The organism is Arthrobacter sp. D1-29, assembly GCF_054130585.1.
Genome location: NZ_CP096383.1, coordinates 2,171,209 through 2,632,581 on the forward strand (window position 1 = coordinate 2,171,209; position 461,373 = coordinate 2,632,581).

General features: G+C 61.7%; 363 protein-coding genes, 9 pseudogenes and 1 riboswitch (2 of these 373 cut by a window edge). Of the genes and pseudogenes, 177 read left to right on the plus strand and 195 right to left on the minus strand.

Translation table 11 applies throughout. The annotated features are described in order from the left end of the window. Window positions 1–95, plus strand: the final stretch of a protein-coding gene (locus tag M1E17_RS09960) for an FAD-dependent oxidoreductase (protein ID WP_457967028.1). 1,543 nt of this gene lie to the left of the window's left edge; only the last 95 of its 1,638 coding nucleotides appear in the window; its start codon lies beyond the left edge, outside the window; the stop codon is at window positions 93–95. A 934-nt stretch (window positions 96–1,029) separates the two neighbouring features. On the opposite strand, the gene M1E17_RS09965 is transcribed toward M1E17_RS09960, so the two are convergent. Beyond that, window positions 1,030–2,865, minus strand: a complete 1,836-nt coding sequence (locus tag M1E17_RS09965; protein ID WP_457967030.1) for a flavin-containing monooxygenase — start codon at window positions 2,863–2,865, stop codon at window positions 1,030–1,032. Window positions 2,866–3,309: 444 nt separating this feature from the next. Between M1E17_RS09965 and M1E17_RS09970 the strand changes: the two genes are divergently transcribed. Next, on the plus strand, window positions 3,310–4,302 hold the full coding sequence (locus M1E17_RS09970) for a cyclase family protein (protein WP_457967032.1): 993 nt from the start codon (window positions 3,310–3,312) through the stop codon (window positions 4,300–4,302). A 179-nt stretch (window positions 4,303–4,481) separates the two neighbouring features. On the opposite strand, the gene M1E17_RS09975 is transcribed toward M1E17_RS09970, so the two are convergent. The 5 genes from M1E17_RS09975 to M1E17_RS09995 form a co-directional block, all read right to left on the minus strand. Next, a complete protein-coding gene (locus M1E17_RS09975) occupies window positions 4,482–4,679 on the minus strand; it encodes a hypothetical protein (RefSeq protein WP_457967034.1) in 198 nt (65 codons plus the stop codon). A gap of 224 nt (window positions 4,680–4,903) precedes the next feature. Beyond that, window positions 4,904–5,638 carry an IclR family transcriptional regulator gene (locus tag M1E17_RS09980; protein WP_457967036.1) on the minus strand — a complete coding sequence of 245 codons (735 nt, stop codon included), beginning with the start codon at window positions 5,636–5,638 and terminating at the stop codon, window positions 4,904–4,906. Between the two features lie 214 nt (window positions 5,639–5,852). Next, window positions 5,853–7,508, minus strand: coding sequence for an FAD-dependent oxidoreductase (locus M1E17_RS09985; protein WP_457967038.1), 1,656 nt, complete (start codon window positions 7,506–7,508; stop codon window positions 5,853–5,855). A 9-nt stretch (window positions 7,509–7,517) separates the two neighbouring features. Next, window positions 7,518–8,369, minus strand: coding sequence for an alpha/beta fold hydrolase (locus tag M1E17_RS09990; RefSeq protein WP_457967040.1), 852 nt, complete (start codon window positions 8,367–8,369; stop codon window positions 7,518–7,520). 78 nt (window positions 8,370–8,447) lie between these two features. Beyond that, window positions 8,448–8,819 carry a hypothetical protein gene (locus M1E17_RS09995; protein WP_457967042.1) on the minus strand — a complete coding sequence of 124 codons (372 nt, stop codon included), beginning with the start codon at window positions 8,817–8,819 and terminating at the stop codon, window positions 8,448–8,450. Between the two features lie 42 nt (window positions 8,820–8,861). Here M1E17_RS09995 and M1E17_RS10000 point away from each other — a divergent pair, with 42 nt between their 5' ends. Then, window positions 8,862–9,041: a hypothetical protein gene (locus tag M1E17_RS10000; protein ID WP_457967044.1), complete on the plus strand. Its 180-nt coding sequence runs from the start codon at window positions 8,862–8,864 to the stop codon at window positions 9,039–9,041. A 114-nt stretch (window positions 9,042–9,155) separates the two neighbouring features. Here the strand turns inward: M1E17_RS10000 and M1E17_RS10005 are convergent, their stop codons facing one another. From M1E17_RS10005 to M1E17_RS10030, 6 genes are all read right to left on the minus strand, one after another. Then, on the minus strand, window positions 9,156–9,974 hold the full coding sequence (locus M1E17_RS10005; RefSeq protein ID WP_457967045.1) for a coniferyl-alcohol dehydrogenase: 819 nt from the start codon (window positions 9,972–9,974) through the stop codon (window positions 9,156–9,158). Window positions 9,975–9,976: 2 nt separating this feature from the next. Then, entirely contained in the window at window positions 9,977–11,743 is a 1,767-nt protein-coding gene (locus tag M1E17_RS10010; RefSeq protein ID WP_457967047.1) for an FAD-binding protein, read from the minus strand. A 1,179-nt stretch (window positions 11,744–12,922) separates the two neighbouring features. Further along, entirely contained in the window at window positions 12,923–14,125 is a 1,203-nt protein-coding gene (locus M1E17_RS10015; protein WP_457967048.1) for an IS110 family RNA-guided transposase, read from the minus strand. 1,076 nt (window positions 14,126–15,201) lie between these two features. Beyond that, window positions 15,202–16,107 carry a formylglycine-generating enzyme family protein gene (locus M1E17_RS10020; RefSeq protein WP_457967688.1) on the minus strand — a complete coding sequence of 302 codons (906 nt, stop codon included), beginning with the start codon at window positions 16,105–16,107 and terminating at the stop codon, window positions 15,202–15,204. A gap of 242 nt (window positions 16,108–16,349) precedes the next feature. Beyond that, the gene (locus tag M1E17_RS10025; RefSeq protein WP_457967049.1) at window positions 16,350–18,149 is read right to left on the minus strand and encodes a sulfatase-like hydrolase/transferase; all 1,800 of its coding nucleotides are present in this window, start codon (window positions 18,147–18,149) and stop codon (window positions 16,350–16,352) included. Window positions 18,150–18,232: 83 nt separating this feature from the next. After that, window positions 18,233–19,144: a LysR family transcriptional regulator gene (locus M1E17_RS10030; protein ID WP_457967051.1), complete on the minus strand. Its 912-nt coding sequence runs from the start codon at window positions 19,142–19,144 to the stop codon at window positions 18,233–18,235. Between the two features lie 53 nt (window positions 19,145–19,197). On the opposite strand from M1E17_RS10030, the gene M1E17_RS10035 reads away from it, so the two are divergent. The 6 genes from M1E17_RS10035 (at window position 19,198) to M1E17_RS10060 (ending at window position 26,699) form a co-directional block, all read left to right on the plus strand. Beyond that, window positions 19,198–20,634, plus strand: coding sequence for a sulfatase-like hydrolase/transferase (locus tag M1E17_RS10035; protein ID WP_457967053.1), 1,437 nt, complete (start codon window positions 19,198–19,200; stop codon window positions 20,632–20,634). Beyond that, window positions 20,631–22,142: a sulfatase family protein gene (locus M1E17_RS10040; RefSeq protein ID WP_457967055.1), complete on the plus strand. Its 1,512-nt coding sequence runs from the start codon at window positions 20,631–20,633 to the stop codon at window positions 22,140–22,142. The genes M1E17_RS10035 and M1E17_RS10040 overlap by 4 nt, the downstream gene beginning before the upstream one ends. Before the next feature lie 131 nt (window positions 22,143–22,273). Continuing rightward, window positions 22,274–23,554 (plus strand): extracellular solute-binding protein, encoded by a 1,281-nt coding sequence (locus tag M1E17_RS10045; RefSeq protein ID WP_457967056.1) that lies wholly within the window; start codon window positions 22,274–22,276, stop codon window positions 23,552–23,554. Further along, window positions 23,551–24,510 carry a carbohydrate ABC transporter permease gene (locus M1E17_RS10050; protein WP_457967058.1) on the plus strand — a complete coding sequence of 320 codons (960 nt, stop codon included), beginning with the start codon at window positions 23,551–23,553 and terminating at the stop codon, window positions 24,508–24,510. Before M1E17_RS10045 ends, M1E17_RS10050 begins: the two co-directional genes overlap by 4 nt. Then, the gene (locus M1E17_RS10055) at window positions 24,503–25,387 is read left to right on the plus strand and encodes a carbohydrate ABC transporter permease (protein WP_457967060.1); all 885 of its coding nucleotides are present in this window, start codon (window positions 24,503–24,505) and stop codon (window positions 25,385–25,387) included. Before M1E17_RS10050 ends, M1E17_RS10055 begins: the two co-directional genes overlap by 8 nt. A gap of 7 nt (window positions 25,388–25,394) precedes the next feature. Next, the gene (locus tag M1E17_RS10060; protein ID WP_457967061.1) at window positions 25,395–26,699 is read left to right on the plus strand and encodes a sulfatase family protein; all 1,305 of its coding nucleotides are present in this window, start codon (window positions 25,395–25,397) and stop codon (window positions 26,697–26,699) included. A gap of 31 nt (window positions 26,700–26,730) precedes the next feature. On the opposite strand, the gene M1E17_RS10065 is transcribed toward M1E17_RS10060, so the two are convergent. Continuing rightward, the gene (locus M1E17_RS10065; protein WP_457967063.1) at window positions 26,731–28,137 is read right to left on the minus strand and encodes a sulfatase-like hydrolase/transferase; all 1,407 of its coding nucleotides are present in this window, start codon (window positions 28,135–28,137) and stop codon (window positions 26,731–26,733) included. A gap of 194 nt (window positions 28,138–28,331) precedes the next feature. Between M1E17_RS10065 and M1E17_RS10070 the strand changes: the two genes are divergently transcribed. Further along, a complete protein-coding gene (locus M1E17_RS10070; RefSeq protein ID WP_457967065.1) occupies window positions 28,332–29,858 on the plus strand; it encodes a DUF3604 domain-containing protein in 1,527 nt (508 codons plus the stop codon). Window positions 29,859–30,075: 217 nt separating this feature from the next. Here the strand turns inward: M1E17_RS10070 and M1E17_RS10075 are convergent, their stop codons facing one another. The 11 genes from M1E17_RS10075 to M1E17_RS10125 all read right to left on the minus strand — a co-directional run bounded on the left by M1E17_RS10075 (window position 30,076) and on the right by M1E17_RS10125 (window position 42,837). Further along, window positions 30,076–30,639, minus strand: coding sequence for a DUF6036 family nucleotidyltransferase (locus M1E17_RS10075; RefSeq protein WP_457967066.1), 564 nt, complete (start codon window positions 30,637–30,639; stop codon window positions 30,076–30,078). After that, entirely contained in the window at window positions 30,636–31,256 is a 621-nt protein-coding gene (locus M1E17_RS10080) for a helix-turn-helix domain-containing protein (RefSeq protein WP_457967068.1), read from the minus strand. Before M1E17_RS10080 ends, M1E17_RS10075 begins: the two co-directional genes overlap by 4 nt. A gap of 861 nt (window positions 31,257–32,117) precedes the next feature. Further along, entirely contained in the window at window positions 32,118–32,876 is a 759-nt protein-coding gene (locus M1E17_RS10085; protein ID WP_457967070.1) for an IclR family transcriptional regulator, read from the minus strand. A gap of 766 nt (window positions 32,877–33,642) precedes the next feature. Then, window positions 33,643–34,992: an MFS transporter gene (locus M1E17_RS10090; protein WP_457967071.1), complete on the minus strand. Its 1,350-nt coding sequence runs from the start codon at window positions 34,990–34,992 to the stop codon at window positions 33,643–33,645. 1,551 nt (window positions 34,993–36,543) lie between these two features. Continuing rightward, complete coding sequence (panB, locus tag M1E17_RS10095; protein WP_457967073.1) at window positions 36,544–37,449, minus strand: 3-methyl-2-oxobutanoate hydroxymethyltransferase; 906 nt, start codon at window positions 37,447–37,449, stop codon at window positions 36,544–36,546. 3 nt (window positions 37,450–37,452) lie between these two features. Beyond that, complete coding sequence (panD, locus tag M1E17_RS10100; protein WP_457967689.1) at window positions 37,453–37,881, minus strand: aspartate 1-decarboxylase; 429 nt, start codon at window positions 37,879–37,881, stop codon at window positions 37,453–37,455. A 97-nt stretch (window positions 37,882–37,978) separates the two neighbouring features. Then, window positions 37,979–38,953 carry an aldo/keto reductase gene (locus M1E17_RS10105; RefSeq protein WP_457967075.1) on the minus strand — a complete coding sequence of 325 codons (975 nt, stop codon included), beginning with the start codon at window positions 38,951–38,953 and terminating at the stop codon, window positions 37,979–37,981. A gap of 95 nt (window positions 38,954–39,048) precedes the next feature. Next, the gene (locus M1E17_RS10110) at window positions 39,049–40,002 is read right to left on the minus strand and encodes an alpha/beta hydrolase (RefSeq protein ID WP_457967077.1); all 954 of its coding nucleotides are present in this window, start codon (window positions 40,000–40,002) and stop codon (window positions 39,049–39,051) included. 317 nt (window positions 40,003–40,319) lie between these two features. Further along, the gene (locus M1E17_RS10115) at window positions 40,320–41,834 is read right to left on the minus strand and encodes an MFS transporter (protein WP_457967079.1); all 1,515 of its coding nucleotides are present in this window, start codon (window positions 41,832–41,834) and stop codon (window positions 40,320–40,322) included. Between the two features lie 255 nt (window positions 41,835–42,089). Continuing rightward, window positions 42,090–42,221, minus strand: a complete 132-nt coding sequence (locus tag M1E17_RS10120) for a hypothetical protein (RefSeq protein ID WP_457967081.1) — start codon at window positions 42,219–42,221, stop codon at window positions 42,090–42,092. Next, complete coding sequence (locus M1E17_RS10125) at window positions 42,214–42,837, minus strand: TetR/AcrR family transcriptional regulator (RefSeq protein ID WP_457967083.1); 624 nt, start codon at window positions 42,835–42,837, stop codon at window positions 42,214–42,216. Before M1E17_RS10125 ends, M1E17_RS10120 begins: the two co-directional genes overlap by 8 nt. Before the next feature lie 44 nt (window positions 42,838–42,881). Between M1E17_RS10125 and M1E17_RS10130 the strand changes: the two genes are divergently transcribed. Genes M1E17_RS10130 through M1E17_RS10145 form a run of 4 tightly spaced genes read left to right on the plus strand, consistent with a single transcriptional unit; the run spans window position 42,882 to window position 46,419 of the window. Further along, a complete protein-coding gene (locus tag M1E17_RS10130; protein ID WP_457967690.1) occupies window positions 42,882–43,265 on the plus strand; it encodes an MmcQ/YjbR family DNA-binding protein in 384 nt (127 codons plus the stop codon). Continuing rightward, on the plus strand, window positions 43,265–43,624 hold the full coding sequence (locus M1E17_RS10135) for an MmcQ/YjbR family DNA-binding protein (RefSeq protein WP_457967084.1): 360 nt from the start codon (window positions 43,265–43,267) through the stop codon (window positions 43,622–43,624). Before M1E17_RS10130 ends, M1E17_RS10135 begins: the two co-directional genes overlap by 1 nt. After that, window positions 43,621–44,958, plus strand: coding sequence for a replication-associated recombination protein A (locus M1E17_RS10140; protein ID WP_457967086.1), 1,338 nt, complete (start codon window positions 43,621–43,623; stop codon window positions 44,956–44,958). The genes M1E17_RS10135 and M1E17_RS10140 overlap by 4 nt, the downstream gene beginning before the upstream one ends. Before the next feature lie 21 nt (window positions 44,959–44,979). Next, window positions 44,980–46,419, plus strand: a complete 1,440-nt coding sequence (locus M1E17_RS10145) for a carboxylesterase family protein (protein ID WP_457967088.1) — start codon at window positions 44,980–44,982, stop codon at window positions 46,417–46,419. A 373-nt stretch (window positions 46,420–46,792) separates the two neighbouring features. On the opposite strand, the gene M1E17_RS10150 is transcribed toward M1E17_RS10145, so the two are convergent. The 7 genes from M1E17_RS10150 to M1E17_RS10180 form a co-directional block, all read right to left on the minus strand. Further along, complete coding sequence (locus M1E17_RS10150) at window positions 46,793–47,578, minus strand: enoyl-CoA hydratase/isomerase family protein (protein WP_457967090.1); 786 nt, start codon at window positions 47,576–47,578, stop codon at window positions 46,793–46,795. A 96-nt stretch (window positions 47,579–47,674) separates the two neighbouring features. Continuing rightward, on the minus strand, window positions 47,675–48,676 hold the full coding sequence (locus tag M1E17_RS10155) for an NAD(P)H-dependent flavin oxidoreductase (RefSeq protein ID WP_457967091.1): 1,002 nt from the start codon (window positions 48,674–48,676) through the stop codon (window positions 47,675–47,677). 238 nt (window positions 48,677–48,914) lie between these two features. Further along, window positions 48,915–51,068 carry an amylo-alpha-1,6-glucosidase gene (locus tag M1E17_RS10160; protein ID WP_457967093.1) on the minus strand — a complete coding sequence of 718 codons (2,154 nt, stop codon included), beginning with the start codon at window positions 51,066–51,068 and terminating at the stop codon, window positions 48,915–48,917. Window positions 51,069–51,353: 285 nt separating this feature from the next. Further along, complete coding sequence (locus M1E17_RS10165; protein ID WP_457967094.1) at window positions 51,354–52,379, minus strand: alpha/beta hydrolase; 1,026 nt, start codon at window positions 52,377–52,379, stop codon at window positions 51,354–51,356. A 91-nt stretch (window positions 52,380–52,470) separates the two neighbouring features. Next, complete coding sequence (locus M1E17_RS10170) at window positions 52,471–54,759, minus strand: molybdopterin-dependent oxidoreductase (protein WP_457967096.1); 2,289 nt, start codon at window positions 54,757–54,759, stop codon at window positions 52,471–52,473. A gap of 539 nt (window positions 54,760–55,298) precedes the next feature. Further along, the gene (locus M1E17_RS10175; RefSeq protein WP_457967098.1) at window positions 55,299–56,462 is read right to left on the minus strand and encodes an alcohol dehydrogenase family protein; all 1,164 of its coding nucleotides are present in this window, start codon (window positions 56,460–56,462) and stop codon (window positions 55,299–55,301) included. 18 nt (window positions 56,463–56,480) lie between these two features. Next, the gene (locus M1E17_RS10180; RefSeq protein ID WP_457967100.1) at window positions 56,481–57,929 is read right to left on the minus strand and encodes an aldehyde dehydrogenase family protein; all 1,449 of its coding nucleotides are present in this window, start codon (window positions 57,927–57,929) and stop codon (window positions 56,481–56,483) included. Window positions 57,930–58,277: 348 nt separating this feature from the next. On the opposite strand from M1E17_RS10180, the gene M1E17_RS10185 reads away from it, so the two are divergent. Together M1E17_RS10185 and M1E17_RS10190 are read left to right on the plus strand one after the other, a co-directional pair. Next, window positions 58,278–59,960, plus strand: a complete 1,683-nt coding sequence (locus tag M1E17_RS10185; RefSeq protein ID WP_457967102.1) for a choline dehydrogenase — start codon at window positions 58,278–58,280, stop codon at window positions 59,958–59,960. Between the two features lie 402 nt (window positions 59,961–60,362). After that, entirely contained in the window at window positions 60,363–61,757 is a 1,395-nt protein-coding gene (locus M1E17_RS10190) for an MFS transporter (RefSeq protein ID WP_457967103.1), read from the plus strand. Between the two features lie 145 nt (window positions 61,758–61,902). Here M1E17_RS10190 and M1E17_RS10195 read toward each other — a convergent pair. Next, a pseudogene (locus M1E17_RS10195) lies at window positions 61,903–62,318 on the minus strand (IS110 family transposase); the annotation flags it as partial. A gap of 121 nt (window positions 62,319–62,439) precedes the next feature. Here M1E17_RS10195 and M1E17_RS10200 point away from each other — a divergent pair. From M1E17_RS10200 to M1E17_RS10225, 6 genes and pseudogenes are all read left to right on the plus strand, one after another. Then, a complete protein-coding gene (locus tag M1E17_RS10200) occupies window positions 62,440–64,119 on the plus strand; it encodes an ABC transporter substrate-binding protein (RefSeq protein WP_457967105.1) in 1,680 nt (559 codons plus the stop codon). A 54-nt stretch (window positions 64,120–64,173) separates the two neighbouring features. Then, window positions 64,174–65,181, plus strand: coding sequence for an ABC transporter permease (locus M1E17_RS10205; RefSeq protein WP_457967107.1), 1,008 nt, complete (start codon window positions 64,174–64,176; stop codon window positions 65,179–65,181). A gap of 275 nt (window positions 65,182–65,456) precedes the next feature. Continuing rightward, window positions 65,457–66,074 carry an ABC transporter permease gene (locus tag M1E17_RS10210; protein WP_457967109.1) on the plus strand — a complete coding sequence of 206 codons (618 nt, stop codon included), beginning with the start codon at window positions 65,457–65,459 and terminating at the stop codon, window positions 66,072–66,074. Beyond that, the gene (locus tag M1E17_RS10215; RefSeq protein WP_457967111.1) at window positions 66,071–67,900 is read left to right on the plus strand and encodes a dipeptide ABC transporter ATP-binding protein; all 1,830 of its coding nucleotides are present in this window, start codon (window positions 66,071–66,073) and stop codon (window positions 67,898–67,900) included. The genes M1E17_RS10210 and M1E17_RS10215 overlap by 4 nt, the downstream gene beginning before the upstream one ends. A 67-nt stretch (window positions 67,901–67,967) precedes the next feature. Continuing rightward, window positions 67,968–68,852: pseudogene (locus M1E17_RS10220) on the plus strand (IS3 family transposase); the annotation flags it as partial. A 169-nt stretch (window positions 68,853–69,021) separates the two neighbouring features. Then, window positions 69,022–70,167 (plus strand): annotated as a pseudogene (locus M1E17_RS10225) (IS30 family transposase). Window positions 70,168–70,489: 322 nt separating this feature from the next. Here the strand turns inward: M1E17_RS10225 and M1E17_RS10230 are convergent. From M1E17_RS10230 to M1E17_RS10245, 4 genes are all read right to left on the minus strand, one after another. Continuing rightward, on the minus strand, window positions 70,490–70,852 hold the full coding sequence (locus M1E17_RS10230) for a hypothetical protein (protein WP_457967112.1): 363 nt from the start codon (window positions 70,850–70,852) through the stop codon (window positions 70,490–70,492). Window positions 70,853–70,966: 114 nt separating this feature from the next. Further along, window positions 70,967–71,368 carry an acyl-CoA thioesterase gene (locus M1E17_RS10235; protein ID WP_457967114.1) on the minus strand — a complete coding sequence of 134 codons (402 nt, stop codon included), beginning with the start codon at window positions 71,366–71,368 and terminating at the stop codon, window positions 70,967–70,969. Continuing rightward, the gene (locus M1E17_RS10240; protein ID WP_457967116.1) at window positions 71,368–72,273 is read right to left on the minus strand and encodes a nitrilase-related carbon-nitrogen hydrolase; all 906 of its coding nucleotides are present in this window, start codon (window positions 72,271–72,273) and stop codon (window positions 71,368–71,370) included. The genes M1E17_RS10235 and M1E17_RS10240 overlap by 1 nt, the downstream gene beginning before the upstream one ends. A gap of 306 nt (window positions 72,274–72,579) precedes the next feature. Further along, complete coding sequence (locus M1E17_RS10245) at window positions 72,580–73,818, minus strand: NAD(P)/FAD-dependent oxidoreductase (RefSeq protein WP_457967118.1); 1,239 nt, start codon at window positions 73,816–73,818, stop codon at window positions 72,580–72,582. A gap of 350 nt (window positions 73,819–74,168) precedes the next feature. Here M1E17_RS10245 and M1E17_RS10250 point away from each other — a divergent pair, with 350 nt between their 5' ends. The 3 genes from M1E17_RS10250 to M1E17_RS10260 all read left to right on the plus strand — a co-directional run bounded on the left by M1E17_RS10250 (window position 74,169) and on the right by M1E17_RS10260 (window position 78,043). Beyond that, window positions 74,169–75,836, plus strand: a complete 1,668-nt coding sequence (locus tag M1E17_RS10250) for a PucR family transcriptional regulator (RefSeq protein WP_457967120.1) — start codon at window positions 74,169–74,171, stop codon at window positions 75,834–75,836. A gap of 718 nt (window positions 75,837–76,554) precedes the next feature. Beyond that, window positions 76,555–77,310, plus strand: coding sequence for an SDR family oxidoreductase (locus tag M1E17_RS10255; RefSeq protein WP_457967121.1), 756 nt, complete (start codon window positions 76,555–76,557; stop codon window positions 77,308–77,310). A gap of 40 nt (window positions 77,311–77,350) precedes the next feature. Further along, entirely contained in the window at window positions 77,351–78,043 is a 693-nt protein-coding gene (locus tag M1E17_RS10260) for a TetR/AcrR family transcriptional regulator (RefSeq protein WP_457967123.1), read from the plus strand. Between the two features lie 286 nt (window positions 78,044–78,329). Here M1E17_RS10260 and M1E17_RS10265 read toward each other — a convergent pair. From M1E17_RS10265 to M1E17_RS10295, 7 genes and pseudogenes are all read right to left on the minus strand, one after another. After that, window positions 78,330–78,967, minus strand: a pseudogene (locus M1E17_RS10265) (adenylate kinase). Further along, a complete protein-coding gene (locus M1E17_RS10270; RefSeq protein ID WP_457967691.1) occupies window positions 78,964–79,779 on the minus strand; it encodes a polysaccharide deacetylase family protein in 816 nt (271 codons plus the stop codon). Before M1E17_RS10270 ends, M1E17_RS10265 begins: the two are co-directional and overlap by 4 nt. Window positions 79,780–79,956: 177 nt before the next feature. Further along, window positions 79,957–80,442, minus strand: a complete 486-nt coding sequence (locus M1E17_RS10275) for a MaoC/PaaZ C-terminal domain-containing protein (RefSeq protein ID WP_457967125.1) — start codon at window positions 80,440–80,442, stop codon at window positions 79,957–79,959. Between the two features lie 58 nt (window positions 80,443–80,500). Next, complete coding sequence (locus tag M1E17_RS10280) at window positions 80,501–81,727, minus strand: NAD(P)/FAD-dependent oxidoreductase (protein ID WP_457967126.1); 1,227 nt, start codon at window positions 81,725–81,727, stop codon at window positions 80,501–80,503. 81 nt (window positions 81,728–81,808) lie between these two features. Next, window positions 81,809–83,350, minus strand: coding sequence for a class I adenylate-forming enzyme family protein (locus M1E17_RS10285; RefSeq protein WP_457967128.1), 1,542 nt, complete (start codon window positions 83,348–83,350; stop codon window positions 81,809–81,811). A gap of 103 nt (window positions 83,351–83,453) precedes the next feature. Beyond that, window positions 83,454–84,506: an NAD(P)H-dependent flavin oxidoreductase gene (locus M1E17_RS10290; RefSeq protein ID WP_457967130.1), complete on the minus strand. Its 1,053-nt coding sequence runs from the start codon at window positions 84,504–84,506 to the stop codon at window positions 83,454–83,456. A 116-nt stretch (window positions 84,507–84,622) separates the two neighbouring features. Then, a complete protein-coding gene (locus tag M1E17_RS10295; RefSeq protein ID WP_457967132.1) occupies window positions 84,623–85,402 on the minus strand; it encodes an SDR family NAD(P)-dependent oxidoreductase in 780 nt (259 codons plus the stop codon). A gap of 718 nt (window positions 85,403–86,120) precedes the next feature. On the opposite strand from M1E17_RS10295, the gene M1E17_RS10300 reads away from it, so the two are divergent. From M1E17_RS10300 to M1E17_RS10385, 18 genes are all read left to right on the plus strand, one after another. Beyond that, the gene (locus tag M1E17_RS10300) at window positions 86,121–86,963 is read left to right on the plus strand and encodes a citryl-CoA lyase (RefSeq protein WP_457967134.1); all 843 of its coding nucleotides are present in this window, start codon (window positions 86,121–86,123) and stop codon (window positions 86,961–86,963) included. 23 nt (window positions 86,964–86,986) lie between these two features. Beyond that, on the plus strand, window positions 86,987–87,481 hold the full coding sequence (locus tag M1E17_RS10305; protein ID WP_457967136.1) for a MaoC/PaaZ C-terminal domain-containing protein: 495 nt from the start codon (window positions 86,987–86,989) through the stop codon (window positions 87,479–87,481). Between the two features lie 344 nt (window positions 87,482–87,825). Continuing rightward, a complete protein-coding gene (locus M1E17_RS10310; RefSeq protein WP_457967138.1) occupies window positions 87,826–88,257 on the plus strand; it encodes a hypothetical protein in 432 nt (143 codons plus the stop codon). Window positions 88,258–88,488: 231 nt separating this feature from the next. Further along, window positions 88,489–90,210, plus strand: a complete 1,722-nt coding sequence (locus M1E17_RS10315; RefSeq protein WP_457967140.1) for a CocE/NonD family hydrolase — start codon at window positions 88,489–88,491, stop codon at window positions 90,208–90,210. 180 nt (window positions 90,211–90,390) lie between these two features. Further along, window positions 90,391–90,891, plus strand: a complete 501-nt coding sequence (locus M1E17_RS10320) for an FAD-binding oxidoreductase (protein WP_457967141.1) — start codon at window positions 90,391–90,393, stop codon at window positions 90,889–90,891. Between the two features lie 436 nt (window positions 90,892–91,327). After that, window positions 91,328–93,067, plus strand: a complete 1,740-nt coding sequence (leuA, locus tag M1E17_RS10325; RefSeq protein ID WP_457967142.1) for a 2-isopropylmalate synthase — start codon at window positions 91,328–91,330, stop codon at window positions 93,065–93,067. Between the two features lie 537 nt (window positions 93,068–93,604). Continuing rightward, the gene (locus M1E17_RS10330) at window positions 93,605–95,749 is read left to right on the plus strand and encodes a 3-hydroxyacyl-CoA dehydrogenase NAD-binding domain-containing protein (RefSeq protein WP_457967144.1); all 2,145 of its coding nucleotides are present in this window, start codon (window positions 93,605–93,607) and stop codon (window positions 95,747–95,749) included. A gap of 313 nt (window positions 95,750–96,062) precedes the next feature. After that, window positions 96,063–96,848 carry a TetR/AcrR family transcriptional regulator gene (locus M1E17_RS10335; RefSeq protein WP_457967146.1) on the plus strand — a complete coding sequence of 262 codons (786 nt, stop codon included), beginning with the start codon at window positions 96,063–96,065 and terminating at the stop codon, window positions 96,846–96,848. After that, a complete protein-coding gene (locus M1E17_RS10340) occupies window positions 96,841–97,911 on the plus strand; it encodes an acyl-CoA dehydrogenase family protein (RefSeq protein WP_457967148.1) in 1,071 nt (356 codons plus the stop codon). Before M1E17_RS10335 ends, M1E17_RS10340 begins: the two co-directional genes overlap by 8 nt. Further along, on the plus strand, window positions 97,908–99,053 hold the full coding sequence (locus M1E17_RS10345) for an acyl-CoA dehydrogenase family protein (protein WP_457967150.1): 1,146 nt from the start codon (window positions 97,908–97,910) through the stop codon (window positions 99,051–99,053). Before M1E17_RS10340 ends, M1E17_RS10345 begins: the two co-directional genes overlap by 4 nt. 136 nt (window positions 99,054–99,189) lie before the next feature. Next, on the plus strand, window positions 99,190–99,987 hold the full coding sequence (locus M1E17_RS10350) for an enoyl-CoA hydratase/isomerase family protein (protein WP_457967152.1): 798 nt from the start codon (window positions 99,190–99,192) through the stop codon (window positions 99,985–99,987). Window positions 99,988–100,050: 63 nt separating this feature from the next. After that, window positions 100,051–101,253, plus strand: a complete 1,203-nt coding sequence (locus M1E17_RS10355) for a CaiB/BaiF CoA transferase family protein (protein ID WP_457967153.1) — start codon at window positions 100,051–100,053, stop codon at window positions 101,251–101,253. A gap of 225 nt (window positions 101,254–101,478) precedes the next feature. After that, window positions 101,479–102,159: a nitroreductase gene (locus M1E17_RS10360; RefSeq protein WP_457967155.1), complete on the plus strand. Its 681-nt coding sequence runs from the start codon at window positions 101,479–101,481 to the stop codon at window positions 102,157–102,159. A 120-nt stretch (window positions 102,160–102,279) separates the two neighbouring features. Beyond that, window positions 102,280–103,455, plus strand: coding sequence for a thiolase family protein (locus tag M1E17_RS10365; protein WP_457967692.1), 1,176 nt, complete (start codon window positions 102,280–102,282; stop codon window positions 103,453–103,455). Then, window positions 103,455–104,207, plus strand: a complete 753-nt coding sequence (locus M1E17_RS10370) for an enoyl-CoA hydratase/isomerase family protein (RefSeq protein WP_457967157.1) — start codon at window positions 103,455–103,457, stop codon at window positions 104,205–104,207. The genes M1E17_RS10365 and M1E17_RS10370 overlap by 1 nt, the downstream gene beginning before the upstream one ends. 165 nt (window positions 104,208–104,372) lie before the next feature. After that, window positions 104,373–105,146, plus strand: a complete 774-nt coding sequence (locus M1E17_RS10375) for an electron transfer flavoprotein subunit beta/FixA family protein (protein WP_457967159.1) — start codon at window positions 104,373–104,375, stop codon at window positions 105,144–105,146. Window positions 105,147–105,199: 53 nt separating this feature from the next. Beyond that, window positions 105,200–106,189 carry an electron transfer flavoprotein subunit alpha/FixB family protein gene (locus M1E17_RS10380; protein ID WP_457967161.1) on the plus strand — a complete coding sequence of 330 codons (990 nt, stop codon included), beginning with the start codon at window positions 105,200–105,202 and terminating at the stop codon, window positions 106,187–106,189. 151 nt (window positions 106,190–106,340) lie between these two features. After that, a complete protein-coding gene (locus tag M1E17_RS10385) occupies window positions 106,341–107,693 on the plus strand; it encodes a cytochrome b/b6 domain-containing protein (RefSeq protein WP_457967163.1) in 1,353 nt (450 codons plus the stop codon). 125 nt (window positions 107,694–107,818) lie between these two features. Here the strand turns inward: M1E17_RS10385 and M1E17_RS10390 are convergent, their stop codons facing one another. Next, window positions 107,819–108,265, minus strand: coding sequence for a PaaI family thioesterase (locus M1E17_RS10390; protein ID WP_457967165.1), 447 nt, complete (start codon window positions 108,263–108,265; stop codon window positions 107,819–107,821). A gap of 1,515 nt (window positions 108,266–109,780) precedes the next feature. On the opposite strand from M1E17_RS10390, the gene M1E17_RS10395 reads away from it, so the two are divergent. From M1E17_RS10395 to M1E17_RS10405, 3 genes are all read left to right on the plus strand, one after another. Further along, entirely contained in the window at window positions 109,781–110,749 is a 969-nt protein-coding gene (locus M1E17_RS10395) for a citrate/2-methylcitrate synthase (protein WP_457967167.1), read from the plus strand. A gap of 271 nt (window positions 110,750–111,020) precedes the next feature. Beyond that, window positions 111,021–111,908, plus strand: a complete 888-nt coding sequence (locus M1E17_RS10400) for an SDR family oxidoreductase (RefSeq protein ID WP_457967169.1) — start codon at window positions 111,021–111,023, stop codon at window positions 111,906–111,908. A 255-nt stretch (window positions 111,909–112,163) separates the two neighbouring features. Next, a complete protein-coding gene (locus M1E17_RS10405; protein WP_457967170.1) occupies window positions 112,164–113,342 on the plus strand; it encodes a thiolase family protein in 1,179 nt (392 codons plus the stop codon). Between the two features lie 433 nt (window positions 113,343–113,775). Here the strand turns inward: M1E17_RS10405 and M1E17_RS10410 are convergent. The 8 genes from M1E17_RS10410 to M1E17_RS10445 all read right to left on the minus strand — a co-directional run bounded on the left by M1E17_RS10410 (window position 113,776) and on the right by M1E17_RS10445 (window position 124,277). Continuing rightward, a protein-coding gene (locus tag M1E17_RS10410; protein ID WP_457967172.1) for an IS3 family transposase occupies window positions 113,776–114,971 on the minus strand; the annotation gives its coding sequence in 2 pieces (ribosomal slippage) (window positions 113,776–114,704 and window positions 114,704–114,971; 1,197 coding nt in all). 720 nt (window positions 114,972–115,691) lie between these two features. Next, the gene (locus M1E17_RS10415; protein WP_457967173.1) at window positions 115,692–117,410 is read right to left on the minus strand and encodes a CocE/NonD family hydrolase; all 1,719 of its coding nucleotides are present in this window, start codon (window positions 117,408–117,410) and stop codon (window positions 115,692–115,694) included. A 23-nt stretch (window positions 117,411–117,433) separates the two neighbouring features. Next, the gene (locus tag M1E17_RS10420; protein ID WP_457967175.1) at window positions 117,434–118,387 is read right to left on the minus strand and encodes an alpha/beta hydrolase; all 954 of its coding nucleotides are present in this window, start codon (window positions 118,385–118,387) and stop codon (window positions 117,434–117,436) included. Between the two features lie 926 nt (window positions 118,388–119,313). Continuing rightward, window positions 119,314–120,105 (minus strand): SDR family NAD(P)-dependent oxidoreductase, encoded by a 792-nt coding sequence (locus tag M1E17_RS10425; protein WP_457967177.1) that lies wholly within the window; start codon window positions 120,103–120,105, stop codon window positions 119,314–119,316. Between the two features lie 170 nt (window positions 120,106–120,275). After that, window positions 120,276–121,088 (minus strand): sugar phosphate isomerase/epimerase family protein, encoded by an 813-nt coding sequence (locus M1E17_RS10430; protein WP_457967693.1) that lies wholly within the window; start codon window positions 121,086–121,088, stop codon window positions 120,276–120,278. Window positions 121,089–121,277: 189 nt separating this feature from the next. Continuing rightward, complete coding sequence (locus tag M1E17_RS10435) at window positions 121,278–122,690, minus strand: MFS transporter (protein WP_457967179.1); 1,413 nt, start codon at window positions 122,688–122,690, stop codon at window positions 121,278–121,280. A 397-nt stretch (window positions 122,691–123,087) separates the two neighbouring features. Then, window positions 123,088–123,630 (minus strand): AAA family ATPase, encoded by a 543-nt coding sequence (locus M1E17_RS10440; RefSeq protein ID WP_457967181.1) that lies wholly within the window; start codon window positions 123,628–123,630, stop codon window positions 123,088–123,090. Beyond that, window positions 123,630–124,277, minus strand: a complete 648-nt coding sequence (locus M1E17_RS10445) for a bifunctional 4-hydroxy-2-oxoglutarate aldolase/2-dehydro-3-deoxy-phosphogluconate aldolase (RefSeq protein ID WP_457967183.1) — start codon at window positions 124,275–124,277, stop codon at window positions 123,630–123,632. Before M1E17_RS10445 ends, M1E17_RS10440 begins: the two co-directional genes overlap by 1 nt. Before the next feature lie 147 nt (window positions 124,278–124,424). On the opposite strand from M1E17_RS10445, the gene M1E17_RS10450 reads away from it, so the two are divergent. From M1E17_RS10450 to M1E17_RS10490, 9 genes are all read left to right on the plus strand, one after another. Next, window positions 124,425–125,411, plus strand: a complete 987-nt coding sequence (locus M1E17_RS10450) for a Gfo/Idh/MocA family protein (protein WP_457967185.1) — start codon at window positions 124,425–124,427, stop codon at window positions 125,409–125,411. Continuing rightward, window positions 125,404–126,399: a LacI family DNA-binding transcriptional regulator gene (locus M1E17_RS10455; protein ID WP_457967187.1), complete on the plus strand. Its 996-nt coding sequence runs from the start codon at window positions 125,404–125,406 to the stop codon at window positions 126,397–126,399. The genes M1E17_RS10450 and M1E17_RS10455 overlap by 8 nt, the downstream gene beginning before the upstream one ends. Window positions 126,400–126,407: 8 nt before the next feature. Continuing rightward, window positions 126,408–126,974, plus strand: a complete 567-nt coding sequence (locus M1E17_RS10460) for a VOC family protein (protein WP_457967188.1) — start codon at window positions 126,408–126,410, stop codon at window positions 126,972–126,974. A 3-nt stretch (window positions 126,975–126,977) separates the two neighbouring features. After that, entirely contained in the window at window positions 126,978–127,868 is an 891-nt protein-coding gene (locus M1E17_RS10465) for a sugar phosphate isomerase/epimerase family protein (RefSeq protein WP_457967190.1), read from the plus strand. Then, entirely contained in the window at window positions 127,868–128,860 is a 993-nt protein-coding gene (locus M1E17_RS10470; protein ID WP_457967192.1) for a Gfo/Idh/MocA family protein, read from the plus strand. The genes M1E17_RS10465 and M1E17_RS10470 overlap by 1 nt, the downstream gene beginning before the upstream one ends. Window positions 128,861–129,056: 196 nt before the next feature. Continuing rightward, window positions 129,057–130,247 carry an MFS transporter gene (locus M1E17_RS10475; protein ID WP_457967694.1) on the plus strand — a complete coding sequence of 397 codons (1,191 nt, stop codon included), beginning with the start codon at window positions 129,057–129,059 and terminating at the stop codon, window positions 130,245–130,247. Window positions 130,248–130,470: 223 nt separating this feature from the next. Continuing rightward, entirely contained in the window at window positions 130,471–131,457 is a 987-nt protein-coding gene (locus M1E17_RS10480; protein WP_457967194.1) for a Gfo/Idh/MocA family protein, read from the plus strand. A 122-nt stretch (window positions 131,458–131,579) separates the two neighbouring features. Then, the gene (locus M1E17_RS10485) at window positions 131,580–132,329 is read left to right on the plus strand and encodes an SDR family NAD(P)-dependent oxidoreductase (protein ID WP_457967196.1); all 750 of its coding nucleotides are present in this window, start codon (window positions 131,580–131,582) and stop codon (window positions 132,327–132,329) included. Window positions 132,330–132,547: 218 nt separating this feature from the next. After that, window positions 132,548–133,012: a VOC family protein gene (locus tag M1E17_RS10490; RefSeq protein WP_457967198.1), complete on the plus strand. Its 465-nt coding sequence runs from the start codon at window positions 132,548–132,550 to the stop codon at window positions 133,010–133,012. A 943-nt stretch (window positions 133,013–133,955) separates the two neighbouring features. Here M1E17_RS10490 and M1E17_RS10495 read toward each other — a convergent pair. From M1E17_RS10495 to M1E17_RS10515, 5 genes are all read right to left on the minus strand, one after another. Further along, window positions 133,956–134,114, minus strand: coding sequence for an ROK family protein (locus tag M1E17_RS10495; RefSeq protein ID WP_457967695.1), 159 nt, complete (start codon window positions 134,112–134,114; stop codon window positions 133,956–133,958). A gap of 583 nt (window positions 134,115–134,697) precedes the next feature. Continuing rightward, window positions 134,698–135,558 (minus strand): carbohydrate ABC transporter permease, encoded by an 861-nt coding sequence (locus tag M1E17_RS10500; protein ID WP_307075855.1) that lies wholly within the window; start codon window positions 135,556–135,558, stop codon window positions 134,698–134,700. Then, window positions 135,555–136,487: a carbohydrate ABC transporter permease gene (locus M1E17_RS10505; RefSeq protein ID WP_457967200.1), complete on the minus strand. Its 933-nt coding sequence runs from the start codon at window positions 136,485–136,487 to the stop codon at window positions 135,555–135,557. The genes M1E17_RS10500 and M1E17_RS10505 overlap by 4 nt, the downstream gene beginning before the upstream one ends. A 59-nt stretch (window positions 136,488–136,546) precedes the next feature. Beyond that, window positions 136,547–137,800 carry an ABC transporter substrate-binding protein gene (locus M1E17_RS10510; protein ID WP_457967201.1) on the minus strand — a complete coding sequence of 418 codons (1,254 nt, stop codon included), beginning with the start codon at window positions 137,798–137,800 and terminating at the stop codon, window positions 136,547–136,549. 1,224 nt (window positions 137,801–139,024) lie between these two features. Beyond that, window positions 139,025–139,693, minus strand: coding sequence for a GntR family transcriptional regulator (locus M1E17_RS10515; RefSeq protein ID WP_457967203.1), 669 nt, complete (start codon window positions 139,691–139,693; stop codon window positions 139,025–139,027). Window positions 139,694–140,173: 480 nt separating this feature from the next. Here M1E17_RS10515 and M1E17_RS10520 point away from each other — a divergent pair, with 480 nt between their 5' ends. From M1E17_RS10520 to M1E17_RS10550, 7 genes and pseudogenes are all read left to right on the plus strand, one after another. Further along, window positions 140,174–141,349 carry an ABC transporter substrate-binding protein gene (locus M1E17_RS10520; protein ID WP_457967204.1) on the plus strand — a complete coding sequence of 392 codons (1,176 nt, stop codon included), beginning with the start codon at window positions 140,174–140,176 and terminating at the stop codon, window positions 141,347–141,349. Window positions 141,350–141,388: 39 nt separating this feature from the next. After that, entirely contained in the window at window positions 141,389–143,161 is a 1,773-nt protein-coding gene (locus M1E17_RS10525; RefSeq protein ID WP_457967206.1) for an ABC transporter permease, read from the plus strand. Then, the gene (locus tag M1E17_RS10530; protein WP_457967208.1) at window positions 143,154–144,284 is read left to right on the plus strand and encodes an ABC transporter ATP-binding protein; all 1,131 of its coding nucleotides are present in this window, start codon (window positions 143,154–143,156) and stop codon (window positions 144,282–144,284) included. The genes M1E17_RS10525 and M1E17_RS10530 overlap by 8 nt, the downstream gene beginning before the upstream one ends. Before the next feature lie 138 nt (window positions 144,285–144,422). Then, a complete protein-coding gene (gene acnA, locus M1E17_RS10535; protein WP_457967210.1) occupies window positions 144,423–147,059 on the plus strand; it encodes an aconitate hydratase AcnA in 2,637 nt (878 codons plus the stop codon). Window positions 147,060–147,088: 29 nt separating this feature from the next. Further along, window positions 147,089–147,361 carry a hypothetical protein gene (locus M1E17_RS10540; protein WP_457967212.1) on the plus strand — a complete coding sequence of 91 codons (273 nt, stop codon included), beginning with the start codon at window positions 147,089–147,091 and terminating at the stop codon, window positions 147,359–147,361. A 46-nt stretch (window positions 147,362–147,407) separates the two neighbouring features. Then, window positions 147,408–148,646, plus strand: coding sequence for an NADP-dependent isocitrate dehydrogenase (locus M1E17_RS10545; protein ID WP_457967696.1), 1,239 nt, complete (start codon window positions 147,408–147,410; stop codon window positions 148,644–148,646). 222 nt (window positions 148,647–148,868) lie between these two features. Next, window positions 148,869–149,333, plus strand: a pseudogene (locus M1E17_RS10550) (thiolase family protein); the annotation flags it as partial. A 1,434-nt stretch (window positions 149,334–150,767) separates the two neighbouring features. Here the strand turns inward: M1E17_RS10550 and M1E17_RS10555 are convergent. After that, window positions 150,768–151,007: pseudogene (locus M1E17_RS10555) on the minus strand (formylglycine-generating enzyme family protein); the annotation flags it as partial. Between the two features lie 1,234 nt (window positions 151,008–152,241). Between M1E17_RS10555 and M1E17_RS10560 the strand changes: the two are divergent. Beyond that, window positions 152,242–152,625 (plus strand): hypothetical protein, encoded by a 384-nt coding sequence (locus M1E17_RS10560; RefSeq protein WP_457967214.1) that lies wholly within the window; start codon window positions 152,242–152,244, stop codon window positions 152,623–152,625. Between the two features lie 473 nt (window positions 152,626–153,098). On the opposite strand, the gene M1E17_RS10565 is transcribed toward M1E17_RS10560, so the two are convergent. The 8 genes from M1E17_RS10565 to solA all read right to left on the minus strand — a co-directional run bounded on the left by M1E17_RS10565 (window position 153,099) and on the right by solA (window position 162,912). Beyond that, a complete protein-coding gene (locus M1E17_RS10565) occupies window positions 153,099–153,971 on the minus strand; it encodes a transporter substrate-binding domain-containing protein (protein ID WP_457967216.1) in 873 nt (290 codons plus the stop codon). A 233-nt stretch (window positions 153,972–154,204) separates the two neighbouring features. Further along, complete coding sequence (locus M1E17_RS10570) at window positions 154,205–154,972, minus strand: amino acid ABC transporter ATP-binding protein (protein WP_457967218.1); 768 nt, start codon at window positions 154,970–154,972, stop codon at window positions 154,205–154,207. Continuing rightward, complete coding sequence (locus tag M1E17_RS10575) at window positions 154,972–155,937, minus strand: amino acid ABC transporter permease (protein ID WP_457967220.1); 966 nt, start codon at window positions 155,935–155,937, stop codon at window positions 154,972–154,974. The genes M1E17_RS10570 and M1E17_RS10575 overlap by 1 nt, the downstream gene beginning before the upstream one ends. Beyond that, window positions 155,934–157,088: an FAD-dependent oxidoreductase gene (locus M1E17_RS10580; protein WP_457967222.1), complete on the minus strand. Its 1,155-nt coding sequence runs from the start codon at window positions 157,086–157,088 to the stop codon at window positions 155,934–155,936. The genes M1E17_RS10575 and M1E17_RS10580 overlap by 4 nt, the downstream gene beginning before the upstream one ends. 267 nt (window positions 157,089–157,355) lie before the next feature. Further along, window positions 157,356–159,512, minus strand: coding sequence for an amylo-alpha-1,6-glucosidase (locus M1E17_RS10585; protein ID WP_457967224.1), 2,157 nt, complete (start codon window positions 159,510–159,512; stop codon window positions 157,356–157,358). Between the two features lie 345 nt (window positions 159,513–159,857). Further along, window positions 159,858–160,562 (minus strand): GntR family transcriptional regulator, encoded by a 705-nt coding sequence (locus tag M1E17_RS10590; protein ID WP_457967226.1) that lies wholly within the window; start codon window positions 160,560–160,562, stop codon window positions 159,858–159,860. 66 nt (window positions 160,563–160,628) lie between these two features. After that, window positions 160,629–161,531 (minus strand): hypothetical protein, encoded by a 903-nt coding sequence (locus M1E17_RS10595; protein ID WP_457967697.1) that lies wholly within the window; start codon window positions 161,529–161,531, stop codon window positions 160,629–160,631. Between the two features lie 214 nt (window positions 161,532–161,745). Next, window positions 161,746–162,912 (minus strand): N-methyl-L-tryptophan oxidase, encoded by a 1,167-nt coding sequence (solA, locus tag M1E17_RS10600; protein ID WP_457967228.1) that lies wholly within the window; start codon window positions 162,910–162,912, stop codon window positions 161,746–161,748. A gap of 375 nt (window positions 162,913–163,287) precedes the next feature. Here solA and M1E17_RS10605 point away from each other — a divergent pair, with 375 nt between their 5' ends. From M1E17_RS10605 to M1E17_RS10615, 3 genes are all read left to right on the plus strand, one after another. Beyond that, window positions 163,288–163,650 (plus strand): cupin domain-containing protein, encoded by a 363-nt coding sequence (locus tag M1E17_RS10605; protein WP_457967230.1) that lies wholly within the window; start codon window positions 163,288–163,290, stop codon window positions 163,648–163,650. A gap of 87 nt (window positions 163,651–163,737) precedes the next feature. Continuing rightward, entirely contained in the window at window positions 163,738–165,318 is a 1,581-nt protein-coding gene (locus M1E17_RS10610; protein WP_457967232.1) for an aldehyde dehydrogenase family protein, read from the plus strand. After that, window positions 165,315–166,298 carry a D-2-hydroxyacid dehydrogenase gene (locus tag M1E17_RS10615; RefSeq protein ID WP_457967233.1) on the plus strand — a complete coding sequence of 328 codons (984 nt, stop codon included), beginning with the start codon at window positions 165,315–165,317 and terminating at the stop codon, window positions 166,296–166,298. Before M1E17_RS10610 ends, M1E17_RS10615 begins: the two co-directional genes overlap by 4 nt. A gap of 1,547 nt (window positions 166,299–167,845) precedes the next feature. On the opposite strand, the gene M1E17_RS10620 is transcribed toward M1E17_RS10615, so the two are convergent. The 4 genes from M1E17_RS10620 to M1E17_RS10635 all read right to left on the minus strand — a co-directional run bounded on the left by M1E17_RS10620 (window position 167,846) and on the right by M1E17_RS10635 (window position 174,981). Continuing rightward, the gene (locus M1E17_RS10620; protein WP_457967235.1) at window positions 167,846–168,646 is read right to left on the minus strand and encodes an aldo/keto reductase; all 801 of its coding nucleotides are present in this window, start codon (window positions 168,644–168,646) and stop codon (window positions 167,846–167,848) included. Window positions 168,647–169,541: 895 nt separating this feature from the next. Then, entirely contained in the window at window positions 169,542–171,080 is a 1,539-nt protein-coding gene (locus tag M1E17_RS10625; RefSeq protein WP_457967237.1) for a DUF5597 domain-containing protein, read from the minus strand. 343 nt (window positions 171,081–171,423) lie between these two features. Then, complete coding sequence (locus M1E17_RS10630; RefSeq protein WP_457967239.1) at window positions 171,424–172,452, minus strand: family 43 glycosylhydrolase; 1,029 nt, start codon at window positions 172,450–172,452, stop codon at window positions 171,424–171,426. Between the two features lie 117 nt (window positions 172,453–172,569). Further along, the gene (locus tag M1E17_RS10635) at window positions 172,570–174,981 is read right to left on the minus strand and encodes a glycoside hydrolase family 3 N-terminal domain-containing protein (RefSeq protein ID WP_457967241.1); all 2,412 of its coding nucleotides are present in this window, start codon (window positions 174,979–174,981) and stop codon (window positions 172,570–172,572) included. A gap of 436 nt (window positions 174,982–175,417) precedes the next feature. Here M1E17_RS10635 and M1E17_RS10640 point away from each other — a divergent pair, with 436 nt between their 5' ends. Then, window positions 175,418–177,271, plus strand: a complete 1,854-nt coding sequence (locus M1E17_RS10640; protein WP_457967242.1) for a hypothetical protein — start codon at window positions 175,418–175,420, stop codon at window positions 177,269–177,271. 125 nt (window positions 177,272–177,396) lie between these two features. After that, window positions 177,397–178,428 (plus strand): LacI family DNA-binding transcriptional regulator, encoded by a 1,032-nt coding sequence (locus M1E17_RS10645; RefSeq protein ID WP_457967244.1) that lies wholly within the window; start codon window positions 177,397–177,399, stop codon window positions 178,426–178,428. 91 nt (window positions 178,429–178,519) lie between these two features. On the opposite strand, the gene M1E17_RS10650 is transcribed toward M1E17_RS10645, so the two are convergent. After that, window positions 178,520–179,626 (minus strand): LacI family DNA-binding transcriptional regulator, encoded by a 1,107-nt coding sequence (locus M1E17_RS10650; protein ID WP_457967246.1) that lies wholly within the window; start codon window positions 179,624–179,626, stop codon window positions 178,520–178,522. A gap of 294 nt (window positions 179,627–179,920) precedes the next feature. On the opposite strand from M1E17_RS10650, the gene M1E17_RS10655 reads away from it, so the two are divergent. From M1E17_RS10655 to M1E17_RS10705, 11 genes are all read left to right on the plus strand, one after another. Further along, the gene (locus M1E17_RS10655) at window positions 179,921–181,453 is read left to right on the plus strand and encodes an ABC transporter substrate-binding protein (RefSeq protein ID WP_457967248.1); all 1,533 of its coding nucleotides are present in this window, start codon (window positions 179,921–179,923) and stop codon (window positions 181,451–181,453) included. A gap of 30 nt (window positions 181,454–181,483) precedes the next feature. Continuing rightward, window positions 181,484–182,422: an ABC transporter permease gene (locus M1E17_RS10660; RefSeq protein WP_457967698.1), complete on the plus strand. Its 939-nt coding sequence runs from the start codon at window positions 181,484–181,486 to the stop codon at window positions 182,420–182,422. Continuing rightward, complete coding sequence (locus M1E17_RS10665; protein ID WP_457967250.1) at window positions 182,419–184,203, plus strand: dipeptide/oligopeptide/nickel ABC transporter permease/ATP-binding protein; 1,785 nt, start codon at window positions 182,419–182,421, stop codon at window positions 184,201–184,203. Before M1E17_RS10660 ends, M1E17_RS10665 begins: the two co-directional genes overlap by 4 nt. A gap of 3 nt (window positions 184,204–184,206) precedes the next feature. Continuing rightward, window positions 184,207–185,064: an ATP-binding cassette domain-containing protein gene (locus M1E17_RS10670; RefSeq protein WP_457967252.1), complete on the plus strand. Its 858-nt coding sequence runs from the start codon at window positions 184,207–184,209 to the stop codon at window positions 185,062–185,064. Window positions 185,065–185,132: 68 nt separating this feature from the next. Next, entirely contained in the window at window positions 185,133–187,943 is a 2,811-nt protein-coding gene (locus M1E17_RS10675; RefSeq protein WP_457967254.1) for a family 78 glycoside hydrolase catalytic domain, read from the plus strand. After that, window positions 187,940–189,439 (plus strand): family 43 glycosylhydrolase, encoded by a 1,500-nt coding sequence (locus M1E17_RS10680; RefSeq protein ID WP_457967255.1) that lies wholly within the window; start codon window positions 187,940–187,942, stop codon window positions 189,437–189,439. Before M1E17_RS10675 ends, M1E17_RS10680 begins: the two co-directional genes overlap by 4 nt. A 12-nt stretch (window positions 189,440–189,451) precedes the next feature. Next, entirely contained in the window at window positions 189,452–191,200 is a 1,749-nt protein-coding gene (locus M1E17_RS10685) for a DUF5060 domain-containing protein (RefSeq protein WP_457967257.1), read from the plus strand. Between the two features lie 100 nt (window positions 191,201–191,300). Then, on the plus strand, window positions 191,301–192,602 hold the full coding sequence (locus tag M1E17_RS10690; protein WP_457967258.1) for an MFS transporter: 1,302 nt from the start codon (window positions 191,301–191,303) through the stop codon (window positions 192,600–192,602). Window positions 192,603–192,670: 68 nt separating this feature from the next. Beyond that, window positions 192,671–194,431: a DUF5605 domain-containing protein gene (locus M1E17_RS10695; RefSeq protein ID WP_457967260.1), complete on the plus strand. Its 1,761-nt coding sequence runs from the start codon at window positions 192,671–192,673 to the stop codon at window positions 194,429–194,431. Further along, complete coding sequence (locus tag M1E17_RS10700; protein ID WP_457967262.1) at window positions 194,428–196,176, plus strand: hypothetical protein; 1,749 nt, start codon at window positions 194,428–194,430, stop codon at window positions 196,174–196,176. The genes M1E17_RS10695 and M1E17_RS10700 overlap by 4 nt, the downstream gene beginning before the upstream one ends. 24 nt (window positions 196,177–196,200) lie before the next feature. Further along, the gene (locus M1E17_RS10705; RefSeq protein WP_457967264.1) at window positions 196,201–196,959 is read left to right on the plus strand and encodes an SDR family NAD(P)-dependent oxidoreductase; all 759 of its coding nucleotides are present in this window, start codon (window positions 196,201–196,203) and stop codon (window positions 196,957–196,959) included. Between the two features lie 835 nt (window positions 196,960–197,794). Here M1E17_RS10705 and M1E17_RS10710 read toward each other — a convergent pair. The 6 genes from M1E17_RS10710 to M1E17_RS10735 are packed head-to-tail and all read right to left on the minus strand — an operon-like array spanning window position 197,795 to window position 205,860. Continuing rightward, entirely contained in the window at window positions 197,795–198,469 is a 675-nt protein-coding gene (locus M1E17_RS10710) for an SDR family NAD(P)-dependent oxidoreductase (protein ID WP_457967266.1), read from the minus strand. Continuing rightward, the gene (locus tag M1E17_RS10715) at window positions 198,466–199,503 is read right to left on the minus strand and encodes a zinc-dependent alcohol dehydrogenase (protein ID WP_457967268.1); all 1,038 of its coding nucleotides are present in this window, start codon (window positions 199,501–199,503) and stop codon (window positions 198,466–198,468) included. The genes M1E17_RS10710 and M1E17_RS10715 overlap by 4 nt, the downstream gene beginning before the upstream one ends. After that, on the minus strand, window positions 199,503–200,360 hold the full coding sequence (locus M1E17_RS10720) for a fumarylacetoacetate hydrolase family protein (RefSeq protein WP_457967270.1): 858 nt from the start codon (window positions 200,358–200,360) through the stop codon (window positions 199,503–199,505). The genes M1E17_RS10715 and M1E17_RS10720 overlap by 1 nt, the downstream gene beginning before the upstream one ends. Then, on the minus strand, window positions 200,357–201,271 hold the full coding sequence (locus tag M1E17_RS10725) for an SMP-30/gluconolactonase/LRE family protein (RefSeq protein WP_457967271.1): 915 nt from the start codon (window positions 201,269–201,271) through the stop codon (window positions 200,357–200,359). The genes M1E17_RS10720 and M1E17_RS10725 overlap by 4 nt, the downstream gene beginning before the upstream one ends. Next, window positions 201,264–204,140 carry an FAD-binding and (Fe-S)-binding domain-containing protein gene (locus tag M1E17_RS10730; protein ID WP_457967273.1) on the minus strand — a complete coding sequence of 959 codons (2,877 nt, stop codon included), beginning with the start codon at window positions 204,138–204,140 and terminating at the stop codon, window positions 201,264–201,266. Before M1E17_RS10730 ends, M1E17_RS10725 begins: the two co-directional genes overlap by 8 nt. Beyond that, entirely contained in the window at window positions 204,127–205,860 is a 1,734-nt protein-coding gene (locus tag M1E17_RS10735) for an IlvD/Edd family dehydratase (protein ID WP_457967275.1), read from the minus strand. Before M1E17_RS10735 ends, M1E17_RS10730 begins: the two co-directional genes overlap by 14 nt. Before the next feature lie 31 nt (window positions 205,861–205,891). Between M1E17_RS10735 and M1E17_RS10740 the strand changes: the two genes are divergently transcribed. Both M1E17_RS10740 and M1E17_RS10745 read left to right on the plus strand, forming a co-directional pair. After that, complete coding sequence (locus M1E17_RS10740; protein WP_457967277.1) at window positions 205,892–206,671, plus strand: IclR family transcriptional regulator; 780 nt, start codon at window positions 205,892–205,894, stop codon at window positions 206,669–206,671. A gap of 93 nt (window positions 206,672–206,764) precedes the next feature. Continuing rightward, entirely contained in the window at window positions 206,765–207,085 is a 321-nt protein-coding gene (locus M1E17_RS10745; RefSeq protein ID WP_457967278.1) for a plasmid pRiA4b ORF-3 family protein, read from the plus strand. A 650-nt stretch (window positions 207,086–207,735) separates the two neighbouring features. Here M1E17_RS10745 and M1E17_RS10750 read toward each other — a convergent pair. Together M1E17_RS10750 and M1E17_RS10755 are read right to left on the minus strand one after the other, a co-directional pair. Beyond that, window positions 207,736–208,110: a hypothetical protein gene (locus tag M1E17_RS10750; protein ID WP_457967280.1), complete on the minus strand. Its 375-nt coding sequence runs from the start codon at window positions 208,108–208,110 to the stop codon at window positions 207,736–207,738. 22 nt (window positions 208,111–208,132) lie between these two features. Beyond that, window positions 208,133–209,215: a Fis family transcriptional regulator gene (locus M1E17_RS10755; RefSeq protein ID WP_457967282.1), complete on the minus strand. Its 1,083-nt coding sequence runs from the start codon at window positions 209,213–209,215 to the stop codon at window positions 208,133–208,135. A gap of 114 nt (window positions 209,216–209,329) precedes the next feature. Here M1E17_RS10755 and M1E17_RS10760 point away from each other — a divergent pair, with 114 nt between their 5' ends. Continuing rightward, the gene (locus M1E17_RS10760) at window positions 209,330–209,590 is read left to right on the plus strand and encodes a hypothetical protein (RefSeq protein WP_457967283.1); all 261 of its coding nucleotides are present in this window, start codon (window positions 209,330–209,332) and stop codon (window positions 209,588–209,590) included. A 1-nt stretch (window position 209,591) separates the two neighbouring features. On the opposite strand, the gene M1E17_RS10765 is transcribed toward M1E17_RS10760, so the two are convergent. The 3 genes from M1E17_RS10765 to M1E17_RS10775 form a co-directional block, all read right to left on the minus strand. Next, a complete protein-coding gene (locus tag M1E17_RS10765) occupies window positions 209,592–209,942 on the minus strand; it encodes a helix-turn-helix domain-containing protein (RefSeq protein WP_457967285.1) in 351 nt (116 codons plus the stop codon). Further along, window positions 209,935–211,068, minus strand: a complete 1,134-nt coding sequence (locus tag M1E17_RS10770; RefSeq protein ID WP_457967287.1) for a tyrosine-type recombinase/integrase — start codon at window positions 211,066–211,068, stop codon at window positions 209,935–209,937. The genes M1E17_RS10765 and M1E17_RS10770 overlap by 8 nt, the downstream gene beginning before the upstream one ends. A 1,298-nt stretch (window positions 211,069–212,366) precedes the next feature. Further along, window positions 212,367–213,395: a DUF4192 domain-containing protein gene (locus M1E17_RS10775; RefSeq protein WP_457967289.1), complete on the minus strand. Its 1,029-nt coding sequence runs from the start codon at window positions 213,393–213,395 to the stop codon at window positions 212,367–212,369. Between the two features lie 1,600 nt (window positions 213,396–214,995). On the opposite strand from M1E17_RS10775, the gene M1E17_RS10780 reads away from it, so the two are divergent. The 4 genes and pseudogenes from M1E17_RS10780 to M1E17_RS10795 all read left to right on the plus strand — a co-directional run bounded on the left by M1E17_RS10780 (window position 214,996) and on the right by M1E17_RS10795 (window position 216,469). Continuing rightward, a complete protein-coding gene (locus tag M1E17_RS10780) occupies window positions 214,996–215,526 on the plus strand; it encodes a YbhB/YbcL family Raf kinase inhibitor-like protein (protein WP_457967291.1) in 531 nt (176 codons plus the stop codon). Window positions 215,527–215,568: 42 nt separating this feature from the next. Beyond that, window positions 215,569–215,836: pseudogene (locus tag M1E17_RS10785) on the plus strand (transposase); the annotation flags it as partial. Window positions 215,837–215,897: 61 nt separating this feature from the next. Next, complete coding sequence (locus M1E17_RS10790; RefSeq protein WP_457967293.1) at window positions 215,898–216,104, plus strand: ribbon-helix-helix protein, CopG family; 207 nt, start codon at window positions 215,898–215,900, stop codon at window positions 216,102–216,104. Then, window positions 216,101–216,469, plus strand: a complete 369-nt coding sequence (locus tag M1E17_RS10795) for a type II toxin-antitoxin system death-on-curing family toxin (protein WP_457967295.1) — start codon at window positions 216,101–216,103, stop codon at window positions 216,467–216,469. The genes M1E17_RS10790 and M1E17_RS10795 overlap by 4 nt, the downstream gene beginning before the upstream one ends. Window positions 216,470–217,358: 889 nt before the next feature. Here M1E17_RS10795 and M1E17_RS10800 read toward each other — a convergent pair. The 6 genes from M1E17_RS10800 to M1E17_RS10825 form a co-directional block, all read right to left on the minus strand. Continuing rightward, the gene (locus M1E17_RS10800) at window positions 217,359–218,117 is read right to left on the minus strand and encodes a sulfatase-like hydrolase/transferase (RefSeq protein WP_457967700.1); all 759 of its coding nucleotides are present in this window, start codon (window positions 218,115–218,117) and stop codon (window positions 217,359–217,361) included. Window positions 218,118–218,253: 136 nt separating this feature from the next. After that, window positions 218,254–218,634, minus strand: coding sequence for a sulfatase-like hydrolase/transferase (locus M1E17_RS10805; RefSeq protein ID WP_457967297.1), 381 nt, complete (start codon window positions 218,632–218,634; stop codon window positions 218,254–218,256). A 48-nt stretch (window positions 218,635–218,682) separates the two neighbouring features. Continuing rightward, the gene (locus M1E17_RS10810; protein ID WP_457967299.1) at window positions 218,683–221,118 is read right to left on the minus strand and encodes a glycoside hydrolase family 2 TIM barrel-domain containing protein; all 2,436 of its coding nucleotides are present in this window, start codon (window positions 221,116–221,118) and stop codon (window positions 218,683–218,685) included. Window positions 221,119–221,167: 49 nt separating this feature from the next. After that, window positions 221,168–222,088 (minus strand): carbohydrate ABC transporter permease, encoded by a 921-nt coding sequence (locus M1E17_RS10815; RefSeq protein WP_457967301.1) that lies wholly within the window; start codon window positions 222,086–222,088, stop codon window positions 221,168–221,170. Next, entirely contained in the window at window positions 222,085–223,044 is a 960-nt protein-coding gene (locus M1E17_RS10820) for a carbohydrate ABC transporter permease (protein ID WP_457967303.1), read from the minus strand. The genes M1E17_RS10815 and M1E17_RS10820 overlap by 4 nt, the downstream gene beginning before the upstream one ends. A 72-nt stretch (window positions 223,045–223,116) precedes the next feature. Continuing rightward, window positions 223,117–224,271 carry an extracellular solute-binding protein gene (locus M1E17_RS10825; RefSeq protein ID WP_457967305.1) on the minus strand — a complete coding sequence of 385 codons (1,155 nt, stop codon included), beginning with the start codon at window positions 224,269–224,271 and terminating at the stop codon, window positions 223,117–223,119. A gap of 1,100 nt (window positions 224,272–225,371) precedes the next feature. Between M1E17_RS10825 and M1E17_RS10830 the strand changes: the two genes are divergently transcribed. Beyond that, the gene (locus M1E17_RS10830) at window positions 225,372–226,547 is read left to right on the plus strand and encodes a pyridoxal phosphate-dependent aminotransferase (protein ID WP_457967307.1); all 1,176 of its coding nucleotides are present in this window, start codon (window positions 225,372–225,374) and stop codon (window positions 226,545–226,547) included. Between the two features lie 161 nt (window positions 226,548–226,708). Then, a complete protein-coding gene (locus M1E17_RS10835; RefSeq protein ID WP_457967309.1) occupies window positions 226,709–227,224 on the plus strand; it encodes a TetR/AcrR family transcriptional regulator in 516 nt (171 codons plus the stop codon). Window positions 227,225–227,576: 352 nt separating this feature from the next. Here M1E17_RS10835 and M1E17_RS10840 read toward each other — a convergent pair whose 3' ends face one another. The 3 genes from M1E17_RS10840 to M1E17_RS10850 form a co-directional block, all read right to left on the minus strand. Further along, window positions 227,577–228,149, minus strand: coding sequence for a TetR/AcrR family transcriptional regulator (locus M1E17_RS10840; RefSeq protein ID WP_457967311.1), 573 nt, complete (start codon window positions 228,147–228,149; stop codon window positions 227,577–227,579). Between the two features lie 103 nt (window positions 228,150–228,252). Next, window positions 228,253–228,855 carry an antibiotic biosynthesis monooxygenase gene (locus tag M1E17_RS10845; protein WP_457967312.1) on the minus strand — a complete coding sequence of 201 codons (603 nt, stop codon included), beginning with the start codon at window positions 228,853–228,855 and terminating at the stop codon, window positions 228,253–228,255. Between the two features lie 749 nt (window positions 228,856–229,604). Beyond that, complete coding sequence (locus M1E17_RS10850) at window positions 229,605–230,150, minus strand: RraA family protein (protein ID WP_457967314.1); 546 nt, start codon at window positions 230,148–230,150, stop codon at window positions 229,605–229,607. A gap of 467 nt (window positions 230,151–230,617) precedes the next feature. Between M1E17_RS10850 and M1E17_RS10855 the strand changes: the two genes are divergently transcribed. Beyond that, entirely contained in the window at window positions 230,618–231,652 is a 1,035-nt protein-coding gene (locus M1E17_RS10855; protein WP_457967316.1) for an AAA family ATPase, read from the plus strand. Between the two features lie 123 nt (window positions 231,653–231,775). On the opposite strand, the gene M1E17_RS10860 is transcribed toward M1E17_RS10855, so the two are convergent. Beyond that, window positions 231,776–232,696, minus strand: coding sequence for an AraC family transcriptional regulator (locus tag M1E17_RS10860; protein WP_457967317.1), 921 nt, complete (start codon window positions 232,694–232,696; stop codon window positions 231,776–231,778). A gap of 268 nt (window positions 232,697–232,964) precedes the next feature. Between M1E17_RS10860 and M1E17_RS10865 the strand changes: the two genes are divergently transcribed. From M1E17_RS10865 to M1E17_RS10890, 6 genes are all read left to right on the plus strand, one after another. Beyond that, on the plus strand, window positions 232,965–234,314 hold the full coding sequence (locus M1E17_RS10865; protein WP_457967319.1) for an ABC transporter substrate-binding protein: 1,350 nt from the start codon (window positions 232,965–232,967) through the stop codon (window positions 234,312–234,314). A 62-nt stretch (window positions 234,315–234,376) separates the two neighbouring features. Then, window positions 234,377–235,345, plus strand: a complete 969-nt coding sequence (locus tag M1E17_RS10870; RefSeq protein ID WP_457967321.1) for a carbohydrate ABC transporter permease — start codon at window positions 234,377–234,379, stop codon at window positions 235,343–235,345. After that, complete coding sequence (locus M1E17_RS10875) at window positions 235,342–236,292, plus strand: carbohydrate ABC transporter permease (protein ID WP_457967323.1); 951 nt, start codon at window positions 235,342–235,344, stop codon at window positions 236,290–236,292. The genes M1E17_RS10870 and M1E17_RS10875 overlap by 4 nt, the downstream gene beginning before the upstream one ends. A 39-nt stretch (window positions 236,293–236,331) precedes the next feature. Then, complete coding sequence (locus tag M1E17_RS10880) at window positions 236,332–237,393, plus strand: NAD(P)-dependent alcohol dehydrogenase (protein WP_457967325.1); 1,062 nt, start codon at window positions 236,332–236,334, stop codon at window positions 237,391–237,393. A gap of 49 nt (window positions 237,394–237,442) precedes the next feature. Beyond that, the gene (locus M1E17_RS10885) at window positions 237,443–238,447 is read left to right on the plus strand and encodes a carbohydrate kinase family protein (protein WP_457967327.1); all 1,005 of its coding nucleotides are present in this window, start codon (window positions 237,443–237,445) and stop codon (window positions 238,445–238,447) included. Window positions 238,448–238,454: 7 nt separating this feature from the next. Beyond that, a complete protein-coding gene (locus M1E17_RS10890) occupies window positions 238,455–239,933 on the plus strand; it encodes a mannitol dehydrogenase family protein (RefSeq protein ID WP_457967329.1) in 1,479 nt (492 codons plus the stop codon). Window positions 239,934–240,049: 116 nt separating this feature from the next. Here the strand turns inward: M1E17_RS10890 and M1E17_RS10895 are convergent, their stop codons facing one another. From M1E17_RS10895 to M1E17_RS10965, 15 genes are all read right to left on the minus strand, one after another. Further along, window positions 240,050–241,870, minus strand: coding sequence for a BCCT family transporter (locus tag M1E17_RS10895; RefSeq protein ID WP_457967331.1), 1,821 nt, complete (start codon window positions 241,868–241,870; stop codon window positions 240,050–240,052). A 140-nt stretch (window positions 241,871–242,010) separates the two neighbouring features. Continuing rightward, a complete protein-coding gene (locus M1E17_RS10900) occupies window positions 242,011–243,519 on the minus strand; it encodes a sulfatase family protein (RefSeq protein ID WP_457967333.1) in 1,509 nt (502 codons plus the stop codon). A 120-nt stretch (window positions 243,520–243,639) separates the two neighbouring features. Beyond that, window positions 243,640–244,404, minus strand: a complete 765-nt coding sequence (locus tag M1E17_RS10905; protein WP_457967335.1) for a maleylpyruvate isomerase family mycothiol-dependent enzyme — start codon at window positions 244,402–244,404, stop codon at window positions 243,640–243,642. Continuing rightward, complete coding sequence (locus tag M1E17_RS10910) at window positions 244,404–245,258, minus strand: fumarylacetoacetate hydrolase family protein (RefSeq protein ID WP_457967337.1); 855 nt, start codon at window positions 245,256–245,258, stop codon at window positions 244,404–244,406. Before M1E17_RS10910 ends, M1E17_RS10905 begins: the two co-directional genes overlap by 1 nt. Beyond that, on the minus strand, window positions 245,258–246,403 hold the full coding sequence (locus tag M1E17_RS10915) for a cupin domain-containing protein (protein ID WP_457967338.1): 1,146 nt from the start codon (window positions 246,401–246,403) through the stop codon (window positions 245,258–245,260). The genes M1E17_RS10910 and M1E17_RS10915 overlap by 1 nt, the downstream gene beginning before the upstream one ends. Window positions 246,404–246,463: 60 nt before the next feature. Next, window positions 246,464–248,101 (minus strand): sulfatase family protein, encoded by a 1,638-nt coding sequence (locus M1E17_RS10920; RefSeq protein WP_457967340.1) that lies wholly within the window; start codon window positions 248,099–248,101, stop codon window positions 246,464–246,466. 36 nt (window positions 248,102–248,137) lie between these two features. Next, entirely contained in the window at window positions 248,138–248,767 is a 630-nt protein-coding gene (locus M1E17_RS10925) for a TetR/AcrR family transcriptional regulator (protein ID WP_457967342.1), read from the minus strand. 1 nt (window position 248,768) lies between these two features. Next, window positions 248,769–250,628, minus strand: a complete 1,860-nt coding sequence (locus tag M1E17_RS10930) for a glycoside hydrolase family 3 N-terminal domain-containing protein (protein ID WP_457967344.1) — start codon at window positions 250,626–250,628, stop codon at window positions 248,769–248,771. Next, window positions 250,625–251,473 carry an ATP-binding cassette domain-containing protein gene (locus M1E17_RS10935; RefSeq protein WP_457967346.1) on the minus strand — a complete coding sequence of 283 codons (849 nt, stop codon included), beginning with the start codon at window positions 251,471–251,473 and terminating at the stop codon, window positions 250,625–250,627. The genes M1E17_RS10930 and M1E17_RS10935 overlap by 4 nt, the downstream gene beginning before the upstream one ends. Before the next feature lie 2 nt (window positions 251,474–251,475). Further along, window positions 251,476–253,272: a dipeptide/oligopeptide/nickel ABC transporter permease/ATP-binding protein gene (locus M1E17_RS10940; protein ID WP_457967348.1), complete on the minus strand. Its 1,797-nt coding sequence runs from the start codon at window positions 253,270–253,272 to the stop codon at window positions 251,476–251,478. After that, window positions 253,269–254,210, minus strand: coding sequence for an ABC transporter permease (locus M1E17_RS10945; protein WP_457967350.1), 942 nt, complete (start codon window positions 254,208–254,210; stop codon window positions 253,269–253,271). The genes M1E17_RS10940 and M1E17_RS10945 overlap by 4 nt, the downstream gene beginning before the upstream one ends. A gap of 63 nt (window positions 254,211–254,273) precedes the next feature. Then, the gene (locus M1E17_RS10950) at window positions 254,274–255,821 is read right to left on the minus strand and encodes an ABC transporter substrate-binding protein (protein ID WP_457967352.1); all 1,548 of its coding nucleotides are present in this window, start codon (window positions 255,819–255,821) and stop codon (window positions 254,274–254,276) included. Between the two features lie 321 nt (window positions 255,822–256,142). Beyond that, window positions 256,143–257,807, minus strand: coding sequence for a sulfatase family protein (locus M1E17_RS10955; RefSeq protein ID WP_457967354.1), 1,665 nt, complete (start codon window positions 257,805–257,807; stop codon window positions 256,143–256,145). Then, complete coding sequence (locus M1E17_RS10960; RefSeq protein ID WP_457967356.1) at window positions 257,804–259,621, minus strand: sulfatase; 1,818 nt, start codon at window positions 259,619–259,621, stop codon at window positions 257,804–257,806. Before M1E17_RS10960 ends, M1E17_RS10955 begins: the two co-directional genes overlap by 4 nt. Further along, a complete protein-coding gene (locus M1E17_RS10965) occupies window positions 259,618–260,196 on the minus strand; it encodes a PadR family transcriptional regulator (RefSeq protein WP_457967358.1) in 579 nt (192 codons plus the stop codon). The genes M1E17_RS10960 and M1E17_RS10965 overlap by 4 nt, the downstream gene beginning before the upstream one ends. A 147-nt stretch (window positions 260,197–260,343) precedes the next feature. Between M1E17_RS10965 and M1E17_RS10970 the strand changes: the two genes are divergently transcribed. Continuing rightward, the gene (locus tag M1E17_RS10970; RefSeq protein WP_457967360.1) at window positions 260,344–261,309 is read left to right on the plus strand and encodes a formylglycine-generating enzyme family protein; all 966 of its coding nucleotides are present in this window, start codon (window positions 260,344–260,346) and stop codon (window positions 261,307–261,309) included. Here the strand turns inward: M1E17_RS10970 and M1E17_RS10975 are convergent. The 7 genes from M1E17_RS10975 to M1E17_RS11005 form a co-directional block, all read right to left on the minus strand. Beyond that, complete coding sequence (locus tag M1E17_RS10975; protein WP_457967362.1) at window positions 261,306–263,084, minus strand: DUF5605 domain-containing protein; 1,779 nt, start codon at window positions 263,082–263,084, stop codon at window positions 261,306–261,308. The two genes, M1E17_RS10970 and M1E17_RS10975, sit on opposite strands and share 4 nt — an antisense overlap. 100 nt (window positions 263,085–263,184) lie before the next feature. Further along, window positions 263,185–264,045, minus strand: a complete 861-nt coding sequence (locus M1E17_RS10980) for a phosphogluconate dehydrogenase C-terminal domain-containing protein (RefSeq protein WP_457967364.1) — start codon at window positions 264,043–264,045, stop codon at window positions 263,185–263,187. 1 nt (window position 264,046) lies between these two features. Next, on the minus strand, window positions 264,047–264,871 hold the full coding sequence (locus tag M1E17_RS10985; RefSeq protein WP_457967365.1) for a sugar phosphate isomerase/epimerase family protein: 825 nt from the start codon (window positions 264,869–264,871) through the stop codon (window positions 264,047–264,049). Continuing rightward, on the minus strand, window positions 264,868–265,680 hold the full coding sequence (locus tag M1E17_RS10990) for a triose-phosphate isomerase family protein (protein WP_457967366.1): 813 nt from the start codon (window positions 265,678–265,680) through the stop codon (window positions 264,868–264,870). Before M1E17_RS10990 ends, M1E17_RS10985 begins: the two co-directional genes overlap by 4 nt. Further along, entirely contained in the window at window positions 265,664–266,134 is a 471-nt protein-coding gene (locus M1E17_RS10995; protein WP_457967368.1) for a ribose-5-phosphate isomerase, read from the minus strand. The genes M1E17_RS10990 and M1E17_RS10995 overlap by 17 nt, the downstream gene beginning before the upstream one ends. Then, entirely contained in the window at window positions 266,131–267,903 is a 1,773-nt protein-coding gene (locus M1E17_RS11000) for a dihydroxyacetone kinase family protein (RefSeq protein ID WP_457967369.1), read from the minus strand. Before M1E17_RS11000 ends, M1E17_RS10995 begins: the two co-directional genes overlap by 4 nt. 85 nt (window positions 267,904–267,988) lie before the next feature. Continuing rightward, a complete protein-coding gene (locus M1E17_RS11005; protein WP_457967371.1) occupies window positions 267,989–269,353 on the minus strand; it encodes an MFS transporter in 1,365 nt (454 codons plus the stop codon). A gap of 216 nt (window positions 269,354–269,569) precedes the next feature. Between M1E17_RS11005 and M1E17_RS11010 the strand changes: the two genes are divergently transcribed. The 5 genes from M1E17_RS11010 to M1E17_RS11030 all read left to right on the plus strand — a co-directional run bounded on the left by M1E17_RS11010 (window position 269,570) and on the right by M1E17_RS11030 (window position 276,159). After that, entirely contained in the window at window positions 269,570–270,313 is a 744-nt protein-coding gene (locus M1E17_RS11010) for a FadR/GntR family transcriptional regulator (protein WP_457967373.1), read from the plus strand. A 173-nt stretch (window positions 270,314–270,486) separates the two neighbouring features. Continuing rightward, entirely contained in the window at window positions 270,487–272,394 is a 1,908-nt protein-coding gene (locus M1E17_RS11015; protein ID WP_457967375.1) for a hypothetical protein, read from the plus strand. 58 nt (window positions 272,395–272,452) lie between these two features. After that, a complete protein-coding gene (locus M1E17_RS11020) occupies window positions 272,453–273,208 on the plus strand; it encodes an SDR family NAD(P)-dependent oxidoreductase (protein ID WP_457967377.1) in 756 nt (251 codons plus the stop codon). Between the two features lie 452 nt (window positions 273,209–273,660). After that, window positions 273,661–274,515: an alpha/beta hydrolase gene (locus M1E17_RS11025; RefSeq protein WP_457967379.1), complete on the plus strand. Its 855-nt coding sequence runs from the start codon at window positions 273,661–273,663 to the stop codon at window positions 274,513–274,515. A gap of 258 nt (window positions 274,516–274,773) precedes the next feature. Next, window positions 274,774–276,159, plus strand: coding sequence for an MFS transporter (locus tag M1E17_RS11030; RefSeq protein WP_457967381.1), 1,386 nt, complete (start codon window positions 274,774–274,776; stop codon window positions 276,157–276,159). A 213-nt stretch (window positions 276,160–276,372) separates the two neighbouring features. On the opposite strand, the gene M1E17_RS11035 is transcribed toward M1E17_RS11030, so the two are convergent. From M1E17_RS11035 to M1E17_RS11070, 8 genes are all read right to left on the minus strand, one after another. Next, entirely contained in the window at window positions 276,373–277,044 is a 672-nt protein-coding gene (locus M1E17_RS11035) for a hypothetical protein (RefSeq protein ID WP_457967383.1), read from the minus strand. Window positions 277,045–277,672: 628 nt separating this feature from the next. Then, window positions 277,673–278,647 carry a prolyl aminopeptidase gene (gene pip, locus M1E17_RS11040; protein ID WP_457967385.1) on the minus strand — a complete coding sequence of 325 codons (975 nt, stop codon included), beginning with the start codon at window positions 278,645–278,647 and terminating at the stop codon, window positions 277,673–277,675. Between the two features lie 99 nt (window positions 278,648–278,746). Beyond that, on the minus strand, window positions 278,747–279,799 hold the full coding sequence (locus M1E17_RS11045; RefSeq protein WP_457967387.1) for an SLAC1 family transporter: 1,053 nt from the start codon (window positions 279,797–279,799) through the stop codon (window positions 278,747–278,749). Next, entirely contained in the window at window positions 279,796–280,647 is an 852-nt protein-coding gene (locus M1E17_RS11050) for an MBL fold metallo-hydrolase (protein ID WP_457967389.1), read from the minus strand. The genes M1E17_RS11045 and M1E17_RS11050 overlap by 4 nt, the downstream gene beginning before the upstream one ends. 34 nt (window positions 280,648–280,681) lie before the next feature. Next, window positions 280,682–281,182, minus strand: a complete 501-nt coding sequence (locus tag M1E17_RS11055) for an alpha/beta hydrolase (RefSeq protein WP_457967391.1) — start codon at window positions 281,180–281,182, stop codon at window positions 280,682–280,684. Window positions 281,183–281,296: 114 nt separating this feature from the next. Beyond that, a complete protein-coding gene (locus M1E17_RS11060) occupies window positions 281,297–282,151 on the minus strand; it encodes an IS3 family transposase (RefSeq protein WP_457963640.1) in 855 nt (284 codons plus the stop codon). Beyond that, window positions 282,148–282,474, minus strand: a complete 327-nt coding sequence (locus M1E17_RS11065; RefSeq protein ID WP_457963641.1) for a helix-turn-helix domain-containing protein — start codon at window positions 282,472–282,474, stop codon at window positions 282,148–282,150. The genes M1E17_RS11060 and M1E17_RS11065 overlap by 4 nt, the downstream gene beginning before the upstream one ends. A gap of 219 nt (window positions 282,475–282,693) precedes the next feature. After that, window positions 282,694–283,017, minus strand: a complete 324-nt coding sequence (locus M1E17_RS11070) for an alpha/beta hydrolase (protein WP_457967393.1) — start codon at window positions 283,015–283,017, stop codon at window positions 282,694–282,696. 285 nt (window positions 283,018–283,302) lie between these two features. Between M1E17_RS11070 and M1E17_RS11075 the strand changes: the two genes are divergently transcribed. From M1E17_RS11075 to M1E17_RS11100, 6 genes are all read left to right on the plus strand, one after another. After that, window positions 283,303–284,472, plus strand: a complete 1,170-nt coding sequence (locus M1E17_RS11075; RefSeq protein WP_457967395.1) for a thiolase family protein — start codon at window positions 283,303–283,305, stop codon at window positions 284,470–284,472. 173 nt (window positions 284,473–284,645) lie between these two features. Continuing rightward, window positions 284,646–285,368, plus strand: coding sequence for a flavin reductase family protein (locus M1E17_RS11080; protein WP_457967397.1), 723 nt, complete (start codon window positions 284,646–284,648; stop codon window positions 285,366–285,368). Next, the gene (locus M1E17_RS11085) at window positions 285,369–286,583 is read left to right on the plus strand and encodes an alpha/beta fold hydrolase (protein WP_457967399.1); all 1,215 of its coding nucleotides are present in this window, start codon (window positions 285,369–285,371) and stop codon (window positions 286,581–286,583) included. It begins immediately after the preceding gene. Window positions 286,584–286,636: 53 nt separating this feature from the next. Further along, window positions 286,637–287,425, plus strand: a complete 789-nt coding sequence (locus M1E17_RS11090) for an enoyl-CoA hydratase/isomerase family protein (RefSeq protein WP_457967401.1) — start codon at window positions 286,637–286,639, stop codon at window positions 287,423–287,425. 56 nt (window positions 287,426–287,481) lie between these two features. Then, window positions 287,482–288,099, plus strand: a complete 618-nt coding sequence (locus M1E17_RS11095; protein WP_457967403.1) for a CGNR zinc finger domain-containing protein — start codon at window positions 287,482–287,484, stop codon at window positions 288,097–288,099. Between the two features lie 82 nt (window positions 288,100–288,181). Beyond that, window positions 288,182–289,084, plus strand: coding sequence for a sulfurtransferase (locus tag M1E17_RS11100; RefSeq protein WP_457967405.1), 903 nt, complete (start codon window positions 288,182–288,184; stop codon window positions 289,082–289,084). Window positions 289,085–289,307: 223 nt separating this feature from the next. On the opposite strand, the gene M1E17_RS11105 is transcribed toward M1E17_RS11100, so the two are convergent. Then, window positions 289,308–290,492: an integrase catalytic domain-containing protein gene (locus tag M1E17_RS11105; protein ID WP_457967407.1), complete on the minus strand. Its 1,185-nt coding sequence runs from the start codon at window positions 290,490–290,492 to the stop codon at window positions 289,308–289,310. Window positions 290,493–290,712: 220 nt separating this feature from the next. On the opposite strand from M1E17_RS11105, the gene M1E17_RS11110 reads away from it, so the two are divergent. After that, window positions 290,713–292,155, plus strand: coding sequence for an aldehyde dehydrogenase family protein (locus tag M1E17_RS11110; RefSeq protein WP_457967409.1), 1,443 nt, complete (start codon window positions 290,713–290,715; stop codon window positions 292,153–292,155). A gap of 19 nt (window positions 292,156–292,174) precedes the next feature. Here the strand turns inward: M1E17_RS11110 and M1E17_RS11115 are convergent, their stop codons facing one another. The 5 genes from M1E17_RS11115 to M1E17_RS11135 all read right to left on the minus strand — a co-directional run bounded on the left by M1E17_RS11115 (window position 292,175) and on the right by M1E17_RS11135 (window position 299,106). Then, complete coding sequence (locus M1E17_RS11115; RefSeq protein WP_457967411.1) at window positions 292,175–293,344, minus strand: FAD-dependent monooxygenase; 1,170 nt, start codon at window positions 293,342–293,344, stop codon at window positions 292,175–292,177. Window positions 293,345–293,472: 128 nt separating this feature from the next. Then, window positions 293,473–294,654 (minus strand): FAD-dependent monooxygenase, encoded by a 1,182-nt coding sequence (locus M1E17_RS11120; protein ID WP_457967413.1) that lies wholly within the window; start codon window positions 294,652–294,654, stop codon window positions 293,473–293,475. 53 nt (window positions 294,655–294,707) lie between these two features. Then, window positions 294,708–296,156 (minus strand): FAD-dependent oxidoreductase, encoded by a 1,449-nt coding sequence (locus tag M1E17_RS11125; protein WP_457967415.1) that lies wholly within the window; start codon window positions 296,154–296,156, stop codon window positions 294,708–294,710. A gap of 49 nt (window positions 296,157–296,205) precedes the next feature. Continuing rightward, window positions 296,206–297,390: an alpha-hydroxy acid oxidase gene (locus M1E17_RS11130; RefSeq protein ID WP_457967417.1), complete on the minus strand. Its 1,185-nt coding sequence runs from the start codon at window positions 297,388–297,390 to the stop codon at window positions 296,206–296,208. A gap of 27 nt (window positions 297,391–297,417) precedes the next feature. Further along, window positions 297,418–299,106 (minus strand): thiamine pyrophosphate-binding protein, encoded by a 1,689-nt coding sequence (locus tag M1E17_RS11135; protein WP_457967419.1) that lies wholly within the window; start codon window positions 299,104–299,106, stop codon window positions 297,418–297,420. A gap of 293 nt (window positions 299,107–299,399) precedes the next feature. Here M1E17_RS11135 and M1E17_RS11140 point away from each other — a divergent pair, with 293 nt between their 5' ends. The 10 genes from M1E17_RS11140 (at window position 299,400) to M1E17_RS11185 (ending at window position 310,903) form a co-directional block, all read left to right on the plus strand. After that, complete coding sequence (locus tag M1E17_RS11140; RefSeq protein ID WP_457967421.1) at window positions 299,400–300,818, plus strand: aminomethyl transferase family protein; 1,419 nt, start codon at window positions 299,400–299,402, stop codon at window positions 300,816–300,818. Between the two features lie 51 nt (window positions 300,819–300,869). Further along, entirely contained in the window at window positions 300,870–302,411 is a 1,542-nt protein-coding gene (locus tag M1E17_RS11145; protein ID WP_457967423.1) for an aldehyde dehydrogenase family protein, read from the plus strand. Between the two features lie 297 nt (window positions 302,412–302,708). After that, window positions 302,709–303,575 carry an ABC transporter substrate-binding protein gene (locus M1E17_RS11150; RefSeq protein WP_457967425.1) on the plus strand — a complete coding sequence of 289 codons (867 nt, stop codon included), beginning with the start codon at window positions 302,709–302,711 and terminating at the stop codon, window positions 303,573–303,575. A gap of 90 nt (window positions 303,576–303,665) precedes the next feature. Further along, window positions 303,666–304,439 carry an ABC transporter permease gene (locus M1E17_RS11155; protein ID WP_457967702.1) on the plus strand — a complete coding sequence of 258 codons (774 nt, stop codon included), beginning with the start codon at window positions 303,666–303,668 and terminating at the stop codon, window positions 304,437–304,439. Then, window positions 304,436–305,257: an ABC transporter permease gene (locus M1E17_RS11160; protein ID WP_457967427.1), complete on the plus strand. Its 822-nt coding sequence runs from the start codon at window positions 304,436–304,438 to the stop codon at window positions 305,255–305,257. Before M1E17_RS11155 ends, M1E17_RS11160 begins: the two co-directional genes overlap by 4 nt. A gap of 1 nt (window position 305,258) precedes the next feature. Further along, the gene (locus M1E17_RS11165; protein ID WP_457967429.1) at window positions 305,259–306,083 is read left to right on the plus strand and encodes an ABC transporter ATP-binding protein; all 825 of its coding nucleotides are present in this window, start codon (window positions 305,259–305,261) and stop codon (window positions 306,081–306,083) included. Between the two features lie 49 nt (window positions 306,084–306,132). Next, window positions 306,133–307,833, plus strand: a complete 1,701-nt coding sequence (locus M1E17_RS11170; RefSeq protein WP_457967430.1) for a thiamine pyrophosphate-requiring protein — start codon at window positions 306,133–306,135, stop codon at window positions 307,831–307,833. Window positions 307,834–308,006: 173 nt separating this feature from the next. Further along, window positions 308,007–308,732 carry an IclR family transcriptional regulator domain-containing protein gene (locus M1E17_RS11175; RefSeq protein WP_457967431.1) on the plus strand — a complete coding sequence of 242 codons (726 nt, stop codon included), beginning with the start codon at window positions 308,007–308,009 and terminating at the stop codon, window positions 308,730–308,732. A gap of 219 nt (window positions 308,733–308,951) precedes the next feature. After that, window positions 308,952–309,067, plus strand: a riboswitch (SAM riboswitch). Window positions 309,068–309,112: 45 nt separating this feature from the next. After that, window positions 309,113–310,438 (plus strand): bifunctional o-acetylhomoserine/o-acetylserine sulfhydrylase, encoded by a 1,326-nt coding sequence (locus tag M1E17_RS11180; RefSeq protein WP_457967433.1) that lies wholly within the window; start codon window positions 309,113–309,115, stop codon window positions 310,436–310,438. A 120-nt stretch (window positions 310,439–310,558) separates the two neighbouring features. Then, window positions 310,559–310,903: a hypothetical protein gene (locus M1E17_RS11185; RefSeq protein WP_457967435.1), complete on the plus strand. Its 345-nt coding sequence runs from the start codon at window positions 310,559–310,561 to the stop codon at window positions 310,901–310,903. A 5-nt stretch (window positions 310,904–310,908) separates the two neighbouring features. Here the strand turns inward: M1E17_RS11185 and M1E17_RS11190 are convergent, their stop codons facing one another. The 4 genes from M1E17_RS11190 to M1E17_RS11205 are packed head-to-tail and all read right to left on the minus strand — an operon-like array spanning window position 310,909 to window position 315,005. After that, entirely contained in the window at window positions 310,909–311,712 is an 804-nt protein-coding gene (locus tag M1E17_RS11190) for a sugar phosphate isomerase/epimerase family protein (protein WP_457967437.1), read from the minus strand. A gap of 37 nt (window positions 311,713–311,749) precedes the next feature. Then, window positions 311,750–312,676 (minus strand): carbohydrate ABC transporter permease, encoded by a 927-nt coding sequence (locus M1E17_RS11195; RefSeq protein WP_457967438.1) that lies wholly within the window; start codon window positions 312,674–312,676, stop codon window positions 311,750–311,752. Between the two features lie 2 nt (window positions 312,677–312,678). Then, complete coding sequence (locus tag M1E17_RS11200; RefSeq protein WP_457967439.1) at window positions 312,679–313,695, minus strand: carbohydrate ABC transporter permease; 1,017 nt, start codon at window positions 313,693–313,695, stop codon at window positions 312,679–312,681. Further along, complete coding sequence (locus tag M1E17_RS11205; RefSeq protein ID WP_457967441.1) at window positions 313,692–315,005, minus strand: ABC transporter substrate-binding protein; 1,314 nt, start codon at window positions 315,003–315,005, stop codon at window positions 313,692–313,694. The genes M1E17_RS11200 and M1E17_RS11205 overlap by 4 nt, the downstream gene beginning before the upstream one ends. Before the next feature lie 182 nt (window positions 315,006–315,187). Between M1E17_RS11205 and M1E17_RS11210 the strand changes: the two genes are divergently transcribed. From M1E17_RS11210 to M1E17_RS11220, 3 genes are all read left to right on the plus strand, one after another. After that, the gene (locus tag M1E17_RS11210; protein ID WP_457967442.1) at window positions 315,188–316,117 is read left to right on the plus strand and encodes a LysR substrate-binding domain-containing protein; all 930 of its coding nucleotides are present in this window, start codon (window positions 315,188–315,190) and stop codon (window positions 316,115–316,117) included. 190 nt (window positions 316,118–316,307) lie between these two features. Further along, window positions 316,308–317,519 (plus strand): aspartate transaminase, encoded by a 1,212-nt coding sequence (locus M1E17_RS11215; protein ID WP_457967444.1) that lies wholly within the window; start codon window positions 316,308–316,310, stop codon window positions 317,517–317,519. Window positions 317,520–317,542: 23 nt separating this feature from the next. Continuing rightward, window positions 317,543–318,223, plus strand: coding sequence for a 4-carboxy-4-hydroxy-2-oxoadipate aldolase/oxaloacetate decarboxylase (locus M1E17_RS11220; RefSeq protein ID WP_457967445.1), 681 nt, complete (start codon window positions 317,543–317,545; stop codon window positions 318,221–318,223). Between the two features lie 634 nt (window positions 318,224–318,857). Here M1E17_RS11220 and nac read toward each other — a convergent pair. Beyond that, on the minus strand, window positions 318,858–319,775 hold the full coding sequence (gene nac / locus M1E17_RS11225; RefSeq protein ID WP_457967704.1) for a nitrogen assimilation transcriptional regulator NAC: 918 nt from the start codon (window positions 319,773–319,775) through the stop codon (window positions 318,858–318,860). A gap of 305 nt (window positions 319,776–320,080) precedes the next feature. On the opposite strand from nac, the gene M1E17_RS11230 reads away from it, so the two are divergent. From M1E17_RS11230 to M1E17_RS11290, 13 genes and pseudogenes are all read left to right on the plus strand, one after another. Next, window positions 320,081–321,169 carry an ABC transporter substrate-binding protein gene (locus M1E17_RS11230; RefSeq protein WP_457967447.1) on the plus strand — a complete coding sequence of 363 codons (1,089 nt, stop codon included), beginning with the start codon at window positions 320,081–320,083 and terminating at the stop codon, window positions 321,167–321,169. Window positions 321,170–321,219: 50 nt separating this feature from the next. Continuing rightward, entirely contained in the window at window positions 321,220–322,350 is a 1,131-nt protein-coding gene (locus M1E17_RS11235; protein WP_457967449.1) for an ABC transporter ATP-binding protein, read from the plus strand. After that, window positions 322,347–323,267, plus strand: a complete 921-nt coding sequence (locus tag M1E17_RS11240; RefSeq protein ID WP_457967450.1) for an ABC transporter permease — start codon at window positions 322,347–322,349, stop codon at window positions 323,265–323,267. Before M1E17_RS11235 ends, M1E17_RS11240 begins: the two co-directional genes overlap by 4 nt. Window positions 323,268–323,269: 2 nt before the next feature. After that, a complete protein-coding gene (locus tag M1E17_RS11245; RefSeq protein ID WP_457967452.1) occupies window positions 323,270–324,085 on the plus strand; it encodes an ABC transporter permease in 816 nt (271 codons plus the stop codon). Window positions 324,086–324,268: 183 nt separating this feature from the next. Further along, window positions 324,269–325,057, plus strand: a complete 789-nt coding sequence (locus M1E17_RS11250; protein ID WP_457967454.1) for a LamB/YcsF family protein — start codon at window positions 324,269–324,271, stop codon at window positions 325,055–325,057. Window position 325,058: 1 nt separating this feature from the next. Next, window positions 325,059–325,778 (plus strand): 5-oxoprolinase subunit B family protein, encoded by a 720-nt coding sequence (locus M1E17_RS11255; protein WP_457967455.1) that lies wholly within the window; start codon window positions 325,059–325,061, stop codon window positions 325,776–325,778. Further along, on the plus strand, window positions 325,775–326,788 hold the full coding sequence (locus M1E17_RS11260) for a 5-oxoprolinase subunit C family protein (protein WP_457967456.1): 1,014 nt from the start codon (window positions 325,775–325,777) through the stop codon (window positions 326,786–326,788). The genes M1E17_RS11255 and M1E17_RS11260 overlap by 4 nt, the downstream gene beginning before the upstream one ends. Before the next feature lie 49 nt (window positions 326,789–326,837). After that, on the plus strand, window positions 326,838–328,178 hold the full coding sequence (locus tag M1E17_RS11265; protein WP_457967458.1) for an MFS transporter: 1,341 nt from the start codon (window positions 326,838–326,840) through the stop codon (window positions 328,176–328,178). 81 nt (window positions 328,179–328,259) lie between these two features. After that, window positions 328,260–329,009 (plus strand): SDR family oxidoreductase, encoded by a 750-nt coding sequence (locus tag M1E17_RS11270; protein WP_457967460.1) that lies wholly within the window; start codon window positions 328,260–328,262, stop codon window positions 329,007–329,009. 50 nt (window positions 329,010–329,059) lie between these two features. Next, entirely contained in the window at window positions 329,060–330,004 is a 945-nt protein-coding gene (locus tag M1E17_RS11275) for a 2-hydroxyacid dehydrogenase (RefSeq protein WP_457967461.1), read from the plus strand. After that, window positions 330,001–330,771, plus strand: a complete 771-nt coding sequence (locus M1E17_RS11280) for an SDR family oxidoreductase (protein ID WP_457967462.1) — start codon at window positions 330,001–330,003, stop codon at window positions 330,769–330,771. The genes M1E17_RS11275 and M1E17_RS11280 overlap by 4 nt, the downstream gene beginning before the upstream one ends. Further along, entirely contained in the window at window positions 330,771–331,850 is a 1,080-nt protein-coding gene (locus M1E17_RS11285; RefSeq protein WP_457967463.1) for an L-idonate 5-dehydrogenase, read from the plus strand. The genes M1E17_RS11280 and M1E17_RS11285 overlap by 1 nt, the downstream gene beginning before the upstream one ends. Before the next feature lie 692 nt (window positions 331,851–332,542). Further along, window positions 332,543–332,689: pseudogene (locus M1E17_RS11290) on the plus strand (PLP-dependent transferase); the annotation flags it as partial. 44 nt (window positions 332,690–332,733) lie between these two features. Here the strand turns inward: M1E17_RS11290 and M1E17_RS11295 are convergent. Next, the gene (locus M1E17_RS11295) at window positions 332,734–333,753 is read right to left on the minus strand and encodes a LacI family DNA-binding transcriptional regulator (protein WP_457967464.1); all 1,020 of its coding nucleotides are present in this window, start codon (window positions 333,751–333,753) and stop codon (window positions 332,734–332,736) included. Between the two features lie 128 nt (window positions 333,754–333,881). Between M1E17_RS11295 and M1E17_RS11300 the strand changes: the two genes are divergently transcribed. Continuing rightward, window positions 333,882–335,801 (plus strand): glycoside hydrolase family 127 protein, encoded by a 1,920-nt coding sequence (locus M1E17_RS11300; RefSeq protein ID WP_457967466.1) that lies wholly within the window; start codon window positions 333,882–333,884, stop codon window positions 335,799–335,801. A gap of 25 nt (window positions 335,802–335,826) precedes the next feature. On the opposite strand, the gene M1E17_RS11305 is transcribed toward M1E17_RS11300, so the two are convergent. From M1E17_RS11305 to aztA, 3 genes are all read right to left on the minus strand, one after another. Further along, complete coding sequence (locus M1E17_RS11305) at window positions 335,827–336,753, minus strand: ABC transporter substrate-binding protein (RefSeq protein WP_457967468.1); 927 nt, start codon at window positions 336,751–336,753, stop codon at window positions 335,827–335,829. Between the two features lie 171 nt (window positions 336,754–336,924). After that, window positions 336,925–338,298 (minus strand): aldehyde dehydrogenase family protein, encoded by a 1,374-nt coding sequence (locus tag M1E17_RS11310; RefSeq protein WP_457967469.1) that lies wholly within the window; start codon window positions 338,296–338,298, stop codon window positions 336,925–336,927. 172 nt (window positions 338,299–338,470) lie between these two features. Continuing rightward, entirely contained in the window at window positions 338,471–339,178 is a 708-nt protein-coding gene (aztA, locus tag M1E17_RS11315) for a zinc ABC transporter ATP-binding protein AztA (protein WP_457967471.1), read from the minus strand. Between the two features lie 52 nt (window positions 339,179–339,230). On the opposite strand from aztA, the gene aztB reads away from it, so the two are divergent. Genes aztB through aztD form a run of 4 tightly spaced genes read left to right on the plus strand, consistent with a single transcriptional unit; the run spans window position 339,231 to window position 343,665 of the window. After that, the gene (aztB, locus tag M1E17_RS11320) at window positions 339,231–340,172 is read left to right on the plus strand and encodes a zinc ABC transporter permease AztB (protein ID WP_457967473.1); all 942 of its coding nucleotides are present in this window, start codon (window positions 339,231–339,233) and stop codon (window positions 340,170–340,172) included. Then, window positions 340,159–341,433, plus strand: coding sequence for an ABC transporter (locus tag M1E17_RS11325; protein ID WP_457967474.1), 1,275 nt, complete (start codon window positions 340,159–340,161; stop codon window positions 341,431–341,433). The genes aztB and M1E17_RS11325 overlap by 14 nt, the downstream gene beginning before the upstream one ends. 5 nt (window positions 341,434–341,438) lie before the next feature. Beyond that, window positions 341,439–342,395, plus strand: a complete 957-nt coding sequence (gene aztC / locus M1E17_RS11330; RefSeq protein WP_457967707.1) for a zinc ABC transporter substrate-binding protein AztC — start codon at window positions 341,439–341,441, stop codon at window positions 342,393–342,395. 22 nt (window positions 342,396–342,417) lie between these two features. Beyond that, the gene (gene aztD, locus M1E17_RS11335; RefSeq protein ID WP_457967476.1) at window positions 342,418–343,665 is read left to right on the plus strand and encodes a zinc metallochaperone AztD; all 1,248 of its coding nucleotides are present in this window, start codon (window positions 342,418–342,420) and stop codon (window positions 343,663–343,665) included. Window positions 343,666–343,723: 58 nt separating this feature from the next. Here the strand turns inward: aztD and M1E17_RS11340 are convergent, their stop codons facing one another. Genes M1E17_RS11340 through kduI (M1E17_RS11350) form a run of 3 tightly spaced genes read right to left on the minus strand, consistent with a single transcriptional unit; the run spans window position 343,724 to window position 346,091 of the window. Then, on the minus strand, window positions 343,724–344,503 hold the full coding sequence (locus tag M1E17_RS11340; protein ID WP_457967477.1) for an IclR family transcriptional regulator: 780 nt from the start codon (window positions 344,501–344,503) through the stop codon (window positions 343,724–343,726). Beyond that, window positions 344,500–345,264 carry an SDR family oxidoreductase gene (locus M1E17_RS11345; protein WP_457967478.1) on the minus strand — a complete coding sequence of 255 codons (765 nt, stop codon included), beginning with the start codon at window positions 345,262–345,264 and terminating at the stop codon, window positions 344,500–344,502. Before M1E17_RS11345 ends, M1E17_RS11340 begins: the two co-directional genes overlap by 4 nt. 14 nt (window positions 345,265–345,278) lie before the next feature. Continuing rightward, a complete protein-coding gene (gene kduI / locus M1E17_RS11350; RefSeq protein WP_457967479.1) occupies window positions 345,279–346,091 on the minus strand; it encodes a 5-dehydro-4-deoxy-D-glucuronate isomerase in 813 nt (270 codons plus the stop codon). Between the two features lie 229 nt (window positions 346,092–346,320). On the opposite strand from kduI (M1E17_RS11350), the gene M1E17_RS11355 reads away from it, so the two are divergent. The 8 genes from M1E17_RS11355 to M1E17_RS11390 are packed head-to-tail and all read left to right on the plus strand — an operon-like array spanning window position 346,321 to window position 355,929. Continuing rightward, window positions 346,321–347,646 (plus strand): ABC transporter substrate-binding protein, encoded by a 1,326-nt coding sequence (locus M1E17_RS11355; protein ID WP_457967480.1) that lies wholly within the window; start codon window positions 346,321–346,323, stop codon window positions 347,644–347,646. After that, entirely contained in the window at window positions 347,643–348,551 is a 909-nt protein-coding gene (locus M1E17_RS11360; protein WP_457967482.1) for a carbohydrate ABC transporter permease, read from the plus strand. Before M1E17_RS11355 ends, M1E17_RS11360 begins: the two co-directional genes overlap by 4 nt. Beyond that, the gene (locus M1E17_RS11365; protein ID WP_457967483.1) at window positions 348,548–349,435 is read left to right on the plus strand and encodes a carbohydrate ABC transporter permease; all 888 of its coding nucleotides are present in this window, start codon (window positions 348,548–348,550) and stop codon (window positions 349,433–349,435) included. Before M1E17_RS11360 ends, M1E17_RS11365 begins: the two co-directional genes overlap by 4 nt. Before the next feature lie 45 nt (window positions 349,436–349,480). Beyond that, entirely contained in the window at window positions 349,481–352,264 is a 2,784-nt protein-coding gene (locus tag M1E17_RS11370; RefSeq protein ID WP_457967485.1) for a hypothetical protein, read from the plus strand. After that, the gene (locus M1E17_RS11375) at window positions 352,254–353,402 is read left to right on the plus strand and encodes a glycoside hydrolase family 88 protein (protein ID WP_457967486.1); all 1,149 of its coding nucleotides are present in this window, start codon (window positions 352,254–352,256) and stop codon (window positions 353,400–353,402) included. Before M1E17_RS11370 ends, M1E17_RS11375 begins: the two co-directional genes overlap by 11 nt. Continuing rightward, complete coding sequence (kduI, locus tag M1E17_RS11380; protein WP_457967488.1) at window positions 353,399–354,232, plus strand: 5-dehydro-4-deoxy-D-glucuronate isomerase; 834 nt, start codon at window positions 353,399–353,401, stop codon at window positions 354,230–354,232. Before M1E17_RS11375 ends, kduI (M1E17_RS11380) begins: the two co-directional genes overlap by 4 nt. Then, window positions 354,229–354,894 carry a bifunctional 4-hydroxy-2-oxoglutarate aldolase/2-dehydro-3-deoxy-phosphogluconate aldolase gene (eda, locus tag M1E17_RS11385; protein ID WP_457967490.1) on the plus strand — a complete coding sequence of 222 codons (666 nt, stop codon included), beginning with the start codon at window positions 354,229–354,231 and terminating at the stop codon, window positions 354,892–354,894. Before kduI (M1E17_RS11380) ends, eda begins: the two co-directional genes overlap by 4 nt. Window positions 354,895–354,897: 3 nt before the next feature. Next, window positions 354,898–355,929: a sugar kinase gene (locus M1E17_RS11390; protein ID WP_457967492.1), complete on the plus strand. Its 1,032-nt coding sequence runs from the start codon at window positions 354,898–354,900 to the stop codon at window positions 355,927–355,929. Between the two features lie 22 nt (window positions 355,930–355,951). Here M1E17_RS11390 and M1E17_RS11395 read toward each other — a convergent pair whose 3' ends face one another. The 4 genes from M1E17_RS11395 to M1E17_RS11410 form a co-directional block, all read right to left on the minus strand. Then, complete coding sequence (locus M1E17_RS11395; RefSeq protein WP_457967494.1) at window positions 355,952–356,338, minus strand: VOC family protein; 387 nt, start codon at window positions 356,336–356,338, stop codon at window positions 355,952–355,954. A gap of 46 nt (window positions 356,339–356,384) precedes the next feature. Beyond that, the gene (locus tag M1E17_RS11400) at window positions 356,385–357,176 is read right to left on the minus strand and encodes a PIG-L deacetylase family protein (protein ID WP_457967495.1); all 792 of its coding nucleotides are present in this window, start codon (window positions 357,174–357,176) and stop codon (window positions 356,385–356,387) included. A gap of 37 nt (window positions 357,177–357,213) precedes the next feature. Further along, a complete protein-coding gene (locus M1E17_RS11405; RefSeq protein ID WP_457967497.1) occupies window positions 357,214–358,044 on the minus strand; it encodes an endonuclease/exonuclease/phosphatase family protein in 831 nt (276 codons plus the stop codon). 64 nt (window positions 358,045–358,108) lie between these two features. Next, window positions 358,109–359,977 (minus strand): substrate-binding domain-containing protein, encoded by a 1,869-nt coding sequence (locus M1E17_RS11410; RefSeq protein WP_457967499.1) that lies wholly within the window; start codon window positions 359,975–359,977, stop codon window positions 358,109–358,111. 429 nt (window positions 359,978–360,406) lie between these two features. Between M1E17_RS11410 and M1E17_RS11415 the strand changes: the two genes are divergently transcribed. Further along, a complete protein-coding gene (locus tag M1E17_RS11415) occupies window positions 360,407–361,615 on the plus strand; it encodes an acyl-CoA dehydrogenase family protein (protein ID WP_457967709.1) in 1,209 nt (402 codons plus the stop codon). Between the two features lie 398 nt (window positions 361,616–362,013). On the opposite strand, the gene M1E17_RS11420 is transcribed toward M1E17_RS11415, so the two are convergent. Then, window positions 362,014–362,238 carry a hypothetical protein gene (locus M1E17_RS11420; protein WP_457967501.1) on the minus strand — a complete coding sequence of 75 codons (225 nt, stop codon included), beginning with the start codon at window positions 362,236–362,238 and terminating at the stop codon, window positions 362,014–362,016. Between the two features lie 227 nt (window positions 362,239–362,465). Here M1E17_RS11420 and M1E17_RS11425 point away from each other — a divergent pair, with 227 nt between their 5' ends. Beyond that, complete coding sequence (locus M1E17_RS11425; RefSeq protein ID WP_457967503.1) at window positions 362,466–363,302, plus strand: alpha/beta fold hydrolase; 837 nt, start codon at window positions 362,466–362,468, stop codon at window positions 363,300–363,302. Between the two features lie 25 nt (window positions 363,303–363,327). On the opposite strand, the gene M1E17_RS11430 is transcribed toward M1E17_RS11425, so the two are convergent. The 13 genes from M1E17_RS11430 to fdhA all read right to left on the minus strand — a co-directional run bounded on the left by M1E17_RS11430 (window position 363,328) and on the right by fdhA (window position 379,430). Next, a complete protein-coding gene (locus tag M1E17_RS11430; RefSeq protein ID WP_457967504.1) occupies window positions 363,328–364,356 on the minus strand; it encodes a LacI family DNA-binding transcriptional regulator in 1,029 nt (342 codons plus the stop codon). Between the two features lie 94 nt (window positions 364,357–364,450). Continuing rightward, entirely contained in the window at window positions 364,451–365,080 is a 630-nt protein-coding gene (locus M1E17_RS11435) for a cupin domain-containing protein (protein WP_457967505.1), read from the minus strand. Window positions 365,081–365,184: 104 nt separating this feature from the next. Next, window positions 365,185–366,126 (minus strand): DUF6807 domain-containing protein, encoded by a 942-nt coding sequence (locus M1E17_RS11440; protein WP_457967507.1) that lies wholly within the window; start codon window positions 366,124–366,126, stop codon window positions 365,185–365,187. Next, window positions 366,123–367,235, minus strand: a complete 1,113-nt coding sequence (locus M1E17_RS11445) for a Gfo/Idh/MocA family protein (protein WP_457967508.1) — start codon at window positions 367,233–367,235, stop codon at window positions 366,123–366,125. Before M1E17_RS11445 ends, M1E17_RS11440 begins: the two co-directional genes overlap by 4 nt. 3 nt (window positions 367,236–367,238) lie before the next feature. Beyond that, window positions 367,239–368,540 (minus strand): ABC transporter substrate-binding protein, encoded by a 1,302-nt coding sequence (locus M1E17_RS11450; RefSeq protein WP_457967509.1) that lies wholly within the window; start codon window positions 368,538–368,540, stop codon window positions 367,239–367,241. 39 nt (window positions 368,541–368,579) lie between these two features. Further along, on the minus strand, window positions 368,580–369,434 hold the full coding sequence (locus M1E17_RS11455; RefSeq protein ID WP_457967711.1) for a carbohydrate ABC transporter permease: 855 nt from the start codon (window positions 369,432–369,434) through the stop codon (window positions 368,580–368,582). A gap of 61 nt (window positions 369,435–369,495) precedes the next feature. Then, complete coding sequence (locus tag M1E17_RS11460) at window positions 369,496–370,419, minus strand: carbohydrate ABC transporter permease (RefSeq protein WP_457967511.1); 924 nt, start codon at window positions 370,417–370,419, stop codon at window positions 369,496–369,498. A 627-nt stretch (window positions 370,420–371,046) separates the two neighbouring features. Then, complete coding sequence (gene moaA / locus M1E17_RS11465) at window positions 371,047–372,174, minus strand: GTP 3',8-cyclase MoaA (RefSeq protein WP_457967512.1); 1,128 nt, start codon at window positions 372,172–372,174, stop codon at window positions 371,047–371,049. A 109-nt stretch (window positions 372,175–372,283) separates the two neighbouring features. Further along, on the minus strand, window positions 372,284–374,266 hold the full coding sequence (locus M1E17_RS11470; RefSeq protein ID WP_457967713.1) for a BCCT family transporter: 1,983 nt from the start codon (window positions 374,264–374,266) through the stop codon (window positions 372,284–372,286). A 647-nt stretch (window positions 374,267–374,913) separates the two neighbouring features. Next, complete coding sequence (locus M1E17_RS11475) at window positions 374,914–375,717, minus strand: IclR family transcriptional regulator (protein ID WP_457967513.1); 804 nt, start codon at window positions 375,715–375,717, stop codon at window positions 374,914–374,916. Between the two features lie 197 nt (window positions 375,718–375,914). Further along, window positions 375,915–376,796, minus strand: coding sequence for a formate dehydrogenase accessory sulfurtransferase FdhD (gene fdhD / locus M1E17_RS11480; RefSeq protein ID WP_457967515.1), 882 nt, complete (start codon window positions 376,794–376,796; stop codon window positions 375,915–375,917). Continuing rightward, window positions 376,784–378,079: a molybdopterin molybdotransferase MoeA gene (locus M1E17_RS11485; RefSeq protein ID WP_457967715.1), complete on the minus strand. Its 1,296-nt coding sequence runs from the start codon at window positions 378,077–378,079 to the stop codon at window positions 376,784–376,786. The genes fdhD and M1E17_RS11485 overlap by 13 nt, the downstream gene beginning before the upstream one ends. A 133-nt stretch (window positions 378,080–378,212) precedes the next feature. Next, complete coding sequence (gene fdhA, locus M1E17_RS11490; protein WP_457967516.1) at window positions 378,213–379,430, minus strand: formaldehyde dehydrogenase, glutathione-independent; 1,218 nt, start codon at window positions 379,428–379,430, stop codon at window positions 378,213–378,215. A 455-nt stretch (window positions 379,431–379,885) separates the two neighbouring features. Here fdhA and M1E17_RS11495 point away from each other — a divergent pair, with 455 nt between their 5' ends. Continuing rightward, window positions 379,886–380,581, plus strand: coding sequence for a GntR family transcriptional regulator (locus tag M1E17_RS11495; protein WP_457967517.1), 696 nt, complete (start codon window positions 379,886–379,888; stop codon window positions 380,579–380,581). An 18-nt stretch (window positions 380,582–380,599) separates the two neighbouring features. Here M1E17_RS11495 and M1E17_RS11500 read toward each other — a convergent pair whose 3' ends face one another. The 4 genes from M1E17_RS11500 to purU form a co-directional block, all read right to left on the minus strand. Further along, the gene (locus tag M1E17_RS11500) at window positions 380,600–381,475 is read right to left on the minus strand and encodes a bifunctional 5,10-methylenetetrahydrofolate dehydrogenase/5,10-methenyltetrahydrofolate cyclohydrolase (protein WP_457967519.1); all 876 of its coding nucleotides are present in this window, start codon (window positions 381,473–381,475) and stop codon (window positions 380,600–380,602) included. Continuing rightward, window positions 381,472–382,098 (minus strand): cyclodeaminase/cyclohydrolase family protein, encoded by a 627-nt coding sequence (locus tag M1E17_RS11505; RefSeq protein ID WP_457967521.1) that lies wholly within the window; start codon window positions 382,096–382,098, stop codon window positions 381,472–381,474. The genes M1E17_RS11500 and M1E17_RS11505 overlap by 4 nt, the downstream gene beginning before the upstream one ends. Window positions 382,099–382,234: 136 nt before the next feature. After that, window positions 382,235–384,727 carry a GcvT family protein gene (locus tag M1E17_RS11510; protein ID WP_457967522.1) on the minus strand — a complete coding sequence of 831 codons (2,493 nt, stop codon included), beginning with the start codon at window positions 384,725–384,727 and terminating at the stop codon, window positions 382,235–382,237. Between the two features lie 52 nt (window positions 384,728–384,779). Continuing rightward, on the minus strand, window positions 384,780–385,697 hold the full coding sequence (gene purU, locus M1E17_RS11515) for a formyltetrahydrofolate deformylase (protein ID WP_457967523.1): 918 nt from the start codon (window positions 385,695–385,697) through the stop codon (window positions 384,780–384,782). A 136-nt stretch (window positions 385,698–385,833) separates the two neighbouring features. Here purU and M1E17_RS11520 point away from each other — a divergent pair, with 136 nt between their 5' ends. From M1E17_RS11520 to M1E17_RS11555, 8 genes are all read left to right on the plus strand, one after another. Next, window positions 385,834–386,511, plus strand: coding sequence for a GntR family transcriptional regulator (locus M1E17_RS11520; protein WP_457967524.1), 678 nt, complete (start codon window positions 385,834–385,836; stop codon window positions 386,509–386,511). A 170-nt stretch (window positions 386,512–386,681) separates the two neighbouring features. Then, on the plus strand, window positions 386,682–387,980 hold the full coding sequence (gene glyA, locus M1E17_RS11525) for a serine hydroxymethyltransferase (protein ID WP_457967717.1): 1,299 nt from the start codon (window positions 386,682–386,684) through the stop codon (window positions 387,978–387,980). Continuing rightward, on the plus strand, window positions 387,977–389,197 hold the full coding sequence (locus M1E17_RS11530; RefSeq protein WP_457967525.1) for a sarcosine oxidase subunit beta family protein: 1,221 nt from the start codon (window positions 387,977–387,979) through the stop codon (window positions 389,195–389,197). Before glyA ends, M1E17_RS11530 begins: the two co-directional genes overlap by 4 nt. Before the next feature lie 14 nt (window positions 389,198–389,211). After that, entirely contained in the window at window positions 389,212–389,637 is a 426-nt protein-coding gene (locus M1E17_RS11535; protein WP_457967527.1) for a sarcosine oxidase subunit delta, read from the plus strand. Then, on the plus strand, window positions 389,634–392,591 hold the full coding sequence (locus M1E17_RS11540; RefSeq protein ID WP_457967529.1) for a sarcosine oxidase subunit alpha family protein: 2,958 nt from the start codon (window positions 389,634–389,636) through the stop codon (window positions 392,589–392,591). The genes M1E17_RS11535 and M1E17_RS11540 overlap by 4 nt, the downstream gene beginning before the upstream one ends. After that, on the plus strand, window positions 392,584–393,222 hold the full coding sequence (locus M1E17_RS11545) for a sarcosine oxidase subunit gamma (protein WP_457967530.1): 639 nt from the start codon (window positions 392,584–392,586) through the stop codon (window positions 393,220–393,222). The genes M1E17_RS11540 and M1E17_RS11545 overlap by 8 nt, the downstream gene beginning before the upstream one ends. Beyond that, window positions 393,223–394,596: an L-serine ammonia-lyase gene (locus M1E17_RS11550; RefSeq protein WP_457967532.1), complete on the plus strand. Its 1,374-nt coding sequence runs from the start codon at window positions 393,223–393,225 to the stop codon at window positions 394,594–394,596. It abuts the gene before it with no gap. A gap of 51 nt (window positions 394,597–394,647) precedes the next feature. Further along, complete coding sequence (locus tag M1E17_RS11555; protein ID WP_457967533.1) at window positions 394,648–394,869, plus strand: hypothetical protein; 222 nt, start codon at window positions 394,648–394,650, stop codon at window positions 394,867–394,869. Here the strand turns inward: M1E17_RS11555 and M1E17_RS11560 are convergent. Next, window positions 394,866–397,025 (minus strand): amylo-alpha-1,6-glucosidase, encoded by a 2,160-nt coding sequence (locus M1E17_RS11560; RefSeq protein WP_457967535.1) that lies wholly within the window; start codon window positions 397,023–397,025, stop codon window positions 394,866–394,868. The two genes, M1E17_RS11555 and M1E17_RS11560, sit on opposite strands and share 4 nt — an antisense overlap. Before the next feature lie 228 nt (window positions 397,026–397,253). Between M1E17_RS11560 and katG the strand changes: the two genes are divergently transcribed. Next, window positions 397,254–399,548, plus strand: a complete 2,295-nt coding sequence (gene katG, locus M1E17_RS11565) for a catalase/peroxidase HPI (RefSeq protein WP_457967537.1) — start codon at window positions 397,254–397,256, stop codon at window positions 399,546–399,548. A 94-nt stretch (window positions 399,549–399,642) separates the two neighbouring features. On the opposite strand, the gene M1E17_RS11570 is transcribed toward katG, so the two are convergent. The 7 genes from M1E17_RS11570 to M1E17_RS11600 form a co-directional block, all read right to left on the minus strand. Continuing rightward, window positions 399,643–400,959 (minus strand): family 1 glycosylhydrolase, encoded by a 1,317-nt coding sequence (locus M1E17_RS11570; protein WP_457967539.1) that lies wholly within the window; start codon window positions 400,957–400,959, stop codon window positions 399,643–399,645. Window positions 400,960–400,967: 8 nt separating this feature from the next. After that, window positions 400,968–401,852: a carbohydrate ABC transporter permease gene (locus M1E17_RS11575; RefSeq protein WP_457967541.1), complete on the minus strand. Its 885-nt coding sequence runs from the start codon at window positions 401,850–401,852 to the stop codon at window positions 400,968–400,970. Then, window positions 401,852–402,814: a carbohydrate ABC transporter permease gene (locus tag M1E17_RS11580; protein WP_457967543.1), complete on the minus strand. Its 963-nt coding sequence runs from the start codon at window positions 402,812–402,814 to the stop codon at window positions 401,852–401,854. The genes M1E17_RS11575 and M1E17_RS11580 overlap by 1 nt, the downstream gene beginning before the upstream one ends. A gap of 58 nt (window positions 402,815–402,872) precedes the next feature. Further along, complete coding sequence (locus M1E17_RS11585) at window positions 402,873–404,144, minus strand: ABC transporter substrate-binding protein (protein ID WP_457962200.1); 1,272 nt, start codon at window positions 404,142–404,144, stop codon at window positions 402,873–402,875. A gap of 133 nt (window positions 404,145–404,277) precedes the next feature. Beyond that, on the minus strand, window positions 404,278–405,324 hold the full coding sequence (locus M1E17_RS11590; RefSeq protein WP_457962201.1) for a LacI family DNA-binding transcriptional regulator: 1,047 nt from the start codon (window positions 405,322–405,324) through the stop codon (window positions 404,278–404,280). 142 nt (window positions 405,325–405,466) lie between these two features. Continuing rightward, complete coding sequence (locus tag M1E17_RS11595) at window positions 405,467–406,837, minus strand: MFS transporter (RefSeq protein ID WP_457962202.1); 1,371 nt, start codon at window positions 406,835–406,837, stop codon at window positions 405,467–405,469. A gap of 182 nt (window positions 406,838–407,019) precedes the next feature. Continuing rightward, window positions 407,020–407,883: an AEC family transporter gene (locus tag M1E17_RS11600; protein WP_457962203.1), complete on the minus strand. Its 864-nt coding sequence runs from the start codon at window positions 407,881–407,883 to the stop codon at window positions 407,020–407,022. Window positions 407,884–408,203: 320 nt separating this feature from the next. On the opposite strand from M1E17_RS11600, the gene M1E17_RS11605 reads away from it, so the two are divergent. After that, on the plus strand, window positions 408,204–408,743 hold the full coding sequence (locus tag M1E17_RS11605; RefSeq protein WP_457962204.1) for a CGNR zinc finger domain-containing protein: 540 nt from the start codon (window positions 408,204–408,206) through the stop codon (window positions 408,741–408,743). Between the two features lie 3 nt (window positions 408,744–408,746). Here M1E17_RS11605 and M1E17_RS11610 read toward each other — a convergent pair whose 3' ends face one another. Further along, window positions 408,747–409,247, minus strand: coding sequence for a helix-turn-helix domain-containing protein (locus M1E17_RS11610; RefSeq protein WP_457962205.1), 501 nt, complete (start codon window positions 409,245–409,247; stop codon window positions 408,747–408,749). Between the two features lie 398 nt (window positions 409,248–409,645). On the opposite strand from M1E17_RS11610, the gene M1E17_RS11615 reads away from it, so the two are divergent. Continuing rightward, window positions 409,646–411,151: a CoA-acylating methylmalonate-semialdehyde dehydrogenase gene (locus M1E17_RS11615; protein ID WP_457967719.1), complete on the plus strand. Its 1,506-nt coding sequence runs from the start codon at window positions 409,646–409,648 to the stop codon at window positions 411,149–411,151. Window positions 411,152–411,491: 340 nt separating this feature from the next. Here the strand turns inward: M1E17_RS11615 and M1E17_RS11620 are convergent, their stop codons facing one another. Then, window positions 411,492–411,668, minus strand: coding sequence for a TetR family transcriptional regulator (locus M1E17_RS11620; RefSeq protein WP_457962206.1), 177 nt, complete (start codon window positions 411,666–411,668; stop codon window positions 411,492–411,494). Window positions 411,669–411,854: 186 nt separating this feature from the next. On the opposite strand from M1E17_RS11620, the gene M1E17_RS11625 reads away from it, so the two are divergent. The 3 genes from M1E17_RS11625 (at window position 411,855) to M1E17_RS11635 (ending at window position 414,764) form a co-directional block, all read left to right on the plus strand. Further along, on the plus strand, window positions 411,855–412,850 hold the full coding sequence (locus M1E17_RS11625) for an NADP-dependent oxidoreductase (protein WP_457962207.1): 996 nt from the start codon (window positions 411,855–411,857) through the stop codon (window positions 412,848–412,850). Between the two features lie 69 nt (window positions 412,851–412,919). Beyond that, window positions 412,920–413,786 (plus strand): alpha/beta fold hydrolase, encoded by an 867-nt coding sequence (locus M1E17_RS11630; RefSeq protein WP_457962208.1) that lies wholly within the window; start codon window positions 412,920–412,922, stop codon window positions 413,784–413,786. A gap of 168 nt (window positions 413,787–413,954) precedes the next feature. Further along, window positions 413,955–414,764 carry a hypothetical protein gene (locus tag M1E17_RS11635; RefSeq protein ID WP_457962209.1) on the plus strand — a complete coding sequence of 270 codons (810 nt, stop codon included), beginning with the start codon at window positions 413,955–413,957 and terminating at the stop codon, window positions 414,762–414,764. 28 nt (window positions 414,765–414,792) lie between these two features. On the opposite strand, the gene M1E17_RS11640 is transcribed toward M1E17_RS11635, so the two are convergent. Continuing rightward, entirely contained in the window at window positions 414,793–415,515 is a 723-nt protein-coding gene (locus tag M1E17_RS11640) for an SDR family oxidoreductase (RefSeq protein ID WP_457962210.1), read from the minus strand. 171 nt (window positions 415,516–415,686) lie between these two features. Between M1E17_RS11640 and M1E17_RS11645 the strand changes: the two genes are divergently transcribed. Further along, complete coding sequence (locus M1E17_RS11645; RefSeq protein WP_457962211.1) at window positions 415,687–416,292, plus strand: TetR/AcrR family transcriptional regulator; 606 nt, start codon at window positions 415,687–415,689, stop codon at window positions 416,290–416,292. An 89-nt stretch (window positions 416,293–416,381) separates the two neighbouring features. On the opposite strand, the gene M1E17_RS11650 is transcribed toward M1E17_RS11645, so the two are convergent. After that, window positions 416,382–417,791: an aldehyde dehydrogenase family protein gene (locus M1E17_RS11650; RefSeq protein WP_457962212.1), complete on the minus strand. Its 1,410-nt coding sequence runs from the start codon at window positions 417,789–417,791 to the stop codon at window positions 416,382–416,384. A 145-nt stretch (window positions 417,792–417,936) separates the two neighbouring features. Continuing rightward, window positions 417,937–418,524 carry a TetR/AcrR family transcriptional regulator gene (locus M1E17_RS11655; protein ID WP_457962213.1) on the minus strand — a complete coding sequence of 196 codons (588 nt, stop codon included), beginning with the start codon at window positions 418,522–418,524 and terminating at the stop codon, window positions 417,937–417,939. A 183-nt stretch (window positions 418,525–418,707) separates the two neighbouring features. Here M1E17_RS11655 and M1E17_RS11660 point away from each other — a divergent pair, with 183 nt between their 5' ends. The 3 genes from M1E17_RS11660 to M1E17_RS11670 all read left to right on the plus strand — a co-directional run bounded on the left by M1E17_RS11660 (window position 418,708) and on the right by M1E17_RS11670 (window position 421,974). Further along, complete coding sequence (locus M1E17_RS11660; RefSeq protein ID WP_457962214.1) at window positions 418,708–419,052, plus strand: cupin domain-containing protein; 345 nt, start codon at window positions 418,708–418,710, stop codon at window positions 419,050–419,052. Window positions 419,053–419,061: 9 nt separating this feature from the next. Beyond that, the gene (locus M1E17_RS11665) at window positions 419,062–420,384 is read left to right on the plus strand and encodes a flavin monoamine oxidase family protein (RefSeq protein ID WP_457962215.1); all 1,323 of its coding nucleotides are present in this window, start codon (window positions 419,062–419,064) and stop codon (window positions 420,382–420,384) included. A 111-nt stretch (window positions 420,385–420,495) separates the two neighbouring features. Then, on the plus strand, window positions 420,496–421,974 hold the full coding sequence (locus M1E17_RS11670) for an APC family permease (RefSeq protein ID WP_457962216.1): 1,479 nt from the start codon (window positions 420,496–420,498) through the stop codon (window positions 421,972–421,974). 311 nt (window positions 421,975–422,285) lie between these two features. On the opposite strand, the gene M1E17_RS11675 is transcribed toward M1E17_RS11670, so the two are convergent. Next, window positions 422,286–423,551 carry an IS110 family RNA-guided transposase gene (locus M1E17_RS11675; protein WP_457962217.1) on the minus strand — a complete coding sequence of 422 codons (1,266 nt, stop codon included), beginning with the start codon at window positions 423,549–423,551 and terminating at the stop codon, window positions 422,286–422,288. 267 nt (window positions 423,552–423,818) lie between these two features. On the opposite strand from M1E17_RS11675, the gene M1E17_RS11680 reads away from it, so the two are divergent. Together M1E17_RS11680 and M1E17_RS11685 are read left to right on the plus strand one after the other, a co-directional pair. Beyond that, the gene (locus M1E17_RS11680; RefSeq protein ID WP_457962218.1) at window positions 423,819–425,456 is read left to right on the plus strand and encodes a DUF222 domain-containing protein; all 1,638 of its coding nucleotides are present in this window, start codon (window positions 423,819–423,821) and stop codon (window positions 425,454–425,456) included. Between the two features lie 171 nt (window positions 425,457–425,627). Then, window positions 425,628–426,065, plus strand: a pseudogene (locus tag M1E17_RS11685) (integrase core domain-containing protein); the annotation flags it as partial. Window positions 426,066–426,233: 168 nt separating this feature from the next. Here the strand turns inward: M1E17_RS11685 and M1E17_RS11690 are convergent. From M1E17_RS11690 to M1E17_RS11700, 3 genes are all read right to left on the minus strand, one after another. Further along, on the minus strand, window positions 426,234–427,190 hold the full coding sequence (locus M1E17_RS11690; protein ID WP_457962219.1) for an AraC-like ligand-binding domain-containing protein: 957 nt from the start codon (window positions 427,188–427,190) through the stop codon (window positions 426,234–426,236). A gap of 181 nt (window positions 427,191–427,371) precedes the next feature. Then, a complete protein-coding gene (locus M1E17_RS11695) occupies window positions 427,372–428,433 on the minus strand; it encodes an alanine racemase (protein ID WP_457967721.1) in 1,062 nt (353 codons plus the stop codon). Between the two features lie 62 nt (window positions 428,434–428,495). Further along, complete coding sequence (locus tag M1E17_RS11700; RefSeq protein ID WP_457967723.1) at window positions 428,496–429,092, minus strand: TetR/AcrR family transcriptional regulator; 597 nt, start codon at window positions 429,090–429,092, stop codon at window positions 428,496–428,498. A 120-nt stretch (window positions 429,093–429,212) separates the two neighbouring features. Between M1E17_RS11700 and M1E17_RS11705 the strand changes: the two genes are divergently transcribed. The 3 genes from M1E17_RS11705 (at window position 429,213) to M1E17_RS11715 (ending at window position 433,313) form a co-directional block, all read left to right on the plus strand. After that, complete coding sequence (locus tag M1E17_RS11705; protein ID WP_457962220.1) at window positions 429,213–431,261, plus strand: primary-amine oxidase; 2,049 nt, start codon at window positions 429,213–429,215, stop codon at window positions 431,259–431,261. A gap of 23 nt (window positions 431,262–431,284) precedes the next feature. Beyond that, window positions 431,285–431,713 carry a hypothetical protein gene (locus M1E17_RS11710; protein WP_457962221.1) on the plus strand — a complete coding sequence of 143 codons (429 nt, stop codon included), beginning with the start codon at window positions 431,285–431,287 and terminating at the stop codon, window positions 431,711–431,713. A gap of 106 nt (window positions 431,714–431,819) precedes the next feature. Continuing rightward, the gene (locus M1E17_RS11715; protein ID WP_457962222.1) at window positions 431,820–433,313 is read left to right on the plus strand and encodes an MFS transporter; all 1,494 of its coding nucleotides are present in this window, start codon (window positions 431,820–431,822) and stop codon (window positions 433,311–433,313) included. Between the two features lie 64 nt (window positions 433,314–433,377). Here M1E17_RS11715 and M1E17_RS11720 read toward each other — a convergent pair whose 3' ends face one another. From M1E17_RS11720 to M1E17_RS11740, 5 genes are all read right to left on the minus strand, one after another. Continuing rightward, window positions 433,378–435,159, minus strand: a complete 1,782-nt coding sequence (locus M1E17_RS11720) for an amylo-alpha-1,6-glucosidase (RefSeq protein WP_457962223.1) — start codon at window positions 435,157–435,159, stop codon at window positions 433,378–433,380. Window positions 435,160–435,221: 62 nt separating this feature from the next. Next, a complete protein-coding gene (locus tag M1E17_RS11725) occupies window positions 435,222–435,983 on the minus strand; it encodes a carbohydrate ABC transporter permease (protein WP_457967725.1) in 762 nt (253 codons plus the stop codon). A gap of 53 nt (window positions 435,984–436,036) precedes the next feature. Next, window positions 436,037–437,008 carry a carbohydrate ABC transporter permease gene (locus tag M1E17_RS11730; RefSeq protein WP_457962224.1) on the minus strand — a complete coding sequence of 324 codons (972 nt, stop codon included), beginning with the start codon at window positions 437,006–437,008 and terminating at the stop codon, window positions 436,037–436,039. Window positions 437,009–437,088: 80 nt separating this feature from the next. Continuing rightward, entirely contained in the window at window positions 437,089–438,291 is a 1,203-nt protein-coding gene (locus tag M1E17_RS11735; RefSeq protein WP_457962225.1) for a sugar ABC transporter substrate-binding protein, read from the minus strand. 184 nt (window positions 438,292–438,475) lie between these two features. Then, entirely contained in the window at window positions 438,476–439,480 is a 1,005-nt protein-coding gene (locus tag M1E17_RS11740; protein ID WP_457962226.1) for a LacI family DNA-binding transcriptional regulator, read from the minus strand. Between the two features lie 300 nt (window positions 439,481–439,780). Between M1E17_RS11740 and M1E17_RS11745 the strand changes: the two genes are divergently transcribed. Further along, on the plus strand, window positions 439,781–443,242 hold the full coding sequence (locus M1E17_RS11745) for a LamG-like jellyroll fold domain-containing protein (RefSeq protein WP_457962227.1): 3,462 nt from the start codon (window positions 439,781–439,783) through the stop codon (window positions 443,240–443,242). A 153-nt stretch (window positions 443,243–443,395) separates the two neighbouring features. On the opposite strand, the gene M1E17_RS11750 is transcribed toward M1E17_RS11745, so the two are convergent. The 10 genes from M1E17_RS11750 to M1E17_RS11795 all read right to left on the minus strand — a co-directional run bounded on the left by M1E17_RS11750 (window position 443,396) and on the right by M1E17_RS11795 (window position 456,765). After that, complete coding sequence (locus M1E17_RS11750) at window positions 443,396–444,949, minus strand: SLC13 family permease (RefSeq protein ID WP_457962228.1); 1,554 nt, start codon at window positions 444,947–444,949, stop codon at window positions 443,396–443,398. A gap of 69 nt (window positions 444,950–445,018) precedes the next feature. Continuing rightward, window positions 445,019–446,134 (minus strand): alcohol dehydrogenase catalytic domain-containing protein, encoded by a 1,116-nt coding sequence (locus M1E17_RS11755; protein WP_457962229.1) that lies wholly within the window; start codon window positions 446,132–446,134, stop codon window positions 445,019–445,021. Between the two features lie 281 nt (window positions 446,135–446,415). Beyond that, window positions 446,416–447,897 (minus strand): NAD-dependent succinate-semialdehyde dehydrogenase, encoded by a 1,482-nt coding sequence (locus tag M1E17_RS11760; protein WP_457962230.1) that lies wholly within the window; start codon window positions 447,895–447,897, stop codon window positions 446,416–446,418. Window positions 447,898–447,982: 85 nt separating this feature from the next. Continuing rightward, window positions 447,983–449,740, minus strand: coding sequence for a thiamine pyrophosphate-dependent enzyme (locus tag M1E17_RS11765; protein ID WP_457962231.1), 1,758 nt, complete (start codon window positions 449,738–449,740; stop codon window positions 447,983–447,985). A gap of 52 nt (window positions 449,741–449,792) precedes the next feature. After that, window positions 449,793–450,470, minus strand: coding sequence for a 4-carboxy-4-hydroxy-2-oxoadipate aldolase/oxaloacetate decarboxylase (locus M1E17_RS11770; RefSeq protein ID WP_457962232.1), 678 nt, complete (start codon window positions 450,468–450,470; stop codon window positions 449,793–449,795). 2 nt (window positions 450,471–450,472) lie between these two features. Then, window positions 450,473–451,384 (minus strand): ABC transporter substrate-binding protein, encoded by a 912-nt coding sequence (locus tag M1E17_RS11775; protein WP_457962233.1) that lies wholly within the window; start codon window positions 451,382–451,384, stop codon window positions 450,473–450,475. Window positions 451,385–451,407: 23 nt separating this feature from the next. Further along, on the minus strand, window positions 451,408–452,439 hold the full coding sequence (locus M1E17_RS11780; protein ID WP_457962234.1) for an amidohydrolase family protein: 1,032 nt from the start codon (window positions 452,437–452,439) through the stop codon (window positions 451,408–451,410). Further along, window positions 452,436–454,019, minus strand: coding sequence for an FAD-binding oxidoreductase (locus M1E17_RS11785; protein WP_457962235.1), 1,584 nt, complete (start codon window positions 454,017–454,019; stop codon window positions 452,436–452,438). Before M1E17_RS11785 ends, M1E17_RS11780 begins: the two co-directional genes overlap by 4 nt. Then, on the minus strand, window positions 454,016–455,800 hold the full coding sequence (locus tag M1E17_RS11790) for an FAD-dependent monooxygenase (RefSeq protein WP_457962236.1): 1,785 nt from the start codon (window positions 455,798–455,800) through the stop codon (window positions 454,016–454,018). Before M1E17_RS11790 ends, M1E17_RS11785 begins: the two co-directional genes overlap by 4 nt. A gap of 122 nt (window positions 455,801–455,922) precedes the next feature. After that, window positions 455,923–456,765, minus strand: coding sequence for an IclR family transcriptional regulator (locus M1E17_RS11795; RefSeq protein ID WP_457962237.1), 843 nt, complete (start codon window positions 456,763–456,765; stop codon window positions 455,923–455,925). A gap of 151 nt (window positions 456,766–456,916) precedes the next feature. On the opposite strand from M1E17_RS11795, the gene M1E17_RS11800 reads away from it, so the two are divergent. Together M1E17_RS11800 and M1E17_RS11805 are read left to right on the plus strand one after the other, a co-directional pair. Next, window positions 456,917–458,044 carry an alcohol dehydrogenase catalytic domain-containing protein gene (locus M1E17_RS11800; RefSeq protein ID WP_457962238.1) on the plus strand — a complete coding sequence of 376 codons (1,128 nt, stop codon included), beginning with the start codon at window positions 456,917–456,919 and terminating at the stop codon, window positions 458,042–458,044. Further along, window positions 458,037–458,642 carry a cupin domain-containing protein gene (locus tag M1E17_RS11805; protein ID WP_457962239.1) on the plus strand — a complete coding sequence of 202 codons (606 nt, stop codon included), beginning with the start codon at window positions 458,037–458,039 and terminating at the stop codon, window positions 458,640–458,642. The genes M1E17_RS11800 and M1E17_RS11805 overlap by 8 nt, the downstream gene beginning before the upstream one ends. A 46-nt stretch (window positions 458,643–458,688) precedes the next feature. Here M1E17_RS11805 and M1E17_RS11810 read toward each other — a convergent pair whose 3' ends face one another. Further along, window positions 458,689–460,860 carry an amylo-alpha-1,6-glucosidase gene (locus M1E17_RS11810; protein WP_457962240.1) on the minus strand — a complete coding sequence of 724 codons (2,172 nt, stop codon included), beginning with the start codon at window positions 460,858–460,860 and terminating at the stop codon, window positions 458,689–458,691. A gap of 210 nt (window positions 460,861–461,070) precedes the next feature. Here M1E17_RS11810 and M1E17_RS11815 point away from each other — a divergent pair, with 210 nt between their 5' ends. Next, a protein-coding gene (locus tag M1E17_RS11815; RefSeq protein ID WP_457962241.1) for an IclR family transcriptional regulator crosses the window boundary here: on the plus strand, window positions 461,071–461,373 show its 5' end (the start). The gene runs 519 nt beyond the window's last position; only the first 303 of its 822 coding nucleotides appear in the window; its start codon is at window positions 461,071–461,073; its stop codon lies beyond the right edge, outside the window.

The window sequence follows — 461,373 nt, forward strand, 5'->3', positions numbered from 1 at the left end:
GTTACGGCGGGCCGGGTGGAACGCTCGGACCGAACATGACGTTCGGATGGCTGGCAGCAATGCACGCGGTGGGCACTCCGGTCATCGCGGAGTAGATTCGGTGACCCCGTGTCCGAGCTCCGAGCGCTTGGCAAGGACTTCCGCAGACGTGTGCGCCGGTTTGATGAGCAGACCCTGGCCTGCACTGCCTTCGCTCGGGCGAGCCGCTGACCTTCGAGGCCCAGTACGACTGGAGGCTCTATGCCCGCGATCTTTCTACCCATTTGGCGACATCACGAACTGGAGCTATCTTCCCACGTCGCACTCCCGCTAAGTGCCAGGCTGGGCGATGGATGCAGGGCTACCCAGCGTTCAGTTGAATCGTAAGTAGCCTCTGCTTTTGCATCAGCTCTTCAGGTATAAGGGGGAGTCTTCAACGGTTTCGTGCCGCTGATCTCCAGGGGATAGTGCGTCCTGGTGAGGTTCAGCGACCGGATCCGCACGGCGTCGGCCGCCGTGGCCTCAGGTGGAATAGAGGGCGGGGGGCATCGGTAATGACCCCTCCGCCCGTGTCCTATTTCATGGCTCTGGTGGAGTCCACCTGCCAGTCAACGCCCGGGAACGGAACCGTCTTGCCCTCCTAGAGGAACGGCATCTCAGGCTTCGCCGGAACCTTGGGCAATCTCCACCAGAGTCGAATCGGCACCGTCCGACCCCGGCACAACCTGAAAGACCTCTGCCCTTCTCTGTCGTAATCCAGATCGACGTCCAGCCAGGCCTCACGCTGAGGAGGTCCAGCACGGAACCGTTCCCGCGCAGGTGTTGGTTACCGGGGAGTGGTCGAGGCTGCGATGATGGCATAACGATTCGAAACTTCTGCGGCACCTGTACACGCTCGTGGTGGAAGCGCCAGTGTCCAACTGGTTCCCCTCTCGACCGCTACGACCCTGCAGTCAAGCAGACACCTCCGGCGCCGCTTGAAGGACCAAGCGGCGCCGGAGGCCGTCATGCATGTCACGTCTTGATCGAACTGACGTGAACAAGGTGCTGCTAGATGTCCACGACCTGCTCGAGGGGGGTCCGGGACGGATGGCCCGGCTCGAGGAAGGAGGCCGGGACCAGGCCCTTGAGCTCACCTTGGATCAGTGTTGCGATCAGCGGTGCGTACCAGCGGGCCTGGGGGATTGCGCCGAGCCCGATCCAGAGTCCTTTTTGGGCGGTGGGCTTCCAAGTGTTGTTGATTTCACCGTCCGTGCCGAAGCCCCAGATGGGGCCGAGCTTGTCGACAACTTCCTGGCCGAAGTATTCGCCGATGGCGACGGAGATATTCTCGTATCCGGTCGCGAGCACCACTGTGTCGATGGGCCGTTCGCTGCCGTCATTGAGCTTTATTCCATCTGTGGTGAAGCTCTCGACGGTGTCCATCTGGATCACGCCGATGTTGCCTTTGATGATTTCGGCGGAGGCGCCGACGTCAAGGTAGTAGCCGCCGCCGGTCTTGAAGTACTCGTAGAAGAAGCCGCAGTCTTCTGCGCCGGACCACACTTTCATTCCGGCCTTGCGCAGGTTCGCCTGGAGCTCCGCGTCGAGGGTATTTCCGTACGCCGTTCCTGCAAGGAAGTTGCCTTTGAGCTGTGGGTAGACCAAGCCCGAGAGGAACCGGACGTCGACGAGTTCGGTGGGCACAATGCGGGGGTTGTAGTCCCCGTACATCATGTTTGCGGTCTCAATGTCGACGACGATAGCGTTACCGCGTTGCAGGATCGTGGAGTTGCCGCCGTGCTTGAACACGTCCAGGGAGATGTCGTGCGCGCTTGTTCCGACCCCGACGACCAGCACGTTCTTGTCCGTGTAGTTAGCGCCGTCGGAGAATCGGCTCGAGTGCACAATCTCACCCTGGAACTCCGAGAGCCCGGGAATGTTTGGAACCTTGGGCTTTTCGACGCCGCCGGTTGCGATGACGACGTGCTTGGGGTGCATCTCGCGGATGCTGCCGTCGGCGCGCCGGAGCTTCACCGTCCAGGTCTCGGATTCCTCGTCAAACGTACCGCCAAGGAATTCGGTGGAGGTCCAGAAGTTAATTTCCAGGGCATCGACGTAGGCCTGGAACCAGTCGGCGAGCTTGTCCTTCGGAATGTACTCCGGGTAGCTTTCGGGGAAGCTCATAAACGGGAAGTTCAGCATGCCGTGGGGCTGGTGCAGCAACAGGGAAGCGTACCGGTTGCGCCAGTTGCCTCCAACCGAGGAATTTTTGTCAACGACCAGATTATCAACGCCGAACCGGTTCAGCGAAGCCGACGTCATGACCCCCATCTGGCCGCCACCGACAATGAGCACCTCGGGATCGCGGTCTTCGAAAGCGGCCAGCCGGTCCCGGTACTCGCTCCAGCGCTCAGTGGGGTGTGTGTCATCGAAGCGATCGCGGCGGGGCCACTCGTTCTTGTGATCCCGGAAGTCGCGTAGGCGAGTGAGCAGGTTGCGGGCCTTCCAGCCCACCGGTGAGGTGTCGTCCTCGACGAGATAGGCGATGCCGTCACCGTTGCCGGCATCGACTTCGAAAGCGAGGAACGCTTCCACCACGCGCGGAGCCTCGGCAATAATCGCGGGGACCACGGGGCGGTTTGCGTCGACCTTGAAGGCTCGTGGGTGTGTTCCATCGATGCTGCCCGCAATCAGATCGATGGCGCGTTCCTTGACGGATTCCTGCCGAAGATTCCAGGTGAGCGCACCCATATCTCTGACGTATACATCGTCGAGGAAGAGTTCGTCGAGTGCTGCGCGGTCGGCGCTTGCTAGGGCCTCGTTGAAGGCGCTTAGCCATGCGTCCGCTGCTTGGCGGGCGATCGTGGTGGTGTCGACGATCATAGTGTCAATGCTGGACGTCACGTCAGCTCCTTTGCTGTGCGATAGTTACACGGTGCGGTGCACTAAACGAACGATATCATCGTTCGATCTGAGACGTCAATAACTGCGTAAGCGGCCGCTGGTGAACGTAGATCAGACGGTATAAGGACTCCTATGCCTTGGGGCTTCATTGGGATCGTAGAACCCAGCCGCTTGCACTGCTATGACTGGACTGCTATCGTCGCATTTAACGCTCACTATTGTGTAAATAACGCCCGATTTGAGTGATGAGGATGGGCAGCAGAATACCAACGGAGGTAGACCTGTGCGGGAGGCTCTTTGGCCTGAGGGCCCCTGATCTACCTTGATACCTGTGCGCCTCCCCGCAGTCCTTACTGTCGTGCCGGAGTTCGGCCATGGCGCCACACCGCGGGTGCAAAGAAGACACAACCACCGATCGTTCTTCGACCAGGAGAGGCATTAAACATGAACACTATTGAGGACTTTTACGATGCTGCGAAGCGCGTGAGCAACACGGGGCGCTGGGGGGCTGAGGACGAACTCGGTACGCTGAACTTCATCACCGAGGCGAAGATTGCAGGCTCGGCGCAGCTTGTGCGCAGCGGAAAGCTATTTTCACTGGGTATCGACTTCGGTTCGGGCGGTCCTCAAGGCGACTTCTATATGCGAGGCAACCCGATTCACCTCATGACCATGGACGGTGGCGACGCCGACAACTTTGTCGAGCACTCACAGCACTGGCACGCGAACCCCACCGCCACGCAAATCAGCGGATTCTTTGCCGACAACCCGTTCCGGTTCAATGAAGACGTCATTATCATGCCGTTGCAGGCGGCCACCCAGTGGGATGCCCTTTCTCACTGCTACTACGACGGAAAGCTCTACAACGACTTTCCTGCCGCGGGGGTGACCAGCCAGGGTGCCACTCGGTGCGGCATTGACAAAGTCGGAAGCAAAGGTATCGCCTCGCGGGGGGTACTGCTCGACGTCGTGCGGCACCGAGGCAACGAGCTATGTCTCGGCATTGACCAGCCGATCACTCCCGATGAGCTCGATGAGATCGCGGCGAAGCAGGGGGTCACCATCGAATCAGGCGACATCGTGGTCATCCACACGGGGTGGTGGGCTAACTTCGTCGCCACTGGTGACCGGTCCGCGCCGGTCTCCGGCCTGAGCTGGCGGTGCGCCGAGTGGCTGCACGAGCACGAGGTGGCCGCTGTGGCCGCAGACAACATCACCGTAGAACACGCTGCGGGCGGTGAGGTGACGGGCGTCTTCCTTCCGTTCCACCTGCTCTGCCTTCGCGACATGGGCCTGATGCTTGGCGAGTACTGGAACACGACGCAACTGGCTGCCGATTGCGCCGAGGATGGAGTCTACGAGTTCCAGCTCGTCGCCCCACCGCTCAGCGTGATCGGTGGGGTCGGGTCCCCGGTCAACCCGATCGCTTTCAAGTAAACGCGGTTGCAGGGCGACGGCGCCACGGATCTGGACGGATGAGGCACTACTCTCACTCACACTGAGTAGCCTGATTAAGCTCCGCCTACACCCTGAGTCTAAGCTCTGCCTACGCCCGGTTGCGCTCGGCTTTCCTTCGTGGTCACGACCACCAGCAACTTTACGAAGGGCTCGCTGATTCAGATCGGCTCGCTGCTTGCCTGCGCGACGATGGTGCTCTCGAGGCTTCCGCTCGCGGTCTCCGTCGTGATTTCGGGGCTCGTGGGCGCCGGAAAAAGCGCATCGCCGCGTAACCGGTTGTACGCTGGGGCGAGCCGCCGCTGCCCTGGCTGATATCGATCCTCGGCGTCTCTGTCATTCTCCGGGCTCGGGGTCATGACACGAGTGCTCCTCGCGTGGGCCCCCAAACGAGACCGGATCGGCAGATGCGAAGACCCTCTCGGATTCCTGATCGCCAACCCTGCCGCCGAGGTTCCGGGCCTTGCAGGGGCGATCAACACTGGTTATGACGAGGCGGCTACTCGAACCCGACGATTCGAGCCAAGCGCCGATTTATATGGGTGCAGTGCGTGGCTCGCGAAGTGCCTGCGTTCGGGCGAGCTCAGCTTCCGGAGGGTGTGCTGTGAGAGTGGTCTGAGAGCAGGGTGCCGATTGCGGCAGCCGCTCGTTTCATCACTGGGCCGGCCATCTCGGCGACATCGCCTCGATAAGTGATGAGGTGTACGCACGCCACCGGTCCAGGAGATTGCGTCGGAATGAAGGCACCGACGCCATATGCCCCCTCTTCGATCTCGCCAAAACTCCTTGCGAAGCCCACCTCGCGGGCCTTGGTGGCCTCGGGCGGCTCATTCTCCACCGGAGGCATGCCCGAAACGAGTGCGTACGCAGCACTGCCGCGATCCAATGGTGTCCGCATCCCCGCCTTGAATGAGATGTGGTGAAGGGTGGTGGTTGGCTCTACCATCGAGATGGCCGCGGCCTCCTTGCCCTCGGCGACGAACAAGGCGATAGTGGAGCCGAGCTCCTCAGCGAGCTGGCGCATAATTGGAAGCGCAAGTTCTCGCAGGCTCGGGTAATACGACGTGGCGAGGCTTGCGAGTCGGGCACCCGGTCGGTAGACGCTGTCGTCAGAGCGCGAAATGAAGCCAAAATCGACAAAAGTCTGGAGGAGCCGATAGGCAATTGACCGGTGGACCGAGAGTTGGTCAGCGACCTCCTGGATGGTCATGCCCGAGCGTGAGTCGGTGATCGCAATGAGCGCGGTGAGGCCGCGGGCTAGGGTCTGGCTTCCGGGCTGCACCCGTGGAGTTGTGTTGACTGGAGTCGAAATGCTCATGGTCCTAATCATATAGTGCACACTCGTGATCTGAGATCGAAGACTCTACGCAGAGGGCCGGTCTTGAGACCGCCGTCGAATCTAATGGGTAAATGTGCTCGACGACGCGTCGTAGCTATATGCATATCTCTCATGTGAACCAATAGTTTGCCTGGGTACATTGAATCTCGATCACGAAGGCTTCGTCGCACTCGAGCATGTCGCGGCCGCGCCGCTACATGTTCATGGTGGCGCCGGCGCCAGTCGCAGCGTGGTGCCCGGCCCGATAGCCGAAGACCATGGCGGTACCGATGGTGGCCCCGGCCCCGGGGTAGGCCATGCCGAGGGCGTTGGCCATTGCGTTGCCCGCAGCGTAGAGCCCTCCGATGAGTGCGCCATCGACATTGCGTACCTGCCCGTTTTCGTCGGTCGCCGGGCCGCCCTTGGTTCCGATGGTGCCGACATAGATTGGCACCGCGTAGTACGGGCCTGAGTCGATCGGTCCGAGTGTGCGTTCCGGCCCGACAGGCTTGCTCAGGTCGCCCCAGAAGCTGTCGTAGGCGCTGCTGCCGCGCCGAAAATCAGGGTCGCTTTGATGGGTGGTGACAGCGGTGTTCCAGCGGTCGATGGTCGAGGAGAGGCCTGCGGTGTCGATGCCGCATCGCTCGCCAAGCTCAGTGATGCTTGCCGACCGGGAGAACCACTCGGGCGGGATCTCTCCGGGCTTCACTCCAAGGAAACCATAGGTCTGCAGGTGCTGCTCGTCGAAGACCATCCACGCTCGCGTATTCGGAAAGCTGAAGTCGCTGGGATCGATTTGGTGGAAGGCTCCACCCATCGAGTTGTAGTCCTGCGCCTCGTTGGCGAAGCGCCGGCCCGAGGCGTTGACGATGATGCAGCGCGGATGTGTGCGCTCCGAGCGGATGGAGCGGCTCCGAGGATGGCCGTCGATCGTATCGCCGGGGATTCTGATTCCGGTCGCCCACCAAGCCTCTGACATGTTGCCGAGCGCGGCGCCTGCCTTCATCGCCATTCTCAATCCATCGCCGTTCTTTCCCGGGGGCGAGACCGGGGCGAGCATAGGTCCGCGCAAGAATGCGCCGACCAGTTCGGGGTTCCACTCGAAGCCACCAGTCGCGAGCACCACGCCATTTCTCGCGTGCACGGTTCGCGCGCCATCGGGGCCGTTCACGACGACGCCGGTAGCGTGACCATCCGTGACGATGAGTTCGGTGGCGGGGGAGTTAACTCGGGGCACCACCCCTGCGTCCAGCAGCCCCTTCAGAAGCCCGCCTATAAGGGCCTTGCCCATGAACTTCACGTTAGCGTTATCGTCGAAGCCGAACTCCGCCGCGGACTGGCCGACGCGAGCCATCGTCTCAGCATCGAAACCGACGTCGCTCCAGTCGGCAGGAAAGGCCGTGACTGCTGATGCCCAGTCGCCCAGCTCAGCAAAGTTGAATGGAGCAGGATTGAACGACCTGCCGCCGGCTGGGCGACCGCCGGGCTTTTCGGGCTTGTAATCGGGGAAGCCCTCGTACGGGTGGAACCTCAATTGGGTTGCCTGCTCGATGAAGTCGAGCATCCGGGGACCGGTGCGGACAAAAGCCTGGACGAGGTCGTCCCGCATTGTCCCGTTCGAGAGCGCGGCCAGGTAGGTGAGGGCATCGTCGATCGAGAAATCCTTGCCGGTCGAACTCCGGTCGTGCGCGGGCACCCAGACCACGCCGCCTGAGACTGCCGTGGTGCCACCCACCGTGGCTTCCTTCTCGAAAATGGCAACCGATCGTCCCAGCCGAGTTGCCGTGATGGCTGCGGTGAGACCGGCGGCCCCGGTGCCGAGCACGATGACGTCTACCGTCTCATCTCGTGCGCTGGTGTTGAATGGCATTGCTTCTCCTCAGTTCAGTAAAAAATCTCGGAGTGCTCCGAGGACGGCGTCCGGTTGTTCGATTTGGGGACAGTGGCCCGCTTGATCAATCACCAGCGAGCGGGCATCGTGTGTCTGCGCGGCGATGGCGGCAGCCCAGCCTCCGGGAAGTAGCTTGTCGTCTCGCCCCTCGATGAAGAGCGCCGGAACGGGCAGGTTGGCGAATACCGGCTTCGCAGGGGCAATCGTGGTGTCATCCTGGAGCGGGCGCCGAAAACGCGCGGACGCGACGGACTCCCATGCGCCAGGGAGAAGACTCATTCCGTGACGGCGGTATACGTAAGCGTCGTCGTCGCCGTAGGCGGTCGAGTGGAACAGCGCACGTACGAGGGCACGCATCGCCTCGAACGAGCCGTCGTATTCGATGAGGGCGCTCATGTGCTCGTTCTTCTGGATCTCGCCGCCCCCACAGATGGCGGTGATCGTTCGGGCGGGAAGCCGTGGGGCTTCGCCGATTCCGTCGGTGAGCAGCAGGATCGCACCCATCGAATTACCTACGAAGTGCGCCGATTCCACGCCGAGGTGCTCACAGAACCGGGCAAGGTGCCGGGTTCTGAAGCCGCGGCCGTCGACGAAACTGACCGCCTTCTCGGAGTGCCCGAAGCCAAGCATGTCGGGCGCCAGAACGCGGAAGTCCCGGGAGAGGGGAGCGATAAGGTCTTCCCATGCGAGCTCTGCGCTCCCCCCGAACTCGCCCCCGTGAAGCAGCACGACGGGCGTCCCGGATCCTGCCTCGAAGTAGTTCGTCCTCGCTCCGTCGATCGTCGTCTCGCGTTGATGCGCCCGCATGAACGCGGACATGGATGCTGCGCTGGATGCCACGCCTATCTCCTTTCCCTACTGTTTGGGCGAGCTCGTGCTCACCGCATGCACGGTGAGCACGAGCTGATGACCGATGCTCTAGTTCGCGAGAGCGTCGGTGCTTGCGCGTCCCGACATGCTCGGCGCGGCCACCCAATCGGTGAGCGGCTCGTAAAACGTGGAGTGCAGGGTCTCGGCCAAGGCCGGCGAGAGGTACATACCGTCCTTGATCGCGTTCGCCATCGCATCGACAGCGTCCTGCGTCTCGCCCTCGACCTCGTAGATCGCCAGGTACTTGAAGTCGGTCTGCGGCCCGAGGAACTGCGCGTCGGCGAGTTTATACCGCCTGGCCCGGACGTAGCCCGGCACGTTCGTCACATCCGCGAGGTGTTGCTTGGTGTACCAGTCGTTGAACTCTTGGTCGCTTCCCTCGACAGAATTAGTGAGGACGACGTAGACGGATGTTGGCATTGCTGCTCCTTTTGCTTAGCGTGGTGATTAATTGGGCCGAACGTGGGAATCTCCCACGCGGCGTCTGTGGAGCTGGTCCGCGGCTATGCGCGCAGCCCTGCCGAGGGGGTGGTGACGCGTCCTCGGCTTTCCGGTTTTGTCTCGATCGGATCGCCGGTCCAGAACATTCCCGGTGCCAGATCCTCGAAGCGCCAGGAGATGGGCTCCCGGCCGGCGTCGTAGACCGAGTATCCGCAGGAGTACAGTTCAATCTCGTTATGATTTCACTCCATTTCGGCCGGCAGCTTGTGCTGCAGCCGTTCTCGTGGGGCGGTGGGATTCTCGGACGAGCCGGTGTCAGCGTTGGGCGACGAATGCCTGCAGGGTTCCGGTTTCTTCTCCTGCTGTGTAGCCGCCGTCAGTCCAGATCGTCGACCCGGTGATGTAGCTGGCCGCGTCACTGGCGAGGAACAGCAGTACCGAGGCCTGCTCATCCGGGGTTGAGAGCCTGCCGAGTGGTTTCGGGATCGCGTTGAGGTAGTCCTCGCCAAGGCGGGAAATCGTGTCGTGAAGAATCGGCGTCTGCGTGACTCCAGGAGCGATGCAGTTGATTCGCACCCCACGTGCGGCGAGGCGCACGGCCTGCGCTGCGGTATACAGGATTATTGCCTCCTTGGAGAGGCTGTAGCCAAGCTCGACCTGCTCCGGGTGCGCCGCGCACCAGGCGAGCGCCTCGTCTCTGGTGGCGGTCGCAAGGAGTTCCGCGGTGACCGAGGTCCTCGAGCGGTATTCCTTCGCCGCCAGCGAGGAGGTGTTTACGATTGCTGACCCCGGCAGCAGCTGCGGCATGAGTGCCTCGGTGAGTTCCCGGGTACCAATGAAGTTTATTCCCACGACCGTGAGTGGGCCACCGAATCCGGACGAGACTCCGGCCACGTTGATGAGCGCGTCGATCGGAGCGTCGATGGCCTCGGCCACGTCGCGGATCGACTGCGAGTCGCCGAGGTCAATCCGGTGGAACTCGTCGAATTCGGTGCAGGGCTGGATGTCCATCCCGATCACGAAGGCACCACGTTCCTTCAATTGCACCGCAGTCGCATGGCCGATGCCGGAGGCGCATCCCGTGACGACGGCTCGGCGTCCTTCGAACCAATTGGCATCTCGAGTTGTGGTCATGCTCATTCCTCTCCGGCTACTGCAGTGGCGGGTTGGGGGGCGTGGGCACCACGCGCGCTGGTTCGTTTTGCAATGTCCTGTGCGGCGATGTATCCGAACGTCATAGCGGGACCTAGGGTTGCCCCCGCGCCGGCGTAGCTGCGGCCCATGACCGCGGCCGAGGTGTTCCCCGTCGCGTACAGTCCGGTGATCGGCGATCCGTCGGCCCGCAGCACGCGAGCGGCCTCGTCTGTGTTGACGCCGCCATTGGTGCCTAGGTCAGCGAGGATGAGCCGGAACGCGATGTAGGGGCCATTCCCCAGAGGAGCGAGGTTCGGGTTCGGGAGTGTGACATCGCCGTAGTAGTGGTCGTAAGCACTGGCACCGCGGTGAAAATCGGTGTCAGCGCCGGTACGCGCAATCTCATTGTAGCGGCGTGCCGTCTCGGCAAGGTTGGTGGCTGGAACGCCAATCTGGTTAGCAATGTCCTGCCAGGTGTCCCCCGTGAAGACCACGCCGGACTTCAGCCAGGCCTTCGGTATCTTCCACCCGGTGGGCACGGGCGCAAGGGGGATCTTGGGCACGGGGAGGTGGCCGAAGATGACGTACTTGTGCCAGGAGTCCATGTCAGTGATGAGCCATGACGGAATGTGGGGGGTGCTCCCGGCCTGGCCGCGTATCATCGCCTGCCCGAACTCGGAGTAAGGCGCGGCCTCGTTGATATAGCGCTCGCCGTCGCCGTTCACGATGAACTGGCTCGGCATCATTCGCTCATTGAGGCTGAATTGCACGCCGCCGGTTGGCCAGGCCACGGCAGGATACCACCACGCCTCTTCCATCAGGGTTGTCGCTGCACCAGCCTCGACGCCGGCGCGGATGCCGTCGCCGGTATTGGTGCGCGCACCTAGACTGTATTCCTTCTCCGCGAACGGTTGATGCAGGCGTCGCAGTTCGGCGTCGTGGTCGAATCCACCGGTGGCGAGAATGACGCCGCCCCGGGCGCCTACCCGGAGCTCCTCACCGTGCCGCACGACGCGTGCACCGATGACCCTTCCGTCCGTCTCGGTGATAAGCGAGATCATGGGGGATTCGAGCCAGATTTCAAGCTCGTGTTGCCTGGCCGTTAGCCAAAGCCGCGCCATCAGTGACTGGCCAACTGTCACGATCCGTTCGCCGGTGAGCCGGGCGCGCACCATCCGCCAGACGAGTTTGACGAAGAGTGCCTTCGCCTTCCACGACTGGCGCAGGCGGTAGAACTCGCGAAGCTCGCTGGGACCGATCCACATGCCACGGGGCGCGAGCGCGAGAGGGGGAAGAAGCGCGTCGATGTCGGCGCCCAACTCCCGAAGGTCAATCGCTGGCACGTTGATCACGCTGCCTGCCGTGGATCCGCCGCGGAGTTCGGGGTAGTAATCTGGGTATCCGGCCTTCCAGATGAATTGCATCTGAGGGCTGAGCTCCTCGAGAAACCGCATCATCTTGGGGCCCTCGTCGACGTAGGCGCGAAGCCGCTCGTCTGAGACCAAGCCCTCGGTGAGCAGCTTGAGATACTCAAATACCTCGTCGAGATCGATCTCGTGCCCCTCGCGCATCTGTGGGGGTGCACCTGGAATCCACAGTCCTCCGCCGGACAGTGCGCTCGAACCACCGAACCGCGACGCCTTTTCGATAAGAAGTGTTTCGAGTCCTCGGGACTTCGAGGCCAGCGCGGCAGTCATCCCGCCTGCCCCGCTCCCCACCACAAGGGTGTCCACGACTCGGTCGAACTCTTGCGCCTGGGCATCATTCATGCCTGCCCTCCTCGGGTCTCGTTATTCTCGTACTGGTGTGTGAGGCGCATCGGTGTGCGAGTTCCCTGCTTGTCCTTGAGGGGTGCTGCGCTGTGCAGGCTGCGGGCACATTACGGTCTGGCCGCAGAAAGTATCAATGTCGCAGTGCGCCGCTACATTGTCAGCAACTGGCATATGTACTCTCCACTCCATTGTCAGAAAAGACGGAGTTTCTGAGCGACTAGAGGAATCTGCTACGAGCTCGTGCAGATACCGCTCACTTGCGTCCTTTATGAACACACTAGGCGGAAATGGGAACACGGTCAAGCAGTCGAGGTTCGTCGCAAACCAATAACGGGTTGGGAACCCCTCAGTACCAAAAGCGGTGGGAAGTCCACTCCCGCGGGGGGGGGGTTGCTTGTCGTTGCAACCGCACGTGAGGAGCCCGTCAGCATGGGACATTGCAGAGATTCGCGCTGCCGGTCATGTTTCGCTGGTGGTGGCTATAACGAGCATTGGCCTCTTGAAATCCGAACCAAAGGTTCGTTGTAACATCCGAAATATCTACTGCTACTACTACCTTCGCTGTTCTCGGCGTTTGTCGGTCTGCCGGGCTATTCGTTCTAGGTGGCTTCCAGGTACAGCAATAGTTCCCATGTCGTTGATGCATTTGGACGTTGCAGCGACTTACTCAGCAGGGTTTTATTCGAAGAAGTCCTGGTCGATTTCGGCGACGGTGTAGGTCTTAGTGATCTTGACGCTTACTCCGTAACGGATCACCCCGGGGGTTGCCCCAGAGCCGGCAGCGCCCCGACGAAAGACTGGATCGCTTCGCGGCCGACGGCGACGTCCAGGGCCCAACGTGTCCTAGTCGATGACACCGTCCACACCGCCGTCGCTGGAGTCCGCCGATACGCCGCCCGCGGTTTCGGCTCCGCCGTAGCCCATCGCTTGCAGTAATTTTCACACCGCTCCTTAGAAAATCCGGGTGGCGCTCCTGCAACCGCTTGAGCAGATCCGTTGCCAGATCCGCCCGCAGCAGTTGGATGCCGCGTTCGATCTGTTCGGTCGGATCCAGGAACTTGGCAAAGAATGTGTGCACATTGTCCACACGTTGGGCTTCGTACTGGGCTTTACATCGGCCGGACTGGCTCGGATTCGGTATGTTTTCGGGAGTTCCCAGTGATGCTCCTAGGGTTGTCAATTCGTTTTTGGAGCCGCTTGCTCGGCGAGCCATTTCCGGTAGCTTGTTGCGAGGTCGTCGTTGCGGAGGATGCCGCGTTCGAGGCGGGAGATAATGGAGGGCCATTGGTTGAGTTCGCCGGCGACCGCGTTGACGGTTAGCCCAAGGCTTTTGCGTTTCTGTCGTAGGTCGGTGATGTCTGGTGCCGGTACAGGGTTGAGTATCTGTCGGTATATTTGACGGGATACGTAGCGTTTGAGGCAACGCATGATCTCTGGCTTGTTTTTTCCTTCGGTGGTGCGTTTACTGACATAGTTTTTTGTCCGTGGACATGAAGACATGCGGGTCAGCACTACTTGATGCAGGGCACGGTTTGCGTTGCGGTCACCGCCTCGGCTGAGCCGGTGGCGGGTCGTTTTTCCTGACGATGCCGGGATGGGTGCTACCCCTGCGAGTGCCGCGAACTGGGCTTCGTTTCCGATCCGTTCCCGGTTGTCTCCTACGGTGATGAGGAGCTGGCTGGCAACGTCTGGTCCTACGCCTGGGAGGTCGCAGAGGAAGGGCGCATAGGAATCGAGGATTTCTTGCAGGGCAGTATCGGCTGCGGTGATTTCTTCGGCCAAGGCCTGGTAGCGGGTGGCCAGGGTTTTCAAGGTCAGCAGCGTCATGTTTTCCGGGTCGGCCACATGGCCTGAGGGCCTGCTTCGCTGAAGGGCGCTGATTATGGCGGGAGTGGCCATGCCCCTGTATTTCGCCCGGAGAGCGTCCGGTGCCGACACGAGGAGAGCCTTGATCTGATTGATTGCTGCCGTGCGGGCTTTCATTGCCGAAGAACGAGCGTTACGTAGGATCCGCAGGCATTTGACGGGTCCGTCTTTGGCTTTCGGGGTCGAGAGGCCTCGTTGAGCCAGTACTGACTGGGCTGCCTGGTAGGCATCCAGGGGGTCGGATTTTCCTTTCAGGCGACGCTGAGCCCGGTTTGGGCGGTTGACCTCCAGGACAGTTAGCCCTTCGCTGCGGAGCACCTTGGACAGCCCGGCGCCGTATGAGCCGGTTCCTTCGACCCCTACCGCGGCAACTGTTCCATGCCTGGCGATGAAGTCCAGGATTTTGCGGTATCCGGAGCCCACAGCAAGGAACTCCTGATCGGCCAGAGGTTTGCCGTACTCGTTGATGATGGCGACGTGGTGAGTATCGGCATGGGTGTCGACGCCGACCAAGATGTTTAGTAGTTCTCTTGCCAAAATGGATGCTGCCCCTGAGGTATCAATGATTAGTTGACGGGCACGTGGGCCAGGTGGGCAGACAAAACGGTAATGGGACTGGTCGAATCAGGCTCCTATGAAGTCATGTCCGCCTGGCTCAACGCGCTTATAGCGGAACTTGAACCGATGGACAGATCACAGGGAAGACGGCACCCGCAGGCACGTCAGTTTGCAAGGGAGTCACACCGGTTCAAGACCAATTCCAGTATTACCGTTTGCAAGGGTTGGAATGCGGTTCGAGTCCCACCTCGGGCACGCATTACCCCTCGTCAGAGGGGTTTTTGCTTTTAACGTGTGTACAAAGCTTGTGGTGGCGTCCCTCTGACGCTGGTGCAGGAGTTGGCTGCGTCCTGGTGGCCTGTGCAGTTGTATGGGTGGCGGCTCAGGTATCCCGGGTGCGGGCCCTGCGCTTGCTGCGGTGTGGGGTTATCCGTCCTCCTTTCTGGCTTGTTCTGACGGCCCTTGTTGGCCATCACTCATTCATGGGTAAGGGCTGTATTGACGACATGACCGAGGCAGATTGTCTTTCAGCATCTTCCTTGGTTCGCTGCTTCCTGCGAGCCAAGCAGAGTAAGATCACGGCGCCTTTGTTCGGCCAAAGGGTTGGACAATGTCCACACCCTGTACACGCATGTCCGTGGACCGGCGCTTTGGTCCTTGCGGGTGATATCCAGTCCACGCGTCCAAACGTTCTGCATGACACGGCGAGGATCTATCGCCTTCGCCTCGTTAGGTTGGTCGGCTGCGTCAGTTGGCCCTATCGTGAGCCCCTTTTCCGCTCCTCATCCCTTTCTGATGTCCTCCGTTCATGCTCCGCGCCGACGCTTCAGACATGACCCGCAACTTTCAACCCCGGCAGCCCCGCGTGGATGCTCGCAGGACGACGTCGAGGGCAGTAGCACTTGAGTGACGACGTGCGAACGAGCGGCAGGGACTGGAGGTGTGTGGGACCGGAGACCACTAGCGACCCAGTGTTGTCGCAGATGAGAGGCGTTTCGGGAGGCCTCGTAGCAGTGAGTGTTGCTTGTGGTTCACACTGCGATCGCTGCAACAGTACGGAAGCCGCAGTTACCCGAGGAGGACTCCGGTGTGTTGGAGGTTCGGGCAGCGACGCGGTAGCGGTTGCAGTAGGTATCGTGGCACAGATAAGAGCCGCCTCGCATGACGCGTCCAGCCCCGATGCTTGGCCCGTGTGGGTTATCCGAGGGTGAGTTGCGGTAGTACTTTGGCAAGAACCAGTCGCCGCACCATTCCCAGACGTTACCGGCCATCTGGTACAGCCCGTACCCGTTTGGCCGGAAGGACTTTACCGGGGCGGTGCCCGAATGCCCGTCGTCGCGCGTGTTGATTTTCGGGAAGGTCCCTTGCCAGATATTGCAACGGTGCTCGCCGCCGGGCGTAAGGTCGTTCCCCCAGGGGTATCGCATTCCCTCTACCCCTCCTCTGGCTGCATACTCCCACTCGGCCTCGGTGGGCAGCCGGCGCCCGGCCCAGGTGCAGTAGGTAAGGGCATCATGATGGGATACGTGGACCACCGGGTGGTCGGCGATGTCTTCCCAGTTGGATGAAGGGCCTGCTGGATGGGCCCAGTCGGCACCCCGCACGTTCAGCCACCAGGGCGCGCCGGCAGCGGCACCGAGGATGTCGCGGGGATGGGCCCGGACGAGGCTGTGGAACACAGCGGAAGTTCCGTACTGTTCTGCATCGGTCCGGTAGCCGGTTTCCGCGATGAAAGCAGCGAAAATGCTGTTCGTTACAGTAGCTGCATCAATGCGGAAAGGGTCCAGCCGCACGTCATGCAGCGGAGTCTCCCCATCGGAAGAATAGCCCTCCCCAAAGGCATCACCCATGGTGAAGCGGCCACCTGGGAGGGCGACTTCCTGATGCTTTGAGCCCTCCAGAGGGTGTTTCTGGCCTACTGTGCTGGGCTGTCGCATCGCCATAACTGGTTCCCGGGATGGTAGGCAGCAGCTGTTGCTATGGCTCGATGGTGAATCACTTGAGGAATGGTGGTTTGGCGTTAGGTCCATCTCGCCTCCATCGCATTGGCGTGAATCTTGCCGAATACAAGTCGATCTGAGACCTCGGGAGAGATCGGCGTCGGTTCTTCTGCTTTTTTCAGTTTATGTCAGGCAAGGGACGGCAAGGGTGAAGTTGCTGGGTCGCGTTGTCTCTTGTGCTAGAGGCTGGATTGTTTCGGCTTGTCTCCTGGGGATGCAGACGATGTCAGGTCGTTGGCCACCTGTTCCAGGGCTGGCCAGCTGATCCTTCCCCGGAGCGCGAGGGTGGCACGGTAGAGGGACACTGGACCGGAGATCCGAGGAAAGAGCCCCGTGAGGAGTTTGTGGTCCAAGTGTCGTTCCAGAATGGAGTGGGCTCTCGGGTCGGCGAGCAGGTCTGCAAGGGGTGTGTGAACACTTGGCATTCCGGAGGGGAAGTGACCGGGCGGCAAAAAGGTCGATTCCGGTTTTTGCCTGGCGCAAGCTAAATGCTCTTTTCCCACTGATCCTTCTTCAGGAAGGTCCAGTCGCTCGAACTGGCTGCGGGGGGAATCGCTGCGTTTCAGAAGATCCACGAGGGCGTTACACATCCGCATCTCCAGGTCTTCGTCCAAGAGCGGATTCTCTTGCCCGGGGTCTGTCTGGAGGTCAAACAGGAGTGTGCCCAGTGATCGGGGGTTTCCCAGTGTTGCAGCGGCGGAGCGCAGCACGGGTACATCCTTGGTGAAGGTAAATGGTTCTACGAGTTCGGCCCCTGAGAGCTCCTCCAAGGTGAAGAAGCCACGCATGTGGGTGGGCATGAGGGTGTGTTCGAAAAGCGGCGAATTGTCCGGAGTGGTGCATGTACGCATGTAGACGTACCTTCCGTCCGTGATATTGACTTGTCCGCCGAAAGCACCGAACAGCACAAAATCGTGGGCTGGCCTTTCATTCCGTAAAACCGGAGGCAGCGAGATACCCTGCATGTCCGCCGTCGGCTGGAGGCCAAAATGTTCCAGGAGCGTGGGTGCTATGTCAATCGTCTGGACGAGGCCGTCGTGGCGGGAGCCTGCCATGCCGGATCGAGGATCCCAGATGAATAGTGGGGTATGGATGACTTCCTCGTACCATGGCTGCACGCTCTTGCCCCACCATCCATGTTCGCCCAGGAAAAACCCGTGGTCGGTGCAGACAATAAGCAGCGTGTCCTCCCACATCGAATACTCATCCATCAGGTCCAGGACCCGGCCCAACGACTGGTCGCATAGCCCAATCAGCGCCGAGTACCGGGCACGGACATGTGCACGCGTCGCATCGTCTTCGATGTCTTCCATGTATTCAGGCCATTCGTACTGGGGCCCGGCATAGGAGGGGTCATCGTACTTCCCGTTCAAGTCCGGCGTGCTGAAAAACGGCTCATGGGGGTCGAATGTTTCTACTTGGATCATCCATCGGTCCTGGAAATGGTTGGTACGAATGAACTCCTCTGCGGCGTCAAAGGTACGGACTTGGGGGTGGGCCCCGAGTTCGGCCATGTACTTGCGGTTGATCTGGTCCTGCCGCCACGTGCCCAGCCGGTTGACACGCAGATCGTTCGCCGGAGGCGGATCAGCGACCTCGCCTTTCCAGGGGTCTCCCTGCTGTCCGCGGATCAGGGAGTAGGTCGAGTAACGTGTGTGGTAAGTAGCACCGCCGTCCTCCCAGTAATGCATGTGGTCCGTTGCGAGGTGGGTGTGTACACCCGCAGTCCTTAGCATCTCGGGAACAGAGTCATCAAAAGGTTCCATTGGCCCCCACCCGCGATGCAGGAAGTTGTACCGGCCGGTATGGAGCTCCCTCCTTGCCGGCATACACGGCATGCTGCCCGCATAGGACGTTTCCATGGTGACAGTCCGGTCTGCCAGCCGTGCAAAATTAGGCGTGGTGACGGGAGTCTCAGCGTTGTAAGCGGGAAGATATTCCCGGTTCAAGCTGTCGAACATGACAACTATGGCGCGCATCCTCGTCCTCCGTGATTCGCCTGCCAAATGAGATTTCTGGTCTCAGCAATACCTCGAATCATCGCAGTGCTCAAGGGGCAGGCTCAAGGCGTTGGATGGGTGGAGTTCAGCCGGCTGCTGCACTCGTCGATGACTTCGATCAGTTTGGCGACGACGGGGGAGTCCTGCCAGCGACGGTAGCCGAACCAGAGGGCAGCGCCAAGATCACGAGGGTCCAGAGGGACCGAGGTTACCCCCAAACGGGTGATGGAGGCATGGGACTCGGACTGGATACATATCCCCACGCCTGCGGCAACGAGCGCCAACTGTGCTTCCAGGGTATCGCCCAAGCCCTCTATGTTCGGCTGAAAGCCGTGCTCATGGCAGGCACCTATGATCAGGTCGTAAAACGATGAACCAAAGTGCCGGTGCCAGATGACGTAGTTTTCTTCCGTCAACTCTGAGAGGGACACCATGCGGCGGTCCGCCAGCCGATGTTGGTTTGGGAAGAATACAACGAAGGATTCATCCAGGAGCTTCACCGCCCGGATTGACCGGTCGTTCACAACGCGCCTCAGAATCCCGGCATCGAGTGCACCTGTGAGGATGGCATGTTCCTGGGATGCACTATCGCGGAAATGCTTTAGCTCAATTATGCTCGCCGGTGACCTGCTGCGGAATTTCCGGATAATCTCAGGGAGCGGTCCGTTCAGACCTGCCCCCAGAGAACCGATGACAATTCGACCTGTACGTCCTGCCTTATGGTCCTGGAGGAGTAGCTGTGCCCTGTCCGCTGTTGCCAGGGTTTGTCTGGCTGGTTCCAGAAACAGGGTGCCGGCTTCCGTGAGGCTGATGTCCCGGCTACTGCGGAACACCAGCTGGGCACCAAGGGACGCCTCCAGTTTTTGCAGCTGCTGGCTCAGCGCTGACTGGGATATTCGCAAGCGGGCGGCAGCTCTTCCGAAGTGGAGCTCATCCGCCAAGACGCTAAAGATTTCCAGCTGCCGCAGCTGCATAAGTAAAGCTTATCGGAAGAGTAGATTGACCGTCTTGTTCTGCAAGATCGCCGGTGTTTGAATTAATCATGCGGGCCCGGGAGCAGCTTTCACTCCCCAACATCGTCCTCATCCTGGCCGATGACATGGGCTATGGCGACTTTGGGTTTTTGAATAGTCAACTGACCTCGACGCCGGCACTCGATGAGTTGGCTTCTGAATCGCTCGTCTTCACTCAGCATTACTCGGCTTCCCCTGTTTGTGCCCCTGCCCGTGCGGCGCTCCTTACTGGCCGATATCCGCAGCGGACAGGAGTCATTGACACACTCGAGGCGCGGGGGACGGACAGGCTTTCCCTAGCGGAAGTAACCCTCGCTGATGCGCTTCGTGCCGGCGGTTATCGAACGGGACTTGTGGGCAAGTGGCATACCGGGGCAATCGGTGACGATTATGCCCCCCGCCAGCGAGGTTTTGATGAATTCGTTGGTTTCCGTGGGGGATGGCAGGACTACTGGCAATGGACCCTCGAAGTGCAGGGAGGACGCGCACGTTCAGACGGCAGATACCTCACTGACGTCCTTGCCGACGAATCGGTGGAGTTCATCCGGCGCCATGCCGGAGAGCCGTTTTTCCTTCACGTTGCCTTTAACGCCCCCCACTTTCCGTTCCAAGCCCCAAAGGAACTCATCAGACGGCACCAGTCAGCTGACCGGACCGATGTGGTCGCCACCATTTACGCCATGATCGAGGTGATGGACAGGGGGGTCGGACGAATACGGCAGGCGTTGGTTGACGCCGGCATTTCCGAGAACACCTTACTGCTGTTCACCAGCGATAACGGACCGGATCATGGCGGTGAAGGCACCCTCTCGGCCGCACGATTCAATGCCAGCCTGGCAGGGTCAAAGCAATACGTGTACGACGGCGGAATCCGGCTTCCGCTTATTCTGCATTGGCCTTCCGGCGTCTCTGTGGGCAGCACAAGCCAATTCGCCCATTTCACTGACTGGTATCCAACCCTGCTGGGAGTAGCGGGAGCAAAAAATCCTGGCCACATGCCGATCGATGGTCAGGATCTACGCCCAGTGTTTGCCGGTTCAAACGTAGACTCGGGGCCCCGGTTCTGGCAGTGGACCCGCTACCTGCCGATGCTTGCCTCGAATGCGGCGATGCGGGATGGGCCCTGGAAACTGGTTCACCCAGCCCTCGCCGGAACACTGGATCTGGATCCAGAAGATGAGAGAACCGACGCTGACATCAAGGTCCACCCCGAGCGGTACCCGGAACCTGTCAAATGGACGCCACCTGTTCATGCGATGCCAGAGGCAGCCCCCATCGAACTATTCAACATCAGCGACGACCAGGAGGAACGGCAGGACGTCGCGGACCAGCATCCCTCCGTCGTGTCTCGAATGGAAGCAGACCTGAGCCGTTGGTTCGAGTCCGTGGAGGCGGAGCGGAACATGTCTCGGCCAGCCCTGCGCGAAGGGAGGGAGAGGAGATACCCATGAACCGTTCGACCAGACCCAACATCGTCCTCGTCCTGGCCGATGATCTTGGCTGGGGGGATGTCAGCTGCTATGGAGCAACCAGGATCACGACGCCGAACATAGATTCACTTGCGGCTGAGGGGATCAGGCTGACTGACGCCCATGCAGCATCGGCGGTTTGCACTCCTAGCCGGTATGCACTCCTGACAGGGCGGTACAGTTGGCGCAGCCCCCTTAAGCAAGGCGTGCTCATGGGTCATGGCCCTGCCCTGATTGAGCCCTTCAGGGCCACCTTCGCATCAGTCCTGAAAGCCGCAGGGTACGCTACTGCGGCGATCGGTAAATGGCACTTGGGACTGGGATGGAAGCACCTCGACGGCAGCACGTGGGACGCCTTCAATGGAAAGGATCCGCTCGAATATCAGCTGGGGGATCCGCTGGTAAAGCACCGGGACATGGATGTGGACTCCGGAGTCGATATTGATTACTCCAAGCCGTTCGTCGGCGGTCCACTTGATCTGGGTTTCGATCGGTTCTTCGGCATTGCCGGTTCCCTCAACATGCCGCCTTATGCCTTCTTGGAGCAGGACCGCACCGTCGGGGTTCCGAGGCGGAAGAAGCGGCGCTTCCTGCCCAGTCAGCGGCCTGGCTTTGAATCCGATGATTGGGACGAACGGGAAGTGGACCTCCGTTTCACGGCGGAAGCGGTCCGCTTCATCCACCGTCTGGACAAGAACAATCCCTTCTTCCTGTATTTCTCGCCTTCCGCCCCGCACCGGCCCCAGGTCCCTCCGGCATTCCTTAAAGGGTCCTCGCAGGCCGGGGCACGGGGAGATTCTGTGGTGTTCGTTGACTGGATGGTTGGAGAACTGGCGCACGCCCTCCGCGAGGACGGGCTTTTTGATAACACCCTCTTTATATTCACCAGTGACAATGGAGCCCCGACTATCTTCCCGGACGACGGGGATACCACGGAGCACCGGGCCAATGGTCCATGGCGGGGGCAAAAAGGCGACGTCTGGGACGGCGGTCACCGTGAGCCCTTCGTAGCCCGCTGGCCAGGAACCATCGTTCCTGGAACAGTCAGCCACTCGGCCATTGGGCTCATCGATCTCTTGCCCAGCATTGCTGCTCTCCTGGACCTGGAGTTGCCCGACGCCGCGGCGCCCGACGGCGCCGACCGCTCAGGTGCCCTGCTTGACGCCGCCGCTGGTGAGGAGCGGCCCCTCGTTCTGCACAGCATGGGTGGGGCGTTCTCAATCGTTCGCGGTCGGTGGAAAGCAATTTTCGCCACGGGGTCCGGGGGAGGACTGTCAGAGCCCAGGGGCGAGAATCTCAGCCGGGAGCATCCAGTCGGACAACTGTACGACATGGCACTGGACCCTTACGAAACGACGAATGTCTGGAACGAGCACTTAAACGTCGTAACTGATCTCTATTCAGCCCTCGCCGGCATCGTCGAAGCGGACAACGGGTTGCCGTTGGACGTTAAGTTGACCGAGTTTTTTCCTGCTCAGAAGCCAACCTGAGAAGGAGACAACAATCGACCCTCAACTGACACAGCAAGAGTCCAAGGTTTGAATTCAGATCAGATGCTCGCCCGGTGAGTTCCGGAACCTCCGGCTGAGCGAGAAGTATTGACGATCCAAAGGAGAATCCAATGAAAACGTCAACGGCCAACGCGAGAAGGCTCGTCGCGGCCACCGCTGCGCTGGCTCTCGTCACTGGATGCTCGCCCGGGGGCGGGACGACAGATGAAGAGGTGACAGAACTTAACTTGCCGGCCGTCGAAGCGCCATGGTTGGACGGTTACAAGAAGATCATCGCCGATTACGAGAATGAAAAAGGCATCAAAATAAACCTCACCTCATTTCCGTTCGACGGGCTGCTGACTCAAGAGGCGAACGCCGCCCAAAGCGGGTCGAACGCCTTCGATCTATTCCTGATCAACGAACAGTGGGTCGGGCAGTTCTACGACAACGAGTGGGTGCAGCCGCTCGAAGAGGTGAACTCAGACTTCGAATGGGACGAGAACCTTATCGAATTTGATGGAATAGGGCGGTGGAATACGGACGCCCGCACGACCACTTTGGACGGAGCCCCTTATTCCCTGCCTATCAACGGCAACATTCACGAATTCATGTATCGAACCGACCTTTACCAACAGCTCGGTCTCAAGGTCCCGACAACATGGGATGAAGTGGTTGCCAATGGTAACGCAGCTAAGGCTGCAGGTGCTGTGGGTAGCGGCTACGTTGTGCGAGGCAAGACGCCCTCATACGACTTCAGTGCATTGCTCTACTCCTATGGCGGTAAGTGGTTCGAAGATGAGGCCGGCGGCAACTGGAAGCCAGCCATTGACTCACGGGAATTCAGGCAAGCCTTGACGAAGTTCAAGGAGTTGGCCGACATCGGGCCGGCAGCCCCGCAAACCATTGCCCAGGCCGAAGCGATTTCCCTCATGCAAAGCGGCGATGTTCTGCAAACATCCCTCGTGACAGCGAATGCCGTTCCGATTGAGAACCCGGCTGCCTCCCGGGTTGCTGGCAAGATCAGTTACGCCAAGTTGCCGGGCGGCACACCAGTCAGCGGCACGTGGACCATGGGTGTCCCGACGGGACTACCGGAGAACCGTTCTGCTGCCGCCTATGAGTTCCTGACCTGGCTCACCAGCAAAGACACCATGCAGAAGTGGGAGGGGTACGGCGGCGTGACGACGCGTGCGGACGTCACCAGCCAACGGCCCGAACTAAAAGTCCTCATCGAATCGGAGGAAGACATCCGCGGCGGTCTGCGGTATCCGTTCACGCCGGCCCTGCTTGACGTTACTGATCCGGCCATTGGCGAGTACCTCGCAGGAACAAAGAATCTGGAAGATTCAATCTCTACCATGCAGGACCGTCTCACCGAGGTCGTCGAAAAGGCAGGCTTCCTGAAATGAGCACCACGATCAGGGCCGGTTCCACTTCCGGAGGACGGGATGTGGGCCGGCCCCCTGGACAACGTGAACATCGGCGGAAGCCGTTCCCCTGGTTTAAATACCTGGCTGTCCTTCCCCTCCTGCTCTTCTTCCTGGTACTGGTTGCATTTCCGGTCGGGCAGCTCGTCTGGATGGCCTTCGGAAGGGTCAGACTGGTTGCAGGTAACTTCCTGTGGAGGCCAGTTGGTTTCGACAACTTCACGGAGATGATGTCGGACAGAGTGTTCGGTATTTCACTATGGAATTCTGCTGTTTTCATCACCTCCACGGTTGTCCTCACGCTGGTGCTGGGCGTTCTACTGGCCTTGGCAACGGAGCGTCTCGTCCGAGGGCAACAGTTGGCCCAGAATGTCATAATCTGGCCTGCCATCATTGCCCCTGTTGTCATCAGTGTTATCTGGCTGCTCATCCTCAGTCCCCAGATCGGACTGCTGAACCGCATACTGATCAGCTTTGGAATAAGTCCCCAGGCCTGGTTGGGTGACAACTTTGGCGCGATGGCCAGCGTCATCGTGGTCGACGTGTGGCACTGGACGCCGATAGTTTTTCTGTTCGTCTATACGGCGCTGCGGGGTCTTGATACAGAGGTGCTTGAGGCAGCCAGCGTGGACGGCGCCAGCTATATGCAGCGGGTGCGGTTTGTCGTCCTGCCTCTCCTGGCACCGGCCATCCTTGGCGCTGCCGCAATCCGGATCATCATGGGTGTGAAGGTCTTCGATGAGATGTACCTCCTCACTTTTGGCGGGCCAGGTACAGCCACGACCGTCATCTCGATCTACCTGCGCTCCGTGTTCTTTGACGCCTTTGAATACGGCTACGGGGCTGCCCTGAGCGTCACGGTGGTGCTGCTGGTCCTGCTGGTACTCATCCTCGTGTTCGTTTCCCGGACACTTATCAGGAGGTTGTCCCGTGGCTGAAGTCCGCACTGTTTCCCCCGGAACCGAAGCTCGGCAGCGAACTGGAGCTTCAAAACAGGGCGGCGGCCACTGGATCGCCCGCCTGATCGTTATCGGAGCGGCCATTATCACCATCGTTCCACTGATCTGGATGATCTTTATTTCACTCCAGAAACCACGGGTTATCATCTCCATGGGCTGGGGCGCTGAATTCGCCATTGATAGCTTCGCGGAGATTTTTGATCCCCGCGCGGTTTTCGGTCAGCAGGTCATCAACAGTATTCTGCTCGTCGTTTCAGCGACCGCGATCACACTGGTCGTCAGCGCGCTTGCCGGCTACAGTCTGAGCCAGTTGAGATGGTCCAACCGGGTTGTTGTAACGGTGCTTTCGGTCTCCGCCCTGCTCCAGGTTATCCCTCCGATGACTCTGGTCCCGGGGCTTTATGCGACGCTGACCAACTACGGTCTCGTTAACAGCCTTGGTGGGCTTATCCTGCTCAATACCGTGTTCAATCTCCCGTTCGCCACGATCATGACGAAGTTCTACTTCGACACCATCCCTGGTGAACTTCGCGAATCGGCGGCTATCGATGGGGCAAGTGAATTCGGCGCCTTCCGGACGGTTATGTTGCCTCTCGCGGCACCTGGGATCGCCGCGGTGGCGATCTTCACGGCTATCCAGGTCTGGAACGAGTTCCTCTTCGGCCTGGTCTTCACCACCGGTGGTTCACAGGCTCCCATCACAGTAGGCATCGCGGCGCTGATCCAACCCCAGGAAATAAAGTTCGGCGCAATGGCCGCTGTGGGAGTTGTCACCGCCGTTCCCATTATTCTGCTCGCCATCGTGGCTAACCGGCAGATCGTGGCCGGTCTCACCGGCGGCGCCGTGAAGGGATAGGGGTTCCATGTCAGTACCTGGCGCACATGCGCAAGCTCAAGGGCAACCCAACATTGTGCTCATCCATTGCCACGACCTTGGGGATTGGCTAAGCACTTATGGGTACAGGGCAGTTCCAGACAGCCGCTTACGGGCCTTTGCGGAAGAGTCGCTGGTTTTCGATGCAGCATTTGCGACTGCTCCGTTGTGCACGCCTGCGCGTTCATCCCTCTTTACTGGTCAAATGCCGCACCAGAATGGCTTGATGGGGCTGACGCACCAGGGATGGCAATACGCGCCAGGGGTCAAGACACTGCCGGAGATGCTGTCACCGCTTGGCTACCATACGACGCTGATCGGCCTGCAACACGAAGATTTCGACGCGCGGGTGCTTGGCTTTGACGAGGTCCTGGGTCTTGGTTTCATTCCACGGGCTATGGAAATCGCCCGGCTGGTACAAAGGTGGCTCTCGCACAACCGGAACAGCAGCCCCTACTTCGCCACTATTGGGATGTGGGAAGTTCACCGGCCATGGCCTCTAGAGGACTACGTGCCTGCTGATCCCGATACTGTAGACGTGCCGCCGTACCTGCCTGATAACGGCTATACCCGTGCCGACATTGCAGGGTTCTATGGCGCGATCCGACAGATGGACGAAGCATTTGCTCTGATCCTGGCAGCCCTAGATGCCAGTCCGGATGCGGGCAACACCCTCGTCATCTTTACTACCGATCACGGTGCGGCATTTCCGAGGGCAAAGAGCACCCTCTACGATTCAGGCGTCAAAGTGACCCTGTTTGTTCGTCCGCCGCCTCAATGGAGTGTCCCTCCCACCCGGATCCAGGCTCTAGTGAGCCACTTGGATATCGCCCCAACACTTGTCGAGCTGGCTGGGGGACCAACAGAGCAGGAGGTCGCGGGCAGAAGCTTGGCCCCGTTGCTGCGGGGTATAGGACCTGAAGGCAACGAGAGGAGGGAGCTCTTTTTCGAGAAGACGTATCACGACAGGTACGACCCCATCCGGGCCATTCGCACACAGGACGCAAAGTACATCCGCAATTTCCTGGATGGACCGCTGCTTCCTCTTCCAGCCGACTTGGAGAACAGCGAAACGAGGGCCGGAATGGGAAACGCGCACCTTGGGCCCCGGCCAAAAGAGGAGCTTTATCTCTTGGGAAGCGACCCATGGGAGCTGACCAACGTCGCCCAATCGCCGGAGCACGCCGAGCTGAAGGATCGGCTCGCGGACCACTTGGCTCAATTCATGCAGGAAACATCCGATCCGCTGTTGGAGGCGGACGTGGATGAACCGCCGGCACCCCATAGGAGGTGATCTAAGGAGAAGGTGATCTCAGAGGCCAGGACTATGAGATTTGCCGGGGAATAAACGCATTCAAGGGATCCTCTGTGACCATCCCTGATTGCCCGCCGCCAGAGACTGGGAGGAAGCTGCCGTCGCGCTTTGCCGTTGCGTGAAGCGAAAACCATGAATGGAGCTGCCTGCTCAGATCAGCGACGAGGGCTGAGTTCATGGGATTGCTGAACTCGTTCCTCTTCTCACCGGGATCGGACTGAAGATTGTAGAGCTCGTGTGGACCGAGGGGATACCTGTGCACGTACTTCCATTCACGGGTTCGAATCATGCGCACCGGTCCATATTCGTCAAACACCACTACGGGCCGCTGCTCGGCATGGAGACCACGGCCTAGAAGCACGCTGGCGAAGCTCCTGCCTGGCCCTTGCTCGAACTCGTATGGCCCAATACCGGCCAGGTCCAATAGAGTCGCGGCCATGTCATAGCCTGAAAGCAGGTCATCCACGACCTGTCCTGCCGGGATCTTGCCCGGGAAGGAGAAGATCGCCGGGACCTTTACCGAGGAGTCGTACATGTTCAAGGGAAAGGTTCCGTTGCCCTTTCCCCAGACGCCATGGTGGCCACAATTGAACCCGTTATCGCTTGAGAACACCACGAGTGTGTTTTCAGTCAGGCCCAGTTCCTGCAGGCGGTTCAGGACCCGGCCAATCGCGTGATCCATGGCGCTGACTGCTGCAAAATATCCTATGAGGGCGGACCTGAGGTCGGCTTCACCAGCAATTGGCATGCCATTCTTAGTTGCAAGCCAGGGGTGTGGCTTTTCCTCGGGACAGGACTCGAAGGCACAATCCTCGTACATCCGCTCAAAGCGCTCCGGGTGCTGACCCGTCCACGGCTTGTGCGGGGCGGTGAAATTAAGGGACAAAAAGAAGGGGCGCGGGTTGCTGGCACCTTCCTCGAGAAACGCGATTGCCTCGTCAGCGAAGACGTCAGTGAGATAGGACGTGGGAGTTTCCTTGGCTGATCCTCTATACACGGTGGCGTTGTGATAATCGCTGCTGCCCCCTTCCAAGGCGAACCAGTGGCTAAACCCCTCCCGGGGCCGGTCACTGGCACCAAGATGCCATTTTCCGACCAGTCCAACGGTATATCCGTCATCCACGAGGGCGCCAGTGAAAAGGCGCTGTCCCTCAAGAAAATCGATTCCCTCTTCGCCTGCTTCGTGGCCCACCAAAAAATCGTGCACCCCGTGCCCCGATGGGACGCCGCCAGTGAGCAGGGTCGCCCGGGCCGGCGAGCAGACGGGCGAGGAACAGAAAAAATTCTCCAAACGGGCACCATGTTCGGCAAGTAAGTCCAGATGCGGAGTGAGTATCTCAGCATTGCCTGAGGAACCCATCGCCCACGGGCCCTGATCGTCACTCAGAATGAACAAGATATTGGGTCTTCCAGCCATTGGGCCCCTCCAAACAAGCGCTCAGCCCTGTTTGGGAGTGTAGCTCCGGCGTGAAGGGTCCGGGAAGAGGCCCGGGAGGGCTAAGCACACTGGCTTCTGGCCTTGTCATATATGGACGCGAGTATCGTTTTTGGAGTAACCCTTTTGGCCGCACTCCTGATCCAACCTAGGAGCAGACTATGGCGCTATTGCGATTGGGGTCTTCGCTGGAGGCCTATGCCGGAAAGTTGGCTTACGCGGGAGACATTCACAATCACTGTGACATCAGCTATGGCCACGGAACCATCGAAGATGCATACCGGAACGCGCGCCTGCAGCTTGACTTCGCAAGCGTCACCGGACACGCCAGCTGGCACGATATGCCTGACCATCCCTCCCATGTGCGCGACTACCACAGCAGGGGATTCGCACACCTCCGGGACGAATGGGATCACGTCCAGGACGTTACCGAGGACGTTCACGACGACGGCGAATTCGTCACACTGCTCTCCTTCGAGTGGCACAGCATGAAGTACGGCGACCACTGTATTTACTACAGAGCAGGGCGGGGTCCGCTGTCTCCCTCCGCCGCCGGCAGCTTGGAGCAGCTCCGCGATGAGCTGAGGAAAATAAAGAGGAACGGGCTGGACGCCTTGGCGATCCCTCACCACATCGGCTATCAGTCCGGCCGGCGCGGAATCAATTGGGAGACATACACCGAGGAGTTTTCCCCCGTGGTGGAGATTCTTTCCATGCACGGGTGCGGGGAATCCGACTTGGCGCCAAGGCCATATTTGCACACCATGGGCCCAAGGGATTCGCGCAGCACCGCGCACCATGGCCTTAAACTTGGGCACACTTTCGGCTTTCTTGGTTCGACCGACCATCATAGTGCCCACCCGGGAAGCCACGGTTATGGAAGGGCGATGGTCTGGGCAGACGAGCTCACACGAGATGGCATTTGGAATGCCATACGGGCCAGGCGGACGTACGCAATTACCGGAGACCGCATCATCCTGGCTACCAGTGTTAACGGTTCGCCCATGGGTGCGGAGATCCTGAGCAGCAGTCAAAGGGAAATCGCAATAGATGTGGTCGCCGGATACTCCATTGATTACGTGGAGCTGGTCCGCAACGGGGAAGTAATTGCGCGAACGTCGCCGCAGGAAGTGAAGGAGTCACATTTTGATGGAGTGCTCTCGGTGAGCGTCGGATGGGGAGAAGTCGGAGTCAGGGATGCATGGGATGTCGAACTCGAAGTCTTGGGCGGCCGCATCACGGCCGTGGAGCCACGTCTTCACGGCAATGACATCGTGGCACCGAGCGACTCAATTGAAGGCAGGTTCAGCTTTTCCGCATGGCGGCAAATAGACGAGCACCGAATAGTCTTCTCGACCGAAACGAGAGGCAATCCAACGGTCATGACCGACGCGACCCAGCAGCTTGCACTGCATGTGACGGGCGATGACGACACCGTACTGGTCGGGAGGTTCAACGGAGTCGAGATGAAGCACTCAGTCGCCGAGCTACTGCAGGGCTCCCGGGCCGCATATAAAGGAGGCTTTCTTTCCGGAGCCATGCTCATGCACCGCGCGTCGCCTCTGAGCAGTCGCCACGTGCCCCTCGAGCTCCTGGACTCCGGATCAGGAGGCCCTCATGACTGGTACTACGTAAGGGTCCGGCAACACAACGATCAGTACGCGTGGAGCTCCCCAACGTGGGTCAGTGCTACCGGGCAATGACATACACATGGAAAGATACTAATCCCCCGCTCAACCAGCGCGATCGCCACATGGTCCGGTATATCGGAAGAGGATGATGCAAAAGTATTCCGCAGCCTCCCCGCCTCATATGAATGCCGATCCGCTGCTTCGCGGCGGCTTGGTCGGTGAGCACTTTGTTTGCGGATCTCCCCGTCTTGTCCCACTTTCGTGGAACATCGCATGACTGGCTGATGTTTCACTCGTCTGTTTCAGACTCGTCGAGGGCGGTGGCTGCGTCGAGGGCGTCGCCGACGACAATGAGGTAGTTGTCGCGGCCTGCGGCCAGGGGGATGGAGTGGCTGCCGTATTTGTTGTAGGCGAGGTCGACGGCTTCGGCGGCGTTGGTGATGTTGAGCCGGTGTAGGAGACGGGCGATGTCGAGTGTGTCTTTGTCGCGTTCGGCGGCGATTTTCATGGCCAGGAGCGTTTCGGTGTCTGCGGCCTGGATGGTGAGTCCGTCGAGTTGTTCAAGGTTGACCCAGGTGGCGTTGTCGGGGACGAAAGCTGAGGCGTTGGTGTTGAGCCAGTCGGGGGCGAGGTCGTAGTCCGTGGCCATGTCGGCGACGACGGCGTGAATGGTGTGTGGGTCGGCGTAGCTGGCGTCGATGTCGGCGGTGGGGCGGTTGCCGATGCCCTGAAGGACGAGGGCAGCGCCGCCCACTAACTTGATGTCGCCGTGAGCGCCGGCGGCCTGTAGGCGCCTGCCGAGTTCATGGAGGAGGGCCCGGATTTGTGCGGCGGTGAGTTCTCCGCCGGTCATGCGGTGGCCAGGCTGCGTTCGCGGATGAAGACGTTCAGGGCGGCGAGTTCCGGCGGCGTTTGGGCGCGGGTGAGTTCTTTCATAGGTTCCCGGATGCTGCGGTAGGACTCTGCCGGCATCCACGCCGCGTCGAGGGGCTTGATCCGTCGCGTCCAGGATGGCGCTGGTTGGCCGAGGCGGTGTGCAGTGTAGTTGGTGATTCCAGCGAGGGCTGCTGACCAGCGCGGGTCTTTGAGGCGGGGGCTGCGCTGGAGGAGCGGTCTGCCGGCGATGAGGGATGCGTTGGCGTAATCCGCGAGCATTTTGATCGCGAACTCAAAGTCCCGTTCGGCGATGAGCCGCGTAAAGGTTGTCGCGTAGTCGCGCCGTGCCGGGTCGAAGTCGCTGCCGCGGGGGATGGGATCTGTGGCGGCCAAGGTCAGGCCGAGAGCGCTCATGACGGCTAGGGTTTTGCCGAGTTCGGCGCGGTCGTGGCCGGCTTCCAGATCGATGAGGAACTTCCGTGACACTCCGGCCATGTCGGCAAGGGTTTGCTGGGACAGTCCGCGGGCTGTGCGGCGGGCGCGGATGATGGCGCCGGCTGCTGCGGGCGTCTCGATGGTGCTTTCCAGTGTCATGGCATCCCTTCTACGGTCCATTGTGTCACCGAATGGTGACATGTGCATCTGATAGCGGTGTCCGCGGTCAGCTGGCTCGTATGGGGCATGCCAACTTCAGTGCATGCTATTGATCGGTCCAGCTGAGTCTTGGTCGCGCGGATCATGAGGTTGGCGAAGGGAGGTGCGGCCGCCGTGGAGAGATTGGATGCCGACCTGGTTGTGAACGCAGGAGCTACTGCCTCCAGGCGTGCCCTACGGCCGTGGGTTCAGGCCCGGGCGGAGCCTCGGATTGTTAGTCGGGACACAGAAGAACCGCATCCTTTCGTTACGGGGTGCGGTCGTTGGTCTGAAAGCTCTGAAGCGACGAAATTGGTGTGTGGACAATGTCCACAAATTTGGCTTCGGATCGGGTTGTACATCGGTCGGATTGGCTCGGATTGCGTATGTTTTCTGGACTTCCCAGTGTTTGCAGGGTTTGGAATGCGGTTCGAGTCCCACCTCGGGCACAGTGTTTACCCATGTCAGAGGCCCATTGGGCCTCTGACTGTGTACAAAACCCCAAAATGTGTGTACAGCGGCGTAGCCTTTTTACGTGGCCAGCATCAGTACGCGCATCAAAAAGGACGGTTCCAAGTCCTTCATGGTTCGCTGGCGCGACCCGAAAACGCGAACAGCTCAAGGCCTTACGATGGCGCGTTGGTGTTTTAAGTACCTTGACTTGGGCTGCGACCCTGGATGACCATTTCGACGGTTTCGCTGCCGATCACGGTCACCCCCGCGCCCAGCGCTGAAGGACCGCGTCAATTGTTTACTGGGTCTTTGGGGCTGTGGTTTCTCGACAATGTCAGTAAGGCGCAACGGACTCACGGAACCCCGGGCTCAGAGCGTTTCTCCCAGGCCATGGGCGATGGCCATGGCAGCCTTCACCAGTATTTCCCCGAACTTGTCTTGCAACTCAGCAGACATTCGATGAACCGGGGTTGAGATGCCTATCCCAGCGACCCCTACCCCCGCGACAACGATCGGCGCTGCAATACCGTGGACGCCTTCTTGCCACTGCTGGTCGTTCACTGCGTAGCCGCGCACCCGGGTTTGATGAATGGCAGAGGCAAGAGTATCAACATCCGTGATGGTAAATGGTGTGTAGGCGGTCAGTCCCCGGAGCAGGACTCCTTGGACCTCGTTGTCAGACCGTGTCGACAGAAGGGCGTGCCCGTGGGCGGAGGCCAACAGTGGTATCGACATACCTGGAGAGACGTGCGCGCGCACCGCTTGAGGGCTGTCGAGAGTCTCTAGGACAAAGACAGAGTCCCCCTTAACCGTCGCGAGATGTACGGTCTCTCGGGTCTCCTCCCGAAGCTGCTCCATCACCGGTAGCGCTATCGTGCGGAGATCATTGCCAGCTTGGTGTCGCTGCCCCAACTGGAACATTTTCGGCGTGAGCGTCCAGCGTGTCACTTGGCCATGGACCTCGGCGGCCCAACCTCCCTCCTGAAGCGTGCGGAGCATCCGCTGTACGGACGACTTCGGGAGTTCCAAGTCTCTGGCCAGCTGCGATACGCCAACCAGACCGGGCTCGGTAAGCCTCTCCAGCACGCGCATTGCCGTCAACACGCTTCTCACGCCGTCGCTGGCCACCCGGTTCCTCCCAATTAAGCCGACACTGCAGATTATCTCGCCAGCTTACTGCGTCCCGAAGTACCAGCCGAGACGCCGAACTCCATCTGCACGGACGCCGCTGAATCGAGCTGTGATTTCACTATGGGATTTATCGACCACTTCGAGGCTGTCGTCGAGTCGGGTTACCCGTATCCGACCTGGTCGTGGGGGAGTCAGCGGAATGTCTCTGGGAATACTTCCCCGCGGTGAACGAGGACCCAAGCCCGCGCTCAGCGGCTTTAGGAGCCCAGTTTCTCATTGAGTTTCGCGACAGCTGTGGGGGAAGCGGTCGGGCCGAGGATTGCCAGCCCGACGGCGCCCGGGTGAGCGAGCCCAGCATAAGACAACCGTCGGGGTGACCCCATCAGAGGAAATCCCCATTACGTACCGGCGAGTGACAACTGCCAGCATGATCTCTGTTCACGTTCAAAAGCTAGGAAGGCCACTCGCGCTGCCAGGCGATCGCTTGTGCCTATCTCTTGGTTGATGTGCCCCGGCCCTGGTGAGGGCCGGGGCAGTCAATCACCCCTTCGGCTTCCACGATGACACCGCAAGTCTAGGTTGCCTTGGATGCGGCCAGCGTGTGCGGATCAAATCGTCTAAGGCCGCCCAACTGAATATCACTTCGGGGCAGTTGACAAAAGGAAAGTGCGACCTGGCGGATAGCGCGGCCCTACAAGTGAACGCGGTTCTCGTATCACTTGCGTGCTGGTGTGGCGCAGCCTTCTGTAACAGGTTTATTGGATCAAACCTCAGTCAACAGCGATTGGTCCGCTTTAGCGATGGAGGGTGGTGTTGTACGGCCTCGCCAGGCAGCGAACACGAACAAGATGCCTCCGACGATGAACATGCCAGAAACGGCGGCCGTGCTACCGGTCCCGGAGGCTGTTATAAGTGCCAGGGCCAGCACCGGACCGAATCCGGCGGCAACTGCGCCGCTCGATTCCTTGCCCACGCCTATTCCAGTCACACGGGTTTTGGTCGCAAATTGGCGCGCCATAAAGGGGCTTGCGGCTACGGAGAGAAGTGGCGCAAGAAGGCCCGTGCCGAGAATCAAGGCGATCCAGATGTACAGCGGGACTCCTGTGTTGAGTAGCCAGAAGAAAGGGAACGCGTAGAGGATGACCAGCAGGCCGCCGAACGCCAGGACTCTCTGAACAGGGATCATGTCGCAAAGTCGGCCGCAAATGGGCGTCCAGAAAATTGCGACCGCGCTGGCCAAGGTTATGCCGAAGCTGCTGACAGCACCGCCTATGTCTTTGAATTCAGCAAGGTAAGAAATAGAGAATGTCTTCCACAGGGTCGCGATGAGTGCGTAGCCAGCGTAGGCAGCAAATACGATGACCAGGCCTCTCCAGTCCGACCTGAATAGGTCGGCCAGAACACGAAGCCAGCTTCTCCGGGTTTCTGCCACTGGCATTGCCTCGAAATCGGGACTTTCCGGTAGCTTCAGGCGAATAACATATCCCACGACGGCAACGAGAAAGCTTATTACAAAGGGGATTCGCCAACCCCAGGAGTAGAAAAAGTCGTCGCCGATCAGGGCCAACCCGGCCACCGCGAGTGAGGCGAAGAAGACACCCAAGTTGACTCCTAGTGTAGGGAGAGAGCCGAACCGCCCGTGCTTGCCGTCCCCGGCATGCTCGTAGGAGACCGTTATAGCAGCACTGAACTCTGCGCCTGCGCCCACACCTTGAAAGATGCGAAGCAGGACCAGCAGGATTGGCGCTGCCACGCCGATGGAGTCGTACGAAGGAATCAATCCCATCAGTCCCGTGGATCCGCCCATCAGGATGAGACTCCAGGACAACACCACTTTGCGTCCGAACTTATCTCCGATAATGCCGAACACCAGTCCCGCAAGTGGCCGGGCTAGGAACCCGACGCCGAACGTTGCGAGGGCCGCCATTGCGCTTGCAGTCGAGTCCGATGAGGGGAAGAACGTGGGGCCTATCACGAGTCCGGCCATCGCCGAGTACAAAAAGAAATCGAAATATTCGAGGGCGGTTCCCACGACAACTGCGGGTCCGACGCGACGATGAGCAGCCTTAGCTACTTCCGTATTAGCCGCACCAGGCGGCGTTGTATAAGTCACTGGATAACCTCCGAGTAGTCCAGGTGGTTGATAGTTTCCACCCGATTTTTTGCCGAATTTGGCACAACGTTCCATTAGGCGGCACAACGGCACACCTATGATGCACGTCACAAAGGTCCTGTGTCAACGATCCAGCACTCCTACGGGGGAAACCGCGACACTGTTGATGAGATTCTCGGGTTGTCTTGGAGCGCTCGGCTGGCGTGTCGAGGCGCAGGTCGGCGGCCAACGCTAACCGATTTGGCGCGGTGGACGTGGTGGGCCGTTAGTAGTCCGGCGTCTATGTAACCGCTGATTGGTGCCCTCGGGCCCAGCTTGTCACGCCTCCCAGAGATCTGCGGATGACTGTTTGAGAACTTTCCTTCCGTTGACAGATTCTGCGCTTCGGCCACCGTGTCTATGACTTTCTTTGAGAGTTTGTTTCCCAGATAAATTGGGTGTCGAAGGAGTCGATGAGCCGTTCCCTGAGGTGCTCTAGCACCACGACCATATGGGTGGCTTGGAAGACCAGGCGGTTCGGGTGAGCCTCGATATCGGTGTTCTTGGAACGCCCCGCCATAGTCGGCCCTCTCGTCGACCTCGGTACCACCGTCATCGGCAAGTTTGGACGAGCGATGATGTCGTGCTCGACGCATTCCTTGGACGCGTCCCAATGAGGGGACGCCTGCCGTTCGATATCCGTTCGTCCATGGAAACCGTCGAAAGCGTCAAGGGAGGACGTCCCACTCGACACCGCAACACCCCGCTTCCAAGCCGGATTTGGCCTCACACGCGGCAAGCGGCACCGCTGACTCGGCGGCACCCCGCTGGTTCTCCTGTACCACTTCTCGCTGACGACAGCGGAGACGCAAGGGTTAGTCCCCATCTTGAGAAGAAATCCTGCCCCGTCAGATACGAAAGGAGCGGAAAACTCAACACATGAATGTTTGCGCTGGCAGAAAGACCTATCAAGCGACCGTCACCGGGAATGATGGAGGTCACCATCGAAAGTCCCTCACTTGTGGACAGTGCTTTGGACGATGCGGTAGTTCAAACAGAGGACGCCGCAGTTCGTCATGCGACTGGGATCATGATTACTCAGACACGGCCCGGCCGATACATCGTTCGCCGCGCGTCCGGCCCTGCCGTGGGGGCTCATCCTACAAAGCCACGAATAGGCGCACCAGAGGCCCCCTCTGGAACTTCCGCCCAGGCACTGCCCTTCGTCGTCGCCGCATCGGACCTGCCGAAGCAGTGTTGTCCCACCTTGAGCGCGGATAGAGACTGGTCCAAACCTCCAACCCGAGAGCAGCATCTAAAAATTCCCGCTGGCATAAGGCCTCAGGAGCAATCCACAGGCCGCTACCGTCGAGCATGGCATCGTCAACTAATCCGCGGCGATACACCCCTCCATCCAGCCAGACCTCGACGATCAAGCCGTCGAAGGACCGCCATTTGTCCGTATGGTGCATGCCGCCCTGAGCTTCATACTTACGATGTCGCCCGTCTCTGACCTAGATCACTTGCATATGGATCACTTCTGTCCAATCTGGAGCAAGGATGCTAAACCGTTCAGAAGGTGTGTTCGGGGCCGGGGAATTGCCCGGAGCGGACCTCGTCGCCGTAGGCTTTGGCCGCGTCGCTGAGTGCAGTGCGGATGTCCGCGTACTGCTTGACGAATCTCGCCATCCTGCCGGCCCGCAGTCCGGCCATGTCAGGCCACACGAGGACCTGCCCGGTGGTCCCGTTTCCGGCACCGATACCGACTGTCGGAACGGAAACGGCGGCATCAACTGCCGCTGCCGTTTCGGCCGGCACCATTTCCATGAGCACGCAAAAGGCACCAGCCTCCGCCAGGGCAACCGCGTCCTGGATCAGCCGGTTGGCGTCATCCCCACGGCCCTGGACCCGGTAGCCGCCAAGGGCGTGTTCGCTTTGCGGGGTGAAGCCGATGTGTGCCATGACCGGGATACCGGCCTGGACCATTGCCCTCACTGTTTCCGTGAAAAAGCTGCCCCCTTCAATTTTCACCGCATGCGCGAGGCCTTCCTTAAGGAACCGCACACCAGTGGCCACGGCCTGACCCGCTGACACCTCATAACTCCCAAATGGCAAGTCGGCAACAACGAGGGCGCGCTTGGCAGCACGCGCCACTGCCCGGCATAACGGCAGCAGCTCATCCACGGTAACTGGCAGACTGTTTTCGTTGCCGAAAACATTGTTGGAAGCCGAGTCACCCACGAGGAGGACCTCGATGCCGGCCTGGTCGAAGACTTCCGCCGTGTACTGTTCGTAAGCGGTGAGCATGGCAAAGCGTTCACCGTTGTACTTCGCCAGCTGCAAATGATGGGTCCGGATCCTGCCATCTGGCCGCCTAGGCGTCCCAGGAGCCGGAACCCCGATCCTCGAGAGACCCGCCCCGTAGGGGGCCGGAACCTCAGCTGAGGTGTCTTCTTCAGGTCTGTTATTGGTGCCCATAGATCACCTCACCTCGCTGTTGTTCAATGCGAAGGGTGGGCGGGTCAGTCCCGGGGTGATGCCTTCAGCGGGATCGTTGCCGAGCCGGAGAATCCTATTGTGCTGGTCCACATGGACCACCTTGGGGTCGTAAACCTTGGCTTCTTCAGCGGTCATATTCGCGTAGGTAATGAGAATGACTATGTCATTTTCGTGGACCAGGTGTGCGGCCGGTCCGTTGATGCCGATCACGCCGGAGCCACGTTCGCCGGCGATGGTGTAAGTTTCCAGACGTGCGCCGTTAGTGACGTCGACAATCGCAACGACTTCGCCTGGGAGGATGTCGGCTGCCTCCAGCAGGTCCAGGTCTACGGTGACGGAGCCTACGTAGTGCAGGTCCGCGTGCGTGACCGTGGCGCGGTGGATTTTGGACTTGAACATCATACGAGTCATCATTTGCATTTGAAATTACCTCTAGAGGGTTCGTTCGACACGGGCGTGGTACCTGGGAAACGACGGTTTTCGTGTCAAGGATGGAAAGGCTTGGCGATTACCGACGCCCGAATCTTCGTGCGGCCGGTCTCTGACCGTTTGGAGCGGGGCAACGCTTTGAAGTGGGGAATCCAGCAGTATCCAATCGCCGTAGTGCTTCTGTGTATACGTCCTCCGCCAGAATTCCTCGAGCTGCAGCCTTGGCATTCTCCCGTACATGCTCAGGAGAGGCTGTTCCGACGATCACTGTGGACACTTCCGCCCGGGTCATCACGAAGCGAAGGAGGAATCCCTGCAAGTTGTCGCCATCCATCAGATCGTCCAAGGCAAGATCAGCCTGTGACACATGCCCGCTGTCCACTTTCCATTTGGCTCGCGCCGCGCGTGCCGTTCCTCCCCGCACTATGACGCCCGCGCCGGTGGCATTGATAAGCGGAAGAAAATTTTCGAGAGAACGGTCGAGTGCGGAATACGGGATTTGGAAAGTCTCGAATACGCCGAGGTCGATGTGGTCAGAGAGGTCCGGAAGAGTGGAAGATATGCCAATCGCTCGAACCTTGCCTTCCGCTCGGGCACGTTCCAGTGTCCCCAACACGTCATCACGTTGAAGAACCGCAACAGAGGGCCCAATGTGGACCTGTACCAGGTCCAAGTAATCAGTGCGTAGACGCGAGAGGCTTTGCTCGATTCCTGCGCGGATATTCGCAGGCGAATAGTCATGGATAAGAGGGCCGTTGGACGGGCCATCAGGCTGGTGGTCCAGCGGGCAGCCAACCTTGGACGCCAGCAGATACTCCGACCGACGATGACTTATGTAGCGCCCTATGAGCCCCTCACTCTCTCCATAGTCGATCGAAGTATCTATGAATCGGATGCCCTCGTCCAGCACCGTATTGAGGAGCAACTCTGCAACTCCCTCATCGAGTAATCGAGGCACACGGTGCGAGGCCCCCCGTAACTCCATGGCGCCAAAACCCAGCACTGTGCTGCGGAGCCCTGCGCTTGTAACGGGCCGTTCGTCGAAGCGAATCATGGACAAAGTGCCTTTCTCCGGGCTTCCTTGTTTGTAGGCTCTATTCCGTGCAGCATCGTTTCTTTGCTACGCATTCCCTGCGCTTTGGTATCCACTCATTTGTCTTCAATCTGGTCGCGGAAGATCCAGCGGAGTGTCTCGGGAAACACTGCTCCGCCATGGGCGAGGGTGTGTCCGCCGCTGCCGAACACGAACATCGAATTGTAGCGGCGATACTTCAGGGCTGCGTCGAGGTCGTGGTTGGCGATGGGGATGTTGCCGTAGATGATGTCGACGTCGCGCTTGCCTGACTGGTGCCAGACCCGGATCGGCTTTCGCGGCGCGCGCCGGACCATGCTGGGCAGATTGTGTGCACCGAGGATGTTGATGAAGCCGCCGCAGTGCGAGACGACGTTCCCGAACTCGTCCGGGCGATGAAAGGCAGCGGTGAAGGCACCTGCGCCGCCGGCGCTGAAGCCGCAGATGACGCGGCCCCGGGGGTCGTCGGTCAGCCTGACCTTGGTCCGGATGACAGGAAACAGCTCCTCCACCAGATAGCGGGCGAAGTCCTCATTGACCGTGTCGTACTCAACAGCACGGTTGGTGCTCCCGCCCATGAGCGGGTAGCCCGGTCCGGTCTCGCCCGGGTTGTGGAAGAGGCCCACGGTCATGGGGATCTCGCCCTTATGCACGAGGTTGTCCAGCACTGTGGTGGCACGACACTTCTCTCCGGAGTACTCCAGGCCGTCCAGGCAGATCATCAAGTTGACCGATTCAGCTTCCTCAGCGCCATGGGGCAGATACAGGTAGACACTGCTGGTGACGCCGGGGTAGACGGCATGACTGGTCCAGCGGAAATGGTAGTACTTCCCGGCGGGAACGCCGTCCTGCGGAAGGGACTCGGACGTCAGATGGTAGTCGGACGCCCTGTCGTTTTCTGATAACTCGAAAGTGGCAAGGTCCCTCCTCGAAGCTACGCTCTCATCCAGGAGGATTGCATCCGGTGACATCCCCCAATGGTCAAGCTCCACAAGTTCGAGGTCGATCGTGGCTGCCTGCGAATCGTTCATAGTGAAACACCCTTCTTCTTATCAAAGTGGTCAAGATCCGGATCGAGTGGGGGCGGCGAGGTCGAGAGCCAGACTGTTCTCTTCACGAGCTGGCGACCGCTGGCACTCCGCGCATGCAAAGAAAGCCAGAAGAACTTGGCCCCCACCCTCGTTCTCCAGGACGGTGGTATATGAAGCTTGGTTCCTTGGCGGCTTTGATGCTCCTGGAATGACGTCCCGGCGCCCCCGGCTTAGTTCATGTCGATATTGAAGTCATTACGGCTGCGGATACGTCCCTGTGGGGTCGGCCGGCCCAACCGCCAAGAAGCTCGAACGGCCTAAATACGACCTCCGCCCTCGGTCTCTGAATGAGCAACCAGGGCGAGAGGCAGTTCCGTTGAATCGAGGAGGTTGTTGGTGTCCTGGGTATCAATGAGGTATTGGGCTTCTTCGCTTGTTTCCACGTTGGGCATGGACCCATCTAGTGGTTTCCTGCTTGTTTCTTTGAGGAAAAAGACGGAAATTAGTCCCAGAAGGGCAGCGCCCATCAGGTAGTAGGCAGGCACCATCTTGTTCCCGGTAACTCCGATAAGCGCAGCAACAACCAGTGGAGCCGTACCGCCAAAGGCAGCATTTCCCACATTGTATGCAAGCCCAAGAGCGCTGGAACGCGACGGCGTAGGAAACTGTTCAGGCAGCGAAGAAGCGTAGCTCGACGAAAAGAGAGTGGCGCAGATCATGATGAAAAGTGTCCCGAGTTGTGCACCCCAAAGCTGGCCGGACCCCATCATCATAAACGCCGGAATAGGAAGCACGACGCCCAGGATTGCGCCGCTGAACAGGATTCGCTTCCTGCCTATCTTGTCCGAGAGCGAGGCAAAGAACTGGGTTGCGAAAGCCGCAAGGACGAACAAGGGAAAGATCACAAGAGTGCCGAGGGATCCTTGGAAGCCCAGCGTCTGATTCAGATATGTCGGAGTGAAGGACGTCATGGTGTAGGCAATGACATTGCCGGCGGCCGCGACGCCCATGACGGGCAGGATGAATCGTCCGTGGGCCCGAATGACCTGCACAATACCCGGGTTTTTGGCCAACTCGCCGGTTTTCCGGGATTCCTCAGCGCGCTCCTTCAAGACGGCACTGAAGGTAGGCGACTCTTCGATCCTATAGCGGAAGTACAGGGCTATGACGGCAAGCGGCCCTGCGATGAGAAACGGAATACGCCAGCCGAAGGACTGCATCGCATCCTGACCAAGCCCTAGCTGAAGAACAGCTACCAAACCGGCACCAAAGGCGAATCCGAGGTAGCTGGAGCCCATAAATCCAACATAGAAACCCCGTCGCTTATCCGGGGCGTATTCGCTCAAGAAAGTCGCACCACCGGTGTATTCGCCGCTGGCGGAGAACCCTTGCAGCAGTTTCAGGAACACGAGAAGTGCCGGAGCCCAGAGGCCGATGACGGCGTAGCCCGGGAGCAGACCGGTAGCAAACGTGGCGACAGACATCAGGAGCAGCGTGAAGGTCAGGACCTTACGTCGCCCGATCCTGTCTCCCAGCCATCCGAAGAATACGCCCCCCAGCGGTCGGGCAACGAAAGTTACTGCGAATGTGCCATATAGGTACAGAGCCTGAACTGTCGAGTCGGCCTGCGGCAGGAAGACCGGGCCCATTACCGTTATGAGGTAGGCAAATACACCGAACTCATACCATTCGATAATGTTTCCGACGACAGTTCCGGCAACAGCGCGCCTCAAGGCAGCCTTGTTGACTATGCGGATGTCGCTTAATTTCAAACGCCGCTTGCCATGATGGGCACCGGTGGCATTCCCAAATCTTTGGTCTCCAGTAGACATTGGCATCCTTCGTTGAATCACACATGCTAGATGAGGTCGCTGCGTGGATCGCAGGCCATATGGCCGCGGTCTTGCATCGGTAGGGACACCTAAGCAGCTATCTTCAGGGTGATCCATAAGACATTCGCCAATGCAACGCTTGCAAGCTTGTATCGTCCCCGAACCTGGCTGTGGTGCCGGGTGAGCCTCACCTCGTTTCGTGCCCCGACGATGGCTCCGGCTGTGGCACTAGCGGTTTAGCTTGCGCCAAAACGGTTAAACGCCGAGCGCCATCACGCGGATGCGCCCCTGTCCAGGCTCCACGTCGGGGATTGGCACCTGTGAAACGGTGAGTTCGCTGGGTGTGTCGGGTCCGGTCAGTCGGATAGCGCGCATGGTTTTAGTCACGGTGGGTCTCCTGTGCTGCTATGGATTCGGTAACGGGGAGGTTGACGAGGGCTTGGTATGCGCGGCGGACCATGTTCTGGTCGAGCGGCAGGTCTTCGTGGAAGAGGCGATAACTCCACCACCCCCACATGAGAGCGTCGACGGCTCGGGCGGAACCGTCGGGGAAGGAGCGACGGAGGATCACGAGGGATTCTTCCTGGAAGTCGCGGAGGAGGTCCGCCACCTGAAAGCTTCGTGCCCCGTAGTGGCGCATCTCCTCGTAGAGCCGGATGTCATCGAGGGTCGGGCTTGTCGTGCCGCACGTGGCGTCAACGAGCACATCAACTGCTTCGGCATTGTTCTGGGCGGCGCGCAGTGGGGCCGCGTATCGCGGCTCCAGGCCATCCCGGAGTGTCTCGAACGCACTGACGATCAGAGCCTCCAGATCGGAGAAGTAGTACGTTGTGGACCCCAGCGGCACACCAGCCTGCGCGGCGATACGCCGATACGAGGCGGCGTGAACCCCTTCCATGCCAATGATTTCGAGGGCTGCGCGCAGGATTCGCGCCCGGCGCTCCGGATCGTTCGGCTTGCCCTTCCGCACCGGTTCCTCCTCCGTCAGACCAAGTGCGTACAATGGTACACACTTCGACTTGGATGAAACGCGACGAAGGAGGATACGTGAACGGTGACATGCTTCAACAGCGCGCCAGGGACCGCGTCGAAGAGCTGCCGGGCGCCGGACTCGCGCACCCATTCGGGCCCGACTGGGACGTGTTCAAGGTGGGGGAGAAGGTCTTCATGTTGATGACCGAGGTCACGGGCCAACCCATCGTGATCGTCAAGGCCCACCCTGAAGATGGAAAATCACTTCGCGAGGAACACGGTGACATCACGCCCGGCTATCACATGAACAAGAAACACTGGATCACGCTGCACCCCGGCGGAACCCTGACGAAGACCCTCGTTGATGAGCTGGTTACCGAGTCTTACCTGCTCGTCGTCGAAAATCTGCCCAAGGCGAAGCGCCCCGTTGACCCCGTCCTGTTTGGCAGGACAGGCTGATGACCCTCTCCGGTGACCGGCTTCAACAGGCTGCCCGTAACACCGCAGCCGCACTGGGCGATGTCAGCAATGGGCGGCCGTTCACGCCCCACCTCGACGTGTGGAAGGTGCGTGGCAAAGTGTTCCTCATCATCACCGAAGACGACCCCGAACAGCAGATCATCACTGTCAAGGCCGACCCGCACCACAGCGACGCGCTCCGCCGCGACCACGACACGATCACCCCCGGTCAGTACCTCGACAAACGGCACTGGATCTCCGTCGGACCCGGCCCAGGTGTGACGAAGCGGCTTATCGAGAACCTGGTGGAGGACTCCTACGACCTCGCTTCCGGCCACCATCCGGAGCGGCGATCGTGAGCGAGCAACCCCTGTCGCTTTTCGACATGGATGACTCCTCCCGGCCCCTTGCCGACCGGCTGCGCCCGCGCATCCTGGCCGACGTCGTCGGCCAGGATCACCTCCTTGCCGCAGATGCCTCGATCGGGCGCATGGTCGGCGCGCAACGACTCGTATCGATGATCCTGTGGGGCCCACCCGGCTGCGGGAAGACCACCATCGCACGCCTCCTCGCAGAGCAAACCAACCTGGCGTTCGAACCGCTCTCCGCCACCTTCTCCGGTGTCGCGGACCTCCGGAAGGTGTTTCAGACGGCCCAGCGCCGGCGCGAGGTCGGGCAGGGCACGCTGCTCTTCGTCGACGAGATCCACCGCTTCAACCGCGCCCAACAGGACTCGTTCCTGCCCTACGTCGAAGACGGCACGATTGTCCTCGTCGGCGCAACCACCGAAAACCCCAGCTTCGAACTCAACGGTGCACTGCTGTCCCGCTGCCAGGTCTTCGTCCTGAAACGCCTCGACGACGTAGCGCTCAGCACCCTCATCAATCGCGCCCAACACATACTCGGTGCACCGCTGCCGTTGGATGAGGACGCCCGGCAGTCGCTCATCGCGATGGCAGACGGAGACGGCAGGTATCTGCTGAACATGATCGAACAGGTGCACGCCCTCCCCGCTCCCGTTGACTCGCCTGCCCTCGCTGCCGCGGTGCAAAAGCGTGCACCGTTATATGACAAGGCTCAAGAGGGCCACTACAACCTCATCTCGGCGCTCCACAAGTCGATGCGCGGCTCGGATCCGGATGCTGCCCTTTACTGGTTGGCTCGAATGCTCGACGGCGGCGAGGACCCGTTGTTCATCGCCCGCCGCATCACCCGGTTCGCCACCGAAGACATCGGCATGGCTGACCCCAACGCCGTACAGCAGGCCCTCGCCGCCTGGGACGTTTATGAACGTCTCGGTTCCCCGGAAGGCGAACTCGCGATCGCCCAAGCCGTGCTCTACCTCGCAACCGCGCCGAAGTCGATCGGCGTGTACCGCGGCTTCAACAGGGCCCGCGCCGCAGCACGAGGAACCGGGTCGCTGATGCCGCCTGCTCACATCCTCAATGCCCCCACCCGGCTGATGAAGGACCTCGGCTACGGCAAGGGCTACCAATACGACCCCGACACCGACACCGGGTTCTCCGGTGCCGACTACTTTCCCGACGGCATGCCTCGGCAGACCTTCTACGAACCCACCACCAATGGATACGAACGTGCCATCACCGAGCGGCTCCGCCACTGGGCACAACGGCGGACCGCCGGCCCAAGCGCTTCTACCCGCAACAACTCCACTACCTCCGAAACCGACTGAGCTCTTCGAAAGGACTCGCCCATGACCGACACCAGCAGCACCTCTACGAATGAAAACGCAGTTCGCTCTTGGCTGGGCATCCGGTACGCCAGCGCCGAACGGTTCCGCCGACCCACCCTGCTGCCCTTCAACCCCGATCTGCCCTACGACCAGAAAGGACCCGCACCGCTTCAAGCCGGCGACACCAGCTGGCTCGAAGCCAACAACGGGTTCAGTGAGGACTGCCTGAACCTCAACGTCTGGACACCCGAGGATGCTGGTGACGAGCCACTCCCCGTGGTCGTCTACATCTTCGGTGGCGGGTGGGAGCTTGGCGCGAACACCCAGACCACCTCGAACGCGTCAGGCCTCGCCGCCACCGGTCGAGCAATCGGCGTCTCGATCAACTACCGGCTCGGTCCGTTCGGCTGGCTCTCCCTCTCCCAATATGGCGGTGCACTCGAGGAGGCAACCAACCTTGGCCTGCAGGACATCATCACCGCGCTGCGATGGGTGCGGGAGAACATCGCCCGATTCGGCGGAAACCCGGAGAACGTCACCGTCACCGGCCACAGTGCCGGCGCCTTCTCCGCCCTTGGCCTTCTTGCCGCGCCATCAGCCGACGGCCTCTACCACCACATCGCCGCGTTCTCGGGCATGCCATCACGCCTGGTGCCGGCCTGGGGAGCGGAAGAGCGCGCGCTGAAAGTCCTCACCGAGCTGGGAATTCAGGACGATCCCGAACAGTTGCTGGACGTGGACGCGAAGCTGCTCGCCGAGACGATGAGCAAAACGCAACTGTCAGACCCTGGTGCAAGGCACGGCATCGACAACAACGTCATCGCAATCGTCGATGACCGCACTCAGCCCGGCGGCGTCATCGCCGATCATCCCCTGAGAGCCCTCGAGTCCGGACGCCACCGAGACGTCGACATATTGTTCAGCAGCACCACTCACGAGACCGATTGGTGGGTCCAGCACAAGACGCACGAGTTCGATCCCGGCAGCATCGGCGACCTCGTCGAGGAGTTCGCCACCCGGAACCGCATCCAACGCAGCCGCGCGCATAAAATCATAGCTGCGTACGACGTCGAAAGGCGCACCCCGGTCGAGGCCCGCGGCGCATTGCTCACAGACTTCTCCTTCACCCTGCCTCAGGTCCGTGGTGCGCTCGTGCACGCCGCGGCTGGAGGGAGCGCACATCTGCTCTCCGTCGGCCCTGTGGAAGGTGCGCATGCCGTTCACGGCACGGAGATGTACGGCATCGTTGGCCAAATGCGACCTGGCGCCAGCGACGAGCAGGTACTCCGCGACACCTTCGTTCGGGACGCTGTCCTCGCCCTTGCATCGGGCAAAACTGACCAAATGTGGGAACCCGTGACCGTCACACCCACCACGAAGGGCCTCGGCAACATGCCCTACGACGCCACCACCCACGCCAAGAACGTGCTCGAGATCTTCAGGGACATCGATCGCCCGTAGCCACGGCCAACGGTTTCGGATCTTTAGGATGAGTCCTGGATGTCACCGCGCGGCGCTTCACAGAAGTGCCCACGACAGCATGAATGAGACTGTTCCGCGAGGTGGGCAGTTCATGTTCAGCCTTCGGCACCCTTCAGTATTAGGGCGGCCCCCGCAGGGGATATGCATCGCTTGTATTACGGGAATCCAGCGGTTGCTTTACCGCCTCTGATCCAGAAGATGGAGGAGGGGTATCGGAAGGGCCTCTTTGCTGAAGCGTTCACGCCCTGAACCTGAACTGGACAGCTTCGGGCTGTTGAGTGGATCCGTTATTTCGGGACGGTCGAGGACAGCTCGTGCTATTTGTCGTAAAGACGGGGATCAGCGTGTTGATTCAATTACCGGTGAACTCGATGGCGTCAAGGTCTTCTTTGCTATGAAAAGCGGCAACGGCACGTTTGTGGTCCGCAGTTGCAGCCAGGACTCCCTGCGCAAGGCCCTCACGGTCCAGTGCATCTCGGAGGGTGCCGTCCACAGAGCGGTTGGTAAGGAACTTTGTCAGTCCGAGGGCCAGAGGGGCTCGTCGGGAAAGCGCAGCACAGTACGCCACGGCTTGGTCGTCAAAAGACTCGCCCTCCAGAACCTCGGCAACGAAACCCAGCTGTTTGCCTTCATGCGCCGAGAACCTGCGCATGTTTAGCACCGCCTCCTTGGCGCGGTGTAGGCCGATGGATTGGGCGAGAAAATATGTTCCCCCCATGTCCGGCATGAGACCCATTTTCACGAAAGACTGTTGGAACCAGGCCTGCGGAGTGGCCAAGATGAGGTCACAGGCAAGGGCAAGGTTGAAACCAGCCCCCGAAGCAATGCCGTTCACGGCGGCCACGACCGGCTTCTGGAGGTTGTACAGGCCTTCGGTAATCTGGCGGCCGTAGGTCAGCACTTGGTTCATCTCAGCCGGAGTGCGTTGCCCCATGCTTTGAATATCGCCACCGGAACAAAACGCGCGGCCAGCACCTGTCAACATCAGCACCCGCACCTCAGGTTCAGCTCCTGACCGGACAATCTGCTCCACCAAGGCACGCTTGACTGGATCATCAAGCGCGTTCAAAGTGTCCGGTCCGTCCAGCCGACAGCGGAGCACCCCCGGTGCTGGGCGATCAATCCTGAGCTCTGTCATGTAAGCACTCCCAGAAACGAGCGGCGCTCTACCACGAGGTTCGGGTGGTGGTGCAAGCCGGCGTGGGTTTGTCGCCCCGTCACAACTTCCAAATTGCTAGGCGTCAACAGCATCGCTGCAATCAGAGTTCTCGTGGAACGGGCTAAATTCGGGAATTTGGCAAGCAGCGCGGTACTCAATACGTAGGCGTTGAACCAAGTCCGATACTGAAGGAACATCGTCGATGAGGTCGATACCTTGGCCGGCACTCCAGATGTCACGCCATGGTCGAGTCTTGGGCGGCAGATGATCATAATTGCCGCGGCCGGATGAGACCGGAAGATCTTCAGGATCTAAGCCAATTGAGCTGAGCGAGGGCCTCAACCAATTGGCCGGAACGGCAGTTACGCTGCTCGTGTAGATCAGATCAGTCGATCTCGCCTCCACAAGCATCCGCCGATAGGCGGGGGCAACATTCGCCTCTTTCGTCGCAATGAACCGAGTTCCCAGATACGCAAGATCGGCCCCAAGTATCTCTGCTGACCTGATCGCGGCGCCGGTTGAAATGGTCCCGGCCAAGAGAACTGTGCCATCGAACATACTCCGCACCTGCGGAATAAAGACGAATGGGCTGAGTAGCCCCGAGTGGCCACCTCCTCCGCCGACGATGCAAGTCAGACCGTCGACGCCGGCGGAGATCGCCTTCTCAGCGAAACGCATACTCGTGACATCGTGAAAGACCTTGCCGCCCCATCCCTGGACAACTCGGGTGAGTTCGGTCGGATCGCCCATCGCACTCACGATAACGTCCACACCGTACCGGGCGCAGAGATCAAGGTCTTCTTTCATTTCATCAGCGGTCCTGCGACGAGAAAAATTTACTGCAAGGGGACCGATGATGGCGGACGGATACAACTCGTGATGCTCGTCAAGGTCGCGGCGGATCTGGCGGAGCCAGTCCCCGAATTGTGCAAGGTCTGCGGCGTTGTGTCGGGGCAAAACGCCCATGATTCCCGATTTGCACGCTTCGCGGACCAAGTCGGGCCCGGACACCCCTGCCATGGGTGCGCACACAACTGGCAGAACGAGCGAGTTACGTTGTGTTGGATCCAATGACATGTTGTGCCTCTGCTTCTTAGTCTTGGAGACTTGGTCGGCGGTTTCAGGTCCCACATACCGAAAAATAACTATGGCGCAACACTAACATAGTTGTGTATCACAAAGTAAGTTTCTGCAGATTCTTAATTGAAAAATGGCGTAGGCGGCCCCTAATTGGGCCAGGGCCCTGTGGAGTTTGCTCGTGTCACGCAACCTGCACCCAATGTCAGTGAAGATCTGGCTTGTTGCCGCGTCAGTGTTAGCCCTTTCGGCGTCGATCGGCTTGGTCTACCAGCTCCGTGATCCATGGCCTGTGCCCCCGATGGAAAGTCAAATGTTTGGGCAACCCATCGACGGATGGGACGGAGTTTGAGATGTCGATGGTGATCCGTCCGCCGGCCATGGGTGCGTTCGTGATGTGGACGTCGCCAAAAGACGCGGGAAGGACTGGGTCCATCCACACGCCGCCTTGGGAAACGTGTGCGTCGTATCGCATCAGGCCTGTCACCAGAAGTATGGGCGTTGTTGATGCCCAGGCCTGGGGTGAACATGCCGTCGGGTACGGAAGGGGCACGGCGAATTGATCCCGGCTGAAACCGCAAAACAACTCAGGGAGGCGGCCACCGGAAAACTCGGCGGCCTCCAGCAGGGCGGTCGAGATCCGTTGCGCCTCGTCCACAAACCCGTATCGCAGGAGTCCGGCTGCAATGATGGCGTTGTCGTGGGGCCATACGGAACCGTTGTGATAGCTGGCGGGGTTATAGGCGCCCATGTCCGTGGCCAAGGTTCGGACGCCCCATCCGCTGAACATTTCGGGGGACATGAGGTGCTTCACCACCGACGGCGCCTTGTCCTCATCCACAAGTCCGAGCCATAGGCAGTGACCCATGTTCGAAGCGCAAGCGTCGACCTGGCGCTTCTTGCCGTCCAAGGCCACGGCGTAATAGCCACGTTCCGGCATCCAGAATTCCTCGTTGAAGCGCTTCTTTAACTGCACCATAAGATCGGCATACTCGTTCCCCAGGGCATCGTCTCCGGCGTCATAAGCCATCCAGGCGCGGGCCGCGTAGGCTCCGTAGACATACGCCTGGACCTCACACAGGGCTATCGGTGGCTCGGGCATACTTCCATCTGCGAAATTAATACCGTCCCAGGAATCCTTCCAGCCTTGGTTGATCAACCCCCGATTGTTCAGTCGCTCATATTCGACGAAACCGTCGCCGTCTTTGTCCCCGTATTTCTGAACCCATTCCAGCGCGCGGTCTGCGTGAGGCAGCAGAGCAGCAATGGTGTCCGCGGCGAAGCCCCAACGGCTAACCGATCCGAGAACCATGACGAACAAAGGGGTCGCATCAACGCTGCCGTAGTAGGTGGCCTTTCCTCCCAGCGCCAGTGCGCTTGAGACATCCAACCTGACCTCGTGCAAAATCTTGCCGGGTTCTTCTTCACTAATTGGATCCACTGCGCGGCCCTGGCGGTCGGCGAGCGTTTGCAGCGTCCCCAGTGCTAGGGAGGGATCAATTGGAAGCGACATCTCCGAAGCCCATAATGAGTCCCGGCCAAAAAGGGTCATGAACCACGGCGCGCCGGCGGCCACGACAACCCGATCCGGGTGGTTAGGATCTTCGATCCTGAGTGCACCCAGGTCGTCATAACTACGCCGCATGGTCCGTTCAATTGACCGGTTCCCCATCTGCAGGATCGGAATCTTGGCCACCCACTGTTGTCGGCGAAGGTCGCTGGGCGAGAGTTCGCCGTCGGTGTGGACGAAAGACCGTGGACGACTGCCGCCCTGGGTTTCGGGCATCACCGTCAGGGTTGTGCTCCACCGGCCGTGCGGTGGGATGGTCACCCTATATGTCAGGGTTTCGGGCGAGACCTGTGCTCCGGGGGCACGAATAACAACGCCCTTACGGACATCTTGCCAGGTGGCTTGAATAACCAGCTCATCGCCCCGGTTCTGGCGGGTTTCGTCCCAACGCCTTTTGGGTCGCGCCTCCTTCACTTCGAAAAGATCAGCGAAATCAGCCGCAACCCTCAGCGAAACCAGGCACTCCGCACTCACCGGCGAGTAGTTCCGAACCGTTATCTGCTCGTGGATTCCGGACCCCACTTCACGCAGCCGCTCCACAATAAGGGGGCTATCGGCATGCCCATTAAGGCTGGGGACACGTCCCGCAAATAGCGCGCGGTACGGCTCCTTCGTTTCAGCCCCCAACTCTTCTACCACCTGGCCGTTAACGGATAAGCTCCAGTGCGACAGGATACGAGTGTCTTGGACAAAAAGACCATGCGGATGCTTAGGATGGATATCACCATTCGCCAAGGAGATACAGAAAGACGAACCCTCAACCAGGGTAACCGTGCCTGCCCCTAGAGGGCCCGCAGCGTTATCAACATTCCAACCGGACATTCCAGCCCTCCGAGTAGAGCTAGCGCTGTTTAGCCACCGATGCGCTACACGCTCACGTGAACATTTCCTCGAAATGGACGCTACTCTCGCCTGTGCATATAGGCCAGAGCATGGAGGCCGCATCAAAAAAAGAGCTTGTCCCAGAGTTCGCGTTCATCGGGCGAAGAACCAAGAACGACGCGGTCGGGACTTCTCTCTCCTGGTCAGCGATCCTCGGTTCAGTGCCCGCTACGTGTTCGAATAGGAAGCGAGTAAGTTGGGCGGATTAAGGAGGGCACGAGCCGCTCAGATGGCCTGAACTTTCTCGTCCTGCGACTGTTTCGCGTCTTGTTCGATTCTCGTCATTCTCCTGTCGTACCACCCTCTCCGGACGGCTGCTGATTCCTTGGAGACGTGGGCTTCGGGCACCATCAAGTCGGAACCATGTATCGTGCCCGCCCATTGGTGCAGGTCTGCTGTGCCACCGGAACGCCAGATTGCCTGGGCCAAAGCCGTTGTGTCGTCCCGGAAGGCATCACTGGCGCCGCACATGAGAAATACGGGTGGGAAGCCGGAGAAATCTTGGTCGACCAGTCGGCCAACAGCGAGGTGCGGATAATCCGCAAATATCGAGGGGGAGGCCTTTCCCAGGACGGCGTTCCACATCACGCGGTACATGCTGGCGAGGGCTTCAGAACTGCTGTCCAGTTGTTGATAGGAGAGCGAGCGCATCCGATCGTCAATCATGGCCCCGTCGATGACCAAGCCGGCATAGTCCAGGGCGGCCGCGCGCGCTTCAAACGCCACTGCAGCGGCCAGACCGGCACCACCGCTGAGTCCATGCAGGAACAGGGCGTTCCGTGGAAAGTTAAGCTCGTCTGCATGAGCTGCGACCCAATAAAAGGCATCAAGGGAATCCAGCATCCCGGCTGGGGCGGGATGCTCGGGTGCCCGGGCGTATTCCACTGCAACGACTAGCAAGGACTGGTCTTCAGCGATGTCCAAAACTTGGGGAAGATCCAGTGAGAGAGCCGCCCCGGAAACCATCCCGCCGCTATGCAACCAAACGATGGCACCACGTGCCGGTTGGTGTGCCGGACCTATGATATGCATGGTCACTGAGCGTCCCTGCTGGCCCTGTATGACCTTCGCGCGAACGGTGAACGTCCCATTACGAGTAATCTGATCCTCACCTAGAACGCATTCCCTCTGTTGAATCATCGCCTCGAGCGCAGCCTGTTGGTCTTCATAGGCTGGAAAGCTGGCCATGAACCGCGCAATTTCTGGATCATAGGGAGGGAGGGGGCCGACGGCAGAGTGCTGAACTGACATTGACTAATCCGTTTCTACGCGCCGAATGCGGTACGAGTAATCGAGTGCAGGAATGAACCGCGCGCATAGCCAAAAGCAATGGGCCAGCATCTTAGTGGTCCGGCACCAGAACGGGCGGTGTGAGCACATCCAGCTCAGGAATATCGCCTGACCATGCTTCGACCTCCACGAGCGCGTGCTGGGCAGTAGTGGCCTGGGAAAGACTTGAGGACGGCCTGTCGGATGTCAGCACATTCGGATTGCCGTGGCGGCAGAACGATGGATCATCGGGTGCGGGGTCGTACCAGGCCCCTGCTGAAAGCTGTACAACTCGCGGACGTATGGCAGCGGAAATGACCAGGCCGGCCAGGCACCTTCCACGGTTGTTTCGAACCAGGACAACCTGTCCGTCCGAAAGTCCCCGGGCAGCGGCATCTTCAGGATTCATTCGAAGGGGTTCGCGTCCCTCTATTTTGGATTTTTGACTGGTGGTCCCTATGTCCAGTTGGCTGTGTAGCTTGGTCTTAGGTTGATTCGCTATCAGGTGCAACGGGTAATCGCCAGCTGATCCAAGCCATTCGTCGGGCTCAATCCAAACGGGATGACCGGGGCAATCAGGGTAGCCGAAACTTTCGATCGTCGAGGAGAAAATCTCAATCTTGCCGCTAGGGGTGGCGAGGGGATTCCCGATTGGATCGCGCCGGAATTCGGAAAAAAGAACCTGATCCGGCTCTATCACCGGGATCTCGATTTTCTCGCTCGCCCAGAATGTGTCGAAATCCACGACGACAGTTCCCTTGTCAGCGAGCCTCTTTTGCCACCCGTCGTACAGATGGCGAAGCCAGCCCATAGTGTCCCGGTTTTCGGTGAAAACATCACCCCGTCCCATCTTTTCCGCCACAGCGGCGAAGATATCGAAATCGTCGCGTGCTTCTCCAGCGGGTGCCGTTAGAGCGTGCATGGGAAAGAACGTAGGGTCGTTACGGCCGGCCCCATAGTCGTTTCGCTCAAACGTCATGGTTGCAGGCAGAACTATATCGGCGTGCCGTGCGGTACTCGTCCAGAACTGCTCATTGACGATAACGGTTGCGGGTTTTGACCATGCTTTACGGAATTTGGCAAGGTCTTGGTGATGATGGAAGGGGTTGCCCCCGGCCCAATAGATCAGCTCGATTTTTGGCAGAGTCAAACGATTGCCATTGAAGTCGATCTGGCTACCCGGGTCGAGCAGCATGTCCGAGATCCGAGCTACCGGGATATAGGACGGTTCTTGGTTTCGACCTTGGGGAAAGGAGGGCGCGCTCGAGACTCGCAAGGGCAACCCGACGTCTGCTGAGGAGCCATATCCATGCTGGAAACCACCACCAGGCAGCCCGATCTGGCCGAGCATGGCTGCCAGCGTCACACCGAGCCAAACAGGTTGCTCGCCATGCTGCTGCCGCTGCATTGACCAACTGATGTTGATCATCGTCCGTGAGGCTGCCATCTCGCGTGCAAGCCGGACGATTCGTCCAGCAGGTATCGATGTCAGTTTTTCTGCCCATTGGGGGTTCTTGGGCGCTCCGTCAACTTCACCGCGCACGTAGGACAAGAATTTGTTCGCCCCAACGCAATAGCGGTCCAGGAATTGCGAGTCAGCGAGGTTTTCTGCATCCAGGACGAAGGCCAATGCCAGCATCAAAGCGGCATCACTGCCGGGAACGGGGGCGATCCACTCGGCCTGGGCCTCCCCATAAGTATCATCTGCGATTGGTGATACATCGATGAAGCGGCAGCCGCGCGCAACCGCGTCCTTGATTGCGTTGCGGGCGACGTGACGGCCAATTCCACCTGGGCCTATTCCACTGTTTTTTTCTGACAATCCACCAAATGCAACGAACAGCTGCGTGTTCTGGCTGACCACGTCCCAGGATGTTGCCCTCGCCATAATTTCAACCGGGGGAGCGATGACGTGCGGAAGCAGGACGCCGGAGGCCCCGTAACTGTAGTCCGTCACACCTGCAACATATCCGCCGAGGGAGTTCAGGAATCTGTGGATTTGGCTTTGAGTGTGATGGAAACGGCCGGCGCTGGCCCATCCATATGAGCAGCCGTATACAGCCATAGGGCCGTAGTCCGTGTAGACCCGACTGAGTTCCGCACTTACCAGCTCTATGGCCCGTTCCCAAGACACCTCCACGAAGGGCTCAGAACCACGGCCTGATCCACTCCCCGGTCCATGCTCCAGCCATCCTGAACGAACGGCCGGGCGCAATACGCGAGTTGGATGATGTTGCGCTGAGGCCACATTATCGAGAATGTCTCTGGGGTCCGGATCTCCAGACCATGGTTTGACGGACTGTAGAGACGTTCCGTCGCTCTCAGCTTCGAAGGCTCCCCAGTGTGTCAAATGCGTGCCCATGCTTGGTCCCCTTGCGTCGTGTCCGATACGAAGATCTGGATCCCGTTCACGTCGTCAGACGTACCAGGCCACTTTATAAACAGACTAGGTCCGGAAACCGAGTGGTGAACATTGGAGTAGAGCCGACAGCCCGCTCGTGTGCTCGGGGAAACTCCAAACCAGCTCTGGCGGGAACCTCCGATGCACTCGCTACCGGACTCATGGCCTTAATCGTGGGTATGTTCGTCTTGGGCGTTGTGACGGCGGGCGTCCATCGCCGTAGGAACGCTGGATATTTACAGCCGTATCGGCCGGCAGTCATCCTCATGTTCCCCAGGTTAATGACGACGGCGACGGGCACCTTGGCAGCTAGCGTCGCCGTCGTCATTACCCAACGCTGTTAGAGGCCACGATGGGGGCTTGAAGCCGTCCTGCTGGCGTGACTGGGTTTTGTGCGGATCACCATCATTGCATCGGGAAACGACCGTCCCCGATGCCGGCAAGAAAACGAAAACGCTGGCCGGGACCATCAACTCCCCGGCCAGCGCCTCCAAATGTTTTCAGTTCTGGGTACTTGACCCGAAATCCATAGAACCGTCAGGTACGACGACAATCTTGCCGATATGGGCTCTCTTCAGCATCGTCTCCTGAGCCTTGCCGAGCTCAGAGAGCGGAAAGACTTCCTCCACGAGAGGCTTGATCTTTCCCTCTTCTATGAGACCGACGAGACGCGCGAACGTCTCGGGCGTCGGGTTAGTGATCCCGTGCATTTCCAGATCCTTATAGATAAGCTCCCGAAGGTCGATACGGCTCACCGGTCCGCCGATGGCTCCTGCTGTCGCGTATCGACCTCCACGCCGAAGCATGAGGAGCAAACTCTCGAACATGCTGCCACCGACAACATCGATAACGACGTCGGCGCCACGTTCACCGATGACATTTGCAACAGCAGCCACCAGGTCCGGCTCGTCTCGAGGGACAAATCCGTCGACGCCGAGTTCCCGCAGCCGCGCCTCTTTCCCAGCACTCGCAATTGCGATAACGCGGGCGCCGCGAGCCTGTGCCAGCTGGATGGTCGCCGTGCCCACACCGCCGGCTGCGCCGGTGACAACGACTGTCTCGCCCTCGCACAGCTCCGTCCGGGCCAGCATCTCCTCCGCAGTGTCGTAAGAGCAGGGGAAAGTGGCGAGCTCAGCGTCACTGAGGTGGGTGCTCACCCGATGCGCGTTCACAGACGGCACATTCACATACTCCGCGAATCCTCCGTCTCGGTCACCACCCAAGTATTCGACAATCTGTGCACGGCGAGGGAGGTTCGGATCCCGAACAGACGGGTCGACGACGATTCGGGTACCTATCCGGCTCTCATCCACTCCTTCCCCAACTGCCACGATCGTTCCAGCTACCGAGGCCCCCTGAACCCGGGGAAACGACATTTTCGTGTTATTCCAAGTGGCACCGGCATCGTCGTCGCGCCCCGACCGACCAAGCTCCTCCGAGACAGATTCCTCTACCACCCGGTCGTACCATCCCGTGCGCGTGTTGATCTCGGTATTGTTGAGCGCGCACGCACCAACCCTGACCAGCACTCCTCCCGGCGCCGCAACAGGGGTCGGCACATCAGTCCGGTACACCAGCTGGTCGAGCCCGCCGTGGCCAACCAGCTGGACCGCAGCCATCATTGTGGGAATGTTCGTAATCGTGGCCACTGATCTCTCTGTCATCTCTTAGTCCTCCAGCTTCTAAAGATCGAGCCCAGGCTTGACCATGACGTGCTTCAGCTGGGAGTACTCGTCCAGACCGTGCAGCGATAGCTCCCGGCCGTAGCCCGACTCGCCGTATCCGCCGAATGGCATCTCCGACACATTGGGCGTGTGCTGGTTGACCCAGACCGTGCCGAAGCGCAGTTCTTTGGTGAAGCGCAGCGTGCGCGCCAGACTGGTCGTCCACACGCTGGCCGACAGGCCGTAATTGACGTCATTGGCAAGCTGCAGCATTTCATCGTCGCTTTGTGCCGACTGGATACTCACCACCGGGCCGAACACCTCGCTCTGAACTATCTCATCCGTCTGCTTGACGTCGGTGATCACAGTCGGTTCGATGAACCAGCCTGGACGATCAGCCTGTCGTCCGCCCACCTTGATCGTGTTGCCGGCTTCCCTCGCGCGTTCGATAAACCCGAGAACGGACCTCAGTTGCTTTTCTGATATCACCGGCCCCAACGTGGTGGCGGGATCGGATGGGTCGCCGAGGACAAGCTCGCTAACTTCCTTGCAGTACGCCTCGACGAATTCCTCGTAGACAGACTCTTCGACGATGATGCGGCAAGCAGCCGTGCAATCCTGGCCAGCGCCCGAATACCCGAAAGCCACGAGGTCTTTTGCCGTCTTGCGAATTGGACTGTCCGCGAACACCAGCACCGGTGCCTTGCCGCCCAGCTCGAGGCCCACCTTCTTGACGGTCTCTGCAGCTGTTGCTGCCACAAATTTGCCGGTCGAGGTTGCGCCGGTGAACGCGATCTTTCGAATTCCGGGGTGCTTGGCCATCGCGGTGCCCGCCGATCCGCTACCCAGGATGAGGTTGATCACGCCTTCAGGAAGGAAGCTGTTAGCGATCTCGACCAGCTTGAGGGTACTCAGCGGTGTCACAGTCGCCGGCTTGAGCAGCATAGTGTTGCCAGCTGCAAGTGCCGGCGCGATCTTCCAGGCCCCCATCAGTAGGGGGTAGTTCCAAGGCGTGATGAGTCCGACGACACCGAGCGGCTCCCGCCGAACCCATGAAGTGCTCTCGTTGTCGTACTCGTCGACGGCGGGCGCCGTCGAGATGCGAGCAGCACCAGCGAAGAATCGAAGAACATCCACGACCGTCGGCACCACGAAGTCGCGCACATCTCCGATCGGAAGCCCCACGTTCAGGCTCTCGATCCGTGCGAACTCGTCGATCTCCTGCTCGACCGCATCAGCGATTTTGAGCAGAACGGCCGCGCGCTCGGCTGGGGAAGTGCTTCCCCAAGTCTTGAACGCGTCCGAGGCTCGCTGCACGGCCGCATCGACGTCCGAATCAGAGGCTACCGGGAATCTGGCGATCACTTCTCCGGTCGCCGGGTTGAATACCTTCGAAGCGTCTTCACGGTTCTCGCTAGCGAGGTACGTTTCCGCAAAGGCCATAAAGTCCGTGCTTTCCAGAGTCATTGTCGAGTTGCTCCTCAGTGGTCGTCGTCCAAGGTTGGGTCACTGTCAAGCTCAATCATCGCTTGCCGCTATGGACGCCGCCTCGTAGATTTTCTGAAACGAACACATAAAAGTGAGCCCTGGCACAACTGAAGACGGGTGCCGGCATCTGGATCGGCATCCTGGGTCGCTCCGTCTGGGAACATGGCGATCGGATGATGATCTGTCATCGGTCACAAGATGCAGTCCGTTACTTCGTAATCTTCCCTAGCCCCTCGCTCTGCCACTTGGGGAAGGATATTGGCAAGGCATGGATTTCATTCGAGCGACGCTGTTCGAACAACGCCATCTACCAAGTGAGGACGAACAATGAAGCTTGACGCTTATGACTACATCATTGTTGGGGGAGGTTCCGCAGGTTGCGTCCTCGCGAACCGTTTGAGCGAAGATCCACAAAACCGGGTATTGGTCCTTGAAGCCGGTCACAGATACTCCTCACTTGATGTCCCCGTGCGAGTGCCCGCAGCATTCCTCTTCCTCATGGGCCACCCCTTCTATGACTGGCGCACGAAGTCGGAGCCGGAGACAGGGCTTAAGGGTCGTCGAATTGACCACTATCACGGTAGGGTCATGGGCGGAAGCAGCTCGATTAACGGGATGTTTTATCAGCGCGCCAATCCACTCGTCTACGAGCGTTGGGCGCAAGAGACTGGAACCAAAGAATGGGACTACGCTCACGTTCTTCCGTATTTTAAGCGGATCGAGACGTTCAAGGGCTCGGATCCAACCGGTGCGTACCGAGGTCGATCGGGACCTATTCCGGTTAGCCAGCATCATCACAACGGATCGCGAAACCCGTTGTTCGGTGCGCTCTTTGAAGCGGCCAAGCAGTCGGGCTACGAGCTCGTCAACAACGTGAATGGCTACCGCCAGGAGGGCTTCTCTTCATTCGATTCAAACATCGACAACGGTGAACGCTACAACGCTGCGCGCACCTACTTTGCCCCAGTGAAGAAGCGGAAGAACCTCGATGTCATCACGGGCGCTCGAGCAACGCGGGTGGTCTTCGAGGGAACTCGCGCAGTCGGCGTCGAGTTTGCGACCCGGCTTCGCCGTCTAACCATCGCGCGAGGCGCTGAAGTTATTCTGAGCGGCGGTGCGTACAACTCGCCACAACTGCTGCAGCTTTCGGGTGTCGGTAACGCCGCTGAGCTAAGGCAGCACGGCATCGACGTCGTCGCCGATCTGCCTGGCGTCGGCGAGAACCTGCAGGATCACCTTGAAGCGTTCATCATGTACGAGTGCAAGCAGCCAGTCTCGAACCAGAGCATCGTCAAAAAGTACACCTATCCGATGACAGGGCTGAAGTGGTTGTTCAATAGGACCGGGCCAGGCGCGTCGAATCACTTCGAGGGCGGCGGCTTCATCCGCTCGTTCGATGACGCCACCATGCCGAACCTGATGCTCACCATGCTCACGCTCGGGGTGCGAAACGACGGCACCCCTGCGCCGACGCCTCACGCATATCAGATCAATCTCGGTCCGCAGCAGCCACAGTCGAAGGGGCACATCAAGTTGCGGAACAGCGATCCGTTCGAACAACCCGTTGCGACGTTCAATTATCTGTCCACCGAACGTGATCGCCAAGAATGGATTGACGGTGTTCGCACTACACGAGCCCTCATGAATCAGCCCGCCTTCGCAGCATTCAACGGCGGCGAGCTCTCGCCCGGCCCCGAAGTCCAGACGGACAAGGAGATCCTCGATTGGGTCTCCCAGGATGCCGAGACGACCTACCATCCGTGCGGGACCTGCAAGATGGGGAACGATGACCAGTCCGTCGTTGATCCCCACAGCTTCCGGGTGCACGGAGTTGAGGGCCTTCGAGTTGTCGATGCTTCGGTGATGCCGTCTATTCCGAATGCCAACCTCTATGCGCCGGTCATGATGATCGCCGAGAAGGCTGCCGACGTCATCCTTGACAAGGACCCGCTCCCCGCTGAGCACGTCGACTTCTACCGGCATGCGGCGGCAGAGGGTCTCAGCCTCTAGCACGAGCAATCAACCGGCTCGCGGCCTAGGGATCGTCCGTAGCAGTCTGTCCCGCGTGCAACCTCGGCTTGGATCCGAGTCGCCGCTGTGCGGCTAATTTCTCTCCAAATAGGAGTCCTTCAGCCTTTGTTCACTAGGCCCTGATCGTCTAAACGTTCGTATTCGACGGATCCGTCTCCATACTTGTCCCCGTAGTTCCGGTTCGAATCCAGTGTTCTGTCCGCATGGGGGAGCAGGGTGAACAACAACTCTCAACTTGACAGGGACTTTTCATGAACAAGAAGTGGGCCAGAGGGCACGATAGGCTGGCTGGCGTCGGCATAGAGATACCGACGCTCCGAGAGTGGGCGAGTATTGAGGCAAGAGTACCTGCCCCGGGAAAACTGGCATCGGATTTGTTCGGTGACTGACTCGGCTGCGCCCTCCCGCCTGGTTCCGGCGCTGATTTATGCAGCGCTTTCGACGTCGATCGTGAGTTCGCTCGGCATGTTGCTAGTGCCTGCCATCTCCCGCGAGATGAATGTTTCAGTCAGCAACGCGCAGTGGATGCTCACCGTCAACCTTTTGTTTGGAGCGATTTCAACACCAATAATGGGGCGTCTAAGTGATGGCCCGCACAAGAAGCGGCTTCTTCTAGTCTCCTTGACCGTTATCCTTATTGGCTCCGTGGTGGCGGCCTTGGCACCGAACTTTACGGTATTCCTCATCGGTCGGGCCCTTCAAGGATTGACCTACGGGATTGTGCCGGTCACCATTTCCCTTGCCCGTCGCTACGTTCCTGTCGACAAAGTGCAAGTTTCTATCTCCAGCTTGTCCGTGACCGTGGCAACCGGGCTGGGGTTAGGATACCCCTTGACGGGGGTAATCGCAGGCCTGACAGATTTTCGTATCGCGTTCTGGTTTGCCGTGCTTTTTGTGGTTTCCGCAATCGTGGTGGTCTTCGTTGCGGTTCCGGCAGGACCTGACACGCAAGCCGCGCTGTTACCGTTCGATTACTGCGGAGCCGCGTTGCTCAGCCTAGGCCTGGGTGGACTCCTGATCAGTGTTAGTGAGGCACCAACGTGGGGGTGGACGTCTCCGTGGACTATGGGCAGCTTTGCTTTGGCTGCTTTCCTTCTGTTCTTTTGGGTCAGGACGGGGCTACGACTGCGGGACCCCCTGATCAACCTACGAGTCTTCCGACACGGTGAGGTCTTGCTCGCCAACGCCGCTGGAACCGGGTTAGGCGCCGCACTGTACATCGGCCTCTCAATTTCAAGTCTCGTTGCACAAGCTCCCCTATCCACAAGGTATGGCATGGCCCTCCCAGTATTCTGGGCTGGATTCGTCATGCTGCCGCTCTCCGTAGGAAGCTTCGCGGCTAACCGTCTGGTCCGCTGGCTCTCACGCCGAATAAAGCTAACAACGCTGCTGCCGATTGGTGCCGGCATTATGACCGGGGCTGGAATGTTGCTGTGGTTTGCACACGATGAACTCTGGGAGATTCTGGTGGGGATGCTCACTTTCGGAGTCGGCATGGGGGCCAGCTACGCTGCAATGCCTGCTCTCATTGCGCGAAGCGTGGCCAGGACGGAATTGGGAAGCTCCGTGAGCTTCAACCAGGTCCTACGATCTGTTGGCGCATCCTTCGGCACCGCCGTTTCTGGCGCGGTGCTCGCGGCGAACATGGCACCTGATTTCCACGCGACCGGGGACGGTATCCGAGCGACCTTCGCGATCGGAGCGCTCCTCTGTACGGCGGTATTCATATCGTTGCTCATCCACGCATTCGCCAGTCGTCGTCGCATTATAGGCTAGGGCAACCGGTCATTCCGTGGCTCACCGGCGTATTCTGGTCATGGCCGAAACGGGCGTTTGTAGGTCCTCAACCCAGTTGGACGGCCAGCCGTAGTTCCTGTCCGGTTGAGGATCGCTGACCGTCCAAGACAAACTTCTGCAGTAGCAAGTGGACTGCGAGTGCAGGGTGCAGGGCGCGGTTGGCTTGATGTTCGCCGCAGCGATTGAATGAGTGCCGCTGCCTCATTCTCGAGGACGGGGGCAGGTGTGAAGCGTCGCAGAGCAACGCGAACGCGGCTTCCAACTTCATCCAGACGGGGTTTGTCATTGGCAGACACGAGGAGCTGTCCGGTGACTTCGATGCCGATTCTGCCGTGTTCGAGGCATTGAGGTACAAGGGCTTCGATGCTGGGGTTGATGAGTTCGTCCAGATCCGCTATTTCGTCAGTAAGGTCCGGCGGGGCCAGCGACTTCGTCGCGACCCGATAGTCAATGACGGCATCGGTCGCTTAACACGTCCGGCCGCCAAGCAGCGAGGGTGCGGATCAGATGCATCCAGGCCAGGTGGCGGAGAGCTGGTCGTGAACTTCATAAGCAAACTGTCTAAACAGCTTGACCGGGGCAGGCTGCGGTCGCTTGGTGCAGCAGGCTTTGTGGGATACACCAACGGCGGTCTCCGTCTTATGAAAATCAACAATTAACAGTGAGCTCCTTCACAGATAAGTTCTTGTCAATCGTCGGCGGTCTGTCCGATGCATCGAATATGGAGGTGTACCACATGGATCACAACATTCATCAGTCCTCAGCGGCAAGGCCCATCAGTACGTTCAAGCTTGAGGCTTCCCGGCGGCAGGTGCTGGCGGTTGGTGGCATCAGCCTCGGCGCACTTTTGCTGTCCGCTTGCACCAGTTCGCCTGGCACCGGTTCCGAGCAGTCCGGCGGAGCGCCCCAGAAGGGCGGTACCCTGCGCATGTCAATCAGTGACGGTGGCAGCTCGGACACCCTGGACCCTGGTACCGCTCTCACGGGGAATGCATCCACAGTCCTAAAAGCGGTTTATGACCCGCTTGTGGTCAACGACGACAATTTCGTGGCCCAGCCGGCTCTCGCGACCTCGTGGGAAGTCAATTCGGGTGCCACACAGTGGACGATCTCTCTTCGAGAAGGGGTCAAGTGGCATGACGGTAGCGACTTCACGTCAAAGGACGTCGTCTACACCATCAGCCGTTGGCTCGATCCAAAGACCGGGAGTTCGCTCAACGGATACCTGTCGCCCTACCTCGACATCGGCGGGGTTTCGGCGCCGGATGCCTCGACTATTGTGCTCACCCTTAAGCAGCCCAACAGCGTCCTGATGCAGACGCTGGGCGCTAACCCCACTAGTCAAATAATCAAGGACGGAGCCACCGACTTCAGCGGTGCGAACGTGGTAGGCACGGGGCCGTTCAAGTTAACATCATGGAACCCGGGCACAAGCTGGAAGGCCGTCCGAAACGACGCATACTGGGGTGAGGCGGCGTACCTGGATGGGATCGAGGCAACGATTACGCCGGATCAGGGCGCCAAGCTGCAAGCCGCCCTGTCAGGAGCAACTGATCTCACCGATTTGATACCGGTCTCACTCTGGACGGGGATTCAAGGCCGAAGCGACCTGGTACTCGAGACCCTCAAGAACCAGCGAACCTGGGTCTTCGCGTTCGACCAGCGGGTGGCGCCCTTCAGCGACCCCCGCGTGCTCGATGCCATCAAGCTTGCAACCGACCGCGACAAGATGGTCGAGACCGCACTGCAAGGCCACGGGACAACCGCAGCCGATGTGCCCATCCCCCCTAATTCTTCCTGGTATCCGTCCGCCCTCAAACCCGAGTACGCCCCTGACAAGGCGAGGACGCTGCTGGCCGAGGCGGGTTTCCCGGACGGACTCGATATCAAGTTGAGTGTGACTGATTCAGTGCCTGGGATGTTGGATGCTGCTCAAGCCTGGCAGCAGGCCGTCAAGAGCGCCGGGATCAACGTGACACTGGACCAGTTCTCGCCGGACACGTACTGGTCAAAGGGGTATATGGTCACCCCTGCTTACATGAGTTATATTCCCCAGATATTCCCCCCGTCCGCTTTCGACGCCTTCTACCGCAAGAGCGCCCCTTATCCTTACAGCCACTTCTCAGATCCAGCGCTGGACAAGATCGTCGATGAGCTTCTCGTCACCACAGATCAGAGCCGGCAGATCGAGTTGACCCAGGAGGCCTTCCTTCTGGCCCGGAAGTCCTACGGCATTCTGCTACCTATTTACTCGGACGCTGCTTATGCCCGGTCTTCCAAAGTCAATGGTCTCTTCATCACTATTGACACAGTCGATTTCAGGAAGACGTGGTTGGCCTGAAAACCCGGGGAGGGGCACACATAATCGATGACTCGCAACTGAGAATGGAATGACATGACTATGGTGGCAGCGGAACCGGTAGCCGACCGGGTGGTAGATGGCGGTAAGAACAAGGCTCGCGTTTGGGCCTTGGTCCGTCAGCTTCTGATGTCGGTTCTGACGCTCTTGCTGATTTCGTTCATAGCGTTCATAGCAATGAATCGTTCAGGTGAGCAAATCGCGCGCAACGCCCTCGGAATCAACGTTACCGATGAGCAGTTGCAAGCGTTCATCACGACAAATGGACTTGACCGTCCTTTGCTCGTTCGATATTTCGACTGGCTAGGTCACTACATTCAGGGTGATTGGGGAACGACCCTGATCTCAAAGGTACCGATCCAACCTCTGGTACTTCCTGCTTTCGCCCACACGGCAGAGCTCGCCCTGGCATCTCTGGCGTGGTCCCTTCCCGTGGCCATCCTCCTCGGGGTGTTCATGGCTCGAAAAGGAGGGTTCTTTGATCGGGGTGCATTCGTGGTGATGACAGTGCTGGCCGCACTGCCGGAGTTCGTTATCGGATTGAGCCTAATGATCCTTCTTGCTGTTCAGGTTCGCTGGCTGCCTGTTGCCTCCTCGGCCGTCTCGGGGGAGCTTAGTATTGCCTGGCTTCAGGCCTTCGTCCTCCCTGCTTTGACTCTGGGACTGAGCGTCGTGCCTTACGTTTCACGAATAGCACGTGCGTCCGTCTCGGAAGCATTGAACGCACCCTTTACAAGGAACGCTGTTCTGCGGGGGTTGCCCAGGCGGCTAGTCGTCTGGCGACATGCGACCCGCTCCGCGGCCGTCCCGCTCGTTCATGCCGTAGCGCTCGTCATGACTTACCTGCTGGGAGGAGCCATCATCGTTGAGAACGTGTTCGGTTTCCCAGGGCTGGGACGCCTCTTGGTGCAAGCCATCAACCAGGGCGACACCAATTCCGCTCTCTCCATAACCGTGCTGCTGGGGGCGGTATTTATCGCACTTAGTTTTATCGCGGATATCTTCGTCACGTACCTCAACCCACGATTGAAGGCAGCCCGATGAGTGTTGATTCCATACCTCAAGCGACAGCTATTCATCTTCAACCAGCACGTAAGTTTCGTCCGCTGAGACCCATCACCCACACCTGGTCGGGTCGCTGCGGACTGGCTATTGTCAGCGCCGTGCTGCTTGTGCTCATTCTCGGTCCGGCATTGGCTCCACATGCGTACGATCAGCTTGCTGTAGGACGCCCGCTCTCGCCGCCCAGCAGTGGTCTCCCGTTCGGAACGGACCACCTGGGGCGGGACGTTTTCAGCCGATTCCTACTGGGCGGCCAGATGGTGTTGCTGATTCCCCTCGCGGCCGTTGCACTGGCGACGATCACCGGGGGCTTGTTGGGGATGGTTGCTGCATATGTTGGGGGAGTGCTCGATAAGGTGGTTGCCCGAGTCTTCGACGTGCTCCTGACTCTTCCGCCCCTGCTTATTGCTCTTTCCGTGATAGCTGGATTCGGCTCGTCGCCGACAGTCCTGTTGATTACAGTGGCTGTAGTCTTCGTACCGCCAATCGGAAGAGTTGCCCGGGGAGCAACACTCGGAGTTGTCACGGCCGATTATGTCCAGGCCGCGCGAGCACGCGGGGAGCGTGCTGTTTCCATTGTCGTGCGGGAGATCGCCCCGAATATCGTCGGACCGCTCGTCTCGGATCTTGCCCTCCGGATCACCTACGGAGTGCTCTTCGTCGCAGCCCTCAATTTCCTTGGTCTTGGAGCTACGCCACCCTCGCCTGACTGGGCCCTCTCTATCGCGACCAGCCTGGGGTACGTGCAGATTCAGCCCTGGGCGGCTCTCGCGCCGGTAGTCGGCATCGCCGCTCTGTCGGTTGGCCTCAACCTGATCGCAGATTCGATCATCTCCCACGTCAACAACGACACCACTAAGGACTTCATGCTATGAGTACCTCGGTCGCACTGGAAGTGCGGGGCCTCTCAGTAGGGTACGGCCTGCGGAAAGGCGTCATTAAAGAGGTCGTGAGCGACGTCGATTTCGTGCTGGAGCGAGGAAAGATCCTCGGAATGGCGGGCGAATCCGGCTGCGGTAAGAGCACGACGGCCTTGGCGGCGATCGGCTATCGGCCCGGTGCCATGCAAGTGCCCGCTGGCGAGTCAAAGCTCGGGGACATTGATCTGCTGAACATCCCCCTTGCACAACTTCGGCGCATATGGGGCAGCAAGGTAGTCTACATGCCCCAAGCATCGTCGAATGGATTGACTCCAGCGTTGACAATTGGGCATCAGATGGCCGAGCCCATGAAGATCCACCTCGGGCTAACCGGACAAGCCAACCATGACAGGCAAGTCGAACTTTTGAAGGAGGTCGGCGTTCCTAATCCGGAGGCCGCCCTTCGACGTTATCCGCATCAGTTCAGTGGTGGTCAGCAACAGCGCATCAACCTGGCGATTGCTATCTCATGCAATCCCGAGGTGTTGATCCTCGACGAGCCGACGACTGGGTTGGACGTGACCACGCAGGCAAGAATCGTCAAACTTCTCAAGCGCGTGGTAGAGGAACACCAGACTGCTGCCCTGTTCGTGAGCCATGACCTGCCTCTCCTCGCGGAGGTCGCCGACCGAATCGCAATTATGTACGCAGGCCAAGTCATAGAGTCCGGTCCGGCGGGAGAATTGATGTCACGCCCAGAGCACCCATACACCAGGGCGCTGCTGGCGGCCGTTCCGGACGCAACCGGTACTCGTGCACTATCAGGGATCCCCGGGGCGCCGCCGTCGGGAGTTGTAGCTGGAGCCTGTCCTTTCGCACCGCGCTGCCAGTTCAGTATTAAGAGCTGCTCAGAATCCAACCCGAACCTCTTGCCGGTGCGACCATCCCACAACGTCAGGTGCCTGCGAGCCGGCAATTTCGAAAGTCTTGCGATCAGTGACCGAGCTGGAGTTCTAGGAGCGATCGAGGATTCGGCCTCGTTGCTTTCTGTTGATGATGTGTGGTGCGAGTACGGCTCGCGTGGTGGCGCGACGCCTGTAGTCAAGGGGGTCACTTTTAGCGTCGCTCCGGGCGAGACGCTCGCCTTGGTCGGTGAATCGGGCAGCGGAAAATCAACTCTTCTGCGTGCCATTGCGGGACTGCACCCTCGCAGCAGCGGAGAAATTCAGTTTGACGGCGCCGCACTGGCCCCGGACGTGGGAAAGAGGTCACGCTCGGCGCGGCGTGATGTACAAATAGTCTTCCAAAACCCCGACATGTCTCTGAACCCGCGGCACGACGTATTGAGCCTCGTCACAAGGCCACTGCAACTCTTTGAGCCCGAGCTATCCAAAGCCGACCGTGAAGAACGAGTGCGTAAAATTCTGGCGGACGTAAATCTTCCGGAATCAATGGTTCATCGCCGCCCAAGTGAGCTGTCTGGCGGGCAGAAGCAACGCATAGCAATCGCGCGGGCTTTCGTGACGAATCCACGGCTGATTCTTGCCGACGAAATCACCTCAGCACTTGATGTGTCTGTGCAGGCTGCGATACTCGATCTCCTTTCCGGGCTGTCTGCTGAGCATGGCACTTCTGTTGTGTTCGTTACCCATGACCTTGCGGTAGTGCGCGCAATAGCCCATCGTGCGCTCGTTTTGCAGAAGGGCATAGTCAGAGAGATCGGTCGGGTCGCCCAACTATTCGAGTCGCCTGCGGACGACTACACGCGTGAACTGGTTGACGCCATCCCGATGTTTAGGCCCCAAAGCTATGGAGTTGACGCAAGGAGCCCACATACCTGAAAAGTCGCACGGGACTGCCCCCGGTTTTGTTGACTCCTTGACCTAACGAGCTGTTGCTCGTGGAAGGATGTTGACCACGCCCACGGCTTATGGGGCGGAGTTCCGCCAGGACGTTATTGATGTGACCCGCATGGGTGATGCGCCGCTGGCGGAGATTGCGAAGGATTTCGGGGCTGTCGGTCACGACGTTGAAGCGATGGATTGCCATGGCCGAACGGAAAGAATCCGGGACCGGTCCGGCAGCGGCTGAGTCGGCCGAGGTGCGGGAGCTGAAGAAGCGCAACCGCTTGCTGGAGCAGGAGAATGAGATCCTGCGCCGCGCTGCTGCCTAACTGGCACGGGACATCAACCCAAAATGACCTACCCGCTGGTCACGGATCTTGCCGCCGACGGTGTTCCTGTGGCGGTGACCTGCAGGTTGTTGGGATTCAGCAAGCAACCCTATTACCGGTGGAGAGCCAGCCCGGTCACGGAACGGGATTGGGTAGACGCGCACTTGGTTAACACCGCCCTGGACATCCATGCCGACGATCCTGCATTCGGGTATCGGTTCATCGCCGACGAACTCCCCGAGAAGGGCATCCTGGCAGGCGAGAACAAGGTCCAGCGCCTCTGCAGGGACCACGGCGTCTGGTCGGTCTTCTCCAAGAAGCGTGGACTGAACCGGCAACCCGGTCTACCGGTCCACAACGACCTGGTGGAGCGGGACTTCACCGCCGCTACGCCGAACGAGCTGTGGCTGACAGATATCACCGAACACCCCACGGCCGAGGGCAAGCTCTACCTCTGCGCGGTGAAGTACGTCTATTCCGCGAGGATCGTCGGGTATTCGATGGACTGGCGGATGAAGTCGTCCCTGGCGGTGTCCGCGCTGGAGAACGCGGTACGGGCACGCCGTCCGGCAGGGACCGTGGTGCATTCAGATCGTGGGTCCCTACTTCGACGGCAAAGAGGGCTGCTTGTCAGCGATGGTCGAAAAGTGAGCCATTTCGCGGGCTTGGCGTCTAGTTGTCGTTGCAACACCTGAGCTTTAGGAGTTGCAATTGGCAGACCTGAAAAGACCAAGAAGGTCCCGGGGCGCCCCTCCAAAGAACGCTGCCCGGGCTCACTATGATCAGCTGATGAAACAGGGAATGGGCAATTCTGAGGCCTGCCGGATCGTAGGAATCAGCCGTAGTTCGGGCACTCGATGGCGGCACGGCCACACGGTCGTTTGAAGTCCGGAGTCATCAAGAAGTACGCCCGCCATTTTCCCATCAGAGCCCAGCCGTGATCTCCGCCTGATTTCTCTCCGAGTCGGAACGGATTATGATCGTGGATCTCTTGCATGCCCGGCTCAGCGTCCGTGCCATTGCCCGGGAGCTCGGGCGGAGCCCGTCCACCGTGAGCAGGGAGATTCGCCGGAACATCGATGAACCCTCTGGCAACTACCGTCCGCGGACGGCGCAGCGCAGTGCCGAGCGCAGACGGAGCCGTCACCGAAGCGGGAAGATCGCGAGCAACCCAGGGCTGCGGAGTTCGTGCGCGAACACCTGAAATAACGCTGGAGCCCCCACCAGATCAGCAACCGCCTACGCACCGACTTCCCCGGACAACAAGAAATGCACATCGTGCCTGAGACGATTACCAGGCCCTGTACGGGCGCGGAAGCCTGGACCTAGCCGTGGACCCGGCCGTATCCCTGCGTAGCGGACGGACCGGACGCCGGCCACGCCGCCGGAAGGAGCACCCGACCAGGCGTTTCCTGGACATGTTCATGATCCGGGACAGGCCTGCCGAAGTGATCGGCAGATTGGTACCAGGGCATTGGGAGGCGGATTTAATCATTGGAAAGGGCAGCCGTTCGTCCATCGCCACACTGGTCGAACGGACCACGCGCTTCATCATCCTCGTACATCAGGCGGGAAACCGCGGTTGAGAATCTGCGCGACCGGCTGGCAGAAACGATGAGCCGGCTCCCGGCCCATCTGCGCCGTTCCCTTACTTGGGATCAGGGCACTGAAGTGGCCTGCCACCAGGATTTCACGCGGCAGACGCTGATCCCGGTGTACTTCTGTGACCCGGCCCGCCCCTGGCAGCGCGGATCAAACGAGAACGAACGGCCTGCTCCGCCAGTACTTCCCGAAAGGCACCGACCTGGGCGCCCACAGCCCAGAACACCTCGCCAGGGTCGCCGCTGAGCTCAACCGGCGACCACGCCAAACCTGGGTTGGCAGAGTCCCATGGAGCACCTGGCTAGACTGGCTTCACCCTCGACGGGACCATAAACAGTTGCAACGACCGTTGAATTCCGCCGGGCTCACTTTCAACCGTCACCGACACTGCTGAAGGAATACCTCGTAACCGTCAGCTGCGTGGAAGAGGCGACGTTCCCCAACCCATGAAGTAACCCAGATAATATTCCGGTCGAAACTCAAGGCGTCTAGGTTCCAGAGAAGCGATGATTCCCATTTTCGAGAACCACGTTGTGCCCTTCTTCTACCAGACCCCTAGGGTGTGCTTGACGATGGTGTCCCAGTCCTTGGCGAGGCTCCCACATTGATCGCGGCGAGACCTCCACTATATGGAGTTTCCATACTGGGATTCACCCTAAGCGACTTCGTGGCGCCAGTGGACTGGGCTGATGGAAAGCAAGAGCCGGGTCCCAGGGGTTGCGCTGTACTGGACAGTGGTTCCTTTTGGAAGAACAAGCAGTTCGTCCGCGTCACCAATTAGGTCTTCCTTGTGGTCGCCGTTGATTATGATCAGGCGAGCCTGACCTTCAATCACGTAGATTGTTTCTTCATACTGAACCGTCCACGGGTCACTGAAGCCCTTCTCCTGAAAGGTCATAATGTATGTTCCAAGCTGCCTGAGCTCGCTTCCGGCCGTTCGATGTTCGATTTTTGCCGGACCAAAGTCGTTAACGTTGCTTGGATCAAAAGTGGGTTTGTGGTTCAAAGCGGTTGTCATAGGGGCTCCATATGCTGTCGTTCGTGATTCGATAGCCAGCAAAGCGTATTCCGAGGGATTTGCTGGCCGAGCTAGATGGGATAGTAACCGAGACTTGGAGAGGGGGGTGTTGGATCAGCCCTGTATGGCGCCAAGAAGTGCTTGCGCTACGGCGTCCGGAAGTGGCCGAGAGCGGGCCTGAGCTGGGTCCACGTTTACGTAAACAAGTTCCACCTTCGCCACCTCCGTGCGATCGCGAGCAATCGAGACGTCAATCTTGAAGCTCGAGTTTCCAACGGTTCGGCACTCGACGTCAACGTCGAGACTGTCGTCGAAGTAAGCGGGGGATTTGAAAGAAAGAACTGCGCTGACAACAGACGGATCTGTCCCTTCAGCGACCAGTTTCGGGTAAGGCCAACCAATACTGCGGAAGAACTCTGTCATAGCTACGTCGGCGAGCTCAAGATAGCGGCTGTTGAAGAGAAACCCCTGCGAGTCCACCTCGTGGTTTCTGACGCGATGCTGGTAGAGCGGCATCAGGCCCCCATTTCTGCCTGCAGCTTGGCGTACAGATCCAGCCTCCGCAGTGCCAGGCCGGGTGCTTCGGGTTGCGCCCGTGAGGCAACCAACAGGTCATGGTCCAAGTCGGCCACCAGCACTTCCTCATCAGCTGATGCAGTGGTGGCTAGGATCCCGTCGTTGACTCCCACTGTCTTGTCCACGGGCCCGGCGATCAGGGCCTTTCCCACCGCGAACATCGGGGAATCGGTCGGAATGCCGCTTGTGCCGAACAACGGTGACATTACGACGTACAGTTGGTTTTCGATTGCACGCGCCTGGCAGCCGGTGCGTACCCGGTGGACGCCTCGCCGGTTCCAGGTGAGGGAAGGACAAAGGATTAGGTCGACGCCCTTATGGACCAGGTAGCGTGAGAGTTCAGGAAACTGGATGTCAGCGCAGATCAGGAGCCCTACTGTGAACGGCCCAATCTTTGTTACTAACAGTTCATCGCCTCCGCGGGCGCCAAGCGCGTGCTCCTGTGGTGTGAGGTGAATTTTGTCTTGGGACTCAATTCGACCGTCCGGGTGGGCGATGAACGCTGTATTACGCAACGATCCGTCCTCGGCGACCCGGTTGTGACTTCCACCAGCAACCACGATGTTATTCTCGCGAGCCATCCGGCGCATGCCTTGAACGAGGCCATCTGTAAACTCGGGCAGGAACTTCCAGTAATCCGATGTAATTGTGTTGGTTGTCACTTCGTGATCGGTGACTGCTCCGAGGAGCCCCGTGCTTGCGAGCTCGGGGAAAAGCACAAGTTCGGCTTGTTGCTGCGCCGCGCGCTTGACCAGCCCCTCCATATGTTCCAAATACTCTTCGAGGGTTCTCTCGGCCCGAAGCTCGAACTGAATGGTGGCTACCTTGAGTGACGCCTTGGTCATCGGAATCTCCTGTCTGCGAAGTCGGCCGTTTCTGCTCGGCGATTCTTCTACTTGAATTCGTCCCGCGTTCGCGGACAAGGTGGACGGCAGGGCGTAGAAAAAATATTCAAGTGGGGGGCATGGCTTGCTTGTGACAATCCATGTGCCGCGCCGACCCATGCCATAGACGTTAACGGAGCGTCGAAAGGCTGAACACTAGAAGGATTCTGAAAGGACGGCCAATCATTTGGTCCTTAGGCCAAGGGCAGGGCCGTTGTGCCTGCCGCTAAGGCTTCTGCCTGGAAAGGGGAAAGAGGGGACTTGACTCTAGTCTGCGGCGATTGTGAGTGAGGACCTGTCCATCTTCAAGGCACCAGCAAAGTTGCTGGATTCCCCAGCGATGATCTCCGCCATTACCTGGCCGCATATAGGCCCGCTCGTAATGCCCCAGGCATGACCGGTATTTATATAGGCACCGTCAGCTCGGTCGACGATTGGCATATGGTCACTTGTTTCGCTTCCGAGGCCTGCCCAAAGACCGGTAACGCCGAATTCAGCAAGGGTTCTGTATCTGTCCAAGGTTGTTGAAACCATCGCGTTTGTAGCGTTCATGCTGATGTGGGGATTGAGGGAACCCCTGCCGTCAAGACTGTTGCCGATGAATATCGACCCTCCGCTGTTTTGCGCGATCGAGTCGTCATATCCAACGAACGAGACACTGGACTTCGCAGTCGGGCTCGTTCCCGCGCCGGAACTGTTTGGTGCGGGAAAAACCTTGGCGTCATAAGTGGGGAGGTCAGTAAGCGCTCCGCATCCATAGACCCCCCTCGGTCCATGCATAATCGCGTTCAGCCGAGTATCAACGGGTTGAGTCAGCATCTGCCCCACTCTTGCAGTGGCGATGGGGACATCGATCCCCTCGGCGCGAAGGTTGGTTGACCATGCACCCGTTGCCCATACCACGCCTGATGCATGAATTTCGCCTCTGACCGTACGGACCCCTGTTACGGTTTCGCCAGTTCGCAGGGTGGAAAGGACGGACGTGTTTTCAAAAGTGCGGATACCTGCCCGCACACAAGCGCTAGCGAGTGCGTTGACAAACTGTACACCATCTACTTGGGCATCATCGGCGCAAAAAACGGCGCCGAGAGCACTTTCCGGAAGGATGGAGGAATGCTTCTGAGCCTCTTCACGACTAATCATCGTTGCGTCCAGGCCGGCGGCCCGCCGATCGGCAGCATAATCTTCAAGAACCCGAGCCTGTACGTCATTCTCGAAGAAAAAAAGCCCACCCTGATTGCGGTAGTCAAACACGTCGCCAAGTTCGCTTATATAGTCTTGGTACTTGTCCTTACCGGCCTGAGCGAGTGACAGTTCGTCCCCTGCGCGCCGTGTCTGCAACCATATTGAACCAGGGTTTCGTCCTGACGCACCGTAGGCAGGAAACCGCTGTTCAACGACGACGACGTCGAACCCCCGTTTGCGTAGCTCCCAAGCAGTACAAAGACCCACAATCCCTGCTCCTATGACGACAATGTCACCTGTCGCAAGTGTGTCCGCGCTCATGGCAAGATTCCTTCTTCCTAGGGACTGTCTGTGGTCCTCTCCGTTAGCCTCCCAGATCGTCGAATCAGAAGGCAGGATGAGAAGTCCTTGACCCTTATTGTCCAGCGTCCAACTGATACAAGACGACCTACACGCCAAACGACCCTGCTTTTGCCTGCTGTATGTAGTTCAGGTCTCTACCTGCGACGTTAGGACGCCCACGAGCACTGGTGTAATTGTTTCTTGTCCAACGTTCGTCGGACGGCGTTAGAATTCTTACAAGGGGATGGCTGAATTTCTAGTCTAGTCTGGGCGAAAGCGGCAGGCGAGGCCAGCCGTTCGTCCCGGTCTCTTTCCGAAAGAGTTCCTTTATGATTCATGATCCGACTTCTATACCACTGGGAGCCGTCCTGGCGGACTTGGGTCCTGCTGCGAAGCTTGTCGCGGGGACCGCTTCGCAGCAGTCCAGGCAAGTTCGCGGCGCTGTTGTTTTACTGAAGCCGGAAGACTTGCCCGCCGACATCGATGCGGTCGTCATATGTCCGGGTGCCGACAGTTTTATTGAACTGGTCAGGCACCGCCTCGACGGGCCCGGACGGGTATTCTTCGTCATGTCGTCTGAATTAGCACTATCGGATTGGATTGAAGCTGTCGGGGAGCAGCATGTCGTCATCGCTGTTGATCCAGCCCTGAACGTCGCTAACGTCGTGATGTCCTTTTCCCGATCGATGCAGGTTCCGGAGGAGTCCGTTTCACGCAGATTGGCCTCCTTGCAGAGGGCGCTCAGTCAATCGATGACGGAGGCTGAGCCGATACCGGCGCTCCTTAGCCGGTTGGCGCATGTGTGTAATGCTACCGCCGTCTTAATCGATAGATTTGGTAGTACTGTCCAGGCCACCGGGCCGATACCCATGTCACTTCTGTTCGAAGAGATTGCCCGCACCGAGGCCGATTCCCAAAACGTGGACGTGGACGGTTGGCGTGGCGTGGCAGCTCGAATTTCGGCTCCTGACGAGGCTGACTCACACTTCGGCTGGCTCGTCATCACGGCTCGGCGGAAGAATTTTCCGGATAGCCATTCAACCTCGGCGGCTCACGTGGCGGCAACCCTGGTGGAGGCCAGCCAGCGAATGGCAGTGGCAGCGCGACAGCAAGAACGGGCCATACGCACTGCCGTGCTTGAGGAGGCGCTGGCATTGCGCCGCGAGCCTCACAATCCCGAATTGGCTGCCCGAATCACGGCTTTCGGTCTGTCTTTTGACGACGAGTTGAGGACCATTGTTTTTCGGCCCATTCGTCCTGCAGTTGCTTCGCGGTCGTTGCCAGCGACTGAGGACCTGTCGGAAATGTTAGGCAAAGCGCTGGAGTCGCAGTCCATCGCGTACCTAATGACCGCCAAGGACAAGACAATAACGATAGCGGCGCAGTGCAGTGTTCAGGCCTTCCGGCGAGTGATCGTGGCGGAAGGCTCCAAACTCCCAGGCGCTCTCATTGGAATCGGCCGCTGTGTGCACGCTCTAGGAGACATTCTGGACTCCTTCCAGGATGCGCACCTGGCGGTTCGGACGCTTCGCCGAAATTCGCGGGGTCCAAAGGTCATGGCCTACGAAGACTTCAACTATGCAACGAGGCTTTTCGCTGACGTCGGATTCGACAAGATGATTAAGTGGGCCCAGGAGTTCCTGAAGCCCTTGGAGGGGCGGGAGTTGCTGGTTGAAGGTCTTCAGACGTACTTTGAGCATGCTCAGAACATCAATGCCGCGGCAGACAATCTGGAGATCCACCACAACTCACTGCGGTATCGGATAGCTAAGGCTGAGGAAATCCTGGGCATCAATTTGAGGGAACCGGGTGCCGTCTCTTCCGTCTTCTTAGCACTGACAGCCCTTGAGCTGGGACAGATTCAACAGCCGCGACCCAGGTCGTCGGGCGATACAGGGAGAAGTCGTAGACCATCTGACGTCGAGGCAAGTGACGTCCTGCCCTACTCGAGGCCATCCACCGAAAGAGCCGGTGTAGTTCGTGCACCTGGCAGATGAAACACGTCTGCGACCGGGTCAAACAGCTGAGTGGCCGGCATTGTAAAGGTATATGAATCCTCGCTGTGCCATGCAGTCCTCATCATTTCTCTGAACCCAAAGTCCGCTTTGTGGCGCTGTGTCCCGAGCCTCGCTGGTGCGCGTTCTCAATTGGAACCGGCAATGGGCCAGGAGATTCAGCCTGGTACGTCTACCAACGACTGGGCGCACCCGCGGGAGTACTCGGAACCGAACAAGCTGACATTTAGCTCGCGACCGCGCCGAAGGGTAGCAGTGGGTCCCCGACCCCGAGTGGGTAGGAGGGCCAGTTCGAAGATGACCCCGAGCAAGTCCTGGACCTCAACGGCATGAACCTCCTTGAGATGTTGATCATTCCCGCGACGTCGACGATCGCGCTCCGATCGGAGTGGCGCAGCCCTTCCGGCCGTCCGCGACGGCATCCTCACGCCCGCAACAGGTCATATCAATCGGTGAAACGCCATGAGGGCCAAACTACCGAGAAGGACCTCGGTGCTCTACGATCCCACCATCGATGCGGTCGAAGTCCTCAATGTCCGGGGCATCGAACGCACCGATGCACAACCTCGAAGCTGCGGGGGGGGTGACCAAACCGCTTCAAACCCGAATGGTAAGTGGACCAACTTGACGGAGGGATAGGTGGCGGGCTACGTTTGAGGTAAGTCAATCGACTTATCAAATTCGGCAGGGAGTAATCAACATGAATCGTCTTGCGGGCAAGCGCGCCCTCATCACCGGCGGCACGAGTGGGATCGGTCTGGAGACCGCGCAGCGTTTTGTTGCGGAGGGAGCTGAGGTGCTGGTCACAGGCATCACCCCAGCCAGCATCGACAGGGCGCGTCAGATCCTCGGGGACAACGTGCCGGTGGTGCAGGCCGATGCGCGCGATCTCGATGCGCAGCGTGGCCTGGCAGAGCGTGTTCGTGAGCACTTCGGGGAACTCGACATTGCCTTCCTGAACGCCGGCGTCTCGGACTGGCGGCCGTTCGAGGACCACACGGAGGATAGTTTCGGCCGGCTCTTCGACATCAACGTCAAGAGCGTCTTCTTTCTCACGCAGGCCCTGGTCCCCGTGCTGGCTAACCCTTCCTCAGTCATCCTCAACGCGTCCAACAGTGCTCACGGCGGCTATGGTCACTCGAACGCCTACGCCGCGACGAAGGCGGCAGTCAGCTCCCTGATGCGGTCCTGGAACGCGGATCTGCTCAGGTCGCACGGCATCCGGTTCAACGCGGTCAGTCCCGGCCCGGTGGACACCCCCCTGTACTCTAAACTTGGCATCGAGGACCCCGCGCAGCAGACTGCGGTTCTGGAGGCGATCAGCTCCGGCATCCCGCTGGGCCGCATGGGCAGGCCCGAGGAGGTCGCGGAAGCTGTCGTGTATCTGGCATCGGATGTCTCCGCCTTCGCTGTGGGGCAGGATCTTATCCTTGACGGTGGTCAGACCGTCCTCTGAAGGTGAGAATGCGGCTGGGAGACGGGTGAGGGGCGTGGATATGACGGTGGCGGACCATAACCGAGCGGAAACCGGCGGCGATTCGTGCCAGGCCGGGTATCACGCGCAGATCAAAGCGGAGAATCGCGCGCGCATTATTCGCGCCGCCCGCGACCTCTTTCTCGCGAAGGGTTACGACAAAACCTCCCTGGCCCAAATCGCCGCGGAGGCCCGCGTCTCGACCGGTACCCTCTTCAAACGGTACCCCTCCAAGGCTGAGCTGTTCGGGGCCGTCACCGCGGAGCAGTGGCAGCTGGATGTAGAGTACGCCGACCCGCCTCCTCCCGGTGATCCCCGGTACGGTCTGGACCACATCGGCCGCGATTACGCTTGCTTGATCTCGCGGACCGGCACTGCGGCGCTGTGCCGTCTCATCATCACCGAACTTCCCCAGATGCCGGAGCTTGCCGACATCGTCGGCAACGGCTTCGCTATCGACCGCGGTCCCTTCTTCGACCGGCTCCGTGTCTATCTGGAGGCCGAAGCACAGGCTGGCACACTCGATTTCCGTTCGGCCGACGGCGAACATCAGTCTGCATCCGCAGTCGCCGAACAGTTCCTCGGCATGATCTGCGGCCAGCTCCTGTGGCCTCAACTTGTAAGGACAGACTTCATTCCGCCTGACCCCGCCGACACCACGATCGTGGACGAAGCCGTAGCCCTCATGCTCACCCGCTATCGCGCTGGATCCTGAATGACGGAAGTCCGAGTCGCTGGTACCCGCAGGGGGGACCAGCGGTCAAGGGCTTTGGCACAGCCGCGTTTCGTGAACGTAATCGGAGATCGCGAGTGGCTCCGGAGCACATGCGGCATTCGCGCTTCCGGAGGGTCCAGTCCGGTCTCTGAGTGAACAGTGACGCACCTTGTTCTTCCGGCAGGCCGGCTGGGCCGGAAACGCCCTATCCTCCCGGTTTGTTCCGGGAGGGTGGACCCGTCTCGCGGAGAGTAGGACCCCAATTCTTTGAGAAGTGGCGTGGCAGCTAGACCAGCAGTGCCCGCTCGAGACTGCCATCGGCCGCAAATGTAGTGGTCTGCCTTAACGACGACCCGAGCGTCAGATCCAGGGCGGTCGAAACTCTGCTGAATACGTCCGAGATACTGCCGACCCCCTTCACTTCCGCTAAGATGCCGCGTTCGCGGTAGCGGGACGTAACGGCGGTTGTCTGATTGAAAAACAGTGCCATCCTGTTTCTGATGACTTCCGCTGTGTCGTCCGAGCGGTTTTCGCGTTCGGCCCTCAAGAGTAAGCGCTGGATCAGTTCGTCCGTATCAACAGAGAGCTGCAATACGAGGTCAAGTTCGTGGCCCTTATCTGCAAGGATCTCATCGAGATAGTCAACCTGACCTAGAGTGCGGGGATATCCATCCAATATAAATCCGTTGTCTGCGTCGTTCTGCCCCAGTCGCTCACGGATCATCCCGTTCGTGACCGAATCCGGTACAAATTGTCCAGCATCCAGATATGATTTTGCCATTTGGCCCAGTCGGGTTTGACTCTTGACATTTGCGCGGAAGATGTCGCCGGTTGAAATGCTGACGATCCCGAACCTCTTTACTACGTACGTTGCTTGGGTACCTTTGCCAGCTCCGGGGGGCCTATGAGAAGCATTCTGATCATGGAAGCATCCTGTCTAGCGGACCGAGGTCATTCAGCGCGGGCCTGGAAACTGCGGGGGAGGATGCCGTCGCTGGCGCAGTGTCGTCTTGCCAGCAAGTGAAGAGCTCGGAGAGCGTTGGAAACCATACATCTTCAAATGAAGTGACGTGATCGAGGAACTTTTCGAGCATTACGAGGTTGTGTGCCCGACCAATGGTCTGCGGGTGTAGTGTCCACGTCATCGCGCCCCCGGCACATCGCTCATATGCGAAATTGAAGCTGTCAATCCAGCGAGCCAGAACCGTCTCGTTGCTCTGCATGAGCGTGTTTCCCTTGAAAGACTCGAGTTCGGGGAAATCGTCGAGGAACCAGGACACCGGGAACTCGAGGACGCTGCTCTCTGGGCCGAAGGTGTTTCCCTCTTCCTCGCTAACGCCGACCACCATCCGGGGCCGGTATGGCTCGAAGTCCCTGCCCATCAAGGACGAGTCCCAGTCAAACTCGAATTTCGCAAGGAGATCGAGCGTGTTGTCGGTAACGTCCAGTGCAGGCGAGCGGTATCCGCGAGGACGCGTACCCAGGAGTCGTTCGTGCTGAGCTATTTGCAGTTCCAGCAGCCGTTCTTCCTCGGCTTTATCGAGTGCCGGCACGTATTCGTGGTAGACGCCGTGAGCGCCGATCTCATGCCCGGACTCGACAATTGCATCCACCGAGCTGCGGAATGTTTGCATGGTATGTGTGGGCACACACCATGTCGTGGTAATTCCGTAGCGCCGGAAGACGTCAAGGAGTCGTGGGGCGCCGACTAGGGCACCGAATTCACCTCGGGACATCAAAGACTGGGATGTTGAGCGAAAAGTGCCTAGCCATACGCTTTGGGCATCAAAATCGGGGCTTAGAGAAACGGCGAGTCGTTTGCCGTCAGGTAGATGAAGAGGCACTACAGGCAACTTTCTATTACGGGCGAGGAGAATTCAGCCTTGACGGATGTTGTCTCAGGTGACGTCAGCCTAGGCCGGGCGACGGGATAGGAGGACAATCCAGTCGCCTTCCTGGCAGACCACGCCGTTCTGATTCAGAATTTGAACGCGGGTAGTTACAACTCCACGGTCGGGCTTGCTGGCAGACGGCTTGATGCCGATCACTTCTTCACGAACACTGATGGTGTCGCCAATGCGGATCGGGGCCCGGAGGTTCCAGTTGTCGATTCCCAGAAAGGCGATCGCGGAGCCGTTTTTCCATCCCAATGCCATTTCCAGCCCAAAGGCAATCGAAAGTGCGCCGGGACCATGGAAGAGCCTGGTGCCGAATTCTGTTGTCTTGGCGTACTCCTCGTTGGTATGCAACGGGTGCATGTCTCCTGACCATGTAGCGAAGGTGACGACATCGAACTCCGTGACGGTTCTTCCTGCTGATGTCCATTGCTGGCCAAGTTCCAGCTCGTCCAGGTAGCGTACGGCTGACTCATTGGTCGTGCCGAGTGTGTGAGTAGTCAAAGTAGGTTCACTTCCTCTAGATTCTGGATGCTCTTGTGTGGGGGGGCGTGCGCGAGTGCTAATAGCGAATGACTCCGTCTACCGGGGTGGTCAGGGACGGCCGGTAGAGGGATAGTTCGTCCAGGGGGAGGCTGAGGCGCTCACCTGAGATGAGTTCGGCCACCAGCTTCCCTGTGATCGGGCCGGCCAAGTTGCCGTAGACGTGGCCGGTGGCCAGAATCAGCCCGGGAAGTTCCTCCACCTCGTCAACGATCGGGAGGGAGTCAGCTGTGGCGGGGACGAGGCCAGCCCAGGCACGTTCAATACCGAGAGACCTGTAGTTGGGGAAGGTTGTGAGCAATGAATCGATGGCCAACTTTAGAGCGGCGGCAGGCATCCTGTCGTCGAGTTGGTCAGGGTAGTCCATCGGGCAGCCTATGAATAGATTCCCGTCCTCGGTCTTGGCCACACATTCCATGTGTTCGAGGCCCTGTGATTGGTCCTCTGAAGGGGAGGTGAAGTACTCGTCCCGGTAACTGGGGAGGTTCCGGATGTGGGCGTATTGCTTCGCAGCAAGCGGTCCATTCAGGATTTTATCGAGCTTCTCCTCTACAGGAGCCATTAGGACAGCACCCAGCCTGTGTGGCTTGATGGGTACGGTTACACCCTCTGATTCGAGCATTGTAGACCAGACGCCAGTTGCCCAAACGACCTTGTCCGCTGAAACGCTGCCGCCGACTGTTTGTACTCCGACTACTTTTGAGCCATTCCGTAGGAGTCCGAGGACCGGCGTGTTTTCATGAATTCGAACACCGAGCCTGCGGCATTCCTGCGCCAAGGCACGGACGAACTTCGGCGTACGAATTTGGCCATCTTCCGGGCTGAACGTGGCTCCAATAACATCGGGCGGCAATATCGGGGCGGCTTCATGAGCGGCCTGGTCGTCAAGGAGTTCGGCTTTGAATCCGTCTGCGATCCTGGCTTCTACGAATTCCTTATAGACCCGCCGCTGATCGTCCGTATAGAAGAACGTCATGGCACCGTTGCTTCTGTATTCAAAAGATGGCCCGAGGATGTCTGCAAAGTCGTCGTACAGGGCCCTCCCCGCACGGGTCAGTTCGACGGCGTAGTCGCCATGACGATTCTGCATGTGGAGGAATCCGAGATTTCGCCCGGAAGCGCCGTGGCCAAGTTCCCGCTGTTCGAGCAGCACAACATCGTGCCCTTTTGAAGCAAGATAGTACGCGGTTGTTACACCTACTATCCCGCCGCCTACAACAACCACACCGGCCTTGTCGAGGTTCATTTCGTCATGTCCTAACTTCGTCTTCGAGCAACACTCATCCGGGGTGCCGTCTCGTGATTTGTCGGCTTCTGCAGCCGGCTGTTATGCCCTGCCCTGGCTCTTCTCCGCTGTCAGCAGCGTCGCCACGTCCCGCCTATTGACTTTGCCGGTTGTCGAATTCACTGGGAGGGAGTCGACTGCGACGAACTCACTGGGGACCTTATACGACGACAGGCGGGCCGCAGCGAATCCCTTCAGTTCGGCTTCGTCAAGAGGCGCTATGCCCCTGGGGACGACAGCGGCCACAACACGCTGGCCGTAGACGTCATCGGGAAGACCAACCACTGCCACTTCACCAACTGAGGCATGCTGCTGAAGTACACGCTCAACTTCTGCCGGCGAGATGTTTGTTCCGCCACGGATGATGACGTCGGAGAGCCGACCAACGACGTAGACGAAACCGTCCTCATCCACCCGAACAAGATCTTTTGTGCGATACCAGCCGTCATCAGTTATGACAGTCCTCGTTTGTTCTTCGTCACGCCAATACCCGAGCATCAACCCCGGTCCAGTCGAGTACGCTTCCCCAACCTCCCCGGCTGGTACTTCCGCTCCCTCGGCGTCGAGAACCTTTAGCTTCGACCGCGGCACAAGCTTGCCTGCCGACCCGGGTTTGGGCGTGGGGTTCGCGACGGGGTCGTAAGTCACCAGCGGTAGGCATTCGGACGCGCAGTACGCGTCCAGAACTGGCAGTCCAGTTTGGGCCTCCCAGCGGCTGAATGCTGCTTCGTTCCTGGGCTCTCCGCCTGAGATGCACAGTCGAAGTGATGGGAATGCCGGCTTATCCCCGGCTCGGAGTTCAGCGTACTGGGCCAGCTTTCCGAAAGTCGCCGTCACACCGGCGAGGAACGTGGCGGAATGCTCCTCAATGGCGGGAGCAATCATGTCTGGACGAGCCCTCCGGACTATCACCACTGTCCCGCCGCTTAGCAGGACGGCCAGAGATGTGCTTGCAAGCCCATAGAGCCATGCCATCGGCAGACAGATAATTGCCTTGTCTTCGGGTGAAAGGTGCCAGACTTCGCCGTAGGTGTTTGCGCAGTTATATACGGCTGTGGCAGAAAGCATGATCGCTTTCGGGCGGCTGGTGGTGCCGGACGAGAAGCAGATCATGGACAGGGGTTCTCGAAGACCCTCAGGGTTGGGTAGAGCGTCGTGCCGAACACTGGTTACGTGGAAGTCAACGATATCGACAATTGGGGCATTTCGCGCGGCAGGGGCGATATGCGCAGGATCAACGCTTTCGGAGGTGATTATCAGCGCAGGTTCACTTGTGGCAATGGCATATTCCAGGTCCTCTGGACCAGAAGAAGGATAGACAGTAACCAGGACACCGCCGCTGCGCCATACAGCGAGGGCTGTGGCGAGATAGTCCGCTGAGCTTTCCGCGACGAGGGCCACGCGATAACCCGACTTGAGGCCGGCCGCAAGCAGCACAGCTGAGCGATGCTCAATCGATCTCTGGAGATCTTTGTAGCTCATGAACGTGTCGCCGTCGACAATCGCTGTATTATTTGGGTATTGTTCGGCGATGCATTCCAGCGCGGAGACGCAATCCGTTAGCTCCGGCGACGTTTCATTCATATCCGCTTCACTTTCTTTTTTAAGTTGGAAGATTCCAACTGGCCCGTTGAGCCGGACTGGTCGAACTCAACGGGCCGCTTGCCCTTCTTATTGGCGATGCCTGCTATTTTCCGGCTGCAAGTCCACGCAGGATTTTTTCTGCATCTGATGCCATATTCTCGACGATCTCACCAGCAGGCAGAATTTCGTGAACAAGCTGCATGGTCTGGCCCACCGGCATCATTCCGAAGTCCATGTCTCCGTCCAGATATCCTGTTTCGACGCGCGTGCCGGCGACGGCGTATTGTCCGGGGAAGCCTGCGGGTTTTTTATCCGAAGACTCCCATTCCGAGGTCCATTTGTTCTCGAATGCACGCATACGCTTACCGCTGTATGAGTAGGTGATGGTGCTGTCCTTGAAGGATCCTCCCACCACTCGGTTCTTGAAATTGTCGTGCCCGTAAGCTTCGGGGCTGGCAATGAAGCGCGTTCCCACCCAGACTCCTGCTGCACCTAAAGCGAGTGAGGCGGCCAGCCCGCGGCCATCGGCGATGCCGCCAGCGGCCAGGACTGGCTGATCCACCACATCAATAACGGCAGGGACGAGGGTCATAGTAGATGCGTATCCTGTGTGCCCGCCGGCCTCACTGCCCTGAGCGACAATAAAGTCAACACCCGCTGCACTAGCTTCCTGTGCCTTGCCCACTGAGCCGACAAGCGAGAACACCGTGATTCCGCGATCCTTACACTCTTTGATGAACCAATCCGGTGTAGCGAACGTCAAAACAACCGCGGAAGGTGCCGCGTCCAGGACGATCTGCACCTGGTCTGCTACGGCCCCCGGCGTCAAAAGCGCTTCTACACCTGCCATCTTTTCTTGGTCGGCTCCGGAAAGTGATTTCCACAGTTCGCGCACTGGCGCCCATTGTGTTTCATCTTCGGTGGTGAGTGAGTCCGGCAGCAGGAGATTAATCGCGTAGGGCTTGTCGGTTCCAGCTTCGATCTTCTTGATTTCGGCCCGAAGGTCATCCGGCATGAAGCTGACGCCGCCCAGGCATCCCAAGCCGCCCGCGTTACTGACCGCGGTGACGAGTCCGGCCTGAGCGACACGCGCCATGCCGGCTGAGCAGACGGGGTATTTGAGGCTCAGGGCCTCCGTCAATGCTGTCTTGATCACTTATACACCTTTCACTGCGGGCCCAAGATCATCCTGGCGTCCGGTTGGTTCATGTTGGCCCCAAGTGGGGGAGTTGGTGGGGTATCTGTTGTTAGCAGGCCATATCTTGGACAGAACTACGTCGCGTTCCAGCCGCCATCGACCTGGATAGTTTGCCCGTTGACATAACCAGCAGCGTCGGACGCGAGGAACAGCACTACGCTCGCCACCTCGGAGGGTTCGCCGGATCGCTTTGCCGGAATGAGGAAGTCCATGATCTCGGGCGACACCCCGATGCCGCGCTGCTGCGTTGAAACGAGATCACCCAGGATCTCCTCGGAAGTGGCGCGAAGGTTTGTCTTGATGACTCCCGGGGCGACAACGTTGGCTGTTATCCCGTGCGGGGCAACATCGATGGCGAGACGACGATTCAGCCCCTCTATACCCGCCTTGGATGCGACGTATGAGATGCCGTCCGCTGCACCCCTTTGGCCGGCGACGGAGCCGATTGTAATGATGCGACCGCAGTTCTGCTTCGTCATCACCTGTGCTGCTGCACGGCAGCCATAGAACGTTCCTGTTAGGTTGACGCCAATAATCTTGGCCCACAACTCGGGCGTCGTTTCGAGCACGTCGGCATACCCGTCGAAGACTCCCGCGCTATTGACCATAACGTCCAGTTTGCCTGTCTTCTCCACAACCTCGTCCACCAAAGCAGACACAGACTGGTAGTCGCTAACGTCTACGACCCTGGTGTGGAGTGAGCCCGGAGAGCCGAGCTCTTGCCGAGTCTCCGCCAGACGTTCCTCTGAAACGTCACTCGCATAGACTTCGTAGTCTGCTTCGACGAATGCCTGGGCAATGGCCCGGCCGATGCCGGATCCGGATCCGGTGATAATTACGCTTTTGCTTCCCATGCCCTACAAACTACGGTGGGGAGCTTCCGAGTAGAACTGTCATCTTCACGGCTTTTTGCCGACGTTGTCGTGGAAGCTACAGGAGTCGAGCTACAGGCCCGGCAAGGTGTGCCGTCCCCTTTTGGACACTCAGGTGATGGACGAGGGCTGGCCCCGACGCCTCGCGGTTGTACTTTGATCAGGGTTGCGTACTTGCAGTTGGAATTATTCCGGGGCCGGCACTCGTCTGCTCGTTTTACGGTTGCAGGGAGGACGCTTCCCTTCCAGGAGGGCATCCAAAACGAGGAACTGTCCTGACTTCGGGGCAAGCCGTTATACAAGCTATGGCACGGCGCAACAGAGCGCGTTATGGACTGAGCTTTCGATCGCGAAGGCTAACAAACCGTCAACAGATTCCGGCAATCAAGGCGCCCAGACCACAGAACGGGAAGCGCATCAATTGTGCCGGTACCAGCCCCGGGTCCCCCAACTGACGTACGCTGGGGGACCCGGCTCCAAGCAGTGCGACGTTTGGTCGCTGGCTGATCCGTAGGGCATCTGCACAGATGCCTCAGTAATTTCTACGCGTGGACGTCAGGGCTTCAGAAAATCTCCAATGCCAGGATGATGCGGTTGATTCTAAAGTTCAAGGACATGGCCGACATACTTTGGAGCTTGGCTCGTCTAGTTGCCCAGCCCCGCAGGCCCTTTTGAGAAACTTTACGGTTCGGGAGAAACATTGCCAACGGATACTGCGGACCAGCCTGGAGCATATTGGTCGTCCTCTGTCAGTCAAGTCACTGATACCAATGTATATGTTCGCGGCTATGACCTGGAGGACCTCATCGGGCAAATTCCCTTCACGGCAGCCATCTTTCTCATGATTCGTGGTCGGGTTCCCACGCCACAGGAGATGCGGGTGCTGGACGCGGTCCTGAGCGGAGTCCTGGATTACGGTCTCGAAAAGCCGGGGACAGTAGCTGCGCGGTTTGCCGTATCCGCAAATCCAAGTATGGCTATCGGCATGTCAGCTGCCTGCCTATCAGTGGGAAAGCACACCCTGGCAACTGAGGACAGCGGACGTTTCATGCTGGCTACCCATGACGAGTTTCTGAGATCCGGCCTCACGCTCGAAGCTTTTGCCGAGGAAAAGGTGAACCGGATGCGTGCGGCAAAGGAGCGCATCCCCGGCTTGGGGCACCCTATTTTCAAGGTTGTCGATCCCCGCGCGGAACGGCTCCGGTCGATTGCCCGGCAAGAGGGTTTGTGGGGTCAGACGGCTGAGGTATACGAGGCAGTTCATAAGGCCTTCACAAAACTTCCAGGTAAGTCTGATGTTCCGATAAATGACGTTGGTGCTATGGCCGCCATTCTGCTGGGGCTTGGCTTCACACCCGAAGAAGGGACAGGGGTTGCCCTGCTCTCGACCCTGCCTGGGGTGATAGCACACGTGTCTGAGGAACTCTCCGCTGGCAAGCCAATCCGCATTGTCCCGAGAGGCTCCGCATCTTATGAGGGGACCACTGATCGGGACTTTGATGCCGACAGACTTCAGGCCGGCTGGAGCCCTTCCGGGTCCTAGGCAGTAACGCAAAAGGAGGAAAGATGAGTGCAAGATCAGAGAATCGTCCGATTCCTTCAGCAACTCGATTCCTTGAGGATCTCCGGATCGGAAATTCGTGGTCGTCTCAAGGACGAACAATCACAGAGACGGATCTGCTCACCTTCGCTACCTGGTCCGGGGATATGCATCCGCTCCACACCAACGAAGAGTTTGCCCGTGGTACTCAGTTTCGAGAACGGGTTTTCCACGGTCAGGGGACTCTCGCCATAGCTTTTGGACTGGAAATGGGACTGGGCTGGAAGGAACGTTCGGCCATAGCATTTCTAGGCATTTACGACTGGAAACTTATTGCTCCCGTACGCATCGGCGACACAATCGCAATACGGGAAGAAGTAGTGGAGCTGCGGCCTTCTGCGAGTAAACCAGACCGGGGCATCGTGAAGACCAAACTCCAGATACTCAATCAGCGAGGCGAAGTTTGCCAGGAGGGCTTCTGGGTCGTTCTCCTGTATCGGTCTGCTGCCTACACACCATGACAACGCGAGTTGGACAATTCGGCCGGAAGGACTGAATGAGCACTACGGCAGATGGGGAGACGTGCACAATGGAACCGCCGGTTCCACGGCTTGCGGTAAGCGTGGTTCTGATGCGGGATTCCCGGCACGGAGTAGAAGTATTTGTCCAATGCAGGGCACTTACTATGGATTTTGCTGCTGGTGTGGTTGCGTTCCCCGGGGGCCGAGTCGACGCCAGTGACTTCTCGTACGCGGCTGTCAGCGGAAGACTATTGGAGCACCACGCCAAGGCCTGGAGGCGGACCAGCGTTTGGGCCGATGTAACAAAGGCGCGGCACACGTCCGCTTGCCTCCTGTCTGCCGCCGTGCGTGAACTGGCAGAAGAATGCGATGTTGTCCTCCAACCGGAAGACTTGGTCCCGTGGGCAAACTGGATCACACCGGAGGGCTTTCCCAAACGTTTCGATACGTTCTTTTTTGTCACTGCTGTAGCGCCCGATCTGGAGCCCAAGCATGTCACGACGGAGGCAACATCGTCGCAATGGATGCCGGTGCGAAAGATCCTCCTGGACGAAGCTGCCGGAAGGCTTAGGCTCCTGCCCCCAACGGTGGCAATTCTAGATGAAATTGCGGAAGTGGATACCACCAACAAAGTGCTTTCGGGGAAACGGACAATCGAGTCGGTGTGCCTACGCCTTGATGAAATAGAGGAGTTCCATCGCCTGCGGCACCAGAGCACGGGGGACACCCGGAAGCAGCCTTGGTACAGGGCTGTCCGCGCTGGACATCAACGATGAATCAGTGTTTCCCCGCTTCAGTTCTGAGCCTACTGAGCTGAGGTTCAAGTTGCTGGACTGTATCACCCGGTCTTCGCGACAAGGGCGGAGGCCAAACCACCACCAATACTTTCACCAGAGTTTGTGTAAGGGGATTGGTGCAATTCCAATAGCATCGCTGGAGCAGTCGTCATAGCGTGGCGCATGGGCCGCAGAGCGGCGGAAACTGTCATATGTGCATAGGAGTAAGGCATGAGTGCAACTGAACTTGGATTGAGTAACGAGGCGGCAAAATCTGGTGAAGTCGTGGCCGCATCGGTGCTCACGGAGTTCGATGTGCCTGCGCGCATGCGCGACGGTGTTGTGTTGCGGGCCGACATTTACCGGCCTGTGGGTGAGGGACCATGGCCGACGTTGGTGATCCGCACGCCCTATGGAAAGGGCTCGATGTGGGAGAACGAGTGGAACGGCATATCGCCCACCGAGGCGGCCCGGCGTGGCTTCATTGTAGTCATCCAGGATGTCCGTGGCCGAAATGCGTCAGACGGAATGTGGGCGCCCGTCCTTAACGAGGGCCGCGACGGGGCCGACACTATCGCCTGGGCCGCCGATCTAGCGGGCTCAAGCGGTCGCGTGGGGTTGGTCGGCGGAAGCTACTGCGGCAACACGCAAATGATGGCGGCGCTTGAACAACCGCCCGCGCTCAAAGTAATTGCACCACTGATGACCTGGTCGGAGCCGCGTGATGGCCTGGTGGCCCGCGGAGGTGCAGTTGAGCTCGCCATTGGAATCGCCTGGCCCCTGGTTCAGGGCTTCGACTGGTTGACCCGCATTGGTCTGACGGGTGACGAGGCATCGGAGCGGGCCGGTGCACTCATCTCAGAGGTCGACAGGTTGCCCGAGGACGGGTACTGGGGCCTCCCGGTCACCGAGATGCCGGTGGTACGCCGGCACGAGATCCCAGGGTTCGTCGAACTGGGGGAGGCTAACGATGACGAAGCGACCCGACACATGCGCGTCGCAGGGCGGCACGAGCGGATTCAGGTTCCGGGCTTTTTTACCACCGGCTGGTTTGACACTCTCCAGCAGGGGACTCTTGACAACTACATGGCAATGCGGGCACTCGGACTCGAGACGCGCTTGATCGTCGGCCCATGGTCGCACAGCGACTTCATGAACGAAGTCGGCGAACAGGAGTTCGGCGTCATGTCGATGCGGGACGCGCACGCCTTTCCGAATGGTGCATGGAGCGACGAGGTACTGGCTTTCTTGCGGCATCATCTTGTCGATGACGCCCCCGCCGGGGATGCGTCGCCCGTGCAACTGTTTGTCATGGGCCGCAACGAGTGGCGCAACGAGGAATCCTGGCCTTTGGAGCGCGCCCGTATGGAGCAATGGAATCTGCACGCCGGGGGGAGCCTTAGCAAAGCGGCGCCGGCTGGCGACGCAGTGCCGACCGAGCTTGACTACGACCCTTCGGATCCGGTTCCCACGTACGGCGGGCCCCTCAACCTCCCCGCCATTGTGCGGGGTCCGGTTGACCAGGCGCGTATCGAAGCGCGGCCGGACGTCCTCGTCTTCACTTCGGACGTACTAAAGGAGGACCTTGAGGTAACGGGCCGCATCCGGGTTCGACTGCATGTCCAGAGCTCGGCGCCCTCGGCCGACTGGGTCGCGCGCCTGTGCGACGTCGACCCGGACGGCCGCTCGATGAACCTCACTGACGGAATCGTTCGCATCCATCAAGGCGCCGATGAAAGTCGCGAGATCGAGATTGATCTGTGGTCTACGAGCAACGTCTTCGTCGCTGGCCATCGCGTGCGGGTACAGATTACGAATAGCTGCTTCCCACGTTGGGATCGCAACCTAAGCACCGGGGACCAGAGCCAGCCTGGATTCACCACAGCGCGTCAGCGCCTTTACCACGACGGCGCCCGCCCGTCTTACATCGAGCTGCCTGTAATCCCTTCGTGAGCCCCATCGCCGGGAACGGAACGAGCTTCCAAGCATGGTGACGGAACACGCTCCAGGGGACTCGGCGGTGCGTGGTCTTCTCTGACTGGACAGGCTTGTCACTGGACGGTTTTTTCAATATTGCATATCCGACGTGCGTGCCTGGCTTCGCCGGGACCGAAACTGGAGCCTGATAACGCTATGACTCAAGATGTCCTCTCCACCCCGGGCCATGCAGCGGTGCTTGCCCGGCTGGAAGCGGCGGGCGTGCTTGCCGAAGTAACGGGCCACCGCATTGCCGCGTATTCCTATAATGCATCCAACTACAGGGTTCCGCCTGTTGCCGTGGTCTTCCCCCGAAGCGTCCAGGACGTCGTCGCTGCCGCAGCCGCATGTCGGGAAACCGGCACACCGCTGGTGAGCCGGGGTGGCGGGACATCCATTGCCGGCAACGCCATCGGCCCCGGCATTGTTCTGGACTTTTCCCGGTACATGAACCGGATCAATAGCGTCGATGAGGCAACCAAAACCGCCGACGTCGACCCCGGCGTGGTCCTCTCCCACCTCACCCTTGAGACCGAGAGGGTCAGGGGTGGGAGGCTCACGTTCGCGCCGGACCCTTCGTCAATGAACCGCGTCACCATCGGCGGCTCTCTCGGGAACGACGCGTGCGGGTGCACGCCAGGATGTGAAGTGCAGTGAAGAAGTTAGAGCTAGCAACAAGCTTTCCGGCCGCAGTCGAACCCCACACCCCATGCTTGCCCCTCTTTTTCGACCCGCTGGCAGAGCTGACAAAACACCGCCCGTGCTGGAGTCGGCAATCTGAACTCGCGGGCCCTAAGAAGTCAGCTCCCCGACGCGGACGACCGCGGAACCGATCCCGAGACAGGTCAACTGACAGAAGCGCCATGACCAGCTTGGTCGTCCATGACCTACACGCCCTTGGTGCCCGGCTCAACAGCAGCACTGCCTTTTCATCCGAGCACTCGTACCACCTTCAGATCGTGCGCGCGGAACTCCCTCACCTTAGCTGCCGCGGCGAGGCCTCGGGCGCAATCTAGCGCAAGGCCCACCCTCGTCGCGGAGCTCGTGTTACCCGGCCACCTTCAATGAAGATCTCAAGAAAAGGCCCCACGAAATGCAAAACGCACAAAAGCCCTCAGGAATGCCCGCCCACCGCTACACGCCGTTCCAGGACCAGATTAAGGTGGAACTGCCAGACCGCACCTGGCCGGACAAGATCATCGCCAAAGCGCCCCGCTGGTGCGCGGTGGACCTGCGCGACGGCAACCAGTCACTGATCGATCCCATGAGCCCGGCGCGCAAGATGAAGATGTTCGACCTGCTGGTCCGCATGGGCTACAAGGAGATCGAGCTCGGGTTCCCTTCCGCCTCTCAGACCGACTTCGATTTCGTCCGGCAGCTCATCGAGGGCAACCATATCCCGGACGATGTGACCATCCAGGTCCTGACCCAGGCCCGTGAACACCTGATTGAGCGGACCTACGAATCCCTGGTGGGCGCCAAGCAGGCCATCGTCCACCTCTACAACGCTACCTCGGTGTTGCAGCGCCGCGTGGTGTTCAACCAGGACGAGGATGGGATTCTGGATATCGCCCTCCAAGGCGCGCGACTCTGCAAAAAATACGAGGAAACGCTCGTTGACACGCATGTCATCTATGAGTACTCACCGGAATCCTTTACGGGTACGGAACTGGAGTACGCGGCGCGGGTGTGCAATGCCGTGGCCGATGTTTTTGAAGCCTCCGCTGACCGGCAGGTCATCATTAACCTGCCTGCCACGGTGGAAATGGCCACGCCCAACGTGTACGCGGATTCGATCGAGTGGATGAGCCGGCATCTGCACCCTCGGGAGGGCATCATCCTGTCCATGCACCCGCACAACGACCGCGGAACGGGAGTTGCCGCCGCGGAACTGGGATACATGGCCGGCGCTGAGCGGATTGAAGGCTGCCTGTTCGGCAACGGCGAGCGGACCGGCAACGTTGACCTGGTGACCCTGGGCCTGAACCTTTTCGTCCAGGGCATCGATCCCATGATTGACTTCTCCAATATTGACGAGGTCCGCCGTACGGTGGAGTACTGCAACCAGCTGCCCGTCCCGGAGCGTTCCCCCTACGGTGGCGACCTGGTATTCACGGCGTTCTCCGGCTCGCACCAGGACGCCATCAAGAAGGGCTTCGAGGCACTGGAGCGGGACGCGGCCGCTGCCGGCAAGGACGTAGCCGACTTCACCTGGCAGGTGCCTTACCTGCCCATCGACCCCAAGGACCTGGGCCGCAGCTACGAAGCCGTCATCCGGGTAAACTCCCAGTCCGGCAAGGGCGGCGTAGCGTACCTGCTCAAGAACGAGCACAGCGTAGACCTGCCCCGCCGGGCCCAGATCGAATTCTCCGCGGTTATCCAGCGCCGCACGGACACGGTTGGCGGGGAGATCAGCGGCGCGCAGCTCTGGCAGATCTTCCAGGACGAATACCTGCCCTCCGGCGAGGCTGACGGGCAGTGGGGCCGCTACTCGCTGGGCGCGGTCAAGACGGAAACAGATGACGACGGCGGCATGACGCTTCACGCCTCACTCACTGTGGACGGCGTGCAGGTTCAGCGCACCGGCACCGGCAACGGCCCTATCGCTGCCCTGCTGAGCATCCTTCGGGAGGATGGCGTGGACGTCCGCGTGTTGGACTACAGCGAGCACGCACTCTCCGAGGGCGGCAACGCGATGGCTGCAGCATACGTTGAATGTGCCGTGGGGGAGCGCTTGCTGTGGGGCGTCGGCATCGACGCCAACACGAGCACGGCCGCGCTCAAGGCTGTGATCTCCGCGGTGAACCGAGCCATTCGGGACGCCCAGGCATGATGCAGGCAGTCCGTTGACGGCCGCGCTGTTCCGGACACGGCTGGACGCCCCTCCAGCTGTGTCCGGAATCCTCAAGCTTCGCTGCGCCTGAGCTGGAACGCCTGCAGCTTGTGACTCGCGTGCCTGATGACGTGGATCGTCGCCGGGTCTGGATCGAACTCTGGGTGCGATTCTCGTCCAGGGCTCGGCGGCCGTGTGCCTACTTGCTCCATAGTCCGGATGTTCGGGATCCAGGGTGTCCCCGTCACGTTGCAGCATGACTGACTTCAGGGGCTTCATCGGTCTGGCCTCGATGTTTACTTGAGCGAGTTCCGCCGCCAGCCTCGGGACTTGGACTTGGGCCATAAGACCAAAGACTGCAGCGGAAAGTCATAGTTGTCAACCAAGTATTATATGACCCTGGGGCCAAGCCTTCAGCGTGGATGGCCCGGGTCATCCCACCAAGTTTTCTGATGGCCTCACAATGCCATTTTGTAGAGGGCCCGATCTGACAGTTTCGGACCGCCGCTACTGAATCCCTCGATTAAGGAATGACCTATGACAAACCCGACTCGCTCAGTAACTCAATCCGGTGATCCTGAGGCACACGCCGTTCGCGGCCTCTCTTCCTATGCACAACTGACAGAAGTCCAACTGCCTGGAGCAGGCACCTTCGCATTGATCACGCTTACGGGCGGTGAGGGCAAACCTGCCACCTTTAGCCCTGAGTCGCTGCTGGGACTCCAAGAGATGCTTGTGGAAGTCGCGAAGGGAGTCGAATCCGGACACGTGGCTGGGGTTGGCATCACCGGCCAGAACCGGTTTTTCGTGGCCGGCGCAGACCTAAAGGCTCTGAAAGGCCTGAAGGACCTGGAGTCGTCCCGAGCTGTTGCGCGCCTGGGTCACCAGGTGTTTGGCGCACTCGCAGCTATGGACGTTCCAACCTTCGCCTTCATCAATGGTGCGGCCATAGGCGGCGGGTTGGAAGTCGCGTTGGCAGCCCGCTACCGTACAATCTCAACGGACGCGACAGGGATCTCCCTGCCCGAGGCCTACCTCGGCCTGGTGCCCGGCTGGGGCGGAGTGTACCGACTTCCTCGGCTCATCGGGCCCGCTAATGCGGTGAAGGTGATGATCGAGAACCCGCTGGCCAACAACAAGGTTCTTGACGGCAGGTCAGCCAATGAGCTTGGTATTGCAGACACTATATTCGACAGTCCCGATTTCCTGAGTCAGTCCCTGGCCTGGGCGGACCGGATTATCACCGATACTGCACACCGGGAAGAACTTTATCAACGGCGGGCCTCGATTGCCGGCTCCTCTCAGGAAGAGTGGGACGCGGCCGTGGCTGCGGGTCGGGCCATCGTTAAGTCCAAGACGTCCAATGCTGCACCTGCCCCTGCTCGTCTGCTGGACCTGCTCGAACTGGGCAGGAGTCTAGACCAGGCACAATCCGCAGAGTTGGAAGTCGACGCACTCGGCGAACTGATCTTGACACCGCAGTTCAAGGATTCCGTGTACGCGTTTCTTGAACTTCTACAGCGTAGGGCCAAGAACCCGTCAGGCGCACCCGATCCCGCGCTGGCCCGCCCGATCAACAAGGTCGGAGTTGTCGGCGCGGGCCTGATGGCCGGCCAGCTAGCCCTGCTGTTTGCCCGACAACTGCAGGTGCCCGTTGTGATGACGGACATCGACCAAGGCCGCGTCGATAAAGGAGTAGGTCACGTCCACGCCCAGATCGACAAACTGTCTACCCGGAAACGCATCTCCCTGGACGACGCCGATCACCTTAAAACCCTTATTAGCGGCTCGGTGTCCACGACCGCCTTTGCCGACGCTGACTTCGTGATCGAGGCGGTCTTCGAAGAACTCTCCGTCAAGAAGCAGGTCCTCGCAGAAGTTGAGTCCGTCGTTTCGGAAAAGTGCATTATTGCCACCAACACGTCCTCGTTACTGGTGACGGAGATGGCCGCAGACCTACTGTACCCGGAACGCGTTATCGGATTTCACTTTTTTAATCCGGTGGCCGCTATGCCCTTGCTGGAGATCGTTTGGACCTCCAAGACCAGCGACGAAGTCCTGGCCGCAGCGTTTGTCCTCGGCAGGGCGCTGAAGAAGACTACGGTCCTCGTCCGTGATGCGCCGGCCTTCGTTGTCAACCGCGTGCTGCTGCGTTCGGTGGCGGAGGTTCTAAAGGCCTTTGACGAAGGGACTCCTCCTGAGATCGCGGACGGGGCACTCAAGCCCATGGGCCTGCCAATGACCCCATTCACGTTGTTGGCCATGATCGGGCTTCCAGTCGCGCAACACGTCATTGAATCTCTCCATCACGCCTTCGGCGATAGATTCCCCATCTCTACCAATCTACAAAAACTTATCGACCACGGCATAACGTCGCTCTGGGCTCCTGAACACGATGGCAGCCCGCGCATCCCACAGGCCACGATGGGCCTCCTGGAATTCGCTCACTGCCCGACCACCTCGGAGCAACTGCTCGAACGAATCCAGGACGCCTTGGCAGAAGAGATCGGGCTGCTGCTTGACGAGGGAGTGGTGGCTTCCGCGGAGGACGTGGACTTGTGCATGATGGCCGGCGCTGGCTGGCCGCTGCATCTGGGCGGCATCACCCCATACTTGGACCGAACGGGTGCCTCCGAGAGAGTCAACGGCAAGCCCTTTCACTTGGATAGCCGAAGGCCCTAACGCAGGGCGATTCTTGGCCTTGGGGTATGAGACGTCCTCGACTCACAAATGCCTCTATTTGGGGCGCGTTGCCAACAGCGAAATTTGAATTCGCTGCGGCCAGCACGTGTTGGATCGTCGGGATGGGGAAGCTGTACCCTTCTGGCCGGACGCTTCAGTTCCGCAATGTGTCGACCGGATCAGGTGCGGCCCTAACGTGCCCGCATACCGCCAGCGAGCTGCTAGATTCACCTTTGATTGATAACCGACAAACAAGTTCTTGATTGCTGACCAGTAAGTTGTTAGGCTACAAGAGCGTTCAAAGGAGTTAGACGTGGACAAAGGGCAAGCAGTCGACGAAGCGGCCGGATGGCTTTCACACAATGAGGCTGTTCCTAACAAGACCGAGCTGCAGCGACCAGCCGCCGCCCGGGGGAGTAACCGTCCAGCAGGCAGGGAAGAGCAGACGTCGGCGCCGAGGCGTCGCACGCAGCAGGAGCGGCGGGAGGAAGCCGAGACCCGGCTTCTTGCCGCCGCGCGGACCCTGCTTTCGCGCAAAGGTTGGGTGGGAATGACCCTGGCCGAAGTCGGCCAGACGGCAGGCTACAGCCGGGGACAGGCTGCTCATCACTTCGGCAGCAAGGGTGCGCTGTTGCGCGCCCTGACTCTGCACATCAATCGGTCGTTCGCCCAGGAGATGCAAGCTGCGCCAACGCCCCCCGCTGGCCTGCAGGCCGTACTCGGCTATGTCCGCGTCTACCTGGGCCGAAGCGACCCGAAGTGGACGAACACCCGCACGCTCCTACTACTGCTGGCGGAGTCCCTTCTCGAGAACTCGGAGACGGCCGAAGTTGTCGCTGTATATAACCGTGAGATGTTTGCGTGGCTGGAGGACAACCTGCGCATAGGAATTGCCCAGGGCGAGGTGCGTGGCGACATCGATCCAGCGATCGGGGCGGAGTTCGTCGTGGGCGCCCTTCGTGGCCTTGCATCCCAGCGTCTCATACAAGGATCGGCGGCAGACATACGTGGAATCAGGGATCAGGTCGTGCAATTAGTCGAACATACATTCGCGGCACCCACCGATCGCGAACGGAAGGAAGGAGCAAACGATGGATGATGACACTCGAGAGATGCTCCATCAAACGGCGGCGAGCATTTTCGCCGATGGACCCCCTGACTTATGGGAGGTTCTGCGAAGCGTCGGTTTTGACAAGGCTTTGGTGCCTGAGAGCAATGGCGGCGTCGGCGTGAGCTGGGCGATTGCCTGCGAGCTCTTGGGGATCGCTGGCAAGCACGCCGCTGCTGTGCCGATGGCCGAAGCCATGATTGGGCATTGGCTCCTAGACCTTGCGGGCATTGAAGACGCAGAGTTGCCGACAATCGCCTTTTCTCCGCCCTTGGAACCGGTTCGGCTCAGCCGATCTGGCGACGAGTGGCACGTCGACGGCCCTCTCGTTCGTGTGCCTTGGGGCAGCGCATGCACGCACGTCGCGTTCATGAGTGAGGGCCCAGCGGCCCAGCTGATCGTTGTTGCCCGCCATGCATCCGGCGTCTCGATTACGCCCGGTCAAAACCTCGCAGGGGAGCCGCGCGACGACATGACGCTCGAAGGCGTCGTCCCGCTTGCCGTGGCGCCTGTGCCGTTTGAGTCCAATTCGCTGCTGGCGATCGCTGCAGTCATGCGCAGTGCTCTGATGGCGGGTGCCATCGAACGTGCCTTGGCTTTAACCGTGGATTACGCAAATATGCGGGTCCAATTCGGCCGGCCGATTGGCAAGTTTCAGGCGGTCCAGCAGAACATTGCCGTACTTGCGACGCAGGCAGCAGCCGCGCGCGCAGCGACCGAAGCCGGCGGTGAGGCGATTGACGGCTGGCTCGCTGGTGAGAACGCGTCCCTCACGCACAACGTTGCCGCGGTAAGTGCGAAGATCCGCACCGGTGAAGCGGCCGGACAAGCCTCCGCGATCGCTCACCAGGTATTCGGCGCGATCGGCTTCACTGAGGAACACGAATTGCATCGCTTCACGAAGCGGCTCTGGTCCTGGCGCGACGAATACGGCAACGAAGCGTTTTGGGCCGACGTCCTTGGGGAACGCATCCTGGCCAACGAATCTGAGAAAACCCTCTGGCGCACGCTGGCGCCGACGGGCATTGGCCTCGAAATAGGAGCGACGCGATGAGCAACCTGTCCTTTCCGCGCCCTCGGCAGTCCGAGGTCGGCGAGCGGCTGCGGGCAGAGGTACGCGAGTTCCTCGACGATTTTGATTGGCGGGGCGACCCACATGCAGCCAGCGTTTTTGGTGGCTACGATCCTGAGTTTAGCGAAGCGCTGGGCGCGCGCGGATGGATCGGCATGGGCTTTCCCCAGCGCTATGGCGGTGGCGGCTACGGCCTCGTTGAACGCTATGTGGTTATGGAGGAACTGCTCGCCGCCCGGGCTCCCATCACTGCACACTCTGTAGCCGACCGGCAGAGCGGCCAACTGCTGCTCCGGTTCGGCAGTGAGAGCCAACGCGAAGAAATCCTGCCCCGCATCGCCGCTGGCAAGTCCTACTTCTGTATTGGAATGAGCGAGCCGGACTCCGGGTCGGACTTGGCATCGGTTCGTACCCGCGCCACGAAAGTGGACGGAGGCTGGCTTGTAAACGGCGCGAAAATCTGGACCACGAATGCGCACCGCAGCCACTACATGATCCTGCTCTGCCGCACCTCGCCGGCAGGCCAGGAGCGCCACGCGGGCCTTAGCCAGTTCCTGGTCGATATGAAGACGCCCGGAATCGTGTGTCAGCCGATCGTCAACATCGCCGGAGTGCACGACTTCAATGAAGTGCACCTGCAAGATGCTTTTCTCCCCGACGAGGCGCTCATCGGGGTCGAAGGTGAAGGATGGAAACAGGTTACGAGTGAGCTGGCGTTCGAACGTAGCGGGCCGGAGCGCTTTCTGTCTCATCTCGGTGTGTTGGAAGAATTCGTCCGCGTCTTGAAGAGTCAACCGTCTGCTGTGGGAGCCAGGGCCCTCGGGCGCCTGGTTGCCCACCTCACCACGCTGCGGCGGATGTCGCGCAGTGTGGCTACGATGATCGCTGATGGTCAGGATGCCGCACTGCACGCCGCGCTGGTAAAAGACCTGGGCACCTGCTTCGAACAGGAAATTCCCGAGATCTTGCGGCTCGCGCTGCAAGCTGAGCCCGATCCCAACGCCTCCGACGCGTATCGGGCTGCCCTGGCCCACGTGGTCTTGAACGCGCCTTCCTCCACGATCCGCGGCGGAACCAAAGAGGTGCTGCGTGGCATCGTCGCGAAGGGTTTGGGACTGCGATGAGAGGTGGCCTGCGAGGAAGAAAAGGGTTTCACCCTCACACGGACTTGATGTCGGTAGGCCAACAACTACCCAAGGCGGGCGTCAATGGAATGCCCGAGCATGACACAACGTAGCTAATTTGAGAAGGGCAAAACGAATGTCAATAGAGCTGTCAACGGAGACGGACGAACTTCAACTGCAGCAGAGCGGGCACGTCCTGTGGCTCAGGCTTAACCGGCCGCAGGCGTTGAATGCGCTTACCGCGTCGCTGGTGGATGATCTGACCAGGGTCATAGGGGACGCCGAGGAAGATCCGGAGGTGCGGGTCATTGTCCTCACTGGTACCGGTAGGGCTTTCTGCGCGGGCGCAGATTTGAAGGACAGTGCAAAGCGCAGTCCCGAAAGCGGTGCCCGATTTGTAAAAAAAATTGGTGAACTCACGAATTTGATCGAGGAGTGCACTAAACCTGTGATCGCGGCGATTAACGGTATTGCTATCGCTGGTGGTCTGGAATTGGTGTTGGCTTGCGATGTCGTTATCGCGGCGGAGTCGGCGGTCCTCGGGGACGCTCATTCGAATTACGCGATGTTCCCTGGGGCGGGCGCCACGGTGCGTTTGCCGCGGAAGATTGGCCTCAACAATGCTAAGTATTTGATGTTCACGGGCGATATGCCGGCGGCCCGCGACTGGCTGGCGATGGGGCTGGTGAGCCAAGTGATCCCAGACGAGGGCCTCAACGACGCGGTGTCGGCGCTGGCCAGCAAGCTTGCCGGTAAGAGCCCGTTGGGGTTGGCAAGAATGAAGCAGGCCCTGAATGACTCACTGGATCAGCCGGCAAACATCGGACTGCGTTACGAACGGGCGTTGGTTAACCTCTATAGCCACTCTGCCGACCGTGTCGAGGGCCTGGCGGCCTTCCGGGAAAAACGCACCCCACATTTCCAGGGTAAATAGCCGGTGGTACTTCCCAGACCGTGCCCCCTCACGTGCGTATTGATGATTTGAGGAATGAGATCTATGGAACTGAATGACAAAGGGCCGTTGTCAGGTATACGAGTGATCGATGTGGGCACCATGGTCGCCGGGCCTGTCGCTGCAACTCTGATGGCCGATTTCGGCGCTGAGGTGATCAAGGTCGAGCAACCCGGCAAAGGAGACACTTTGCGTCATATCGGCCCGAGCTTGGGTGATGGTGAGAGCTTGTGGTGGAACGTCGAGGGGCGCAACAAGAAATCTATCACGCTCGATTTACGTCAACCCGAGGGGCAACGGATCCTGAAGGAGTTAGTGAAGGGCGCCGATGTCCTGGTAGAGAATTTTCGACCCGGAACCTTGGAACGCTGGAACCTTGCCTGGAAAGATTTAGAGCAGGTGAACCCCGGGCTGGTGATGCTCAGCGTCTCCGGATATGGGCAAACCGGCCCCTACGCACCCCGAGCGGGCTATGACCGGATGGGCCTTGCCTTGGGTGGGGTGTTGAACGCGACGGGATACCCTGACCGGGCTCCGGTGAAGGTCGGTGTTGCCATTGCTGATTATCAGACAGCGGTGCTTGCAGCCTTCGGGACGATGGTTGCCCTCTACAACAGGGACGTCAGCGGCGGGAAGGGTCAGCAGATCGATCTTTCGCTGTTTGAAACGGTCTTCCGATTCACTGACGTAATGGTGACCGCGTACGACAAGTTTGGCCACACGCGGGAGCGCACGGGGAACCTCCATTTCGCGGCCGCGCCGGGGGACCACTTCGAAACGATCGATGGGCGCCATATCGTCCTGACGGTATCGTCGGACCGCATGTTCCGCCGCCTGTGCGAAGCAATACCGGAGTTGATCGGTGATAAGCGGTTCACCACGCACACGGATCGCATCGCCAACATCGAGGAGATAAATCGACTCGTTGGGGTGTGGATCAAGTCTCTGCCGGTTCCGGAACTGTGCCAAATCCTGGACGACAAGGGCCTGGCCTACTCCCTCATCTACTCTATCGAGGATATCGTTGCCGACCCGCAGTACCAGTCGCGGGGCACCATCGCCACCGTCGAGAATCCAAGGCTCGGTCCCCTGAAAATGCCGGCACCGCAGCCAAGGTTCAGTCGGACGCCAGCGCCTGTGATGCGCCCAGCACCCGAGTTGGGCTTTCACACGGACGAGGTCCTGGGCGAACTCATAGGTCTCTCGGCCGAGCAGATCGCAGGACTGCGTAAGGCGGGCACCATCTAAGCTCCGGAAACGGCGCTGATATGAAAAATGTTGGAAAAGCTACAAATGAAGTGGCAGCAGCGGGTCGGCTTCCGCAGATTATCGCAGAGGTACCGGCCCGTTTCGCCGCTTCCACCTGAACGCCAATAAAGGCCTTCAGGAAGAAATACCGAAAATCTAGACGGTGCTAGGAGAATTGCGTTGATAGCATCACGCGTCACGGCCGAAGTGCAGGACCCGACAAGTGTGGAAGTCGCCATCGAGAGCCGCTTCTCATGCCGGGCGTTCCTTCCGGACAAGGCAGTTGCCCGAAGCGACATCCAGGAAATACTTCGCGTCGCTAGTCAAGCCGCATCTGGCACGAATACCCAACCGTGGAAGGTGTACGTACTACAGGGCAATCAACGGGACAACCTCGTGGACCAGGTCTGTGCGGTGGACGACGCTGTCTACTCTGATCCCGGCCTGGCAGAAAAGCACCGCGAGAAGGTCGACTACTACCCGGCAGAATGGGTCTCACCGTATATCGACCGGCGCCGTCAGAATGGCTGGAGCTTGTATGACCTTCTCGGCATCGGCAGGGGAGAGAAGGACAAGATGCATGCACAGCTACAGCGTAATTACCGCTTCTTTGATGCCCCCGTGGGGCTGATCTTTACGGTCGATAGGGTCATGGGGCGAGGATCACTCATCGATTACGGAATGTTCCTGCAGAACATCATGCTTATGGCCCGGGCGCGGGGGCTGCACACCTGCCCTCAGGCGGCATGGAACTACTATGCGAAGACCATCATGCCGATCATAGGTGCTGGTGCGGACGAAATGCTGGTTTGCGGTATGTCCCTTGGCTACGCCGATGAGTCAGCGCCAGTGAACACACTCGTTACCCCGAGGGAAACAGTGGACAGTTTCACGCAGTGGGTTTGAACTCGAAAGCTTGGTCCCTGCTCCTTCTTGGGAGAGGAACTTTTCCATCCTGACAGGGTGACCCTTGTCTTCACCTTCTTAGTCACACTAGCAATTCACTTTAAGAGCAACGGAGAACGAATCGTGGAGAAAATCATCGTCCTGGACGGTGCGCGCACCCCCACCGGCAGCTTCGGCGGCATCTTCAAGGATGTGCCCGGCCACGTGCTGGGGGCGACGGCCAGCAAAGCAGCCTTGGAACGGGCCGATGTTACGGGCGACGACATCGACGAAGTCGTCATGGGTTGCATCGGCCAGGTGGGGGCCGACGCGTACAACGCGCGGCGGGTCGCGGTGACGGCAGGACTGCCTACAGGGGTTCCCGCCTACAACGTGAACCGGCTGTGCGGCTCGGGCTTGCAGGCCATCTGGTCGGCAGCCATGGAAATGCAATGGAACCAGCTTGACTTCGCTCTGGCTGGCGGCAACGAGTCCATGACGAGGATGCCGTTCTACGACTTCGGCGCGCGCCAGGGCTACCGTCTTGGCGACCGTTCCCTTAGCGACGGCACTCTCATGATGCTCACAGACCCCTTCCACGGCATCCACATGGGGGTTACCGCCGAGAATGTAGCCAGCAAATACAATGTTTCACGCTTGGAACAGGACGAGTTCGCTGTCGAATCTCAACGCCGCGCCGCTGCGCCCGAGGCTCAGGCAGCGTTCGCTGAGGAAATAACGCCAGTTAATGTCGCAGGTCGAAAGCCTTTCACAGCTGAGAAGGATGAGCACCCCAAGCCGGAGACAAGCCTGGAGACCTTGGCGGGATTGCGTCCGGCCTTTGCCACTGGTGGGACCGTTACGGCCGGCAATGCATCGGGCATCAACGACGGCGCCGCCGCCGTCGTTCTGGCTCGCGAGTCAGCGGCCGCCGAGCGTGGCTTGAAGGGCTTGGTTAGTCTTGAGGCCGTTGCCACGGCCGCCATGGAACCGGAACTCATGGGATACGCACCCACGCTGGCTCTGAGGTCCTTGTTCGAGAAGACCGGCACGACCCCAAAGGATATCGGTTCGATTGAACTGAACGAGGCCTTCGCCTCGCAGGCTGTCGCTGTCATTCGGGACGCCGACCTCGATCCGGCCCAGGTCAATCCCTACGGCGGAGCTATTGCCCTTGGCCATCCAGTCGGTGCTACCGGGGCGATCCTGACGCTACGTCTTGCCAAGGACATGGCGCGCCGGGATCTTGAACTCGGAATTGTCACCATGTGCATCGGCGGAGGACAAGCACTGGCAGCACTCTTCCGGAGGATCTGATGCCAAAGCCGGTAACTCTAACTACTGCGGGCGGCGTCGGACACCTGCAGCTCAACCGCCCGGAGGCAGCCAACACGATAAATATGCCCTTAGCCGTGGCGCTCGGAGAGGCGGTTAACCGCGTTGCGGAGGACGACGCGGTTAAGGCGGTCTTGCTGACCGGTAACGGCAGGCGGTTCTGTGCCGGTGGAGACATTTCTGCGTTCGCTGAGTCCTCAGACCAAGGTCAATTCCTGACTGAGCTGGCGGCCACCGTTGATGGGGCTGTGCAGGCCCTCGAATCTCTGCAGAAGCCCGTGGTGGCGGCCGTCCACGGAGCCGTTGCAGGTGGTGGGCTTGGCATCATGCTGGCCGCCGACGTCATCATCGCAGCGGAAGGTACAAGTTTTGTGTTTGCCTACCCCTCCATCGGCCTGACTCCCGACTGTGGCACCTCCGTCAGCTTGCCCCGGGCCATGGGGCTACACCGCGCACTGGCCTTTGCCCTATCCGGGCGGCCATTGAACACCAGTCAAGCGCTTAATCAGGGACTTGTTACAGAAGTCGTTGTCGACCCAATGGCCCGCGCTCAAGAGGTGGTCGCAGCTTGGGTGGCCGGTGCGCCCGGTGCGCTCGGCGATGTCCGAAGGCTGCTGCGCCAGGGCCTCGGCCTTTCGCGCGGGGAGGTAGGCGCACGCGAGGCTGTGACCATCGGTGAGCGCATGGCCACGGACGAGGCTCAATTCCTCATTCCTGCATTCCTTAGTCGCTGACTCGTGGCGGCTGCCGTTTACTCTTTCTGAACGCCAAGCCGCGCCCCCTCGGCAAATAGGGTCAGCGCAAAGAAAATACTTGTCGAGCAACTAGTATTTGTGGCTAATTCCCCGTAAATTGGAATAGGAAAAGCGAAAGCGTTAGCCCACCGAGGAAGGTTCTCCATGAAGATTGTTGTGTTGGCGAAGCAGGTTCCGGACACATGGTCTGATCGTAAGATCGACTTGGAATCCGGAATGCTGGACCGCGGTGCGTCCGAGCCCGTGCCGGACGAGATCAATGAACGGGCTCTGGAGAATGCCCTTCAGCTCAAGGATTCGCGCAAAGATACCGAAATTGTGGTGATCGCAATGGGGCCGGAGGACGCGGGTAAGACCCTCCGGAAGCTGTTGTCCATGGGCGCGGATTCCGCCGTTTTGGTCTCGGACGAGTCCCTGGCGGGTTCCGACATGGTGCAGACAGCGCGGGTGCTGGCTGCCGCCGTCGCAAAGCTAGGAGGGGTGGATCTGGTCGTCGCCGGCAACGCGGCCACGGACGGACGGGGCGGAATGGTCCCAGCGATGATAGCCGAGATTCTGGGGTGGCCGGTACTGCCAGGCTTGGATGAGGTAGTAATCGCCCCGGATGCCGTGTCAGGTTGGGCCCAGGTGGACGGCGGCGCTTTGCGCTTGTCATCGGCTTTGCCAGCAGTGGTATCGGTCACGGAGAAGTCCGCGGATGCCCGCTTTCCAAACTTCAAGGGGATTATGGCGGCGAAGAAGAAGCCCTTGGCGAGTTGGTCGCTCGTTGATCTGGGGATCGCTGCCACTCCGGAAGTCGCATCGGTGATGGTCTCGGCATCGGCCCGCCCTGCCAAGCAGGCCGGACCGAAGGTTGTCGACGACGGCGCCGCGGCAGCACAGCTGGCCGAGTTCCTGGCCGCGAACCGCCTCATCTGAACGCGGGCGACCCCCTTTTGACACAGAAGTTATAAAAGCTGAAGGAAAACACCATGGCAAACACCGGAAACGTTCTGGTCCTGATCGAGACGACCCGCGAGGGATCGCCGAAGTCCACTGCGGCTGGCCTGCTCAGGCTGGCTGCCGACCTCGGCACGCCCGTAGCAGTGGCAGTTACTGCCCCAGGGCGGTCCGGGGACTTGGCCATTGACTTGGGGACCTTGGGCGCGGCCCAGGTGTACCTGGCCGAATCTGAGAGCGCCGCCACCGAATTGGGGTCCGCGCAGGTCGGTGCCATGGCAGATGCGGTACATATGTACGGGGCCGGCCTGGTGTTGATACCGGCGACGAACGATTCCAACGCTGTGGCAGGCAGACTCGCAATCGTGACTGGCGGTTCCGTAGCCGCTGATGCGGTCGCGGTTCGCTTTGACGAGGAGAGCCAGGAGATCATTGCTTGCCATTCAGTGTTCGGTGGCGACTTCACAACTGAGTCGACTGTGGAAGGCGGCCTGATGGTGGTTACAGTGCGTCCGGGCTCCATTGAGGGCTGGGCCGAGGCCGTCGCATCCCCTGAGGTCACGACCGCGCACATAGCAACCACGACGGCGACCGGAGCCAGGATCGATGAGGCCACCCAGTCCGCGGCGAAAGCAGGCCGACCCGTGTTGAGAGGGGCGAAGACCGTTGTCGCTGGCGGACGCGGCGTTGGTTCGAAGGAGGCGTTTAGGGTGGTGGAGGACCTTGCCGACGTGTTGGGCGCCGCGGTGGGTGCCTCGCGTGCTGCCGTTGATGCCGGGTACGTGCCGCAGTCCTACCAGGTGGGTCAGACTGGCGTGACGGTGACCCCGCAACTCTATGTGGCGCTGGGAATCTCCGGGGCGATCCAGCACCGGGCAGGGATGCAAACTTCCAAAACGATCGTTGCTATCAATAAGGACGAGGATGCTCCGATCTTCGACGTCGCCGATTTCGGCATCGTCGGTGACGTGTTCACTGTGGTCCCACAGCTGATCGAAGAGATCAACAACCGACGCAGCTGACCCGTCCTGGCAGTCCGCTCCCCACCCAGGACCATGATCAGTGGTCCGACTGAGGCCTTCCACACATTTGAACCCGAAGTTGATACCAGGTAAAGGACCGAGATCTATGACTAGCGAGCGAAACCCCAGCCAGGCACCGAAACGGCGCCGCATGGCAGGATACACGCCGCTAGCCCCTGAGCGCACCGGCGCCGAGCCCGTGCCTGCGGAGCGAGTACAGACGCATTTGCAGCAACAGCAGCAGGGCGATCCGCCGGTTGCAAAGAAGGCCATAACGACGCCGGCGACCATCGATGACGTCACGGCGATGATCGACAAGACGCAGCTTCAGGGCATGGACTTACCAGCGGCGCGGGAACGCGAGCAACCGAAGTCAGCTGCTGAGCATGCTCCTGCACGCAAGCGCCGGATGGGCGCCGCCGCGCAGGCGGCCGAACAGCAGGAGGTCGAGCGGCCATCGACTAATTCTGCCGTAGAGGGTGGTTCTGGTGCCGCCCAGACAGGTTTGGTCACACCGACGGCCAAGGCGACCTCTTCGACTCGTCTCCTCGGCGCAAAGGGGGCGGCCGGGGGCGGCCCGGTAAGTAAGTCGCATACGGCCGGCCCGGCATGGCGGAAGCCCGCAGTGGTTATCGCCGTATTCTTGGTTCTGGGCCTACTGGTGGTGTTTGGCGCGCGCTGGCTACGCACCCTTGAGGGTGTGCAGCAGTTCGTTATGTCTTACAGCGGGCACGCGTGGCAGCCGGAAGGCGCTCCGGTCGGAATCCCGGCATGGCTGGGCTGGCAACACTTCTTCAACATGTTCTTCATCGTGCTGATCGTACGCACCGGTCTCCAGGTGCGTACGGAGCGTAAGCCTCCCGGCTACTGGACGGCGAAGAAGGACTCGTTCTTCTCCCCGAAGGGCAATAGCCCGAAAAAGGTATCACTGTCCCTATGGCTGCACCAGAGTCTGGACGTGCTCTGGGCGGCGAACGGGATGATCTTCGTCGCTCTACTACTTGTCAGCGGGCACTGGACGCGGATCGTACCGACGAGTTGGGACATCTTCCCAAACATGCTCTCAGCAGCAGTACAGTATGCGTCGCTGGACTGGCCTGCCGAAAACGGCTGGGTGCACTACAACGCACTGCAGGTGATGGCCTACTTCCTCACTGTGTTCATCGCCGCCCCCTTGGCGGTCCTGACCGGCGTCCGGATGTCGACTTGGTGGCCCGAACGCGCTAGGCGCCTCACAAAGATATACCCGGTCGAATGGGCGCGGGCATTGCACTTTCCGGTGATGCTCTACTTCGTTGCGTTTACGGTGGTGCATGTGTTCCTGGTCTTCTTCACCGGAGCTTTACAGAACCTAAACCACATGTACGGCTCCCGGAACGTGGTGGACTGGTGGGGCCTTGTCATCTTCCTGATCTCCCTGCTGGTCATCGCCGCGGCTTGGTTCCTGATCAAACCGCTGTTTACCACGCCCATAGCAAGCCGTATGGGCAAGGTCACCAAATAGAAGAGGCGCCCGGGGCATGAAACATACCCAATAAGGTGTCGCTCCAAGGCCATCTCCATTCGTGGCCCGTTAATCGCCGTGCCCTACTTGTAGAGCTCAACGAGATCCGGACGCTTAGTGGCCCGTCAGGCCGTGACCCCGGGCCGTTCAGCGGCCGGACGGAAGATTGCGTGGGCCTGCGCGATTGGCTTGCTTTCGAAGGCCTTGTCAAGGTCCTCCCGCATGTCAGTGTCTGATGCACGTGATGTCGTGCTTCCTGGAGTTGTACGGCTGCTGAACAGTTCCAAATCCACGATGTACAGGGAGCGGCCCGCATGTCGGATTCGTGCCCGCGTAGCAATTGGTCCTGTGGACGGACGAAGAAACACCATCCGCAAGGACTGGAGATCGAAATTCTCAGGCGTCGGAATGGCCGCCTTGGCAGCGAGTCCCGCCATCATGGTGATTGCCCCTCCGTGAACGGTCCCGTTGCGATTCATGAACTCATGGATCACCGGGAAATCAGGCCCCCTGAGGAAGCCCTCGTCATTCGCTGGCTTCTCGTCTGCAGCGCTCCACGCCTGACTGCGCATGCCTAGCAACCTGTCCAAAGAGACGTTGGACTCGGGCCCTAATGGTAACGCGCCCATACTGTGGAAGTGGTCGAGTGCCCCGGCTGGGGACGGCCCCACCGCTTGGAACCAGCCAACGGCGTGTACGTGTTCCGTTCCGTCCGGTCCACGTAGGGTGCCAAGAGACACGCCTCCCCTTTGATCAACGAAGCTGCTTCTGGTCCAGGCCTCCAGCACGTCGCCGTCAATAGGTGGGGGCACCAGGAAGTTCAGTTGCAGCTCCGTCGTGACCATCCAAGTAAGCTCCGGGGCAGCAGCGCGGAGAGACGTAGCGAGAGTTTGGTCCAACAAGGAAGCGGCTGTCAATGCTGTGGGTCGACCTTCGCGGTCCAGGCACCAGACTCCAGTGATCATCGTTCCGGTGCATTCCGGTACTGTGCCGTCTCCGGCGCCGCGCAGTCGGGTTCGCATAAGCCGCTCGACGCGTCCCGAGGTGGGCACTCCGGAACCGTGGGATGCTGCAGGGTTAGGGGCGGCCCCTGGCGAGGACTTGTCGATGCTCGGAGTTGAAGGAGCCATACGACGAAGATATCGCAGTATCCGCTAAGCAAGAGTCCATTTTTCCAGGTTAAGGTCGGACTTGGCGTTGAATGGCGGGCATCAAGAGCCTACAGGTGGAGAACAGTTGGCACCTGGGCGAGTAGGCCGGCCGCCTACGTCGTTAACGCCACCCGGCAACTGTCGGAATCCAGCCTAACCATGGTGAAGATACCCTCAAGAGGAGCTATGCCGGGACGTGGCTGACGGGGTCGCTTCATGGATGGTAGTAGTCATCGGACAGACAGCTTTCGAACGTGCCACCGACAATTCTCAACATGAGCTTCCCAATTTTGTGCGATTCTTGGAGTAGCCACGTTTCATGGGCTTCTCAGTCAGGCCCGCCGGATAGCCTGCAGCTTTCATTTCCTATGGTTCCGACATTCGTTACGGACGGGAGAAATATACCGATTGGACGCTGATCCAATTCCACGGCTCGAACTTTGAGTCCTGTGGGAAGGACAAGCTGGGTCGGGTAGGTGTTGACATTCGCCGACTCAATGCGTGGGTCGTGCAGTTCCCGCGATCAGTATGTCTTTATTGGCGACCAGGTTCTTGTTGGGCGGAATGGCCCGGCCGAGGGTCCCGGGTGCCGCAGGCGAGCACCTCCGGCATGGAACAGTGGTGTTGGCAGATGCCGCTGGCCTCATCCCGGTGCACGTACCGGATGTTCGGTGAATACCGCTCCTCCAGTGGTGGCCTCTATTGAGGCCCAATTTAGCTTGGCTGGTCTCGGCCTTGTAACTCCGTCCTGGGCCTGATGGCACGCTCGCTGAACCAACCGTCCCGGATAGTGAAGCCCTGCGCATCCCTCGAACACTTGATTGCTGATCAGTAAGTGATATTCTGCATTGCATAGCATCGTTCTCAACCCGGTCGGAACATGGTCGGAAGGGGCGGTAGGTCCACGAGGCGCCACTGGCTCTTTCTCGGAGCTTCATGAGTTCGCGTTTCAAGGACGGCGAAGGGGAATTGCAGCGCGGAACGGTGGCAGGTGGGCCGAGCAGGCGATATTCTTCCGCGTTGGCGACGGTGCACAATATCGAAAAAGCGGTCCCGTCCGAGCATTTGTTACTTCAAGCTATTGGACTGCAGGAAAACTACAACAGAGGAAATCGAATGACTACACGGGATACCAACGCTTGGGAAACTGCCATAGGGGAGGTCGAGAAGGATGATGTAATTATTCGGGGGCACCGGCTGAGCCAGCTGATCGGGAATACTTCATATTCAGAGATGATGTACCTGGTCCTTACCGGGAATCGTGCAACACCTGGTCAGGCTCGAGTTCTTGATGCCCTACTTGTCTCGGTGATGGAACACGGAATATCGCCGTCGAGTACGGTCACCAGAATGCTCGCCTCGTACGGGGTTCCCCTTCAAGTGGGGATTGCAGCGGGAGTGACGACCTTCGGGGACATCCAGGGTGGCGCCGGTCAACAACTGGCATTGAAGTTGCAATCGGTTGTACATCAGATAGCCGAAGACGGTGAGGTCACCGACGAATCGCTGCAGCGAGCCGCCAAGGAGATTGTGGCTGACAGCAGGGCGCGGCGAGCCCCCCTTGAGGGGTTTGGTCATCCGCAACACGGTGCGGATCCGCGCTTTCCTATTCTGATGGGTATCGCCAAGGAGGAAGGGGTCTTCTCCCATCACTCGTCATTGCTGGCTCACCTGGAATACGAGTTGAGCCAAGCGGTTGGGCGCAAGATTCCTGCGAACGTCGATGGCGCGATTGCAGCCCTCATTCTGGATCTCGGGTTCACCTGGGAGACGACGCGAATCTTCCTGGTGGCACCTCGGTCGGTCGGCCTTGCAGCCCACTACTTGGAGGAGGTGGCACAGGGAAACACGTGGCGCCACGTTCCTGCCGACCAGGTAAATTACACGGGCCAAAACCCATCGTAATGCGTAAATGATTCCGCAAAGATAATGTTTCGTTATCTGAATTGAAATTCCCCATGCGGGGTCATTGGGGCGTGATAAATAGTGAATTTTGGTTACAACTTTAGGATTACTTCGCAGCACCAACTTCCGACAAGTCAGCATTGATTTCCGTCGAGCTGGTTCAGCGATGACGCAATTGTGTTAACAGTTAGTATTTACGCAGGTTAGCTTAAAGACCATCTCGCTTCAGAGTTGAGTGGTCAAGAACAATCGAACGAATTGGAGTCGGTTTATGGGTGTTCTGGATGGACGAGTTGCGATCGTGACGGGCGCCGGGAGAGGTCTCGGCCGCGAGCACGCCCTGCTGTTTGCGGCCGAAGGTGCGCGGGTAGTTGTAAATGACGTTGGGGGAGCAGGCGCGGACAATGGTCCGGCGCATGATGTGGTTGCTGAAATCATCTCTGCGGGCGGGGAAGCCGTGGCTAACACTGACAGCGTCAGTGACTGGCTCGGTGCGCAGCGGCTGGTCGAAACCGCAATACGCGAATTCGGCGACCTCCACGTGGTGGTGAACAACGCGGGCATCATGAGGGATCGGACGTTGATCAACATGACCGAGGAGGAGTTTGACTCGGTGGTGGACGTCAATCTTAAGGGCACTTTCGCTGTCAGCCGGCACGCGGCTGCGTATTGGCGTAACCAATCAAAATTGGGGTTGGACGCAGACAGGGCGATTATCAATACTTCCTCGGCCGCGGGGCTTCAGCCGGGGGCAGGTCAGACGAACTACGCGGCAGCGAAAGCTGGGATCGCTGCCATGACGCAGGTCGCGTCGAAGGAGCTAAAGAGGTACGGCGTACGGGTTAACTGTATTGCGCCAGCGGCGCGGACCCACTTGACTCTGTCCACTCCGGGGCTCAGTGAACGGGTGGCCGAGCCGGACTCCGACACGGATTTTGATAGCTGGCACCCGGGAAATATCTCGCCGCTGGTAGCGTTCCTGGCGGCCGAGCGCTGCGCCTTCTCCGGCCACATGTTCCGCGTGGTGGGTGATCTGATTGGAGTCTATGAAGGATGGCGGGTCGTGGATACATTCGAGAACGGTAGCCGCTGGAGTGTGCCGCAGATCGAGCAGGCACTTGTCGGCGTCGCAGCCGAGCCTCTCGTCCAGGATGCCTAAGCGAAACGCTTTCCTTGATCGTCGCACGGGGAAGCATGATGATGCTGGCCACTGGCGAGGGTAAACACGCTTCATCGCCCGGCATCAGAACTGATGACTCGAGGGCGCCTTGGTGAAGCCCCTCGTATTGAGCAAACCTTAAAGACACTTGTTTGCTGACCAGTAAGTGCTAGAGTGGGTAAAGGCTAATTGAGCAAAGGACCCGCACCGTAGCGGAGCCTTTTCGTTTTGTCGAGAGTGTGAATGGGAGTAACTATGACCGACCGCGTAGCGATCGCTGGAATTGGAATGACTTCTTTTGGGAAGTTTCTTGATCGATCGGTGAAGAGTCTCTCCGAAGAAGCTGTGAAAATAGCGCTGGAGGATGCCGGAATTGATGCGGACAAGGTAGACCGTATCTACTTCGGCAATTCGGCGTCCGGAGTCATCACCGGGCAGGAGATGATTCGAGGCCAAGCCGCGCTCAGGAACACCGGCCTCATGGGTAAGCCCATAATCAACGTGGAAAACGCTTGCGCCACGGGCAGCACAGCGTTCCACCTGGCGTGGCAAACGGTGGCAAGTGGCCAGGCGGATGTTGTGCTGGCAGTCGGAGCGGAGAAGCTGAGCCATGCAGACAAGGCCGTATCCATCGCAGCGTTCGGAGGGGCTGTAGACAAGGAAGAAGAACTTCCGTCGCACGTCGGCTCTGGCAGCGGTTCCATTTTTATGGACATCTATGCAGAACGCACTCGCAGGTACATGGACGCCACGGGAACGACGCCAGCTGATTTTGCGCGGATAACCGTCAAGAGTCGCCACGCTGCGTCGCTCAACCCGTACGCGCAGTTTCGTAAAGAGACGACGGTCGAGGAAGTGCTGGCAAGCCGGATGATCAGCGAACCATTGACGCTTCCTATGTGCTCTGCAATCGGCGATGGGGCAGCGGCGATAGTCCTGTGTTCCCCGCGTGTCGCATCCAAGCTGTCAAGGTCCAGGCCTGTTTGGGTGGCAAGCTCAGCGCTTGTTTCGGGCTCAGCGGATCCGACGAAGCCAAACGCTTCGTCTCGGGCCGCGAAAGCGGCCTACAAGGCAGCCTCGATTGGGCCCGAAGACGTTCACGTAGCTGAGGTGCACGACGCATCCGCCCCTGGTGAACTCATCAATTACGAAGTCATGCAGTTCTGCGCGCCGGGGGCGGCAGCGGAACTGTTGCGTAGTGGTGCAACGGACCTTGGCGGCAGGATCTCTGTAAACCCGAGCGGCGGTTTGCTCAGCAGAGGGCATCCGATTGGAGCTACAGGAACCGCTCAAATATTTGAACTGGTTCAACAGCTGCGCGGAGAAGCGGGCGAACGGCAACGGGAGTCTGCAAAGGTCGCGTTAGCGCAGAATTCTGGCGGGCAGGTTGGTGGAGATTCTGCTGCAGCGGTCGTCTCAATCCTTGTTTCTTAGGTTTCTTTCGCTGACATCATGACTAATGATCGTGGCGGTTTTGGTCTAGGGTGGGGAGTAGGGCGTTTTGTCCTCATAAAAGGGATGCGGACCTTGTCCGCATCCCTTTTATGCTCTTCACTTGCCTAGCTAGCTTGATTGGTGCACTCGCTTCAGCAGTGAAGGGCCGCTGTCGGCTGAGCGGCCGGTACGGAGGGCCCATAAGCGTTGAAACGCTCGACCAATTTCAAGCTAAGGGCTAGAACATCGCTCGCTTCACCTGGTTTGGTGCACCTACAAAGCTGGCTGGAACTGCCCCTGGCCGCTTGGCGGTCAGGAGATAAGGGTTGCTGTGAGATAGCGGTCCCTGTCGCTTTCGAGTCTGCGGGAGAGTTTAACTCCCACCTGCTCATCCATCCCGCAGTGGGGTTGCCCGCAAATCGTGGACAGTTGGTCAGGCGGCTTGTGCCGGCTGAGTTTTATTGATGGTGAGGAATTGTTCGTGTTCCACGGGCGTGGTGTAGCCCAGGGCTGAGTGGAGCCGGGAGCGGTTGTAGAACTCCTCGATCCAGCGTCCTGTTGCCCGGATCGCTTCGTGCCTGGTTGCCCACCGGCGCCGGTCGTAGAACTCGGTCTTCAGGGTCGACCAGAAAGATTCCTGCATCGCGTTGTCCCAGCACACCCCTGTCCGCCCGACCGACTGCCTGATGCCCAGTCCGTTGCAGACATCGTTGAGCTGGGCAGAGGTGTATTGGGTGCCGCGGTCGGCGTGGAATACGACCCCGGCCGGGCCTCCGCCGCGCAGGATGTAAGCCATCCGTAACGCGCGCTCGACCAGAGCGCTGGTCTGGGAGGAGTCCATCGCCCACCCAATCACACGGCGGGAACACGCGTCCCTGACGGCACACAGATACACCCAGCCTTCACCGGTGCGCAGGTACGTGGTATCCGAGATCCAGACCGCGTCCAGAGCACCGGTGTCCCCCTTCCTTTCGACCAGATCAGGGATTGAATGGACCTGCGCTTCACCGATCGGCGCTATCGGCCGGAACCGCCGCGGCGAGATCCCTTCCAGGCCCTGCCGGCGCATCGAGGCGGCCACGGTCTTCCGGTCAACCCCTGTCCCGTTCCTGGCCAGCGCGGCCTGCACCCTGGGCGCCCCGTAGATCCCGGTCGAATCCGTGTGGGCCCGCCGGACCTTCGCATCCAGTTCCGCCCGGGCCGCTGCCCGTTCCGCCTGCTCAGAGCTTCGTCGGCGCCAGGCGTAGAACCCGGACCGGGACACCCGCAGGAGCCGGGCCATGCGCTGGACCGGGTAGTTAGCCTTCTCGGCCTCCATCAGCTCGAAGCATTCCGATTCTGCTGCTTGGAAGCGATGAAGGCTGCGGCTTTTCCCAGGAACTCGTTATCCATCCGCAACTGCGCGTTCTCCCGGCGTAAACGCTCCAGTTCAGACTTCTCCGTCTCAGCCGCCGCGAACTCCTCGGGAGCCTCCAGACGGGCCCGCTCCTGAGCCACCCACCGGCCCAGCAACTGCTCACCCAAACCCAACTCCCGGGCCACCGGCGCTACCGGCCTGCCCGTATCGATGACAAGGCGCGCCGCCTCGCGCCGATACTCCGGAGTGAATTTTCGTCGTGTCGTGCTCACAAGAACACCTTCCCGCAGAATCCCAGGATCCCGCTACTTCAGGTGTCCACCAACAGAGGTTAACCCCAGCAGGCCAACGCAGAGACGGGGCTTTGGCTTCCACAACGTGATGAAGTCGTCGAAGTCGGCGTTAGGTGTGAGTGTGTTTTCTGTGAACATGATCGGGTGGCCGGCTGCCGGTGGCCATCCCTTGAAGTTCTCGGCCCAACAACCCGTGTTTGTGCCCGCAGCGCGCTGTGGAGGGAGCAGCCCAGTGGTCCTGTCGGTCTTACATACCGATTTCCCTGGGTTTGACATATCCGATTTGGCCCATCGGGCCGCGGTCGGCACGGAGAGATTGAACTGATCAGCGACGCGCCTCATAGGTCAGTGGCCAAGCAAACAGGCACCGTGTTGGCTCGACGCGGGGATCGCGTTCGAGTGGAGCACGTGGACCTCCTGGGACTGGGGAACTGCTCTTGAGGCGCTCCCAGCAACGCCCGGAGGTCCTCTTATTGCGCAATTCCAGTCCCGTGTCATCAACCTGCCGGGAAATCCCGGCTTCGTCTCCAAGGCCCGGAGCGCCTTGGAAGGGAACTCCATGGCCCGTGCATTTAGCAACCATCCCATTCAGCTGCACCACAAAACCGTTCCCAACGTTTACGGCCGGGCGACGGGTGATTATTAAGCGGGTCAGGGGCACTGCGCCGCCTAGCCGACGCAGTGCCCGGCGACGTCCACCTACGTGCCGGAAACTCGATTCTCTTCCGCTGGGACGATGGGGAGTTGGATGTACGACTGACGGATAGCGTCGTGGTAAAGCCGCTGATGTGCCGTGACAAACTTCGTCCCGGCTTGGTCACCGGTGTTGAGGTTGCGGTCCCACCGGGGGAAGCAGCTATTGGTGATCTGCACTCTGATCCTGTGTCCGGCCAGGAACACGTTGCTTGTTGACCATAGATCGATCTCGATCTCCTGAGCCTCGTCTGCACCGCTGTCTATGCGGAGGATTCCATCGGTGAGGTTTAGAGACCGCCCGTCGGGGTCCACGTCGCACAGGCGGGCGACCCAGTCTGTCGAGGGCGCTGAGCTCTGGACGTGCAGCCGTACCCGGATCGGCCCTGTCACCTCGAGGTCTTCCTCAAGCACCTCGGAGGTGAAGACGAGCACGTCGGGTCGCGACTCGACCGGCGCCTGGTCATGAGGGCCCCGTCCTGGTGTGAGGGAAATTGGCCCACCATACGTGGGGACGGGGTCGGCGGGGTCATAGTCGATCTCACTCGGCCCTGCCTCGATGGGCAGAGCCGTCGTGCTCAGGCCACCATCGGAATGCAGGTGCCAGCGCTCGGTGCGGGAGCGTTGCAGAGGCCAGGCTTCCTCGTCCCGCCATTCATTGCGTCCCATCACGAATATCCGTACCGGAGCCGAGGCACTTACAGGTGCATCATCCGTGAGGTGACCGCGGAGAAACGCCAGCACCTCATCGCTCCAGCGCCCATTCGGATGGGCCCCCGCGTCCCGGCTGGACATGATTCCGAAGTCCTGAGCGCCGATCCGGTTGCCAAAGTCAACGTGGGTCCATGGGCCGATGATCAGCCGCGACTCCCGACCAAGGTCATGCATAGCTGTGAAGTTGTCGATGGTTCCCTGCAGGCAGCTGTCGTACCAGCCTCCCGTGTGCAGGGTGGGGATCTCGACACGCGAGTGCCCTCCGGTCACACGCATGTGCTGCGTGGCCTCCACATCAGTGGCTGCGCCCGGCTCTACAAAGACCGGAGTGCCGTGCCGACGTAGCACGGGCAGCTCGGCGGTGGGCAGTCCCCAGTAGCCGTCCGTCTCGAGACTGTCGAAGTCTTCAATAAGGGCCGCGAGACGGGCGGCCATCGCGTCGTCAGTCAGGCCCTGACGCGACAACCAGTCGAACCCGGCAGCCAAAGACCACGATGCGATGACCGATATCTGGGTGGCGCCACCGCGGGCCACCAGCGATTCACGCGGCTCCGTCCACGTCATCAGGGGCGTGATCGCCTTCAATGCGGGCGGCTGTTGAAGCGCGGCCTGCCATTGCGTGTTCCCGCAGTAACTGCCACCGAGCATGCCGACGCGTCCGTTGGAGCCGGCAAGCTGGGCGGCCCAAGCAATGGTGTCAGCGCCGTCAGCACCCTCGTGCTGCAGCGGCTCCCAGTCACCGTCGGACGCATAGCGGCCACGGACATCCTGGATGACCATGATGAACCCCCTCCGGGCCACTTCTTGTGGGGAGAAGCCATTCCAGACGTTGTCCGCAGCGCCGCCCTTGTTGTAGGGCGTGCGCACGGCCAGGATGGGCCAGGGACCTGCCCCCGCCGGCCGGTAGACGTCAGCCTTCAGCACGACGCCGTCCCGCATGCGGGCAGGGACATCGAACTCCACCGTCACAGACGCCGTCGCGTCAATCTCCGCCTTCATTACACTGCTCATTTCCTGTGCCTTCGTGTCCACGCTCATTTGTCTTCAATCTGGTCGCGGAACATCCACCGGAGTGTCTCGGGAAACACTGCTCCGCCGTGCGCGAGGGTGTGCCCGCCGCTGCCGTACACGAACATTGAATCGTAGCGCCGGTACTTCAGGGCCGCGTCGAGGTCGTGGTTAGCGATGGGGATGTTGCCGTAGATGATGTCGACGTCGCGCTTGCCTGACTGGTGCCAGACCCGGATCGGCTTTCGCGGCGCGCGCCGGACCATGCTGGGCAGGTTGTTCGCACCGAGGATGTTGATGAAGCTGCCGCAGTGCGAGATCACGTTCCCGAAGTGATCCGGTCGGTGGAATGCGGCGCTAAAGGCGCCGGCGCCGCCGGAGCTGATGCCGCAGATGACGCGGCCCCGGGGGTCGTCGGTCAGCCTGACCTTGGTCCGGACGACGGGAAACAGCTCCTCCACGAGGTAGCGGGCGAAGTCCTCATTGACCGTGTCGTACTCAACAGCACGGTTGGTGCTCCCGCCGAAGAGCGGGTAGCCCGGTCCGATCTCGCCGGGGTTGTGGAAGAGGCCCACGGTCATGGGGATCTCGCCCCTGTGCACGAGGTTGTCCAGGACGGTGGTGGCACGACACTTCTCTCCGGAGTACTCCAGGCCGTCCAGGCAGACCATCAGGTTGACCGATTCGGCCTCCTCAGCACCGTGGGGCAGGTACAGGTAGACGCTGCTGGTGACGCCGGGGTAGACGGTGTGACTGGTCCAGCGGAAATGGTAGTACTTTCCGGCTGGAACGCCGTCCTGAGGAAGCGAGTCGGACGTCAGGTGGTACTCGGACGCTGTGTCGTTTTCTGACAACTCGAAAGTAGCGAGATCCTTGCTCGGAGTCTGGTTATCCTCCGACAGGACAACATCAGGTGACATCCCCCAATGGTCAAGCTCTACAAGTTCGAGCTCAATCGTGGCTGTCTGCGAATGGGTCATGGCGCATCACCTTTCCTTTCATATGGTCGTGATCTCTCACCCTGCTCAATTGCACCGCATCAAACGTGGGGTGATCGCCTGGCCCCCACTGTCGTCATCCAAGTACTCGTATGGCCAGGGCACCAATCCCAAACCTTCATATAAGCCCTAGGAATGACTTTTCCCCAAGTGAAATGCTTCGGGTAGTGGTGGTTTAACCAATCGACGCAGAATGACTTGGGGCTATTCCAGTGCCCCAACCACCTCCGTGGCCCTAACCCGTAGCACCGACGGAAAGGGCCTCAAGAGCTACCTGGGATGGGATTCGCATTGAGCGCGACGAGCCCTACATGCTCGATCACGGCCAGCCTCGAAGGCCGTCAGTTCCCCGGCGCAAACGTCGACACCTCGGAGTGGTTCGACCCGCGGAACGGATCATGCCTCTACTCCTGGGGTCTATGGGCTGCTGCCGTGGCCGACCTAATGAGAGAAGTGGCGGCGATGCAGATTTCGACGGCGGTAGCATCGTCGAGATCCTTGTGGCCGATGCGCATGCCAAGTCGTGTAACTCCGCGCCTGCTCAGCCGGACTGACATCGGGCCGACGCGTGTGTGCGATTGGGAGGAAGCCAAAGTCCCGAAGGCTCGATGGTAAAACAACTAGTTACGAGCAGATGACGATCTGCACCGGCAGCACGCGTCGTTCTCTATTACCGTGCCGGCCAAGAGTCCTTGACGCCAAAGCGGCAGACAAACTCACCGTTCTCTGGCCAGGTGGCGGGACGGCCGAACGGGACTGCGCCCCCAGCGAAGATGCTCTACCCGGCGACGGCAAGCCAGACAAATGCGTGCGTCTGACGTCGCCAGGGGTGAGTGTTGCGGTCGCGGGGCGCCGTTGTTCCAAGGCGACCGTGAGATCACATCCCGGAGTACCTGTACAGATTGGGTTCAGGATTTGGAGCTGGGCCGTCCGGGAATATGGCTAAGAATAGACTTAGAGAAGCCGCCATCGACACAGATGTCCTGCCCGGTGACATAACCCGATAGGGGGCCTACGAGAAATTCGATCACGTTCGCAATGTCCATGGGATCTCCAATTCTTGCCAGCGGGATAATATCTTCCCTTGCTTTCTTGATTTGGGGATCGGCATACATTTTTTCGGTCATAGGTGTATGAGTCATGCCCGGGGATACCACGTTCACGCGGATGCCGTCGGGTGCCCATTCCAATGCGAGTGTTTGGGCGAGCATTGTCAATGCAGCTTTGCTGGGGCTGTAAGCACCTGATCCGGCATGTGGTTGCTGGCCAGACATTGAAGAGGTAAAACAGGCGGAACCGCGGCTCTGCTGCAAGTGCGCGTGGCTTGCTTTGGCAAGAAGCCACGCGCTGCGGAGGTTAATGGAGAACATGGCGTCCCAGTCCTCAATGGATACGTCACAGATTGCGCCAGGGTTGGCGGTTCCGGCGTTCGCTATCAACGCGTCCAGGCCACCAAATTCGGCTACCGCAGCTTCTACCAGTTGACTTGGCACGTCGGGATCACTGAGGTCGCCCGTTAACGCGATGGCGGTACCGCCCATTGACTGGATTGAACGAACAACTTGTTTTTGGCTACTGTTCGATTCGTGTCCACACACGGCAATCATCGGGTGCACGCCCCGGGCAAGAGCCGACTCTGCGAGTCGCAGGCAGGTAGACGCGCCTATGCCGCTGCTTCCGCCACTAACCAAAGCTCTCATTGCACACACTCCTTTTACAGTGATTCACATGGAATCTTTTTGATGACCAAAATATGGAAGTAAATCATGGACTGCAAAACTCGGGTCGGTTTGCAGTTCAATTCGCGAGTCAGCCGATTCCCTTGTTACGATTAACCATCGGCTGATGGAGCGTCATATCAAATCGGGAATTAATTGCCTAGTTCCCAACCGTGATTTTTGAGATCCTGCATCGCCTTCTTGAATTCCTGCACGGGGTTCTCTTCGCGAATGATCTCAAGAACTACATTATTGACTCCGCAGGTTTCTCTTACGGCATTGCCCAATGCACTCCAGTCGATCACTCCAGTGCCGATTGGATCATGGCCCCAGGTTTCAGTGCCTGTGTCAGAAATATGCACAAGTCCAATTGATTCGTGGTTGGCGAGCAAACCCGCTACGGGATCTTCTCCTATGTAGGCAGCGTTGGCGACGTCGTACACGATCTTGACTGCGTCGTCGTTGATAGTGCTTACGACGCCTGAGAGGTCCTCAATGGTGGGGGTGAAGCAGTAGGGAGTGTTTTCGAAAAGTAGTCGTGTGCCCGCCTGTTTGGCCTGCGGGATCAGACTCTCCAGGCTCTCGTACATCCACCCGGACGTCTTTTCGAGTGAGGGTGAAATCATTGGGCGTCTTGTGCCGGGGGATATCACGACTTCGGGAACATTCCACGCTGCGGCCAGGTCAATCACCGACTTAACGTGCTCAACACTTTTGCGACGCATGTTGGCGCCAGGGCTGGCCAAATTGATGTCGTATCCGCCGGCGTTCAGTGACCTGATTTTGGCGCTGTATTCATTGAGTTTTGCATGAATTGCCGCGCGCTCCGAGCCGGATATTTCATCCGGCCAGCAATGTGGCGAGCTGACCGGAACTTCAAAAGTGTTATACCCATTGTCGACCAATTCAGCTATCGCATCAATTGCCGTAGATGACCATAGATAGGAAAATGTGTTAATAATCATTTGATTCACTTGAAGGCAACCTCTCTGTTCTGCGCCTATGGAGAAAAAGTGTTTCATTCATAACGCTATGTGAAACGATCCTGCATGAGGATCGCACCCTTGGCGAGCCGGACGGCTCGACCGGACCCGGGACAGTCATGCCGCTTCTTGCCCAGTCGAGCCGCCACGGATTTCCAGGGTAAAGCGTGCCTACTTGGAACGCTTCGCACCGCCGGTGGCCGGCGAAGTGCTCATGAGCAGGTGTTCGCCTTCGAGTACCTCAGGGTCAGCCGGCGCCACGGTGGCACGGTTACCGCGGTCGCCGGTTTCCGGGAGTGTGAAGTAGACGGCGAGGCAGAGAGCGACAATGACTGTCATGTAGATCGCGACGTACATGGGCTGTCCGGCGCCGACGAACGCTGCGGCGATCAGCGGCGCGGTACCACCGAAAACGGCAATCACGATTTGGTGTGCGAAGCCGATGCCCGATACCCGTACCGCAGCTGGGAACAGTTCGGCCTGGATGGTCGGATACACCGATTGCCAGATACCGAGGACCACCCACCCGGACGCCGATACCAGAACGTATACCCAGAAGCCCGGCTGGTTGAGTAGCAGGAGCATGGGGTAGAAGAGAACGATCATGCCGATGGCACCGATGATCGGGAAGATTTTGCGTCGGCCGAGTCGATCCGAAAGCGCGCCGCAAGCAGGCACGATGATAACCAGCAAGGCCAGCCCGATAACGCTCCCGGCCAGGGTGGAGGAGAGATCCCGGCCGGTGGTCAGCTTGGCGTAGGTGGGAAGGAAGGTGGCCCAGGTGTAGTAGGCCACCGCCGGGGCGGAGAGGGCTGCTGCCTGCAGCAGCGCCTTCGGGTGTTCGCGAAGCAGGTCCATCAGGCGGGCAGGGGCGGACTTTTGATCGACGAGGGCACTCGCCTCAAACTCAGGTGTCTCTTCTGCGCGGGCCCTCAAGATAAGGCCGACGACGCCGAGGATACCCCCCACTACGAACGGGATCCGCCAACCCCAGGCGGCGAGGTCCACCGGAGCAAAGAATGATGTCACCATCGCAGCGGATCCGGTCGCTGCGAGCGTCGCCAGGCCGCTCGCCATGTTGGTGAACGAACCGAACAGGCCCCTCCGGTTCGCGGGAGCGTGTTCAACCATGAATGCGATGGCGCTCTGCCCCTCGCTACCGGCCGAGATGCCCTGGATGATCCGTGCGACCAGGAAGAGAACAGGCGCTGCATAGCCGATGGTCGCAAATGAAGGTGTGAGACCGATGATGAGTGAGCCGAGCGCCATCCCGGAAACGGACAGCGTCAGGATGAGCCTTCGGCCGAAACGGTCGGCTAGTGGAGAAATGATGATTCCGCTGAGCGGGCGCACAACAAACCCGACTGCGTAGGTGAGCAGTGCTGCGACAAGGGAGGCGAACGGGGAATCACTTGGAAATATCTGTGATGAGAACACCGCTGCCAGCAGCCCGTAGATGTACCAGTCGTACCACTCCACGAAGTGGCCGATCGTGCCTGCCACGATGTTGCGGATGCTACGATCGGGCGCCTTGAGACGATCGGAAAGGCCCGGGCTGTCGAGGACGTCTTCTGAGGTCTTCATTGAACTCTCCATATTTTCACGTGTACTGAGGAGGCGTATTGGAATATTCCCTGACCCCTGAAACGGTGTGCGGCTCCCGCCTGGCTGTAACGCGGCTCGACGGGACAGTCGACGGCCAAGGCCAAGAGCATGCGCAACGCATCAGCGCTGCCTGGCTTGCAGTGGGAAAGAAGCTGATCCAGCCTCTCCAGTATTTAATAAATGAGATCGATTGCTGAGATCGGTTGCAAACCACGATACGGATGAGAAGTAAGTCTTGTCAACGTTCTATGCGGTTGCGGCGCAGATTTCGGGGATGGGTCTTAGTTTCGAGGCGGAGACGCAAGGGCGAGCCTCCTGTGTGCCTCGTTGATCATCGTGCGCAAGCCGGTGCCACATTGCCCGTCGACGGTTCGCTTTAATCGACCGGAAGGGGCGCCTCATTGTTGAAGTCCTGGAATTCCACTCCGGACCAAGCGCACTCCAAGCTGCCGTATACGGACCAGTAGTCATCCCAGTGGGCAAGTTTCCACTGGTCTCGTTCCAGTCCGCGCCGGGTCAGCCGCGTCCGTAGAACGTCTTGAGGTACCCGGACCCGTATCACGGTGATCGCGGTCGGCGGCCATTGGAAGTCTTGTGCCACGCGAGTCAAATAGTCTGATTCTCCGAAATAGGCTCCGAAAGGAGCATCAAGGACCACTGAACGGCCGAGGCGCAGGTTTATCCCCGCCACATCCATAAGAGTCTCGTACTCCAGGGGCAGCAAGTTGTCGCGATAGTAGTCGTTGGACTCTCGGTCGGTGGGATCATGCCCCGTAGCGGTCAGCGCGAATTCGACGAAGCGTCCGCTGACCCGGTCCTTGTCCAGGTACGCAGCCCCATGCAGTTGTGCTTTTTGCTGGGCAATGGTCGTCTTTCCGGATCCGGCAGGGCCGATGACAATGAAGACGCGCGGGGACATTATTTGCGGGCCTCTGCTACTGCTGAGAGAAATTCCCTGGCGGCCTCGGTGACGCGGGAGAAGTCGCCGTCGGGTTGCCATGCTTTCGTCACGTAGCTGCCGACGCCGACGCCCGCCACACCCGCCGCGAACCATTCGCTCACGTTCTTTACGGTTACGCCCCCAGCTGGCATGATCGGCAGATGTGCGAGCGGGGCGAGGACTGATTTGGCGTAGGGGATGCCGCCGGCTTCGGTGGGGAAGAGCTTAAGGATGTCGGCGCCTGCCTCGGCGGAGTTAACCAGCTCAGTGGGTGTGTAGGCTCCGCTGATGGTTGGTATCTGGTACCGGTTCGCGGTCCGGATCATCGCGGGGTTCAGCTGGGGACTGACCAAGAACTGAGCGCCGGCCCGGATGCATTCGTACGCTGAGTGCTCATCCAGCACAGTTCCGGCGCCGATTGCTACGCCGGCGGAGCCGTGTTTGGTGGAGAGCCGACGGATCACGTCGACAGCGCCGGGAATTGAAAGCGTGATCTCGAGTGCACGGAAACCTCCTGCGATGGCAGCTTCCGCAACGCGCTCGGCAATCTCCGCGTTCTCCAGCCGCACTATGAGGATGGCCCCTGACTCGTCGATAGTTTGCAGGGTGCGAAGTTTCTTGTACATGTTGGCCTTTCTCTGGCCGGGTATCTCTAACTTCTTGAGCGGCCCGACCCTTGTTGGTGTTCAGTTGTCGTTGACAAACTCTCCCACCATCCATACTGTTATTGCAACCGATCTCAGCAACCGATCTCATGCAAGGGGGTATTGCGGTTGACTAATGTAGGCACAATCATTCTTGGCGCTTCCCATTGGCATGTTCCGCTCTGTGCGCCGGCCATTGCCGAAGAACACGCCGTGATCGGAGTCGGTGACGACGATGTATCCCGCGTGCAGGTGCAGTACCTGGCCGAAGGCTGGGGGGCACCGGTAGAAGCCGACTGGCACAAGCTGGTTGATCTCCCCGACGTCGGACTCGCATATGTCTTCGGTCCCCATGAGGGGATGGCCGAAAAGTGCCTTGCCCTGATCGAGCGCGGTATTCCGTTCGTCGTGGAAAAGCCGTTGGGCACTTCACTTGACGAGCTTTCCGCCGTGCGGCAAGCCGCCGAGGCAGCCGGCGTGCCTGCCACTGTCCCCCTGGTCCAGCGCGGCGGACCCACGGAGCAATGGCTGGCCAAGGCCGGCCGGCCCACTTACCAGCGAACCTCATTCATTGCTGGTCCACCATCCCGGTACCTCGACAATGCCAATCCCTGGATGCTCGATCCGATCAAGGCGGGCGGGGGTTGCCTAGCCAATCTGGGTCCACATTTTGTCGATCTGTTCCTCAGGGGCAGCGGTGAGACAGCAGCACATGTGGACTCCCGGCTCTCATCGGTTCTTCACAACCAGGCTGTTGAGGATCACGCCAGCCTCATCATCACGACACCGGAAGGACGCGAAGCCATTGTGGAAGTTGGCTACGCATTCCCTGGCTCGCCGCTCAAGCGCTACTGCAGCTTTACCTCGGTCGGTGAGGCAGGATTCGCCTCCGTTGATTCGGACGGCACAGCTACGTTCACGGCACTGGATGGCACCACGGAGGTCGACAAGATCAATGTGGATAGCGACCCTCTTTACGATCCGTTCGTACGACGAGTCGCCCAAACACTGGAAGATGGATTCCGGGGCCTGCCGACGCTGGCCCAGCTCGAAGACGTCATGCGCCCCATTTGGCAGGCCTATGACGACCAGCACGGAGGAAGAGAACATGCCTGATCTGAGTATCGACGTCGTCGCGAAGGCTGCCGGCGTCCACCGATCCACCGTTTCCCGGGCATTCTCCCGGCCGGAAGCCGTCAAAAGCGAAACACGCGAACACATCCTCAAGGTTGCCGAAGAACTCGGCTACACAATGAGTCCACTCGCCCAGGCTCTTCGGACCAAGACCAGCACGTTCATCCCGCTGATCGTGCCTGACATCACCAACCCGTTCTTTGCAGAACTTGCCAAGACGATGACGCAGGCGGCCGACGAGCGCGGCTATCAGCTGCTGCTCTGTGTCACCAATGGGGACCCTGCCAAAACTGAGGGTTACTTCACCGCCATGCAGGCCATGTATGCCCCCTTCGGGATTGTCGCGCCGTCCACAAAGGTCGATACCGAGGCCATGAAACGCTTTGATTTCGGCCACAAGGTCGTGGTGATTGACCGGGTTGAGGGGGACAATGCCGTCCCAACGGTCACCGTCGACAGCCGCCGCGGAATCATGCTGGCCCTGGATCACCTGCATTCTTTGGGGCACAACTCGATCGGCTACGTTTCCGGCATCGCCGGGACGCACACTGCCCAAGACCGGATGGACGCCTATCTGGAGCTGTCCGCCGAGAGCGGCAGCGCACCTGTCGTGCTGGACAGCGGGTCGGATCTTGATGCGGGCACGCGTGGGGCAGAACATTACCTCGAGATGGACAATCCTCCAACGGCCATCATCGCGGCCAATGACATGGTGGCCTTTGCGGTCATCTCGGCACTCGGCCAACGTGGCGTTCGGGTACCGGAGGACGTGTCGGTCATTGGTTTCGACGGTCTCGCTCTCGGCGCCCGGTTCAGCCCTCCTCTGACCACCGTTCGCCAGCCGATCGCCGACATGGGTCACATTGCCATCGAACTGGCCGAGAAGCAGAATGCAGACGGCTCCGTGGACCACATCGTCCTCGAACCTGAGCTTCTGGTCCGTGCCTCGACCTCTGGACCACGCAAGTGATCGCGCGAATGAGCAGGGGACAGGAGTCAACGCTCCGGCGTCTGACGGGGCTCCAGCACACAGACCACATCGGCCTGACGGTGCCAAACCTTGAGGACGGCATCCGGTTTTTCGTCGAAGTCCTCGGAGCTGAAGAGCTGTACCGCTCGGAACGCGGGCCCGACGCGGAATTCATGCCCACAAACTTCGACGTTCCGGCAGATGCCAAGCTCACGCTCGCCATGTTGCGCCTGCCACCGAACCTCAACATCGAGCTTTTCGAGTGGAGCAGCTCTGAACGGCGCGAGACGCCACCGCGGCACTGCGACGCCGGCGGGCATCACCTGTGCTTCGTCGTGGACGACGTGGATGAAGCGATCGCAGTGCTGCAGGAAATACCTGGGGTACGCGTGCTCGGTGAGCGCAAAGAAGTCGCGGGCGACAGCCCCCGAGTAGCCGGCAACCGCTGGACCTACTTCACAACCCCCTGGGGACTGCTGATGGAAATCGTGGATCGATCCCGCGTTCCAGCCCCGCCCCGGCTGGTCGGTCCCGCGGACTGGACAGCCCCTCCAAATACTTCAGAAAGGACTTGAACGATGCGGCTAGCGGGTCACACACTAGGCACCCCGGACCACACGGTTCCCCAAGCACTTGATCTATTCCGAGCCGCAGGGCTCGATGCCGCCGAAGTCATCTACCAGAATGACTACAAATCAGGATTGCCATTAGGTGACCGGCGTGCCGCGAAGGAGGCAATGAAAGCCGCCGAAACCGCAGGGATACCCATCGTAGGTCTGACGCCTTACACGACCGCCATCAACTCACTGGACGACGCGGAATGGCGCACAGCAGTCGATGAATTCCGCGGCGCCATAGAAACCGCACACCTGCTGGGCGCTGACCGGGTCCGCGTCTATGCTGGTTCGTGGCACCCTGGGGACAACGACCACGCGGCGCGTTGGGGCAAACTGCGTAAGGCGCTGGAGGCCCTCGCGCCCGAAGCCGGCCAGGCCGGCGTTCGCCTTTGCGTGGAAAACCACTTCGGCACCATGACCCAGACCGCGGCAGACACCGCTGCCCTTGTCCGGGAAATTGCCCATCCGGCCGTCCGCGTTCTCTATGACCAGGCGAACCTGACATTCACGCACGACGAAACGTACGAACAGGCCTTCGCAGTTCAAGGTGACCTGATCGGTCACGTTCACGTGAAGGACCTCGTCTTCACGGATCCCAACGCGGCCTTCCGCGCCACGGAAACAGCCCGAGTCAACGCTTCCGAGCGGGCGGTCCGGTCGCGGGTCGTCGGAGGCGGCGTCGTTCCATGGTCGGACATCCTCGCCGCGTTGCTGCAGCATGGCTACGACGACGTGCTGAGCATCGAACTCGAGTACCGTTGGCACCCGCAAGACCTCCCCGCGCCCGAGGACGGATTCCGCGAATCCGCCGCCGTCCTGCGCTCAATGCTCTCTGAAGTGAGGAACGCCTGATGACTACCAACCGTCTGCGCGTCGGAGTTGTCGGCGCGGGCAATATCGCCACCATTGCCCAATTGCCCACCCTCGTCCAACGCGATGATGTCGAGTTGGCCGCTCTGGTTTCCCGGCGTGAGAATCCAGGCAACCTGGTCCGGCGCTGGGGCTTCAACGCCGCCTACAAAACGGTGGAGGACATGTTGGATTCGCAGGAGCTGGATGCAGTATTCGTCCTTACGCCGCGGTCCGAGCACGCCCATGCCGTCCAGCTGTGCCTGAACCGTGAAGTCGACGTGTTCTGCGAAAAGCCGTTGGCTCCGGCAACCGATGAAGCAGAACGTCTTGCAGATCTCGCCGACGAGCGGGGCCGCATCCTGATGGTGGACTTCAACCGCCGCTATGCGCCGGTCTATACCGCCGGTCGGGAGGTCTTTGGTGCCAAAGGCGCCACCTTCTGCGTTGCCCAGAAAAATCGCCCTGGATCTGAATACCGTGCGACATTCGAGAACGCCATTCACATGGTCGATCTCCTCCGCTGGTACTGCGGCGGCGAACCGGAGGACGTCGCCGCCCACGCCGCCGGTGATGACCCGTGGGAAGAAGACGGCGTCGCAGCAACTATCCGCTTCAGTACCGGGAACACTGGCGTCCTGATGGCAGCCCGGACAGCGGGTGCATGGAATGAAAAGCTGGACGCCTACGGCGACGGAAAGACCGTCGAAGTCAGGGCACCGGAGACGGTTTCGACCACTATCAAGGGCGTCACCACCTCGCGGGAACTGAGCGCCGAGGCCTACGGCTGGGCTACAGCCACCGAAACCTTGGGGTTCTCGGCGGCCGTTCATCATTTTCTGGACCGGGTTGCTGACAGGGCGCAGCCACTTACTTCAGGCCGGGAAGCTGTCCATACCCAACGCCTGCTCGACCGGATTCTCGCTGCCGCCGGTTTGCCGACAGAAGAGCAAGCCGGCCGGGAATGGGCCAGCCACGCAGTAAACGGAAGCTAACAAGCAGCCGAGCTCGCCTTTCCTACTGCACTTCCAGTCCTTGATGCGGGCACTGTGGAACAGTGGCTGAACAAACCTGCGGAAAATAGGAGGTGCCAACATGGCTCGACTTCGCCTCCGTCAGGGCAGCCCACACATCGGGGGAGCGGGGAGACAACCGTTCCGCGGCCGGCTCACCGCGCTTGCCGGCATCCTGCTGGTCGCGTTCAGCGCCAGAGAAGCGGTTTCGGCGGTGTCCCCACTCCTTGGTCCAATCAGCGAGGACCTTCCCCTCGACGCGGTGACGACAGGGATCCTTGGGATGCTGCCGACCGCCGGCTTCGCAGTGATGGGCTTCCTGGCTCCGCCGCTCCTCCGGCGTATCCAGCTCGAACACCTGCTACTGGTTGCGATCCTGCTGACAACACTTGGTCAGGTCGGCCGTGCACTGGGATGGAACATCCCGGCATTTTTGGTGTTCACCTGGATCGCCATGCTCGGGATCGGGATGGTCAATGTCGTGATTCCGCCTCTGCTGATGAAGTACTTTCCCGACAAAACTGGGATCCTCGCAGCGCTCCACATAACCCTCCTGGGCGCCAGCACGGCCGTGGCCGCCCAATTCGCCATACCCTTGAGCAATCCTTATGGCTGGCGGTTCTCCATCGGCATTTGGGCGGCCCTCAGCGCGGTCGCTGCGATGCCTTGGCTGATTCTTCTTGCCAACAAGCGGACTGTTGCTCGCTCCAAGACATCACCAGCCAACGATAGGCCGCCTCCCCCTACGAACGCGATCAAACCCTGGAGATCATCAATTGGCTGGGGTGCAGCACTGATCTTCGCTGGTTTCTCGAGCAATACTTTTGCGGCGCTAACTTGGCTTCCGGCTGTTCTTATCGACAGAGGAATGAGTCAGGAAACCGCTGGATCCATGCTGGCGCTCTATTCAATCCTCACCGTGCCTGTCGCCCTGTTTGTGCCTCTGGTAGTGGTGAGAATGCCTCGCCCGCTACCCGTTGCAATCCTGTTTGTCCTCGCATTCGCCATCGGTTACGGAGGCATCCTCTTTGCTCCACCAGCCTCTGCAGTGGTCTGGGTCGTCATAGCCGGACTTGGCCAAGGCGCGTACTCCTTCGCGTTCACGATGATCAATAAGCGAACACGAACGCAATCCGGCTCAGGGATCCTGTCCGGGTTCGCCCACGGAGTCGGTTACGCCCTTGCAAGCGTTGGCCCGTTCTTTTTTGGTCTCCTGCATCATCCAGGGGACGGCTGGCTGCCCTCGTTCGGCATGCTCGGAGCGTGGCTCCTGGTGCTTTTGGCAGGAGCGATGATGGTCAACAAGCCGCGCTTGCTCGAAGACGCCTTCCTGGTGGTACAGCCAGGCACCAAAGAAGCAAGAAGCTGATGCAGAGCCTGACTGCAGCAGATACACAACAAACCGAGACCGCCGGGCCCGCGAAAATCTGCACCACGTTGATCCTTGACAGACCCTTTTTGCGACCTTATGTTTGTTGCAACCGATCTCAGCAACCGATCTCACTAACACTAAAAGAACGTCGCCGATCTCAAGGGAGAGACTCTATGGTCACCTGCTTCGTCCCTGGCAGCATCTTCGGCGGCCCGACATCATGACCGCGACGGCACATGCCCCGCGCGTCGCCGTCGTGGGAGCGGCCGGCTGGGCCGGATCACGGCACGCCCGGGCATTCGCCGCGGCAGGTGCCCAGGTCTCCATCCTTGTGGAGAAGGACGAGCGCGGCCTCGCCCTCGCTCAGGAGCTCGGCGCACAGTTGGTGCCGAGTACAGCGGATCTCCATCCCGAACACCTTGACTTGGTAGTCGTAGCACTGCCCACCACGATGCAACCGGTCATATGCGCAGATCTGCTGAACAGGGGATTTCGAGTGTTGACTGAAAAGCCGGTGGCCGCAGATGCCGAAGGTGCTGCCGTCCTGGCTGCCGCTTCCGGGGTACACGACAGACTCATGGTCGGGTATACGCTCCACCACCATCCCGCCGCCGCGCTGGTCTCTCAATGGATCAGGAACAAGAACGTGATCGCCGTGTCTGTCCGTTCCGTCGCCCACAAACAGAACGTCCACTCATGGCGCGCTGACCCGAAAGAGGGCGGCGTCGCTGTAGTGAATGGTATTCACGCCATCGAATTAGTCTCATCATGGTTCAACGGCGATCCGAAAGTACTGGCCACCAGCGCCAGCAGCAACCTCTATGGGTCGCCGGTGCCGGAGCACGTCGTCTCCACCCTCGAATTTCCTGAGGGCGTCATATTCACCATGCAGAGCTATTGGTCTCCCTGGCAGGAGCCTCAAGGACTCAATCAGGGCGACTGGAGTCTCACCATTGACGTCCTGGCCACTGAGGGCCGGATGTTATGGTCCAACGACTCCCTTCACGTGTGGGAGCGTGACGGCGGCCAGTACGTAAAGACCTTTGACCCCTCCGACCTCTTCCTGCGCCAAGCAGAGACAGCGTTGAAGTTCTGCACGGGTGAAACCCCTGCAGTCACATTCGCCCAGGCACTCCGCGCGACAGTAATCGCCGATGCAGTCCTGGCAGCGGCAACATCCAGCGCGGAGGATGTGGTCTCCCCGTAACATCTCAAAAACCTGACCGTCGACTGAACAACCATAACTAAGGAATTAGACATGAAGCGAGCAACCCACGGCCGGACCCCAGGAGAACCGCGGCGCAGCCGCATCCAGAGTGGGGAGAACCGATGAGCCTCAAAGACCAGGTGGTTCTGGTAACCGGATCGAGCGGGGGAATCGGCGATGCTGCTGTCAGCGCATTCGTAGCCGCAGGCGCCCTCGTCGTCGGCGCTGATCGTTCCCCCAAGGAGGACCAGGCGCTGGGGGCCTTCTATCCTCTCGACATCACGTCCGAGCAACAATGCGCAACGGTTATCCAGGACATCAAAGCCAGATTCGGCCGCACCGATGTCCTCGTCCATGCAGCAGGAGTGCTCGGCACCACGCCGGACATTATGGAGACAACCACAGAAGAGTTCGACTCCATTCTGAGGATCAATGCCTCTGCAACGTTCTCGATGGTACGAGAGACAGCAAAGTCAATGCTTGAGTCCGGCACGGCCGGCGCCATCGTGGTCTTATCCTCCGTCGCGGCCAAAGAAGCACGCCTGAACTACCTGCCTTATAACGCGAGCAAGCTTGCAGTCCTGCATATCATGTGGTCATTCGCAGAATTACTCGGGCCTCAGGGCATCTCCGTCAACGCCGTGGCACCAGGCCCGGTGAACACACCCATGTGGGCACAGTTTGCCAAAGATTCAGGCCCGGATGCGGCTGCCAACCGGGCGAAGAGGGCAGCGCAACTGCCGATGCGCCGGTTTGCCGAACCCGACGAAGTCGCCCGCGCCATCCTCTTTCTGACCGATCCCGACAACCGCTACATCACCGGAGTGTCTCTCGATGTGGCCGGCGGAGCACACCTGGGAATAGGAACCTGAACCCCCTGCACGGTGCCTTGCAATCAAAGGGGCCCCGTCACACACCTTTTGCAGGTGGCAACCCAGCGTACACATACGCCAGGCAAACCCAGCACCGACCCCTCAAGGCTGTGTCTGAGCAACCCCAGCGAAGTCTAAGTCTGAATCTACGAGGAGAAATCGATACGTCCGTTCTTTTGGTCCAGTTCAAGCCCCTCGGGAATGTTTAGGTGAGAGAAATGAAAACTGCGATTCGACATCATCACACTGCCCTGCACGTTACGGACATGGAGCGCAGCGCCCGGTTCTACGTGGAAGGGCTTGGCCTTGCCCGCTTGAAAGCGTGGACATCGGGCCCATACGTCGGCGAACTTTACGGCCGTCCGGACGTTAAGGTCAAAGCACTAATGCTCTCAACGGGTGACGGTACCTTCAACTTGGAGCTGGTCCAAGTTGAGGATCCGCCACCGGCCGTCAACCCATCAGAGGCGCAGCCGGGGACTGCACATCTTGCTTTTACCGATATTGACCTGCGCAAGGTTTACGCCAGAATGACAGCGCTCGGGTACAGCGCACTGTCCGAACCGGTCGCACCCACGTCGGGCCCGGTTGCAGGAGGCTTGCTGATCTACCTGCTCGATCCAGACGGAAATCGTGTGGAGCTAATTCAGCCGCCAGATTGGCCGCCAAGCGACAACTCTTGAGCTGTCCGCACCCGGGTAAAGATGCTCGGAGTGCCTAGCGCCGGGTGACCAGACTGGGAAAACCAGGGGAAACAGCGCATGGAACGAGGAGCGCGGCTTTAGGATTCCGGCTGAAACGGTCCGCCACTCATCAATCGAGCCTTGAGTCTTTTCGATAGCAATGACACCTTTGCCGAGAAGGCCGACGATTGGCAAGTCCGTGGCACGGACTTGCTGCGCAAAAACGGTACACGGACGCGGACTGCGGTCTGGTCCTCGCCCTATTAAACGGTGAGCACGGTTTAAGAGGGCAAGGTAGTGGTCCCTGTTCGGGAGCCGCTTGTGGTGGGCGAGCAGGCTGGGCCTGTGTTCCGCATATCGACTGTTTGGTTCATGATTCAGCGCTTCGTTGGGTGAGGGGATATCCCCGACGCCGCGTCGCGAGGTCGCTGCGACACATGCAGGAATGGTCTAGGGGGAGCGCTGCTAGGCTTCGCGCAAGGTGTGGCTACCCCTTGCATGCCTGGGGCTCCTGCTATTCGGCCTGCGCCACCGCCCGGATGGCAGTTGGATCCCATGGTGTGGGGGTGAGATCTGGTTGCTCGTGGGGCCGTAGGAGCAGCCTTGAGAAGCCATCCCCGTATGCTCGGGTCCCTAATGAACTCTGCCGCTTCGTAGCGGTTCATCGATTGAGTTACGGGCTGCAGATGATCCTAACCTCAGCAGTGCGGGTGAGGTTAAGGCCTGCCGAAACAGCCGAACAGGGTTCATAGCTGGAGTGGATGCCTGACTTAAGGTCCAGGACCTTTTTGAACTGCTTTTTTGTTTCGCTTGGCAGCAGCCCACCCAGATTCTCACGCTCGAGGGCGAATTCGGTGGCCACGAGCTGGGAGTCGGGGTTGAAAAGACTGATGCAGGTCGTAATAACTTCCCCCAATATCGTTGCCGGCCTGGCGGAGAGCGCCTACGGCCGCGAGATTGCCGTTACCAGGCAGTTCAACAACGTAAGGGACTTTGCTATTGCCGATCCGCCACTCAAGGCAACGAGACACCCCCTGTTTCCGCAAATACACGGAAAATCTACGCTGCGTTGAATGGGGATGTGTCCAATGGCGCCCAGCAGTGCCCTTCATTCCGCGAAGCAGAGTGCCACGGTCAATCAGCCCCGCGCCAATGCCGGTGGAAGATGCAACAGCGATCATTTTCGTCGCCGCAGGACTCAACAGTTGTTCGCCGTCCCCCAAGAGCGGAAGCCGACGCTGTCTTCGTGGCGGAATTCGAGCTCATATCAGCGCCAGGTCTCCAGACGGTCTCCGGACACGGCGATTTAAGGGTCGTCGTAGCCCCATCCCCAGGCGAGCTTGCCGTCTTCGTCGACGGGAAGATTGGCCCACTGGCCGGTGGGCAGGGCGTTCGGCCGTGCATTCGTCAGGCTCCTTCGTTGGCGTTGGTGTTGATGTTGGTGTTGAACGAGATTCCATGAAGGGACAGGCGGTGGGGCCTGGCTCGTCTACACGTTGAGCTCTTGCCCGTGAGTTCCAGCGCATTCGGCCCCCGCCGGTACTTATGACGCGGGCTGAGGGGCTTGTCAGAGTTTAGGAATTGCAGTTCCGGTGAGTCGCGAAGGGCACGCCACATGACCGCTTGGAAGCGGCCATGTGGCGTGCCTTTCTGGGTTGGGCCTGGGCGCAGAACTCTTGCTGTAGTTATCCCTTGACACCACCGGACGTCATGCCGGCAACAAACCAGCGCTGGAAGGCCAGGAAGATTGAGAGAACGGGGATGAAAGCAACGACGATGAATGCAGCGAAGAGTCCCCAGAAGCTACCGAAGCCAGTGGTTATATACCGCACGATGCCGTTCTGGACGGTCTTCATGTCTTCTGTGGTGGCGAGGACGGTGCCTACAAGGAAGTCGTTCCAGACGAATACGAAGATGAAGATGGCTACGGCTGCAATGCCGGGACGGATGAGCGGGAGGATGATGCGCCACAGGATCTGTGGCCGGGAGCAGCCATCGATCGCAGCCGCTTCCTCTATCTCAACGGGAATGTTCTCAATGAAGTTGCGCAGGAACAATATGGTCTGCCCACAGATGATGGCCGTGTAGACAAGAATCAGCATCGGATAGGTGTTAATCAAGGCTGTCCTCACGAACATGGAGTACAGGGCGATGAAGACCACGATCGCGGGAACCATCGACAGCACCAGGATCCCGGTCATCAGAGTTTCCATGCGGCGGCTTCGGTACCTGGTGGCGACATATGCTGCCGGGATGGAAATCGCCAACGCGAGGGCGATAGAACCGCCGGCGTAGATGAGGGAGTTAACAAAAAATCGAATGTTCGTCGAAGTCAGTATGCCTGCAAAGCCCTCGAATGAGATCGGGTCCGGAATCCATCGTGGCGGGAACTCAAGGGTGTCCGAGCCGGTTTTCAGCGAGGTGGATACGATCCACGCGACCGGCGGTAGAACGATCGCGGCTGAGAGGAAGACGTATGCCCAAGCCGGAACCGCCCGAAGGAGGGCGCCGACGCGGCCTTGGCGGCGCGAGGTTGTGGTGCTCACAGGCTTTCCTTCCGTCGGAAGCGAATGGCGACAAGAGTGAGGAGAATGTTTACGGCGAAAAGGAGGATAGCCGTTGCTGATGCCCCGGAGAGATCGAACTTGTCGAACATCTGGTTGTATACCCGCATTGACAGCGTCTCGGTCGATCCGATGGGGCCACCTCGTGTCGTTACCAGGATGATGGTGACCATCTGTACGTAGAGCATGAGCAGAACGATCACCACGGAGACGATGGTGTTGCGCAGGTAAGGCAACGTGACGTTGACAAATGCGTGCCGAATGCCCCCGCCGTCCACTTTGAGGCTTTCGTACAATTCCACTGGAATGGTTTGAAGGGCGCCGAGAAAGAGAAGCATGGCTTGCGGGTAGGACCACCACGCCGTCATCAGAGTCACGGCGACGAGCGCACTATTAGGGGACGAGAAGACATCAGTAGGACCGAACCCAAGGGCTTGGGTGATAGCTGAGGCTGGCCCGTAATTAGGGTTGAGGAACCAAAGCCAGATTGTTCCTGCCGTGGCCTGGGACATAAGCCACGGCAACAGGAAGAGGCTGCGGACGGAGCGCTTGAATCGATGCAGGTTGTTCAGCACAATCGCAGACAAGAGTCCCGCGGGCAATGCAATGACCAGCGCCCCGAGCGAAAATACAAGCGTTGTCCAGATGCGGGCGGGCAGGTCGGAATCTGAGAACAGCTTTGTAAAAGAGTTCAGACCAGAGAATTTGCCGATCTGGTAATACGAAGTCTCGTGGAGCGCTGTCCAGGCCGTGTAGATGAGCGGTCCAACGAAGACAAAAAGAAACACGGCAGTGACGGGGACGACGTACAACCAGACCATGCGGTCTTTACGAGCCCGGCGGAAAGCCTGGATGCCTGTGGGTGCAGTGGCCGTCTGAGATGAAGTGCGGGTCGGGCTGTTTGTTGACATTATCTCTCCCTTCCGAGGGGAGCCTGATTTTTCAGGCTCCCCTCGGACGTTGGGGGCTATTACTTGTTGGCCGCATCCTGGGCGGAACGGATAAACTCGCTGCCCGATAGATTGTTGAGGGTCAGTTTCTGTCCGGCCTGGGAGAGCCCGGTGGCCAGCGAGGTCCAGTTATCGGAATATGTGCGGGGTTCGCTGTTGCTCTTGACATAGGCGGCGATATCGTTCACAACCTTCGCTTCAGGCGTGGAGAAGAATGGCTGCTCATAAGTGGCAGCGCGTGTGGGAACCTCGCCGCCGGTGGCCATCTTTGCGCCGGCTTCGGGTCCGGTCATGTATTCGATGAACTTCCAGGCAGCCTCTGTATTTTTGCTCCCGTTGCCAATTCCGAGTGTCCATCCAATGGTGGTGCCCGTGGTGTCTCCAGTAGATGCCTTCGGCAAGTTGGTCCACTTGACGTCCGGGTTCTGGGATGCGAACGACACGATACGTTCGGTGCCCATGACTGACATTGCGACAGTGCCGCTGGCCATGCCGTCTGCTACGGTGCCATACGTGTCGGAAACGACGTTGCTACCCAGTGCCTTTGCGTCCCGGAGCTTGGCAAGGAAATTGCCAAACTCCTCGCTCTTCTTTGTGGCGAAATCTGCCTGTCCGTCCCCAGTCCATATTTCCTGGTCGACCTGCGTCATGAAGCAGTTGAAGAAAGTGCTGATGATGGCTGAATTGTCAGTGTCCGAGAACCCGGTTCCGAACCCGGTGAATCCAGCTGCGGCAGCTTTCTGTGCCACGTCCACGACTTCCTCGTAGGTGGTCGGAGTGGCCGCACCGATCTGAGAAAGAATTTTCTGGTTGTAGTACAGTGCGCAGGTCCGGTATTCATAGGGCACCGCGACCTGCTTGCCGTCAGGTCCCGCGAGAGTGTCCGTGGGACGGAGCCAGTCAGTGACCTCGGACGCAGCATCAGGCAGCGGCGAATAGACACCGGCCGCGGCCATCTGGGGCACGATCGGGGTGAACATCTTAAACACATCCGGCGCCTGACCGGCCGCTGCCGACTGCGGCAGCCTGTTCAGCATATCGCCCAGGGAAACCACCGAGAGATTGATCTTGATGTCAGGGTTTGCCGCCTCAAAGTTGGCGATGTTTTCCTTCAGTGCCTTCGATCGCGGATTGTCCTGACTGGGATCGAGGAAGTCCCAGTAATTGAGCGTCACCGGCCCCCCAGATTCCGGAGTTGAGGGGGAGCAGCCGCTGAGGGCAAGGCTAGCTACGACTGCTGTTACGAGTGCCAAGCCCCATCGCTTCTTGATCATGAATCTCTCCTGTGTGCTGGGTTGCTGATGCGGGAGCATGCCGTACTCAAAACGACGCCTGCTGAACGTGGGACTACCGAAGGTCCGGGGATGAGCCAGTTGATCATCGAGTCTCTCCTTTGAGATCGGTTGCATTGACGAGCAGTGAGATCGATTGCTGAGATCGGTTGCATCCAACATAGGGCTAGCTGAAGGTCCTGTCAAGCATTCCCTGGGTTCGAATCTTGGGGGTCCGTTTTCTCGATCGTCATCGAATGCTGCCATCGGGCTGTGCATCAGTTTCTTGCTTCCTTGGTGCATGGCTGTATCCCCTTGAGATGTCTTCAAGCCATGCATGGCTTGTTGAACATGATGGCTCCCACCGAATGCACCAGGAGCCAGGCTCCGAGCATGCCGAACGAGGGCAGCCAGCCGGCCCTGGATCATGCAGGAGACCTACAGGAACGGGCCGGCGCTGGCGAGGACGGCCTGACACGCGGAAATGCCGGGTTCGTTATGGAACGGACGCCCCCGCAGCTACTTCTACCCCTGTGCGGAAACGTGTTCGCGGTGGTGAGCTATTCTCCACTGAGATTCATGTCGCTCGGCCACTGCGCGCTTTATACCCTCTGGCACTACAGAGAATCCGTCCTACCTGCGCCTCGAGCCAATCGAGGGGCACTCGCTACCCGGGTCTAGTCCAGGAATGCTCCACGTTGCACAACGCAGGAAAAAGGAGCAAAACAGACCACCCCGCGGGCGGAACGTCTATGGATCCCCAGCCGTTAGCGCTGTGCCACATCCGAACTATACCGATGCTGGAGGGTTGATTCATGACACCGATAATGGGCACGGGCCATCGACAAGTGGCCCAAGCTACTCCACGGACCCGTCTTGTGGCTGCATTAGACCCAAGGTTCTCTCATCTATGGGAGATTGGCTTGGTAGCCGCCAAAATGCGTGAATCGCGCACCATGGCGGGCGCGGGCTCCGGACAAACTGCGATCTGCTTAGCACGGGAAGGCGCCAGGCGACGGACTGGGACGAGTCATTCCATTCACTTCTACTCGTCCCACTTGACCGCCGAAAACGGACCATACGTCGGCCTATCCCCCCGCCGGGGGAGTGGTGCCACACCCGCTCCCACTCGTCTTTCAACATGAGGGTTAGAACGCACGCTTGGCGAGACGCCGTCTCGCAAGTCGGCGGCGGGCGGTTGGCCTCAGCAGTTTTACGTTCCGCAGGCTAGCTCGGCGAGAGCACAGAGATGGCCCTTCGGCCGAGGCTGCCTACGACGTGACGGTGCATGATTTCCCGGGCACGGAGGGCGTCGCCGGCAACGACGGCGTCGGCGATTTTGATGTGTTCTTCCTGGACGCGGATCCGGTCTTTTTCGGAGTCTTCCTGGCTTTGCAGTCCGATTTGCCGGTAGCGGTCTGCCTTGTCCCACAGACCTTCCAGGATGCCGATCAGGAGGGGGTTGTGCGATGCGGTGTAGATGGCGCGGTGGAATTCGCGGTGAACGGTCATGGCTCCGAGATCGGCCGCGTCGTGCAGGGGTGTCAGCTGCGCCAAGGCGGTCCGGATCTGGGCGACATCTGCTGGTGTTCTACTTTCGGCCGCGAGGCCGGCTGCCAACGGATCCAGGTTTTCGCGGATGACGTAGAGGTCTCGTGCTTCATCTGCAGTGAGCGAGGCGACCCGGGCGTCGCGGTGTGATTCGAGTTGAACGAGTCCTTCCGCCGCGAGGCGTCGAAGGGCTTCCCGCAAGGGGGTGGTACTGACGCCGATTTCCTGAGCGAGCTGTGCTTGGTTAAGGACAGAGCCCTGAGGAATATCCCCGCTGAGGATCTGGCGGCGGAGCTCCTCGTAGGCGTAGGCGTTTTTGGACAGTGCTACGGCCGGGTTTGCCACCGTTTACTCCTTATGCGTGAGGGCTTCTTCGGGCCGGAGGGTCCAATAGGCTATGTCCTATACTACTTGCGGCCATAACCGATGTTTAAGTGGCAAGGCCAATACAAGGTGGGGAGCCAGGTGTCCCTGGCAGCCCTAGCCGGTGCAATCCTCTCCCGTCCCCTGAACGCGATGAAGTGCATCAAATTCGGCCTCTAGTGGTCGACAGTATGAAGAGGGCACCGCCCTCTTCACCGCGCAGTCGGGCCGTTACGAGGCCCTCCATTTGTCCTCCACATCGTCTTGTCGGCCAGAAGATGATCCGCGAGAGCGCATGCGTCCGATTGATTACGGCTATAACCACTCTGCCGCGGCCCAGGCTCGAATCAAAGGTGAAGGGGGTAGACAGCTACCTATAGGTTATAGGCTATAGTGAGTGATCGGATCACACCAATTGTTCCGCCACCACATCCCGTTGCTTTGCTCAAAGGAGAGACAGCCATGACGGCGTCCAAAACCCGCTGCACTTCCTCGTCCCGATCCAGAGTTTTCACCAGATATGCCGCAGCCTGCGTGGCCTCGGCCCTCGCCTTAACTTTGACTGCTTGCGGCGGAGCGGCCGTCCCCACACGGACTCCCGCTCCGGAGAACTCGATCACAACGGGCCAGTACCCCGACTATTACCCGGCCGAGTACAAGGACCTTGTCGCCGCGGCAGAGAAGGAGGGTGGCGAGCTCACCGTCTACTCGAACACGGACCAGGAAAACTGGGCGCCGGTGTTCCGTGATTTCAAGAAGAAGTACCCGTTCATCAAGGACATCTCCGCGAACAACCTCGGTTCCGACGAAGTTTTCCAGCGCGTTCTGAGCGAAAACGCCACCGGCGGCTCCCCGGCGGACATTCTGGTCACTAACGCTGCCGGCGCCTGGGCAGACTTCGCAGCCCGGGGAGATGTCCTGACCCAGTACACCTCCCCGGAATTGGTGAAGGTCCCTGAGTTCGCCAACCTGCTGCCCGGCGTGACCGCGATGTCGGCGGACGCGATGACGGTCACGTACAACACCGCCTTGATGACCGAAGCGCCGACCGGGCTCGCCTCACTCGCCGAGCAGGTCAAGGCCAACCCGTCCCAGTTCCAGGACAAGATCGGCATCCGCGACATCAAGAGCGCCTTTGGATTTACCGTCTTCCACGCCCTGACGAAGGACAAGCCCGAAGCCTGGGACGCCCTGGCAACCATCCTGCCGCTCTCCCGTCCGGAGAGTTCCTCTGCCACGGAGAAGGTCTTGGCCGGCGAGTACGTCGCCAGCGCACTGGTCAGCGCAGCTCCGGCATTCCCCGTGGTCAAGGACTCCGCCGGTCTGTTCAAGATCGCACTGCCCGACGACGGCACGGTCGTTCTGCCCCGCGGCGTCGGTATCGCAGCGAAGGCACCGCACGCTGCCACGGCAAAGCTCTTCATGGACTTCACCCTTTCGGCCGAAGGCCAGCAGGCTGTTCAGGAAGGCGGCCTGTCTTCCTTCCGCGAGGGCGTCAAGCCGGTCGAGTTCACCTACACGTACGCCGACATCGTCAAGGAAGTCGGGGAGGAGAACATCATCTCCGTTCCCTTCAAGAAGGTCTCCGAGGCAGAAACCGCTGCGTTCACCGAGCGCTGGAACAGCCTCAAAAAGTAAGTACCCGTGACTGACCAAGCAAGGACCGGAACACCACTCATGACAACAATCCCCGAAACCAAGCCGCCGGCCCAGGTGGCCCCGCCGCGGCCGGAATATCCGGCTCCGAAGTATCGCCGGATCCTCGGCGCGGACCGCAGTCAGCTGCTTTTCTGGGCAACCATCATTGTGCTGGCGCTCCTGGTTCTTGCACCTGTGGTCCCCACGCTTTACCAGTCGGTGATGGACCGTCCTCTGTACGAGGAGGGCGGTCTGTTCACCCCCGATAACTACATCCGGCTTTTCACCGAGGCCAACTTCGGCTCTGTGGCCCTGAACACCATTTTGTTCGCTGTGATGACAACGGTCATGACGCTCCTGATCGCCGTGCCTATGGCCATCGTCGTCATCCGCACCAACATCCCGGGCCGGAAGTTCTTTGGGGCGGCCATGCAGTGGCCGTTTTTCATCTCGTCGCTAATTTTGGGCTTCGGCTGGATAACCATGTATGGACCCGCAGGCTTCGCCAGCGTCGAGGTCCGCCGGGTCCTGGGCTTCCTGCCCTGGGACCTGTACACCCTCCCGGGCATGGCACTGACCGAAGCCGTGGCCCTCGCACCGATCGCCTACCTTTTCTGCGCCAACGCCCTTCGCAACTCCGACGCATCCCTCGAAGGCGCCGCCCAGACCGTGGGCGCCGGCCCGTTCCGGATCCTCTGGTCAGTCATTATGCCAATGCTGCGCCCGCCCATCGTTTACAGCTCGGTCCTGGTCTTCAGCATGTCCATCGAGACGCTCTCCATTCCGCTGCTCTACGGCCAGCCCGTGGACATCACCGTCTTTGCCACCTTCCTATACAAAAACGGACTGCAGTCCATCGACCCCGACTACGGGATCCTGGGTGCCGCATCCGTGATCATCCTGCTCGTGACGATCCTCCTCGTCGCCGTCCAGGCCAAACTCCTCAAGGACGCGAAGCGCTTCGTCTCGGTCCGCGGCAAGGCCACCAGGCCCCGTCTGCTGGATCTGGGCTGGATCAAATGGCTCGCGGTCGCCTTCATCACCAGCTACGTGGTCATCGGCGCGCTCGTTCCGATCCTCGGGTTGGTGATGCGGTCCTTCACCAAGATTTTCACCCCGCTGCAGAACCCGTTGCTGTCCCTGACGATGGGCAACTACCAGCGGATCTTCGAATTTCCCGCCTACGTCGGCTCGATCCGCAACAGCCTCATCGTGGCCGGCGTCGGTGCCGTCCTGGTCAGCGTCCTAGCCGTCGTCGCCGTCGTTGTCTCCAAACGCTCCAGCTTTCGCTACCGCAAGGTCATCGAGTACCTGGCTTTGGCCCCGCAGGCCATGCCCGGGTTGATCATCGGCATCGGTCTGTTCTGGGCCTTCGCTTTCATGCCGTTCAACATGGGCTCCCTGCTGCAGGGCACCATCTGGGCCATCATCATCGGTTTCGGCATCCGCGCCCTGCCCAGCGCGTTCGGCTCCATCTCCCCGGCGGTCATGCAGATCGGCGAGGAACTGGACAACGCGGCCCGCGTCAACGGTGCGGACTGGCTGCGGATGTTTCTCCGCATCCTGGTCAAGCTCCTCACCCCCGCTTTTGTCGCCGCGATGGTCCTGACTTTCGTGGTGATGATGAAGGAATACTCCCCGGCGATCTTCCTCGGCTCAGCCGATACCGCCGTCATCGGCACCACCATGCTCGAGCTCTGGGTCCAGGGCAACACCGGATCGGTCGCCGCCCTGGCCACCATTCAGATCGTTATCACCGCAGTCTTCGTCGGCGCCGCCGGCCTGCTTATGAAAGGTAAAAAAGATGCCTGACGTCGTCGTCAAGAACCTCCGCAAAGACTTCGGAGGCAACACCGTCCTCCACGAGGTCAGCTTCACCATCAAGGACGGGGAGTTCTTCACCCTCCTGGGCCCGTCCGGTTGCGGAAAGTCCACCACCCTGTCCTGCCTCGCCGGCCTGGAGCAGCCCACTTCGGGCTCCATCGCCGTCGGAGACACCGTCCTGGTCGATGACTCCTCGAACAAGTTCGTCCCGCCCGAGGAGCGCAACCTCGGCATGGTGTTCCAGTCCTACGCCCTCTGGCCGCACATGACACTGGCGGAGAACCTGGCGATGCCGCTGAACATCCGCAAGGTCTCCAAGGCTGAGCAGAAGACCCTTATCCACGACGCGCTGGAGAAGGTAGGCCTGGCCCACCTGTCCCACCGATACCCGCACCAGCTCTCCGGCGGCCAGCAGCAGCGCGTCGCCCTCGCCCGGGCCCTGGTCTACTCGCCCAAGGTCCTGCTCCTGGACGAACCGCTCTCCAACCTGGACGCCAAACTCCGCGAACAGGCCCGGGTCTGGCTCAAACGGCTCCAGTCCGAACTGGGCATCACCACCGTCTACGTCACCCATGACCAGGAAGAAGCCCTGGCCATGAGCGACCGGATCGCGGTCATGTCCAACGGGCACATGCTCCAGGTCGCACCGCCCCATGAAATCTACGAACGTCCCGCCACTGCAGAAGTTGCCGCCTTCATCGGACGCTCCAACTTCATCGACGGTACGGTCATCTCCGCCCGCGACGGCGCAGCCACCGTCCGCCTCGACGAGAGCGGCGAAACCATCAACGTCGCCGTCAGCGAACAGGCCGCCAGCGGGGACCTCGTCACCGTGGCCTTCCGACCGGAAAAGGTCTTCCTGACCAACAGAGGCGCCGAACTCCCGGCAGACGCCATCGCCCTCAACGCCGACATCATCACCACCTCCTACGTCGGGTCCCGGTACGAGTACGACCTCAAATACGGCAGCAAAACCCTCCTGGTCGACAGCACAACCGGCGGGCTGACCGGCGCGGTCCGCCTGGTGGTCCCGGCCGAAGCCGTGCGACTCTACCCCCGGGCAAACGTCGTCTCCAAGGACGTCGCCGAACTGATGGCTGTCACCCACTAGCCAGCCCCAAAAATCCGGCGGGGAAGCCAGCTCTGAGCAACTTCCCCGCCGGGCCCCAAAACTTCCACGGCATGACCCTCCAGCGGAGGTCATAGCTCTAATAGCGCAGGTCCGAATCTGTCCGAGAAAGTGTCCATCATGAGCATCGCCACCGCCGCCGGTTCCCACCCCTCCCTTACCCCCCTCGAAGTCAACGGCGACGTGCTCCAAGCCGTGGACATCGTAGGCGCGTTCGGGCCGGACTACCCCCGCCTGCCCATCGTTCTTCGGCTCCTGGCGGAGAACGTCCAGCGGAACATGACCGGCCACGAGCGCGACCAGGCCATGGACGCCCTGCGCCGCTGGCTTGACACCGGGACGAGCACCGCCGAAATCGAGTTCCTTCCGACCAGGGTGCTGATGCACGACACCACCAGCACACCCGCCCTGGTGGACATCGCCGCCATGCGCGACACCCTGGCCGAATGCGGTGAGGACCCTATGGCATTGAACCCGCTGCTGCGCGTGGACGTTTCCATTGATCATTCACTGGCGGTGGAGGAATACGGGCGGGCCGACGCAGCCGCCCGGAACATCAAGCACGAGATACGGAGGAACCGGGAACGCTACCAGTTCCTGAAATGGGCGTCGAAGGCGATGAACGGCGTTCACATCAACCCGCCCGGAACCGGCATCATGCACACCATCAACCTCGAACAGCTCGCCACCGTGGTCACCACCATCGAAAAGGACGGGGTCCGCTGGGCTGTCCCGGACATGATGGTGGGCACCGACAGCCACACGCCGATGATTAACGGCCTCGGTGTTCTCGGCTGGGGCGTCGGCGGACTGGAAGCCCAGACGGTCATGTTTGGCATGCCCGCCACCCTGCGGATCCCCGACGTCGTCGGGGTCCGGCTCACCGGCGAACTGGGAACCGGCACCCTCGCCACTGACCTGGCCCTGACCGTTACCCACCGCCTTCGCGAAGTCGGCGTCACAGGTGAGTTTGTTGAGTTCTTCGGCCCCGGCGTCTCCACGCTGACGGTGGGGGAGCGGGCCGTCGTGGCGAACATGGCACCCGAGTACGGCGCTACCACCGGGTACTTCCCGATCGACGCTATGGCCCTGGACTACCTTGCCGGCACCGGCCGCACAGCGGAACAGACACGCCTTGTGGAGGCTTACGCCAGGCAGGCAGGGATCTGGTTCGACCCGGAAGCAACCCCCGTCTACACGCGGGTGATCGACGTCAACCTGTCCACGATCGCCATGCACGCCGCCGGCCCCCGCCGCCCCCAGGACCTCCTGCCCTACGGCGGCATCCGCAACGCCCTGGAACAGGAGGCCGGACCGAAACTCCCCGGAACCGGGCCGCTGCCGGAGTTCCCCGTTGCCCTGGCCGCGATCACCAGCTGCACCAACACCTCTGACCCGCGCCTGCTGATCGCTGCCGGACTGGTGGCCCGGAACGCCAGAAAGCGGGGCATGAGAGTCCCCGAATGGGTCAAGACATCCCTCGCTCCCGGTTCACCCGCGGCGGCCAGCTACCTCAAGCGCGCCGACCTGACTGAGGACCTCGCCTCCGTGGGATTCGACATCGTCGGTTTCGGCTGCACCACCTGCATCGGCAACCCCGGGCCCCTGACGCCGGTGGTTGCCCAGGCCCAGAATGACGGCGGGAGCGAACCTGTGGCTATCCTCTCCGGGAACCGGAATTTCCCGGGACGGGTGCATCCCGACGTCGAACTCAGCTTCATCATGTCCCCGCCCCTTGTCGTGGCCTTCGCCCTGGCCGGCGACGCCAAACGCGACCTCAGCGCCGAACCTCTCCAGTACCTGGAGGACGGTACACCTGTCTACCTCACGGACCTGTGGCCGACGCGCGAAGAGATCGACGCGCTGGTATTGAAAGCCAACGACCCCGCGGATTTCCGCCGCGACTTCGTGATCGCCAGCCGGGATCCGCAGTGGCGCCGAGTGGAAGCCCCGTACGGCGCACAGTATCCCTGGGATCCGGCGTCGACCATCCTGCGGAGGCCGCCGTTCGCGGCGATGACTGAGGGGAGCCTCTTGGGCGGGTTTACAGCCCACCCGCTGCTAGTCCTCGGCGACGACATCACCACGGACCACATCTCCCCGGCCAGTGCCATCCCGCCACATAGCGACGTGGCGGACTTCTTGGTGGCCAGAGGAGAGGACAGAGGTGACCTGAACGTCTTTGCCTCGCGCCGCGGCAACTGGGAGGTTATGGTCCGCGGTGCCTTCCACGCCAAGTCAGTCAAAAACCTCCTCCACCCCGAAGCGCCTGTCGCGCAGACTGTCCACTCGCCGTCGGGCGTCACCATGCCAATCTGGGACGCCGCTCAGCGGTACCGCAAGGAAGGCGAATCCGTGGTGATGGTGGCGGGGGAGCGGTACGGCATGGGATCCTCCCGGGACTGGGCGGCCAAGGCCCAGCGGCTGCTCGGCGTCAGGGCCGTCATCGCGGTCAGCTTCGAGCGGATTCACCGTTCCAACCTCGTCGGGATGGGCATCCTCCCGCTCGTTATGCCCGCCGATATGAGGGACAAGCTCCTCAGTCTCAAGCCTGGCGACAGGATCAGGCTCGACGCCTTCGAAGACTGCATCCACCCCCGCGCCGCCATCACGGCGGCCATTGTCCGCAGCGACGGAACACAAGAGCCCTTCACCGCCACGGCTGCCGTGGAAACCGGATTGGAATGCGAACTCCTTGCCGTGGGCGGCGTTATCCCCATGATCCTCCGCCGGACCCTGAACCACACGGACAGCTGATGGGTCGCACTCCGCCCAAGGAGCAATCTATGCCAAGCACTGATCGTCAAACGGCCAGTTTTCAATCAGGGCTGCCCCGCCATGCCCAGCTGGAACCGGTACTGAACTGGACAAAGCTCTCGCGCAAGAACGATTTGGAGCTCGTGCATCGAAACGGCAAGACCCTGACCTCAGGCAGGGTGGACATGCTCGCCGTGGACTGCAGCGTTTTCTGGCTGATCCAGGACAACGGCAAAGGCCGGGCAATGTTCCTTCCGGCCGACGACGCCATGGTCTTTAGGCACAACCGCGGCGGGCAATAAGCCAAATCCTAAACTCCCCGAAGCCCCACTAACAGCGAGGAAAATGATGAGTGCGTTCGAGAAAATTGAGGTTGTGGGTTCAGTGGTGGAGCTCGACGGCGACGAAATGACACACATCCTCTGGCAGTTCATCAAGGACCGCCTGATCACCCCCTACTTGAACATCAAGCTCGAGAGTTTTGATCTGTCCCTGGAGAACCGGGACGCGACCGATGACCGGGTGACGTTGGATGCCGCCCATGCTATCCGTGAGCAAAAGGTGGGCGTCAAGTGCGCCACCATCACTCCCGATGAAGCACGGGTGCGGGAATTCGGCCTCAAGAAGATGTGGCCCTCGCCCAACGGAACAGTCCGAAACGTCCTGGGCGGCGTCCTGTTCCGCGAGCCGATCATCATCTCCAACATCCCCCGTCTGGTTCCCGGCTGGAACAAACCCATCATCATTGGCCGGCACGCCTTCGGTGACCAATATCGGGCCACCAACTTCAAGGTCCCGGGGCCGGGGACTCTCACATTGACGTTTACCCCTTCCGACGGCGGGGAGGAGATCCGGCAGGAGGTGGTCACGTATCCGGAGGGAGGCGGCGTGGCAATGGGCATGTACAACTTCAACGACTCCATCCGCGACTTTGCCAGAGCGTCCTTCTCCTACGGGCTGCAGCGGAACTACCCCGTCTACCTCTCCACGAAGAACACCATCCTCAAGGCATACGACGGGCAGTTCAAGGACCTGTTCCGGCAGGTGTTCGAAACCGAATTTAAGGAAGCGTTCGACGCCGTCGGGCTGGGGTATGAACACCGGCTGATCGATGACATGGTTGCCTCAGCCATGAAGTGGGAGGGCGGCTATGTTTGGGCCTGCAAGAACTACGACGGTGACGTCCAGTCAGACATCGTCGCGCAGGGATTCGGCTCCCTGGGTTTGATGACGTCCGTGCTCATGACGCCGGATGGCAGCACCGTGGTCGCCGAAGCCGCCCATGGCACTGTCACGCGGCACTACCGCCAACACCAACAGGGTAAGCCCACCTCCACGAACCCCATCGCCTGCATCTTCGCATGGAGCGGCGCCCTGCGGCACCGCGGCAAGCTGGACCAGACACCGGATGTGGTCCGGTTCGCCGAAACCTTGGAAGACGTGGTCATCAAAACGGTCGTATCCGGAAAGATGACCAAAGACCTCGCACTTCTCATCGGGCCGGAACAGCCTTGGCTCACAACCGAAGAGTTCCTTGCAGCCGTTGATGCCCGCCTTGCCGTCTCACACCTGCCGGTCATTGTCTGACTTCGGCACGCGACAGTAATACGAAGTTGAAGCCCAAGGAAATACTGTTGTCGGTCGGATCTTTCCCCCCCCGGGTCTTCGGCAGCGCGGGACATCATCTTGGTCGCGATGTCCGGCCGTCCGGGCTGGCTCTGGACCTACGGGCAACGAGCCAACTCGGTAATAGTCCCGTGTGGAACCTCGTCTGAAAGTTCAACAGTGAATGCGTTGTGATCCTGCAAGGTGCCGCGGCGCCGCGGGGAAGCCCAGCTGGCAGGCACAGACGAGGGGGTGCGGGCGGAGAGCAACGAGGAGACCCTTGCCAAACTCAGGCCTGCGTTCTCCCCGAGCGGCACTGTTACCGCAGGCAATGCGGCCGGCCCGGACACCACACTGCCCGATAAACCAGCCCATGCCATCGGCAAGGCACTGGAGACGGCCGGCTGGGGCGTTGACGATCTGGACTTCGTGGAGATCAATGAGGCGTTTGCCTCGGTCTCTGTCCACTCGGCCGCGCAGCTGGGGATCGGCATGGACCGTGTCAACGTCAACGGGGGAGCCATCGCGCTCGGCCATCCCATTGGCGCTTCCGGAGCACGTGTGGTGGTGGCTGCCGTCTATGAGCTCCAGAGGCGCGGTACCGGCAAGGCCGCTGTAGCGCTGTGCGGCGGCGGCGGCCAAGGCGAAGCATTGCTCCTGTCACGATGACGCCCGAAAGCCACGAAAGGACCAGGACCGGATGACACAGAATCCAACGGGATCACGCGGAACGACTCAAGTACTCCGCTTCATCCGGCAGAAGGAAGCGGCAAATCCGCAGGACCTACATCGGAGGATCCATTGTGGTCCAGGCAAATCACATCCTTAGCCTGGGAAGGGTGGTGGTGGGGGGATCCCGCAGCAGAGTCAGCAACCGATTCCGAACTCAGGACCACGGAGGATTCCTAGATTTTACGGATCCGGGACCTGGAAGGGGCGCCAACGAGGCCCACTCTCTTAACGCTCGCAGCCCCAGTTGCGCTTCCGGGACGATTGCATAGCCAGAGTAGCCGGATTTACTTGCCCTCAGAACGGGAGTTCTCGAAGGTACTTTCTCGTCCTACTAACTGCCGATAATGGACCTTTCATCACAACGGGGGAGTCCTCGTGGTGTCCGCATCGGAGCTGAAATGTGGCCAAAGGAAGGTGTGGACAATGTCCACACTCTTGGCTTCGGATCGGGTCGTACATCGGTCGGATTCGCTCGGATTTCCTATGTTTTTCGGGACTTCCCTGTATTTGCAAGGCCTGGAACGCAGTTCGAGTCCCACCTCGGGCACAAAAGATCCCCTCGTCAGAGGGGATTTTGCTTTAACGTGTGTACAAAGCTTGTGGTGGCGTCCCTCTGACGCTGGTGCGCGGGCTGAGGCCTGGCCGCCGCGGTGGCCTATTCAGGTGTGTGGGTGGCGGGTTCAGGACCCTGGCTGGTGGTTCCTCCGCCTGCTCTGTACTGGGACTATGTGCTTCCTCGTTCCCGTTCTGTCGGGTTTGTCGTGGGTGGCCAACACCTATTCATGGTTCGGGGTTGCGGGCACAACATGACGTCGGCGAAATTCTTCTTTAGCGGCCTCGGCTTAGTCATCACGGGAGCCGTGTTGGTTCGGTTTGTCGAGCCAAAGTGGTTGTGGACACTGTCCACACTGACGTCTGCTTTTTGACCCCCAGGCAGGCTTGGATTGCTGTTTCTCGTAGCTCTACAGGAATTCATTGGCGGCATATGGGCTGAACGACATCGCTATCACCGTCCATATGTGGGCGGTGCGCTCCAAGGGGAGAAGGGTGTCGGCCCCCACGTGTCAGGTTGAGTTTTAGGACACACCCGTGACGTTGTCCGGAAAGAAAAGAAATGGCTCTATTCTGGCAGCCGCTCCAAGAGTGTCCGATGTCAGGTTGGGGTGTGCCCAACTGGACGAACACTGGGGTCCTCAAAGCGGATCGTCGGCAGTCCTTGATGTTGCTCCACGCCGAGTGCACATCGGCACCTCGCGGCGCCTTTGCAACGGGATGAGTCATGTAGGTCCGGATGATGGTGGCTTCCCCTCAGTGCGGGAAGCCACCACTGCTCTATCGGTTTATAACTAGTTCCTCGGATTCTGGGGTGTGTTAGGTCGAGATGGCGGCGGCAGTGCGGAGGCCGGAGTTGCCGCTGGAGGATTCGGGCGTGTTGGATGTTCTGGCCGAGACACGGTAGCGGTTGCAGTACGAGTCATGGCATAGGTAGGAACCTCCGCGCATTACCCTGCCGGCGCCAATGGTGGGTCCAGGAGGATTTTTCGCAGGGGATTTGCGGTAGTACTTGGGCAGGAACCAGTCGGCGCACCATTCCCACACGTTGCCGGCGACGGGGGGTGTCGTAGAAGCACCGGTCCGTAGGATGAAGCTCCAAAAGGTACTGAGATGGTAGATGCACTTAGTGGACGGGTGTTTCGCCGTTGACTGCATCTCTGCGCTGCAGGATGATGTGCGTTGGCGGGTGTTCAGTTCCTTGCTGGGGAGGGCCTCTGGTCTTCACTTGGGGGAGGCCCGTCGGGGAGCTGACTTCCGGTCTCAGAACTGTTGGAGTCAGCTCCCGTCTTCTTCACCCGCACCCGCCGAGAATGCAAGACAGATCCCTGAGCAAGACTCATTGCCTTCCCGCAGATTTGGTCCGGGACCGCCGTTTACGTGTGGCCAGCCGGAGATGAGGTCATCCAGTCGGGGTGTCGGCTGTGGATACAGCTTGTCCTCTTTTGCGCGTACTTTGAAGAGATCCATTTACCCAGGGGCGTACTCTATGGGGAAGTGGAGGCCCCGATGATGGGAGGCCGTCCGCGGGTCCGCGCACTGCAGGGCAGTGCGGCAGCTACCGCTTCCTGTGTCTGGGTGATGCCGATAATACTGACCGATAACCTGGTCGCCGCCAGACTCTTGTCGGTGGGGTTGGAGAAGGAGACGTTCAGGGGAACAGTCGCGCCGGGGGGACAGCGGCGAACCTGGTTCCCCGGTAAGGTCGGGGGTGTTCATCGAGGACTGTTGAGACTGGACCAGGACACCGCTAGCTTGGATAGGGCCGGTGGCGACGATCATGAGGCCGGCCTCTTGGCTGGCGTCGAAGATGGTGCCTGCCGAAAGAACAAAGGCCAGGAGACCGGCAAGCAGCACTTTCACTGCCGTGCTGGCCTTGGCCACGGTCGGGTGCAAATATCCGGTTTTGTTCATGGGGAGCTGCTGGCGTCCGGCAGGACCGTATCGGGTGGCTGCGTATTCGAGGGCAGTAGATTCTCGCGAAGATAAGAAATCTTTTAGCGGATTCAAGCCCTCAGATAAGCTTGATCATGGACACCATCGCCGCGGTATTTCTTGTTTCTGGAGCGGCTGCGGTGTGGATTGGCGTGACGATCTTGGTCATTGTGTGCGGCCCCCGCCGGGCAACTCTCAGGCGCCGATCAATGGTCATACGTTACCGGTATGGTGCCCGTGGCCGAGCAGCCTGGCAGTTGGCGCAAATTGAAGAGACCACCGTAGCGGCCCCAGCCAGCCCACTCGCGGCAGCTCAGCGGGCACGATTGGGATAAGCACGTGAGAAAGGAGCCTTACGATGACCGTGTCGCATGAGACCGCATTGGCAGAGCTGGCAGGGCATTTGAAGCCGGTATTCGAGCAAAGCCCTGACGGCGTTTACCTCTGGCTCGACGAACAGCACAAGGTCTGCAACCAGCGGTTGGCCGGCATGTTTGGGTACGACGTCCGCGAGTGGCAGGAGGTCGACGACTTCGCCGACACGTTCATTGCGGACGAGAGTCGGTCACTGTATGTCTGGCACTACCAGCACCAAGTCGGCGGCCTGCAGTATCCGGTGTCCTTCCGCTTCCGTGGCAAGCGCAAGGACGGGTCAACTTTTGACGCGGAGACGGACATGATTCCGCTGACGTACGCCGGGTATGTCGTCGCCTACCACTTCGTCCGCCAAGTCGGCGCCTAGCTACAGGGGGGATTGGGACGATGAGTGCACCGTCCCCATCCCATTCGGTGAAAGAAGCTCGATCAGCACAACGCCGCTGTGAGCGGATACTCGCTGGAGTGCCGCCGCTACATGCGGCAGTTGGCCTCGTGGCCAGGGCCGGGGGCGCCCCACAGCGCTACTTCACGTGCAGGAACATGTTTCGCGGCCGCTGATCAGCCGTGTCGGAGGCGCTATCGGCATCTTCCTCCTTCGGATGTCGATGGAGACACTCGGCGCCGGTCCCACTAATGATGATCGCGGCCGGCGTCGCCCTTGCCGGTGGCGCACTATCCCAGTGGCTCGCTCCGGAGACAAAGGAAGGACTTGACCTAAGCGGCAGCGGGCTATTGCGACTGACGCTGATCGTTAAATGGGCATCCGGCATGTCAACTGACACACCGGATGTCCAGACTCATGAGGGCTGGAGAAAGTATTGCTCCTGTCCTATGGGATTACTTAGTGGGAACCGCTGCGGGGGGAGGTGTCGGGACGGCTTTGTAGGAGTCGAGGTACTGGGCGTCGAGGATGGCGTAGTCCATGCCCCATTTATTAAGGATCTCCTTGTACTCGGGCGAGCTGGCGAGGTGCTTTATGGCCTGTACCAGGGCCGGGGTCAGTTCAGAACCACCTGGCAGCGCCATGGAAAGAATGGTTCCGGGGATAGTGGCCCCCAGTTCCATCTCATTCGGATTCTGTTTGCTCGCCCAGGCCGCACCCGGTCCATCAGCGTAGGCGGCGTCTACCTGGCCGCTGCGCACCTGAAGAAACATCTCTTGCCCATTGGGGACGGAAATGAGGTTGATGGGGGCTTCCCCTCGTGCAACACAGTCGGCGCTGTAGGCCGGTCCCTTTGTTACTTGCTGGATGCTTCCCAAAGTCACCGCGATCTTGCGCCCACACATGGTCTTTTCACCAATGTTGAGTGGGTTTCCTGGCTTGGTGGCAATGCCGTACCCGCCGCGGGCGTAGCCGACCATGTCGATTACTTTCAAACGGTCCACGGTCACACCCATGTCGGCGATGACAGCATCAAAGCGTTTGGCCTGCAGTCCTGGGATGAGTGCATCGAAGGTCGAGCTCTTGTAGGCAATCTGGATGTCGAGGATCTTTCCCAGTGCGCGTGATATGTCCGCGTCCATTCCGACAAACGTCTTCCCGTCTGAGCCGGTAAACGAGGTGGGGGCATTCGTTGGGCTTACGCCGAAAACGATAACTCCTTTTTCGCGGAGGTCCTTGGGTACCAGCGAGGCAGCAGGCTCGTAGGCCTTGATTCCGTCAACGCTGGTGTACTCCTTCACGGACTTGGGATCGGCTGGTTCCGGCATCGCCCCTTGAACCTCAACTTGTTTCTTTGACGCGCCGGACTCGGTCGATGCCGCGGTGCCTCCGCATGCTGTCAGAGCCAGGACAACAGCGGCCAGCCCTGCACTCAACAGGAGCGGGCGATTCTTGGTCGTTTGAAGTTTCATAGTGATCTTGCACCTAACTAACGAAAATGGGGATTGGAATATTGCTAGAGCGCCGGCTGGGAGTCTTCGGTGACTTCCCAGCGAACGTTTTAGAGAACTTGACTGAGAAATTCTTTGGTCCGGCTATTTTTGGGATGTAGCAGCACTTCGGCCGGGTTACCGGTTTCGACGACGACTCCGCCGTCGAGGAATACGATTTCATCACCCACTTCCCGGGCGAAGCCGATTTCGTGAGTAACGACGACCATGCTGGTTCCTCCGGTGGCCAGTTCCTTCATGACCTCCAGAACCTCACCGACGAGTTCGGGGTCAAGTGCGGACGTTGGTTCGTCGAAAAGCATCATTTCGGGGTTCATGGCCAGGGCTCGGGCGATGGCGACCCTTTGCTGTTGCCCGCCGGAGAGCTGGCTTGGATAGTAGTCAGATTTGTTTTCGAGGCCCACCCGCTTCAGGAGAGCGTGGGCGCGTTTCACTATCTCGCTCTTGTTTTCCCTTTTAACCCAGCCAGGGGCAACGCACACATTTTCGAGAGCGGTCATGTGAGGGAAGAGGTTGAACTTTTGAAACACCATTCCGATTCGGGCCCGTTGACGGGCGATTCCGCTCTCATTCAGTTCGTAGTACTTGTTATTTTTGAGTTCGTAACCCATGCGTTCACCGTTGACGAAAATGCTTCCGCCGTCAGGTTTTTCCAAGAGATTCACGCAGCGCAAAAGAGTTGATTTGCCTGAGCCGCTGGGTCCCAAAAGGCAGACCACATCTCCGCGGTTCATTGAGAAGTCGATTCCTGACAATACCGGATTGTCACCGAAGTGTTTGCGCAGATTCTTGACTTCGAGAACTTTATCGTAAGTCATCAGTTGTTGTTGCTTTCTTGTAGGGCCACAATTGGCTGAGCTGTTTCCCGTTTCAACACAGCATTCCGGGGCGTGAATCCTCGTGCGAGACGCTGTTCGATTCGGCTCTGGAAATAGCTAAGGATCGAAGTGATGATCAGGTACCACAGTCCGGCGACGGTCAACAGCGGAATGGTTTGGTAGTTGGAGGCGTAGATCAGCTGCGCACTGTGCAGGAGATCAGCGATACCCACCACACTCACGAGGGAGGTGGCCTTGAGCAATGAAATGACCTGGTTACCGGTGGGGGGAATGATCATTCTCATGGCTTGAGGTATGAGAATCCTGAGGGTATTGAGCCTTCCCATGCCGAGGGCTTTCGCCGCTTCGGTTTGGCCGGAATCGACGCCCAGGAATCCGCCCCTGGTAATTTCAGCCATGTAGGCTGCCTCGTTGAGGGTCAGGCACAGGATGGCAGCAACAATGGGCGTCATGACCACATTCGTGTCCACCTGCAGGAAAGTCAGACCGAACGGAAGCTCGACGCCAAGTGTTGGGTAGAGTGCAGACAAATTGAACCAAAAAATCAGCTGAACGAGAACGGGCGTGGCGCGAAAGAACCACACGTAAAAGCCTGCTATTGAATTGAGCAGCTTGTTCTTTGACATTCGCATAACACCGATGACGCCACCGAGCACGGTCCCCAGCACCATGCAGACCGCTGTCAGCCAAAGAGTCAGCAATATGCCCTCAAGAATAGTCTGGGCGGTGAAATACTCAGCCACTACATCCCAGCGAAGATTCTCATTCAGCAGGACGGAAATAAGCATTGCGAGGGCCAACCCCGCCACAATGATCGAAGCCACAATTTTCCCGACATGGCGTTGACGGACAATGGGAAATGAGTCTTCGGGAACCTCGCTCCGATGCGCCGGTTCCTGGCTGCGATTATTTTCTTTGCTTTGAACACTATGCATAGTTGTCATGCCTTACCTGCGTGGGAGCCGATCGAGCGCGTGGGCTCCATGAATTGAAATTTTCTATCTTTTTTCCCCTGAACCATGTCCGCTGCGATTCGTCCGATTCCCGGGCACATCTTGAACCCGAATCCCGCAAAGCCGTTTGCCAGAAGAACACTTTCGCTGCGGGGCAGGAAGCCGAGGAAAGGAATCCAGTCATCCACATAGAAATCTGTCCAGGCACATGCCCTTATCGGACTCTTGCTGAGTCCCGGAAAATACCTTGCGACGTGTCTTTCCATGTCTTGGATCTCATCCACAGTCTGGCCGCGGAAGTAGTCATCGGGTCCGGCCATATCCGTGGGCGCGCCGCCGGGAGCGATCTTTACTGAACCACCACCATCAAGGCTCGGCGCTCCATAAAGGGTCCCGTCATCAACCAAACGCTGAAAGACAGGAAAGTTTTCTGCGGTGAAGTCATGCCCGGGCAGGGGGCTGAACCAAGTCAACTTGATACGGCCGGCACGGCTTTTGTCCCGAAGCTCAGAGGGGAGATTGTCCCCGGACCAAGAACCGGTGGTCACGATTGCCTTTTTGGCAGTCCACTCGTTTTGCCCATCCGTCATCACCACACCCTCCGCCGAAGCGTGCTTAATGGAGATCTTTGAATAGTCCCGGACCTGGGCTCCGAGATGTCTTGCGCGAGCGACTGCCGTCAGAACTGCTTGTTCGCAACGAATGTATCCCTGGGTGGAATCAAACATTCCAATCTCGCCCTGGTCAAGCAGGTGCTCGGGGAAGCGATTCTCCATGTCCAGCCCGCTGAGGTACTCCATCTCAAGACCGGCCTTTTCCGCTGCTACTTGAGCGGCAACCATCCGGGAATCACCCGGACGGCCAATCATGAGGCCTCCAGTTTCGGTCAGGATTTGGACGTCCGAGAACTCCTGAAGGTTCTCCCAGCGACTGCGAGCCATATCTATCACGGGGTTGTACTCCGGACCGCTGGTCTGCATCCGCCGGAACAATCGTGACTCGCCTCCAACGGCACCCCGATCATGGCCAATCCCGAACTGTTCAAACCCGACGACATTTAAGCCGTCCTCAGCGAGCTGCCAGAGCGCCATGCTCCCCATGGCCCCCAAGCCGATCACGGCAACGTCGAATTCCGTATGCATAACATTCCTTTTTGCTGTTCCAGCTCAAATGACCAAGGGGATGCAGCGTGGGTGTCGCTGTCACATCAGTGCGCCTATCTCCGATTGAAGCGCGCAAACCCGAGGCCCCATACCTTGCTTTGATCGCTTGCATTGCTCAGCGCCGAAGGTTCTGGGGCGGCGGAGCGTCGTTATGTAATGGTACTCACAGACTACTTGGTTCGACAAGATTGTCGGACATCTTTTTCTTTTGTTTGGATCCCAGCGCAAGCTGAGCGCATAGTCCTGCTAGCGCTTGGGGCTCCGGCCCGCCTGATCTACCAGTTCGGTCAGCCATGGGCGGTGCCCCTGATGGAACACCATCCCGTCAGGCAGCCCCTGTACTCCTGGCACGGAATTTGTGATGCCGATGGTGATGCGGCCGCCTGCCATGGGAGCGTTGCCGATGTGGAGGTCGCCATAGGACTCCGGGAGGACCGGGTCCATCCATAGGCCCCCTTTGGAGACATCTGCGTCATACCGCATGAGGCTGGTTACAAGCATGATCGGTGTTGTCGCTGCCCAAGCCTGCGGTGAGCACGCCGTTGGGTAAGGCACAGGCTCGGGAAACTGGTGCCGGCTGAATCCGCAGAACAGTTCGGGCAGCCGACCGTCGGAGAAATTGGCGGCCTCAAGCAAGGCGGTGGAGATCCGTTGTGCCTCCTTGACAAAGCCGCAGCGCAGCAGGCCGGCTGCGATGATTGCGTTGTCGTGTGGCCAGACCGAGCCGTTGTGGTAGCTGGCTGGGTTGTACGCGCCCATGTCGCTGGCCAACGTCCGGACGCCCCAGCCGCTGAACATTTCCTGAGACATAAGCCGTTCGGCGACGAGCGGTGCCTTGTCCTCATCCACGATGCCGTGCCACAGGCAATGGCCCATATTGGACGCACACGCGTCGACCTGCCGCTTCTTCCCGTCGAGGGCCACTGCATAGTATCCGCGGTCCGGCATCCAGAACTGTTCGTTGAACCGCTTTTTCAGCTCCGCCGCGCTGGCGGCGAGTTCATTGCCTCTAGCTGTGTCGCCGGCGTCGTACGCCATCCACGACCGCGCCATGTAGGCAGTGTAGACGTAGGCCTGCACCTCGCAGAGGGCGATCGGCGGCTCGGCCAAGGTGCCGTCGGCGAAGTTGATGCCGTCCCAGGAGTCCTTCCAACCTTGGTTGATCAGCCCCTGGGGGTTTAGGCGTTCGTACTCGACGAACCCGTCTCCGTCCTTGTCCCCGTAGTCCCGGATCCAGTCCATGGCCCTGTCCGCGTGGGGCAGGAGAGCGGCGATGGTGTCCGGGGCAAACCCCCAGCGGCTGACGTCCCCGAGCAAGCAGACGAACAGGGGAGTGGCGTCGACGCTTCCGTAGTAAACGGACTTCCCGCCCAGGGACAACCCGCTGGAAACATCGAGCCGTACCTCGTGCAGGATCTTGCCCGGTTCCTCCTCGCTCATCGGATCCACCAGGCTGCCCTGGCGGTCAGCGAGCGTCTGCAGTGTGCCCAGGGCCAGGGATGGATCGACAGGCATCGCCATCTCGGATGCCCACAGCGCGTCCCTGCCGAAGAGGGTCATGAACCAGGGCGCTCCGGCGGCCACCACTACGCGGTCCGGGTGGTCCGGGTCCTCTATTCGCAGGGAGCCCAGATCGTCGTAGCTGCGCCGCAGTGTCCGTTGGATGGACTGGTTTCCCATCTGCAGCACGGGAATCTTCGCCACCCATTCCTGTCGGCGTAGATCGCGGGGGGACAATCCGTCCCCGTCAGGGTGGACAAACGTCGCTGCGGAAAATGATCCCTCGTTGTTGGGCACCACGGTCAGGACCGTGCTCCAGTAACCGTGCGGCGGAATGGACAGCCGGTACGTGAGGGTGCTCGGTGCAAGGCTTGCTCCGGGTGCGTGGACGGTGATGCCCTTCCGGACGTCCTGCCAGGCGGCCCGGATGGTGAGATTGTCGGCGTCGACTTGGCTGGTTTTGTTCCAGCGCCGCTGGATCCGAGCCTCCTTTACCTCGAAGAGGTCCGCGAAGTCCGCTTCGATTCTCAGGGCGATCACGCATTCAGCCTCTTCGCGGGAGTGGTTGCGGAGGGTGATCTGCTCCTGGACGCCGGCCCCCACCTCACGCAGCCGCTCCACGATCAGCGGGCTGTCTGCATATCCGTCGGAACGGTGAACGCGCCCGGCAAACAGCGCGCGATAGGGCTCCAGGGTCAGGGCTGTCAGCGGCTCAAGCGGCAGGCCGTTGATGGTCAGGCTCCAACCGGACAGGATACGGGTGTCCTGGACGAAAAGACCGTGTGGTTGTTCGGAGTGCATGTCCCCGTTCTGCAAGGAGATGCAGAAGGACGAACCCTCGACCAAGGTGACAGTACCTACCCCGAGCGCACCGGCGGCAGTATCAGCATTCCATCCGGCCATTCCAGCGCCTCCCACACATCACATACAGCGTGCCTTGGCCCTGTGGTCAAGCCACTAGCATCCTTTGATAGACGCTACGCTTGCTTGCCATCGCTTGCCAGACCTCAAGTTGCAGGCCATCCCAGGGGCGGAAGGTCGGTCCGATGGCGGGAATTTCGCCCGTCAACCGGATGCGATAGGCCAGGGCAATACCCGGCAAGTGGACTGATGATCTGCAGGGCTTTGGGAGGGACCTGTTGGTGGTCTCCGGCAGGTGTGGAACTCTGGACGTGCTGTCGGTGGGTCACCATAGGATTGCAGGCGTTGTAGACTAAGCCCGCTGTGAAGCAGACTCTGAGCAGCCGTTCAGCCTCTCTTCGGGACTGTCACCGCCCGCTGTTCCGGGACCATCATGTGCTCGTCGTGTTGGTGGTAATGGTCCTCGATCGCTCGTCGTGCAACCGAAACATCACCGCCCGCTATGGCTTCCAGGAGCTCAAGATGGCGTGCGGTGGCTAATTGGCCGGGGTACGGCACGCCCGGACGCAAGAGCGGGACGGTAATCACACTAAGAAAGGGCTGCAGTCGTTGCCACGTATCCAGAAGCCAGGGATTTTTGCTTTCAGCCACGAGCGAGCCGTGGAACTTCCGATCGAGTTCCCAGAGGGCGTCCCAATCACGAGGAAGCTCGAGCTCTTCCATCGCTTCAGCGCTTTCGCGCATGATGTCCAGAGTCGCGGTGCTGACTGGGAATTCAATGCTCTTTGTGGCCTGGAGTTCAAGCATGGCGAACACCTCGCCCAGCCCTATGACATCGTCATAAGTGAATTCCCGCACGGAGAATCCTCTGTGAGGTTCTCCAACGACGAATCCCATCGCGGCAAGGCGCTGCAGGGCCTCTCGGATGGTCCCTCTGGAGACCTTGTGCTCTTCCGCCAGGGCGACTTCCGCGAGCCTTTCGCGGGGATACCTCAACCCCAGTAGGATCTCAGTCCGAAGGCTGATAGCCACCGCCTCAACCCGGGTGGGCTTAGCCGTGCGGTCTATTCCCGCACGCAGTAAGTCGGTCATTGTCGGCACTCCTAGTCTGTTTACGATACGGACACGACTCGGTACAACCGCGGCCTGCATCACCAATTACACCAGTTGTTTCGCTGTCCCTTCTCCATCCTGCTCCCAGTTGCTGAGGCAGTCGTGAGGATTTCCCGGCCAAGGGAGTTCCCGCCCCTGATCGGAACTTAACGGCGTCGCTGACGCGTCCAGATCCTTAGGCCGCGCAATACATGCGATCAGATCCCCTTCGTTCGCCGCGAGACTCGACAGCCCATACAGGAGGACGCCTGAAATGGGAGACCGCGCCTCTTGAAGTACGGTCCCGAACGGATCCTCAACGACCCCAAGTAACGCCCCGGCGTCGATGAATGAACCTGGCTCGACGTTTCTGTACCACAGGCCCGGGATCTCACACATCACGGCTTGATTCTCGAAAACAGGCAGAGGCTTCCTCTCTTCTCGGCCCAGGCCCAGCAACCCCGCGAAGCCCGCAATTCGACGCAGGCCCTCCTGCTGGATCGCCACTTCTGCCGCAGACCATCGGCCCTCTCCGCCCACTTCAATCAGTGTGGACGGGATCCCCGCTTTGGCAGCGGCCCAAATGCTCGAGCCCACGGCTTCGAACAGCACAATGCGCGGCACATCGAACTGATCAGCCAGTTCACGTGACAGATCGTCCACATCCGCAGTTCCCACCGGGCTCACGCCGGCAAAGCTTTCCAGAGTCTCGGGAATATCGCCGCTGTGGCAGTCGACGTAGTAGTCTGCGCGGGAAATGACGTTGGACCACAGCCAGTAGGCAAGACGGTCGGTGCTGCCGCCGTCCGGGTTGCCGGGGAAAGCACGGTTGAGGTTCTTGCCGTCCATAGGGTTGACGAATGCACTCCTGCCCTGAAAGGAGAGGGGACTGGACTGAAGCGAGGCGATTACCGTTCCTTGAATAGCGGAAGCATTTAAGCCAAAAACGAACTCCCGCACGGCCACCATGGACACGTACTCGCCCCCGTGGATGCCTGCGGTAACAGCAAGGACGGGGCCGGGCCGTTCCCCATGCACAATGACTACCGGAAGGCGAAGTGTCCTTCCGTGGATCTCGACTGAACAGTAGCCCGCCGCCGTGGTTCCTGGGTCAGCAACCACGGCCCCTACGCTGAAGGCCTCATGTGCATTATTCATGTCGGTTCCAGTAAATGTTGGGCCTTTAGCTCAGTGGCAAGGAGGTTAGTTGGGAATCTGGTCCAAGGAACCGGGCCGGATTCATGAAGCTGACGTCAGTGGCAGTCGTTCCGTCTATCACCAGGTCCGCGGCGATGGCACCCAGCGCGGAGGCCATCTTGAAGCCGTGGCCCGAGAAGCCTACCGCCGCTATGACACCTTCCATTCCCGGCACCTTCCCCAGCAGGCCTGTCCCATCGGGAGTATAGCCGTCAGCACACAGGGCAACCCGTACCGGTTCCGGAACGAGACTCGGAATGTACTCTGCTACCCATGCTCGTATGGTATCCAAATACTTCGGGTCCCAAGAGAGGGGTTTCTCCATGGACTCGACTTCGTCCATGTAGACGCTGCCGGCGACTTTAACCGTCCAACCGTCTGCACTTGGGAACCCATAGAAACCAACGTCGTGGATTCTGCGCATGAACACCGGCAAACCTTCCCGGCTGAATTTAGACGGATCCGAGATGGGGAACCATGTCAGGACCTGCGGCCGAACTGAGAGATGAACGCCAAGTTCCTTGCATACGGCTCCGGCTCCGGTGCCCTGGGAGATAATCACCCTGGAGGCAACGATCTCTTCCTGATCGGTCCGGACGATGTACCGGTCACCATACGGCTCAACTGACTGCGCCTTACGGTTTCCCAGGAACTGCGCGCCGAGCCTGGCCGATTCCACCAGCGCGGTGGCCACTGCTTTCTCGGAATACACGTAGCCGCCCTCAGGGTCAAAGAGTGCCACGTCTGTGTCCCTGATCACGTGTTCGGGATATTTTGCCCTCGCCTTATCGCCCCGGAGGGTTTCATAATCTAGGCCACTCGTTTTCCCTGCCTCGATGAGCGATTCGAGTAAAGGATGGTCTTCATCAAGCATTGTGACGAAGCCTGTGGTGTTGAGCAGGGGCATTCCGCCGATTTTTTCCAGGTCGCGCCACAAATCCTGCGACCTCTGCAGAATCGGTGTGTAATGCCCGCCTTCCGCGTACACCTTGCGGAAAAGGCGCGATTCCCCGGCGTAGGCAGAAAAGGGCCCGGGTATCGAAAACCGGTCCACGCCAATGACCTTCAGTCCGCGAGAGGCAAGCTGCCAGCTTGCCATGCTCCCCACAGAACCGACTCCAACAATGACAACGTCCGTTTCGAGGGTAGTCATGGCTTTACAGCCCCTTTCGTGAAGAGCTGTCGGACATCTCACACCAACCGGCGGTTGGCTTGCATCCTCGCTCCGCTGTCCGGGCATGGAACGTGACTAGGGGTGGGGTGATCATGCTTTGACTTCCTCCTGTGATCGCAGATCAGAACCTGGCATTCAAACATTGTCCTTCATTATTGTCGGACAACGTGTATGATCGTCACTGTAGCACCTTGCAGTTGGATTCGGAACGGGCGACTGGAAGAGGCGGGCACGCCCCCATTGAGGGCGTCAGCGGGCTCAGGACGGATTCCTGGTGCTACAAAACTTTTTCTCAGGCCAACAGAGGTTGGCGTACATCTGCGCGGGCAAAGCTGCCCGGAATATGGAGTGATCATGGTCAAGGCGACAGTATTGAACGACACGACATCGGTAAATCTCGGAGAGCATGTAGCAAAAGCGACCAGTTCAACACCGGGACAGACCGAGGTGTCCTTCAAGTTTTGGGAAGACAATGGTCTTCGCACCGGGGTGTGGGAGGCCACGCCGGGCACATTCACCAGTACGCGCGAGGGATACAACGAGATCTGCCAGATCCTCAGTGGAACGGCAACCATCACCGACGAGAATGGCAGCTTCGACATCGGACCGGGCTCGCTGTTCGTCACTCCAGCCGGCTGGCGGGGCAGCTGGACTGTTCATGAAACCCTGCGCAAGATGGCGGTTGTTCAGGACCTCCCAGCCCAGCCGGCTGACTAGCTCTTCGACCATCCGTGCTTGCCGCTGCCCATCAGCGGTGGCGGCCCATCCAAAGACCAAGTTCAGTTATGCAGGACAGAGGACCTCATGCTTTCATCAACCACCGTCTCCGGAGCGAACACTGAACCAGTGGCAGCACGCCCGGACAAACGCTCCAGATATGCCGACGTTCCCGGAGGAGCCTTCTTCGAAGGCAAGTGGCAGACCGCCGGCCTGACCCTTGAGGTCAGGGATCCGGAAGACGGCCGGTTGATCGGGCGGGTATGCGAATCGACGCCACAGGATGTGAGGCGTGCCATAGACCACATTCACCGCCACCTCCAGGCAGACGACTGGCCGTTGCGGTCCCGTCGACAGGCGCTTGAAAAGGCAACACAATTGCTGGCTGAACAGTCTGAGCGCTTCGCAAACATCATTGCGGCAGAGAGCAGCAAGACCATCACCGAAGCAGAGCATGAGGTCCGCCGCTGCACTGAAACCCTGCGGCTTTCCGCGGCGGCTTCGACCGAGCTGGCGGGCCGGACACTGGGCTTTGAGGACAGCGTGGCTGGGGGGAACAAGATCGGCTGGTACAGCCGGAAACCGGTAGGAATCATTGCGGCCATCACGCCGTTCAACGATCCCCTCAACCTGGTGGCGCACAAGCTGGGGCCTGCTCTCATCGGAGGCAACGGCGTCGTACTTAAACCCTCCGGCCGCACCCCCCTGACGGGGCTGGCCCTGGTCCAGTTGCTGCTCGAAGCTGGCGTGCCGTCAGGACGGATTGCCGCCATCGCCGGTGGTCCGGGCGTTGCCGAAGCACTCGTCACGGATAGCCAGGTGGACCTGATTTCCTTCACCGGTGGTCCCCAAACGGCGGAACGCATCGCCGCAGCCGCCGGCGCAAAAAAGATCCTCTCCGAGCTCGGCGGCAACAACGCCACCATCGTCTGCGCTGACGCGGACGTGATCCAGGCAGCGGACGCCATTGTTGCCGGAGCATTCGGGGTTGCAGGGCAGAACTGCCTTTCCGTGCAGCGTGTCTACGTGGACATCTCGCTGTTCGAGCAGGTCCTCAAGCACGTTGTCCGCCGGACCAAGTCCCTCAAAGCCGGACCGAAGCTGGACCGGAGCTCCGACCTGGGTCCGATGATTTGTGAGGAGGAGGCGGAACGGGTCGCGGAATGGGTGGAAGAGGCCAGGGCGGCGGGAGCGACTATCCACGCGGGAGGCCAGCGCAGGAATGCCTACTACGAGCCGACGATCCTGACCGATGTACCGGCAGAGTGCAGGGTGATCCGGGAAGAAGTATTCGGTCCCGTGGTCAGCATTATTCCGTTCATTGAGGTCTCAGATGCCATCTACGCGGCCAACCAATCTGACTATGGACTCCAAGCGGGCGTATTCACGCAATCCATGGACCTTGCGCTGGCGATCGCCGACAAGCTGCACGTGGGCGCAGTGGTCATCAACGAGACCAGCGACGTCCGAATCGACTCCATGCCCTTTGGCGGATTCAAGAAATCCGGTGTAGGGCGGGAAGGCGTACAGTACGCCGTCCACGAGATGACCGAACCCAAGAGCACAATCATCAATCTGCGCGAACCGCAGGCGCGCTGGCAAGAGCGGGTTGGGTTCCCCGATGCCTTGCACGCAGCCACTGCTACGACCGCAGGGCTTGCGTCATGACTGCCGCCCCGGAACGCACCAGGCCGGTAGTTGCGGTTCTCTACCGAGATGTCCTGCCGCCACGGCTGGCGGAAATCCAGGAGCTCGCCGACGTCCGCCTGACCAAGGCCGGCCCTCTGGCCCAAGCAATGGACGGCGCGGAGATCTTGTACCAATGGCACTCCTTCTCACCTGCCCTACAGGAGAACTGGAATGCCGCTGCGGGCCTGAAATGGGTCCACAACCGGGCAGCAGGAGTAAGCCAACTGCTTTTCGATGAACTGACCCGGAGCAACGTCGTGTACACGAACTCCCGCGGAGTGCTCAGCCGGGGGATCGCAGAGTTTGTGCTCGGTTTCGTCCTGGACATCGCCAAGGACATGCACGGGTCGTTCAGGCTGCAGCACCAACAGCGCTGGCAGCACAGGATCACGCGAAAGATCGAGGGCCAGACGGCGCTGGTAGTCGGCACAGGTTCTATCGGTCGTGAGATCGCGAGGGTTTTCCAGGCGGTTGGGATGAAGGTCAGTGGAGCAGGGCGGACAGCCCGGCCAGGCGACGCGGATTTCGAACAGATCTATTCCTCCAGGGATCTGGTGGACGCCGTTCACGACTACGACTACGTGGTGCTCGCCGCGCCGCTGACCCCGGAGACCAGCGGCTTGGTGAACGCCGAAGTGCTTGCTGCTATGAAATCTACCGCGCATCTGATCAACGTAGGGCGCGGGGAACTCGTTGATACCGAGGCTCTCACTGAGGCTCTGACGTCAGGATCCATTGCCGGAGCGGCGCTGGACGTTGTACATCCGGAGCCTCTGCCTGAAGGGCATGCTCTGTGGAGCATGAAGAATGTCATCATCACACCCCACATGAGCGGTGACACGGAAGACTACCACGACGATCTTGACCGACTTTTTATCGACAATCTTCAGCGGTTCTGCAAGGGCGAACCCTTACGGAATGTCGTAGACAAGGCCCTTGGATTCGTCCCCTCGGAGTAGGGATGACTCGGGCGTTGCTGCCGAACTTGCGTTGCCGGATGTGACCCTCCGCTACTCCCGCGGGAGACCTGGCAGAAGTCTTCACGAGAGGACAGCTTCCGCCGGCACGGCTTCACCGGGCTCTGCGCAGCCCGGGAAGTTGCCAAGCATGGCGCCAGCTTCGCCCGTCTCGAACGCATGGGTAGGGGCACATCCGGCACTCGCCCCTTATTTTCGAAACGCCGATAAGGAGCGTTTCGTCACAACGGGGAAGCGCCTCCTGACGCACGCTTTTTGAAGCTGGAATATGGCAAAAAGAAGGTGTGGACAATGTCCACACTTATGGCTTCGGATTGGGTCGTACATCGGCCGGATTGGCTCGGATTCGGTATGTTTTCTGGAGTTCCCAGTGTTTCCAGGGGCTGGAATGCGGTTCGAGTCCCACCTCGGGCACAAGAGATCCCCTCGTCAGAGGGGATTTTGCTTTATCGTGTGTACAAAGCTTGTGGTTGCGTCCCTCTGACGCTAGGTTCGCGGGCTGTGGCCTGGCTGCCGCGGTGGCCTATTAGGTGTGTGGGGTGGCGGGTTCAAGTCCCTGGCTGGTGAGCCTTCCGCCTGCTGTGGTGGGGTTATACGGTTCCTCGTTCCGGTTTTGTCGGGTTGGTCTTGGTTGGCCAACACCTATTCATGGCCCGCGGTGGCGGGTACAACATGACGTCGCCGACTTTGGTGTGCCCTTCTTCTTGAAGGGCTGCTCTTAACCAGCGCGGGAGCAGTCTGGGCTCCATTTGTCCTGCCAAAGGGGGTGCGGACAGTGTCCACACTTACGTCTGCTTTATGGGAGTTCCGTGGTGGCCAGAAGCAGGAAGAGAATTTGGGATCAGGAGTGGCATGGTTGCGTGCTGACTGCGCGGGAACGGCCCGGTGGCACGAAGACCGGAGTGACAACCAGCAAAGCAGGCCGGCTTTGGGTGCTTAAGGATTGTGGGGTAGAGCGGCACCATGACGTACAGCAGTGGGTCCGCCCCTGGCAGTCCTGAATGTTATGACAGACACTGTTACTGGCGGTGCTGCGGCCCCGTATCCTGACCCCCTGGGCCATGCACTTCCGCTGCCGTTTTGGCCCAATTAGAAGTGTTCGAAGTGGTCCACGGGCCTTTCACGACAATGTCAGCTTGGGGTGTGCCCCAGCTAGACGAACAGCTATGGGTTTCCTCGGGACCCAAGGCATCCGGTGAGGTAAGGGCCGCCGTTATCGACATCAACGTCAAACAGGCCCAGTTCTTCATCGAGACGCACATGCTTCTTTGCGACGAGCCGGCAATCGAGGTCGTGGACTGCTGGGATGGCCTATGCGGTCTTGGACGACCCTGCCGTGGGCGTCACGGGACATGTAGGAGGGTGTTATCGAGTCAAGGACCGGCACGTTTCAGATTTGATTCGAGCTAGTTAGCCTGCTGCGGAAACGGTCAGACGGGCTCGCCGCGCTCACCTCCGTCTTTCGTGACAGTTTGGCCCGGCTAGCCGCGCTGAGGTTCGGGTCGTGCCTAGGGTGTAGCCGGGGAGACTCAAAAGCCAAGTGCGTCCTCAACCGCTGACCAGATGTCGTTGGGAATCTCTGCGGCGTCATTCAATGTCAGTTCGGCGATGCGCTCAGGGCGCGAAACCCCGACGACAGTTGCACTTATGCGGGGGTCTTGAGTCGAGAACCTCAATGCCAGCGCAGGTAGCGAAACGCCGTACTCGGCGCACACGGCCCGAAGACGTTGGACTTCACGGACCACATCCTTGGAGGGTGCCCCATATTGGTAGGTTGCTCGGGATGTTTTGGCCAGAAAGCCACTAGCGTACGGGGCGGCATTAATGAAGGCAGCGCCAGCATCCAAAGTCTGGTTTATCAGCGGCTCGGCGGTGCGATCGAGCAGGGTGTAGCGGTTGTGGTTCAGGACGACATCGAATATGCCAAGGTCGACATAGCGACGCATGGCATCGAGGTCGCCTCCGGCAACTCCAATGCCGCGCACCAAACCGTCGCGTTTGAGTTCCACCATTGTGTTGACGGCACCGCCACTTGCTGTGAGGTCGTCAAACAAGAATAGCTCCGGGTCATGCAGGTAGAACAGGTCGAGCGTTTCCACTCCGAGTCGGGCGGTGCTTTCCGTGTGGGACGCTCGCACCCGGGCCCCGCTGAAGTCCTTACCCAAGGGGTCTGCTTTAGTAGACACGACGAAGTCCTCGGGCAAACCTCTAGATTTCAGCACTTCTCCAATGCGACGTTCGGCTTCCCCATACGCATTCGATGTGTCTAGAAATCGGATTTCGCTGTCGAGCACTGCATCAATGGTGGCCCGAGCACTGACGTCGGTCACCGTTCCCCCGTACACCAACGGCATCGCCGAGCCGAGTGGGCTCGTCCCCACACACAAGTGCGTGACCTCTCGACCGACGCCAGGCAATATCGTTCTTTTCATCCATAACCCCTATATATCGTTCTACAAATTGGAACGCAGTCACCTGGTCTAGGCTGAGCGCGGGTTGGGTCTCGACGCACAACACCCCCTCGGGAAGCGGTTCGGTGTAGTCGTTGGTCTTCTGAAATGTCAGTCGGTGCCAGTCCAGTTAGGGCCACGCGAGGAGCCGGGCACTGGTCGCGAAGCTCTGTCTCGCAAATTTTTCCGCTGGCTGCCAGATGCATCTCCCTGACGAGAACGACGCCGGGGCTGAACACCTTCCGCCATGCGGTTTCCGCACTGCCTCTCACGTGTGTGCTGGTCTATAAGCCCACAGGCCGTCGTGGAGCTATACATCACTCTGCAACGCTCGGAAAGAACTGCTATTCCACCTCACGCAGGACCGCCTAGGCCAGCGTCGAAAGACAAATTGGGCCACATGCTGTCGACCAAGGTGTCGGTCGAGATTCTCAGATGAGAGGTTTGATGGCGTAGATGAGGTCCCAAACACCCATTGCTTGGGAGTATGCGGGGTAGCTTTAAACGTGCGTGTCGTTATCGTTCCATCCACAGGGAGGGTTAAACGCAAAGGCGTTGTCCTCCCTAAGCCACGATTGGTAAGCAATTGAGCTTCCCAACTCCAGCCCGAAAGCTGTCAGTGTCGGATCGCGCTGTGCGCAACTGACACTGGAACATAACGGACCGACCATGAATGGTCCGATCGTCCACGTGGCCTCGGTCAGTATTCACCGCTGCCAGCGGCCATGCTGAGAGAGACTGCCTCCCTCGGCACCGCTCAATGTGGCTCGGCTGATCATTCGAAGTGATACAGCTCGATATCAATGATGCCTGTGAAGCGCGTGTTGAAGGGCACGACGCCCTGGCCGCGGCCGGAGTAGAGGCGATGAAAGCGCACCTCGTTACCACCGCCGGTCTCGTCGCCGTTCAGTACTCGGTGGACCTCGATCCCCCGCGTTCTCTCTATGACCGACGCGAGTCCCGTGCGACCGGTAACCGGCTCGGCTGGCTGGAGTAGAAAGCCCCTACCTGCCACCCGCAGCGCGCTTCCCATGTCGACGGCGATACCAAAGCCGATTTCACCCTCGTCGAGCATGCCGCGGGGATCATCGAGCGAAGCGACGAGATCGAATTCACCGATGGTGAGACGAGCGACGGGGTTCGCACGGTCGACGAAGAAGCCCCTCACCGAGTCGGAGGGTGCGCCGACGACGGTTTCCCGCATTGCCGCCAAGAGCCCGTACGCGTCCACTATCTCGTCGTGGTCGGGAGCGCCGGCGTGAAGGGAGTCCAGGCCGAACGGTGCCACCAACTCAGCGTTGTGCTCACCGATGGCGCGGAACATGTGGGCGATGCCGAGCTGGTCTCGTCTCATTTCGGGGATGACGAGTCGGTCGGATATCGCAGCGTACGCACCGCACGTGGCGTCGAAGTCGCCGAAATAAATGTCGGGAGAGTAGAAGTCGATGGACGGTGTCAACGCCCGCCACAGCGGGAGCAAGTGGGGAACTGGACCCCCACTTGGATAACTGCCTGGCTCGGCACCGCCCGCGACAAGCTCGTCTGCGGGCGTCATCGGGTTGACTGCGTCGAGCCAAGCGTTGACGTAAAGCGGGACGCCCAGTTCGGCTTTGCCGCGCGCCGCGACCTTCTCAATGTGGGTGGCATAGGCCCATGCCATGAAAGCCTCGTCCGCCTCGGGCCCGAAGACCTGGCTCCAAGAGCCTTCGGCCTGCCTGCCTTTTGACTCCCACGCCGAGCGAAGGCGTCCGCTGGTGTCTCGAACCGCGGCAATCACAGCATCCGGCACATCCTGATACCAGCATGCCGAAGCCACGTCGCTCTCATCCCGGCGAGCGCCCAGAAGCCCGGGTTCATTTTCCACCTGAACGAACGGCACTAAGTGGGCCGCGCCGGACTCTTTGATCCGCGCCAGGACCTGAGCGAAGGCGGTGGCATCGGCCGCGGCAATCTCATCACCGAACGGTGAAATATGGTGCATCGCCCCCGCTGTTGAGTGAGCGCGTGGGAAGCGCTCACTGTCTCGCTTGACCCATCCTGGAACGTATGTTGACGCGCCGTTCTTCCAGGCTCCAAACCACAGCGGAACCCAAGCCAACCCGTACGTCTCGGCTGTTTCCAGGGCGGTGTCTACCAGCGAGAGATCAAAGACTCCCTCGCGGAGTTCGATCGTCTCCCATGACACCGGCGCGAGTACCGTATCTGCGCCAAGTTCCCGGATACGCCGGAAAGCCTCTCGTAGCGACGCGGCAGTGCTCGCGCTCGAATTATGTAGTTCTCCACCTAGGAAGAGACGGCGGGGCGATGAAGTCATGGGAAGATCCTTCGGCAGGTAGGGGAGCGGAGAGTTTTAGCGCGATCCTGCACCCTCTCATCCGGAGCGTGGACTTGCGCACTATTACGCAAGTCCACGGTGCGCGCTCGTGGGAGATTGGCATTCGCGGAGAAAGTTAAAGGGGCAATAGGACGCACAGTGGGTCGGCGTGCTCGGCGAGCACATGCTGACGCAGTCGAGTCCATTTGAGTGGTGTATCTGGTTCGTTCGTGATCCCTCGGGGTGCTTATGCGGTGAGGGCGCGGTAGTCGGGTTCGGGGACTTCCTCGGGGTCGGGTTTCGGTTCGCCGACCCGGCAGGCTCGGGCGCGGCGATTCACACTCTACGGCCGCCACGCGTCCTGCCAGTCGATTACTGGAACACCGTTTTCGAAACGAATTTCCAGCCATACGTGGCGAGCGCGAGACGTGTCGGGAGCGCCGGCATGAACGAACGCGTCAATTTCGGGATCTCGTTCGCCCCCTGTGAACTGCGCTTCGGTTGCCCGCCAACCCCGACGGATCAGGTCGTCTGTCGCGTCGGGGAGCCATCGGTCTGCAAGCGCGATATGCCGGCCGTCCTCAAGGGTCAGCACGGAGGAAATTTGGGAGTGGAATGATGTGCCGCTCGGATCATTGCGGTGGGGGTCCCCGATCACTGTCCATGGGCCGTGGTAGTCGTCAGCGACGGCCACCTCTGAACGATTGGGAAAATACCAGCTCGTACCTGAAGTGATGAGGTAATGGCGGCCTTCATGCCGAAAATATGCTGGTGCTTCGCGAACGAGGGGTGGGTGAGGGTGGGGGAAGTGCGTGGAGTATGTGCCCGTGACATCCGTCAGGTCCTCTGTAAGGTCGGCGCAAATGAGCTCGGAGTGAACGCGTTCGAAGAAGTAGTAGCCACGGCCTGTTTCTGGGTCGACCACGAGGTCAAAGTCGCCGGCACTCATGCCAAGGGGTTCAAAACCGGTGCGGACCAGAAGGTAGGGTCCTTCGAATCGATCAGCCTGGTATACCCAGGAGCGCTGCTTGCCGTCCTCGTGCATCACCTTCATCCAACAAACGAATTTTCCAGTAGAGGGGTGACGCACAATGTGCGGCCTGTCCATCATCTTGGCAGGGTGCAGGGGTGAATCAGGGCCGTTGGGTTCGACTGGCAGGATCGGCCCGAGGTCAGTCCAGGACATGAGGTCGGGGGAGCGATAGGCGCGAACCCCACTATGCCATCTACCGCTGGCTGGTGTTGACTGGGACTTGTCTTCGCCATACCAGTAGTACTCGCCGTCCACGGCAAGTACGGAGCCGCCGTGAATGTGGATGCGCTTGCCTTCAGTGTCGGTCATGATCTCACCGGGGCGGATCAGCTTATTCATTGGAAACTCTCTCGTCTTCGCAGCATTGCCGCATTTTTAGTGCACTGGGGGAGTAGGGCGGCCAATAGACCGGCTGCCGCATGCCATCCTTTTGCGGGGTAAACCTTCGACGTTGTGCTAGCCGGCATAGAAGCTTCTGTTTTTGCCGTCAATCACGGCGCCTGAAACGATGGATACCGATTCCGTCAGCCGCAGGTCGTTCGAGGAGGCGCCAATCATGATGTCGACTTCCCCTGATTCGACCCGCCAGCGCATGTCGGCGTCGAGGAAGGCCAGTTGGCTGATATCGAGTTGGAAGCGGACCCGGGCTGCCTGCCCCGGCTCAAGGTCGAGCCGGCGGAAACCGGCGAGCTCCAGCACTGGCCTCGAGACCGATGCGAACTTGTCACTGACGTAGAGCTGGATAATCTCGGTTCCGGGCCGCGCTCCGCTATTGGTCACGGTGAGTGAGATGGTGATCGTGTCGTCAGCGGCTACTTCGTGCTGCGAGAGTTCAAGATCCGAATAGTCGAACGTTGTGTAGGAGAGCCCGTGGCCGAAGAAGTATCGCGGTGTGTGGGGCGCATCGACGTAATCGGGGAACCCGATGCTCTCGCCTTGGTTCCAAGCCGACCCATGCGGGTGGTTGTAGTAGACCGGAACCTGGCCGGCGTTGCCTGCGACGCTGACCGGTAACCGCCCGCTCGGGTTGTGGGCACCGGTGAGGATGTCGACGATAGCTTCGGCTCCGCCTTCGGCGGGGCTCCATGCTTCCAGGAGTGCCGCCAGGTGTGTGTCGGCGGCGTCGCTGGATACCGGGCGGCCGTCGAGGTGGATGCCGATTATTGGCTTGCCCAGTTTGGCGAGCTTGACGATCAGGTCGTCCTGGCAGCACGGCAGGTTGATGTTGGTTGCATCAATGCCCTCGCCCATTGACGCGATGGAGGCCGTGCCGTGTTTGCCTCCGAGCGTTAGGAGCACAACGTCGGCCCTATCGGCGAGAGCGATGGCTTCGTCGTGTCCGGAGTCGTCGCCGCCGGCAATTGGGTACCCGTACGCCCAGCTCACCTCCGTTTCGGGTAGCCGGATGCGAAGCTCGTCGAGGAGGCTGCGGATGCCTGGCTGTTGCTGCAGCAGCAGTTCCTCGAACGCCGGACCGTCGGACGCCTCGATGGTGGTGCCTGGAACGGTGTTGGTCACGCTCTGATGGTTTTCGCTGCTGGTGGTGAGGCCGGCCATCGAGGTGTTGACGGCGAGTTTTCCCTCTGCCATGGAGTAGTGGGTGTAGCCGCCAAAAAAGTACCGGGCAGTCGCCGCGTGGCAGCCGATAACTGCGAGTGTCCGGATGTCCGGCTGCAACGGCAGGGCACCGTCATTGTGCAGAAGGACCAGCGATTCCCGGGCAGACTGTACAGCCACGGCCCTGTCGGCAGGTGACTGAAATGAAGTGTCCCGGTCGGCGGAGTCCGGTGCAAAGGGGTGCTCAAAGAGTCCCATGCGAAACTTTGCGGTGAGAACCTGGTGAACCGCCCGGTCGAGGAGGGCAACGTCGGCGCGTCCGTCCGCGAACCACTCCCGCAGTTCGGGGCCGAATCCCTGCGGCACGTGGAGCTCGACATCCATCCCCGCACGCAGGGCCGCCAGGCCGGCCTGTGCGGGGGACTCTGCAACATGCTGGACGGTGTGAAGGTTTCCCACGGCGCCGTAGTCAGAGACGATCAAGCCGTCGAAGCCCATCTGTTCCCGCAGCAGTGTCTTGAGCAGCCGGACGGAGGCGGACATCGGCTCGCCGCCCACAGAGTTGTAGGAAGGCATCACACCCCGCAGCCCACCAAGGGTGATTGCGGCCTGGAAGGGCTTGGCGTACACCTCCAACAGCAGACGGTCGGGGATGTTGCAGTGGGCCCCGTGAATGCCGCCTTCGGTGTGGTGCGAACCGACAAAGTGCTTTGCTACCGCCTCTGTGCGCCGGCCGGCTGCATCCTCGCCTTGCAGCCCCTGGGTGTAAGCGACGCCGAGAGCGGACGCGAGGGTTGGGTCTTCTCCGTAGGTCTCACCCTGCCGTCCCAGGCGAGGGTCGCGGGAAACATCCAGAACAGGAGCCAACGTGTGCGTGATGCCAACTGCCCGTTCCTGCCGGCCCACGATGTTTCCGACTTCCCGCTCCAGGTCAACATTCCATGCAGCGGCCCGTCCGAGCCCGGAGGGGAAGCTCGTCGCTTCTGGAAGGTACGCGCCGCAGAGCCCCTCCATGTGAAATATTGCTGGAATCCCGTGCCCGGAACCCTCCATGGCCTGCGCCTGCACCCGATGCTGAAAGGCGGTGACCTCATCCAGCGTGAGCGCAGAACGCGCCTCGAGGCACGAAACCTCACCAATGCCGTACGGGAAACGCTCACCAAAATCGCCGGTCTGCGTGATGTCGGTGGGGAAGTAGCAGGAAACCTGGGCCATCTTCTCGTCAAGGCTCAGCTTTTCCAGCAGCAGGGCGGCGCGTTCGTTGGAAGCCAGCCCCTCGTCCATCCATGGGTCTATCACAAAGGCGCTCATGTTGATCCTCGATCTACCAGTGGTTGCACCGGTCGAGGCAGTCTTAGCTGGCCCTGGCCGGTCGGCAGGTATCCCTGCCGCGCCGGACGATAGGCGCCGGACTTCATGAGCGTCGCCTCTTAGCGTGCAACGTTCTACGCAAGACTAAGCGCTGGCACCTTGAAGTGGCAAGAGGGAAGGCATCTGGCCGCTTCCCGCACCCAATTTTTGACTCGCCACTGCGGCCCAACCCCTTCACGTCGCGACTTCTCAGGTGAGGGCCAAGAAGATTGGAACCCGGCGCTAAAGCGCCCAGGCGGCAGCGTCGCACTTGGTTGACCCCGCCCGTGACCACGTGTACTCTCCGTTGAAACGTTCCATAGAGAACGTTCTCCATTGCCGCGGTTTATCTCCCATCTTGCCGCGCGGCGGTGGAGACACCCAATAAGGAGGACCAATGAAGATCCACTCCACCCTTGCCCGCCGCGGAGGGATTGGCACCCTTGCTGCCACCTTGCTCGTCAGTGCTGGACTCGGCACGGCGAGCCCGGGGCTTGCCGCACCACCTGTATGCGCGACCGTCGGCGGCGCCCTGCAAGTGACTGAGGGCTGCATCGACCCGACATATGCCACGCCCGTCATCGACAGCGAGACCGATGAAACAGCGCCCATGCCGCACCACCGCATCAGGGGCCACTTCGAGGGCACGAACATCCAGTTCACCGTTTACCTCCACGCCGAGGAGAACAAAGCGCAGTGGGAGGGCCGGTTCTTCCAGTTCACCTACCCCGTTGTGTTTCCTGCGGCACCGGACACCTCACGGGCGGATGACCGCGCCATCGGGTTTGCGCTCTCCAGTGGCGGTTACGCGGTGCAGGCCGGGAACACGTCTGTGTCATTGGGATATCGGCATGCGGCCGCCGCCGCGAAGTTCGCCGAGACGGTGGCCGCGAAGTACTACGGCAGTAACCGCCAGATTTCCGGTTACCTCTACGGGCCCAGCGGAGGTTCGTTCCAGACGGTCGGCGCCGCTGAAAACACCACCGGAGTGTGGCAGGGGTTCGTCCCTCTGGTTCAGGCAGTGCCCGCACCCACGTCCTACAATTTCCTTGGCCGGTCCGCAGCGGAACTCATCCTCGGTGACAAGGCTGACCAGATCCGAACCGCGTTGCTGCCGGGAGGCAGCGGTGACCCGTTTGCCGGCCTCGATGAGGCCGAGCAGGCCATGCTGAAAGAAGTTCACGCTCTTGGCATTCCCTGGCAGGGGTGGGAGTACCCCGATTACCTGTTGGGCCGCTCGGAGCAGTACCCCAACGGTCTCGCCAACAGCACCCCGCTTTCCTATGATCCGAGCTACGTCAACGACTTCTGGAGCGCGGACGGTTACCTTGGCACGGAGAATTCTCCGCTGGGTGAGCGTGTGCGGGCAGAGCTGGCCAATGCGGGCGACAACCTTGCGAACCGCTGGAACATCGCCAACCGCTTCTACTACCGGTACCAAATCCCCGCCGCGAGCGAAGGCTGGATCGGGCTTGACCAGTTCCGCGGATCCGATGGCACACCGCTCTATCCGCAACGGCCGGTGAAAGCCCCGGGCTTCGGAGGTGCCGTATCCGGCAACGCCGCTTTCGACGGCTCCATCAATGGGAAGGTCATCGCGGTGTCCAACCTCTACGACACCGATGCCTTGCCGTGGCACACCGACTGGTATCGCCATCGCGTCGCGGCCAGCCTGGGCGCCGCCGCCGCCGACACCTACCGAGTCTACTTCAATGACCACGCGGACCACCAGGACGCGCCTGTCACAGGCGAGCGGGCCAAGCACCTGGTGAACTGGTACGGGATGGCCGAGCAGGCACTCCGGGACGTCAGCGCGTGGGCAGAAAAGGGCATTGAACCGCCAGCGTCCACCAACTATCAGGTCACCGATGCCCAGATCGTCGTGCCCGACAACGCCGCCGCTCGCCGGGGGATTCAACCTACAGTCGACCTCACCACGCAAGGCAAGGAGACCGCCGCGGCCGAGGCTGGCCAGGCAGTTCCCCTCAGTGCCAAGGCGCAGGTACCCCCGGGCGCCGGCAAAATCGTCAAGGCCGAATGGGACCTCGACGGTGACGGGGTCTACACGGACGCACCGCTCACCCGAACAGGAAGTGTCATCACGCTTCAGACAACCGCCACGTTCGACAAGCCGGGGACGTACTTCGTCGCGCTGCGGGTCTCTTCAGAGCGCGACGGCGACCCGACGGCCAGGTTCGCGCTGGCGCAAAACCTCGACCGGGTCAAGATTATCGTCACAGCCGCCGACTGAGGTCCAGGCATCTGGACCAGTGGACAAGGGGAGCCCCCGCATCATTGCGGGGGCTCCCGTCTGTCAGTCCTTGTCGGACACCGCTTCGTCACCAAGTAACCTTGGACTCGAAGTTAGGGGAGTCGATGAGCGAGGGCAATGACCAGCGTCGGCGCCGCGTCACGATTGTGGACGTGGCAAAGCACGCGGGAGTGTCTACGGCGGCCGCCTCCAGAGTCCTCCGCAACGCCTACGGCGCCAGCGAGTCGATGCGCGCCCGCGTTCAGGCCTCCATGGAGGAGCTCGATTACCGTCCCCACGGCCCCGCGCGCGGTATGCGGGGGCGCACGTTTACGATCGGCATAGTCGTGTCGGACGTTGAGAATCCGTTTTTCAGCCTCATTATCGACGGTATCTCCAGCGTGATCCGCCCCAAGTCGTATGAGCTGTTTGTCTCGCCTGGCGGTTTCGGAGTGCTCCCGCAAAAGTCAGTTGTCGAGGCGATGATCGACCATCACATGGACGGCCTCGTGCTGGTGGCCCCGCCGATGACCATCGCCGAACTCGAACAGATTGCCGTGAGGATCCCGCTCATGGTCGTCGGCCATCACAGCCACAGCCAGGCTTTCGACACGGTCGCGGCCGACGACGAGCAGGGCGCGCAGCTCGTCGTCGACCACCTCGTAGAGCTGGGTCACCGCCGCATCGCGTTCGTCATGCACGCGGATGGTCGAGGCGACGAAGCCAGGCCGGAGTCCCACCGCCTGCGCGGCTTCGAACGTGCCATGAACAAGCACGGCCTCGACAGTGACGCAATTGTCGTCGACTCGCGTTGGAGCCTCGACGGCGGACGAGACGCTGCCCGGCAGATCGATGCACTGGACTCGCCTCCGACGGCGGTGCATGCCGGCGCGGACATCGTCGCGTTGGGAATAATGAATGAGTTGTGGGCTGGCAACAGGTCAGTGCCCGAGGACTATTCCCTGGTGGGCTACGACAATTCGAGCACGTCGTCTCTCGGGCCGATCTGGCTCACGACAGTTGACCAGTCCGGTGTGGAGATGGGTAAGCGGGTCGGCCCCCTGCTGATCGAGCGCATCGAAGGCAGGTCCGAAGCACGCCATGAAGTGTTTGAACCGCGGCTGGTGGTACGCGGCACGACTGCTCGTCCGGCATGATTCGTGGTGTCAAGGGCCAGGTTAGTTTGGGTCCAGCTATGCAGCCCATTTCGCCCGAACTTGCGGACGGACCCGGCTGAACAAGTAGAACCTAGGTGGAGGAGAGCTCAGCCTGGGACTGCAGCGTTGCGGTAGCCGGTGGCCCGCTCGTGGCGCGGGGAATGAGCCGTGGCGCAACGACGTAGTTCTTGGGCTGCTCTCGGCCGTTAATGCGTTCGAGGAGCAGTTTGGCGCTGTTGGCTCCGGTGAGCTGTCCGGACTGGTCGACGGTGGTGAGTGAAATCCGTCCGATGGTGGATACGTAGATGTTGTCGTAGCCGGTCACGGTGAGGTCTTCCGGGACCATCAGTCCTTGTTCTTCGGCTGCCCGGAGGACGCCGAGGGCAGCAACGTCCGCTCCGGCGAAGATGGCCGTGGGGCGCGGAGTCTCTGCCAGTACCTGGACCGCAGCTTCGTAGCCGCCCTTTTCGGAGTAGGAGGTAACGATAATCTCAGGTTCAAGGCCGTGCCGCTTCATCGCCTGCTCGTACCCGTCAAGCCGGGCCGTGTGTGACAGAACGAAAGGCCGAGTGAGTCCGCCGGACGGCATGCTGGTATGCACGATGCGTCGGTGACCAAGCCCGACCAGGTGATCAACCATGAGGCGTGCGCCCTCATAGTCGTCGTCAACTACGGTGTCAAAGTTTCGGGCGCCGCCGTGCCGGGCGACGACGACCGTCGGGATCTTCGCCGCGATGTCTTCGAGCCATTCCGAGGTTGTCCACGGGGCGATGAGGATGAGGCCATCCACCTGTCGATCAATAAGGGCCTCGACGGCGCGTTGCTGGCGCTCAGGGGATACTCCTGCTGCCACGATGATTTCCTGGTAGGGGCTGGTTTCCAGTTCGTCGCTGACCCCCTGCACAACTTCGGGTTGGAAGGGGGAGGTCAACTCAATCAGGACCACGCCAATGGTGAAGGACTTGCCGCGCATTGCCCGCGCCCCTGCATGCGGCCGGTACCCGAGCTTCTGAATCGCCGCTGTTACTTTGCTGCGCATCTCCGGGCTGACGCCGCTGGCACCTCGGATGACTTTGGACACTGCGGAGAATGAGACCCCGGCCTCGCTCGCGACGTCCTGGAGCGTGGTTCGGCGTGACTTGCTACTGATTGCGCCGTCGTGGGACGACTCCTGCGACGCATGTTCTTTGTCCTTCATGGCATTCAAGTGTAACCCGGTGGACAACGTTTTACGACTCGCTTCAGATCAGGCGCAACTTCATATGCGTCTTCAAGGTGGAAGAGGGTTGAGAGCGCTGTAACGACGGGGAAGCGCGGCCGGAATGTGACCAGTTCGACAATTTGTCCTTGACGCCAACTTGATCGGTGTCCTACGCTTTTCACGGACAACGTTGCACGCCGATTCAGTCACCAGACTTCGCTAAGCCGCGAATGGGTGTGGCGGCAGCAGTCGGCAGGCGTTCCTGCGATTCAAACTAACGAAGGAGTTAACATGCGGCGCACACGACGACGTGCACTTGTCGCCTTGGCGGCCCCCCTGGCCCTTAGCCTCGCGGCGCTCACTGGTTGCACCAGTGGCGGCCAGGCTGGGGACACTGGCAGCTCAGACAACAAAGACGCTCTCACCCTGGCAATGACTGCAGACATCCAGGGGTGGGACCCAGGGGTCCAGCCTTCCTACCAGGGATGGTCGGCGGACGCGGTGTGGGATTCCCTGCTCCGCTGCGACAAGAACGGCAAGCCGGAGGCTTCCCTGGCAGACAAGTGGGAGTTCAGCCCTGACCAGAAGACGGCTACCCTCCACATTAGGGAGGGCGCGAAGTTCTCGGACGGTACCCCGGTGGATTCAGCGGCCGTGAAGGCCAACGCTGAGTACTACGCCACAGCCGGCGGTGCGTCGAGCCGCTGGGCGGGAATTACCGTCGAGACTCCTGACCCCCAAACCGTGGCAATCTCGTGGCCGACGGCCAACCCGTTGCTGGCCTTGCGGATGTGCGAATCCAAGATTGCAACCCCGGAATCCATTGCATCCAAGAAGTTTGACGTTCCAGTCGGTTCGGGCCCTTACACTCTCGATGAAGCAGCAACCACCCGGGGTTCGGTCTACACCTTTGTCAAGAACGACTCGTTCTGGGACAGCGCAAGATTCCCCTACAAGAAGCTCGTACTTAAGGTCCTCGAGGATGAGACCGCTGCAATTAACGCACTCAAGACCCAGCAAATCGATGGCACGATGGTTTCCTCGTCCACTCTCGAGGAGGCCAAGAGCGCTGGCCAGAACATCCAGACGTTGAAGGGCAGCAGCACCACCCGACTTCTTATCACCGACCACCTCGGCGAGAAGGTGCCCGCGCTGGGCAACCTCGATGTCCGTAAAGCGATGAACATGGTGTTCGATAGGGACGCGATCGCCAAGAATCTCTATCAGGGCCATGCAACCCCGGCCTACCAGATCTTCCGCGAGGGCAGTGACGCCTACATTGCCGACGCCAAGGACCCGTACCCGTTCAACGTCGACGAGGCCAAAGCCCTCATGGCCAAAGCTGGCTACGCGGACGGCTTTACGCTGCAGATTCCGACCATGACGGGGCAGAATCACGAAACGCTGATGCCTTACATCTCCCAGCAGTTGGCACTTCTCAACATCAAAGTTGAGCAGGTGGCACTTTCCGGGCCGAACGCGATCGCCGAACTTCTCAGCGGCAAGTTCCCCGTTCCGCTGTGGCAGCTTGGAAACTACGGCGAGTCGCTGCAGGACATCAGCGACTACGTCCTGAAGGACGGCATCTGGAATGTTTCCCACCAGCCGGATGCCAAGGTTGACGCTCTGTGGAACACCGTGTTGACCGGCTCCGAAGCGGAGCGTAAGCAGGCCCAGCAGGACATCAACCAGTACGTTACCGAGCAGGCATGGTTTGTCCCCATGGCCTACATGGACCGGTTCTACGCAACCAATCCCAACGTGGAGCTTCAGGAGTCCAGCGACTTCGCCGGCCTGCACCCGCTCCTGCGCGACTTCCAGTAACCCGATACCAGAAACCCGGCGACCACGATGATGTTAAATCTCCTCAAAAGGTTCCTCCGCACCGGAGGAATAGTGTTAACCGTCAGCTTTGCAACGTTCTGTCTCATGTTCGGCAACGGCCCCGGAATCGCCCGCGCGATCCTCGGCTACCAAGCCAGCGAGAGTGATGTCCAGCGCAAGGTGGTCAGTCTGGGACTGGATCGTCCACTGCTTGTTCAATTCTGGGACTGGATCACCAAGGCAGTCACCGGCAACCTCGGAGAGTCGTTCTTCACGGGTCAAACTGTGACGTCGGCCCTTGCAACGAGGGTGCCGGTGACGCTGACCCTGGTGATCCTGACACTGATCCTCACGGTTGTCCTGAGCGTCCTTTTGGGCGTCGCGGCCGCGGTCTACGGCGGGTGGCTTGACCGGCTGCTCCAGTTCGTCTCCGTTGCCGGTGCAGCTGCCCCCGCGTTCGTTATCGCCATCGCTTTGGTGTTCAGCCTCGCCATCGCCGTACCCATCTTCCCGGCTACCGGCTACGTTTCACCGGACCGCAGTCTGAGCGGATGGATTCTCTCGGTGACGCTGCCGGTGCTGGCCCTGTTGATCGGGTCAGTTGCCAACGCTGCCAGCCAGTTCCGGGGAGCTGTGCTGGACACATTGTCCCGCGATTTCGTTCGGACACTGCGGGCACGCGGTATCCGCGAATCCCACGTGATCTTCCGCCACGTCTTAAGAAACGCGGGAGGGCCTGGACTGACGGTTCTGAGTCTACAAACCCTTGCGCTGTTCGGTGGCGCAATCTTCGTCGAGAAAGTCATGGCACTACCCGGCATCGGGCAGTTGGCCAACATGTCGGCACAGCAAGGCGACGTGCCCATGGTCATGGGAGCGGTCGTAGTGGCCATCCTCTTTGTTCTCATCGTCAATTTCCTTAGCGACCTCGCCAATTCCATGTTGAACCCGAAAGCGAGGACCCGATGAGCGAACAAAGCTTTGAGCTGGATTCCGAGACCATCACAGGCGCCGTGAGCCAGGCGCCCGCCGGCAAGGGCCGCTCGGTCCCTAGGCGGCTGCTCACCCATCCCGTGGGCGCCATCTGCATCACGTTTCTGCTCTTTGTTCTGATCTTCGGCATCAGCAGCCCGCTATTGGCCCCTTACCAGCCGAACCAGGCAGACCTCAACGCTGTCAACGCCGCCCCATTCGGCGAGGGACATATTCTGGGCGCTGACCGGGCCGGACGGGACATCCTCTCGCAACTGATGTGGGGAACCAACGGCACACTCATGGGATCAGCACTTATTCTTGCGATCTCACTCCTCATCGGCGTCACCAGCGGCCTGCTCGCCGGTTTCTACCGTGGCAAATTCGAAGCTGCGGCCAGTTGGGTCAACGACGTGATCATGTCCTTGCCGAGCATTGTCCTGCTCATCGCACTCTTTGCACTTACGGGCCCGAACATCATGGTCGCCATGGCAGTCTTCGGTGTCCTCGTCGCGCCGTCGTACTACCGGCTGGTCCGCTCCGTGGTCCTTGGAGTCAGGACAGAACTGTACGTCGACGCGGCCAAGGTAGTGGGCCTTTCAGACCAGCGCATCATCGGAAGGCATGTGCTGTGGGCAGTCCGTGCACCTGTCGTCATCCAAAGCTCCTTCATTCTCGCAGCAGGCATTGCCATCCAGGCCGGCGTGGAATTCCTTGGCTTGGGCGATCCCGAACAGCCATCCTGGGGCGGCACACTCGAGAATGCCAACAGCAACATTTACAACAATCCGTTCGGAGTCCTCTGGCCCGCCCTGCTCATCAGCCTGACAATCCTCGCGCTCGTTTTGCTCGGAAACGTCCTGCGCGATGTCCTGCAGTCCTCGGCACACAACAAGACGCTCAAGAGCGGCCGCCGTCGTGACCTAGCGGCAAAAGCGCAGCAGGAGAGAGGAAACGGGAAGACAGCGGCGCCCGACAACGACATTGTCCTCTCCATCCGCGGGCTCCGGGTGGGTTACCCCGACGGTCCGGAGAGCGTCCGGGAGGTAGTCCACGGAGTCGACCTGGACGTCAGGCGAGGCGAAATCCACGGCCTGGTGGGTGAATCAGGTTCAGGTAAATCCCAGATGGCTTTCTCCACACTCGGAATCCTGCCAAAAGAAGCCGTCATATTGGGCGGCAGCATCTTCCTTGACGGCGAAGACCTCTTGGCGGACGGCAAGGCAATGAAGCGGAACCGCGGGCACAGAATCGGCTACATCCCGCAGGAGCCGATGTCCAACCTGGACCCGTCCTTCACCATCGGTGCACAGCTGACGTACGGGTTGCGTGCCGTCAAGAAAATCAGTGCCAAGGACGCAAAGAAACAGCTGATGGAACTGTTGTCCAAGGTCGGGATTCGCGATGCTGAAGGTGTCATGAGCCTCTACCCCCACGAAATCTCCGGCGGTATGGCCCAGCGCGTCCTGATCTGCGGCGCCATCGCCGCAGATCCGGACCTGATCGTCGCCGACGAACCGACCACCGCGTTGGACGTGACAGTCCAGGCAGAGGTCCTGGAACTTCTGCGGGAACTGAGCATGGAACGCGGCCTGGCGATGGTCCTGGTCACGCACAATCTCGGTGTGGTCGCTGACCTTTGCGACAACGTCAGTGTGATGAAGGATGGACGGATTGTGGAACGCAGCGATGTTGACACGCTGTTCACAGATCCGCAGCAGGAGTACACCAAGGAACTCCTGGAATCCTCACGCCGTGTAGAACTGATGGAGGTCTGAGCCATGAACGAACCACTGCTCCGGGTGGAAAACCTCGTCGTCACTTACAAGGGACGGCACGGTCTCTCCAAGCGCGTGATCGACGACGTGAGCCTGAATCTCAGCGCCGGGGAGACCCTCAGCCTCGTGGGCGAATCGGGCTCGGGCAAAACGACAATAGGGCGGGCCATCCTTGGTCTCGCTCCGGTGACCGGGGGTTCCATCACGTTCCGCGGCGACACCATCAGCAACATCAGCCGGGCGCAGCGCCGCAAGGTGGCCCGCGGCATCCAAGTGGTGTTCCAGGATCCCTACTCGTCGCTGAACCCGTCCATGACGGTCGAAGACATCCTCGTCGAACCCATGGCCGCGGCCGGCGCCACCGGTGGAAGGCAACGCGTTCGCGAACTGCTGGACGCCGTCGGGCTCCCCGGAGACTCCGGAAGCCGGTACCCCAAGGAATTCTCGGGGGGACAGAGGCAGCGTATCGCCATCGCCCGGGCACTCGCCCTGGACCCCGCCGTCATCATCTGCGATGAACCCACCAGCGCACTCGATGTCACCACGCAGGCACGCGTACTGACGCTCTTCAAAGAGTTGCAGGAGCAGACCGGCGTCGCCTATCTGTTCATCAGCCACGATCTCGGCGTCGTAAACTCCATCAGCGACAGGATCGCCGTGCTCTACCACGGCAGCGTCGTTGAAATTGGCGAGGCTGACCAGGTTTCCCGGGCACCCCGTCATGAGTACACGCGCCGGCTGCAAATGGCTGCACCCGTGGCAGACCCCAAAAAGCAGCGTTCACGGCGGGCAGCCCGCCTCAAGCTCCTGGCAGATGAAAGCAACCTCAAAGGCTCCCCGGGAGTTTTGAGCCAGAGCTGACAGCCTCACCTGGGCCCCGATGGGGGTCCGGACCGATACTCAACCTGCAACGGAGACTTCATATGGCAATGGCTGCCGCTCCCCACGCCCCACGCTTTGAACACCGCACAGAAACCGGTCCAATCCTCGGCATAGGTACCGGCACGCCCAGACTCTCATGGTCGGTTCCGACCGCTGACGAAGGCTACGCGCAGACCGCCTACGAACTGGAGGTCAGCCGGGGTGGGCTCATCCAGGTGTACAGGATCGAAAGCTCCGAGCAGGTATTGGTTCCGTGGCCTGCTCCCGCCCTGTCCTCCCGTGAGTCCGCCAGCGTGAGGGTTCGTGTCAGCCACAATTCGGACTGGAGCGAATGGAGTGAGCCGTCAGTCGTCGAAGCCGGCCTCCTCAACACCAGCGACTGGGTGGCCGACTTCATCAGCCCCGTCAACCTCGGAACGGAGGACATGCCCGCGCCGATCCTGATGGGGACCGTTGACGTGCCGGCTGCAGTGGCTAAAGCACGCCTCTATGCAACCGCCCACGGGATTTATGTCGCCACGCTGAACGGGCAGCGGGTCGATGACAGTGTCCTTGCCCCAGGCTGGACCTCGTACGAAAACCGGCTCCGCTACCATACCTACGACGTCACGGCACTGGTGCGCGAAGGTGCCAACACCCTGGACATGCTCTTGGGTAACGGCTGGTACCGCGGCCGTCTCGGTTTCGAAAACAAGCGTGCGCTCTACGGGGACAGGCTCGCCGTGCTCGCCCAGCTTGAGGTCACCACGGTCGACGGCGGCACGTACGTCCTGCTCTCCGACGGGTCCTGGACGGCCCGGGAGAGCAATATTCTGTCCGACGATCTGTACGACGGGCAACGGACCGACCTGCGGATCCTGAATGACGTCGCGGCGCCAGGGGCCGGTACGGTCGAAGTCATCAAGGCCGATATGTCCCGTCTTGTCGCCCCGGAAGGGCCCACTGTCCGGCCCACAGACGTAATACCTGCGCAGTCGGTCTTCACGTCGCCTTCCGGCAGGACGCTGGTGGACTTCGGCCAGAACCTGGTCGGCTGGGTCCGGTTGCGGGCGCGTAACCTGCCCGCCGGAAGTCAGGTTGTCATCAGGCATGCGGAAGTCCTCGAAAACGCCGAGCTTGGCACCGGGCCACTGCGTTCCGCCAAGGCAACGGATTCCTTCATCGTTGCCGGGTCCGCGGAGGAAACGTTGGAGCCCTGCTTCACCCTGCATGGCTTCCGCTATGCGGAGGTGGCCGGTGTGCACGGCCTCAAAGCAGAAGACATTGAGGCTGTTGTGATCGGATCGGACCTTCGACGCACCGGATGGTTTTCTTCGTCCAACCAACTGCTCAACCGGCTCCACGAGAACGTTGTCTGGAGCATCCGCGGCAACTTCGTGGATGTGCCCACTGACTGCCCGCAGCGGGACGAGCGCCTGGGCTGGACGGGGGACATCCAGGTCTTCGCGCCGACGGCGTCCTTCCTCTTCGATACCACAGGTTTCCTCAACTCCTGGCTGGCGGACCTTGCCGCCGAGCAGCTGCCGGACGGTTCAGTACCCCACGTCGTTCCCGACGTCATCCATTCGGAGTTCACTAATGCCCCCACGGCGGCCTGGGGTGACGCAGCAGTACTCGTTCCTTGGACGCTCTACCAGCGGACAGGCGACCAGCAGGTTCTTGAACGGCAGTTTCCCAGCATGTGCGCATGGCTGGACAAGGTTGCCACGCTGTCAGGCCCTGATCACCTGTGGACGGGCGGTTTCCAGTACGGCGACTGGCTGGACCCCAGCGCTCCACCCGAGGATGCCGCCCGCGCCCAAACGGATCCCGACGTCGTCGCAACGGCGCACTACGCCCGCTCGGCAGAAGTCCTCGGCAAGGCAGCGGCGGTTCTCGGACGGGACGAGGACGCCGCCCGGTATGCCAAGCTGGCCGCCGAGGTCCGTGCCGCCTTTGCCCGGGCGTTTGTGACCCCCTCAGGGAGGATTCTTTCTGACAGCCAGACTGCCTACGCGATGGCGCTGGAATGGGCCCTGTTGCCGACTGAAGAGCAGCGCGAGGAAGCAGGCAGGCGGCTTGCCGACCTTGTGCGTGTCAGCGGGTTCCGGATCAGCACCGGGTTCGTTGGCACGCCGCTGGTCTGTGATGCCCTCACCTCAGCGGGGCACGTGGATACTGCCTACCGGCTTCTCCTGCAAACAGGCTGCCCATCATGGCTCTACCCTGTCACCATGGGTGCCACGACCATCTGGGAACGCTGGGACAGCATGCGGCCGGACGGATCTGTCAACCCGGGCGGCATGACATCGTTCAACCACTATGCCTTGGGAGCAGTGGCCGACTGGATGCATCGCAGCCTGGCCGGACTCGCGCCGGCGGCTCCCGGCTACCGGGCACTTGAGGTGCGGCCGTATCCGACGGCGGCACTCACTTCAGCATCCGCACGGCACCTGACCCCGTACGGGGAGGCTGTCGTGGCGTGGGAGCGTTCCGACGGCCGACTCAAGCTGCACGTCAAAGTCCCGGTAGGCGCAACAGCCCAAGTACACGTCCCGGGCTTCCCGGCGGCGGAAACGGTGGCGCACGGCGAGCATTCATGGGACGTCGCAGACCCAACGGCAGCGGAAAATCACGCAGCTGACACGATCCGGGACGTGCTCGACTACATGCCGGCCGCCTGGTCGGCTGTCGTGGCTGCCGCCGTCGAAACAGGCATCACCCCCGAAGGCGAAGCCCAGGCAGCAGACAAAATCAGCAGGTATCTCAATGAGCCCGCCAGCAAACTGGCCACTGCGCTGGTTCCCGAACCGTGGGTCAGCGCGCATGTTCCCCTCCGCGAACGGGTGGCTGAGATCATCGCGGACTCCCGCTCATGACCGCCCCCACAAAAGCCGGCAACTCCTCATTGCGACCCATCCTGCCCGGCTTCTATCCGGACCCGACAATTTGCCGCGTAGGCGGAGACTACTACCTGTCAACGTCCAGCTTTGAATACTTCCCCGGCGCCCCCATTTTTCACAGCACCGACCTGTTGACCTGGTCGCAGATCGGCCATGTTCTCGACCGCAGGAGCCAATTCAGGCTGGGGGACCCCCGCCCCTCGACAGGCATTTACGGAGCCACCCTGCGCCACCATAACGGCATGTTCTGGTTCATCACCACCAACGTCAGCGACTACGAATCCGGCCAAGTCCTGGTCCACGCAGAGGATGCGACGGGACCATGGAGCGACCCCGTCTTCGTTGACGGCGCAATCGGCATCGACCCGGATCTGTGCTGGGACGATGACGATAACTGCTTCCTCAGCTGGAAGGCGATGAGTTTTGGTGTGGGCGAGTTCGGCATCCAGCAGGCACGCCTGGACACCGCCAGTGGAAAACTGCTGGATGAGCCCTACCTGATCTGGCAGGGGAGCGGTCTCGGAGCCGTGGAAGCACCCCACCTCTACCGCATTGGCGAATATTGGTACTTGCTCCTCGCTGAGGGCGGCACCGAGCGTGGGCATTGCGTCACCGCAGCCCGCAGTCCCCATCCTTCCGGGCCCTTCGAGCCATGCCCGGCAAATCCCGTCTTCACTCATCGGAGCCTGGTCCATCCCGTGCAAAATGTGGGCCACGCCGACCTGATGCAGACGACCGACGGCGGCTGGGCAGCCGTCTATCTGGCAGTCCGCCCTCAAGGATCGACGCCTGGTTTCCACGTGCTGGGCCGAGAGACTTTTATTGCCGGCGTTGACTGGGTGGAGGGATGGCCCGTCTTCGACGAGGAACGCTTCACCGTGCCGCAGACCGATACGGCGTATGCGGAGGACTTTTCGGCGCAGCAGCTCGACCCCCGGTGGGTCGTTCCCGGCGGCGAACCTGACAACGTGGCGATGATGGATGACGACGGCGGCATCCGACTCAAGCCGCTGGCTGACGGAACGCCTGGGCTGCTCTGCACGCGGGTCCGGGACCTTCATTGGACCGCAGACGCCTCGATAGAGGGAAGCGGCAGCTTCGTGCTCCGCATCGACGACCGCTACTGCTTTGGCCTGACCTGCGGCAACGGGAAGGCGCGTGCGTGGGCTCAGCTCGGAGAGATTAGGCACGAAACCGGGTCGGTCGACGTCGCTGCAAACCATCCCGTGACACTCCGCATCCAAAGTGTGCCTGCCTCCTCGCCCACCGTGCCCCTGGGCCACGGCGGGCCGGACGAGGTGGTGCTCTCCGTCGTCGAGCATTCCCAGGCACGCGAGCTGGGCAGGCTGGACGGCCGTCACCTTTCCACGGAAGTCGCCTCAGGCTTCACGGGCCGGATGTTGGCCCTTCAGTCGGCAGGCCCCGAGGGCAAATTCATGTCCGTTAGCTATAAACCCCAACCCCCGCAGTAGGAAATCACCCACATGCCATTTACACAGAACGCGACCCTGGCAGACATCATGGCCAGCCCTGAAGCCTCCGCCGTCCTTGACCGACACTTTCCCGGTTTCCTGACCTGGAACGATTGGTCCCTCTCGCCCCTTGCGAAGCTGGCGGAGGTTGCCCATTGGGCCAGGGGAGTGGGAGCGACAGATCCTGACCTGACAGCACTGTGGGAGGACCTGGCAACTCTGGAATCCTCGCCCGGAGTGAAGGAGATTCCCGCGGCACCGGCCGGGCCCCAAGACGATTATGAAGAATCCGGTCAAGCACGTGCCCGGGCCGTCATCGACTCCATCCACTCCGCTCAGCAGTGGGGTGCCGCAGAAGTGATCCTGAACGGTCCGTCCCATGGCAATCCTTTCACTGACGTGGAGATCCAGGCGACGTTCCGATGCGACGGCACCTCGATAGAGGTCGGCGGCTTCTATGACGGGGACGGCGTCTACCGCATCCGGTTCATGCCGCCAAGCCCTGGTCAGTGGGCGTTCGAGAGCAGTTCCAACGCTTCCTCACTCAATGGCATCACCGGAACAGTTGACGTAACCGGGCCGGAAGAAGGCAACCATGGTCCGGTGGTGGTACGGGACACGTTCCATTTCGCTTATAAGGACGGCACTCCCTACCTTCCCTTCGGGACCACCGCCTATGCCTGGACCAACCAAACGCAGGAACTGCAGGACCAGACGCTTCGAACATTGGCAGAGTCTCCGTTCACGAAGATCCGCATGTGCGTTTTCCCGAAATCCTATTCCTACAACGCCAACGAACCCGACAACTACGCCTACACCCGGAACGCCGACGGCAGCTGGGACTTCACCCGCTTTGACGTAGCCTTTTTCCGCAATCTGGAGCAGAGAATCCTAAGCTTGCAGCGCTTGGGCGTCGAAGCAGATCTGATCCTGTTCCATCCTTACGACCGGTGGGGCTTCTCGGACATGCCGGCGTGGGCCGATGACCTGTATCTCAGCTACATCGTGCGAAGGCTCGGCGCCTTCCGCAACATCTGGTGGTCGCTGGCCAACGAATACGACTTTATGCAAACCAAAAGGGAAGAGGACTGGGAACGGTTCGCTGCCGTGATAGGCCGGGAAGACCACGCAGGGCACCTGATCTCCATCCACAACGGGGCCACGTTCTATGACTACTCCCGGCCGTGGATCACGCATTGCAGCATCCAGCGGACGGACAATTACGTATCGGCGGAGAACACGGATTCGTGGCGGAAGCAGTGGGGTAAGCCTGCAGTCATCGACGAGGTCGGCTATGAGGGCGACGTGGCGGAGGGCTGGGGGAACCTCAGTCCACAGGAGCTGCTCCGCCGTTGCTGGGAGGGCGCAGTCCGCGGCGGCTACGTCAACCACGGCGAAACTTACCTCGATGAGGACGACGTGATCTGGTGGGCCAAGGGGGGCACCCTCAAGGGCCGGTCGCCAGCCCGCATCGGCTTTCTCAGTCGGCTCGTTGCCGAATCACCCGGCGGACGGTGGGACCCGCTTCCGGGGGACTGGGACTCCCGGACCGGAGGTGACGACGATCACCGGGTAATCTACCTCGGGCTGGGCCGCCCCCGGTTCCGCTCGGTTCTTGTACCGGCCGCATCCCCCTGGCATGTGGACGTCATTGACACCTGGAATATGACGATCGATACGTTGCCGGATCCCGTGCAGGGGCGGGTGGTGGTCGACCTGCCAGGCCGGGAATACATCGCAATCCGTATTCGTCGCGCATAAATCGTTTGCACAAGAATTTCGCAGTCCTAATAGCCCTCGTGGGGGCTTCTGATCCGCACCACTTCGCGGCAGAAACATCAATCTGTTGTGAGGAACCAGCATGGCGCCAAATGTGAGCCGCAGCCAGGACGAAGGACAACTTCAGTCTCACCAAACCAAGGAGAACTTCCCCTTCGTCGGGCTTGTGGTCCTGTCCGCTGCCATCTTCATTTCGATGGCCACGGAGTTCCTGCCCGCCGGACTCATCCCACAGCTATCGGGAGATTTTGACCGGTCGGTGTCCGAAGTCGGGAACCTCATCACGGTCTTCGCTTTGACGGTCATTGTGACGGCCGCACCTCTGGCCGTCCTCACCCGCCGGATTCCGCGCAAGGGAATGGTCCTGGGCTCGTTTGCCGTCGTAGGAGTGGCGAATCTGATGACAGTAGTTTCGCCGACGTTTGAGGTGCTGCTTGTCGCGCGGGTGCTGGGTGCTGTAGCGCACGGCGCATTCTGGTCCGTTGTGGCGGCCTATCCAGCGCACCTCGTTCGTCCCTCACAGTTGGGAAAGGCCACCGCGATCACAGCGGCCGGTGGCTCTGTCTCCGGGGTAGTCGGCATCCCTCTCGGAAATGCCCTGGGGCAGGCCTTCGGATGGCGCGTGTCCTTCGCCGTGCTCGCCGCACTCGCGCTGATCGTTTTTGTGTTGATGATCCGACTCCTGCCAGCCGTACCCAGGCAATTGCCCGCCCCGGCCAGGAAAGCAAAGGTCCGTGACGGGCAGGACAGCACATTGCCCGCCGTCCTGATGGTTTGCCTGCTCATCCTCCTTGTTGTTGCGGCACAAAACGGCTTCGGAACCTTTCAGGTGGTGTGGTTGCTGGACGTCGCCCATTTCGCCCCCGGCGCCATCCCGGTTGTTCTCCTGGCCGGAGGAATCGCAAGCGCTGTCGGAGTTGCCTTGGTGGGCGGCCTCTACGGCCGGTTCCCGCGGAGGTTGTTCCTCGGGTCGCTGACAGTCATGGTTGTCATACTTTGCACAATTCCCGTGGCTGCGGCCTCCGGATCAGAGGCCAGTGTGTGGATCCTAATCATCCTGATGGGGGCCGTATTCGGAGGCATACCGGTCATGCTCCAAACACGGATGATGTGGTCGGCTTCTCCGCACAGCCGTAACCTGGCCGCGGCCCTTCAAACCACTGCATTCAATGTCGGCATCGGGGGAGGGGCCTTCTTCGGTGGGCTCGTCTTGGAGGGAACATCCTTGGCTTCTTTGTCTTACTGGGCTGCTGGCGCCATGTTCCTTGCCCTGCTCACTGCCGGCATCTGGGAGATCAGCAGGGGGCCTGGTCGCAGGAAGGCTCGCCGGGAACCTTCAACGGAACACACAGCGAACCGGATGCACCAGCCGGCCGATGAATAGTCCGGGCCGCCCAAGTTATCACGGCTCAATGTAACGTCAACCCCGAACACCAGAAAGGACCACTCTCCATGCTTTTCATGGACGATCAAACCAAGACCCGCGAGATCCTCGAGGACGAAGCAGGCCGGAACGCGCTCCGGATTGCGCTTCCGGAAGTGGTCGACAAGCCCGGGAAGTTCGGCGGTGCACTGGAGCTTCCCATCGGCGCCCTGGCCACTGTCTTCCGCGTGAAGGAAAGCATCCAGGCAGAGCTCTGGGAGCGGCTGGCGTGTATTCCTGCGAAAGAGCGCACCGAGGCCCTTCCCGTCGAGCCCAATCCGGACTACGAGGGGGCGGAAGTACCCGCCGGTTCGGCCGCCATCTCCGCCCCGATGGCAGGGAAAGTCAATGCCATGCTGGAAATCGTCCTTACGGGGCCGACGCATGGAAACCCCTTCACCGACGTCGACTTGCAGGCGAAGTTCAGGCTCGGTGACATCGAACTACGTGTAGGTGGCTTCTACGACGGTAACGGCAGGTACCTGATCCGATTCCTTCCGCCGAAACCCGGAACTTGGGAGTTCCGCACTCTATCAACGGCCCGTTCGCTGGATGGACACGCCGGCACCACGACGGTGGAGCCTTCCTCGGCAACCGGACCGGTCCGGGTAGCTGACACCTTTCACTTCGCCTACGACAATGGCGATGTCTACCGCCCGGTTGGTACCACTCTTTACGCTTGGACGCATCAGAGCCAGGAACTTCAGGAGCAGACGTTGGCGACGCTGGCGAAAAGCGCCTTCACTAAGGTGCGCATGTGCGTCTTCCCCAAGGCATTCATCTTCAACGACAACGAGCCCGAGCTTTATCCGTTCACTCGTGACGGCGACAACTGGGACAGCACACGATTAAACCCGGCGTACTTCCAGCACCTTGAGAACCGGATCCGTGACCTGGATGACCTTGGAATCCAGGCCGACGTAATTCTCTTCCACCCTTACGATCGCTGGGGCTTTCAGGATCTAGGCAAGGCCGCTGACGACCGCTACCTCCGCTACGTCGTCCGGAGGCTGGCCGCCTTTCCGAACGTATGGTGGTCACTGGCGAACGAATACGACTTCATGACCACCAAACGGCGCGAAGACTGGGAACGATTCGCACACATCGTTACCGAGGAAGACCACGCGGACCACCTGCTTTCCATCCACAATGGCACACGCATGTACGACTATTCTGCGGAGTGGGCAACCCATTGCAGCATCCAAAAGGTCGACTACTACAAGACCGCCGAACAGGTCACCGACATGCGTGAACAATGGGGCAAACCCGTAGTCCTCGATGAAATTGGCTACGAAGGCGACCTCGAATATGAGTGGGGAAGCCTCTCAGCACGCGAGGTTGTACGCCGGGCGTGGGAGACAACCCTCCGAGGCGGCTACTACACCCACGGCGAAACGTACTACGACGACAACGACGTTCTCTGGTGGGCCAAGGGCGGACAACTGGTAGGACAAAGCGCCGAGAGAATCGCATTCCTCGACCGGCTGATTGGAGAATCCCCGACCGGGCGGCTGGAGCCGATCCTACGGATGTCCCCAACACCTATTGGCGGCGTTGAAGGCAAATACGAAATCCATTACCAGGGCTATAGCCAGCACCGATTCCAGACGATTGATATCGCAGAGGCCCATATGGCGAAGGTCGACCTAATCGACACCTGGGCCATGACCATCGAGCCCCTTCCCGGGACTTTCAGCGGGGGACAACGGATTGAACTGCCCGTCCGTCCTTACATGGCGTACCGGCTGCGGATTGAAGCGACCGCACCTATAGACAAGGACGTTCAGTGACAATGCTTGCCGAGAACAAGGCCCGGCTCCTTGGCCCTACTCAGTCACTCGCCCACGGACCTTGGCGAGTTCTGTTACGCGGGGACGAATTCGCCGACATTTCATACCGGGGCCGCCCAGTCCTCAGGGCCATCCGGGCAGTTGTCCGGGACCATGACTGGAGAACCCTGACCCCCCAAGTCGAATCTGTCACCGGCTCCCAAGACGGGGCAACCTTCACCAAAACCCTCGAAGTCCGGTTCACAGGTTTCGGCGGTGAGTACACGGCAGGAGTGACTCTCCAGGCATCCGACAACGATCTTTCTGTGTCCTTCGACGGCAGGGCGACCCAGGATTTCAGCAGCAACCGCATAGGCCTCGTAGTGCTTCACAGACCCGATGACGCCGGCCGTGACATCACCGTCACGTCACCGGACCACACCGAGACCAAAAGCGCCTTCCCTACGGACATCAGCCCGCACCAGCCCTTTACAAATATCGCCGCCATGAGCTGGGAACGGGAAGGCACCGCCTTCCGGCTGGACTTCGCCGGAGACGTCTTCGAAACCGAAGACCAGCGAAACTGGACCGACGCTTCCTTCAAGACCTACAGCACGCCGCTTTCCCGGCCCTTCCCCGTCAAAGTGCAGGCCGGCGACCGAACCCAGCAGAGCATCCGGCTCAGCGCCCAACCCTCGACGGCAAACACAACCACCTCACCACCGCCGTCCATACCCGAGATGCTGACCGTGCGGAAGCATTCCCGTGGATGCGTGCCCGCCCTGGGCACTTCCGCATCCACGTCAGCGATCAAACTTCCCTTCGTGCCCGGACTTGCGGCCCTGACCGTGGAAGTTTCGGGCAATAATCCCGCCACGGCTGCAGAACTGCTGGCCCAGGCGGGACGACAGGCCCAGGAGCTGGGCACTGCGCTTGATGTGCGGATCGTCGCGGAAGCAAGCGAAGAGATCCGCTCGATCGTGGACCTGCTGCCTCTGGACAGGGTGGTTCGGGTAGGAGCCTTCAGCTCCCAAGGGCACGTTACCGAGCCAGAGTTATGGCAGCAGTTGAAAGCTACGGCAAAAAGCCGAGGATTCACCGGCGCTCTACTCGCCGGCGCACGTTCCCACTTCACAGAACTCAACCGTCGACCGGACTCCATCAAGCTCGACGCCGACGAGATCACCTACAGCATCACGCCGCAAATGCACGCCACCGAAGTGCCGCATATCGTTGAAAGCCTGCCCATTCAACGGCTGACAGCGTTGAACGCCCTCCGGCTCGGATCCGGAAAACCACTGCTCGTAGGCCCCGTGACGCTCAAGGCACGCTTCAACGCCGTCTCAACCCGAGGCGCCTACGACCCCGCCACCTTAGAAGTCATGACGACTGACCCGCTGCAGGCAGATGAGTTCACCGCTGCTTGGCTGCTGGGCAGCATTAACGCCCTCACCGTGCCAGGCGTCGAATCCGTCACCTACTTCGAAGCCAGCGGCCCCCGAGGTCTCATCACCGCGGAAGGAACCACTACACTCGCGTTCGAGATCCTGGCCAAACTGGCGACCCTGCGGGGTGCAGATGTCCTGCACGTCGACAGTGACGTTCCCGGCCTCGTGCTCTACCCGGTGGCATCAGGAACCGGCGTTGTGCTGTTCGCCGCCAACCTCACTGCACAGCCGCTGACCACCGCGGTCAAACTTGAAAACGGCTACCCGCGGACTCTTGAAATTTCACCGTGGTCGGCGATCACCCGGCCCCTCAGCTGACCTAAACACAAGAAAGAGAGCAACATGATGTCCAATAGGCTCGCAGGCAAAACCGCTCTGGTCACCGGCGCAGGATCCGGCATCGGCCTGGCGATAGCGCAGCGCTTCACTGCAGAAAGTGCCCGCGTTTACTTCGCCGATATCAACCTGGAAGCCGCCGCGAAAGCAGCCCGAGCCACAGGCAGCGACCTGGCGACCCCACTGGCAATTGATATATCCGACGAGAAGAGTGTGGAAGCCGCCTATGCCGTAGTCGCAGCCGACGGCGCCCTGGACATAGTTGTGGCCAACGCCGGCGTCCAACTTTTCGGTCAGGACGCCAAAGTGGGAGACCTGCCCTTGGAAGTCTGGGAAAAAACGGTTGCGGTCAACCACCGCGGATCCTTCCTGACCCTGAAGCACGCAGTGCGGGCCCTGAAAGGCAGGGGAGGGTCCATCATCTGCACCGGCAGCCCGACCGCAGTCGTAGCCTGCGGTCAAACCTTCACCGCATATTCCAGTTCGAAAGCCGGTGTTCACGGGCTGGCCCGGGTTGTAGCCGCGGACTACGCCAAAGAAGGCATCCGGGTGAACACCGTAGTCCCCGGATACACCGAGACACCCCTCGTGCAAACTATCGCCGACGACCCTGCCAGCCGCGCTGGCCTGGTCAACTCGACCATGCTTGGACGGGCAGGCACCGCCGCCGATGTCGAAGGCATCATGGTCTACCTCGCCAGCGACGAATCAGCCTACGCCACAGGCGGTCTCTTCACCGTCGACGGTGGACTCACGGCGCTATGACAGCACCAGAGCGCCCGCTTAGCTCGTTACAGTAGCCAGTCGGAACAAGGAAAGCTCCCATCCCCGAGGGGTTGGGAGCTTTCCTTGCAGCTAACTAGGGTGAATCCCTCAGCGATGTTGCAGTGGCAAAGCCCTGCCTCCCGCAGATTGCAAAAAGCCTATAAACCAATACTCCACCGACCCCGTTCGCCTGAACTAGTAACGGCTCTGATTGTCCACGGCTGACGTCAATTCGGGTCTCCACGGCTCGAAATTGGCAGCCGTTGGGGCAGCCCCCTGGGGCAGCGTGGGTTCATTCGACTAACAGCCGCAGCCCGTAAAGGTCCCGCCTTCCAGCCCGGATCAAAAAATTCCGACAACAATACGGCAAGCGGTTGTACTTACACGCGTAAGTGTCTAGCCGGAAGTTAGGGAGCGGTGGTGGCCGGGGTCTTCTCATTTGGCGGACGGGGTCCGCGAGCCAGTCACGGCAGTCAAATCTGCCGAAAGGGAAGAGGAGTTTGACACTGTTTTTCCTGTTCTGTGTGTATCCCGGTGGAAGCACGGGTGGTTGGAGACCTGGCCCTCAGCCGCTTCCCCGTGTGGAAGTTTTGGGCGGAACGGCCTTATTGCTGGACTTAGACCAGCGGTTTGAGGGCTGTGGTCCAGGCTCGGTAGCCGGCGTCTGTGATGTGGACTCCGTCGAGGGTGAATTCGTCCACCATCGTTACGCAGGTCAACTGATATGGGTGAGACCGTGGTTACGGCGGCGAAGACGGCCCAGTTGGCTCGTGTCCCGCCCAGGCGTGCTGGGGATATACCGCGCGGCCAAGCGGGGCAGGCCAAGCTTCAAATGTCAGTATGTGGCGCGTCCGCCGCTGATGTCGTAGACAGCTCCCGTCGAGAAGCTGACCTTCTCCGAGGAAAGCCAGGCGACCAGTTCGGCGACTTCCTCCGCTTTGCCTACTCGTTTCATGGGGATGAGGCTGGTGATGTGGGCGAGCACTTCTGGTGATGTGTTGTCGTTCATTGGCGTGGCAATCACGGCGGGTGCGATGGCGTTGACCAGGACGCCGGTGGTCGCGAGTTCTTTGCCGGCCGATTTGGTGAGGGCGATGACGGCTGCTTTTGAGGCGGAGTAGATGGACAGGTTAGGGTTTCCGTCTTTGCCGGCCATGCTCGCGAAATTGATGACTCGGCCCCAGCCGCGTTCGACCATTCCGGGCACGAAGGCGCGCATGGTGGCGACGACGCCGAGGACGTTGACGTCGAAGACGGTGCGCCAGTCGGTGGATGTCGTTGTGACGAGGGGAATGCCGGGGCCGACAATGCCGGCAGAGTTGATGAGGATGTCTACGGGGCCGATTGCTGCTGCCGCCTCGGTGAGCCGGTCTTCGTCAGTGATGTCGACGACGACGTCTACGTCGCCAGCAATGTCGAGTGTGATCACGCGGATGCCGTCTGCTCGGAGCCGATCTGCAACTGCGGCGCCAAGGCCTCTGGCGCCACCGGTGACGAGTGCTGTTTTCATGGTTTCTCCTGGATAAGACGGGGGTCGACGTGGACTTTCGGGCCTGGACCGGCGTTGCTGCCTCGCCGGCCTTCAAGCCGGGCGGGAACTTCTTCAAGCGGTATAACTTCACTGACAATGGCCTCCGGGTTCACTGCTCCGCTGGCGAAGCCGGCAATCGCCCCGGATAGGCCAGGGGATGCCGAAAGGATTCCGACTGCTGTGATGTCCTTCAGTGCTATTTCCCGGGTATCGACGAAGCTCGGACCCGAGGACAAGCCGATGTACACCACACGTCCGGCTGGCTTAGTCAGGCGAACAGAGAGAGCCGGCATATCAGCGTTACTGGTTGCTTCGATGACGGCGTCGAATTCGTCGGCCCGGCCATCGGCGAGCTCACCGAGCTGCCAAGTGTGCTGTACGCCCAGTGAACGGGCGAGGGCCAGCGAACCTTCACGTACGCCGCCGACATGGACCTCAACGCCGTCCGCGAGTGCAAACTGTGCGGCCAGAAGCCCAATAGTGCCTGAGCCGAGGACGAGGAGTTTTTGCCCTGGAAGCAGAGCTGCGCCGCGCACGGCGCGGAGGGAATTACCGGCGGGCTCGACGAGGGCGGCGGAGGTGAGACTGACGCTTTCCGGGATCTCGTACGCAAATTTGCTTGGGACAAGCATACGTTCGGCAAGCGCCCCATCCCAACCGTCCCGAACCCCGACTTCAAAGCGGTTGGGGCAGACGTGATGGTGCCCTGACTGGCAGTACTGGCAGTGCCCGCAACCCAGCATGGTGTCGCCTGTCACCCGCTTGCCAATCCAGCCCTCATCTTCCGGTGAGCCTGCTGCCACAACCCGGCCGGTCCACTCGTGGCCCAGCCGCAAGGGAAAGCTGGTGAAGCACTGGTCGATGTAGGCCATCTCGCCCGTGTAGAGCTCCACATCGGTGCCGCAGATGCCGACGCGTTCGACGTCAACGAGTAACTGACCGGCTGCGGCGACGGGGTCGGGAACGTCCTGCACGTGGGCCTGGCGGGGCCCGGTGACGACAAGTGCACGCATTAGTTGGCGATCACTTGCTGCGTCTGGCTTCCCAGCCGGGTGATGCCGAGCGTCATGGTTTCGCCGCCTTTCAGGAAGACCTGGGGTGTCATTCCCATGCCGACGCCGGGGGGTGTTCCGGTGTTGATGAGGTCGCCGGGCTCGAGTGCCAGGAACTGGCTGAGGTAATGGACGATGAAGGTTGGGCTGAAGATCATCGTCGAAGTCGAGCCGGTCTGGCGGCGCACGCCGTCGATGTCGAGCCACATATCCAGGTTCAGTACGTCGTCGATCTCGTCCGGTGTCACCAGGTATGGCCCTGCGGGGTTGAAGGTGGGTGCGGACTTTCCTTTCGCCCATTGACCGTTTCGTTCGAGCTGCCAGGCCCGCTCGCTGACGTCGTTGACCAGGACGTAGCCGGCGATGGCAGCGGCTGCTTCTGTCTCGTCCACGAGATAGGAGGCGCGCTGTCCAATGACGATGCCGAGTTCGACCTCCCAGTCTGTTTTCTCCGAGTTACGTGGGATGAGCACGTCGTCATTGGGGCCGATGAGGGTGTTGGGCGATTTCGTGAAGAGGATGGGCTCGGTCGGTACGGCCTGGCCGGTTTCGGCGGCGTGGTCGCTGTAGTTCAGGCCGATGCAGAGAATCTGGTGGGGCCGGGCGATGGGTGCACCGAAGCGGCGTCCGTCGAGTGACTCACCCCGCCCGTCTGCGATCCGGTCAGCGATGATGGCGGGCAGGGTCGCGATTGTGCCCGATGCGAAGAACGCCTCGTTGAAGTCGCTGACGATATCTGAGAGGTCGATGAAGGTGTCGTCGTCAATCAGTGCGCCAGGGGCCTCGGAGCCGCCGGCTCCAACTCGTACGAGTCTCATAGTTTTTCTTTTCTCCAATAGGGGGTGGTTGTGCTGCCTGCCCACCGGTGTGGTGGCAGGCCTGAAACTCCGACGTCGGCGAGGAAGATGGCTCCCGCCTGGTCGGTGAGGGTGTCAAGCCCTTCCTGGGCAGTAGTGATGGCCAGGGTGTCGAGGTTCGGTCCGACGAAACCTGGGCATGAGGCCTGTGCGGCGTCTACTTCCACGACTGCAAGCAGTTCACCGGTCGGTGCGTGCCGCCGAACACTCGATCCGCCCCACTGCGCCACCCAGAGCGCGCCCTCGGCATCTACAGTGAGTCCGTCCGGGTAAGCGGGAAGGCCGTCAAGGACCGTGACCCAGGGTTCTTCCGGGTTGAAGGGGGCCGGGCCGTAGGAGTGCCGTGAAACCGTGCCCGCAAACGTGTCGACATGGTAGATCGTGGCGCCGTCGGGCGAAAACGCGACACCGTTGGAAAGGCCGATGCCTTCGCGCAACGTCTCCATCCGGCCATCGGGCCAGACGCGAAGCAGGACCTCTTCGTCGGTGCGCTCGGTGAGCGAGAGGGTGCCGACGACGAAGGCGCCGTGGGGATCGACTGTCCCATCGTTGAAACGGACGCCGGTCCGTCCGCCGAGCAGGTCGGGCCCGAGGGACACGTCGCCCAATGGTGAGATTGTTGCCAGGCCGCGGGCTGCGGCAACCAGCAGTCCGCCGTCTTCCGCTATTGCGACCGCTCCGGCGGTTTCACCAATGGTGACCTCGTGGATGTCGGAGATACGTCCGCTGTCGAGTGCGCCGGAGAGTACGCGGCCTTTCCAGATGTCCACCCACCTGACGAGACTGGCACGGTCGTCCCACAGCACGCCTTCGGCAAGGTTGTAGTCAGCAGGCGTCGCCGCCGCTGCTGCAAGGCTGGGAATCTCACTCATGGGCTTCCTTTAATTGTGGATCTGCAGCCCGGTCCAGTACCTCAAGAACATGGACGTACGGTTGGCCCGTGGCCCGTGTCATGCCGATTTCGCAGGTGCGGTTGCACGATACGTAGGCATCGAATTCGCCGGAGGCGATCTCGCCTGACTCGCGCTCGGTAGCGCTGGCTGTGAGCTCGGGATGCAACATGCCCCGGTCACCGGCGAAGGCGCAACATCCCCAGCTGTCCGGGACTGTTACTGCCGATGCCACGGCAGCGGCGAGCTTCACGAGGTTGGTGTTGGAACCGGCCCGGGTACTCGAGCAGGTCGGGTGCACGGCGACGCTGTTGACCCTAGTGCTGATATCGAGGCGGGGCAGGATGTGCTCGGCGGTGAAATCGACGGCGTCGATGATGCGCAGTCCCCGATAATTCGGATTGCTCTCGACCGCCTTTTCAAGCGCAAGCACCAAGCCCTCCGAGCATGAGGAGTTGTCGCAGACGACGGGCAGCCGGCCGTGATCAGATGCCTCCCATAAGGCGGCAGCGGTGCGGTCAACCATGCTGTGATATCCGCTGAGGATTCCCTTGGACTTCCACGGGGTGCCGCAGCACAAGCCGCCGATCCCATCCGGCCGTACGAGCCCGAGACCGGCCTTCGCGGCGAGGGATTCGAAAGCGGCAGCGACACCCTCGCCTCCCTCGGTCGGGCCGAACATGGTCCCCACACAGGCCTGGAAGTAGACGCCATCCACGTCGATGTCCGCCCCTGACCGGCGTCTGCGGCCGCCTTTTGGCAGGTCTTTGAACCACAGCGGAAGCGTGTCCGCGCCTAGCAGGGCCCTGGCGGCCGAGTTCGGGCCCGTGATCAGTGGAGCGGGCACAGCGGCAGCGACAGTGAGGGCGGCCGAGGCGGCCTGGATCACGGGTTTCCATGCCTTGCCCGCGGCCGTCCACACGGCAGCCTCAACCGCGCCGACCTTTTCGGACCGCAGACGCCGCACCAGGTCGCCCGTGTTGATGAGCACCGGACACGCCGTCTGGCACATTCCGTCGACGGCGCATGTGTCAACGACTTCGTATTCCTGCTCACGGCGCAGCTCCTTGGCGAGGGCTGTGTCGCCGCGCAGCTCTGCCTCGGCGATCGCTCGTTGAACAACGATGCGCTGGCGGGGTGTGGTCGTGAGGTCCTTGCTGGGGCAGACCGGCTCGCAGTAGCCGCACTCGACACACCGGTCGACTTCGGCTTCGACGGTGGGTGTGGACTTGAGGTCTTTGAGGTGCAGGTCGGGGTCCGTGGTGAGGACAGCGTCCGGATTCAGGATCCCTGCCGGGTCGAATGCCTTTTTGATCTCCAGCATGATCCCGTAGAGCACAGGGCCATACTGTCGTGCGACGAACGGTGCCATGATTCGCCCTGTCCCATGCTCGGCTTTAAGGGTGCCGCCGGCGCGAAGCACGAGCTCGACCATGTCTTCGGTGAACGCCGCATACCGGGCGAGATTGGACTCTTCATCAAAGTCTTCGTTGATGAGGAAATGCACGTTGCCGTCTTTGGCGTGCCCAAAAATGACGGCGTCGTCATAACCGTGGACCTTGAACAGGCGTGTGAGGCCCGCGCAGGTCTCCGAGAGCGCCTCAACCGGCACCGCGATGTCCTCCAGGAGAGCCGTCGTACCGGACGGGCGGGAGCCGGCAATTGTTGCGTAGAGCCCCTTGCGTATCCGCCAGAGGGATGCCCGGGCCGTCTCGTCCCGGGACAAGACCGGTGCAGCAGTCAGCGGCAGGCGCGCGAAGAGTGTCTCTGCATCGTGGCTCAGCTCGGCGAGTTCAGATGCGGTCGAGGCCTGGTACTCAACGAGCAGCGCGCAATGGTTGACGGGCTCGAACTGGGGGAGCGCGGCGCGGGACGCTGGATCAATGCGGGCCGCACGCAGCGATGTGGCGTCCATGAGCTCAACGGTTGCCGGTCCGGTGGCGACGATATCCACCAGTGCTTCAGTAGCGGAGCGCAGGGTGTCGAACACCAGCAGGGTGGTGGCCCCGAACTTGTGCAGCGGCACGGTGTTGAAGGAGGCTTCCGCGACAAAGCCAAGCGTTCCCTCGCTGCCGACCATGAGGTGCGCGAGGATCTGCACGGCCGTGTCGTGGTCGACGAGCGAGTTCAGCCCATAGCCCATGGTGTTTTTGATGCTGTATTGACGTGCAATTTCTGCGACGAGCTCCGGTGCGGCGAGGACTTGCTCCCGCAGTGCCATGAGCGAATGCCAGAGCTCAGGATCTGTGGCGCGAAGCCTGTCATCAGCGTCCCCGGTGCTGGTGTCGACGATGCTGCCGCTGGGCAGGACGATGATCGCTGAGCGCAGCGTCTGGTAGGTATTCTGGCGTGTTCCGCAGGCCATGCCGGAGGAGTTGTTGGCAACGACGCCGCCAATGGTGCAGGCGATTTCGCTGGCAGGGTCTGGCCCGAGTTTGCGGCCGTGGCGCAGGAGTCGGGCGTTGACCTGGCGGACGGTTGCGCCGGGGCCTACCCGGGCGATGCGCCCGTCATCTTCGATGGTGATGGAGCGGAAGAATTTGCGGGTATCGACGAGGATGTTCGACGTTGAGGCTTGCCCGGACAGGCTTGTGCCACCAGACCGGAACGTCAGAGCTTCACCGTTGGCTGTCGCATAGGCGAACAGCGCCCCGACTTCCCCCGCGTTCTGGGGGGTCACGACTGCACGCGGTGTCAGCAGGTAGTGCGATGCGTCGACGGCGGCGATCACCCTGTCGAAGGGGCTGGTGGAGACGGCTCCCTCGCGGGGGAGGGCGTCACCAAGCCGTGCACCCAGCCCGGTCTCCGGGCCAGTGAGAACGGAGCGGGAGGCTAAGTTAGTGGCTTTCACGGCCCACCGCTTCCCCGCTGGAGCCCACGAGGAAGTCCAGGTCGGCGCCCTGATCAGCCTGCATGACGTGGTCGACATAGAGTTTCGCCCAGCCACGGGCGGGTGCGGCGTAGCCGGCCTCACTGGCCGGGCTCTGAGTGCGCGCGTGCAGCTCCTCATCCGAGACGTCCATGGTGAGGGTGCGGTTTTCGACATCCAGGGAGATGATGTCCCCTGTGCGGACGAATGCGAGCGGCCCGCCGGCGGCGGCTTCGGGGGCGACGTGCAGGATGACGGTGCCGTAGGCGGTGCCACTCATCCTGGCATCGCTGATACGCACCATGTCCCGAACGCCCTGTTCCAGGAGTTTGCGGGGGAGGGGCATGTTGCCCACTTCCGGGAACCCCGGGTAGCCGCGGGGTCCGCAACCGCGCAGGACGAGAACTGAGTCGGCGGTGACGTCCAGGTCCGGGTCGTCGATGCGTGCGCGCATGTCCTCGATGCTGTCGAAGACAACGGCGGGGCCGGTGTGCTGCAGCAGTTCGGCTGTCGCGGCCGCAGGCTTGATGATGGCTCCGCGTGGGGCGAGGTTGCCGCGTAGTACCGCTATGCCCGCATCATCCAAGAACGGGGCCTCACGGGGGTAGATGACTGTTTCGTCGTGGACCGGCTGGTCAACGAGATACTCGACGAGTGGGGTACCGGTGACGGTGATGGGGGCGGGGTGCAAGAGGTCCTTTATCTGCGACAGGAGGGCAAGCACACCACCGGCACGGTACAGGTCATCCATAAGAAAAGTGCCGGAGGGCTGCAGGTTTGCCATGACGGGCACTCCAGCGCCGGCGGCATCGAAGTCTTCAAGGCTCAGGTCGACTCCGAGCCGGCCGGCGATAGCGAGCAGGTGCACCACAGAGTTGGTTGATCCGCCCACGGCGGCGACGGCGATGATTGCGTTGAGGAATGCTTCCCTGGTCATGACGTCGCTGGGCCGGCGGCCCTGTGCGACCATGTCCACGATGAGCCGGCCAGTGTCGTGCGACATGGAGAGCAGTCGGGCGTCCGGGGCTGGGATTCCGGCGAACCCGGGAATTGTCATCCCGAGTGCTTCTGCCACCACGGCCATCGTCGAGGCGGTTCCCATCGTGTTGCAGTGGCCCTTGCTGCGGATCATCGATTGCTCTGACTGGGTGAACTGGCTGTTGGTGATGGTGCCGGCCCTGGCTTCTTCGCTCAGGCGCCAGACGTCGGTGCCGCATCCCAGGGCCTTGCCGCGGAAGTGGCCGGTCAGCATCGGCCCGCCAGGCACGACGACTGCGGGAATGTTGACCGACGCCGCGGCCATCAGCAGTGCCGGGATTGTCTTGTCGCATCCGCCCAACAGCACAAGTCCGTCAATGGGGTTGGCACGGAACATTTCCTCCATCGCCATGGCGGCCATATTCCGCCAGAGCATGGCGGTGGGTTTGACTTGGGTCTCACCCAGGGAGACGACGGGCAGGTTGAGCGGGACTCCGCCTGCTGCCCAGACGCCCTGCTTGACCGAGTCAGCAACTTCATTGAGATGCATGTTGCAGGGAGTAAGGTCCGAGGCGGTGTTGGCGATCGCAATCTGAGGCTTCTTGGACTCGAGGGCGTCCTCGGGAAGGCCGCGACGCATCCAGGCACGATGGATGTAGGCATTCCGGTCCGAACCGGCGTACCAGTCCGCGCTCCTTAGATGATCCACAATTACCTTTTCCATTTATTAGAATTCAGTAGTAACATATGGAATTATGACACACGATGCAGATCCAAGCCAAGGGGAGCGCCTCGTCGGCTCCGACCGCGTGCTCGCCGTTCTTGTTGAACTTGCAAAGCGTCCGGAGGGTGCGACACTGGAGGAGCTTGCAGGCGCCCTCGACAGTCCCAAGTCCACCGTGCACCGCGCCCTCGCGTCCTTGCGGAAAGCCTCACTGGCCGAACTGACCGCCCGCGGCGTCTACTCCCTGGGGGATGAATTCTTCAGGCTTGCCTTCAGCAATCACGCGGCCCGCCCCGAGACGGAAAGGCTCCAGCCACTCCTGAATGCACTGGCGGACGAATACGGCGAGACAGTGCACTACGCCGTGCTCGACGGCAAGGATGTTGTATACCGTGCGAAGGTCGACCCGACCCAAGGGTCGGTGAAGCTGACCTCGTACGTGGGCGGCCGCAACCCGGCCTACCGGACCGGCGTCGGGAAACTGCTTCTGTCCTACATCGTGGACACCGAAGCGCAGCTGGCTGCATGGCTCGACGGCGACAAGCTTGAAGCGAAGACGGCATCGACAATCACAGACCCGGCTGCCCTCCTGGCCGAACTGCAGGCAACCCGCTCCCGCGGCTACGGCATCGATGACCAGGAAAACGAACTCGGCATCAACTGCATCGCGGTACCGGTATTCGGCACCTCCTCCACCACGCCAACAGGTGCCATCAGCGTCAGCGCGCTGCGATTCAGATACCCCTTGGAGCAACTTGTTCAGACGGCTCCAACGCTCGCCGCCGGCGTTCGCTCCGCCTTGGCGGGCTGAGCGCACAAGCCCGCCAGGCCTAACCTCACAACAGCCGGCACACTGAGACCCCGTTCCTGGCAGGCCGCCCGAACACCTCCTCGCGGTCTTTGCGTGCTGGGATCAGGGGGAGGATTCTATGAGTACGACTTTGGTGACAGCTGGCTCCATCGTCTCGAGCTGGCATCCCGCCGACCCAGGGACGAGAACAGTTCGCCGGCCCAGCTGATCGACGGCGCCCGGCGTGGTCCGCTGGAAGACTCCGGCGGACTGCCTGGATTCGAGGACATCATCGACGCGCTGGAGGATTCGTCGCATCCTGACCATGACGAACACGCCGCGTGGGTGGCTGGCCTGACCGACTCAATTGCGCCCTTCAACCCTGCCTTCCTTGACATTCCCGCCGTGAATCGAGCGCCGGCTGAACAGTTCTAACCCGGGGAATTGGGGGAAGAAAACGCCACGAACGACGGCAGCTACCAGCCCCTCTTACACGTACTCCCCCACCCATTTCCTACTGGCAGCGAGACGTGTTGATCTGGGACGAGTTAGAGATTCTTGGCTTTCAAATATGCATTGGTGCTGTGACCACTAAACTGCGGTTATGGAAGTCCTTCCCACGGTGGCGATAGGGATCAATCTGTGTGTCGTGCCGACGGCGGAAGGCGGACGGGACACACCTCTGCTAGGTGGCTCCGCCGTGAAAACTAGATTCAGCTACCGACCGAACTGGGGCTTGCCTGGCTGGGCCGACGGCGAACAAGCGGGTGCACCAGTATTGGGCTTCTCTCGGGAGGACATTCAGCCGGGTGAAACAGTTCGCGCTGTGATCGCTCCCTTGCTTCTTTGAAGGTGTGCCAGCTTGGCGGGGCATTTTGCCGGGCGATGAGCTGCGCATGTACGAAGGTCTACGCATCTGTGGGCGTGGAACCGTGATTTGGGTGACGCCCTCTACCTGGCCGATGCCCGACGAGGATCAAGTGCGGTTTATCCGCTGGCTCGAAACCGGATAACTGGCGTGTCAATGATCATCCCAGTCTGATGGCCGGTCGTCCCGTGCGCCGCCAACAATGGGGCACCAGCAATTAGGGTAGCCATTCGATTTGTGGTGGCGTCGAGATCAACGAGATCTGCCCGAAGTCTCCGTCCATCGACCAGACGTTGTCCTTGAACTCCAGCACATCGAGTGATCCGTAATCGATCTCACCACTGGCGTCAGTTACGGGCGTAATTCTGCTTTGCGCGGTCCAGTGCAGTTCGCTCACTGACGAGAACACGAGGCTGCCCCTCTTGTAGCAGTACTGTTCTCCGGGTTTGGGGTTGCTGTAGTCCGGGTGACTTTCTCGGAGAACGAAGTCCAAGAGCACTTCCAGGCGTCCTGGCGAAGCGTTCATCGACAGAATCCAGCTGTCTTCGAGGTAAACGTCCTGGAGATGGTCCAGCTTCCAGTAGGGATTCATTCTTGCTTTTGCCCCGTCTTTGTCATGGTTGGTTCCTCGCCAGCGCTGTCGAGGCGATGTATTGAGCGTAATTGGCTGATGAGTCGATGGCGTGGCGCTCGATGGTGGCGGGGCTGTAGCCGAGGGCCTCGGCGATGATGGCTACCGGGGCGAGTTTGGTGAGTTCGTGAAGGGTTCCGAGCCTGGCCGCCCGGCTGCTGAAAGCGGTGCTGAGTCTTTGAGCGAGGGTTGAGGCCTGGAGATGTCTGCCCGGGGAGCCGCCGCGGAATACCCAATTGCTATTGGGGTGAGCAGCTGTCTGGTCGTGGGTTGGGGAAGCTGCTAGTTCACGCCAAGGCTCATCGAGCGGTTCCCTGAGGGCTATCTCCACTGTTCCGAGGGTTATCGTGACGAGTTCCTCTGTCACCGTGACGTTGTCCCACGTCAGTTGGACGATGTCGGAGACCTGCTGGCCGAAGACCATGACCAGGATGGCTGCTGCGCGATCCCGGGGGTTCATGTCGGTAGTGTGGCTCAGGCTGTGCACGACTTCTGTTTGCCTGGCGGCGTCCAACCGGGGGCTAGTGCCGCGGCGGTGAGGCTGCAGCTTCAAAGACGGGTCGATGAGGCTGGTCCTGATTGCCCAGTCGAGGAAGCGTGAGGCGATGCCTCGCGTCGTTGGGCCTTCAGCCTGCCAACGGTCCAAGTGTGCTTGGTTCACTTCCGTAAGTTCAGTGTCGTGCTCGGTGAGCCAGTTCAGCAGGTCGATGGCGACGGTTACCGATTGCTTGGCCCGGAGGAACGTGCCTTGGGTGACTTCGTCCATCTGGTTCATGCGGCGTTGGTGGTGCCATCGAATGTAGCGCCGGATGATGTCGCGATGACTTTGGGTGGCGATCCGGTCGAGGGCTTGGTCTGCCCAGACTGTGAATCGGGCGTTGAGTTCGTCGCGGCGTGGCAGGGCGGCGTGTTCAACGAGAAGGCCGCGGACGTATTCGCGGGTTGGCGAAGGTGGGAGCTCGTCGAGGCCGGCGTGCCTGATGACTGGTGTGGCGGCCAGTTGTTTGAGGAAGGCTGTGACGTGTGGTTGTTGGATCCAAGTGAGTCCGCTGTTGGCGCGTTTCATGGATTTCAGGGCTGTGGCGATTGCCTGGAGCGCGGGTGAGGTTGGCTGGTTGTCTGCGCTGAGGAGCCGGTCGACAGTTGCTGACAGAATGCATGGCCAGCATCGGTTACCGGAGTGCAGTTCCTCTTCGTTGCCGCATCCGATGCAGTCGACGTTGAGTCGGACGCCGGAGCATTTCCGGCAGGCCGGAAGCGCGTCGACGCGGCCGGGCAGGACTCCCTCGTGGCCGCAGGCGCAGGTGCCTCGGGTTCTTTTGGCTTGTTGGTAGCAGTAGCCGCAGATGGCGGCGTCTGGCCAGCGGACCGCGATCTGGTGGTGTTCGGCGCATCGCCCGCATGGTTCGGGCCATGTTTCGGGGTTGCTGGCTTTTCGTGATCTAGGCATCTTCGTCCGGTGGCAGGACGCGGATGCGGCGTGCGATCGGCGTACCGGGCTGGATACCCAGGTCTTCTGGCATCTTCGGGGCATTGGCACTCTTGGCGCGCATTTGGACGTAGGGTTCGAACAGGTCGTTCGGGGTGCACTCAAGAATGTCGCAGAGAGCGGCGAAGGTCTGGGCGGGGATGCGTTCCGGTGTTCCGGTGACTAGGCGGTGGACCTGGGCGTTAGAGAGGCTGATGCCACGGGCTTTGAGCAGGGGGAGAAGCTCGGTGGTCTTCCAGAGGTTTCGTTGGGCCATCATCTGCCGAAGGTTCCAGCGGTATCCGATCCGTCGCTGTTCAGCCATGGCCGTTCCCTTCGTCAGTGCCGCTGCTGCGTAGGCGCTGCGCGATCATCGTCTGGATGGTCTTCTGTTTGAAGTCCGCCGACACGGAAGTATAGAGGGCGGTGGTCGAGGAGTAGCTGTGCCCGACCTGCTGCTGGATAAACAAGGGGTCGTAGCCGGCTTCGATCAGATGAGTGACGTAGGAATGCCTCAAGGTATGCAAGGACAATTCCTGGGGGAGCCCGGCGATCTCCCGGACGCGCTGAAAGGAACGGTCGAAGTTGCGGTGAACCGTGGAGCCTGAGCGTTCCGAGGGCCACAGGCTGGTCGAACGGTCCGCCGTCGGGAAACGTTTCCGACCGTCGGGGGAGAGCCAGTGCTCAAGCAGCCCTACGACCCAATCGAATTCCGGGACGGTCAGAACGGTCCGGCGTCTCGGTCCGGAGCCTTTGGTTCCTTTCGCCCAGCGCACCTGGAGCGCCCCGAATCGGCCGAACTGTTCAACGTGCGGGTTCGGTCCGAAATCGACGTACTCCAGCATCGTTAGCTCTCGCCGGCGGAGCCCGTAGGCATAGGCGACCTTGAACGCCGTCGAGTCCCTCAGTGCAGGAAGCCAGCGCTTCGAGCCCTTGGCGAACTCGGTGTCGACCAGGTCATCGGCGGCATCGAAGAACATCTGGAGTTCAGCCTTCGTGAACGCCCGGCGGCGTGCCGGCATGGCATCGTCTGTTGTGTGCCGGGGCGAGTTCCACTCGAACACGACCTGCACCGGAATGTCCGCAAAGACTCGTTCGCAGAAGTTTGCCCACCCGTAGCGCCCATCGGTCAGGTAGGAGCAGAACGCCCTGATGGCGCCGGAATTGGCCCTGAGGGTCGATAGCGCCAGGCCGTTCTCCGAGCTGCGTCGATCCGCCAGGAACTCATCTACATGATGCGCAGACCAGGTCCAAGGGTACTGATTGGAGTGTTCCTGGAACCGCTGAACCGTCCCACAAGAGCTCTTGATGTAAGACGTCGAGAGGCCGCGGGCCAGCATCTGGGCACGCCAGCCATCCAACATCGCCTCAAAGGCGCGATCCTCAGCCCGCAGCAACCCGACGTTCGCGGTGGTCAGAAACGCCGGAATCCGTCCGGCTTCAATATTCACGAAACCTAACTCTACGCAAGAAACTCTCATCTAATGAGAGATTTCGCCGCTAATCCGCATGACTACGGCGAGCCACGGCAATGCGCGTTTTGCACGTGCCGCCGCGTAGATAAGCCTGACCTGCGAAAACACAGGAAAACGCCTGTGGACGGGTTCTCTCATCTGTTTGAACTCGTCCTACTTAAGCGCCGATAATGGAGATTCTGTAAAGCCGACGTGAACGAGCCCGTCGCCCGCATTGTGCCTTGTAGACGGTGGACCCTCGTGCGCTCATGCGCCTCAAATCTAGTCTCGCAGCCACCGAATGTGGCCTGTCAGATCTCAGCGTTGTGGACCGTGAGTAAAGGCCTTTAGCCAGTGATCGACCTTGTGTTGGCTCGCCGGCAAGGGCGATCGAATCACTGATGGATGACCCTTGATGAAATCTTTGGGGTCAAAACTTAGGATCTGGAGCATGACGAACGCAAGGGACAAGAGCGCCCGACTCGAGCCCCACGAGGACCTATATGGACAAGTTAGGGGCGACGTCGAAAGACTTGAGCGCCAACTATTGTTCGTGATGAAGCTCTGGAGTGATCGGGACGAGAACTACGAACGAATCGCAGCCGCCGTCCGAGTCGGGGCGGGGAAACTACGGACTAAAGCTAAGGGCATCAACCGTGCGCGAGACCGGCAGGACATGATGGGGAAGATCGAACGCGTCATTTCGGACATCTCGCGCCTCAACCGATACCCGCCCTATGTCCCAGGTTCCGGAGGGCAGCGCCCAGCCCCTCCCAGAGGCCGCATTAGCTCGATAAAACCCGGTGGGCTGCCAGGATTTGGGAAGCGGCGGTAGTACTGGCCCATAGACCCGGGCCCCATCACGGGGACGACATCGCACGTCTGCAACATGAGGTACGGCAGCTTTGTGCGGCTTTGGCGTCACTTGCGGCAGGACCATACCCCGCCTCCCGGGTGGATGCCCATATTTGTTCTACATGCAAACCGAGGAGGTGCGGCGGAGTGCGGATGCCGGGAGTGGCCAGCCACATCTATCGGTTGCCAGCAAATTCTGGGCCGAACCCTAGTGGCGCTCCGGCGTCGGGAAATAATGGCGGATCGGCCGGACAACTGCTAGCCGTTGCGGCACCGCATAATCTAAGCGAGAAGTCGATGCTTCATTACTGAAATTGTCCAACAGCACGTTGGACAACCGGGTGGCCCTGTCACGTTGACGTCGCGGTAAGCCTCTCGCGCCCCGCCTAGTCCAGAGCACGTTGGCCGGGGGCTATTGAACCTCTAACGTCCCGAGAGGGCTAATCGAAGGGCAGTGCCTTGTACGCGGTTTCTTTGTTCATGTTCCAGCCGGCGACAAGGCCGGAGCCGATCATTTGGTCGCTGAGGCGGGCGAGGCGGTAGGCGGGGTCGTTGTCGAGGGCGAGTTGGAGAAATTGGTGGGCTTTGCTGCCTTTGCCTTCCCACCAGTTGATGTAGCCGATTGCAGTGAGGACCGGTGCTGCATGTTCTGCACTGGTACGGGTGTAGGCATGAAGGAGCAGCTGCTGGGCCCATTCGATGCGTGACCACTTCGGGGCCTGGTCGGTTTGGGCAAACAAGATGTGCTGCATGGGCTCGTCCACTCCCGGGATGTCCGCGATGAGCCGGTCCCGGATCGCCGGGAACTGAAGATTCGCGACCAGGGCGTGGCAATCATCGTCGCTGGGAAAAGCCGTGGACCCGAGCATGTCACCCCAAAGTTTCCTGCCTTGCTGGAGCGCGGTGCCGGCTGGTTGGGCGGCGATGGCTTCCATATGGTGTTCGACGGCGGCCGCTTTCGCTTCTTCATGACCGGTGGTGGGGAGGGTGACGCTGTCGGTGGATTCTATATAGCTGCCGCGGTAGATGAATTCGGCGTTGATCGCGCTGGTCTGGGTGGAGCTGACGGGCAGGGCGAGACTGGTGCCGGGTTCGCCGTCGTAGGGGGAGAAAGTTTGTTCGCCGACGAAGAGTCCGTCCCGGATGGTGATGCCCTGTTCAGCCAGGACCCCGGTGAGAGCGGCGATGGTGCCAGCGTGGGGTCTGGCTTGTCCCTGCGGGGCTGTTTCGCTGGTGTAGACGGCGAAGAGGATTGATGTGGCGGTGGTGTCGCTGGTGAGGTAGTGGGCGACGGTGCGCGCGTAGGGGAGTTCCTGGCCTGGTTGGCGGGGGAGATCGATGCGCAGGGTCGCGCCGATGCTGTTGTTGTTCAGGGTGATGCAGACCAGGCTTTCCTGGGGCCAGAAGCCTAGGGTGTGGCCGATGAAGCTGAGGACATCTGATGGTGTTGTGATCGTGAGCTTTTCCATGATCCCTTGTTTCCCTTCACCCTTTTGTGTTGCTGTGTTTTCTGCGGTTGTTGGTTGTGGGTGTCGTTCTGGTAGGGGACCACCCGCTGGGTTGGGGGGCCGGGTGCAACTTGGGGGACCGGCGCGGGGGCGAAAACTTCATCCGCAGGCAATGCTTCACGGTTCTTATCATGAAGTTTTCGGTTCCGGGTCGGCGCGGTAGCGCCCTGGTTGCGCGGAGGGCCCGCCCAGCGATCATGGGCCATATCAGAATGACAAGCAGCGTTGGAACTTCTGCCCGTCCATTGACGCCAAAGAAGTGAGCGGCATGACCGAGCAAGATAAGGCCGGTTCGAAACACTCGGAGCGATAAGTGGCTCGGCGCGCAAATCCTCCCAAGAAGGTGGGTCGTTGTCGGATTCTTGTACCGCAAAGGTCTGTTGAGGTGCGAGCCAAATCTGTCAGGACAAAGAAGAACCGCATTCCGTCGTTGCGGGGTGCAGTCGTAGGTCGAACGCTTCGGCGGGGGCGAAATCGGGGTGTGGACATTGTCCACAGTCTTGGCCTCGGACCGGGTAATACCGCCCTCGGAGTGCTTCCAATTCCGCATGTTTTCGGAAGTTCCCAGCGTTGGCAAGGCCGGGAATGCAGTTCGAGTCCCACCTCGGGCACAGGGTTTCCGCAGGTCAGTGGCTTTTGGCCTCTGACCCTGTTGACAGTGTCCACACACTGTCCGGGGGTCATTAATGACGGGTGGCAGTCACGCCGTTTTTGTCGGTGGGCCGTGCTTGTGGCCGGATCCTTCCTTTCGTTCTGTCGGCGAATTTTCGGCTTGCTACTCCTTCATTGCTGGGCCGGGTCTTGGCAACACGACTTGTTTCGACCCGGGGGAGTGACGCTGCGCCGGCTTGTGGTCTGTTTCTCGTCTCACGCATGTTCATGGTGATGGCATGGGGCTACTGCATGACCAACGGGTTGCTTTCGTTTTCTTGTCCAGGCTCGATCGGCAAGCTAGTTGACCCCAAGCATCGGGATTCCCGCTGGCAGGGCGGCCTGGTACTCGGGCTCTGCCTCTGGGCCTTCCAGTTCGCGGGCATTGGATCGGGGCGTCGTTCTTGTAGCGGAGCTACCGCTTGGAGCCCTGGTTGCGCGCAGGTCCCAAGGACGATGAAGCATCAGAATGACGGGCAACGATGATTCGTCTGATCACTCGGGACAGTTGGAACAAGGCAGTGTGTCGCGGTGTAGATTTTTGCAGTGAGAAAGCCATGTGTTAAACGGGAGCCAGCCCAGAATGAACCCCTGATGCTCGCGGAGTTCTTGAGTCCAGTTGTGGGTTATCGTCGACTTTCTTGATGCGAAATGGGCTCGATCGCCCGAATTCCGTGCCAGCAAGCCAAAATTCCACCCCTTAGATAGGCTGTCCCGGTGACAGACGAGATAGAGCGGCCCGCCTTGCCAGCTCCTCACGCACGCGGCCAAGGCTGTGGCCGTGACCGTCTCACGCGCTGGCGCTAAACCGCCCACGAGTGCCGAACTCAACTGCATTGAAACCGCCGCAGAGGACGCTCCTGCCGTCGAACTGACGGGTGCGGAGCTTGACAGCAACTGAAAGGCAGCCATGAAAACGCATGATCCATTTGCACCAACATCCGGGATCGAATCCTTCGAAGTCATCAGCGAATCCTTCGAGGATGGCCAGGTTCTTCCGAAATCCCAACGCAGCGCCGTCCTGGGAGCCGGCGGGCGGGACGAATCGCCCCAGCTCACCTGGTCGGGCGCGCCCGAGGGAACCAGGAGCTACGCAGTCACCGTCTTCGACCCCGATGCCCCAGGCTCGGGCTACTGGCATTGGGCTGTGGTGAACATCCCGGCAGACGTCACCTCCCTCCCGGCCGGTGCAGGTTCCCGGGACAACTCCCGGTTACCGTCTGGTGCAGTGCAATTGAAGAACGATGCCGGATTTGTCGGTTTCGTGGGAGCTGCCCCGCCTCCCGGGCACGGTCAGCACCGGTATTTGCTGGTGGTCCATGCCATGGATGTTGAGCGGCTGGACCTGCGCACTGATGACACCCCCGCCGCCCTGCAATCCGCGCTCTCCACCCACACCTTGGGCCGGGCGAGGCTGACGGGAACCTTCGAACGCCGCTAGGGCGTGTCTCCCAAGCCCTGAGGGGGGTGTCCGGAATGCGTGATGGGTGTCTCGTATTTCTATGTTTTGACTGATGGGCAATGGGTCCTTATTTAGCCGTTGCTGCCGTCTTCTATTGGTCGCCGGGGTCGCCCCTTCCGGGACGACCGGCGGTGGTCGAGGGCATTGTTTGCCGATACCGCTGCGGGATCGCTTGGCGGGATGTGCCAGCCGAATTGGTCCGTGGCAGACGCTTTGGAAGCGGCACCGCCGCTACAGCGGTGATGGAACTTGGGACAGTATCCTGGCCGCGCTGGTGACGGTCGCGGATCGGCCTTGCCAACTTAACTGAGACAGGACCCTTGCTGGTACTGTTTTGGTACCATTGGTGGATGGCTATGAATCTGCGTGTTCCCGAAGATCTTGATCGGCGTTTGGACCAGCTGGCCGCCGAGGAACATACGTCGAAGTCTGCGTTGTTGCTCCAGGGTGCAGAGCTGGTCCTGCAGCGTCACCATCGGACCCGTGATATCGGCGAGGGTCTGGATTTCGTGTTGAGCCATGATGCCGAGCTTTTGACACGCCTTGAGGATGCGTGACCGAGTACCTCGAGATTGAGGACGCTTTGCAGGTCGTTGACCGGTTTGGATTCCATGTCCGTGATATCGGGCTTCTGGGCTCGGCACTGGCGAGGCCGGCAACCACTGTGATGGGGGTGGAAGCCTATCCGCAGTTAGCGACGAAGGCAGCGGCGCTCATGGAGTCGGTGGCGCGGTTTCACCCCCTGATCGACGGAAATAAACGCACGGCCTGGACGCTGATGGTTCTGATGCTCTGGATCAACGGCTACCGGCATGACTTCAGCACTGACGAGGCCTTCAATCTCGTCGTGGGTGTGGCAGCCGGCGACATCACACTGCAGGACAGCGCGGGGACGATTGCGACCCACCTCGTCAGGCGGTAGCCGTGCGTTCACCTGCAGTTCGGAGATGAAGAGAGTTTTGACACTGTCCACACATTCGGCGTCGACTGGTCCATATATCGGCCGGACCGGCTCGGATTGCGCATGTTTTCTGGAGTTCCCAGTGTTTGCACGGGCGGGAATGCAGTTCGAGTCCCACCTCGGGCACAAGGGAGCCCCTCTTCAGAGGGGATTTTAGTTTAACGTGTGTACAAAGTTCGTGATGGCGTCCCTCTGGAGCTGGTGCGCGGGCTCTGGCCTGGCCACTGCGGTGGACTATCCAGGTGTGTGGGTCGCTGGTTCAGGGTCCCGGCTAGTGGGCCCTCCGCGTGCTGTGGTGCTGTTGAATGGTTCCTCGTTCCGGTTCTGTCGGGTGGGCCGGAGGTGGCCAACACCTATTCATGCTCCGGGGTTGCGGGCATAACATGACGTTGCCGACTTTGGTGCGAAATCTTCTTGAAGGGCTCGTCCTAGAGGTCAAGGAGGCCGCGTGCGCTCGGTTTGTCCTCCCAAGTACGTAGGGATTACATACTGCGGCGAGTGAGCTTTCAGCCGGTCATAACGGAGCCCGGAAGTGAGGGCGGCTATGCCGACGACGATGCTGGGGCTGCATTGGTTGTCAGGAAGTCCGAAACCAGTCGGAGGTTATCGCGGGCGGCGCCACGGCTAGGAACGTCCTCCACTAACACCCACCCTTGTCTACGATCCTTTTGGAAGCAGCGTAACGACGGCCTGTCCAGGTACTAGCTGGCCCGACTGCACGAACTCCTCCGGGCGACCGGAGAGTTCGGCGATGAGGTTAGCTCCAAGTTTAAGGAGCTGAGTCCGGCAACCGGGATCTTTACTGAGATTCCGGGTCTCCTCGGGGTCATTGTGGAGGTCGAAAAGTTGCTCATTTCCATTCTTCGAGAACCAGATGTATTTCCAACTGCCTGCTCGCACCCACCTGGATGGACTGGCCAAGGAGTACGTGCTCACCATGTAGGTAAGGCCGCAATTCAACATTGCTGCCCTGCTCGTCACCTTGTGTGAGGCCGAAGAGGCTAATGCCTTCGATGCTTCCCGGCACCGGAAGATGTGCCGCGTCGAGCAGAGTAGGCATCAAGTCACGAAGTTCGACGACGGCATCGACCCGCTGGCCCCCGGGTATGCCCGGGCCGGATATCAACAACGGCACGCGAGATGACCCCTCGTACGGATATCCCTTACGCCAGAGGCCGTGATCACCCAGCATCTCACCGTGATCGGACGTGAAAACGATGTACGTGTCTTCCTTCAACCCGAACTCGCGTAGTACCTCCATTAAGCGGGCAATCTGATGATCGATATGCGTGACGTTGCCGTAATATCCGGCACGGGCTCGGTTCAAAGTCTGCTGATCGTATGTAGCAACGTGGGCGTCTGGCCGATGATCCGTTCCATAGCCCTCAAGGTCGGCAACCCAGTCGCCCACGGGTGGTTCATGGTCAGGAAGGTTCAAATACTGTTCGAAGGCCCATACTGGCGGATTGTATGGCGGGTGCGGGCGGTGGAAGGAGAGGTACAGGAAGAATGGAACGGTAGGGTCTCGGCGGTATAACCACGAGATTGCTTCTGTCACGACCCAGTTGGTTGGGTGAAGGGATTCCGAGCGGGACCAGGGACGTGCCACAACCGAGTTGCAATTGATGCCGTCGTCAAAATAGTCCGAAACTGCGCTTTCTCCCGCTTGACCACGCAGCCAAACCAAATAGTCGTCGTACCAATCGACTTCTCGACCGCGTTTCCTGGCAAAATTTAGGTATCCGTCATGAAGAATTAACGTCGTTAAACCCAATGCGTCCGCGTTCAGGATAGTAATGCATTTTCCCGATCGCCTGTGTTTGATAGCCCGCCTTCGTGAACTCTCCCGGGAGTGTAACGGATACGTCGAAATCAACGCCGTCGGTATAGCCAACCCTTCTGTGGGAACGGGCGGTAAGGCCGGTCATCAGGGCCATGCGGGCAGGAACACAGGTCGGCGTGGATGAATAAGCATTCGAGAAATTTGCACCCTCTGCGGCAATTGCGTCGAGATAAGGCGTCCTAACAATTGGATGGCCGTTGATGGAGAGACAGTCTCCTCTCCATTGATCGGTACAGATGAGAACAACATTAGGAGTGCCCGCCGTCGAACTAGCTTGAGTCATCTAAATTCACCTATGCATTCCGCTTCGGGTCATCAAAACTCGTACCATCTATGTCTCCTGTGCGGTTACTAACGTCGCGTCCGGATACCCGTCGGCTCTGACAGTGATGGTAACGGGACCTGGCTGGGCTCCGGCGCGAAGGACCGCGAGGGCTTGGCCGTGGTAGGTGGATGTGACAGTTCCAAGGTAGCCGCAGGGGGCTGCAGGGTTGGCTGATCCTAATCCTTGCAGTGTCGCGGGCCCGTGGACGGTCACGGCTACTTCGACGTCTGTGTTCGGATTGGGGCGGTTTTCCTCGTCCACGAGCGTGATTTCCAGATGCAGGAGGTCGACCGTGTTGGCGGTGATAGAGGTCCGGTCGGCCGAAAGCCTTAGTTTGGCCGGCTTGCTGGCAGTTTGTAGCTCCCGGCGACCCAATTCGTTGCCATTGCGGTATGAAACGACTTCGAGGACCCCGGGTTCGAATGGGAGCGTCGCCTGTACGAGGTAATCGCGGTTCACTCCGACCTTTTCGCTGGCTACGACTGCTCCGTTGAGGAGGAACTGCACTTCATCACCGGAGGCATAGGCTTCGATGTGCATGGGAGTTCCTGGATCGACGTCCCAGGTCCAGGACGGTGCAACGTCTGACCAGGTCCAGGCTTTGGGTTCGATCACGTATCCGTCATCGCGGGGTTTTCGTACGGCGACGTAGGGGACGTCGGTCAGTCCAAAGACGATTTGCCGATAGTAGGAGATGGGCTTGCGTTGACCGATGAGGTCGATGTCTCCGCATACGGCGGCGATCCACGGGTAGGGGGCTCGGTGTTCCTGGGAGTCTTCGGGGTAAACGTGCCGGCCCGTACCGACCTCACCCAGAAAGTCCCAACCGGTCCAGGTGAAATCACCGAGCACGTTGTTTTTCTCAAGAATCAACTTCCACAGGCGGTCAATGTGTGTTGGAAATGATTCCGAGTTGAAGTAGATGCGGTTGGGGAATTCGTCCGCGTCGACTTCATAGCGTGCGTCTCCGTAATTTAGACCAACGATGTCGAGCATGGATGCCGGCTCCAGCAGCCGCTCTCCGAGAAGCTCCGAGGCCATGACCCGGTTCATGAGGTGGGTTACCTGGCCCAGGTAGTCGTTGAGCCCGCGGATGGTGGAGCTGTCCTGGTTTACCTCGGCGCGGAGTTCCGGGACCTTGTCCCGGGCCATGTACATACCCTGGAGAGCGTGCGTCACGATCCGGGTTGGGTCCTGCTCACGGATGCGCTCTGCAAGCAACCGACCCCACCGGGCGCCGTGCCGGGTTCCTGCTTCGATGATTTCGTTTCCGATGGAATACATGATGACGCTCGGATGATTGAAGTCCTTCGCTACCAGCGAATCGATATCGCGCTCCCACCACTGCGGGAACGAGCGGGAATAGTCGTCTGTGGATTTGGACACCGACCACATGTCGAACGCCTCGTCGAATACCAGCATGCCCAGCCGGTCACATGCGTCGAGCATCGCCACACTGATGGGGTTGTGTGCTGAGCGTATTGCATTGAAGCCCGCGTCCTTCATCCGCCTAACCCGCCGCCTTGCGGCGTCGGGGAATTCCGTTGCGCCGAGCACGCCGTGATCGTGGTGGACCGCAGCGCCTCGAAGCTTGATGCTTTCTCCGTTCAGGCGGAGCCCGCGGATGGGGTCGACTGCGAGGCTCCGGATGCCGAACGTCGTTGATTCACGGTCGATGGGTCCGTTCTCGTCCTGGAGGGTAACAGTTGCGTGGTACAGAGCGGGGTTATCCGGGCTCCACAGGGACGGGTGCGGCACGTATGTCCGCTGATGTGCAGTCAGTGTTTCGTTGGGCAGGAGTGTGACACGGGATCTTTCTGAGACCACTTCCGCGCCTGCGTCGTCACGGATTTCGAGCAGGACATCCACGGTTCGGGTGGTTGCCCCTTTATTTGCGATTGTTGATCTGACCACGACGGTGGCGAGTTCTTCATCGACGTCCGGGGTGGATACCCGCAGTCCAGTGGGCGTTATGTGGACGAGTTCACCGATAAGGAGGTGTACCGGGCGGTAGAGCCCCCCGCCTGGGTACCAGCGTGAGTCTTGGTGGGAACGTGCGTCAACGCGGATGGTGTTGGTTTCACCGTAGTTCAGGAAGGGATCAGCTTCGATGTGGAACGAGGAGTAGCCGTTGCTCCATTGGCCAGCGAAGGCTCCGTTGAGGAAGACCATGGGGTCCCGGTAGACGCCTTCGAATTCGAAAGTGATGCGTTTGGTCGCCCAGTCAGCAGGGGCATCAAACTGCTTTTCGTATGTCCAGGATCCTCCGTCAAAGTAACCGTTAGGTGCCCCGCCTGTCCCGTCCGGTGTGCGTCCGCTGGCAAGCATTGCATCGTGGGGGAGGTTGACGAGGTTGTCGCTGGGCGGTGCTACTCGGATTGCTTCGTGAACCGAGACGAGTGGGCCGAACTGCCAGTCACGGTTGAACGAAATGCGTTTCATCTACAGTTCCTTGAATATTTGTGTTAACTGCTAACGACGCCGACGGCGGTTACTTTACGCCGCCGGCGGTCAGGTCGGAGCGCCAGTAGCGCTGAAGAATGGAGAACGCGATCAGCAATGGAATAACGGCCAGGAGGGATCCTGTGATTGTCACGTGGTATGGAATGCCTTCATTCAGACGCTCGCGCCAGTTGACCAGGCCAACTGACAGTGGCTGAAGAGTATCGTTGTTGAGCATGAGCACGGGCAGAAGGTAGTTGCTCCAGATCGCGACAAACTGGTACAGGAACACCGTGACCAGGGCCGGCGTCATGATGGGGAACCCGATCCGCCAGAAGATCCGCGCTTCGCTGGCACCATCGATGCGGGCTGCTTCGAGGAGCTCGGTGGGAACGGATTGTGCTGCGTACGTGGATGCCAGGAACACTCCGAAGGGGCTTACGAGGCTGGGCAGGAGAACTGACCAGTAGGTGTTGACCAGCTCTATCTCGCTGAACATCAGGTACAGGGGGAGTGCGAAGAGGATCGCGGGTACGAGCACGGCGGCCAGGATGACGTTGGAAACGATTTTTCGGCCCGGGAACTCGTATTTGCCCAGGGCGTAGCCTGCCATTGCGGCGAGGAGGGTGCTGATGGCGGCGCCGCCAACACAGTAAATGATGGTGTTTCCGGTCCATACGGCGAAGATACCGTCCTGCTGTCCGAAGACATCTCCGATGTTGGCCAACAGGCTGAAATCGGCGAACCACATGGGGTTGGTGGTGAACAGGTCCTGGCTGTTCTTTGTTGCTGTGACGACGAGCCACCAGAGGGGCACCAGGCTATAGAACGCGAACGCGCCCATCACAATGAAGGAGAACGCGCGGGCCGAGAAAGGGACGCGCTGTTGCCGCCACGGCATACGGCTGGGCCGCTTGGGTCGCACCGGGGGCCGCGCTGCAGCGTGAGTGCGCGGGGGAGCGGTAGTCATGAGTTGGCACCCTTTCGCTGAGTGAACTTGAGGAACCCGAACGACAGGACCAGGGCAACGAGGGCCAGGATGACCGATTGCGCGGCGGCCAGGTTGTAGTTGTTCGCTGCGGCTTGTTGCTGGGCGGCCATGATTGGGGTGAACGTGGAGGAAATGCCCGGCGCCACCTTGGCCAGAATTGCAGGGTCGTTGTAGAGCTGCACGGTTCCGATGATTGAGAACACTGCGGTGAGGATGATGGCTGGCCGCACTGCCGGGACCTTGATGTGCCAGTTTGTGGCCCACCATCCGGCGCCGTCGAGGCTAGCCGCTTCAGTGAGTTCTTCGGGTACTGCCTGAAGGGCTGAGTAGATGACCAACATGTTGAAGCCCGTATAGCCCCACGTCATCATGTTGCCGATTGAAAAAAAGACCGTGTTGTTGGCAAGAAAATTGACGTCGATACCGATGGCGCTCAGCCATCCAGTGAAGGGCCCGATTTGAGGTTGGTAAAGGAAGGACCACATGATTGCTGCGATGACCCCGGGGAAGGCGTAAGGCAGGAAGTAAATCAGTCGGAAGCCGCGTTTGAAGGGTGAGAATGCGGAGTCCAGAAGGAGCGCCAGGAAAAGAGCAATAGTCAGCATAAGCGGGACCTGCACAATCCCGATCAGGAGCACTCGTCCGAAGGAGGCAATGAAGTCGCTGTTCTGCAGCGCCACGAGATAGTTCTCGACGCCCGAGAAGACACTCTTGGCACTTCCCACGCCCAGGCCGCTGCGTTCCGTCTTGAAAAAGCTTTGGTAGATCGCGTAGAAGATGGGGGCCACCTTCATGGAAAGAAACATGATCATGAACGGAACCAGGAAGAGCAGCGCTGCCCGCTTTGTCTTCCGGCTGAGCCGCGATTTGCGGGGCTTGGTGGTTGTCGTTCCTGGTTGCACTGGTTGCTGTGCAGACAGAGTGGGTGCCTTCATGGCCTAATCCTTTGGTGATGTATCGGGTGGCGGCGCCCAGCTTGCACAACTGAACGCCGCCGGCCTGCGGAGTTACTCCTTGACGCTCAAACCCTGGCTTTTCAGTTCGGAGATCGTGGATTCCTGGACGGTGTCGAGCAGTTCAGAGACCGTTCCCTGTCCTGATCCGATAACCTTTAGCCCGTCATTCATCTTGGGCTGAACGCTGGTCATGTTTGGACCCCACACCCACTTATCGGGTGTGTTCTGCGCGGCCGAGGTGAAGATCTCGGCAGTCTTGTCGGCGTTAATGAAGAAGTCCGATCCAGCTGTAAGCGCAGGCAGTTTCTGGCCACTGACGGCAGCGGGGTAAATGCCCGTCTCTTTGATCAGGCTGGTCACGCTGTCGGCGTTGGTGGTCAGCCACACTGCGGCTTCGGTGGCCTCCTTCGGGTTCTTGCACCCCTTTAGAACAGAGTAGGCCCCACCGCCGCGGTTACCCGAGACATATTCGCCTTCCTTCCACTGGGGGAGCTCAGCAACGGCCATTTTGCCCTTGAGGCCCGGCGCGTTCTTCTCAAGCAGTGCACCGCTCCAGGCAGCACCAACATAGGAAACGATCTGTCCATTCTGGAGGTTGGTGTACCAGGCCTGAGCAAAGGCCGGTTCGGGAACAACAAGCTTTTCATCCAGCAGACCCTGCCAGTAGTCAGCGACCTGCTTCGAGGGCTGGTCGTTGATGGACACCTTCCAAGCGTCATTTTCGGTGCCAAACCACTGGCCTTTGGCTTGGTGTGACAACGCGCCGAGGTCGTACGTGCTCAACGGGAAGGTCCCCATGAAGGCGGCAGGATCCTTCTCCTTCAGGGTTTTGGCGGTAGCGCGGTACTCATCCCAGGTTTTAGGTGGCGTGATACCGTACTGCTCAAACAGGTCGGCGCGGTAGTACAGCGCCATTGGTCCGAGGTCCCCCGGGATGCCGTATACGTTTCCCCCCAAGCTGGATAGCTGCCAGGCCGCGGCTGAGTACTGGTCTTTGCTGCCCTGCGCATGCTCGGTAATGTCCTCAAGGGAACCCGATGCCGCAAAGCTGGGGACGGTGTCGTAGCTGATCTGGCCCAGGCATGGCGCATTCCCCGCATTTACAGCGTTCAGCATCTTGGAGTAGCCGCCGGCAGATCCGGCAGAGATCTGGGTGTACTTAATTTGAACATTTTTATCTTTATGCGCCGCGTTGAAGACATCCACTGCCTTCTCCTGGCCAACTGCAGCCCCCCAGAACTCGACGGTCACTGGCTCCCCGGCAGGGCCGGTCTCGGCCGGGCTAGGGCTGCTGTTCGAACAACCGGTTAGCGCGGCTGCACTCAAAAGGGCGACGCCTGCCGCCGTGCTTGTAAACCAACGAGGTGCCATGAAAACTCCTACTGTTTCTTCTGTGGGATTGATGAATCGGTTAGTGTCTGCAGCGCATGCCCTGGATGTGGTGCCCCATGGGCCACCTGATGGGGCGTTCCTTACTTCTTTGCCGTGGTTCTGCGTCGTTGTCACTCATCCAGCGATTAGGAGCCACCCCAGTGGCCGGGAGCCGGACGTGCTGTGATTCAAAACCTGTCTCTCATTAACACGAGTATGAAGCTGGTGACCGTTGTGAGGTGAGAACCTCATCACGGCCTTTCATTGTGAGATGAATCTCGTAATTGGGAAAACTATCTCAGTCTGGGAATCCTTTGTCAATGCCTTCACGTCGCTTTTGTGTCCCCTGCTATCGGGAGAGCCTGGGGGCACGTTTCGCGAAAAAGAAGGCCCGGTCGTGACGGCTCTGCGGCCCCACTGCAGTTGGCCAGCCGAGCTTGCAACGGGTTCAGGCGACGGACGCAACGGGAGGCTACGCATGGCCCTCCCACTGCAGCGTCAGCAGGCCAACGGGGATCGGCAAGCAACGCCGGGACTAGAGACTCGGCAGAAGGAGGCGGGTGCGGTCAACGAGCGGTTGGTGTGCAAGGAACTGTTGTTTCGCGAGTTTGGTGAACCTTGTCGACTGAGCAACTGTGCGCAGTAGAGGCCGCAGGTTTTGAACGTGGAGTTCTGGTCCTGGCGCAACAAGGACCCTCGAAGCGACTGCCCGAATACTCACAGAGCTTGAATTGTGGGTCGTCTCAATGGTGAGCCAGCCTCAGGGGAGCCTGGTTGATCACGGCCTCCGCGTGCGCCCGATCGCCCCGCCCTCCCCATGATGTGAACTGATGCTGGACTTCTTCGTGAAACTCTTGTACTAATTGGTAAACGATTCTTACTTTTCCGGGACCCTCTATCGATCTGCGACACAGCAGGAATCAGGATAAAGACACATGACTTCCACACCGGCCCTCGTTGACTACAGCCCTGACAGCTCAGACTCAGCCCAGCGCATAGTCCTGGCCTCCCGGCGGCCCGCATCCTTGGGATCGACACCCGATGGCGCCATTGCACTGTCCATGGGAGAACCGGACTCCGGGACACCGAATCCCATCGTCGAGGCCGCGGTTGAGGCCTTGCGTAGCGGCAGGACACGCTACACAAACCTCAGTGGAGCACCAGAACTACGCCGCTCCCTGGCCGAGAAACTGACACGTACGTCCGGTCAGAATCTCAGCCCGGAACAGCTTGTAGTCACTCACGGAGGAAGTGCAGGCCTGGCCGCCACGATACTTGCCCTTATTAATCCCGGAGACAAGGTTCTGATTCCGGAACCGACGTATTCCCTGTATGCAGACCACCTGGCCATGGTTGGTGCCGAGGGAATCTGGGTTGCTAACCGTGCAGACGGAACGTTGGATCTTGAGCGGCTGGCCCGCGAAGCGGCGGATAGCCGCATGATTATTCTCTGCAATCCAGGTAACCCAACAGGCCGGGTCTACAGCGAGGACGAACTCCGGCAACTGGCAGTAATTCTGGAGGCCCACCCTCATCTTCTGCTTCTTTCCGACGAGGCCTACGCCGACATTGTCTTTGATGGCATGAAGTTTCTATCCGCTTTGGAACTTCCAAATGTCGCAGATCAGGTCATCTGCTGCAGCACGTTTTCCAAGACCTACGCCATGACCGGGTGGCGGCTTGGTTACGTAGTCGCCTCCCTCAAACTGTCAGAGAAGATCAACCTGCTCCATCGAACGCTCAACGGCTCCATCAATACCTTCGTGCAGGACGCCGCCCTCGTCGCTTTGGAAACACCCGCTGAACACCTCCGAGCCATGGCCGAGTCATACCAGGCACGCCGCGACATCGTCGTCGACAAGCTTTCCGGCATCCCCGGACTTAGCATGCTCCCGCCCCAAGGCGCTTTCTATGCGTTCGTCAAAATCGACTCAGGCCTCACCTCGGATGAGATGACCGCCCGGTTCGCAGCGGCCGGAGTAATTGTCAGGTCCGGCAGCGAGTTCGGGCCATCCGGGGAAGGACACGTGCGCCTCTCATTCGCCACCGACCCCGGAAACCTTGAACTCGGCTTGGACCGGTTCATTGACGCAACGCGGAACCTCATGTGACCGAGGAACTACCCGGCTGTCAACCTCTCAGCACCAGAAGTACATCTGCACACGCCGCGGACCGTACAGGGAAGACCACTCCGTTGCGCCGTGATACGAAAAGGAACCTGGTCCGGCTGCTTCGTGCAGTCTCGGAAGAAGTCCAGGAAAGCCCCGGCAACTTGTCGTTACAGGGAGTTGCTGCCAGGGCTGAAGTAGGTGTGGCCACTGCGTACCGCTACTTTTCGTCACTGGATGAGCTGCTCGAGGCTTACACCATCAACATCACCGAAGAACTCCGGGACTTCGCCCGGCAGTGCCCCCTGTCCGGGAGGGACCTGTACAACGCCGTGCTGTCCCGCTGGATCACCCTGGTACTCGAACACGGCAAAGTCATGGTCCAGCTGCGTTCCCGCTCCGGATACCTACATCGCCTCGACCAAGGCGACCCCGTCATAGCAACCTCCCGCGACATCTGGGAACAACCCCTGAGAGGACTCCTCCAGGATCTCAGCCTCCCCGACAGCCTGCTCAGGCACGCCCTCTTCCTGAACAACGCACTTTCAGACCCCCGCGAAATCCTCGAACTCTCTTCAGCCGACGCCATGACATCCAACGACATAGCCTCGGTCCTGGCAGGAGCCGTCGCCGGCGCACTTCGGAAAGATCCCCGTTCTACGGTGGCTTTCCGGCAATGAAGAAGCGGCCCTAGGACGGTGCCGCTGAGGGACTTGACCTCCGGTCGTCGAAGCGAGGAGGTCACCGTACTTGAAGTAAAGGACAGTGTTGGGCTGCAGCCACCGCAGGTCTTGAAGCCGTGCGCTATGCGAGCCGGCCGGTTGTTGCTCTTTCAGATGGAACCGGGAGACGCCAGTTTGGTGTGCCACGATACGGCCGAAAAGCCCTTGGCCTGGAACACGCAGTGCCTTAGCTGCCAAGACTTCCTGGGGACGCTGCCGAGCCACACTCCTGGGGCGGCGCTTGCCCCACCCAACAGGACCTCACCAGCCTCGATTTTTAGGCCAGCAACACTAACCTGTGAACTGGTGGCTATACAGGGGCCCTGGTACCCGCAGCGTCCGCCCATCCATGAAGAGAGCCGGAAAGTGCTTCCAGCAATTGGCCAGCGATCTGCTCCGGCTTCAGCTTCTCTGTTTCGCTCAAGTCGAGGATTTCGCGGGGGTCTGAGAGTGCGTTGTTCAGGAAGAGGGCGTGCCTGAGCAGGCTGTCGGGGAGGCTGAGATCCTGGAGGAGTCCCTTCAGGGGTTGTTCCCAGATGTCGCGGGAGGTTGCTATGACGGGGTCGCCTTGGTCGAGGCGATGTAGGTATCCGGAGCGGGAACGCAGCTGGACCATGACTTTGCCGTGTTCGAGTACCAGGGTGATCCAGCGGGACAGCACGGCGTTGTACAGGTCCCTCCCGGACAGGGGGCACTGCCGGGCGAAGTCCCGGAGTTCTTCGGTGATGTTGATGGTGTAAGCCTCGAGCAGCTCGTCCAGTGACGAAAAGTAGCGGTACGCGGTGGCCGTCCCGATGCCCGCACGGGCCGCCGCGCTTTGCATCGTCACGTTGCCCGGGTTCTCAGCGATCTCCTCACCGACTGCCAGCATGAGGCTTTTCATGTTTCGACGTGTGTCACTTCTCAACTCACTGTCGCCTTTCTTTCGGTCTCGGTCGTATTGCCGCTCTTCCAACGGATCTTTGCAGTGTCGCGTATGGGCATGGTTATTGTTTCGACACAGAAGCATTGTCCGGGATCAGCCACGATCGGAGGAGCCGGGTGACCACAGGCAGGACCCATACTGTCATGATCGGAGTAAGTACGGTGGTGGTTACAAAGACTCTTGCAGTTGTCCAAAGACCACCCCATGCGGGATATACGGCTTCCATGAGAAGAGCAAAAACCAGACTGACAGGGAAAAATGCGAGCCAGACGCTCACCGCCTGTTTCCATCGGGCCGGCCGAGGTGGGGGAGACGAGAGCAATTCACGGGATTGAGTGGAATCAAACCAGCCCTCGATCCCGGTCAGTTTTTCGACGCGACGTTCCTCCACCAGCCCGTTTCCCTGATCGAGCCAGCCTTTGCGTGTGCTTGAACTTTCCCAGGCGCTCAGGGCAAAGGGGTCTGCGAACCGGTAAAGCATGTACCACTCATCGCTTCGCCTGGATGACCGTATCCATCCAGATCCGAGAAAGCCTGGCCAGCGGCTAGCAAGACTTACTCCGGACTGGACCCAAGCAGTCACCTCATCGGTGCGCGCAGGGTCTACTTTTCTCGTGACCGACACTGTCACCGACGAAGATCCAACCTCGCTTGTTGAAGTCATCTCCTGCTATCCACCTACGTATCTAGTGCTTTGGTGCCCGTACCCATGAAGCCATTAACCGGCGCTTGCCTAGCTGGCTGAATCTCAGTTCATCTCTGAACTGGGCCAAAGATCCGAACCTGCTTCCAGACGGAAATGGCTAGAGCGTATCAAATAAGAATATGTTACCAATCATGATTGTGCCACTAGGAACCAAGGGGGATCGGCGTCCCTTAGTTCTCCCGCAGGCAGGAAGCACTTGAGACGTGAAAGTAGCACTCTGCCTGGTTGACGGGAAGGAATTGGAAGCCTCCGTCCTTGATGCGACGCCAATTCTCAGTCGATCAGGCCATGATTCCAATGAACAGGTCCCATTCGTTGTGACGATATTGGTCGTCTGCCCCCTCCGCTGCGGCATGGCTGGACCTTAAAGCAATGAGTCATAGGACCATAGGCACCTGCATCGGGTCACCGGATCGGCCTCGTCGTTGTTTGACTCAGGCCGCCCTTCTGCCCGAAAGGCTGAAACTTTCCTTTGGGATAAGGGGCGGTCAGTCCGGGGACTTTGGGTAGAACGGCCTGTGACTTCGCCTGGCAGGGAAAGTGGTGGCGTGAGTTGCTTTGTCCTTGCGTACCGGCGTCGGTCTGCATTCCTGGACTGAATGAGGGTTCTGCTTTTCATGATGGAGTTTCATTTGGAGAGGGTCGACGGGGCATTGATGGGGGCGGTGGTCGCTAAGTACTTCCAGCACAATTCCTCACAGACAGTTTTAGTGAGCCGCCGCAGGGGAACTTCTGACAGAGTTCTGGATCCGTGCGCGGAGTTTGCGTTCGGAGTCGTGGATGTCCCTAAGCCTGTTCAGAACTATCCCGGAGCTTTCAGCTGGGAGGACTGCGACTCCGTCGTCGTCCGCTGAGACAAGATCGCCGGGATTGACTACAACGCCTCCGCAAGCCACAGGAACATTTACCGCTCCTGGTCCATACTTCGCTGGGCCGGCAGGGGATACGCCCCGCGCCCACAATGGCAGCCCCATTTCCCCTATGGCGGCCCGGTCCCTGGCCAGTCCGTCGATGATGACGCCGACAATGCCTGCAGCAAGGCAGATCTCGGCGAGGAGATCTCCGAACACTGCCCGCGTTGTCCCGCCCAATGCGTTGATGACCAAGACGTCTCCAGGTTCCGCGTCATCAAGGGCACGATGGATGGCCAGGTTGTCGCCCTCGCGTGTCAACACGGTCAGCGCTGGTCCGACACACCGGCCGGCAGTCCATTGGGTAGCAATGCCAGAATCCATGAGATTGAGACGGTCCATGGCATCACCAATGCTGGCTGTTCCGTACTGCCGGAGACTTTTGACTACCTCTCGGGAGGAAGCCCCTGCACGGCGACCAACCGTCAATGAGCTCGTGGGTGCGTCGATGAACATAGATGCCTCTCGGGAGTTACTGGATTGATACATGCATACTAATTGGTAATAAGTTCTTATTTTGCCCCGCCGCTGGCCGAGAAACAAGACCCTTGATGACATCCTTCGTGGGTAACGGCAGCTAGATGACAAGCCGCAGCCCAAAAACACCTTCGCGCCGACGTCGGTTTTCGGACTTCCGGCCAGCGGCTATCGCTTCGTTCGTGGTGCCGTAGTCAGCATCGAAAGCACCGCCAGTGCCCGCATGGTCCAACGGAGACTGCCTGTACCGCGTGAATACTACGGCCATGAGGGAGTTGATACTGGTGAGGCCAACCCCGCCCCGGTCGGGAATCGAGTACTACAGTGGATGTATGGCTCCCGGCCGTAATCCGCTTGACGACCTGCGCGAAACCATCGGCCATCTGGCCGATCAGCTCAAGCTGCCCGGTTCGGAGCGCGTCGATGACCTGGTCGGCGATCTCATCGGTGCGAGGCCCGGGCCGGCCCGGCCGCTGTCCGAGGTGCAGGCTGAACTCGACGCTCTGGTAGGACTGGAGACCGTGAAGGAACAGGTGCGGGCCCTCGTCGCACTCCTCCAGGTTCAGGCCCGCCGTAAGGCGCACGGCCTGCCTGAGGTGGCCACGTCACAGCATCTGGTGTTCCTCGGAAATCCGGGCACGGGCAAGACCACCGTGGCGCGGCTCCTGGCCGAAATGTACCGCGCGGTCGGTCTGCTGCAGAAAGGCCACCTGGTCGAGGTCGACCGTTCGGGCCTGGTGGGGCAGTACGTCGGAGCGACCGCCATCAAGACGGACCGGGTGATCCGGCGTGCGCTGGACGGCGTCCTGTTCATCGACGAGGCTTACGCGCTGGCGCCGGAGGACGGACGGATGGACTTCGGCCCCGAGGCGATCGAGGTCCTGCTCAAGCGGATGGAGGACCACCGCCACCGCCTGGTCGTGATCGTGGCCGGGTACCCGCGGCTGATGGAGTCCTTCTTGCTCTCGAACCCCGGACTGCGCTCCCGGTTCGCCCGCGAGATCACGTTCCCCGACTACTCCGTCGACGCACTCCAGGCGATCTTCCACCAGATGCTGGCCCAGCACGAGTACACACTGGAGCCGGGTGCGGACCAGACGCTGCGCCGCATCTTTACCGGGCTCCACGCGGGCGAGGACTCCGGCAACGCACGGTTCGCCCGCACGCTGTTCGAGCAGGCGCTCAACCGCCAGGCGCTGCGGCTGTCGCTCGACGAGGACCAAAGTCTGGACGCGCTCGATCGTGAGGCCGTCATGACGCTCACCGCGGACGACATCGTCGAGGCCGCGCTGGCCTTGGGCGAGGAGCCGGAGCCGGAACCGACGCCGGAACCGGAGCGGTCACGCTGGTGGCGCTGGCTGGTCTGACCGGATGTGCGGCGGCTCTCAGGCGAATGCCCGTCCCGCCCAACGCGCGGAACCTTCCGTTACGACCGTTCTTCGCCCGGGGGGCGGTATTCGCCTTGGCGTTCAAGCAGATAAGTGCGGTCGTCAGGCCTGTACGCGCCGTCGGAACTGCCGTGGCGTTTCCCCGACATCGTTGAGGAAGTGTCGATTGAAGTTGGACAAGTTAGAGAAGCCCACCTCATAGCAAATGTCGGAAATGGGCCTATCGCTGCGCTCGAGCAGACGCTTGGCGTGCGTTATTCGGAGTTTGCGGACCAAGTCGCTGAAATTCTGGCCTGTAGCTCTCTTGAAGTACTTGGAAAAGGAGGCTTCCTGCATACCTACCAGCGCGGCGGCGTCTGACATTTTCACAGTTCCGGCGTGATTGCTGAAAACATACTCAAGGACAAGATCGACGACGGCGGCGGCCTGGCCGTCCAGCTGGGGCCGGAACCATTCATCAGCCAGGTATTCCCGGTCCTCCGGCGGCGCGCATGCCAGGACCGTAAAGAGCCGGATCAGGTGCTGGAGGCGCGCCAGGCCGCTGGTGGCGCCCATGGCTTCGATCGCCTCTGCTGCACTCAGCGCGGTTTGTCCAAAAAACTCGATTCCCCGCGAGGATTGCTGAAGAAGAACCCGGACCTCATCCAATTCAGGCATGAGGCCAACGCACTGCTGAAGCCAGTTGCCGTCAAACTGAATGACCGCGTCGCGCTTTTCCAGTACTTCGCCGGGTTCCAGGTCGCTGACCCAGTCATGCGGCAATCCGGATCCAACGAGTGAAACATGCCCGGCTTCGAACGTCCCGATATGGTCGCCCACGATGAATTTCCCGGACCCCTTCCGGATCAGGTGGATCTCATATTCAGGATGGTAGTTCCACCGGGCCAACGGACTTGGATAGTCATGCTCATTCCAGCGGACGGAATGGTTCGGGTCAGCCGGGATCACCTCCCGGTTGGCGCGCATGCCAACCAGTCTCTCCGCGAGCCGCGCCGCGGCCCCCTCGCGGCCGTCATCACCCATGCTGTTCTCCTACATTCGATTTATGAAATCTGGACAGCCTCATGCGATCTTTCCCCTAGATTATCGCCTCCTCCCGACGTCAGACGGGAAAATTAGTATCAGAAGTTCGCAAGTAGGGCGCTAGTTGTCCCTCCCGCACCGGCCTAATGTTGAAGAACATCAGCGTGGCAGGCCGAGTCCCCCTCCGCAGCCCCGCTCCAGTCCAGTTCTCCGACACAGCAGTCGGAGGCTGCGACTGCCTACCCCATGAAGAACAAAGGAGTCCTTAATGCGCCCGAAAATCCGCGCTGCCACCCTCACCGCAGGTGCCCTTGCGCTGGCCTTGGCTGCCTCAGCCTGTTCGGGGGCCGGCGGCGGCACCTCAGCAGGAGACCAGAACAGCATCAACGTGCTGATGGTGAACAACCCCCAGATGGAGGACCTGCAGAAGCTGACCGCTGACAACTTCACCAAGGACACCGGCATCAAGGTCAACTACACGATCCTCCCGGAGAACGACGTCCGAGCCAAGATCAGCCAGGAGTTCTCCAGCCAGGCCGGCCAGTACGATGTTGCATCCCTGTCGAACTACGAGATTCCGTTCTATTCTGCGAACAAATGGCTGGCGCCGCTGGACAGTGTGGCGAACGACGCCGAGTTCAACCAGGACGACATTCTTCCGGCCTACACGGCATCCCTGACGGGAGAGGACGGCAAGCTCTACGGCGAACCGTTCTACGGCGAGTCTTCCTTCCTGATGTACCGCAAGGACATCCTGGAAACCAAAGGCCTGACGATGCCGGAGAAGCCCACATGGGATCAGGTGGCCGAGCTGGCAGCCCAGGCTGATGGCGCGGAGCCAGGTATGAAGGGCATTTGCCTCCGGGGCCAGCCGGGCTGGGGCCAGGTCTTCGCCCCGTTGACCACCGTGGTGAACACCTATGGCGGCACATGGTTCGACAAGGACTGGAACGCCCAGGTCAACTCCCCGGAATTCGTCGAAGCCACCAAGTTCTACGTTGATCTGGTGCGGAAGCACGGTGAAGCCGGCGCCGCCCAGGCAGGGTTCACCGAATGCCTGAACAACATGAGCCAGAGCAAGGTGGCCATGTGGTACGACGCCACCTCTGCAGCCGGCGCTCTGGAAGCCGAAGGATCACCTGTGAAGGGAAAGATCGGCTACGCCCAGGCTCCCGTCAAGGAAACGGATTCCTCCGGTTGGCTCTGGACCTGGTCCTGGGGCGTGCAGGCCGCGTCCAAGAAGCAGGATGCTGCCGGCAAGTTCATCGCGTGGGCCAGCTCGAAGAAGTACGAAGAACTGGTGGCGTCGACGCTCGGTTGGGCCAAGGTTCCGTCCGGCAAGCGCATCTCCACCTACGAGAACGCCGAATTCCAGAAGGCAGCCCCGTTCTTCGAAGCAGAACGTTCCGCTATTGAAAACGCGGATCCGAAGAACCCGGGCGTGCAGGAACGGCCGGTTGTGGGCATCCAGTTTGTTGGGATTCCTGAGTTCGCCGACCTTGGCACCACTGTCTCCCAGGGAGTGAGCTCGGCCATCGCCGGACAGGGCACCGTGGAGGACGCGCTGGCCAAGGGCCAGGAAGCCGCTCAGAAAATCGGCGACAAGTACAAGAAGTAACCACCCACCAACCGGAGCTGTGGCCCGCCTGCCGGCGGGCCACAGAACGGCAGGAGAACATGATGACTACCGCAACAGCGCGCGTCGCCCGTCAAGGACACGGCGCCCCCAAACCTTCAAAAGACGCCAGGGCCCGTGAACGCGCCACGGCATGGGCACGGCGTGCGCCGCTGCTGCCGGCCCTGATCTTCCTCATCATCGTCACGCAGCTTCCCTTCGCTGCCACCCTGATCATTTCGTTTATGAACTGGAACAGCCTGCGCCCGGACCAAACGGGGTTCGCCGGTTTGAGCAACTACGTCGAAGTCCTCACCAACGCGGACCTGCGCCAGGCCATCTTCACCACCATCGTCCTCACCGTCTCGGTTGTCTTGGCCAGCCTGCTCATCGGACTGGTCCTGGCATTGCTGCTGGATAAGAAGTTCATCGGCCGCGGACTGGCCCGCACCCTCCTGATCGCCCCGTTCCTGGTGGTTCCGGTGGCTGCAGCCCTGGTGTGGAAGCACGCCCTCCTGAACCCGACATATGGTCTGATCAACGGCATCCTGACCTGGATCTGGTCACTCTTTGGCAGCAGTACGCCGCCGCAGCCGGACCTGCTCTCGCAGGCTCCGCTGACGGCCGTCATCCTTTCCCTGGTCTGGCAGTGGACGCCGTTCATGATGCTCATCCTGCTGGCAGGCCTGCAGTCCCGCCCCATGGACACCGTGGAAGCTGCCCAGATGGACGGCGCAAGCCCTTGGGAAATCTTCCACCATTTGACGCTGCCGCACCTTCGCCAGTACCTGGAACTTGGCGGCCTGCTCGGCGCCATCTACATCGTGCAGAACTTCGACGCCGTCTTCACCCTCACGTCCGGCGGCCTGGGCACAGCGAACCTGCCGTACTCCATCTACCAGACCTTCTACTTCGCCAACGAATACGGCTTGGCCTCAGCTACCGGCGTCGTGGTGGTCATCGGCACGATCATCGTCGCCACCTTCGCGCTCCGCACCGTTTTCTCGCTCTTCAAGAAGGAGGCAGCACGATGAGCATCCAAACTCCTGCCGTACCCAGCAAGTCGGGCAATGCCCGTTCCACATCGCCCACCGCCCTGAACACCCGCCCGGGCCGGCGCGGGTTGTTCAAGCCCGGCCGAGGCAAGTCGCGGATGGACCCCACCCGAAACAACACCGCCGCCGGCATGGCCGCCTGGCTGCTGGCCCTGCTGTTCGTTGCCCCGGTCCTGTGGATGGTCCTGACATCCTTCCACTCCGAGACGGATGCCGCCACCAACCCGCCTTCCCTCTTCGCGCCCCTGACCCTCGATGGCTACGAGGAGTTCTTCGGCGCCAGTTCCGGGGTCAGCCCCTGGCCCCCGCTGATCAACTCAGCCACCGCGTCGGTCCTGTCCACACTCCTGGTGCTGGTCCTGGCCATCCCGGCCGCCTACGCGCTTTCGATCAGGCCGATTAAAAAGTGGACAGACGTCATGTTCTTCTTCCTCTCCACCAAAATGCTGCCAATCGTCGCAGCCGTCCTGCCGCTGTTCCTGTTCGCCAAGACCATCGGCGGGCTGGACAACATCTGGTTCCTGATCCTGATGTACACCTCCATGAACCTGCCCATCGCAGTGTGGATGATGCGCTCATTCCTTGCTGAAGTGCCGGTGGAAATGCTTGAGGCATCTCAAATCGACGGAGCCGGCCTCCTTCTGACACTCCGCGCCGTGGTGGCGCCAGTTGCGATGCCCGGCATCGCGGCCACGGCCCTGATCTGCTTCATTTTCAGCTGGAACGAACTGCTCCTGGCCCGGGTCCTCACCGGTGTTATGGCCGGAACTGCGCCGGTCTTCCTGACCGGCTTCGTCTCCAGCCAGGGCCTGTTCCTGGCGAAAGTGTGCGCGGCGGCAGTCGTGATCTCCCTGCCCGTGCTGTTCGCCGGCTTTGCCGCCCAGGACAAACTCGTCCAGGGCCTCTCCCTCGGTGCGGTCAAGTAACCGCGCATCACCGCTTCGATTCGCAAAGGAATTCTCCTCATGACAACACCTACAACCCAAGCTCCGTCAACCGAAGGGGCAGCGCTTCCGCAGACCATGCGTGCGTCCGTCCTCAAGGGCCAAGGGGATATGGCGCTGGAAACCCTTAACGTTCCCGGGCTGGAAGCCGACCAGGTCCTGGTGGAGGTGGCCGCCGTCGGCGTCTGCGGCAGCGATGTCCACTACTACGAGCACGGCCGCATCGGCGACTACATCGTGGATCATCCGCTGATCCTCGGCCACGAACTCTCCGGCCGGATCGCCGCCGTCGGCAACGCTGTGGACCCTGCCCGCATCGGCCAGCGCGTCGCCGTCGAGCCTCAACGTCCCTGCCGGAAATGCAAGCAGTGCAAAGCCGGCCGGTACAACCTCTGCCCGGACATCGAGTTCTACGCGACTCCGCCGATCGACGGCGCGTTCGCTGAATACGTCACCATCCAATCCGACTTCGCCTACGACATCCCGGACAGCGTCAGTGATGAAGCCGCCGCGCTCATCGAGCCGCTCTCCGTCGGGCTGTGGGCCTGCGAACGGGCCGGAATCCGCCCCGGCAGCCGTGTGCTTATCGCCGGCGCAGGCCCCATCGGCATCATTGCCGCCCAGGCCGCCCGGGCCTTCGGCGCCACGGAAATCTATATTTCCGACATCGCCGAAGACCGCCTCGCGTTCGCCCTGCAGCACGGGGCAACGCATACGCTCAACGCTCGAACCGACAGCGTGGAAGGGCTCGACGTCGACGCGTTCATTGACGCCTCCGGCGCACCCCAAGCTGTCCGTTCAGGCATTGAGGCCGTGGCCCCCGCCGGGAGAGTCATCCTCGTCGGTCTGGGGGCGGACGACGTCGAGCTTCCCGTGTCCTTTATCCAGAACCGGGAAATCTGGCTCTCCGGCGTCTTCCGCTACACGAACACCTGGCCGCTGGCCATTCAGCTGCTGGCAGACGGCAAGGTGGACCTGGACGTCCTGGTCACCGGCAAGTTCACTCTTGCCGAATCAGAAGAAGCGCTCAAAGCGGGCAAACAGGCCGGCCAGCTCAAGGCTGTCGTCTACCCGGGCCGCTGACCCCCAGCATCACCAGCCGTATCAAGCACCGATCTGCGAGGAAGCAGCCATGTCATCACAAGGGAATGGTTATCAACCACAGCTCTCCGACGGCAAAGCCCTGGTAACCGTCATCGGCGAATCACTCGTCGACATCATTGACGATCCGCGCCAAGGAAACACCGCACGCGAGACCCATCCGGGCGGCAGCCCCCTGAACGTGGCCGTAGGCTGCGCCCGCCTGGGCCTTCAAACCAAACTCGTCACGCACTTCGCCGAGGACCCGTACGGCCAGCTGATCGCCGAGCATCTGGAAAACAACGGTGTCGAAAGCATCGTGGGCGGATCCCAACCCACGTCAACGGCACTGGCGACTTTGGATGGCACGGGAGCCGCCCGGTACACCTTCGGCGTCAACTGGGACATCAACGGGGCCTCCATCGCCGCCCTGGCAGCAGTGGAAAGCTCCGTTCACGTCCACACTGGATCCATCGCCACGGTTCTGCCCCCGGGCAGCACATCTGTGATGGGCCTGATCGAAGAGGCTAGCCAGCACGCCACCATCAGCTTTGACCCCAACTGCAGGCCGGCAATCAGCCCAGACAAGGCCGCCGCCCGGAAACAGGCAGAGGCTTTCGTTGCCTCCAGCGACATCGTCAAAGCCAGCGACGAGGACCTGCGCTGGCTTTACCCCGATAGGACCCTGGAGGAATCGATGAACGCTTGGCTGGCCCTGGGGCCTGCCATGGTCGCATTGACCCGCGGCGCCAACGGACCCGTCCTCCTCAGCCGGTCCGGCAGGGCTGACATCCCTGGTGAAGCGGTCAGCGTAACGGACACCGTCGGAGCCGGAGACTCCTTCATGGCGGCGCTGATTTCCGGGCTCGCGCAGCTCGACGCACTCGGAGCAGCAGCCCGGCAGCGCCTCCACGGGATTACCCAGGACCAGCTTGACGGCTTGGCCCGCTACGCAAAGAGGGCAGCCGGCATCACCTGCACCCGACCGGGCGCCAACCCACCGGAACTGGCCGACCTCGGTCCGCTGACCATCCCGTCGTCCACCTTCGAAGCGTAGGCACCCCATGCCAATCCTGAGTAACTACACCTTGCACGACGTTCCCGGCCCGGTCAGCCCACCAAGCTACAACAGGTCAAAGTTGACGGAGGGCATCGTCCATTTCGGAGTGGGCGGGTTTCACCGCGCCCACCAGGCCATGTACCTGGACCGGCTCATGAATGCCGGAAAAGCCCTGGACTGGGCCATCTGCGGTGTCGGTGTCCTACCCGGCGACGCCCGGATGAAGAAGGTGATGGACAACCAGGACTGCCTTTACACCCTCACTGTGAAGCATGCCGATGGCACCCGACAGGCCAGAATTATTGGCTCCATCGTCAACTACCTCTTCGCCCCGGACAACCCCGAAGCGGTGATTGCGAAGATGGCCTCGCCCGCCATCCGTATCGTCTCACTTACTGTCACCGAAGGCGGCTACAACTTCCACCACGTCACCGGAGAATTCAACGCGGATAACCCCGACGTCGTCCACGACCTTCAACCGGGGGCTTCACCTCGGACAACTTTTGGTCTCATCACAGCAGCCCTCGCCCGCCGAAGGCAGCGCGGCCTGGCTCCCTTCACCATCTTGTCCTGCGACAACATCCAGGGCAACGGCGACGTTGCCCGCAAGATGTTTACAGCCTTTGCTTCACTCAAGGACCCCGAACTCGGCGCATGGGTAAGGGGAAATGTCCCTTTTCCCAACAGCATGGTCGATCGCATTACCCCCGCCACCACCGGCGAAGACCGCCTGACGGCATCCCGGGAATATGGCCTTGAGGACGCCTGGCCGGTGGTGTGCGAACCATTCGAGCAATGGGTCCTCGAAGACCATTTCAACCTCGGGCGCCCGCCGTTGGAGGACGCCGGCGTCCAACTCGTGACCGACGTAGGGCCGTATGAGCTCATGAAGCTCCGCCTCCTCAACGCCAGCCATCAAGGCATGTGTTACTTTGGCCACCTCGCCGGCTACACCTACGCCCACCAAGCCGCCCAGGACCCGCTGTTTGCCCGGTTCCTGCTGGATTACATGAACCTGGAAGGCACCCCCACGCTGAAGCCCGTGCCGGGAATAGACCTCGACAGCTACAAGCAAACTCTGATCGACCGCTTCTCCAATGAGCACATCCGGGACACCCTCGCCCGCCTGTGCGCCGAAAGTTCCGACCGCATCCCCAAATGGCTGCTGCCTGTCATCCACTCCAACCTGGAAGGGGGCGGGGAGGTTCAACGCTCCGCCGCCATCGTGGCCAGCTGGGCGCGTTACGCCGAAGGTGTTGATGAGCAGGGAAACAGCATTGACGTCGTCGACCGGCTCAAGGAACCGCTGATGGCAGCTGCGGCCCGCCAGCGCCGGGAGCCCTTGGCGTTCCTCGCCAACCACCAGATCTTCGGCGACCTGATCGACAACGAGCTGTTCGTCCAGGCCTACACCGAAGCGCTGAACCAACTGCACGACGGCGGGGCCAGGGCCACGCTGGAGTCTCTTATCTCCCAGCCCTAAACGGGACACCATCGGTTCCTGCCGGACGACGAGGAAGAGAACACCAATGAGCCACGGTCCCTTGAGGAGAACCCAAGGGACCTGCGCTGTCAGCACCCGAGCCATGCAGGAGAGCCCTAGGGGGTGCGCTTCTCCCTGGACGTTCCCGTCTTAGGTGCGCTGTGCTCAGCGACGTCCTCAGCAGCGAGCCGCTCACTGAGCTGCGCCTCCACAGCCTCGCTGACCTGGCCTGCAAAGTGCTCCTGGTAATGCTCCTGAACGGAGTCATGCACGGAGTCCTGAACCTGTTCGGTGACGTGGGCAGTCATCTGGTCGCGGGCAAGCTTGCGTTGGGCTCTCATCAGGATGGCGTGTTCCCGATGGAAAGCCTTGGCTGTGGAAATGCACATCAGAACGATGACCACACTGAAAGGCACTGCCGTCAGAATGGCCGCCGTTTGGATTGCTTGCAAACCGTTGGACAGGAGTAGTGCGATGGCAACGGCGGCGGCTGACAGTGCCCAGAAGACTCGCAACCAGTTCTTCGGCTCCACATCGCCTCCGGTGGAAATCATGCCCATCACCAGTGAGCCGGAGTCTGCCGAGGTGATGAAGAAGATGGCTATCAGGAGGATGGCGCCCACCGTCAGGACCGCTCCGCCGGGAAGGCTGCCCAGGAGGTTGAACAGTGCGCCCTCGGTATCCACACTGCCGTCTTGACTGATTAGGCCCCCGCCGCCGAACAGTTCGCGGTGGATCGCCGCGCCGCCCAGGACGGAGAACCATAGGAATCCGACGGTGGTAGGCACCAGCAGGACGCCGGCAACGAACTGCCGGACGGTGCGGCCCTTTGAAATGCGGGCAATAAAGATGCCGACGAAAGGTGCCCAAGAGATCCACCAGCCCCAGTAGAAGGTGGTCCAGGCTGCTTGCCAGGCTTCACCCTCCGCACCAGAGAAGGCCAAGGTGTTGAACGTGAGGCCTACGACGTTCTGCAGGTAATGGCCGATGGACTGCACGAACTCTCGCAGCAGGAACAGTGTGGGGCCCGTGAACAGCACCACGAGCATCAGCAATGCGGCCAGGACCAGGTTGGTGTTGGACAGCCACTTCATGCCCCTGGCCACACCTGACACCACGGAAACGATGGTCAATGTGATGATGGAGAGGATCAGGCCGATCTGCGTCATAGTGGTGGCCTGAACGATGTTAACCTGCTCCAGACCGGCAGAAATCTGCAGGACGCCGAGACCCAGTGAGGCAGCTACGCCAAAGAGCGTACCCACCAGGGCGACAACGTCGATCAGGTTGCCCCACGCGCCGGCTACACGCCTGTGGCCCAAAAGCGGTTCCAAGGCCCACCGAATGGAGATGGGGTGGTTCTTGCGATGCACGGCGTAGGCAATGGATACCCCCACCACAACGTAGATGGCCCACGCGTGCAGACCCCAGTGGAGGTACGTCTGCGTCATCGCCTGCTGGGCGAGCTCCAGAGGTGAACCTTCCACACCCGGACGGGGAGAGGCGAAGTGGTTCAGGGGCTCGGCCACACCGAAGAAGACCAGGCCAATCCCCATGCCGGCAGCGAACAGGAGGGCGAACCAGGACATAACGGAGAACTCGGGTTCATCCTCGTCTTTGCCGAGTTTGATGTTGCCGTAGTGGCCGAGGCCGATCCAAAGCGCGAATGCTACGAAGAGGGCAATCACTGCGACGTAGTACCAGCCGAACCATCTGATGACGTTGTCCTGGATCGCGCCGAAGAGGCCTGTGGCGGCGGCCGGGTAGATCGTGGCGAAGAGGACGAACACGATGATGGTGGCGGCTGCGGGCCAGAAGACCCATCGGGCGAGCTTTTGGTTGCCGTCTCGCGGCTGGTTGCCCGCCCTTGCTTTGGGGGCAGGCGGAAGGTTCCCCGGTGGTTCCTTGATGGTCCTCATGCCTGGTGTGGCCGGCATTCCCGGTGCCTCCTTACGCGCTTGTCGCGCTTAGATTACTCTAGCTAAATTCTTCTGCTGTCTGTCCGATGTGCAGCCCGCAGGTTTACTGGGTGCTCTTCACCAGGGCAAGGCGGACTGTGTAGCGCTGTGTCGAACCATTAACTGGATGCGCGGAGAGCTTGGGCGTACTTTTCGACGCGCTCGAGTATCCCGGCATCGTGGGGACCCCACTCCGGGTGCGGAGTGCCGGGCCCGGCGTAGGGTTCATCCCGGTAGTGGCGCTGGTACTCGGCAAGTTTTTGTTCAAGCTCGGCACGGATTTCCGCATACCCGGGGTCCTGGGCTACGTTCCGGATCTCGGTGGGGTCGTTGCGGAGGTCGTACAGTTCCCACTCGGCTTCGAATTCACGCACGGAGGCGCCGGGGACGCCGAGACCTCCGCCGTAGTATCGGATGAGCTTGTAGTCGGCGGTGCGGATGCCGTAGTGGCCTGGTGCTGCATGGATGGGGTCGTCGTGTTCCCAGTACCGGTAGTAAGCGGCATCCGGCCAGTCGTCGACTTCCTCTCCGCGCAGGAGGGGCCGGAAGCTGCGGCCCTGCGACGTCGGAAGCGCGTCCGTTGAGCCGATGCCGCAGATGTCCAGGAACGTGGCGGCGAAATCGACGTTGGTGATGATTGCTTCACAGCGGCTGCCGGCGGCGATTTCGGCTGGCCATCTCATCAGCATGGGCATCTGCAGGGACTGATCAAACATCAGCCGCTTATCGAACCAGCCGTGGTCCCCGAGGAAGAACCCCTGGTCCGAGGTGTAGACCACCAATGTGTTCTCAGCGAGTCCGCGTTGCTCGAGGTGGTCCAGCAGACGGCCGACGTTGTCATCGATGGACTGAACGCACTGCAGGTAGTCGCGCATGTAAATCTGGTACTTCCACCGCATCCGCGCTTCCCGGTTCTCGGGCCCCCGCAACTCTTCCGGGACCTCTGTCTTGAGGTCGTCGGCGCCCATATCGTCCGCGATGGTCATATGTACGCCGCGCACGGCCTGGCTGCGGGTGGCGTAATCATCGAAGAAGGTCTCCGGCTCCGGGATCTGCCCGTCCGCGTAGAGGTGCTTGTGCTTCTCGTCGGGAATCCATGGGCGGTGCGGTGCCTTGTGATGGACCAGCATGCAGAACGGTTCCTCGCCGTCCAGCCCATCCAGCCAGTCGATGGACAGGTCCGTGACGATGTCTGTCGCGTACCCGGGCATGGTCGCACTGCCGCTCTCATCGATCATTTCCGGATCGACGTAGTCGCCCTGCCCGGGAAAGATCTTCCATGCATCAAACCCCCGGGGCAGAGCTTTCCCATGCTCTCCGAGATGCCACTTCCCGAACAGGGCGGTCTTGTAGCCGTTCGCCTGCAGCACATCCACGAAAGTGGGCACCCGATAATCCATCTCCGTCCAGATCGATGACACGCCATTGATGTGGCTGTAGGTCCCGGTGAGGATGCTTGCCCGCGACGGGCTGCAGATCGAGTTGGTGCAGTACACCGAGTCCAGACGCATGCCGCCCTCGGCGATGCGGTCCAGATGCGGGGTCGAATTTACGCGGCTCCCGTAGGCCGAGATGGCATGTGCGGCATGGTCGTCGGACATGATGAAGATGATGTTCGTCTTCGACATTTTCTTCCTTTCAGTGTGCGTATTCTCCTTTTGAGATTCACACGTTGACCGTTGAATGAGGAGCGAAACGCCTGGGCTGGCTTAGCGGCCGTGCTGCCTAGCGGGAAACTGTGCAAAGACCTAGATCCATGTCGGGGCCGCTGGAGCGGTACCGTGTACTGCGCCCGGGCCGGTGGCCGTGACGCCGTGCGAGCCGCGGCCTGCGGCCCATGCGACGACGGCGGGCAGCGGCCCGGTGATGATCGTCGGGTGGGCGGCGCTGGTATCGCCGAACGTGAGGCCACTCCCGCGCCCGGCATCATCCACCCTGACCAGCAGTCCGGTGTCGGTGCTGCGGGTGGCCCAGGCGCTGGTGATGTCTTTGAGGAGTCTGGTGAGGACGGGTTCGGGGATGTCGGCGAAGGTGGCGCCGTTGTCCAGGTCGACGGCGTGGATCCAGACTTCGCGGGTGCGCATCCATACTGTTTCGCTTGCCGGGACGATCCGGCCCTGGGCGGTTTTGACCTTGTGGTGCCAGGCGTCAGCGGGGAGGTCGCGCCATTCGACGTTCAGGTGCACGGCGGAGTGGTCAAAGAGGTTCCGCAGCGCGATCGGGGACAGGGTGGCACCGAACGCGATCTCTTGGTTGCGGGCTTCCGGGGAGGCATACATGGGGGTTTCGATCCCGGTGGCCGCCCATTCGATGAGCCGGGCCAGGGCGCGGGCGTTGTAGCCGATGTGCGCGGTGAGGTGGCGGCGGGTCCAGCCCGGCAGCAGCGAGGGCCCATCAAGGTCCGCGTCAGAGAGCTCGTTGAGTTTCCGGGCGAAAAACGCGGTCCCGCGGCGGGCCTGAAGGAGCCCCTCCAGCAGGACCGGGTCCGTGGTTTGATCGGTGCGGGCAACCATCAAACTTCCTTGACCACGCGGTTTTTCAGTTGTCCCAGGCCTTCGATGGTGGTGACCAGGACTTGGCCTTCCTGCAGGTATTTTTTGGGGTCTTGGGCGTGGCCGACGCCGCCGGGGGTGCCGGTGGCGATCACGTCGCCGGGGTTCAGGGTGATGATGGTGGAAATGTAGGAGACCAGGAACTCAGGGGTGAAGACCAGGTCCGAGGTGGGGGTGCTCTGCTGGATGTCCCCGTCGACGGCGGAGGTCATCAGCGGGCCGGGGGTGAATTCGTCCTGGGTGACCAGGGCCGGGCCGAACGGGGTGGACTTTTCCCAGGTTTTGCCTTGGAGCCATTGGACGGTGCGGAACTGGTAATCGCGCATGGAGATGTCGTTCAGGACCGCGTAGCCGGCGATGTGGTTCGCGGCGTCGGCCTCGGGGATGCGGCGGCCGGTTTTGCCGATGATGAGGGCGAGTTCAGCTTCCCAGTCCACCGCGTCTGATTCCTGCGGCAGCGCCAGGTCATCGTTGGGCCCGATCAGGGACTCGGCGTACTTGGCGAACAGGGTGGGGTATTCGGGGACTTCCCGGCCCATTTCCTTGATGTGGTTGCGGTAGTTATGGCCCACGCAGATGATTTTCCCGGGGGAGGGCACGACGGCGGCGAGGTCCGCGCCGTCGAGCGCGTGGGTTGCGCCGTTGGCGGCTTTGGCCGTGGTTTCCCAGGCGGGGTCCTGCAGCAGGGCTCCGACGTCGGCGAACCCTTCGATCTCGGTGAGGGTGTCGCCGTCCTGGCGGACCGCCACAGTACTGGTTGTTTTGGTGCTGGCGCCGTTGCTGCCGTTTTCGGTGCGGAGGGTGAGGAGTCTCATTACTTGGTGCGTCCTTCGATGTAGGTGCGGTTGAAGCTCAGGCGCTCAAAAATGGGGGCGTCACTGAAACGGAACAAATCAAAGCCGGCGCCGGCCGGTGTCTCGGACTGCGGGTCGGCCTGCAGCGACCAGGCTGCCCAGGACGGGACCACAAACAGGTCGCCCTTGGCCAGCTGCCTTGTTTCGCCGTTCAGGGTCACGGAACCGGTGCCTTCGAAGACCTGCCAGACGCTGGAACCAACCTCGCGGACGGTATCGGTCAGGGCTCCGGCGCGGAGCCGGTGGAACTCAGCCCTGATGGTAGGCATCACGTCCCCGCCGGTGGTCGGGTTCGTGAAGCGGACGGCGGCATGGCCCTGGGACACGGTGGCCGGGTGGCCCTCGTCTTCCAGGAGCAGCTGCTCGGCCAGTGCCCTGTCAGTGTGTTCCCAGCGGTAGGCGGCGATCGGGGAGCTGGTGGTGTCATCCAGGCCGGAGAGCGGGCGCAGGCCCGGGTGGGCCCAGAGCCGCTCCGAGCGGGAGATGTCAGGAGTGGCCTCGTCGGTGACGCGTTCGGTGCCGAACTCAAAGAAGCCGGCGTCAGCGTAGTGCACAAACGGGATGTCCAGGCCGTCAATCCAGGCCATCGGCTGATCCGTGTCGTTATGGTGGCCGTGGAAGTTCCAGCCCGGCGTGAGCAGGAAATCGCCGCGTGACATCCGGACCGGATCACCGTTGACCACGGTCCAGACGCCCTCGCCCTCCACCACAAAGCGGAAAGCGTTCTGCGAGTGGCGGTGCTCCGGTGCCGTTTCGCGGGCGCCAAGGTACTGGATGGCGGCCCACAGCGTGGGCGTGGCGTAGGGGGTACCAGCCAGGCCCGGGTTGGCCAGGGCAATAGCACGGCGCTCCCCGCCCCGGCCCACGGGCACCAGATCACCGGCACGGGCAGCCAGCGGATACAAATCGTCCCACCGCCAGACGTGCGGCACCGCCTTCGGCGACGGGACCATGGGCATCAGGTCCGCGATCTCGGTCCACAACGGAATCAGGTTCTCCTTATCAAAGTCCCGGTACAGCTGCTCCAGCTGGGCAGCCTCCTCCGGTGTGGGCTCCGGAACAGAGTGCCCTGCGGCAACCGATTCATGCGTCGGGTTCTCAGACATGTCATTCCTTTATGTTGGCTGCTGGTTAGGGAAGAAGTTCTGGCCGCCGGTGACAGCTAGTTACATGGTGATGGGGACCTCATCGCTTGGTTCAAAGCCGAGGCGCCAGGCGCGGACCCACAGTCTTGCGCCCTTTTCTGCTGTGAGGGGACTGCTGTACAGGTTCCAGCGGCGTCCGTCATTCTGTGGAGCTCCGCTAACCTGCTCCAACGGGCTGCCAGCTATCATCCAGTCGCCGGGCGGGTCGAACGTCCAACCGATTGATGCCCCTGCCGTGGAGCATTTGGCTTCTAAGCCCTCTGGGGTCCGAAAAACATGGGGGGTGTCCGTGGGACGCAGCTTTCCCCCGGGCCTCCATTGTTCGATCAATTCAGGCTCACGCACCAGCCCCAGGTCTCCATAGCGGTCCTGCCACGCTAAGAGTGCCGAGCGCAGCCGTTGAAGGACGGCGGTATGAGCAGCGTCCGTCGCCAGGTTGACCGTCTCATGCGGATCGGCAATGAGGTCGTACAGCTCTTCCTGAGGTCGTCCAGCTGCCACGACGCTGCGCTGGAGTTCCGTTAGCCTGTTTGGTAGCGTGCCGATGCCCAGCTGGTTGGCCTCCTCCGCGGCCAACTCCCGGAATTCGGCCCACGTTTCCAGGTGATCCGGGTACTGGGTATGCTGCATTCCAGAACGGTCCGGGTGGTAGTGCCGGATATATCGGTAGCGGGCGTCCCTGACGGTCCGGGATGTGTCCTCGGACTCGTCCATACGGTCCCTGCTGCCAAATACAAAGTCGTTCTGCTGCTCGGAGAATTCCCCATTGCCGTTAAAGAGGGGAATGCCGTGCATGTGCGCAGGGATGGGAAGGCCGCAAGCCTTGAGCATGGTGGGGGCGAGGTCCATTGTATGGACGAGCTCCGTCCGGACTGTCTCCGGAGGAATCGCGCCGGGCCACCGTACGATTAACGGTTCCCTTAGCCCGGCTTCGTTCGGCCATCGTTTGGCCCGGGGCATGCCGCGGCCGTGATCGCTCCAGAACACCACGATGGTGGATTCGGCCAGCCCGTCCTCTTCCAGCTGGGCCAAAATGTCACCAACCCAGTGGTCCATCTCGGTGATGAGGTCGCTGTACCTGGCCCATGCGCGCCGGAACACAGGAGTGTCCGGGTAGTACGGCGGCAAGGGTGCTTCATCGGGGTGATGCCTGGCTTCCGACCCGACGTTCCGCGTGGTCTCCGCGAAGAGCTCCTCGTCCAGGTAGATCCGGGATTCATGGGTGGTCAAGCCGTGGAAGGCGGCAAAGAACGGAGTATCGGGGTGAGGACGGTTTCGCCAGTGCGCGGTGCTGCTGCAGTCGTCGAACGTTGTGGGCGGCGTGACCACCTGGAAGTCAGTGAAGACGTTGTTGGTGCAGTAGTAACCGGCTTGTCTGAAGTACTCGGGCAGGAGCCGGACTTCCGGCGGCGGCACCGCTTTGGTACGCATGTGCATTGTGCCGATGGCCGTAGGAAAGCAACCGGTTATGATCGCAGAACGGGCCGGGGCACAGACAGGAGCGGACGCAAAAGCGTTGTCAAACCGGGCACCCTCTGCGGCGAGACGGTCGAGGTTCGGTGTCGTGGCATATTCTGCTCCTGCCCAAACCCCCTGATAGCACCCCAGGTCTGGATTTATGTCATGTGTCGAAATCCAGACGATGTTCGGCAATTTCAACGAATGCTCCTTGTCTGCTTTTTCACATCATGCACTTCATCCCTCGGTGGCGGCCGGAACAGTCGGGCTCGTGCGAACATAGCTGTTCCAGAAAGCATCCAGCGTGCCAGCCAGGTCCACGTCAGGGTTAATGGCCCATTCCGCCTGCAGCCCGTCGGAGAGTGCCAGAAGCATACGGGCGATCACCCTCGGGTCAGCGTCGGGGCTGAACGTCCCGGCCTTTTGGCGCTTTTCGATGTCCCGGCTTATCCGGGCGTGGACCACCAGGTCCCGGTCCCGGAAATAGTCATGGCAGGGATGCTCAGGGTTAACGGCCGCTGCCTGGAGGCTGACGTACAGCTGCACGAGGCCTGGGACCTCCATGTTGTGATGTGCCAGCTGGATAATCAGCGGAAGTTGAGTGATGTCGGCTGGGCTGAAATGCTGCCTGTCCACTTCGTCACGTTTTCTCAGCACCTCGGCCAGGAGGTTTTCCTTGGTGTCGAAGTGGTGGAGCAGCCCGGCCTGGGTCATGCCCGCCTGATCTGCGATGTCGCGGAGCGAAGTGGCGGTGTAGCCCTTTTTGCTGATAACTTCCAGGGCTGTTTCAAGGATTAGTTCCCGTGCTGCCCTGCCTTTCGCGTAGGTTCCACGCCTCCGGGGAGGCACTTCGGTGTTTGCGGCCATATTAAAGCTCCAATCCGAACCCGTACTCGTACAGCGGGTCCTTTGTGTCTCCAGGAACGTCAGGTCGGGAGGCTACCACGGCAGCCTCCGAGCGGGGGAGCTGGAACGGCAGGCGGCCTTCAGGCGGAACAGTGCTGGTGAGTGCCTGGAGGACAGCGGTGTCGGATGCGCCGTACACGGCCGCTATGGCGGCGCAGCTCGGTTCCAGTGGGGTCAATACTGCGGGGCGGTCCAAGTGCGGGACAAGAATGACCGGGAGGACCGCAGCCAGCTGCTGGACTCTGTTAGTGGTCTCGCTGTCGAATTCCAGGCTTCCTGCGTGGAAGCTGGCTTCCAGCATGTAGGTGTCGCGGAATTCAAAGGGGGCCGCTACCCGAACAATTGCCACATCAGCATCGGCGGGATCTGCGGCTGGGATGAGACCGGCTTCGGTAAGTGCGTCCGGGCCTAGCTCCTCCGAAAATACGCGGAGACCGGACGCCAGCGGCAAGAGAGCCGAGCCGTCGCTTATTTCGTTCTTCAGGACTGTCACGGAGCGGGCCTGGGCCCGCTGGCCCGCCGCCACATATTCGGGCAGGCCGGTCCGTTCTTCAGCCTGTGCCTCGTCAATGTACGGGTTGTCGAACAAGCCCAGTTCGAACTTCACCTTCAACAGCCGGCGGACCGAAGTGTCGATCAGCGCTTCGCTCAGCCGGCCGTCCCGGACCAGCGCTACCACTAGCTCGGGGCATTCTTCGCCGCCGAACTGGTCGCAGCCGGCTTCGATAATTTTCAGGACGCGTTCCGTTTCGGAGAGGTGTTCCACGCCCCAGGCGCGCGGCGGGAGTTGGCGTCCAAAGAGACGGGATTCGGTGACCAGGCCCCAGTCGGTGCATACAACGCCCTGGTAGCCCAGTTTTTCCCGCAGGAGTCCGGTGATGATCTGCCGGTTGTACCCGAAGCCGACTTCTTCGACAGGTTCGCCGTCCAGTTCCAGGCCGATGGGCATGCCGTAGTAGGGCATGATGGCCGTTACGCCGTGGGCGATGATGCGCTTAAAGGGCTCAAGGTGATGCTCGAACATGCCCCCGGGGTAGACCTGTTCGCGCCCATAGGGGAAGTGCGGGTCTTCGCCGTCCCGTTGCGGGCCGCCGCCGGGGAAGTGTTTGGCCATGCAGGCGACGCTGCCGGCGCCCAAAGGCTGGTCTTCGAATCCGTCCAGGTAGGCCAGGGCGAGGCGGGCGACAAGGTCATTGTCCTGGCCGAAAGTGCTGTATTGGCGTGCCCACCGGGGTTCGGTGGCGAGGTCGAGGGTGGGGTGGAGGGCGGCGCGGATACCGATCGCGGTGTATTCGGCTCTGGCGATGGCTGCGAATTCGCGGACCAGCTGTTCGTCCCTCACGGCGGCGAGGCCGAGCGGCTCGGGCCAGGCGGAGAAGTACGCGGCGGTGAAGGATGCGCCCCAGTTTTCGATGAAGGAGTGGCGGGGGTCCGTGGACAGTGTCACCGGGATCCCGTGCGGGCTGGAGCTGGTGGCCATGCGCTGGAGTTCGTTCACCCAACGGGCTGCGAGTTTTGGCTCGGGCACGAAGTGGAGATTGAGGTGGTTGATGTACTTGTCGGCGACGACTTGCCGAACAGTGGCCTGGCTTGGCCGCGGGCTCTCGTCTCCGAGCTTTCCGTTCTCAGCGGCGCTGACCACTGTTTGGAACATCAGTCCGGCCTTTTCCTCGAGGGAGAGTCTGCCCAGGAGGTCCTCAACCCGGTCGGCTGCGGGCAGTTTCGGGTTTTCGTAGGGGTCCATGATGCCGTTGCCGTTGAGGTCCCGAAAGACAGTTCCCTCGGCAGTGCGCTGGAATTCCGGCTCCAGATCAACGCTCATGCTGCCTGCTCCGCGGTTGCGGTGACGAGTTGGCGGCGTGCTTCGCGGCGTTCGCGTTGCTGGGCGGGGTGGGGGACAGGAGCGGACATGAACAGCCTTTGCGTGTAGGGGTGGACTGGTTGGGAGGTGACCTGGGCAGCGCGGCCCTGCTCCACGATGTGTCCCTTGTACAGGACGATGACGTTGTGGCTGATGTGGCGGATCACGCTGAGATCGTGGGAGACGAAGAGGTAGGCCACTTTGGTGGCTTCCTGGATCTCGACCAGCAGGTCCAGGACCGTGGCCTGGGTGGTGAGGTCCAGTGCGGAGACGGGTTCATCGCAGACAATGAGGCGTGGCTTGACGGCGATGGCGCGGGCGATGGCGATGCGTTGCCGCTGTCCGCCGGAAAACTCACGCGGGAGCCGGCCACCTGAGTTGGCCGGAAGGTGGACCCGGTCCAGGAGCCCGCGGACGCGTTCGAGGGAGTCTTTTTTGCTGTTGCCCTGGATGGTGAGCGGCTCGGAGAGGATGTCTTCCACTGTCATCGACGGATTCATGGACGTATACGGGTCCTGGAACACCACCTGGATGTCCCGGCTCAGGGCCCGCCTCTCCCCGCGTCCGGCGTGGGTGATGTCTTTGCCGTCGAACAGGATGCGCCCAGCGGAGGGTTTGACCAGGCCAAGGATCGCCCTGCCTATAGTGGTTTTTCCTGAGCCGGATTCGCCGACCAGGCCCAGGGTTTCGCCTTCGCGGATGGTGAAGGAAATGTCCTCAAGGGCCTTGAAGGCCGGCTTACGCCCGTGGCCGGGGTATTCCACGGCGAGGTTCTCGACTTCCAGGAGCCGGTTCGTGTTCGTCATGATTACTCCTTGGCTTTCGTGGGCGCGGCGAGATCGTCGTCGTCGAAGGGGTAGGGCCGGGCCGGGCTGTCTTCAAGCATGGAATCGAGGAGTTTCTGGGTGTAGGCCTGTGACGGTGAGGTGAGGATCTTCTCCACGGTGTCCACTTCCACCAGGCGCCCGGCCTGCATGACGGCTACGCGGTCGCAGATGTCGGCCACCACACCGAAGTTGTGGGTGACCATAATCACCGCCATCCCGGTTTCGCGCTGGAGGTCCCGGAGCAGGTCCAGGACTTCGGCCTGAACGGTGACGTCCAGGGCGGTGGTGGGCTCATCGGCGATGAGCAGGCGGGGGTTGCAGGAGACGGCGCCGGCAATGAGGACGCGCTGGGCCATCCCGCCGGATATCTCGTGGGGGTAGGATTTGAAGGTTTTTTCCGGGTCCGTGATGCCGACCCTGGCCAGCAGTTCAAGGGCGCGTTTGGTGGCGTCCTGTTTGGAGAGCCCGAGTTTTGTCCGCAAGGGGACGGTGAGCTGGTGGCCGATCCGGAAGGATGGGTCCAGGTTGCTCATGGGCTCCTGGGGGATGTAAGCGATGTCGGTGCCGCGCAGGGCGGTGCGTTCCTTGTTTCCGAGGGTGGTGAGTTCTTTGCCGTCGAAGAGAATGGAGCCTTCCGAGACGCGTCCGCCTTCAGGCAGGAGGCCCAGTATGGCGAAAGCGGTCTGGGTTTTGCCGGATCCGGACTCGCCCACCAGACCGAGTACTTCGCCGGGTGCGATGTGGAGGGTGACTCCGTGCACCACTTCCTTTTCGCCGCCGGTGCCGTAGGCGACTTTGAGGTTATGGACGGACAGGAGCGCGTTTTCCGGGTGAGCGGGTGCCGGTGCCGCCGTGGCGGCGGTTGCTGCAGTGCTTTTGGCCGGGAGCCGGACGGCGCGGGTCATGCCGTGGCTGCGGTCTTCCAAGGCGTCGCGCAGGGCGTTGCCGAAAAGAATGAGTGCCATGGAGACCAATCCGATTGCGACGCTGGGCCAGAGGATCAGTCCCGGGCTGAGGGCGATCCTGCGGAAGCCTTCATTGAGCATGTTGCCCCAGGACGGAACGGAGGGGTCCGTGACGCCGAGGAACTCCAGTCCTGCCTGGATGGCGATGGCGATGCTGGCCACACGGGCGGCCTGGATGATGACCGGTGCCCTCACCACGGTGAGGATGTGGCGGGCGATGATCCTGGCATCACTCAGGCCGGAGACGCGGGCGGCGTCAACGTACAGCTCATTACGGACAGCCTGCACCGCTCCGCGGACCACCCGGAAGAAGGCGGGCGCCAGAAGGACGCCGAAAACAGCCATGGCGATGTAGACGGATGGCCCGACGATGGCGCGGACGGCGAGCAGGACCACGATGCCGGGAAGGGCCATGTTGAGGTTGTTGACCCAGGACGCGGCGCTGTCGAACCAGCCGCCGTAGTAGCCGGCAAGCAGACCCGTGATCACGCCGGTGACCAGTGCGATGGCCAGGGCGATGCCGGCGCCGATGAGGTTGACCTGGCTGCCCCACATGATGCGGCTGAAGATGTCCCGACCGGAGGCGTCGGTGCCGAGTGGGTGACCGGGGCCCGGGGGAAGCGTGGACTCGCGCAGGTTAACGCCATTAGGGTCAGGCAGCCCGAGGAAAGGCACCACGATGGCGATGGTGATGACGGCCAGGAGCACCAGGGCGGAGAGCAGTCCGAGGGGGTTGCGGACAAAGCGCCGAATCAGGCCAGAGCTGGCGGCGACGGGTTCGACGTCGGTGGGGACTTCTGTCGCAAGAGTCATGACAGGCGCACTTTCGGGTTGAGCCAGGCGACGAGGACGTCGACGGCCAGGTTGACGATGACGACGATCAGCACGACGGCAAGGATCACGCCGACGATGAGGGGCAGGTCAGTACGGCTCGTTGCCTCCACGGCGAGGGAGCCCAGCCCGGGGAGCGCAAAGATCGTTTCGATGACGACGGCGCCGCCGAGAATTCCCACCACCTGAACTGCCAGGCTGGTCAGGCCGTTCGTCGAGGCATTGCGCAGGACGGACGTGAGGATGATCCGGCGCTCCGATAACCCGCGGCTGCGGACCGTCCGGATGTAATCATTGCGCAGCACCCCAAGGGTGGCTGAACGGACCTGCTGGGCAACGCCTGCGACACCGCCGATCGCGAGAGCGATCACGGGCAGGGTGATGGTTCTTGCCCAGCCGGCTGGTGATTCAGTCAATGGTATGTAGCCTGTTGCCGGGAACATTTTCAGCTGGATCGCGAAGTACGTGACCAGGAACAGCGCCACGATGAACGAGGGAAGGGCATCCCCCAGGGTGGCGAGGAGCTGCAGGGTGCGGTCCACCCAGCCTTTGCGCACCGCGGCCCAGATGCCGGCCGCGAATGCCAGGACGCCGGTCAGCACGGTCACCACGACCACCAGGCTGAGGGTGACCGGGAGCCGGATCATGAGCGTGTCCCACACCGGCTGGCTGGTGAAGTAGGAGACGCCAAGGTCCCCCGAAATTGCTTTGGTGAACCAGGCGAAATACTGGACCAGGAGGGGCTGATCCAGGCCGAGCGCCTGGTTCTTCAGTGCGACCTGTTCCTCGGTGGCGTTCTCGCCGAGGATGTTCCGGGCAATGTCCCCTGCGCCGGGGTAGAGCAGCACGTAGGCCAGGAAAGACACGGCCACGAGCAGGACAACGGCTGAGAATAAGCGCCGCAGCAGAAAAATAGTCACGAGGGACTCCTATGTCCGGGTAGTCACGGGTGCCGGGGCCGAAGCCCCGGCACGCGCTGACTGCTACTTGCCGGTGGGCCTGTAGTTATAGATGGACGGCACGGCCTGTTCCGTCTGCGGCTCCACGTCGACGGAGCCGGTGAAGTAGAAGTGGGAATGCAGCCGGTAGAGCGGGCTGAACCAGTAGTTGTCCACGATGAAGTTGTTGATCGACTTGGCTGCTTCCTTCTGCTCAGCCTCACCGCCTGATTGGGCCTTCTGGATAAACCCGTTCAGTTCCGGGTCCTCAACCTTGAAGGGGTTCCAGGGGGCGCTGGGTGCCAGCTGGAAGGTGGTGTGCCGCCAATCATCACGCTGGCTGAGAGCCATGTAAGCGATGGGGTACTCTGCGCGGAGCATGGACGGGATTGCCTGGCCAGGGCCCCACTGGTGCCGGTTCACCGTTACCCCGACATCCTGCCAGTTCTGGATGATCGAATCGTAGATCGAGGGATCGAAGACCGGGCTGATCGGCAAGGTGAACGTCAGGTTCTCCGCACCGGCTTCCTTGAGGAGCTCACGGGCACGGTCAGGATCGTAAGTGTACTTGCCGTCAAGGGCCTCATCATAGCCCTCAGTGCCGGGCCGGAACGTCTGGCTGGTCAGGGTGCCTTTTCCGAGGTGGACGGCCTGCAGGAGTGCTTCCCGGTCGATCGCAAGCGTCAGGGCTTCCCGTACCCGCACGTCGGCGAGTTCCGGAAGCTTGGTACCGTTGCGGTCAAAGAAGAAGATGCCCTCCCAGTTAACCTCATTGGGCTTGTGCTGAAGTCCCGCACCTTCCGCTTCCACGGCAGTTGCTGCACGGTTGAGGACGGCGGCATCGATCTGGCCTGATTTGAGTGCGTTAAGGCGGGCGTTCTCATCCGTCAGGACCTGGAACTCAACCTTGTCATAGGGGAGCTTGTCACCCCAGTAATCGGCGTTACGGACAAAGGTGATCTTCGAACCAGACACCGTGTTGGCGGGATCCAGAGTGTAGGGGCCTGATCCTACGGGCCTGGTCGCGATTGCCTCGGTACCGACAGCGCTGGGGCTGGCGATGTAGCCTGCCGCGTTGGCGAGGGAATAGGGAAGTCCAGGGTCAGGTTCTGAGAGGCGGATCACCGCGGTGGTGGCGTCCGGGGTTTCGACCGACTGTACGCTGCTTGCAGTGCCGGCCAGAGGTCCATTGGCCTTAATGAAGTGTTCCAGGTTGGCCTTCACTGCAGCCGAGTCAAAAGTGGCGCCATCGGTAAACTTAACCCCTTCGCGCAGCTTCAGGGTGTAGGTGGTATTGCCGTCGCTTGGCTCCCAGGACGTGGCCAGCATCGGGCTGAGGCTGCCATCCGGCTCCCGCTTGATAAGCGTGTCGTACACGGCCTGGTAGATAGGGGCCTGGTGTCCTTCGTTGGCCTGCGCGGGGTCATAACTCTGCGGCTCCTGCAATGAGCCGATTCGCAGCAGGGGCGCGGTTTCCGGTCCCTGCGTGGTTGTTGATCCCTCGGGGCCGCCCCCGCCGCAGGCAGTAAACGCCAAGGATGCGACGACGGCAGTCACCACCGTCGAGAAAATTCGGTTCTTGATCCTCATCATGTCTCTTCCTAGAACTCCGTTGTGGTAGGTGGGGCCAGATGGTGTGCCTTATGTCACATACTAAACTGTGTTAAGTATTTAGCGCAAGAGATTTTGCTGGGTTGGGCGTGGAGATCGAGTTTCCGTGCTTTGCGGGTCCACTAAAGGCGAATCGAGTTTACTTTTGCGCACAGCGCTTCGAGCCCGAACAGCCCGTTCAGGCACGGAGCAGCGGATGAAGGGGGGAGTGCAAGCTTCCCGAGGGTTTATTACCCATCGTCTGCACTGAAGCTTCAAGGCGGCGCCAGCCACCTTGTCGTGGCCACCAGGCAGAGGCCGACCCTAAGTTGCCGCTATTGGGGCAAAATGAATCTCGGCGCTGTCGGCGTATCCGAGCCGGCAAGCCTTGAACCAGAGCGCGACTTCGGGAGGCGCCGGAGTCGCCTTACAGACGATGTACCAGGCCCGTCCATCCGAGAGTGGCGCACCTGTCTCCTCTGCCATCCGTGGCCTGGCGGCCGTCGCCATTCCGGCTCCTTCCGGGGTGGGCGGGTCCGCTGTCCACACCACGCACGCGCCGGCAGTAGAGGAGCGCGCCGTGATGGCCCCGTCTTCCACCTCGACCAGTGGCGGCGCTGTGACGGGTTGGATGCCGGATGGGCGCCACTGATCGGACAGATCGTCTTCGGGTGTGAAGCCCGCGTCCCCGTAGGTGGCCTGCCAGTGATCGACTGCGCTGCGGAATCTTTCCAAGGTGCCGGAATAGGCAGGGTCCTCGGCGAGATTGGTTGTTTCGTGTGGATCGCTAGGAACATCGAACAGTTCCTCACGGGCTTTCGTCGGTGCCACAAGCTCCCGCTGAAGCGGACTAAGCAGGGTTCGGCGTTCACCCAACGCCCGCTGCCCTGCCTCGCCCGAGGCGAGCTGCCTCAATTCGCGCCACGTGGCCAGCCCGTCAGGGTATTCGCAGTGCTGCATCGGACCGCGGTCAGGATGGTAGTGGCGGATGTAACGGAAACGGCTATCACGGGCCGTGCGGGACATGTCCTCCAATTCACCCATCCGGTCCCGACCGGCAAAGGCATAGGTGTTGGGCGAGTCAACAATGCCGCCGTCGGGGTTGAGCAAGGGCTTGGCATGCATGTGGGGCAGGATGTCCAGGCCGCACAACTGCAGCATGGTCGGGGCAAGATCCATGAGGTGGGCAACGTTTGGGTTGGCGCTTCCGGCAGGAATGCGGTCTGGCCACTTGATGATCAGTGGCTCGCGAAGGCCGGAATCATTGACCCAACGCTTGGCCCGTGGCATGCCAGGGCCATGATCACTCCAAAACACCACAATTGTGTTCTCCGCCAGTCCGTCCTCTTCCAGTTCAGCAAGGATGGTACCTACCCAATGGTCCATCTCTGTGATCAGGTCGCTGTAGCGCGCCCAGGACCGGCGGAAAACCTCGGTGTCCGGGTAGTAGGGAGGCAGGGGAGCCGTGGCGGGATCATGCCGGTCGAAGGGGTGGACGTGGCTGGTACGTGCGGCGAAAGCGTCGTCGTCGAGGTAGATCTGTGACTCGTGCGTGATCAGCCCGTGGAACGTAGCGAAAAACGGCGTCCCGGCGTCCGGGCGGTTCCGCCAATGGGCCGTGGCGCTGCAGTCATCGAACGCGCTGGGCGGCGTCGTGACCTGGAAATCCGTGAACGAGTTATTAGTGACGTAGTAGCCGGCCTCCCGGAAGTACTCGCTGAACAGCCGTACATCCGGCGGCGGCACTGCCTTTGTGCGCATATGCATCGTGCCGATCGCCGTCGGAAAGCAGCCGGTCATGATGGCCGAACGGGAGGGTGCGCATATGGGAGCGGCAGCAAAGGCGTGATCGAAGCGCATGCCTTCAGCAGCGAGGCGGTCCAAGTTCGGAGTTACTGCGTACTCTGCTCCAGGGTAGACACCGGCATAGGCGCCGAGATGCGGGCTGATGTCATGGGTCGAAATCCACAGGACATTGGGACGGGTCATGTTTCTGCGCTCGCGGCCATCGTATTGACGGGGGGTGTCCGGCCGGCAGCGGGAATATCATGAACGCCTCGAAGGTCCTCTGCCAGCTGGGTGAGCACAGCACTCGAAATCGGCGTGACCCTGGCCATCTGGTAGAGGCTGAGCTGAGCCCGGATATTGATCAGTTCGGTGGATACCAGTTGCGGAAGGTGTCTGGCAAGAATGGCCTCGCATCGGGGGTCCTGGCGGAGTTCCAGGATGGGGATGTCCAGCGCCGCACCACCATGAGGGAAGTCCGAAAGCGGAGGCAACGGTTCCAACGCGACGGCCGCGCGGGCAGCCTGCTTGCCGACCAGCAAATGATTCCTGCCCGGGACTGCATCGTACGGGATTCCCAGACGGATGAACTGGCTGGGCGGCGCGTCAGACTCGTGCATCATGTCGGCCAGCAGCCGGAGCATCCGCAGTTCTGCCTCGTCGTCGGTGATGGGGGTGTTCTGTCCGGGGTCCGCTTCCAGGTCGAACAGCAGCGTTCCGTGGGTCCATGGATTCATCAGTGACTTGGCCTGGATCTTGATGCTGCGAAGAGCCTTGGTGAACGAAAACGGTTCGGCAGGCTGCCAGTTGGCAAGTTCGTCCACCGTGAACCGGGAGCGCATATGGGTCGGCATCAGCGTGAAGTCCTCCAGCGGCGCGTTGGCAGCTTCTATGGCCGCCCGCATGTAGACATGCCTGCCGTCAGTTACATTCACGTGCCCGCCATGGATGCCGAACAGCACGCCCTGATGGACGTCGGCATCGTCGTGGAGTACGGCGGCGAGGTCCTGCCCCTGCATGTCCGGGGTTGGCTCGTGCCCGAAGAAACGCAGCAGGGTGGGTGCGATGTCGATGGTTTGCGTAAGGGCGCCCCTACGGGTGCCCCGCTCTGCAGTCCTTGGGTCCCACAGGAACATTGGCAGATGCACCAGTTCGTTGAACCAGGGCATGACTGACTTGGCCCACCAGCCATGCTCGCCCAGGAGGAAGCCGTGGTCTGTGTTGACAACCAGCATGGTGTCTTTCCACATGTCGTGCTGGTCCATTGCGTCCAGGACGCGGCCCAGCGACTTGTCACACATTGAGACCAGCGCGGCGTATTCGTATCGGGCATGGTTGACCTGATCCTGGGGCTCCGCCACCTTTTGGTAGCCTGGCCAGTCGAATTCCGGCCCCGAATACTCGTGGGGGTACTTTGCCTTGAAGGAGTCGTGGGTGAAGAAGGGTTCGTGCGGATCGAAAAGCTCAAGCTGGAGCATCCATTCGTCTGCGGCGCTGTTCGTCTCGATAAACTCAATGCCGGCGTCGACCGTCCTGGTCTGCGGGTGTTCGGCCTCCGTGGGCATGTAGCTGCGGTTGACGGCGTCCTGCCGACGCATTCGGGTCAGTACAGTGCCTACGCTGCCCCGGGGGGTCACTACGCCCTTCCACGGGTCGCCTTCCTGTCCCCGGAGGAATTCCCATGTTGTGTAACGCGTGTGATACGTGCCGCCGCCGTCCTCCCAGTAGTGCGGGTGGTCTGAAACCAGGTGCGTGTGGATCCCGGCCTGTCCCAGTATTTCGGGCATGGAGTCGTCAAACGGTTCCAGGGGGCCCCAGCTGCGGTGCAGGAAGTTGTAGCGGCCCGTGTGCATTTCGCGCCGGGCCGGCATGCAAGGCATGGATCCAGCATAGAAGTTATCGAAGGTGACGGATTTCTCGGCCAGCCGGGCGAAATTGGGGGCATCAATTATGGTGTCGCCATAAGGTGGGAGCATATGCCGGTTGAGGCTGTCGAACATCAGGATAATGGCCCTCATCGGGTTCCTTCCATAGAATGCGGGGTGCCGAGGAGTTCCTCGCGGAGTTCGGTCAGCGCAGCGACGTGGGCGTCCATGGCAGCAGAACCCATCAGGTGGAGCCGCTCCTTGACGGATTCGGCCAGTTCCTCGTCGAAGGGGATGGATGGTTCCCAATTTTCATGCCGGTCCCGGTGCCGGTAGCGGCGGATCTCATCCTGCCGGTGGTGGATTTCGACGTCGAGCAAGGCGGCCAGCTGGTCCCGGCCCATAAACCCCGCGAAGCTCAGGCGAACGTTAAGTTCCGGGTCCTGAAAGCGGGTGGGTGGCGTATAGGGTCCGGTCAACCAGGCGAGGAAGACTGAGGCACCTTTTTCCGTAACCCGGTATGTTTTGGCATCCTGCGCCCCGGGCCTGTGTTCCACCTTGTGGGTGACCAGTCCTTGTGACTCCATCAGCCCCAGCGACCGGTAGACCTGGCTCATCTGGGTGTTGGACCGCATGAATCGTCCCCTGTTATCAAGGAACTTTTTAAGGTCATAGCCGGTGCTCGGATGTTCCAGCAGAACGCCCAAAAGAATGTGCTCGAGCTTCATTGCATGACCTTCCTCGCGAGCCGGCATCCCCACGGCTTCCTCTCACACCTTGAGTAGACGATGACACAATTGGAATGGTTAGGCAATAGCACTTGTGGAATGGTTTTGGTAAAGTCACAGGGGTACAGCCCTAATCCCGGAGGCACCATGGAGCCATCAGACCGCGCTGAACAATCCGGCTGCTGCGCCCCCTCCAGGGCCGCTGCCGTCACCGAGCAGCGTCAGCCGATGACCGACGTCGGTTCCGCATTCCATGACGACGTCTTACTGCCCGAGGGCACATTCCAGATGGGTGATGCCTTCGGCGAGGGATATCCCTCAGACGGTGAAGTGCCGGTTCATGAGGTCCGGGTTCCGGCGTTCCGCATGGACACGACGTCAGTGACGAACCGAATGTTCGCCAAGTTCGTGACGGAGACCGGTTACAGCACAGAGGCGGAGAAGTATGGAACTTCCGCAGTGTTCCACCTGCTGTTGAAGGCGCCATCAAAGGACGTGCTTGGGGCAGCCGAAAGAGCGCCATGGTGGCTTAACGTCCGCGGGGCGGACTGGGCGCACCCGGCTGGCGCCAGCTCCCACTGGACCGACGCGGCGGATCATCCGGTGGTTCACGTCTCCCACAATGACGCCTTGGCATACTGTTCGTGGGCTCAGCGGAGGCTTCCCACTGAAGCGGAATGGGAGTATGCGGCACGCGGAGGCCTGTCCGGAAAACGATATGCCTGGGGCAATGAACTAACGCCGGACGGAGAACACCGGTGCAATATCTGGCAGGGCACGTTCCCCCGCAGGAACACCGCGAAGGACGGGTTCCTCGGGACTGCGCCGGTTAAATCGTTCGCTCCGAACGGGTACGGCCTATATGAGACTGCGGGAAACGTCTGGGAGTGGTGCGCCGACTGGTTCCTCCCCAAGTACTATCGCAATTCACCAGTCGATAACCCGCAGGGTCCGACCATCGGCGCTGGACGGGTCATGCGAGGCGGCTCGTACCTTTGCCATGACTCCTATTGCAACAGGTACCGGGTGGCCGCCCGCACGTCCAACACCCCGGAATCCTCCAGCGGGAACTGCGGATTCCGGACCGTGTGCCTCGACGGATCAGGTGGTTAGACCATATTCAACCGGATGGCCATGTATTGTCTTGCGGGAAGCTCCACGCGGAAAATTCCGCTCCGCCGCCCGTCCAGGCGCTCGATTGTCATGTTCCAGGTGTCGATGACGTCCACAGTGCACACCGTGTCCGGCGGCAGCATGATAGTCCGGTAGCTGGGGCGGTTGAACCCAAAGTAGATCAGTTCGAGGACGCCCGGGACGCCCCCGCGGGGAGCGTCCCAGTCACCCGGCAGAGGGTCCAGCACGCCGTTGGGAGCCTGGGCGAGAATCCCGGCCAGGAACCCGATCCGTGCCGGGCTGCTTCCCACCAGGTTTCCGCCCTTGGACCACCACAGTTCCTCGGTCTCATTCAGGTACGTCTCACCGTGCCCGACGTACCCGCCGCGTACCGCCCCTTCCCAGAAGCGGCGCACCATCTCTTCGCCGGTGATGTTTCCCCAGCCCTGGTCAATATCGCCCTCGTAGGCGCATTCATCGATCACCACGGGTTTGCCCCAGGCTTCCCGCCATTGGTCAGTGTTCTCGGCTGTGCGGTAGACATCAATCCGCTGCGTGCTCGCGTGGGTTATCCAAGGTTTGGTGTAGTCGTAAAAGCCGAAGCAGTTGTGGATGGACAGAAGGTGGCTGGCCGGGTCATTGGTAGTGATGACTTCCGCCATGCGCTCCCAGTCGTCCAGGCTCTTGGTACCGAGGAGGTCGTATTCATTGGCGAGGGACCACCACACGTTGCCGAAGGCGGCCAGCCGTCGCAAAACGTAGGTGACGAAGAGATCGTCCGCGGAGGCGCCCATGTCTGAAAAGCCCCATCGGTCATAGGCGTGGAACAGGATGAGGTCCGCTTCGATGCCCAGCCCGGCCAGCTGCTTGATCCGGCCCTCGAGGTGCCGGAAGAACGCGGGGTTGAACCGGGTGAAATCCCAGCCGTCTGCCGTGCGCTCGTAAGGAAACAGGTCCGGTTCATTGGTGTTGAACAGGTAGGACTTGGGGAACACGCACATTCTGATTTTGTTGAAAGGGGACTCGGCCAATGTCTGGAGTGTGCGCTCCTGCACCTCTGCCGGCTGGTGCGTCCAGGCGTAGGCGGTGGTGCCGATCGGACGGTAGCGGCGGCCGTCAGCGTGAGCGAAATGGAATTGGTCAGCCACCCTGACCGGCCCATGGCTGCCAGGGTTGGGAGCGGAGCAGTGGAAGCGGCCTTCAAGCCCGTCCAGGGATCGGGCATTCGAGCTGGTCCGGAAGGTCCAGTCTCCGGGTTTGTCGGGCATGAAACGGATTTTGTAGAGCCCGTGGCCGTCATAGAAGCCACCGACCCGGTGTACAGCAACGCCCGTTGATGAAGCGGCGGCGCCGGAATCCGTGTGGACAAAGGCTGCGGTCAGCTCCACTTCAGTGAAGGGGTTGCCGTGCTCCGGCCCATCAATGACCACTTCGAACATATCCCAGCAGGCGGCGCCTCCGCCGTGGCGGAACGGAGCGGATCCGGGGGCCACGGACCCGGGTTCGTAATCTGCCCGGGGCTTTTCCCTGACGCTTGGCGGAGACTGGCCGCTGGCCACTTCCGGAACTGCGGCCAGCCCTTTCCACAGCTTCTCGAGCTCATCAGTCCGGCTGCTGAGCTCGGCGTTAAGGCCGATGACCACGCCCACCGGCAGCGCCTTGAGCTGATGCAGCATGGGGGAGTTGAGGATGCCGGGCAGGTAGTTCTGGATCATTGCCCGAGCGGCCCGGTTTGCCAGAACATCGCTGAGGGGACTTTCCGGAGTTAGCGTCATTGTGGTCCTCTAAGCAGGTTGGGGCCGGGTTGGAAGTCAGACTACAAGCAGGGATAGCCCGGCGCACGGTCCAAGCAGCGCACCGGGCTTTCGCAGGGGTTCAGCGTTGGACGGCGTCCAGCTTGAGCATCTTGGCGATAACGCTGTCCAGCTCGGAGTCGTCGAAGATCTTCTTCCAGTCGTCCTTGATGATGGTCTCCTTGCCGTACTGGATGGCGATTTCGCAGGCCTCGGAGAACGGGTTGGAGCCGCGCAGCGCGTTGGTGAGGGCGATCTGGACGTGGCCGAAAAGCATGGCCTTGGCCGCGTCCTCGGGGACGCCGGCGGTGTGCACCGTCTCGTGCAGCGCCTCGTTGAGGAGGGTGCCGATCATGCAGGCCACGGTTTCCACCAAGGTGGGCTCAAGGACAGCGAGTTGCTTGACGGTGACCCAGTGGACGTCGATGACGGGGGCGTAGATGGTGCGGATGACGGCCTCGGCGGCTGCCTTGGTCTCCGCGGAGGCGTCGTCGTCGATGGCGGCCACGACGTTCTGCGGGGCGCCTTCGCCGCCGAAGGTGTCGGCCCATTCTTCCTTCGTGGTGCGCTCGAGGAACACGGACGGGTGGCAGGGGTGGGCCACTGCCTGGACGACGTCGTCGCGCTTGGCCAGCAGGCCCGCGTAGGCGGCGGCGGGGTCCAGGGTGAGCAAGATTGCGCCGGCCTTCATCTGCGGAACAACGCCTTCGGAGACGACGCCAAGGGCGGTGTCCGGGACGGCGAGGATCACGACGTCGGCACCCTTGACGGCCTCGTCGGTGGAGGTAATGGTGCGGCCTTCGGCCTGGATGCGTTCCTGGCCGGCGGGGGAGTTCTCGGAGTAGAAGACGGTGTGGGTGCTCTTCTGCAGGTTCCGGGAAACGCGCATCCCCATTTTGCCTCCGGCTCCGATGACGGCGACGGTCAATTTTTCTGCTGACATTTCACTTGCTCCTTAGGAATTCGATGCTGTGTTGGGTCCACTGGTTTTCGAGCCGGATGGTTTCCGCCTCGGAGTCCTGCCACGGCAGCCAGTGTTCGACGATCTGGTTGATGTTTCTTTGGTGGGGCTGGAACTTGCTGACCATGTAGTCGTAGTCGAGCAGGCCTTCGCCGAGCGGTGCGCCGGCATAGGTAAATCCGACCCACCCGTCCTTGCGGCTGAAAGCGAAGTCCTTGATGTGCATGTTCAGGACGTAGGGCGCGACGGCGTCAATCACCTCGCGCGGCATTTCCAGCGCAGCGACCGTGTTGGCCGGGTCGCTGCAGATGCCCAGGTAGGGGCTGTCCACTCCGTGGATCACGTCCAGGATCCGGGAGGTGGGCACCTGCTCGTAGGTTTCCACCGCGATCTTCACTCCGGTGGCCTCGAAATCAGGCAGGACGTCTTTGAAGATCGCCACGGCTTCCTCCGCGGTGGGGGTGTGTCCGGGGACGTTGAACATGGTCCGCAGCAGGGGCGAGCCCAGGATGCGGGCAATACGCAGGAACTTCCGCAGGTGCTCGGGGCGGATGCCTTTGGTGCCGAGCTCCAAGGAGACGCCCAGCCGGTCAGCTGTGGCCCGGACGGTTTCCAGTTCGGATTCCGTCATGGCTTCCAGCGGGGCGTAGTCGCAGACCTGGAAAAGGTCCACACCGAGTGCGGCGGTCCGCTCGAGCGCCTGGTGGATGCTGAGCGGTTCGGAAACCTTGTCCGAGAGCTGCCAGAAGAAGGCGTAGCTGCTCAAACCGATCCGTGAGCCCTGGCCCGTCCGGTTGCTGGAGTTCATACTGTCACCTCGGCTGCGGCGAGCCGGGCGGCCGTCTCGTCCAGGAAGGTCTTCAGCGCTTTCGGATCGTGCGCGAAGCGGCCCAGGAACAGGCCGGCGACGGCGGAGTCCAGTTTGGTGATGAGGCCGGGGCCGGCGCTGCCGCCGTAAATGACGCGGCTGTCCGCCTGGCCGGGCAAGGCGCGCAGGTGCGCGTCCAGCCCGGTGATAACGGCGCTGATGTACTCCGGCGTCGCGGGTTCGGGGGCGCCGATGGCCCACTGGGGCTCGTAGGCCACGATGGTCCGGCCGGTGGGTGCAAGGGACTGCGCGCGGTTCAGTGCGCCGTCGATCTCGGCCGTGCACAGGGCGATGGCTGCCTCCACGGATGCCTGCTGCAGTTCCCCGACGCACAGGATGGGGGTGAGGCCGTTGCGGTAGGCAGCGGCCGTCTTCAGCCCGATGATCGACTCGTCCTCGCCGAAGATGCGGCGGCGTTCGGCGTGGCCCACTTCGGCGTAGCGGCCGCCTAGTTCAGCCACGGTCCTGCCGCCGACTTCACCGGTGAACGCGCCTTCGTCTTCCCAGAAGATGTCCTGGGCACCGGCGGCTGCTCCCGCTGAGCCCAGGATCCGGGCGGCCTCGGGCAAGGCGGGCAGGGTGGGCAGAACCAAGAGTTCTATGTCACCGCTCTGGACCGCCGGGTGCCCCAAGGCGATGGCGGCAACGTCGCGGCAGTAGTCCACGGAGCGCTGGTAGCCGAAGTACATCTTGAGGCTGACCCCGATGATGGCCTTCGGTTGTGCGGCGGGGTTAGCAGGAAGTGACACCTTCATAGTCCTTAATCAGGGAGACTTTTTCGGCCGAGGCGGACGTCTCATCGAAGGTGTAGGTGAGCCATTCCTTGGCGAGCCGTCGGGCCAGTTCCAGGCCGACGACGCGCTGGCCGAACGTGAGGACTTGGGCGTTGTTGCTCAGGACGGAGCGTTCCACTGAGAAGGAGTCGTGCGCGGTGACGGCCCGGATGCCGGGAACCTTGTTGGCGGCGATGGCCACGCCGAGCCCGGTGCCGCATACCAGCAGGGCGCGGTCGGCCTTGCCGGCGGCGATGAGTTCAGCGGCGGCGATGGCTACGGACGGGTAGGGGGTGTGGCTGGTGGCATCCACCCCTACGTCGGTTACGGATTCGACCAGTTCGGACGCTTCAAGGTCAGCCTTCAAGGCTTCCTTGTACTCGAAACCGGCGTCGTCAGCTCCAACGATCAGGCGCAGTTTGGCGCTCATGCTTTCTCCTTAATGGGGGTCCGCTCAGCGGCTTTCGAGTCGGTGAGCGTGTTGTGGATGGCTCGGATGATCAGGGCCATGGACACGGCGCCCGCATCTGGGGTGCCCAGGCTCTTCTCGGCGTGCGGGCGGGCGCGGCCCATGAGGGGCAGCAGTTGGGCGGTGTCTTCGGCGGCCTGCTCTGCGGCCGAGGCGGCGGCGCCCCAGGCATCGGTGAGGGACTTGCCGGCCTCGACGCCGGATGCCAGGGCATCGCGGAACGGGACCAGGACGTCCACCAGGGTCTTGTCGCCGGGCTTGGCTTTGCCGAAGTCCATAATCGCGGCCGCGGCACCTGCCACTCCCGCGGAGAAAGCGGCGGCGTCGGGCGCTTGGCTGTCTCCCACGGCATCCCCCACCGCCCGCAGGGCCATGCCCCACAGGGCGCCGGAGGTGCCGCCGGCTTTGTCGGCCCAGGCGTCTGCGGCGAAATACAGAGTGGTGGCGGCACCCGCCCCGCGTTCGACGGCGTTGGTTGCGGCTTCGACGGCGGCGCGCACGCCGCGTTCCATGCCGATGCCGTGGTCGCCGTCGCCGGCGATCGCATCGATCCGGCCCAGTTCGTCGGCGTTGGCGTCCACCACGGCTTTGGCGGCGCCAAGGGCGGTGAGGACACGGGCGGCGCCGGCCCGGGACTCCGGCGTTGCTTCCGGGATGGAGACCTCCGCTTGGCTAAGGTCGGGAAAACCTGCTTCGAGGGCCTCAGCGGTGACGGCGCCGCGGCGGAACGCGGGCGCGTCGGCGGGTGCGTTCCAGAGGGTCTCGAGTTCGTCGTCGAGCCAGAAGAGGGTCAGGGAAGTGCCTGCCATGTCGAAGCTGGTGACGAGTTCGCCCACCTGCGGGTCCACCGCTTCCAGGCCGGCTTCGGCCAGGAGCTGTGCGACGCGGCGGTAGACCACAAAGAGCTCCTCGTACTTGACGCTGCCCAGGCCGTTGAGGATGGGGACTACCCGGGCACGTTTGTTGGTGTCGCGCGGCGGCGCCACGCCCTCGGGGACTTCGGTGAGGAGCTTGGCGACCAGAAGCTCGGCGAGCCCATCCGCCGTCGGGATCTCCGTTTCGTCGATTCCGGGTTCGCCGTGGATGCCCATACCCACCGCCATGCGCCCCTCCGGGACGGAGAACAGCGGATGGTTGGCGCCCGGCAGGGTGCAGCCGGTGAAGGCGACACCGAAGGAACGTGTACGGTCATTGGCCCGCTCGGCGATATCGGCAGTGGCATCCAGGGAGTAGCCGGCTTCAGCGGCGCCGGCGGCGACTTTGAATACTGTGAGGTCACCGGCAATGCCGCGGCGTTTCGCGCGCTCGGCGAGCGGGGCAGAAGAGACGTCGTCGGTAACGGCGATGCTGCGGCAGTCAATGCCTTCCTTGCGGAGGCGGTCCTGGGCCTGGTTGAAGTGCAGGACGTCGCCGGCGTAGTTGCCGTATCCCAGGAGCACGCCGCCGCCGTTGTTGGCGGCCTTCGCCACGTTGTAGACCTGCTGGGCGGATGGGGATGCGAAAAGGTTGCCCATCGCCGCGCCGTGAGCCAGCCCCTGGCCCACCAGACCGGCGAAGGCGGGGTAGTGGCCGGAGCCGCCGCCGATCACGAGCGCCACGGTTTCCGGTGTGCTCCTGGTGTTGCGGACCACGCCGCCGGAGACACGTTTTACCCAGCGTCCGTGGGAGGCGACAAAACCTTCGATCATCTCGTCAGCGAAGGCTGCGGGTTCGTTGAACAGGCGGGTCATGGGAAAGCTCCTGGGCCTAGCTAAAGGTGGTGGGGGTTCGGTGGGACGGGGGCGCCCTCGCGTGAGGAGGACGCCCCCAGGTCTGTTACGGCTCGGCGTGGTGTCCTGCGCCGGCGGGGTCCAGCGCTTCAGCAGGTACACCCTCGTTGACCTTGCCGGCCCGGCTCAGCGTGACCATGAGGATGGAGGACAGGAGCATGAAGCCGCCGACGACGAACATCGGCACCGTGTAACTGCCGGTGAGGTCCTTGAGCCAGCCCGTGATGTAGCCTGCGCTGAAGCCGGCCAGGTTGCCCACAGTGTTGATCAGGGCGATGCCTGCCGCTGCTGCCGCACCGGTCAGGAACTGGGTGGGCACCGTCCAGAAGTTGGGCAACGCCGCGAAGATGGACATTGCGGTGATGGTGATGACGGCGATCGTAGCGGCCGGTGAACTGGCGAACAGGGCCAGCGGGATGCTGAGGGCGCCCGTCAGGGCGGGAAGGGCAATGTGCCAGGTCTTCACGCCTCGCTTGGTGGCGTCCTTTGACCAGAAATACAGGGCAAATGCTGCCGGCAGGTACGGGATCGCGGTGATCAGGCCCTTCTGGAACACGTCGAACTTCGTGCCGTAGATGCCTTCGAAGCCGGCAATGATGGTTGGCAGGAAGAACCCGAGTGCGTAGAGGCCGTAGATGAAGCCGAAGTAGATGGCGGAGAGCATCCAGACACGGCCGTTGCCGAACACCGTCCGGACGCTGACGTGCTTGTTGCTGGAAACGGTTTCGTTCTTTTCCTTCTCAAGGGCGCCTGTCAGCCAGGTCTTTTCTTCCTGGGTCAGCCATTTGGCCTTTGCGGGGGAGTCGGCCAGGTAGAACCACGCGATGATGCCGACGATGATGGCGGGGAGCGCAACGCCGAAGAACATGACCCGCCAACCCTCAAGGCCGAAGAGGCCGTCCTGCTGGATGAGGAGGCCCGCAAACGGGGCACCGATCACAGTGGTCAGCGGCTGTGCCAGGTAGAAGAGGGCAAGGATCTTGCTACGGTGCCGCGATGGGACCCAGAGGCTCAGGAAGAGGATGGCGCCGGGGAAGAAGCCGGCCTCAGCCACACCCAGGATGAACCGCAGGATGTAGAGCTGCTCCACGTTCCCCACCCAGGTAAAGAGCAGGGAAACGATGCCCCAGCTGACCATGATGCGGGCGAGCCAGCGGCGGGCGCCGAACTTGTGCAGGGCCAGGTTGCTGGGGACCTCCAGCAGGATGTAGCCGATGAAGAAGACGCCCGAGGCGAAGCCGAACTGCGCCGCGGAGAGGGCCAGGTCGGCGTTCATGCCGTTGGGGCCGGCAAAGGAGATCGCCGTACGGTCCAGATAGTTGATGAAGAACATCAGGGCCACGAAAGGGACAAGCCTGATCGCCACTTTCCTGATTGCAGATTTTTCGACCACCAATTGTGTGGTGTCCACGTTGACTCCTAGATATTGATCGTCCCCGCGTCCGTCACTGGAAGCGGGGGCCTGTCTCTACGCCGGAAAGGGTCAGCGGACCAACCGGCGGCTAAAGCTGTGAGTTCCACCATAAGAGGCAAAATGAAATTGGTCAACCGGTTGACGTGTGCAGGTCCTTTTGGATGTCCTGTCGTCGAGGCGCCGGGCGCCGCGGCCCGTTGTTACGCTTGGGATGTGTCCATAAACTCAGCCGCGTCGGCGGCCAAGATCAGCGAGGCCCTCGGTTCAGTGGGTCAGGGGTCCGTTGTGTCCGAGGTCGCCGAGCGCCTGCTGGCCTACTTCACCAGCGGTGATATCGCCGTCGGGACCAGGCTCCCGGCAGAGCGCCAGCTCGCCGCGTCACTGGGAGTGGGCAGGTCTGCCGTGCGCGAAGCCCTCGCGGCCCTGGAAATCTTGGGCATCGTGATTGTCCGTCCGGGATCCGGCACGTATCTCCGTGACGGCATCTCCGAACTCCTGCCCCGCACGTTGAGCTGGGGCCTGATGCTTGGGGCGCCTCGAACCCGCGAGTTGGTGGAACTTCGGAGCGGCCTCGAAGTCCAGGCCGCACAGCTCGCCGCCGACCGCATCACCGATGAATCGCTGGAGCGCATGCGTGGGAACCTCGCCAGCATGGCCGAAACACTGGATGATCTGGCAGCGTTCGTCGAAGCGGACGCATTGTTCCACCGTGAGATTGCTGAAGCCTCGGGAAATCAGGTCCTGCAGGAACTGCTGCAGAGCATCCGGTCCCTGCTTCGGATCTGGGTGGACCGCGCTTTGACCGATGAAGGCCATGCCGCCGCCGCCCTCAAGGAGCACTCGGAAATTTTTGCAGCTTTGGAGGCGCGTGACCTGGAAGCCGTTACCAGGACCATGCGTTCGCACATGGAGACTGCGTCCCGCCGCCTTCTTGCCGGCTTTGATGCTTCGCAATAGTTTTCTGCCGCTTCGCCGCTTCCGGTAGTCCCTGCCATTGGTCAACCGGTTGACTTCTGACTTTCAGGAATCGATAATCGGTATGGCCTGCCTCACAGGCCGTATCGACTTTGCATCAGCCAACGCCGGGCACCCGGGCCGCAGCAGCCCCGGGCAAGGCAGAGAGCAGCGACGTGTCTGTCCAGCCCCCGAACAACCAACCACAAATCCCGTCTTCCCTCCGCGCCCGCCTTGCGCCGCCGGTACGGCTCCTGGCCGCCGGGCCGTGGTCTGCCCGGCTTGTAGGCGACGAACTGGCCCATCTCAGCTATGCGGGCCGGCCTGTACTGCGGGCTGTCAAGGCCGTGGTCCGCGACCAGGACTGGCGGACACCCCAACCTTCCGTCGCCACTGTGAATGTCACCCAGGGCGACGACGGGCTGCATGCGCGCTGGACAGTAAAGTATGCCGGTTATGGCGTGGAGTACGACGGCGTCCTGATGGCAACCTTTACCCCCGCCGCGGTGGAGATTACCTTCGAAGGCACTGCAGCCCACGCCTTCTGCAGAAACCGGATTGGGCTGGTGGTGCTCCATCCGCCGGCAGATGCGGGGCGGGACGTTGCTGTGGAGCATACGGGCGGCGACATCACGGCCGCACAATTCCCGCGGGACATCAGTCCGCACCAGCCCTTCATGGACATCGCTGCCCTGGAATGGGCCGACGCGGGCACCTCTTTCCGGCTTTCGTTCACCGGTGACATCTTTGAGACCGAGGACCAGCGGAACTGGACGGATGCCTCCTTCAAGACCTACTGCACGCCGCTGGAGCTGCCCTTTCCGGTGGATGTCGCGGCGGGGGACACCGTCCGGCAGTCCGTGCTCTTGGAGGCGGCGACCTTCGAGCCACAGGAAGCGGTGGAGATAGCGGCCGCGGGAACGTTGCGCGGCGTGCCCGATGACTTCCGCCGGTTCCGTGCCAGTGTGGGGGGTATCGTCGGCCAGGTTCCAGCCCTCGCCGTTGTGGCGGGGCAGTCCCCGGAAATACTCGCGCCGATCCCAGGCCTGGACGCCCTCGTGGTGGAACTCGTTGAGCAGCACGGTGATGCCCCTCGCTCCGGTTGGGGCGCCGAACTTGAGGCAGCCGCAGCTGCCGCTGCCCTCCACCCGGCCGCTCTGGACATCCGGGCAGTGACCCCGGACCCCGTCGGCGCCGTGGCGGACCTCGCACCCTACCTTCCCGATGCGAAGCGACTCGCGGTCTTCCACCCGGGCAGCCACCTCACGGAACCTGATGGCTGGCAGGAAGTCAGGGCAGCGGCGCAAACGGCCGGCTTCAGGGGTGGGCTACTGGCGGGCGTCCGGTCCCACTTCACGGAACTGAACCGCAACAGCGGCCGCACGCCGTCGGACTCCGACGCCCTCACGTTCAGCATCACGCCCCAGATGCACAGCACCGAAACTGCGCACATCATCGACAGCGTGCCCGTGCACCGGCTCGTTGCCCGGAACGCGCTGCGCCTGGGCGGTGGCCGGCCGCTCCATGTGGGGCCGGTGACGCTCCTGCCGCGCTTCAACGCGGTGGCGACGTCGGGCGATGGCGGCGAGGCGGAGGCCGACGAACTCCAAACCCACCCGTTCACTGCCGCCTGGACCCTTGCCAGCATCGGGGCGCTGACCATGGACGGTGTTGCGTGCATCAGCTACTTCGAGGCGTCCGGTCCGAGGGGCATCTGCGACCACGAGGGCCGGCTGAACCCTGCGGGCGAGCTCCTGAAGGAACTCGCTGCCCTCAGGGGCAACCCTGTCCTTGCGGTTGACGTACCGGCTGCCCCACCGACCGCGGACACTGCGGTGACTTTGTATGCCGTTCAGTCTCCGGGTGGCCTGATGATTTTCGCGGCCAACCTCTCCGGGGCAGCGGCTGAGATTGACCTCCAGTTGCCTGGGTCCGTCACTGCTGGTGCAAGTGAGTGCACGGCCTTCGGGCCCGGCGCCGGCTCCGTCATCACCTTCGATATCCAGGACGACGGCCCCCCGCGCGGACTGCTGACGCTCGGACCCTGGTCCGCCGGCGTCGTGCGTTTTCCGGCACCCAGCTGACCACCCCAACTTTGCTGCCGTTTCCGACGGCGGCGCCAGCTTAGCGAAAGGAGACCTCATGGGTCTGCGTCTTGAAGGAAAAACTGCCCTGGTCACCGGAGCGGGTTCGGGGATCGGCCTCGCCGTTGCCCTGCGGTTCCTCGCCGAAGGGGCCGTTGTCTACTTCGCGGACATCAATGTGGAGGCTGCCGAAAAAGCCGCGGTGGCCACCGGGTCTGCCGGCGCCAGGTCCCTGCGTATGGACATCTCGGATGAAGAGAGCGTGGCCGCCGCGTACGCAGCCGTGGCCGAGGCCGGACACCTTGACGTGGTGGTGGCGAACGCCGGTGTGCAGCTCTTCGGGCAGGACGCCAAAGTGGGCGACCTGGAACTCGCGGTCTGGGAGAAAACAGTGAGCATCAACCAGCGTGGTACGTTCCTGACCCTCAAGCACGCCGTCCGGGCCTTGGAGGGGCGCGGTGGATCGATCATCTGCACCGGCAGCCCCACGGCCGTTGTGGCCTGCGGCCAGACGTTCACCGCCTACACCAGCTCGAAGGCAGGTGTGCATGGTTTGGCCCGGGTGGTTGCGGCCGATTATGCCCACTCAGGAATCCGCGTCAACATCGTGGTCCCTGGCTACACGGAAACCCCGCTGGTCCAGGCCATCGCGGATGACCCCGTCAGCCGCGCCGGCCTGGTGAATTCCACCATGCTGGGGCGTCCCGGGACGGCGGCCGACGTCGAGGGAATCATGGTGTTCCTCGCCAGCGACGACTCCTCCTACGCCACCGGGGGCATCTTCACCGTGGACGGTGGCCTGACGGCCCTGTAGCTCGCGCATGCCCGGCCCCATGCGGTGAGCGGTTCTGGCCCGCATAAGCGGCGCCGGCCAGCACCGCCTATGCGGGCCGAGGCCGCTAATGCAGCTCAGCGCCCTCAACCATAAGCTCATGATGGGGTGGAAGCGCCAGGTAGGGCCTCGCGGTGCGCACCACTGAACCTGTGATCACACGATCAGGCGATTCACTGTGCGCGGTGGACCGCCTGGACGGCGGCATCGTAAGGGTCAAAGAGGTCCACCCGCCCGCCTATCCACGACCATTCCTGGGTTGCAGCTTGCAGGCATGTGATCGCCGCTGCTGCGATCGCCCGCGCCTCGAGCGATCGGTGGTCCGAATGGGGGAGTCGCTCCTCGATCTGGGGCGCGAGCAGTTCCTGCCAGCGCGCCTGCTTCTCCGCGTGCCCGGCGCGCAGTAGTGTGAAATAGGCAAACTATTGTTGCCCATGTTGCCTTCTGATAGGTTCATCGCTGTGAAGACGATGATGTTTGGCACTGGTAACGATGTTCAACTCGAAATGCTTGCCGCTGTTCCTGCTGGTCCGGCCGGGCTCCGTCCTGCGCTGCTCCTTGTGCATGGGCTCGGCCATGACGCCGCATGCTGGCGCAACTGGATGCAAGCGGCTTCCGCTGACGGCTATGCGGCTTACGCGATCTCCCTCAGAGGTCACGGCGCGAGTGGAGGAAGCCTGCGCTCGGCGTGGCTGAAGGACTATGTTGCTGATGTCCTTCGTGCAGTCGAAGCTGTCGATGCTAATGAGCTCGTCCTGATTGGGCACTCACTTGGTGGCTTGGTCGTGCAGCGGGTGTTGGCACTGAAGCCGGCAAAGGTAAGCGCGGGCGTGCTCGTTGGCTCTATCACTTCCGGTCCGGCCTTCGGGACGGTCATATCGGTGCTGCGACACCATCCTTGGCAAGCGATGCGGTTTCTCGCGGGTCGAAGCCTTCGGCTGCCACCAGGCATGCTGTTCGAGCGGATGGGCACTGAGGAGGCGGCGGAGGTTTCCCGATCGCTTTGTGGCGGGTCACCCTGGATCCAGTACCAGCTGCTTTTCCACCTGCCGTCGAGGATGTCTGCATATCCGCTCCTCTCCGTCTACAGCAAGCACGACCGAATGGTGCCCGTGCGGTCAGCGCGCGCAACCGCACGACGCTATGGTGCCGACATGCGGGAGATCGCCGGGATCGGGCACGACATGATGCTCGACGGCGGCTGGGAACACCCCTGGAGCGTGATCAGTCACTGGTTGAAGGCGCTGCGGATCGAAGCCTTCTCCCGTGAAGGAAAGCAAATCGGTTGAGTGCCAAGACACCCAATTCGAGTCAGTGCGGAAAACCATTGTTTGAAATAGGTGTATGGCTTATGATTCTTTCAATCGCAGAGTTCACCTTGTGTCCCCGAACACATTTGAAGGTTCGGTTGCCATCAGCAAGGCACAGGGGAACAACCTAGAGGGCAACCGCTCACAGAAGGCTGCGTGCCCAGGATTCACCAGCACTACGAGCTATGCATCGGCTCACGCATGCCAATGACGGCTTGCATCAGAAAGGCGAACAACATGGCAATTGCCAACGAGGCGTCAAAGACGACCGACCTCCGGACCTCGGCTTCCCCCCGCTTGACCGTTCAGGAATTACTCAATCAGGCGCCGCTGGGCAACAGGCGGCGCGTGATCATCCTTCTCGGGTTCCTGACCATGACCCTGGAGGGAGTTGAAATCGGCCTGTGGGGATTCATCTACCCCCAAATAGTCACCCAGTGGGGTACGTCGCTGGCAACAGTGACAACCATGGTCACATTGGGAGTTGTTGGGCTCACCGTCGGTTCGATGGTTGCCGGCCCGCTGTCTGACCAGATTGGCCGCAGGCTCCCGATCATCGTGGGCACGGCAGGGTTCGGGCTCGCCACCTTAGGCGGCGCCCTGGCACCAAACGACCTGACATTAGGAATCTTCCGGGTAGTGGCGTGCCTGTTCCTGGGAGCCGTGATGCCCCTGGTCATCACGCTCGTGGCCGAGTTCGCACCTGAAAAGCGGAAGGCCGCCATTGTGGCGATCACGTTCACCGGATTCCCGCTGGGGACGGTCATCACCGGCTTCCTGGCATCAACCATCATTCCCACCCTGGGCTGGCAGTGGCTGCTCGGGACCGGAACTGTCCTCGCCTTGATCCTGCTGCCCGCACTGGTGTGGGGCCTGCCAGAATCCACCGTATTCATGATTCGACGGGGAGGCCGGACAGAAAACGTCACGAAGGTACTGGGCGCCATCATTCCCGGGTTCGACATGAAGACGGTGGACCTCACAGGAGCAGCACCTGCAGACGGTGCCAAGCCGGTTGGAGGAGTCAGGGCGGTGCTGTCCAGAAAACTTGTGGTGGTGTCGCTGCTGATCTGGCTTTGCTACTTCATCTGCGCCGCAGTGGTCTACATGTTCCTGAACTACCTGCCGCTCATCGTCAAGCAACTCAACATCGACGCCGCGGGCACGGGCAATGTGGTGTCGATGTTCGGCCTCGGCGGTGTGATTGGAGCTTTGGCCATCGGTTTTGCCATGGAGAAGCTGGGCAAATATGTTTCCCTCGGCGCCGCTTTCACGCTGGCCGCCGGAGCGGCTTGGATCCTGGCGTCAGTCAACCTGACCTTGCCACTGCTGCTTGTCCTGGGCTTCACCATAGGCGTGGTGCTGGTGGGAGCCAATAGCGGCATGAACGCACTGAGCACATCGGTCTTCCCCACAGAAGCGCGCGCCACCGGTGTGTCATGGATGCACAGCTTCGGCAAGGCCGGTTCCATCGTCAGTGGTGTGCTGGGTGGCGTGATGCTGGGCGCAGGATGGGGCGTCGACCAGATCTTCTTCGCCCTGGCCATTCCGCTCCTGGCGGGAGCTGCGGCCGTGGCTGCAGTCAGGGCGATGACCACACGGCGTTCACGCACAGCTGCATAGCAGCTGAGGTTCCTCGACCCGTCGTCGGCCGAATAGCGTCAATGGTGACAGTCCCAGGGTCACCACACGGCAGCGATAAAGAATCCAGCCCGAGGCGCCTTGCTCCTGTTCCGGAGCAAGGCGCCTCGGGCTGCTGGTGGAGGCAGCCGCCTGCATCAGATGCCGCTTCCGGCAGATGGTGGGGGCCTTGTTTGAGGGTCAGACGCGGAGCCGTTAGAGGCCCTGTTCGATCTTCTGCGCAGATTGCGTGTCCAGCAAATGCCGTACTTTTTCCAGAAACCCTCGGCTATGCGCCCGGATCGCGTGCTTCTGTGCAGAGGGCATTGGAACGGGGGACTCATAAAGAACTTCCATGGTGAGCCGGCAACCAGCCGTGATGGGTTCGAGGGTGTAGCGGGTCTCAACCGATGCGTATTCGGAAGAATTGACCGCCCTAGTCACGGCGGAACGGCCAGCGTCCTCGCTGAGAATTTCGATGGCCGAAACCTGACCCTCTGCTGAAATAAAGCATTGCAACTCGCCTTCCCCGCCTGGGGTGCCCGGGACTGTGAATGCCTTGGCAGCGCCATCGAGGAGGATGGCAGCCTCGGCAGGTCGGATCAGCTCCCAGACAGTCGCGGGTGCGTGTCCGTACTCTGCATCGGCAGAAGTATGAAAGGTGTACGCACGGAACGATTTTCCTGCCAACATCCGGCGGCCGTTTCGGATGTTGCGATATTGCCGTAAAGCAAGGGTCAGTATCAGTACGAGTCCGCACACCAGCAGGACAAGAACGATGACGCCGCGCGGATCCTGCCTTTGTGCTTGTGAGACTCCATACACTCCGAGTGTTACAAATCCAGCCATTTGGAGGATAACTGCATAAACCGCTACTGCTCTATTCACCAGATAACAGTGACACGCTCACGCCGGTCTGCAGGGCAGGACCGCCGAAATTGCCAGGTACATTCTCCAGCTCAAAAAGCTGACAGTGCTGGCTCCTCAAGTGCGGGGCAAGTTCCGCCGTACTAAGTCAGCACTCGGTGAGGGCCTTCTCCGCGGCACCGGTGCGGAAGTGCTTGATGAACACGAGCTCTAGCTGGGGTAGGTCCTGGTGAGGGCATCAAGGAGCCGGAGTACGAAAACCGAAACGAGCGCAGAAACGATAAGAGAAATACTCACTCCCAAAACCGTGACAATCCAGCCGCAGACTCTCGCGAAGGGCCGGTTCGCCAAAATATTCCGCAGCCTCTTGGGGCTCGTCTGACCAGGGGCGGGACATGAGACCTACCAATCGGTGAGGAGTCGTCCTTTAGGAGGTGAATTGCTGGAATTCAGTGTTCAAACTGCCGGGGGTTCACTGAGTCTTCATAGTTGGAGAGCAGGCGCCATGAAGGCGCCGTCGAGGCCTATTTAGCCCGAGTGTGCTCTCCGGCATCCACCCGTCGAGCTCGAAGTAGGATGCTGCATCCGCCATAGCCGACCCATCCAATCGGGTTTATCCTTCAAACAGGCGGCAACGTCTGTGACGTGTTCAAAGCCGGCTCGAAGTCCTGTGACGGGGTCCGGCGAAATTGTCCAGCACCTCGACGAGCCTGGCCTGGGTGTTGTCGCCACCGCCGTGTGCGTCAGCCTCCACCACCTCAAGCGTTGCGAGCGGCAGTCTGCCAGCAACCTCGTAGGCGCTTCTCAATGGTGACGCTATATCCAGCCGCCCCCTCAAAAAGTACGCTGGAACGTTGCTCAGCCGGTCCAGGCGGCCGGTGATCGCATCGTCATCGAGGAAAGCGTGGTTGCCGAAGTAGTGCGTGACCAGCCTGGCGAAGCCAAGACGCTGCCGCGGATCCCGGAAACGTGCGCTCGGCTGAACCGGACCACTGAGGGTGGCCAGGCGGTCCTCCCACTTGCACCAGGCAAGAGCGGCAGGCCCACTCACGTCCGGATCGCTTGAACGAAGCAGCTCCTGGAGGGCCGCCGTGATGTTGCCGTCCCGCTGAGCAGCGGGCACGGCTGCCAGCAATTCGTCGTACTCCTGCGGATAGATCTGCCCCATGGTGTGCGTCAGCCAAGCCACGTCGCTCGCCCTGGTGGTCACCACCGCCCAGAGCACGAGCTCCGAGACACGGTGCGGATGTTCCACCGCGTAGGCCAGGCCAAGGGTCGATCCCCATGAGGCGCCGAAGAGCAGCCATTGATCGATGCCAAGGTGCTCGCGCAGCTGCTCCATATCTGTCAGCAGGTGGGCGGTCGTGTTATTTTCAAGACCGGCAAGGTCGTCGCAGGCGTTCGGCAGGCTGCGGCCACAGCTTCTCTGATCGAACAGGACAACACGATAGCGGTCCGGGTCGAAGTACTGACGCCACCACGGGGCAGCCCCGGACCCCGGACCACCGTGGAGGACGACGGCCGGCTTGCCCTGCGGGTTTCCGCAAACCTCCCAATAGATCCGGTGGCCGTCGCCCGTATCGAGCATTCCGGCGTCGTAAGGCTCTGGGATCGGGTAAGGCACGTTCCGATCCTACTGTCAGCTGTCGCTGCTTTTCCCTCAAACCCAAACCCCCGACGTCGGGCATTGAGTTAGGCGCCTCCGCGCCGGATTCTGCTGTGGTTACGGCTGCGCCAAAGCCCCAGCACGTCTAGTGGCCGAAGAGCCGTGCACGAGCGTCCGTATTCCGATACCAAGGACAAAAGCCGTGGCAAGGCCTACGAGGGTCCAAGAGATCAGGTCCGAGCCGGCGACGCCGAGGGTTCCGAGCCATCTGATGCCGTAGTTCGCCGACGTTGACACCGGGAAGGTAAAGATCCAGAACGTCAGCGAAAAGGGCAGGCTGGCGTACTGGGGGATCAGGAAAACCTGCATCAGAATCATCATGAAGAGGACTCCTGTAAGCCCCAGCTGGATGATTCCGGAACCGTCCGGGCGGATCACTATCCACGCAACGCAGGCCGTGGCGGGCGCGGCCAGGTATCCGGCCAGGACGGGCTTCAGGTCCTCCGGCATTTCAATCCCCGCCATGAAACGCACAGTCACCACAGTCCCGATCATCAGCCAGAAAAATCCACCGGTTCCCCAGGCAGCGACAGCCGCTTGGGGCCAACCCATGATGGAGAAGCCGATGCTGGCGATGAATGGACCTGCAGCGACAGGAAGCAGGTAACCCGGGTGGACCCATTCCAGGGTCACTCCGCCGGTCACCCAATGGACCAGGAGCCTGGCTCCGAGGAGCGTGAGAGCGATGACGAAGAACAGGCACAGGGCAGACCAGAACACCTTGTTGTATTCGATGTAGTGGCTGCTCAGGAGGATGCCCACCAAGGGAATGAAGGACGCCGACGGGCCATTTCCGGGATGTCTTATCTCTTTGTCGAAGTGTCCCTTGGACCTCTTCCGGAAACTTTTCGCCAGGTACCAGACAACCAGGACCGACCAGATGGCGGCACTGATCCCATAGAACACTTCCGCCGGCCACGCCGGGGCGTGAAGAGTCACACGGGCTGCCTGCCAGGCACCCCCCAACCCGGAGATGCCCAGCGGAACGGCAAACAGGTTGAAGGGGTGCATCGGAGACCTTGGCGAAGGTTCGGCCAGGACATCGGGCTGGACACCTGCTTCGGAAGCCGGCGCAACGGGTTCCAGCGTGGGCGCCTGGCGGCTGGTCAACTGAGCAGTTTCAGGGCCGCACCCCACAAAGCGCCGGGGTTGATCCGGTCAGGATGCAGGGCAAGCATTGCCGAGAAGAACTCCTCCGGCGTCGGCTTTTCGGCAAGGAGCTTCGACGCGTCCTGCAGGTACCCGCGGGTCTCCTGGATCTGCCCGGGCAGATCAGGCAATGCGGGGTTCTTGTGCCCGGCCACCACGAACTTTGGCTCGAGGCTCTCCGCGATATCAAGCGCCCGCAGCCAGGATTCAATGCCTCCGTCCTGAGATTCAGTCAGGTAGGGGTGGACCCCGTTGTAGACGGCGTCCCCGGCTACCAGGAGCCCGATGGATGGAACGAACAGCATAGTGGTGTTGTCAGTATCGGTATGGCCCACTTCAACGATCCGCAGTTCATGCCCCTCCAGTTCAAAGGATCCATTTTCGACCGGCTGGGTCACCGTGGTGGTGGGCGGAATCTGGTCCGGGAAAATCGAGTCCCAGAAAGAGGAGCGGAACCCGGGGGAGCCGTGCATTTCCATCTCCTGGAGCGTGCCCGGGGTTGCGAGTACTGTGACGCTCGGAAACCGCGCTACCAGCGGGCCTGCGCCGAACCAGTGGTCACCGTGGCCGTGGGTGATGTAGATGTGGCTGAGGTTCTTCCCCGATGCCTCGATCCAGTCGCCCACCTTCTGTGTCTGTTCCACCGTCATGGGCGGGTCAACCAGCACCGCGTTCTCCTGCCCGGAGATCAGCGTTGCGGACAGCGGGGACCAGATGCGCGGGTCCCCGTTCGGGAGGGTCCCTCGTCCTGTTTGAGGCAGGGTGCCGGAGACGAAGACGTCGTAAGCCAGCTCGGTTGTGGGTGCCATAGTATGTGTCACTTTCCCTGAAGTTAGTGGTGGCTTAGAGGTGCTGCAAGAACCAGCTGAGGGCGGCGGAACTTGAGTCTTCAAAGTTCTCGACGTACGGCTCGAAGTGCCCGCCCGGAAGCATCACCAGGGATTTGGGCTCCTGGGCCTGTTCGTAGGCTTCCAGGGCCAGGTCAGTGCCGGTCAGTTCGTCATCCTCAGCCACGATGAAAAGCAGCGGCTTGGGTGACACCCGTGAGGCCCAGACCCCGGGCTCGTAGAGGCGCGCTGCCCGGGTGGACTGCAGAGTAACGGTGTTGTCCCAGCCGAATTCTTCCGGGCCGGGCTGTGTATAGAAGGCGACGGCGGAGGGCAGCCGGTACGCGGCAGCCTGGCTTGGGTCACTGCTCACCACCGCGATCATTCTGGGTGCCTTACCGGCGGCCTGGTCCCGTTCGTCGTCCACGAAGGACTGTTCCAGCGCCGTCTTGGCATCGCCTATCGCACGCCGGGAACCGGCCACATGGCCGTTGATGGCGGGTACCTGGGAGACCACGGCCCTGAGCCGCTGTTCGGTTGCTCCGAGAACCAGGGCGTGCCCGCCGGAATAGCTGGACCCCCACAGGCCGATTGAACTGGGCCCCGATAGTTGGACTGGCCAAATTAGATCCTAAGCCGCGAGGGCCTGGGCACGGTATTGCACCGGGCTCAGGCCCTCGAGCTTTGTCGAGATCCTTTTGGTGTTGTACCAATGGATGTACTCGTTCAGTTGCGCGGTCAGTGCGTCGGTGCTGATAAACCGGACCCTGTGGAAGAGCTCTTCCTTGAGGTGGCCGAAGAAATTCTCCATCACGGCGTTGTCGTAGCAGTTGCCCTTGCGGGACATCGATTGGACCGCGCCGGCGCCCTGGAGCAGGTTCCGCCACGAGGTGTGCTGGTACTGGAAGCCCTGGTCGGAATGGACGAGTGGCTGCTGACCGGGCTGAAGACAGGCCAGGGCCTGCTGCAGCGCAGCGTTGGTGAGCGCCAGGCTCGGGGATGTGCCGATTGAATGGGCAATGATCTGCCGGTCGAAGAGGTCCATGATTGGTGAGAGGTAAAGCTTCCGGTCGCCGACGCTGAACTCGGTCACGTCGGTCACCCACTTCTGGTTTGGGGCGGTGGCGTCAAACTTGCGGTTCAGCAGGTTCGGCGCGACAGTGCCCTGTCCGCCTTGGTAGGAGTTGTAGCGCTTTTTCCGCCGGACCTTACACACCAGCCCCAGCACACGCATCAGCTTCAGCACGGTCTTCTTCGCGATCCCCCAGCCCTGCTTGAGCAGTTCAGAGTGGATGCGCCGGTGCCCGTACCGGCCGTGGTTGGTCGTGAAGATCTCCGTGGTTGCGCTCTTGAGTTCCGCTTGCGGGTCAGGGGCTTGGAGACGGGCCTGGTGATAGAAGAATGTCGATCGGGCAAGACCTGAGACCTGCAGCAGAACCGGAAGTGGGAAGTCAGCCTTGAGGGCGATGAGAGCATGGACCTTCACCGTTGTTTTTGGGCCCTCAAGGCCCGCAATTTTCCCAGATAGGCCACTTCTGCCCGCAACCGTTCGTTCTCACGGCGCAACCGCTCCAGCTCGGATATCTCCGCGGGCGGTGGGGCGTCAGGCTTCCGGGGTCTGCCTTTAGCCTTCGGGCGCAATGAGTCCGCGCCCTCGCGACGATACGCACGCACCCACGTTTTCAGTAACACAGGCGAAGACAAGCCAGCCTCCGCCGCCAGATCCGGGGCAGTCTCACCCGCAAGGAACCGTTCCACTAAGGCGAGCTTGAAGTCGAAAGAGTACGACTGTTTTGTCGGCTTAGTCACCAGCGCTCCTTGACCATGGATCCTCCACCGCCGATAGAGATCCCTGACCGGCGATCGGGGCACACCCAGTAACCGCGCCGCGGCCCTATCGGCGATGCCCTTCTCAAACCACGCTACAGCGGCCTCGCGCTGATCCTTGGATAACGAACTACTTGCACGCATAAAACTGCTCCCCGGGAGTCGGAACTGAATTTCTCAGTCCAACTTCCGGGGAGCAGTTCAGATGCGGGAGGCGTCTACTTCCGGCCTGCCCTCAAGGTAGGTCACCGCACGGCGCCAGTCCTTGATCTGCTGCCAGGGATTGATGTCGTGCCGGAGTTCGCCCTCGCTGGCGCCGAAATTCCGGTGGTCGTGGACCAAGACCACAAATCCGTTGTCGGCAAAGCGGGAGGCATAGGCATCCAGTCCGTGGGCGCGTGTGCCGGCATAGCCATGGGCCATGGTGATGGCGGGATGCGGCCCTGGCCCATCCGGGAGGTAGAGCCAAGCACGAAGCTTGATGCCACCCTCGGCGGTGAATTCAACATCCAGTCGTTCTGCCATGAGTCTCTCTTTTCTCTCCAGCGCTCGTGGCCGGGTGGGTGTGAAACCGCGGGAACCACGCCGCGCGCCGCGGGGAGTCTTGGAACGGATCAGTTGCGTGGTGGTGAAGGGCTGGAGTCCCGGTTTCCAACGGGAAGCCCCAGCCCTCTGCGGATGCAAGATGTGAAATAAGCGTACAGCGTTAGACTATGTCTTGCAACGACTTTAGGCGTAAGCTCCTCTCACGGCCGCGGGCCGGCCCCCGCCCAAAAATTTCCTTCACCTTGCACGACGAAAGGCAGAACGATGGCAAGCAGCTTCATCTACGACGGAATCCGTACCCCCTTCGGAAAATTCGGGAAGTCATTGGCGGGCATCCGCCCCGACGATTTGGCCTCCCATGTGATCCGCGAGGTGGTGGGCAGGCAGCCGGGGCTCGAAACGTACAGGATCGATGAGGTGATTCTGGGCAACGCGAACGGGGCTGGGGAAGATAACCGCAATGTGGCGCGCATGGCTGCGCTGCTGGCCGGGCTTCCGACGTCGGTGCCTGGCGTTACGGTCAATCGGTTGTGCGGTTCCGGCCTCGAGGCTGCCATCCAGGCGAGCCGGGCGGTGGAGATCGGCGATGCCGACCTGGTGGTCGCCGGCGGCGTCGAATCCATGAGCAGGGCGCCCTGGATCCTGGCAAAACCCGAGCGGCCCTTTCCTGCCGGCCCGGAAACCCTGCACAGTTCGACGGTGGGCTGGCGCATGGTCAACCCGAAAATGAACCAGGCCTGGACCATCTCCAATGGGGAAACGGCTGAAAACCTCGCCGACAAGTTCGGCATCTCAAGGACGGAACAGGACCAGTTTGCGGTCCGCAGCCATCGGTTGGCCGCCAAGGCTTGGTCCGAGGGCATCTACGACGACGAGGTTGTGGCCCCCCCTGATTCACAGCTCCTCACCGACGAGGGTGTCCGGCCGACCACCTCAGGGGAGGCCCTGGCCGGCCTGGTTCCGGCATTCCGGAACGGCGGTTCCGTCACTGCAGGCAATTCGTCTCCGCTCAATGACGGGGCAGCAGCCATGCTCATCGGCCGTGAGGGCGCCCTGGACACGGAACCCCTGGCGCGTGTCGTTTCACGTGGAGTGGCCGGCAACGATCCGGACATCTTCGGCATTGCGCCCGTGGAGGCTGCCAACCAGGCCTTGGCCCGGGCGGGGAAGACCTGGGCGGACGTGGATGTGGTGGAGCTCAATGAAGCGTTTGCGGCCCAAAGCCTGGCATGCCTGCGGCTGTGGCCTGATCTGGATCCGGAGAAGGTGAATATTCACGGTGGTGCGCTGGCTTTGGGGCACCCGCTGGGAGCATCCGGGGCCCGGGTTCTGATTCACCTGGCGCGGGAGCTGAAGCGCCGCGGGGGAGGGGTTGGAGTTGCTGCCATTTGCATCGGGGTGGGGCAGGGCCTCGCTGTTGTGCTGGAGCGCTAAGCGAATTCTGATCAGACCTCTTGAATGACATAGGCAAAATAGGTACGCTTACTTCAGCTGATTCTTCAAAGCTCTAACACTTCCACCACCGAAGGCCGCGCCGATGCAGCCTCAGGTCGCGTTTCCTCTCCGGAACGCCCCCACATACTGACAGGGAAAGATACAGGCCCTCCATGATCATCAACAGTGCAGATCTCGACGCCGTCGACTCCTACAAACTCCTCATCGGAAGCATCATTCCCCGGGCGATCGCTTGGGTGAGCACCATCTCCGAAGACGGAGTGGCCAACCTCGCCCCCATTTCCTTCTTCACGGCGGTGGGACGAAAGCCGCCCATGGTGTCCATCTCGCTGCAGCCACGCTCAGACGGCAGGACCCTCAAGGACACGTTCGTCAACATCCGCGACACGGGGAACTTTGTGGTCAATGTGGCCACGCTTCCGCAGGCCCACGCCCTGCACTCCTCTGCCTTCGAATTCCCTTCGGGAATCGACGAGTTTGAGGCGGTAGGGCTCGAAAAAGAGGCGTCGCAGGCCGTGACGGCACCCAGGATCAAAGACGCACCTATCGCGATGGAATGCATCGTTAACCGCATCATTCCCGTGGGCGACATGAACGATCACGTCGTCTGGGGCGAAGTGGTCCGGTTCCACGTCAAGGATGAGCTTTACCTGGACCGAGGCCGGATTGACACTGCGGCGGTCACGGCCGTCGGCAGGTTGGCGGCTGAATACACCCTGGTTGAAAACGTGTTCACCACGCCCCTTGAGGAGGACCTCCTCAAGTCCAAGCACAAGCAGCGCATGGCACGCCTGGACGGCCAGCCGGATGACTGGTCGCCCATCAATACGGCAGCCTGGTCGGCGTCCGGATCCACCCTCACCAAGGAGCAGTAAATGACCACCGTAATTGAGCACTTGCAGGAGCAGGATCCCTCCCTGAAGGTGACTGGCAGCGGCAATGTGGCCGTGCTCTTCATCCACGGATTCCTGGACGATCAGAGTGTCTGGGACGACGTCGTCTCCGAACTCGCCACCGCGGACGCCCAGTTGCTGAGGCTGGACCTGGCAGGGATGGGGGACCGGAGCGCGGATGCGGGCCCCTACAGCCTGCAGCGGTACGCCGACGACGTCGCTCGCGTCGTTGCCGGGCTGGACAGCCCCGTAGTACTCGTCGCGCAAAGCATGGGCACGCTCGTGGCCGAGCTCGTGGGTATCCGGCACCCGGACAAGGTGCTGGGCGCAGTCTTCCTCACGCCCGTGCCGCTGGCAGGGACACACCTTCCGGAGGAAGCCGTGGGTTCCTTCCGGCATCTTGGTGGGGATATACAAGCGCAGCGCGGGGTTCGGATGTACTTGGGCGGCGGGCTGAACGAATCCGGGCTGGACAAGCTCACACGCATAGGCAGCCGCATCCGCCCGGAAGTTGTTACCCACCTTGTTGACTGCTGGAACGAGGGGATTCCGGACGCCCCGGAGAAGAGTGAATTTAGCTCACCTGTCCTAATAATCCGCGGTGAAGCCGACGGTTTCGCCACCGCCGACCTGGTGTCCTCAGCAGTCAGGCCACGGTTCCAGCACGTGCAGGAGGAGGTACTCAGCGCGGCGGGCCACTGGCCCCACGTCCAGCAGCCCCAGAACGTGGCCGCACTCATCGGGCGGTTCCTCAACGAACTTTCGGAAGGATCTGCCAGTGCGCCTGGCGCAGCCGGCGCCCAAGGCTGGATCAACGCCTTTGCCAGCAAGTCCGCGGACGACTTTGGCGAGGCCTTCCACCGCGACGTTGTCCTTGAAGCGTCTGTCATCCGGTCACCGATCACGGGCCGGGAGAACGTCAAAACGGCGATGAGCGCAGCCAGCTCCATCTACGAGTCCCTCGAGTTCATGCACCAAACCACTAATGGTGCGCGAACCTATCTTGAGTGGCAGGCGACGGCTTTCGGAGGACTCAAGCTCTACGGAGTCACCGTCCTCACGAAGGACGAGAACGGTCAGATCGTCTCAGCCGCCATCCACCACCGCCCGCTCGACGCAGCACTCCGCTTTTCGGCTGAACTCGGCAAGCGGATCGGGAAGGCCGTGGGTGAATCCCGTTTCTACTCCGCCGACTGAATCCTGCACTCAGCCGGAACACAACTTCTTCCTCCACGAAAGGGCCTAAGCCAATGACCCACCTGACGTTCACCGTCCAGGACCAGATTGCCACCATCGTCCTGGACAATCCGCCCCAGAACCGAATTGACCTTCAGATGGCGGACGAGCTTTCCGAAGCCATAACCGCCATCGGCAGCAGTGACGCCCGTGCGGTCATCATTCGGTCTGAAGGCCCGGACTTCAGCTTCGGCGGTGACATCATGACGTGGCCGGGCGCCGAAACAAGGGAACTGCGTGCCTTGTTTGAGCGCTACATGTCAGTCTTCAACCAGCTTGAATTGCTGCCGATGCCGGTCATTGCCGAAGTCCAGGGCCTTTGCTTCGGAGGCGGATTTGAACTGGCTCTGCGGGCCGACCTCATCTTTGCCGCAGAGTCAGCGGAGTTCGGGCATCCGGAGCAGACTCTTGGCATCGTTACCCTCCTGGGCGGCATCTACCGGGTGGCAGAAAGGGCAGGCAAGGCGCGGGCAGCAGAATGGGCCATGACCTCTGAGAAAGTACCGGCGTCGGAAATGAGCCGCGCCGGAGTGGTGAACCGCGTGGTCTCCGAGGACAAGCTCCGCGAGGAAGTCTTGGCGTTCGCGCAGCGGATCGCCACCGGCGCCACGCGGGCCTACGCCGCACACAAGGCGCTCCTGAGGACCTGGTCCCTGGGCGGCGTCGCTGCGGCAGACCAAGCGATGTTTGATATCGCCATGCCCTTGTTTGAGCGCGAAGACACCCAGGTGGGGCTGAATTCGGCAGTGGAAGCCATGAAAGCGGGACGGCCGCGGCCCGTGTTGGAATTTCAGGGACGCTGAAGGCCTTTAAGCTAGTGGTTGGCCAGGTGCCCTAAAAGTTGGCGAAAGGGGATGCAGTGAGCGATTGGAACGCGACGCGGCGCTATGACATGGAAAGTGCTCCTGGCGGGCTCGCTTTTGTGCATGACCTGCTCAACACGAAATCCGCTGGAAAGCCGCGACGGTCCGATCTGTTGCTTGTCCTTGGGCCCGCCCAAGCCTGGGTGGATGCGGGGCTGAAACAGTGGGCACTGGCAACCGGCAGGCGCTATGTCGACGTCAAACTTACCGAACGCGACCTGGAACATCTGCGCTACTTTCGTGATGAACTTGCCAGCACGCTCAACGCCGAAGGCGACCCTGCCGCCGTCGTCAGTTCCGACGTCGACGCCCTCCCCACAGTCTGGACAACCGCCACGTCCTTAAAGCTCAAATCCAATGGAACGGTCCAGGCAGAACCGCAGGGAGCGGGAGCCGGGCACATTGAATCCCTGGCCATGACAGAGATTTTCCAGGCCCAGCTTGCAGGAACCTGGCACAGGCTCAAACTATGCCGCAGCGAAAAATGCAGGGTTGCGTTCTTTGACCGTTCACGCAACAACAGCGGCGTTTGGCATGACGTGAAAATCTGCGGCAACCCGGCGAATCTCCGAGCGCACCGGGCGCGAAAACATGAATCAAAGCTCGTGAATTGACCCCACACCTGTTCCTGGATGAACAGGTTGGCAGGGGAAGGTCTTTTCGCTGACGGGCCATCAATCCCATCAAAGGACCTCAATGCACGCCTTACCTTCAGACAATTCTGACCGAATCGCAGAGTACGCACATTCCGACAGGCTGGTCACGGCCGAATGGCTTGTGCAGCAAATGGCCGACCCCAGGCTGGTCATCGTGGAGTCTGACGAGGATCCGCTGCTGTATGAAGTGGGCCATATACCGTCGGCCGTGAAAATTGATTGGCATACGGACCTGAACGACCAGGTGATGCGCGACTATTTGACGGGGCAGGAATTTGCCCATCTGATGACGTCCCGCGGTATTTCACGGGACAGCACCGTTGTCATTTATGGTGACAAGCACAACTGGTGGGCGGCTTATACGCTCTGGGTGTTCAGTCTCTTTGGCCATCCTGACGTCCGCTTGCTCGACGGCGGACGGGAAAAGTGGATCTCGGAAGGCCGGCCGCTCGAAACAGCGCCGGCGCCGGCCGGGAGCGCAGCGCTGTATCCGGTGGTCACTCGGGACGACTCCTCCATCCGGGCCTTCAAGAATGACGTCCAGCAACACATCGGGCTACCCCTGATAGACATCCGCAGCCCTGAGGAATACACGGGTGAGCGCACGTCGATTCCCGATTACCCGCAGGAAGGGGTCCTCCGCGGCGGCCATATCCCCGGGGCGCGCAACGTCCCGTGGGCGCGGGCCGTTTCCGACGACGGGACGTTCCGGCCGCGGAGGGAACTTGAGGAGATCTACTTCAGCGAAGTAGGCCTTCGAGCCGACGACGACGTCATCACCTACTGCCGCATCGGCGAGCGCTCAAGCCATTCGTGGTTCGCCCTGACTTTCCTGCTGGGCATGGACAGGGTGAGGAACTACGACGGCTCATGGACCGAATGGGGCAACGCTGTTCGGGCTCCCATAGCGGTAGGCAATGGAGTTTCCGGTTTGGGTGAGTAGTCCGGCTACTGTCTCTCCGGAGCCATAGATGGCCGGTCTACCGGACCAGCTGGCTGCCGAGGAACACACCTAGAAGTCTGCGTTGCTGCTCCAGGGCGCAGTGCTGGTCCTGCATTGCCTCCCTGTTGCCTCATTGCAATACCTCCGGCAAGGGTGATTCGTTGCCTCATTTGAAAACCTCCGGCTGAGTGCTTCGTTGCCTCATTGAAAAACCTCCGGCTTGTTAGCTGTTCCAAGCCCTGTTGACAGGTTTGACGGCGGCGGGACTCTTTGCCCGGGAGAGGGTCTCCAGCTGGGCGGTGAGTGCCAGGATCTGGCGTGAGAGGCTGCCGGGTTTGATCTGTTTGAAGGCGGCATTCATCCGGATGATCGGGCGCTTACGCATCTTCTCGTGCCGGATCGCCCGCTGGTGGGGTGTGGCCGGCGCGTCGTGTTTCTTGGTCACTTTTGCGCCGTGCCGTTGTTTCTGAATGAGTTTTTGCTGGGGCAGCAGGTAGTTAGTGAAGAGCCGGTCCAGCTCCCAGATTTCGTTGAGTTTCCCGAGCTCCCCGGTGGTGTCGTAGCGGAGGTAGCCGACCAGTTCCCGGACCCTTGCCCAGTTCTTTTGCTCCACGTGGGCGCCGTCGTTCTTGTTGCCTTGGCGGGACCGGGTGAAGGTGATCTGGTGTGCGTGGCAGTAAGCGAGCAGTTGCTCATTGATGAACTCGGAGCCGTTGTCCGAGTCGATCCCGATGATCGGGAAAGGGAACACCGCGATGACGTGTTCGAGGGCCTCGAAGACCCATTTGGCCGCCTTGTTCCGCACCGACCGGTTCACCGTCCAGCCCGTGGAAATATCGGTCACCGTCAGGGTGAAACAGAACTCCCCGAAGCTGTTGCCGCCCTCATGTCCAACCAGATCAATCTCCACGAATCCCGGGACGGCGTCGTCCCACTCGGCCCAGGTCCGGACCGGGATCTGGGATTTCAGGAGGGTGCCGGGCTTGGTATGGGACCGTCCCCGGGGGAAGAGTTTCGCCCGTTCACCGACGAGTTTGCGGTCGATCGTCGCCGCGCTCATGCGCATCAGCAGATCAGCCTGCCTGTCGGTGATCACCAGCTCTTTGTCCCGGCGCAGCAGCGGTACCAGGACCGGCAGCATCGGGGCCAGCAGCCTGCCGGCAGGGGCACGCAACACAGCCCAGCACCTGATCAGCGGGTCCAGCAGATCAGGGCCGTACACGGGCTTCCGGCCCGGCCTGGGCCTGACAACTTTCAGGACCAAGGCGCCCCGCAGAGCCGCCCGGGCGTAATCGCGGTGCCAACCGGTCAGCTCGACCAGCTCGTTCAAGATCCGGGACTTCCCCGCCCGATCCGCCGTCTTGTAAGCGAGAGCCTTCTTCTTCGTCACAGCCTGCCGTTGGATCATCGTTAGCTCCATGAAAACGGGCATAGCCCCAATCCGCTGCCACCACCGCGAACCACGCCGCTACGCGGAGGTTTTCAAATGAGGCAACGTATCCGGCTACGCGGAGGTTTTCTATGAGTCAACGCGGCCTCTTCCGCCGACACACGGGTCGGTTAGGATAGCGATCACTGGGATAAGCATCGACCAACTGAACCAAGGCCAGGATCGCAAGGAGGCGCCCATGTCCGGTCTTTCGTTCGTCCCCCACCTCATCGCAGGACAGGAGCGCGCGTCGCACGACGACTCGACGCTCGAAAATGTCAACCCTTGGACACGGTCGCCGCAGGGAGCGCTCGCCTCCGGCGGCGCCAGGGAGGCCGAGGACGCCATCGCCGCGGCGAGGTCGTCGTTCGAGAGTGGCGCCTGGTCCCGGCTTGGGGAACGTCAGCGCGCCGCGCTCATGCACGCGCTCGCCGACCGGATGGAACTCCACGCCGAGGAGCTCGCGCAGGCCGAGACGGCCGACATAGGGCGTCCCTTGGCCGCCGCGCGGAGCTTCGACGTCCCGAGAGCGGTCGGGATGATCCGCTTCTTCGCGGATCACCTCTCGCTCTCTACGAGCGAGGTCTATCCGATGGGCTCCGACTTCCATGCGTTCACGGCCTACCGGCCCGCGGGTGTCGTCGTCGCGATTTCACCCTGGAACCATCCGCTCATGCTCGGCGTGTGGAAGATCGCGGCCGCGCTGGCTTGGGGAAACTCTGTCGTCTGGAAACCCGCGGAGGACAGCCCGACATCCGCCTACCTCGTGGCGAGATTTGCGCTCGAGGCGGGGTGGCCCACGGGAGTGCTCAACGTCGTCCAGGGCCGGGGAGCGGTGATCGGGGATGCACTCATCCACTCCTCGGAGATCGACCGCATCACCTTCACGGGATCGACCGCCGTCGGCCGCCTCGTTGGCGCAGCCGCCGGGCAGAATCTCGTGCCTGTCACACTCGAACTCGGCGGCAAAGGTGCGTCCGTCGTGTTCGACGACGCCGATCTCGACCTCGCTGCGGCTACCGCTGCCAGGGCAGTCTTCAACAACACCGGACAGGTATGCCTTGCCGGCACCCGCGTGCTCGTCCAACGCTCTGTGTATGACGAGTTCCTGCGCCGCTTCGCGCAACAGGCTGCACAACTGCGCGTAGGCGACCCGCTTGACCCGTCGACGGACCTCGGCCCGCTCGCCTCGGAGAAGCAGTTCGACCGAGTTTCCCGCTACTTCGCGCTCGCGCAGTCCGAAGGCGGGACGGTCCTCGGCGGCGGGCCGGGGGAGGGCTGGACGTTCAAGCCGACCATCGTCGCCGACGTCTCGCGCAAGGGCCGCGTCTGGCGCGAAGAGGTCTTCGGCCCGATGGCGACCGTCTCCACGTTCGACGATTTCGACCAGGGCATCGCACTTGCCAACGACACCGACTACGGGCTGACCTGCACGCTGTTCTCCGAGTCCGCGGCCCGCATCCACACCGCCGCGTCCCGGCTGAGGGCGGGGACCGTGTGGGCGAACTGCTACCAGGTCCGCGATCTACGCGCACCCATGGGAGGGTCCGGGTACTCTGGCATCGGGCGCGAGGGCGGAAACTTCAGCCGGGAGTTCTTCACCGAGCCGCAGGCCGTCTTCATCAAAACATCGCTGGACTGATGATCCAGCGCCGTTCACACTAATCGACGGTCAACACGCGCTCGCGCGCCACTGCCTCCGCATCGTAGTCGTAGAGCCAGCGGCGGAACGCCTGAGAGTTCTTGATCTCGTCGTCGCGTTGCCTCAGGTCCTCGTAGCCGGAGTCGTAGCGCAGACCGTTGTCGCGAGCGCCGCTCTGGACACGCGTCGTGCGATCAAGGCGGAGCCGCTCGTACTCAGCGAGCGCCTCCGGGAACGAACTGGCGGCCGCAGCCCCGAGCAGGACCGCGAGCGTCATCGCGTCCTCGATCGCCTGGTTCGCCCCCTGGCCCAGGTGGGGGAGCATCGCATGGGCGGCATCACCGAGGAGGGTGACTCGTTCCGTCGACCAGCGTTGGAGCGGCTCGCGATCGTACAGGCCCCACCAGAAGGTCTGCTCGACCTTCTCAAGAAGCCCCTCAACGCGGTCATCCCATCCCGCGAAGTCGGCGCGGAGTGCTTCGACGTTGCCGGGTGCCGACCAGGATTCGCGCAGACGCTCGCCGCTGGGCACGAATCCAACGTAGTTGATCAGCTCCCCTGAACGCACCGGATACGTCAGGAAGTGCTTGCCTTCGCCCATCCAGAGCTGGGCAATGCCGGGTGTCCAGGACCTGAGCCTGTCCGCGCGCACCAGCCCCCGGTAGGCGATCGAGCCCGAGGCGACGGGATCGGCGGGCTCGGTCACGGCCGCGCGCACGACCGAGTGGATCCCGTCTGCGCCGACGACGAGATCGGCTGTCTCCGTGACGCCGCCAGCGAACTCGAGAAGCACACCTTCCTCGCCTTCCTCGAGGCGTATGAGGCGGTGCCCCGTACGGACCACCCCCTCCGGCAGGGCGGACATCAGGACGCCGACGAAATCGGCACGATGAAGTCCCAGAGTGAAGTACCGGCCGGAGCTGTCGGAGGTGGTCATCTCGCCGATGAGCGTCCCATCGGCACGGTAGTAGACCGATCCGTCCCCGTAGCGTGCGGCGACGGACTCGATCGCGTCCCTGAGCCCGAGCCGCTCGTAAACGCGCAGCCCGTTCGGCGCGACCCCGATCCCGGCGCCCACCTCGCCGAGCTGCTGCGCCTGCTCGTAGACGACCGCCTCGATGCCGACATCCCGAAGCGCTATCGCGGCCGTCAGGCCGCCGATGCCGCCTCCTATGATCGCGACGCGCATGGTGTCTCCTTGATTATTCATACTTTTTCATCAGCTTATGGTTAGTCACGCGATGGTTGCAATGGAGCGCGAAACCGGTGGAATAGCCCCTCCACGGCGACGGGTTCCGGCTCGGACGCCGGTCACCGTCATCGTGGCGCCTGCAGCACTTCGGTCACCTGCTGCACGACGTCGAAGCCGTAAAGTTCGCGTCGGAATTCCGCGTGGGCCCTGATTTCCGCATCCCTCTGCTCAAGATCGCCCTCCATCGAGTCGTACCGCATGCCGTTCTGTCTCGCGCCGATCTGGACCTCCGCGACTCGCGTGCGGCGCAGCGACTCGTAGGTCTGGAGCGCGGCGGGGGCGTCCACCGGGTCGCTTCCCCCAAGAAGGAGCGAGAGCGCCATTCCATCCTCGATTGACTGATTCGCGCCCTGGCCGAGATGGGGCAGCATCGGGTGGGCGGCATCCCCGAGCAGCGTGAGCCGCCCCTTGGTCCACACCGGGATCGGATCGCGGTCGTACAGCGACCACCGGAACGTGGACTCGACGTGTGCGAGGAGGCCGGCGATCCTTGGATCCCAGCCCTCGAACTCCTGCCGCAGCTCGTCCGGGTCGCCGGGCGCCGTCCAGGACTCCCGCATGATGCCGCGCGCCGGCACGAAGCCGACGAAGTTGATCAGCTCGCCGCGGCGCACCGGGAAGGACAGGAAGTGCTTGCCTGCACCGAGCCACATCTGCCAGACGTCCGGTCGCCATCCGTCGAGCAGCTCGCGGGGGACCAGGCCCCGGTATACGGCGGTACCGGAGAACACCGGCTTGCTCTCGGGATGGACGATCGGCCGCAGGATGGAGTGGATCCCGTCCGCACCGACCACGATGTCGGCCTCTGCCGCCTCGCCGTTCTCGAAGCTGACCCGCGCGACGTCACCGTTTTGCTTGAAACCCGTCGCGCGGTGCCCGGTGTGGAGGACCCCCGACGGCAGCCGGCGACAGAGCAGCTCGACGAGGTCCGCCCGATGCATCCCATAGGTGGCGTTCCATCCGCTCGGATCCGCCACCTGCACTGGGGCGATCTCCCTGCCGTCAAACCGGTAGTACCGCGAGTCCTCTTTGACGAGGGCGCCGACCTCCTCGACCGCGGGACCGAGACCGACCCGGATAAGGTGGCGGACCGAGTTAGGCGTGAGATATACGCCGGCCCCGACCTCGCCGAAGGCAGACGCCTGCTCGTACAGCACCGCCTCGATGCCCTGTGCCATCAACGCGTTGGCGAGGAACAGCCCTCCGACACCACCCCCGACGATCAAAACCCGCTTGCCTGAAGTCATCCTTCCGCTTCCCTTCTTCATTCGATGCGCGCCGGATGCGACACGCCCATTCGTCATTCGGCGACTGCCCGCCCGGCGACGATGCCGCTGAACAGGCTAGGCCCGAAGGCTGTGCCTTCCAGCGCGGCGTGACCGTTGATGTGGCCGCCGGCCATCCCCGCGACCTCACCGGATGCGAACAGTCCGTTGATTGGCTGACCCTCGCTGTCGAGGACGCGGCAGTGGAGGTCGGTGTGCACGCCGCCGAGGTTCTTCCGCGCCATCGGGTGCAGGCGCACCGCATAGAACGGGGCTCGGTCAAGCGGGGCTAGGCCGTCGAGCGGCTTGCCGAAGTCGGGGTCCCGGTGCAGGCCGGCGGCGATGGCCTTATTCATGTCGTCGACGGCGGCCTCCAGATTGCTCCGATCGACGCCGATGCGGTCAGCGAGCGCGGCGGCACTCGGGGCTGACTCGACGTAGGGCGATAAGTGGAGGAACTCCGCCACGCGATCGCGGATGACCTTGTTGCCGTCGACGTAGTACGGATCGGCTAGGATCAACCCCGACGCGACGCCCGCGTCGAATACGGACCACGCCCGGCCCTCCTTCTGGGCGAGGAGCGCAACGGTCCCGCTCGCCCCGCCCCGCAGGCTTTCGTCGTGGAATCGGTTGCCCTCGTCGTTGATCCACAGTTCGCCGTCTGCCCCGCGTACAGCGAGGCCGCGATCGGTTCCTGGCTTTAGGTAGTCGGGTGTCCCATACGGGTACATCCACACCGAATCAAGCTCCGTGAACTGCGCGCCGACTGCCTCGAGCATGCGAAGACCCTCGCCCTTCGCTTCCGGTCCGCCCCCGAGGAGCACGCGCTCTGCTCCGGCCGCCTGTTTGGCGTGCACCGCTACGAGCTTGGCGCTGTTGTTGAAACCGCCGGTCGCCATGACGACCGCCGGCGCGGAGAGCTCGACCGTTCGATCCCCGTTCACGGCGATGACGCCCGTGATCCGCCCGCCGGTGCGGACGAGCTCCTTCGCACGGTAGCCGAAGCGCCACGTGATGTTCGGCAGCGCACGGGCATGCTGGGCGAGCAGCGACATGACGCGTTTGCCTCCCCCCTCCGGACGATGCCATCGCGGCACGCGGTTGCCCTCGTGCGGGTGGATGGAGATCCACCTGACCCCCAGCACTGACAGGTGGTCGAAGAACACATCCCGACCGGCAAGGAGGTAGCGCTGCGCCCATTCGACGTCGACCGAGTCGCCGCCCCAAGCGATCCAGTCCTCGAGCGCAAGGCCGACGGAGTCCACGACGCCGAGCCGATCCTGGAGCGGGGAACCGGCGATGCAGGTGCCGCCGGCCGCACCGGACGCGGTCCCGCCGAAGCTCGGCGCCGCGTCGATGACTGTCACGCGCGCACCGCGCCCCGCGGCCTCGATCACACAGGAGAGGCCGGAGGCGCCGGCACCGATCACGACGACGTCGGCCTGCTGGTCGACAGCAGGCCCGTCGGGAGAGAGAGCGGTCATAGTCGAACTTCCATCGTCCATCGGAAACGTCCTGGGGCCTTCCGCCGCGTCAGCTGCGCAGCCAGTCCTGGTCGAGCGCTTCCACGGAGGCGCAACCGAGCAGCGCGAGGGTGTTGTCGAGCTGCTCTTTCAACAGCTCGATCACTTTCGTGACGCCGGCCTGTCCCTTCGCAGCGAGGCCGTAGATGTACGGTCGTCCGATCATGCAGATCCTGGCGCCGCGTGCGAGTGCCTTGGCGATGTCGCTGCCTCGGCGGATGCCGCCGTCCATGTACACCTCGGCCTTGCCGTCCACGGCGTCGACGACAGCAGGCAAGACGTCGATCGTCGCGGGAAGCCCATCGAGCTGGCGCCCGCCATGGTTGGAGACCCACACGGCGTCGATGCCTCGAGCGACCGCCTCGGCGGCGTCACGCTCATTCGTGATTCCCTTGACGACCATCGGGCCGTCCCAGAGCGATCGCAGCCATTCGAGGTCGTCCCAGGTCATGCCGGGATCGAACCGCTGATTGACCCGTTCCATGAATGCCATGCGCCGGGTCACCGCGGTCTTGCCGCCGAAGTTCCCCATCGTCAGCCCATGCCCGAACATCTCGTCCCAGCCGAAGCGGGCGACCCACGGCAGGTGCCCGAGCACATCGCCGGTGTGCCGCCAGGTGGGGCGTGGGGGGATCGTGAAGCCGTTGCGGAGATCCCGCTCGCGCCGTGCTCCGACGGGCACATCGACGGTGACAACGAGCGCCTTGTATCCGGTGGACCTCGCCCGCTGGACGACCTCGCTGGTGATGCCACGATCTCGCCAGACGTAGATTTGGAACCACTTCGGCGCGTCCGGTGTCGCCTCCGCCACCTCTTCGAGGCTCCAGCAGGAGCTCGAGCTGAGGGTCGAGACGATCCCGGCCTCAGCGGCCGCCAGTGCGGCCGCCCGCTCGCCAAGCGGGTGCGCGAGCGCCGCGAGCCCGACCGGTGCGAGGGCGAGAGGCGCCGACACCGGTGTGCCGAGCATGGTCGTCGCGAGCGTCCGGGTGGACGCGTCGGAAAGTGCGCGTGGGCGGAACATGATCGCATCCAGGGAGTGCCGGTTACGGTGCATCGTGATTTCACCTTCACCACCGCCATCGATGAAGTCGCTGACCGCCGCCGGCAGCCGCCGATTCGCGATCGCGCGGACGTCCTCAACGTTGACGGCGTGACTGAGCTCGAGCCCGCGGGGCGGTACGGTGCCGTTTCTCATGGTCACTCCCTCGCTCTGCCGTTATCCTCAGATGTACTGCGCGTACAGCGGTGAGCGGACATCACGCGTGATCCGGCAGTCGAGGAAGAGCGGGCCGCTGCGGTCCCAGCCGGCGAGCGCCGGTTCGAGGTCAGCCACCGTTGAGATGACGGCGGCTTCCGTACCGAGGCTCGCCGCGATTTTCGCGAGGTCCGAGACGCCGAAGATCGCTTCGTCGGCGGGAAGGCCAGCGATCTCAGAGAGCACGATCTCGGACCCGGCGGCACCGTCGTTGAAGCAGATGACGAGGATCGGTATCCGTTCCCTGGCTGCGACCTCGAGGTCGCCCAGCGACATGAACAGGCCGCAGTCGCCGATGTAGAGTGCTGTCAGCCGATCAGGGCGTCCGATGGACGCACCGATGGCTGGCCCGAGGCCGCAGCCCATCGCGCCGAAGTCGCAGGTCCACATCAGCGAGTCGGGGCTCGGATGATGCATGAAGGCGATCGGCCAGACCGTGAAGTGGCCGCCGTCAATGACAGCGGCCCGCTCGGCAGGCAGGAGGCGGTCGAGCTCGGTCGCGAGCGCACGGGGGTCGATCTGTGCCGGCGCGGAGACATCGATAAAGCTGGATCCTGTCTGCGCAGGTGCGGTGGGCAGCGGACGCCCCGGCACCATCGGCTCCGCCTCGAAGCGGGCGATGAGTTCCCGGGTGACGATCGCGGCGTCGCCGAGGACCGGGACGTCCGCACGGTCGTACTTGCCGAAGGCCAGGGGGTCCTCATCGACCTGGACCACCTGGGAGCCGGAAAGGAGAGTGGAGCGACGGGTCTGGATGTAGTTCAGGCTGGCACCGACGGCGAGGACGCAGTCCGCCTCGCGGATGATCCGCGCACCTTCGGGGGAGGTGAAGCCGCCGAAGATGCCGAGGTTCGCCGGGGAGTCCTTGAAGATGCCGATGCCCTTGACCGAGGTGGCGAGGTAGGCCCCCGTCAGTTCCGCGAGGCGCTCGAGGAGCTTCGCCGTCTCCGGGGCGCTGCCGCCCCGACCGGCGAGAAGCACAATCTGCCTAGCCCCGCGGATGGCGCGCTCCGCCGCGGCAACGTCCTCCGCCTTGGGTTGCACCTTACCGGAGGGACCTGACAGCCTGGCGATGGCCGGTTCGATGTCGGACTCGCTCGGCAGTGACTCGATGCCGTGCGGGATGATAAGCGCGACCGGGACGCGCCCATGCAGGGAGGCCTGATACGCGGACACGGTGTCCTGCGCGGCTGTCGCGGCACTTACGCGGACCACTGCGACGCCGATCTCGCCGAGCAGCGCATCGGGGGCGAGTCCCTGAATTCCTACCTCGAAAGGAGCATTGCGGGCCGGCGTGCTCATCACGTCGCCCATGATGAGCACGACGGGGCTGCGCGCCTTGACGGCGGTCCGCAGCCCGGTCAGCGCGTTCGTGAATCCGGGCCCGTGCACCACGCTCGTCCAGCCGACCTGGCCGGTTGCGCGTGCGTAGCCGTCGGCACCGCCGACCGCGCCATTCTCATGCCGAAAGTGGTGGAGGGCGGCGCCAGCGTCCTCGAAGGCGTGCACGACGCGCATATTCGACCCGCCCATCACCTCGAAAAGGTGCGTGGCGCCAAGCCGAACCGCCGTGGCTGCGATAACGCCGGCGGTATTGCGGGCCACTGTCACGCCGCCGGCGTCCGTCGGATTCCCGGTGATCCCCGCCGATGTCATGGGGGCCATCCCTTCGTGTCGCTCTCGTGCTTCTGCACTAGACCGTTGTCCAACCGCGTGACCAGGACGACCGGCCTGCGACGTCGTCGGCAGGGCACTCCCGATCCGCTTGACAACTGTGACACACACCACAATAGTTTAAATAACGGAATGCGTACAATCCGTCCGTATAGCGTACGAACGTCAAAATCGACGCATTTCATCAACACCAGGAAGGGATTCCCGGTGCACCTCCGTTCTCGAGGAAGAGGACAGGGCGGCACCGGTCGGCGACCCAGAGAGGAAGGGTTCGCATGAGCGCTTCGCCCACAGTCCGCTCCCTGCAGGACCTGATCGACTCGAAGCCGGATCTGGTCGATTACCTGTACAACGACTCGCCCGGTGCGCACTCCCGCGGCCGGGCCGACCTCACGCCGGTACGGCAGGAGTTCACGAACTGGCGCGACGAGCAGCGTTCGTGGCTCGAGACGGCAGTCCTGTTCGACCAGTCGCACCATATGCCGGAGCTCGTCGTCAAAGGCGCGGACGCCAAGCGGCTGCTCAATCATGTCGGTGTCAACAGCCTCGCGAACCTCCAGCCGGGGCGCGCAAAGCAGTTCCTCGGGGTCAATGAGCGAGGGCAGATGATCGGCGACTGTATCCTCTACGCCCTCGAGGATGAGACCTATGAGCTCGTCAGCAGTATGCCGCTCCTGAACTGGGTCGAGTACCAGATCCTGACCGGCGGGTGGGACGTGACGTACGAGCGTGACAACAACACCTCCGACAATCCCACCGGAAGCCGCAAGCTCTTCCGCTACCAGCTCGACGGCCCGAACGCCGGCGCGATCTTCGACGAGGTCATCGAAGGCGGCGTGCCCGATATCGGCCCGTTCCGCACCGCCAGGGTCCGAATCGCCGGCGTCGACGTCCTCGTGCTGCGGCACAGCATGTCGGGTCACCGGGGCTATGAGGTCTCGGGCGCATACGAGCAGGGTGAAAGCGTCGTGTTAAAGGCGATCCTCGAGGCCGGCGTCCGGCACGGGCTTCTCCAGGCCGGAGCGAAGACGTACTTCAGTGCGAGCTTCGAGGGCGGTTGGATGGCTTATCCGCTGCCTGCTGTCTACACAGGCGAGGAGCTTCGCGCGTATCGCGAATGGCTGCCGGCCGATTCGTGGGAGGGGAGGTTCCAGCTCGCCGGCAGCTTCCGCCCCGAAAGCGTTGAGGACTACTACGTCACGCCGTTTGACATGGGCTATGGGAAGCTCGTGAGCTTCGATCACGACTTCATCGGCCGCGCGGCGCTTGAGGAGATCGCACAGCACAAGACCAGGTCCAAGGTGACGCTCGTCTGGAACAGGGATGACGTACTCAAGGTCGTAGGCTCGCTCTTCGATGAGGGTGAGCTGCCCTACAAGTACATCGAGCTGCCGGTCGCCGACTACGGCAACCTCACGCACCGCGACGAGGTCTACAACCTCGATGGCGAGATGATCGGCGTCGCGACGAAGGTCGGTTACACGATCAACGTTCGGAAGCTCATCTCGGTCGCCATGATCGATCTCGACCGTGTCGCGGCCGGCGACGAGGTCGAGATCGTCTGGGGTGAGGCGAATGGCGGCTCCCGCAAGCCGCGGGTCGAGCGTCACCGTCAGGTACGGGTCCGCGCAACGGTCGAGCCCGCACCGAACCCGGCGTCGGTGAAACCCGCGCCCGCGAAGGCCACGGGCTGAGCGGCGACGTCCTCGCCCTACGGTGATGGATTACCTGCAGAGGAGAACAGGATGACGACGACGGAACGCCTGCCTGCAGTGGAGGTCGAGCTCAAGCTCGCCGCGCGGCACGCCGCCGCCGCCGGGATGCTGCCGGCGCGCTACGTCGACGATCTTTTCATTGCCGGCGAGTACCGTCCGGCGAAAGGCGCCGAGCGGACCGAGCTCGTCGACCCCGCGACCGGGGACGTATGGGGAGCGGTGCCGGTGGCCGACGCGTCGGACGTTAATGCCGCGGTGGCGGCTGCGGCCCGCGGGCTTCCCGAGTGGAGCCGCCGCGGGCCATCGGAACGCGCGGAACTTCTGCTCGCGATGGCCGACGCGATCGAGCGTCGCGCCGAACCGCTCAGCATCACGAGTACGCTCGAGAACGGCTCGCCGTTGTCAGAGACAGCCCTGGCCGCAGGTAACGCGGCCGGGATCCTCCGCTACTTCGCCTCGCTGGCAGGCTGGCTCGCGCAACCCGATCTCCGTGGCTCGCCGAATGACCCAACCGTCGTGACGTCCGTACACCGCGATCCCATCGGTGTGTGCGCACTGATCGCACCCTGGAACTTCCCGATCAACCTGGTCCTCATCAAGCTCGCGCCGGCGCTCCTTGCAGGATGCACGGTGGTGGTGAAGCCGGCACCCTCGACGCCGTTGTCGGTCCGATACATCATCGATGCCGCGATAGAGGCGGGTATCCCCGCCGGCGTCGTCAACCTGGTGACCGGCGGCGGCACGGTGGGTGACCAACTCGTCCGGCACCCGCTGGTCGACAAGGTGGCGTTCACCGGCTCGACCTCGGTCGGCCGCCGGGTCGCGGCGGCGTGCGGGGAGCTGTTGCGCCCCGTCACGCTTGAGCTTGGCGGCAAGTCGGCCGCTATCGTGCTGCCGGACGTCGACCTCGACGTTCTCGGGAGTGCGCTGCTGCGCAGCTGCCTGCGGAACACCGGCCAGACCTGCTACAACTCGTCTCGGATCATCGTCACCCCGGAGCGCTATGACGATGTCGTCCAGCTCGCGGCGGCGGCGGTGTCCGCCGCGGCGGTCGGGGATCCTTTCGACTCGGCCACGGTGTTCGGCCCGGTGGCGACCGCCGCTCAGCGTGATGTCGTGCGGGGCTACGTCCGGTCAGGCATCCGAGAGGGTGCACGTGTTGCGGCCGGCGGCGACGTCGCGCCCGTCTTCGAACGCGGCTCGTGGGTGGTTCCGACGGTGTTCGCAGACGTCGATCCCGGAATGCGGATCGCGCGCGAGGAGATTTTCGGACCGGTGCTCTCCATCCTCAGCGCTGCGGACGTCGACGAGGCGGTGGCGATCGCCAATGCGACGGAATACGGACTCGGCGGCATCGTCTTCGGCCAGGACGAGGACCGCGCGTTCCAGGTGGCGCGCCGTGTCGACACGGGCAACATCGGCCTCAATTTCTTCACGTCGAACCCCGCCGCACCGCTCGCGGGCCGACACGATTCCGGTATCGGCGTCGAGTACGGCGTGGAGGGCCTCTCCCAGTACCTGACGTCACAGTCCGTGCACCGCAGGCAAGGCATCCAGGAGGCATCTATGTAACGCATACGCACCATTTTGCGTGTCCTCGATTTCACCCTTGATTTAGCAGCATTTCCCTAACAAAAAATCCCTTGCGTTTCATGTTCAGGCTGGCCACATTATCCGCGTGCGTAGTGTCCGCTGGAGATCAACGCTAGTGTCCGAACTCATTGAACTGGAGGATCCAGTATGTTCATTCAAAGGCGATTGAAGAGCATCTCGATAGTCGCGCTTGCACTCTCGGCGGCCCTCACCACGGTTGCCGGCTGCAGTCCCGGGCCCGGGTCGACGAACGGGACGGATGGTACCGGAGATACGGTGGACATCGTCGCCGGCGTCGCGGCGAGCATGAGCTCCCTGAACCTGCGCTTGGGCATGGAGCAGGGCTTCTTCGCTGAGGAGGGACTGAATGTCACCACCGTGCCGTCCGGCACCGGCGCCGGCGGTGTCACGGGGCTCATCAACGGTGAGATCCAGGTCGCGCTCGGCGGGCTCTCGGGGACCATCACCGCAGCCTCGCAGGGCATCCCGGTCGTCTTCGTCTCTGGCGGCATCGCCGACGCGGAGAGCCAGGAGGGCCCCTGGTACGCCACGCTCGTCTCGCCGGACAGCGGCATAAAAAGCTTCAAAGACCTCGAAGGCAAGACAGTCGCGATCAACTCGCTGAACTGTTGCTGGGACTTCTGGACCCGTGAATCGGTCATCGCCGACGGCGGCGACGATAGCAAGCTGAAGCTGGTGCAACTGCCGTTCGCCCAGCAGGCCACAGCGCTGGCCAACGGCCAAGTCGACGCGATCACGACGCAGCAACCCTTCGCCAAGCAGGCGGAGCTTGAGGGCTTTGTCAGCATCGGCGACCCGGCGGCGATCGCGTACGGCGACCCCGAGAACGGCAACACCAACTACTTCATGGCGAAGTCGTTCGTGGACGCCAACCCAGGTGTCGTTGAGCGGTGGCGTGCGGCACTACAGAAGTCGACTGACTACGCGAAGGCAAACCCCGATAAGGTGCGGGATGCCGCGATCTCGATGGTGTCGCTCGATCCTGATCTCGTCGCAGCTGCCCCGGTGCCAAACTTCGTCGTGGAGCTCGACCGCAACGCGATCGAGAAAGAAACCGGCTGGCTGCTGAAATACGGAGTGATCCAGAACGCGCCGTCGGTCGACAGCCTGATTGTTCCCTGAACATGATGGATAGACCAGACAATTTGCATCGTTCGGTTGGCTTTGGCGTCACCCTGGCCGTCCGAACGGCGCTTTGGAGGAACTAAAGTGATGCGTCGTTCATGGCTCGTCCGGTCCCTTCCCTGGATCACGACCCTCGCCATCATCACGTTGCAGGAGATCCTCGCCCGAACGGGCGTGCTCCCCAACGTGATCCCCCCTTTCACGGAGGTTGTCGCGGCAGGTTGGATGATGCTGCCGACCGACGTTTTCCTTACGGGCCTCCGGGAGATGCTCCAGCAATTTGCGATCAGCCTTGCGCTAGGAATCGGTGCAGGCCTTGTGCTCGGCATTCTGATCGGCGTCGCGCCGGTGCTGAACCAGCTTTTTCGGTATGTGCTCGAGTTCCTCCGCTTCACCCCCAGCGTGGTGTACATCCCGATCCTCCTGCTCCTCATGGGAGCGAGGCCGCCTGTGGCGATCACTCTGGCGGCGATCGGGGCCACATGGCCGGTTCTCTACCAGACCTATTACGGAGTCGTTGGCGTATCGCCGATCCTGAAGGACACCGGACGCGTGTTCGGCCTGAGCCGCGCGCAGCAGATACGGAGCATCACCATCCCCAGCGTGTCGCCGTTCCTGGCGACCGGGATCCGGATCGCCGCGGCCCATGCGCTCATCATCGTGGTCGCGGTCCAGATCATCGCCGCGGTCCCGGGCACGGGACGTGACATCCAGAACTACGCCGAGAACGGCGTCTTTCCCCGGATGTATGCCCTCATCCTGGTGGTCGGCATCATCGGACTCATTATCAACGGGCTGCTCGAGTTGCTCGAGCGCCGTCAATTGCACTGGCATGCATCGTACCGGGAGAAGCAGGCATGACGACCACCACAGCGACCAGCGCATCGACCACCACCGAAGCCACTGGACGGCGTTGGTCCTCGCGCTTGAGCGGTACGATCTTCTCGCTCATCCTTCCCGTGGTGATCCTTGTCATCTGGTGGTTCGTGTCGGCGAACAGCACCTCGCCGTTCTTCCCACCCCTCCAGTTGATCCTCGAGACGTTTGTCGAGGCCTGGCTGTCGGCGCGGGTTATGTCCGATATTGTGCCGAGCCTCACGCGCCTGGTGGTCGGATTCCTGATCGCCGCCGTCGTCGGCGTCTCGCTCGGTGCGCTCCTCGGGCGGCTGCGGATCGCGGCCTACGCACTGAACCCGGTCCTGCAGTTCTTCCGATCGCTCCCGGCGACGTCACTGATCCCGGTCGCGGTGGTGCTGTTCGGCATCGGCGACACCCCGAAGATCGTGCTGATCGCCTTCGTGAGCTCCTTCCCGATCCTGCTGAACACGATCGACGGAGTCAGGAACATCGACCCGGTGATCGAAGACGTCAGCAGGTCCTTCCGGCTGACCAAGATGCAGCGCTTGCGCTGGGTTCAACTCCACGCCGCCTCGCCTCAGGTGATCTCCGGGATGCGTATCGCGTTGAGCCTCGCCTTCGTGGTCATGGTTTCGTCGGAGATGCTTGGCGCGACGAACGGCATGGGCTATGTGACCCTGCTCGCGCAGCAGGGCTTCCAGATTCCGCTCATGTGGTCCGGACTTATCCTGCTCGGACTGATCGGGCTGCTCGTTAACGGCATCTTCATTCTGGTGGAGCGCAAGCTGCTCCACTGGTATACCCAAAATCAGGAGGACTGACGTGCTCAGCGTTGAACGACTGCAAAAGACCTATGCTACGGGCGGCAAGTCCCTTGAGGTGCTTCGAGACGTGAGCTTCACGGTCAAGGAGGGCGAGTTCGTCACTGTCGTGGGGCCGTCCGGAGCCGGGAAGACCACGCTGCTGCGCTGCATGGCCGGCCTGCTGCCGCCTTCCGGCGGGAAGGTGACGTTGACCGACACCGGCAGGGTCATCGACTCGCCGCCGAAAGAGATTGCCTGCGTGTTCCAGGACTACAGCCGTTCGCTGATGCCCTGGTACAAGGTCAGTCGCAACGTCGCCTTGCCGCTCGCCAACACCATCAAGGACCGGGACGAGCGCCGGCAGGCGGTCGAGCAGGCGTTGCAGAGTGTCGGGCTCGATGGTTTTGGGGACAGCTATCCGTGGCAGCTCTCCGGCGGCATGCAGCAGCGGGTGGCGATCGCCCGTGCCCTCGCCTACCGCCCCGAGTTCCTCATCATGGACGAGCCCTTCGCCTCCGTCGACGCACAGACCCGCGCCGACCTTGAAGACCTCATCCTTCGGGTCCGGCAGAGCGCGGGCGTCACCATCGTGCTCGTCACTCACGACATCGATGAAGCCGTCTACCTTGCCGACCGCGTTGTCGTCGTGTCCAACCGGCCGACAGTCGTGATGGACGTGATCGACATCGATCTGCCGCATCCGCGCAGCCAGGTCACGACGAAGGGTCTGCCACGATTCGGAGAGCTCCGCACCAAGGTGGCGAAGCTCATCACGCAAGCCAGCGCAGATGCGGCGGCAGCGCAAGCAGAGGCGGCAGCAGCGCAAGCGGAGGCGAAGGCCTGACTCGGCGGTCGACACCGGTATTTTGAAAGCGAACGCGAAGGAGCGGCAGTTGACCACCACCGAGCAGGCTCTCTCCCGAACGACTCCGCGGCCGCTCTCCGGCGCGGAGCTCCTCCTCCGGGGCCTCATCGACCGGGGCGTCGACACGATTTACATCAATCCGGGTACCGACACCGCGCCGCTCGCCCGCGCGATCGAGATTGGAATCGCCGAGACACGCCCAGTTCCACGGCTTGTCCTGTGCCCGCACGAGACGGTCGCACTCGCTGCCGCCCACGCGCATTTCGCGGTGACCGGCCAGGTGTCTGCCGTCTTCGTCCACGTCGACGTCGGCACGCAGAATCTCGGCGCGATGGTGCACAACGCGGCTCGGGCGGGGGCAGGCGTCATCATCATGGCTGGCCTCACCCCCTACGACGAGTACGGCACCGTCCATGGCGGGCGCGACCACATCGTCCACTGGATGCAGGACGCACCCGACCAAGCAGGTATCGTCCGGCAGTACGTGAAGGCCACGTTCAACCCCTCCCACGCCAGCCTCGTCCATAAGACCGTGCAGCGGGCGATCGACATCGCAGGGGCCGCCCCGCCCGGGCCGGTTTACCTGACGTTCGGGCGTGAGATGCTCATCGAGACGGCACCGGAGCCAGAGGCCCCGCGGCTGGGCTCCTTGTTCCGCTCGGGCCCGAGCCCGGAGGCAACCGACGCGAGCCTTCGGGAGATCCGGGCGAGCAAGCACCCCGTGCTTGTCACCTCCCGGGTTGGGCAGGACCCTGAAGCAGTCGCACCGTTCACCCGGCTCGCGGAGCTCATTGGTGCGACCGTCATCGATCCGCTCAAGGAGCGGATGAACTTCCCCCCGACGCACCCGCTCGCCGCGACCAACGTCGCGGCAGCCTGGGCGGAGGCTGACCTAGCGATAGTCCTCGATGCGCCCGTTCCCTGGATCCTGGGAAAGGAAGGCCCCCGGCGGGACTGCCGGGTACTCCTCATCGACACCGATCCGCTCCAAGTCGCGATGCCGAACTGGGCGTTCCCGGCGGATGTGCGCGTCACGAGTTCGCCGCGCGTTTGGCTCGAAACGATACTCGCGCGGCTCGAGGCGGAGGGTGCGAGGCCCGTCCCGCTCGGGCGGCGGCCTTTGATGCCCAAACGCCCGACCCTCGGTGCATCGCTCACGGCGCAGGACGTCCTTGCCGTTCTCGCCGACCACATCACGGCGGAGGATCGGCTCATCGAGGAGTCGACGACCTCGGCGGGCTATGTCCGCCAGTGGCTCCCGCGGACAGTCCCGGGCACCTTGTTCCGCGCCGGCGGCGCCGGGCTCGGCTGGGCCCTCGGCGCGTTGCTCGGGGCGATGGCCGCCGAGCCGGAGCGGCCGACCTTCGTCGTCGTCGGGGATGGCTCCTTCATATTCAGTGCACCGGTTGCGGCGCTCATTGCGCTGCGGCGCGAGCGCGTCGACGGTCTCATCGTGGTACTCCAGAATGGTGGCTATGCGGCGAGCAGTCAGCCCGTCCACGACCTCTTTCCCGACGCCGAGCGGCCCCAGCCGCCAGCGACTGCCTTCCTTGCCGAGGTGGACATCGCCGGGATCGCCGCGGCGTGTGGCGCGACCGGCTTCACGGTGACCTCCCCGCAAGATCTCGCCGATGGGATAAAGCGCGCTGTCGCCGCTTGGCGACAGGGGGGCCTCGTGGTGCTCGCGGCAATGATCAGTTCGCCATGGATCAAGCCAGCGGACTACTGAGGCGCGACCGGTTCGACCGGGATCTGAATTACAGTGCATCGGAAAGGCACGTCCGCTTCACGGACATGCAGGGTTCGGGTTCGAGTGATCGGAGATGTTGGATGAGTAGGCGGCCTGAGGGTCTAGACCAACGCGACTATGTTCAGTCCCTCGAGCGGGGACTCGCGGTCATCTTGGCCTTCGCTGATCACCGTCCGCGGCTGACTCTGACAGAGGTCGCAGCCGCAGCGGGACTGAGCCGTCCCACCGCACGACGCCTTCTGATCACCCTCGAGGCACTCGGTTATGTCCGCGCCGACGGGCGCGGCTTCTTACTGACGCCGCGCGTCCTCACCATCGGATACGCCTATTTGAACTCGCTCGACCTCAGGGAGATCGCGCAGCCGGTGATGGAGCAGATCGTCGCCGAGGTGAGAGAGACCTGCACGCTGGCGACACTCGACGGATCGGACATCGTCTATATAAGCCGCATCTCGATGCGGCGGATTAGCAATCTCTCGCTTGTCATCGGCACCCGGCTCCCGGCCTATGCGAGCGCGATGGGACAGGTGATCCTCGCCGATCTCCCAGCGGCGGGCCTGCGCCACTATCTCGACACAACCGGACTTGAGGCGATCACGCCGCACACCATCACGAGCCCCGCCGCTCTCAAAGAGCGCCTCGCGAAGATACGCGAGCGCGGCTGGTCGGAAGTGGACCAGGAATTCGAAACCGGGCTGCGCGCGATTGCGGTGCCTGTCCGCGGCGGCGACGGACGGGTGTTCGCCGGGCTTGGCCTGTCGTCCACCGCCCTGACGACGCGCGAACTGCTGGAGCACCTCCCGCTGCTCCAGGACGCCGCCGCAAAGATCAGCGCCGGACTCGGCAGCGAGTTTTCGACCCGCGTAGAGCATCACTGAGCACTGCAGTCAGCCACCGGGCTGGCCGCGGGCGCCTCCACGAGCGGTTTCCGGAAAGTTCGGAGGCCACAATGAGGGCGAACACGTCGGCGTCCTCGTCGCGGAAGTCCGCAACGCCGTCGCCGATGATCAATGTATGCCTACAGTGTGCTCGGCAGGGCGGCGAAACGGTTCGCCGTGATTCTGTCGGCATGCACCTTTGCCCCTACACTGAGCTCAGGTCATGAGCGCCAGCGCCAAGCCCCGGCTCGCTGGCCGGCAACCCTCCAACCGCGGTGGGGTGCCCCGGGTGAGGACCTGGCTGTCCGGCAACGGCCGGATGGCAAGCGCGGCCCGTGGTGCTCCCAACATGCCCCGGGCCCACGTCAAAGGAGCCTTGAATGTCCAACGGATGGTCTTTTGAAACCCGCCAGATCCATGCCGGGCAGGAGCCGGATTCTGCCACCGGCGCCCGGGCACTGCCCATTTACCAGACCACGTCTTTCGTGTTTCCCAGTGCGGAAAGCGCTGCCAACCGCTTTGCACTGGCCGAGCTGGCGCCGATCTATACGCGCATCGGCAACCCCACGCAGGACGCGGTGGAGCAGCGTATTGCCAGCCTGGAAGGAGGCCTGGCAGCGCTGCTGCTCAGCTCCGGCCAGGCGGCGGAGACCTTCGCGGTCCTGAACATCGCCGAAGCCGGGGACCACATCGTGGCCAGCCCCAGCCTTTACGGCGGCACCTACAACCTCTTCGCCCACACGCTGAAGAAGTTCGGCATCAGCGTCACGTTCGTAGCGGACCCGGACAACCTGGACCAGTGGCGTGACGCGGTGCAGCCGAACACCAAGCTCTTCTTCGCCGAGGTGGTGTCCAACCCCCGCCAGGATGTCCTGGACATTGAGGGCGTATCCGGGGCTGCCCACGAGGCGGGCGTGCCGCTGATCGTGGACAACACGCTGTCCACGCCGTACCTGATCCGTCCGCTGGAATGGGGCGCGGACATTGTGGTGCATTCGGCCACAAAATACCTGGGCGGCCACGGCGCAGCGATCGCGGGCGTCATCGTGGATTCCGGCAAGTTCGATTTCGGCAAGGACCCGGAGCGGTTCCCCGGCTTCAACACCCCGGACCCCACCTACAACGGGCTGGTCTACGCCCGCGACCTCGGCGAGGGCGGCGCCCTGGGCGCCAACCTGTCCTACATCCTCAAGGCACGGGTCCAGCTCCTGCGGGACCTGGGCTCGGCGGTGTCCCCGTTCAACGCGTTCCTGATCTCGCAGGGCCTGGAGACCCTGAGCCTGCGGGTGGAACGCCACGTGGCCAACGCCGGCGAAGTGGCCCGCTGGCTGGAAGCGCGTGACGACGTCGAATCCGTCGCCTACGCGGGCCTGCCCTCAAGCCCCTGGTACGAGCGCGGGCGGAAATACGGCCCCAAGGGCACGGGTGCCATCGTGTCCTTCAATCTTTCCGGAGGCGCCGAGGCGGGCAAGCGGTTCGTGGACGCGCTGGAGCTGCACTCGCACGTGGCCAACATCGGGGACGTCCGGTCCCTGGTCATCCATCCGGCCTCCACCACGCACAGCCAGCTCTCCCCGGAGCAGCAGGCCGTGGCCGGCGTGACCCCGGGACTGGTCCGCCTCTCCGTGGGCATCGAGCACATCGATGACATCCTGGCAGACCTTGAAGCCGGCTTCCGTGCCGCCAAGGAGGCCAGCGGCGCCTGATCCACTGGCGCATCACCGGCGGCAAGCCTGGAAGTGCTGATACACACCTCTGTTACTGCCACTGAGTCAGTCCTACACTTATTCTGCACTCAGTGGTTGCTTTGCATGAAGGAGAACACCATGGCGGTCATCGAGCAGGTGCGTGAAGGAATGCACGTTGTAGCGCCGGATGGCAAGAAGATCGGCAAAGTGGAAGCACTGAAGATGGGGGATCCGGAGGCAGTGACGGCGGAGGGTCAGACCGACCCTGAAACGGGAGGCCTCGTCGGCACAGCGATTCACGCATTCGCTGCCACCTCCTCGTTGCCCCATCACACGGCGGAAAGGCTGTTGCGGATCGGCTATGTGAAAGTGGACAGGTCAGGTCTGTTTGCCGGTCACGCATACTTCGCATCGGATGAGCTGGAGAGAGTCGACGGCGACACCCTATGGCTCAAAGAAGGCCCGCATACCGACCAATTGTGAGGGCCTTACAGCACTGACTTCAGGTAGCGGACGGACGCAATGAAGTCTTCGTCCATATGGGGTTCGCACTTGGCTTCCATGGTGAGTTTGCCTTCGTAGCCGTCTGCTTTAAGGGCGGAGACCTGTCCGGCGATGTCGGTTACCCCGGTTCCGAAGTGCTCCCAAGTCATAACGCCATCGATGAAGCGACCGTCTTTGAGGTGAACGTTTTTGATGTATGGCTTGAGTTTTTCGTAGCTTTGATGGAAGGGCTTCTCTTCAGCTTCGTAGAGATTACCGGTGTCCCACACGTATCCGAAGTTGTCCCTGCCAACGCCTTCGAGCAGGGCCAGGCAGTTATCGCCCGTGTCAGCCCAGGAGCCTGGAATGTTTTCCAGCTGCACGGTGAAGCCCCGTTTAGCGGCACGGTCGGACGTCTGTCCAAGAATCTCGATGACGCGCTGGAGATCTGATGCGGTGTCCTGGTGGCTGCGCTGCACGCCGAAGACGATCAGGGTGTTAATTTCCAGCCGTTCTGCCAAATCAAGGCTCATCTCCAGGATGCCGTTCGAGTGCAGGGATAGCAGGTCGCTGTTCAGCGGAGCCTTGAACAGGCCGGGTGAAACGGCGGAGAGGGTGATTTCGTACTCTTGTGATGTTGATTTGAGGCGGTCCCAGGCATCTGGATCCACTACAGGGAATCGCTTGGCTTCGACCATGCGGATCTCAACATCGGAGATTCCTTCGGCCTTGGTTGTTTCGAAAATTCGGGGGAACGCGGCCGGGGAGCGGTCAGCGATGACTTCATCCGTGACTGTAGACAGAATCATTTATGGTTCTACTTTCTGATGTTGTTTACGGAAACTCTTAGCCTTTGACTGCGCCGGTAGTCATGCCTCGGACCAAGGAGTTTTGCAGGAGCAGGTACACCAGGAGGGAAGGGATGAGAGCCAGGAAGGCGCCGGCGAGAAGGACACCAGTGCCTACTTGAACGTCTGCGCGCAGGCTGGCCAAGGCCACCGTGATGGTGTAATTCGATGTGCTGTTGGCGGCGATGAGCGGGAGCAGATACTGGTCCCACACGCCAATGAAGCCAAAGATGGTAATAACGCCCAGCGCGGGCTTGCACAGTGGAAGGATGACCTGGACCAGCATGCGGATCTCACCGGCGCCGTCGATCTTTGCCGCTTCTTCAATTTCGTCCGGGATGTCTTTCATGAATGCGGTCATCACCAGGATGGAGAAAGCGGACGCGGCAACCGGAAGGGCTACGGCCCAGATGGTTCCACGCATGTTGATGCCGGTCAGGGGTACGTCTCCCAAAACAACGGCCAGGGGTACTGCCACCACTTCCTCCGGCAACATCATGGTGGCGAGGAAGAGCCACAGGATTATCGCCTGGCCCCGGAACTTGTGGCGGGCCAAAGCATATGCGCTGGTGACCGCAACGATGGTCTGCAGAAGCAGACCAAAGCCGGCAATCAGGACCGAATTCAAGAAGAACCCCCAGACATTGCGATCTGTGGCCACTTCGAAGTTTCGAAGGCTGGGGTTCTGGGGGATGAGGGTCAACCGGGTAGGGTCGGCATTCAGGTCAAACGCACTGGCGATGATTGCCAGAATGGGGCCAGCGAAAATCAGGACGGCCAGGAGGGCAAGCCCTGTCCGCAACACGAGTGAAGACTTCTTGCCGGGTTGCCATCCAAGAGCAGATTCAAACCTGCCATCCTGTGGCGTGCTGCGGCGGAACAGGGCGGGCCGGGTGGCCGCGGTAACAGGGTTGTCAATTGACATGGTTAGGCATCCTTCCTCCGCCGCATGACAAGCACTGAACCCAGGGTCAGCACCAGAGTCGCGACAAGTAGCAGGACCGAGGCGGCGGACGCCACACCGATATCGTTGCGCTCGAAACCCAGCGAGTAGACCCGGGTCATCCAAACGTCGGTGGCGCCCGAGGGACCACCCCCTGTGAGAACCCAAACGTCGGTGAAAACCCTGAGGCTACGGATCGCTGCGAGGACGATCACGATAGTCATGGCAGGACGGAGCGCAGGCATAACGATGTATCGCAGTCGTTGCCAGGTGTTGACGCCATCGATTGCTCCCGCTTCGTAGAGGGAACGGTCCACGGCTGCCAGACCGGCGAGGATGATGACCATGTTGTAGGGGGCACCTTGCCAGATGCCTACGGCCATGACCGATGCCAATGCCGTGTCCGGGTCTTCGAGGAAGCGGACCGGCCCGATTCCCACGACGCCGAGGATCGAATTGATGAGCCCGTCGGGAGCCGGGTAATAGATGATGCGCCACACTTCGCCGATCACAGCAGTGGCAGTGACAACGGGCAGAAAGGCCAGAGTGCGTACAACCGCGAGGCTGCGGCTGGCACCTTCGAGGATCATCGCCAGCGCCAGCCCGCCAATCACTGCTCCGGCAGACTGACCAATTCCGAGCACCAGGGTGTGCCAGATGGCGCTTCCGGACTTGGGATCAGCCAAAACCGTGAGGTAGTTATCCATCCCCACCCAGATGTCACCAAGGAAGGGACGGACCTCATGGAAGCTCATGGAGATCCCGGCGAACATCGGGATGAACTTGAAGTACAGGAATAGCAGCATGGCCGGGAACAGCAGGAACCACACCATCCAGGGGAAGGCTTTGCGCCGTCGGGGCCTGATACGCAGGGCCGATGCGACTTGCGACGACCCCTCCTGGGCCAACCCGCCTTGCGCCGGCCGCAGCGTGCGGCGTGCCCGGGAGTTGGGTCCCGACGCCGTGGTTAACGGCGCCGGGTGAACGGTTTTACCGGTCATTTGAGCGCATCCCTGCTTTTCAGGTCCTCGGTGATCCGCTCCGAAAGGGCTTTCAGTTCTTTCGAAACATCAGAGCTGCACTGCCCGAACATGGAGTTGAGAGTTTCAGCCACATCTTGGCGGATGACAGTGAAGTCGATATCTGAGGGCAAGAGCTCAGAATCGGCCAACTGTTCCTGTGCCACTTTCCAACGTGGGTCCCCATAGACTTCTGCTGCGTCAACCGATGTGTTGATGGGGAGCCGCACCACCGGCTGGCCCGGAGCGGTCATGCCGAGCTTTTGTGCCTCGGCGGAGATGAGGAACTCCGCGAGGGCCTTTTGCTTGTCAGGCTTGTTGGTCGAAGCGCCGAAGTAGATGCTAGTGCGTTCGGTCAGCGTGGTGCTTCCGCCCGGGCCCTTGGGTGCGGTGATGACCTCGTACTTGTCCTTCCCTGGGGACTTGTCGAAGTTGGCGAACGCATAAGGCCCTGTCTGGTAGATCCCTGACTTGCCTTCGGCGAAGAATGGAGTGGCACTGGCGTTGGTCAGTGCTCCAGGCTGGACCATGTTCGGCGTGCAGAACCACGTCTTCAGCCAGGAAACTGCTTCCACCGTCTTGGGGCTGTTCGCCTCGACGCTGTATTTTCCGTCGCTGCCGTTGACGATGCCGGCGTCGCGCTGCCAGAGGTAGGAGGAAGCCCACCAGGTGAAGAATCCGCGGTCGGTTGTGCCTGGCACCGTCATGCCGTAGGTGTCGCCGTTGACACCGTTGCCGTCGGGATCCCCTGTGGCAAAGGCCGTTGCGAGGGCAAGGAGTTCGTCATGGCTCTTCGGCACTGCGATCCCGAGCCGCTCCCTCCAGTCCTTCCGGATGAAGGTGACCTGGGCATGCTGGCTGAAGGGGACGCCGTAGTGGGTACCATCTGCCGTCTTGACTGACGCCCATGAATCGTCACTCAACTGGTCCGCCCCGGCGATGTCATCGCGTTCAATTGTCCTGAGCATGCCTTTTTCGGCGTAATTGGCCATGCTGGATTGGTCGTAGATCATGACGTCCGGGAGGTCTTTGGCAGCGGCACGTGCCTGCAGCTGTGTTTCGAATTCCACTGTGGCCAGGTAGTCAACCTTGATACCGGTCTTTTGCGTGAAGGCGTCGAGAACCGCCTGGTACGTCTTGGCAGCCTCCGGTCCGCTGCGGGACCACACTTCCAATGGTTGGCCGTCGTCTGCGGTGCTCACTGGCTGGGACGACGAGCATCCCGCGGAGCAAATCATGGCGACGGAGCAACCTGCTGCAATAAGCGAGCGGAAAAGTGTCAATTTAGTCATTGGTCGATCCTCGGCTCTTCCTCCACGGAGGAGGTCCTCGATCTGAGGGGTTAAGAATGACTGTACTGACGAACACCGGCACTGTGAGCGGTATCACTATACGGGTTCGCGATGCCGTTATCTCGCATCACGATGGATGGCGAGCGTCCTAGACTGGTGGGAAATCCGGGAAGAAGGAGCGCATGGACACCTGGAAGCTCGAGGCGTTCGTTAAGACGATAGATCTAGGCAGTATTTCCCGTGCGGCGGTGGCCCTGCACTTGGCACAGTCCGCACTCAGCCAACACCTCTCGAGTCTCGAAACGAAGCTCTCGGTGAAACTGCTCGTCCGGACCAAGCAGGGAGTAGAGCCCACCGCGGCAGGGCGGGTGCTGTACCGGCATGCCCAACTGATTCTGAGGGGTGTCGACAATGCCGTCCAGGAAGTCAAAGCGGTCTCCGAGGGGCCAAGTGGGCGTGTGTCGGTTGGTCTTGCCCCCTACAGCTTCGCTGCCGCCCTGGCAGTGCCACTCATAGAAGCAGTCCGTGCGGCAGCCCCGAAAATCGTTCTTCATGTTCGGGAGAACTTCGGCGGAATACTTAGCGAGGCCATTGCTACCGGGCAGATGGATCTGGGCGTCCTGTATACCCCAGTCCCGCTGCGTGCCGTACACGTAGAGCCGATCCACCGCGAACGGCTGTGGCTGGCAACCAGCAAGCGAGCCGGGCTACCCGACGTCGTGTCGTTTCCCACGCTGACCGATACTGGTGTCTTTCTGCCCTCGCGCCAGCACTCTATCCGGCTTGCTGTTGATGCCGCCTTCCAGCAGCACAATCTTTTCCCCCGGCTACTCGGTGAAGTCGAGTCTGTGCCGACTTTGATGGAGCTCATCAGCAGGGATCTCGGCGCCACCATACTGCCTTTTTCCGCTTTTCCTTCCCTTGGGAGCTATCCGGAAGTCCAGATTCATGAGCTTGACGACCCGGTAACGGACCTCGGGATTGCCCTGTGCACGGGCAGTCATCAGCCCTTGTCAGACCAGGCCCGCATCGTGGAATCCATCCTGAGGGATCTGCTGATGCGGAGCGTTAACAGTTCCGCCGACCACGCTGCATCAGCGCAGAGGGACTGAGCCGGTTCAAGCCGGCATTTCCGGCATAAGGCTCGCCAGGCGTGGTGCGGGTAGGTGACGGAAGTCGGAGGGCCGACTTTGGTCATAAGAGACGCTTATCTGTCCACGCACTTTAGGTCTTATCCATTCAGTAACAGGTTCCCTAGGCTCGAAGGACGTAAGTTAGCGCCCCGTAAACCTGGAAGAAGACATGCCTGAATTTGTGCCCGCGTCACGCGTATCCCGAATCAAATCCTCAGCCAGTGTCGCAGCTGCAGCACGTGTCCGGGAGTTGAAGGCGGAAGGCCGCCGAATATTGGACCTGACGGTTGGGGAACCAGACTTCGACACACCGGAAAGCATCAAAACGGCGGCGGTGGATGCCATCAATGCGGGTGACACAAAATACACCTCGGTCAACGGAACGCCGGCATTGCAGAAGGCCATTTTGCAAAGGCTGGAGGTCAGAACCGGGCTTCACTACCTTCCGAGCGAGATAACCATCGGCGGCGGCGCCAAACAGGTCATTTTCACGGCCTTCATGGCGTCCCTGGACTCGGGAGACGAGGTAATTGTCCCGGCCCCGTATTGGGTCTCCTACCCCGACATGGTGCTCGCCAATGAGGGCACCCCTGTGGTGGTGCCGTGTGCCGAAGATGCCGGGTTCAAACTGACCCCGGAAGCCTTAAGTGAATCCATCACTGGCCGGACCAAATGGCTGATCCTCAATACACCCTCGAATCCCACCGGCGCCGTCTACTCGCGAGGTGAGCTCCGCGCGTTGGCTGATGTCCTGGTGCGCTTCCCCCAGGTCCATGTGCTGACCGATGAGATCTACGACCAGATCTACTTCGGCGAGGGCCGCATTTCCAGCCTGGTTGAGGTGGCCCCGGAGCTGAAGGATCGGGTTCTGCTGGTGAACGGCGTTTCAAAAGCGTATGCCATGACGGGATGGAGGCTGGGGTATGCAGCCGGCCCCGCTGGCGTGATCGCTGCCATCAACAAGCTGCAGTCTCAAATCTCCTCCTGCCCATCGTCCATCAGTCAGGCTGCTGCTGCCGCTGCCCTCACCGGAGACCAGTCCTTCATTCAGTCCAACGCAGACGTCTACCGCAGCCGCAGGGACGCTGCTGTCTCAGGACTGAACAAGATCGAGGGACTTTCCTGTTCCACTCCAGAGGGCGCGTTCTATGCGTACGTGAACTGCAGTGACCTTATGGGCAAAAAGACCCCCGACGGGACACCGCTCACAAACGACCAGGACTTCGTCCTCTACCTTCTGAACAGCGCCTCCGTTGCCGCCATCCCCGGGTCGGCTTACGGGTTGGGGCCCTACTTCCGTATCTCGTACGCCACAAGCCTTTCGGTAGTCGAAGAGGCCATCGCCGCCATCGACAAAGCGGTAGAGGCCCTGAGCAATTGATCACCCACACGAAGGAAAACCTGATGATTCACGTAAGAACAAATATCAATCGTCCGAGCGAAGACGTCGTCAGCAGGCTGAGCCAGTTCTCGTCTGCGACAATCCACGAGGCCCAAGGCAGGAAGGGGGCACTGAGCTCCAAAATCAAGCCGATTGACCGGGCCATGTCCTTCTGCGGACCGGCGGTCACGGTACGCTGCGCTCCGCGGGACAACCTGATGCTGCAGGTGGCAATCCACTACGCACAGGCTGGAGACGTGGTCCTTGTATCCGCCGGTGAATTCGAAGAGGCGGGCACCTTCGGGGACGTTCTCGGCAATGCCATGAAAGCCAAAGGCCTGGCCGCCATGGTCACGGACTCCGGCGTCCGTGACACCCAGGACCTCATTGAATTGGGCCTTCCTGTCTTCTCAGGCAGCATCAGCATCAAGGGCACGGTCAAGGAAACCATTGGGCCCATCAATCACCCGGTGGTCTTCGGGGACGAAATCATCTATCCGGGCGATATTCTCCGGGGAGATGCCGACGGCGTCGTCGTCATCCGTAAAGAGGAGGCTGAAGAGGTGGTCCGACTCTCGCAGGAACGCGATGACGCCGAGCGCGATCTCATCCGTCGGTACCACGAAGGCGGCACAACAATCGAGCTCTGCAACCTCACGGATGTGCTCAAAGAAAAAGGTCTTCTTGTGGAAAATGCCAGCTGATCCGGACTTCGCCACCCGGCCAGGCTAATCGACCGTTCATCAAAAGATGGCCTGCCTCCCAAGAGGAGGTAGGCCATCTTCGCGGTGGTGATGCAACTTCTGCTGCGACGTCCATCGCGACGTGTTGCCGAGCTGGAAGAGGCCGAGCTGGAAGAGGCCGAGCTGGAAGAGTAAAAAAGGGTCCGTGCCCTTAGCGGACCCGGACCCTCCATCTGGCAGCGGCGATGCCGAACTAGTAGCTTAGCGAGCGTGTAGGCCGAGGGCCCGCAAGGGGATAGGCAGGAGGTCCGTCGTGGCCCTTTTGAAGATGCCAGACAGTGGCGCCAGAATCTCCCACGGGCATGATGCTGCCCTGAAATACGAAGACCGGTTGGCCTGTCCCTCCCTCGGGAAGCCAGAACCCGTTTGCTGGGCAGTGGGTCCCAGTCCTGGCCACCAGGGTGCGGGAGCTGGCGCTTGATGGGTTCCGGTACGCGCTGTGGATCTTCTTCACGATGGACTCCAAATCGCATATTGCTATTCTCTGAATACCTGCAAGGCATTTCGCCTGATGTATTTCCAGAGTAGATTCGAAGCCCACTGATGACTAAGACTAAAATGTAATGCCGTAATAAGTTAGGGCGATGACGGTTCGCTACCGGGCATACTTCTCACTGAGCATCTCCTGGAGCATTTCTTTCAACACGAGAAGAACAGCGGACGCAGCCTCCGACAAGGGCTCGTGATCTGGAGTGCATAAAGCAATTTTGCATTGCAGTTCAGGGTCGGTAATCCTCAGAACCAGAAAATCTTCCTCATGGAAAAGCGCGTCTGAGGCGGATTTCGGAAGAATGGTTGCGCCCAGATCGGCCCGAAGGAGCCTGGTCAACGAAGGGACGGATTCCACTTCACCAACCAAACGCAGAGTCAGCCCCTTCTTTTGCATGCCACCCTCCACGATCTGACGGAGGGTGTGGTTTTGCTCGGGAAGGAAGAGCCCGAAACGCTCCACCTCTTCTAAGGTGATCTCCGTGGAGTCCGATGAGGGCACGCGTGCGCGGTTGACCACCAGATGCAGGTCTTCCACGATCATCGTGGTGAACTGCACCCCCCGAATGGGACCCGGCTCATAGATAAGGGCCATGTCCAGGCGGCCATTCTTGATGGCTTCACTGAGGACTCCTCCGTAGATCTCAGTCAGGTGCAGCACTATATCCGGATATCTGCGGCCCACTTCACTGATGATCTGGGGCGTCAGGCTGGAGGCCATACTGTACGGCGCGATCGCTATTGACACGCGTCCGGAGGGTGCGGCACCTGAACGGGCGACATCCTCGCGTGCCTGTTCGACCTGCCGCAGGATGGTCTGGGCATGGCGGTAGAGAGTGTGGCCGGCTGCTGTAGGAACCACGCCCTGCTTACTGCGAATCAGAAGACGTTGCTTCAACTCACTTTCCAGGGCTGAAACCTGCTGGCTGAGGGCAGGCTGGGCAACGTGTAATGCCGCCGCGGCGCGCGTGATGCTTCCGGAGTCCACAATTTTCACGAAGTAGGCAAGTTTCCTAGTGTCCATTTTTCCTCTGTTCGTCCCTGAAGCGACACCGGTCATACGTGAAAGTTATGGCGGGATATGCAATAGGTCTTTGTGTGACCCATGCCTCGCCCGCTAGGTTGAGATCCAGAACACTTCTGCGTGACAACCAGATTATACCCTTCGAAACATAAGGCATTTATGTGGGGCGAGAAGCAATTTCCCATAAATGCTGCCTTCGCAATCTAAGCTGCGTCTTCTTCCACAATTAAATAAATGACTTCTGTCTTCTTGGAAGCAACAAACAATGTGTTATTTGTTTCCCCTTAATGGAAAGATCCGACCAAATGAAAATCATAACAAAGGGCAAGATCGGTCTGGCTGCGGCCGCTGCTGCAACGCTGGTACTCACTGGTTGCGGCGGAGGCGCCTCCGGTTCCGGCTCTGACGGCGGCGGCAGCGCCACGTCAGGGGAAATTAACCTGATTGCCTACTCCGGCGTCTGGCAGGACCAATACACGGCTGCGGTCATCGAACCGTTCAAGGCCAAGTACCCGGACATTAAGATCAACTACGCCTCCAAGCGCTCCTCAGCAGAAATGCTTAGCGCCCTGCAGGGGCAGAAGAACAATCCGTCCACCGACGTGGCAATCATGGACAACTCTGTATCAACCACAGGTAACACGCAGGGACTGTTCGACAAGATTGATACCGCCGCCGTCCCCAACCTGGCGAACGTTCCAGACCAGTTCAAGAACAAGGATGGATTCGGTCCGGTGGTAATGCTCGACGCAGTCGGCCTGCTCTATGACACCGCAACTTTCCCCCAGGCACCTGAAAGCTGGGACGTGCTGTGGGATCCGGCGTATGCGGGCAAAATCAACGTTAACGCTCCGCCCTCCCTGCTGGGGCTCTCCCTGACCGCCATCACCTCGAAGATGGAGGGCGAGGATTACACCCAGAGCATCGACAAGGCGGTGGCACGCCTCAAAGAGATGGCGCCCGGCGTCCAGACGTTCGCGCCCAACCCCGATGAATACCAAAACGTGATCACCGGCCAGACGGTACTGGGACTTGGACAAAACGCCCGCGGTCAGTTCTACAGCGACCAGAGCAACAAGAAGATGGGCGTGACCTTCCCCAAAGAAGGCACCGTGTACCAGATCAACACAGTGAACGTTGTTAAGGATGCGCCCAACAAGGAGGCCGCCCAGACCTTCGTTGACTACGCGCTCTCAGCCGAGGCCCAGACCGCTTTCGCCAAGGCACTCTTCTACGCACCCTCTGTGACCAACGCTGAACTGCCGGCGGACGTGAAGGACCGCGTGGTTCCCACTGACGGCTCCCTGAACATCGTTCCCCTCGATGTTCAGTTCCTGTCTTCAGCCCGTGACAAGTGGACCGACACTTGGAAGCGCGAAATTATCACCAAGTAGCCGTCCCCGCGGCGCCCCTCCCCACACCCTGCTTCAGGAGAAGTGAAAACGTGACTGAAACAAAACTGTCGATCGTGGATCTGACCAAAAGATACGCTGCCGGTCTTGAACCGGCCGTCGACCGCCTGAACATGGAGGTGGAAGAGGGGCATCTGGTGGCGCTCCTCGGCCCCTCGGGCTGCGGCAAAACCACCACACTGCGGATGGTTGCCGGCCTGATGGATCCGACCGCCGGCTCCATTGTGGTTGACGGCAAGGAAATCACCCACACCCCCGTCAACAAGCGCGGCATGGGCATGGTCTTCCAGTCCTACGCCCTGTTTCCGCACATGAACGTCGAACAGAATGTGGCCTTCGGGCTGCAGATGCGCCAGGCCTCAAAGGCCGACCAGAAACGCCGGGTGGCTGGAGCGCTGGACATGGTGCAGCTGGGACACCTGTCCAAGCGGCAGGTGAGGGAACTCTCCGGCGGACAGCAGCAGCGCATTGCCCTGGCAAGGGCACTTGTTGTGGAGCCGACGCTCCTGCTCCTGGACGAGCCATTGTCCAACCTGGACGCCAAGCTCCGCGAAACCATGAGGACAGAGATTCGCTCCATCCAGCAACGGACCCGGGCCACCACGCTGTTCGTCACACACGACCAGGATGAGGCGCTGGACATGGCAGACCGGATCGCTGTGATGAATGGGGGACTGATCGAGCAGTTTGGTTCTCCCACCGACGTCTATGAACGGCCGCGGACCCGGTTCGTGGCAAATTTCATCGGCCAGGCCAACTTCCTCACCGCCCGCGTTTTGTCCGAAACAGGTTCGGCCGCCAAGGGCGAAACGCATTACCGGGTATCAGTGGACGAACTCGGCCAGTTCGGAGCCGTGGGGGAACCCGGGCTGACGGGGTCCACGCATGAACTGGTCATCCGGCCGCACCGCCTCAAGGTATTCCTGCACCCTGCCGGCACCGAGACGATCTCGGGCATCATCGAGCGTGTCAGCTACACGGGCGATGCCATCTCGGTGGCCGTCAGGGCTGGGGACCGCGTCTTGCAGGCACAGATGCCCACGTCCAGCGGGGACCTTCCCCGTCCGGGCGACGCAGCCTATCTTTCATGGAACGAGCAGGATGCATACTTGCTGCCTGCCGCAGTGGAAGCCCCTGCCGCCCTGGAAGCCCAAGTATCATGACAACCACCCAACTGCAGTCCCCGTCTGTCCGCCGGGCCGGTGCCGCCGAAGGTGAGCTGGAAAAGGCCACAGGACGCCGAAACCGGCGGACCTACCTGGCCCTCCTCCTGCCTGGTCTCCTCGGGCTGCTGGTGAGCTTCGTCTTCCCGCTGGCCTACATGATTCGGATGTCCTTTAACAAGGGAGCACCGGACGGCGTCATCGAGGAAACGTTCACACTGGACACCTACATCCAGCCGTTAACTGACCCGTACTATTGGCGGGTCACCCTGGATACCTTCCAAATGGGCGTCACAGTGGGGTTGCTCTGCATTCTGGTGTCGTATCCCGTTGCCCTGTTCCTGGCCCGGAGCACCAGCAAGTACCGAGGGTTGCTTCTGGCCATCGCCATCGCACCCCTGCTGACGTCCGCCGTTGTGCGGACGTACGGGTGGATGGTCATCCTGGGCACGAACGGCCTTGTCAACTCTTCGCTGCAGGGCATGGGCGTGATCGAAACTCCGCTGAGGCTGACGAACAACATGACGGGTGTCACCATAGGCTTGGTTGAGATCTTCATGCCATATGCCATCCTCGCCATGATCTCCGGATTCGGCCGGCTCAGCCCGCAGCTGGAGGAAGCGGCTGGGTCCTTGGGTGCAAGCAAGCTGCAGGTGTTCACCCGGGTCACGCTTCCGTTGAGCCTCCCTGGAATCCTCACCGCGTTCCTTCTGGTCTTTGTGTTGTCCATCAGTACCTTCATCACCCCGCGCCTCCTGGGAGGCGGCAGCGTCCAGGTGCTGGCAACAGAAATCTACGATCAGACCACAGGCCTGCTCAACTGGCCGTTCGCAGCCGCACTCTCCGTGATCCTGCTGATCCTGTTCGGCCTGATCATTGCCGTCTACCAGCGCCTCACCAAGAAGATCGGAGGCTAGCCATGTCTGAAGCCCGCCTTTTCAAACCGCGGTTCAACCCGGCCAAGCCGGCGTTCGGGATCCTGGTGTTCCTGCTTTACCTGTTCCTGCTTGCCCCACTGCTGATCGTTTTTGTCGTCTCCTTCGCGTCGAACCAGTACCTGTCCTTCCCGCCTGAAGGGCTGACCTTCAAGTGGTACGAGATGCTGCCCGAGGAAAGCACGTTCATGAACGGCATGCGGGTCAGCCTCATCGTGGCCGTGGTTGTCACGGCCATCGTCCTGGCCCTCGGCGTACCGGTGGCACTGGCCCTGGACAGGTTTGAATTCAAGGCGAAGGCAGCGGTCCAGTCCTTTTTCCTCTCGCCGCTGCTGATCCCCAGCATCGTCCTGGCACTGGGGATGGTCCTGCTCTTCGGGCCGCTGGAACTGAACAACACCTACGCCGGAATCATCATCGGTCACGTAGCCATCACCATCCCGTTCGTGATCAGGACAACACTGATGAGCCTGGCAACCACTGACACGTCCTGCGAAGCGGCGGCGAGGATCCTCGGGGCAGGGTCCTGGACCGTCTTCCGGCGCATCACGCTTCCCATCATCCAACCCGGTGTCATTGCCGGCGGTGTCATAGCCTTCATCGTTTCCTTCGATGAAGCAGTCATCTCGCTCTTTGTTGCCGAATCAGGGCTGCCCACGCTGCCGGTGCAGGTCCTGCGGTACGTCGAGAACTCAGCCGACGCCGCCGTCGCTGCTTTGTCGGTCATCCTCATCCTGATCTCGCTCGTCGTTGTGGTCGTCGTCGAGCGGGCCATGGGCCTCCGCAAGGCCCTGCGCTAAAGGTCCCGGGATAGGCCCCCGGTCATAACCGGAGCCTATCCCGGGACATCGATTACGTCTTTGTGTGGGGCGGCCTACAGTGCCACGCTTGAAGAGGCGAGGCTGAAGAAGCTGCCCCCAACATTCTCCGACTCCCTGAGGGGAGCCAATACACGTCAGTACAAACGAAGGAAGGCGCACACTATGGGTCGCACAGTTGATCTCGTGGCAGATCTCGGTGAAGGCTTCGGTGCCTACTCCCTGGGCGACGACAACGCACTTCTCGAAATCGTTTCCAGCGCCAACATAGCCTGCGGTTTCCACGCAGGAGACCCGGACATCATGGACCGTACGGTGGCGGAATGCGTCAGGCGCGGAGTGAGCATCGGAGCTCACCCCAGCTTTCCGGACCTCCGGGGATTCGGGCGTCGCGCCATGGAGCTAACAGCAGACGAAGTCCGCAATGATGTCATTTACCAGATTGGCGCCCTGTCAGCCTTCGCCGCGTACCACGGAACCAGCGTTTCCCACGTCGCCCCCCATGGGCGGCTGGGCAACCTCGTCGCCACACGCCAGGACTATGCCGCCGCCGTCGCTGACGCCGCACACCGCGTAAATCCTGGCCTGATCGTCCTGGCCCAGGATGGTGAGCTCGCCGAGGCGGCCGCCGGGCGCGGCCTGCCTGTGGCCATTGTCGGCATCGCCGACCGTGCCTACGAAGAAGACGGAACCTTGGTGCCGCGCAGCCAGCCAGGGGCCGTCATCCACGATCCGGCAACCATCGTTGAGCGCACCATCCGCATGGTGTGTGAAGGCTTTATTGAATCTGTGTCTGGGCTGAAACTCCCCGTCGTCGCCGATACCGTCCTGCTGCACGGCGACAACCCCGGAGCCGTGGACCTGGCCCGGCTCATCCGCAAAGAACTGACTGCGGCCGGCGTGACCATTGCCTCGCTTGCCCAGGTGCTGGCGGCCAAAGCGGAAGCCGCCTGAGATGGCTGACAACCCAACACCGGTGGAGGTGCACGAGTCGGGCGACGCCGCCCTCCGGGTCGTCGCCACGTCCCCCGACCGCGAGCGGAACTGGGCCGCGGTGCATGCGCTGGCGGCTTGGCTCGAGACGGCCGACGTCGACGGCGTCCACGGCGCGGTCCCCACCTATGATTCGGTGCTGGTTGAGTTCGACCCGTACATCACTTCCGCCCGCCAGATCCGGGCCTTTGTCCTGCTGGGCATGCGCCAGCTCGATTTCGTTGGTGCTCCAGCCCGCACGCCCCGGCAGTTCGAGGTACCTGTGGTCTACGGCGGTGAATACGGACCCGACCTGCAGAAGGTCGCGGACCACGAGGGTCTCCCGGTTTCCGAGGTCATCGCCCTCCACACGGCCAAGTCGTACGTCATCCGGTGCCTGGGTGCCCCGGCCGGGTCGCCCATGATGGATGGTCCGGACTTCCCGCTGCCCGTGCCCCGGCTGAAAGACCCACGGCTTTCGGTACCCGCCGGTGCAGTCTCCGTGGCAGGACGGCAGGCAGTGATTGCGCCGGCGGTGGCCCCGGGTGGCTGGTGCGTCATCGGACAAACACCTCTGACGGCGCTGAACGCCCACAACCAACCCTTGGTTCCGTACATGCCTGGAGACCTGCTCCGGTTCCACGAGATCCCGGCCGCCGACTTCGAGCGCTATGCAGGCCTTGAGCTGGAGGCATCGAAATGAGCGGCACCCTGACCATCCAGCAGCCAGGCCATTCCGTGGTCACGGATCTTGGCAGGTTCAAAGGGCCACGGTACGGACTCCCCGTCAATGGCGCCCTGGACCAGTTTTCCGCCCGCGCCGCCAACATCCTCGCCGGCAACCTGGACAACGATCCGCTGATCGAAGTCACTGCCCTGGACTTCCGGATGCGTGCCGACTCGGACCTGCTCATCGCTGTTACGGGTGCCCCGCTTACCCTGAGCGTCGGCGGACGCGAATGCCCGCAGTGGGAACCGGTGTCCGTCCTGGCCGGTGAAACTGTTGCCTTACGGGGTATGAAGACGGGGCTACGCGCCTACGTGGCGGTCCACGGCGCCCTGGACGCTCCGACCCTGCTGGGCAGCTGCGCGCCGGACACCGTCGTCGGATTCGGGTTGAAACTTAACCAAGGAACTGTCCTCGGCTGCCGAAAGACCGTTCCGCCCATCCGGCAGCCGTATTTTGACCTTCCGCTGTTCCGGCTGGGGCTTACCCGCCCCGGAATCAGCGCCTGCCCGGTCATCAATGTAACTGACGGGCCGGACCTCGCGGAGTTTGGTGACACTGCCGAACTCCTGTTTAGGACCAGTTACACCGTGAGCGGACGGAGCAACCACATCGGACTCCGCCTCGGCGGAGCGCTTCCGGAAAGGCAGTCGACGGCGGAAGTCCTGTCCAGGGGCGTTCCGGTGGGGGCGATCGAAGTCCCGTCCCGGGAGGAACTCCTGGTACTCCACCGCGGACGCGGCGTGACGGCCGGCTACCCGGTTCTCGGTGTGGTCACCAGCCGCTCGCTGGATGTCCTTGCCCAGACCAGGCCCGGCGATACCATCACCTTCCGTAAGACCACTGTGGCTGAGGCCACCGCGCGGCACCGGGCTGCCGTGCGTGAGCTGGAGGCCCTTCGCACGTCAGTAAATACAGTTTTTGGCCTGCTGGGTGTGGGAGCCCCCGCGAGCTGGCGGGAACTCATGCCTGCCTCCGGAAGCTGAGGCCCGGATATGTCCCGCCGTAGTCACCAGAAACAAGTAAGGATTTAGAATGTCAGCGTCAATACGAGCGGCTGGTCCGCAGAACGATCGGCTGGATGCCAAGCAGACCCGGAAGGTGGTCACCGCCGGCTGTGTGGGCATCTTCGTGGAACTTTACGACAACGGCATCTTCGCCTTTATGGCTGGAACGCTTGCGCTGGTGTTCCTGGCACCGGGCAACCCTGACAACGCCCTGTTGTTCGTCTTTGCCGGCTACGCCGTGTCCTTCTTCGTGCGCCCCCTTGGCGCTGTGGTCTGCGGTTACCTTGGGGACCGGATCGGGCGGCAAAAGCTGCTGGTCTTTGTCATCCTGCTGATCAGCGTTGCCACGGCGGGCATTGGCTTGCTGCCGGCCTATTCGGCCATCGGCATCGCCGCGCCGATTCTCCTGGTGCTGCTCCGCATGCTGCAGGGCTTCTCCGTTGGCGGCGAAGCCGCTGGCGCTATGACATTTCTCGCCGAACACGCCCCGGAAGGCAAGCGCGGCATCATCACCTCCTACGCACAGATCGCCTCCTTCGCAGCGCTGCTGACCGGCACGCTCGTTGCATTCTCCATGTCGCCCTGGCTCAGCCAGGCAGCGATCGACGGCGGCGGTTTCGGCGCGTTCGCCTGGCGCATCCCGTTCCTGGTCGCCATCCCCATGGGCGTCATCGGCTGGTACATCCGCAAGGCCATCGCGGACACCCCAAACTTCGTGAAGCTGAAAGAAGAGGGCGGCCTGTCCAAGAACCCGCTCAAGGAAGCCTTCAAGTCCGCCGAACACCGCCGTGCCATGCTGCTGGCCCTGTTCATCCCGCTCATGAACGGCTCCGGCTACTACGTCCTGTTCTCCTACATGCCCACCTTCCTCAAGGGCAAGCAACTGAACTTCACCATCGGCGAGGCGCTGATCGTCACCGCCTGCAGCCTTGTGGTTATCTGCATCGCCATCCCTTTTATGGGCGCCCTCTCAGACAGGGTGGGACGTAAGAAGGTCATCGCCGGCTCCGCGATCGCCATGGCAGTCGTCGGTGTCCCCGCGTACGCCCTGATCGCCACCGGTGAGATGGCGCTGGCCATCCTGGGCGCCTCCATCATGGCAGTGGTCTTCGCCGGCCACACCGCAGTGATCCACATCCTGATAGTTGAACTTTTCCCCACCCGGGTCCGATACTCGGCCTACGGCCTGGGCTACAACATCTCTTCGGCACTCTTCGGCGGCACCGCGCCGCTGCTGATGACCTGGCTGATCTCCTCCACCGGCAACATCTACATGCCCGCTTTCTACGCCGTCATCACCGCGCTGGGCACCCTCGCGGCCGTCAGCACCGTCAAGGACCGGGCGCACCTGCCACTCCGCGACGCCTAAAAATGTCGGTGGCGTTGAAGCCACCGAAACACGTCACGTCAATTTTCCGAATTCATTGAAACACCATCATTGGAGACCTCCATGCCATTTTCAGACTATTCAACCGCCCTGGTCACCGGCGCTTCCACCGGAATGGGTGCAGCGATCGCCGAACGCCTTACTAAACGCGGGCTCACGGTCCACGCCGTTGCGCGTAACGAGGATCGGCTGAAGGAGCTGGCCGACAAGACCGGCGCGATTCCCCAGGTGGTGGACTTGACCGACACCGCCGCAATCACAAAAACCCTGGATGGCCTAAAAGTGGACGTACTGGTGAACTGCGCTGGAGTTTCCCGGCCGGGGAACATCCTGGACTCCAGCGCGGACGACGTCGACGAACTGGTGGACGTGAACCTGCGCGCCTTGCTTCAGCTCACACGTCTGGTCCTGCCCGGCATGGTGGACCGGGACAACGGCCACGTCATCAACATCAGTTCAATCGCAGGTCTTTACAATTTTTACGGACACACGGTCTATCACGCCACCAAGGCAGCCGTGCACCAAGTTTCCAGGCAGCTTCGCAATGACACGGTGGGCAAACGGATCCGCGTTACGGAGATCTGCCCGGGGCGGGTTGAAACCGAGATCTTTGGCCGGAACATGGGCGGAACGCCGGAAGCCATGGAAGAGGCATGGAAGACCTACTACGAAGGTTATGAGTCCCTGACAACGGACGACATCGTCAATGCCCTTGACTATGCGGTGGAAACTCCCCGGCATGTAAACGTGGGCATGCTGGAACTGATGCCCACCTTCCAGGTCCCCGGCGGCCTCACCTTCGACAGGCGTTAAAGCGCTACGCCGGCCCCCATATACCAACCACAGGATCGATAGGCCTTCCGATGCAAACAGTCCGTACCGTCAGCTTCCCCGACCGCCAGCTCCTTGCCGACCTCTCGCCCCTGCCCGAAGGGCTGAAGGGAGTGGTATGGGACCTGAAAACGGATCCCGACGGCGGGACGCTCGGTGAGATCGACGGCGTCATCCTCCCATACATCGACGCCGCCGCCGTGCTGGGCTCGCTCGGCCAGGTCCAGGACCTGAAATTCGTCCAGACCCAGTCCACCGGTTATGACGGGGTTGTTGAGGCGGCTGGACCAGCCGCCGGAGTGGCCAACGCCTCCGGCGTCCACGCCGCCGCCACCGCGGAACTGGCTGTGGGCCTGATCCTGGCGAAGCTGCGTGGCATCGACCAGGCAGTCCGGGATCAGCAGTACGGCCTCTGGCGGCCAGAGCGTCGCCAGTCACTGGCCGACAGGCGTGTTCTGCTGCTGGGCGTCGGCGGGATAGGTCATGAAATCGCACGACGCCTGGAACCCTTTGAGGTTACTGTCACCCGGGTGGGAAGTTCGGCCCGTACGGACGAATACGGCGAAGTGCATTCCTCCGCCGGCCTGGCCGCGCTTGCCTCGACGCACGACATCCTGGTCTCGGTGCTGCCCCTGAGCCAGCAGACCCATCAGCTGGTGGGGGAGGAGGTCCTGGCTGCCCTGCCGGACGGCGCCCTGGTTGTCAACGTGGGCCGCGGCTCCGTGGTGGACACTGCCGCCTTGACCAAAGAAGTCGTCTCCGGGCGTCTGCAGTGCGCCATTGACGTCGTCGATCCTGAACCCCTGCCGCAGGACCACCCCCTGTGGTCCACGCCCAACGCGCTCATCACCCCGCACGTCGGCGGAAACGCGTCCGCGTTCCAGCCCAGGATCCTCAAACTCCTCCGGAAACAGCTGGAAGCCCTTGCCGCCGGTCAGGCTCCGTCCAACCTGGTGCAGGATGGCCCCTTCTCATGAGCGGACTTTTTGATTTGACGGGGCGGGTTGCCCTGGTAACGGGTTCGAGCCGGGGGATTGGCAATGCGCTGGCACGGGCTCTGGCCGACGCCGGTGCCACGGTGGTGCTGAACGGCGTCAATGCCGAGCGGCTCAAGGACGCCGCGGCGGCGATGGCCGCGGAGTATGCGCCGGGGCAGGTGCACAGCATCGCGTTTGATGTCACATCCGACGCAGAGGCGGCGAGGGGTGTGGCGTGGGTGGAAGAGAACGTCGGCCCGTTGGAGATTCTGGTGAACAACGCCGGGATCCAGCACCGGGTGCCGATGTTGGATTTGGACGTTGCGGACTGGGAGCGGGTGATTACCACGGACCTGACGAGTGCGTTCTTGGTGGGACGGGAAGCTGCCCGGCACATGATCCCGCGCGGGCACGGAAAGATCATCAACATCTGCTCAGTGCAGACGGACCTGGCCCGGCCCACGATCGCCCCGTATATCGCGGCGAAGGGCGGATTGCGGAACCTGACCCGCGCCATGACCGCGGAGTGGGCGGCCTCGGGGCTGCAGGTCAACGGGATCGCGCCCGGGTATATCCACACGGAGATGACGCAGAACCTGGTGGATGATGAGCAGTTCAACTCCTGGATCCTGGGCCGTACCCCGGCGCACCGTTGGGGCACCGTGCAGGACCTCGCCGGCCCGGCGGTATGGCTGGCCTCCAGCGGCTCAGACTTCGTGAACGGGCAGACGATCTTCATCGACGGCGGAATGACGGTGGTGGTCTGATGCCCACCTCAACTGAACTCCCTGAGTTCGGGCTGGCAGTAGTTGCGCATGCGGCCGGAGACCTGCGGATCGATACGGTTACATTGGGAACGCCCGAACGGGACGAAGCCGTCGTCGAAGTAGCCTATGGTGGCATCTGTGGTTCCGACCTTCATTACTGGATGCACGGCGCGGCAGGGGAGTCGATCCTAAGGGCCCCACTTGTTCTCGGGCACGAAATATCGGGAGTTGTTGTCCGTGCGGCAGCGGACGGCAGCGGACCCGCCACAGGGAGCCCCGTCACAGTTCACCCTGCCACCCCTGGCCCGGGGAAGGAGCGGTACCCCGTTGATCGGCCCAATCTCTCTCCGGGGTGCACCTATTTAGGGAGTGCCGCACGGTTTCCGCACAAGGACGGCGCCTTCAGCCGCTACGTGAAACTGCCAACCCGCATGCTGCGCGTCCTGCCAGATAACGTGGACCTGAGGACGGCTGCCCTGATCGAGCCGGCCAGCGTAGCGTGGCATGCCATTTCACGCGCAGGAGATGTTGAAGGCAAGACTGCGCTGGTCATAGGTTGCGGACCGATCGGCGCCCTGGTCGTCGCTGTCCTCAAACGCGCCGGCGCGGGCAGGATTGTCGCCGTCGACATGCACGCCAAACCGCTGGAGATCGCCACTGCTCTTGGAGCGGATGAAGTTATTACAGCTGCGGATGTCGACGCCATTAAAGCGGTGGAAGCGGACATCGTTATCGAGTCCTCGGGTAACCACCACGGGCTGGCTTCCGCCATCCGCGGTGCCGCCCGCGCGGGCACTGTGGTCATGGTCGGCCTCCTGCCCACAGGACCGCAGCCTGTTCTCATCTCCCTGGCCATCACCAGGGAGCTGCAGCTCCTAGGGTCTTTCCGTTTCAACGACGAGATCGATGAAGTGATAGCTGCCCTTGCCGATGGCACCTTGGACGTAGGACCTGTCATTACCCACCAGTTCGCCCTTGCCGATGCAGTCCAAGCCTTCGAAGTGGCGCGCAACTCGGCTGAATCGGGGAAGGTTCTCCTGGATTTTTCGGGGGCAGACACTGCGCGATCCAAGACGTGACGATGCGATGCGTAGCTGTGGATATCAGCGGGCAACCGGAGTCCATCGTCGACCAGATCCTGGTCCAGATGGAGGACAGGGCCCATGCAGCTCAGTAACTGATCGTCACTTGCCCGGAGGGTCCGGCGTCTAAATCCAACTTCAAGCAATCCGATTCGAGGAAAGAATGCCCCCGCCCAGAACAGCTGTATCGCGGAGTTCCGGAACAGCGCTGCAGGCCGGGGGCATCGGCGCAGGACCCGGTTATCGCTATCGGGGAGCATCGAAAACCGTACGCCCCGTGCAGAAAGCCGAGAAGGTTCGAGAGCTTCTAAAAGAGCAGCGACAGGCCCTGTCCTTCAAATCCAGCAGCCTTCGAGACGTGTCGGTGCGGATGAATGAGAGGATCGCCCAAGCTATCAAGGATGGCTTGAAGGTCACGGACCTTGCGGTCGTTACTCAGCTGTCGCGCCCCGAGGTGCGACGAATTGCGCTTTCTTTTGCGGATCTGGACAGGACATCAACGACGGAGAGAGAACATCTCGAGGCTATCCGAAAGCTTGGAGCGGAACTTCAGGCAATTGAGAAGGCCAGGGACATGCTTGAGGAGAAGCGTCTGCACGTCATCGCAGCGGCTCGGAAGACCCAGTTGATTGACGACTACGAACTCGCATCCCTGACGGGCCTCAATCCCGCTTACCTCGGGAAGATGACATGGGGCGTTCTCCCCGGAGCAGCAGGCCGTGGCTGGCGTGACCCCGGGACTGGTCCGCCTGTCCGTGGGCATCGAGCACATCGATGACATCCTGGCAGACCTTGAAGCCGGCTTCCGTGCCGCCAAGGAGGCAAGTGGCGCCTGATTCACCGGACAATTTCCACAGCCGCGGCGTGGCAGTCAAGAGGGTCATCCTATTGTTCCGCGGTCAACGATACTTCCGGGGAGCTTGTGGACCCCGGGTACGAGCGCGCCGGACTCCATGAGGGCCTGGGCGGCGGCGCGCCCCAGCTCCTCCAGGTTCATGTCCACGCTGGAGAAGGGACGGCGGACGTCCCTGCTGACCACCGACCAGTTGTCGAAGCCAACCAATGCAACGTCTTGGGGTGTGCGAAGTCCGCGCGCTTCCAACGCATCCATTGCTCCGCGCGCGATCTGGTCGTTGCCGCACACTAAAGCGTCGAATGCTACGGAGTCGTCGAGGAGACGGTGTACGGATGACCATCCCCAGGTCTCGTGCCATTCGCCGTGAGAGGGAATCCCGCCCACCAGGTCCAGCCCGGCTGCGGCGGTGGCAAGAAGCGTCCCCTCGGCACGGTCGCGGGCGGCCGTCTCGCGCTGCGGCCCGCCGATATGGACAATCATTTTGCGGCCGGTACTGATGAGTCTCTCCGTTACGAGTTTGGCGGATTCCGTGTTGTCGCAGACAAAGGAAGTGTCGGCCGGATCGAGCGAGGGCGCGTACACGTAGACGAGCGGGACGTTGGTGTTCAGGTGCAGGGACGGCCGTGGCTCGGGGATGTCACCCACAAGGAGGAGACCGTCCACCCTTCGGCTCACGAGGGCTTTGGCGTGCTGCAGCTCCAGCTCTGGATTTCCCCGTGAGTTCGAGAGCAGCACGGTCGAACTGTCCGCGCCCAGCGAGTCTTCTGCCCCCATCATGATGGGGAGTGAAAACCTGCCCTCAGAGTCGTTTGTGATGACCCCTACGGACTGCGTGCGTCCTCCAAGCAGCCCCCGCGCCAGGAGGTTCGGTGAAAAGGAAAGCTCCTCGGCAGCCTGGAGAACCCTCAGTTTGGTGCGGTCGGCAACGTCGTAACGGTTGCTGAGCGCCTTTGAAGCCGTGGCGAGCGAGACCCCGGCACGTGCCGCGACATCCGCCAGTGTGGCGGCCTTGTCCCGCGCCGTTGCGGCTGGTTGGACTTCCATGAACAGCACACCCCTTTGATTCCTTGACAGCTGCCCCCCACGCTACTAGCTTTGGGACGAAAACCTTTTCGAAAGCCTTTTCGATGCCGCGTTCCATTCTTCCACCGATTCATGAGGACTTCCCAACCATGACTGCTCGAGCCATTGCACGGACCGATCGCGGTCTTTCCCCGCTGCCCTTGACTGACGTCGTCATTGATGACGCTTTCTGGGCGCCGCGCCGGGAACTTATCCGGACCCGTACGCTGCGCCAGCAGGAGGACCAGTTGCGTAGGGGCGGACAGTTCGAAGCCCTGAAACTGGGCTGGAAGCAGGGGGACCCGGAGCCTCACATCTTTTGGGAAAGCGACGTGGCGAAGTGGATCGAAGCGGCCAGCTACTGCCTGGCGACGACGCCGGACCCTGAGCTTGAGGCTTCAGTGGATGAGGCCATCGGACTGCTCGCCGCCGCCCAGCAGGAGGATGGCTACCTCAATGTCTACTTCACGGTGGTCCGTCCAGGTGAAAGATTCACAGACCTGCGCGATGCCCATGAACTCTACTGCGCCGGCCATCTGATCGAAGCCGGTGTCGCCCACCATCAGGCAACCGGCAAAACCAGGCTCCTAGAGGTGGTTCGACGCTATGCGGACCTTATCGAGACCACATTCGGCCCGGGCGGGCAGTGCGAGGGAGGTTACGACGGTCACCAGGAAATTGAACTGGCCCTGGTCAAGCTGTACCGCGAAACCGGTGAGCGCCGCTATCTTGAAGTGAGCCGGCGGCTGATCAGGAACCGCGGGCAGCAGCCTTTCTACTTCGATCTGGAAGAGGAACGGCGCGGTACTCCCGGCTATTTCGCCAGTTTCTTTCCACACCGTCACGAGCAGGTGCGGCGCTTCCGCGAATACAACCAAAGCCATCAGCCCGTCGTCGAACAGGCGTCGGCAGTAGGCCATTCGGTACGCGCCGTCTACATGTACTCCGCCATGACAGATCTCGCGGCGGAATACGATGACACGGAACTGGGCGAAGCCTGCGACACGCTGTGGGCGAACCTTACCGACAGGAAGCTTTACCTCACCGGCGGGATCGGCTCCGATCATTCCATTGAGGGATTCGGCCCTGACTATGATCTCCCGGACGAACACGGCTATGCGGAGACCTGCGCTGCCATCGGGCTTGTCCAGTGGTCCCAACGGATGGCCAACACACGGCGGCACGGACGCCATATCGATGTCCTGGAACGCGCCCTCTACAACGGTGTCCTCAGCGGCGCCTCTGCGGAAGGCACGCACTACTTTTACGGCAACCCTCTGGCCAGCAGCGGCAGTGTTCAGCGGCAGGAATGGTTTGGGGTGGCCTGCTGCCCGCCCAACCTGGCCCGCCTCCTGAGCGAGCTCGGACGGTACATTTATGCGCAAGGCCCCAACGAAGCTGTGGTCCACCTGTTCGTGGGCGGCGAAGCACGGTTCGCCCTGGACGCCGGCACCATCACGCTCCGTCAAACAACCGAATACCCTCGCCATGGCAAGACCGGGATTTCCGTCGGCACTACAAGGCCGGCAGATTTCACCCTCTCCATCCGCATCCCGGCGTGGAGCCAGCCATCAGTCAGCCTCAACGGCGAGACCCTCCAGAATCCAGAGTTCACCAACGGATACCTGTCGCTGAGGCGCACCTGGGGCGACGGCGATGTGGTGAGCCTGGACCTGAATCTTGCACCACGACGGATTTGGGCCAACCCCGGCGTCGCTTCAGCCAGAGGCAAGGTGGCGCTGGCCTGGGGACCGCTGGTGCATTGCCTGGAAGGCGTGGACCATAATGCCCCCGTCAGAGGCATCACTCTTCCGCGATCCAGTGAGCTGACCGTGGTCTCGGACCACCGCACAGGAACCGTCACACTCCACGCCGCAGCCGAGACTGCCGGCCCTGCTGCCAACGGGGAGCTCTACCCGACGGCACCGCCAACCTCCGTCAGCACGGCGCTGACCGCTGTGCCTTACTTTTCCTGGGCAAACCGGGGAATTGCAGACATGACCGTCTGGATTCACGAATCCGACCGATAGCCGCCGCGGAAAAATAAGGACGCCGCTAGCGGATGGCGGCTTCGGTGATGGCTGATTCTTCCAGGCCCCAGTACTCCAGGCACTCCTTGTACTCCGGGGATTCCAGAACGGACTGGATGGCCTGCTGCAGCGCCGGTGTAAACGGTGATCCCTTCTTCAGCGCCATGGCGACGGTGGTGTTCGTGCGGGTATCCATCCTCGGTTCCAGAACGGCGAAGTGGTTGGGCTGCTGCTCGATGGCCCAGGCCAGGGCACTGGCGTCGTAGAAGACCCCGTCGATCCGCTTGGAGTCCAGCTGCGTCAGGGCCTCCTGGATGTTGGGCAGTGTCACGCCGTTGATGGCTGGCTGGCCCTTTTCCTCACAGGTCCACTTCGAGACGTTCGGCAAGTGGTTCAACTGCTGGGTGGAGCCCTTGGCTACGCCAATGTTCTTCCCGCAGAGTGTGTCGTTGGTCAGCTTCAGCGGGTTGCCATGGTGTACGGCCACGGCCGAGCCGCCCTTGAGGTAGTTGATCATGTCCAGGACCTTCAGCCGCTGTTCCGTCGCCGCCATGGTGGTGGCAGTGAAGTCATACCGGCCGCCGTCGATACCGGGAATGATCGTGTCAAACGCCGTGTTCTCAAACTTCAGCTTCAGCCCCAGCTTCTTCGCCACGAGCCGGGCGAGGTCCGGGTTCACCCCGATCGGGGTGGAGTTGTCCTCGGCCAGGAACGTCATCGGCGGGGAGCTAAGATCCATCGCCACGGACAGTTCACCCTTGGCCTTGTAGGGCTCCGGCAGCAGCGCCACCGCTGCCGGATCCGGTTGGACACCTTCTGAGATGTCCCGGGTGTTCTGTGTCTTGGAGAGTTCTGTGCCCTCAGTGCCCGTTGACGTGCCGCCGCAGGCACTCAGGGCCAGCAGGACTGCGAGTCCGGCGGCCGCCGTCTGGATCTTCTTTCCAGTCTTCATAGTGCTTCCCTTTAAAGGGGGTTCAGGTGAAAGTCTTGCTGATTGATTGTTCGTGTAGTCCGGCGAGTCTGCTGCCGAATTGGCCAGGACCGAGGTCTTGGCGGAGTCCCTGGGTTCTTCCCATTGGTGGTCAATGCCGAAGAGCGGTACATCACTCACTTTCCGCGGCTTTTACCGGCGCGTCAAGGACCTCAGAAGCTTCTCCTTGACGGCCCCGTAGGGCGGGTACGCGAACCGAAGAGTGTCGGGGCGCAGGGGCTTATCGAGTGTGGACCGTTCGTGCGAAAAGGTCCGCAGGGAATGCTCGCCGTGGTAGGCGCCCATGCCGCTGCCTCCTACGCCGCCGAAGGGAAGTCCGGGAACCGAAAAGTGGGCGGCAGGAATGTCGAAATTCAAGGCTCCAGAGGATGTCTTTTCGGCGAAGGCCTGCCGGACTCCATCAGTGGCCGCGAAGACGTAGAGGGCAAGCGGTTTGGGGCCGGAGTTGATAAGGCGGATAGCCTCATCCTTCCCGCTGACCGGCACCAGCGGCAGGAGGGGGCCGAAGATTTCTTCCTGCATGACTGCGTCGCCCTCATGCGGCCGCAGGAGGGTGGGGGCGAAGTACCGGGTGGCCGCATCCCGTTGACCTCCGTGGACAACAGTGGTGCCGTCAGCCAAGGCAGTGAGCCTGTCGAAATGCCGCCCGTCGATGATCCGTCCGTAAGAGGAGCTGGAGGTTGGGTCCTTGCCAAACAGGCGGGTGATCGCCAGCTTGAGTTCGTGTTCGAGGGAGTCGAGGAGGGAAGGCTGAGCCATGACATAGTCCGGAGCGATACAACTCTGACCTGCATTTATGAACCTGGTCCACGCGATCCGCATGGCTGTTTGCCTGAGGTTCCTCCCGTCATCGACATAGGCCGGACACTTTCCGCCAAGCTCGAGGGTTACCGGAGTCAGGTTCTCGGCTGCTGCCCGCATCACGGCCTGCGCAGCATTGCGGCCGCCCGTGAAGAAGATATGGTCAAAGCGCTCGTTGAGCAGGGCGGTCGTCTCCGGGACGGCACCCTCCACCACTTCCACAGACGGAGCCAGGTATTGCGGGACCCACCGGGCCAAGGCGGACGACGTCGCAGGCGAATGTTCGCTTGGCTTGAGGACCACAGTGTTTCCCGCTGCCAGAGCCCCCGCCATGGGCGCGAGTGTGAGGTTTATCGGGTAGTTCCAGGGGCCGATGATCAGGACCGTACCCAATGGGGTCAGCTCAGTCCATGCCTTCGCGGGCAGTAACATCGACGGTACGGGAACCGGTCGCGGGCGGAGCCATCGCTCAAGATTGCGCTCCAAGTTGCCGATCTCGGCAAGCGTGAAACCGAAATCTGTTGCCAGTGATTCACTCCGCGGTTTGCCGAGGTCCTCCTGGAGTGCGCGCACGAAGTCCTCCTCGTGCTCGGCCAGCATCCTGCGCATATTACGCAGGAGTTGAAGCCGCGCCGCCAACGGACGGCTGGCACCGCCGTCGAACACTGAACGGGCCCGGGAGGCCGCGGAAGCAGGTGTGGCCATGGAGCAAACGTACTCCTGTTTTCCTGTTGCTACAGCGTTCCGTTGTGAGGTGGCCAACGGGGAAGGGCTCGGCCGCGGACGGCCGGGCTTGCCGAAACTGCGGAACATGGGCGGACTTTGGGCCGAACTCTATCCTTCTATGTGTGCGGGCGGCCTCTTGGCTGCCGGGTCGCTAGAAGGTTTCTGAGGGCTGCATATCTTTGGGCCGAGAGAGGCGGCCGCGGTTTAGTGTGATGACAGTGTCGGCTGCCTCCAGGGTCGCCGTGTCATGTGACGCGCACACAACCGTTGCTCCCCGTTCTTTTTCAGCGAAAAGAATTTCGGTGATCCGTTCCTGTGATTCCGAGTCCAGCCCGGTGGTCGGTTCATCCAGGAGCAGGATGTCCGCGTCTTGCGCGAGGCCTTGGCCAAGGAAGGCGCGCTGGCGCTGCCCGCCTGAGAGGCTGTGCAGCTGCCGCTTCTCGTAGCCTGAGAGACCGACACGGCCGATGCATTCGTCGACGATCCTCTGGTCATGTTTGAGAAGGGGGCGCAGGAGCCCCTTGCGTGCCCACCTGCCCATGCTGACGACGTCGCGTACCGTCAGGGGCATTCGCTCGGGGACCGCGCTGCGTTGAACCACGAGTGCGGTGCTGCCTTTGACGGGCAGCTCAACTCTTCCGTGGCGCGGGGTCTGCAGGCCTGCCAGCACGTTGAGCAGTGTGGATTTTCCGGACCCGTTGGGGCCGGCAACAGCGGTGATGGTGTTGGCTTCGATCCGCAGCGACAGGCCGCACAGCGCCTCCACGCCGTCATGATCCAGCCATACATCCTCTAAGACAAGCAGGCCTGCCTGCGTTGCCTTGCTGGACGTCGGGTTGAGGCGCGGCGAAGAAGTCATGGCAAAAGACTAGCATTTGGGAATGATTGTCATTAGCGTTATCGTCTAGACCGTGCACCTGATCCTTGAACCTTTCGCTGCTGATTTCATGCTCTACGCCCTTCTGGGCGGTTCCTTATGTGCTGCCGTTTGCGCCGTCGTGGGGACGTGGGTGGTTATCAGGGGCATGGCATTCCTGGGCGAGGCGATGGCGCATGGCATGCTGCCCGGAGTTGCCGTCGCGACCCTTACCGGTGTTCCTGTCGTCTTAGGCGCTGCCGGAAGTGCCATTTTGATGAGCGTTGGGGTGAGTCTGCTGGCCCGCAGGGGCAGGTTGTCCCATGACACGAGCATCGGTCTCTTTTTCGTCGGAATGCTCGCCGCCGGCGTGATCATCATTTCGCATTCACGCAGTTTTGCCACCGATGCCACGGCCATCCTCTTTGGCGACATCCTCGCCATAGGGCAGGCAGATCTGTGGTTGCTGTTCTGGGCATTGCTGGCAACCGTAGTGGTGGCCAGAGTGTTCCACCGCTCCTTTGTGGCCCTGGTGTTTGACCAGCGGGTTGCCCAGGTCATGGGTCTTCGGCCCCGGCTGGCGCAGGTGCTGCTGGTTGGCCTGGTGACGTTGGCGGTGGTCGCTTCCTATCAGGCAGTGGGGGCATTGCTGGTCCTCGGTCTGTTGCTTGCCCCGTCCGTGGCCGCTGCGGCCTGGACCCGGCACATCCGGACCACCATGGTCCTGGCAGCGCTCATCGGTTGTACGTCGGTCTTCGTCGGCCTGCTGGTTTCCTGGTACTGGGGCACGGCAGCCGGCGCCTCCATCGCCCTCACCGCGGTTTCAGCCGCGGCGTGCTCAAACCTAGCCCGGGCCGCGTCATCTCCGCTGCGGCGCGGCCAGGCAGCCGGGCACGCCTCCCACCCTTCCGCAGCCCTGTCCTCCGGCATCACCGGCAGCCCTGTTGCCGGTTCCGCTAATCGCTCCACCAAGAAAGCAATTCGTGCGAACATCTAGAACCCTCACACTTTCCGCCTTCGCGCTGACCCTGGCCCTTTCCGCATGTTCCGCCCCAGTGGCGGTCCCGGGATCAGGACCGGAAGCAGCTAAGGAAACCGCCGCTGCAGGGGGATCAGCAATCGGCGACGGGCATGGAGCCAAGGCAGGCGCCAGTGAGGTAGCTGAACCCCAGCTTCACTTGCTCACCGTTGGCCAGGCCGGCGAAGTGGGCATGCTGGACCTCGCGGATGAAACGTGGAGAAGTGCGGGAAGCCTGCCGGGCACAAAGAGCGGCATTACCGATGGCAGGTACATCTTCGCCTCATCCCCGGAACAAGGAACAGTCACGGTCCTGGACAGTGGCGTCTGGACCTGGGACCACGAGGATCACTTCCACTACTACCGCTCCGATCCCAGAACCGTCGGAACAATTACGGGGCAGGGGAAGGCAGTCGTTACACCCGGGGCATCGGCCACCGGGGTGTTCTTCCCTGAAACGGGAAAGGGCGTCCTCCTGAGCAACGACGCCCTGGCAGAAGGCCAGATCCGTGAAACAGCGCACCTAAACGATGCAGCCACACCCCACCAGGGAATGCTGGTGCCGCTGGGTGACTTCGCACTTGCCACGGTGCCCGGCGCTGACGGGAAAGCCCAGGCAGTACAGGCGTACGACGGCGAAGGGTCGGCTCTGGACGGAGCACAGGCGCCCTGCGCCGACGCGCAGGGCACCATCACCACACGCGTTGGTGTGGTCATCGGATGCACGGATGGCGCCCTCCTGGCAACCGTGGAAAACGGGAAAGTCGCGTTCGAGCACATCCCTTACCCGGCAGGCGCAGGGGCAGGACCCGCCACGGCGTTTCGGGCCCGCGAAGGCCGCCCCACTGTGGCGGCCGTGGCCGGTGACCAGGGTGCCTGGATCCTCGATACCCGCGAACGGAGCTGGCAGCTCATCAAAACTGATGTGCCCTTGCAGCAGGTAGCTGCCGTGGATGACAAGGAAGGGCACGCCGTCGCCCTCTCCATTGACGGGCGGGTCCTGGTGCTCTCCGCCGAGACTGGTGCCACGTTGTCCTCCACCGAACCCCTGCTGACCGAGACCCTGTCCGATCCCGGGCTCCTGGCCAGCGTGGAGCTGGTTGCCGATCAGCAGCGTGCCTACCTCAACGCGCCGGCCGAACAGAAGCTGTACGAGATTGATTTCGCTGATAACGCCCGTCTGGCCCGGACCTTCGCCACACCGTCCGTGCCGGTTGTTTTTGCCAGGACAGGACGGTGACGAAGATGCTTCGACGCTTTAAGACTGCACGCCTTAAGAGTGCACGCCGCCCGCTGACGCTGCTTCTGGCGGCCGCGGCCTTGGCGGGTTCCGCTGGTTGCAGCCCGCTGGAAGCGGACCGGCCGCTGATTGTGGTCAGCACGAACATCCTCGGCGATGTAGTGGAGAACGTCATCGGGGACCAGGCCGAGGTCCTGACGCTTATGCAGCCCAATGCGGACCCGCACTCTTTCGAGATTTCCGCCCAGCAGGCAGCAACAATGCGGCAGGCGGACCTCATCGTTACCAATGGACTGGGGCTGGAGGAAGGCCTGCAGCAACACATCGACTCTGCCAACGCCGGTAAGGTCCCCCTGCTCGTCGCCGGCGACGTCATTGATGTCCTCAATTACGGCGACGACAGCACGGCAGGAAACTCCGCCGGAGCAGCCGATCCCCACTTCTGGACCGACCCGGAACGCATGATCACGGTAGTCAACGCCCTTCAGGAGCGGTTATCAACCATTGACGGAATCGACCCCGAAGTGGTCAAGGCAAAGGCAGAGTCCTATCGGGCAGAGCTGACGCAGCTGGACTCCGACATGACCGCAGCCTTCACCGCCATCCCCGCAGAGCGGCGGAACCTCGTGACCAACCACCACGTCTTCGGTTACCTGGCCGACCGGTACGGGTTCAACGTAATTGGTGCCGTGATCCCGGGCGGAACCACCCTTGCCTCCCCAAGCGCCTCCGACCTGCGTGACCTGGTCAGCGCCATCGAGGAAGCCAAGGTGCCCACAATCTTTGCCGAGTCTTCCCAACCGGACCGCCTCGTCCAGGTCCTGGCCGACGGCGCCAACATCGACGTTTCGGTCGTCGAACTCTTCACCGAATCGCTCACCGACCCCGACGGCGGGGCGGAGTCCTACCTGACCATGATGCGCACCAATACAGAGCGCATCTCCACCGGCCTCTCGCCATGAGGCCAGACACCAGAAAGAACACATGAAAAACGCCATATCGCCGTTGCGCACCAGGCGCATTGTCCTCGCAGCAGCCGTCACCGCCTCTGCGCTCCTCCTATCCGCCTGCGGATCCGCCTCCGGACCGGCAGCGAGTACTGCCAGTACAGGTTCTGCCGGCGCCGGCACAACTGCTCCGGCCCCGCGTGTGGCCCTCACGTATGACGGGGGCATTGCCGTCCTTGACGGCAAAACACTCGAGCTCGAGGGCGACCTGCCTCTGGCAGGCTTCAACCGGCTCAACCCGGCAGGCGACGGACGGCACGCAATGGTCACCACCGCAGAAGGGTTCCAAGTCCTGGACATGGGGACCTGGACTGATGCCAGCGGCTCCCGGCAGGCCGAACCTCAACTCACCGATCTCGTCTTCAAGGCCGACAAAGCCGGACACGTGGTGCGACACGATGGCAAGACCGTCCTGTATGCAGACGGCACTGGTGAAACGACTATTTTCGAGACCGACGCACTGCTTGACGAACCTACCAAGTTGCCTGAAACCGAGGTGGTTCCCGCGGAGGAAGCACACCACGGCGTGTCAATCGTCCTGAAGGACGACACGCTGCTCACCACCGTAGGCAACTCGCAAAGCCGCTCAGGACTCCGGGTGCTGGACAAAGACCGCAAGGAAATCGCCAGGAACGGCGAATGCCCCTCTATCCACGGGGAGGGCACGGTAGCCGGCGAAATCGCGGTCTTCGGATGCAGCAACGGCGTGCTCGTCTACGAGGCCGGCACCATCACCAAAATCACCGCCCCGGACAAGTATGGCCGCATGGGCAACGCCTACGTAACGGACACCAGCCCCATCGCCGTTTTCGACTACAACGCCGATCCGGACGCCGAAGGCTACCTGCTCCACCAGCTCGGCCTCATCGATACAAAGGCTAAGACCATGAAAGTGGTGGACCTGCCTGACGGCGTCGAGTACACATGGCGGGACGTCGCACGCGGACCCAACGAAGAAATTCTCCTGCTCGGAACGGACGGATCCCTGCACACCCTCGATCCCGTCAGCGGGGAGACCACTTCTTCCCTCCCTGTCATCGGCGCCTGGGAAGGCCCTGCCGAGTGGCAGGACGCGCACCCGGCACTCACTGTGCTCGATGGCACCGCTTACGTAACCGACCCGGCCAAGAAAACACTCCACGCCATCGACCTCGCCACGGGTAAAATCACCACCTCCAAGGAACTTCCTGGCACACCCAACGAGATCACCGTCGTCGAAGGCTAAACACCTGACGTGAGGGGTTAAGCCCGGCACCGGCCGTGCTTAATCCCTCACGTCAGGCTCACTTCCGTTGGCTGTCCCGGCCCAGCAGCTTGTTGATCCGCGCCCCTGTTTCCACAACAAGGGGCGCTATCCGCTCTATCGTGGCGGGGGTCATCTCGTGGTCAAGCGCGGACGTGCTGAGTCCGCCGATGACTCTTCCGCTCGCGTCCTGGAGCGCAACCCCAACGCACCTGATGTGGAGTTCGTTTTCCTCGTCGTCAACGGCCCACCCCCGACGGCGGATGAGTTCCACCTGGTTCCAGAGCAGGCTCTTGGACATGATGGTGGACCGGGTTCTCCGCTTCAGCTGCGCGGCTTTCAACAGTTCGCGGCTTGTTTGCTCGTCGAGCGCGGCCAGTATCGCCTTTCCGATGGCGGAGGACCACAGCGGAATGGTGTCGCCGACCCTTGAGCGCATTTGATAGGCGGCCGGCCCGTCAATTTTTGCAACGTAACTCAACTCGTTGTGTGAGAACCGCGCCATGTGGACAGTGAAACCAACGCTGTCCCGCAGCGCCTGAAGATCTGGCAGTGCCGTGCGGACAAGTTGTTCGTCATTGTGCAGCAACGAAACAAGCCCTTGGACCCGCCGGCCCGGGCGGTAGGCCCTCTCCTGGTCCTGTTCCACCCAGCCATACTCCACGAGGTCACTCAGGATACGGTGGACGGTGCTGACGGACAGGCCAGTCTCGGAGGCAATGTCAGAAATCCTGTGGTGCGCAGGCACCGCCTCCAGCACTTTGAGGCCTTTCATCAGTGCGGACAGCTGGGGCTCCGCAGGCCCGGGTTCGGCGGTCACCTGCCCAGCCACCCGCCGTCGACAACCAGAACGTGGCCATTGACGTATGCCGCCTCCGGCCCGGCAAGGAAGGCCACACTGCCGGCAATATCCTCCGGCGAACCCCACCGCCCTGCAGGGATCCGCTCACGGATCGAGCGCTCCCGTTCGGGGTCTCCGCGCAAAGCTTCAGTGTTGTTCGTTGCAATGTATCCGGGCGCAATAGCGTTCACCGTTACCCCGTGCGATGCCCACTCGTTGGCGAGGGCTTTAGTTAAGCCCACCACCGCGTGTTTTGACGCCGTGTAGGAGGGAACGTTTATTCCTCCCTGGAACGAGAGGAGTGAGGCGATGGAAATGATCCTGCCGTGTCCCCGGTTGACCATATGGGTGCCGAAGACCTGGCTCAGGTGCCAAACGGTGTTCAGATTCAGGTTCAGGACCCGGTCCCAGGCCTCGCTGGCATGAGCCGCGGCCGGTTCGCGGTGAATCGTTCCCGCGTTATTGACCAGGATATCCACCGGTCCTGATGCCACGAGGCGTTCGGCATCGGTACGGGCCGCGGCGGGATCGCCAAGGTCAGATGTCACAACGTCGATGGTGACACCATGGCCGGACAGCAGCTCTGCGGTCTCCGCCATGTCCCGGTGTCCCCAGAGGACCAGATCGGCGCCCCCGCGGGCGAGCCGCTCCGCGCACGCGAATCCGATGCCTGTCCGCGCTCCGGTAACCACGGCGCGTTGACCCTGAAGTGGACGGGACAGGGTGGTGGATGATTCCATGCTGGCTCCGCCGTTCATCGAAGGTCTCCGGAGCTGACGGAATCAACGTCACTGTAGTCGATGTTCTCTCCGGCCATCGCCCAGATAAACGAATACGCACTGGTTCCGCTGCCACTATGAATGGACCACGGCGGTGAAACCACAGCGTCCCGGTCCCGCAGCAACAGGTGACGTGTGCTGTCCGGCTGGCCCATGAGGTGGACAAGGAGGGCGTCACCCAGTCCATCGTAAAAATAGATTTCAGTCCGGCGGTCGTGCAGGTGGGCCGGCATGGTATTCCAGACAGAACCCTGCTTCAGGGTAGTAATGCCAAGGACCAGCTGATTGGACTCAATTCCGTCGGCGTGAACGTACTTGCGGATAACGCGCTCATTGGCCTCTTCTGACGAGCCCAGATGCAGGGCTGCTGCGTCATCGTGGGAAGCAAGCCGGGCTGCTGTCCGCCGGTGCGCGGGGGCCGAAACGAGGTAAACGGCCCCTGTATCGGACAGAGTCACCGATTTCGTTCCGCACGGCAGGTAGAGGACGTCGTGCCGGCCCACCTTCCAGGTTTCCCCGTCGGCGGTCACTGAGACGGCGCCGTCAAGGCCAACGAGGGCCAGTTCGCGTCGATCAAGGAAGTTCCGGGAGCGTACCTCGGCTGGAGCCTCAAGCTCGATCGGATCCCCTGTTGGCATGGCTCCTCCCACAATGATCCGGTCGTCGTGGGCGTAGGCGAGCCGGACCTCCCCGGGTGCGAAGAGGTCTGAGACGACAAAGCGCTGGTGCAGCTCCCTTGAATCGAGGCGGGCCAGGTCATCAGGGTGCGTGCTCCACAGGCGTTTCACGGTTTTGGGGCTCCTCTATTCGCAACTAATCCGCAACGGCGTCAGCGCAGCATGGCCACATGGCGGGTCCAACGCTGCACTTCCCTACGGGAATTTAGCCTAGCGGTTTTTCAGCTGTACGGAAAGAGCTTTCCATCCAGCTGAAAATAGGCCATGCTGTTTTCCAGTGTTCGTGACGTTGCGCACATTGTCGCCCCGGCAGGGGGCGATCACCATCAAGGAGGATGAAGTGGCTAAAAAGAGTCGGATAACAGCGCGGTTGATGCTCGCTGTCACCGCCGTCACCCTGCTGGGCGCCTGTGCGCCAGGCCAGGTTGAAGGGGAGGGCGGCCCGGGACAGGAGCCGCTTACCGTCGAGAGCGTCGACCCCGCGGAGTTCAAGGGAAAGACCCTGAACTACGTCTACTTCACGGACGGGCCAGACGAGCAGGCGACCCGTTCCCTCATTGGGGACTTCGAAAAGAAATTCGACGTCACCGTCAATCTTGAGGTTCTTCCCTACAAAGATCTTGTGACTTCCGTTCAGGCACGCCTTTCCGGCGGAAATGTGCCCGACGTCGTTCGCCTCACCGGGCTCACTGATTTCAAGGCCGATCTCCTGGACCTGCGCCGCTACCTGGGTGAAAAGTATGCGGAGGAGTTCCTCCCCGGCCCGCTGGTCGGCGCTGCCGGCGACAATGACCAGCTTCTCGCAGTACCGTCGGACCTCACGCTCAACGGCCCGTTCGTCAACGTGGACATGTTCAAGAAAGCCGGTGTTGAGCTTCCCAATCCGGAAGATCCCTGGACCTGGGAGGAGATGATCGCCTCCGCCACCAAGGTGCAGCAGGCCACCGGATCGCAGTACGCCTTCGCCATGGATAAGTCCGGTCACCGGCTTTCCACCGTTCTCAACCAGTACGGCACGACGCTCGTCGCAGATGGCAAGGCAGTGCTGGACGCGGACAAAGCAGCAAAGGCCCTGACCCCACTTGTCGAGATGATGGGCGATAACCGGATGCCCCGGGACTTCTGGCTCGGCTCAGGCTCGCGCTATACCGGTGCCAACGAAATTTTCCTCGCCCAGGACGCGCCCGTCTACCTCTCGGGAAACTGGCAGGTGGGACAGTTCGCGGCCAACGCCAAATTTGAATGGGCCGCCGCCCCCAACCCCTGCGCAGAAAACTGCGGCGGCTTCCCGGGCGGCAAGTACATGGCGGCTTTGGCAGAAGGCAAGAATCCTGCGCTGGCCGCTGAGTTCATCCGGTTCATGAATACCGCGGAAAACCAGAAGACCTTCATCGTTGCCGGCGGCTTCCTGCCCACCCGGAAGGACCTTGCAGAAGAAGGCGTCGCCTATCCCGCCCGGCAATCCGATATGGACGTTTTCCTGAAGGATCTCTCACGCACTCCTGAGGTTGGGTACTCCGCAAATGCCGATCCGGCGTTCGCCGGCTCGGGGACCGAACTCGTCAATGCGGTCTCGGAAGTCGTTGCCGGAAAGACTGACCTGCCGGCTGCGCTGACGAAGGTCCAGGAGAAGTCACAAGCCCTCGTGGATGAACTGGACCGATGACAGCAGTCCGGACGGCTCCTCCCCGGAAGCGCAAGTCATCACTGAAGATGGGGTTGGTTCCATATCTCTTCCTCCTGCCGAACATGGCGATCTTCGGACTCTTCACCATCTGGCCGGCCATCAACGGCTTCAACATCTCCATGTACTCCTCCTCCAACGGCCGGACTTTCCGGTGGGAGGGGGCCGGGAATTACCAGAGCATCCTGACTGACGCTGATTTCTGGGGAATTGTCCGAAACACAGTGATCTATGCATTCGCGTTTGTGCTGCTCTCCGTGGTGATCGGGGTGATACTTGCGGTGCTTGTCGATCAGCAGCGGCGGGGCCGAACGTTCTTCCGCTCCGTCTTCTTTATCCCGGTCCTTATTTCGCCTGTCGTGGTGGGCCTGGTCTGGAACTGGATGCTTGAGCGGCAGGGAGGCCTGGTCAATACCTTTCTGGGCTGGTTCGGAATCCCGGAGATCCCGTGGCTGGTGGACAACAACCTCGCCACCATTGTGGTGATCGCCGTTGGCGTCTGGATGCAGGTGGGCTTCTACATGCTGATCCTCCTCGCCGGGCTCCAGAGCATCGATCCGTCTGTCTATGAGGCGGCGCGAGTGGACGGAGCAAACCGGTGGCGGCAGTTCATCAGCCTGACTTTTCCGCTGCTGCAGCCAAGCATCCTTGTGGTTGTTGTGCTTGCCACCATCCATGGCTTCCAGGCATTCGACTACATCTACACCCTGACCGGCGGTGGCCCCGTCGGCGCCACAACCCTCATCGTTCAATACATCTACGAAAACGGCTTCGTCTCCCCGATCAGGTATGGCATGGCATCGGCTGGCAGCGTCCTGCTGTTCTGCGCCATATTCGCGTTGACGATCATCAACTGGATGGTTGGCCGGAAAAGGGAAGCAGCATGAGCAGCACTACAACTGAGGCCGCACCTGAAACGCTCCCGGGTAAAACCTGGACGTCGACAGGCAAAAACAACATAACCGCCACCGACGCCCTCCGGGTGGTCATCCTCGTTACCGCGGCGCTCGTTGCCCTGGTCCCCATCGTGTGGCTTGTGCTTGGGGCGTTCAAGACTCCCACCGAGCTGTCGGCACGGCCGCCGTTGCTGCTGCCGGAGTCGTGGGGACTCTCGAACTACACCGACGCACTGACGCGGTTCGACTTTACGACGTACCTCTTCAACAGCACCGTCGTGACGATCGCTGCGACCGCCCTGACCCTCGCGATCAACTCCATGGCCGCCTACGCCCTGGCGAAGTACAACTTCCGCGGAAAAAACGGCCTGTTCCTCCTCACACTGGCAACGATCATGATCCCGCTGCAAGTGATTCTGATTCCGGTTTACCAGGTGGTTGCGTCGCTGGGGATGGTGAATACCCTCTGGGGGCTCATCATCCCGGCGGCCGCCACACCCACTGGGGTCTTCATCCTGCGGCAGTACATGCTCTCCATCCCGGACGAGCTGATCGAAGCGGCGAGGGTGGACGGATCCGGGGAATTCCGGACCTTCATTCAGATAGTCCTCCCGATGTGCAGGCCCGCGCTGGCTGTGGTGGCCATCCTGTCCATCATGTGGCGCTGGAATGACTTCCTGTGGCCGCTCGTCGTCGCCCAAAGTGAAACCGTCTACACGCTGCCGGTTGCGTTGGCGCGCTTCACTGCTGAGGAAACCGTACCGTTCAACCTCATCATCGCCATGAGCGTGGTCAGCATCCTGCCTGTGATCATCCTGTTCCTCTTCTTCCAGAGGCAGATCGTCACAGGCATCGCGAACACCGGAATCAAGTGACGCGTGCGGCCGCCCGACCGACCCACCAAGAACAAACGAGGCACCATGAGTGAAATTTTTATGCCGACCAACAGGACCACCCACACCACCGACGCCGACGGTACCGTGCGCGACTGGCTGGTCTCGCCCGTATGGGCTTCCCCGTGCGGGGACCTGGAGAAGTTCCTTCCCGCCGAAGGTGAGCCCTGGGGGGATGGCCGGTGGGTCCTGACCAACGGGCCCGACGTCGGCGGGCTGAAGGAACGACTGGCGAAAGCACACCCCATCGATATCGGGCAGCACATCGAGCCGCCGGTCGAGGGCGGTGCCGTCAGCTGGCTGGCGGGAGGTTCCACGTACAAGGCTTCGTGGCGGCGGGTCCGCACGGGGGAGGACGGGTTCCTTGACTGGTCGGCCTTCTGCTTCACACCGGAATACAGGTATTCGTTGGCAAGCACCGTGCTGGAAATAGACCAGAGCGACTGGCGAACCATTGAACTCCATACCACCGGCCCGTTCGTCCTGTGGCTCAATGGCGAGGTGGTGCTCCAGGGCGGCAAGGTCTCCTACATGGAACCCGAAGTGCACACGGCGCGGGTCCGCCTCCCCTCACGAACCACCACTGTCCATTTGGCGACATGGCAGGTCGCCTTCCGCGAGTGCCGCCAGATTGCCCGGATGCGGGTAACAGGCCTGCCCGTACGGGTCGTCATCCCCTCACCGGGGGCAGATGAACACGCAGCCAGGCTGGCCCAGACCGTACTGGCGAAAATCGGCTCGCCGTCCTGGGCGCAGGACGCGGCCGAGGCCACCCTCTTAGCTCCTCCGGGCGCTGCCTTGAGGGTGCGCGTGGGGGAGAATTCGCCCTGGCAGCATATAACGGCCGACGCGGCCGGAAAAGCAACATACCGCCTGGATCATGCAACGGAGGAGGAGCAGGACGAAGGCGGCGACGTCGCCCGAACGGCAGGGGCATCGATGCTCTCCAGCGGAGAAAGCATCGTCGAAGTAGGCCTGGACGACGAGCGCTGCCCGCAGACGATGCGGATGCGGGTGGCTGTCCTGCCGCCCTTGAGTACCGAAAGCCCCACAGGTGACACCGCAGCCTGGCGCAACGATGTCCTTCGGCACGTCGCCGGACACGGCGAAGGCGCGATCCGCGAGCCAGGAGTCGCTGGCCTCCTCGCCCGTTACGCCCTGGATTCCCAGACCACCGTCCAGGTGGAGGACCTCAGATCTTCGCTGCACCGGATCCTGACGCGTGGCGACTGCGCCGACTTCGAGGTGGTGTCCCTTCTGCTTGCATGGCATTGGATTCCCGAGGACCGCTGGTCACCCGAGCTGCGGAAGGAAGTTTCCGTGGCAATCACCGGGATGAAGTACTGGATCACCCAGCCTGGCCTTGATGCCATGTGTTACTTCACGGAGAACCATCAGTTCGTCTGGCACGTGGCGGAGGCGCTCGCAGGAGAGGCCTTCCCTGACTCAGTCTTCACCGTTGACGGCCGTACCGGATCCGAGCACGGAGCGGAAGCCCGTTCCCGGGCTGCGGGCTGGCTGACGAGGAAACTGCGGGGCGGCTTCAGCGAGTTCGATTCCAACGCATACCTTGCCATCGACAGTTACGCTTTGTGCGCGCTCATCGAGCTGGGCGAAGACCAGGCGCTGATTACGGCAGCGCGCACCCTTTTGGACAAGGTCCTGGTGACGCTGGCGTCCAACTCCTGGCGCGGCACCCATGGTGCGGCTCATGGCCGCTCCTACGTGCACACCCTGCGCAGCTCACGATTCGAGGAAACCTCCCCGATCCTTCGGCTTGTGGCCGGCGTGGGAACCCTTAACGACGCCGTACTTCCGGTGACGGCCCTGGCGCTGGCGCAGAAGTACACGATTCCTGATGTTGTCCGCGAACTGGCCGGGAACGAACCAGAAGAATGGTGGGGCCGCCAGGTCTACCGCGGCGAACTTTCCTTCGAACGGGACCTCCTGGAGAGGCCCTACCGCTCCGACCTGCGGGTCTGGAGAACACCTGACGTCATGCTCTCCAGTGTGCAGGATTACCGGGCCGGCCTTCCCGGCCTTCAGGAACACATCTGGGGGGTCACCCTTGGGCGCGAGCTGCAGGTGTTCGTTACCCACCCGGCCAACTCCGACACCGGATCTTCTGCCCGCCCGAACGCCTGGGCAGGCCATCGGATTCTCCCTCGTGTACATCAGCATCGAAATGCGCTGATCCACCTGCAGAGGTTCACCACGACGGATCCAATCCGTTCCACACACCTGTGGCTTCCCCTGTCCCAAACGGATGAATACATCCAGCAGGGTGAATGGATCGCAGCACGCCGCGGCGAGGGCTATGTCGCTATCGCCACTCCCGGTGGCGTCCGCCCTGTCCTGGAAGGCGAGACAGCCTGGCAGGAGTGGCTCCCGGTGGAGGGAGGCGCCGCCTGGATTACCGTCGTCGGACGCAAACAGGCCGACGGCGACTTCCGGGCCTGGGTCAATTCGCTCGCATCCACCGAGGTGCAGTGGCACCCGCGCGGTGAAGCTGATCCCGGGGTCCGCTTCGCCAGGGAGAATGCAGCCGTCATGGAAGTGACTTTCGAAACCGCGTTCCTGCTGGACGGTACTCCCGTTGGCCTCGTCAATGGGGTCCCCGAGAATGAGCCGCACCTGGACAACCCGGCAGTCCATGCAGAGTTCGACGACGGCCGAATCGACGTCGCCTGGCGTGGAAAGACACTGGGTCTCGATGTCGCCGGTTCACTTTCCGCCCTCGCGGAGGCATACGCCGTGGAAGGCGTTTCAAGCGCCACCAAGCTGGTAGGGAGCATGTCCAATGGCCGGTGAAGACACTTCCTCAGCTGAGCTCTCTGCTCCTCCTGTGCGTCCGTTGGAGCGGGCAGATCTGGTCACGGACCTTGATTCGATCGAGGCGGCACTGATTTCCCGGACGGCCAGCATGGGGGTGGAACGCTGGTTTTGGGGCGAAGGTGTGTGCCTGCTGGCAGCATGGCGGGCCGCGGCCGCGCGCGGAGCCGACATACCCGAACTGGTCACTGCCTTTACGCACAGGTTTCTGGCCAGCCCCCCGATCCTGGAACACGTTAATAACCTGGCACCGGGCGCCGCGGTGGCCGAGCTGTACCGCCGCGCCCCCGACCCTGCGATCAGGGCACTCCTGGAGGCTTGCCTGGAGTGGTATTTGCATGCCCCCGAAGCTACCCGCGCCCCGAACGGCGCGTTGGAACACTGGCCCGGCGGTGTGTGGGCTGACACCGTTTACATGGCCGGGGAGTTCCTCTTGCGCGCAGGGAACGTCCTGGACCGGCAGGACCTGGTTCAGGAGGCAGTAGACCAGTGGCTCGCGCACGCCGAACTGCTACAGGATTCGGATTCAGGTCTGTTCGTTCACGGTACGCACTCCGGCGCGCGCATCGACAGTTTCTGGGGCCGGGCCAACGCCTGGACTGCCCTGGCAGGGGCCGATCTTCTCGCCCTGGGAGGCACGGCCGAGCGGCTGGGAGAAGTGCGGGAACGTTTGGACCGCCAGCTGCAGACCCTCGCACAACTCCAGCCTGAGCACGGCGTCTGGGATGTTTTGGTTGACGGTCAGGTTGAGGTACGGGGCGTGCTCGAAACGTCCGCGGCCGCCGGAATCGGGGCAGCAATGCTGCGCGCCGATGCCCTCACAGCCGCCAGGGAAGCAACTTCAAAGCCGACGGCTGACCAAGCATCGCCGCGGTCAGCCCTGCGTGAGGCGGGGGAGCGGGCAGTCCGCGGTGCATTGGCATACGTCCATGAAGGCACCCTGACCCGGGTCAGCGCCGGAACCGTTCTGCAGCTCATTCCGTTCGGCTACTCAGTCATCAGGGACGACCGCATCCAGCCTTGGGGACAAGGCCTTGCGCTTGAGGCAATCGCCGCCTGGCGCGAGACGACAAAAAGCATGAATATGCCCGTGGGCCAACAGGGGGAAAACCTATGATTACCACTAAATACGCCCACAGCCCGGGGCACGTTGCCACCATGACCAGCCGGCAACTGAGGGATGCCTTCCTCGGCGAGAATCTGTTTCGGCCGGGCGAGGTTCATGGCCTGTACAGCCACCACGATAGGATCCTGGCCCTGGGAATCGTGCCCCTGGCGGAGCCGCTTGGGCTGCCGGTTCCGGACCAGATCAGAGCCGAGCACCTGCTGCAGCGCCGGGAAGCGGGAGTGATTAACGTTGGTGGCCCGGGCGTGGTTTCGGCTGACGGCCAGGCGTACAAGTTGAGCCATACTTCCACCATGTACTTGGGGCGCGGCGCCTCGGAAGTATCCTTTGCTTCCTCAGATCCAACGGATCCGGCTGCGTTTTACGTCTTCACCGCAACATCGCATCAGGCCCTGCCCACGGCCCTTATCGAGCCCGAAATGATGAACGTCGTGGAGTTGGGATCGCAGGACGGCGCCAACCGGCGCACCCTTCACCAGTGCATCTACGAAGGCGGGACCCGGAGCTCCCAGATCGCCTTCGGATACACCAGGGTTCACGCCGGAAGCACGTGGAATACGATGCCGGCCCACACCCATGACCGGCGCACGGAGTCCTACCTCTACTTTGATCTGGCTCCCAAGGATCGGGTCTTCCACATCATGGGCGAACCCAACGAAACCCGCCACCTGATTGTCGCTGACCGCCAGCTCGTAGTTTCCCCCAGCTGGTCACTTCATTTCGGCTCCGGCACGGGACCCTACACCTTCGTGTGGGCAACCGCGGGCGAAAACACCACCTACAACGACATGGACAGTGTCGACGTCACGGACATGCTGTGAAAGCCGAAACCGAAGTCATATCCACCTTTGGAAAGTGGGGGGTGATTCCTGTCGTTGTCATTGACGATGCAGAGAATGCAGTGCCCTTGTTGACTGCGCTCAGCCAGGCCGGACTGCCCGTGGCTGAAATTACGTTCCGAACACCTGCAGGAGCAGAAGCCATTCGAACCGCCGTAGACGCCGGGCTCACTGAAGGACCGGCCCCTGTCCTCATCGGCGCCGGCACAGTGACCACCGTTGAGGAGGTGGACAAAGCGGTCGACGCCGGCGCTCAGTTCATCGTCTCGCCAGGGTTTAGCCGGAGCGTAGTGGAACGCTGCCAAGAACATGGTGTCCCGATAGTGCCGGGGGCTGTCACGGCAACAGAGATTCTGGCATGCCTGGAAATGGGTCTGCAGACAGTGAAGTTTTTCCCGGCATCAGTTTCGGGAGGTCCGGCCGCCGTCCAAGCACTGGTGGAGCCCTTCGGTTCCCTGCAGGTGATCCCTACCGGCGGAATAAACCCGGACAACCTCGCCACCTACCTGAACATACCGAATGTCATGGCAGCAGGCGGCAGTTGGATGGTGCCCCGGGCCGCAATCCAGTCCAAGGACTTCGCGCGGATCGGTTCACTCAGCGAACAAGCGGTTGCCCTTGCCACGGCAATCCGGCAGGACTGAGCCATGACCCCACCTACCTGGAACACCGGGCCGGATGCTGAAGCCCCAGCGGCCGCAAGGACAACGGTGCCACGCGAGCGTGCAACAGGCGCCCCCGAAGTTGTGACGATGGGCGAGTCCATGGCTCTTTTCAATCCGGAAACTGTCGGTCCGTTGCCACACGCCGGGTCCTTTACGCTGGGCATCGGCGGTGCGGAAAGCAACGTGGCCATTGCCCTCAAACGGCTGGACACCTCCGTGGCCTGGGTGGGCAGGCTCGGGGATGACACGCTCGGAAACCTGGTCCGCCGGGAACTCCTGGCTGAGGGAGTGGAAGTTGTCTGCGCCCGGGACGGCGGGGCCCCCACGGGGCTCATGATCAAGGAGCGCCGCACATCGTCCAGCACCAGGGTGTCTTACTACCGGGCTAACAGTGCGGGCTCACGGCTCTGTGTGGAGGACGTCCCCAGCGACCTCATTGCCGGGGCACGGCTGTTGCACCTGACAGGCATCACGCCCGCATTGTCCAGATCGGCAGCCGAAGCGGTGCAGTACGCCATCGACTGCGCAAAAGCTGCTGGTGTCAAGGTCTCCTTTGACCTTAACTACCGCGCGTCTCTGTGGTCCATGCAGGAGGCGAAATCCGCCTACGAGAATCTGATCAGTCAGGCAGACGTGGTTTTCGCAGGCGAAGAGGAGGCGGCGATCGTGGTGGACTGCGCCGAAAATCCTCTTCAGTTGGCCGAGCGGCTGGCCAAACTCGGCCCCACCGAAGTGGTGATCAAGCTGGGCGCGGCGGGATGTGCCGCTCTTGTCGATGGCATTGAATATCATCAGCCCGCAATCCAGGTTGACGCCATCGACACGGTAGGAGCCGGGGATGCATTCGTCGCTGGCTACCTGGCGGAATGGCTCCGTGACGAGAGTGTTTCCCAGCGCCTGCTCACCGCAGTCCGCACCGGGGCGTTTGCCTGCCTGGTGCCAGGTGACTGGGAAGGCATGCCCTACCGCAACGAACTTTCGCTGCTGGATGCCACCGAACCCGTAACCAGGTAAAAAGTACGCGGCTACCAGGACCTCAGGCAGCGCCCGATCCGTACGGGCGGGTGATCGCCTCGAGGAAATGCCCGTCAGGATCCGCGAAGTAGACGCCACGTCCGCCGTCGTTGTGGTTGATCTGCTGCGGGCGGGACCGTCCCGGGTCAGCCCAGTAGGGGATGCCCTGGGCCTGGATCCTTGCGAAGATTGCGTCGAAGTCCTCCTCGCTGACCAGGAAGGCGTAGTGCTGCGGAGAGATGGGCCGGTCTGCGGTGGCGAAGTCGAGGGCCACTCCGTGCTCGAGGCTAACTGTCATGAAGGACCACATGGCTTGGGGTTTCGGCAGTCCGAGCACGTTGGCCAGGAACTCCGCCGAACGGCGCTTGTCTGTTGCATAAACAATGGTGTGGTTGAATGCGACTGTCATGGCGACCTCCTCGGGGCGTCTTGTCTGGAAGTAGGGGAGCTTCCGCTCAGAGTCCTTCAAACAGGTCTGTCAGCAGTGGACTGCCGGGCGTCCTGGCCGGCCACGCCAGGACCGACGATTCGCGGGACACAATTCTGGCCCACCGGCGCTCAGTCACCCCCGGGTCGACGATGACGTGCCGCTGGGATTTGTGCTCCATGAGGCCTGCGACTATTCGGTGCGCCACCTTGCTGGTGTCCACTTCAATGTCGATCCATTCGTCGGGAACCGGGCGCAGGTGGTACTCACGGGCAGGGTCCCAAGGCTCCAGGCCCTGTTGTTGCCGCCTCTGGTTCCAGCGTTCAAAGGTGGACGCGCGCAAGGCGCCGTGGACGAGTCGTTTCAAACCAGGGCCCGGTACCTGACGTGCCCGTGTAAAGGCTTCATCGGTAGCCCTGCCCACCGCGATATGGTCCCGGTGTCCTGTGATCCCATCGGGTCCGAAAGTCACCACTACCTGCGGACGTTCCTGGAGAAGGATGGCCAGAATCCTCCCGACCAGCTCCTCGAAGCCCACGTCTGCGACGTGCCCGTCCTCGTAGTCCAGCCATTCGTGCCGGTCCGGAATTGTGCCGTGGGCCTGCCAGGCACTGGCACTTTCCCGTCGCCGCCATGCGCCCAGCTCCTGCGGCGTAGTGGGGACGCCCTCCGCAATCTGCCCGGCCCCGCCGTCGGTCGCAAGCACCAGGCAGAAGCGGAATCCAGGGTCGTTCTCATGCAGGGCAATCGAGCCCGCGCAGCCGTACGCATCATCGTCCGGATGCGCAACCACAACCGCCAGTGAATGTGGCTCGTCCATAGGACAGAGGCTAAGCCCATGTGACCCAGAAAAACAGTCAATAGCGGACGTCGGCCTGTACCGCGAAGTGGTCCGACGCGTACGTGCCTTGCGCCGGGCCGGTGCCAAGCAGCGCAGCGGAGAGCGGATGGCCGGCTCCGCCGCGCCGTGGTGCCGCCGTTAAGATGTAGTCGATCCGGCGGTCCGGCCAGAGCAGTTGGGTGGCCCACGGGTTGCTGTTGGACCATGTGCAGCCTTGACCCCCCGGGCCGGCCACTTCCCAAGCGTCATAGAAGGCCATTCCGGGGACGGGCGCCGCTGCACGGCCCGTCATCATGCGCATTTCGTCACTGTCGGGATCTGCGTTGAAATCTCCGCAGACCACCAGCGGCGTTCGATCGTCCTGGGACGCGTGCAGGTACGTGAGCAGGCCCCTCACTGCTTCCTGGCGTTCCTGGCTTTGATCGAACCACCATGCGTCCATCACCACGCCACACACCTGGATCGGGCCGCGTGGCCCGGACAGCCTGGCGTGCTGCGCACGCATGCCCCCGAACGATGTGCTGGCCTGGGAGGTGATTGGCCAACGTGACATCACCGCGACGCCGGACAGTGCGGAGGCGTCTTCCTGCGCCTGCACGCCGCTGAAGGCATGGTGTGGCAACCCGAGCGGGCCGGCCAGCCTGGCGCACTGGCTGTCTTCGGCTTGTGCCCACGATTCCGCCAGAACGACGATGTCAGGGCGTGCATTCGCCAAGGTGGTGATGATGGCAGCCTCACGTTCCTGCCATGGTCCGTACAGCCCCCAGACATTCCACGCGACAATCCGGGCCGTCGTCTCGATCAGCTGGCCGTAGAAGTGCGGAGGGATGTCCTCGTCACGGGTCACTCACCCATAATGCCCAAGGGCAACCATTCTGTGCCAGCCCCTGATGGCGCAAGTGCGTCACTGCCTAGAAACTGGTCACCAGTTCGCCGAGCACCTCTTCGAGCCTGTTCGGATCGGTGGCGTCATAGTAGTGCGCCCCGCTGGCCTGGGCGATTTCCAGCAGCGTGGGGACGTCGGCGTCGGGCCCGTAAGCGAGCGTAAAGACCAGGACGGGCGTCGAGTGGTTCTGATGGCTCAACTGTTCGGAGAGCCCACTCAGGTCTCCCGGGTGGGTGGTGTCGTTTTTGCCGTCACTCAAAAGCACGATGGTGTTGATGAAGGTGTCTTTGTAGTCCTTGGCCTGTTCGCCAGTGAAGCGGCTCACCGCTTCGAAGAGAGGCGTTGCGTCCACTGCCTGAAGCTCGTTGAGCTTGGCGATGAGGTCTTCCTTGTTGGTCTTGAAAGGCGCTACCGGGCTGACGATGCCAGGCTGCAAGGGGCCGTCGCCCACGTGGGAGAAAGCGGCCAGCCCAACCTCGTCGTCACCCGTGAAGTGATCCAGTGCCTTCCGGACGGCATCCTTGGCCCGCTGCAGCTTGGTCAGGCCGGGTTCCTGCACCATGGACTCCGAGACATCCAGCAGGAACAGGGCCCTGGCCCGCTTTCGGACCTCGGGGAAGCTGTCCTGCATGGCAACAAGCGCTTCCGCCTTGGGCAGTGGCAGCGGCTGGAGCGCCTCAGCGTACCGTCCGGTTCCGGCCACTGCGGCATCCAGCATGCCCTGGACTGTCCGGTAGCCGGAGGCCTTCACAACGTTTTGGCCCTGTTCCGTCACTGCGAACTTGAGGAAATCCTGGGCCGCCAGGCGTTGCTGGCTCCCCACCCAATCCCCGTCGAGTATTACTGCCGGATTGTCCGCAACATGCACGCCGTCCTGGGGATAGATGGCACGGAGGGGCTCCTTGGGCGGGGGACCGGATTGCTTCGTTATTCCGTCCTCGCTGACCACTCCCCGGTTGTAGTCCCAGACGGACTTCTCATCCACGATCACGGCCGAGAGGAATTCCGAGACCTTCCCGGCGTCGTCTGCCTCCCTGGCGTGCCACAGGAAATGCTCGGGCGTGGCCATGTAGTGGCTGGTGCCAATTTCCACGGCGCGCACTTTCTCCACCAGGGACGATGCGTCCAGGTCCATGCCGTCCACACCCCCAAGGCTGCCTCCGGCGGCACCGTAGGAAGCAGCAAGGGCCATCAGGCCTGACGTCGAGACGAGCGGACTGGCCTTGCCGAACTTGAACTTCCCCCAGTCGCCATGGCCGAGGCGCTCCCAGACGTCCCGGTCCTCGGCCATCCTGAACACCTCAGACCACGACGGCGGTTTGCTGTCCCAGCCGAGGGCACTGGCCATCGTTTCGGGCATGGCCACCACTACCGCACTCCGCGCGACACTTGCTCCCTCCGCCGGGACTGTGCCTCCGCCGGCGCCTTCCTTTGCGATGCGTAACCACGCGGAGGAGTCGGGCAGCCAGATGGCCGGCCTCTCGCCGGCCGGAACCCCGGGGAACTGCCCGGCAACCTTGCCGGCTGCGATCCCCGACTTTTCCTGGGTAACGGCCGGTGTCACGCATTTGCCGTCCACGCTGCGGGGCTTCGCCGTATAATCTGCCGCCATGGACCTGACCATCTCCGCGTTCTCGAGCGAGGTGAGGATGTTCAGGGGAATGCAGGGAGAGGCCCCGGCGACGGCGGCGGGGCTGTCCTGCGCCAAGGGCTCGCCGGCCGGAGGTATGTTGCCAGGACCGGCTGAAGGTCCGCCGAGTCCCGGCCCGGGGGGAAAGATGAACGTTCGCAGCAGGAATGCGCCGCCCACAATGAGGAGGGCCACGGTGGCCCCTGCGGTGATCCAGACCCAGCGCGGATAGCTCGGGTCAGTTGCTGCGCGTCGACGGCCCATGCTCGTTTCCTTTTGAAATCCGCCGGGTTTCCCCGGTTTGGATAGACATCATGAAACTGGCCCGCGGCAGCTGCACCGCGGGTGCGCCTAGCCCCCGCAACCGGATACGCACTTTGAGGATAACTCTGAGAGGCGCACCGTGAACATTTGAATTCACATTTTGTTGAACTTTTCTGGGTTTCGGATGCTGGCTGGGCCTTCGTTGCCCCTCACGAGCCTGAGGCGTTCCGAAATCGTTGACTTTCTCAATAGTCTATTGCTTCATTGATTATGAGGGCCCACCAACGCGATGGGATCGCTACACCCGGTCTCCGCCGGTTATTTCATGCGAGGGAGCAGTCTATGAGTATAAACAGCAAGGTGGACACCACCAGTACTACGGCGGGGCCCGGCTTGGGTGCCGCGCAACAGGCTCCAGCGGGACCGGCAATGTCCGGGCGGCTGTATGCGGTCTCGGATTTCTACGACGCCGAGGCTTTGCTCACCGCTGAGGAACGCCAGGTTTTGGCGCGGCTCCGGAACTTCCTCGACGAACAGGCCAAGCCGTTGCTGGCCGAGTACTGGGAGCGGGGCGAGTTCCCGGAGCAGCTGGCGCAGCCTTTGATCGATCTCGACATCATGGAGCCCGCGGACCTGACCGGCGCCGAAGGTGCAGAGCGTACCCCGGTGCGGGGGATTTACCATGGCTTCCGGGTCTTTGAACTCGCCCGCTCGGACGCATCGCTGGCCACCTGGTACACCGCCCAGGCCGGGCTCTTCCGCACAGCCATCCGCGTTGGCGCCTCCGAGGAACAGCAGCGCGAGTGGATGCCCCGGGTCATCGACTTCTCTCTCAAGGGCGTCTTCTCCCTGACCGAACCGGAGCACGGTTCGGACATCGCCGGCGGACTCTCCACGACGGCCCGTTTCGAAGCGGAGGCCGACGGCTGCAGTTGGGTTTTGGACGGTGCCAAACGCTGGATCGGGGGCGCGTCCACCGCTGACGTGCTGTGCGTGTTCGCCCGCGACATCATCGACGGTCAGGTCAAGGCGTTCCTCGTAGACCGGGCCGCGGCGGGGGTCACGCTGGAGAAGATCCACGGCAAGACCGCGCTGCGGATGATGCAGAACGCACACATCACCCTGGCCGGCGTCCGCGTTCCCGACGCCATGCGCCTGCAGAATGTGAACTCGTTCAAGGACGTCGCGGCCATGTTGCGGGCGATGCGCTCCGATGTTGCCTGGATCGCCACCGGGATCCAGGCCGGCGCGTTCGAGGCCGCACTGGCCTACGTGAAGGAACGCAGTCAGTTCGGCCGCAGCCTGGGTTCGTTTCAGCTGGTCCAGGAGAAACTGGCCCGGATGATAGGAAACATCACCGCCAGCCTGTCCTTGGTGGTCCGCCTGACCGAGCAGCAGGCCCGGGGCATCTACCGGGACCAGGACTCTGCCTTGGCCAAGATGCAAACCAGCCTGCTGATGCGTGAAACCGTGGCTCTGGCCCGTGAAGTAGTGGGCGGCAACGGCATCACGCTGGATACGGACGTAGCCCGTTTCCACGCGGACGCCGAGGCCGTCTACTCCTATGAGGGCACCCACGACATCAATGCCCTCGTCATCGGCCGCGCCCTGACAGGCGAGAGCGCCTTCACGCGCTGAACCACATCCCTTCGGCAACAAAACCAAAATCATTACTCGGAGGTCTATCGTAGATTGTTGACAATTGGTACGCTGGGCACATGCAGTACCAAGCCGGAACCCGCCGGCCCTCTCAGTGAAGGAAATGTCATGAAGAAACGTCGCCCGGCCGCTTCGACTCTCCTGCTCGATGAAGCCACACGCACTGGTCACCACTGCCCGAGTACCGGATGGTGGTCAGCCGCTGGGGATCCGAACGACGCGAGGTTCATCATCAGGGGAGAGGTAATGCCTGCCTTGAGCGGCACCCCTGCGCTCTGGACATTGCGGGCGGCGGTCAGTGGGCTCCATGGCTTGGGACTCGGTTCCGCATTACAGCCAAGTTCGTAGACGCAGGCCGAATCGGTCCTGTACGTCTTTTAGTGCAGAATGGCGCCAATCTCAGCTCGCACCAGTCGCTCGGCAATGACGCCAAGGTCCAGGTTCAGGACGGCTTTGAGAGCGCGTGCCATGTCAGGGGCTGCGGCAAGGAATTCAGCCAGGCCCGGATCGGATTCCAGCCCCCGCCCAAGCTTTTCCCTCACATCGTTGGCGGTCCAGTGGCTGTCGGAATGCTGACTGGTGAGTAGAGCCTTGCTGTTCATGATCCTGTCCTTCGCTGGGCCCTGTGCTTGGCTTTGCTATATGCCAACAATGCAGGGCCGGGCTCAAGAATTGGGCAGGCAACAGGCCAGATTTAAGCAGGATTTGGCCAAGTTCTCCTTAAGTCCTTCTCCTGTTTTGGGAGCCGCTCCGTGGCCGTCACCCGACGGCCTGCCGCAGAGACAATATCGGGACTAGGATGGCCCGAAACGATGCGGAGGACGGGCAGATGCATCAGCGAATGACGGCAACCCCCGAAAGCGGGTACGCCCCCGTCAACGGCCTGCAGATGTACTACGAGCTGCATGGTGCCGGGGGCACACCGCTTTTGCTCCTGCACGGCGGGCTGTTCGATATCGAGCAGCAGTTTGGCGCATTAATCCCGGGCTTATCGGCCGGGCGCAGGGTCATCGCGGCCGACTTTCAGGGTCACGGCCGGACCAATGACATCGACCGTCCCCTGAACAGTCGCGACCTCGCATCCGATGTCACTGGTCTCCTTGAACACCTGGGTGTTCGCGAGGTCGATATATTCGGATTCAGCGTCGGCGGCGCGGTCGCGCTGCATCTGGCTGTCAACCGCCCTGAAATTGTCCGTAAGATCATCGTCTCCTCAGTGTCCTTCCGGCCCGACGGCGACCGGGGCGGGAACGCCGAAGCGGTTGCCGCCATGACCGTCGACATGATCGCCGGTACCCCCATGGAACAGCGCTATCTGGCGGTGTCGCCGCACCCCGACCGCGAGCACCTCCAGGGGTTGTTGGACAAGCTCGGACGCTACGACGCAGGCGCCACAGGGTGGAGTGACGACGAGATCCGCGGCATCGCCGCCCCGACACTGATCACCGTGGGCGATTGCGACATGGTCAAGCTCGAGCACGCGGTGCGGTTCCTTCAGCTGCGCGGGGGCGATGTAAACGGCGACTTTGAAGGTGTGCCCACTTCGCAGCTGGCAGTCTTTCCTGGCACAACACACTTCTTCGGGCTGGCGAGGACCGGCCTGGTGATGGATGTTGTCACAACCTTTCTGGACTCGCCCCCGCCTTCGGTGCAGCAGGACCGGTAAGCACGGCGGGGAGTCCTGACTGATGTTACTGGCGCGCCGGCCCTGTCGACTCGCGCAGGACGAGCTCCATGGGATCCAGCGTTAGGGCTTCGGGCGTCCCTTGTCCGCCCTGGATGAGTGTGATCAGCTCTCTGAGGCTTCGCGCGCCAAGGCGTTCCAGGTCCATATGAACTGTTGACAGTGATGGGATGACGAATGCCGAGTCGGCCATGTCGTCCCAGCCGAACACGCTTATATCGTCGGGTACGGTTATGCCGTTTTCATGGAGGGCACGGATGACACCCAGCGCCATTTGGTCATTGGCAGCGAAGACGGCTGTGACTTCCTTGAGCTCAATAATCTTCTGTCCGGCGGCATATCCGGAGGCAGGGGACCAATCGCCGGCGGCGACGCCCAGGGATGTGAGGCCGAGTTCCGCTGTAGCCTGCAAGTAAGCGCTCTTCCGGTTGCGGGCTGAGGGGTAGTTGGCGGGCCCGGCGACATGGAAGAAGTTTCGGTGGCCAAGTGCTGCCAGATGTTGGACAATTTTCGCAGCCGCCGTGCCGTCGGCGATGCTGCCCCGGGCGCGCATCCTGTTTTGGTACTCGCCCGCTACTACCAGGGGGACGGTGGCATTTGGGAAGGCCGCCGCAGACTTCGGCAGCGGGACAAAGGATAGGATCCCCGCGATGTCCTCTCCCGACAGCAGGGAGCGAAGTTGCTGTGCCCGGGCTTCAACTGTTCCCTCCATAGCCACGACGTCCACCCGATATCCGGCTGCATGGGCCGCGGCCGCTGCCCCATTGAGCATCCTAATAGGGAAGTACAGCGAAGCTTCCGGAACCACAACCACCACACGGTAGAGCGCCCGGGACCTCAGGGAGCGGGCTGCAAGGTTCGGGGTGTAGTTCAGGTCTGCAAGGGCCTTTTCCACCCGCGCCAACGTCGCGGGCCTAAGTTTAGTTTTGTCCCTCAAATACCGGGAGACGGTTTGGTGGGAGACGCCGGCTAACCCTGCCACATCGTAAATGGTGGGGGCTTTCGGCTTGCCGCCCTCGATTGTTGTCTGCACCATCTCCCTGCATCCCTTCAGATATTGTTCCCCCGATTGCGGGAAGGGATAGGGCTTTAGCCTACTCCTTCCCGCCCACCGGGACCCGGAAGCCGGATCAGACCAACTGCCCCGTGTCCCACTTCTGCAGCATCCCGCACATGCCAAAGATCTTGTTCCCCCCAACCTCCGACCTGACCACAGTCGCCTCGGCTAAATGAGCGAGTCGTCCCTCCGAGAGCTCCTTCAGCCAGGCCCCCGTTCTGGCCGCTTCAGGTGCAATGGTCTGTTCCCAAATGCCTTGCCACTCGGGGATGCGGGACTGGACCAGATTGGCGGCATCACGGTGAAACTGCTCGACGGCGTCATGCCGGCCCGCGATGGCGGCCTCCTTCAGCCTCTGGTATCCGGCGAGTGCTGCGTCGCGCCTGATACGTGCCGTTTCCTGGGCAGAACCAAGTCCCGCGTCTGGTATCAGTGATGCTGCCTTCATGTAACGTTCAGGGCTGGCAACAATGTCTGCTTCGAACGTGAGTACGGCATCCCCTGCTTCAGGCAATCCGGAGTTCTGCATGACCACCAGGATTTCAAGGTGGTCCTCATTCACCAGGCGATGGATGGTTCCGGGGCTGAACCATAAAAGGTCGTTGGCTGCGAGGTCATAGGATTCGTACCCGGATGACCGGATTGTCTCGACCCGGCCGGAGCCCGAAAGCACAAGGTACGCCTCAGTTGAGGCAGTGTGCATGTGCGGAGATCCACCGCAGACACCGTCGCTTGATTCCCAGTCATAGACCGACAGCCGGCTTAGGCCAACGGCACCCGGAAACGATGTATTCAGTTCTTGTTTCATCATGCTCCTGCCGTCATCAGCTGGTGCTGCAGGGCATCCAGAGCTAAGGAAGAAAGGTGGTCCAGCCGCTCCTGGTCCGAGTTGCCGTCAGCGATCACCACGGCGTAGCGGTTGGTCATAGTGCCTCCGGCCGCGAACAGGACTTCCTGGCTGAAGAACGGTGCCGGTCCGAAGCATGCGAAGGGCTCGGATCGGGCGAACCACTCCGGCGGGTGCTGCGCATTGCCGCTATCGTCCGCGATCAGAATAGTCGAGTGGCGGCAGGTGTCATCGTGCTGGCCAATGAAGGCGAGCCATGGCGCCCGGGTGCCGCGAAGCGCTTCGCCGGTTGCTCCGTCAGGTCCCACGATCCGGCCACCGGCGAACTCGCGGGGACCCCGCCAAAACAGGCCCCCATAGCCAGCATTTTCGCGGCCCTCGGTGGTGGGGGAACCGATGTGGATGTCGCGGCCTGAGACGTTGGTCATGGCCGTTTCGAAGACAAGAGTCCAGGCGTTATCGTCAGGCCCGGGGAGGATCCGGATGCTGCGGGCTTCATCGGCCACGTGTATGCCTGACTGCGTCCACCAACTCAGCGCGTGTGCGAAACGAAACGCACCGCCGTCGAGCCCGGCCTCTATGACGCGTTCGTGGCGCATGCTTCCATTGTTCGGGAGCCATTTGTAGTCTTCGTCGCGGCGGTAGCTGGGACCGCCCCAGAAGTTATCCTCACCAAAGTGCGGCAGGGACCAGGCGATGCCCTTGTGCCACACGTGGTCCCAGGGCCGGTAGGCGGTGACGGTTTCCCCGGCTGTGGTGCGCAGCGGATGGAAGTACGGCCGCGGCGATTCCCGCTGTTCGTCAGTGGCGTCGTAGGTATACGCGGCGATGTCCACGGCCCCGAGCGAAACGGTCAGGGACTGGTTGTCATCGCGCCATGTAAGAGCTGGTGGCGTGTTCATGCCTTGAGTTCCTCTTCTTGTTTCCAGGGTTCCAGGTGGCCGTCCATACGGGTGAAGAAGGGGCTCGATTCGTCGATCTGGCCGCGGGCGATGGTTGTTCCGCTGACGCTCGACGCGTAGATGGCGGCGGCCAGTTCCATGGTTCCGTAGGCATCGCTGATGGAAACCGGAACAGCCTCGCCTCCCTGCAGGCTGCGGACGATGGTTTGATACTGGGCCGAGTGCCCGCTTGCGTAGTCGTCACCCTGGGCCCAGAGTTCGACGACGGCGTCCTGGCCGGGTGCCGGCGTTACCGTCCAGTTGTGGTCGGCGTAGCCGTAGAGATGCTCGAGTTCGACGGTGGCGTTTTCGAAGTCCAGCCGCATGTACGAGGTTTCCCGCGGCGAAATCACCGAATTGATGATGGTGGCGATCGCACCGGATTCGAACCGGACCACCGCCGCAGAAGCGTCCTCAGTATCAGTCCGGCGTGCCAGTTTGCCGGCAAAGGCCGACACCTCGGCCCATGGACCCCACAAGTGCAGCAGCAGGTCGAACTGGTGGATGCCGTGGCCCATGGTCGGTCCGCCGCCTTCGACGTCCCAGAGGCCTCGCCACGGGACATCGAAGTATGCCTGGTCGCGGAACCACAGGGTGTTGCAGGTGCCAACGAGCGGCTTGCCGAGTACTCCGGATGACTGCAGGGAATGCAGCTTCCGGGCACCCGAGCCGAAGCGGTGCTGGAAAACGCAGCTGAGCGTCCCGGCGGATGCAGCTTCAGCTGATTCCAACTCGCGCATCTGGCTGAGGGACAGTGTGGGGGGCTTTTCTATGACCGCGTGCAGGCCGTGCGTGAGCGCCTCGAGGGCGAGTGGAAAATGGCTGGACGGAGGGGTGCAGATGGCTACGAGATCCAGCCCGCCGGCGTCGACCGCCTTCCTGAGGTTCGCCGCGGTGCGGGCAATTCCCCACTTGCTGGCGAAGGCCTCCGCACGTGATGTGTCGAGATCGATTGCGGCAGTGAGTTCCACGCCTGGCTGCTGCCGCAGTGCATCGGCATGGGCATTGGCTATCCCTCCGGTGCCGATGAAGCCCACTCGGATTCTATTGGGATGGTTCAGGTCAGTCATGGGCTACTTCCGCAGTGAAGACGAGAGTTCGTCGATGAAGGGTTGGGCGGCCTTTTCGGGGGTGATGCGCTCAAAGAGAACGTCGGAGGTGTACCGGGCCAGGAGGTCCTGGATGCCACTACCGCCGGCCGGCGTGATGGGCGGAGCGGGCCGTACGTCATCCGCAATTGCATTGGTGAAGTCAATCGCAGCTTTATCGGAAGGCTTCAACTTAGGGGTGATGGCCTCGCGGGTCTTGGTGTTGGCTGGGATTCCGCGCTCGGTGAGCATGATGTCTCCGGCGGTCTGGCTCGTTGTCAGGAAGTTGAGGAACTTGGCCGCTGCCTGCTGGTGTTTGGTGCGGGAGGACACGGACCAGAACATGGAGGCCTTGTAGTAGGCACCCCGTTCCTTGGCCTGTGACTCGCCAGGAAGCCGGAGCAACTTCAGCTGTTGGCCGCTGGCGGACTCGTAAGCGGTCAGCTGGGTTTGGAAGACGCCGGAGAAGCCCATCTGGTTCTTGGCAAGGGCGTTCTGGTTGATTGATGCTGTGGCGTTTTCGATGATGGCAGAGGGCTTGCCGGCTGCTCCGGACTTGGACAGGTCCAGGAGGTTGGTCCAGAACGAGGCAAGCGTCCCGGGCTTGATGACCACTTTGCCGGAGTCGTCATAAAGACGGTCGCCCTGTTGCCGTGCCCAGATGTACAGATCGTGGTCCTGGTAGAAGACGCCGACGCCGGTGGCTCCCGTTCCACTCTCGCTGATCTTTTGACCGAGCTTCTTGTAGTCTTCCCAGGTCCACGTCTTGTCGTTCGGCATGGCAACCCCTGCCTTTTCCAGAACTGCGGGATTGGCAGCGATGCAATAGTTAGCCACGCCTGTCACCAGACCGACGAGTTTGCCATCCACTTCACCGCTCTTGAGAGTGTCCTCTGCAATGCCAGAGGTATCCAGTCCGTTGAGTTTGTGAATGTCCAGCAGGGCTCCGCGGTCACCGTATTCGCGGACATACTTCTCATCCATCTGGATGATGTCCGGTGCATCGTTGGCTGCGACCTGGGTGGCGAGCTTATCCCAGTAGCCACTCCAGTCGGCATATTCCCCGACGACGGTGATGTTCGGGTTTTCGGCATGGAAGGCGTCGATAACCTGCTGGGTCAGCTTCTGGCGTGCGTCCCCGCCCCACCAGGTAAAGCGGATTGTCACAGGTCCGGTTTCTTCCGCAGCGGGGGTGCCGGCCGTGCCGCAGCCGCTGAGCATCAGCGCGGATGCAGCTATGCCAACAGACAGTTGCAGTACGTTCCGACGGGATGGTTGGTTGTTCATGAGTGGCCTTTCGTTCTTGTCGACGTCGACAGTGGGTGCTTATTTGATACCGGTGGTGGCGATGCCCTTGACCAGGAACTTCTGGCCGAGCAGGAAGGCAATGAAAACGGGGAGCAGGGACACTATGGACATGGCGAACATGGATCCCCAGGAGGTCGAGGCGGTCGCATCGATGAATGCCCGTAGCGCCACGGGAACTGTGAACATGTCGGGGTCTGTGAGGTAGATCAGCTGGCTGAAGAAGTCATTCCAGGTCCAGATGAAGGTGAAGATTGTGGTGGTGGCCAGCGCCGGAACCATCAGGGGCAGCATCACCTGGAGGAAGATTCTGGCGTGGCCGGCACCGTCGATCCGCGCTGCCTCGTCAAGGTCCTTGGGAATGCCGCGAATGAACTGGACCATGAGGAAGACGAAGAAAGCGTCGGTTGCCAGAAGTTTCGGCACGATGATGGGCCAGAAGGTGTTAACCCATCCGATCTGCGAGAACAGTATGTACTGGGGCACGATCACCACATGGAACGGCAACATGATGGTCAGCAGCATGGCTGCAAAGAGCCATTTCTTGCCTTTGAAGTTCAGCCGGGCGAAGGCATATGCTGCCATCGAGCAGGACACCAGGTTGCCGATGATGCAGCCAAGGACCACGGCCGCCGAGTTGAACAGGTAGGTGGAGAACGGCTGCGCCAGGGCGTTCCACCCGTCAGCGTAGTTGCCTGCCTCGAACGTGGTCAGCCACAGGCCTGGTTCCCGGAAGATGAGGTCATTGGGCCGAAGGGAGGAAGCAATCATCCACAGCAGCGGATAGATCATCAGCATCGCGGAGATGATCAGGATCAGATGCTTCAGGAGCGGGCGGTACCTGGCTGCAGCGGGACTTTTTGGCCGTGACGGCATCGCCGGGCCGGGCACGGTGCCCTGCTGCGCCATGGCGGAAGCGGTGTGTTGGGGCTGGATTTCAGTCGTCATAGAACACCCAGAACTTTGAGGCGTAGAAGTTGATGGCGGTGAGGACGCCGATGATCAGCAGGAGAACCCAGGCCATGGCCGAGGCATAACCCATGTCGAACTGGCCAAACCCCTTCTGGTACAGGTACAGGGTGAAGAACATGGTGGAGTCTGACGGTCCGCCGGTGCCGCCGGAGACGATGAAGGCCTGGGTGAATGACTGGAAGGCGCCAACGATCTGGAGCACAAGGTTGAAGAAGATGATGGGGCTCAGCAGGGGGAGCGTGATACGGAAGAACTGAACCACTTTGCTGGCACCATCCACCTGCGCGGCTTCGTAGTACATATGCGGGATCTGACGCAGGCCAGCCAGGAAAATAATCATGGGGCTGCCGAAGGTCCAGATGTGCAGCAGGATGATGGTGCTCAGTGCTGTGCTCGGGTCCGATATCCAACCCGGACCCTCTATGCCCAGAAGGGTCAGGAACTGGTTAACGAGGCCGGTGGTGCCGAATATCTGCTTCCACAGGATGGCCACCGCAACTGAGCCACCAAGGAGGGATGGCAAATAGAACACCGAACGGTAGAACGGCAAGCCCCGAATGCCCCGGTCCAAGACCATCGCGATGAGGAGGGCAACGGCGAGCTGCAGGGGGACGCCCACCAGTACGTAGATGAATGTGACCCTCAGTGAGTTCCACAGCCGGGCGTCTTCAAACATCCTGGTGAAGTTCTCGAAGCCGATGAAAGTGGGCTCCTGAAGGAGGTTGTAATCAGTGAAGGACAGGTAGAGCGAGATGAGCATGGGACCAACGGTGATGCCCACCAAGCCCACCAGCCACGGGGCCAGGAACACCAGGGCCGCCTTGGTGTCCCGGCCTTCCGTCTTTGACCCCTGGCCTTTGAGCTTGCTCAGCTCTGACAGTGCGCTCATGTCCCGGCCTGCGGATGCGCGGCCGGACTTCCGGTATCTCCCGGAAATAGTGAAAGTTTCATAATTTCCTAACTTGACCCCACGGCTGAGAGCTGCGGGCCGTATATGCAGATCAGACAGAGCAAGAATGTCCTGACCTCTGGCTGCGGAGGCTACGTTGCATATAATCAGCAATGCGGTGCCAAAAGTGATCGATAACCCAACTATTCGTTATCGATCACTTTTCGTCAAGAGTTATCGTTCACTTTCTTCAACAAGAGCTTCCCGCCTAAATGGCTCCCGGTGGGGTTATTGGAGGGATGCCGCAGCCAGCTCTGATGGGGTGTCCTCCGTAACCGCTAAACGTCACGTCGGACGTCGTAACGAGGCGATAGCCTGTCGTCGGTCCACGGCTGATCGGTACTTGCGAAATTCCGCTGGCAAGCGGAGGACAGTTGCAGGGCAGGAGGGTCACCGCTGGATTAATTACGGTCCACAACAACAAGCGGATGAGTAGGTGATCGGTCCGGGGGTCCTTCTTTTTCGTTCGTCCCTTGGTTGGCTCGCTGCGAAAGGCGGCAGGACATCGCCGACGTCATCCCGGGGCAGGCTGAGAGCTGTAGCAACAGACCGCAACAACACTCTTGTTTAGCCCCCGATAGCGCTCATACTGCGGTCCGATTGGACGAAGTCGTCCCCTTCCAATCCCGCGTGGTCCATCCCATGGGCCTTGGGCTTGGCCCACATGGCGTCCTGCCAGCGAGTGGTGAGCTCGTCGTCGTCGGCTCCGGAGCGAAGCAGCCCCAACAGATCGAATTCCTGGCGCGAGAACAGGCAACTCATGATCTTTCCGTCGGCGGTGATTCGGGTCCGGCGGCAGTCACTGCAGAACGGTTCCGTGACAGAGGCAATGATGCCTACAGTACCGAGCACGGCGCCGCTGGGCTCGCCCGTTGCGGGATCGCGCCGCTGGACCTGGAATCGTTCGGCGGGGGCGCCGCTACGCTCCCTGGGGTCCGGGTACAGCACAAAGTCATCGGCGAGGAGGTCCCGGATCTCGGACGCGGTGATCATGTCCTGACGGGTCCAGCCATGGTCCGCGTCGAGGGGCATCTGTTCGATAAAGCGCAATTCGTAGCCGCGTTCCAGCGACCACGCCAACAAGCTGGGGGATTCGGTGTCATTGATCCCGCGCATGAGCACGGCATTGAGTTTGATGGGTCCAAGACCAGCAGCATCGGCAGCCTCAACACCGGCCAGGACCTGGTCCAGGAACGGGCGGCGGGTCAGCTGCGCGAAGGTCTCCGCATGCAGGGAGTCCAGCGATACGTTGATGCGGGTGAGGCCCGCCTGTTTGAGTTGAGCGGCCTTCTTGTCCAACCCCACGGCATTGGTTGTCATGGAGATGGGCAGGTCCGGATGTTGTTGGCGAAGGGACCTGATGATGTCCACCAGATCGGCCCGGACCAGGGGTTCGCCGCCGGTCAGGCGCAGCTCCCGGACTCCCAGGCGGTTCACGCCCAGGTGGACGATCCGCACGATCTCCCCGGCCGTCATGACGGCCTGCTTCGCCAGCCATTGAAGGCCGTCGGCGGGCATGCAGTAGGTGCAGCGAAGGTTGCATTTGTCCGTCAGGGACAGGCGCATGTCGGTGGCCTGCCTCCCGAAACGGTCCAGGAGCCCGGCAGGGAGTCCAATCGGGCGCGGTTTGAGAGCGGACCCGTGGTTGTTGTTGCTGCCCTGGCGCAGGACCGGGATGCCCAGCTGAACGGCCATGTACATAACCTTTGCTGTTGCGTTTGTCGGGGGAGTGGGTGCGCCCCGGTGGCACGGGCCTGAAAGCCGCGTGCCACCGGGGCGCAAGGTGCTACTGACGGGTGGACAGCTAGTTACTGTCCCGGTCCGCATGCTTGGCACCGACGGTCGGAACGCTCCCCGTGGGAGTCCTGCCAATGCAGTCCGAGTCCGAGCACTTTTCCGCGCATTCGTGCCTTGTCACGAGGTCGAACTGGACAAGGCCGTGTTGCTCCACGCCGGTACGGATTGCACGTTCCATGACATTGGTGGCCAGCCGCTGCCGCAGTGCCAGCGGGTCACGGCGGAGGTCCTTGACCAAGGCAAAGCAGAGCAGCAGCATCACGATCACGAAGGGAAGGGCAGCGACGATGGTGATGCGTTGGAGCCCGGACAGGGCTTCGGAGGGTACGTCTCCGCCCGCCAGGAGCATAACGGCCGCGACGGCTCCGGTGAGCGTGCCCCAGAAGATGACGACTCCCCGGCGGGGTTCCTCGGCGCCGTTGGAGCTGAGCGATCCCATCACGATGGAGGCCGCGTCTGCGCCGGTGATAAAGAAGATTCCCACCAGGACCATCGCCAGGACGATGACTGCGCCGACGGCCCATGCGGGCATGCCCAGGTTCTTGACCAGGTCGAAAAGCGCTCCGTCGAAGCTAACGGTCGGGACGCCGTCGACCATGGTGACCAGGCCGGGAGTGCCGGCCTTGTCGGCTTCCTGCTGCACATGGAAGGCAGTGCCGCCGAAGATGCCGAACCAGATCACGCTGACGACGCTGGGCACCAGCAGCACGCCGGTGACAAACTGGCGGATGGTGCGTCCACGGCTGATGCGGGCAATGAACATGCCCACGAACGGCGTCCAGGACACCCACCAGGCCCAGTAGAAGATGGTCCAGCCGGACATCCAGCTGCGCAGCGCCTCGTCGCCCACGGCTTCAGTCCGGGAAGACATTTCCGCCAGGTCCCTGGCGTAGTCACCGACGGCGGCAGGAATCAGGTTGAGAATGAACAGCGTGGGCCCTGCCACGAAGACGATCAGGGCCAGGACGACGGCCAGGACCATGTTGATGTTGGACAGCCACTGGATTCCGCGGCTGATGCCGGAAACGGCGGAGGCCACGAAACACGTTGTCAGGACGGCCACAATGGCCACGAGCACCGGAGTGCCGATTTCTCCCATCCAGCCGTTGGACGTCATGCCGCTGCCGATCTGCAGGGCGCCAAGGCCCAGCGATGCCGCCGTGCCGAAAAGCGTCGCGAAAATGGCAAGGATGTTGATAAATTTGCCGGCCGGACCTTCAACTACGCGGATGCCGAACAGGGAGGTAAACGCGGCGGAGATCAGCTGTTTGCGGCCCAGGCGGTAGGTTCCGTAGGCCATGGCGATGCCCACCACGGCGTACATCGCCCAGGGGTGCAGCGTCCAGTGGAAGATTGAGGTAGCCATGGCAGTCTGGATGGCAGCCGGCGTGCTGCCGTCAACGGTTCCCGGCGGCGGCGAAATGTAGTGGTAGAGCGGCTCGGCCACGCCGTAGAACATCAGCCCGATGCCCATGCCTGCAGCGAACATCATTGCCACCCAGGAGATAGTGCGGAATTCAGGCTTCTCGCCGTCCTTGCCCAGCGGGATGTTGCCGAACTTGCCCAGGGCAAGCCACAGGACGAACACCACGAACAGGGACGCCAGGACCATAAAGAGCCATCCTGTGTATTCCATCACCCAGTTCAGGGCGCCCGTCGAGGATGCGGAGAGGCTGTCCCGGCCCACGAATCCCCAAACCACGAAGGCTATGGCGAAGACTCCCGTAATCCCGAAGGTGACCTTATCGAGGGTGAGTTTGGTATTCCGGCGTGCCGAAACGGCGTGCTCGGTTTTGGCGGAGCGCAGCTCTTCCAGGATCTGATCGTATTCTTCTGAATCCGGCAAAGTGCCGGCAGCTCCGCCCTCAGGAATGAGGAGAACTGCTTCGACCCCATCGTCTGAAGCCAGCTCCCCGATTCTTAGGCCCTCCCCATCGCTTTCGCTGACGGGAGGTTTCTTGGGGGGTTTGATGTCACTGTTTATAGCCATGATTTCGTCCTTTGCTTGGGAGTCATGGACTGCGTATTTTGAGATGTGGCCGTTGACTGTCCGGCCGGGAGGAAGGTTGGGGGCTTCCGTGAGCTCGACGACCATGATGTCGCCGTCGGCCACCATGACCTCATGGGTTCGGACCGGCCTCTTGGCTGGCGGCGAATCGATTTTGCAAACAGATTGCCGTCTTCCGTGTGAAAGGCGGCAATCGGTGGAACTGTATCCAGCCACAGCGGCTCCCCTTGCGCAGGCTCACTTAGCGTGCAGGCCTTGTGCATGGTGCACCTCTTCAGGGTCAGGAACCGGGTGTAAAACGATAAAGGTCGGCTGCCTCGTCTCGTTCCGCATGGAACAACACAATTCGCGCTCAGCAACAGAGTGCGCTACGCCACACCAAGATGTCAAGACATTTCTGCCACCTCTTAGTGGATCTTGACACCAGGCGTGGCATACGTCACGCTGTTGCATATCGTGAGTGTTGTTGCGTAAGAAGCGATTTGGAGAGTGGAAATATACAGACCTTTGCCACGTCTGGCAGCACCGCGGCGGGAAGCTAAGCATCAACGAGCAGGTGGAAGCGAGGCGGCCCGGCCTGTCGGTTCCGTATCCAACGCAACAGCGACATGTGCCCGCTAGGGGCAGGGTTACCTTTGCGTGTAGCCCATTTTCGTGCTGATCTGCAGTCCGGCCTCACGGAGGGACGCGATGAGCCCCGGCTGTTTTTCGGTGTCGAAGCGGAACGCCGGTCCCGAAATGCTTACTGATCCGATGACTGCGCCAACGTGGTTAAACACGGGGACGGCGATCGCATTCAGGCCGATCTCGAGTTCCTCTCGTGTCTCCGCATATCCGTTGCGGGCTACGTCGAGCAGCTGCTTTTCCAGAACGCCCCGGTCCGTGATGGTGCACGGCGTCCGGGCAGAGAGTCCGACCTCATCCAGGATCCGCCGGCGCTCATCAGCCGGCAGTGCGGCCAAAAAAACCTTGCCACTGGACGTGGCATGGAGTGGGGTCAGTCCACCCACCCAGTCGTATGTGGCGAGGCTGGAGGGTCCCAGGGCCTGGTCGACATTGACGGCATAGCCCGATCGCAGGACTGCCAGGTTAACGGTTTCCTTGCTCTGCTGCGCCAGGTCCTCCAGGATTGGCCTGGCCTCCCGCACCAGGCTGAGGCGCGCCGGGATTGAGGCGGCGAGGCGAAGTATGCCAAAGCCCAGCTGATACTTGCCACGTCCGGTGTTCTGCTGGACCATCTCAGGGCCGACCAGTGATTCGAGCAGCCGGAAAACGGTGGACTTGTGAACGCCCATTTCCTCCGCGATGTCGCTGACACCCGCGTGTCCGTCCCGGGAGAGGATCTCGAGGATCTGCAGGGCGCGGTCAACGGACTGCACGCCCCCGGCCTGCCCGTTGGCACCCTTTGGGGCGTCAGGGTCATTTGTGGCCATGATCCATACCTGCGTCTTCCTGTGGCCAATCAAGAGGGTGAAACGTCCTCTTTGTGATTGATCCTAGACCGGAATGGTGAGCGCGCTGCAATTGCCCCGAAACGTCGCACGTGCCGGGGTGGCCCCTAATCTCCGCAGGTACCTTAGCTGCAGCACCCCGCCAAGACGCGTCGTAACGGGGGTGCTGGTTGGGTCAGTTAGAGCCGTGCATAGGCCTCCTCCTGGCCGCCCTTTTGCGGGCGGCCCAGCCGTTCCCGTCCCGCGTAGACATTCAGGCTGTGTCCACGGCTGAATCCAACCAGGGTCACTCCGGTCTCCACGGCGAGGTCGGCGGCCAGGCTTGAGGGCGCGCTGACGGCAGACAGGACGGGGATGCCGGCCATGGCGGCCTTCTGGACAAGCTCGAAGGAAGCGCGCCCCGAAACCTGGAGGACGGTGCCGCTCAATGGCAACAGGTTTTGGCGCAGCGCCCAACCAACAACCTTGTCCACCGCATTATGGCGTCCAACATCCTCCCGGAGACAGAGGAGCTCCGGGCTGGCGCCGTCCACTCTGAACAGGCCTGCAGCATGGACGCCGCCCGTCTTGTCGAACACTGCCTGGGCCTCGCGGAGCCGCTCCGGGAGTTCGGCCAGGACATCCACAGGAATCCGCAGCGGGTCCTGGGCAGGATCGAAGCGAAGGGTCTTGCGGACGGATTCGATTGAGTCTGTCCCGCAGATGCCGCAGGAGCTTGACGTGTAGACATGCCGCATCGTGTCAGGCATGGCCACATCCGGCGCCAGCTGGGTCTCGATGACGTTGTATGTTTGTTCTCCGCCGGCATCTCCGGCGCAAAAGCGCATCGATACCAGCTCGGAGTGGGAGCTGATGATGCCTTCTGAGACCAGGAACCCCGCCACCAGGTCAAAGTCGTCCCCAGGGGTCCTCATGGTAACCGCGAAAGACCGGCCGCCGATACGGATTTCCAGGGGCTCCTCGGCGGCGAGTACGTCTTCCTTGAACCGGACCGGGTATTCGGTGCCGGAACCGTCCAGGTGGAAGCGATGGATTTTGCGGCGCTGCGTCATGCGTGCCATGTGGTGCTCCGTAGGTGGTTGGTGGCGGACGGGATCGTCTCGTTGGACTGCGTCCAGGGGAGGGGGAGCACAGGAACCGGCTCGCCGGACAGAACCCCGGCAGGGGGAACCGCCATGACACCATCTGCCCAGGCAAGCCCCCGGACCATGCCGGGCCCGGTATGCGGGGCGGGGAAGGCCAGGCCCTCGATGAACCTGCAGGGAATCAGGCGGGTCCGGCCGGGCGAGGGATCAACGTCAGCGGCCGATGTCACCTGCCCGACAGCGCCCAGGGACCGTCCTCCGAGTGCCTCCAGCAGCGGCGCACCAATGGTGATGAGGGCCATCATTGCTGCCAAGGGGTTACCGGGCAGCCCGACGACGAAACGGCCGTCCGGGAGCACGGCCAGGACAGCCGGGTGGCCGGGCCGCATGGCGATGCCGTCCAGCAGCAACTGTCCGCCGAGAGCGGCGATGGCACCGCGGAAATGATCTGTCCCGGAACACCCGGTTCCGCCAGTGGTTATGGTCACGTCCGGCAGGGGTCCGAGGAACGATCCAGAACCATCTAGTGCCGCCAGCCATTCGTGGTAGGAATCCCCGATCCGCAGCGACCCGGCGGATGTTCCGCCCAGAAGGGAAATGACCGTTCCCAGCTGGGGACCAAAGGTGTCCCTGACGCGTCCTGGTTCCGGAACGCCCGCCGTAACTACTTCGGAACCGGTCAGTACGACGCCGACCACCGGCTTGCGCTGCACCTGCAGCGTGTCATGCCCGGCCACGGCGGCAAGCGCAATGTGGCCAGGGTTCAGTCTTGTGCCGGCGGGGATCAGCACTTCACCGGCCGCAGCTTCTTCCCCGGCGGGACGAATATGCCGGCCGCGGCCCGACCCGCCATGTTCTGCACTCTCGGTTTCCTGCAGGAGAAGGCCGCCCTCAGCGTTCTGGTGGACAGCTCCGCTTTCCTTGCGGAGTACCGATGTGGCGCCGGCAGGCACCAGTCCGCCGGTGGCTATGACCCTGGCCCGCCCGGGTGGCAGGAAGTGCTCATCGTCGGTAAGGAGCCAGGGACCGCAACCGCTGACGGCCCAGCCGTCCATTGCGGAGGACTGGTAATGGGGGAGTTCTTGCAGGGCGGCGACATCGCGGGTCAGGGTGTGGCCGACTGCTGATGGGAGGGGAACATCCACCGGCGGGAGTGGCACAGCGCAATCGAAAGCCAGCTCGCGGGCTTCGGCCCATGTGGGGGAGGCTTGTCCGGAAGGGCTCCAAGCCGGGGAGAATTCCAAGGTGCCACCGCTCATGGTGATGTCTTTGGCGAGCAACGGGCCCCCCTTTTCTGAATGTAGTGATGCAGTGAAAGGTGTGGCCGGGGAACGGCGGTGTTCGCACCACGTGGTACGAACCCGCCGTTCCCCGGCCCCGTCAGCCGGTGTCCTACGCCTTGACGTATCCATTCGGGTTCAGGACGAACTTTGTTGCCGAACCGGCGTCGAATTCGGCGTAGCCGCGCGGCGCATCTTCTAGCGGGATGGCCTTGGCGTTCACTGCCTTGGCGATCTGCACCTTGTCATGCAGGATGGCCATCATCAATTGGCGGTTGTAATTCATCACAGGGCACTGTCCAGTGGTGAAGGACAAGGATTTTGCCCATCCGGTGCCCAGCGAAAGGGAGAGGGATCCGTGCTGGGCTGCCTTGTCGATTCCCCCGGGGTCCCCGGTCACATACAGTCCCGGGATGCCCAGGGCGCCACCTGCGGCGGTGATGTCCATGAGGGAGTTCAGCACAGTGGCCGGCGCCTCGTGCGAGGCGTCCTTGCCGTGTCCGCGGGCTTCAAAACCGACGGCGTCCACGCCACAGTCCACTTCCGGCACACCAAGGATCTGCTCAATCTGGTCCTTCGGATCGCCCTGGGACACGTTCACTGTTTCACAACCGAAGGACTTGGCCTGGGCCAGGCGGTCTTCGTTCATGTCACCGACAATGACCACCGCGGCGCCCAGCAGCTGTGCACCGACGGCAGCCGCCAGGCCGACAGGTCCTGCCCCGGCGATGTAGACAGTGGAGCCGACACCGACTCCAGCGGTCACTGCTCCGTGGAAGCCAGTGGGGAAGATATCGGAAAGCATGGTCAGGTCCATGATCTTTTCCAGGGCCTGGTCGCGGTCCGGGAACCTGAGCAGGTTCCAGTCAGCGTAGGGGACCAGCACGAATTCTGCCTGGCCACCCACCCAGCCGCCCATGTCCACATAACCGTAAGCGCTCCCCGGGCGGTCCGGATTAACGTTCAGGCAGATGCCCGTCTTGCGCTCCTTGCAGTTCCGGCAGCGACCACAGGAGATGTTGAACGGTACGGAGACGATGTCGCCCACCTTGATGAACTCAACGTCCGGTCCGACTTCCACCACTTCGCCGGTGATTTCATGGCCGAGGACGAGGTCCTTGGGAGCGGTGGTCCGGCCCCTCACCATGTGCTGGTCCGAACCGCAGATGTTGGTGGTCACCGTGCGCAGGATCGCACCGTGGGGCACTTTCCGGCCCACATTCTCCGGATTGACGCCGGGCCCGTCCTTGAGTTCGAACGTCGGGTAGTCGGTATTGATGATTTCGACGACACCGGGTTCTTTGTAGGCGACTGCTCTGTTTCCTGACATGGACACTCCTTTGGGTATGGGGGGTAGTGCTTAGTGCTGGGATGTGGTGCCAGGCTGCCATTCGGATTGCCCTGCACTGGTCCGGCAAGTCGACGGCATTGCCCCGTCGCCCGAAAGCGGTGCTTCGATGAGGATACCTCCCCAGGTTTCAGGCCACCGAAGCACCATTCACGGGAACGGGACAGCTCGTCCGTTAGTACGGCGAAGGCTGTCAGCAGGATGGAGTGCCGGTTGGCACCGCATCCCGTTCCTGACTGGATCGCTGATATTTTTACTTGGCCAGTAAAGATATATCAGTTACATCGTAGGGCAGGCTGTCGGCCATGTCCAGAGATCTTGTATTCGCCCAGGGGCAACTCAAAATTCTTTAGGTAATATTGATATATCAGTTCTACTATGTGACAGGGGCCTTCGCGTCAAGGCCTCCGTGGCAGACCTGAGGAGAAGACATAGAAATGGCAAGCAGCGGAGAATTACCGTTGGGCACAGCAGGCTCTTATCTGTCGGAGAGGCTGGAGGACGAGTCCTTCGCCGACTTTGCCTACAGGGCGCTTTGCGATGAGCTGATCCTCCTGGACATCAAGCCTGGCGAGCCACTGAACGACGACGTGATTTCCCGGCGGCTCGGAGTGGGAAGGACCCCCATCCGCGAAGCCATGAAGCGCCTTGAAAGTGACCATCTGGTGGTAGCATATCCCCGCCGCGGAACGTTCGCGGCAGGGGTGGACATCACCGATTTGGCGGAAATCTCCGAAATCCGGCAGCTTCTGGAACCTGCTGCAGCAGCGCGGGCGGCCCGGATGGCGTCGCCGCAACTGCGGCAGGAGATCAAGGAATTCGCCAAGGAGGTGGGGGAGCTCCTGCCGCAGTTGCACTCCCAGCGGGACCTTATGCGCCTGGATATGCGCGTACACCGGATGATCTACCGGGCCACAGGAAGCAGGCACCTTGAAGATGTCCTCATCCGGTACGACAATCTGGCAACGCGTATCTGGAGCCTTGTGCTGGAGAAACTGCCTCCAGTCTCTGAGCATATTGCCCAGCACATTGAGCTTCTTGAATGCATTGCGGATGGAGATTCCGACGCTGCTGCCCGGCTGACCAGCAAGCACGTGGCGGACTTCGAGAACCTGATCAGGGCCGTCCTGTAGCCCTGGGCAGGATTACCATTACCCAGCCGTTGCCGTAAGCAAGGCCCGCGACTGTTCCCGCGCGGCCTCGACGGTGTGCAGGAGAAGCAGGGACGTGGTGACCGACCCAACGCCGCCCGGTACTGGTGTCAGTGCCGCCGCGACGCCCCGAACGCTGGCTTGGTCCACGTCCCCCACAAGCGAACCGTCGGAAAGGACGTTGGTGCCGACGTCAATCACTACGGCCTCGGACGAAATATGGCTGCCGGTCAGCAGGCCGATGCGCCCGGCCGCGACAACCACGACGTCGGCCGTCCTGGTGTATTTCTCCAACGGCCCCGACCTCGAATGGCAGACCGTGACCGCGGCATCACGTTCCATGAGCAGCAGGGAGAGCGGCTTTCCCACAACGGCTGAACGTCCAATCACCACGACGTTCCGGCCCGCCACCGGGATGTCGAAGTGATCAAGGATCTCGACTACGGCCCGGGCCGTTGCGGGGGCGAACGATGGCTGGCCGACTGCAAGCCGGCCCAGGCTCAGTGGATTCGCGCCGTCGATGTCCTTTTCAGGTGCGATGTGTCCAACCAATGCATCTGCATCCACGCCGGGAGGCAGCGGTGTCTGGAGGATGATGCCGTTTACCGATGGCTCGGCGCTGAGATCTTTCAGAACAGAGGCCAACACCTGTCCTGTCGCATCATGGCCAAGGTCCACAATGCGGCACATGATGCCGGCGCTTTCCGCGGCCCGTTCGATGGACCGCACGTACCAGTGTGTGGAGCCGTCGTCGGTGGCCACAACCACGGCAAGCGTAGGGCGGAGGCCATCGATTTCGAGAGCCCTGGCGGCGTCGGAGGCCTTTTGCTGCGTTAGCCCGGCCAGTGCCCGTCCGGAGAGAAGTGTCGTGCTCAACTGAGGATCCTTTCCCGAACCCGCTTGGCGAGTGAGTCGGCTGCCAGGATGACCTTTTCCTCAAGGCCGTCAGTCTGGACAGCCAGCCGGGAGCGGGCTTCGGTGTCCTTGATGGCAACCACATTGATGTCGATGTTCACCCGTGCAGTGGTGGCGGCTGCCCGGGCTGCGTCGACGGCGGCGGCGACGTCACTGATCACGTTGGCATTGGCCACCTCGAAAAGTTCGGTGGCAAGATCCACGACGGCGCCGGCAAGAAGGATGAGCTGTGCCGGCGTAGTGGCGGCCAGGATCAGCGCGTCCTGGATGGATGCTGTTCGTGCGGCCTTGAGTTGGTCAGTGCCGGCAGGAAGTTTGTACGCATCGATGACGCCCTGGAACGCATGCTGGTCCGCGTCTGCGAGGCGCAAGGCCTCTACCACCAGTTGGTCGGCGGAGGCGATGACCCTGGTCACGAGTTCGGCGTGCTGCTCGTACTTCGTGCCGGTGGAGTACCTGGCCACCATGGAAACCAGTGCCGCCCCCTGGGCGGCGTGGAGCGCTGCGGCTGCGCCGCCGCCTGGGGTGGGTTCGCGCGAGGAAAGTCTGGTGAGGTAGCCCTCTATTGTTTCTGAACTGATCATGTTTCTTCCTGGGCTGAGGCTCGAGTCAACCGGGCTGGGGGGTGGGGTTGCGGCAGGCCATGGCAAAGCAGCGGCCCGGACTCTGGTTGCGAGGGAAAGGAGTCCGGGCCGCGTGCCCTTGAATGGCCCGGCGCTGTTAGCCGCGGAGCCTGGTCATGGTGGGGTCGTACAGCGGATCGGCCGTGACCGTGGCCTGGACGCGCCGGCCAAAGTATTCGATCTCGACAGAGTCACCAATGGACACAGCGGCGGGGAGGTATGCGTAGGCGATGGGCTTGGCTACGGTATAGCCGTATGCGGCACTGGTGACATAGCCGACTGCCTGGTCCTTGTAGAAGACAGGTTCCTTGCCCAGCACAATGCTGCGGCCGTCGTCGACGGTCAGGCAGCGAAGGCGGCGGGCGGAGTTTTCCTCGGTCCTGCCTTCCAGTGCTGCCTTTCCGACGAAGTTTTCCTTGGCCATCTTCACGGCGAAACCAAGTCCTGCTTCCAGCGGGTCATGCTCCGTGGTCATGTCTGTGCCCCACGAGCGGTAGCCCTTTTCAAGGCGCAGCGAGCTGAACGCGGCGCGGCCCGCGGCGATAACGCCGAACGGCTGCCCGGCCTTCCACAGTGCATCCCACAGGCGCTGGCCGTTGTCTGCGCTGGTGTACAGTTCCCAACCCAGCTCGCCGACATAGGACAGGCGCATTGCCGTGACGGTGACGCCGCCGATGACCACCTTCTTGGACCGGAAGTATTTCAGGCCGTCGTTGGTGAAGTCGTCGCTGCTGACGGTGCTGATGAGGTCCCGGGCGAGGGGCCCCCACAGGCCGATGCAGCATGTGCCGCCGGTGGTGTCGCGAACCTGGACCCAGTCGCTGGCGGTCCCGTTTTCCGTCTGGTGGCGTGCGGCCCGCTCAAAGTAGGCGGTGTCGATGTTTCCGTTGGCTCCGAGCTGGAAGGTGTCTTCGCTCAGGCGGGCCACGGTGATGTCGCTTCGGATCCCGCCTGCGTGGTCCAGCAGGAGGGTGTAGGTGACGGCCCCCGGCTTCTTGGTCATGTCGGCGGTGGTCAGCTCCTGCAGCAGCTTCATGGCTCCGGGGCCGGAGACCTCAAGGCGCTTGAGCGGAGTCATGTCGTACATGGCCACAGCGGTGCGGGTCTTCCAGGCTTCGGCGGCGGCGATGGGGGAGCTGAACATCCCGGACCAGGCGTCACGTGCCGGCGGCTGCCATTCGTCAGGCATCTCCTTGAGCAGTTCGGCGTTGGCTTCGAACCAGTAGGGGCGCTCCCATCCGCCGCCCTCCAGGAAGAAGCCGCCCAGCTGCTTATGGCGGGCGTGGAACGGGCTGACGCGAAGGTTCCGGGGCGAGAGCTTCGGCTGCAGCGGGTGCAGGACGTCGTAGATTTCCACGAAGTTCTGCTGGGACGTTTCGCTGACGTATTCGGGAGTCAGCTGGACCTCTTCGAAGCGGTGGATGTCGCATTCTCCAAGGTCGATCTGCGACTTGCCGGTGGTCAGGAGCTCCGCGACAGCGCGGGCGATGCCGGCCGAGTGTGTGACCCACACGGCTTCGGCCACGAAGAAGCCATCAAGCTCCTTGGACTCACCCACCAGGGCGCCGCCGTCCGGGGTGAAGGAGAAGATGCCGTTGAAGCCGTCCTCAATCTCGCTTTCGCGCAGGGCCGGCAGCAGCTGCTTGGTGGCCTCCCACGCCGGGAGGAAGTCCTCCAGCGTGAAGTCGAGGCGGGAAGGCATGTTGTGCTCGGTGATGCTGTTGGGGTCGTAGGAGCCCAGTTCATCAAGGTCCACGGGCATGGGGCGGTGCGCGTAGGAACCGATGCCGTAGCGGTCACCGTGCTCGCGGTAATAGAGGTCCTGGTCCTGGTGCCGCAGGATCGGCAGGGAGGCGTCGTTGGGCAGTTCGTTGCGGCCCTTCTGCGCCGGCACGGGAGTGGTCTTGACGTACTGGTGCGCCAATGGCAGGAGCGGGACGGACATCCCGATCATCTCGCCAATCTTGGCGCCCCAGAATCCGGCGCAGGAGACCACGATGTCGGCGGGGATGGTGCCTTCGGAGGTCTGGACACCGGTGACCCGGTGGCCCGACTGTTCAATACCCGTCACCGTGGTGTTGCCCAGGTACTTGACGCCTGCGGCTTCGGTCCGCTTGATCAGCAGCTGGACCGCGCGGGCAGCGCGGGCCAGGCCGTCGCTGGGAACGTGGAGCCCGCCAAGGATGTCTTCCTCGTTCAGGAGCGGGTAGAGCTCCTTGCACTCGGCGCGGGAGAGGATCTTGCCTTCGATGCCCCATGCGGCGGCATAGCCGAGCTTCCGCTTGAGGTCCGTGAGGCGGGTCTCGGTGGTGGCAACTTCCAACCCGCCGACCTGGTTGAAGCAGCTCACGCCGTCCTCGGTGAGGGACAAAAGCTTTTCCACGGTGTACTTGGCGAAGAGCGCCATGGACTTTGAAGGGTTGGTCTGGAAGACAAGGCCGGGGGCGTGGGACGTGGAGCCACCGGGCATGTTGAGGGGGCCCTGGTCCAGGACAGTGATGTTGTTCCAGCCCCGTGCGACCAGTTCATCGGCAAGGTTCGTGCCGACGATTCCAGCTCCAATAATGACAATGCTTGGCGTTGATGCCATGTGGTTTCTCCTGCTGGTTTTCGTGTGTTCTCTGCTGATTGGGGTGTGGTGCTTACCGGAACACGACAGTGCTGGTTTGATCCAGCAACACACGGTGCTCGCAGTGCCACCTCACGGCACGGGACAGCGCCAGGGCTTCCGCATCCCGCCCGACGGTGGACAGGGCGGTGGGTCCGTAGCTGTGGTCGACCCGGATGACTTCCTGTTCGATGATAGGACCCTCATCAAGCTCCGCAGTCACGTAGTGGGCCGTTGCGCCCACCAGCTTGACGCCACGATCGTACGCCTGGTGATACGGACGGGCTCCCTTGAATCCGGGCAGGAACGAGTGGTGGATGTTAATGGCGCGGCCCTCAAGGGAGCGGCAGAGGTCGTCGGAGAGCACCTGCATGTAGCGGGCCAGCACCACGAGGTCGATGTCATATTCGTCGATGAGATCCAGCAGGCGCTGTTCGGCATCTGCCTTGGTCTCGGGTGTCACCGGGACGTAGAGGAAGGGGAGGCCGGCTGCCTCGGCCATGGCCCGGTGGGTTTCGTGATTGGAAACTATCAGGACAATGTCCCCGCCCAGGCTGCCACCGCGCCAACGGAAGAGCAGGTCATTGAGGCAGTGCCCGAACTTGGACACCATCACCAGGACGCGCTGCTTGGTCTGGTCATGGAAGCTGAACTTCATCTCGAAACGGTCCGCGATCGCCTTGAACTCCTCCTGGAGCCTCTCGGGCGTGTACTCAGGGGAACCCGAGAATGCGGTGCGCAGATGCAGCGTCTGGCGCAGCCCGTCGTCGAACTGCTGGTGCTCTTCGATGTTGAAGCCACGTTCGAAGAGAAAAGTGGTGACCGCCTGGACAATCCCGGCACGTTCGACGCACGACAGTGTGAGTACGAACTTCTGGGCCTTGGCTTCTTCCACGCGGGGCTCGGTCTGAGTCAGCGTGCTGGTTGATGAGTCTGTAGCCACTAGGGACATGTCTCCTCCTTTTAGGTATCTTCCCGTTAGATATATTCGCAGTTCGTAAACTGATATATTAGGGTTGGGAATCAGCGTATACTGGTCAGTGGGCAAGGTCAAGAGGCTTTTTGCCCCAAAGGAAAGGGGCCCGGTTATGGCGGTTGAAGTTTTGGCACCCGCAGGCGAGGCTGTCAGAAAGTCGTTGGCGGAATTGGCCTACGAGCGCATCCGAGATCGCCTGCTGATGCTGGACATCAAGCCGGGTGATCTTCTCAATGACGACCACCTCGCCAGGGATCTCGGTATGGGGCGCACTCCCGTACGCGAAGCTTTGAAGCGGCTTGAGTTGGACCGGCTGGTTGTTTCGTATCCGCGCAGGGGAACTTTTGCAACGCGGGTGGAGGTCACTGATCTTGCCTTTATTTCCGAAATCCGGACCCAGCTCGAACCGCTTGCAGCCTCCCGCGCTGCCCGGGTTGCCACTGAGCAGCAGCGCGAGCAGCTGCGCGCTGTGTTGCGGGCTGTTGAATCCTTCGATACACATGCTGCCTCCGTCGTGGAAACACTGCGGCTGGATGCACGGGTGCATCAGGGAATCTACGCTGCTGCAGCCAATCCCCACCTCGAAGACGTCCTGGTCCGCTATGACAACCTCGCCACCCGTATCTGGTGCATGGTGCTGGATCGCCTTCCTGACCTCTCGCACCACGTGCATGAGCATGTTGACCTGCTCGGCGCGGTGATTGACGGGGACGAGGCGCGCGCCGCCGATCTCGCAAGGATTCACGTCAGCGGCTTCGAGGATGCCGTCCGCAGGGCTCTCTTCGCCTAACCTGAGCCTCACCTTTCCAGCTTTTGCCTAAGAGCGCGGCCCTCCGGGCTGCGCTCTTGGCCTTCCCGGAATAACGGGCCGAATGTGTTGACACTCACCAGAGTCGATAGCATACTTGAGTCACGCAACTAATATATCAACAGGATATTAGGCAACAGCTAGGAGAAATGATGGTCGACGTTCTGACCCGCACGCTTGCAGAGACGGATCCTGCTATCCACGCAGCCGTGCACCAGGAACTCCTGCGCCAGCAGGGCACGCTGGAGATGATCGCCTCCGAAAACTTTGCGCCCACTGCTGTCATGGAGGCGCAGGGATCCGTACTGACCAACAAGTACGCCGAGGGTTACCCGGGCAAGCGCTATTACGGCGGCTGCGAACACGTTGACGTGGTAGAGCAGCTGGCCATCGACCGCCTCAAGTCATTGTTCGGCTCCGAATTCGCCAATGTGCAGCCGCACTCCGGCGCCCAGGCCAACGCAGCGGCCATGTTCGCCCTGATCCAGCCCGGCGACACCATCCTGGGCCTGAACCTCGCCCACGGTGGCCACCTGACGCACGGCATGCGGATCAACTTCTCCGGAAAGCTCTACAAGGTGGTTCCGTATGGCGTCGATGAGGACTCCATGCTGATTGACATGGCCGAAGTGGAGCGCCTGGCGGTTGAGCACAAGCCCCGCCTGATCGTCGCCGGCTGGTCCGCTTACTCCCGCCAGCTGGACTTCGCCGAATTCCGCCGCATCGCGGACCTGGTAGGCGCCTACCTGATGGTGGACATGGCACATTTCGCCGGCTTGGTGGCAGCAGGACTGCACCCCAACCCCGTGCCTCACGCCCACATCGTTACCAGCACCACCCACAAGACCCTCGGCGGACCGCGCGGGGGAGTCATCCTGACCAACGACGCCGACATTGCCAAGAAGGTCAACTCCGCAGTGTTCCCCGGACAGCAGGGTGGCCCGCTGGAGCACGTCATTGCCGCGAAGGCTGTGGCGTTCAAGCTCGCTGCTGAGCCGGAGTTCCGCGATCGCCAGGAACGCACCCTGGAAGGCGCCCGCATCATCGCAGAACGCATTCTGGCTGCCGACGTTGCAGAATCCGGCGTGACCGTGGTCAGCGGTGGCACCGACGTGCACCTGGTCCTGGTGGACCTGCGCAATTCTGAACTGGACGGCCAGCAGGGCGAAGACCGCCTGCACCGGATCGGCATCACCGTCAACCGGAACGCGGTGCCCTTCGACCCGCGTCCGCCGATGGTCTCTTCCGGTCTTCGTATCGGCACGCCGGCACTGGCCACGCGTGGGTTCGGGAAGGCAGAATTCACCGAGGTCGCGGACATTATCGCCGCAGCACTCAAGCGCGAGTTCAGCGACGAGACTGCGACGGAACTGCGGCAGCGGGTTGAAATCCTGGCCGGAAAGTTCCCGCTCTACCCCAACCTCTCCTCTGACACGAACGAGGTGGCATGATGGCAGATTTGCTTCCGGAGCACCCGGATTTCCTCTGGCGGAACCCCGAGCCCAAGTCCTCCTATGACGCCGTGATCGTTGGCGGCGGCGGACACGGGCTGGCCACCGCCTATTTCCTGGCCAAGAACCACGGCATGACCAACATTGCCGTGCTCGAAAAGGGCTGGCTGGCCGGCGGCAACATGGCCCGGAACACCACCATCATCCGGTCCAACTACCTCTGGGACGAGAGCGCTGCCATCTACGAGCACGCCCTCAAACTCTGGGAGATCCTGCCGGAGGAACTCGAATACGACTTCCTCTTCAGCCAGCGCGGCGTCATGAACCTCGCCCACACCCTGGGTGACGTGCGCGAAAGCATGCGCCGCGTGGGAGCCAACCAACTCAACGGCGTGGACGCCGAGTGGCTGGACCCGCAGCAGGTCAAAGAACTCTGCCCCATCCTGAACATCAGCGACAACATCCGCTACCCCGTCATGGGCGCCACGTACCAGCCTCGTGCAGGTATCGCCAAGCATGACCACGTGGCATGGGCTTTCGCCCGCAAATGCGACGAACTCGGCGTGGACATCATCCAGAACTGCGAAGTCACCGGCTTCATCAAGGACGGCAACCGCGTCACTGGCGTCAAGACCAACCAGGGCACCATCAACACCGAGAAGGTGGGCCTGTGCGCCGCCGGGCACAGCTCGGTGCTGGCTGAGATGGCGGGCTTCCGGCTTCCCATCCAGTCCCACCCGCTGCAGGCGCTGGTCTCCGAACTGCACGAACCGGTCCACCCCACCGTGGTGATGTCCAACCACGTGCACGTGTACGTTTCCCAGGCACACAAGGGCGAACTGGTCATGGGCGCCGGCGTGGACTCCTACAACGGCTACGGCCAGCGCGGGTCTTTCCATGTGATCGAGCACCAGATGGCAGCCGCCGTCGAGCTCTTCCCGATCTTTGCCCGTGCGCACGTACTCAGGACCTGGGGCGGCATCGTTGACACAACACTGGATGCTTCCCCGATCGTGGGCACCACTCCGGTGGAGAACATGTTCGTGAACTGTGGCTGGGGCACCGGCGGCTTCAAGGGTACGCCGGCCGCCGGCCTCACCTTTGCCCACACCATCGCCACAGGAACGCCGCACGAGCTGAACAAGCCGTTTGCGCTGGAGCGGTTCGAAACCGGCGCCCTGATCGACGAACACGGCGCAGCCGCCGTGGCCCACTAGAAGAGAGTCCGGACATGCTCCTCATTTCATGCCCCAACTGCGGCTCCCGCGACGAGACCGAGTTCCACTACGGCGGCCAGGCCCACGTGGCCTATCCGGAAAACCCGAACGAACTGAACGACCGCGAATGGGCCGAGTTCCTGTTCTACCGGGACAACACCAAGGGCGCCTTCGCCGAACGCTGGCTCCACAGCACCGGCTGCCGCCAGTGGTTCAACATGCTCCGCGACACGGTCACCTACGAGATCCAGGCGGTTTACCCCATGGGCGCGCCCCGCCCGGACAAAGCCGCCCCGGCAGGCGGCGAATCCGGTACCGCCAGTACAGCTCCGGACAGCACTACTACAGGCAGCGCCGGGCCCAGCATCGCTGCAACCAGCATCGCAGGAACCAGCACCACATCTCCCAGCAGCACCGCCCCGGAAGGAGCAACCAAGTGACTTCCCAGAACGCCCGCCTCGCCGCCGGCGGACGCATTGACCGCACCATCTCCTGGCGTTTCACCGTGGACGGCGAGGAATTCACGGGCCACCCCGGAGACACACTGGCCTCGGCCCTGCTTGCCAACGGCCGGATCGCCGTCGGCAACTCCCTCTACGAGGACCGGCCGCGCGGCATCATGTCAGCCGGCGTGGAAGAATCCAACGCCCTGGTCAAGGTGGCTCCCCGGTTCGCAGGCCACGTTGCCGAGTCCATGCTTCCCGCCACTACGGTCACCCTGGTGGACGGCCTCAAGGCGGAGCTGCTCAACGGCCTTGGCAAGCTGGATCCGGAAGAGGACCGCGCCGAATACGACAAGAAGTACGTCCACACCGACGTCCTGGTGATCGGCGGCGGGCCCGCCGGCCTGGCCGCTGCCCGTGAAGCTGTCCGCACCGGCGCCCGCGTCATGCTGCTGGATGACCAGCCAGAACTGGGCGGCTCCCTGCTGTCCGGTTCCACGGCGCCCGAACTGGCCCAGGTCATCGAAGGCAAACCGGCCCTCGAATGGGTGGCGGATGTCGAAGCCGAGCTCGTTTCCGGCGCCGAGTCCACCGTCCTGAACCGCACCACCGCCTTCGGCGCCTACGACGCCAACTACGTCATCGCCGTCCAGAACCGTACCGACCACCTGTCCACGCCGGCCGCCTCCGGCGTGTCCCGGCAGCGTATCTGGCACATCCGCGCCAACCAGGTGGTGCTGGCTCCCGGTGCCCACGAGCGCCCGCTGGTGTTCGAGAACAACGACCGCCCCGGCATCATGCTCGCCTCGGCCGTCCGCAGCTACCTCAACCGCTACGCGGTGGCCGCCGGGCAGCGCGTTGTCATCAGCACCACCAACGACAGCGCTTACGCCCTGGCAGCTGACCTGCGCGCCGCCGGCGTCAAAATCGCCGCCGTCGTCGACGCCCGCCCCCAGCTGACCGCGGTGGCTGCTGCCGCCGTCGAAGCCGGGACGCGCGTGCTGATCGGCAGTGCGGTGGCCAATACCGCCGCCGGAACCGATACAGGGTCTGCCGATGGCCGCCTGGGCGGCGTTACCGTCCGCAGCATCAACGACGACGGCGAACTCACCTCCGGCGTCGAAGAAATCGAGTGCGACCTGCTGGCCGTGTCCGGTGGCTGGAGCCCGCTGGTCCACCTCCACTCCCAGCGGCAGGGCAAGCTGCGCTGGGACGATGACCTGGCGGCTTTCGTGCCGAGCACTGTCGTCCCGAACCAGCAGACCATCGGTTCCGGCCGCGGCAGCTTCGAACTCGAGGATTGCCTCGCCGAAGGCATCTCCGCCGGTGCCGCTGCAGCCATCGCCGCCGGTTTCGAATCCACCGTCGAACCTTCTCCGATCGCCGATCCGAAGGCGTCCGCCCCCACCCGCCAGCTGTGGCTGGTACCGGGGGAGAATGGAACCCCGGACGACTGGCACCAGCACTTCGTGGACTTCCAGCGGGACCAGAGCGTTGCCGACGTCCTGCGCTCCACCGGCGCGGGGATGCGGTCCGTGGAGCACATCAAGCGCTACACCTCCATCAGCACCGCCAACGACCAGGGCAAGACCTCCGGTGTCAACGCGATCGGCGTCATCGCCGCCGCGCTGCGCCAGGCAGGCGAAGCGTCCCGGGGCATCGGCGACATCGGAACCACCACCTACCGGGCACCGTTCACCCCCGTGGCGTTCTCGGCACTGGCCGGACGCCAGCGCGGCGAACTCTTCGATCCGGCCCGCGTGACCTCCATCCACCCGTGGCACGTGGCCAAGGGCGCTCTGTTCGAGGACGTCGGACAGTGGAAGCGTCCCTGGTACTACCCGCAGGGCGGGGAGGACATGGACCAGGCCGTGCTGCGTGAATGCGCCGCCGTCCGCGAATCCGTTGGCTTTATGGACGCCACCACGCTCGGCAAGATTGAAATCCGCGGCAAGGACGCCGGCGAGTTCCTCAACCGGATCTACACCAACGCCTTCAAGAAGCTCGCGCCCGGTTCCGCACGCTACGGCGTGATGTGCCTGGCCGACGGCATGATCTTCGACGACGGCGTGACCCTGCGCCTGGACGAGGACCGCTTCTTTATGACCACCACCACCAGCGGCGCCGGCAAGGTGCTGGACTGGCTGGAGGAATGGCTGCAGACCGAGTGGCCGGAACTGGACGTGCACTGCACCTCGGTGACGGAACAGTGGAGCACCATTGCCGTCGTCGGGCCCAAATCCCGCGCGGTTCTGGCCAAGGTGGCACCGGAACTGGCCGCCAATGGTGGACTGGAAGCAGAAGCCTTCCCGTTCATGACCTTCCGCGAAACCACGCTGGCCTCCGGCGTCCGCGCCCGGGTCTGCCGCATCTCCTTCTCCGGTGAGCTCGCCTACGAGATCAACGTGCCGTCCTGGTACGGACTGAACACCTGGGAAGCCGTGGCCGCTGCGGGCGCCGAATTCAACATCACCCCGTACGGCACCGAGACCATGCATGTGCTCCGCGCCGAAAAGGGCTACCCGATCGTTGGCCAGGACACCGATGGCACCGTCACGCCGCAGGATGCCGGGATGGAATGGATCGTCTCCAAAGCCAAGGACTTTATCGGCAAGCGCTCCTACGCCCGTGCCGATGCCCGGCGCGAGGACCGTAAGCACTTGGTCAGCGTGCTGCCCGTCGACGGCAACATCCGGTTGCCGGAAGGCACCCAGCTGGTGGAAAAGGGCATCCCGGTGACGCCGGCCGACGGCCCCGTTCCCATGCAGGGTTTTGTCACCTCCAGCTACCAGAGCGCAGCCCTGGGCAGGTCCTTCGCCCTGGCACTGGTCAAGAACGGCCGCAACCGGATCGGCGAGACCCTGGTGGCTGCCGCCGGCAACCAGCTCGTTGACGTTGTTGTCGCAGAAACCGTACTTTTTGACCCTGAAGGGACCCGCAAAGATGGCTGAAACAGCAGCACCCAAAACCTCCCACGAGACGAACCTGGCCCTGCGAACCAGCCCGGCTGCACTGCTCCGGACAGCCTTTGAAACCGGCTCCGTCCGCGGCATTGTGGAACTGAGCGAAATCACCTTCCTGACCATGGCGGGCCTCCGGGTTCGCCGGGACAGCGAGGCCGGGAACCGGATCGCGTCGGTCACCGGGGGCTTGCCCGCAACATGCGGGGCCGTCAGCGGTACCGGTGAAACCTCCGTCCTGTGGCTGGGGCCCGAGGAGTTCCTGGTGGTGGCACCCGTGGAAGCCCACGAATCGCTCGGCGGGGACCTGATCCAGGCACTGAAGGAAGCCCTCGGCGACGGTGAAGGCCAGGTAGTGGACCTTTCCGCCAACCGCACCACCTTCGAACTCACCGGGCCCCGGGCCCGGGCCGTCCTGGAAAAGGGCTGCTCCCTGGACCTGCACCCCCGCACGTTCAAGGCCGGCACGGCGCTGTCCACGGAGGTGGGCAACATCCCCGTGGTCCTATGGAAGACAGGCGATGAGAGCTACCGGATCTTCCCGCGCGCCTCGTTCGCCGAGTTCCTGGGCCGGTGGATCCTCGATGCCATGCGGGAGTATGCCTCCCCTGAGGTCCCCTAAATGGCACTGAGCGTCCTGGACCTGTTTTCCGTTGGCATCGGGCCGTCGTCGTCACACACGGTCGGCCCGATGCGGGCAGCGAAGCTGTTCGCCGACGGGCTAAAAGACGACGGACACCTGAGCTCCACCACACGCGTGCAGGCCGAACTCTACGGCTCCCTCGGGGCCACCGGACGGGGCCACGGCTCGGACAAGGCCGTGGTTCTGGGCTTCAAGGGGCTGGATCCGGAAACCGTGGACACCTCCACAGCTGATGACCAGGTGGCCGCCGCCGCCCTCGACGCTGAACTGTGGGTGGGCGGGGACCACCGGGTGGACTTCAACTGGGACGAAGATGTGGTGCTGCACCGGCGCAAGTCCCTCCCTGCCCACCCCAACGGCATGACGTTCCGTGCCCTGGACCATTCAGGAGCCGTGCTCAGCGAGCGAAGCTTCTATTCAATTGGGGGCGGCTTCGTCGTTGACGGGGACGCCGACGCCGGCGACCGGGTGGTGGCTGACACCACCGTCCTGCCCTACCCCTTCACCACGGCGGACCAGCTTCTGGAGATTTGCAGCCGCGAAGGCATGTCCATCTCCGATGTGATGCTCGCCAACGAACTCACCTGGCGCAGCGAAGCGGAACTCCGGGAAAAGCTGCTTTCTCTCTGGGCCGTGATGCGCGAATGCGTGGACAACGGCTGCGCCGCGGAAGGGATCCTTCCCGGTGGGCTGAACGTCAGGCGGCGGGCGCCGTCGCTATTCAAGACCCTGACGGCGGACACCGGGGTAACCGACCCGCTCCGGGCGATGGAATGGGTAAACCTGTTCGCGCTGGCAGTCAACGAGGAGAACGCGGCCGGCGGCCGGATTGTGACCGCACCGACCAACGGCGCGGCCGGCATCGTCCCGGCGGTGCTGCATTACTACGTGAAGTTCGTTCCCGGCGCCAACGACGACGGCGTGGTCCGCTTCCTGCTGGCCGCGGCCGCCGTCGGAATTCTGTTCAAAATCAATGCCTCCATCTCCGGCGCCGAAGTGGGCTGCCAGGGTGAGGTGGGTTCTGCCTGCTCCATGGCAGCGGCCGGCCTTTGTGAAGTCCTCGGCGGAACGCCTGCACAGGTGGAAAACGCCGCCGAAGTGGGGATCGAACACAACCTCGGCCTGACCTGCGACCCTGTGGGCGGTCTGGTGCAGATCCCCTGCATTGAACGGAACGCCATCGCCAGCGTCAAAGCCATCAATGCCGCGCGCCTTGCCCTGCACGGCGACGGCAGCCACAAAGTGTCCCTGGACAAGGCCATCAAGACCATGAGGGAAACCGGCGCGGACATGAAGGACAAATACAAGGAAACCTCTCGGGGTGGCCTCGCGGTAAACGTGATCGAATGCTGACCCGCCCACAGCCGCACCGCCTCGCCGAAAGCGGCTGGTGACGGTAAGCCAATGGCAGGGTCCGCAATCAAGACTGAAGAGGGCCGCGGCCTCCGCGACGACTGGCATATGCTCGCCGGGCGCACCGTGGAGGTTTGGCTGCTGGGGGAGCACATCCTGACCGGGAGGGTGGAGCAGGCGGCTGATGATGATGCGATTCTTTGGATCGCGGCGGAAGGCAGCCGTACCCGAAAGCTCTTTGACAAGCGAAGCGGCTACCAGGTGTGGGCCTAATCCTCCGGGCGGAGTTTAGCCTGTTCCACGAGGTCAGTGATCCACGGTCTTTGGCCGTGGTGAACTTCAACGCCTTCGGGCATCCCATGGACTGAGGCTGTGGACCCGGAGATGTCGATGGTGATTCTGCCGGCTCCCATCGGGGCGTTGCTGATATGGACGTCGCCATAGGAATCAGGGAGTGCGGGGTCAAGCCACAGGCCGCCCTGCGAGATGTGGGCGTCGTAGCGCATGAGGCTGGTGACCAGGAGGATCGGTGTGGTGGCGGCCCATGCCTGCGGCGAGCAGGCGGTCGGGTAGGGGACAGGCCGTGCAAACTGGTCACGGCTGAAGCCACAGAACAACTCTGGGAGGCGGCCGTCAGAGAATTCAGCCGCTTCCAACAATGCCGTGGCAATCTTCTGCGCTTCCTCCACAAATCCGTACCGCATCAGCCCTGCCACGATCAGGGCATTGTCGTGGGGCCACACTGAGCCGTTGTGGTAGCTTGCGGGGTTGTAGGCGCGCATGTCGCTGGCCAACGTCCGGACACCCCAGCCGCTAAACATTTCCGGAGACATCAACCGCTCCACAACCTGCGGCGCCTTATCCTCGTCAATGAGTCCAAACCAGAGGCAATGCCCCATATTCGATGCACACGCGTCCACCGGCCGTTTGTCCCGGTCCAGGGCCACGGCGTAGTAACCCTTGTCCGGAAGCCAGAATTGTTCATTGAAGCGTTGCTTCAGCCGCGCGGCGCGGTCCCGAAGATCCGCCGCGAGGTCCAGGTCCCCGGCGTCATAGGCCATCCAGGCCCGCGCCACATAGGCCCCGTGGACGTAAGCCTGCACCTCGCACAGCGCGATCGGAGGTTCGGCCATTCGGCCATCGGCGAAGTTGATCCCGTCCCAAGAGTCTTTCCAGCCCTGGTTGATCAGTCCGTGTTCGTTCAGGCGCTCATACTCAACAAAGCCGTCGCCATCCCGGTCCCCGTAGTCCCTGATCCATTCCAGCGCCCGGTCTGCGTTAGGAAGCAGCGCGTTAATCGTCTCCTTGGCAAATCCCCAGCGGCTCACACCTCCCACGGCAAGCACGAACAGCGGGGTTGCGTCAACGCTGCCGTAGTAGGCGGACTTGCCTCCCAACGCCAGGCCGCTGGAAACTCCGAGGCGGACCTCGTGCAGGATCTTGCCCGGTTCTTCCTCGCTCATGGGGTCCACCACAGTGCCCTGCCGGTCAGCTAGCGTCTTCAGCGTGCCCAGCGCCAGGGAAGGGTCCACGGGCAAAGCCATTTCAGAGGCCCACAGCGAGTCCCGGCCAAACAGGGTCATGAACCATGGCGCACCGGCCGCCACCACCACCCGCTCCGGATGCTCGGGGTCCTCGATTCTCAGCGCACCCAGATCGTCGTAGCTGCGCCGCAGGGTGCGTTCGATGGAGCGGTTGCCCATCTGCAGCACCGGAATCTTGGCGACCCATTCCTGGCGGCGTCTGTCCCGGGGTGACATTTCGCCCGGGGTCGGATGGCCGAAGGCCGGGGGTTCAGGATCTGCGTCATCGACTGCAGGAACGACTGTCAGCTGCGTTGTCCACTGATCGTAGGCCGGGACGGTTACCCGGTAGGTCACGCCGTCGGCTGTAGCACTGGCTCCTTCGGCTTTGACCATGACCGCCTTTTGGACGCCTTCCCACATGCCTCTAACAGACAGCGAATCGCCTTCCGGGTGACGGCTCTCGTCCCAGCGCCGCTGAACCCTTGCCTCCTTCACCTCAAACAGATCGGCGAAATCCGAACCAACGGCCAGGGCTACCTCACACTCCGCAGGAGCGCCGGAATAGTTGCGGATGGTGATGCGTTCCAGAATCCCGGCTCCCACCTCGCGGAGGCGTTCCACAATCAGGGGGCTGTCAGCATATCCGTCCGAACGGGGCACCCGGCATGCGAACAAAGCCCGGTATGGCTCCTTCAATTCTGAAGCCAGGGGCTCCAGCGCCAGGCCATTAACGGTCAGGGTCCAGTGCGACAGTATGCGGGTGTCGCGGTAGAAGACTCCATGCGGAAGGTCAGGTTGGATGTCCCCATTGGCTGAACTAATACAGAAGGACGATCCCTCAACCAACGTCACTGTCCCTGCCCCAAGCGGCCCAGCCGCCGTGTCGGCATTCCAACCAGCCATTGCCGGCTCCTTCAACAGACTTCGTACACCTGAGCGGCGGCCAGCCCCCGGCGTTTCGTTGCTGACCGCGTGGACGCAAACGACGCTACTCCTGACGTCTGCACAACACCAGTGCCCCTGCATGAGGGCCATTGCCCCCTACACGCCCTGATGCATAAGTGATCCAATAGGAGAGTTGAACCGGCTGCCCGAGTCCGACCACGGCCTCGGCCATATGGAAGGAAGCACATGACCGATCCGCAGGACCGCCCCCCGGTCCCCACCCCGGGAAGCGCCCAAGGCCTGGACCGCAAGGTTGAGGGTGGGTGCCCGGTTGACCACGACAGCGTCACCTCGCACGGCAGCGAGAGCGAAAATCCGGCGATCGATTCGCCGCAGCCCAAGGCGCACCGGCCCCGGACTGTGGCGGACTGGTGGCCCAACCAGCTGGACCTCTCGGTGCTCCATGCGCACAACCAGGCGGGCAACCCGCTGGGCCCCACCTTCAGGTACCGCGAGGCGTTCCAGCAGCTCGACGTCGAGGCGCTCAAGCAGGACATCGTTCAGGTCCTGACCACCTCGCAGGACTGGTGGCCCGCAGACTTCGGCCACTACGGCGGCCTGATGATCCGGATGAGCTGGCACGCCGCCGGCACCTACCGCGTCCACGATGGCCGCGGCGGTGCAGGGGACGGCAGCCAGCGGTTCGCTCCGCTCAACAGCTGGCCGGACAACGCAAACCTCGACAAGGCCCGCCGGCTCCTGTGGCCGGTGAAGCAGAAATATGGCCAAAAGCTCTCCTGGGCCGACCTGATCGTCCTCGCGGGCAACGTCGCCCTCGAATCGATGGGCTTCAAGACTTTCGGCTTCGCCTTCGGCCGGGAGGACGTGTGGGAGCCCGAGGAGATTTTCTGGGGGCCCGAGGACGCCTGGCTCGGCGACGAGAGGTACATCGGCGAAGGCAAGATGGCGGAGGATGTCGGCTCCACCGAAATGGGCCTGATCTACGTCAACCCCGAGGGGCCGATGGGCAACCCGGACCCCAAACTCGCCGCAGCGTATATACGCGAGACGTTCAAGCGGATGGCGATGAACGACGAGGAGACCTTCGCGCTGATCGCGGGCGGCCACACCTTTGGCAAGACCCACGGGGCCGGTGACGCCGACGCGCACGTAGGTCCCGAGCCGGAGGCCGGGGACCTCGAGGCGCAGGGACTGGGCTGGCTCAGCACGTACGGCAGCGGCAAGGGTGGCGACACGATCACCTCCGGCCTCGAGGTCACGTGGACGGACCGGCCCACCCAGTGGAGCAACCGCTTCCTGGAGATCCTGTTCGAGTACGAGTGGGAGCTTGTCAAGAGCCCCGCCGGCGCCCACCAGTGGGTTGCCAAGGATGCCCCGGAGATCATCCCGGACGCGCACGACCCCGAGAAAAAGCACCGGCCCACCATGCTGACGACGGACCTGTCGCTGCGGTTCGACCCGATCTATGGGGAAATAGGGCGGCGCTTCCTGGCAAACCCGGACGAGTTCGCGCTCGCGTTCGCGAAGGCCTGGTACAAGCTGCTGCACCGCGACATGGGTCCCGTCGGGCCGCACATGCTCGGCCCATGGGTCCCGGAGCCCCAGCTCTGGCAGGACCCTGTCCCGGAGGTAGACCACCAGCTGATCGACGAGCAGGACATCGCCTCGCTCAAGGCTCAGCTCCTGGACTCCGGCCTGTCCGTCTCACAGCTGGCCGGCACGGCCTGGGCCGCCGCATCCACCTTCCGCAAGACCGACAGGCGCGGCGGCGCCAACGGTGCGCGCATCCGGCTGGAACCCCAGCGCAGCTGGGAAATCAACGAAACCGAGCAGCTCTCGACGGCGGTGCAGGCGCTTGAGACGGTGCAGCAGCAGTTCAACTCCGGCCAGGCCGACGGCAAGAACGTCTCGCTGGCGGACCTGATCGTGCTCGGTGGCTGCGCCGCGGTGGAGAAGGCCGCGAACGACGCCGGCTTCGCCATCACCGTGCCGTTCCGGCCTGGCCGGACCGACGCCGCGCAAGAGCAGACCGACGTCGAGTCCTTCCAGTACCTGAAGCCGCGGGCGGACGGGTTCCGCAACTATGTGCGCCCCGGCGAGAAGCTCCAGCCGGAGACCCTCCTGCTGGACAAGGCGTACCTGCTGGACCTCTCGGCGCCGGAGATGACAGCGCTTATCGGCGGCATGCGTGCCCTCGGCACCAACGTTGGCGGTTCCAGCCACGGCGTCCTCACCGACAGGCCGCAGGTCCTGACGAACGATTTCTTCGTTAATCTGCTCTCGCCGGGGACAAAGTGGAAGGCATCCGAAGGCGAGGAGAACGTCTACGAGATCAGCGACGTCGCCACCGGTGAGCTGAAGTGGACCGCCACGCCGGTGGACCTGGTGTTCGGCTCCAATTCACAGCTCCGTGCACTGGCCGAGGTCTATGCGAGTGAGGACGCCAAGGAAAAGTTCGTCAGCGACTTCGTTGCGGCCTGGGTGAAGGTCATGGAGCTGGACCGCTTCGACCTGAACTGACAGCGGGTTACTGCTCACGCGCCCGGGCCGGCTGCATCTCTGCGGCCGGCCCGGGACAACCTGCTTGCGGTGTAGCGCGACGCGGCTCAGGGCCTCAGGCGTGCAGTGGCCACCGTCTTCTTTCCTGGGCGGAGACAGCAGGAGCGTTTTGGGTGGATTCGACGCCGGCGCCTGTGCTTGCGTGGTGCAGGAAGCGGTCTGCGACGGGGTTCCTGACACGGTTCAGGGTACCGATTTCGTCCGGGATGAGGTCCCACAGTCCCATGGTCAGCCGGTAGTGTTCCAGCGGTTCGGTCCCATAACGGTAGGTCCATTCGTACATGTCCGTGACCGGCCACCAGGTATAGCCGACGATGTCCTGCCCGGCGGCGCGCAGCTGCTGGACGCATTCCACTGAATCATCCAGCCACTCCAGGCGCCGGTCATAGGATCCGGTGAGGCAGGTTTCCGTCAGGGCCACCGGGGCGCCGTACCTCTGGCCGTAAGTGGTCAGAACCTCGGCCAGTCCCTCTGTCCAGTCGTTGCGGACAGCGCGGGGATCGGCAATGTCTCCCCGCCGGGGTGTTGCCGCTTCGAGCAGCTCCGTGGAGTGCAAGGGATAGTAGTTCACGCCCATGACGTGGGGCAGCACGATGTTGTGCTGGTGCCAGTTCAGATCTTCATCCGTTATCCCGTGGCGGCTGAGCCACGGCGCAAGCTCGTGATCGGTAGTCACCTTGCCGGTAACCAGGTCTTCAACCAGGTAGGAGCGGGCCCTGAGGTGCCGGATTTCGTCGTCGTGCCTGCCATCGGCGGTGTCACTGACGAACCGGAAACCGGCGTCGACGTGGGTGAAGATCCCGCGGTCTCCAAGGACTTCCGCCATGTTCTGCTGGGCCAGTGCAAAGCCTTTGGACAGGTTCCGCACCAGGGCAACCAGTCCGTCGTCGCCGGAAAGGTAGGGTGGCCAATGCCCGAATTTGCCCGAGAACAGGGTGTGGATCATCGGCTCGTTGACGGGGGTGTAGTCCACCACCCTGTCTGAGTAGCGGGCCGCGACCCGGGCGGAGTAGTCAGCAACGAGTTCCGGGTAGCTGGAATTCAGGAACTGATTGTCCAGCCAGGTGGGTGTCCCGTAGTGCATCAGGTCCACCAGCGGCCTGAGGTCAAGTTCCGCGAAGCGGTCCATGACCTGGTCCAGCCACTCCCACTTCCACACTCCTGGCGCCGGGTTGATCCGGTACCAGGGGATACCCCAGCGAAGGAATTCGCCGCCGGCTTCTTTGGCCAGGCCCAGGTCCTGGTGCCAGAACCTGTAGTGCTGGGTGAGCTCATATTCGTCAAGGGAGCGTTCCCCTGCACGTTCCTGGGGGATGAAAGTATCTTCGATGCCGAGGCCGAAGTGCAGGCGCCCGTCTTGGTACCAGTTCAAATTTCTACTCACTTCAATCCGGTGGTGGCGACGCTTTCAATAAAGCGGCGTTGGACAAACATAAAGATCGCGGCGAGGGGGAGGATGGCCACCAGGGCCCCTGCCATCATCACGCCGTAGGGGACAATGCCGCCCGGGCCGGTCAGGAGGGTCAGTCCGGAGGTCAGGGTGCCCATGTTCCTGTCGGTGGTGAAGATGAGCGGCCACAGCAGATCGTTCCAGTTGTTCACGAACACGAAGACGCCCAGGGTCAGGATGGCCGGCATGGCGTTGGGCAGGATGACGTTCCAGTAGACCCGCCATTCGGAAGCGCCATCGATGCGTGCTGCGTTGTCCAGGTCCCGGGGAAGGGAAAGGAAGAACTGACGAAGGAAGAAGATCCCGAAGGCGTCCGCCGCCCGGGGGACGATCAGCGCGGCGAACGTATTCACCCAGCCAAGGTCGCTGGCGAGCTGATAGACCGGCACGAGGGTGGCCTGGAACGGGATCATCAGGCTGGCGATGATGGCGATCAGCAGGAACTTCTTGCCCGTGAAGTCGATCCTTGCCAGGGCGTAGGCGGCCAGCGAGTCAAACAGCAGGGCAAACAGCGTGACGCCGCCGGCGAAGATGAAGCTGTTGGCGATCAGACGCACAAAGGGGAGTTCCTGGAAGATTCTGGCGAAGTTATCCAGGGTCCACTGTCCGGGAACCAGGGTGGGCGGGAAGGCATTTACTTCAGCGGCCGGCTTGAAAGCTGTGAAGATGATGATCGCAATGGGAAGCAGGATCACCGCGGTGGCCAGGGCCAGCAGCATGACCACCACTGCCCGGTTCAGCCTGGCTCGCTTGTTCAGGCGAACGCCGGCACCGGTTGACCGTGGGGCCAGGCGTGGAGGGAGTGTTGTGGACATCAGTCACCTTCCCGTTCGCGTTTTCCGAAGAAGACGAACTGGATAACGCTCAGCAGCAAGGTGGCGGCGAGCAGTACGTAGGACAGCGCGGAGGCGAAACCGACGTCCAGTTTGCGGAAACCGGACGTGTAGATCTGCATGACGACGGTCTCGGTATGGCCGTAGGGGCCGCCGCCGGTCATCACGTAAATCTGGTCGAAGGCCTGCAATGCGGCGATGAGGGCAAAGATGAGGACGAAAGCGGTGGTGTTGGAGAGCATGGGCATGGTCACATGGCGGAAGCGCGTCCACGGCCCGGCGCCGTCGACGCGGGCTGCCTCATAGAGGCTTCCGGGGATTTCCTGGAGTCCGGCCAGGAAGATCACCATGTAGAAGCCAAAGCTTTTCCAAACGGCGACGAACGCGACGGCCGGCATGGCCAGAACGGGATCCTGCAGGACATTGCCGATCCGGATCCCTGCACTGCCCAGCCAGTAGTTCAGCAGCCCGACCTGTGGGTCGATCAGGTACGCCCAGGCGATGGCTGCAACGGCGAGGCTGATGATGAACGGCAGGAACAAGGCGGTGCGGAAAAAGCCCCTGAACGGCAGTCTCGGATCATTCAGCAGCAGGGCCAGGGCCAAGGCCAGGGCCACCGCCGTCGGTGTAAACAACAGCGCGTAGAGCGCTGTGTTGACCACGGCGTTGATGATCACGGGATCGGTGAAGATGCGGGCGTAGTTCTCCAAGCCCACCCATTCCTCTTTACCAAAGCCGCTGGCGTCGGTAAAGGACAGCCGGAGAGCGGAGAACATGGGCCAGGCTGTGAAGGCCCCCAGGACTATGAGGGCCGGGAGAAGGAACGCGAGGGCCTGGAAGTTTTTGCGGCGCTGGCCGATGGCGGGGTTCCGGCGTCCGCCGAGTGGCGCTGGAGCGCGGTACCGCCGGGTTTCTGCCGGTTTCTTGTGCACTGTTGTGCTCATGGGAGCTTCTTTCGAAGGATGCGGCGCCCGGAGGCGCCGCATCCCGTAGTTCCTGGGGTTACTTGGCGTCGAGGGTCTTCTGGATAGAGCCCTGTGTCTCCTTCAGCAGGTCCTGGATGTTTTCACCGGCCACAGCCCGCTGGGTGAGCTTGTCAATTGCTGTGAGGACATCGGTGCTGTTCACGACGCCGGGCAGAAGGGGCCGGCCGAACTCGGACTGCTTTGTCAGGGCTTCCACCACCGGATTCGCGGCAACATCAGCGGCAGGAATGTCCGAGCGCAGCGGCGGCCACCCCGAACCCAGGGACCATGCCGTGGCCTGTTCCTTCTGCAGGAAGTAGCTGAAGAACTTCTTCGCGGCAGCGGCTTTGGAGTCGTCCTTCTGCTCAGTGATGGCCATGGAGACCCCGATCGCTGACGCCGCCTGGTCTTCCGGGCCGGCGGGGACAGCGGCAATGCCGTAATCGATGTTGTTTTCCTTGGCGATGGAGGACATCCACGGCCCTCCGAGGTACATGGCGGCCTTGCCGCTGCTGAACAGCTTGTCGCCGGCAATCCCGTCCAAACCGGTGGGGGAGATCTTGTCATTCCTGATGGCTTCCACCCAGGTCTTCAGGGTCTCGGCGTTCTCGGGGGAGTCGACGACGGCCTTGCCGTCCTTGACGATGTCGCCGCCATTTCCGTAGAAGAGGGAGGGCCAGACGCCGTTCGCCACGGTGGCGTGGTCCGGAAGGCCGAGCCCGAACTGCTCGGGGGTGCCGTCCCCGTTGGCGTCCACCGTAAGTTTCTTGGCCGCTGCGATCCATTCATCCCAGGTGGCGGGAGGGGAAGTGATGCCGGCCTTGGCAAAGAGGTCCTTGTTGTAGAACATTGCCAGGGGCACGAAGCCGGAGGGGACGCCGTACTTGTGTCCGTTCACTGTCTCCATGTCTGCGGCGGCGGGGACCAGCTTGTCCAGATTGCTGTTGGGGTCTTTGTAGAGGTCGTCGAGTTCGACGAACGCGCCTTTGTCCGCGTACACGGGGAGGCGCTCAGCAGGCATGGCCACGATGTCCGGACCATTTCCGGAGGACAGCGCCGGCAGCAAGGTGTCGTCGATGACGGACCAGGGATTGGTCTGGACGGTGATGGTGACCTCGGCCTGGGAGGCGTTGAAATCCTCCACGATCTTATTCAGCACCTTCCCGTCCGCCTCGGTGTAGCCGTGCCAGAACGTCAGCTCCGCCTTGGAGCCTTCCTGCTTGTCCGAGCCTGCCCCTGCTCCGGAGCAGGAGGTCAGGACCAGCGACGCGGCAGCAACCGCAGTAAGAAGTGTGAGCGACCTTTTCATGTCGGCCCTTTCAATGAGTGGGACTTCCGTGTCCCTGAACCTGAATACAACTGTTGGGTAAACGTTGTAGGTAAACGTTGTATCAAGCATGCAGCGGCATCGCCGAGCGGTCAATACCTTCACATGATTTTCTTCAGGCGGCGTTCGTCGCGGCGGAAGCCTTGTGCCCGGATCCGCCTGAGGACTCGCGGATTTCGAGGGAGAAGCCCGTCTCGATTTCGGTTGCTTCCAGCTCCGGCCCGCCTGCGATCCGGCGAAGGAGGGTCTCCACGGCGGCCGTGGCAATCTCGTCCCTGCGCGGGTTCACGGTTGAAAGGGCCGGCAGGGTATACCGGGTTTCATCCAGGTCATCGAAGCCAACAATGGCAACATCCTGGGGGATGCGCAGGCCTGATTCCTGGAGCACACGCATGGCGCCAAGTGCCAGGGTGTCGCTAAAGGCGAAGACGCCGTCGAACGATACGCCGTCACTCAGCAACCTCGTCATTGCTTCGGCACCTCCGCGCCGGTGCCAGGACTCTGCGTAGCAGACCAGTTCGGGATCAAACGCCAGGCCAGCGGCCTCGATGGCCTCCCGGTAACCGGTCAAACGGAGCTCAGCTGAAGCGACGATGTCGCCTTCATGGGCAGCAAGCGCCAGGACGCGACGCCGGCCTCCCGCCAGCAAATGATCTGTTGCTGCGCGCGCACCAGCGATGTTGGCCATCGTGATGCGGTCCACCTGGCCGTCGAACGATGTATCTCCGAGAACCACCAGCGGCGTGTCAACCGCCTTCAGGAGATCGGCATCCGCCGCACCCAGCGTGAGGGAGCTGTAGATAACCCCATCAACCATGTGCCTGTGCTGGCCCCGAAGCGCTGCGAGTTCGTTTTCGCGGCCGCTCCCGATAGGTTCGATCAGCACCGCAAGACCGTTGGCCTTGGCCGCACGCATGACCGCGTCTGCGAGTTCGGCAAAATAGGCGGTGGTGAGGTCAGGAATGATTAGTCCGATGACGCCGGAACGGCCGGACCTCAGGTTCCGTGCAGACAGATTGGGACGGTAGCCGAGCTGCTCGATGGCATCTTCCACCCGCTGCCGGGTCTCGGGCCGTAGCTGCGGATGCCCGTTGATGACATTGGACACCGTCTTGATGGAAAAGCCGCTGACCCGTGCAACATCCCTGATCGTGACCGACACAGCCATTCCTTCCCCCGGCTCCCGGGCAGGAAGACTGCCCTGCCATCAGGGTACAACGTTGGAAGCATCTGCGATACAACGTTGGAAGCACGTTGCGCCTTGCCGGAGCTGCGAAGACCCTCTCCATTTGAGTGAACGAAGGTCACGCATTTTGGGCTTCCCGCAGGACGCTTACCCTGGCGGGCGTTTTGGGGACGAACCGGCGGATGAAGGTGGCCGTTATCGCCCCCAGCAGGGACAGCAGGAGCCATGGAGCGAGTGCAGTGCCCGACGGCGTGTAGGCGAGTTCGTACAGCGGGGCCAGGGCTGCATTGCCGATCACAACGGCGAGCCCTCCGGCGCTGGCGAGCAGGCCGTAGTAGGCGCCGGTGGGGCGTCCGGCGGAGAACTCCAGCACCAGTCCCATCGCCATGGGTGTGACGCACATGTTGCCTAGGGCGAGGCCTGTCACCAGCAGGAGGGCAGGCAGGATGGGAAGTTCGCTGGGCGGAGGGACCACTGCCAGGACTCCCAGGGAGGCGAAGCCCATGGACTGCAGGGCAAAGCCCAGGGGAAGCGCGGTTTTCGGCCCGGCTTTGCGCATGAGCCGGGCTATGGGCCATTGAAGCGTGATGGTCAGGACGGACGCGTAGGCGAAGACGACTGCCAGGGCCTGGACCCCTGCCCCGCTGCGTTCCAGCTCTACCGGAAGCCCGAAATAGAGCTGGTTGGTGGCCAGGAGGTTGACGCTGTAGAAGGCGGCGAACCCGATGAACCTTTTGTCTTTGAGGCAGGACCAAAGGCCCGACGGCGGCGCCTGGCCCGTCAGGTCCGCTGACGTTTTGGGCGCCTGGGCAGGGGCCTTGGGCAGGAAGAGCCAGAAGACCAGGGCCATGACGGCAAAGACAGCGGACCCTGCCAGCAGGGAAGTGTCAAAGCCGGTATGGAGCAAAAGGGATCCCAGCAGCGGCCCGACAACCACGCCTACTTCGCCGCAGATTACCAGCAAGGCGAAGAGCGTGGCTCTGTTGTTCTGCGGTGCGGCGCCGCTGTTCGCGCGGTCGTTCCCGGTTCCCGGTTCCTGGCCGTCCGCCCGGCTGGTGCCGCCCTCGGCGGCGGCGGCCACCAGGCTTTGCAGGGCAGGCGAAAACAGTGCCCCGCCGATACCCGTGATGATGGCACCGAGCAGGAACAGCGGAAAGTCCGTGGCCCAAACGAGCAACAGAAAGCCGGCAATCCGGACCAGGCAGCCCGTGATCATCGACTGCCGCGCTCCCCACCGGTCGGCCAGTGCCCCGCCGAACAGGAACATACCCTGCTGGGCGAAGGTACGCGCGCCAAGGACGATGCCGATGGCCATCGCGCCCATCCCGAAGTCGTTCCGCATGGCTACTGCGAGGAACGGCACTACTGCATAGAAGCCGATATTGAAGATTAACTGGCTGGCCAGCAGCAGCTGCGGCGCAGGTTCAACCCTGGCAGGACGTCGCCGGGTGAGTTTCGGGCGCGGCTTCCGCGCCGCCGTCGGGCTCATCTTTTGCCGCCGAAGGGGAGGGCCGGGAACATGGTGGATCCTTAAGTGCGGGGGTGCTGGGGAATGCTCCTCATCTTATCAAGAATGATTCGCAATAGAGTGCTTGTGTCGCAGTAAGTCACGCTTCCATCACGCTCGAACGGTAGACGGCGCACACCGACGCGCCGCCTTCGCGCTGGCCGCTATCCCGTGCAGGACGTGATGAGTAACAGCAGGCCGGGCAGGTAGACAACGCCGGCGATCGTTTGCAGGGTGACGGTCGATGCCATGAGGGTGGAGTCCCCGCCGAGGGCCTGGGCCATGACGTAGGCAGAGGACGCGGTAGGGAGCGCCAGGAACAGGACGATGATGCCGGCCGGCGGCCCGGCCAGCCCGGTGAAAACGCAGGCTGCTGCGGCGATTCCGGGCAGGACGAGGAATTTGACGGCCGAGGCGTAGGCAATGGGTGGAAAATTGCGTCCGATACTGCTGATTTTGAGGGCCGCTCCGACACAGAGCAGGCCCACGGGCAGCGAAGCGCTGCCCAGTGCACGGACCAGGTCCTGGATCCCGGCCGGTAATCCGGCGCCTGAGAGGTTGAGGACCAAGCCGGCCGCACAGGCAAGGATCAGCGGGTTGGTACCCAGGCTCCGGAGTGTTCCCGTGATCGAGAGCGGTTTGCTGCCATAGCGGGCAAAGGCGATAGTGCACAGCACATTGACCACCGGGACGAGAATTGCATTCGTGACGGCTGCCAGGGCCACCCCCTGTTCCCCGTAGAGGACCACGGCAATGGAAAGTCCCAGGTAGTTGTTGAACCGGATGCTTCCCTGCACCACTGAGGTGAAGGCTGGCCCGTTGAAGCTGAGCCGTTGCTGCACCAGGACCAGTGCGATGGCAGTCAGGATGACTGATCCGGCCAGTACGGGGGCCATCGCACCGATCGGCAGGTGGGAGAGTTCAGCGTTAGCGGTCCCATGGACAAACAGGGCGGGGAGGAGAACGTAGTAGCAGAGCTTTTCAGCCTGGGGCCAGAACTCGGGTGTGAGAAATTTTCTGGCCCTCATGGCGAATCCGGCCCCGATGAGTCCGAGGACAGGAAGCAGAGCCACAAGACTTTCGGCTACCAACGGTTCGTGTGCTTCCGTAGTGCAGCTGAGGCCGTGCGATGTGTCATTGGCGGACGCGGGGTCACTTTTTCACGACGGCTGCAAGGAGGTTTTCTTTGCCCTCCCAAAGCCGCATGGTGTGGGCGCCGCAGGGGCAGTGGGAGTAGGTGACGGTTCCTGAGGACGTGGAGTGCTGGGATTGGACTTGCCAGTGATGTGTGTGCATGAATCAAGGATTTCGTAATGGGTTGATGACGTTCAAGCATTACAATGAGGGGATGGTCTACAATCACGAAAACCAGGTGGGAGCTCAATTGGCAGCGGCCCTGGTGAATGCCCCGGAAGCTCAGGACCTGGAGGCTGTGCTGGAAGAATTCAGCATTCGGGAGCCCCGGCTGGATGACACGGCTGAACGAGGCCTGCGGGTATGGGCCGAGAAACTGAAGCCAACCTTTGCAGCCGAATCCGTGGAGGAACGATGTACCGCCATCAATGCGCTCCTCGACAGCGCCGCCGGGAGAGTGTCCCTCACCACCCATGACGGCTCGCGGCCGCACCTCCACCTTTTCCCCGAAGGTGATGACGTCCTGTCCCGGGTCAAGGCTGTCACGGCCGGCGGGCTCGCATTGTTTATTGCCTGGAGCGGTGGCGAACGGATCGGCATGTGCGCCCGGCCGAGCTGTTTCAACGCATTTGTTGACAACTCAAAGGCAGGCAGGCAGCGGTACTGCAGCGCCCGATGTGGAAACACCGACGCCGTCGCACGGCACCGTCAGCTGCAAAGGAAACCACGTGTCCGTGCCGATGCGGCATGGTGAGGACTAGATGCTTGTTGGTGGGCTCACGATCCAAAGAACCTCAGCAGGCTTGCTGCTGTTGTTGATGATTCTGTGCGGCAAGGAGGACATGTAATCCATGCTGTCGCCCTGCTGCATGGCGTATGGTTCCCCATCCAGCTCGATGACAATTTCGCCGGCTGTCACATAAAGGATTTCCTGCGCGTCACCGTGCGTATACGGCTCGTCCCCGGTTGATGATCCCGGCTCAAACTCTCCCGCGTAAACTTCCAGGTGCCTCAGCGGCCGCTGGGAGATAAGGAATTTGTGGATCCCCGCGTTAGTCTGCAGTTCCGGCCGGACTTCGCGGCGCAACAGACGGGGAGAGCCCGCAGGCAGTTCCTCGAAAAGGTCCGCCAGGGTCATGCCCAAAGCAGCCGCGATCCGCCGCAGGACACCGATGCTGGCATTTGTCAGGCCACGTTCAAGCTGGCTAAGAAAGCCGGCGGTGGTCCCGCTCGCTTCGCCCAGTTCCTTGAGCGACATGCGCCGAAGTGAGCGAAACTGGAGGACCCGTTCACCTAGCTGGGATTGAGTAAGGTCGGTTTCGCTGGCCATGGGGAAACTTCCGGTTGCCTGTACTAAACTTAAGTTTAGCGGGATAAGTCAGGAACAGTGTGGCGCGAAGAGCGTGACACTGTCAAGGTGGCTGGCTCGACGTTACCCGCATTGAGCAGACTTCATCCATTGGCTTGCTGCAGCGACAGGCATCATCCGGCGCAGAGTTCCTTGACATCGCACGCCTTGCCAGCCCATAGTGGAATCACTAAATATTTGTTTAGTAGAACAAATATCGATTTTAGAAGCAGCTTGCATCGCCCACATCCCGCTTGGGCACCAAAACTCCGTAACCCCCTTCCCTTATAAGGAGCTTTTCCGTGACCCTGTCCACGACGACTACGCTGATCAACCATTTCATCAACGGTGCGGAAAGCGCGGGTGAAGGAGACCGCACGCGGCCGGTGTTCAACCCGGCGACGGGTGCGGTGTCGGGGGAGCTGCGGCTGGCGAGCCGGGCGGATCTTGATGCCACGGTGGCCGCCGCCCGTGCTGCCGCCGATTCCTGGGGTGACATCTCCCTGGCCAAACGCACGGCGGTGCTGTTCAGGTTCCGCGAACTCGTCGCCTCCCATGTGGATGAGCTCGCGGCGCTGATCACCGCCGAGCACGGCAAGGTCCTCTCCGATGCCAAGGGCGAGATCGCCCGCGGCCTGGAGGTGGTGGAGTTCGCCTGCGGCATCCCCACGCTGCTCAAGGGCGACTACTCGGACCAGGTCTCCACCGGCATCGATGTGTTCTCCTTCCGCGAGCCGCTCGGTGTGGTCGCAGGGATCACCCCGTTCAACTTTCCGGTGATGGTGCCGCTGTGGATGGCGCCGATGGCGATCGCCACCGGCAACGCGTTCATCCTCAAGCCCTCCGAACGCGATCCGTCCGCGTCCATGCTGCTGGCTAAGCTGTGGAAGGAGGCAGGTCTGCCGGATGGGGTGTTCCAGGTCCTGCACGGCGGCAAGGAAACCGTCGACGGGCTCCTGACCCACCCGGACGTGGACGGGATCTCCTTCGTCGGGTCCACCCCGATCGCCCAGTACGTCCAGGAGACCGCCACCAAGCACGGCAAACGCGTCCAGGCCCTGGGCGGGGCGAAGAACCACGCCATCGTCATGCCCGACGCTGACCTGGACAACGCCGCAGACCACCTCGCCGCCGCGGCGTTCGGCTCCGCCGGGGAACGCTGCATGGCCATCTCGGTCGCCGTCGCCGTCGGGGACGCAGCCGACCTTTTGGTCAAGAAGGTCGAAGAGCGCGCCCTGGCGGTGAAGGTGGACAACGGCACCGCGCCCGGCGCCGAGATGGGCCCGGTCATCACGCCCGAGTCCCGGGAACGGATCGTGCGGATCGTCACCGAAGCCGAAGCCGCGGGCGCGGCCATGGTCGTGGATGGCCGGGATCTCGTCGTCGAAGGCCATGAGGACGGCTTCTGGGTCGGACCCACCGTGATCGACCACGTCAAAACCGAAATGACCGCCTACACCGAGGAAATCTTCGGACCGGTCCTCGTCGTTGTCCGCGTTCAGGACCTGGAGGAGGGGATCAGGCTGATCAACGCCAACCCGTACGGCAACGGCACCGCGATCTTCACCTCCTCCGGCGCGCACGCCAGGAAGTTCCAGCGCTCCGTGGACGTCGGAATGATCGGCATCAACGTCCCGCTGCCCGTCCCCGTCGCGTACCACTCGTTCGGCGGCTGGAAAGCCTCGCTCTTCGGGGACAAGCACATCTACGGCCCCGAAGGCGTCTCCTTCTACACCCGCGGCAAAGTGGTCACCTCCCGCTGGCCAGAACCCACCCAAGCCTCCGGCGCCTCCTACAACTTCCCCTCCAACTAGGAAACCGACGCCTACCACAGCAGTATGAAGTATCCGCCCCTGGTTGGGCATGAGATTGCCGGCCTTGTGGAGGCTGCGCGTGAGAAGCGACGCCTACGAGGACGACCTCGTAGGCGTCGTGCGCTACCCCTTGACACCGAACCCGGAACGTTCTGAACGCACAGGTAAGCAGACCTGCCGCGATAATCGCGACCATGATGGGCCTCCTGGCTGGTTGCGATGCTCGCCCTAATCACTCGAAATTCCCGGACATTCAACTCAGCCCCGCGGCGGGTTCTGATCCAGGACGGCCCGGATTTGCCCATGGATGTCTGCCATAACGTCGTCGGCGGCACAGTCTCTATTGAGCGTTCCGGTCATACTGAGGTGCAAGACTGCCACAACGACCCGCGCCAGGATGCGGGCGTCTCCGGCGCTGGTTCTGCACCATTATTAACAGCTCCGCCTTCGTCGCGGCGTACAGATAGAGCGTTCCTATCGCTATATCTGCCCGGTCCGCAATCTGCTGGGTTGTCACGGTTGCTCACGCCGTGCAGCGCGAACAATCCCGGGCTGCCGCCCTAATTCTTTCCTTCTTATCCTGCTTAGACCGCTCCCGACGTCCCAGGGGCGGCGCGCTGAAGTCCCTGACGACTCCTTGACAAAAATATTGAGTCTGCTCATAATTGAGTATACTCACCAGTGGACAAAAGGGAGCCAGATCATGAAAGCGTTCGTCATCAGGAAGTACAAAGGCCCCCTCCAGGAAGCGGATGTCCCGGAGCCCACCCTGGGGGAGCACGATGTGCTGGTGCAGGTGCAGGCAGCAGGTTTGAACGTGCTTGATGAGAAGATCCGCGCGGGTGAGTTCAGGCAGATCCTGCCGTACAAGCTTCCTTTGATTCCGGGCAACGATGTGGCCGGGACCGTCATCCGTGTCGGCTCGAAAGTCCGTTCATTCACCGCCGGCGATGAGGTTTACGCACGGCCCCACCAGGACCGGATCGGCACCTTCGCCGAGCGGATCGCCGTCGCGGAGGCTGATCTGGCGCTCAAGCCGGAATCGATCAGCATGGAGGAGGCCGGCTCCCTGCCCCTGGTGGCGCTGACCGCGTGGCAAGCACTCGTTGAGCGCGGCCAGGTGAAGCCCGGACACAAGGTCCTGATCCACGCCGGCGCGGGCGGAGTGGGGTCCATCGCCATCCAGCTGGCCAAGCATCTCGGTGCCACAGTGGCCACCACAGCCAGCGCGGCCAATCTGGACTTCGCGCGGGAACTCGGCGCTGACACTGTCATCGATTACCGCAGCCAGGACTTCGAACAGCTCCTGAGCGGCTATGACCTGGTGCTGGACAGCCTCGGCGGAGAAAACCTTCAGAAGTCCCTGCGCGTGCTCAAGCCCGGCGGGAAGGCGATCGGGATCACCGGGCCTCCCGACCCGGCGTTTGCCCGTGAGGCAGGCCTGAATCCTGTGCTCCGCCTTGCCATCGCTGCCCTGAGCGCAGGCATCCGGCGTCAGGCCAGGAAGCTGGGCGTCAGCTACGAGTTCCTGTTCATGCGCGCCAGCGGCGACCAGTTGCGACTGATTACCGCATTGATCGACGACGGCACCTTGCGTCCCGTCGTCGGAAGGGTCTTCCCCTTCGACCGGACCATTGAAGCCCTTCATGGCCTGGAAAAGGGCGGCATCCGCGGCAAGGCCGTTATCAGCATCCCCTAACCACAGGCCAGCATCCCCTCGCAGATCGCGCGCCCAATTGGCGCACCCCAAATTCACAGGAGCATCATCATGAATGCGCAGGAAACCCCTCAAGAGTCCGTCATCACCTCCTACGCCAAAGCGCCGGCCCGCACCATCAACGCCGGCGGCGTGAGCTACGCCTACCGCGAACTCGGGCCCAAGGGCGGCATTCCTGTCATCTTTTTCGTCCACCTCGCGGCGACCCTGGATAACTGGGACCCCCGCATCATCGATCCCATAGCCAAGAATCATCACGTGGTCACGTTCAACAACCAGGGTGTCGGCGCCTCCACCGGACAGGTGCCCGACAGCATCGAGGCAATGGCGGATGACGCCTACACGTTCATCAAAGCCCTCGGACACAAGAAGATCGATATCTTCTCCTTCTCCCTCGGCGGCATGGTGGCCCAGGCCCTGGTCCTCAAACACCCTGGCCTCGTCCGCAAGATCGTCCTCACCGGCACCGGCCCCAAGGGCGGAAAGGACATGGACAAGGTCATCGGGACCACCTACTTCGACATCCTCCGCGCAGCCCTGACCCGGGCCGACGCCAAGGAATTCCTCTTCTTCAACCGTGACGCCGAAGGCAAGCGGGCCGCGAAAGCATTTGTGAAACGGCTGGCGGAGCGCACCGAGCACCGCGACGCCCCCATCAAGGTCAAGGCCTTCCAGACCCAGCTCAAAGCGATCAGCAAATGGGGGCACGGGACGCCCGCTGACCTGTCCACGATCACCCAGCCCACCCTGATCGCCAACGGCGATAACGACCGCATGGTCCCCTCGGTTCTCTCGGAGGACCTGCACCGCCGCATTACAGGTTCCGAGCTGATCATCTACCCCGGCTCGGGCCACGGCGGCATCTTCCAGTTCCATGAGAAGTTCGCCCCCGTCGCGGTCGAGTTCCTCGCCCGCTGACACCCCGGGATTCGACGAGTACCGCCAGGTCCACCTCGCCGAGACCTATCCCGGGCTGTGGCCCGCCATCCCCGGCGTCCAGACCGCTGCCCCAGCAATAAGGGGGATTAGACTCAGGGCATGTCAGCTCATGGGGGGATGCAGGCTATGCACGCGAGACTTTTGTTTTTGACTATGCTCGCCATTGCGCTGGCGGGTTGTCAGTACATCGGCGAGGACGAAAAGCTAGTCAACTCGCCGACCCCGAGCGCAACGGCGCCGCCGCGGTCTGTCCAAGACAACATTGATGACGTGGCGCGTTTGCTTGAGGTATCCGAGGACGCTCCGGGAATGCCTTCGGAAGCAAAGCCCGCCGGCGAGCTGACGGTGGATCTCGCTCCGGGAGATTATGAGATCAAGGCTGCCTGTGCCGGCGTGCTTACGGCCAACCTCACCCTGGTGAAGGCCTGGGGCCCGCCGGAACCCATGGAATATCCGTGCGACACCACCCCCGTGAAGCGATTCGAGTCGCACGCCGGTGGTCCCCTCACGATCCGTGCGGAGCCGTTGACCGGCGACGCGGCTGTTGCCGGCGTAACCGACGCGGCTGTTGCCGGCGTAACCGTGGGGCCCAACGGTGACCCGCAGGGTCCAAGGTCGCTGGACCTGTTGAAGTGGTCACTACAGCAGCTGAAACCAGAGTTGCCCGGTGAAATATTCGGGGCCGGGGAGTCGAATACAGATGTCAGCTACGGAAGTGGAAGGTCGGCTGCACAGGGGACGTACGAACTGCATTTCCTCTGCGAAGGACCATCCGAGGCCGAGCTTTCAGTGTCGGCCTCGGATGGCGCCGAAGTTTTCGGGCCCGTACAGGTCTCATGCGATGGGGGCGTTTATAAGGCAACCGTGCAGCTGGCCACGCAAGGAGCCGACGTCAAGGTGACTCCCGCTGCTGGTCCAGACGTCCGCTACGCCTTCAGGCTTGTTCCCTCCACCTAGTCCTGGTGGGCCAGCCGGGTTCCTGTCATCACTGGCTCCCCGTCTTCGTGCCCTGCAGTTCCGGGTAGAGTGCCTCGATGGGAGCGCTGAGCCCGGCCTTGAGCTGGACGGATGTTTCGTCCGCGAGAACTTCGTAGTCGCCGGCTTCGACGGCATCCAGGACGGTGCGGACCAGGTCGGCCGGGTCCATCTTGGGATCGGTGGCGTGCGCAGCCATGGCAGTGTCCACCCACCCGACGTGAACTCCCACCACATGGACTCCCGCGGGCGCGAGTTCGAGGCGCAGGGAGTTGGTGGCCGACCAGAGGGCTGCCTTGGTGGCGCTGTAGATTCCGGCGACGGCGTACCAGCTCAGTGCGGAGTGGATGTTGATGATCGCCGATTCATCCTTCGCTGAGAGGATCGGCGCGAAGGCGCGGGCAAGGAACAGCGGGCCGAGGAAGTTGGTCTCGACGTTGGTGTGGATTTCCTCATCGGTGTGGCTGAGGATCCCGGGGCTGGCGACGTTGGCTCCGGCATTGTTAATCAGCACCGTGACGTCGCCGGCTGCCAAGACGGCTGCCTGGATGGAGGCGGAATCGGTGACGTCGAGGGTGAGCGGGATGATGCGCTCGTCCTCCCAGGTTCGGGGCGTGCGGGCGGTGGCGTAGACCTTGCTGGCGCCTCGGGCGAGGGCATCGTGCACAAAGTGGGTTCCGATGCCGCCGTTTGCTCCGGTGACGAGGACAACTGCTCCATTGAGTGAGGGCATTTTACGAACTTTCTAGCGAGGGTTGCACCCGCACCGGCGGTGGGGTTTACGAGCGGGTCACCTCTGGGCGGCTCGTGCCATGGGAGAATGAGCTAGAAACAGTGAGCCTGAACAGTAGTGACTGTACTCATAACTGAGCATGATCAGAATGTATTCCCGGAGGAGACCTTTATGTCTGTCGCCCCTCAATCGGTTGGCCGGCGTGAGCGGAACAAACAGGAGAAGCTGGACCGCATCACGGCCGCCGCACTGGAGCTCTTTTCCCAGCATGGTGTCGATGACGTCACCACCCAGCAGATTGCCGACAAGGCCGACATTGGCACCGGAACCCTGTTCCTGTACGCCAAGACCAAGGCTGAACTGCTCCTGCTGGTTCAGAACTCCGCCTACGCCGAAGCGCTGGTGAGTGGCAAAAAGGCCGCCGAGGGGACCGCCGATGTATTTCAGGCAGTCCTGGCCATCGTCCGCCCGGTGGTGGAGTGCAACCGCAAGCAGATCGACAATGGCCGGACATACCTTCGTGAAGTGGTGTTCGGAGACCCCGAGGAGCCACACCACCGCGACGCCCTCACCCTGACCGTTCAGACCGAAGAGGCCATTGCCGAAGTGTTGCGGCGGGACCCGCGCGTCGAGGCCGGGCATGCTGCCAAGCTCGCGCACCTCGTCGCCGCGGTCATGTTCATCAGCATGGCTGCCACCATCAACATCTCGGCTTCCGTCGAGGAGATCCTCTCGGAGATCTCAGACCACGTGAAGGCCCTGCTGCCGGCAGAGTAAATGCGCGCAGGTCCACCTGTCCAGGATGCAACAAAAGCCGCGCCCCCTGCTGAGGGAGCGCGGCTTTGTGGTGGCCCGGCGGGAGCTGCTTAACCGTTAATGGCCTGCGGGACGCCGAGGGCTTTGAGGCCCTCGACGCCGAACTCCAGGCCGTAGCCGGACTGCTTGGCACCGCCGAACGGAACTCGGGGGTCCACGGCGCCGTGTTTGTTGATCCATACAGTGCCCGCTTCAAGGCGGGCGGCAACCTTGCGGGCTTCGGTGAGGTTGGGGGACCAGACGGAGGCGCCGAGTCCGACGTCGAGCCCGTTGGCCATCTCCACAGCCTCGTCCACCGTGCTGTACCGGATGATCGGCAGGGCTGGGCCGAACTGTTCCTCGGCGACCAGGGGGTTGTCGTTGTCGATGTCGGCCACCAGGGTGGTGGGGTAGAAATGGCCGGGCTGGTCCAGTTGCGGGTTCCCACCCAGGAGGATCCGTGCGCCGGAGCCGCGGGCGGCTTCCACCAGGCCGGCAACGATGTCGTACTGCGCCCGGTTCTGCAGCGGGCCCAGGACGTTGGCTTCCTCGAGCCCGACGCCCATCGGCATCGCTGCGGCCACCTTGGTGAGTTCGTCGCAGACGGCGTCGTAGATGTCGTCATGGACGTAGAGGCGCTTCAGCGCAGCGCAGGTCTGGCCGGTGTTGATGAAGGCGCCCCAAAAGAGGCCCTCGGCAATCGCGGCGGGGTCGGCGTCGGGCAGGACGATGCCGGCGTCGTTGCCTCCCAGTTCAAGGGTGAGCCGCTTGATGGTGTCCGCGGAGGATTTGATGATCTGCCGCCCGGCGGAGGTGGAGCCGGTGAACATGATCTTTCCGACGGCGGGGTGTTCGGCCAGGCGGGCACCCACCTCGCGGTCACCGGAGACCACGTTGAGAAGACCCTCCGGGAGTTCCTCGTTGATGACCTTGATCAGGGCCATAACGGACAACGGAGTCATCTTGGATGGTTTGACCACCACGGCGTTGCCCATCCGGAGTGCCGGGGCGATCTGCCAGACGGTGATCATCATGGGCCAGTTCCATGGGCCGATGGCACCGACGACGCCGATGGGCCGGTAATGGAGTTCGGCGTACGTTTCGCCGTCGTCCACCACCGTTTCCGGTTCCAGTGGAATGGTGGCGGCCGCCCGGAGCCAGGCGGCGCAGGCGCCCACCTCGAACCTGGCGTTCGGGCCGTTGAGGGGTTTGCCTTGCTCGCGGGAGAGCAGCCGGGCGAGTTCCTCGGCAGAGCGTTCGACGGCGTCGGCCGCTTTAAGGAGGGCGGCGGACCTGGCGTCGTGGCCCAGTGCGGCCCAGGCCGGCTGCGCTGCCTGGGCGGCAGCAACTGCGTTCTCCAGATCCTCGATGGTGTGGACGGGAGCAGCGCCGACAACGGTGCCGGTGGCGGGGTCGAGGATGGTCCGGGTTTCTCCGGACTCCGGGGTGATCGAGGCCAGCAGGGCATCGTACGTTTCCATGGGTTACTCCACTTCGAGTAGGCAGTGCGCACCGGCCGGCGTGGCCTGAGGCTATGCCTCGAGTCTGCCCCGCCGCCCCCGGACCGTCTTGTGTATGCGCGAACGGCGGTTGGCGTGAAGCGAACAGTTGCCCACGGGCTCCGTCTTAGTGTTGCGGGCCGGTCCGGAGGAGCAGCACTTCATGGACTTCCTCAAGGGATGCCGCGATGAGTGCGCGGTCCACACCAGCAAGGTACTGGAGTACCAGGCCGTCCAGCGCGGCGAAGAGTGTCCGGGCCACAACACTCACGTTCTCCGTGACTCCGGAGGCAATGAGGCCCTCGGCCAGGGCGTTGACGTAGTTCTCGTAGAGGGAGGTGACCGCGCCCGCCAGCTCAGGCCGGCGGCGGGCCTCGAGGATCATCTCGTACTGGAAGGCCTGCAGTTCCGGTTCGGCCAGCAAGAGCTCCAGGAGTGACTCCGTGAAGGAATGCCCCACTGCTGCCGCTTCCCGCAGCTGGGACGCATTGATGGACTGGTCCGCCGCCCAGTCCAGCGCTGCGGCGATCAACGCGTCGCGGGACCCGAAATGGTGGGCCACCAGTGTGTTGTTCACCCCCGCGGCTTCTGCCACCGAACGATATGTGAGCCCACGCAGGCCTTTGGCCGCTACCACTCCGACGGCCGCACGGAGCAGGGCTTCCTTGCCGGTCCCGTATTTGGACGGAAGGGCAGGGGAGGCGGAGCTTTTCATACGCCGAGTCTAGCCATTGCTTCCAGCTTTCCGGCAGCGCCTCTTGACTTAAACTAAGCACATGCTTAGATTCGACTCACAAGTGATGCGGATCACTGTTTTGCCATACCGCATCGCTGCCCCATCAGAAACTCCCTTACCGCCCCGGCTCAACTGCCGGTACCGTCATCCTTGGAGCCCAACGTGCCACAAACTCCTGCCTTCACCACTTCATCCGCCCTCGACCCCAACAAGAATGAACCCTTCGAACTTGGCCAGATCCAATGGGTCCGCCGCTTTGGAGAAGGCGGCCGCCCGGACCTCGCCTGCGGATACTGGCACGTCACGCCCGCGGAGGCGCCCCAGCCCTTCGACCTGGTGATCCACGCCGACGAGACCATTTCCCTTGTTGAAGGGCACCTCCGGATCGAGGTGGAGGGCGGGGACTCCTACGACCTCACCGCCGGGTGCGCAGCGTCCTTCAACAAGGGCGCCCGCACCAGGTGGGAAGTCCTGGCGCCCACCGTCGAATTCTTTGTGTACTCCTAGGTGGCCGCCATGGACGTTGAACTGTACGACGGCGTTGAACTCTACGACGCTGTGGTGGTCGGGGCCGGCTTCGCGGGGCTCACGGCTGCCCGCGAGCTCAGCAGGCAAGGACTGTCCGTCCGGATCGTGGAGGCCCGCGACCGGATCGGCGGACGCACGTGGCTGGACCGCCGGCTGGGGCGCGACCTGGAAATCGGCGGCACGTGGGTGCACTGGACCCAACCCTATGTCTGGGCCGAGCTGAAGCGCTACGGCCTGGACACCACGCCCAGCCCCGAGCCGGAACGGGCCTTCTGGTGGGCGGACGGGCGCCGCCATGAGGGCGGGCCGGAGGAGTTGCTCGGTCTCATCGGCGGGATGAACGGCGAATTCGTGAAGTACTCCCGCGAATACTTTCCCGAACCGTTCAGGCCCCTGTCCCGCGACAATTTCAAGGCCATCGACGATGTGTCCGTCCAGGACCGGATCCGCGCCCAGTTCCCCGCCTGCGCCCAGCGCGACATCCTGGAATCCTTTTGGACGTTGAACTTCAACGGTCCGCTGCAAAATGCTGCCCTGACCCAGGCCCTTCGCTGGGTGGCCCTGACCAACGGAGACTGGACGGTCAACTTCGAGGCCTGCGCCACCTACAAGATCGTCGGCGGCACAGCTGCCCTCGCCGACGCGATCCTCGCGGACTCGGGGGCCGGCGTCGAACACGGTTTCACCGTGGGCAGCGTGCACGACGCCGGCACCTCGGTGGCCATCCACAGTACCGATGGGCGGAGCATCAGCGGGCGGACCGCGATTATCACCGTGCCCCTGCATGCGATGCGCGCGGTGAGCTTCGAGCCGCCACTGTCCGCCGCCAAGAACGAAGGACTCAGCCTCGGCCAGGTGTCCAAGGGAGCCAAGGTCTGGATCAGGCTGAAGGGGGACCACCCACCCTTCGTGGCCTTGGGCGGCGCCGACTGGCCCCTGAATTTCTTCCAGGCGGAGTATGGCATCGACGGCGACACCATCGTGGTGGGCTTCGGTCCGGACGCCGCAGAAATCAACGTGGAGGACGCGGCGGCTGTCCAGGAGCAGCTGGTGCGCCTTGTCCCGGAGGCTGAGGTGATGGGCGTGGCCAGCCACAACTGGGTGGAGGATCCACTGTCCGGTGAAACGTGGCCCATGCACGCCACCGGATTCCTGTCCCGGCATCTGCCTGCCATGCAGGAGGCCCATGGCCTGGTCCGGTTTGCGGGCTCGGACATCGCCAACGGCTGGGGCGGTTTCATCGACGGCGCCATCGAGAGCGGCATGGAGGCCGCCCTCGCCACTGCTGCTGCGCTGAGGAACAACAACTGATCGCTGCACGACAAGGCGAACCACACGTCCGCTGCCATGCTGGATTTCACGCTGCCTTCCCCCTCGGGTGGCACCCTTTCCCCAACACTCATGACCGTTAAGAAGGATCCAATGAGTATTTCGAATTCCGAATCCCGGACCACCGAAGCCGCTCCGCGCGAGGAGCACTCCACCGCGCTCCGCGCCGGCAGCATCGGCGTGATGGGCATCCTGTTCTTTGTCCTGTCCGCCCAGGCGCCCCTCACGGGGATCGTCGGGGCTTCGCCGCTCGCGGCTGCACTCGGCAACGGCGCCGGTGCACCCGGTGCCTACCTGGTTGTTGGCATCGTGATCGTGATCTTCGCGGTGGGCTTCGTCGCGATGAGCCGCAAGATCCAGGCCAATGGCGCCTTCTACGCTTACGTCACCGCCGCGTTCGGGCGGAAGATCGGCGCTGGCGCGGCCTGGCTGGCGCTGCTCGCCTACAGCACCGTCCAGGCCGCCATGTACGGACTCTATGGCGCCGCGTTTTCCGGCCTGCTGGCGTCAATCGGAGTGGAAATTCCCTGGTGGCTGCTGGCTTTGGTGACGATGGCCGGCGTCCAGGTCCTGGGCTCCCTGAACATCGAACTTGGCGCCAAGGTCCTGGCCCTCCTGGTGGGACTGGAAGTGGCCGTCCTGCTGATGTTCGGCTTCACCGTCCTGTTCCGCGGTGGCGGTCCCGAAGGCCTCAGCCTTGCCGCGTCCTTCTCACCGGAGGCCATTTCGTCAGGCGCCCCCGGTGTAGCCATCATGTTCGCGGTGGCCTCCATGTTCGGCTTCGAATCCACGGCGATCTACTCAGCCGAAGCCAAGGACGCGCACAGGACGGTGGCGCGGGCAACCTATTTGTCGGTGGGTGTTATTGCCGTGTTCTTCTCCTTCATCTCGTGGATGCTGGTGAGCTACTACGGCCCGTCGCAGGTGATCGACGCCGCGGGTGCGGCCCTGGAGTCCGGCGACTCCACCGCCTTTGTCCTCACGCCGATGGTGGAGCTGTTCGGGCCGTGGGCAGGAGTCACCACCGGCATCCTGCTGGTCACGTCCCTGCTCGCCGGGATCATCGCCTTCCACAACGGCATCAACCGCTACCTCCATTCGCTGGCTCTTCGCGGTTCCCTGCCAGCAGTCGTTGCCCGGACCAACCGGCACCAGGCACCCGCCGCGGCTGCCTGGATCCAGACGGCCACCGCCGTCGTCCTGGTGGCGCCCTTCGCCGTCCTGGCACTGGACCCGGTCCTGACCCTTTTCTCGTGGTTCAGCGGGCTGGCTGTTGCGGCACTCCTGGTGTTGTACATCCTCTGCTCCCTCGCCGTCGTTGGCTTCTTCCGCCGGGAACGGGTTCCCGGGCAGCTCTGGCAGACCCTGCTGGCGCCGGCGCTTGCGTCACTGTTGCTGGCCTGGGTCCTGTACCTGGTGGTCAGCAACTTCACGTCGCTGATCGGCGGCAGCGCAGAGACGGCAGTTGCCCTGCTGGTGGCGGTCCCGGTGGTGTTCGCGGCCGGCCTGCTGGTGGAAGGCCAGGTGGAGCGCCGCCGGGTGGCTGCCACCCTGGGGCACTCCGTCAGCTAAGGCTGGACAAACGAAATCGAGGTGGAACGAGCAGGAGCGGGGCCGAAAATCCCCGCAGCAGCTCAGTGCATCTTGCTGCTGATTTGCGGGTGCGGAACGTCTTCGGGAGCAGGGTCTGTTCGGGACGGAAAACTGATGCTCCTATTGCTGTCAATGGGCACGGCGCCCCGCGTCATGCAGATCACCGGGCTAAGGCTCCAAGGTCAAGGGTCTGCGATCGCTGGTGCGACGGCCTGCGGCCGCCCTTGACCGCAGAGCCTTAGTGGCCCGGTCATTACGGCAGGGACGGCGGGACGCCGTTGGTCCTGCCGCTAGGCAAACTGCCCGGTCAGTCCTGCAACCTCCCGGGTGCCTCTTCGCGGTTTTTGGGATTGAGAGTTGAGCCAGGTTTCGTAGTGTTGGTAGAAGTCGTCGTGGCGGGTGAGTCCGCGTTCGAGCCGGGACAGTGCTGTGGGCCAGACATGGAGGCTGTCCGCGGCGGCCTGGAGGGTGATGTTCTTCGTTTGGCGTAGGGTGCGGAGGGCTCCGGCGTCTGGTGCTGGTTGTGGATGGATCAGCTGATCGTAGACTTCGCGGGCGATGTAGCGTTTGACGCAGCGGATGATTTCCTTGGTGCTTTTCCCTTCGGCCCGGCGTCTGGCGACGTAATTTTTGGTGCGGGTGTCGCTCATCATCCGTACCAGGGCAACGTGGTGGATGGCTTTGTTGGCCCGCCGGTCGCCGCCACGGCTGAGCCGGTGCCGCATGGTCTTTCCCGAGGACGCGGGGATCGGCGCGACGCCCACGAGGGCTGCGAACTGCGCTTCGGTGCCGATCCGTCCGGGGTTGTCGCCCACGGTGACCAGGAGCTGGCTTGCCACGTCGGTGCCGACCCCGTGCAGGTCACGGAGCATCGGCGCGTGGGTTGTCACGATCGCGTCTAACTCGGCATCAATGACCGCCAGTTCCTGATCCAGGGCGCGGTAACGGATCGCGAGGCGTTTAAGCACGGCCGCGGTGGCGATCAACGGGTCAGACATGTTTCCGGCCGGCCGGGTTTTCTCCAGGGCGGCCATCATCGGGGCGCGGGTCAGCCGCCGGTATTTGGCCCGTAACGCCTCGGGTGCAGCCGTAAGGATGCTTTTGATCTGCGCCATGACCGCTACCCTGGCGCGCATGGCCGTCGCCCGTTCGGCGCGCAGGACCCGCAGGGATTCCACCGCGCCGTCCCGGGATTTGGGTGTTGCGACGTTCCGGCCGGCCAGCGCGGCTTCTGCCGCCTGGTAGGCGTCCAGAGCGTCCGATTTGCCCCGCAGCCGGCGTCCCTGCCGGTTCGGGCGCATGACTTCCAGAACCCGGAAGCCCTCCCTGGTCAGGACACGGGCGAGTTCGGCGCCGTAACTGCCGGTGCCTTCCACTCCGGCGGCAACCACCGGGCCGAACCCGGTAATGAACTCGACAATATTCCGGTAGCCGGACCCAACGGCGGGAAATTCTTTGTCCATGAGGTGTCTGCCGGTCTCGTCGATGATTGCGACGTAATGGGTGTCGGCGTGTGTGTCGATCCCGGCGATGACTTTCAGATATGGGTTTGTCATGATGAAACTGGCCCAGCCTTCCGTTGCATGCGGTGGGAAACAAAAGGGCACGCCGGCCGGGTGGGCAGACAAGACAGTAATGGGATTCTTCGAGCAGGCTCCTATGAGGTCATGTCCACCTGGCCGCCGCGTTACTGCAGCCTGTGCCGCGGCGGACAAATCATTTGCAGGACAAACCCTTCGCAGGGCGTCAGTCAGTGCCAGAGCCACACCGCAACACAAGCCAATTCCATCATTACTGTCGGTGCCTACTGACAAGCTAAGGGTATGGACAACGGGGAAGTCTTGGAGGCAGTCGAAGCACCTGGTGCTGCCCTGGTCCTGATCGAAGCGGCCTCCTCCGCTGCTGCCACAGGTTCTGATACTGACTCTGACTCGGGAGCCGCTTTTGATGCTGGCGCTGGTTCTGATCCGTTGCGGGATTTGGCGGAGGAGTGCCTGGCCGAGATGGCGGAGGCGGCCCGTGACGAGGCGCGGGCGGCAGCGCGGAAGGCCCGGGCGGCCGCCACCTACGCGGACACCTGCCGGCGCCTGCTTCCACCGTCGACGTCGCTGCACGAACAGTCCGTGGCGGAGATAGGCATGGTCGCCGAGGTCGCCTGTGCCCTGACCATCAGCGAAGGCGCCGCATCAGCGTTCCTGGTCCAGTCCCGCCAGCTGAGCACCGAACTGCCCCGCACCCTCGCGGCCCTGCAGGCCGGGACCCTGTCCTGGCAGCACGCCCGGATCCTCTGCGATGAAACCACCGGCCTGGGCCCCGACGGGGCGGCAGCCCTGGAAACACACTTCCTGGACCCCGACGCCGCCAAGGCTTCCCGCGCCTGCCTGGCCGGGGACCTTACACCCTCCCGGTTCCGCGCCAGGGCCCGGACCTGGCGCGAACGCCACCACCCCGTCTCGATTGAAACCCGCCACACCAAGTGCGTCCTGGACCGCCGGGTCGAATACACGCCGGACCGCGACGGGATGGCCTGGCTCTCCGCCTACCTCCCCGCAGATCAGGCCGCCGGCATCTGGGAACACACCACCACCACAGCCCGGGCACTCCAAGGCCCCACCGAATCCCGCACCCTCACCCAGCTCCGCGCCGACGCCCTCGCCGCCGCACTCCTCGGCGGAGAGACCACCAACCCCGGCAACATCAGCAGTTCAGCACTCATGGGTGGCGGGAGCGCCAATGGAGGGATAAGCGGCGGCGGCAGCCCGAACGGCCAAATCACCAGCTGGCGTACCGGCAGCGGAGGGACCAACGGCGGTGGAAGCGACAACTGCTGGATAAGCGGCGGGGGAAGCGGCAGCGGCGCTCTTCTCGGTGGCGGAAGCGACAGCGGCGCAAATAGCCGGCCCGATTGGGACGGAGAGCGCGCTGCCGGGCAGGTCCCGCCGCCCCGGGCCCAGGTGCTGGTCACCGTGCCCGTGTTCAGCCTCCTGGGCCTGACCGATGAACCTGCCACCCTGGACGGCCACGGCCCCATCCCCGCCTCCATGGCAAGGAACCTGGTCGCCAACGGAGCCCACTCCTTCCACCGCGTCCTGACCGACCCCCGCGACGGCGCACCACTGGAAATCGGCCGAACCAGCTACCGGCTCACCACAGCAATGCGCCGCTGGCTCAGACTCCGCGACGCCAAATGCCCCTTCCCCGGCTGCAACAACCACTCCCTCGACAACGAAGCAGACCACCTCCTCGCCTGGGCAAACGGCGGCACCACCGGCATCAACAACCTCGGCCAGCCCTGCCGCAAACACCACCACCTCAAACACAACACCACCTGGCAACCAACCCCGGCCAGCAAAAACGAACCACCAGGCTGGACGTCACCCACCGGCCGACACTACAAAAGCGAACACCAAGACTGGGAACCACCCACCTGGCCGGACGGCACACCGAGCCGTCTCGAATGACATGGAGCCTTGCCCGGGTCTAGGCAACACCAATCCTCCGGATCCGACCCGGGTCTGGACCACGCCCTCCATCCGACCCAAGCCGATTCCGGACGATGCCCCTTCCGGACGACCGCCCTCGCAGCCAGGCCGATTGTTGCTGCCATTGCTGCGATGACGCGTGCGGTTACATACGCCTACCTTCACAACGCGGTCGATGACCTTACGGCTTGCCTACACCGAGATGCTGCCCAACGAGAAGAAGGAGACCGCAGCAGCGTTCTGGAAACGGGCCAACGAAGCCTTCGTAGCCGCCGGCATTACAGTGACCTGGGTTTTGACGGATAACGGCTCCTGCTACCGCTCCCGCCTCTTCGCCCAAGCCCTCGGCCCGCACATCAAACACAAACGGACCCGCCCCTACCGGCCCAAACAAATGGCAAGGTCGAACTGTTCAACCGCCCCCTGCTCGAAGAGTGGGCATACGCCCGGCCCTACACCTCAGAAGCGGAGCTGGTCGCCGCCTTTCCATCCTGGCTGCACCACTACAATCACACCCGAGGCCACACCTCACTCAAAGGTCAACCACCGGCCAGCCGCGTTACCAACCTCCGTGGTCAATACAGCTAGATGCCCCATGGGGAGGGGAAGCAAAACCGGCAGTGGCCCGGCGCGGAAGTACTCCGCGCCGGGCCATTTGCTTTGGGCGAGCTTTCCAATGCACGATATTTGCCGCCCGACGGGCGGCAGGTTGCTTAGCGCTCAGCGGCGCCGGTTACTGAGCTGGGGTAGGGCCGGTCAGGCGCCCCGGCGCCAGTCGCTGGGGGAGACGCCGAAGGAGTCGCGGAAAATGCGGCTGAAGTGCGCTGCGTCGAGGAAACCCCAACGGGCAGCCACAGCGCCTACCGACTGACCGGCATGCAGAGGATCGCGCAGTTCGCGGCGCGCGCCGTCCAGCCTTTGGCTCCTGATCCAGCTGGCCACGGTGGTCCCGGATTCATGGAAGACGTTGTGCAGGTGCCGTGTGGAGATGAAATGCGCAGCCGCAATGCTGGCCGGTGACAGCAGTGGATCTGACAAGTTGGCCTCGATGTATTCGCGCACCGACACGGCCAGGAGGGCCTGCGGCTTCATCCGGTCCGGGGCGATGTCCATTTCGGCGTGCAGCATGGTGGACACGAGGTCCAGGGCGTTTGTTGCCAGCCGCGAACCGCTGGGACCGCTCAGGACCTCAAGGTTCTCAGAGAGCTGCCGAATGAACTGCCCCACGATCCCGCTGAGGCCGGTGCTGCCGGCCATTCGAACCGCTGCAAGCTGGCCCACGTAGTCGGTGGGGAGCGACAGGGCGTCGCAAGGGAACATCACCACCATCATCCGCGCCTCTTCCTCGAAAGCGAGGGTATAGGGGCGGTTGGTGTCGTAGATGGCCAGGTCACCTGGCTGGAGCAGGGCCTCGCGGTTGTCCTGGATCAGCAGTCCCGTGCCCTCCAGCTGGAGGTTGAGCTTGAAGTAACGTTCGCTGGCCTGGGCGATCAGGGCAGGGGTGCGGTGGACCTCGTGGGAGGTGGCGGTGACTTCGACGACGGACATCCGGTCCAGCACGCGCGAACGCATCTGGCCGCGGAAGCCGTCAACATCTGCTGTCCTGGCCGCGAGCGGCACAAAGGACTCCGCGACGAGGTGTTTCCAGTGGTCAAACGTCAGCGCAACGCTGGACGTGAGGTTCTGGCTGGCGGGCTGGACTGCAGCTGGCATGGATGTTCCTGACGACGGGTGTCCGCATACTGGGTTCCCCCCAGAGCTGTGTCCTGGAACACAGTCCCCTCAGGTTAGCGCCGGAACAGGTCTTTTTTCAACGGCTGGCGAAAAAAGACTTTCGTTGCCGGGTTCGTGGGAGTTGCGGTGCGGGGTCACTTGCCTGCGCATCGCAAGAAGGCTACTTGTTCCTGCCCCTCGCCACGACGTTCCAACGCTCCACGAGGGTGCCACGGCTGGTTACCGCGAGGTCGTCCACCAGGTTGATCGCCAGGCAGACGTGGTTGGGGATCACGCGCAGCCGGTCGCCGAGGGCCGGCCGGGTTGAGCTACCGGGCCATTCCACGGTGGCATGGTGTTCTGAGAGGGCAATGATTCGGGCATCCGGGTGGTCCATCAGGCGCCCAAATCCGGTGGCCCAGGCCGGCCTGTCGCTGCCCAGGATCTTGCTGCCGGCGTCAATGATGAAACGCGCCGGAGCGTCCGGGGAGGTCTCATGGTGACTCACCACGGTGGCAGCGACAGTCAGCGCAATGTCCTCCACGGCGCACCGGCCAAGCTCCAGTTGCTGCGCATCGCCAAAGACGTAGACCCCGGGCCGCACTTCCGTGGCCGCAGACCCCTCCGTCAAAAGAGCGGTAGGGGTGGATCCTCCGCTTCGGCAGGTGGCCTCGAACCCTGCCGCCTCCAGTGATTCGGCTGCCAGGAGCAGCGCCTGATGCTCCTGTGCGGCGGCCTCTGCCGGCATCCCAGGGGCGTAGCTGTGGCCCGGGAAGGTGAAGACGCCCGCAACCTGCAGCCCGGCACGGGACGCGGCTTCGGCAACCGCCGCCGCTGCCTCCGGCCTGACGCCGCTGCGATGGTGGCCGCTGTCGATCTCGACCAGGACGCTGACCCTCCCGGCCACATGACCGAGGCTTGATCCGAGCATGGCGGCCCCCGCTGCAGAGTCCACGCCTACCGAGATCCTCACGGCTGATGCCAGGTGCCGGAGCCGCCCGGCCTTGTGCGGTGAAATCCAGAGCGGGTAGGCGATGAAGATGTCGTCGATTCCCGCATCAGCGAACACCTCCGCCTCGCCAATGGTTGCGACGGTCAGGCCGGCTGCTCCGGCGGCCAGCTGCCGGGCCGCGATCTCAATGATTTTGTGGGTCTTGGCATGGGGGCGAAGGGTGAGGCCCCTGTCCCGGACAGCAGCAGCCATCCGTTCGATATTCCGTTCAAGGATGTCGAGATCGATCATGATGTCCGGAGTATCGATCTCAGGGGGAATGGTCACGGCGGAGTTCTCCTGGTTGGCTGGAGTTATCGGGCAAGCAGGGCAAGAAACCCTTCAAGCTGGTCGGCAAGGCCGGCGCCAGTACTGGCAACGGCACCGGCTCCCAATGCTGCCCCGATCTGTGCTCCCAGCAGCATGTTCAGGAGTTGTCTCGCCAGGGTGTCGTCGTCGACGGCGGCCTTGACGTCCCCCGCGCCCCGCGCCTCCGCGAGATATTGCCGGATGGCAGCAAGCCACTCGTCCATGGACTGCTGGTGGATCTCCGCCTTCTGCGGGTCATTGACCGCCTTCTGCCAAAAGGGGATGACGATCCGCGCCTCGTTCACCCGTTCCTCATCCAGGGGGAGCACCTCCAGGCAAAAGGCCCGCAGTGCGGACAGCCCGGATTTGCCTTCTGTCACTGCGGCGATGCGTTGGTTGGTCCGGTTGAAGACGTGCCCGAACGCGAACTCCAAGAGGTTGTCCTTGGTGGGGAAGTAGGGCTTGAGCGCGCCATTGGCGAAGCCTGCCTCCAGCGCAATCTCCCTCATGGTGGCGCCTTCAATGCCCAGGCGGGCGATGATCCGCCACGTGGCATCCACCAGTTCCAGCCGGCGTTCGTCATGGTCAACAATCTTTGGCACCGCGGCCGCTCCCGGAAATATTTCGCACAGACTCTTGTGAGCCATCTTACGTAGCGTTTATTCTCTACAAGTATAGAAAATAAAAACGCGACCAGCCATGGTCCCGGACAAAGGTCACCCATGATGCTTGCAGCAGCTGACACAGCAACTCCGTACCGCCTGGCATCAGCCAGCGAGGTCACCGAGGTCCAGGCCATCCTTCGCGCCGCCGGTCACCTGGGCCCGGAGAAGCGCGTCGCCTATCTGGGCCTGCTTGACCCCGCCCGCGGGGACGCCGCCAGTGCTGCCGTCGTGGGGACTGTCAACGGCGGGACGCCCGACGGCGGGACGCCCGACGGCGGTGCTGCCGCCAGTGCTGCGGTCGCCGTCGCGGTCCCTGCCGGGGACCGCCGGTTCCGGATCTTTATCCATGACATCTCTGGTGGAGCTCCCGCGGACGTGGTGGTTTCCGTGACCCGCCGGGAGGTACTGTCCGCCGTCGAACTTGATACCGGGATGACCGGTGAACTCCCGGTCCTGGAAGAGGAATTTGAGGTGGTGGAGTCGCTCCTGGCCACGGACGACCGCTGGCTGAAGGCGCTGGCGGACCGCGGACTCGACGTCACCAAGGTCCGTGTCGCCCCGCTCTCGGCAGGGGTGTTCGAGTACGCCGAAGAGAAGGGGCGGCGCATCCTGCGTGGCCTGGCGTTTGTGCAGGATTTCCCGGAGGACAGCGCCTGGGCGCATCCCGTCGATGGACTCGTGGCCTACGTCGATGTCGTCAGCAAGGAAGTCACCCAGGTCATCGACCTCGGTGCCATGCCCATCCCGTCCGAGCACGGAAACTACACGGATCCGGACCTGACCGGGCCCCTGCGCACCACCCAGAAGCCCATCAGCATCACCCAGCCTGAAGGCCCGAGTTTCACCGTGTCCGGGGGAAACCACGTGGAGTGGGAAAAATGGAGCGTGGACGTCGGCTTCGACGTCCGTGAAGGAGTTGTGCTGCACAACCTCGCCTTCCTGGACGGTGGGAGAAGGCGTCCCATCATCAACCGGGCCTCGATCGCCGAGATGGTGGTTCCGTACGGTGATCCGTCTCCCATCCGGTCCTGGCAGAACTACTTCGACACCGGCGAATATCTCGTGGGTCAGTACGCCAACTCGCTGGAGCTGGGCTGCGACTGCCTCGGTGACATCACGTACCTCAGCCCCGTGATCAGCGACGCCTTCGGCAACCCCCGGGAAATCCGCAACGGCATCTGCATGCACGAGGAGGACTGGGGCATTCTGTCCAAGCACTCCGACCTCTGGACAGGGATCAACTACACCCGCCGCAACCGCCGCCTGGTGATCTCCTTCTTCACCACCATCGGCAACTACGATTACGGCTTCTACTGGTACCTATACCTGGACGGCACCATCGAGTTCGAGGCCAAGGCCACCGGCGTCGTCTTCACCAGCGCCTTCCCGGAGGGAGGCTCGGACAACATCTCACAGCTCGCCCCCGGCCTGGGCGCACCCTTCCACCAGCACCTCTTCAGCGCCCGGCTGGATATGGCAATCGATGGCTTCACGAACAGGGTGGAAGAGGAGGACGTGGTCCGCCAGGCCATGGGACCGGGCAACGAACGCGGCAACGCCTTTTCCCGGAAGCGGACAGTGCTGACGAGTGAATCCGAAGGCAGCCGGGAGGCCGACGCCCGGGCAGGCCGGACCTGGATCATCTCCAACCCGGAGTCGAAGAACCGGCTGGGCGAGCCTGCGGGCTACAAACTGCACAGCCAGAACCAGCCCACCCTGCTGGCCGATCCGGAATCATCCATCGCCCGCCGCGCAGCCTTCGCCACCAAGGATCTGTGGGTCACCCGCTACTGCGACGAGGAACGCTACCCCACGGGGGACTTCGTGAACCAGCACTCCGGCGGGGCAGGACTGCCCGCCTACGTGGCACAGGACCGGGAGATCGACGGCCAGGACATCGTCCTCTGGCACACCTTTGGCCTCACCCACTTCCCCCGCGTGGAGGACTGGCCCATCATGCCCGTGGACACCGTCGGCTTCAAGCTCCGGCCCGAGGGCTTCTTTGACCGCAGCCCTGTCCTGGATGTTCCTGCCAACGCAAGCCAGTCCTTAGGCACCTGCCACAGAGCCGGCGGCAGTGACGCCGGCTCCGGCGCCTGCCACTAGTACGGGCCGCCGGGACCCGGAAAATGACGACGACGGCGGGACTGGCCCGAGCCAGCAGGCCCGTCCTGCATCCGCGGTTATGCGCCGTGGTGGTGGCAGGCTCCAGTGCCGTGCATCTGTGGCTTGCCGCCACCAGCCGGCATGGCGCTTGGCTGGGTGCACTCATGCTGGTTCTTGCGGTGGTCTGCCTGCCCTGCGTTGTGCACATCTGGGAGCACAGCAGAGTGGCCGCCCTCCGCAGGGTGATGGCCTGTGCTGTCGGCATGGTTGCCCTCCACGGGCTGCTGCTGGCCGCAGGCGGCGCAGGCGGCCACGCGCACGGCGGTGTTCCGGCGTCGGACGCTCCAAGCGTCAATGGCGCCGCCGGACTCCTGCTGGTCATCGCCCTTGAAATCACGACGGCGTTGCTCGCCGCAACGCTGCTGGCCCGCCTTCGGCGCACATCGCCGTAGGCATGAACAGTCGCTATAAATAGATGTCCGAGGGCCAACCACGCTGCATTAAATGAGGGCCGGGCAACCCTGTCCGCACGTCCGGGTTCTCAGTACACTGGAACGCATGACCGAGCAGGAACCGGCCCCACGCAGGGCCGCTGCGGATTCAGAAAGCAGTGCAGGCCACCCCGAGGATTCGGCCTTCGCCTCCACATCTGTGGAGGACGGGGAGGCCCCCGGCCTGGTTGACCCGGACGCCGTCGACACGTCCTTGCGCAGTCCGCAGGAGCGGTCCCGGACCTTCACCGGGATCCTGGTGAATACCGCCCTGGCGAACATTACCACCAGCTATCTGTGGTTCGCCCTGACCTTCTGGGTATATCTGGAGACGCGGAACGTGATCGCCACCGGGGTGATCGGCGGGGCCTACATGCTGTTGATCGCCCTTTCCAGCATCAGCTTTGGCACCTTTGTGGACCGTTACCGCAAGCTGGCCGTGATGCGCTTCGCCGCCGCTTTCACGCTGGTGATGTTCGTGCTGTCCGGGGTCATGTTCCTGCTGACCCCCACCGCACAGCTGCTGGATCTGACCCAGCCGTGGTTCTGGATCTTCGCGCTGATCATCCTGGCGGGTGCCGTCGTGGAAAACATGCGCAACGTAGCCCTCTCCACCATTGTCACCATCCTTATCGAACCGGACCGGCGGGCCAACGCCAACGGCATGGTGGGAATGGTGCAGGGGCTGGCCTTCATCGTCACCTCAGTGCTCTCGGGGCTCTCGATCGGTCTGCTGGGCATGGGCTGGACCGTTGTTGTGGCCGTGGTGCTCACCGTACTGGCTTTCGCGCATCTGCTCTTTCTGCGCATGCCGGAAGAAGTACGGGTTGCCGCCACCGACGCCCACGGCGCCTTCGACCTGCGCGGTTCCATCGCCGCCGTGTTGGCCGTTACCGGGTTGTTCGCGCTGATCCTGTTCTCAACGTTCAACAACTTCATTGGCGGCGTCTACATGGCGCTGATGGATCCGTACGGGCTGGAGATGTTCCCCGTGGAGATATGGGGAGCCGTCTTCGCGCTGGGGTCAACCGGCTTCATCATTGGCGGCGCGTTGGTGGGCAAGTTCGGGCTGGGGCCCAACCCGTTGCGCACCATGCTTCTCGCGGTGGTGGTGATGGGGGTTCTCGGTGCTGTGTTTACGGTGCGCGAATGGGCGTGGCTGTACATCGCCGGTATCTGGCTGTACCTGGTCCTGATACCAGTTGTGGAGGCAGCCGAGCAGACCGTCATCCAGCAGGTGGTCCCGCTTCAGCGGCAGGGCAGGGTCTTCGGGTTCGCCATGGCATTCGAGTCGGCTGCAGCGCCGATTACCTCCTTCCTCATTGCGCCGATCGCCCAGTTCTGGATCATCCCGTACGCGCGGTCCGCTGACGGCGCGGCCCACCTGGCACCGCTGCTTGGCGAGGGCACCTCCCGCGGCATCGCCCTGGTGTTCCTGATTGCCGGGATCATCATGCTGGTGGCTGCGTTGCTTGCCTTCCTGACCCCGGTTTACCGCCGGGTTTCGGCGTCATATGCGCAGGCGGCCGCAGACGCGAAAGAGGCAACGGATACTGTTTGAGCGCGTTTTAGGCCCGCCGGTAATCCTCATCAGGCACGGCGGGAAACCGGCGTGTGATGATTCCCTAGGAGACCGGCACATCGTCATAGGCCTCCTGAGCGTCGGGCATCACAAAGGTTTCACCGTCAGCCTGACGCCGAACGGCATCAGCGGCCAGGGACAGGTACGTGCTTGCGGTCCACGTGTAAGCGCGGTCCCGCAGTCCTTCACCGGTGAGTGCGTCGAAGTTCTCTGCGAAACCGCTTGTCTCGCAGAGGCGCCGGAACCGGCTGCTGACAGCATCCGCCATCTCCAGGTATCCGCCCCTGCGCAGACCGTCTTCGATGAGGTAGGTGGACGGCGCCCAGATGGGACCGCGCCAGTACCCGTCCGGTTCATACAGCGGCGAAGCCGGCGGCTGGGTGGCCGGACCCCACTCAGTGAGATGTTCTGCCAGCCGCGCCGCCATGGTTTGGCCGACTTCCGCGGGAAGCCGGTCCGAAATCACCAGCGGAAGCAGGTTCAGGAGGCTGGTGGACGTACTCCACCTCCCCGTGATGGGGGCGTATGCCCGGAACACTGAGCCGTCCCAGAGGCTCATGAGGCCCCGGTAGATCCGGTCCCTATGCCCGCGCCACATGCCTTCTTCTTCGGTTTCAAGCTCAGCCGCCAGGTCGATCAGGACGTCGAGCTGATAAATAAGGAATGCGGCCAGATCGGGGGATTCTATGAGGCGGTCCAGGTCGAACGTGGTGGAGTTGTCCCACCCGCTGTCATTTCCGTGCTGGTAGTAGGGGAGATCGCGTCCCGGGCTGGTGCGGTGGTGGATCCAAAAACTTGTCCATTGGGAAAGGGCGCCGTAGATCTCGGTGAGCAGCTTGCCTTCCACCACTGGCTGGTTTTGGCGGAGTTTGGAATACGCCCACCCGTGGATTGGTGGCTTGACGTAGTTGTACAGGAGCTCGGAGTGCGAGATGGAGTCCGGCAGTGCTCCTTCGGGCGTTTGGTGATCGAACGGTGCCAGGAACTGGTCCCAGGCTTCGGCGGCGAGGCCGTTTGCCAGGGCCAGGGCGTTAAAGCAGTGGTCCCAGCTCCAGACTTTGTCCATCCAGTGTTTGGACATGAGGACCGATTCGCGCCGGAGGAATCCCAGGGGGCTGACCGTCGCCGAATAGAGAACATAGGCCGCCAGTGGAGCCGCCGGGGTCCGTTGGGTCCGCCAGGGGGCAAGGCGGTCCAGATAGTCCGCAAATGCCGCGTCAGCCCGGTCGAGTGATTCTTCGAAGGTCTCCGGGAGCGCCAGTGGTTTGCGGGCGGTGCGGAATTCGTCGATGGCGATTTCCCACGTTCCCTCCGGGGCGCTGACCTCGATCCAACGCTCCGCCTGCCCCAGCGCTTCGGCCCCGACGGCGGACAGTGTGCCGCTGAGAACGGTGATCCTGTACCTCAAGCCGGTTTCATAGGAGGTGAAGCACCAGCCCTTGCTGGCCGGATCGTAGTAGAAGAACGTTCCGGTAAAAGGAGTGAGGCTTGCCGCTGCGTCTTCCAGGCGCAATGCCAGTCCCTGGCCTGAGATCCGCAGGATTTCCGGCCCGTCGAAGACAGCCTCAACCTTTGCGTCTCCATCGATCCACGAAAGCGTGGAGCTGTTGGTTTCAACAGAGGCGGCCACCTTCGCGCCGTTCCGGCGGGCCGTGAGGCGCAGGATCCCCGTGAGGCCATTCTGATGGCCGTTTTGGTGCGTCACGAGGTGGATGTCCGGCGCGCTCTTGTGGAGTCCAACCACCCGGGACAGGTTAAGCCAGGATCCGCGGGTACTGAAAGGGATGTCGTCAATGTCGAAGCTGACACGGGAAGTTTTGGGCATGGCTGATCCTGTCAATGGGTTGGGGGCGGCGGAGAGCCGGGGAGTAGGTGGCGGAGGCCGTGTCAGTCTTTGACCGCGCCGGCGGTGACGCCGGCAGAGACGTACTTCTGCGCTACGACAAGCAGGACGGCGGCAGGAATGGATGCGACGACGGCCGTTGCCATGATGGCGTTCCACTGCTGGTTGTTGTTGCCGATGTACGCGTAGATGCCCAAGGTGATGGGGCGCATGGCACCGCCGTTATTCAACGTGGAGGCGAAGATGAAGTCAGACCAGGCCCACAGGAAGGCGAAGAGCGAAACGGTGACCACGGAGTTCCGGCTGACCGGCATGACAATGGAGCGAAAAGTCCGCCAGTGGGAGGCGCCGTCGATCTTGGCCGCGTTCAGCAACTCGTCAGGAATGCCGGACATAAAGGCCGAAAAGATCAGCACGGCAAAAGGCACCGCGATGGTTGAGTCAGCCACAATCAGCCCCGGGAGCGTGTTGAGGATTCCCAGGCCCAGATAGATGGCGTAGAAGCCCATGGCGATGATGATGGCGGGGATCATCTGGGCGATCAGCATAAGGAAGTTCAACAGCCCCGTGCCGCGCGGTCGGAGCTTGGCTAGGGCATAAGCGGCGGGGGCTGCCACCGCCACCGTCAGGATCACGGTGCCCAAGCCCAGGATGAGGCTGGTTCCCAGGAATGGCATCTGCTGCTGCAGGACAGCCGCGTAGCCTTCGAAGGTCACGTCGACGGGGAACAGGCTCGGCGGGGATTTCCTCATATCGGTGCTGGGGGTCAGCGAGACGTTGATCATCCAGTACACCGGAAACAGCATGATGGCTGTCAGAACGATTCCAAGAATGGTCTTGAAGGAAAAGCGGCGGGTCTTCACAGGTTTTCCTGTCTACTCTGCACACGGATATAGATAAAGCCGAAGACCACCGCAAGCACGATCAGGAGGTTTCCGATGGCTGCTGCAGGGCCGAAATCGGGCAGGACCGAGCCGAAACCCAGCTGGTACGTCCAGGTGGCCAGAGTGGTGGAGGACCCGGCCGGCCCGCCCTTGGTCATGATCCAGATGATGTCGAAAACCTTCAGCGTGTAGACCAGGCCCAGCAGGATGGTGATCGCCGAAACCGGCCGGAGCAGCGGAAGTGTAATCTGCCAGAATTTCTGCCAGGCGTTGGCTCCGTCGATGGAGGCGGCTTCATACACGTCGGTGGAGATGCCCTGCAGGCCGCTGTAAAGGATCACAAGGTTGAAGGGCACACCGATCCAGATGTTCGCGATGAGGACGGCGGCAAGGGACCAGTCGGGCGACGTGAGCCAGTTGATCTGCGGCATTCCCATCGCTGCGAGTGCGGCGTTGACGATGCCCGAATCGCTGTTGAGCATCCACGACCAGGTGGATGCCGAAACGATCAGCGGCAGCAGCCACGGAACCAGGAACAGCGCCCGCAGAGTCCCGGAGAGCCTGAACCCGGAGTGGAAAAAGACTGCCAGCGCCAGGCCTATCCCGAACTGGAAGACGATGGAGACAACGGTAAAGGTGGCAGTGTGCGAGACGGCCGGCCAAAAAGTGGCCGAGGTGAAGACTTCGATATAGTTGTCCAACCCCGCGAAGGGGGCGTTTCCCTGGACGAAGCTGCGGACCGTGTAGGCCTTCAGGCTCAGTTCGATGTTGCGGTACAGCGGGTAGGCATAAAAGACGGCAAGGTACACCAGCAGGGGTGCCAGAAAGGCAGCCGCAGCCCAGCGCGTTGACGCCGCCGCCCGCCGCGCACGGGCGGGCACTGCCTCGAGCGTCCCGACGGCGGGGAGTGCTTCCCGCTGTGCAGTCCCGATATTCACGGGTGACATGTGATTCCTTCAGTTGGGGCGCCATTTGGTCAGGCGCGCGGTGTGGGCGCAGGGTCAACATGGTCCCTACGCCCAAACCACTACTTGGTTGCCGCGGCCGCGGCCGTCTGTGCAGCTTTTGCCGCATCCTGGGGCGTGGCGGACCCGGTCACCGAAGCCTGGACTGCTGTCCACAGCTGTTCAGAGATTTTCGGATACTTGGTGCCCAGGTTGTCACTGGTGCGCCCCTTGGCAGCGGCGACGGCGTCGATCCACGGCTTCAGGGTTGCGTCGGCCGCCAGCTGGGCCTTCTGCGCTTCCTCAGTGGGAGCGATGTAGTTCAGCGTGTTGTCCGTAGCCACCACATTGGAGGCATTGGTGAGGCACGCGATGACCTTTTTCGACGTTTCGTACCGTCCGGTCTCCTTCTGTACCGGGATGGTCAGGAACTCGCCGCCGGTCGGGGCAGCTGCGGCACCGCCGGACTTCGCAGGGATCGGCATGACCTCATATCCGGCCTTGGCAGCGTCCGCCTTCTGCCAGGTTCCGTTCTCGGCGAAGGCAAAGTCGCCGGCCATGAACTCCTGCCAGCTGGTGGTCTGCGTGTTGTTGATGACCGAATTGGGAGCATGTCCCTGCTCGATCCAGTCGCTCCACAGGGCCAATGCCGAGACTGCGTCGCCGGAGGAAAGATCATCAAGTTCGGCGCCGGAACCCCAGAACCAGGGCAGGAACTGGAAGCTTCCTTCTTCGGTTCCGACGGCCGAGAAGGTAATGCCCTTCTTGCCGGAGGCCTTGACCTTTTCGAGGGCCGCATTCAGGGACGCCCAGTCAGTCACGGAGGCCGGATCAACCCCGGCTGCTTTCAGGATTTGGGGATTGTAGTAAAGGGCGAGGGTGTTTGCCCCGATGGGTACACCAAACGTGTCGCCATCTATTTCACCTGCAGCCAGGAGGTTCGCCTGGGTGGCTGAAGCGTCCAGGCCACTGTCCTTGGCGGACGTCAGCACGCCGGCCTCCGCGAGTGTGGAAACCACCGGGTTGTCCACGAGGAGAACATCGGGCGAGGAACCCTGCTGGCCGGCCAGGAGAGCCTTGCTGGTCAGATCACTGGTGTCGTAGGCGGTCCGCTTGATCGTAGCTCCGGCCTCGGCACCGCATTTGTCGATCGATGCGGCCCACGCGGACGATGCATCGTACTGGGGGTACGGGTCCCAGAAGGTAAGTTCGCTGGTGCCGGCCGCCGTTGTCGGGGATGGCGCCGAAGAACAGCCTGCCAGCCCGCCTCCGGCCAGAACGGCCAAGGCAAGGACTGTAGCGGATCTGGCTTGGATTGATTTCTTGTAAAACACGGTAATCCTCTCTGAAAACGTGCATTGCTGGGGATGGAACTGGAATTGAGGAATCAGCAGTTGGTGAAGCCTGATTTTGGGCGTGGGGGAGTAGCTCGAGGACTATGCCTGGTCCACGAAGGGGTGAACTGACTACTTACTTGACCGTGCCGCGGTCCACCAGTTCGGGGGCGACAAAGCGGACGAGGGGTTCGCCGGCCTGGTCGGGGTTATTGATCCTTTGAACGAGCCGTTCCACTGCCATCCGGGCCAACTCACTCGGAGTGGTCTCGACAGCGGTGTAGGGCAATGAGAAGTCGCGCCCGAATTCCTTGGCATAAAGGCTCACCACGGACAGGTCCGACGGGACGGAGATGCCTCGGTTGCTGAGGAACGCGGGGAGGGCGGCGATGGTCGCATCATTGTGGACGATCAAAGCCGTAGCGTCGGGCCGGGAGCCCAGCATCAGTTCAAGGCTGGTCTGGATTCCTGGCTGGCGGGATTCGCCGTAGAACGTGTGCAGGTGGATGCCGTACCGGGCCGCACGTTCCTGGGCAGCGTCCCGGAAACGCCACGTATATGCTCCGCCTCTCTCGAAGACGTGTTTTGGGGGACACAGCAGCATGATGTCGCGATGACCAAGCCCGTACAGATGGTCCACAATGACCCGTGCCGATTCGCCAAAGTCGAGATCGAAGACGTCAAGGCCATTGAAGTCACCAGGCAGCCCGATCATTGCTCCTGGCTGCCGTGCTGATCTCATCACCTCAACCCGCGGATCAGAATGGAGGACATCAAGCAGGACAACCCCGTCCACCATGTTCGACTCCGTCACCCTGCGCAGGGCGGCTGCACCGTCCTCCTCGGTAATCATGAGGATGTCGTAGCCGTGCGCCCGGGCAGCGCTGGACACGGACATCACGTACTGCATCATCGCCGGAGCAAACTCATCTGCATTGAAGTGAAGCAGCAGCCCCAGAACCATCGTTTTCTGGCTCGCCAGAGCCCGGGCCCCGGCGTTGGGCGTGAAACCCAGGCTTTCCACTGCCAGGCGTATGCGTTCCTGTGTGTCCGGGGAAATGGTGCGTTTCCCGGACAGGGCATAAGAGACAGTGCTGCGGGAGACGCCCGCCACACGTGCCACGTCGCCAATGGTTGCCACGGGTCCTCCTGTATCGAATCGGTTCGCTAAATATAGGCCCCCATTCCCGCTTATGGCAATGGCATGTAGTCGAAAGCCCAAAAACGCGGCACTGGAGTCGTCATAAAGGCGAAAAGGTTGATTGCTGGGGCGTCTTTCACCGTATCCCTTGTGGCCCCCATCACGGATATGTACACTGCTCGAACCGGTTCGACACCGTAAGACGTCATTCCTCGTAGCTCATGGATCAGAGGATTCAGAAGATGTCGTTCCCAGCGCTAAACACCCCACGACTGTCCCCAACCAAGAAAGCGATACTCGGTGAAACGACAACAACGTCCACTCCCCAGCCGTGTCCTCTCCGCGACCCTCGCCGGCGCACTGTGTGTCGGCGGAGGACTCACCCTGTTTGCCTCTTCGGGAGCACAAGCTGCCCCGGCGCCCATGATGGTGGCCGCGGCTGATGTTCCTCTTCCTGATGAGAACCTGATCCTCCACTACGATTTCGAAGCCAACCAGGTGGCCGGCTCTACGGTTACGGACCTGTCCGCCAAACACCTCAACGGTGCGATCGCGAACGTAGCTAACGCCACGTTCGTGAACGGCCGCACAGCGGGGACGAGGGCCATCAGCCTCCCCGGCGGTGCGGCAGGTTCGACGACGGCGCCCTACGTCACAGTGCCGAACGGGCTCTTCCAGAGCGCGAAGGCTATGACGGTGTCATCGTGGATGAAGTGGGATGGCGGGGCTGATTTTCAGTGGCTGTACGGCCTCGGCAAGGACCTGAACAACGCGACGTTCCTGACGCCGTCGTTCGCCGGCGATTCCAAAACGCGCTCCTCCATCAAGCCTGTCAACGGGACAGCCGAGGTCGGGGTTTCGGGAAGCGGCAAGATCCCGATAGGCAGCTGGGTCAATGTGACCACCACTATCGACCAGCAGACCATCACGTACTACCTCAACGGCATCAGTCTCGGGACGAAACCGGCAACGGTGGACCTGGTTGCGAAGATGTACTCGGCGACTAACACCACATCCGGGGCCTTGGGTAAGGCGTTTTGGGGCGGGCACCCCTTCTTCGACGGCGCGATCGACGACTTCAGAGTCTACTCCCAGGCACTGACCGCGGAGCAGGTGCGGACACTGGCCGGCGACACCGTTCCGAGGGCCGACTTCACGGTGGACCTGGGAACCAGCACCGGCCCCTTCCACGGCGGAGCTTCAGGCACCCTTTACGGGGTGTACGGCGAGGGGCTGCCCTCCAGCAATCTCCTCGAGGCCATCAAACTCCGCACCGTCTCCACCAAGGCACAGGACGGACCCCAGCACCCCGGAGCCGACGCGCTGGAAGTGGTCAAGCCTTTGGTTGACGCCTCCAACGGTGACGTGTACATCTACATGACTGACATATACCGCGGGTTCCCGTATCAATGGCCCGGGAACACGCCGGAAGAACGCCTGAACGACTACAAAGCCAAGGTTGCTGCCCAGGTTGATCAGGTGCTGCAGCTTCCCGTCGAGTACCGGGACAACATCGTTTTTGTGCCGTACAACGAACCCGAGGGGAACATGTTCGGCACGAGCACCTGGAGCTACAACAACATCAGCTGGCTGAACGACCCGCAGTACTTCTTCAAGGCGTGGGACGACACGTACAAACTCATCAGGGCCAAGATGCCAACGGCCCGGATCGGCGGGCCAAATACCAGCACGCTTTACAACCAGGTGCAGGGTTTCCTCCAGCACACGGTGGCTGCCGGTACGGTGCCGGACGTGATGACCTGGCACGAACTGAGCGCACCCCAATCCATCCGCAGCAACGTTGCCCGCTACCGGGGCTGGGAAAACACTGCGTTCGCCGGCACCGCCCTGGCCGGAAAGCACTTGCCCATCAACCTCAACGAATACGCCTTCAACTACCACACCTCAGTGCCTGGGCAGATGATCCAGTGGTTCTCTGCCATCGAGGATTCAAAGGTCGACGGCGACATTGCCTACTGGAACATCGACGGCAACCTCAGCGACTCGGCGGTCCAGGCGAACCGCGCCAATGGCCAGTGGTGGCTCCTGAACTCCTATGCCCAGATGTCCGGGGATACAGTGAAGGTCACCCCGCCCAAGCCCAATGTCAGCTACACCCTTCAGGGCGTGGCAACCCTGGACAAGGCCAAGGCACAATCACGCATCCTCCTGGGTGGGGCAAGCGGCAGGCAGCATGTGCAAGTTAATGGAGTGGACCCGGCAGTTTTCGGCGGAACAGTGCATGCCCTGGTCACCGAGATCGGCTGGAGCGGGCAGTTGGGTGACTCGGCCCAGCCGTCAGTGGTCGGCCAGCTGAACCTCCCGGTGACGAACGGCTCGGTCGGCTTCGATTTCGGTGCGATCCTGCCTGCCCTCAACGCCGACTCCTCCTACGAGATCATCCTCACCCCCGGCGGGAAAGCCTCCACGGGCACCCCCGCAACCGCGCTGTGGAAGGGAACGTACGAGGCCGAGAACGCCGCCTTCACCGGAACCGGCTACACGAAGAACGGACCGGAAGGGACGCCGTCGAACGTCTCCAAGTTCTACACCTCAGGAAACTACAACGTCGGCGGCCTCCGCACGGGGTCAGATGTCAAGCTCAACTTCGATGTCACCGTGCCGCAGACCGGCGACTACGATCTCAGCGTCTTCGCCAACTCCCTGAACACTTATGCGGCAGTCCAGGAACAGGGGCCCACCAACGTGTTCCTCACCGTCGACGGTGGAGCCGAGCAGGAAATGTACCTGCCGCTGGGCTACAAGTGGGTGGTCTGGGACCACGCAGACACCAAGGTCAAACTGACTGCCGGAAAGCACACCATCTCCCTGTCTGCGAAGAATCTGGCCGGAAGCAAGGGGACGAAGGGTGATGCCATCGTGGACAAGATCGACCTCACGCTGAAAAACCCTGCCGCCGGACAGGCGATCCACGAAGGCGAAAACGCAACCCTCAAGGGGGCGGCGGCCGACTACACCCGGACCGGCGTGTCCGGTTCGGGAACGGCACGCATCACTCAAGGCCAAAGCGCGACGTTCTGGGTCTACGCAGCGTCCGACGGCGAGGCGGAGCTTTCCGTGGACGTCCTTGGCACCGGCACTGCGAACCTGAGCGTCAACGGCCAGAAACTGGCCGAAGGAATCACCGGGCCGCTCACCAAGGCGGTGTTCCTAGCAGGCGGCATCAACAAGGTCCAGGTAACAGGTGATTCGGGCACACTCTACGTGGACCGGGTCCGCACTGGGGCATCAACCGGGAAGCTCACCTCCACCACCTATGAAGCGGAGACGGCTACGCTCTCCGGTTCCGCCGCCATCACCAGCTATCTGCTGGCTTCAGGCGGCAAGGCTGTGACGAAAGTTGGCGGAGATCCCAACAACACCAACACCCTCACCTTCGGAAGCGTCCAGGCACCCGCGGCCGGTACGTACGCGCTGACTGTGCGCTACTCCAACCAGGAGCAGTCTCCCGCCACGCACTACAACCCCGACCCGCTGGCACGCCACGCGGAAATCCAGGTCAACGGAGGATCCACCAAGCGAGGCTGGTTCCCCCACACCTTCCACGCAGACAACTTCTGGGAACTCACAATTCCCGTGGAGCTGAAGGCTGGAACGAACACCATCAGGTTCTCCTCCCAGGAGCTGCCGAACTTCAACAGCACTGAACTGCTCTCAACGTCCGCTCCGGAACTGCTGAGGTCAAAATACGCACCGAACATCGACCGCATTCGGGTGACCGCCTTGAAGCGACCGAGCTGAAAGGATAAATGGTCACGCTCGACGGCTGGCCCTGAGCCTGCAGCTGACAGGCTATTGGGGAAAAAATCCTAGTCACCGCATCGCGGAAGGAGGGGAGGCTTTTATGCCTCCCCTCCTTCCGGCGGTTCTTCGGTCGTGGCCTTCGGCCGGCTGCTATCCGCCTGCGAATACCAGGGTGGCGAGCGGGAACCCGACCACAACGATGCTGAGGGCGGAAACCAGTGTGGCGTAGGCGCCGTACCGTACGACCGCTGCGGGCTTCACCCACGGGTCACCGAAGATCAGGGCAACTGATGCGAGGGACGACGGCAAGGCGAAGCCCATCTGCGCGGCCAGGATCACCAGGGTGCCCACCAGCCTGTTGTCCACTCCGAGCGCTTCGGCCAGGGGAACGCAGACCGCCACGAACATAATGATCACCGGGACATTGTTCGCCACGTTGGTGAGGAGTGCGATCGCAAGTACCAGGATGAGCATGATGATGAACGGGCTCAGGTTGGAGGCGAACAGCGGGCCGAGGGCCACAACGAGGAAGGTGTTCAGCCCCACGGCGTCCTCGGTGAGCAGTGTGCCGAAGAGCATGGCGCACGCCACCAGTGAAATCACGCCCCACGGGATGGTGCGCAGCGCCGGACCGTGATCGAGGAGCGGTTTTCCCCCGACCCGGAGGAGCATCAGGAGAATGACGCCAAAGAGTGTCGGGACAATCAACGTAATGTCGTCAAAGAAGGCGACGATGCCCGACTGAGGGGCGAACAGGCTGACGAGACCTGGCAGGACCCAGGTGATGACTACGAGGGAGAAGATCGTTGCCGTCGCGATTTCCCGCCGGCTGAGCGGCGTGGCGTTCTCGGCCGCAAGTTCGGTGTAGTCCACATCCTTGAACCGTTCAGTGCTCGGCTTGGCGACGTACCGGAGGAACAGTGCGATGAGGCCGGCGGCGACGATTCCCACTGGAATCCCGACAAGCATGTATTCGACAAATCCGATCGACCCGCCCCCGGAGGCGCCCGCGAATACACCGAAGCCGATGAGAGTGATCGGATGGGAAATGGGGGTGATGGCGAAAGCGATGTTGATCAGGAAGGTGCAGCCGATGATGACAACGAGGGGGTACTTCTCGCCGTAGGTGTAGCCGAGTTTGCGGAAAACAGCGTTAAGGAGGGCGATCATGAAGACCAGGGTGGGGATCAGGTCCAGGAACATGCCCAGGAAGAAGGCGCAGGCGAACAGGGTGTAAGTGAAGGCCCAGGGGCTTCGCTGCGCCCACCGGCGTGAGAGGAACCAGTCGGCGATCCTGCTGGTGAGGCCGGACTCATTGAGGGCATACGTCAGGAGGAGGCTGCCGATCACAAAGGCCACCACCCAGCTGCCCGTTGACTCCTGGAGTGACTTCCAAATTCCGTGGAGGGACGCCGGTTCCATCACTGAGTTGATAAAGAAGGCGCTCAGTGTGACGCCAAGGACGCTCGGCCACACCAGATCGACGAATGTCCAAAGGTAGAGGGTGCCGGCGAAAACGCCCATCACCGCCATGCCGGTGGGTGTTATCGGAGCCGGCGCGGGGAGGAACGAAATCACCGCCATCAGGGCAAGCCCGATCAGGGTGTGGATGGCGTACGACGACCTGGTGCGTCGGCTCGACTTGGTGTCTGGGCTCGCGTCGGCGTCTGTGTCAGTACGCCGGAGCGTTGTTGGGATCATCATCGGGTCCTTAATAAGTTGTTCCGGATCACATCGACGTGATCCGGAGGCGTGGCAGTCGAGGTCCGTCAGTTAAGACGGGGAAATAATGAAGTTGCTGAACCCGCCCTTGCGGGCCGATATGCCGGAAATGGCCTCATTGACTTTTTCAAGCGGGAAAACGACGTGCTCAAAAACTGAAAGGTCCACGGCGCCGGAGCCGGCCATGTCAGCCATCGCCTGGCCCTCGCCGGCGCTGAACCAGCACGATCCGATCAAACGCAACTGCTGGTCCATCATGTGGTGCACATCAATGGGCACCAGCCCGGCCGTGGCCCCAATGTTGACGGCGATGCCGCCCCGCCGGAGCGATTTCAGCCCTTCATTGAAGACTTCGTGGTCAGCGCCGGGACCCAGCGCGTCGATGTGAACGTCGACGCCTTCGCCGGTGACGGACTTTACCCAGTCGCTGACGGGCCCGTCGGACAGGGAATGAGTCCGGATCCGATCCGGAGCCAGGGCTTGGACCTTCTCCAGGAGTTCCCGGTTGCGCCCGGTACCCAGCACGGCCGGCGCGCCCATGGCGAGGGCAAACAATGCAACGCCGAGGCCAAGGGTTCCGCTGATTCCGTTGATGAGCACAGTGGTGGTGGAACCGACTCCCGCCTTGCGGAGGGCCGCATACCCGGTGCCCAGGTACCCAAGCCGTGCCCCTGTTTCAAAGCTCACGTTTGCCGGAAGCTTTACCAGCGAATACTGGGGGGCAATCATGTACTCCGCCAGTCCGCCGTAGGGATAGCGGTCCAGCATCATTCCGCTGGTGGGCGTCAGGCCAAAGTAGCCGGCGAACGCGAAGTTCTGGCAGTGCATCCGGTTGTTCGACCGGCATTCGCGGCAGGAGTCGCAGTAGCGGCCGGGGTTCACATAAACGCGGTCTCCCGGCTTGAAGCCCTGCACGCCGGGGCCAACCTCATCCACGACGCCGGCTGGGTCCAGACCGAAGATGGCCGGCAGGGCGGGCAGTGGATTCTGCGGGAACCACGTGGTCCAGTTCCGCAGCACATTGGCCAGGTTGGGGACTATGTTGCAGGCCTTGATCCTGATGCGTACGTCCAGGGGCCCCGGGGACGGAAGAGGTACACGTTCGAGCGTCATCGGGGCAGAGACGTCGTGCATCCGGGCTGCCAACATCGTTGTTGTTTCAGTCATGTCTGGTCCTAGAGGGAAATCAGGGTGCGCGGAAGTGCCGCGCCAAGATAAATCGGGGAGGAAATGCGGGGATTCCCAACGATGCAGGAAGTCCTTGCAATGTTCTATAAGTGTTGCCGGTCACAGAGTGCGTCACCATCGCTTTCCCACTGGACGGGAAACATGTTTAGACGCTGTGGCGGCCAACATCAGCGCACAGCAAAGGGGACGGGGCGGCCAATGACCGCCCCGCCCGCAGGAGACTCTGCACGCCGTCGAAAGTCAGGGCATTTCGGTGTGGACTAGCTGATGTAGGGGTCGGCGATGCCGATGTATTGGGTGGTGGTGTATTCGGCGATGCCTTCGGAGCCGCCTTCGCGGCCGAGTCCTGATTGCTTGACGCCGCCGAAGGGTGCGGCGGCGTTGGAGATGATGCCGGCGTTGAACCCGACCATGCCGAATTCGATCTGTTCGGCCACCCGCAGCAGCCTGTTGAAGTCGCGGCTGTAGAGGTAGGACGCGAGCCCGTACTCGGATGCGTTGGCGAGCCGGATGGCGTCTTCTTCGGTGCTGAAGGTGGTGACGGGCGCGACGGGTCCGAAGATTTCCTGGCGGAGGATTTCGGCGTCGTTGGGGACGTTGGCGAGGACGGTGGCTTGGTAGAAGTAGCCGGGGCCGTCCACGGGGGCGCCTCCGGTGACGGCTGTTGCTCCGGCGTCGACGGCGGCGGTCACGAGGGCGTGGACGTCGTTGCGGGCTCCGGCGTCGATGAGCGGGCCCACCTGGGTTGCCGGGTCGGTTCCGTGGCCTGTGGTCAGGGCTCCCATCGCGGCGGCGAACTTGGTGGTGAACTCGGTGGCAATGGATTCGTGGACGAGGAACCGGTTGGCGGCGGTGCAGGCCTCGCCCATGTTGCGCATCTTGGCGGCCATGGCGCCTTCGACGGCCTTGTCCAGGTCCGCGTCTTCGAACACGATGAAGGGCGCGTTTCCGCCGAGTTCCATCGAGGTGCGCAGTACGTTCTGCGCGGCGTCGGCGATGAGGCGTTTGCCGACGGGGGTGGAGCCGGTGAACGAGACTTTCCGGAGCCGGGAATCCTTCAACAAGGGCCCGGATATCCCCGACGCCGACGACGATGGCACGACGTTCAGGACGCCGGCGGGCAGGCCGGCGTCGAGCATGGTCTGCGCGAAGTACTGCGCGGTCAGCGGGGTGAGCTTGGCTGGTTTGAGGACCATGGTGCAGCCGGCGGCCACGGCGGGGGCGACCTTGCGGGTGGCCATCGCCAGCGGGAAGTTCCAGGGGGTAATGAGCAGGCAGGGTCCGACCGGTTTGTGCTGGACCAGGATCTTGTTTTTGCCCTCGGGGGTGATGAGGTAACGGCCGTAGTCGCGGACTGCTTCCTCCGAGAACCAGCGCAGGAACTCCGCACCGTAGGTGACTTCGCCGCGGGCCTCGGCCAGCGGCTTGCCCATCTCCAGGGTCATCAGCAGGGCGAAGTCCTCGGCACGTTCGGTGACCAGGTCAAAGGCGCGGCGCAGGATCTCCGCCCGTTCCCGGGGCGCGGTCCTGGCCCAGGAGGCCTGGGCGGCGTCGGCGGCCTCCAGGGCGGCGACGGCGTCCGCGCTGGTGGCGGAGGCGAGGGTGGCGAGCACCTCCCCGGTGGCGGGGTCGTGCACGTCAAACGTGCCGCCGTCGGACGCGTCCCGCCACTGCCCGCCGATCAGCAGGCCGGTGGGCACGGTGTCCAGCAATGTGAGTTCGTTTAGTACGGGGACAGACATTCTCTTCCGTTCGTAAAAGGGGGGGCAGGAGGTGGAAAACGGCTGCAGGATGGTTTCCTGCCGCTCAGTCCGGCGCACGGTGCCTTTAGTAGGCTCTGACCCTCTGCTCAACCACCAGGTGGATGAGTGCGAACCTCTGCTCTTCATCGATGGCGCTGAGGGCCGCTTCGATGGCGGCAGGGATATCGGCGTCGCGTTCGACCTTGATTCCGAAGCCTCCGAAGGCCTGCGCCATGAGCGCGAATTCCGGGTTTTTCAGCTGTGTACCGGAGACCCGTTCGGGGTAGTGGCGTTCCTGGTGGGTGCGGATGGTTCCGTATTCCTGGTTGTCCATCACGATGACCAGGGGAGTGGCGCCGTACTGGGCTGCGGTGGCCAGTTCCTGGCCGTTCATGAGGAATTCGCCGTCACCGGCGATGGTCACCACCCGCCTGCCGGGGTACTCCAGGGAGGCGGCGATGGCGGAGGGAACGGAGTACCCCATGGAGCCATTGCGGGCGCTGATCATTGAGGCGTAGCGCTGCGTAGGAAAATAGCGGTGTGCCCAGTTGGTGTGCTCGCCTGCGCCAAGCGTTACCATCGCGTCGGCAGGCAGCGTGGGCACCAGGTTTGCCATCAGGGTGTCCATCCGGGCGGGACCAGCCGACGGCGTTGCCGGCGGGAGCGCAGCGAAGGCAACCTGCTCGGCCCGCATCCGTCCTGTCCAGGCTTTCCACTCTTCTTTCACCGGAAGCTGGATCTTGGCAAGGTCGCGAATGAAGACGTCGGGTTTGGCCACGATCTGATAGGAAACGGGCCCGGAACGGCCCCGAAGGGAGGGATCGATGGTGACGAGGAAGTTCTTTTTGTTCCAGTCCTGGCGGCAGAGGAATCCGTCGGTGATGACGTCGCCGGGGACGGTGCCAACGAAGATCAGCAGGTCCGTTTCTTCCAGCAGGTCGTAGGTGGGCCTGGGGCGGCCGTAACCTATAGGACCAACGTAGGAGGGGGAATCGAACGGTACGGTACCTTCCGTGCGCCACTCTGCGGCGGCAGGGATGTGGTGCTTTTCCAGCCATTCGGTGAGCTGGTCGGCGCCTTCCTGGGTCCAGTCGTTGCCCCCGGTGACAAACAGTGGCTTGGTTGAGGCGGCAAGGGCTGCCGAAAGGGCGTCTGAATCAGTGCCGGTCATTCCGCCGGTTGCCACCGGGATCGGCGGGTGCGGAGTCGGATCGATCTGCTTGCGGATGACGTCCTCGGGCAGGCCGATGACCACGGGACCTGGCCGTCCGCTCATGGCGGCGAAGAAGGCCTCAGCGACGATTTCGGAAGCACGCTCGGCGTGGTCCAGGACCATCACGCGCTTGGCGCCGGTATCGAACCAGGCTTTGATGTCGAATTCCTGGAACGCCTCGCGGTCCCGGTGGGCGAAGGGGATCAGCCCCACGAACAGCACCATGGGCGTGGAATCCTGCCACGCGGTGTGCAGGCCGACGTGGGCATTGGCGGCACCGGGTCCCCGGGTGACCATTGCCACACCCGGCAGCTGGTTCATTTTGCCGTCGGCTTCTGCCATGTAAGTGGCTCCGCCCTCGTGGCGGCAAACAATGGTTTCGATGTCCGCGCCATGCAGCCCGTCCAGGACGTCAAGGAAGCTTTCGCCGGGAACGATATGGGTGCGCTTGACGCCGTGGGCCACCAGGGCGTCAACGATGACGTGGCCAGCAGACTTCGTTGCGGCGGCCGTGCGGGGTGATGCGCTTCCTGTGCCCGGTGCTGTTTGAGGCGCTGTTTGGGCCGGCAGGGCCGGGTCGGGGGATAGGGACGCAACAGCGCCGCTTGGGGTTTCTACCTGTGATGTCATCTGAAATTTCCGTTTCCTTGTCCGCAAGCGAACGTGGGATAAGTGGGGTCGGCTAGCTAAGGTACTGCAGGCCTTTGGCCTCGAGGCGGGCGCGCATTCCGTCCACCACATCCAGGCTCAAGAGTCCTTGGGCATAGAGGGCGCGCTTCTCTTCTTCAGCGGCCTCCCGGCGCAGGCCGGCTTCAAGGACAGCAGCGGCATCCTCCCGGCGGACGACGCAGATACCGTCGTCGTCCGCGACGATGACGTCGCCTGGTGAGATGAGTTGGCCGCCGCACACAATGGGAACCTGGACGTTGGCCAGGGTCTCCTTGACGGTGCCTTGCGCGCTGATGGCCTTGCTCCAGACGGGAAAACCCATCCGCCTGAGTATCGCGAGGTCCCGCACGCCCGCATCGATGACGAGGCCGCGGACGCCGCGCGCCATGGCGGACGTTGCGAGCAGATCTCCGAAATACCCGTCGTCGCATGGCGATGTGGGTGTCACGACGAGGATGTCCCCCGGCTGGGCCTGTTCGAGTGCCACGTGGATCATCCAGTTGTCGCCCGGGGCCACCTCGCAGGTGACAGCGGTGCCGGCTATGGCGGCGTCCGACTGGCGGGGCTGCAATCGTGAGTGGAGAAGCCCGGAGCGCTCCTGGGCCTCGTGCGTGGTGGCCACTCCCAGCCCTGCGAAGGCCGAGGCGATCTCGGCGGGGGTCCGTACGATGGTGTTGATGACGCGGGCCATGGTTATGCCCCTACCGCGAAGTTGCTGTCCACGACGCCGCCGGCGGTGGTCCTGTCGGAGTCCTGTAGGAGGCCGGAGCCGATCATGACGTCAATGGTTGCCGCCAACGCCTCGGGTGAGACCCGGAGTCCTGCCGGCCACATGCCGAGGTCGCGGGTGTACGCCAGGCCGCGGGCGGCGAGCTCTGCGTCATCCGGCGTGGTGAGGCGCTGGTAAATGGGCAGCGTGACGGAGTCGTTGGCTGGGTTGTTGACGAAGTCATGGGCTTCGGAGAGGGCCGAGACAAGGTCCTGCACCAGCTCACTGTTGTCACGCAGCCAGTCTTCATTGCCAACGATGGCGGCGAAGATGATTTCGGGGATAACATCGGCAACCTCGCCGAGCAGGTTGTAGCCGGAGCGTTCGGCGAGGAAGTTCCAGGGTGCGGGCTGCGGGGCGGCGTCGATCCCGTCTTCCTGCAGGGCAGCCCAGCGGGTGGTGTGCACGCCCGCGAGGACGAAGCTGTAATCCTGCGGATAGCTGAGGCCGGCTTCGCGGAGCATCAGCTGCGTGTAGATGGCGGTGCCTTCAGTGAGCGACGACGTGCCGATCCGCTTGCCGCGCAGTTCCTCCAGCGTCGCAATGTCCGCCCGCGCCACGAGTGACATGGGGAGCCGCTCCGAGTTGGAGCCAACGATGCGCAGCGTGCCACCGGTCACGAAATCGGCGACGGCGCCTTCCGGAGGGGTGATCGCAAGGTCTGCTGTTCCCTCACGCACGGCCGCCGTCGCCTTATCGACGGAACCCAGCCGCATGTATTCGATGCTGATTCCATGCCTGGCGAAGATTCCTTGCTCGTCGGCGACGAAGACGGGCAGCCAGTTGAATCCCTGGGCAGCACCTGCGAAGCGTACTTTTTTAAATGTATTGCTCATGTGTCCTCCGTGTGTCATGGGGTTTACCGCCCTTGGGCGGCGAGTCGGGCGTCGAGGCGTGGGTAGACTCGGCGTGCATTCCCGCTGAGGACGGCATGCCGGTCCTGTTGGTCCAGGTTCAGCGCCTCCACGTACCGCTTCGTGTCGTCAAAGGGGTGGCCCGTCTCGGGATCGTCAGCTTTGACGGCACCAAGCAATTCCGAGCCGAACAGGATGTTTGAGGGGTCAATGACCGAGAACAGCGCATTGATACCCTCCTGGTGGTAGACGCAGGTGTCGAAGAAGACGTTGCGCATCAGGTGCTCAGCCAATGGCGGCTTGTCGAGCATGATTGAAAGACCCCGGTAGCGCCCCCAGTGATAAGGAACGGCGCCTCCACCATGGGGTATCACCAGGCGCAGGTCCGGATGCCGCTCGAAGAGGTCCCCGGCGAGCAACTGCATGAACACTGCGGTGTCGGCCGCCAGGTAGTGTGCCCCGGTGGTGTGGAGCGCCGGAGAACACGAAGCTGAAACATGGATCATCGCAGGGACGTCGAGTCGTTCCATGGCATCCCAGAGCGGGTCCCACCAGCGGTCGGTCAGCGGTGGGGCGGACCATCGGCCGCCGGAGGGATCCGGGTTGAGGTTGCATCCCACGAAGCCGGCTTCGACACAGCGTTCCAGTTCGGCGATGACTGGCCGCAGTCCTCCCTCGACAGTCTGCGGGAGCTGGCACACGCCTGCGAAGTTCTCCGGGAAGAGATCGCAGATCCTCGCGATTGTGTCGTTGGACAGCCGGGCCCAGTCGTTGGCCGCGTCCTGCCCGGGAACGTGGTGGCCCATCCCGGATGCCCGGGGCGAAAGGATGGTGACGTCTGACCCGCGTTCACGCTGCAGCCTCAGCTGGTTGGCCGTAATGATCTCCCGCAGTTCATCATCGGCAATTCCACGATAGGGGCCGGGAGCTTCCCCCCGGCCCTCGGCGTGGGCGATCTGCGCGGCGCGGTAGGCGTGGAAGTCAGCGGGTTCAGTGGTGAAGTGGCCGTGGCAGTCTATGGTCAGTGTTTGTGTCATCTCGGGTCCTTCGAGGTATGGGTTCGGGCCTGGCCGAGGGTGGTTGGCCAGATGCCGTGCCTGCCGGGGGAGAGGATCCCGTCGGGATCGAGGGCGTCCTTGATCTGGGTGGCCACCCGCCGGTAGATGTTGTCGTTGAAGCTGTACTCCGCGGCGGCCAGGTCCATGAATTCCAAGTGGGGGCGGCTGTCGGCAATCCCCAGCTTTCCGAGTTCGAGGATCAGGCTGCGGGCCAGGGCGAACGCGGAACGGGTGGAGTTTTCATCCGTCCTGTCGTAGCGAACGCCGGCGATTACCACGGCAGAACGTTCTCCTGTGACCATGATGCCGGCGCCGAAGTCGCGGCCGGCGGCCTTGAACTCCCGACGCAGCACGTCGATGACGCCGCGCATCGCAGTTCCCTGCAAGGGAACCACGGGGGAAACATCAACGTGCGCGATGTTGGGTGGAGTGTTTTCAATGGCCTTCAGCGTTGGTTCGCCGGCCATGATTTGCTCGGCGGAAGACTCAAGTTGGTTGTACTCATTGGGCGAGTAAGTGCGGCGGGCCTCCACCCGGCCACTGGGGATCGCCTCCCACGCGTCACGGATCCGGCGCACCTTCGCATCCACGATTTCCGGTGCACCCCAGACAGCCGCGCGTGCCGCCCAGGCACCAACTCCCGCATGGATCCCAATGTCCCGCAGCTCTGAGTCCGTGAAAGGATGCTCCTGCCCCGCAACCGGTGCATCGCGCAGCATATGGCATGCCCGCAGGGTGGAGTACAGCGCCGGCATGCCTTCCAGGTGCCCGGCAAGGCGGAGCTCACGGATGGTGTCGACGGCAGCCTCGAAGTCCGCCTCGTCGTCGATGGCAAGGAGCAAGGGTGCAAAGGATTCCGGCCGGCGCGTCAGCCAGATGCCCATCCTGGTAACGATCCCGAAATTCGATTGGACGAACATCGGTTCGAGGTTTGGTCCCAGGCTTCGCTTGTAGGTGTGCCAGGCAGGGCTGGAAGGAATGGCACCTTGCCCCGTGCGCAGGATGGCACCATCCGGCATCACGACTTCAAGGCCGGCGGCCAGCATGTAGTCCGCGCCGTACCGCTGGTACGTGTGGCCGCCGTCCATGGTGTTGCCCACGATGGAGCCCCAGCCAAGGTCAGGGCAGGCAGTGGCGAGGTCGTAACCCTTGTTGCGTACGGCGTCGTGCAGATCGAACCAGGTCACTCCGGGCTCCACCACTGCATAGGCGAGCTCTTCGTTAATCTCAAGGATCCGGTTCATCCGCTGGAAACCAAGCTGGATGGACCCCCGGACCTTCGGGGAGGCACCGCCATGCCCCAGGTTGCGCCCCTGGCTGTGGGGCCAGACCGGAACGGCGTAGCGCCGTGCGATCTCCAGGATTCCCTGAACCTGTTCGGTGGTGGTGGGCTGTACAACGGCTGACGCCGCGTAGGTTTCATCCCCGGTGAGCCAATAATCGTCCTTGAAGTCATCGATGCGGGTCCGTTCGACGTGGACGGCATCCTGTCCCAGAAGTGCGGCCAGCTCTTGCGCCATCGCATCGGGGATCGTCGGCAGGGCCTCGGGTTGGCTCATGGGACATTCACCATGGGGGCCTGATGGCTTAAGTCCGCGGTGTTCACTCCGAGGATGGCCGTCAGGGCCTCGGACAGCGCCTGCTGGGCCCCGTCTCCAGCTGAATGCAGGGAGCGCCACGCGATGACGCCGTCGGGACGCACCAGCAGGGCCCCGTCTTCATCCATCCCGCGGAGCTTGTGCCAGGCGAAATAGAGGTCTTGCGCATCCGGTGCGCCGATCACCCGCGCCCGCACGCGGGCGTGCCCGAGCCCGGCGACTGCCTCCACCCATGCCGTACCTGACGGCCCGGTCAATAGGGTGAAGTAGCCGTCGCCCACGAGATCGAGCGTTGAGACCTTGTGTCCGGAGGCGTCCACAAGCCAGGCGTGAGGGAGTTTTGCACCTGGACGGGTTGACGCCTGCGCGTAAAGTTCCTTGTCGCGTGCCCACACCTCGGGCTCATCGGAGTCCGGAACCACTGCCCCGGATTCGTAGCGGTGGTTCATCTCCACACCCTGGGCGTTGAACTCGTAATTCCGGAGCTCAAGGGCGCGTGCAAGTTCTGCTCGGGCAGCTTCTCCTTCGGCGGTAGGGGCAATGAGCTTTTCCAGGCCCGCCGGCCCGCCGGGACGCTCTGCCGCAAAGGCCTGCTTCAGGGGAGCAAACTCCCTCCTCGACTGGTTCGCGCGCTCAACGATTTGCCGACCGATCGGTGCCCGCTCCTCTGTGTAGGAGTCCAGCAGTGACGGGGCAGCGTCGCCCTTGATGACATAGGCAAGCTTCCAGGCCAGGTTGAAGGCATCCTGGATGCAGGTGTTTGAACCGAGACCGTTCGTCGGGGGATGGCGGTGGGTGGCGTCCCCTCCACAGAAGATGCGGTTGTTTGAGTAGTAGGGCGCGTAAGCCTCGTTGACGTACCAGGGCCCTACCGAGGTGATTTCCGGCTCGAAGTCGGGGTCGCCGATGTAGGCCTTGATCCGGGTCCGTGCTGTCTCAAAGCTCAGGTCAGGATCGCCTTGCGAGATGTCGAACCCCCATCCCGCGATCCAGTTGTCCCACGGCCGCACGGCCCGCAGAAGCCCCAGGCCGATTTCACCGACGGCTGCCTCCTGGTTGACGATCCAGTTCATGATTGCCGGCCGGTGGGCCACGTACTTGGAGACGTCGCCACGGAACTGTGCGTACACCGTGCCAGCACGCGCCAAGACGCCCTCGATGGGAATTCCGGCGTCCTGGGCCACCTGGGAACGCGCCCCGTCGGCACCCACCAGGTAGCGGGTGCGGTGCTGGTAGACGCGCCCGCTGGGGCGGTGTTCAAGCGTAACTGTGACCCCGTCGTCGTCCTGCACGCTGGAGCGGTAGAGGGTGTTGAATTCGAACGATGCCCGCCGCTTTGCCGCACTGTTGAGGATAATCGGCTCCAGGTCCGACTGGGGGATGTCCACCATGGAGCAGGGACTGGATTGACGGTAGTCTCCCTGCCGACCGTCTCCCGTTCCGTAGCTGCTCAGACGCGCGATCTCCCTCCCCGCGAGACTGGTCGTAAACTTTGTCTCGCCCATGAGGTTCCATGGGGTTGCCTGCTGCTTCACCTCCTCCTCGATGCCCAGGCTGCGGAGCACCTCCATGGCACGGAGGTTGGTGATGTGCGCGCGGGGGGTGTGGGCAAGCCAGTTTTCCCTGCTGACCGCCACTGTGCGTATGCCGTAGGTCGCGAGTGCAAGCGCGGTAGTCGCGCCCATCGGTCCTGTGCCGATGACCAGCACATCCGAGTCAAACGGCGAATTTTCGAGTGTCATGTGCATCCTTCATTGGAGATCATTTCGACGTCGTGGGGCAGTAGGACGCCACCGTGATGTCCGCGGCGTATAGTCATGGGCCGCCGCATCACGGGAAGGCAATCCCCTGGTTGGGGCAGTTTTCAGCCCTGTGAATCACCATCATCAGGAGTCATTCCCAATGATTGGTTCCGCTCAATGTGAACCCGGGAGAGCGCTGCGGCAGCGTCGCGGACGGCTGCTGCGTAGCGTTCGAGCTCCTGCTTGCCGCCGCGCTCACTGGGGATGACCAGGGAGATGGAGGCGAGGACAAAGCCGTCGGCACCGAGGACCGGCGCCGCCACTGCGCAGACGCCTGGCTTCCATTCCTCGTAATCGAAGGCGACGCCTGCAGCGCGGACCTCCCGCCATTTCGCCCGCATGGAATCCACTGTGACTCCGGCCGGCATGGCTTGTGAGAGGGAAGCATACCGCGCCTCCCAAAGCATCTCGGGCGCGAACGCCACCAGCACCTTCGCATCGGCCGACATCAGTCCATGGACCACCATGCCCGCCGAGGTGAACGGTTTGAAGTGCCGCTCCGTTGTGACGAGGTCCAGGGACAGTGTTCCTTCGTGGCCCCATACCGACAGGAGGGCGGATTCAGTGGTGCTCTGGGCGAGCCGTTCCAGGTAGGGCCGGGCTTCACTGACCAGCACGCTGGCCGACGTCTTCGCGTACAGGCTTTGAAGCATTCGCGGGCCAAGGGCGTAGTTGCCCGCCACGTCCTGCTCCACCCATCCCAGCCGCTCCAGCGTGAGCATCAGTCGCCGTACGGTCGCCTTCGGCAACTGCGATTCCTCCCGCAGTTCACGCAGCGTCCACTCCGGCCGTTCCGTTGAAAAGAGGCCCAACAGGTAAAGGCCACGCTCGAGGGTGCCAAGGGGTGCTGCCTCCCCGGCCTCGCCTGCCACATAAGCCCTGCTGCTGGTAGTCGAGGTCTCCACTGTCTCTCTTCCCCTTTCAACGAATCCGATGTTATGCTCCTCACTGAGTTCAATCACTGAACCTAAGAGATTCACTGAATGAACCGTAGCAGTTATATCGAACGATGGCAACGGATGCGTCCGCACCGGATCAAAGGAGATCAGAATGACAATGACTCAGACAATGACTGCGGCACGAATGCATGCCGTCGGCGAACCGATGGTGATTGAAGAAGTACCGCTGCCGATACCTACCGGCGCGGACGTTCGGGTCCGTGTTCACAGCTGCAACATCGTGCCCAACCTCGCTAACATCCTCGCGAATTGGACCACCTGGTTTCCGCAGAACCCGCTGCCGGCCCTTCCGGCCATCTTTGGCCTGGATCCCGCAGGCGTTGTGGAGGCCGTTGGCCCGGACGTCCGGGAGTTTGCGCCCGGCGACCGTGTTTACGTCAATCCGGGCCGGTCCTGCGGTGCCTGCAAGGAATGCCGGAGCGGGAAGATCATGCACTGCCAGCATTTTGCTTTTGCTGGCTACTTCGGGCTGACGCCCACCTCAGGGCAGATGCTGGACCGGTACCCCTATGGCGGCTTGGCCGAGGCCATGCTCGCTCCTGCAGGTTCGTTGGTCCGGTTGCCGGACAACCTCAGTTTCAACCGGGCGGCACGGTTTGGATACCTGGGCACTGGCTACGCAGCCTTGCAAAAGGCACGCCTGGAACCCGGCAGCAGCCTGCTGATCAACGGAATCAGCGGAACCCTCGGGCTCGGAACTGCCCTGTTTGCCCTCGCCCAGGGGGTAACCACCATCCTGGGGACGGGCAGGAACCGCGAGCTCCTCGAGCGGGTGCGTGCCATTTCCCCGGAACGGATCCAGGTGTTCTCCACAGACGATGGGCCCATTGATGAATGGGTCCGCCGGGTCACCGACGGTGGGGTGGACGGCTATATCAGCGCCCTCGGACCGAATACCCCGCATGCTCCCTTCCTCGAGGGTCTTCGGTCCTTGCGCAGGGGCGGCCGCGCCGTCAACGTCGGTGCAACAGCCGGCGACGTCCCCGTCGATGTTCATCACCTGATGGACCAGCAGCAATCCCTGATCGGATCCTGCTGGTTCTCGCCCGGCGAAGGCCAGGAGATGGCGGCCCTTGCCGGGTCAGGGGCTGTCGATCTGTCGGTGTTCGAAGATGTCGTCTTTGGCCTTGAGGACGTCAATGACGCCATCAACGGTTTGGAAAACCGCAATGGAGGCTTCAGCAACTACATCGTCTCGCCGACTGGCGGGCGGGAGTATGTCTGAACAGCTTCGTGTTGACGCGATCCAGGGCAGGGACGACAACCATCTCCAGGGCACAGGCGGCCAGGCTTCGGCCGTGCGTCGTGTCGTGACGGGTGTCTCCACCCAGGGTGAGCCAAACATCGTGAGTGACGGTCCGCCGCCCCGCTCCCGGGCGCATCAGGCGATCCCGGGCATGGTCAATTCCGTCGTCTGGGCGACACCGGCTCCGCCGGAATCCGGGTATCGTGACCTCACGCCAGACCTCGTCACTCTTGTTCCGGGCGCCGGGGAAACCGTTGCCCTGCTGGTCACTTTTCCACCGGATACCGTGTTCGCGGACCCGCTGTTCGACGGCGCAAAAGCGGCGCGTGAACAGCTGGAGATCACGCCTGGTCTCGCTGAACTGTTCGAGCAGGACAATCCAGGCTTCCATACAACTCCCACCGTCGACTATGGCATCGTGGTCAGTGGTGAGGTTGTGCTTGACCTTGGATCCACAACAACTGTCCTGCGGCAGGGCGACACCATAGTGCAGAACGGAACCAGGCACGCTTGGCGGAACCCCACCGATCAGCCTGCGACTGTTTTCTTCGTGTTGATCGGAAGGAAGCCCGCGTAAGCCCGGCTGGTGGTCTCGGCAACGGGTGCCCGGCCATGACGTGCAGCTAGCCGTTGGGCCCGGGCACCCTGTTCCGGCGAAGGTTTTCCAACTCCGAAAAGTTGTCCAGCGGAGGGCGTGTTCCCCTGTAGTGCACCATTCCTTCGGGCAATCCCATGACCGTTGCCTGCCTTCCCGAAATGTCGACCGTAACCCGGGCAGTACCCACCGGTGCGTTTGACCCGTGCATGGCGCCCCAGGATTCCGGCAAAACAGGGTCCATCCACAGTCCACCCAGGGAGACGTGTGCCTCATAGCGCAGCAGGCTCCGGAGCAACATCACCGGGGCAGCAGAGGCCCATGCCTGGGGAGAGCAGGCCGTCGGATAAGGGAGCGGCTCAGGGCACTTGTCACGGCTGAACCCGCAGAACAGTTCCGGAAGCCGGTTGTCCGTATATTCGGCGGCCTCCAACAACGCAATGGACAGGGTCTGGGCCTCCTCGACGAAACCGTAGCGCATGAGGCCGGCCACGATCAGCGCATTGTCGTGTGGCCAGACGGAGCCGTTATGGTAGCTCACCGGGTTGTACGCCTTCATGTCGCTCGCCAGGGTACGTACACCCCAGCCGCTGAACATCTCCGGAGACATGAGCCGATCGGCAACCTGTTGCGCCTTGTCGGCGTCGACGATGCCGGACCACAGGCAGTGGCCCATATTGGAAGCGCAGGCATCAACCGGCCGCTTATCCCGGTCAAGGGCAATCGCATAATACCCGCGGTCGGGCAACCAGAACGCCTCATTGAACCGCTGCTTCAGCAGTGCCGCGCGGTCCTGGAGCTCCGCGGCCATCTGGCTGTCGCCGGCATCGTGGGCCATCCAGGCCCGGGCGATGTAGGCGCTGTAGACATAACCCTGCACTTCGCACAGCGCAATGGGAGCCTCCGCGAGGCGGCCGTCGGCAAAGTTGATTCCGTCCCACGAGTCCTTCCAGCCCTGGTTAATGAGGCCTTGGTCGTTGAGCCGCTCGTACTCGACGAACCCGTCACCGTCACGGTCGCCGTAGTCGCGGATCCAGTCAAGGGCACGGTCCGCATGGGGAAGCAGCGCGGCGATGTCCTCCGCAGAGACTCCCCAGCGGGAGACTTCGCCCATCAGTGCCACGAACAGGGGCGTTGCGTCGGCGCTGCCGTAATAGGCGGATTTGCCGCCAAGTGCCAGGCCCGTCCCGACGCCGAACCGCACCTCGTGCAGGATCCGCCCGGGCTGCTCTTCGGTCAGCACGTCCTCCACCTTCCCCTGCCGGTCAGCCAGGGTCTGCAGCGTTCCAAGGGCCAGGGACGCGTCGAGCGGCAGGATCATGGACGAGGACAGCAGCGAGTCCCGCCCGAACAGTGCCATGAACCAGGGCGCACCCGCGGCGGCAACCATGCGCTCGGGATGATCCGGATCCACGATTCGCAGGGCGCCCAGATCGGCGTGGCTGCGCAGCATTGTTCTCTGTACGGAAGGATTGCCCATGGTGACATCAGGGATTGTCCTGGCCCAGGCCTGCTGCCGCCTGTCTTGGGGGGAATCGGCATCCGCGGCGGGGTGGAAAGGCTGTCCATCCGCGGATTCCCCCAATTCAGGCATCACCGAGGCACGGACGCTCCACTCGCCTTGGGGAGGAATAACGGTGCTGAACAGCAAACCATCGGTGCTGACCTCGCAGCCGGGTGCCCGCACAATGACATCCTTCTTCACACCCTGCCAGAGGGCCTCGATCCTCAGCGCCCCGTCCTCTGCCTGGCGTGTTTGTGCCCACTGCCGGTGGAAACGCCCGTCCTTCACCTCAAAAAGGTCGGCGAAATCCGCATCCACGGAGAGCGCGACCTCACAGGCAGCCGGGTGGGGGGAGTAATTGTAGATAGCGATGTCCTCCAGTATTCCTGCCCCCAGCTCCCGGTTGCGGAGAACCGTGAGTGGACTGTCGGCCCTGCCGTCGGCACGAACTCCCCGGCCGATATAGGTTGCGCGGAAGGGTGAAGGAGTCCAGGCACCCAGCGGCTCAAGCTCCTGGCCGTTAACCGTCAGGCACCAGCGGGACAGGATTCGGGTGTCCCTGTGGAAAACACCATGAGGGTGTTGGGCGAAGATGTCGCCATTCTGCAACGAAATGCAAAAGGACGAACCCTCCACCAGCGTTACAGCGCCCAATCCCGTAGAACCGGCAGCATTGTCCGCATTCCATCCGGCCATCTTGGCCCCCTTTGTAGAACGCCTTGCCATCGCATCGGATTGACTGAATCTACGCCTCACAACGAACGCACGCCAGATGATCTGCAGCGCACGTGAACCGGATAATTCGTCACGGAGTACGACGCCGCAACTTCCGCGAGGGGGACCGGCGCGGTCATTGGATCTAAGATCGCTTTGGGGGAAAACACGCTCCCTCGAGAGGAAAATGCAATGGCTGGAAACAGCACCCATCCCGGTCTTTCAGTGGTGAGCAAGGCCGTAAACATCTTGGGAGTCTTCTCGGAAGAGCGCACGGAGTTGGCGCTCTCAGACCTGGCAAGGGCAACCGCCATGCCCACCAGCACCGTCCACCGCCTGGTCCAGGAGCTGGTGGAATGCGGAGCGCTGGAGCGAACCGCTGCTGGCCGCTACGTGATCGGCCTGCGGCTGTGGGGAATTGCAGCCCGTTCACCGCACAATTACGCCTTGAGCGACGCTGCGACGCCCTACATGCAGCAGGTGCTGTCATCAACG

Coding starts and splice junctions, on each gene's coding strand:
- M1E17_RS11675 (WP_457962217.1), bottom strand. CDS start 423,551: ATGACAAACCCATATCTGAAAGTCATCGCCGGGATCGACACACACGCC.
- M1E17_RS10815 (WP_457967301.1), bottom strand. CDS start 222,088: ATGACTACCGCTCCCCCGCGCACTCACGCTGCAGCGCGGCCCCCGGTG.
- M1E17_RS10705 (WP_457967264.1), top strand. CDS start 196,201: ATGATGTCCAATAGGCTCGCAGGCAAAACCGCTCTGGTCACCGGCGCA.
- M1E17_RS10180 (WP_457967100.1), bottom strand. CDS start 57,929: ATGACTCTGGAAAGCACGGACTTTATGGCCTTTGCGGAAACGTACCTC.
- M1E17_RS10855 (WP_457967316.1), top strand. CDS start 230,618: ATGGCTCCCGGCCGTAATCCGCTTGACGACCTGCGCGAAACCATCGGC.
- M1E17_RS10285 (WP_457967128.1), bottom strand. CDS start 83,350: ATGAATGAAACGTCGCCGGAGCTAACGGATTGCGTCTCCGCGCTGGAA.
- M1E17_RS11020 (WP_457967377.1), top strand. CDS start 272,453: ATGGGTCTGCGTCTTGAAGGAAAAACTGCCCTGGTCACCGGAGCGGGT.
- M1E17_RS10905 (WP_457967335.1), bottom strand. CDS start 244,404: ATGGTTGCCCGCACCGATCAAACCACGGACCCGGTCCTGCTGGAGGGG.
- M1E17_RS11135 (WP_457967419.1), bottom strand. CDS start 299,106: ATGACATCGGCGGGGATCACCGGGAATCCGACGGACGCCGGCGGCGTG.
- M1E17_RS10045 (WP_457967056.1), top strand. CDS start 22,274: ATGAAAACGTCAACGGCCAACGCGAGAAGGCTCGTCGCGGCCACCGCT.
- M1E17_RS11185 (WP_457967435.1), top strand. CDS start 310,559: ATGGCGGTCATCGAGCAGGTGCGTGAAGGAATGCACGTTGTAGCGCCG.
- M1E17_RS11280 (WP_457967462.1), top strand. CDS start 330,001: ATGAGCGGACTTTTTGATTTGACGGGGCGGGTTGCCCTGGTAACGGGT.
- M1E17_RS10925 (WP_457967342.1), bottom strand. CDS start 248,767: ATGGCCGCAAACACCGAAGTGCCTCCCCGGAGGCGTGGAACCTACGCG.
- M1E17_RS10695 (WP_457967260.1), top strand. CDS start 192,671: ATGCTTTTCATGGACGATCAAACCAAGACCCGCGAGATCCTCGAGGAC.
- M1E17_RS10845 (WP_457967312.1), bottom strand. CDS start 228,855: ATGACTTCAACAAGCGAGGTTGGATCTTCGTCGGTGACAGTGTCGGTC.
- M1E17_RS11025 (WP_457967379.1), top strand. CDS start 273,661: ATGTTGCCTTCTGATAGGTTCATCGCTGTGAAGACGATGATGTTTGGC.
- M1E17_RS11420 (WP_457967501.1), bottom strand. CDS start 362,238: ATGAACAGCAAGGCTCTACTCACCAGTCAGCATTCCGACAGCCACTGG.
- M1E17_RS11265 (WP_457967458.1), top strand. CDS start 326,838: ATGTCAGCGTCAATACGAGCGGCTGGTCCGCAGAACGATCGGCTGGAT.
- M1E17_RS10525 (WP_457967206.1), top strand. CDS start 141,389: ATGACAACAATCCCCGAAACCAAGCCGCCGGCCCAGGTGGCCCCGCCG.
- M1E17_RS10610 (WP_457967232.1), top strand. CDS start 163,738: ATGCTTTCATCAACCACCGTCTCCGGAGCGAACACTGAACCAGTGGCA.
- M1E17_RS11460 (WP_457967511.1), bottom strand. CDS start 370,419: ATGAGCGCACTGTCAGAGCTGAGCAAGCTCAAAGGCCAGGGGTCAAAG.
- M1E17_RS10735 (WP_457967275.1), bottom strand. CDS start 205,860: ATGGAAAAGGTAATTGTGGATCATCTAAGGAGCGCGGACTGGTACGCC.
- M1E17_RS10420 (WP_457967175.1), bottom strand. CDS start 118,387: ATGACCCATTCGCAGACAGCCACGATTGAGCTCGAACTTGTAGAGCTT.
- M1E17_RS10805 (WP_457967297.1), bottom strand. CDS start 218,634: ATGACTCAAGCTAGTTCGACGGCGGGCACTCCTAATGTTGTTCTCATC.
- M1E17_RS11495 (WP_457967517.1), top strand. CDS start 379,886: ATGGCAAGCAGCGGAGAATTACCGTTGGGCACAGCAGGCTCTTATCTG.
- M1E17_RS11485 (WP_457967715.1), bottom strand. CDS start 378,079: ATGAGCGGTGGCACCTTGGAATTCTCCCCGGCTTGGAGCCCTTCCGGA.
- M1E17_RS10665 (WP_457967250.1), top strand. CDS start 182,419: ATGAGCGAACAAAGCTTTGAGCTGGATTCCGAGACCATCACAGGCGCC.
- M1E17_RS11000 (WP_457967369.1), bottom strand. CDS start 267,903: ATGACCCGCCTGTTCAACGAACCCGCAGCCTTCGCTGACGAGATGATC.
- panB (WP_457967073.1), bottom strand. CDS start 37,449: ATGGGCACCAATAACAGACCTGAAGAAGACACCTCAGCTGAGGTTCCG.
- M1E17_RS10680 (WP_457967255.1), top strand. CDS start 187,940: ATGACCGCCCCCACAAAAGCCGGCAACTCCTCATTGCGACCCATCCTG.
- M1E17_RS10850 (WP_457967314.1), bottom strand. CDS start 230,150: ATGGACCGTCTCAATCTCATGGATTCTGGCATTGCTACCCAATGGACT.
- M1E17_RS10580 (WP_457967222.1), bottom strand. CDS start 157,088: ATGCATACGGAATTCGACGTTGCCGTGATCGGCTTGGGGGCCATGGGG.
- M1E17_RS10880 (WP_457967325.1), top strand. CDS start 236,332: ATGACAACACCTACAACCCAAGCTCCGTCAACCGAAGGGGCAGCGCTT.
- M1E17_RS10510 (WP_457967201.1), bottom strand. CDS start 137,800: ATGATCAAGAAGCGATGGGGCTTGGCACTCGTAACAGCAGTCGTAGCT.
- M1E17_RS10040 (WP_457967055.1), top strand. CDS start 20,631: ATGAACCGTTCGACCAGACCCAACATCGTCCTCGTCCTGGCCGATGAT.
- M1E17_RS10465 (WP_457967190.1), top strand. CDS start 126,978: ATGCGGCTAGCGGGTCACACACTAGGCACCCCGGACCACACGGTTCCC.
- M1E17_RS10865 (WP_457967319.1), top strand. CDS start 232,965: ATGCGCCCGAAAATCCGCGCTGCCACCCTCACCGCAGGTGCCCTTGCG.
- M1E17_RS11310 (WP_457967469.1), bottom strand. CDS start 338,298: ATGGCCACACCTGCTTCCGCGGCCTCCCGGGCCCGTTCAGTGTTCGAC.
- M1E17_RS11440 (WP_457967507.1), bottom strand. CDS start 366,126: ATGAACACGCCACCAGCTCTTACATGGCGCGATGACAACCAGTCCCTG.
- M1E17_RS10520 (WP_457967204.1), top strand. CDS start 140,174: ATGACGGCGTCCAAAACCCGCTGCACTTCCTCGTCCCGATCCAGAGTT.
- M1E17_RS10065 (WP_457967063.1), bottom strand. CDS start 28,137: ATGGCTGGAAGACCCAATATCTTGTTCATTCTGAGTGACGATCAGGGC.
- M1E17_RS10435 (WP_457967179.1), bottom strand. CDS start 122,690: ATGAAGACCTCAGAAGACGTCCTCGACAGCCCGGGCCTTTCCGATCGT.
- M1E17_RS10810 (WP_457967299.1), bottom strand. CDS start 221,118: ATGAAACGCATTTCGTTCAACCGTGACTGGCAGTTCGGCCCACTCGTC.
- M1E17_RS10940 (WP_457967348.1), bottom strand. CDS start 253,272: ATGACTCTTGCGACAGAAGTCCCCACCGACGTCGAACCCGTCGCCGCC.
- M1E17_RS11365 (WP_457967483.1), top strand. CDS start 348,548: ATGAGCAGCACTACAACTGAGGCCGCACCTGAAACGCTCCCGGGTAAA.
- M1E17_RS10530 (WP_457967208.1), top strand. CDS start 143,154: ATGCCTGACGTCGTCGTCAAGAACCTCCGCAAAGACTTCGGAGGCAAC.
- M1E17_RS10975 (WP_457967362.1), bottom strand. CDS start 263,084: ATGACGCTAACTCCGGAAAGTCCCCTCAGCGATGTTCTGGCAAACCGG.
- M1E17_RS11110 (WP_457967409.1), top strand. CDS start 290,713: ATGTCCGGTCTTTCGTTCGTCCCCCACCTCATCGCAGGACAGGAGCGC.
- M1E17_RS10775 (WP_457967289.1), bottom strand. CDS start 213,395: ATGGAAAAGCTCACGATCACAACACCATCAGATGTCCTCAGCTTCATC.
- M1E17_RS11650 (WP_457962212.1), bottom strand. CDS start 417,791: ATGGAAACGTACGATGCCCTGCTGGCCTCGATCACCCCGGAGTCCGGA.
- M1E17_RS10595 (WP_457967697.1), bottom strand. CDS start 161,531: ATGGTGGCCGTGCGGGAGTTCGTTTTTGGCTTAAATGCTTCCGCTATT.
- M1E17_RS10160 (WP_457967093.1), bottom strand. CDS start 51,068: ATGTCCGGTTGGAATGTTGATAACGCTGCGGGCCCTCTAGGGGCAGGC.
- fdhD (WP_457967515.1), bottom strand. CDS start 376,796: ATGGCACGCATGACGCAGCGCCGCAAAATCCATCGCTTCCACCTGGAC.
- nac (WP_457967704.1), bottom strand. CDS start 319,775: ATGGACACTAGGAAACTTGCCTACTTCGTGAAAATTGTGGACTCCGGA.
- M1E17_RS10930 (WP_457967344.1), bottom strand. CDS start 250,628: ATGAGCGTTGATCTGGAGCCGGAATTCCAGCGCACTGCCGAGGGAACT.
- M1E17_RS10430 (WP_457967693.1), bottom strand. CDS start 121,088: ATGATTATTAACACATTTTCCTATCTATGGTCATCTACGGCAATTGAT.
- M1E17_RS10780 (WP_457967291.1), top strand. CDS start 214,996: ATGAAAACGCATGATCCATTTGCACCAACATCCGGGATCGAATCCTTC.
- M1E17_RS11300 (WP_457967466.1), top strand. CDS start 333,882: ATGACTGCTCGAGCCATTGCACGGACCGATCGCGGTCTTTCCCCGCTG.
- M1E17_RS11605 (WP_457962204.1), top strand. CDS start 408,204: ATGGTCTACAATCACGAAAACCAGGTGGGAGCTCAATTGGCAGCGGCC.
- M1E17_RS11475 (WP_457967513.1), bottom strand. CDS start 375,717: ATGGCCACAAATGACCCTGACGCCCCAAAGGGTGCCAACGGGCAGGCC.
- M1E17_RS11100 (WP_457967405.1), top strand. CDS start 288,182: ATGCACGCCTTACCTTCAGACAATTCTGACCGAATCGCAGAGTACGCA.
- M1E17_RS10765 (WP_457967285.1), bottom strand. CDS start 209,942: ATGGCTGAACAGCGACGGATCGGATACCGCTGGAACCTTCGGCAGATG.
- M1E17_RS10415 (WP_457967173.1), bottom strand. CDS start 117,410: ATGAGCAGTGTAATGAAGGCGGAGATTGACGCGACGGCGTCTGTGACG.
- M1E17_RS11125 (WP_457967415.1), bottom strand. CDS start 296,156: ATGACCGCTCTCTCTCCCGACGGGCCTGCTGTCGACCAGCAGGCCGAC.
- M1E17_RS10910 (WP_457967337.1), bottom strand. CDS start 245,258: ATGAGACTCCTCACCCTCCGCACCGAAAACGGCAGCAACGGCGCCAGC.
- M1E17_RS10390 (WP_457967165.1), bottom strand. CDS start 108,265: ATGCGCAGTCAGGCGTGGAGCGCTGCAGACGAGAAGCCAGCGAATGAC.
- M1E17_RS10485 (WP_457967196.1), top strand. CDS start 131,580: ATGAGCCTCAAAGACCAGGTGGTTCTGGTAACCGGATCGAGCGGGGGA.
- M1E17_RS11140 (WP_457967421.1), top strand. CDS start 299,400: ATGAGCGCTTCGCCCACAGTCCGCTCCCTGCAGGACCTGATCGACTCG.
- M1E17_RS10590 (WP_457967226.1), bottom strand. CDS start 160,562: ATGACCGACTTACTGCGTGCGGGAATAGACCGCACGGCTAAGCCCACC.
- M1E17_RS10490 (WP_457967198.1), top strand. CDS start 132,548: ATGAAAACTGCGATTCGACATCATCACACTGCCCTGCACGTTACGGAC.
- M1E17_RS10320 (WP_457967141.1), top strand. CDS start 90,391: ATGACTCAAGATGTCCTCTCCACCCCGGGCCATGCAGCGGTGCTTGCC.
- M1E17_RS10250 (WP_457967120.1), top strand. CDS start 74,169: ATGATTCATGATCCGACTTCTATACCACTGGGAGCCGTCCTGGCGGAC.
- M1E17_RS11780 (WP_457962234.1), bottom strand. CDS start 452,439: ATGACACAAACACTGACCATAGACTGCCACGGCCACTTCACCACTGAA.
- M1E17_RS11395 (WP_457967494.1), bottom strand. CDS start 356,338: ATGACAGTCGCATTCAACCACACCATTGTTTATGCAACAGACAAGCGC.
- M1E17_RS11520 (WP_457967524.1), top strand. CDS start 385,834: ATGGCGGTTGAAGTTTTGGCACCCGCAGGCGAGGCTGTCAGAAAGTCG.
- M1E17_RS11455 (WP_457967711.1), bottom strand. CDS start 369,434: ATGCCGTCACGGCCAAAAAGTCCCGCTGCAGCCAGGTACCGCCCGCTC.
- M1E17_RS11195 (WP_457967438.1), bottom strand. CDS start 312,676: ATGTCAATTGACAACCCTGTTACCGCGGCCACCCGGCCCGCCCTGTTC.
- M1E17_RS11530 (WP_457967525.1), top strand. CDS start 387,977: ATGATGGCAGATTTGCTTCCGGAGCACCCGGATTTCCTCTGGCGGAAC.
- M1E17_RS10470 (WP_457967192.1), top strand. CDS start 127,868: ATGACTACCAACCGTCTGCGCGTCGGAGTTGTCGGCGCGGGCAATATC.
- M1E17_RS11790 (WP_457962236.1), bottom strand. CDS start 455,800: ATGACACTCGAAAATTCGCCGTTTGACTCGGATGTGCTGGTCATCGGC.
- M1E17_RS10440 (WP_457967181.1), bottom strand. CDS start 123,630: ATGTCCCCGCGCGTCTTCATTGTCATCGGCCCTGCCGGATCCGGAAAG.
- M1E17_RS11575 (WP_457967541.1), bottom strand. CDS start 401,852: ATGTCCACAACACTCCCTCCACGCCTGGCCCCACGGTCAACCGGTGCC.
- M1E17_RS11210 (WP_457967442.1), top strand. CDS start 315,188: ATGGACACCTGGAAGCTCGAGGCGTTCGTTAAGACGATAGATCTAGGC.
- M1E17_RS09970 (WP_457967032.1), top strand. CDS start 3,310: ATGAACACTATTGAGGACTTTTACGATGCTGCGAAGCGCGTGAGCAAC.
- M1E17_RS10240 (WP_457967116.1), bottom strand. CDS start 72,273: ATGACCAAGGCGTCACTCAAGGTAGCCACCATTCAGTTCGAGCTTCGG.
- M1E17_RS11545 (WP_457967530.1), top strand. CDS start 392,584: ATGGCTGAAACAGCAGCACCCAAAACCTCCCACGAGACGAACCTGGCC.
- M1E17_RS10650 (WP_457967246.1), bottom strand. CDS start 179,626: ATGAAGGACAAAGAACATGCGTCGCAGGAGTCGTCCCACGACGGCGCA.
- M1E17_RS10060 (WP_457967061.1), top strand. CDS start 25,395: ATGTCAGTACCTGGCGCACATGCGCAAGCTCAAGGGCAACCCAACATT.
- M1E17_RS11785 (WP_457962235.1), bottom strand. CDS start 454,019: ATGAGCCAACCCGAGGCCCTGCCGACGATCCCCGATGCGATGGCGCAA.
- M1E17_RS10330 (WP_457967144.1), top strand. CDS start 93,605: ATGACAAACCCGACTCGCTCAGTAACTCAATCCGGTGATCCTGAGGCA.
- M1E17_RS10740 (WP_457967277.1), top strand. CDS start 205,892: ATGACACACGATGCAGATCCAAGCCAAGGGGAGCGCCTCGTCGGCTCC.
- M1E17_RS11255 (WP_457967455.1), top strand. CDS start 325,059: ATGGCTGACAACCCAACACCGGTGGAGGTGCACGAGTCGGGCGACGCC.
- M1E17_RS10375 (WP_457967159.1), top strand. CDS start 104,373: ATGAAGATTGTTGTGTTGGCGAAGCAGGTTCCGGACACATGGTCTGAT.
- M1E17_RS10230 (WP_457967112.1), bottom strand. CDS start 70,852: ATGACAACCGCTTTGAACCACAAACCCACTTTTGATCCAAGCAACGTT.
- M1E17_RS10715 (WP_457967268.1), bottom strand. CDS start 199,503: ATGCGTGCACTTGTCGTCACCGGGCCCCGCCAGGCCCACGTGCAGGAC.
- M1E17_RS11240 (WP_457967450.1), top strand. CDS start 322,347: ATGACAACCACCCAACTGCAGTCCCCGTCTGTCCGCCGGGCCGGTGCC.
- M1E17_RS10755 (WP_457967282.1), bottom strand. CDS start 209,215: ATGAAACGCGCCAACAGCGGACTCACTTGGATCCAACAACCACACGTC.
- M1E17_RS10690 (WP_457967258.1), top strand. CDS start 191,301: ATGGCGCCAAATGTGAGCCGCAGCCAGGACGAAGGACAACTTCAGTCT.
- M1E17_RS11250 (WP_457967454.1), top strand. CDS start 324,269: ATGGGTCGCACAGTTGATCTCGTGGCAGATCTCGGTGAAGGCTTCGGT.
- M1E17_RS10790 (WP_457967293.1), top strand. CDS start 215,898: ATGGCTATGAATCTGCGTGTTCCCGAAGATCTTGATCGGCGTTTGGAC.
- M1E17_RS11215 (WP_457967444.1), top strand. CDS start 316,308: ATGCCTGAATTTGTGCCCGCGTCACGCGTATCCCGAATCAAATCCTCA.
- M1E17_RS10890 (WP_457967329.1), top strand. CDS start 238,455: ATGCCAATCCTGAGTAACTACACCTTGCACGACGTTCCCGGCCCGGTC.
- leuA (WP_457967142.1), top strand. CDS start 91,328: ATGCAAAACGCACAAAAGCCCTCAGGAATGCCCGCCCACCGCTACACG.
- M1E17_RS10670 (WP_457967252.1), top strand. CDS start 184,207: ATGAACGAACCACTGCTCCGGGTGGAAAACCTCGTCGTCACTTACAAG.
- M1E17_RS11305 (WP_457967468.1), bottom strand. CDS start 336,753: ATGAAGACTGGAAAGAAGATCCAGACGGCGGCCGCCGGACTCGCAGTC.
- M1E17_RS10235 (WP_457967114.1), bottom strand. CDS start 71,368: ATGCCGCTCTACCAGCATCGCGTCAGAAACCACGAGGTGGACTCGCAG.
- M1E17_RS11285 (WP_457967463.1), top strand. CDS start 330,771: ATGCCCACCTCAACTGAACTCCCTGAGTTCGGGCTGGCAGTAGTTGCG.
- M1E17_RS10170 (WP_457967096.1), bottom strand. CDS start 54,759: ATGGGCACGCATTTGACACACTGGGGAGCCTTCGAAGCTGAGAGCGAC.
- M1E17_RS11050 (WP_457967389.1), bottom strand. CDS start 280,647: ATGGCACCCACAACCGAGCTGGCTTACGACGTCTTCGTCTCCGGCACC.
- M1E17_RS11765 (WP_457962231.1), bottom strand. CDS start 449,740: ATGACATCACAGGTAGAAACCCCAAGCGGCGCTGTTGCGTCCCTATCC.
- M1E17_RS11505 (WP_457967521.1), bottom strand. CDS start 382,098: ATGATCAGTTCAGAAACAATAGAGGGCTACCTCACCAGACTTTCCTCG.
- M1E17_RS10175 (WP_457967098.1), bottom strand. CDS start 56,462: ATGACAGAGAGATCAGTGGCCACGATTACGAACATTCCCACAATGATG.
- M1E17_RS10720 (WP_457967270.1), bottom strand. CDS start 200,360: ATGAGACTCGTACGAGTTGGAGCCGGCGGCTCCGAGGCCCCTGGCGCA.
- acnA (WP_457967210.1), top strand. CDS start 144,423: ATGAGCATCGCCACCGCCGCCGGTTCCCACCCCTCCCTTACCCCCCTC.
- M1E17_RS11470 (WP_457967713.1), bottom strand. CDS start 374,266: ATGGCTATAAACAGTGACATCAAACCCCCCAAGAAACCTCCCGTCAGC.
- M1E17_RS10025 (WP_457967049.1), bottom strand. CDS start 18,149: ATGCGCGCCATAGTTGTCATGTTCGACAGCTTGAACCGGGAATATCTT.
- M1E17_RS11145 (WP_457967423.1), top strand. CDS start 300,870: ATGACGACGACGGAACGCCTGCCTGCAGTGGAGGTCGAGCTCAAGCTC.
- M1E17_RS10955 (WP_457967354.1), bottom strand. CDS start 257,807: ATGACCCGTCCCAATGTCCTGTGGATTTCGACCCATGACATCAGCCCG.
- M1E17_RS11370 (WP_457967485.1), top strand. CDS start 349,481: ATGAGTGAAATTTTTATGCCGACCAACAGGACCACCCACACCACCGAC.
- M1E17_RS10685 (WP_457967257.1), top strand. CDS start 189,452: ATGCCATTTACACAGAACGCGACCCTGGCAGACATCATGGCCAGCCCT.
- M1E17_RS11680 (WP_457962218.1), top strand. CDS start 423,819: ATGGACAACGGGGAAGTCTTGGAGGCAGTCGAAGCACCTGGTGCTGCC.
- M1E17_RS10820 (WP_457967303.1), bottom strand. CDS start 223,044: ATGAAGGCACCCACTCTGTCTGCACAGCAACCAGTGCAACCAGGAACG.
- M1E17_RS10635 (WP_457967241.1), bottom strand. CDS start 174,981: ATGAGCGCCTTTGTGATAGACCCATGGATGGACGAGGGGCTGGCTTCC.
- M1E17_RS11435 (WP_457967505.1), bottom strand. CDS start 365,080: ATGCACACTGCCTCAACTGAGGCGTACCTTGTGCTTTCGGGCTCCGGC.
- M1E17_RS11450 (WP_457967509.1), bottom strand. CDS start 368,540: ATGAACAACCAACCATCCCGTCGGAACGTACTGCAACTGTCTGTTGGC.
- M1E17_RS10080 (WP_457967068.1), bottom strand. CDS start 31,256: ATGACACTGGAAAGCACCATCGAGACGCCCGCAGCAGCCGGCGCCATC.
- M1E17_RS11715 (WP_457962222.1), top strand. CDS start 431,820: ATGACCGAGCAGGAACCGGCCCCACGCAGGGCCGCTGCGGATTCAGAA.
- M1E17_RS10895 (WP_457967331.1), bottom strand. CDS start 241,870: ATGCCGGCCACACCAGGCATGAGGACCATCAAGGAACCACCGGGGAAC.
- M1E17_RS11080 (WP_457967397.1), top strand. CDS start 284,646: ATGATCATCAACAGTGCAGATCTCGACGCCGTCGACTCCTACAAACTC.
- M1E17_RS11270 (WP_457967460.1), top strand. CDS start 328,260: ATGCCATTTTCAGACTATTCAACCGCCCTGGTCACCGGCGCTTCCACC.
- M1E17_RS11730 (WP_457962224.1), bottom strand. CDS start 437,008: ATGTCACCCGTGAATATCGGGACTGCACAGCGGGAAGCACTCCCCGCC.
- M1E17_RS10570 (WP_457967218.1), bottom strand. CDS start 154,972: ATGACTTACGATAAAGTTCTCGAAGTCAAGAATCTGCGCAAACACTTC.
- solA (WP_457967228.1), bottom strand. CDS start 162,912: ATGACTACCCTCGAAACGGACGTTGTCATTGTTGGAGTCGGTTCTGTG.
- M1E17_RS11425 (WP_457967503.1), top strand. CDS start 362,466: ATGCATCAGCGAATGACGGCAACCCCCGAAAGCGGGTACGCCCCCGTC.
- M1E17_RS10675 (WP_457967254.1), top strand. CDS start 185,133: ATGGCTGCCGCTCCCCACGCCCCACGCTTTGAACACCGCACAGAAACC.
- M1E17_RS11630 (WP_457962208.1), top strand. CDS start 412,920: ATGAATGCGCAGGAAACCCCTCAAGAGTCCGTCATCACCTCCTACGCC.
- M1E17_RS11075 (WP_457967395.1), top strand. CDS start 283,303: ATGGCAAGCAGCTTCATCTACGACGGAATCCGTACCCCCTTCGGAAAA.
- M1E17_RS10840 (WP_457967311.1), bottom strand. CDS start 228,149: ATGAAAAGCCTCATGCTGGCAGTCGGTGAGGAGATCGCTGAGAACCCG.
- M1E17_RS11705 (WP_457962220.1), top strand. CDS start 429,213: ATGATGCTTGCAGCAGCTGACACAGCAACTCCGTACCGCCTGGCATCA.
- M1E17_RS11760 (WP_457962230.1), bottom strand. CDS start 447,897: ATGTCTGTCCCCGTACTAAACGAACTCACATTGCTGGACACCGTGCCC.
- M1E17_RS10980 (WP_457967364.1), bottom strand. CDS start 264,045: ATGTCAGCAGAAAAATTGACCGTCGCCGTCATCGGAGCCGGAGGCAAA.
- M1E17_RS10585 (WP_457967224.1), bottom strand. CDS start 159,512: ATGGCCGGATGGAATGCTGATACTGCCGCCGGTGCGCTCGGGGTAGGT.
- M1E17_RS11755 (WP_457962229.1), bottom strand. CDS start 446,134: ATGACTGAAACAACAACGATGTTGGCAGCCCGGATGCACGACGTCTCT.
- M1E17_RS10505 (WP_457967200.1), bottom strand. CDS start 136,487: ATGTCAACAAACAGCCCGACCCGCACTTCATCTCAGACGGCCACTGCA.
- M1E17_RS10655 (WP_457967248.1), top strand. CDS start 179,921: ATGCGGCGCACACGACGACGTGCACTTGTCGCCTTGGCGGCCCCCCTG.
- M1E17_RS10150 (WP_457967090.1), bottom strand. CDS start 47,578: ATGACAGAGCTCAGGATTGATCGCCCAGCACCGGGGGTGCTCCGCTGT.
- M1E17_RS11415 (WP_457967709.1), top strand. CDS start 360,407: ATGTCCGGGCGGCTGTATGCGGTCTCGGATTTCTACGACGCCGAGGCT.
- M1E17_RS11230 (WP_457967447.1), top strand. CDS start 320,081: ATGAAAATCATAACAAAGGGCAAGATCGGTCTGGCTGCGGCCGCTGCT.
- M1E17_RS11275 (WP_457967461.1), top strand. CDS start 329,060: ATGCAAACAGTCCGTACCGTCAGCTTCCCCGACCGCCAGCTCCTTGCC.
- M1E17_RS11805 (WP_457962239.1), top strand. CDS start 458,037: ATGTCTGAACAGCTTCGTGTTGACGCGATCCAGGGCAGGGACGACAAC.
- M1E17_RS10305 (WP_457967136.1), top strand. CDS start 86,987: ATGAGTGCAAGATCAGAGAATCGTCCGATTCCTTCAGCAACTCGATTC.
- M1E17_RS10645 (WP_457967244.1), top strand. CDS start 177,397: ATGAGCGAGGGCAATGACCAGCGTCGGCGCCGCGTCACGATTGTGGAC.
- M1E17_RS10245 (WP_457967118.1), bottom strand. CDS start 73,818: ATGAGCGCGGACACACTTGCGACAGGTGACATTGTCGTCATAGGAGCA.
- M1E17_RS11130 (WP_457967417.1), bottom strand. CDS start 297,390: ATGAGAAACGGCACCGTACCGCCCCGCGGGCTCGAGCTCAGTCACGCC.
- M1E17_RS10950 (WP_457967352.1), bottom strand. CDS start 255,821: ATGATGAGGATCAAGAACCGAATTTTCTCGACGGTGGTGACTGCCGTC.
- M1E17_RS10105 (WP_457967075.1), bottom strand. CDS start 38,953: ATGATTCGCTTCGACGAACGGCCCGTTACAAGCGCAGGGCTCCGCAGC.
- M1E17_RS10395 (WP_457967167.1), top strand. CDS start 109,781: ATGAGTTCGCGTTTCAAGGACGGCGAAGGGGAATTGCAGCGCGGAACG.
- M1E17_RS10185 (WP_457967102.1), top strand. CDS start 58,278: ATGAAGCTTGACGCTTATGACTACATCATTGTTGGGGGAGGTTCCGCA.
- M1E17_RS10020 (WP_457967688.1), bottom strand. CDS start 16,107: ATGCGACAGCCCAGCACAGTAGGCCAGAAACACCCTCTGGAGGGCTCA.
- M1E17_RS11410 (WP_457967499.1), bottom strand. CDS start 359,977: ATGGGCCGTCGACGCGCAGCAACTGACCCGAGCTATCCGCGCTGGGTC.
- M1E17_RS10165 (WP_457967094.1), bottom strand. CDS start 52,379: ATGTCAGTTCAGCACTCTGCCGTCGGCCCCCTCCCTCCCTATGATCCA.
- M1E17_RS11245 (WP_457967452.1), top strand. CDS start 323,270: ATGTCTGAAGCCCGCCTTTTCAAACCGCGGTTCAACCCGGCCAAGCCG.
- M1E17_RS10215 (WP_457967111.1), top strand. CDS start 66,071: ATGAGTACCTCGGTCGCACTGGAAGTGCGGGGCCTCTCAGTAGGGTAC.
- aztA (WP_457967471.1), bottom strand. CDS start 339,178: ATGACTTCTTCGCCGCGCCTCAACCCGACGTCCAGCAAGGCAACGCAG.
- M1E17_RS11090 (WP_457967401.1), top strand. CDS start 286,637: ATGACCCACCTGACGTTCACCGTCCAGGACCAGATTGCCACCATCGTC.
- M1E17_RS11580 (WP_457967543.1), bottom strand. CDS start 402,814: ATGAGCACAACAGTGCACAAGAAACCGGCAGAAACCCGGCGGTACCGC.
- M1E17_RS11770 (WP_457962232.1), bottom strand. CDS start 450,470: ATGGCCCGCGTCATCAACACCATCGTACGGACCCCCGCCGAGATCGCC.
- M1E17_RS10295 (WP_457967132.1), bottom strand. CDS start 85,402: ATGGGAAGCAAAAGCGTAATTATCACCGGATCCGGATCCGGCATCGGC.
- M1E17_RS10110 (WP_457967077.1), bottom strand. CDS start 40,002: ATGAACGATTCGCAGGCAGCCACGATCGACCTCGAACTTGTGGAGCTT.
- M1E17_RS11180 (WP_457967433.1), top strand. CDS start 309,113: ATGTCCAACGGATGGTCTTTTGAAACCCGCCAGATCCATGCCGGGCAG.
- M1E17_RS10965 (WP_457967358.1), bottom strand. CDS start 260,196: ATGAAGCTCGAGCACATTCTTTTGGGCGTTCTGCTGGAACATCCGAGC.
- M1E17_RS10870 (WP_457967321.1), top strand. CDS start 234,377: ATGACTACCGCAACAGCGCGCGTCGCCCGTCAAGGACACGGCGCCCCC.
- M1E17_RS11400 (WP_457967495.1), bottom strand. CDS start 357,176: ATGGACGAGCCACATTCACTGGCGGTTGTGGTTGCGCATCCGGACGAT.
- M1E17_RS10455 (WP_457967187.1), top strand. CDS start 125,404: ATGCCTGATCTGAGTATCGACGTCGTCGCGAAGGCTGCCGGCGTCCAC.
- M1E17_RS11430 (WP_457967504.1), bottom strand. CDS start 364,356: ATGGTGCAGACAACAATCGAGGGCGGCAAGCCGAAAGCCCCCACCATT.
- M1E17_RS10615 (WP_457967233.1), top strand. CDS start 165,315: ATGACTGCCGCCCCGGAACGCACCAGGCCGGTAGTTGCGGTTCTCTAC.
- M1E17_RS09995 (WP_457967042.1), bottom strand. CDS start 8,819: ATGCCAACATCCGTCTACGTCGTCCTCACTAATTCTGTCGAGGGAAGC.
- M1E17_RS11155 (WP_457967702.1), top strand. CDS start 303,666: ATGCGTCGTTCATGGCTCGTCCGGTCCCTTCCCTGGATCACGACCCTC.
- M1E17_RS11600 (WP_457962203.1), bottom strand. CDS start 407,883: ATGAGGGCCAGAAAATTTCTCACACCCGAGTTCTGGCCCCAGGCTGAA.
- M1E17_RS11510 (WP_457967522.1), bottom strand. CDS start 384,727: ATGGCATCAACGCCAAGCATTGTCATTATTGGAGCTGGAATCGTCGGC.
- M1E17_RS10445 (WP_457967183.1), bottom strand. CDS start 124,277: ATGTACAAGAAACTTCGCACCCTGCAAACTATCGACGAGTCAGGGGCC.
- M1E17_RS11535 (WP_457967527.1), top strand. CDS start 389,212: ATGCTCCTCATTTCATGCCCCAACTGCGGCTCCCGCGACGAGACCGAG.
- M1E17_RS11070 (WP_457967393.1), bottom strand. CDS start 283,017: ATGGCAGAACGACTGGATGTTGAATTCACCGCCGAGGGTGGCATCAAG.
- M1E17_RS11030 (WP_457967381.1), top strand. CDS start 274,774: ATGGCAATTGCCAACGAGGCGTCAAAGACGACCGACCTCCGGACCTCG.
- M1E17_RS10605 (WP_457967230.1), top strand. CDS start 163,288: ATGGTCAAGGCGACAGTATTGAACGACACGACATCGGTAAATCTCGGA.
- M1E17_RS11375 (WP_457967486.1), top strand. CDS start 352,254: ATGGCCGGTGAAGACACTTCCTCAGCTGAGCTCTCTGCTCCTCCTGTG.
- M1E17_RS10885 (WP_457967327.1), top strand. CDS start 237,443: ATGTCATCACAAGGGAATGGTTATCAACCACAGCTCTCCGACGGCAAA.
- M1E17_RS10565 (WP_457967216.1), bottom strand. CDS start 153,971: ATGCCGGAACCAGCCGATCCCAAGTCCGTGAAGGAGTACACCAGCGTT.
- M1E17_RS11190 (WP_457967437.1), bottom strand. CDS start 311,712: ATGATTCTGTCTACAGTCACGGATGAAGTCATCGCTGACCGCTCCCCG.
- M1E17_RS10400 (WP_457967169.1), top strand. CDS start 111,021: ATGGGTGTTCTGGATGGACGAGTTGCGATCGTGACGGGCGCCGGGAGA.
- M1E17_RS10345 (WP_457967150.1), top strand. CDS start 97,908: ATGAGCAACCTGTCCTTTCCGCGCCCTCGGCAGTCCGAGGTCGGCGAG.
- M1E17_RS10995 (WP_457967368.1), bottom strand. CDS start 266,134: ATGAGCGCCAAACTGCGCCTGATCGTTGGAGCTGACGACGCCGGTTTC.
- fdhA (WP_457967516.1), bottom strand. CDS start 379,430: ATGTCAGGAAACAGAGCAGTCGCCTACAAAGAACCCGGTGTCGTCGAA.
- M1E17_RS10640 (WP_457967242.1), top strand. CDS start 175,418: ATGAAGATCCACTCCACCCTTGCCCGCCGCGGAGGGATTGGCACCCTT.
- purU (WP_457967523.1), bottom strand. CDS start 385,697: ATGTCCCTAGTGGCTACAGACTCATCAACCAGCACGCTGACTCAGACC.
- M1E17_RS10350 (WP_457967152.1), top strand. CDS start 99,190: ATGTCAATAGAGCTGTCAACGGAGACGGACGAACTTCAACTGCAGCAG.
- M1E17_RS11640 (WP_457962210.1), bottom strand. CDS start 415,515: ATGCCCTCACTCAATGGAGCAGTTGTCCTCGTCACCGGAGCAAACGGC.
- M1E17_RS10660 (WP_457967698.1), top strand. CDS start 181,484: ATGTTAAATCTCCTCAAAAGGTTCCTCCGCACCGGAGGAATAGTGTTA.
- glyA (WP_457967717.1), top strand. CDS start 386,682: ATGGTCGACGTTCTGACCCGCACGCTTGCAGAGACGGATCCTGCTATC.
- M1E17_RS10425 (WP_457967177.1), bottom strand. CDS start 120,105: ATGAGAGCTTTGGTTAGTGGCGGAAGCAGCGGCATAGGCGCGTCTACC.
- M1E17_RS10135 (WP_457967084.1), top strand. CDS start 43,265: ATGACCCTCTCCGGTGACCGGCTTCAACAGGCTGCCCGTAACACCGCA.
- M1E17_RS10340 (WP_457967148.1), top strand. CDS start 96,841: ATGGATGATGACACTCGAGAGATGCTCCATCAAACGGCGGCGAGCATT.
- M1E17_RS11120 (WP_457967413.1), bottom strand. CDS start 294,654: ATGACTTCAGGCAAGCGGGTTTTGATCGTCGGGGGTGGTGTCGGAGGG.
- M1E17_RS11205 (WP_457967441.1), bottom strand. CDS start 315,005: ATGACTAAATTGACACTTTTCCGCTCGCTTATTGCAGCAGGTTGCTCC.
- M1E17_RS10480 (WP_457967194.1), top strand. CDS start 130,471: ATGACCGCGACGGCACATGCCCCGCGCGTCGCCGTCGTGGGAGCGGCC.
- M1E17_RS11555 (WP_457967533.1), top strand. CDS start 394,648: ATGGCAGGGTCCGCAATCAAGACTGAAGAGGGCCGCGGCCTCCGCGAC.
- M1E17_RS10155 (WP_457967091.1), bottom strand. CDS start 48,676: ATGTCATTGGATCCAACACAACGTAACTCGCTCGTTCTGCCAGTTGTG.
- M1E17_RS10540 (WP_457967212.1), top strand. CDS start 147,089: ATGCCAAGCACTGATCGTCAAACGGCCAGTTTTCAATCAGGGCTGCCC.
- M1E17_RS10935 (WP_457967346.1), bottom strand. CDS start 251,473: ATGACGAACACGAACCGGCTCCTGGAAGTCGAGAACCTCGCCGTGGAA.
- M1E17_RS10960 (WP_457967356.1), bottom strand. CDS start 259,621: ATGAGGGCCATTATCCTGATGTTCGACAGCCTCAACCGGCATATGCTC.
- M1E17_RS11345 (WP_457967478.1), bottom strand. CDS start 345,264: ATGGAATCATCCACCACCCTGTCCCGTCCACTTCAGGGTCAACGCGCC.
- M1E17_RS11390 (WP_457967492.1), top strand. CDS start 354,898: ATGACCCCACCTACCTGGAACACCGGGCCGGATGCTGAAGCCCCAGCG.
- M1E17_RS11725 (WP_457967725.1), bottom strand. CDS start 435,983: ATGCTGTTTCCGGTGTACTGGATGATCAACGTCTCGCTGACCCCCAGC.
- M1E17_RS11655 (WP_457962213.1), bottom strand. CDS start 418,524: ATGAAAAGCTCCGCCTCCCCTGCCCTTCCGTCCAAATACGGGACCGGC.
- M1E17_RS10210 (WP_457967109.1), top strand. CDS start 65,457: ATGGTGTTGCTGATTCCCCTCGCGGCCGTTGCACTGGCGACGATCACC.
- M1E17_RS10205 (WP_457967107.1), top strand. CDS start 64,174: ATGACTATGGTGGCAGCGGAACCGGTAGCCGACCGGGTGGTAGATGGC.
- M1E17_RS10380 (WP_457967161.1), top strand. CDS start 105,200: ATGGCAAACACCGGAAACGTTCTGGTCCTGATCGAGACGACCCGCGAG.
- M1E17_RS10860 (WP_457967317.1), bottom strand. CDS start 232,696: ATGGGTGATGACGGCCGCGAGGGGGCCGCGGCGCGGCTCGCGGAGAGA.
- M1E17_RS11260 (WP_457967456.1), top strand. CDS start 325,775: ATGAGCGGCACCCTGACCATCCAGCAGCCAGGCCATTCCGTGGTCACG.
- M1E17_RS10750 (WP_457967280.1), bottom strand. CDS start 208,110: ATGAATCCCTACTGGAAGCTGGACCATCTCCAGGACGTTTACCTCGAA.
- panD (WP_457967689.1), bottom strand. CDS start 37,881: ATGACTCGTATGATGTTCAAGTCCAAAATCCACCGCGCCACGGTCACG.
- M1E17_RS11625 (WP_457962207.1), top strand. CDS start 411,855: ATGAAAGCGTTCGTCATCAGGAAGTACAAAGGCCCCCTCCAGGAAGCG.
- M1E17_RS10050 (WP_457967058.1), top strand. CDS start 23,551: ATGAGCACCACGATCAGGGCCGGTTCCACTTCCGGAGGACGGGATGTG.
- M1E17_RS10315 (WP_457967140.1), top strand. CDS start 88,489: ATGAGTGCAACTGAACTTGGATTGAGTAACGAGGCGGCAAAATCTGGT.
- katG (WP_457967537.1), top strand. CDS start 397,254: ATGACCGATCCGCAGGACCGCCCCCCGGTCCCCACCCCGGGAAGCGCC.
- M1E17_RS10830 (WP_457967307.1), top strand. CDS start 225,372: ATGACTTCCACACCGGCCCTCGTTGACTACAGCCCTGACAGCTCAGAC.
- M1E17_RS11560 (WP_457967535.1), bottom strand. CDS start 397,025: ATGGCTGGTTGGAATGCCGACACGGCGGCTGGGCCGCTTGGGGCAGGG.
- M1E17_RS11670 (WP_457962216.1), top strand. CDS start 420,496: ATGAGTATTTCGAATTCCGAATCCCGGACCACCGAAGCCGCTCCGCGC.
- M1E17_RS10545 (WP_457967696.1), top strand. CDS start 147,408: ATGAGTGCGTTCGAGAAAATTGAGGTTGTGGGTTCAGTGGTGGAGCTC.
- M1E17_RS11750 (WP_457962228.1), bottom strand. CDS start 444,949: ATGATGATCCCAACAACGCTCCGGCGTACTGACACAGACGCCGACGCG.
- moaA (WP_457967512.1), bottom strand. CDS start 372,174: ATGGCCGTTCAGCTGGGCATCCCGGTCCTGCGCCAGGGCAGCAACAAC.
- M1E17_RS10985 (WP_457967365.1), bottom strand. CDS start 264,871: ATGAACTCCAGCAACCGGACGGGCCAGGGCTCACGGATCGGTTTGAGC.
- M1E17_RS11445 (WP_457967508.1), bottom strand. CDS start 367,235: ATGACTGACCTGAACCATCCCAATAGAATCCGAGTGGGCTTCATCGGC.
- M1E17_RS11690 (WP_457962219.1), bottom strand. CDS start 427,190: ATGCCAGCTGCAGTCCAGCCCGCCAGCCAGAACCTCACGTCCAGCGTT.
- M1E17_RS11115 (WP_457967411.1), bottom strand. CDS start 293,344: ATGCGCGTCGCGATCATAGGAGGCGGCATCGGCGGCCTGACGGCCGCG.
- M1E17_RS11105 (WP_457967407.1), bottom strand. CDS start 290,492: ATGATCCAACGGCAGGCTGTGACGAAGAAGAAGGCTCTCGCTTACAAG.
- M1E17_RS10270 (WP_457967691.1), bottom strand. CDS start 79,779: ATGTCCCGAGGTGAATTCGGTGCCCTAGTCGGCGCCCCACGACTCCTT.
- M1E17_RS10575 (WP_457967220.1), bottom strand. CDS start 155,937: ATGACAACTATGCATAGTGTTCAAAGCAAAGAAAATAATCGCAGCCAG.
- M1E17_RS11775 (WP_457962233.1), bottom strand. CDS start 451,384: ATGAGCAATACATTTAAAAAAGTACGCTTCGCAGGTGCTGCCCAGGGA.
- M1E17_RS11645 (WP_457962211.1), top strand. CDS start 415,687: ATGTCTGTCGCCCCTCAATCGGTTGGCCGGCGTGAGCGGAACAAACAG.
- M1E17_RS10630 (WP_457967239.1), bottom strand. CDS start 172,452: ATGAATAAGCTGATCCGCCCCGGTGAGATCATGACCGACACTGAAGGC.
- M1E17_RS11810 (WP_457962240.1), bottom strand. CDS start 460,860: ATGGCCGGATGGAATGCGGACAATGCTGCCGGTTCTACGGGATTGGGC.
- M1E17_RS10355 (WP_457967153.1), top strand. CDS start 100,051: ATGGAACTGAATGACAAAGGGCCGTTGTCAGGTATACGAGTGATCGAT.
- M1E17_RS11720 (WP_457962223.1), bottom strand. CDS start 435,159: ATGCCCAAAACTTCCCGTGTCAGCTTCGACATTGACGACATCCCTTTC.
- aztC (WP_457967707.1), top strand. CDS start 341,439: ATGCTTCGACGCTTTAAGACTGCACGCCTTAAGAGTGCACGCCGCCCG.
- M1E17_RS11360 (WP_457967482.1), top strand. CDS start 347,643: ATGACAGCAGTCCGGACGGCTCCTCCCCGGAAGCGCAAGTCATCACTG.
- M1E17_RS10385 (WP_457967163.1), top strand. CDS start 106,341: ATGGCAGGATACACGCCGCTAGCCCCTGAGCGCACCGGCGCCGAGCCC.
- M1E17_RS11595 (WP_457962202.1), bottom strand. CDS start 406,837: ATGAGCCCGACGGCGGCGCGGAAGCCGCGCCCGAAACTCACCCGGCGA.
- M1E17_RS10010 (WP_457967047.1), bottom strand. CDS start 11,743: ATGAATGATGCCCAGGCGCAAGAGTTCGACCGAGTCGTGGACACCCTT.
- M1E17_RS10560 (WP_457967214.1), top strand. CDS start 152,242: ATGACCGTGTCGCATGAGACCGCATTGGCAGAGCTGGCAGGGCATTTG.
- M1E17_RS10875 (WP_457967323.1), top strand. CDS start 235,342: ATGAGCATCCAAACTCCTGCCGTACCCAGCAAGTCGGGCAATGCCCGT.
- M1E17_RS11550 (WP_457967532.1), top strand. CDS start 393,223: ATGGCACTGAGCGTCCTGGACCTGTTTTCCGTTGGCATCGGGCCGTCG.
- M1E17_RS09980 (WP_457967036.1), bottom strand. CDS start 5,638: ATGAGCATTTCGACTCCAGTCAACACAACTCCACGGGTGCAGCCCGGA.
- M1E17_RS10725 (WP_457967271.1), bottom strand. CDS start 201,271: ATGAGTGAGATTCCCAGCCTTGCAGCAGCGGCGGCGACGCCTGCTGAC.
- M1E17_RS10970 (WP_457967360.1), top strand. CDS start 260,344: ATGGAGCCATCAGACCGCGCTGAACAATCCGGCTGCTGCGCCCCCTCC.
- M1E17_RS10900 (WP_457967333.1), bottom strand. CDS start 243,519: ATGTCGAAGACGAACATCATCTTCATCATGTCCGACGACCATGCCGCA.
- M1E17_RS11085 (WP_457967399.1), top strand. CDS start 285,369: ATGACCACCGTAATTGAGCACTTGCAGGAGCAGGATCCCTCCCTGAAG.
- M1E17_RS11695 (WP_457967721.1), bottom strand. CDS start 428,433: ATGATCGATCTCGACATCCTTGAACGGAATATCGAACGGATGGCTGCT.
- M1E17_RS10625 (WP_457967237.1), bottom strand. CDS start 171,080: ATGACTTCATCGCCCCGCCGTCTCTTCCTAGGTGGAGAACTACATAAT.
- M1E17_RS10030 (WP_457967051.1), bottom strand. CDS start 19,144: ATGCAGCTGCGGCAGCTGGAAATCTTTAGCGTCTTGGCGGATGAGCTC.
- M1E17_RS11160 (WP_457967427.1), top strand. CDS start 304,436: ATGACGACCACCACAGCGACCAGCGCATCGACCACCACCGAAGCCACT.
- M1E17_RS10460 (WP_457967188.1), top strand. CDS start 126,408: ATGAGCAGGGGACAGGAGTCAACGCTCCGGCGTCTGACGGGGCTCCAG.
- M1E17_RS09975 (WP_457967034.1), bottom strand. CDS start 4,679: ATGACCCCGAGCCCGGAGAATGACAGAGACGCCGAGGATCGATATCAG.
- kduI (WP_457967488.1), top strand. CDS start 353,399: ATGATTACCACTAAATACGCCCACAGCCCGGGGCACGTTGCCACCATG.
- M1E17_RS11610 (WP_457962205.1), bottom strand. CDS start 409,247: ATGTCGCTCAAGGAACTGGGCGAAGCGAGCGGGACCACCGCCGGCTTT.
- M1E17_RS10915 (WP_457967338.1), bottom strand. CDS start 246,403: ATGTCTGAGAACCCGACGCATGAATCGGTTGCCGCAGGGCACTCTGTT.
- M1E17_RS10710 (WP_457967266.1), bottom strand. CDS start 198,469: ATGAAAACAGCACTCGTCACCGGTGGCGCCAGAGGCCTTGGCGCCGCA.
- M1E17_RS11200 (WP_457967439.1), bottom strand. CDS start 313,695: ATGACCGGTAAAACCGTTCACCCGGCGCCGTTAACCACGGCGTCGGGA.
- M1E17_RS10255 (WP_457967121.1), top strand. CDS start 76,555: ATGAATCGTCTTGCGGGCAAGCGCGCCCTCATCACCGGCGGCACGAGT.
- M1E17_RS09985 (WP_457967038.1), bottom strand. CDS start 7,508: ATGCCATTCAACACCAGCGCACGAGATGAGACGGTAGACGTCATCGTG.
- M1E17_RS10280 (WP_457967126.1), bottom strand. CDS start 81,727: ATGAACCTCGACAAGGCCGGTGTGGTTGTTGTAGGCGGCGGGATAGTA.
- M1E17_RS11220 (WP_457967445.1), top strand. CDS start 317,543: ATGATTCACGTAAGAACAAATATCAATCGTCCGAGCGAAGACGTCGTC.
- M1E17_RS11585 (WP_457962200.1), bottom strand. CDS start 404,144: ATGAAAAGGTCGCTCACACTTCTTACTGCGGTTGCTGCCGCGTCGCTG.
- M1E17_RS10260 (WP_457967123.1), top strand. CDS start 77,351: ATGACGGTGGCGGACCATAACCGAGCGGAAACCGGCGGCGATTCGTGC.
- M1E17_RS11665 (WP_457962215.1), top strand. CDS start 419,062: ATGGACGTTGAACTGTACGACGGCGTTGAACTCTACGACGCTGTGGTG.
- M1E17_RS10370 (WP_457967157.1), top strand. CDS start 103,455: ATGCCAAAGCCGGTAACTCTAACTACTGCGGGCGGCGTCGGACACCTG.
- M1E17_RS11710 (WP_457962221.1), top strand. CDS start 431,285: ATGACGACGACGGCGGGACTGGCCCGAGCCAGCAGGCCCGTCCTGCAT.
- aztD (WP_457967476.1), top strand. CDS start 342,418: ATGAAAAACGCCATATCGCCGTTGCGCACCAGGCGCATTGTCCTCGCA.
- M1E17_RS10145 (WP_457967088.1), top strand. CDS start 44,980: ATGACCGACACCAGCAGCACCTCTACGAATGAAAACGCAGTTCGCTCT.
- M1E17_RS10075 (WP_457967066.1), bottom strand. CDS start 30,639: ATGACCGGCGGAGAACTCACCGCCGCACAAATCCGGGCCCTCCTCCAT.
- M1E17_RS11800 (WP_457962238.1), top strand. CDS start 456,917: ATGACTCAGACAATGACTGCGGCACGAATGCATGCCGTCGGCGAACCG.
- M1E17_RS10005 (WP_457967045.1), bottom strand. CDS start 9,974: ATGACCACAACTCGAGATGCCAATTGGTTCGAAGGACGCCGAGCCGTC.
- M1E17_RS11295 (WP_457967464.1), bottom strand. CDS start 333,753: ATGGAAGTCCAACCAGCCGCAACGGCGCGGGACAAGGCCGCCACACTG.
- M1E17_RS10405 (WP_457967170.1), top strand. CDS start 112,164: ATGACCGACCGCGTAGCGATCGCTGGAATTGGAATGACTTCTTTTGGG.
- M1E17_RS10115 (WP_457967079.1), bottom strand. CDS start 41,834: ATGTCTACTGGAGACCAAAGATTTGGGAATGCCACCGGTGCCCATCAT.